Source organism: Kribbella sp. NBC_00359 (assembly GCF_036097425.1).
GTDB lineage: Bacteria > Actinomycetota > Actinomycetes > Propionibacteriales > Kribbellaceae > Kribbella.
Map to the genome: position 1 here is coordinate 3,970,916 of NZ_CP107975.1, position 452,936 is coordinate 4,423,851.

The following is a 452,936-nucleotide window of genomic DNA, read 5'->3' on the forward strand; positions in this document are numbered from 1 at the left end:
TCGGCCTGGAGGATGTCGGACGTATCGGGGGGCATGCGGGACCTCCGGCAGGAGTCAGGGGGAGCCTCGCCACGTTACTTGAGCACCCGCCGCGGGGAAACCGAATTACGCGTCCGCAGCCGGTCGTCGTGCAGGCCGGGGCGGAGCAGCAGCGGCAGGCTGACTCCCAGCAGGAGCAGTACGACGATGCCGTCCAGCCAGTAGTGGTTCGCCGTCACCACGACCACGGTGAAGGTGATGATCGGGTGCAGCAGCCACAGCCAGCGCCACTTGGACCGGGTGATCAGGATCATCGACAGGGCGATCAGCGACGCCCACCCGACGTGCAGACTGGGCATGGCCGCGAACTGGTTCACCGGCCCGCCGGAGTGCTCCGCGCCGTACACCGACTGGCCGAACCGCAGCCCGGTGTCGACGAACCCGGGCATCATCCGCGGCGGTGCCAGCGGGAACGCCATGTGCCCGACCAGTGCCAGCCCGGTCACCGACACCATCGTCCACCGGACGTGTGGGTAGGCCTTCGGCCGCCAGATGCTCAGCCAGAGCAGTACGGCGGCGGTCAGTGGAGCATGCACGCTGGCGTAGTAGAGGTTCGCCCCTTCGACCAGGTGCGGGAACTTCAGTGCCGCGTGCTGGATCGAGGCCTCGTTCGGCAGGTGCAGCCAGCTCTGGAAGGACAGCACCTCATGGGCGTTGCTGAACGCAGACCCGGTATGTCGCGCGGCGATCTGCCGGCCCGCACTGTAGACGAGGAAGAGGGTGGCCAACAGGACCGCTTCCCTGACCACCCGCCAGAAGACCTGCGCCCCGCGCTGTCCCTGCTCTTCCCCACCCGGCCCCACCCGCTCCAGCGCCTCTATCCCCATACTCCTCGACGGTACCTGCCGTACCCCGAGGATTTGTCCAGGCGCAACCCTGGCGTTGCCCTGGGCAACCCCTGGCCGCGCTCAGGGGCACCGTTCGTGACGCGCTCGTCACGCCGTTGCGATCATCCCTTGACGGCCCCGGTCAGCACGCCCTTGGCGAAGTGCCGCTGCAGGAACGGGTAGACGAGCAGGATCGGCACGATCGAGACGACCAGGATCGCCATCTGGATCGACGCCTGCGGTGGCAGCCGCTCGGTGCCGAGCTCCGCGCTGCCCAGCTGGGCGTCGTTGATCACATAGGTGCGCAGCACCAGCTGCAACGGCCACAGCTTGGAGTCGTTGAGGTACAGCAGCGCGGAGAAGAACGCGTTCCAGTAGGCCACCGCGTAGAACAGCCCGATCACCGAGAGCACGGCCTTGGACAGCGGCAGCACGATGTAGGTGAACGTCTTCAGCTCACCCGCGCCGTCGATCCGCGCGCTCTCGGTGAGCTCGTTCGGCAGGTTCATGAAGAACGCCCGCAGTACGACGACGTTGAACGCGCTCACCATCGTCGGCACGATCAGCGCCCAGATGCTGTCCAGCAGACCGACGCCCTTGACGGTCAGGTACAGCGGGATGATCCCGGGAGAGAACAGCATGCTGAACAGGATCACCAGCAGGATCGGCCGCCCGGCCACGAACCCGGGCCGGGACAACGCGTAGGCGAGCAGACAGGACACGGTCAGGCTGAGCAGTGTGCCCACAACGGTGACGAAGATGCTGACGAACAGCGCCTGCGTCACCACCCCGCCGGAGAACAGCGACTCGTAGGCGGCGAAGTTGACCGACTTCGGGAACAGCACCAGCCCGCCGGACTCGTTGATCTGCTTGTTCGGCGCCACGCTGGTCGAGATCACCCCGACGAACGGGATGATCACCACCGCGCAGAACACCAGCAGGACCAGTCCCTTGAAGACCCGCATCGGCCAGGAGGGCATCGGCACGCCCTGGACGATCTTCCGGTGAGGTGCGACTCTGCGGGCCACGATCGTCTGCGTCATCGGTTGTACACCCCTTGCTCCCCGAAAATGTGGGCGACCTTGTTCGCGGTGAGCACGAGGATGACCCCGACGATGCCCTTCACCAGGCCGACCGCGGCCGCCACGCCCCAGGCGCCACCGAGCACGCCGTTGTTGTAGACGTAGGTGTCGAGGACCTCACTGACGTCCCGGCCGACCGCTTGCTGCTGCAGGATGATCTGCTCGAAGCCGACGGTCAGCGAGTCGCCGAGCCGCAGGATGAACAGCAGGATGATGATCCCGCGCAGCCCGGGCAGGGTGACGTGCCACAGCTGTTTCATCCGGCTGGCGCCGTCCACACTGGCTGCCTCGTACAGCTGCGAGTCGATCTGGGACAGGGCAGCCAGGAACAGGATCGTCGCCCAGCCGGTGTCCTTCCAGATGATCTGCGACGTCAGCAGGACGTGGAACAGCTCCGAGTTCCCGATGATGTCGAGCGTGGCGAGGTCGTGCGAGCGCAGGTAGTTGTTCAGCAACCCGCTGCCGCCGAGCATCTGCTGGAACAGCGCGACCACGATCACCCAAGACATGAAGTGCGGCAGGTAGAGGATGCTCTGCGCGATCCGCTTGATCCGCTCGGAGAACAGCGAGTTCAGCAGCAGGGCCAGCAGGATCGGCGCCGGGAACACGAACACCGACTGCAGGCTGGTCAGGATCAGCGTGTTCTTCAACGCCCGCAGGAACGCCGGATCGCCGTTGAAGATCACGCTGAAGTTCGCCCAGCCGGACCAGTCGCTGCCGCCGATGCCCAGGAACGGCTGGTAATCCTTGAACGCGATCACGTTGCCGAGCAGCGGCACGTAGTGGAACGCGATGATCAGCGCGGTGCCGGGCAGCGCGAACAGCAGCAGCACCCGGTCCCGGAGCAGGCGCCGCCCCAGGCTCAGCCGCTGCTGCGATCGCGTCTTGGAACGTTGGAGCATCTACTTCCCTGCCGTGTCGGTGAGCGCTTGCTCGAGCTCGGTCCGCATCTTGTCGCCGCCCGCGGACTTCCAGGTCTGCACTGCCGCGGTCCAGTCGGACACCGGCTTCTTGCCCTGCGCGATCTGGCCTTCCAGGTCGGTCATCGTCTTCGCGAGCTGCGGCTGCTTCTTCGACTGCGCGTCGGAGTACAGCCCGTACGACGCGTCGTGCACGAGCCGTTTGGCGACCTTCTCCTGGATCGCGTGCTGCTTCTGCGGCACGTCCGGCTTGCCGGCCCAGTACAGCGCCAGGGTGCTGTCGCTGATGTACTGCAGGCCGATACCGGTCTCCACCACTCCGACCTTGGTCGGCACCGGGTCCGTGCCCTGCAGGGTGTAGTGCCGGCCCGCGACGCCGTACTTGCGGAACAGGTACTCCTCGGTGCCGAAGGGCGCGGCCATCCAGTTCGCGATCTTCAGCAGCGTCTCGGCCGTGTGCTTGCTGTCCTTGCTGAACGAGGTGACGTTGTTCAGCGCCGAGCCCATCCACGGGCTGCCCTCGCCACCGTCGAAGCCGGGCACGTCGAGCATGTTCACCGCGAACGCGTCGCCGGCGGTGTTGTCGGAGTAGTACTGGTTCCACGCCACGAAGCTGTCGTAGTCGAACGCGGCGGTACCGCCGTTGAACCACTGCTTGCGGGCGCTCGCCTTGTCGTTGAACGCGTCCGGGTTGATCACACCGGCGGCGACCATCTTGCGGGCCGCCTCGAGCGCCTCGAGTTGCGCCTCGTGCTCGTACATCGAGGTGAACTTGCCGCCGTCCTCCTTCCAGACGTTCGGGATGCCGAGCATCTGCCGGATGGTCGACAGCGGCACCCTGGTCCAGGCCCACTTGTTCTGCTTGGCCGCGGTCATCTCCTTGGCCAGGTCGAAGAACTCCTGGAAGTTCTTCGGGGCAGGGTCCTTGATGCCCTTCGCGGCCAGCAGGTCCTCGCGGTACAGGGCCAATGAGGTCCGTGACATCCCGCGCGGCACCGGGACGCCGTAGATCGCGCCGTTGAAGACGCAACCCTTCCAGTACTCGGTCGGGATGTTCGCGAGGAACGGGTACTTGCTGACCGCGTCACCGGACAGGTGCTCGGTCAGATCCATGCACTTGGCCTTCACCAGGCCGGGGATCTGCACGGTGTCGACCGGGATGTTCAGGATGTCGGGCAGGTCGCCGCCGGCGATCCGGGTGGCGAACTTGTCCTTGTACTCGTCGTTCGAGGCCATGCTGATCTGCAGTTCGGAGCCGAGCCGCTGGTTCACGGCCTGCCAGAACGGGTTCCTGTCCGCAGCCGGCGGTATCGCGCCCGGGATGTTGGTCAGGAACGTGATCGGCTTGCCGTCGCCGGGGACGTCGGTGATCACCTTGGCGGGGTTCGCCGGGTACTTGAGGAAGCCGTCCAGCACCACGTCGGTGCCGGGCAGGTCGGGCTTGATCTCGCCGTACCTGGTGTACGTCGGCAGTTTCACCGCCGCGTTGGCGGCCGCGGTGTTCTTCTTGTCCGACGCGCACCCCTCCAGCAGCGGCGTACCCGTGACCGCGACAGCGGCGGCGGCCAGGCCGCCGCCGAGGAAAGTTCTTCTGCTGACTGGCATGAGGCCTCACTTCCATCGGAGGGCCACACCATGACATAGTACGTCCTATGTCTTCAAGAGTCGGCGCCGTGGAAATCACTCCGGCCGTGGTCTTCGACCCGGCCGGTAGCGGCTATCACACGTTCCGGATCCCGTCCGTGCTGGCGCGAGGCGAGTTGGTGCTCGCCTTCTGCGAGGGGCGGCTGCATGGGTCCGGCGACGCGGGTGAGATCGAGGTCGTGCTCCGGCGGTCGCTCGACGGCGGGCAGACCTGGCTGCCACTGCAGGTGGTGTCGGCCGTGCCCGGCAAGACGTGTGGGAATCCGGTGCCGGTGATCGACCCCGCGAGCGGCGACATCGTGCTGGTCACGGTGCAGAACGGCGCCGACGCCGTCGAGCTGTCGCTTGCCCGCGGCACCGATCCGGAGTCCGGCCGGCGGGTGTTCGTGCAGCGGTCCACCGACGACGGCGCGTCGTGGAGCCCGACGGTGGAGATCACCGCGCAGGTGAAGCCCTCCGACTGGGGTTGGTACGCGACCGGGCCCTGTCACGGGATCGCGCTCACGAGTGGTCGGCTCGTCGTACCGGCGAACCACTCGTTCGTGCCGTCGGAGCCGGTCGACGATCTGATCCGGCTGAACGGCGGGCACTGCATCGTCAGCGACGACGGCGGGATCACCTGGGCGGTCGGCTTCGTCGATCGCAACGACGGCGCGGAGATCAACGCGAACGAGACCACCGTCGCCGAGTTGCCCGACGGACGCTTGTACTTCAACGCCCGCAACCACCAGGGGACCGGGCCGGCGCGGGTGCACGCCTGGTCCTCGGACGGCGGTGCCACGCTCGACGCGCCGTACGCCGGGATCCCCGAGATCACCGCGCCGGGGATCCAGGGGAGTGTGCTCACGCTGCCCGACGGCCGGCTGGTGCTGTCGACACCGGTCAACCCGTCGAGCCGCCGGGAGCTGACCGTGTTCGTCAGCGATGACTCCGGTCAGTCCTGGCGGGCCGCGCTGGTGGTGCATCCGGGCATGGCCGGCTACTCCGATCTCGTCCTCCGGCCCGACGGCTCGGTCGGCATCTTCTACGAGGCTGGTGAAACCTCCTCGTTCGCGACCCTCCGCTTCGCCACATTCGCCCTTTGACGTTGGGAGACCCCTTGACCGACTCCGCCCAGTTGACCGGCGTGGTGCCGCCACTCGTCACCCCGCTCACCCCCGAGTACGACGTCGACACCGCATCGCTGGCCCGGTTGATCCAGTACCAGTTGACCGGCGGTGTGGACGGGGTGTTCGTGCTCGGCACCTCCGGCGAAGGCACGTTCCTGACCGACGAGCAGCGGCAGGTCGTGCTGGAGACGGCCGTGGCGGAGGTGTCGGGGCAGGTGCCGGTGCTGGCCGGTGTCATCGACACGTCGACCGCTCGAGTCAGTGCGCACGTGTCTGCTGCGTTGAAGGCCGGTGTGGACGGTCTGGTCGCGACGGCGCCGTTCTACGCCGCCACGCATCCGGCGGAGATCGAGCGGCATTTCACGCGGCTCGAGTCATTGGCTGGGGATACGCCGCTCTACGCGTATGACATTCCGTCGCGGGTCGGGACGAAGCTGCCGGCGTCGTTGGTGATCTCGCTCGGGCAGCAGGGCGTCATCGCTGGCGTGAAGGACTCGAGTGGTCAGGAGACAAGCCTGCGGCAGTTGGTGCTCTCGCGACGGGAGGCCGGGTTGGACGGCTTCGCGGTCATGACCGGGTCGGAGGTCACCGTCGACTCCGCGCTGGCCTTCGGTGTCGATGGCGTCGTACCTGGGTTGGGGAACGTGGATCCGGCCGGCTATGTGCGGTTGTTCGACGCATCGGTCTCCGGTGACGCGGCCGCGGCGCGGGCCGAGCAGGATCGGTTGTTCCGGTTGTTCGAGATCATCGACGTGGCGGATCGCTCGCGGATGGGCGCGAGTTCAGCGGCACTCGGTGCGTTCAAGGCGGGGTTGTATCTGCTGGGCGTGATCGACTGCCCGGTGACGGCGTACCCGTGTATCCCCTTGAGCGACACCGAGATCGCCGCGATCCGGCCCTTACTGGACCGCGCCGGATTACACTGAGCGGTCCTAGTCTCAAGGAGGACCGGGTGACAACGGGTGGGCTCGGCCGGGCACGTGGTGCGGCGGGAAATCAGTCCTTCATTCGCGACCAGATGAAGTCGTACATCCTGGAGCGCGGGCTGAAGGCGGGTGATCCGCTGCCCAACGAGCAGGAACTGATGGCTCAGCTCGGCGTCGGGCGGCACCCGTTGCGCGAGGCGATGAAGGCGCTGCAGGCGGTCGGGATCATCGAGATCCGGCACGGGTACGGGACGTACGTCGGCGAGGTGTCACTGCAGTCGCTGGAGGACGGGCTCGCGTTCCGGATGTCGCAGTCGATGGCCGGCGACCTCCGCGACGTGCAGAACGTCCTCGATGTCCGCCAGGCCATCGAGGTCGGCATGGCCGAGGACGTGGTGGAGTTCTTCAGCCGGCACGGGGACGACACCCTGGAGCCGATCGTCGAACGCATGGAAGCCAAGGCAGCGGACGGGAAGTACTTCCCCGACGAGGACTGGGCCTTCCACCAGGCACTCTACGAGCCGCTCGGCAACGCCCTCGTCATCGACCTGCTCAGCGTCTTCTGGCGAACCTTCTCGCAGGTCGACGCACGCCTCCCCGGCGCGCGCTACACCCCCGCCGACGCGGCCGCCTGGCACCGCGATCTCCTGAACACCCTCCGAACAGGAGACCCCGAAGCCTTCGCCCGCTCCATGAAGAAACACTTCAACGGCATCCACACACGGCTAGGCGAATAGGTAGCGTGCAGCTCGACAGGACGTATACCCCCACTAAGGGACAACGTCCGGTCACCCGAGCGTGCGTCGGCCCCTGAGACCTGGACACGTCCTGTCGAGCTGTCCCCTGTGGACAAGCCAAGTCACGCGGCAGCCGACATCAGGCACCATCCTTGGATGGAGACGGTCGCCGAGGCCCTGGCTCGGCGAGGAGGGTGGGCAAGCTCCGCCGAATTGGTTGCCGCGACCTCCCGTCGTGCAGTCGGCGCCGCGCTCGAGCGAGGTGAGGTGCAGCGGATCGCACTTGGGATCTACGCGCTGCCCGGTCTTCCCGCCGACCAGGTGGCAATGCTCGCGTACGACGGAGTCCTCTCACACCTGAGCGCTGCGAGGGCGCAGGGTCTTCCGCTTCTGGTGACACCGGAGAAGCCGCACGTCACCGTCCCGCCCAAGCGCCGGCCACGTCCGGGACCACCCGCCGTTCTGCACTGGGCGCACACAAGTTCTGACGAGCGCCGGAACCGGATCACCTCGCTGCTTCGGACCGTGGTCGACTGTTCCCGCATCCTCCCGTTCGCCGAGGCACTGGCCGTCGCCGATGCGGCGCTCGCCACCCGACAGCTCAGCCAGCAGGAGTTGCTTGCCGCGACTGTCGCGATGCGCGGCTCCGGCTGTCCGAACGCTCGCAGGATGGCCGAAGCCGCCACCTGTCACTCCGGCAGCTTCCTGGAGTCGATGCTCCGGGCACTCCTGATCAGCGAAGCCATCGACGGCTTCGAACCACAGGTGCTGGTGTCGTCCGGGTGGTTCCGGGCCCGGGTTGATCTGGGACATCGGGCCGCCCGCTTGGCGGTCGAGGCGGATGGCTACGAGTTCCACGGATCCCGGCGGGACTTCGCCGCCGACTGCCACCGGTACGACGAGCTCGTGGCGGCCGGCTGGCTCGTCCTCCGATTCACGTACGAGCAGGTGATCGGTGATCCGGCCTGGGTGGTCGCGACCATCCGCGCTGCGTTGGCTCAGCGTCTCTCCGGTTGACGACGTGCAGCTCGACAGGAGGTGTCGGGGGCAGAGCGGCTTGGACGCCGGTCCCCAAGCGTGGCGAGCGACCGGCTGACCCGATACCTCCTGTCGAGCTGCACATCGTGCTCAGGCGAAGAGGTTCTCGGCATCGACGATCGTGTAGGCGTAGCCCTGTTCGGCTAGGAAGCGTTGGCGGTGGGCGGCGAACTCGGCGTCTACGGTGTCGCGGGCGACGATCGAGTAGAAGCGTGCGGTGCGGCCGTCGCCCTTGGGGCGGAGGACGCGGCCGAGGCGCTGGGCCTCTTCCTGGCGGGAGCCGAAGGTGCCGGAGACCTGGATGGCCACAGACGCCTCCGGCAGGTCGATGGAGAAGTTGGCGACCTTCGACACCACCAGACGCTTGATCTCGCCGGTGCGGAACGCCTGGAACAGACGCTGCCGTTCCTTCACCGTGGTCTCGCCCTTGATCACCGGGCACTCGAGTCGTTCGCCGAGCTCGTCCAGCTGGTCGATGTACTGACCGATCACGAGCAGCGGCTCGTCCGCGTGATGCTCGGCGATCTGCCGTACCAGCCGGGACTTCGCCGGGGTCGACGCGGCCAGCCGGTAGCGGTCTTCGGGCTCCGCGGTCGCGTACACGAACCGCTCGCTCTGCTCCAGGTCGACCCGCACCTCGATGCAGTCGGCCGGAGCGATCCAGCCCTGTGCCTCGATGTCCTTCCACGGCGCGTCGTACCGCTTCGGGCCGATCAGCGAGAACACGTCACCCTCGCGGCCGTCCTCCCGGACCAGCGTCGCGGTCAGGCCGATCCGGCGCCGGGTCTGCAGGTCGGCGGTCATCCGGAAGATCGGCGCCGGCAGCAGGTGCACCTCGTCGTACACGATCAGGCCCCAGTCCCGCGCGTCGAACAGCTCCAGGTGGGAGTAGACGCCCTTCCGGCGCGTGGTCATCACCTGGTACGTCGCGATCGTCACCGGCCGGATCTCCTTGCGGGCACCGGAGTACTCGCCGATCTCCTCCTCGGTCAGGCTGGTGCGCTTGAGCAGCTCGTCCTTCCACTGCCGCGCGGACACCGTGTTCGTCACCAGGATCAGCGTGGTCGCCGACGCCTGCGCCATCGCGGCCGCGCCGACGATCGTCTTGCCCGCCCCACAGGGCAGTACGACGACGCCGGAGCCGCCGTGCCAGAACGAGTCCACCGCCTGCTGCTGGTACGGGCGCATGTCCCAGCCGTCCCGGACGAGCTCGATGGCGTGCGTCTCGCCGTCCACGTACCCGGCGAGGTCCTCCGCGGGCCAGCCGAGCTTCAGCAGCGTCTGCTTGAGGTGACCACGCTCCGACGGGTGCACCAGCACGGTGTCGTCGTCGATCCGCGCCCCCAGCATCGGCTTCACCTTGGCGCTCCGCAGCACCTCCTCGAGCACCGGCCGGTCGGTCGTCACCAGCACCAGACCGTGCTGCGGGTGCTTCTCGAGCCGCAGTCGCCCGTACCGGTCCAGCGTCTCCGCGATGTCGACGAGCAGTGAGTGCGGCACCGGGTAGCGGCTGTAGCGCAGCAGAACGTCGATCACCTGCTCGGCGTCATGCCCCGCCGCCCGAGCGTTCCACAACCCCAGCGGCGTCAGCCGATAGGTGTGCACATGCTCCGGCGCCCGCTCCAACTCAGCAAACGGCGCAATAGCCTTCCGGCACTCGTTCGCCTCCGCATGCGCAGTCTCCAGCAAAAGCGTCTTGTCCGACTGCACAATCAGTGGACCGTCTGTCACTACCGCTCCCTATCGTCGCCCCGACCCTCCATTGTGCCTCAGGCGGTCAAAGGACAGGTCGGGCAGTGGAGATGCGGTGGAGGGCGTAGGTGCGGGGTTGGTCGGTGGCGTCTTCGTAGGCGGTGAGCCAGCCGTCGGCCACTCGGACCGGCTCGACGATGCGTTCGGAGGCGGTGCCGTTGTGGTCGACGTACGAGATCCAGGTGCGGGTGTGGGACTCGGCGGCGTTGGTCAGGACCGCGATGGTCTCGGCGGGGGCGGTGGGGTCGAGCAGGCCGTCGTCGGCGGGGCGCTCGGCGGCGATCCGGTCCCCGGCGCGGACCTTCTCGATCACGGCCTTCACCTGGTCGTCGGTGAGGTCGACCGGGTTGTCCACGAAGTCCCGGCTGGTACGACGCCGTGGCGCCTCACCGCGTCGCGCCGTGCCACCGGTCACATGGACCACGCCGTCGAACGTCTCCGCCAGCGGCGCTAGACCCGCCTCACGCAATCGGCTCAGCACCATGTCCGGCGGCGACGGCGACACGACCACAGTCGGCGCCAGCCGGCGGAAACGGATACCCGGAAGGTTCGAGCTCACCAGTTGAGTCAGCACAGTCTCGTCATCACAGCGCAGGTACGTCGACGCCGTACCGATCCGGAGTACGCCGTGCCGCCGTGCGACGTCATCGATCAGGTAAGTCAGCGGCTGGGGGACCGGAGTCCGAGAGTGCTCGGCCAACCACTTGTGCAACTGGTCAGCGGTCCGCCCGAGGTCGAAGGCACGCCGTACTGAGCCTTCACTGAAGCGATAGACCGCCGCGCCACCGTGCGACTCGACATCGGCCATCGCCGACAGCTCTTCCTGCACAACACGCACCAGGGGACCGGGCGCAACAGCAGTCAGGTCAGCCTGCAACAGCACCTCGGACACCGGCTCTGGCACCAGCGGGTTGATCGCCTCGGCCAGATCGTCCACCGTCGGCTCCGGCTGCAGCAGGGGTCGCGCATGCTCCGCCAACGCGCCCAGACCAGTCAGCCCGAGTAGTGCGGCCTCAGTGACGCTCCACTCGACCAGATCGTCGCGGAACTGCCCGCCACGCCGCGGCCGATGCCACGCCACCCAAGTCACCACAGACTCCGTGGACGGCGCCGTACCCAGACCAGCCTCGGCCAACGCCTGCAACGTCAGCACCCGGACCTCCGGCGCCAGCAACCGCTCCAGATCCGGGGCGAGCGCATTGATCAGCCGCTCACGTGCAGCGGCCGTAGCACCACCACTGTCGCGTCTGCCGATCAGTCCGATCGCCCTGAGCCCACCGAACCACGCAAACACCAGCTGACCCCACCGATGCGCCAGGTCAAGCTCCAGCCAGTCGTCGTAAACGCTGGTAGGCAACCACATCTCAGTACTGCCGACTTCCACGGCCGCTAGCAGCCCACCGGCGTACGCGATCTCCAGCACGGCTGCGGTCGTCTGCTCCTCCGCGCCGATCTTGCCGGCCAGACTGCGGAGGTCACGCACGCCAATTCCACCCGTACGCAGGACTGGCGGCGGCTCGGACCCAAGCTGCTCCAGAGCACGATCAACCAGCCGAACCAGGTCAAGCGCTGCCCCAGCCGCGGCCCGGTCGGCGATCGCCGCGGACACCTTCTTCCCGTCCAACGGCGGCGGCGTCGGCCGCGTCGACGCGAGCACTCGCCCGCCCCGCAGATGCAGACCGATCTGCCGCGGCAACACCACCGTGTTCGCGTCCTTGGGTACGACGAGGCCGCGCGCGAGCAACCGCTCGACCGGCGTACGCGCCGAGGCAATCGTCACCGGCCGCTCGGCCTTCTCCACAGAACCGGTCGGCGGACCCCACGTCAGCTTGTCGAGCACCGCACGCGCGTCCGGGCCGGCCTCTTCGATCAACTTGTCCAGGTCGCCGAAATGCCTGGTCGTGACAGGACCGAGCCCAGCCGGTGTCGGCCCGAGCAGTTCGTGGACCGCGCGGATCGGCCGCAGATCGTCCTCGGTGCCCCACACGAGCGCCAGCTCCAGCAGCTCGGCCACCCGAGGCCGGACCACCTCGACAGGCTGATCCACACCGGCCGCCAACGCGGCCAGCTCCACCGGCTCAGGCAGGGCCGACAAAGACTCGAGCAGATCCACCCCGAACTCGTCTAGCCGGTTGATCGCCCGCGCCGCCGACGCGTTGGTGGTCGCCCGGGCCGCCAGCTGACCGGTGTCCGCGGGGATCGGCATCGCCAGATCGGGGCGCTTCTGGAGCAGTTGGCCGAGCGCGGCGTCGTCCCACCCACGCAGCGCCTCGGCGAGGGTACGTGGGCGGTTCCGCTCGGATGTGCTCATCCCTCCAACGGTACGGCCCCATCCCCACACACCACTAACCGTTCCCCGAGATCACCCAGGATCCGGCCATCGTCTCCGCCAAGGTGCTCTCCAACCTCGCCGACGCCGTCCAGCCCGTCGTGGGCCTCACTCGGCTGCGCCGGCGCTGCCGATCCGGCGGAAGCCGACGCGTTCGTAGACGGCGGCGACCGCGTCGGACTCCGCCGACAGCAGGACGAGATCGACCCCGTTCGCGAAGGCGTGCTCGACCAGCACGGCGGTGAGGGCCGCGGCCAGGCCGCGGCGGCGCATGGACGGCAGAGTCCCGACGCCGACGATCTCGGTGGTAGGCCCGACCGGCTGGTGCGCCCCGCTGGCGACCATGCCTTCGTCGGTGAAGGCACCCGCGTTCACGGTCACGCCCCTGAGCGCCCGGTCCCGCAGGCCCGCGATCATGTCATCCGTCACCTCCGCCGCGTGGGCGTCGCGCTCCACCGGTCCGGCCGCGCCCACCGCCGTACCGGGGTCGCTGAAGGCGAGTCCCGCGACCGCCCGGGCCTGCCGCAGTACGGCGTCCTCGGCGGGCAGGATCTCGCAGCGTGCGTCCACCGTCACCGGGCGGAAGTCGTCGCGCTCGAGCACGAGGAGCGGGTGCTCGAGCACGGTCAGCCCGGCCGCGGCCGCCGCCGGACCCAGTGAAGGGCAGGTCTCGACGACCCACTCGAAGCTCAGCGGGATGCCCAGCTCCGCACAACGGGCCCGGACCAGCTCGACATCGGCCGGCTCGATAGTGGTTCCCGAGCCCGGCACCGGGCGTGCGTAGTACGGCCAGATCGTCGTACTGCGGAACAGCGTGAACGGCCCGACCTGCTCGGCCACCGAGCCGGACAGCGGGACCGCATGAAGGTAGTCGTCGACTCTGCTGATCATCGCGACGCAGTGAATCACCCCGACGGGGTCCACGCCAGCGAATATGTCGAAGTTCGTCCATCGGCTCCGACGTCCCAACGTGCAACCACGAACCTGGAGGATCGCGATGGAGAAAGTGACCTCGGCGGACGGTACGACGATCGCCTACGAGCGGCTGGGGACCGGGCCTCGGCTGATCCTGGTCGGCGGCGCACTGTGCGACCGAAGATCCCTCCTGCCTCTCGCGACGGGACTGGGCCGCCACTTCGACGTGGTGACCTACGACCGCCGCGGCCGCGGTGACTCTGCCGACAGCCCGACGTACGGCGTGCAGCGCGAGGTGGACGACCTCGGAGCGCTCCTCACAGCCATGGGCGGTACAGCGGCCGTCTATGGACACTCTTCCGGCGCCGGGCTGGTCGCGATCGCGGCTAGCACCGGTCTGCCGTTCACGAAGGTCGTGTTGCACGAGCCGCCGTACGGACCGGACGACGCCGAGCCGACGGGCGACGCGGACGCGGTGCTCGAATTGCTCGCCGCTGGACACCGCCGCGAGGCGGTCGAGCGCCACCTGACAATGACGGGCATGCCGGAACCGATGGCCCGGGAGTACGCCGCCACGCCCGGCCTGGCCGAGTGCGCGCCAACCCTGGCCTACGACTACACCGTGATGGGCCTGACCGTCGGCAGCCGCGTGCCGGTCGACGTGCTCGCCAAGGTCACCCAGCCGGCCCTCGTCGTCGCCGGGAGCGCGTCACCGCCGTTCATGGTCGACACGGCCAGGCGGATCGCGACGATCCTGCCAGCCGCCCGGTACGCCGAACTCGCCGACCAGCATCACGCCGTACCGCCGGAGATCCTCGCTCCCGTGCTGCACGACTTCCTGAGCTCACGAAAGGACTGACCATGGAGAAGGTGACCTCGGCGGACGGTACGACGATCGCCTACGAGCGGCTCGGCCGTGGACCTCAGGTGATCCTGGTCGGCGGCGCGCTCTGCGACCGCAACGCACTCAAGCCCCTGGCGACCGAACTGTCGCGCGACTTCGACGTAGTGACCTACGACAGACGCGGGCGCGGTGACTCCGGCGACAGTACGGCGTACGCCGTGGAACGCGAGGTGGACGACATCGCGGCGCTGCTCACGGCCGTCGGTAGTCGCGCGGCGATCTACGGACACTCGTCCGGCGCCGGGCTGGCGGCGATCGCGGCGAGCACCGGTCTGCCGTTCACGAAGGTGGTGCTGCACGAGCCGCCGTACGGACCGGACGACGTCGACTCGGAGGAGGACGGCGGGCAGGTGCTCGAGTTGCTGCGCGAGGACCGCCGGCAGGAGGCGGTCGAGTTGTTCCTGATGATGGCGGGCATGCCGAAGCAGGTGGCGATCGAGACCGCGGCTGCTCCCGGCGTGGCCGACCTCGCCCCGACGCTGGCCTACGACTTCGCCGTCATGGATCACGGCGCACCCGGCGGGCGGACCCCGGTCGAGCTGCTCGCCAAGATCACGCAGCCGACGCTGGTGGTCGCCGGGACCGCGTCACCGCCGTTCATGGTCGACGCGGCGCACCGGATCGTGGCGATGCTGCCCACGGCCCGGTACGCCGAACTCGCCGACCAGGATCACGTCGTACCACCGGAGCTCCTCGCCCCGGTGCTGAGCGAGTTCCTCTAGTCGGCGATGATCTCGATCGAGACCTTGTTCGGGTAGAACGCGACGTGCTCGCGGATGTCCGCGACCGCGTCGTACGGCTGCTCGTAGGTCCACACCGCGTTCACCCCGTCCGCCCCGGCGGGGAGGACGCTGTAGTACGACGCGTCGCCCTTGTACGGGCAGTAGCTCTCGTGGTCGGTGCGCGCGAGCAGCGTGAGATCGACGTCCTTGCGCGGGATGTACTGCACGGCGGCGTAGCTCGCCTCCTGCAGCGACAGTGCGTCCCGGGTGTCCGCGATCACCTGGTCGCCGACCTTCACCACCACGCGGTCCGGATTCTTCCCGACCGTGATCGGGTGGTCCGGGCCAGGAATCTTCACGGTCTTGTCCGCCATTGCCGTCAGCTCTCTGTCGAGGTGTCGTTCAACCTTTCACCAACCGGCGGCGGCCCGGCGGCATTCCCGCAGATCCGCGATCATCGTGGGATGGAACTGCGGCAGATCCAGTACTTCGTAACAGTCGCCGAGGTACTCAACTTCGGGCGGGCCGCGGAGCAGCTCGGGATGGGACAGCCGGGCGTGAGTCAGCAGGTCGCGCGCCTGGAGCGTGAGCTGGGTGTGCAGCTGTTCGACCGCTCAGCCCGCGCGATCCGGCTGACCGAGGCCGGCCAGCGCTTCCTGCCGGCCGCTCGCGCGGTACTCGTCTCGGTCGACCAGGCGCGCGCGGCCGCCACCGGCCGGTCAGGTCACGCGGTGCGCCTCGGCACCAGCACCGGACTGGGCGAGCGGCTGGAGACGGTGGTCGCCGAGCTCGCCGCGAAGGGTGTGCAGGTCGAGCTGGTCAGTACGTCGACCCGCGCCCGGCTGGACCGGGTCAGGGGCGGCCAACTCGACGCCGCGTTCGTCCGAGGACCGAACGAGACGGCCGGTCTGGAGTTCGTCCCGGTTTGGGAGGACGCCCTGCTGATCGCCCTGCCGGCCTCGGTCGCGCCGGTTGGCGATATCGCGTTGAAGGAGCTGAGTGCGTTGCCGCTCCGGATCACCTCGCGCCGGAACAACCCGCCGCTCGTCGACCTGGTGATGACCGCCTGTGCCGCCGAAGGGTTCGAGCCTGTGCTCGGGCCGCAGTCGAACAGCCTGCAGGACACCCACGCCGCGATCGGCGCGGGGACGCCCAGCTGGACGGTGATCTACGAGTCGCACGCGCAGCTCCTTCGCGAGGGACGCGTGGTCTTCCGCCGGCCGCAGCCACGGCTCGCCCTGACCACGAGCCTCGCCGTCCCGGCCGGGACCACGGTCGGCGGCGAACTCGCCGTACTGCTGGAGGCGTGCCGGAAGGCGTCCGATCGATTCGAGTGATGGCTGCGCATCGAAGCTGCGTCTCGTTCGTGGGCGCGGCGGCGACTGGAATGGGCTCAACAGCCCCACGAGAAAGGAACATCCGATGCCCGTCGTCACCGTTCTGCAAGGCCCACGGACCCCGGAGCTCAAGCGCGAGCTGGTCCAGCGGATCACCGACGCGTTCGTCGACAGCCTCGGCGTACCGGCTCAGAGCGTGCAGGTCTGGATCCAGGAGACCCCGCCGGAGAGCTGGGCCGTCGGCGGCACCCTCACCGCCGACAAGTAGTCAGTCGAGGAGGAAGACACCCCCGCCGCGACGGCGGCAGTCGCGTCAGTCCGCGGCGGGGTCTTCGAGCTCGACGACCAGGCAGGGGCCGCCGTCGAACACGCCGCCGTCGATACCCAGTGCCAGGCCGTCGGCGTACAGGTGCGGGCCGGTCAGGAACTCCGGGTCGATGCCGAGCTGGTCGGCGACGATGCTGTGGCCGTGCACGATCCGGGCGCCGCCGAGGTGGTGCAGCAGGATGCGCGCCACCTCCGGACCGCTCGCGCCGCGGAACGCGTACCGCGCCGTCATCCGGCGCCAGATCTCCCACCACACCTCGATGTCGTCGGAGTGCAGCTCGGTCCGGGCCGCCGCGTTGATCCGATCGATGGTGTCGCCCCACTCGACGTACTCCGCGGTGTCGGAGTGCATCAGCAGGTGTCCGGCGTCCAGCCCGAGCATCGGCTGGTCGAGCAGCCAGGCGACCTCGTCGTCGGTGAGCAGCTCCTGGTCGCGGTCCTGGCCGCCGTTCAGCGCCCAGGATCGCTCGAAGCTGCGCGCGCTGAGGCCGTCGTGCGGGACGAAGGTGTCGCCGAACTTCCACATCCCGAGCGCGAGGATCTCGTGGTTGCCGAGCAGCATCCGGATCGCGTCGTGCGGCGCCTGGTCGATCAGCTCGCGGACATAACGCAGTACGCCGATCCCGTCGGGGCCGCGGTCGAAGAAGTCGCCGAGGAACCACAGCCGGGCGTCCTGGCCCGACCAGTTGCCCTCGGCATCGGTCAGTCCGGCCTCGTGCAGTGAGGCCTTGAGTTTCTCCGGGTGGCCGTGGACGTCGCTCACGGCGTACACCCGGGTCATGTCATCCCCGCACGGTCAGAACGATCAGTACGACGTTGAGCGCCGTGACGGCGGTGGCTACCAGGCATGCGGCGAGAGTAGTCGCCCGGCGGTTGACAAGGCTGCCCATGACGCGCCGGGACGCGGTCAATCGGACCAGCGGCCACAGGACGCAGGGGATGCCGAAGCTCAGCACCACCTGGGAGACCACCAGCGCCCGGCTCGGGTCGATGCCGATCGCAAGAACCACCAGGGCCGGCACCAAGGTCACCAGGCGGCGAACGGCCAGCGGGATGTGCCGGTGCCAGAACCCCTCCAGGATGACGGAACCGGCGTACGTCCCGACCGAGGAGGACGCGAATCCGCTGGCCAACAGGGCGAGCGCGAACAAGAGGGCCGGAAGCTGACCGAGCCGGATGCCGATCGCGGCGTGGGCTGCGTCGAGCGAGTCGGCGCCGGTGCCGCCCAGCGCGGCCGCCGCGACCACCACCATCGCCAGGTTGACCGCGCCGGCCAACGCCATCGCGACGGCCACATCCACCCGAGTGGCGCGCAGTACGCGGGATTTGCCGCTGTCCGAGCGGATGCTCTTCCAGTGCCGGTCGGTGACGAGGGCGCCGTGCAACCAGATCGCGTGCGGCATCACGGTGGCGCCGAGCATGCCGGCCGCCAGCACGAGCGACTCGGTCCCGTCGAGTCGCGGCACCAGACCGCCGATCACACCGCTCGCGGACGGATCCGACTTCACCGTCGACACCACGAAGCCGACCAGGACGACCGCCAGTAACCCGATGATCGCGGCCTCGAACGGTCGCTGCCCGCGCTTCGACTGATAGATCAGCAGCGCGAACGACACGGCACCGGTGATCACGCCGCCGAGCAGCAGCGGGATCCCGAACAACAGGTTCAGCGCGATCGCTCCACCGACCACCTCGGCCAGGTCGGTCGCGACCGCCACCAGCTCGGCTTGCGCCCACAACCCGGTCGACGTGGACCGCTTGAAGTGGTCACGGCACAGCTGGGGAAGCGTTCGCCCGGTCGCGATACTCGCCTTGGCGGCCAGATACTGCACCAGGACGGCCATCAGGTTCGCCCCGACGACCACCCAGCAGAGCAGATACCCGTACGTCGCTCCCGCCGCGATGTTGGTCGCGAAGTTCCCCGGGTCCACATACGCCACGGCCGCGACGAACGCCGGCCCGAGCAGCAAGAGCCCGGACCGGTTGAGCTGCCGTCGAAGAGGCGCCGGTGCGTACATGGAAGCAGTCTCCATGACACCACCGACAACGCAACCCCTGTTCCGCTATTGAGACAGGCGTAACAGCTCAGGCACCGCCGGTAGTGGTGCCGAGCACCGTGTTCGCCTTCTTCGACGCCGCGAGTGCGGGGAGTTCGATGTCCGCGAAGTCGAAGTTCATGCTCAGCAGGACGTCCTGGAGACCGGCGAACGCGAACGTCACCTCGAGACCCTCCAGCGGCCCGCTGTCCGCGGCGAACCGGACCGCGACCGGAGCGGAGCCGGCCTTCGGCGCGGCGACCTCGGTGATCGAGACCGTCGAGGTCCCGGCGCCGGAGATCGTCAGCTTGGCCTTGGTGCAGGACTTCACCGCCGCCTTGATCGTGGCGAGGTGGGCGGCGGTCGCCTTGGCCGACGGCATCGCTTCGAGCGTCTCCTGCACGAACGGACCGTCCTGGCCGCCGGAGAACCCGCGGGTCACGACGACCTTCGCTCCGGGCGAGGTCTCGGCGTTGAACAGCTTGACCAGCTTGGCGCACTTCGCGTTCGTCGAGGTCAGTTTCGTGCCGTCGTCGCCCTCGGCGTCGGGATCGATCGCGAACCCGGGCTGCAGATCCTCCAGAGCCAGCAGGGCCTTGGTCAGCGACGCCTTCGTCCGCGGCGCCGGAGCGGCCGGTGTCGTGGGCGCGACACTCGGCGTGGCGCTCGTGGTGGGGACCGGAGTCGGTGTCGGAGTCGACGACTGGGTGGTGCCCGGAGCCGCGCCGGTGTCACCTTTGGAGCCGTCGCAGGCGACCAGGCTCAAAGCGAGACCGGCGGTGATGGCAGCAGAAACGAAGGTTCGCATAACGGGTCCTCCCCAGGAATCAGGCAAAGTGCAACGATCTGCCGACCAGACTTCCCGGCGCACCTAGGCAGGAGGGTACCGGCCGTTCGCGCCCGCGGCGAGTAACTTTCGGGCAACGACCGGTAGACCGGAACTCAGGCCCAGGCGAAGTGGACCTCGAGCGTTACCTGGACTTCCTGGCCGCCGGGGATGACGTTGACGGCGGAGTCGAAGGCCTTGCCGGCCGCGAGCATGGCGGTATCCCGGATGGGGGTGAAGCCGTGTGTCTCGGAGATCAGGCTGACCGATCCGAGCGAGTAGCCGGCCAGGCCGGCGAGTTCCTCTGCTTTCGTCCGCGCCTGACGGAAGGCGAGCTCGCGGGCGCGGGTCAGCAGCTCGGACTTGTCCTCGATGTCGAACTCGAGCGCCTGCAGCCCCAGGCTGTTGCCTCCGGCATCCACAGCCGCATTGAGCAGCCGGCCGAAGCTCGTCAGGTCCTTCGTCGTCACGGTCAACATGTGCGACCCGCGGTAACCCGGCGAAGTGTCCGGCTCGCGGTACTCCTGGTAGATGTTCACCGTCGTGGTCCCGATCGCCGATGGGTCGACGCCCTGTTCCCGCAGCGCGGCGATAACCGCGTCCGTGCGTTCGCCGACCCGCGCGACCGCCGCCGCGACGTCCGGTGCGACATGCTCAACGCTGAACGACACCCGCAGCACGTCCGGCGCCGCATTGACCTGTCCCGACCCGACAACCCGCACCCCAGTCTCCATAGCGGCCAGTCTGACACTTCCCCCGGACAACGAGCTCTGATCATCTGGTGTCGGCCTGGCGGTCATTCAGCCGCCGCACACTGCTTCATCGCCCGCCCAAGAAGACTCAGCACGCCCAAGGAGAATCTGATGCGCAGCCGACTCCTCGTCACCACAGCTCTCGCCGGTGTTCTGCTCACCGGGCTGACCACCGCGAACGCGACCGGGAAGGACTCCGGGGTCGCTCGTGCGTTCCAGGCGACGGACCGCAGTACGGCGTGGTCCCTGGTGTCGCGGATCCCGTTGCGGTTCCCGACGTACCATCCGCAAGGTTTCGCACTGGTGGGGGACCTGATCTACATGACCAGCGTGGAGGTGCTCGAGGCGCCGGTGAAGTACCCGGTGCCGGTGGACGGCTACGACCGTACGCCGGGCAACGGGATCGGGCATCTGTTCGTGATGGACCGGCAGGGGAATCTGAAGAAGGACATCCGGCTCGGCGAGGGTACGGCGTACCATCCGGGCGGGATCGACTACGACGGGCAGAACGTGTGGGTGCCGGCCGCGGAGTACCGGCCGAACTCGCGGGCGATCGTGTATACCGTCGACCCGAAGACCTACCGCGTGACTGAGCGCTTCCGGGTGAAGGACCACGTGGGGGGAGTGGTCCGCGACCGCACGACCGGCCAGGTCCACGGAGTCAGCTGGGGCTCCCGCACCCTCTACAACTGGACCCCACCGGCCACCAACTCGAGTCCGTCCCGAACGAGTCCCATCTCCTCGACTACCAGGACTGCGACTACGTAGCCCGCGGCAAACAACTCTGCGGCGGCGTCACCACCCTCCCCGGCCCCAACAACACGACGTACGACCTCGGCGGCCTAGCCCTCCTGGACCTCAAGTCCAACCGCATCCTCCACGAGATCCCCTTCCCCGCCTTCTCGCCCACCACCAACCACTCCGCCACCCGCAACCCAGTAGCCCTCGAAACCACCCCCACCAAGCTCCGCCTCTTCTCCGCCCCCGACGACGGCGAAGACCCCCAGGGCACCGAACTCCAGATCTACGAATCCCCACTCAGCTAGGTGTGACGGCCTGCGCGGTCTCCAGCAACCGAGCGGCCCACTCGATGCTCTTGGCTGCTTCCGCGGCCGACACCGAGCCCGCCTGGTACTGCGACTTCGACTTGAGCTTGAGCAGCCGGGACAGCGTCGCACTGCTGTCCCGGCCTGCTCGTCCCGCTCCCTTCAACTCCGCGACGGCCTCAGCGTGGTTGTCGGACTTTCGCGTGCGACTGGTCAGCGCGAGACAGATGGCGTCCTTGGAGTTGATGCCTGAGGTGACGGCGTTGGACGCAGCGGCGTTGAAGAGTTGGAGATCGTTGGTCAGTTCGGCGGCCTCGAGGAACTCGCGAGCCTTTGCCAAGTGCGCTCGGGCTTCGTCGAGTGCGGTCACTAGCCGGCCTTTCGGTTGAGGGTTTGCTGGGGTGAGGTGCCGGCGATCGGGACGGCGTCGCGGCGGAGTTCGGTGACCAGGCGCTCGCCATGGCGGATGAGCTCGCGAACTTCTCGGGCGCTGTATTCGACGACTTCACACGAGTTGCCGGACCAGAGACTCGCGTGTGCTGTCAGCGATTCGACCTGCTCGAGCCAGCGGGGATCTGATTCGTCGACGTCATCCGGTCGAACGATCAGCAGGTCGAGGTCGCTGTCGGCACCGCCCTGTCCGCGGGCGGTCGAGCCGAAGAGCCAGACTGCCTTCGCAGGCAGGTCCCATGACTCGGCCTCTGCTTTGATGCGCTCGAGCAGAAGCTCCCGGAGCCGCGCCAGCTGGTCGATCGCCTGATAGGCCACGTGATCCCGGTTGAGGGTGTAGAGCCGAGCACGGCCGGCCGGCTCCGCCATCACCACGCCGTTGCCGACCAGATCGTCCAGAACCTTCTGTACGCCGCTCGGACTGGCAGGTGCCCGCAGCAACGCGGCAACCGCGCGCCCGGTCAGCGGCCGATCGGTCCGCGCGAGCACGCCGAGAACCCGGCCGTGCAACCCCGGGACCACACTCGACACCGGCTCTGGGAACTGCACGGCAACCACCTCCGATTGCCCACTATACCAGCCATATGCCCACTTTTCAGAGCATAGTCAGCTGGCGCGGTGGATTATTCGGGCGGGGATGTTGTGGGTGTGGCACAGGGACAGGAGGGCTGTGCCGTCGATCAGCTGGAGGGGTTTGCCGGTGGCGAATTGGTAGCTGGTGGGGCCGAAGCCGGAGGTGGTGATGAGGATGCCCTTGGTGGCGCCGGCGTCGAGGACGGTGCCGAAGAGGTCGCGGACGGCGGATGGCGGGACGGTGTGGGTCCAGAGCTTGGCCTGGACGACGAACTTGCCGCCGGTGATGGGCCGTGGGTCGTAGGCGACACAGTCGATCCCGCCGTCGTTGCCGCTGCGGAACAGCCGCGTTTCCAGGCCCATCCGGGTCAGCAGGTTCTGGACGAGGTGCTCGAAGGACTCGGGACTCAGTTCCAGCAGGTTCGGCCGGCTGTCGATCTCGCTGATCACGTCGACCGCCTCGATCGTGCGTGGGTCCGCCAGGTCGAACTCCAGCACCGGCTCCACCGGCTGCAGTTCCTCCGGATGCCGCGACACCTCCGCCGCGAAGTAGTGCCGCACACACGCCACCGGATCCAGCTGATCCAGCACCAGCGCCTGGAACTGCTCCCGCGCCGCGCGCAGCGTGATCAGGCACGGCCGCACCGTCTGCCCGGTGGTCAGGTCCACGGACTCGACCATCCCGTTGAACACCACCGTGTCGACCACGCCGTACCGATCACTGCCGAACACCAGATGCAAAGCCCGCAAGGCCAACTGGGCCACCAGTTGCTGATACAATCGCCGCAACTCGTGCGCCTCCCGCGGCACCGCCAATACCGCATCAACTGACCGGTCATAGCGGTACGACGCCTCAGCCGGTACGACGCTGACGTCCGGAAGATCCCACTCGAGCGCCAGCAACGTCGACTCGGGCACGTACCCGACCCGTCGGCGGCGTGGGAAGTCGAGCGGCTCCGCCACCCGGTCCAGCGCCTTCTGGAAGTACCGCGTGACCGCGGCGCGATCGCGGTTCTGCACCGCGCGTTCGTACGCGTCGATCCGCGCGTGCTGCTCCGCGGTCGCCTCGTCGAGCCGGCGTTGTTGCTCGACCTGGTCCCGCAGCGCGCGGGCGACCCGCTCGCGACGGGTGTCCTCGGCGGCCCGGTGCCGCTCGATCGCCTCCGCGAACCGGTCCTCCGCGTCGGCGAGTCGACGCGCGAACCTCCGCTCGGCTCCCCACCAGCGGAACCGTCCCGGCGGATGGGGCACGAACGCATCCCAGACGGGTCCGGGATGCGCCTCGAGATCGGCCGGCGACACCGTCGGCGGGGCCCGCCGGGGCGTGCGTCTGAGGGTCCGCAGATCGGTGCCGTGGACATCGATCGCGAGGGCTCCGGCCAGGACATCGCCCAAGGCCCGGACGCGCTCCTCCACCGCAGCGGTACGTTGTGCCGCCTCGGCGGTTCGCCCGGGCGGACGGTCGCTGCGGGCGTGACCTTCAACGGATCGGCCCATCGCCTCACACCTCTCACAACCAATGTAACGGTCCAACCACTCTGCGCGACGGCGGTGACGGAGAGTTGGTCATGACATTGCTTGCCGTCTACCCCCTGTTTCCTGCCGCACGCCGCCCGGGTTTCCCGCCGCACGTGCACTTGCCGATGCATCTGGCGAAGGTGACGATGACAACCATGAGCCTGCCTTCGTACGCGTCCGGGGTGTCCGCGGTCCCGTTGCTGGGCGAGACGATCGGGGCCAACCTGAGACGGACGATCCGGGAGTACGGCGACCGCGACGCGCTGGTGGAGGTCCAGACCGGAAGGCGCTGGACGTACGACGAGTTCGGCGCCGAGGTGGAGCTGGTCGCACGAGGCCTGCTGGCGCGGGGGATCGCGAAGGGTGACCGGGTCGGCATCTGGGCGCCGAACCGCGCCGAGTGGACGATCACGCAGTACGCGACCGCGCTGATCGGCGCGATCCTGGTGAACATCAACCCGGCGTACCGGACGCACGAACTGGCCTACGCGCTGAACCAGTCCGGTGTCCGGCTGCTGATCTCGGCGACCGAGTTCAAGAGCAGCGACTACCGCGCGATGGTCGACGAGGTGCGGCCGAACTGCCAGGCGCTCGAGGAGACGGTCTACCTCGGCACCGGTGACTGGGACGAGGTGAGGGACGCCGCCGGCCGCATCAGCGTGGACGAGCTGCACCAGCGCGAGGCGGAGCTGTCCTTCGACGACCCGATCAACATCCAGTACACCAGCGGCACCACGGGCTTCCCGAAGGGCGCGACGCTGAGCCACCACAACATCTTGAACAACGGCTTCTTCGTCACCGAGACGATCGCGTTCACCGCCGACGACCGGCTCTGCATCCCGGTGCCCTTCTACCACTGCTTCGGCATGGTGATGGGGAACCTCGGCTGCACCACCCACGGCGCCTGCATGGTGATCCCCAGCGAGGCGTTCGACCCGGCCGCGACACTCAAGGCCGTCCAGGACGAGCGGTGCACGGCGTTGTACGGCGTACCGACGATGTTCATCGCCGAACTCGGACTGCCGGACTTCGCGGACTACGACCTGACGAGTTTGCGGACCGGCGTGATGGCCGGATCGCCGTGCCCGATCGAGGTGATGAAGCGTTGCGTCGCGGACATGCACATGGCCGAGGTGGCGATCTGCTACGGCATGACCGAGACGTCGCCGGTGTCGACGCAGACGCGGCGTGACGACGATCTGGACCGGCGTACGTCGACGGTCGGCCGGGTGATGCCGCACGTCGAGGTCAAACTGGTCGATCCGGCAACGGGTCTCGTCGTACCGACAGGTGAGCCGGGCGAGCTGTGCACCCGTGGGTACTCCGTGATGCTCGGCTACTGGGACGAGCCGGAGAAGACCGCGGAGGCCATCGACCAGGCCCGCTGGATGCACACCGGCGACCTGGCGACGATGCGCGCGGACGGGTACGTGAACATCGTCGGCCGGATCAAGGACATGGTCATCCGCGGCGGCGAGAACGTGTACCCCCGCGAGATCGAGGAGTTCCTCTACACGCATCCCTCGATCGCCGACGTCCAGGTGATCGGCGTCCCCGACGAGAAGTACGGCGAGGAGCTCTGCGCCTGGATCAAGCTCAAGCCCGGCGCCGACCCCCTCGACGCGGCAGCCGTCAAAGCCTTCGCCGCCGGCAAACTGGCCCACTTCAAGATCCCGCGGTATGTGTTGCTGGTCGACGACTTCCCGATGACCGTCACCGGCAAGATCCGCAAGATCGAGATGCGCGAGAAGTCCGTCGAGATCCTCGACCTCGGCTGACTTCCTGGTTACACACGCGAAACCCGCGGGGGCGGTTTGGAAACCTGAGTTTGTTCCGGGGGCAATTGCGCGGCAATCGGGCGGTCCTTCACTGGATGTCATCCAGAACGGACCGAATCCCCAGGAGCCGGCATGCAACTCACCGACGGTGCGCACGTCCCCGTCGTCGTGGTCGGTGGCGGCCAGGCCGGGCTCGCGACGAGTTGGCACCTGACCGCGCAGGGCCTGGATCACCTTGTTCTGGAGGCGGATCGGGTCGGCAGTGAGTGGCGCAACCGGCGGTGGGACTCGTTCTGCCTGGTGACACCGAACTGGCAGTGCAGGCTGCCGGGATTCCCGTACGACGGCCCGGACCCGGACGGCTTCATGATCCGCGACGAGATCGTCGACTACCTGGAAGCCTACAAAGCGTCGTACGACGTCCCGATCGTGGAAGGTGTCCGGGCGACGCGGCTCGACCACGGGTTCCGGATCGCCACGACCGCGGGGACGCTGACCGCCGACCAGGTGGTGGTTGCGACCGGTCCGTACCAGCGCCCGCGTGTCCCGCGGCTCGCTGAGCGGCTCGGCGTACCTCAGCTGCACTCCTCGGAGTACAAGAATCCGGACCAGTTGCCACCCGGCGAGATCCTGGTCGTCGGCACCGGTCAGTCCGGCTGCCAGATCGCCGAGGATCTGCACCTGGCAGGTCGCGCTGTGCACCTTGCCACCGGCAGTGCCCCGCGGGTGGCGCGGTTCTATCGCGGGCTCGACGTGGTCGCCTGGCTGGACCGGATGGGCTACTACAGCAAGGGAATCGACGAGTTCGACGACGTCGACGCGGTGCGCTTCCGGGTGAACCACTACGTCACCGGTCGCGACGGCGGGCGCGACCTCGACCTGCGGAAGTTCGCCCTGGAGGGGATGCGGCTCTACGGCCGCCTGATCGACGCGGACCAGGACGTACTGCGCTTCGCCGGCGACCTCCCGCAGAACCTGGACCACGCCGACGCGGTCTCCGAGAGCATCAAGGACTCCGTCGACGCGTTCATCGCCGCCGAGGGCATCGAAGCGCCCGAGGAGGCTCGCTACCAGCCTGGTTGGGAGCCGACCGAGACGCCGGAATCCGTGTCCCTGCGGGGGATCGGCGCGGTGATCTGGAGCACCGGCTTCCGGCGGGACGACGAGTGGATCCGGGTGCCAGTGTTCGACGGCCAGGGCTATCCGACCCATCGGCGTGGTGTGACGAGCGTGCCCGGCCTGTACTTCATCGGCCTGCCCTGGCAGCACACCTGGGGATCCGGACGGTTCGGTGGCGTCGCCGACGACGCGCAGTACGTCGTCGAGCGCATCACCGAGCAGCGGGCCGGCGTGCACTGGATCGCCGGCCTGCACCGGACGGTGGCGTGAGATGCGCGTATCCGATGCCCACCGCCATCTCGGCGTACTCCCCGCCTATCCCTTCTACGGAGGGCCTCCGGTCAACCCCGACATCACCGCCCGCGCGACCATTGGCGAACTGCTCGCCGACCTCGATGCCGAGGGCACCGAACGTGCGCTGGTGATCCCGAACTACGGCGTCCCGGATGTGGCACTCTCGTTCGCCTTCAACGAGTTGGTCGTCGAGGCCGCGGCCCGGGACGACCGGATCCGGGCCGGCCTCTGGGTGTCGCCGCGGCCGCAGGACGCCGAGCTCACCGCGAAGGCGCTCACGCTCGCGACCGAGCCCGGCGTACGGGCGCTCAAGCTGAGCTTCCTGCTCGGCGGTCACCCCACCGATGACGCCGTACGGCCGCAACTCGACGAGATCTTCACGGCGGCAAGGGACAACGGACTCGTCGTCCACGTCCACACCTCGCCCGGCGCCGCGTCCGACATCGACCACATCGGTCACCTGGTCACGTCGTACGCCGACGACGTCCGGCTGCACCTGGTCCACTTCGGCGGCGGGATGAGCGGGCACATCAAGCTGATCGGCTCCCGGTTCTTCGACTGGATCGAGGCCGGCAAGCAGGTCTACACCGACCTGTCCTGGGCGATCGGGTTCGCCCCGGGCTGGCTGGCCGCCGAGATCGAACGCCGCGGCACCGGTCACGACCGGGTGCTGTTCGCCAGCGACCAGCCGTGGGGCGACCACGCCGGCGAACTCGCCCGGCTGCGCGCCGCGATGGGCGACGGCGAACTCGGCGACCACGTTTTCCACCGCACCTTCTCCCATCTGTACGACTGACCCAAGGAGTAACGACATGCCCGAGACCGTCGAACTGACCGACCTCGAGACCAAGAGCCTGGAGGAGATCCCGCACCCCTCGCTGCCGCAGGGCTCCAGCATCTACGGCGGCACGAAGGTGTTCCCGGACTACCAGGCCGAGGACGGCGAGACCTACTTCACGCTGGTGCACGGCATCGCGCACGAGTCCTCGGTGAGCTTCGTCGCGATCCTGCAGGCGACCCGGGCGCAGCGGAAGGGGTTCGAGTCCGCGATCTACTTCTACGGGCCGGGTTCGCTGAACTGCCTGGCCACCCGGGGCTTCCCGACCACCGGCAACTCGGCCTTCCCCGGCGAGCACAACATCAACGAGTCGCTGAAGACGTTCATCGCCGAGGGCGGCAAGGTCTACTGCTGCCGGTTCGGCCTGTCGCTGCACGGCGCCCGCGAGGAGGACCTGATCGAGGGCGTCATCCCGACGCACCCGCTGGACGTCCAGGACGCGCTGATCCACTACGCCCGCAAGGGCGCCATCATCAACTCGACCTACATGTTCTGAGAGGTCCGGCCGATGAGCGTTGGCACCGAGGAGTCTTTGACGGTCAGGGCCGAGTTGGCCGTGTACGGCGTACAGGTGGACGCCCCCGTCCATCGCAGCAAGGGCGCCGGCCCGAGCGACGACGGGCACCTGGTCGTCGACGGTGCCAACGCGACCCTCCCAATCGTTGCTGACAGCCCCTATCAGGTGAAGGACGGCACGGTCTTCCGCAACGGCCTGAACCTGGGTCTGTCGGTCGAGCCGGTCCGCCGGCCGCGGTTCTACGACCTGACCACGGCCGACGGCATCCCGTACCGCCAGATCGCCCTGCTGCACGGCAAGGACGTCCTCGCGACGACCGTGGTCCAGACCTGCATCCGGTACGACGAGTCGACGCGCTGCCGGTTCTGTTCGATCGAGGAGTCGCTGCGGGCCGGCGCGACCATCGCTGCCAAGACACCGGTCCAGCTGGCGGAGGTCGCCGAGGCGGCGGTCCGGCTGGACGGCGTCACCCAGATGGTGATGACGACGGGTACGACGACCGGCCGTGATCGGGGCGCCCGCAACCTGGTCCGGTCGGTGAAGGCAGTGCTCGCCGCCGTCCCCGGTCTGCCGATCCAGGTCCAGATCGAGCCACCCGGTGACCTGGCCGTGCTGGCGGATCTTCGCGATGCGGGTGCGACGTCGATCGGGATCCACGTCGAGTCGCTCGACGACGCCGTACGACGGAAGTGGATGCCGGGGAAGTCCACGGTGAGCATGGCGGAGTATGAGGCGGCGTGGGACGAGGCCGTTCGGGTCTTCGGTCGCAACCGGGTGTCGACGTACCTGCTGATCGGGCTCGGGGAGGACGCGGACGAGTTGGTCGCCGGGGCGGGGCGGTTGATCGAGCGTGGGGTGTACCCGTTCGTCGTGCCGCTGCGGCCGATGCTCGGCACGCTCGCGCGGTCCGATGGGGTGACGGCGCCGGATCCCGCGGTGGTCCGTGACGTGACGGCGCGCGTCGCCGCTCTGCTCGCGGAGGCGGAGATGCGTGGTGCGGACCAGGGTGCCGGCTGCGCCGCGTGTGGTGCGTGCAGCCTGCTCTCGGCGGCCGGCTCATGAGTACGACGGTGGTGCAGACCGCCGGCGTGATGCGAGCCGCGGACGTCCGCGCGCTGCTCGGCGATCCACCACCTACCTTCCTGATCGATGAGGCGGATGACGGGGCCCGGCGGGCCTATCACCGGCTGAGGCATGCGGCCTTCGTCGAGAACCAAGGCCTGTTCGACGGGACGGACCTCGACGAGCGGGATGCGGATCCGCGCACGGTTGTGCTGGTGGCCCGCGATCCCCGCGGGGCCGTGATCGGTGGCGTGCGGCTCGGACCGGCAACGGACGGGCCTGATATCGGTTGGTGGCAAGGCGGCCGCCTGGTTACCGCCGCACGGACCAAGGGCGTAGGCGCCGCGCTCGTGCGAGCCGCCTGTGCTCGAGCCGAGGCCGCAGGTGCGCTGCGCTTCGATGCGACGGTGCAGACCTCCACTTTCCGGTTCTTCCAGCGGCTTGGGTGGGAGACGGTCCGGTCGGTGACGGTGGCGAGCACTCCGCATGTGTTGATGCGATGGCCGATCGGACGGATCGCTCGGTTGGTCAAGGCCACCAAGAGTGAGCTGGGGCCTTTGCTACAAGGGATCGGGCCGGCGGGGTTCGTGGGTGATGACGGCGCGCCGGTGCCGGGGAGTGACCTGGTGGCCGCTTGTGACGCGATCCTGCCGGCGATGGTCGAGCGGGATCCGGAGTGGGCCGGCTGGTGTTCGGTGCTGGTGAACGTCAACGATCTGTCCGCGATGGGCGCCGAACCGGTCGGCCTGCTGGACGCCCTGGGCGCTCGGGACGGGTCATTCGCGAGCCGAGTGCTGGGCGGGCTGAAACGAGCGGCGGGAGCCTACGGTGTGCCGATTCTGGGTGGACACACGCAACTCGGAGTTCCTGCGGCCTTGAGTGTGACCGCGCTCGGGCGGACCGCGCAGCCGGTGGCCGGCGGAGGTGGGCGGCTGGGGCAGCACATCAGACTGACCGCTGACCTGGCCGGCGGCTGGCGCCCCGGCTATGCGGGACGTCAGTGGGACTCGACCAGCCACCGGCGGCCGGAAGAGCTGCGCACGATGCTGGCGGCGGTGGGCAAGGCTCAGCCGTCGGCGGCGAAGGACGTGTCGATGGCCGGAGTCGTCGGCACGCTCGGGATGCTCGCGGAGGCCTCCGGATGCGCGGCCGTGCTGGACGTTGCCGACGTACCGAAGCCGGACCCGGCGACGATGGGGGACTGGCTGACCTGCTTCCCCGGCTTCGCGATGCTCACCAGCGGTCCGCAGGACCTGGAAGCCGGGCCGGCCGTGAGTGCCGTCTGCGGCCAACTGACCACTGGGCACGGTGTCGGACTGCGCTGGCCGGACGGCGACGTCACCGAAGCGCTGACCGCCGGCGTGACCGGGATGGGAGCAGCATGACCCTCAGAATGGCGGCCGTCGCCGCGAACTTCGACCGCGATCTGAACGGCGACTTCGCCCGCGTCGCGACCCTGATCGAGCAGGCCCGAGCGGCCGGCGTCAAACTGCTCGCCCTCCCGGAAGGTGCCCTCGGCGGCTACCTCCTGAGCCTCGACGGTACGGCGGAACCGCCACCGGCGTTCACCGTCGACGGACCCGAGATCGCACGCCTCGCGAAGCTCGCCGGGGACCTGGTCGTCACCGCCGGGTACGCCGAGGCCGACGGGGGACTGATCTACAACAGCGCCGTCTGCGTCACGGGTGACGGCGTACTCGGGCATCACCGCAAGGTCCATCAGCCGTTGCACGAGGACGAGCACTTCGCGGCCGGCGACCGGTTCGAAGCCTTCGATACACCGGTCGGGCGGCTCGGCCTGATGATCTGCTACGACAAGGCGTTCCCGGAGGCAGCCCGGACGCTGGCCCTGGACGGTGCCGAGATCATCGTCTGCCTGTCCGCCTGGCCGGGCGCGCGGACGAACCCGGATCCGGATCTGGCCAAGGATCGGTGGAAGCGGCGGTTCGACCTGTTCGACCGGGCCCGGGCCCTGGAGAACCAGGTGGTCTGGTTGTCGGCCAACCAGTCCGGCACCTTCGGCTCACTGCGGTTCGTGGCGAGCGCCAAGGTGGTCGACCCGGGTGGCGAGATCCTGGCGGAGACCGGGGTGATCGAGGGGATGGCGATCGCCGAGCTGGACGTCGAGCAGGCGCTCGAGCTGGCCCGGCGGTCGATGGGACACCTGCGGGACCGGCGGCCGGAGACCTACGGAACCTCCGAGCTGGCGACGGTCTGACCGCGATGCTCAGGATCGGCGCGGTGGCGGCGGGCTTCACCCGGGACCTGGAGTTCGACCTGTCCCGGGTGGAGGCGCTGATCCGGCACGGCCGCCGCGAGGAGGTGCAGCTGCTGGTGCTGCCGGACGCGGCGCTCGGCGGGTACCTCACCGATCTGAGCAGTCCGTCGCAGGACGACCTGCCACCGGCTCTCGCGCTCGACGACCCGCTGATCGCCAAGGTGATCGCGATGGCGGGCGAGATGGTGGTGTGCTTCGGCTTCTGCGAGGCGGACGGGCCGGGCCGCTACAACACCGCGCTGTGCGTCACCGGCGACGGCATCCTCGGCAAGCATCGCAAGGTGCACCAACCGCCGGCCGAGCGGGCGATCTATGCCGCAGGCAACGGTTTCGCCGCGTTCGACACCCCGGTCGGGCGGCTGGGCCTGATGATCGACTACGACAAGACGTTCCCGGAGGCGGCCCGGACGCTGGCGGTCGACGGCGCGGAGCTGATCGCCTGCCTGTGCGCCTGGCCGACCAGCATCACCAACCGGGCGCCGCGGATGAACGAGGACCGGCAGTCGCGGCTGTTCGATCTCTACGACCGGTCCCGCGCGGCCGAGAACCAGGTCGTGCTGGTCTCGTCCAACCTGACCGGTTCGATCGGCGGCCTGCGGTTCCTCGGCCAGTCCAAGGTGGTCGGTCCGGGCGGCGACATCGTCGCCCGGACCTGGTCGAAGGCCGGGATCGCGATCGCGGAGGTCGACGTCCGCGTCGAGATCGAGACCGCCCGCCGGGTGCTGCACCACCTCGACGAACGCCGCCCGGAGGTCTACTGATGCGGATCGCGCTGCTCAGCTACTCGACCAAACCCCGCGGCGGCGTCGTCCACACGCTGTACCTGGCCGAGGCTCTCGCCGCGACCGGCGCGGACGTGACCGTGTGGTCGCTCGCCCGCGGCGGCGACGAGGGCTTCTTCCGGCCGGTCGATCCCCGGGTCCGGCTGTCGCTCGTGCCGTTCCCCGATCGTCCCGGTGAGAGCGTCGGCAGGCGCATCCTCCGGTCCATCGCCGTACTGCGGGATGCCTTCGACGGATCGCAGTACGACGTCGTGCACGCGCAGGACTGCATCAGCGCGAACGCGGCGGGCCGCTGCATCCGGACCGTGCACCACCTCGACCACTTCACCACTCCGGAGCTGGCAGCCTGTCACGAGCGGGCGATCGTCGATCCGTATGCACATGTCTGCGTCTCCACGGCCGTTGCCGACGAGCTGCTGGCCGGATGGGGGCTCAAGGCAACAGTCATCCCGAACGGCGTGGACGCCGCCCGCTTCGCGGCGGCAGCCGGTCCGCAGCCTGTCGCCAAGGCCGATCGGGAGAGGTGGCGTTTCCGGCTCGGGCGCTATGTCCTCACCGTCGGCGGGATCGAGCCCCGCAAAGGCTCGCTCGACCTGCTCGAGGCGTACGCCCTTCTCGGCGACCTGGACGTGCGGTTGGTGATCGCCGGTGGCGAGACGCTCTTCGACTACCGCTCGTACCGCGCCGCGTGGGACGAGCGCGCCGCGGAGCTCGGCGTCGCGCCGGTCGTACTCGGTCCGGTCGACGACGCGCAGCTCCCAGCACTGGTCGCGGGGGCCGAGGTCTTCGCGTTCCCTTCCATCACAGAAGGCTTCGGCCTCGCTCCCCTGGAGGCGCTGGCCGCCGGCGTGCCGCTGGTGGTCTCCGACCTGCCGGTCTTCCGGGAGATTTTCCGCGACGCCGCGTCGTACGCGATCGGTCCGGCCGACCTCGCGCGCCAACTGCGTGCGGCACCTCGAACCGATCGCGCCGCTCGCGGCCGCGCGCTTGCAGCGACCTACACCTGGCCGGCCGCGGCGGCCGCTCACCTGGAGTTCTATGAGCGAGCTCTGAACACGAGCCAGCGGAGGGCGCAGCACATGTAGACGCCCTCGCAGGCGCCCGCGATCACGCGGCTGAGGTGGTACTCGACACCGAGAGCGCCCAGCCCCGCGCCGATCCCGAGGATCCAGACGAGGTAGTTGACCGCGATCACGGCGACGTACCGCGCGACCTGCGGTCCAACCTCGGCGTGCGAGCGGAAGTTGAGCGTCCGGTTGAGGACGTAGCTCAGCCCGAACGCGGCGCAGTACGCGAGGGTGATCGCCAGCTAGAGCGGCAGTCGCACCCACGAGCGCAGCACGGTCAGCAGCGCCAGGTCCACGGCGAACGTGAACCCGTTGATGACGGCGAACCCGAGCAAACTGGGTGGAACGACCCGGGACAGCCCCCACGGCAACCGCCGGACCACGGCAGCCATCGCGCCGGCGAACGAAGCACCCCGTCGCTCGGCGGGGGTCAGCACCGTCGCCACAGCGCCCAGTCTGCCAGCCCCGCCAACCAGACCCACCCCCGAGTCCGGAGTTCTACTCGACCCTCAGTTGATCGGCGAACCTGGCGATCCCAGCCCAGGTGGTGCTGCTAGCGGACCGCGGCCAGCGCGGCTGAATCCTCGTCGCCGAAGTCGTCCTCGAGCTTCTCCGGGGAGTAGTCGAGGTCGATGCCGGCGACGTCAGCGCCGACGGCCGACTCGATCGCGCCGAGGCGCCGGGTCGCGCGGTCACCGGCGTACGTCATCAAGGCTGTCGGGTTGATCTCCGGGGGAAGTTCGGCGGAGTTCTCCAGCGCCCACTGGATCTGGGTGAGCGCGTGCGGCAGCAACTCCTCCATGGTGTCGGTGACGACCTTCCAGTTCGACGCGTCGGCGGCGACGTGCCGGCGGCAGGTGAACGTGCCCCAGGCCATGTGCCGGCGCTCGTCGTCGCCGATCCGGCGGATCAGTTCCTGCATGCCGGGCAGTACGCCGCGCGCCGTACAGAGCAGGTTCCACGCGTGATAGCCGGTCAGGGCCAGCGTGCCTTCGACGACGTGGTTGTAGGTGACACTGGCCCGGACCTGGTTCGCCGGCGACGGATCGTCGGCCAGCGACTTGAGCGCGACCGGCAGCGCCTCGTAGAAGATCGCGCGGTAGCCGGGGTTGTTCTCGACGTAGTGGTGCAGGTCCTCTGTGACGCCGACCGCGTCCAGCCAGAGCCGGAAGACCGCGGTGTGCTTGGCCTCCTCGAAGCAGAACTGGGTCAGGTACATCTCGTCGCCGAACCGTCCCTCGGCCGCCATCGCCTGCAGGAGCGGCTGCAGGTCCTCGGTCACCGCCTCCTCCCCGGCGATGAACTGCGAGCACAGCAGCAACGCGTTGTCCTTGTCGTTGTCGCCGAGCTCCTGCCAGTCCTTCGCATCCTGACCGAAGTCGATGTCCCGCGGGTTCCAGAACTTCCGGTTGCCCTTGTCGAACAGCCGCAGCGGCAGGGCGTCCCAGTTGAAACCACCCGACCGCAGCGAGCTGAATCCCTGCCGGTGACGGGGATTGGTCGTGGTCATGGGGCCTCCCGGCCTGGACTGAGGAGCGGAGGGAGCGCAGCGACTGGAGCGACGAGGGAAGGCCGGGAGGTTGAGCCCCATGACCCTGCCGGCGCCGAAGGCCCGGCCAAAAGAAACGGAGAGAGGACGCGAGCCAGTTGCTCGGCCACCGCCGCCGGGGGAGGGCCTGGCGTGACGATGTGGCTCATGACGACGCGCAAGGCGACGTCAACGCAACTGGTCGCGTCCTCGGCCGGCACCTCGGGCCAGTGCTCCATGACATGCGCACCCAGCCGAAGGTGAGCCAGTTCCAGCACCTGCTGCCCCCGTGTGGTCAGCAGCTGACTGGCCTGGTCGGATCCCGGCTGGCTCAGCGCAGCCCGGATCAGCGGGTTCTCGCCGGCCAGGGTGAGCGCGCGCTCGACCGCGGCCCGCAGTCCGTCGATCGGATCGGACTGCTCGGCGAGGGCCGCGTTCACGTCCAGGAGGAACCGCTCGGTCTCACGTGCTGCCACCGCTTCCAGCACGCCCCATTTGTCGCCGAACTCGTTGTAGACGGTCTGCCGGGACACGCCGGTCCGGCGGCCCACGTCGGCCATCCGGAGTCCGTCGTACCCGCCGGCGACGACCGCGTCGTACGCGGCGTCCAGCAGTTCGTCCCGGAGACGGCGCTTGGTCCGGTCGGCGAACGAGTCCATGATGACGAGGGTTTACAAAAACCTCCTGGGTGTCAAGTGTTCGGACAGAGTGTCTTCAGCTGTCAAGTGACGAGAAGTGCGCCGCGTCGCCGGTCCGCGGCGTACTGCGGACGCCGTCGATGCTGACCGGGACGTCGCCGGCCAGGGTGACCCGGTGCAGGCGGCGCGGCTGGTCGTCGTAGTCGGCGACGCCGTAGTGCTGGGTGGCCCGGTTGTCCCAGATCGCCAGGTCGCCCGGCTGCCACTGCCAGCGGACTGTGTTGTCGAGATTCGTGATCCGGTTCTGCAGGAGCTCGAACAACGCGGTCGTCTCGGCGGAGGTGAAGCCGACGAAGCGCCGGACGAAATGGCCGAGCACGAGTGAGCGCTCGCCGGTCTCGGGGTGGACGCGGACGACCGGGTGCTCGGTCTCGAACAGCGTCGACACGAACTGCTCGCGGTGTTTCTCGACCTTCACGTCCACGCCGCCGATCCGGACCTCGTCCGCTGCGCCGGCGTAGTCGTACACGTTGCTGTGCACCGCCCACAGCCGGTCGACCAGCGCTTGCAGGGCGACCGGCAGCTTCGCGTACGCCGCGACCGTGTTGGCCCACGTGGTCGCGCCGCCGTACGTGGGCAGCGTGACGGCCCGGAGGATGCTGATCGCGGGGATCCGGTCGACGAAGGTCACGTCGGTGTGCCAGCTGTTCGCCTTGCCGTAGTCGGAGTCGATCGGCAGCACGTTCGCGGCGCCCTCGATGCTCTTCGACGTGGGGTGGGCGAGCGTCGGCGTACCGAGCAGCTGGGCGAACGCGAGCTGACCGGCATCGTCGAGGTGGTGCTGCTCGCGGAAGAAGACGACCTTGTGGTCGAGCAGGGCCTGCCGGATCGCGGCGACGGTCTGCGGGCTCAGGTCCCCGCCGAGTGTGACGTTGCCGATGACGGCGCCGATCGCGCCGCCGGCCTTGGTGACGGTGATCTCCGGTGCTTCGAGCTGAGTGGTCATGGGTGGGCTCCCTCAGGGTTTCGCTCCCCTCGCCCCGAGCGGGGCGAGGGTGATTGTTGGTTAATGTGTATTTTCCTACTGAATTAGTAGACATAGCTCTCGTTTCGGGATGCGAGATTCGGGGGGCGGGCGGACCACGTAGGGTTGGGGACGTGTCAACCGCCGAGATCCAGCCTGCTTCCGCGACCGCCGATGTGCCGGAGTTGGTGGTCGGATTCGACTTGGACATGACGCTGATCGACTCGCGGCCGGGGATCCAGGCAGTCTGGGACCTGCTCGCCGCGGAGACCGGCGTACCGATCGACTCGGAGCTGGTGGTGAGCCGGCTCGGGCCCCCGCTGACCTGGGAGATGGCGAACTGGTTCCCGCCGGAGCAGGTCGACGCGATGGTCTCCCGGTACCGGGAGCACTACCCGTCGTACGCGATCACCGGAAGCCTGCCGCTGCCGGGCGTGGCCGAGTCGCTCGCCGCGATCCGGGCGCTGCGCGGGCGGACGATGGTGGTGTCGGCGAAGTACACCCCGTCGGTGCGGCTGCACCTCGAGCACCTCGGCCTGGACGTCGACGAGCCGGTCGGTGACCTGCACGGAGCCGAGAAGGGTACGGCGCTCCGCGAGCACAAGGCGACGATCTACGTCGGCGACCACACCGCGGACATCGACGGAGCCCGTGCGGCCGGTGCGGTGGCGGTGTCCGTCGCGACCGGTCCGTTCACCGCCGACGAGCTCCGGGCGTACGGCGCGGACGTCGTACTGAACGATCTCACCGAGTTCCCGGCGTGGCTGGATGCGTACGTGCTGGAGCAGCGGCTCGAAGCGTTGATGCGGCGGCTGTCGAGCTACGACCAGATGGTGGTCGCGTTCAGCGGCGGCGCGGACTCGGCGTTCCTGCTCGCGGCCGCGGCCCGGGCAATCGGTCCGGCCAACGTGGTCGCGGCGACGGCGATCTCGCCTTCGCTGCCGACGGCGGAGCTCGAGCCCGCAGCGCGGTTCGCGGACGGGATCGGCGTACGTCATCTCACCCCGCACACGCACGAGATGGAGCGCGAGGGGTACCAGGCCAACTCGGGCGCCCGGTGCTACTTCTGCAAGGCCGAGCTGGTGGAGACGCTGCAGCCGATCGCGGACGAGTTCGGCATCACCGCGATCGCGACCGGGACGAACGCCGATGACGCGATCGCCGGGTTCCGGCCGGGCATCCGGGCCGCGTTCGAGCGGGGTGCGATCACGCCGCTGAAGGACGCGCGGCTGACCAAGGCGCAGATCCGTGAGGCGTCCCGCAGTTGGGGACTCGAGACCTCGGACAAGCCGGCCGCCGCGTGTCTGTCCAGCCGGATCGCGTACGGCATCCGGATCACGCCGAACCTGCTCGCCCGGGTCGACCGGGCCGAACAGGCGGTCCGCTCGCGGCTGTCGTCTTACGGCGTCCAGAACGTCCGGGTCCGTGACGTCGGGGAGACGGCGAGTATCGAGATCGACGCCGCGTTGCTGGATCAGGTCGATCACCAGGTGCTCGTCGACGCGGTGGTCGCCGAGGGGTTCCCGGCCGCTCAGGTCGACCCGCGGGGCTTCCGGTCCGGATCGATGAACGAACGGTTGAAGGATCCGGACAAGTACCGCTGAGGTGTGGGGTCCGGCAGATGCGGGAAGCCTGCCGGTTCAGGTAGTTTCCCGGAGGCGCCGCGGCGCCGGTTCACGTACGCTGGGTTTCCGGCCGGGCCGCGTGTCCGGTCTTGTTCCGACGATTGACGACTGAAGAGGTTCCCGTGCCCGTTGGCAAGGTGAAGTGGTATGACTCCGACAAGGGGTTCGGCTTCCTCAGCAAGGAGGAAGGCGGGGACGTGTACGTCCGCGCCGAGGCCCTGCCCGCGGGAGTGACCAGCCTGAAGCCGGGCCAGAAGGTCGAGTTCGGCGTCGTCGAGGGACGCAAGGGCGAGCAGGCCCTCCAGGTCCGGCTGATCGACCCGCCGCCGTCGGTGGCGAAGGCGATGCGGCCGAAGCCGGAGGAGATGCAGCTCGTCATCGAGGACCTGATCAAGCTCCTCGACAACGTCGGCGAGCAGTACCGCCGCGGCCGCCACCCGGACGGCAAGGCCGCCCGTCAGGTCGCGACCGTTCTGCGCGGCGTCGCCGACAAGCTCGACGTCTAGGGCGGGTCTCCTAGCTCCGGCGCTCGATCAGCGACTGGATGCCGTCGAGGACGGTGTCCAGGCCGAAGGCGAACTCGGCGGCGTCGAAGTCGCCGGCGTACCCGTCGGACGGTGGCTGCTCGAGGGTGGCCGCGATCCCGGGGAAGCGGTCCGGGGTGGCGAGCATCGCCAGTCGCCGGGTGTAGCGCAGGTCGGCCTCGCGGGCGGCGTCCGGCTCGGTGTGCATCCCCGCGGTGAGCTGCGCCGTACCCCGGACATAGATGTTCACCAGCAGCATCGACGACAACCGGTCCTGCGGCGACAGCGGCGTACCGTCGAACGCGGACAGCGCCGACTCCATCCAGGTCAGCTGGTTGGGTGACAGCGGCGGCTCGGTGACCGGGATCTGCAGGATCCACGGATGCTGCCGCAGTCCGTCGCGGAACGCCGCGGCCCACGCGGTGATCCGGTCCCGCCAGCCGGTGTGCGCGTCCAGGTCCGGGGGCGTGCCGAACGCGTGCTCCAGCATCACGACGTACAGGTCGTCCTTGGCGTCGACGTACCGGTAGAGCGACATCGTGGTGAAGCCGAGCTCGGCCGCCACCTTGCTCATCGAGACCGCGGCCAGCCCACCCGCGTCGGCCAGCTTGACCGCCGCGCGGGCGATGTCGCTGATGTGAAACGCCGGCTTCGGCCCCGGCCGCTGGCGGCCCTCGATCCCCCACAGCTGCTGCAGCACCCGCGGCAGTTCCTCGTCCATGACTCTCCTCTCTCCGCTCCACCCTATCTGTTTACAGCATAGACAGTCTTAGGTATGGTCTGTGTATGGCGCACACAGTGTGCGGCGTAGACAGATAATCCGGAGGATGTCATGGGTACGACGGATCGGGCGGGACGCAAGGAGTGGATCGCGCTCGGTGTGCTCGCGCTGCCGCTGCTGCTGGTCTCGATGGACGTCTCGGTGCTGTACTTCGCGGTCCCGTTCATCAGCGCGGACCTGGGCGTCTCGGCGACCGAGCAACTGTGGATCTTCGACATCTACGGATTCGTGCTGGCCGGCCTGCTGATCACGATGGGCTCGCTCGGCGACCGGATCGGGCGGCGCCGGCTGCTGCTGTTCGGTGCGATCGGGTTCGGGCTGGCGTCGGTCGCGGCGGCGTACGCGCAGAGCCCGGAGCAGCTGATCGCGGCTCGCGCGGTGCTCGGCATCGGCGGCGCGACCCTGATGCCGTCGACCCTGGCGCTGATCCGGAACATGTTCCACGACCCGGCGCAGCGGTCGAAGGCGATCGCGTTCTGGAGCGCGGTGATGATGGGCGGGATCACGCTCGGCCCGGTGCTCGGCGGCTTCCTGCTGGAGCACTTCTGGTGGGGCTCGGTGTTCCTGATCAACACCCCGGCGATGGTGTTGCTGCTGGTGCTCGCGCCGATGCTGCTGCCGGAGTTCAAGACACCTCGGGCTGGGCGCTTCGACCTGATCGGGTCGGTGCTGTCGCTGGCCGCCGTACTGCCGGTGATCTGGGGGATCAAGGAGCTCGCGGCCGACGGTGCGTCCGCGTTGCCGGTGGTGTCGATCGTGGCCGGGGTGGTGTTCGGGGTGCTGTTCGTGCAGCGGCAGCGGACCGCGGCGTACCCGATGCTCGACCTGTCCATGTTCCGGAACCGCGCCTTCAGCGGTTCGCTCGCCGCCAACACGATCGGCACGCTGGCTTTGGTGGGCAACGCGGTCTTCCTGACCCAGTACCTGCAGCTCGTGCACGGCCTGAGCCCGTTCAAGGCGGCGCTGTGGTCGCTCGCGCCGTCCATCCTGGTCGGTGGTGCTGCCCCGCTCGCCACGGTGCTCGCGGGCAAGATGGACCGCGCGTACGTGATCGGTGGCGCCTTCGTCCTCGCTGCGACCGGGTACGGCGTACTGACTCAGCTGGACGCGGACTCGTCGCTGGCGGTGCCGCTGACCGGCGCTGGTCTGCTCGCGGCCGGGCTCGTCATGGTGATGTCCCTGGTCACCGAGGCCGTCGTCGGCTCTGTCGCCCCCGAACGCGCCGGCTCGGCGTCCGCGGTGATGGAGACCTGCTCCGAGTTCGGCGGCGCGCTGGGCATCGCGGTCCTCGGCTCCATCGGTACGGCGGCCTACCGCGCCGACCTCCCGTCCGACGTGGCAGCCCCGGTTCGCGAGGGCCTCCCCGCCGCCACCGCCGCGGCCGCCCACCTCCCCGCCCAGGTAGCCGACACCATCCTCACCACCGCCCGCCACGCCTTCACCCACAGCATGAACGTCGTCTCCGTCGTCGGCTGCCTACTCCTCCTCACCACCGCCGCAGCCGCCACCCTCACCCTGCGCGGCACCAACCCCCAACACCCCACCCCCACCGACAACGCCACCCCCACCCCCACCGACAACGCCGCCTCGACCCCCGAACTCCACCTAACCGCCTAACCCCCAACACCAACTGGGCCCGCCGGACAAGCCACAACTTGCCCGCCGGGCCCAGAACCCGTCCCAGATACCCACAACCTGTCCCGCCCCCGAGGGATGCGGGCGCGCACCCGAAGCTGCCCGAGCGCCTGCTGTCGGCTGTCTGTGGTTAGCGCGGGGGGCGGCGGGTGTCGCCGCCTGGGCGGCGTTTGAAGAGGCCGCGGTCGCGGTTGTGTTCGACGGTTGGCTCCTCGGACCAGGGGGCCTGCTCTTCGACGGTGTCGTCGGCATCGTCTTCTGGTTGGCCGCTCCACCAGCGGCCGATCGGCTGGTCCGGGGGTTTGCCGGCGTCCGGCTGCCGATCGTTCTGGTCAGTGCGGAACTCGACCGTCGGCTCGTCGTGCCGGCCGGAGCGTTGGGCCCGGTTGGCGCGTTGCTCGGCGACGCTGGTCGTGAGGATCGTCCGACTCGTGGACGTCGGCTGATGCTCCTTCGGGTCAGGCCGGCTCGGATGCGGGCCGGCGGGCTTCGGTGGGTGCGGCGCGCGGAGTGGCGGGGCCGGCGCCGGCCGGAAGCGCAGTACCAGGAACACGACGATGAGCAGTACGGCGGCCAGGAAGCCGAAGCCCAGCCGGGGGAGCAGGGGGAGGACGATGCCGCAGCCGCCACCGATGACCCACGCCAGTTGCAACACGGTCTCCGAGCGGGCGAAGACCGACGTACGCACGGACTCCGGAACATCACGCTGGATCATCGCGTCCAGCGACAGCTTGCCGAGTGAGCTGCACAACCCGGCGATGAAGCCGAGCGCGATCAGGAACACGAACCCGTAGAACACCGCCACTCCGACCGCGACGGTCGCGTCCGCGATCAGGACGACCAGCACCACCGCCTCGGGTTTACGGGCCTTGAGCAACGATCCGAGCACGGTGCCGAGGCTGTTGCCGATCCCGGCCGCCGCGACCACCGCGCCGGCCGCGAGCGCCCCGTTGATCCCGCTGATCGGCTTGTCCCGGAGCAGGAACGCCAGATACATGGTCAGGAACCCGGACACGAACCGCAGCCCGAGGTTGCACCGGATCCCGCGCGCCACGGCCGCCGTGATCGCGCGCCGTCTCGCGTCCCGTCCCGCCGTACCGGTGATCTCCTCGCCGGCCGGTGAGTCGACCGCGCTCGGCAGCCGGATCGCGAGGATCAGGCCGATCGTGTACACCACCGCGGCCCAGCGCAGCGACCACTGCGGGCCGATCGCGGCGAACGCGGCCGCGATCCCGGCGCCGATCGTCGCGCCGGCGACACCGGCCAGCGAGATCCGGGAGTTGGCCGTGACGAGGGTGATCTCCTTGGGGAGCAGGCGGGGTACGGCGGACGCCCGGGTGACGCCGTACGCCTTGGAGGCGACCAGGCAGCCGAGAGCGGCCGGGTACAGCCAGGCGGACGTGCTCCCGTTCATCGAGGCGGCGAGGCTCCAGACCAGGAACCCGCGCAACCCGAGCGTCGCACCGATCGCCCAGCGGCGGCCGTGCCGGAAGCGGTCGAGAATCGGGCCGATCAGCGGTGCCATCAGCGCGAACGGCGCCATCGTCAGCACGAGGAACAGCGCGACCCGGTCCCGGGCCTGGTCGCTCGGCACGGTGAAGAACACGGTCCCCGCCAGGGAGACGGCGAAGGCGGTGTCGCCCGCGGCGTTCACCGCGCCCAGCTCGATCAGCCGGGAGAGTCCCGATTCGCCGGCGCCTTGCGCGCTGGTCAGCCCGCGGATCCGCCGGCCGGTGGCGCGTCCGACCTTGCCGCTGACCGAGGCGGTCTTCTTCGAGGCGGCCGCGACCCCGTCCGCGCCGACCTTCGACGCGTGGCCCACCTTCTTGCTGGCTGTGCCCAACTTCTCCCGAGCATCGCTGAACCGCTCCCCGGCAGACTTCCCAGCCGACTTCTCATCGGATGGCTTCCCACCCGGCCCGCCAGACGTTCCACCCGGATCGCTGGATCGCGGTCCGCCAGGCGTCTGCGCACCCGGCGCCCGGCCTCCGGCAGGCTGCGCGCCGGCGGGCTTGCCGCCGGGCGTCGCCTTCGGGTCGGCGGGGTCTGGGGTGTGCATGGAACTATCCTGCCTCTTGCCGGGGACAGACCGGAGTCACGGCGCGTTCGGGTGAGCTTGGCGAGCATGCGAGAATGGGCGATTGTGACTCCCGTCAGAACTCCGGAACCGGTGCGTGCCAAGCCCGACGCCATCTGTGTCGCGGCCGTCGAACCGGCCCGCGAGGCCGCGATCATCGAGGCCGGCGCCGCGGTGGTCGGGGAGCACCTCGGTCATCGGGTCGAGGGTGAGCGCCTCGTCACCCACTACTTCGCGTCCACCCACCCCGGGTACCGCGGCTGGCGCTGGGCGGTCACGCTGACCCGCGCCTCCCGGGCGAAGACGGTCACCGTCAACGAGGTCGTCATGCTGCCCGGCGACGAGGCGATCGTCGCACCGGAGTGGGTCCCGTGGTCGGACCGGGTTCAGCCCGGCGACCTGCGTCCCGGTGACCTGTTCCCGACCCTCCCCGACGACCCGCGCCTGGAGCCCGGGTTCACCGACACCGCGGGTGCTCCCGAGGACGTACTGACGGTCGTCGAGGAGCTCGGACTCGGTCGCGAGCGCGTCCTCTCGCCGTACGGTCGGGAAGACGCAGCCGACCGCTGGTACGGCGGAGACTTCGGGCCGACGTCCGCGATCGCGCAGGCCGTCCCATACAAGTGCCACTCGTGCGGCTACTGGATCCGGTTGGCGGACAGCCTTGGACAGGCGTTCGGCGTCTGCGCCAACGAGATGGCCCCGGGCGAGGGCCGCGTCGTCGCGTATGACTACGGCTGTGGCGCGCACTCCGACGCCGTCATCGACATCCCCGACCAGCCGATCGCCGAACACGCCTTCGACACCACCGGCTACGACGCCCTCGAACTCGAGGCGGCCGCCAAAGCCGATGCCCTCGAGGCCGACGCCGTAGAGCCCGAGGTAGACATCACCGAAGCCGCCGCGGAAGAACTCGCCGAGGTAGACGCCGTCCAGGCCGAAGTAGAAGCAGCCGCCGAACCAGAATCCGACGACGAACTAACCCAGTAGTAACGCGATATCACTCCGCGGCCCCGCCGAAGGCGGCGAGAGAACAGCCGCCGCCGGAGGTGGTGTCGTTTGGGCTTTCAGTCTTCGGTTTCGCTGCGGTGGCCGGCTTGGATGGCGGCCCAGCGGCGGCGGCAGTACCAGAGGCCGATCAGGCCGAGGCCGAAGCCGGCGACGGTGACCCAGAGCCACCAGCCGCGGCCGTCCTTCTCCAGATCGTCGCGGAAGATCAGCACGACGACGAACGCGACCGCCCAGGCGATGATGCCGGCGATCACGCTGGGGATGCCGGACAGGTCGAGCGGCTTGACCTCGGCGTGGACCAGTTCGCCGCGGGCGAGCTGACTCGTCGGGTCGTTACGCTTCTTCGACGCTGCCTCCTCCTCCGTCACAGGCCCAACCTTAATGCACACCTGACAACGGCTTGCCGTTAGTGCTCGCACCCTGGCGGTGAGAACTGGCACGATGCCGTCATGAGCTCGCCCCAGGCCACGACGGCCCGCTCCAGGTCAGGTTTCCTCGAGTCCTACTTCAAGATCAGTGAACGTGGGTCCTCCCTCAGCCGGGAGGTTCGCGGTGGGCTGGTCACGTTCTTCACGATGGCCTACATCGTCGTGCTGAACCCGCTGATCATCGGCACCGTCAAGGACGGCGACGGGCAACTGGTCGGTGGTGGCACCAACCCGGATGTGTCGATCGCGAAGGTCGCGGTCGCCACGGCGCTGGTGGCCGGCGTGGTCACCATTCTCATGGGCGTCCTGGCGAACTTCCCGCTCGCGCTGGCGACCGGGTTGGGGCTGAACGCGTTCGTCGCGTTCTCGATCGCGACCAAGATGACCTGGGCCGACGCGATGGGTCTGGTCGTGCTCGAAGGTCTGGTCATCCTGGTGCTGGTGCTCACCGGCTTCCGGAAGGCCGTGTTCGAGGCGGTGCCGCTGCAGCTGAAGATCGCGATCAGTGTCGGCATCGGCCTGTTCATCGCGTTCATCGGGCTGGTCGACGCGGGCATCGTGCGCCGGCCCGCCGCGCCGGACGGGCCACCGGTGGAGCTGGGGAGTGCCGGGGAGCTGCGGGGCTGGCCGGTCCTGGTCTTCGTCTTCGGCCTGCTGCTGATGGTCACGTTGTACGCCCGCAAGGTGAAGGGTGCGATCCTGATCGGCATCGTCGCCTCGACCGTACTTGCGATCATCTTCCAGGCGATGTTCAACCTCGGGCTGCGCAAGGACAACCCGGGCGGTTGGGGCCTGCAGGTGCCGGAGCTGCCGGACAAGTGGTTCTCGAAGCCGAATCTGGATCTCCTCGGCGAGTTCAACCTGTTCGGGTCGTTCGAGCGCATCGGGGTGATCGCGGCACTGCTGATCATCTTCACGCTGATGCTGGCCGACTTCTTCGACACCATGGGCACGATGACCGCGATCGGCGCCGAGGCCGGCCTGCTGGACAAGGACGGCATCCCGCCGAACTCGCAGCGGATCCTGATCGTGGACAGCGTCGCGGCCGCGGCCGGTGGTGCCGCGTCGGTCTCGAGCAACACGTCGTACATCGAGTCCGCGTCGGGTGTCGGCGAGGGCGCCCGGACAGGGCTGGCGAGTGTCGTCACCGGGATCTGCTTCCTGCTCGCGATGGTGGTCGCCCCGCTGGTCACGCTGGTGCCGTACGAGGCGGCGACGCCGGCGTTGATCCTGGTGGGTTTCTTGATGATGACGCAGGTGAAGGGGATCAAGTTCGACGACATCGAGGTCGCCTTCCCGGCGTTCCTGACGATCATCCTGATGCCGTTCACGTACTCGATCTCGGCCGGGATCGGGGCCGGTTTCGTCTCGTACGCCGTACTGAAGGCGGTCCGTGGCAAGAGCCGCGAGGTGCACCCGCTGCTGTGGGTCGTCTCCGCGCTCTTCGTCCTCTACTTCGCCATCCACCCGCTCCGCGACTGGCTCACCTGAGCCGGACGTACTCCGCGCGATCCGTCGAATCGGTGCCGCCGTAGCCGAGTCACCGGGAATACGGGCATGCCGTAATGCGTTTTCCTTAGCAAAGGTAATGAGTTAAGGTAAAGGTATGCCCGAAGTCGTAGCGCAGCAGGTGAAGAGTGACGTCGGGCTGGCGAGTGCCCTGAGGTCGTCCACCTTGCGGTTGTCCCGGCAGCTCCGGCGGCAACGTGAGCCTGGTCACGATCTGACCGCGAACCAGCTCAGCGTGCTCGGCGCGCTGTCCAAGCACGAGGCGATGACGATCGGCGAGCTGGCCGCTCACGAGCAGGTGAAGCCGCCGTCGATGACGCGGATCATCACCAACATGGAGGAGGCGGGCCTGGTCGTCCGCCGCCCGAATCAGGCCGACAAGCGCCAGATCATGGTCGAGCTGACCCCACGTGCGGACGAGCTGATCCACGCCAACCGCCGGCGTCGCGACGAGTGGCTGCAAACCAAACTCAAGCAACTCACCCACGAGGAGCGCGACATCCTGCGCAAAGCAGCCCCCGTTCTCGAACGCCTGGCGGCCAGATGAGCCCGACCTTCCGCGCGTTCAAGGTCCGTAACTTCCGTCTCTACGCCTCCGGTGCGATCGTCTCCAACGTCGGCACCTGGATGCAGCGGGTCGCCCAGGACTGGCTGGTCCTCGAGCTGACCCATTCCGGTACGGCGCTCGGCATCGTCACCGGACTGCAGTTCCTACCCGCCCTCCTGCTCGGCCCGTACGCCGGTCTCGTCGCCGACCGCTTCCCGAAGCGGCTCGTGCTGACCTGCACCCAGGTTGCGATGGCCACCGTCGCCCTCATGCTCGGTGGTCTGACGATCGCCGGTGTGGTCCAGCCCTGGCACGTTTACCTGCTGGCCCTGCTGTTCGGCGTGGGCACCGCCTTCGACGCGCCGACCCGGCAGTCCTTCGTCGTCGAGATGGTCGGCCGGGAGGAGCTGTCGAATGCCGTCGGGCTGAACTCGGCGTCCTTCAACGCGGCCCGGCTGCTCGGCCCGGCGCTGGCCGGTCTGCTGATCAACTGGATCGGCACCGGCCCGGTGATCCTGATCAACGGGTTCACCTATGCCGCCGTGATCCTGTCGCTGCGGTTGATGCGGGTCTCGGAGCTGCACACGCCGAAGCCCGCGGCCCGCGACAAGGGGATGATCCGCGACGGCATGCGCTACCTGTGGCGCCGGCCGGATCTGATGATGGTGCTCGTTGCGGTGTTCTTCGCGGGCACCTTCGGGCTGAACTTCCAGCTGACCTCGGCGCTGATGGCGACGAGTGTGTTCCACAAGGGCGCGGGGGAGTACGGCATCCTCGGCTCGGTGCTCGCGATCGGCTCGCTGGCCGGTGCGCTGCTGGCGGCCCGCCGGGTCCGGATCCGCGCTCGCCTGGTGATCGGCGCGGCCCTGGCGTTCGGTGTGTTCGAGATCGTCAGTGCCCTGATGCCGACGTACCTGACCTTTGCGCTGGTCCTGCCCTTGGTCGGGCTGGCTTCGCTGACCATGCTGACCTCGGCCAACGCGACCATGCAGCTGAGTATCGAGCCGACCATGCGCGGCCGGGTGATGGCGCTCTACATGACGGTCCTGATGGGCGGTACGCCGATCGGATCGCCGTTCATCGGCTGGGTCGGGCAGGAGTTCGGCGCCCGCTACTCGCTGATCGTCGGCGGCGGCATGACGATCATCGGCACGGTCGGTTCGGTCCTGTACTTCTCCCGCCGGCGCGGCCTGGCGATCCGGCCGCGGCTGCTGCCGCGCCCCCGGCTCGAGGTGCTGCCGCAGACCGAGCTCCTCGCCGAGAAGGCCGTGGTCGACGCGGGCCCGCAAGCGGAGGTTCTCGCCGGCGGCAAGGACGTAGGACCCCGCGTGGCCTAAGGCCGGATCCGGGTCAGCAGGCGGGCGGCGAAGAACAACGCGTCGACGTCGGTCCGGCGTTCGGTGCGCATCGCTGCCGGGTCGTGCCGCGGCTTCGGGCGCTCGAGCGGCGTCCGGGCCGTGCTGATCCGGAGGAAGCCCCCGAGACCGAAGCGGCGCTCGTTCGGCCTCCACTCGACATCGATGATGTCGGCCAGCGGCACCGACCACGGGTCCCCGTTCGCTCGCTTCCTCCGCCCCGCCAACCGCTTGTACGCGAACACAAGCTGCCCGTTCGCCACGGACAAGGTCGCGTCCCGGCCCTCGATCTCATCGGGCGCGACCGGCGGCGCGACCAGCCAGCGTACGGCGGAAGTCGTCGGCACATCGCGCCGGGCGAGCGTCACCCGGATCTCGGTCGCCAGCCGCTCCGCGAACGCGCGATCGGTGAACGGGAAGGTGTACGGATCGACCAGCGCGTCGAAGTACCCGCCGGAGACCGACTGCAGTGGATCCGCCTGCTCACGCAGGATCAGCCGGAGCACCGGAGCATCCGGGCTCACCTCGACCGCCTGCAATGCCTCGACCGGAACGACCCGCTCGCCCAGCCGGGTCCGCAACGAACCGGCCAACTTGCCCGGCTCGCCGGCCGACGCGTCGTACCGGACGCGGAGCGTGCCTGCGCCGTCCCAATCGACCGTTCCGTTCGTGCTCTTCAGTTCACCACCCGCCACCCTTCCCATCATCCTCGGTCGGCGGGTTCATGTGCGCAGCTTGCCGTAACGGTCACAATAGGGTGTGACTCATTACGACCTTGTCGTCATCGGGACTGGCTCCGGGAACACGATCGTGAACCACCGGTTCGCGGACCGGAAGGTGGCGATCGTCGAGCGCGGCACGTTCGGCGGCACCTGCCTCAATGTCGGCTGCATCCCGACCAAGATGTTCGCGTACACCGCCGACCAGGCCTACACGCCGTCGGTGAGCTCCCGGTACGGCGTCAACGAGCAACTGGTGGGCGTCGACTGGCCGGCCATCCGGGACCGGATCTTCGGCCGGATCGATCCGATCGCGGCGAGTGGCTCGGAGTACCGCCACCACCACGCCGACAACGCCAATGTCACCGTGTACGACGGCACCGGCCGGTTCACCGGCGTCAAGGAGCTGACCGTCGACAACAAGGACGGGACGACCAGTGTGTTCAGCGCGGACCAGTTCGTGCTGGCGACCGGCAGCCGCCCGATCGTCCCGTTCATCCCCGGCCTCGAGGAGACCGGCTACCACACCTCGAACACGATCATGCGGCTCGAGCAGCTGCCGCGCCGGCTGGGCATCATCGGCAGCGGCTTCGTCGCCGCCGAGTTCGCCCACATCTTCTCGTCGTACGGCGTCGAGGTCACGCTGATCGCGCGGTCCGAGCTGTTGCTGCGGCACGAGGACACCGACATCGCCGAGCGGTTCACCCAGCTCGCCCTCAGCCGGTACGACGTCCGCCTCGACCACGAGACGATCCGGGTGTCTCGCCGGGAGAACGGATCGATCCTGATCGGCATGCTGTACCCGGACGGCGCCGACGAGGTCGAGGTCGACGAACTCCTGGTCGCCGTCGGCCGCACCCCCAACTCGGACCTGCTGGACCTGGACGCGACCGGCGTCGAGGTCGACGACCAGGGGCGCGTGGTGGTCGACGAGTACCAGCAGACCAATGTCGACGGCATCTACGCGCTCGGCGACGTGACCTCACCGCACCAGCTGAAGCACGTCGCGAACCACGAGGCCCGGGTGGTGAAGCACAACCTGCTGAACCCGACCGACCGGATCAAGGCCGATCACCGCTTCGTCCCGCACGCCGTCTTCAGCTCACCACAGGTCGCCGCGGTCGGCCTCACCGAGCAGGAGGCCCTCGACCGCGGGATCCCTTATGTGGCAGGCGTCGAGAAGTACGCCGACATCGCGTACGGCTGGGCGATGGAGGACACCACCGGCTTCGCGAAGATCCTCGCCGACCCGAAGACCGGCCAGATCATCGGCTGCCACATCCTCGGCCCGCAGGCGTCCGCGGTGATCCAGCCGGTCATCCAGGCGATGAGCTTCGGCCTCGACGCGTACTCGATGGCGCGCAACCAGTACTGGATCCACCCGGCGATGTCCGAGCTGATCGAGAACGCGCTGCTCAAGCTGAAGCTAGACCCGGAAGGCTGAGATCACGTCGCCGACCGCGTCCAGGGTGTCGAGGTCGGGCAGGCTGATCATCACCTCGGCCACGCCCGCCTCGGACAGTTCGCGGAAGCGGCCGATCTGGTCGTCGACCGTGCCCGCGTTGACCGAGGCGGCGTACCGCGCCGGGTTCAGGTTGCGCGGGCGGAGCCGGTCGACGAGCTCGTCCACAGCCCGGGAATCTTTACCCACAAGGGTTGTGGACAGGTGTGTGAGCTCGACCTTCTCCGATAGGTAGGAAGCAAGCTTGCGCACCTGGGCGACGTCACCGAAGACGTTGACCGCGTCGGCATACCGGGCGGCCAAGCGCAACGTCCGCGGACCGCTGCCGCCGACCAGCACCGGCAGATGCTCCTGCAAAGGTCGCGGATAGCACGTCGTGTCCGGCACCTCGAGAACCTTGCCGTGGAACGGTTTGTTGCCTGGTCCCCATAAAACCGGCAGCAGCTGTAACGCGTCCTCGAGCAGCGCATAGCGTTCACCAACCGGTGGGAACGGCCAGCCGTAAGCCTTGTGCTCCGCCTCGAACCACGCCAGCCCGACGCCGCAGACGGCCCGCCCACCACTCAGTACGTCGAGAGTCGCGGCGATCTTCCCGAGATGCGCGACGTTCCGGTAGGTGATCCCGGAGACCAGGGTCCCCAGCCGCACCCGCGTCGTACACGCGGCCAGATACCCCAGCGTCGTCCAGCTCTCCAGGAAGTCCTCCCAGGCCCGTCCCACCTGCGGGATCTGCCGGAAGTGATCCATCACGTAGATCGCGTCGAACCCCGCCGCCTCGGCCTTCTCGCCGACCTCGCGGATCCACGCGGCCGTTCCCGTCCGTCCAGCCGGGTGCGTGTAGCTGCTCAACTGCAACCCGAACCGCAACCTCGCCGGCGCCTCCACCTGCCGCGTCGCAGCCGCAGCGGCCGCCACGAACGCCTCCGGTACGACGCGCAGCACGGTCGGCTGCAGCACGTCGTCGTACCCCTCCTCCGGCAACTCCTTCTTCACCGCGTTCCAGGACCGCAGTTGGGTGGTCAACACGTCCGCAGGGATCCGCTTCGGCCGGGAACGATTCCGCCGCCGGCACTCGTCCGCGGGGGTGTCGAAACCGACCGCTACACAGGGCATTCCGGCCTCGCGAGCCAGCCCGAGCCACCGCAACCGCCGGTCCCGATCCAGCCCGAGCGTGTCGATCACCGTGGTCAGCCGGCGACCGATCCGTTGCCGCACCACCTCTTCCAGCAACGCGAACGCGTCCGTACTGGCCGCGATGTCGTCCTCCCCGGCCCCGACCAACGCCCGCAGCCGATCACTGGACACGATCAGGTCCGCCGCAAACCGCTCCGCGGCCCACGTCGTCTTCCCCGACGCCCCCGGCCCGACCAGGATCACCACACACGGCGACGGCAGCTTGACCTCATCCATGAAAGAGAGTTTCCACTACCGATAGCATTTTGGGATGCGATTGTTCGTGGCCGTCGTGCCACCCATCGAGGTAGTGGAGGATCTGAGCGAGTTCGTGGAGCCGCGGCGGGAGCATCCGGATGACGACATCCGGTGGGCCGCGGACGAGCACTGGCACATCACGCTGGCGTTCCTCGGCGAGGTGCCGGACTGGAAGACCGAAGAACTGGGGGAGCGGCTCGAGCGGGCCGCGAAGCGGCAGAAGCCGTTCGAGCTGCAGTTGACCGGCGCCGGCGCGTTCCCGGGCGTGCCCGACGCCCGCGTGCTGTACGCCGGGGTCCGTGACGAGACCGAGTCACTCAAGCACCTGTCGATGACGACGCGGGCGGCGGCGAATCGGGCCGGAGTCACCGTCGAGGGACGGAAGTTCACGCCGCATCTCACGCTGGCGCGGTTGCGGCGTCAGGTCGATGTCACCAAGTGGGTCAGGGTCTTCGACACGTACGACGGTCCGGTCTGGACCGCGGGCAGCCTGCAACTCATCGAGTCCCGGCTGGGCGAGGGCCCGGGACACAGTGCGGCGTACGCCACAGTGGGCGAATGGGACTTCTTAGGTTAACCTCAGGAAGGTTAGCCGTACCTAATGTCATGAGAGAGTTCCGCCATGCTCGCCAACTACCTGATCGGACTCCGAGAAGGTCTCGAGGCCTCGCTGGTCGTCAGCATCCTCGCCACCTTTCTGGTCAAGTCCGGGCATCGTGATCGCCTCAAACTGGTCTGGATCGGTGTCGGCGTGGCCCTCGCGGTCGCTGCCGCCGCCTGGGGACTGCTGCAGTTCGTCACCGCGCTGACCGCGCGCTCGTTCACCGCGCAGGAGACCATCGGCGGGGTGATGTCGATCCTCGCGGTCGGCTTCGTCACCTGGATGATCTTCTGGATGCGCAAGGCCTCCCGCAGCATCGCCAAGGAGTTGCGCGAACGGATGGGCCAGGCCCTGGAGATCGGTTCCCGGGCAGTGGTGATCCTGGCGTTCCTGGCGGTGTTCCGGGAGAGCATCGAGACCGCGTTCATCGTCTACGCGTCCGCTGCGCTCGCGACCACTGCCGTACCGCTCATCGGCGTCCTGCTCGGGCTGGCCACATCGGTGCTGCTCGGTATCGCGATCTACCGGGGTGCGGTCAAGGTCAACCTGGCCGTGTTCTTCAAGTGGACCGGTGCGGTGCTGATCCTGGTCGCGGCCGGCATCTTCGCGTACGGCTTCCACGACCTGCAGGAGGCCGGCGTCCTGCCCGGCCTGCAGCATCTCGCCTTCGACATCTCGCATGTCATCCCGCCGGACAGCTGGTACGGCGTACTGCTCAAGGGCATCTTCAACTTCAACCCGGCGCCGACGGTCCTCGAGTCGATCGCATGGCTCGCCTACCTCGTCCCCGTGCTGATCCTGTACTTCCGCCCGGTCAGGACCCCGACGCCTCCCGCCGTACCGGCGAAGGCCGCCGAAGAAGCGATCTGATCCACCCCTCACCCGTCCAGGAGAATCATGTTCACGTCCACGGCCCGCCGGGTCTCCGTCCTCGGTGTCGTCCTCGGCGTCGCCTCGCTCACCGCGTGCGCCAAGGACACGCCGGCCGCGAAGGACGACGGCACCGGCCCGGTGTCCGTCAAGGCGACCGACTCCGAGTGTTCGCTCAGCCGCCGCGACGTCAAGTCCGGCACCAGCACCTTCTCCGTCTCCAACGGCGGCAGCAAGGTGACCGAGTTCTACGTGTACGCCGACGGCGACCGGGTGATGGGTGAGGTCGAGAACGTCGGCCCGGGCCTGAAGCGCGACCTGATCGTGGAGCTGCCGACCGGCAAGTACCAGGCGGTCTGCAAGCCGGGCATGGCCGGCGACGGCATCCGCGGCGACCTGACCGTCACCGGCGACGCGCCCGCGCAGGTGGACGAGGACACCCTGCTCAAGCAGGCCGCCGACAGCTACCAGCGGTACGTGAACTCGCAGGCGGTCGCGCTGGAGCAGAAGACCACCGAGTTCGTCACCGCGGTGAAGGCCGGCGACGTCGTCAAGGCCAAGGCGCTGTTCCCGGTGTCGCGCACGTACTGGGAGCGGATCGAGCCGGTCGCGGAGTCGTTCGGCGACCTCGACCCGAAGATCGACGCCCGGGTCAACGACGTCGAGCCGGGCACCGAGTGGACCGGGTACCACCGGATCGAGCAGGCGCTCTGGGTCTCCAACACCACCAAGGGCATGGAGAAGTACGCCGACCAGCTGCTGGTCGACGTGAAGACGGTGGTGGCGAAGGCCAAGGTCGTGAAGCTCAACCCGCTGCAGCTGGCCAACGGCGCCAAGGAACTGCTCGACGAGGTTGCCACCGGCAAGGTCACCGGCGAGGAGGACCGCTACTCGCACACCGACCTGTGGGATTTCCAGGCCAACGTCGAGGGTTCGCAGGCCGCGGTCCAGGCGCTCCGGCCGGCCCTGCAGACCCGGGACGCGGCGCTGGTCACCCAGCTGGACACGAACTTCAAGGCGGTCTTCGCCGCGCTGGACAAGTACCGCGAGGGTGACGGCTTCAAGACCTACACGGCCACCGAGGCGGAGAAGAAGCAGCTCGGCGCCGTGGTCGACGGACTGGCCGAACCGGTCAGCAAGGTCGCCGGAGTGATTGCGCAGAAATGACCGACACAGCTGATTCCACCCCGACGCCGGCCCGGCGGGGCCTCTCTCGCCGCGGCCTGTTCGGCGCGGCCGGAGCCGCGGTCGCGACCGGCGTCGCCGGCTACGCCGCCCATTCGGTGTTGTCCAGTGAGCCGTCACAGGCCGCGGACACCAACGGGCCGGTCGAGTTCCATGGTCCGCACCAGGCCGGGATCACCACGCCGGTCCAGGACCGGCTGCACTTCGCCGCGTTCGACGTGACGACGACGAACCGGGACGACCTGATCGCGCTGCTGAAGGAGTGGACCGCCGCGGCGGCGCTGCTCACGGCCGGCCGCGACATCGGTCAGTACGGCGCGGTGAACGGGCCGGGCGAGGCGCCGCCGGAGGACACCGGTGAAGCCGTCGGCCTGCCGCCGGCCCGGTTGACGCTGACGATCGGGTTCGGTCCGGGCCTGTTCGACAAGCGCTTCGGCCTGGCGTCGAAGCGGCCCAAGGCCCTGGTGGACCTGCCGCACTTCATCGGCGACGACCTCGACCTGGCCCGGTCCGGCGGCGACATCGCCGTACAGGCCTGCTCGGACGACCCGCAGGTCGCGGTGCACGCGATCCGCAACCTGGCCCGGATCGGCTTCGGCCGGGTCGCGGTCCGCTACTCCCAGCTCGGCTTCGGCCGGACGTCGTCGACGTCGAAGGCGCAGACCACCCCGCGGAACCTGTTCGGCTTCAAGGACGGCACGAACAACCTCAAGCTCGAGGACGCGGACAAGCTCGAGCAGCAGCTCTGGGTGCAGCCCGAGGACGGCCCGGACTGGATGGTCGGCGGCTCCTATCTGGTGTCGCGGCGGATCCGGATGAACATAGAGATCTGGGACCGTACGTCGCTCGGCGAACAGGAAGCCATCATCGGCCGGGGCAAGGGCACGGGCGCGCCGCTGGGCAAGGCGGACGAGTTCGACACGATCGACTTCACCGCGAAGAACGCCGACGGTGAGCCGAAGGTCGCGATGGACTCACACGTCCGGCTGGCGCACCCGCAGTTCAACAAGGGCGCCGAACTGCTCCGCCGCGGCTACAACTTCGTCGACGGCTCCGACGGTCTCGGCCGTTTGGACGCGGGTCTCTTCTTCCTCGCCTACCAACGAGACCCGCGCAAACAGTTCGTCCCGATCCAGAACCAGCTCGCCAAGAACGACACCATGAACGAATACATCCACCACGTAGGCTCCGGCATCTTCGCCTGTCCCGCCGGCGTCACCCCCGGCGGCTACTGGGGCGAGAAGCTCTTCGCCTGAGTCACTTCACGGCGCCGGCGGTGACGCCGGCGACGAAGTGGCGTTGGGCGAGGAGGAAGCCGATCACCACGGGGACGCTGACGACCAGGGCCGCGGCCATGATCTGGTTCCAGTAGATGTTGGTCTGGGTGGAGTACTGGCGCAGTCCGACGGACAGGGTGCGGTTGGCCTCGGTCGTCATCACCGAGGCGAAGAGAACCTCACCCCAGGCGGTCATGAACGAGTAGATCGCGACCGCGATGACACCCGGCCGGGCTGCCGGCAGGACCACTCGCCAGAGCGCGCCCATCGGGCCGCAGCCGTCGACGAGCGCTGCCTCGTCGAGCTCGCGCGGGATGCTCTCGAAGTACCCGGCCAGCATCCAGATCGAGAACGGCAGGCTGAAGGTCAGGTAGGTGATGATCAGCCCGAGCCGCGTCCCGACCAGCTGGATGCCGAACTGGTTGTTGATGTTCACGAAGATCAGGAACAACGGCAGCAGGAACAGCACACCCGGGAACATCTGCGTCGACAGCACCGTGGTGGTGAACACCGACCGCCCGCGGAACCGGAACCGCGACACCGCGAACGCGGCCAGGATCGCGATCGCCACGGAGAACACTGTCGCGGCCACCGACACGATCGTGCTGTTCACGAAGTACCGGGCCAGCGGCACCGTCTTCCACATGTCCACGAACGGCGCCAGCGTCAGGTTCGACGGCCACCAGGTGAACGCGCCCTGCACGTCCTTCAGTGGCTTGAGCGACGACGTCGCCATCACGTACAGCGGGATCAGCACGAACAGGCCGAGCACGACCAGCACGACGCCGCGGTAGAGCTTGAAGCCTCTGGTCTCACGCACGACGCGACTTCCTTCCGGTGACTAGCAGGTAGGTGCCGGTGACGATCATCAGGAAGATCAGCAGCAGCACGGACATCGCCGAACCGGTGCCGAAGTTCCAGGTCAGGAACGACGCGTTGTAGATGTGGAACGTGATCAGGTCACCGGCCGGCGGCTGCGCCGTACCGAACAGCACGTACGGCGTGTTGAAGTCGCTGAACGTCCACAGGAACAGGACCAGCACCAGCACCAGGTTGACCGGCCGCAGCGACGGCAGCGTGATGTTGCGCCACTGCCGCAGGTTGCCGGCGCCGTCCACCGAGGCGGCCTCGTAGATGTCGCGCGGGATGCTCTGCAACCCGGCCATCAGAGTGAGGAACGCGAACGTCCACAGCTTCCAGGTCGCGACCGTGATCAGGGAGACCAGCGCGTTCCCGCCGATCAGCCAGAACGGCCGGTCCGAGATGAGATGCAGGTTGTCGACGATCACGTGGTTCACCACACCGGTGTCCCGCTGCAACATGAAGTTCCAGGTCAGGATCCCGGCGTACGCCGGAAGCGCGTACGGCACCAGGAACAGCGTGCGGACGATGCTGCGGCCCCGGAAGGACGGCTGCAACGCGACGGCCGCGGCCATCCCGAACACCCACGACAGCGCGACCGTGACGAGGGAGAAGGCGACGGTGACACCGAACGACTTCAGCAGGCCCTGGCCGACCGCGTTGTTGAAGTCGAGCGCCACCTTGTAGTTATCGAGCCCCGCCCAGGGCGCGGCGGACCAGTTCGCGATGAAGAACTTGGTCAGTTTGACGAAGCTCATCCAGATGCCGACCAGCATCGGGATGATGTGGATGAACAGTTCCAGCAGCACTGCCGGAGCCAGCAGCAGATACGGCAGCCACCGGCTCAGACCGGGCCGGTGCTCGGGGCCGCGCTTGGCCTTCTTCGCCGGCTCGGTCGTGGCCGGCGGTGTCACTTCGGTTGTGGCGACGGACATCCTGGTGGTCGCCTCCTGTCCTTCGGCTCGAGAGGGTCGGCTGACGTGATCGATGGCCCGGACGCGTTCGCGCCCGGGCCATCGGGACCGCGTCAGCTCCCCGCGGCCACCTGATCCTCGGCGGTCTTGAGGGCCGCCTTCACGTCATCGGCCGTCACCGTTCCGCCGGTGGCGATCTTGGCGAACATGGTGTTCATCGCCTTGCCGACAGTGCTCTCGAACTGGTCCTCGGCCGGCACCAGCGGCAGCGGCTTGGACTTGGTGTTGTACACGTCGGCGAAGGTCGCCGCCTCGGCCGCGTCGGTGGTGAACACCGGCTTGGCGTCCTTCAGCACCGGCAGCGACGAGAACGGCTTGCCCAGCGTGGTCTGGGTGGTCGCGTCCGTCATGTACTTGACGAACTTCAGCGCCGCGTCCTTGTGCTTGGTGTTCTTGAAGATCGACAGGTTGATCCCGGCCACGTGGCTGGCGACCGGCGCCGCCGCGCCCTGCGGTGCGGGGAACGGCACGACGCCGTACTCGCCGGCCTTCATGCCGTTGGCAACGATCGAGTTGTCGGCGTTGTTCTGGTTGATCACCATCGCCACCTTCTTGGTGGCGAAGTCGTTCACCGACTTCGTGCCGTTGTCGTACTGCGCGTTGGACGGGTTCGCGACCTTGTCCTTCTGCATCAGGTCGAGGTACCGCAGCACGCCCTGGACGTTGCCGTCACCGGTGAAGGTCGGCTTGCCGTCCTTGTCGAACCAGTCCGCGCCGTTCTGCGCGGCGTTGATGAACGCGAAGTGCACGTTCTCGGTGTAACTGCCGGCCGCCAGCGCCATGCCCCACTGCTTCTTCGCGGGGTCGGTCAGCTTCTGCGCGTCGGTGACCATCTCTTCCCAGGTCTTCGGCGGCTGCAGGCCGGCCGCGGCGAACATCGCCTTGTTGTAGTACAGGCCGTAGGCCAGACCGTAGAGCGGGACCGAGGTCGGGTCGGTACCTTCCTTGCCGCCGGTCGCCAGCGCCGTCGGCACGAACTTGTCCTTCCCTCCGATCGCGGTCATCGCGTCGCCGTCGAACGGCAGGAACGCGTCGGTGGCCTGCAGCGAGGCCGCCCAGGTGTTGCCGATGTTGACCACGTCCGGGCCCTGACCCGAGGTGATCGCGGTCTGGATCCGGGTCTGCAGGTCGTTCCAGCCGATCACTTCGAGGTTGACCTTGATCCCGGTGTCGGCGGTGAACTTCTGCAGGACCGGGGTCAGCACCTCCTTGTCGTTGTCCAGGCTGGTGCCCTGGTTGCTGGCCCAGTAGGTCAGCGTCTGGTCGCCACCCGAACCGCCGCCGGAGGAATCGCCCGAGTCGCCGCTGCCCCCGCAGGCGGCCAGGCTGATTCCCAAGGCGGTCGCCGCTGCCGCGGCTACAAGCGAACGCAGTCTCACGTCGGACTCCCTCGTCCTGTCGAGCCTCCGCGGACCTGCGGAGGCGGATCGGCCCCATAGTGGCCTAACCGGTTAAGTTTCGAAACCCTAACCGGTTCAGTTAGGGCCAGTTCGTTACTGCCTCGTGATGCCACCAACCTTCACGGCGGCCCGGGCAAGCGCAATCCGACACACTCCGGATACGCCCGATTTCACAGAGTCTTGAAAGAGCGTCCTAGGACCCGACCGGGCCTGACGACTCGCGGGCGCGCAGCTCGCCGGGGGGTGCCTCTTGGTGCAGGTCGGGGTCTCCGGTGACGATCCGGAGCAGGAGGTCGGCGGCCGCACGGCCGCGTTCCATCGTCTTCTGGTCGACCGCGGTGATCCCGGGGCGGGCCAGTTCGCACAACGGCGAGTCCTCCCAGGCCAGGATCGAGACCTCACCGGGCACCGCCGTACCGAGATCCATCGCCACCCGGAGCGCGGCCACCGCCATCAGGTCGTTGCCGAGCACGATCGCGGTCGGTGGGTTCGGCCCGGTCAGGAGCTGCCGGGTCAGCTCGGCGCCGTCGTCGTACCGGTAGGTGCCTTCGATGTGGCGCACCGTGATGCCGCGCCGCGCGGCGTGGTCCTGCAGCATCCGCGTCCGCAACTGCTCGTGGATGAACGTGAACGGACCGCTGATGTGGGCGACGTCGCGATGGCCGAGCTCGACCAGGTGATCGAGCAGCAGCGTGACGGTCTCCTCCGGCGAGCTGATCAGCCGGCCGACCTCGTCGCCCGGGTCGTTCGAACTCACCACCACGCACGGCACCCCGAGCTCCTTGAGCAGCGGGATCCGCGGGTCGTCGTTGTGCTCGTCGAACAGGATGAACCCGTCGACCCGCCCCTGCCGGGACCACCGGCGCAGTACGGCGAGATCGTCGCCGTGCTCGCCCGTCAGCCGGAGCAGCAGGGACGAGTCGACCTCGTTCAGGTACTGCTCGATGCCGACCAGGGTGCGCATGTAGAACGCTTCGGTCGAGATCAGCGCCGGGTCGCGGGCGATCACGATGCCGATCGTCCGGGTCCGGCTGGCCGAGAGGGCGACGGCGGCGGAGTTCGGGTGGAATCCGAGCTCCTCGGCGAGGGCAAGGACGCGTTGCCGGGTCTCCTCGCTGACGCCGGCGCGGCCGTTCAGCGCGTACGAGACCGAGGCCTTGGAGATCTGCAGGCGGCGCGCGAGGTCGCTGATCGTGACTCGCCGGCGCCCACTGGTGCTCGCCGCACCGTCGTCGGCGTTCTCACTGCCCGCCATGGATCCGGTTGTCGTCATGTCCGCCTGCCACCCCGCACAGACGGAGATTAGCAGCGGGTTCGTGGGACTAGCGGCTGTCCCAAGTTTTGGATAGCGTTTTCCCATGACGTCTGACGAGCCGTTGCGACTGGATTTCCTGCCCTGGGAGTACAAGCGGAAGGCGTCGGAGGAGGAGCGGGAGCGGCAGGCGGACCGGCAGGCGCGGCTCGGCGGGTCGATCGAGCTCGCCGAGGATGTGTACGTCGCGGAGTCGGCCGCGGTGTACTGCGACGAACTCCGGATGGGGGAGCGGTCGTACATCGCGGCGCACGCCTACGTCACCGGGCAGATCGTGCTCGGATCCGACTCGACCATCAACCCGTTCGCGGCGGTTCGCGGCCGGATCACGATCGGCGACGGGGTCCGGATCGGTGCGCACACGTCGCTGATCGCGTTCAACCACGGCACGACCCCCGGGCAGCCGATTTTCCAGCAGCCCCACACCGCCCTCGGCATCACGATCGGCGACGACGTCTGGATCGGCTCCAACGTCACCATCCTCGACGGCGTCACCATCGGCCCCCACACGATCATCGGCGCCGGCGCAGTAGTCACGAAGGACGTCCCCGCCAACACCATCGCCGCCGGCAACCCCGCCCGAGTGCTTCGCACGCGCGAAGTGGGAGAAGAGCCGGCCGCCACATCTCAAGCCCCGACCGCCACCCGGTCGCCGGCGCCGGCCGCCGCGCCGCCCCCGGCTCCCGACGCCGTCTCGTCCCCGGTCCCGGACGGCGCCCGCTCCGCAGTTCCCGCTGGCGCTTCGTCCCCGGCTCCGGCCGCCTCTTCCCCCGCCGGCTCGGCCGGCGTGAGCCGGCCGGCTCACGCCACCGATCTGCCCGAGCGGCTGAGCGCGTTTGCCGCGAGGGCGCGGGATCAGGTCGACGACCTTCTGCTGCGCTGCTGGGACGGCGACCGCTTCGTCGACCGGCCGGGGCTCGACCACGAACCGGCGATCCGGCCGTGGTGTGACGCCGTCGAGATCGCCGACCTGCTGCTCCGCCGTACGCCGGCCGGCCACACCCGCGACGACCTCGTCCGCCGTCTCCGCGCCCGCCAGGACCCAGCGACCGGGCTGGTCTCACCCGGAGACCTCTCCGATGCCGGTCTCGCCGTCCCGTCCGACGCGAGACTCTCCGTCCTGGACGGACCCGCGAGCTACCACATCCTCTGCGTCGGGTACGCACTGCAAGTCCTGGACAGCAGCTTCGAACACCCGATCCGCACCGACTTCACCCTGGACGAGCTCGACAACTTGCCCTGGGCAAGGAGAGCCTGGTCGGCCGGTTCGGCGATCGACGCCCTCGGCACCGCGATCACCCGAAACCTCCACGACCACAAGGAATCCGGCCCACTCGAGCCCCTGATGGGCTGGCTCGTCACCAGAGCCGACCCGTCCACCGGCGCCTGGGGCCGGCCGCACCCCGACGACGGCTGGCTGCAGGTCGTCAACGGCTTCTACCGCCTGACCCGCGGCACCTATGCCCAGTTCGGCCTCCCGCTGCCGTACCCCGAGCAGGCCGTCAAGACAGTCCTCGCCCACAGCAACGACCGTCGCATGTTCAGCGGTGACAACTACAACTCCTGCAATGTCCTCGACGTGATCCACCCACTCTGGCTGGCGCGCAAGCAGACGACGTACGGCGAGCAGGACGCCTTGCGCTGGGCCGAGGACCAACTAACCCGCATCCTCAACCGCTGGGTGGACGGCGCCGGCTTCGCGTTCGCGCCGGACGGCACCGACGACCGCTCGATCCCGGGCTTGCAAGGCACCGAAATGTGGCTCGCCATCATCTGGCTGCTCTCCGACTACCTCGGCCTGTCCGACGCCCTCGGCTACCGTCCCCGAGGTGTCCACCGCCCCGAACCACTGGTCGGACCGCGCTGAACCCCCGGCCGCATCGATGTCCGGACCGATGCGGCAGGCATCGTGATACCCCCTGCCCTGACCGGCGGTGTGCGGGGGTCCACTAGCCTGATGGAGTGGACCCCCGCACGCGTCGACTCGTCACCTCTGTTGTCCTGGCGGCGCTTGTCGCGATCGTGGTGATCGCGGCGGTCATTCGCTGACGGTCGCGGACCCCAGGACGACGTACGGCTGGTTCGACAGGTCGGCAGCCAGGCCGGGGTGGAGCGCTTGTCCGCCGTCACGGTGCAGCACGCTGAAGAAGTACATCAGCGGGTACGTCGAGGCCGTGTAGCCACCGTCGATCGTGCCTGACAAGGTCTGCCCGGATAGCTCCATCGGGACCTGCAGCCAGGACTCCGACTGGTCCACGTGCCGGTAGTGCAGCGTCGCGCCGACCACGGCCGGATCCACCACCTCCAGCGAGAGCGTGACCGGTTCGCCCCGTTCGAAGCTCTCCGGCACCGCGTGGTCCACTCCCGGCGTGGCCGGCCGGGCCGGCGCCGCAGGCAACGCCGCTGCTGGTTGCGGGTCTGCCGCCTCCTGCAGTTCCTCGGCGAGGGCCGCCAGATCGGCGTCGATGGCCGGGACCCGGTCCGCCCAGTGACCGTGCTCGGAGGCCTCGATCCCGAACCGCAGATCCGGCCGATAGACGCCGTCCACGATCGCCGGGATCTCGGCGTACGCGTCCCGGGCCGGCCGGTAGTGGCGCAGCGCCGACTCCAGCGAACCGACCTCCCCGGTCGTCCGATAGGTCGAGTAGTCGACCGCGGCCCGGAACTTGCCGGCGAAGAACCGGCCCAACCTGACCAGGACCTCCAGATCGATGAGAACCCTGCGAACCTGCGCGTCCGACTGGTCCGCAGTCTGCTTGGCGCGGTCGAGGGCCTGCTCCCCGTCGGCGACCAGTTGCTCGATCCACGCGGCCACCTCCAGCGGCGTGTACTTCGCCGAGAGCTCACCGCCGGCCAGCGCCGCGACGTACTCGTCGATGGCGTAGAAGGTGGTCGGGTCGAACGGGCTGACGCCACCCCAGTTCGCCGGCGGATCGGTGTCGCCGGCGTAGTGATCGGAGTGCACCTGCGACGAGATCGGGAGGTTGAGGTACACCTCCGGCCAGTAGCCGTTGTTCGATCCGCCGACGCCGTGGACCACGGTCACCAGCGGGAGGATCCGGCTGAGCGGGCTCAGGGCGTCCTCCACGTCCGCCGCGGCCTCGCCGTACGTCGACCGGAGATGGCGACGCCACGTCTCGGGCTCGGCATCGGGGTTGTAGAGGAGCCGCCCCCACAGCAGGTAGCCGTAGCGGTACTTGGTCCACTCCCGGTTGCCGGGCAGCTTGAGGTCTTCGCGGATGTAGGGGTCGCGCATGCCGGGTTCGCCGCTGCCGTGGCGTCCCTTGAAGAACAGGGGTTCACACAGGTCGACACCGCGGGATCCACCGAACGTCGACAACCGCCCGTAGCCTGCCGCGATCGCGGGATCGCCCCAGGCCAAGAGCTTCTGGGTGCCCGGCCAGACCCTGAACATCAGGTCGACGGTCCGGTCCTCGCGCAGGAAGTCGCCGTAGCCGTAGCGGGTGAACCGGCGGGAGAACTCGGTGATGCCCTTCATCTCATGCCCGGCGGGGATCGGCTTGGCCGCCTCCTTGACCCGGATCGAGGCCTGGTGGTACGGCAGTCCGACGTGCTCGGCCCAGTACTTCGCGGACAGCACCGCGGACAGGTTCGGTAGGTCGACGGCGTCGAGCAGGGCCTGGTCGACACCCTTGGCGTGCATGTCGATCTCCAGCGGCCGGCCGGCCGAGTTCGCGCCCTCGAACACCGCCCGCCAGAAGATCTCGTGACGATCGTCGGGGATGCCGCCCTCGTAGTGCACCCGGAACGTCAGCCCGTCGATGTCGGGACACTCGGCGAGCAACTGGGCGATGCCGGCCTTGCAGTACGCCGCGTGGTTGTCCGGGCCGATGCCCGTGATCGGGTAGCGGTGGACCGAGTCCCGGCCGTAGTCGTACGCGTGGTTCCACAGGCCCAGCTGGAACTTCAGCCCCCGCCGCTTGCTCTCGGCGGCGATGAAGCGAAGCATCTCCAGGTTGCGCTTCTGCTCGTCCGCTCCGACGCCCTCGGCCCGTACGTCGTAGCCGTCCACGTCGAACAGGAACGGATAGGCGAAGCACAGGTAGTTGTCGGTGGCGCCATGCCGATCAGCGCCGTAGTTGTACTGCATGCCGAGAGCGAGGTGGAACCGGTTGAACCGGGACGCGGCCAGCCAGGTCAGGTAGTCGGTCCAGAACTGCTTGTCGTGGAACCAGGACAGGTCCTCGTCCACGCTGGAGAACGACCGCACCACACCCCGGACGGGTACGGCGGGCTGCTCGGCGAACGGCGTCGTACCGGCGAGATCCTCGCCCGCGGCGACTCGGTCCGCGAGTTCGAGCACGCCGCACCGGAGGCCGGTCTCATCGTTGCTGACGACAACGATCTCGTCGTCGACACGGAGTACGGCGTACGACTCGGGCACAGCTGCGAGGTCCGCGGCGGGGACCTCGTCGGGGGTGGCCAGCCGGACCGGTGGGTCGGCGGCGGCGATTCCCCGCTCCGCCAGGGCTTGCACGAGCTGCTCGATTGCCCAGGTGGCGGTGCGGCCGGTGGTGACAGGGTTCTGCTCGTTCATAGGGCTCCAATCACTTGCCGTCGAGGGTCTTGCCGGCGTCGGCCAGGAACTTCGGGACGCCCTGCTGGATCGAGATCTTCTTGAACGCGATGTCCTGGCTGGTCTTCAGCAACAGGTCGCCGACGGCGGTCGAGGCGGCCGGACTGGCCTCCGGCGGGGCGAAAGCGTTCTTCAGTGCGAGGTCGGTGTAGGCCAGCACCTGCTTCTCGCTCGCCGACAGGTCACTGCCCTTCAGCAGCACATCCCGGCCTTCTGCAGACGCGGGCGGTCCGCTGATCAGCCGCAGGGTCTTCGCGGCCTCCTCGCCGTTGGCGAACCAGTTGATGAACGCCGCGGCGTCGTCCGCGCGCTGGCTCTTGGCGTTCAGGGACAGATAGCTGCTCGGAGCCGGGAAGGTCCCGCACTTGCCGCCCTTCGTGTCCCGCGGCGGCAGCGTGATGTCGATGGTGTTCTTGGTCAGATCCTGGAAACCGCCCTTGAGGTTGGGCGTGTGGATGTGTGCGAGCGCCGCCTGCTGCTTGACCAGCGGCGAGGTCGGCCAGTCGCCGTACTTCGCCTGTGCCGCGATGTCGGCCGGGATCGTGCCGCCGGTGGCCCGCAGCGCGGCCCAGTACTCGAACCACTCGGTCAGCGAGTCCGCGGTGAAGGCGAGCGCGCCGTCCTTGTACAGGTCCTCACCCTTGCCGCGCAGGAAGATCTGCAACGAGGCGGTGTCCCCGCTGGGGTCCTCCGCGCCGTAGATCTTCTGGCCGGACTTCTGCCGGATCTGGTTGGCCAGGGTCGCGAAGTCGGCCCAGGTCCAGGTCTCCTTCGGGTGCTCCAGACCGAGCCGGTCGAGCACGGTCACGTCGTACCCCATGCTGTAGGCGCCCATCGCGACCGGGATGCCGAACTGCTCGCCCTTCAACTGGCCCTGGCTGAGCAGGTTCTTGTCGAACGGCTTCGTGTCGATGGTGTCCGGGATGTACTTCTGCAGCGACTGCAACGCGCCCGCCGCGCCGTACTGGCCGATCCGGGCGATGTCGATGTTGATCACGTCGGGGGCGTTGCCGCCGGCCATCTGGGTGGCGAGCTTGTCCCAGTACTCCGCGGTCGCGGTGCCCTCGAAGACCATCTTCACGTTCGGGTGGCTCGAGGTGTACTGGTCCGCGAGCTTGCTGCGCAGGCCGAGCTTGGTCGGGTCGCCGTAGCTGCTGAACCGGACCGACTCCTTTGCGTCCTTGGCCGCGGGGTCGAGGTTGCAGGCGGACAGCAGCGGTGCGAGCACGCCGGCCGCGAGTCCGGCCTGCAGGAAGCGCCGCCGGCTGAGGTGTGTGGTCATGGCTGGTTCCTTTCGGGCTAGCCCTTCAGGCCGGTCGTGGCGATGCCTTCGACGATCCGGCGCTGGGCGAGGAGGAAGACGATGAAGGTCGGCACCAGCGACAGCACCGACATGGCCAGCAGTTGCCCGTACGACGAGTCGCCGGTCGCGTCGACGAACCGCCGCAGAGCGACCGGTACGGTCTCGCTGCTGGGGTAGGACAGGTAGATCAGCTGGGCGAAGAAGTCGTTGTACGTCCAGATGAAGGTGAAGATCATGGTGGTGATCAGCACCGGACCGGTCAGCGGCAGGATGATCCGGCTGAAGATGCGGACCTTGCCGCAGCCGTCGATCATCGCGGCCTCGTCCAGCGTGCGCGGGATGGTGCGGATGAACTGGACCATCAAGAAGATGAAGAACGCGTCGGTGGCCAGGAACTTCGGCACCACCAGCGGGAGATAGGTGTTCACCCAGCCGAGGTGGAAGAACAGCACGTACTGCGGGATCAGCAGCGCGTGCGCCGGCAGCATGATCGAGCCGAGCATGATGCCGAAGAAGGCCTTCTTGCCGCGGAACTCCAGCCGGGCGAACGCGTACGCCGTGAGCGTGCAGGCGATCACGTTGCCGGCCACCGCGAGTACGGCGATCAGCAGCGAGTTGAAGTAGAACCTTGTGAAGGTGGGATCGGTCGCGGTCCAGCCGGCGATGTAGTTGCGCGGGTCCAGCGAGCTGGGGAACGGGTTGAGCTGGGAGAAGATGTCGCGCTCGTCCTTGAAGGACCCGCCGACCATCCAGAGCAGCGGATAGACCATCACCACGGTGCCGGCGATCAACGCGAGGTGAGTCAGCCACCTCCGCCCGCGACCCCGGCGTACCGAGCTTTGCAGAAGAGTTGTCATCAGCGGTCCTCGTAGTAGACCCAGCGGCGGGCGAGCCCGAAGTTGATCAGCGTGAAGGTGGCGATGATCAGCAGCAGCGCCCACGCCATCGCGGAGGCGTAGCCCATGTTCAGGTTCGTGAAACCCTGCTGGTACAGGTAAAGCGTGTAGAACAACGTCGAGTCCGACGGTCCACCGCTGCCGCCGCTCACGACGTACGCCGGGGTGAAGGCCTGGAACGCCTGGATGATCTGCAGCACGACGTTGAAGAAGATGATCGGTGTCAGCAGCGGGACGGTGACCGACCAGAACCGTCGCCAGGCACTCGCCCCGTCCACCGAAGCCGCGTCGTACAGCTCCTGCGGGATCTGTTTGAGCCCGGCCAGGAAGATCACCATCGGCGAGCCGAACTGCCAGATGTTCAGCAGCACCAGCGTGTAGAGAGCCGTGTCGGGGTTGGAGATCCAGCTGCGTCCGGCGACGCCGAAGAACGCGAGGAAGCTGTTCAGGACGCCGTCGTCGTCGAACAGCTGTCCCCAGATCACCGCGATCGCGACACTGCCGCCGAGCAGGGACGGGATGTAGTAGATCGACCGGTACCACGCCATCCCACGCAACGGGCGGTTCAGCATCACGGCGACCGCCAGGGCGAATCCCAGCTGCAGGGGGACCGTCAGCGCGACGTAGATGAAGGTGACCTTCAACGACTGCAGGTAGCGCGGATCGTCGGTGAACATCTTCACGTAGTTGCCGAAGCCGTTCCACGCGGGTGGCTGCAGCAGGTTGAACGTGGTGAACGACAGATACAGGGACCCGAGCAGGGGCCCGGCCGTGAGCACCAGCAGGCCGGAGAACCACGGGGCCAGGAAGAGATAGGCGACCCGGTCACGCCGCCTGCTGGGTTTGAGCCGTGTTGCCGGGGTGCCGCCGGCCGGGACGCCGGCCGTCGATTCGCGGCCTGCCGGAGCAGAGATCTCGGTCCTCATGCTCATGGTGGCCTCCTCTCAGGGGCCTTCTTCACCGATGTAGAAGTGCGTCGGAAAAGTGCCGGAGCCTTCGGATCGGGCGACGTGAAGGACTCCGGCCGGTGGGCGGGATTTACCGCTTGGTGGAAATGGTGTTCCACTACGCGAGAGATTAGGACGCCGTCGGACGATGCGCAAGAGCGGAGTGCATTCGTATTCATAAGCCTGGAACAGCCGCCGCCCGCTAAGGTTCTCGCGCATGAGCTCCAGTGCGCGGTCGTCGTACCTGATGAGGGCCGGCCTGGTCCGCAACGTGCGGTCGGGGGAGCATCTGACCACCTTCGTGGTGGCCGGCGTGGCGACGGTGCTGGTCACCCGCCTGATCCTCAGCCTGAGCGGCTACCCGCAGATCGGCGGGAAAGGCCTGCACATCGCCCACGTGCTCCCGGGCGGCCTGCTGATGCTGGTCGCGATCTCGCTGTTGCTCGGGTACGTCGGTCCCGTCGTACGGCCCGCGGCCGCCCTGGTCGGCGGGGTCGGGTTCGGCCTGTTCATCGACGAGGTCGGGAAGTTCATCACCTCGGACAACAACTACTTCTACCAACCGACCGCGGCGATCGTGTACGTCGTTTTCGTGCTGATCGTGCTCGCGACCCGGTTCCTCACCACGCGGCGGCCGATCGACCCGCGTGAGCAACTGGCCAACGTGATCGACCACGCGGTGGAGGGGGTGGCGGGCGGTCTGTCCCGGCGCCGGTTGGCGCAGGCATCGGAGGAGCTCCGCCGAGTGGGTCCGGACGTTGCCGGTCGCCGCGAGACCCGGGAGTTGCTGGCCGCGTGTCCGGCCGACGAGGTGGAGCTGGCCGCTCCGGTGGACGCCCTGTGGCGGACCATCATGCGTGGGTTCGACCGGCTGGCCACGCATCCGCTCGCGCCCGCGATCGCAGTCACCGTCCTGGTCGTCCAGGCGATCGGCGCGCCCGCGATCGCGGCCGGGATCCGGTTCGACAACGGGCTGGTCGCCGACATCCCGGTGCTCGGGGTGGCGGCCGGGAGCTTGCTGTCGGCAACGTTCACGGCGCGCGGTGCGTGGCAACTGCGGAAGGGGAACCGGGTCCGCGCGGTCCGGCTGTTCGAGCTCGCGGTGCTGGTGTCATTGCTGATGACCCAGGTGTTCCAGTTCGCCGGGACGCAGTTCGCGGCGGTGGGCGGGATGTTGCTCGACCTGGTGCTGCTCGGGCTGCTGAAGGCCGAGCGCGACCGGATGCGGCGTAAGGCGACCGAGGTGACGAGGGCTAAGACGCACCCACTGCCACCGGATCCTGATCAGCCTCCGTTCCCTCGGGATCCGTCGGATCCGGTGTAGCTTTCCAGTTCTCGTGGCGGCCGATCAGCACCGGTGACATGGTCGCGACGAGGTAGACCGCCCCGGCCGCGAGCAGTGCGGGCGCCAGGCCGATGCCGGCGATCGCAGCACCCGCGACGATTCCGCCGAGTGGCACACCGGTCCAGCAGACCGCTTCGGCCAGTGAGTTCACCCGGCCGAGCATCTGTCGCGGGATCCGCTCGATGAACAGTGCACCGAGCACCGGGTTGATGAAGCCGGCTCCGACACCACCGACTGCATAGACGGCCATGAGTGCCCAGACGGGAGCGTCGTACGCCATCACCACGAAGCGCGGCGCGCCACAGATCAGGAAGGCCAGCGTGAAGACCAGCTTGCGCGGGATGCGCTCGCCGACGGCCGACGCCAGCAACGCGAACAGCGTGGCGGTCACACCGAACGACGTGAGGATCAGGCTGGTGTGCCCGGGCCCGAAGCCGTGGTCCTTGATCCAGACCGGCAGCAGTACGGCGCCGACTGCCGCGTCGAGCAGGTTGGTCACGGCGATCATCAGGACCAGCGGCATCATCAACTTGTCCTTGCGGAGGAACCGCCAACCCTCCAGGAGGCGCCGGCCGTAGCCGTCCTCGGTGATGACCGTTTTCTCCTGGTGCTTGGGGATCCAGCGGTAGATCAGTACGGCGCAGACGCCGAAAGACGCTGCGTCGATCCAGAGGGCGTTGACCGTACCGACGAGCGTGATCAGGCCGCCGGCGAGTGCGTAGGCGAAGAAGCTGGCCAGGCGCTCCGTCGTACTCTCGAGCCCGGTCACCCGCTCCAACGGGACCTGTGCCGCTCGGGCGATGTCGGGGATCAGTGTCGCCTTGGCCGCATCGCCCGGGCCGCGGAGCGCTCCTGCGATGGCTACCAGGATGAGGAGTACGGGAAACGACAACGCGCCCATGGTGTGGAGCAGTGGCACCAGACCTACGACGCCCGTGCTGGCCGCGTCCGCGATCACACTGACCCGTCGTGCGCCCACCCGATCGATCAGCGGGCCGCCGACCGCCTTGACGAGGACGAGCGGTGCCATCTCCGCGAGCGCCACGATCCCGGTCTTCACCGGGGAACCGGTCGTGACCAGGACGAACCACGGGATGGCGATCGCACTGACCCGAGTGCCACAGATCGACACCACATTCGCCACCAGGAAGGCCACCAGCGGCGCCCGGTACCGCTTGTCCGCACCCACGTCCCTCACCTCGCTCAGCGGGTCTCGCGCGGATACGCCTGGATCTGCACCGTCACGTGCTCGGCCCCCTCGGGCAGCGGCGCCGTCAGATCCGGCGTCTTGTACTTCTCGAACACCGCCAGGACCTCGCGCATCATCGCGGCCAGCTCGTCGGGCCGCAGATGGAAGAGGAAGTCCGACAGCAGACTCGCTTCCTGCCACTCGGGCGGCATCGTCTGCATCGCGTCGATGAAGGCGAACATGTTCTCGGCGTACGACTGTCCGACGCCGTGCAAGAACCCCAGCGCCAGCTCAGGCTCCTGGTCCAGCAGTTCGGCCGCGTCGAACTCCGTCCCCTGGTGTGCCGCCTTCCACCAGCGGTCGCGCGCGTTGCCGCGGCTGTCGTCCTCCTCCACGAGGCCCGCCTCGGCCAGCTGACGAAGGTGATAGCTGGTCGCGCCGGTGTTCACCCCGAGCCGGCCCGCCAGCGTGGTGGCCGTTTGCGGCCCGTAGACCCGCAGGAGGCCGAGCATCCGGTTCCGCATCGGGTGCGCCAGGGCGCGGACCAGGTGCCGATCCAGCCGGACGGTCTTGGCGTTCTCGTCCTGCGCGTTCTTGTCGCGGGGGTTCTCGTCGCCGGGCGTCTCGCTCATGCTGTCGATCGTAGGACTGCAAAGACAGTTTGCAAAGAGTTTTTGCAAATGAGTTGTGCGATCGGTTGTCCACAGGTTGCGAATCGGTCGTCGGGGCGGGGTGGAATCGCGGCATCTTCTCCGGTGAGACAGGGACCGGGCGCGCCCCTCGAGGCCGCCCGGTCCGCACCATGAAACGGAGATCAACCCATGCTGCGAGTGATGCTCGAGGACGCCGACTACTGCGACGTCCCCGCCGACCTGATGACGTTCGACGACGGGGCGGTGGTGTTCTGGCGCGAGGGCGAGGAGGTCGGCCGGCACCGCCAGGCCCGGATCCGCTCCCTGGAGCTGATGGACCCCCGCTCGATGACCCGCAAGATCAAGGCCGCCCGCAAGAACCATCCGAACGCGTTCCGCCCGTGGTCCGCCGCCGACGAGGAGACCCTGACCGAGATGTATCGCAACGGCGCGACCAAGGACCAGCTGGTCGACGCCCTCGGCCGCCAGGAGGGCGGCATCGCCACGCGCCTGCGCGGCCTCGGCCTCCTCCCGGAGGACGAGAAACTGCGATGAGTCCCGACTCCACAACCGGCTGTGGGCGAGACCTCTTTGTGATCCGGCAGAGCGGTCGGCGACAATGGCGCGATGCAGGCAGAGGTGCACCCGGATCCCAGCGGCCCGGCACTGGATCCGCGGGCCACGTCCGGCGATCCGGCCCCGGCGCCACCGCCGGAGCCCGGCGCGTGGGAGGTGATCCGGGCGGCGCTACTGGACCAGACCGGTCTCGTTCGCGCGCTCGCGTCCGGCCGTCGCCGCGGCGCGGAGGCACCGCACTACCTCCGGATCGAGCTCAGGTACGTCGATCTGAAAGGGCAGCGCCACCTGCAGATCACCGAGTACGACGAGCGCCAGGCCCACACGCGCAACGTCGCGGCGTCGGACAGCGAGAAGGCCGTCGACGAACTGCTCGACCTGCCGTACGGGACGTGGCATGTCGAGACGACCACCGAGACACTGCGGCTGCGCTACACCAAGAAGGGTAAGGAACTGCTGCACCGGCAGGAGGACAGCCGCGAGCAGGAGACCGGCCACGACCGGGTGAAGCAGCGTGTGCTCGACCCGGCCGCGCCGTTCCTCATCGAGCTCGGCATCAGCGACCACCAGGGCCGGGTGAAGCCGTCGCGGCAGGCGAAATACAAGCAGATCGAGGAGTTCTGCAAGCTGCTCGCGCCTGCCCTGGACGAGGCTGTCTCGGCTGGAAGGATCACGACCGGCCGGCCGCTGCAGGTGGTCGACCTCGGTTGCGGCAACGCCTACCTCACCCTGGCCGCGTATCACCTGCTGTCCGCGGCCGGGCACGACGTCCGGATGACCGGCATCGATCACAACCCGGCCGCCCGGAAGCGGAACACCCGGGTGGTCGAGGCGCTCGGCTGGCAGGATCACCTGCGCTTCGTCGACGCGACCATCCAGGCCGCGGAGCTCGACGTACGCCCGGACGTCGTACTGGCGCTGCACGCGTGCGACACGGCGACCGACGACGCGCTGGCCCGGGCGGTCGGCTGGGAGGCTCCGCTGGTGCTCGCGGCTCCGTGCTGTCATCACGACATCCAAAAGCAGCTCAAGAGCGTCTCACCACCGGCGCCTTATGCGCTGATGACGAGATATGGCATCGTTCGTGAGCGGTTCGCCGACGTCCTGACGGATTCTCTGCGGGCGGCGGTGCTGAGGCAGGTCGGATACCGAGTGGAGGTCGTGCAGTTCGTGGACAGTCAGCACACCCCGCGCAACCTGCTCCTCCGCGCCGCCCGGACCGGTGCCAAGCCGAGTGCCGACGTGCAGTCCGAGTACCAGACCTTGATCGCCGACTGGCAGGTCACACCGCGCCTGGCTCAGCTCTTGCTCCCGCCGGCCGCCGAGGCCGGACCAGAACAGGCAGCCGGCTCCGAGGTGATGCCGTGAGACAGCTCCGGACGGTACTCGCCCTGACCGCCGCGGCCCTGTTCACGCTCGCCGGCGTCGCCGTGCCCACCTCCGCGTCGGCCACCACCACCGCGGACCCGACGCCGCCGAAGAAGCTGTTCACGATCAAGGACGACCGGATCAAGGACCCGTCGGGGCTGGCGAAGAGCCAGAAGCATGACGACCTCTACTGGACGGCGAACGCGACGACTGACGGCGTCCGGGTGTTCGGCCTGGACACCACCGGCAGGTTGAAGGTGGAGCTCGGGTTCAAGGCCCAGGTGCAGGACATCGAGGCGGTCGGGGTGGACCGCGACGGCACGATCTACATCGCGGACATCGGCGACAACAAGGTCAACCGGGACATGATCGAGATCTACACGATCCCGGAGCCGGCCACGCTGAAGGACTCCGACAGCGTCAAGTACCACCGGTTCGACTTCACCTACCCCGACGGTCCGCACGACGCCGAGACCCTGCTGGTCGAGCCCGGGACGAACCAGCTCTACATCGTCACGAAGTCGACGAAGGGCACCGGCGCGATCTACGCGGCGCCACCGGCACCGAGCCGCCAGGGCACGAACGAGCTCTCCAAGCTCGCCCCGGCCCCGTCGGGCGTGATCACCGACGGCACGTTCCTGCCGGACGGTCAGCGCGTCGTGCTGCGAACGACCGTCGATGTAGCCACCGTCGCCTGGGGCGACACCCCTACCGCGATCGCCCGCACCGCTGTCGCGTTCGGCCAAGGCGAGAGCGTCGCCGTCGGCCCGACCGACACCACGGTCCTCGTCGGGACCGAGGGCACCAACTCGGCCGTCTACCAGGTCCAGATCCCCGCGAAAGCCGCCGCGGCCACACCACCCGCGGCCTCCGCGACCCCCAAGCCCGCCAGCAGCGCCGACGCCAACAGCGAAACCGGCAAGAACCACAACCTCCGCTGGATCCTCATCGGCGCCGCCCTCTTCGCCCTCATCATCACCATCGTCACCTTCCCCCCAGGCCGCCGCGAACGCCTCGACCGCATGGCCGAAAACGCCCGCCTAACCGGCCAAACCCCCCGCACCCCCCACCGCCGCTCCCACTCCTAACCCCGACCCCTCGCACCACCTGCGCAGTCGGCCCCGCCCGCCCCACACCCTCCCGCGCGCGCACCCCCCGCCGCTCCCACGCGTAGCCCCGGCCCTCGCACCACCTGCGCAGTCGGCCGCGCACGCCCCCACACCTCCTGCGCGCCCACCCCGCACCCCGCCGGCGCTCCCACTCGTAGCCCCGGCATCCCCGCACCACCTGCGCAGTCGGCCGCGCACGCCCCCACACCCTCCCGCGCGCCCACCCGGCGCCACCCAACTCGGCCATCCCGACGCCACCGGGCTCCGCCACTCCGCGCTCCCCCGCTCGTCCACCTGCGCCACCCACTCCCGCGACTCCGCGCCACCCAGCTCAGCCCACCCGTGCCACCCCGCTCGGCCGCCCCGGTGCCACCCACCCTGGTGTGCGGCGCTTAGCCACGCCGCTCACAGGCGGTGCTTTGCTTGGCCGCCGCGGTCAGGTGGGAGGCAACCTGCAAAGCAGCGGCTGGGAGCTACCTGCACGGACGGGCGATGGCTGCGGCAGCGGCAGGTGGTGGACAAACAAACAGCCGCCGACCCCGGGTTGGGGTCGGCGGCTGTTTCGTCCGGGCCGGTCTGGGGTGTGCGTTGCGAGTGCGGCGGGGTTACTTCAGGCGGTCGACTACGAAGTCGATGGCTTGGGTGAGCTTTTCGACGTCGTCGGGGTCCACCGCGGGGAACATCGCGACGCGCAGCTGGTTGCGGCCGAGTTTGCGGTAGGGCTCGGTGTCGACGATTCCGTTGGCGCGCAGCGTCTTCGCGACCGCGGCGGCGTCGATCGCGTCGTCCAGGTCGACGGTGCCGATGACGAGCGAGCGGGCGTCCGGGTCCTCGACGTACGGCGTCGCGTAGTCGGACTTCTCGGCCCAGGTGTAGAGCCGGGTGCTCGAGTCGGTCGTCCGGGCGACGCTCCACTCCAGGCCGCCCTGGTTGTTGATCCAGTCGGTCTGCTCCGCCATCAGGAACAACGTGGCCAGCGACGGAGTGTTGTAAGTCTGGTGCTTGCTCGAGTTGTCGATCGCGGTGGCCAGGTCCAGGAACGCCGGGATCCACCGGCCGGACGCGGTGATCTCCTCGACCCGCGCCAGCGCGGCCGGGCTCATCAGCGCGATCCACAGACCGCCGTCCGAGGCGAAGCACTTCTGCGGCGCGAAGTAGTAGACGTCGACCTCGTTGATGTCGACCGGCAGGCCGCCGGCGCCCGAGGTGGCGTCGATCGCGACCAGCGCGCCCTCGTCGGCGCCCTCGACCCGCTTGACCGGCGCCATCACGCCGGTGGAGGTCTCGTTGTGCGGCCACGCGTACAGGTCGACGCCGGCCTCGGCGACCGCGACGGGGCGCGTGCCGGGGCCGGACTTCACGATGGTCGGGTCGGCGAGATGCGGCGCGAGCTGAGCGGCCTTGGCGAACTTCGACGAGAACTCACCGAAGCTCAGGTGCTGGCTCTTCTCCCGGATCAGCCCGAACGTCGCGATGTCCCAGAACGCGGTCGAGCCGCCGTTGCCGAGCACCACCTGGTACCCGTCCGGCAGCTGGAAAAGGTCGGACACACCCTGCTGCACCCGGGCCACCAGGTTCTTCACCGGCGCCTGCCGGTGCGACGTACCGAGCAGCTTGGCGCCCTCGGTCGCCAGCGCGGCCACAGCCTCCGGCCGCACCTTCGACGGCCCGGCCCCGAAGCGTCCGTCAGCGGGCTTGAGCTCTGCAGGAATCAGAATCTCGCTGGTCACCAGCGTTTCCCTTCGTCGTCTGCGTTCAGAAAGCCGACGACGCTGTCAGCGCACCCCATCCTCCCACACCCACCACAACCCCCACCCCCGGGTCTCATCCCACCCCACCCAATCAACCAAGCCGCTCGGATGCGCGACCGCCCCGCCGGGGTCCGAGCCGGCCGGAGTGCGAGTCGGCCGGAGTGCGAGTCGGCCGGGGCGAGCTGGCCGGGGTCGGGGTGGCCGGGGGGGTCGGAGGTGGGCCGGGTCAGAGTGGGCTGGGTCGGGGCGAGCCGGGCCGGGATGGGCTGGGCCGGGATCGGGGCGTCGGACCGAGGTGGGGTGGGCCGGGGAAGGGTGGGCCGAGTGCGGCGGGGGAGTTGGGTTACTCGTGTTTGCGGGTGATTGTTTGGGTGCCGGTTAGGCGGGCTACGGGGCCGTCCGGGGTGTCGGTCCATTCGCCGCAGGCGCCGCCGCCTTCGGCGACGTCGAGTGGCAGCTCGGAGCCGTCCATCCGCAGCGCCGGGTGGTAGTACTGGGCGACCTTCTCGGCTTCGCCTTGGATGTAGTGGCCGATGAGGGCTCGGCGGAAGCGGTCGGTGGTGACGTTGGGAGCGCTGCCGTGGACCAGGGCGCCGTGGAAGAACAGGACGTCGCCCGGCTCCATCTCGATGGGTACGGCGGCGCCCGCCTCAGGCAGCGGGACGGTGATGTCGGTGAAGCTGACCGTGGTGTCCGCCTTCTCGGTGCACAGGATCGGCCAGCGGTGACTGCCGGGCACGACCTCGAGGCAGCCGTTCGCGCGGTCGACCCGGTCGAGCGCCATCCACGCCGCGACGCACGTACCGGGGTCGGCCTTCAGGTAGAAGTTGTCCTGGTGCAGCGCCTGCCCCCGCGAACCCGGCGGCTTGAAGTAGATCATCGTCTGCACCGCGTACGGCGACCTGCCGAGCAGCGCTGTCATCACCCGATCGATCCGCGGGTCGATCATCCACTCCAGCGAGGCATCGTCCCAGCGGTGCATCTGCGCCATCCGCGGGTACCGCTTGAGCGGATCCCGGTCGGTCGCGGTGTGCCCGGCGAAGTCGTGTGGGTTCGTCCCACGGCGGCGCACCTCCATGTAGTGGTCCCGCAGCCGATCGACCTCGTCCTCGCTCCACAGTCCGCGCACCAGCGTGTACCCGGTCTCGTCGAACTCCGCCTTGTACGCCGCGCCGGCCTGCTCGTCGATGTTGTACGAAACGCTCATCCACAACTCCCGCACTCGATCCGCCACTCCCGCCGGGACCGCCTACTCTGGTCCTGGCACAGCAATTCTCCGACCGATCGCCGCCGGCCGACCACGGACGATTCACGCGAGGTGTTGAACTTTTGTCGCATCATCCGGCAGTGCACGCGCCCTTGCGGATCACTCTGCTGTCACCGCCGACGTTCTGGCGCTGCGAGCCGAGCTGGTCCTGGACGTCGCGTCCGCTCCAGGACCATCTGTTGTGGTGCGTGCTGGACGGACGTGGCCGGCTGGAGCTCAACGACGACCAACAGGAGTTGCGCCCCGGCGTCTGTGCAGTCTTCGCGCCGGGCGACGCCCCGCGAGCGACCCATGATCCGCGCCGGCGCTTGCTGGTGTTCGGCATGCATTTCGAGGTCGACCACCCGAGGGTGGCTCAGGACCCGCGGTGGGGCGAGGTGATGGATCGCGAGTTGCTCGGCGTACTCGCGCGGACCTGCGACGCGTCGTACCGGCGGCGGGATGCGTTGGGCAGGCGGCAGGCGGAGCTGTGTCTGGAGCAACTGCTCGGGGTGATCTGGGACGCGGTCCACAACCCCGGGCGGAGTGTGACCGACACGGCTGTGGACGAGGTGGCGCGGCAGATCCGGCAGGATCCCAGCCACGACTGGACCGTCACGGAGATGGCTCGCCGGGCCGCACTCTCCAGGGCGCAGTTCACCCGGAGGTTCGTCGCACAGCTCGGGATGTCGCCCGCGCAGTACCTGATCCAGTCCAGGATCGACCGCGCTCACCAACTACTGACCGATTCAGGGATGACGGTGACCCAGACGGCCGCCGCGCTCGGCTACACCGACGTCCCGTACTTCAGCCGCCAGTACAAGCAACGCACCGGCCGGTCGCCAAGCCAGGACCGGTAGAGCCAGGACCGGGTAGAGCCAGGACCGTTAGGCCCAGTCCGAGTTCCAGCCCTCGATGGAAGTGGCTGGGCGACTGGCGGGACCGGAGTAGATCGCCGACGGACGGATCAGGCGGCCGGTGCGCTTCTGCTCCAGCACATGCGCGCTCCACCCGGCAGTCCGGGCACAAGTGAACATCGACGTGAACATCGGCGGCGGCACCTCCGCGAAGTCCAGGACGATCGCCGCCCAGAACTCCACATTGGTCTCCAGCACTCGGTCCGGCCGCCGCTCGCGCAGCTCTGCCAGCGCGGCCTGCTCCAACGCCTGCGCCACCTCGTAACGCGGTGCCGCCAGCTCTCGCGCCGTACGGCGAAGCACTCGGGCGCGCGGGTCCTCTGCCCGGTACACGCGGTGCCCGAAGCCCATCAAACGCTCGCCGGCGTCCAGCAGACCCTTCACGTACGCACTGGCGTCGCCACTGCGCTCCACGCCCTCGATCATCGTCAGTACCCGCGCCGGCGCCCCACCGTGCAACGGCCCGGACATCGCACCGACCGCACCGGACAAAGCGGCAGCGACGTCCGCACCGGTCGATGCGATCACGCGCGCGGTGAACGTCGACGCGTTCATGCCGTGCTCGGCCGCGGACGTCCAGTACGCGTCCACTGCCTGCACGTGCTTGGGATCCGGCTCACCGCGCCAGCGGATCATGAACCGCTCGGTGATCGTCTTCGCCTTGTCCACCTCGCGTTGCGGCACCATCGGATGCCCGATGCCACGAGCCGCCTGGGCGACGTACGACAGGGCCATCACCGCGGCCCGGGACAGGTCGTCGCGAGCCTGTACGTCGTCGATGTCGTAGAGCGGCCGCAGACCCCAGGCGGGAGCGAGCATCGCCAGCGCGGACTGCACGTCGACCCGGATGTCACCGGTGTGGACCGGCAGCGGGAACGGCTCGGCCGGCGGCAGGCCCGGGGTGAACGCACCGTCGACCAGCAGGCCCCAGACCGCACCGAACGGCACCCGGCCGACGAGGTCCTCGATGTCCACGCCGCGGTAGCGCAGCGCCGAACCTTCCTTGTCCGGCTCGGCGATCTGCGTGTCGAACGCGACCACGCCTTCCAGCCCGTGCTGCACCTCGGTCCTCGGATCTGACATGCGACTCCCTCGTCCTCGTGGCGGCGCACCCGGCCCACCAGAGACCGCGCGCACCGATAGGCGCCCAGGCAGCATAGTTCTCGCCGGTAACCTCCGGACAGATCTGTGACCAGCTCGGCACGTCGGCGCCGTGGACCGGTCGCGGGTCTACTCTCGACGCCATGGCCGCCAAGCCCAATCCCGCCCTCGGGCTCATGCTCGGGATCATTGCCGGTTACGCCGCTGTCGTCGGCGCCTCGTACGCCGGCGCCCGGCTGCAGATCGCCCGTCAGGTCACGTTCGACAGCGTCGTCCGGCACGGTCTGCAATGGCTCGTGCTGTTGCTCCTCATCGCCGCTGTGCTCGGCCTGCTGATGGCGGGCCGCACGATCGGCGCCGGAGTGATGGTCGGAGCCGGCGCTGTGATGGCCCTGGCCGGGCTGTTCGTCCAGGTGGCGCCGATCAACCGGGTGTCCGACCTGCTCACGCTCTTCCAGGTCCCCGGCTCCAAGATTCCGCCGTACCTGCTGATGGACAGCTCGGTGCTGTTCATCGGAGTCGTGTTGCTCGTCGGCGGTATCGGTCGCTGGGTCGCGGACGCCAAGGTGGCCAGAGTGCTGCAGGGCGGCGGTAACCAGTCGGGCTACCCGGCGCAGCAACCACCGCAGCAGTGGGGTGGGTACCCGGGCCAGCAGCAACAACCGCCGTACCCGGGCCAGCAACAGCATCCGCAGCAGTACCCGGGTCAGCCGCCGCGATAACTTTCCCCGCAGAGCACGCATCAGGCTCTGCATGGAAACGCTGATCGCCTACACCTTCTCTCACGACAGCGTGGTGAGGGCTGCCGCGGGCCGCGCCCGCGTCGAGGCGTACTACGGCGACCTGTGGAACCACGAGGCCAAACACCAGGGGTACGACGGCAGCACGGTCGGACTGCACGTGTGGGACCGGTACGACGGCCATTGCTTCTGGCCGTCCTGGCACGACACCGGTGATCTCCGCGTCGCCAGCCTGCACACCCCACTCGGCTATCAACGTGTCGTCGGCGACGTCTCGCCGTACGACGCTCCTGGTCGGCTGGCTCAAGCGGTACGGCGTACTCCGGCCAGCTTCCTGGAATTGGCGCCACCGTTCACCATGGCCGTGCTGAACCCGGCCGAGGAACGGCTCGAGTTGTTCACCGACTCCATCGGCGTCGGCCGCCTCTTCCAGTTACGGCTGTCCGACGGCTGGGTGTGGAGCAACCGCCCCGTCGCCGCCCTGCTCTTCGCCGGTGTGCCGGCTGCGGCGGCTCCACGCGGCTGGAGCTTCGCTGCGGCGTGCGGCTGGTTCATGGACGACAGCACGCCGTACGACGGTGTGCTGGCTGTGCCCGGGGCGACACACATCGTTGCCGACGGCAGCCGTCGGCAACGGACGGTCAGCCGGATCGAGACGACCAGTGTGTGGTCGACGGACAGTCCGGACACGGTGGAGGAGACCGCCGAGGCACTGCAGGACGTGGCGCGGTCTGTGGGACGACTGTGGCCCGGCAGACCTACTGTCGACCTCAGCGGTGGTCGCGACTCCAGAGTGGTGGCTGCGGCGTTCCTGGCCGCCGGCGTGGATCTCAAACTGAACAGCCACGACGCAGTGCCGGGTGAGGTCGAGGTGGCGGAGTCACTCGTCCAGGCGTTTCCTGGCACGGTCGAGCATGTCGTCAGCCGCAAGCCGCCGGGCGGACCGGTGCGACCGCAGCCGGTCAAGCCGCAGCCGCTCGAGCTGGTGGAGCGCGCGCGGCGCTGGCACCGGTACGCGGAAGGGCTCCGGCCCGCGAGCTACCTGTTCCATGCGCCGCCGAAGAATCTCACCACGGTCGATCACCTCGCGATCGGCGGAGCCGGTGGTGAAGTTGCCCACGGCCACTTCTATCCGGCCGACGTACTGCAGCTCGACGAGCTCCCGCTGCAACGGAAACTGCATGCCTTCGGCAACCGTCTGCAGACCCGGCTGACGCCGACCGCGGGGCCGGGCGAACCGGCCCGGGCCGCGGTGGGCGAGCAGATCGAGCGTGTCCTGCTGACCGCGGTGCACGGCGGGATCCAGAACGCGACGATGCTCGACTACTTCTACGTCGTCGAACGGCTGCGCAGATGGGGTACGACGGGGGAGCGTAGTGGAGTCGTGTCGCCCCTGCTGATCCCGGCGTTCGTCCGGGCCGCCTTCGCGCTCGATCCGGCGCACCGCGTCGACAACGCGCTCCACAGCGCGCTGGTCCGCCGCCTCGTCCCCGAGTGGGCCGACATCCCCTTCTTCAAGCCGACCGCGGCCACACCGCGCCGAGCCCCGGCCAGAGTCCGCGCCCTCGCCGAGGCAGCCGACAGCGAACTCATCGAAGCGCTCCTGACCGACGTCGAGGGCTTCGACGCCCACGCTCTCAACACCTTGTGGGCCGCATCCGCAGCCGGCGCAAGCTCAGCCGCCGCCGAAGCCACCCTTCGCCAAGCTCTCTGGCGTGCCACCTTCGACGACCACCTCGCGGAGGTCAACCACCATCTTCCGGCCGGCGCGCCACCGATCGTCCGAGTCGAGATACCCGTGCCGAAACCGCCGGTACGACGCCGTACCCGCAGTCCGCTGGTCCGCGCCTTGACTCGCACCAAGTTGTGGCGGGCCTACCGCCGCAGCAGGTTCGGACGTAAGTAGGCTCAGGGTGTGGATCTTGCGGAGATGCGGCGGGCGTACGGGCTAGGGGAGCTGCTCGAGAGTCAGGTTGATTCCGATCCGGTCGTGCAGTTCCAGACGTGGCTGGCGCAGGCGACCGAGGCCGGGCTGCCAGAGCCCAACGCGATGGTGCTCGCGACCGCGGACGCCGATGGGCGCCCGTCGGCGCGGACCGTGTTGCTGAAGCGAGTCGATGAACGCGGTCTCGTGTTCTACACCAACCAGCAGTCGCGCAAGGCCGACGACCTGGCCGCGAACCCACACTGTGCGCTGGTCTTCCCGTGGCACGCGATGGAGCGGCAGGTCCGCGTCGAAGGGACCGTCACCAAACTCCCCACCGACGAGGTCGACGAGTACTTCGCCAGTCGCCCGCGCGGGTCGCAGCTCGGCGCGTGGGCCTCGCAGCAGAGCCAGCCGGTCGAGTCTCGCGAGGAGCTCGACCTGCAGTACACGTCGTACGAGCGGCAGTGGCCGGAGGGCACCGACATCGCGACGCCGTACTTCTGGGGCGGCTATCTCGTCGAGCCGCTGGCGTTCGAGTTCTGGCAGGGCCGCACCGGCCGCCTGCACGACCGCCTGGCCTACCGGCGGACCAACTCGTCCGGCTGGGAGTTGCTCAGACTCCAACCCTGAGGAGCCTCTGAGGTCTCACGGAACCCGTACCGCGACCACCACCGCACCAGCGGCTTCGGCGCCCACCAGTTCACCCGCCCGAGCAGCCGCATCGTCGCCGGCACCAGCAGCGCCCGCACGATGGTCGCGTCCAGCGCGATCGCGATCACCAGCCCGACCCCGATCATCTTCACGAACACGATGCCCGACGTGGAGAACGCGGCCACGACGATGATCAGCAGCAACGCGGCGCTGGTGATGATCCCGCCGGTCCGCTGCAGCCCGAGCGCCACCGCCTGGGTGTTGTCGCCGGTCCGGTCGTACTCCTCCCGGATCCGGCTGAGCAGGAACACCTCGTAGTCCATCGAGAGCCCGAACAGTACGGCGAACAGCAGCACGGGATTGGTCGCGTCGAGGAACCCGGCCGAGGTGAAGCCGAGCACCCCGGACAGATGCCCGTCCTGGAAGATCCACACCATCGCCCCGAACGCCGCCGAGAGTGACAGCACGTTCATCACCAGCGCCTTGGCCGGGAGCACGAAGGAGCCGAAGGCAACGAACAGCAGGACGAACGTGACCAGCACGATGAACCCGGCCATGTACGGCGCGCGCTCTTTGAGCACATCGAGCAGATCGATCACCGCCGCCGTCTCACCACCGACCTCGGTCTGCGTCCCGACCGGCGGAGCGACCGCCCGCACACTGTGTACGACAGCTCGCGCCGGCAGCTCCTGTCCGGTGTAGTGCGTGTGCACGACGACCGAGGCGACACCGTTCTGATAGCCACCGATCCGGACATCATCGACCTCACCGATCTGCCGCAGCGACTCCAAGTACGGCGACAACGAAGCAGCCGGATCGGCAGGCGGCGACGAGAACCGCACCGCCACGAAGATGTCCGACCCACCAGCTCCCGCGAAGTCGCGCTGCAGCGTCTCGGTCACCGTTCGAGAGGTCGCGCCGGACGGCAGCGCTCGATGGTCGACGCCACCCAGTTGCGCCGACAGGAAGGGAATCCCGAGCACCAGCAGCACCGGGACGAGCACGAGCACATACCGCACCGGCCGCCGCATCACACTGTGCGCAAGGCGATACCACGCACCATGCTCGGTGGTAGCCCTCCGCTGCTTGAAGATCCGCAGGTTGTTCACCCGATGCCCCAGTACGGCGAGCAGCGCGGGCAGTGCGGTCAACGCCGCGATCATCGCGACCACGACCGCGGCGGCACCGCCGTACGCCATCGAGCGCAGGAACATCACCGGGAACAGCACCAGGCTGCTGATCGCGACCCCGACCGTCACGCCGGAGAACGCGACCGTCCGTCCGGCCGTCGCCATCGTCGCCGTCAGCGCGGTCTCCACATCATTGCCCTTGGCAAGCTCCTCGCGGAACCGGGTGATGATGAACAGCGCGTAGTCGATCGCCAGCCCGAGCCCGATCATCGTGACGATGTTGATCGAGAAGATCGACACGTCGGTGACCGCCGACAGCCCGCGCAGCAGCACGAACGCGCCCAGGATCGCGAGCGCGCCGACGAACAGCGGCAACGACGCCGCGACCAGACCGCCGAAGACGACCACCAGCAGCACCAGCACGATCGGCGTCGAGATCGTCTCGGCCCGCACGATGTCGTGCTCGGTCTGCGTGTTCACCTCGTCGAACACCGCGATCTCCCCGCCGACCTTGGCGTCCAGCCCGGGTGGCGCCGTCCGGACCCTGTCGGCGATCCGGTGGAACGTCGCCAGCCGGGCCTCCTGATCCGCGCCGGCCAGCGTGAGTACGGCGTACGTGCTGTGCTGGTCCTTGGACACGAACATCGGGGACTTGGTGTTCCAGTACGTCTTGGTGCCGGTCACGTCGGCGGCCGGCAATCCGGACAGGTGACTCTCGACCGACTGCCGGAAGGCGGGATCGGACACCGTCTTCGCGCCGCCGTCGTACAGCACGATCACATCGGTGCCGGTGCGGCCGATGTTCTGCTCGATCGTGGCGACCGCGTGGGCGGCCTCGGTGTCCGGCGCGTCGAAGCCGCCGTTGGCCAGCGAGCCGAACACGCCGGTGCCCCACGCCAGCCCGAGGGCGACGAAGGCCGCGGTCAGGGCGAGCACCAGCCGGCGGCGCCGATACGTGAAGTGGCCGAGCGTCTCGAACACGAAATCTCCCCCAGGGCGTAGATTTGAGCGGTCGGGGCCTGAGTGAACAGCGTTAACTGTTAACGGTGTTAACTCTAGACACCTGCTCTACGGCCATGTCAAGGAGAGTTTTCGGGTGGAGTTCGGTGCGAGCCGGCGGGACCGGCAGCGGGCGGCGACGCTGGCGGACATCAAGGCGGCCGCCCGCCGGTTGCTGGTCAGCGGTGGCGCGGCCGCGGTCGGCCTGCGCGCGGTCGCCCGCGAACTCGGCCTCACCCCGCCGGCCCTCTACCGGTACTTCCCGAGCCACGAGGCACTCATCGGCGCGCTGATCGCCGACCTGTATGACGAGCTGACGACGGCGCTGGTGGAGTTGCAGAGCACCGACGAGGACATCGATCTGGGCGCCAGGCTGTATCTGCTGGCCAACGGGCTGCGGGACTGGGCGGTGGCGCATCCGTCCGAGTTCGCGCTGCTGTTCGGCACCGCGATCCCGAACCCGTACGACGAGGATCACGCGGACACCCCCGGGCATCAGGCGGCGATGCGGTTCGGTGCCGTGTTCAAGGAGCTGGTGGCGCAGATCTGGCACTGGAAGCCGTTCCCGTACCCGCCCGACGAGGCGCTCGGCCCGGCGCTGGTCGCCCAACTCACGCAGGAGTCGGAGCACTTCCACGGCATGCCGCCCGGAGCGATCTACCTGTCGCTGACCTACTGGACCAGGCTGTACGGCCTGATCTGCATGGAGGTGTTCGGCCAGCTGCACTGGGTGCTGCCGGATGCCGCCGCCTACTTCGAGGCGCAGCTCTTCGAGATCGGGCAGGCCCTGGGTCTCGACTGCCCGCTACCAGAGCAGTAGGAGGGCAGTAAAAAGCCCGCGGGCGCTTCCAGAACGCGACCGGGTGGCCGAAACTCTGGGTCAGGCGGACTGACCTGACTGCCCGCGGGCCCGGTGGCTGGCGTTGAATTGGCCGACCACTTGCCCACTAACTAGTGGTTGGCGGTCAACCCGCCGCCACCTCACGAGTCCGATAGCAATTCATGCGTTGGACCACCTCCCTTCGCGTGTACTGCGAACTTACTGTCCGGCGGTCCACGGTTCAACCGGTTTTCGCCCAGGGATGAACGACAATCGGAGCCATGATCAGACTTGGCCTCCCGGTGATCGTGCTGTTGGTCGGAACCGGCTGGTTCGCGTGGGCGTCGTACCGCCGGGCCGCCCTGGCAGAGCGGGCGCTGGCCGAGGTCAACGCCGAGCATCGGGCGCTGATGCACGAGGTCAGGACGCTGGAACGGGCGGTCGCGGCTGCCGAGCAGGGCCTGCGTACGCTCAGCTCGCATCCGTCGGTGCCGCGCGACGTCGCGGTCACCGCAGACCTGACCCTCGCCGACATCCGGCGACTGGTGGAACGCAAGGAGCTCGACGAGTAATGGCAAAACTGGGGACCGCTGCTGCCGCGATCAAGCCCAAGGGTGGTGGCAGCGTCAAGGCGAAGGTGATCGGCGGCATCATCGTCGTCGTCATCGTGATCATCGTGCTGGCCAACATCTTCAACTTCGCCAGCACCGACACGAACCGGATCGGCCTGCACTACGGCGGCGGCGTGGTCGAGGCCAAGAAGTTCAAGTCGATCATCCCGCCCGGCTCGACGAACAAGCTGATCGGTCCGGGCGACACGTTGTACACCTACCCGATCGACCAGCGCTCGTACATCATCGGCGGCGACGCCGCCGACACCGACGCGGCCGACGAGGTCACTGTGGTCAGCAAGGACAACGTCCGGCTCGGCGTCCGGGTCCAGGTCTACTTCACGCTGAACCGGGACAAGGACGTGATCAAGTCCTTCCACGAGCGGATCGGCCTGAAGACCGAGGCGTACGAGGAGAGCGGCTGGAACGACATGCTGCAGAGCTACTTCCGCCCGCAGATCGACCGGGCGCTGGCCGCGGTCGCGACGAACTACGGCTGGGCCGAGCTCTACAACAACGAGTCGAAGAAGGCCACCTTCCAGACCGCGGCGGCCCAGGAGTTCACCCGGTTGCTGCCGGCCGCCGTCGGCGGTGACTACTTCTGCGGACCGTCGTACAACGGCAGCAACGACTGCGGCGAGCTGTCGTTCACGATCCAGAAGCCGACGCCGCTGGACAAGGGCATCATCGACGGCCTGGAGGCCAAGCAGCGCGCCGAGCTGGCCAAGGCCACGCAGGAGCAGAAGAACCAGCAGGTCAACGTCGAGCTGCAGTCGGTCAAGCAGCAGGTCGCGATGCTCGGCGCGCAGGGCTACCTGCTGAAGACCGCGATCGAGTCGGGCAAGATCCAGTTCATGGTGATCCCGCAGAACGGCAACGTCAGCATCCCGGTGCCGACCACGCCCACCACGCAGCCAACCACCGAACAACCACGCTAGCCATGTCCGCTCTGCCGTCACATCTCGAGCTCGTGCAGGGCGTCGTGCTGCCCAAACCGGTCGGCATGGACCCGGTGCTCGACTTCGTCAACACCCGGTCCGACTGGACCACCCGTGGCCCGGCCCGGACCGAGTGGCTGACGTCGTACGAGGCCTTCCTGATCTGGACGTCGTACGTCGGCCTGTTGCGGCCGGCGACCGTGTTCCGGCTGATCGAGCAGGCCGGCGGCAAGCCGACCGAGGCGGCGCGGCGACTGAACGCGACGCTGGAGTTCCGGGTCGACCTGTACGACGTCCTGACCGGCGAGGCGACCGATGGGTCGTTCGAGGCGGTGGCGCGGGTGATCGAGCGGGCATCCGGGCGGCGGCGTCTGGTGCCGACGGACGAGGGTGCCGGGTGGGAGTTGCCGGAGGATCTCGCCCAGCCGCTCGACCACCTCGCGCTGCTCGCCGGTGAGCTGCTCACCGGTCCGTCCCGGGCACACGTGCGCGTGTGCCCGGGGGAGTCGTGCGGCTGGCTGTTCCTCGATCCGCGCGGACGCCGTCGCTGGTGCTCGATGGCCACCTGCGGCAACCGGGCCAAGGTGCGGGCGCACGCCGCGCGGACGCGTTAGTTGAAGGCCGCTGGGTCGACGGTGATCCAGGTGTGCCGGGCGCGGGCGAGCACCCGGCCGTCGGCGTCGTACAGGGTGCTGGCGGTGAAGGTCTTGCGGCCGTCCTCGCCGAGGTAGCGGCCGAGCGCGACACACTCCTCGCCGGCCTGTGGCCGCGCGTCGATGCAGGCCGTCAGCTGGCCGAGGACCGACGGGCGGCCCTCCAGGTCGATCGTCCAGCCGCCCGGACAGTCCAGGGCGGACCACAGGAAGATCTCGTCGACCAGCCCGTCGTGGCGTGCCAGGTCGGCGGCCGGTTTCCAGGTGCACGCCGTACGCCCGTCGCCGACCGGCCCCGGCTTGAGCTGCAGACCGCGAGCATTGGCCGGCCCGCACACGAAGCACGTCGGGAAGGGGTGATCCGTGAGCCCGCGGTACGCCGCCTCCGCCACCCGAGCCTCTTCCGGCAGGACCGGGTCGATCGTCGCGTCCGCCAGGAAGTCGCCGTCGACCGGCACGGCCTGGGCCACCAGGCTGTCCGCATCCAGCAGCCGCGCGCCATCGGCATCCGCGGCGAGCTCCAGCTCCTTCTCCAACGGCGGCGGCATCCGCAACGTCACCTTCGGCACCACGTCCGGCCCGATCTTCCCGGCCAACGCGGTCCCTACCAGACCGGCGACGTACCCGCCGTTGCCCGACCGCTCCGGTCCTTGGAACCGCCGTTCGACCCGCACCAGATTCATAGGCCCCGACCCTAGTACCAGTCACGCATGCCGACCGCGCGGCGACGGACTGTGATCGCGACCGGCGGAGCCGATCTTGGGCCGAAGATGCTGACGAAGAGGAAGTGTGAGTGCCCAGAACCGTGGGAAGGAAGGAGTTTCAGAGAAATCTGAGGAATTCTCGGAGATTACCGGGCTGAGCCCTCCAGTTCAAACGACCGCTTGAACTATGCTGACTGCAGGCTACGGCGAGTGAGCAGGTGGGGTGCCTGAGCAAGCAGTGGCCGGGGGGAAGGAGAACTCTGTGGAGACACCGGTCGAATCGACCCGGGAGAGGTTGCTCAACGTCGCCGAGCAACGATTCGGAGAAGGGGGTTACGAGGGAACATCGCTGCGCGCCATCACGGTCGCGGCGGCGGCGAACATCGCCGCGGTCAACTATCACTTCGGTTCGAAGGAAGCACTGCTGCGGGCGGCGGTCGCCCGCGCGATGGCGCCGATCAACACGGAACGGCGGCGCCGGCTGGACCAGTTGGAGGCGAGTGGGCTGCCGGCACCGGAGCAGCTGATCCGGGCGTTCATCGAGCCCGGCCTGGAACTGGTTCTGCGCCGCGGCGAGCGCGGTCCGGTGGTCGCGCGTTTCATCGGCCGGATCGCGTTCGATCCGAGCCAGCGGATTCGCGAGTTGTACGCGGCGGAGTCCGATCCTGTCGAGAAGCGGTACCTGGCGGCGCTCCAGGCCGCGCTGCCGCACGCGACGCCCGAGGCGGTCGCGTTCGGGTACGTGAACATGCTCGGTCTGCTCGCCCTGCACCAGTCGCAGGCGCTGTCGCGAGCACCTGGCGGCACGGAGATCGAGGATCCCGGCAAGCTCGCCGAGAACCTGATCACCTTCCTCGTGGCGGCCTTCGACCGCGGCCTACGGTCCTGATCCGGAGGCGTCCGAAACCCGTGGCACCCTGCCCACGGATTCCGGACGCAACTGAACCAGAAGGCCCAGTGGTCTGGTCGGAGTTGTCCGAAGATTGCTCATGGATGTTCGGACTGCCTGGTAACGCTGCATAATGGCGCTCCGTGGACCCCTGTGAAGTCGTGGTTGCCGTCGATCTCGGTGGAACCCGGATGAAATGCGGCCTGGTCGCCGCCGACGGTGCCGTGCTGCACCGCGAGACCCGGCCCACGCCCCGGGAGGCCGGGGGCCGCGCCGTGCTCGACGCGCTGCTGGAAACCGTCGTCGAACTCGGCCAGAAGGCGACCGCCGACGGCCATCTCGTGCGCGCGATCGGCGTCGTCGTGCCCGGCGTCATCGACGCCGCCACCGGCACCGTCGGCGCCGAGAACCTGGCCTGGGTCGGGATGCCGGTGCTGGCCGAGATCATGGCCGCCGTCGGCGACGACGTACCGATCGTGCTCGCCCACGACGTCCGCGGCGGCGGGTACGCCGAACTCCGCCAGGGCGCCCTGGTCGGCACCACGAACTCGATGTTCCTCCCGCTCGGCACCGGCATCGCCGCGGCGATGGTGATCGACGGCTCCCTGGTCAGCGGCGACGGGTACGCCGGCGAGCTCGGCCACACGAGGTTCATCCACGGCGACGCCGCGGAGCTCTGCGCGTGCGGCCAGTGGGGCTGCCTCGAGACGGTCGCCTCCGCGGCCGCCCTGGCCCGCCGGTACGGCGCCCGCACCGGACGGACCGTGGACGGCGCGCGGGAGGTGCTGGAGCTGCTCGCAGCCGGCGACCCGGACGCCGCGCAGGTCTGGGACGACGCGCTGCGGGTGCTGGTCGACGCTCTCGTCCTCTACACAACCCTGGTCGCGCCCACGCGGATCGCGATCGGTGGTGGACTGGTCGGTGCGGGCGAGACGTTGCTGCAGCCGCTGCGCGACGGGATCCACGCGCGGCTGACGTTCCAGCGCGAGCCGGAGATCGTCGCCGCCGTACTGGGCGAGGAGGCCGGCTTCATCGGCGCTGCCCGGATGGCCTGGGACCGCGTGGAGGCCGACGAGAAGGGGACAACGGCATGACAGTGCTTTTGGCCGCGCCTCCGGCGCCGGCGGGGTCCTGGGGCCTTGGCTCCCGGCCTTCCCTCGTCGCTCCAGTCGCTTCGCTCCCTCCGCTCCTCAGTCCAGGCCGGGAGGCCCCATGACCACGTATCGCGTGGGCCGGCTGGTTACGCCGGACGACGTTCTCGAGAACGCCTGGATCCAGGTGGTCGACGAGGACATCAGCGCGTTCGGCCGCCGCGCGGACGGGATGCCCGCCGACGGCAAGCGGCCCGAGGACCTCGGTGACGTGACGCTGGTGCCGGGGTTCGTCGACATCCACACCCACGGTGGCGGCGGGTCGACGTACTCGACCACCGATCCGGAGGAGGCGCGCAAGGTCGCGGCCTTCCACGCCAAGCACGGTACGACGACCACCCTCGCCAGCCTGGTGACGGCGCCGCTCGACGACCTGGTCTCGCAGACGGCCTGTCTCGCCGAGCTGATCGAGGACGGTGTGATCGCCGGCGTCCACCTGGAAGGTCCGTTCCTGTCCGAGGCACGATGCGGCGCGCACGAGCCCACGTTGTTGCGGCCGCCGCTGAAGGACGACGTGGCGAAGGTGCTGAGCGACGCGGTCAAGATGGTGACGATCGCGCCGGAGCTGGAGAACGGCCTGGAGGCGATCCGTCAGGTGGTCGACGCCGGCGCCGTGGCGGCGCTCGGGCATACCGACGCGACGTACGAGCAGATGATCGCCGGAGCCGACGCCGGTGCCAGGGTGGCGACGCACCTGTTCAACGGGATGCGGCCGTTCCACCACCGCGACCCCGGTCCGGTCGGCGCGGCGCTCAACGACGAGCGGTTGCTGCTCGAGGTGATCAACGACGGCCTGCACGTGAATCCGCAGGTGGTCCGGGTCGCCCTCGCGGCCGCCGGGGTGAACCGGATCGCGCTGATCACCGACGCGATGGAGGCGACCGGGATGCCGGACGGCCGGTACCAGATCGGCGGTCTCGAGGTCGACGTCAAGGAGGGCCTGGTGACCCTGACCCACGGCAAGCACTCGATCGCCGGCAGCACCCTGACGATGGACGTTGCCTACCGCAACGCGGTGACGGCCGGGGTATGGCTCGTGGACGCGTCCCGGATGGCCTCGACGACCCCGGCGCAGACGTTCGGCTGGTACGACGTGGGCTCGATCGAGGTCGGGAAGCGGGCGGACCTGGTGCTGCTGGACGACGCGTACGCCGTTCAGAAGGTGATGCGGGCCGGCTCGTGGCTGGACTGATCGGGACCGTCACCCTCAACCTCGCGCTGGACGTCACGTACGAGGTCGACTCGCTCGTGGTCGGCGGAAGTCATCGCGTCGCCGCGATCCGCCGGCGGGCCGGTGGCAAGGGTGTGAACGTCGCGCGGGTGGCGGCGACGCTCGGGCATCAGGTACTCGTGCTCGGCCTCGTCGGTGGGATCACCGGGGAGCTGGTCGCCGAGGAACTGTTCGACGCCGGGCTCACCGCGCTGCTGACCCCGATCGCCGGCGAGACCCGCCGTACCGTGGCCATCGTCAACGGCGCCGACGGGGACGCGACGATCTTCAACGAAGCCGGTCCGCCGGTGAGTGCGGACGAGTGGCGCGCGTTCGGCGACCGGATGCCGTGGGGACGGCTGGGTGTGCTGGCCTGCTCGGGAAGTCTCCCGCCCGGGTTGCCGGCCGACGCGTACGCCGAACTCGCGGTCCGCGCGCGGCATCACGACGTACTGACCGTGATCGATGCGGGCGGTGCGGCGCTGACCGCGGCCGCGAAGGCCGGTGCGGTGGTGCGATCGAACGCGGCCGAGCTGCGGGAAGCGCTCGGGGACACGACGGTCGAGGACGGCGCCCGGCAACTGGTCGGGCTCGGCGCGACCGCGGCCGTGATCACCGACGGCCCCCGCGGGATGGTTGCGGCGAGCAACAAGGGCGTCTGGCGGGCGTTGCCGGTGGAGCAGGTCAGCGGGAACCCGACCGGCGCGGGCGATGCCTGTACGGCGGTGGTCGCGGCAGCCGTCGCGGAATCGCCGGAGCCGGACTGGTCCGTCGTACTCACGTCGGCCGTCGCCGCATCCGCCGCCGCGGTGCTGACACCCGTTGCCGGGGACATCGATCTCGCCGCGTACCGCCGCTGGCAGCCGCAGGTCACCGTCAACTCGTCGCCCACCGCACCTCCATCACCTTCGCCTTCCGGGGCGCCTCCGGTCACGTCTTAGCTAGGGAGAAGTTCAATGCCATTGGTATCCGGGGCCGAGGTCGTGCTCGCTGCCGCCAAGGCCGGTCGCGGGGTCGGTGCGTTCAACGTGATCCAGCTCGAGCACGCGACCGCACTGATCGCCGGTGCCGAGCAGGCCGGCGCGCCGGTCATCCTGCAGATCAGTGAGAACGCGGTGAAGTACCACGGCGCGCTCAAGCCGATCGGCGTCGCGACGCTGGCCGCCGCGGCCGCCGCCTCCGTGCCGGTGGTCGTGCACCTCGACCACGCGATGGACCGCGATCTGGTCACCGAGGCGGTCTCCCTGGGCTTCACCTCGGTGATGTACGACGCCTCGAAACTCGAGTACGCCGACAACGTCGCGACAACGACCGAGGTCACGGCGTACTGCCACGAGCACGGCGTCTTCGTCGAGGCGGAGATCGGCGAGGTCGGGGGCAAGGACGGCGTCCACGCGCCCGGCGCCCGCACCCGCCCCGACGAGGCCGTCGCCTTCGCCGAGGCCACTGGCGTGGACGCACTCGCGGTCGCGGTGGGCTCGTCGCACGCGATGACCGAACGTACGGCGCAACTCGACTTCGACCTCATCGCGGACCTCAAGGCCGCCGTCGCGGTCCCGCTGGTCCTGCACGGCTCCTCGGGTGTCGCGGACGCCGACCTGACCCGGGCGGTCGAGTCCGGCATGACCAAGGTCAACATCGCCACCCACCTCAACAACGTCTTCACCGCCTCGGTCCGCCAGACCCTCTCCGACAACCCGGCCCTCGTCGACACGCGCAAGTACCTAGGCCCGGCCCGCGACGCTGTCGCGGCGGAGGTAGCCCGTCTGCTGGGCGTTCTCAAGGCGGTCTGATGCCTGCCGAGCCGAGCCTTTCGCGCCGGCTCGGAGTAGGTGACGCCGTCGTGATCGGGCTGGGCTCGATGGTTGGCGCCGGAGTGTTCGCGGTCTGGGAGCCGGCCGCTCAGGCTGCGGGATCCGGACTGCTGATCGGGCTGGCCCTCGCGGCGGTCGTTGCCTACTGCAACGCGGCGTCCTCGGCGCAGCTCGCCGCGGTCTACCCCGTCTCGGGTGGGACGTATGTGTACGGGCGCGAGCGGCTGGGGGAGTGGTGGGGATTCGCCGCCGGGTGGTGTTTCGTGGCCGGGAAGACGGCGTCGTGTGCCGCGATGGCGCTGACGTTCGCCACCTACGTCGTACCGGGCACCGAATGGCTGCAACGACTTCTCGCGCTCGCGGCGGTGATCGCCCTCGCCGCGGTCAACTACCGCGGCGTGACCAGGACCGCGCGGCTCACCAGGATCCTCGTCGCCTGCACTCTGACAGTGCTTGCCCTGGTGCTGGTCGTCCTCTTCACCGGCGAGCCGCACCGTGACCTGCCGTCGCTCGCCGGCACCTCGCCGTACGGCGTCCTGCAGGCAGCCGGACTGTTGTTCTTCGCCTTCGCCGGGTACGCGCGGATCGCGACCATGGGTGAGGAGGTCGGTGACCCGGCGCGGACCATTCCCCGCGCGATCAGTATCGCGGTACTAGTTGCTATTGGCATCTACCTGGCGGTGGGGGTCGCGCTGTTGCGCGTTCTCGACCCGGCGTCGACCGCAGCGCCCCTCGCCGCCGCGGTCGACACCGTCGGCGCGGCCTGGGCGTCCCCGATCGTCCGGGTCGGCGCGGCCGTCGCCAGCCTCGGCGCGCTGCTCGCGCTGATCGCCGGCATCGGCCGCACCGCGCTCGCGATGGCCCGTAACCACGATCTGCCCGGCTGGCTGGCCGCCGTACACCCGCGCTTCCAGGTCCCGCACCACGCCGAGATCGCGCTCGCCGTGGTCGTCGGCATCCTGGTGCTGACCACCGACCTGCGGGGCGTGATCGGCTTCTCGTCCTTCGGTGTCCTGCTGTACTACGCGATCGCCAACGCATCCGCCTTCACGCAACCGGCCGATCAACGTCGGTGGCCCCGCGCCCTCAACGTGATCGGCCTGGTCGGCTGCGTCGTCCTCGCGGTCACCCTCCCCTGGACCTCCGCGGTGACGGCCGCCGCACTCCTCGCGCTCGCCCTGATCGTCCGAGCCGTCAGGACAGGTCGCGCCGGATCCGCCAGAAGCTGAACCCGGTCAGGCCCAGCGCCAGCAGCATGAAGAACCCGAACTCCCGCCACTGCAGGTCCCAGAAGCGGTTCGCCTCGAAGTACCTGATGTGCTGGCGGTAGCCCTCGTCGGCGAACCGCTGGAAGCAGGCGGCGGTCTTCGGCGACACCTCGCGCTGTCTGGAGTTCGGAGGTCCCGGTTCGCAGTCGATCATCCAGCTCGGCAGCGTGCTCAGCGTCTTGCCGTTCTTGTCCACGGTCTTGTCGAACAGCTTCCAGGCGCCGACGGATCCGCTCGCCACTTCGATCGCCTTCACTTCGGGCGGCTGGGTGTCGCCGCTCAGCATGAAGCCCCGGATGTTCTCCGCGGACGCCACCAGGTACTGGTCCGTCGGCGCGAGCAGGTGCGGCCGGATCAGCGACGGGGTGAGCACCTGCACGAGGATCACCGCGGCCAGCGTGACCGCGAGCGCGACCAGGGTACGGCGGATCACGAGCCCCACCGCGACCCCGAGGGCGAACGCGAAGGCGGCGTACCCGATCGGGACCAGGCCGCGGGCGCTGAAGACCGGTGGGAACATCCGGGGCAGGTAGATGTTCGAGTCCTGGCCGGCGTTGATCGCGTCGTCGATCGGGTCGGACCACCAGGTCACCGCGAGGCTCAGCACGCCGGTGATCGCGATCGCGGCCAGCCCGGTGACCCCCACCTTGGTGGCGAGCCAGCGCCGGCGCGAGATGCTCTGGCTCCAGACCAGGCGGTGGGTGCCGGTCTCCAGCTCACGCGCGATCAGGGGCGCGCCCCAGAACGCTCCGATCACCGGCGGCACGGCGTACAGCAGCACCTGGCCGACGATGTAGAGCAGCGGGTTGAGGCGCTCGAAGCCGAGATTCTTGATGAAGTTGTCGGTGAGGCGGTGGTAGTCGTCGAGCAGGTTCGGGCCGGTGACGGCGAGGACGATCGCGGCCGCGACGATCACCGACGCGACCACCAGGAACTGCACGCGGAACTGCCGCCAGGTCAGCCAGATCATCGCTGCACCTCCAGGACCGGACGCTCGGGCTGGACGTCGCGGCCCATGTAGGCCAGCACCAGATCCTCGAGCGTGAGTTGGGTGACGTTCCAGGCCGGATCGAGGATCGGCTGGTCGGTCCGGATCAGGTACGTCGACTGCCGGTCGGTGTGGCTTTCGGTCACTACGTGCTGGTCCCGCGGCAGGTCCTTCGAGTCGCGCCGCGGTCCGGTCAGCCGGCGGTGCGTCGCCAGCAACGTGTCGATCTCGCCGCTCACCTGCACGCGCGAGTCGACCAGCACGATCAGGTAGTCGCACGAGCGCTCGACGTCGGAGACGAGATGCGACGAGAGAAGGACACTCAGCTCCTGCTCGGCGACCGCCTCCATCAGGTCCTGCAGGAACTCCCGCCGGGCCAGTGGATCGAGCGCCGCGACCGGTTCGTCGAGGATCAGCAGCTCGGGACGCTTGGCCAGACCGAGCGTGAGCGCGAGCTGCGCCCGCTGACCGCCGGACAGCTTGCCGGCACGCTGCTTCGGATCGAGCTTGAGGTGCTGAATCCGTTGCTGGGCAAGGGAATCGTCCCATGCCGGGTTGAGCCTGGAGCCGAGTTTCAGGTGCTCGGCGACACTCAACCGGCTGTACGTCGGCGTGTCCTGCGCGACGTACCCGACCTTGGCCTGCTGCGTCCCGGCCGGCGCACCAAGCACCTCGACCGAACCCGTGGTCGGGTTCAGCATCCCCACGGCCATGTTGAGCAACGTGCTCTTACCGGCCCCGTTCGGCCCCACCAGCCCGACAACATGCCCAGCCGGCACCTCCAGATCGCAATCAGTCAGCGCCCAGCGCCGCCCGTACTTCTTCCCCAGCCCCTGGGCGTGCAGAACGGCCGTCATGCTATGTCCTCCTCAACGGCGGTCCGAAAGGTTGTCAGGAACAGGGCCTCGATGCTCTCGTCGTCGAGGCCGGCCTTGCGGGCCTTGGTCAGCCAGCGGCGGAGGTCCTGCCGCAGCGGGCCGTGGGCGGCCAGCGTGTTGTCGGTGAGGGTCCGGGTGACGAACGTGCCCCGCCCGGGCCGGGCCTGCACCAGGCCTTCGTGCTCCAGTTCGCGGTAGGCCTTGAGCACGGTGTTCGGGTTGATCGCCAGCGCGGCGACGACGTCCTTCACGGTCGGCAGCTGGTCCCCCTCCCGCAGCAGGCCGAGCCGCAGCGCGTTCCGGACCTGCTGAACGATCTGCTGGTACGGCGACACCCCCGACCGCCCGTCCAGATGGAACTCGATCATCTCCAACCCCATTCATCTAGTTACCTAGTACTATAGGGGTGTGGCTGAAGCCCGCGTCAAGAGTGTCAGCGGATGGCGTCGTTCCGCCGGAGCGCTTCGCGGCGGGCCTCGGCGTGGTCGACGATCGGGTCCGGGTAGCCGTCGGCGCCGCCGTGCTTCCAGGGTTCGTGGGCGGTCTTGCCGTCGAGGTGCCGCAGCTCGGGCACCCAGCGCCGGACGTACTCGCCGGCGGGATCGAACTTCAGTCCCTGGCCGACCGGGTTGAAGATCCGGAAGTACGGCGCCGCGTCCGCGCCGCAGCCGGCCACCCACTGCCAGTTCAGCGAGTTCGACGCGAGGTCGCCGTCGCGCAACGACCGCAGGAACCAGCGCGCGCCGAACTTCCAGTGCACATGAAGGTCCTTGACCAGGAACGACGCGACCACCATCCGCACCCGGTTGTGCAGGAAGCCTGTCCCGGCGAGCTGCCGCATCCCGGCGTCGATCAACGGGAACCCGGTCCGGCCGGCACACCAGGCGTCGAACAGCGCCCCGGGTTCGTCGTACTCCATCCGCTCGAACTCCGGACGCAACGGCTTCCACGCGGCGTCGGGATGCCGCGCCAGCAGGTCCGCGCAGAACTCCCGCCAGGCGAGCTCGCGGCGATAGGCGTCCGCGCCGGCGCTGCGCTTGCGGGCCAGATCGGCCAGCATCGTCCGCGGGTGGATCTCGCCGTACTTGAGTGGGATCGACATCCGCGAGGTGCTGTCGAGATCGGGCCGGTCCCGCTCGTCGTCGTACTGCGCAACCCGCTGCAGGTACTCCCGCCAGTGCTCGAGCGCCGCCTGCTCACCAGCGCCGTCCACGCTGCTGTCCGGCAGCTCCTCGCCGCCCGAGTTCACCCACTCGACCGTCGCCGGGGCGTCGACCGGCTTCCGCCACCCGTGCTCGAGCCAAGCGCGGAAGTACGGCGTGAACACCTGATAGGGCCGCCCTTGCTGGTTGAGGATCCGCCCCGGCGCGATCGCGTACGGCGATCCTGTCGCCACCAGCGGACACTTCAATGAGGCTTCAACTCGCGCGTCCCGCGCCTGTCCATAAGGACCGTAATCCGCGCTGACGTGCACGCTGGACGCGCCGATCTCCTCGGCGAGGGCCGGGATCACGTCCACCGGATCACCCCGCCGTACGACGAGCCGGCCTTCGAGCGATTCGGACAAGCGGTGCAGGGACGCCACCAGGTGCTCACGCCGTGGATCGCCCGCGCGATCCCACAGCCGCGGGTCCATGACGAAGGCTCCGAGCACCCGGCCGTCACCCGCGGCGACGGCGTCGAGCAACGCCGGGTTGTCGCCGAGCCGGAGATCCCGCCGGAACCACATCACCGCTGTCACGTCTCGCATCCCTCAGCAGTACCCACACCAATTGGGTAAGGCTTGCCTACATAGGTGACAATGGGTGTCGTGAGCGAGCTGATCGATACCACCGAGATGTACCTGCGGACCGTCTACGAGCTGGAAGAAGAGGGGATCCTGCCCCTGCGGGCGCGGATCGCCGAACGGCTGCACCAGTCCGGTCCGACGGTCAGCCAGACGGTGGCTCGGATGGAGCGCGACGGCCTGATCAAGGTCGAGGGGGATCGGCACCTGGAGCTCACCGACGTCGGCCGCAAGCAGGCGGTCCGGGTGATGCGCAAGCACCGGCTGGCCGAGCGGTTGCTGGTCGACGTGATCGGCCTGGAGTGGGAGGACGTGCACACGGAGGCCTGCCGCTGGGAGCACGTGATGAGCGACGCGGTCGAGCTGCGGCTGCTGAAGATCCTCGACAACCCGACCGAGTCGCCGTACGGCAACCCGATCCCGGGCCTGGAGGAGCTGCAGACCAGCGGTGTTGCGAGCGATATCGGCGAGTTCCGGATCGGCGTCGAGCCGCTGGACAAGGTGCTCGACCAGGCCACCGGCGACAGCGTGCGGGTGCTGGTCCGGCGGATCGCCGAGCCGGTGCAGACCGACGACGACGCGATGGCGGTGCTGCGCAAGGCCGGCGCGCTGCCGGGCCGCGAGGTGGACTCGACCCTGGACGCCGAGGGCGTGCTGGTCGGCAGCCGCGAGGCCGGTGGCGTGATCAGCGACGAGACGGCCGGCCACATCTTCGTGAGCCGGGTCTGACATTCAAAGCTGTGTTAACGCTGAGCACTCGATGCGGTACGACGGGTGCCCACCAGGTAGCCTCTAGCCGCAATGTCTGAGAACGCGATCGACTGGCCCGAGTATCTGCGAGAGTTCCACTCGGCGACTCCGGGCAGTACTGAAGCCCTGTTGTCCCGAGCGGTGGCAGGGGACCATACGCCGTACCGCTGGCTGGTCCGCGCGGTGTCCGGCGAGGCCAAGCGCGTGCTGGATCTCGCCTGCGGCAACGGCCCGGTCTCCCGCGAGCTCCACGGCCGGTGGGTCGTCGGTGTCGACAACAACCCGGCCCAGCTGGCCGGTGCGCCCGGGCCGAAGGTGCAGGCCGACGCGCTGCACCTGCCGTTCGCGAACGAGGTCTTCGACGTCGTCACCTGCTCGATGGGCCTGATGGTCCTGCAGCCGCTGCCCGAGGTGCTGGCCGAAGCCGGCCGGGTCCTGCGGCGGGGCGGCGTACTGGCCGCGATCGTGCCCGCGGTGCGGCCGCTGCGGCGCGGTGACATCCGCACGCTGAGCGGTCTGACCACGCGGCTGCGGTCGACCCCGCAATTCCCGGCCGGTGGCGAGATCACCGAGCTCAAGGACCAGTTGCACCACGCCGGTTTCGACGTGATGGAGAGCCAGCGCGAGCGGTACGTGTACACGATCCACAGCCGCGACGACGCCCGCCGGCTGGTGAACGCGCTCTACCTGCCCGGTACGCCGGACGTCCGCCGCGACACCGCGGCCGGGTGGCTCGCGGACCGGGCCGAGTCCAAGGACGGCCTCGAGGTGGCGATCCCGATCCGCCGGATCACCGCGATGCGCACCAAGCTCGCACTGACCGGTTCCTGAACCAGGGCTTACGCCGCGCCCCACGGTCTGTACCGTGTGCCTGTGGGTGCGCTGAGCTGGTCCGTCCGGACGGTCGACCGGGCGCTCGACGGTGAGACGGTCTACCGCGAGCTGCTGGCCGGCGAACCCGTCGCGTTCTGGCTCGACGGCAGCCTGACCGACCGCGCCGTCCGCCGCGTCTCCGTCCTCGGTACGACGCTGGGCCCGGCCGCGGAGGTCGTCGTCCGGGATGTTGCCGACGGCGATGTGTTTGCCGAGCTGAACGCGTTGCTGGCGGAGCGGTCCGCCGACGTACCGGCTGAGCTGGCAGGGCTGTTCAGTGGTGGGTACGTCGGGTATTTCGGCTACGAGTTGAAGGCGCTGACCGGGGGAGCGGTGGCCCACGAGTCGCCGGCGCCGGACGCGCTGTGGATCTGGGCGAACCGGTTCGTCGTCATCGATCACGACAACGACGTGACCTACCTCGTCGCGATGGACGAGCCCGGAGTGGGTGACGACTGGCTGGAGCGAGCTGAGCTGGCCGCCGCCGACTGGTGGATGGGCGGCCTCGAGGTGCCCGCGATCGCGCAGCTCGATCTCGAAGCGCATCTCGAGCAGGACCGGTCGACGTACCTGGCCGGGATCGCGGCGTGCATGGCCGCGCTCGAGGCGGGGGAGACGTACGAGGTCTGCCTGACGAACCGGGTCCGGCTGCCGTCCGTGCCCGACCCGTTCGAGTTCTTCCGGTGGCAGCGGGCGACCAATCCGGCGCCGTACGCCGCCTTCCTCCGGTACGGCGATCTCGCGGTGGCGAGCTCGTCGCCGGAGCGGTTCCTGACCGTGGCCGCGGACGGGTGGGCCGAGTGCCGCCCGATCAAGGGGACCGCGCCGCGGGAGGCGGATCCGGCGCAGGACCAGCTGGCGGCGAAGGCGCTGGCCGAGGACGAGAAGACCCGGGCCGAGAACCTGATGATCGTCGACCTGATTCGCAACGACCTCGGCCGGGTCAGCGAACCCGGGACGGTGCACGTTCCGCAGCTGATGGAGGTCGAGAGCTACCGGACCGTGCATCAGTTGGTCACCACGGTGCGCGGCCGGCTGCGGTCCGGGGTGACCGCGGTCGACGCGGTGCGGGCCTGCTTCCCGCCGGGGTCGATGACGGGTGCGCCGAAGATCCGCACGATGGAGATCCTCGACGAGCTCGAGTGGAGCGCCCGTGGCGTGTACTCGGGTGCGCTCGGCTATCTCACCGTGGACGGCCGCGCGGACCTGAGTGTGGTGATCCGGACCGCGGTGCTGACTCCGGACGAGACGGTGATCGGTGCGGGGGGTGCGATCGTGCTCGACTCCGAGCCGGTCGCGGAGTACGACGAAATGGTGCTGAAGGCAACGGCAGCCGTCGGCGGGAACGCCGCGGCCGAAGGGTGGGGGAGATGAGTGGTTTGCAGGTGGCGGATTCGTTCCTGGTCGCCAACGGCACGGTCCGGGGGATCGAGCTGCACCGGGAGCGGTTCGTGCGGTCGTGTGCCGCGGCGGGAGTGGATTCCGCGGGCTTCTGGGACGAGCAGGTCCGGCGGTTGCCCGGCTTCGGCCGCTGGTTCCCGCGCTTCGAGCTGCACACGTCCGGCGAACTGGCGGTCCAGCTCCGGCCCGCACCACCGATCGGCGGCCGCGTCCGCGTGGTCGTCCACGAAGGTCCGGACCCCCGGGTCAGTCCGCGCGTGAAAGGGCCCGATCTCGAACTGCTCGGCAAGCTGAAGGAGTCCGCCGCGCACCGCGCCGACGAGATCCTCCTGCTCGACCAGGACGGCACCGTCCTCGAGGCGGCGTACTCCGCCCTCGCCTGGTGGGAGGACGACACCCTCTGCTTCCCGCCGTCGGACCGCCCCCTCCTCCCGTCCGTCACCGCCGCGTTGCTCCGCCGCATCGCCACCACACAAGGCGTCCCGGTCGCCGAGCACCCGATCACGCCGCGCGAACTCGAAGCCACGACGGAGGCCTGGCTCGTCAACGCCCTCCACGGCATCCGCCCGATCCACGCCTGGTCCGACTCCGCCATCGACCCCCTCCCCAACTCCCACTCCACCACCTGGCAGACCCACCTCGAGTCCTTGGCCCACGCCCTCTGAGGCAACCCTCCAACTCGGGGGTGGACCCCTCACCTGGTGGGTTGTCCCCTGAGAATCCGAGGGGGCAACCCACCAGCTCGGGGGTTGACCCCTGAAAGGTGTCCCGGCATCCGGGCGGGAGCGGCTTGTTAATGTGATATCACTTTGCTACCTTTGAGCTATTCGAGAGGAGCTGGTGATGGTGGATGTCGCGGTCGAGATGCCGAAGCCCAAGGTGACCGAGCGGGTGGCTTGGCAGCTCAACGGGTGGCCGATGGCCGGGCTGGCGTTCGTGCTGGTGGTGGCCGGAGTGGTGTTGTTCATCGCCGCCGCCGGGTCGGGCAACGGCGTGCTGATCACGGTTGGGATCCTGGTGTTCGTCGCGGGCGTGATCGTCGCGGCCGGACTCACTCCGGTGGCGCCGGGGCGGGCGCGGGTGCTGCAGATCCTCGGGCGGTACGCCGGGACGATCCGCATCGACGGTCTGCGCTGGGTGAACCCGATCGCCACCCGCAAAGAGGTGTCCACCCGGATCCGCAACCACGAGACGGCCGTTGCCAAGGTCAACGATGCCGACGGCAACCCGATCGAGATCGCCGCGGTGGTGGTCTGGCAGGTCGAGGACACCGCGCAGGCGATGTTCGAGGTGGACGACTTCGTCGAGTTCGTCGCGATCCAGACCGAGACCGCGGTCCGGCACATCGCGAACAGCTATCCGTACGACGTGCACACCGACGACGGCGTACTGTCGCTGCGGGACAGCACCGACGAGATCACCGAGACCCTGTCCGCCGAGATCGGCGCCCGGGTGCAGGCGGCCGGCGTCCACGTGATCGAGTCGCGGATCACCCACCTCGCGTACGCCCCGGAGATCGCCCAGGCGATGCTGCGCCGCCAGCAGGCCGGTGCGGTCGTGGCGGCCCGGCAGCGGATCGTCGAGGGCGCGGTCGGTATGGTCGAGCTCGCACTGGACCGGCTGTCCGAGCACGAGGTGGTGGAGCTCGACGAGGAGCGCAAGGCGACCATGGTCAGCAACCTGCTGGTGGTGCTGTGCGGCGATCGTGACGCCCAACCGGTGGTCAACGCCGGCTCGCTCTACCAGTAGCGGCCGCCGTGGCCGCCGAACGCAAGAAGATCCTGCTCCGGCTGGATCCCGTGGTGCACGACGCGCTGGCCCGCTGGGCGGCCGACGACCTGCGCAGCACCAACGCCCAGATCGAGTACCTGCTCCGGCGGGCGCTGGCTGACGCCGGCCGGCTGCCGACAGGCGTCGGCAAGATCCGCCGCCCGGGCCGTCCGGCCAAGGAGGAAGACGATGAGTAGGACACTGGTGACACCGCTGAGGCGGCCGCCGACGCCGGCGCGACGCGTGCCGCGCCGACGGAAGGCAGTTGCGCTGGGCAACGCAAAGGCCCCGGATGCCTTGGCTGCAAGGCTTTTCCTGCTGGCCTACGATCCGGAGCGCGGGCGGCCGGTGGGTCGGTCGAAGCTCGGGAAGTTGCTCCGGGCCGCGGCGCTGACCGACCTGCAGCTCAACGGGAACCTTGCCGACGACAACGGCCGGGCCAGGCTGACGATGGCGGCCGCGCCCGCCGATCCGGTGCTCGCCCTTGTCCTCGAGGACATCCGCGCCGTCGGCCCGCGGAAGTGGCGGCACTGGGTCGACCGGCGGCAGCGTGCCATCGTCCGCGAGGTCCGCGACGACCTCGAGCGCGCCCGCATGATCAAGGTCGAGCCGCACCGCATCCTCGGCCTGATCCCCGCCGACCGCATCACCCTCCGCCACCCGCTGGTACGACGCCAGATCCTGCAGAGCGCGCGCGACACCCTGCGACCGTCTCGCCTGGTCAGCCGCGTGGATCTCCGGGACGCCGCAATCGTCGTCCTGGCGTCCACGGCAGACCTACGGACCGTCGTCACCAAGGAGCAGCGCATCCGCCACAAGGACCGGTTGGCGCAGTTGGCGGTCCGCGTCGGTCCCGTCGTACCCGCTCTGAAGAGGTCGCTGCAGCAGTCGCAATCTTCCGCGGGCGGCTGACCTTGCGGGGTGCTATGGTTCGTTACTCAAGTAACTAACCCAGGAACCGGAGAGGGGGCCGTGGTGTTCGACGATCGGAGTCCGATCTACCTGCAGATCGCGGAGCAGATCAAGAACGACATCGTCACCGGCGCCCTCGCCGAGGACGAGCAGGTGATGTCGACGAACCAGTACGCCGCGTTCTACCGGATCAACCCGGCCACCGCGGCCAAGGGATTCGCGCAGCTGGTCGACGAGGGCGTGCTGTACAAGAAGCGCGGGATCGGGATGTTCGTCAGCCCGAACGCCCGCGACCTGCTCCGCACCGGCCGGCGCGACTCGTTCTTCGCGGACGTTGTCGACCCGATGATCCGGGAGGCCAAGGCGATCGGCGTACCCCTCAAAGACGTCGTCCAGCACATCCGCAGCTACGGAGAAGCCTGATGACCACGCTGACAGACACCGCCCTGACCGTGCGCACCGAGGACCTCTCGGTCCGGTTCGCGGGGGTGCCCGCGCTCGACCGGCTGGACCTGCGCCTGGCGCCGGGCAAGATCCACGGACTGCTCGGCCGGAACGGATCCGGCAAGAGCACGCTGACCGCGACCCTGGCCGGCTTCCGGCGGCCGGACGCGGGCCGGGTATGGATCGAGGGCGGCGACCTCGGTACGGCGCAGGAGCCGTACGAGAACGCGGTCGTGACGAGCCGGGTGTGCCTGATCCGCGAGTCTGGCGACCTGATCGACGCGGCGCTGGTGCGGCATGCGATCGGTCTCGCCGCGAGCCTGCGCCCGTATTGGGACGACGAGCTCGCCGGCGATCTCCTGGACCGCTTCGAGGTCCCGTTGAACAAGAAGGTGCAGAAGCTGTCCCGCGGTAAGAAGTCCGCGCTCGGGGTCGTCCTCGGCCTGGCGAGCCGGGCGCCGCTGACCATCTTCGACGAGAGCTACCTGGGCATGGACGTCCCGTCCCGGAACCTGTTCTACGACGCTCTGCTCGCCGACTACGCCGAGGTGCCGCGCACGGTCCTGCTGTCGACCCACCTGGTCAGCGAGGTCAGCACGATGCTCGAGGAGGTGGTCATCCTCGACAACGGACGCCTGGTCACCCAGTCGCCGGTGGACGCGCTGCGCGGTCGTGGCGCCTCGATCGTCGGCCCGGCCGCGGCGGTGGACGAGTTCACCGCCGGCTTCACGGTGCTCGCGGAGGATCGGCTCGGCGGCACCAAGTCCACCACCGTCCTCGGCGACCTCGATCCGGCTCTGCTCGCGCAGGCCGCCGCATCCGGTCTCGAGATCGGGCCTGTCGGCCTGCAGGATCTCTTCGTCCACCTGACCGCCCCGACGGGAGGCCGCTCATGAGCGCAACAGTCGACAACCGCACGCGTCCGGCCGAGCAGGCGGTCGCTGACGCGACCCTGCCGCGCGGTGTGACGACAGGCCACCGGTTGCGCCAGATCCTGCTCGCGATGTGGGTCGGGATGCGGCCGATGCTGGTCGGCTACTGGATCGTGATGCTGGTCGGCTTCCTGATCGTCGGCATCGGTATCAAGGCCGCGACCGGCGGAATCGACCACAGTACATGGGATTACGGCACCCAGTCGCCGAAGTACTTCTCGATGGCGGTCGGCATCATCATCACCCCGGCCTACCTGACTCTGCTCGTCGCCCAGGGCATCACCCGGCGGATGATGTCCGTTGCCGTGAGCATCTATCTCACCGGTGCGGCGGCCGCGACCGCCGTGCTCTGGGTGCTGGTCTACCAGGTCGAGCACTTGATCTACGACTGGGAGGGCTGGAGCCAGACGCTCGCCAACCCGCACCTGTTCACCAGGACCTCGCAACTGGGCCTGATCTTCGCCGAGTTCTTCCTGCTGATCCTGTCGCACGAGGTGGCCGGATGGTTGCTCGGGATCACCTTCGTCCGGTTCGGGTTCTGGCGGGGCGTGCTGCTCCTGCCGCTGTCGCTGATCCCGGCCGCGGCCGCCGAGTTCCTGCTCGTCGCGCAATGGCTCGCGGACGTGCTGAACGGTCTCGGCTATCACCGCCCGCCACTGGCCGTCGCCGTACCTTCCGTCCTCGTGGTCAGTGCTCTCGGTCTGTACGCCGGCTATCTCGTACTGCGACCGATGGCGATGAAACAAGCGAAAGGCTGAGCGATGTTATGCACAGGGGGTGTGTATAAGTCGGCCGATTTCTGTGGATGGTTGCGCGGTCACTGTGGACGACACGCACTGGCTCGCGAAGTAGTCAAAACTCTTGGCAGGAAAGGGTTGTGCGACCTGGCTCGCGGCGGTAGAAATGTCGACACGCTACTTCTGATCAGAGGTGGCGGGTCGAACGGAAACCGAGGACCTTCACGGTGGGGATCCCCACCGAGGTAGACCGGTGACGGGGTCTGCCGGCCCCTACGGACCCGTTCGGGAGGCTGGAGACGTCACCTTCCTTCAGCTAGTGGGGCCCCTCCGACTCATACTCGGAGGGGCCCCGCCTCGCGTCGGCCACGACACTTGTGTCCGGTAACGGCACCTGCAGGTATCGATAACCCGCGGGTCCGGGCAACAGAAAGCCGGCCGGCGCACAGAACGGTTGTGCGCCGGCCGGCGATCCGGGGGGCCGTGCCGTACCGGCCACGACCCCGCGGTCTCAGGCGAGGGTGATCTTCAGTGCCGAGGACGCGCCGCGCGCCGGCACCTGGACCTCCACTCCCCGCGTCGTCGTGACCAGCTTGTAGGCCGCGCTCCGGCCGTCGAGGGTCACGCTCCTGACCTTCGCACCGGACGGCAGCACCGCACCGATCGTGACCGATGCGCCGACACCCTTGACGGTCACGTCGGTCCGCAACTCCTTACCTGTAAGGCGTTCCGAGACGTCGACCGATCCGCGGCCGACCCGGATGTTGCTTCCGGCCACCTTGTGCTGACCCTGCGGCAACTGCGGGATCACCGAGACCCGGCCGTGCCCCAGATCGGGGTCGACGCCGAGCTGCTGGTGGATCACCGGCCAGAGGATGCCGTACGCACCCCAGGCCTGCAGCGCCATCGAACGGTCGTAGAACGGCCGGCCGATGTTCGCCGGGGAGTCCGGCGAGGGAGCGATCTCCGGCATCGCGCCGGGCGTCTCCCACACCGTCGGGTCGAGCTGGATCCGGGCGTTGCCGGTGGTGTACACCTGCTGCTGCTTCGTGCCCAGCCGACCGAAGTTGCCTTCGGCAACCGCCATGATCGAGGTGTTCAGGCTGAAGATGGCGCGCTCGCTCTGCACCTGGGAAACCACCGAGTCGCACGCATCGCCCTTGTTGCCGGCCGGGTCGGAGGTCGGCCCGGTGCCGGTGTGGAAGAGCCCGAATTCCCCTGTGTAGCAAGAAGTCTCACGTTGGTCGAGAGCGGTCTTGGCGTGATCCGCCGACGCGAGTGGCGCGTTCGACTGGCCTGGGCGGACCAGGACTGCCTCCATCGGTGTGACACCGATCCAGTGCCGCTGGAAGATCGGCGTGTTGTCGTTCGCCGGGTCGGTCGGGCTGTCGATGGAGTCGGCGTACCCCATCGCCTGCGGGACCCACCACTGCGCCTCGAAGCGGGACTCCAGGTCGTTCGCGCGGGTGGTCGCCCACTGCTGGACCGTGCTGTCGTGCTTGGACGCGGCGAGGTCCGCGAGGTCGCGCAGACCGCGGGCGAGGTAGACGGTGCTGTCGAGCTTCTCCACGCCCATCCCGGCACGCTCGACGTTCGCCAGGCCTTCCGGCCAGCCGTCGCCGTCCTTGTCGAGCTCGCGGTAGACGTACTGCAGGTTGCGGACGCTGAAGTCGTACATCTCGTCGCGGAACCTGTTGTCGCCGGTCCACCGCCACAGCAGCGCGACGGTGCTGGGGAACTTCACCGTCTCGTCGGTGTTACCCGCACTCTGGTTGGAACCGAAGTACACGTCACCGGTCGGCGTCACTTCGTGTGCGACCTTGCCGCTGCGGTTGTTCAGGATGTCGCTGACGTCGCGCAATGCGCGCAGGTGCTGCTTCACGGTGTCGAACTGACCGGCCGCGACGGCGGCGTACGCGGTGTACTCACCGTCGGTCGCGAACAGCCACGGATAGTCCGGGAAGCCCGCGCCGAACCAGCGCGCGGTCGGGACCGTGCCGACCGGAGCCGGATAGTCCTTGCCCTCGTTGACATCGCGGATCCGCAGGTTGTGCGACTCCTGCACGGAGTCGGCCAGGTTCTGCTTGCTCCACTCGACGCTCTGCTGCAGTAGCCGGTCACCAGGAAGGTCCACCGCGGACTGGGCGTCGATCTGCTTCCGCTCGGAAGCCTTTGCCTTGAGCAACTTCTCCGGGTTGCTCAGCGCCTTGCCGTACTCGCGCTGCGCCGCCGACGCACCCTGGTCGGAACCGGCCACCGCGAACCAGATCGTCTTCTGCTGACCGGGTTTGAGGTTGACGTCGTACGTCAGTTGCCCGCCGGTGCCCTTGCCGACCAGCGAGTCGTCACACCGCGCGGGCGTCGTCCCGTCGGCCGGGCAGATCACCGCCGGGTCCTGGGGGCCGCGGTGGTTCGGGCCGAGTGCGTGGGCCGTCGGACGCAGGGACGATCCGACGAACGCGGCGTAGTCGTGGGCGGTCGCGTTGGGGTACGTCGGTGTGCCCTGCTCCTGGAAGCGGAGTGCACCGTCGGCGTACGCGCCCGTGTCCGGGAGGTTCGCGTCGGCCGCACCGGGTGCGGTCCAGCCCCACGGGTAGGACTGCATCAGCTCGGAGTGCGCGTCCACGGCCAGCTTGACCGTCTTCGCCGTACTCGAGCTGAGCGTCAGGCCGACCAGCGTCGCGCGGACGCCGTCGGGGACGAAGTCGGTACGGCGGACGGCGACGGAACCGGAGTAGTCGATCCGGCTGTAGCCGTGGCCGCTGGTGTACTTCGCGGCGGCGACGTCCTTGCCGAGCCAGTTGCCGTCCAGGCCGAACCAGAGCCCGTCGAGCAGTTTGATCGGCTGGGTCCAGAACCCGCCCATCTCACCGCGGATGTGCCAGCCGCTGGCCGGGTACAGCCCGCTCTCGTCGCCCATCGCGTAGGCGCGATCGCCGACGACGAGCGACCGGCGGTCGGCCAGGCGGGTTGTCGTGGACAGCTCGGACGATCCGCCGGTCTGAGCGGAGGCGGCCGTCGCACCGGCGGCTGAGCCCGTGGTGGCAGGGCCGGCGGCTGAGCCGGTGGTGGTCGGGCCGGCGATCGCGGACGCTGTGCTTGCCAGCACGGTGGCGGTGGCCAGCAAGGCGACGCCGGCGGTCTTGCGGACCGGTTTGCGGCGCGGTGGGGCGGTGCTGTGTCCGATCAAGGATCGGACGTCGGGTCGTGGAGTCATGGCGGTTCCTCCTTCTCGCGGCGCTCGGGGTTGCGCCGCATCAGCCAGGGGCTGAGCTGCCCCTGATCACCAGTTCGGGTTGCAGCAGACGTTCGATCGGTGCCCCGGAATCGGCACCGGAATCAGCGTCGGTGTCGGCGGCGGTCAGGATCGTGATCAGCTCGGCGGCGATCCGGTTCATCGGTTGCCGCAGGCTGGTCAGGCCGGGGGACACGACATCGGCGAGCGGTGAGTCGTCGAAGCCGGTGATGCCGACGTCCCGGCCGGGGGTGAGGCCACGGCGGCTGAACTCGCGGAGCGCGCCCAGGGCGAGAATGTCGCTCAGGGCAACGATTCCGTCCGGAGGCCGGTCGGAGTCGAGCAGGTCCGCGGTGGCGCGGGCGCCCTCGTCGAGGCTGTCCTCGCGGCACCGCACCGACAGGCCCGCGGTCGGCAGGCCGAGCGCCTTGCATTCGCTGCGCCAGCCGCCGAGACGGTCCTCGGCCAGGCCGGACGACTTCGGCCAGCCGATGAAGGCGATGCGCCGGCGGCCGGTCTCGTGCAGGTGCCGGACCGCTGTGGCGGTGCCGGCCGCGCCGTCGACGTCGACCCACGGGCCGGGCTGGGTGGTCTCCTTCCAGACCCGGCCGAAGGACACGAACGGGATCTTCTGGTCCTTCAGCCAGCCGTGCCGTGGATCGTGGGTCTCGGTCTGCGAGAGCACGAACCCGTCGACCATGCGGCGCGCGTGCAGATCGTCGTACACCTCCATACCGTCGACGCCGGCCGGAGCGGTGAACAGCAGGATGTGGCGGCCGCTGCCCTCGGCCGCCGCGCACAGCGCGTGCAGGAACTGGTCCATCACCAGATGGGTCTGGTTCGGCCAGTTGGGCACGCAGTACCCGATCAGTTCGACCGCGCTGGTGCGTAGGCTGCGGGCGTTACGATTCGGCCGGTAGTTGAGCAGTTCGATCGAGCGGTTGACCCGTTCGAGCGTGTCGGGGCGGAGCCGCTGCGGCGCGTTGAGCGCGTTGGACACCGTCTGCACCGACACCTCGGCGTGGGCGGCGACCTGCTTCAACGTGGCCACGGCAACCTCCCACGGGGGTTTGAACGTTAAAAACACCCGCAGTCTCCCCCGCGACCTTCGTCGTGTCAACGGCTCAGAGCGTCGGCGGTCCGGGCCTGACGACGGCGAAGGTGTCCTCCACGCCGGTGGGCGGGATCCAGCGTCCCCACCACGTCGCACCCGCCGCCGCGAAGGCCGCCGGGTCGCCGCCGCTGACCTTCACGTCGAACCTGCCGGACGCGCCCCGCTCTGCCAGCAACCGGCGTACGTCGTCCGGCATGAGCTGCTGCGGTGCGTCGGTGCGGCCCTTGTAGGCGCAAGATCCGTCCCACCGAAGGATCCTGCGCCGCACGGCCGGCACGAGCAGATCCCCGCCCACCCAGATCGGTATCCGCGGCTCCTGCACGGGCCGCGCGGTCAGCTGTACGCCGTCGAGCTGGTAGTGCTCGCCCGCAAAGGACACCGGCCGCCCGGTCCACAACCGATCGATGACTGTGAGGGACTCGTCCAGCATCTCCGCCAGCACCTTCGGCGTCAGCCCCGGCAGGAACGGATCGCCAGGGTCCCCGATCCCCACCCCCAGGACGAACCGCCCGTTCGACAGGTGATCCAGAGCGACCGCCTCGGCCGCGAGCTTCCACGGACTGCGCCGGGGCAGCGGCGTCACCGTCGTACCGATCGTGATCCGCGAGGTCGCCGTCGCCATTGCCGCCAGACAGATCCACGGATCGTAGGTCGGTTCGGAAGCGTCGCCCTGATAGACGAGGTAGTCCTCCAGAAACATCCCGTCCCACCCCGCGGCCTCCACCGCGCGGGCGAGATCCGCGAGTCCGCGCGGATCCCGCCCGGCGCCCACCGCGCCGACCGTGACCGAGAACTTCATGCCGCCGACGCTAACCGCGGCCACCGACAGTCAGGCGGCGTGGCCGCCGTCGATGGTCAGGTCGGTGCCGGTGACGTACGCCGTCTGCGGTCCGGCCAGGTAGGTGACAGCGGCCGCGACCTCGGCCGCCGTACCGAACCGGGGCAGGGCCAGATTGGTCAGCTGAGCGGCGGCGAACGGGCCGTCGGCCGGGTTCATGTCGGTGTCGATCGGACCCGGGTGGACGACGTTGGAGGTGATGCCACGCTCTCCCAGTTCGCGGGCTAGGGCCTTGCTCAGGCCGGTCATCGCGGACTTGCTCATCGCGTACAGCGTCATGCCCGGTCCGGGGACCCGCTCGGTGACACAGCTGCCGAGGTGGATCATCCGGCCGCCGTCGGACAACCGCGGTACGGCGGCCTGCGCGGCGGCGTACGCGCCCCGGACGTTGATCGCGAGCACCCGGTCGACATCGGCCAGGGTGAGCTCGGTGATCGGGGCGATCGCGCCGACGCCGGCGTTGTTGACCAGGATGTCCAGTCCGCCGAGCCGATCCGCGGCCTGCTGTACGCCGTCTGCGACCGCCACCGCGTCCGCGGCGTCGACCTCGAGTGCGAACGCCCGCCGTCCGAGCGCCTCGATCTCCTTCACCACCTTGGCTGCTGCGTCGGCGGAACTCTTATAGGTGAAGGCGACGTCGGCCCCACCTTCCGCGAGTGCGATCGCGGTCGCGGCGCCGATCCCGCGGCTGCCACCCGTCACCAGGGCCTTCTTGCCAAGTAGTTCGTTCATGTCCTCCAGTCCACCCACCTGCGCGAGCCGAAGCTGGCGGAAATCGGACCCCGGATCCTGGCGTCGCAATCCCGCGATACCTCGATGGCGCAAAACCGCTAGAGAACTGTCGGTGGCGGCAGGGATGCTGGAGCACGTGTACGAATGCCGGGAGCGATGCATCCGCGCCGTCCAGTCCAAGGACGCGCGCTTCGACGGGTGGTTCTTCACCGCTGTGCTGACGACGAAGATCTACTGCCGGCCGAGCTGCCCGGTGGTGCCGCCGAAGGTCGAGAACATGCGGTTCTACCCGAGCGCCGCGGCCGCGCAGCAGGCCGGATTCCGCGCCTGCAAGCGCTGCCGGCCGGACGCGAGCCCCGGCTCACCGGAGTGGAACGATCGGGCCGACCTGGTCGCCCGTGCGATGCGGCTGATCGCGGACGGCGTGGTCGACCGCGACGGCGTACCGGGCCTGGCCGGACACCTCGGCTACAGCGTCCGCCAGGTGCAGCGTCAACTGCACGCCGAGCTCGGCGCCGGGCCGCTCGCGCTCGCCCGCGCCCAGCGCGCGCAGACCGCTCGGCTGCTGATCGAGACCAGCGAGCTGCAGATGGCCGATGTCGCGTTCGCCTCGGGGTTCTCCAGCGTGCGGACCTTCAACGAGACCGTGCAGGAGGTCTTCGCGCTCGCGCCGACCGAGCTGCGCCGCCGGGCCCGGCGAGGCACGACGACCTCCGCGCCCGGGACGATCTCACTGCGGCTGCCGTTCCGCGCGCCGCTCACCCCGGACAACCTCTTCGGTCACCTGATCGCGACCGGCGTGCCAGGGGTGGAGGAGTGGCGCGACGGTCACTACCGGCGCACGCTCCGGCTGCCGCACGGTCACGGCGTGGTCGCGTTGCGGCCGATGCCCGACCACATCGCCTGCCAGCTCTCGCTCACCGACCAGCGCGACCTGGCGATCGCGATCAGCCGCTGCCGCCGGATGCTCGACCTCGACGCCGACCCGATCGCCGTCGACGATCTGCTCAGCACGGATCCGCTGCTCGCGCCGCTGATCGCGAAGGCGCCGGGGCGCCGGGTCCCGCACACGGTCGACGGTGAGGAGTTCGCTGTACGCGCGGTGCTCGGTCAGCAGGTGTCGACAGCGGCGGCGCGGACGCATGCGCATCGGCTGGTGGTTCAGCATGGTGAGCCGATCGAGGACGCGGCCGGTGGACTGACGCATCTCTTCCCGACGATGCAGGCGCTGGCGGGGCTCGACCCCGAGACGCTGGCGTTTCCGAAGTCCCGTCGTACGACGCTCACCACGTTGATCGCCACGCTCGCCGCCGGTGAGATCGATCTGGGTGCGGGCGCGGACTGGGATCGCGCGCGTGAGCAGTTGGCCGCGCTGCCGGGGATCGGGCCGTGGACCGTGGAGTCGATCGCGATGCGGGCGCTCGGTGACCCGGATGCCTTCGTGGCCAGTGATTTAGGTGTTCGATACGCCGCGCGTGATCTAGGATTGCCGGAAGCCCCCAAACCGTTGACCGACCACGCGCGTGCGTGGCGGCCTTGGCGTGCGTACGCGGTGCAGTACCTCTGGGCCACCGGTGACCACGCCATCAACAAGATCCCGGAGTGAGCATGACAGTGTTGATGCCTCGCCTCCGGCGAGGCGGGTCATGGGGCTTTTGCTCCCGGCCTTCCCTCGTCGCTCCAGTCGCTTCGCTCCCTCCACTCCTCACTCCAGGCCGGGAGGCCCCATGACCGAGCTGACCACCGACCGTCTACTCCTGCGCCAGTGGCGTGACTCCGATCGCGAGCCGTTCGCGGTGATGAACGCGGACCCGACCGTGATGGAGCATTTCCTGTCCCCGCAGACGCGCGAGCAGAGTGACGCCCTCATCGACCGGAACATTCCCGAGATCGACGGGCGCGGCTGGGGCCTGTGGGCGCTGGAGGTGCGCGAGACGGGCGAGTTCATCGGCTTCACCGGGTTGTCGGTGCCGAGCTTCGAGGCCCACTTCATGCCGGCGGTCGAGATCGGCTGGCGCCTGATGAAGGGTGCCTGGGGCAACGGTTATGCGACCGAGGCGGCCCGGGCGTCACTCGCGCACGGCTTCGGCCCGGCCGGGCTGGAGGAGATCGTCTCGTTCACCACGACCACCAACCTGCCGTCGCAGCGGGTGATGCAGCGGATCGGGATGACCCACGACGAGGCGGGCGACTTCGACCACGTCCGCATTCCGGCCGGCCACCGGTTGCAGCGGCACGTGCTCTACCGGATCAACCGTGCGCAGTGGGAAGCAACGCGTTGACGTACGCCGTCATGGACAGCCCGCTCGGCCCACTCACGCTGGTCGCGACCGGCGCGGGTGAGCTGGCCGGGCTGTACATGGCCGAGCATCGGCACCGGCCGCCGATGGAGACCTTCGGGGACCGCGACGACTCGGTCCTGCCCGCGGTCGCCGCGCAGCTCACCGAGTATTTCGAGCACGGCCGGACGACGTTCGACCTACCGCTGCACCTCGCGGGGACGCCGTTCCAGCAGCAGGTCTGGACGGCGCTCCAGGACATCCCGTACGGCGAGACCACGACGTACGGCGATCTCGCGCGGGAGCTCGGCCTCGTGCCGGGCGCCTCCCGCGCGGTCGGCCTGGCCAACGGCAAGAACCCGATCAGCATCATCGTCCCCTGCCACCGCGTCGTCGGTTCCACCGGCAGCCTGACCGGGTACGGCGGAGGCCTCGAACGCAAGCAGGCACTGCTGGACCACGAGCGAGGCGACGTCCTCTTCTGAAGAAAGTGCTCACTCGATGAGCACTTATCCGGCGCATGCTCGTCGTATGAGCATCACTGACGAGGAAGCGCTGACGTGTGGATCCGCGGCCGAGTGGCGCGAGTGGCTGGCCGCGAACGGGCGGACGGAACGCTCGGTCTGGCTGATCGTGCGCCGTGACGAGGGTGGGGTGAATCTCGCGACCGCGGTCGAGCACGCGCTGTGCTTCGGCTGGATCGACAGCAAGACCGTGAAGCGCGACGGCCGCAGCACCTACCAGTGCTTCACCCCACGCAACCCGCGCAGCACCTGGAGCAAAGTCAACCGCGACCGCGTCGACCGCCTGACCGCCGCCGGCCTGATGGAACCACCCGGCCAGGCACTGATCGACCACGCCCGCCACACCGGCACCTGGGACCTCTTGGCCGACGCCCAAAACCTGATCGTCCCCGCCGACCTCGCCGCCGCACTAGCCGCGAATCCCCAGGCAAACAAGCACTTCCAGGCCTTCCCACCCTCCGCCCGCCGCACCATCCTCGAGTGGATCACCCTCTCCAAACGCCCCCAAACCCGAGCCACCCGCATCGCCCGAACCGTCACCGAAGCAACCCACAACCACCGCGCGAACACCCCCCACTGACCTACCCACGCGCCCGAGGGGCTGGGCGGGGGAGTCAGGTGGGGGTGTTCGCCGGGTTGTCGAGGTGGTTGGCGGCGGGGGCCTGGGTGGGGGTCGCGGGCTTGGTCCTGGACAGGCGGCGGGCGACTGGTTCGGTGTAGCGGGCGGCGACCGGGCCGAGGATGACGAGGATGAGGACGTAGGCGGTGGCGAGGGGGCCGAGTTTTGGTTCGACGCCGACGGCCAGGCCGGCGATGACGATGGAGAACTCGCCGCGGGCGACCAGCGTGCCGCCGGCTCGCCAGCGGCCGGCCGACTTGATGCCGGCGCGACGGGCGGCGTACCAGCCGGTGGCGATCTTCGTGAGGGCCGTGAGTACGGCGAGGCCGAGAGCGATCGCGAGAACCGGCGGGATCCTGGCAGGGTCGGTGCTCAGCCCGAAGAACACGAAGAAGACCGCGGCGAACAGATCCCGCAGCGGGCTGAGCAGGTTGCGCGCGCCGTGCGCGACCTCGCCCGACAACGCGATCCCGACCAGGAACGCGCCGACCGCCGCCGACACCTGCAGATGCTGCGCGATGCCCGCGACCAGCAGCGTCAGCCCGAGTACGACGAGCAGCAACATCTCCGGGTTGTCCGAGGAGACCGCCCGGCTGATCACCCGCCCGTAGCGCAGCGCGATGAACAGTACGACGCTGACCGTACCGAGCGAGATCAGCAGCGTCACGCTCCCGCCGGCCAGCCCCACACCGGCGAGCATCGCGGTCAGGATCGGCAGGTAGACGGCCATCGACAGATCCTCGAGGACCAGAATCCCCAGCACCACAGGGGTTTCGCGGTTGCCGAGCCGGCCGAGATCGCCGACCACCTTCGCGATCACGCCGGACGACGAGATCCAGGTGACCCCTCCGAGCGCGACCGCGGCGACCGGCCCCCAGCCGAGCAGCAACGCGACGGCCGCACCGGGCAACGCGTTCAGCAGGAAGTCGACCGCACCCGACACGTACTGCGTCTTGAGTGTGCCGACCAGATCCGACGCGGTGTACTCCAGTCCGAGCAGCAACAGCAGCAGGATCACACCGATCTCGGCGCCGGTGGCAACGAACTCCTCACTGGCTGCCAGCGGCAACAAACCGCCGTGCCCGAACGCGAGTCCGGCCAGCAGATAGAGCGGGATCGGGGAGAACCCGAGCCGCCCGGCGATCCGGCCGAGGATGCCGAGGGCAAGGATGACCGCGCCCAGCTCGATCAGCAGGGCAGTGATGTTCTCGTGCACGTCACCCTCCCGCGATCAGATCGGCGACGGCGTCCACACCTTCACGCGTGCCCACCACGACCAGCGTGTCCCCGGTCGCGAACCGGAAGTCCGGCGTCGGCGACGGGGTCGCGCCGAGACGCCGCAGTACGGCGACGATCGACGCGCCGGTCCGGCTGCGGGCCTGGGTGTCACCGAGGGTGCGACCCGAGTACGGCGACTTGGCCGTGACCGGGATGTGTTCGGTGACCAGGTCGATCTCGATCTCGCCGCGGACCGGGTCGAGCGGCGCGGGGATCAGCAACTGCGCCAGCGCCGCGGCCTCGCCGGGATCCAGCGGGACGGAGTCCCGGCAGGCGTCGTCGTCCTCGGGGTCGTGGAAGCCCAGGAACCGCCGGCCGTCGTTGTGCACCACCACTGACACGTGCTTGCCACCTTCGGTGATGAGGTCGTACCGGGTGCCGATCCCGGGCAACGTCGTTCTGGTCGGGTGGGCCTGGTGGTCCATGATGCTCCGATCCGCGATAGCTGGCGTCTGCAATCAATTGTCTCAAACTCTGAGTCTGCGGTCCGGGAAACGGCTGTGATCTGGCCCCCAGCCCGATGTGATCTGCCGTGCACTCAGATGCACTGCAACGAGTTGCATAGGTAGAGTCCCTGGTATGGCGTTGGAGCACGCGATCCTGGTGGCCCTGAGCGAGCGGGACGGGTCCGGCTACGAGTTGGCCCGGCGGTTCGACCGGTCGATCGGCTACTTCTGGCCGGCCACGCACCAGCAGATCTACCGGGTGTTGCGCCGGATGGACGAGGCCGGCTGGGTGACGCACACCGAGATCGCCCAGGACGGACGCCCGGACAAGAAGGTCTATCGGGTGTCCGCGGCGGGCCGGGAGGAGCTCTCGCGCTGGCTGGCCGAGCCGGAGGATCCCGCCGTACTGCGGGATGGGCTCGGCGTGAAGTTGCGTGGTGCGTCGCTCGGCGATCCAGGCGTCGTACTGCAGGAGATCGAGCGGCACCGGGCCGAGCATGCGACGCGGCTCGAGGTGTATCGCGGGATCCAGCAGCGGGACTTCCCGAAGCCGGCCAAGCTGCACGACCGGGACCTGCACCAGTACCTCGTGCTCCGCGGCGGGATCCGGGCCGAGGAGTCGTTCGTGGACTGGTGCGACGAAGTGATCGAAGCCCTGCGGAAGGACCACTGATGACCGCATATCCACACGTCACCGCGCCGCTGGATCTCGGTCACGTCGTGCTGCCCAACCGGGTGATCATGGGCTCGATGCACACCGGCCTCGAGGACAGGCTCAAGGATCTGCCGAAGCTGGCCGCGTACTTCGCCGAGCGGGCTCGTGGTGGCGTGGGTCTGATGGTGACCGGCGGCTATGCCCCCAACCGCACCGGCTGGCTCACGCCGTTCGGGTCGAAGCTGACCAGTCGTCGCCAGGCCCGCAAGCATCGCCTGCTGACCGACGCCGTCCATGCCGAAGGCGGCCGGATCGCGCTTCAGATCCTGCATGCCGGTCGCTATGCCTACCATCCGTTCAGCGTGTCCGCGTCGGCTCTCAAGGCGCCGATCAACCCGTTCAAGCCGCGGGCGCTCTCCGATCGCGGAGTCCGCAGGCAACTGAAGGCGTACGTCGATTGCGCCGCCCTGGCGCGTGAAGCCGGGTACGACGGCGTCGAGATCATGGGCTCCGAGGGGTACTTCATCAACCAGTTCCTGTCCGAGCGCACGAACAAGCGCACCGACCGCTGGGGCGGCAGTCCGGAGAACCGCCGCCGCCTCGCCGTGGAGATCGTCCGCCAGACGCGTGAACGCGTCGGCGACGACTTCCTGATCATCTATCGCCTCTCCATGGCCGACCTGGTCGAAGGCGGCCAGACCTGGGACGAGGTCGTTGCGCTGGGCAAAGAGATCGAAGCGGCCGGCGCGTCGATCATCAACACCGGCATCGGCTGGCACGAGGCCCGGGTGCCGACGATCGTCACCTCGGTGCCGCGGGCCGCGTTCACGAGCGTGACGGCCGCGTTCAAGCCGCACGTCGGCATCCCGGTCGTCACCTCGAACCGGATCAACCTGCCGCAGGTCGCCGAGGAGGTGCTGGCCCGCGGCGACGCCGACCTGATCAGCATGGCCCGGCCGTTCCTGGCCGATCCGGACTGGGTGCTCAAGGCAACGACCGATCGGGCCGACGAGATCAACGTCTGCATCGCATGTAATCAGGCCTGTCTGGACCATGTGTTCGCCAAGCAGAAGGCGAGCTGCATGGTCAACCCACGGGCCGCTCGCGAGACGGAGCTGCGGTTGCTGCCGACCCGTCGTACGAAGAACATCGCGGTGGTCGGAGCCGGGCCGGCCGGGCTGGCCGCCGCGGTGACGGCGGCCGAGCGTGGGCATCGGGTCGAGTTGTTCGAGGCGGATCAGGAGATCGGTGGGCAGTTCGGGATCGCCCGGCGGATCCCTGGGAAGGAAGAGTTCGCGGAGACGATCCGGTACTACCGGCGACGGCTCGAGCTCACCGGTGTGAAGTTGCACCTCGGTCGGCGCGCGACGGCCGGGGACCTCGCCGGCTTCGACGAGATCGTGCTCGCGACCGGCGTCGTACCGCGGGTGCCGGCGATCCCGGGCATCGATCACCCGAAGGTCCTGTCGTACGTCGAGGTTGTCCGCGAGGGCAAGCCCGTCGGGGCGACCGTTGCCGTGATCGGCGCGGGCGGGATCGGTGTGGATGTGAGTGAGTTCCTGACCACGGAGGCGTCGCCTGCGCTCGACCTGGCTGCGTGGAAGGCCGAGTGGGGTGTCGCGGACCCGACGGTCGCGCCTGGTGGGCTGACGAAGCCGAGGCCGGAGCCGTCGCCGCGGAAGGTCTATCTGTTGCAGCGCAAGGCCGGGAAGATCGGCGCCGGCCTCGGCAAGACCACCGGCTGGGTGCACCGCGCCGCACTGAAGAGCAAGCAGGTCGAGCAACTCCGCGGCGTCAACTACGAACGCATCGACGACGAAGGCATCCACCTCACCTTCGGCCCGCGCCATGAGAACCCCCGCGTCCTGGCTGTCGACACCATCGTCATCTGCGCCGGCCAAGAACCGGTCCGCGATCTCGCCGACGCCCTCGCCCCCACCAACCGCCCCATCCACCTCATCGGCGGCGCCGACGTAGCCGCCGAACTCGACGCCGAACGAGCCATAGACCAAGCCACCCGCCTCGCCCTCACCCTCTGATGCCGTACTAGAGCGCTCGGCGGAGTGCTCTAGTGCGCGCTGGCCTCAGATAACGAGTGCAGTGCACCGTGTACGGCGTACGCGCACTAGTTTGAGGAGATGTGATGACGAAGAGTGTGTTGATCTCCGGTGGGGGGATCGCGGGGCCGGCGGTGGCGTTCTGGTTGCGGCGGTTCGGCTTTGCGCCGACGGTCGTCGAGGTCGCGCCGGGGCCGCGGCCGGGCGGGCAGACTGTGGACCTGCGCGGGATGTCCCGGGTGGTCGTTGAGCGGATGGGGTTGATGGCCGCGGTCGGGGAGCGGCAGATGCATGAGCGTGGGCTGGAGTACGTGCGGGCCAACGGGCGGCGCGCGGCCGCGATGCCGGCCGAGTTGTTCGACGGCGCGGGCCCGGTCGCCGAGATCGAGATCCTCCGTGGGGATCTCGCCGAGATCCTGGCCGACGCGACCGGCGACATCGAGTACCTGTACGGCGACTCGATCGCCAAGCTGGACGAGGATGCGAGCGGTGTCGAGGTGACGTTCGCCGGCGGTACGCAGCGGCGGTTCGACCTGGTGGTCGGGGCCGACGGCGTGCACTCGCGGGTCCGCCGGCTCGCGTTCGGTCCGGAGGAGCGGTTCGTGCAGCACCTCGGCGGCTACATGTCGTACTTCACCATCGAGACCCCGGAACCGCTGAACGACTGGATGAAGATCTACTCCGCACCCGGCGGTCGCTGGGTCGGACTGCGGCCCGACCACGATCCGCGGTTCGCGAGGGCTCTGCTGGCTTTCCGATCGCCGGTGCTCAGCTACGACCGCCGCGACGCCGAGGCGCAGAAGGCCTTGGTGCGACAGCGGTTCGAGGGCCTCGGCTGGCATACCGAGCGCATCCTGGCCGGGCTGCGCGACGCGGACGACTTCTACTTCGATAGCGTCAGCCGCGTCGTCGTACCCGAGTGGTCGCGCGGCCGATTCGCGCTCGCCGGGGATGCCGGGTACTGCGGCTCGCCGCTGGCCGGGCACGGTACGGCGCTGTCGCTCGTCGGCGCATATGTTCTGGCGGGCGAGCTCGCGGCCGCGGAAGGCGATCACCTGCGGGCGTTCCCGGCGTACCAGGCCCGGATGCAGGCGTACGTCGACCAGCGGATGGAACTGCCGCCCGGTGGGATCAAGATGGCGATGCCGATGACCTCACTCGGTGTCCGGCTGCGCGACACCTCGACGCGGGTGATGACGTCCCGCCTGTTCGCAGGTCTCCTGGCCAAGATGGCGATGGCGAAGCCGGATGCGATCGACCTACCCGAGTACTCAGTCGAGCGGGGAGACCCAGTCCGGATTGCGGCCGAGCAGGCCGAGTAGCTGGTCGAAGTCGGAGGCGTTGCCGGAGACCTTGACACTGCGCTCGAAGGCGGCGCCCGGGCCGCGGGTGGCGTCGGTGTCAGGGATCCGGCGGGCCAGGGCGAGCGCCATCTCGACCATGTCCGGCGGCGCGTCGTAGGTGACGTCGATGGCCCGGGCCAGGTCCCAGGCGTGCACGACGCAGTCGAGCTGGTGGAAGGTCAGCGCGACCCGGCGCGGGAACGAGCCGAACTCGCGGACCTCCATCAGCCGGTCGAGTGCGCCGCCGTCGGCGAACGCGTCGGCGACGCCTACGTTGGACCGCCGGTATGCGCCGGCCGGGTTGTCGCCGAGCCGGCCGCCGTTCCAGGTCTGCACGGGGGCCGAGCCGTTCAGGGCCGCGGCTGCGAAGCCCTCGTTCTCGCTGACGATGTGACGGAGCAGGCCGCGAACGGTCCAGTCCGGGCAGGGAGTGGGAAACCAGAGCTGCTCGGGTCGCACCTGCATCACGACTTCCCCGAGTACTGCGCCGGCCCTACGATCCAGATCCCGGATGTCCATCCGTGCTCCTCCCGTCGGCTGCCCCAGCCGAGCATAGGCTGCGCGAAGCTGAATGGGCACAAACCTGCGTGAGCACAAGGGACAACCCGCGCGGACCGACGGCACTCGCCCGCAACGCAGCCATCAAGGCGAGGCAGTGGTCAGGCGGTGCCGGCGGCGGCTGCCTTGGCGGCCTTCTTGAAGGAGCGGACCTCGTTGAGGGACGCGGCGTCGGTGACGTCGGCGATCGAGCGATGCGAACCGCGGTCGCCGTAGCTGCCGGCCGCCTCCCGCCAGCCCTTCGGCTGGACTCCGCGCTGCTTGCCGAGAAGCGCGAGGAAGATCTTGGCCTTCTGCTCGCCGAACCCGGGCAGCGCCTTCAGTCGCTTCAGCACCTCGGCCCCGTCGGGCTTGGGGCGGCCGGCGGTCCAGATGCCCGCGGTGTCGCCGTCGTACTTCGCGATGATGTGTTCGGCCAGGGCGTGCACCCGCCGGGCCATCGATCCGCCGTACCGGTGGATGGCCGGTGGGGTCACGCAGAGCTCGACGAAGGTGTCGAGGTCGGTGGCGGCGATCTTGTGCAGGTCGAAGCCGTCCATCCGGTTGGCGATCTTCAGCGGTCCCGAGAAGGCGTGCTCCATCGGGTACTGCTGGTCCAGGAGCATGCCGACCAGCAGGGCGAACGGGTCGTCGTTGAGCAACTTGTCGGCGTCCGGGTTGCCGGTCAGGTGGAGTTCGCGCAGCATGGCGCCCATCTTGACACGAAGCGGTGGCTCGGTGGGCTAGTGCGCGTACGATGTATGCGTACTAGTTCGGGAGGGTTGATGGGTGCGGCGCCGTACCAGGTGATCGCTGCGGAGCTCCGGCGGCGGATCGAGGCGGGCGAGCTGAAGCCGGGGGACCGGGTGCCGTCGACGCGGGCGCTGGTGCGCGACTTCGGGGTCGCGATGGCGACCGCGACGAAGGCGTTGCAGGCGCTGCAGCAGGAGCGGCTGGTGCATGCGAGTCCAGGCGTCGGGACGGTCGTCGGTCCGCCGCCACGTTCGGCCGCGCGATCCCGGCCGGCCGGCGCTCGTCGCGCCGTACCGGCGGATGGCGGCCTGGACCTCCATCGCGACGAAGTGGTGCGGATGGGGATCGCGATCGCGGACGCCGAGGGGCTGGGCGCGTTGTCGATGCGCCGGATCGCGGCCGAGCTCGGGGTGTCGACGATGGCGCTGTACCGGTATGTCGGCGGCAAGGACGCGCTGGTGCTGCAGATGGTCGACACCGCGATGGGCGAGTTCCCCTTGACCGAGGCACCGGACGGTTGGCGGGACGGGGTCGCCGCCGTGGCCCGGTCTCAATGGGCGGCGTACCGGCGGCATCTCTGGCTGGCGAGCGCGGTCAGCCTCGGCCGCCCGCAACTGCTGCCGAACCTGTTGCCGCACACCGATGCCGTCCTGCGCGCGCTCCGTGGGGTCGACAAGAGCGACGCGCTGTACGCCGCGATCTCCGTGTTCGCGTTCGTCCGTGGGGTGGCGCTGGCGATGGAGACCGAGGCGTACGCCGAGCAGGACACCGGGCTGACCGCTGACGAATGGGTCGACCGGCAGAGTGGCCAGATGGCGGCGCTGGTCGCCACGGGGAACCTGATCGGGTTCCGTGAGCTGCTCGCGGACGGCTTCGACTTCGACTACGACCTGGACCGGCTGTTCGAGTTCGGTCTCGGACTGGTGCTGGACGGGCTCGAGGTGAGACTCGCGCCGCTACGCTGAGTACTGACGGTCTCGAGGAGGTGGCTGTGGACCCTGTGTTCGCGCCTGACGTTCCGGTCGGCGTACGGCGGTTGTACGAACGCCGGCCGGAGTTGTTCGTCCCGGCCTCGGCGCCGCGGCCGAAGCGGGAGACGTCGTGGTCGGTTGCTCCCGCGAACACGTTCGGCACGCTGCTGGTGTGGATCACGGTCTGTGTCGGCGGATGGATCCTGGCGCTGATCTTCCTGGCCGGGACACTGCCGGCCGCGGTCGCCGCCTGGTCGGCGGTGGCGCTCGCCGGGATCGCGGCGATCGCGACCGCCGGGATCCTGGTGAAGTCGGGGATGGAGGACCGCGGGCACAAGGCGGTCCGGTTGCAGCACGGGAAGTACCTGCTGCCGGAGGACTTCGACGCGCCCGCGGCGCGGCTGCTCGGCCGGGCCCAGCGCGCGGTGAAAACGGTGCTCGAGGCAACAGTCACCCGGCGTGGGCTGCTCGACGAGATGAAGAACGAGCTGGTCCTGCCCGAGCAGCTCTGGGACATCGCGCAGGTGCTGCGGGAGCAGACCGTGCTGCGGGCCCGGCAGCGCGACGTGGCTCGGGGGATGGCGACCGCCGAGCTGGAGGCTGTCCTCGGGCCGCAGCGCCGGGCCCTCGCGCTGTCGGTGGACGCGATCAAACGCAAGGTCGATCTGCTCGACCACTACGCCGACCGGGTCCGCTCCGCCGACGCCGCCCTCCGCGCCGAGGCGGCGTTGGGCGACGGCGACCGCTACATCGAACTCCTGGCCCGCACCGAGCCGGTCGGCGACACCTCGATCGTCCAAGGCTTCGCCGACGAAGCCACCGCCCTCAAGGAAACCCTCACCCGAACCATCAACGCCGCCCGCGACGCGGGCCGCACGCTCGCCCTCCCGGAATAGCCAGGCGCTGAGGGGAGGGCGGGGTCGCGTGAGACGGGCCGGTGGTGATCAGCTGCCGGCGAGAAGTCTTGCTTCTTCCTCCGGTGTCAGGCCGATTCCGAGTTCGGGTGTGCCTCGGGCTTCGTCCCAGGTGAGGACGTCGGCGACGGTTCGGCGGAGGGGAGTGACCGGCAGGCCGGCGGCTCGTGCCTTGGCGGGGTTGCGGCGGCGTTCACCCCATTCGGCCTCGGGGTCGATGAGCGGGAACCGGGGCGGGACGGATTCGAAGGGGATCGGGACGATGTCGACCGTGGTGCCGGAGAGGTCGGCGGCGGTCTCGATGAGTTCTGCGATCGTGCTGTCGGGGCCGATCGCGTTGTAGGCGCCCGATCGCTCGTCCGTGATCAACTGGACGACGAGCCGGGCGACGTCGCGGCTGTCCACGAGTTGCAGCGGTGCCTCGGGCTTCGTCGGCAGTGCGACCCGACCGCCTCGGGCACCACGTCGTACCCAGTACAGAGCCGTGCCCGACGAGTCACCGGGACCCGTGACCCGACCCGGACGGACGATCGTCGCGCGGTCGCCGTAGCGCTCCACCACGTCGTCCTCGCAGGCGACCTTGCACGGCCCGTAGGTCTCGTTCGTGAGTACGTCGGCCGCCCGCATCGGCGGCCTCCGTGGCGCCGTCTCGTCGGTCCCGGCCGGCAGGTCGCGCACGTACACCGCGTGACTCGAGACGAACACGTACCGTCCGACCCGATCGCCGAGCACCTCCATCGTCTCGTCGACCTGCTGCGTCTGGAAGCCACTCAGATCGACGACCGCGTCCCACTCGCCGGTCCGCAGCGCCTCGTAGTCGCCGGTCTCCCGATCACCGACCAACTGCGTGACCTCCAGCGGCAGCGCCGTACCGCTCTTTCCGCGACTGAAGGACGCGACGTCCGCGCCTTGTGCCAGCGCGTCCTCGACGACCGCGCGCCCGACAAACCCGTTCCCACCCAGCATCAGAATCCGCACAACCGACCAACCTAGCGCCGGCTCCAGACCTAGCGCGAGCGGATTAGGCTTCCGCCATGAGCGAGCGGAGCGAGGTCATCATCAAGCACAGTCGACTTCGTGTCTCATCGGCGCCCGGAGCGAAGCGAGGACGTCGATGAGCAACACCGTGGTTGTTGCTGGTGGCACCGGTGCGCTCGGGGTCGCGGTGACCGCAGAGTTCCTCCGGGCCGGCTGGCGCGTCGTGGTCCCCGGTCGGACCGAGGAGTCCCTCGCCCGGCTGGGCACCGACCCGGCCCTCAACCCGGTGATCGCCGACCCCTTCGACCCGGCCGGTACGGCGGACGTCGTCGCGCTGGCCACGTCCGACGAGACCGCCCCACTGACCGCACTGGTCAACCTGGTCGGCGGCTTCGCCTCCGGGGGGCGGGTGCACGAGACCCCGATCGAGGACTTCGAGGACCAACTCCGGCTCAACCTGCGCCCGACGTACCTGATCACTCAGGGCGTGCTGCCGCATCTGCTCGCCGCGGGTGCTGGAGCGATCGTTTGTACGTCGAGTGGCGCGGCGCAGCGACCCTTCTCCGGCGCGGCCGGATACATCACCGCGAAGGCCGGCGTACTCGCGTTCGCGGACGCACTGCACGCGGAGTACGCACGCGACGGCATCCGGGTGAACACGATCATCCCCGGCACCATCGACACCCCCGCCAACCGGGCCGAGAGGCCGAAGGCCGACACCACCAGATGGACCCCGCCGGCGCGCATCGCCACCGTCGTCCGGACCCTCGTCGAGGTCGACGGTTTCGCGGGTGCCCATCTGTCCGTATGACAACCGATTGACCCTGTTACACGTCTGAGCAGGTACAGGTGCGGGTACTTGACGCACACTGGATCTGGGGACGGCGACAGGGGAGCCATGGGGAGAAGTGCGCGCGCCGCAGCCAACCGGCCACGGTCGGTGCCGAAGCTGCTGAGTCTGACGCTGCTGGGCGCGCTGTTGCCCGGGCTCGGACTGATCGCCGGCGGTCGCCGCCGGATCGGCGCGTTCGTCCTTACCCTCGCACTCGGGCTGGTCGGCCTGGGCGTGTACGTCGGTCTGACCCGGCGGGAGCAGGTCCTCGCGGCGGCCGTCGTACCGAGCCGGCTGCTGATGACCTCGATCGTGATCGGGGTGCTGGCGTTCCTCTGGATCGTGGTGATCGTCGCCTCGCACCGGTCGTTGCGTCCGGCAACGGGTGGGCGCGGCGGGCGGGCGATCGGCGCGGTGTTCGTCGGCATGCTGTGCTTCGCGATCGCGGCTCCGGCGGCGCTCGGCGTACAGAGCGTGCTCGCGCAGCGCACCCTCGTGCTGGACGTGTTCCAGGCGCAGGCGGAGAGCAAGAGCGCGACCCGGCCGACGGTGGTCAACGTCAAGGATCCCTGGGAGGACCGGCCGCGGCTCAACCTGCTGCTGATCGGCGGTGACGACGCCCCGAGCCGGGTCGGCGTCCGGACCGACACGGTGATCGTGGCGAGCATCGACACCAGGACCGGCAACACGGCGCTGATCTCGTTGCCGCGCAACCTCACCTTCATGCCGTTCCCGAGCGACTCGCCGCTGCACAGGATCTACCCGGAGGGCTTCGGCAAGGAGGGGCTCAGCCTCGACGGCCGGCTGGAGTGGATGCTGACCGCGATGTACCAGAACATCCCGGACGCGCACCCCGGCATCCTCGGACCGTCCGACAACGAGGGCGCCGACGTGCTGAAGCAGTCGGTCGGCGAGGCGACCGGGCTGAAGCTCGACTACTACCTGCAGGTCAACCTGCAAGGCTTCCCGGAGTTGGTGGACGCGATCGGCGGGATCACCGTCAACGTGAACGAGCGGGTCGCGATGGGCGGGATCAGTAGCTCGCACATCCCGCCGGCCGAGTGGCTCGAGCCTGGGCCGAGGCAGCATCTGGACGGCCGGCACGCGCTGTGGTTCGCCCGCGGCCGGTACGGCGCCGACGACGACCAGCGGCAGGTCCGCCAGCGGTGCGCGATCAAAGGCATCGTCGACGCGGCGGACCCGCAGACGCTGGTGACGAAGTACCGGGCGATCGCCAAGGCCGGTCAGCACCTGCTGCGCACCGACATCCCGCAGGAACTCTTGCCCGCGCTGGTCGAGCTCGCACTCAAGGTGAAGTCGGGGACCGTCTCCAACGTCACCCTCGACCCGTCGAAGCTGCGGCTGAAGTACCTGCACCCCGACTACGGCGCCCTGCGCGACACCGTCGAGAAGGCGCTCGAAGCCGACCCGGCGCCGGCTACTACACCGACCGCGCCGCCGACGACGCCCTCGAAGTCGACCCGCAAGCCCGTCGCTCCGCCGCCGACGCCGGCCGGCCCGACGCAGAACCTCGTCGACGCCTGCGCCTATCAGCCCAACGGCGACCAGCCGAACTAGGGGCGTAGGTTCGGCGTCATGCGTTTCGACCGCTACACCGTGATCCTGCTGACGCTGCGACCGGACGCGCCCGCGATGACGGACGACGAGGCGGACGAGTTGCAGGACAGGCACCTGGCGCACGGCGCCGACATGCAGGAGCGTGGGCTGGTCCTGGCTCGCGGACCACTGGTGGACCAGGACAACGAGCGCTACCGCGGCTTCTCCATCTGGTCGGTGGACGCCGCGACAGCTCGCGAGCATGCCGAAGCCGATCCAGCGGTCCGGGCCGGCCGCTTGGCGGTCGAGGTCATGACCTGGATGATGCCCGCCGGCAACCTCCAGTTCTCCCGCGTCCGGCCGCCCCGGTCGATCGCCGACGCAACGACCGACTGATTGCTGCGGATCGGGTGTCGATCTGGTGATGGGTCGCTCGACGTGAGAGTAAGTGGTCGACCGACACGACGAGGAGCGGGTGCGATGCGATACATGATCATCAACAAGGCGGACGCTGACAGCGAGGCGGGGAGGTTCCCGCCGCCGGAGGTCGCCGAGGGGGTCGGGAAGGTCGTCGAGGACCTGTCGAAGGCCGGCGTACTGCTGTTCGCGGAGGGCGTGCACCGCAGTTCGCTCGGCGCCCGGGTGAAGGTCGAGGACGGCAAGCGCACCGTCACCGACGGCCCGTTCGCCGAGACCAAGGAACTGATCGGCGGCGTGATCGTCGTCGAGGTCCGCAGCCGCGACGAGGCCGTCGAATGGGCCGCCCGGCTGGCCGAAGCCCTCGGCAACGAGGTCGAGGTCCGCCGCGTCGTGGAAGAAGCCGACTTCGACCCGAACTCGGACCTCTACGCCTAGGTCGCCCTTTGAGGGGTCAACCCCTTAGCTTGTGGGTTGACCCCCAGGAATATGCCTCCGCAACCCACGCGCCGTGAGGTCGACCCCTCAAAGGGGGCCGGGGGGGAGCCGGTGGGTGGGTTGATGTTGGACCTGGGGTGTTGTTCTATCGGCGGGTGACAGTTATCGAGGCGGCGGGGGCGGTCGACGCGGTCTGGCGGATCGAGTCGGCCCGGATCATCGCGGGCGTGGCCCGGATCGTGCGGGACGTCGGGCTGGCCGAGGAGCTGGCGCAGGACGCGCTCGTGGCGGCGCTCGAGCAGTGGCCGGAGTCCGGCGTACCGAACAATCCCGGCGCCTGGCTGATGGCGATCGCCAAGCGGCGCGCGATCGACCTGATCCGGCGCAAGGAGACCTACCAGCGCAAGCTCGCCGAGATGGGTCACGAGCTGGAGATCGACGGCGACAGCGTCGAGGACGACGTCGAAGCGATTCTCGAGGACCACATCGAGGACGACCTGCTCCGGCTGGTGTTCACGGCCTGCCACCCGGTGCTCACGATGGATGCGCGGGTCACGCTGACGCTGCGGTTGCTCGGCGGCCTGAAGACCGACGAGATCGCCCGCGCGTTCCTGGCCCCGGAGCCGACGATCGCCCAGCGGATCGTCCGGGCCAAGCGCAACCTCGCCAAGGCCAACGTCCAGTTCGAGGTGCCGGCCGGCGACGACCTGCTTGAGCGGCTTTCCGCGGTGCTCGAGGTCGTCTACTTGATCTACAACGAGGGCTACTCCGCGACCGCCGGTGACGACTGGATGCGCCCGGCGCTGTGCAACGAGGCGATGCGCCTCGGCCGGCTGCTGGCCGAGCTGATGCCGGACGAGCCCGAGGTCCACGGTCTGCTCGCGCTGATGGAGCTGCAGGCGTCGCGTGCCAACGCGCGGATCGGTCCCGAGGGTGAGCCGGTCCTCCTGCTCGACCAGGACCGTCGCCGCTGGGATCGGCTGCTGATCCGCCGCGGCCTCGCAGGTCTCGACCAGGCCTGGGCCCTGGAGAAACCGCCCGGCCCGTACCTCCTCCAGGCCGCGATCGCCGCCTGCCACGCCCGCGCCGCCGACCCCGAGGACACGGACTGGGCCCGCATCGCCGGCCTGTACGCGATCCTCGCCCAGGTCACGCCGTCCCCGGTCGTCGAGCTCAACCAGGCGGTCGCGATCTCCATGGCGTTCGGCCCGCAACGCGGCCTGGAAGCCGTCGACGCGCTCGCCGACGACCCGTCCCTGAAGGACTACCACCTGCTCCCGAGCGTCCGCGGCGACCTGCTGTTCAAACTCGGCCGCCTCGCCGAGGCCCGCGAGGAATTCGAGAAGGCTGCCGCCCTCACCCGCAACGAACGCGAACGCACCCTCCTGCTCGAACGCGCCGCCGCCTGCTAGCTACTCCGCATCGTGCAGCAGTACGGCGACCTGCGTGCGATTGGTGACATCGCCAGTTTGTTGCTGACGACAACGATGAGGCCGTCGGCACAGCTGAACTCGATCCGCACGGGCGTACCGGGGCGCGTGCCCGCGTCGACGGCACCCACGCCCCACTGCAGCTTGTGGAACATCATGGAGTGATCTGGGTCACAGGGGTGTCGATTCCGGGTGGCGTCGTTCGACGCCGTGGGTGAGGCCAGCTGAGTGGCCCGCTGAACCTGGAGGAACATCATGGAGAAGGTCACCTCGGCGGACGGCACCGCCATCGCGTACGACCGGCTCGGCGAGGGACCCGCGGTGGTCCTCGTCTGCGGCGGCTCGGTGGACCGGATGTCGAACGCCCCGCTGGCAGCGCTGCTGGCGCAGAACCACACCGTCTACAACTACGACCGCCGTGGCCGCGGCGACTCCGGCGATGCGCCGGAGTACGCGATCGAGCGCGAGTTCGAGGACCTGGACGCGATCTTCGCGGCGGTCGGCGGACCGGCCTGCCTGTACGGGACCTCGTCCGGTGCGGCGCTCGCCTTGCTCGCCACCGCGGCCGGTCGCCCGGTGACCAAGCTCGCGCTCTGGGAGCCGCCGTACATCCTCGAGGGCACCCGGAAGCGGCCGCCGGCCGACACCGCGTCGATCTACCGCGCGTTCGTCGCCGAGGGTCGCCGCGACAAGGCGGCCGAGTACTTCATGGCCGAGGTGGTCGGGCTGCCGGCCGACTTCGTCGCGATGGCGAAGGAGTCGCCCTGGTGGCCGGCCCAGGAGGCGATCGCGCACACGCTCGCGTACGACGCGACCGTGATGGGCGACTATTCCATCCCGGCCGCGGCGGCAACGGTGACGGTACCGACCCGGGTCTTCACCGGCGGCGCGTCGGAGGAGTGGATGAAGCTCGGCAACCAGGCCGTCCAGGACGTGATCCCGGGCGCCACCGGCCGCGTGGTCCCCGATCAGCAGCACAATGTGGACCCAGCCGCGCTGGCTCCCTTCCTGAAGGAGTTCTTCGCATGACCAGCACAGTGTTCTCCAAGGACGGTACGACGATCGCCTATGACCGGCGTGGTGACGGGCCGGCCGTGGTGCTGGTCGACGGCGCGCTGTGCGGGCGGGCCCAGGGGCCGATGCCCGAGCTCGCCGAGGAGTTGGCAAGCCACTTCACGGTCTACAACTACGACCGGCGTGGCCGGGGTGAGTCCGGCGACGCGGACAGCTACGCAGTGGATCGCGAGATCGAGGATCTGGCCGCGGTGATCGAGGCCGCTGGTGGCTCGGCGTACGTATACGGCTCGTCGTCGGGGGCGGCGCTGGCGCTGCGGGCCGCGGCGGCGGGGGTGGCGATCGAGAAGCTGGTCGCCTTCGAGCCGCCGTTCGTCGTCGACGACAGCCGCAAGCCGGTGCCGGCGACCTGGGTCGAGGACCTCGAGTCCCGCGGTCCGGCGGACGCGGTGAAGTACTTCATGACGAAGGTGATCGGCCTGCCCGGGCCGTTCGTCGCGATGATGAGGCTGATGCCGGCCTGGAAGCACCTGAAGGCGATGGCCCCGACCCTTCCGTACGACGCTCGCGTCGTCGGCGGCAATGTGGCCGGCCAGCCGCTGGACGCGGCGCAGTGGGCCGGAATCGAGAACCCAGTACTGACGGTCTACGGCGGGAAGAGCCCGGCCTGGATGAAGACCTCGGTGCGTGCGGTGGCTGACGCCGTACCGGGGGCGGACTGCCACGAGGTGCCGGGTCAGACCCACCTGATCAAGACGGCCGCGATCGCCCCGGTGCTGACCGGGTTCTTCACCCGCTGACGCCAGCCGGGGTCCGGCGAACCGATGGCTCGCCGGACCCCGGAAAGGCGCTGCTCAGGCGCCGCTGACCAGCGCGCCGGCGCCGGCGCGCGCGGCGTCGAAGCGGGCCTGCGCGTCGGCCCAGTTCACCACGTTCCACCAGGCCTTCACGTAGTCCGGCTTCACGTTCTTGTACTGCAGGTAGAAGGCGTGCTCCCACATGTCCAGCATCACGATCGGGATCTGCCCGGCCGGCAGGTTGCCCTGCTGGTCGTACAGCTGGTGGATCAGCAGGTTGCCGCCCAGCGCGTCCCAGCCGAGGATCGCCCAGCCGGAGCCCTGGATCGTGGTGGCGCTGGCGGTGAAGTTGGCCTGGAAGGCGTCGAACGAGCCGAAGGACTCGTCGAGCGCCGCGCCCAGCTCGCCGTCCGGCTTGTCGCCACCGTCCGGAGACAGGTTCTTCCAGAAGATCGAGTGGTTGACGTGCCCGCCGAGGTTGAAGGCCAGCGTCTTCTCCAGCCCGACGATCGAGCCGAAGTCACCCTTCTCGCGGGCCTCGGCCAGCTTGTCCAGGGTGTCGTTCAGACCCTTCACGTAGGTGGCGTGGTGCTTGTCGTGATGCAGCTCCATGATCTCGCCGGCGATGCTCGGCGCCAGTGCGCCGTAGTCGTAGGGGAGGTCGGGAAGCGTGTACGTGGTCAACTCTGCTCCTTCGTCGGGGCCCGCGGGGGCCGATATCTGCGATGTCCTGTCTCAGCGGCACCAGCTTGAAACTTCAACCACGGTTGAGGTCAAGGCGCCACGCTGGGGGACGGGCCAGGCAGCACCTCCGACCGGTGCCCGATGCGACCGCCGTTCACACGGCGCACGCACCGAACACTCCCAGCTTCACATACTGCTCCGCGGAACCCACGGGGGCGTCTCACCTGACCGCGAGCACCAGCTTCCCGCGGGTCCGGCCGTCCTCCAGCCGCCGGTGCGCCGCGGCCGCATCCGCCAGCGGGAACACCTCTTCGACCTCGGCCCGGACCGCTCCGCACTCGATCAGCGCCGCGATCTCGGCGAGTGCGTGACCGTCGGGTTCGACCAGGTACGACTTCACCCGGACACCGGTCTCCGCAGCGCGCGCGAGCAGCTCCGGCGAGGTCCCGGACGGTACGGCGACCACCAGGCCACCCGGCCTGGTCACGGCCACGGACTGGGCCAGCGTGGTCTCGCTGCCGACCAGGTCGACCGCGACGTCGATGTCCCCGGTTGCCTCGGCCACATCGGCCGAGTGGTAGTCGATCACCTCGTCCGCACCGAGGCCCCGCAGCCACTCGTGCTTACCGGCGCTCGCCGTACCGACGACGTACGCGCCGAGCTCCTTGGCGAACTGCACGGCCAGGTGCCCGACCCCACCCGCGGCCGCGTGGATCAGCACCCGCTGACCCTTCTCTACGCCGGCGAGCGCGGTCAGGATCTGGTACGCCGTGAGTCCGGCCAGCGGGACCGCGGCCGCATCGGTGTGGCTGAGGTTGGCCGGCTTACGGGCGAAGTGCCGCGACGGCGCGGTCACGTACTCCGCGTACGCCGAAGCCGCCCGGGGGAACCATGGCATCCCGTATACCTCGTCGCCGACCGCGAGGGTGTGGACGCCGTGGCCGATCTCCTCGACGACACCCGACACGTCCCAGCCGAGGATGAACGGCGGGTCTCCGAGGAGGCCGGCGACGCCCTGACCCGCACGGGTCTTGGCATCGACCGGGTTCACGCCGGCCGCGTGGACGCGGACCAGCACCTCGGTGGGGAGCGGCGTGGGGCGGTCGGTCTCGATGAGGTGCAGGACCTCTGGGCCGCCGAAGGTGTCTTGACTGATGGCTCTCATGGCCCGCAAGCTATCTCTGGGACGGTAGTATCCCGCAAGGACCACTACTATCTAAAGGGAAGTACGAGGGTATGTCGACCACCTGTGCGACCGGGATGCACGACAAGCACGACGTGTACGCCGCGCAGTGTCCGTGCCGGGAGATCCTTGATCTGCTCGCGAACAAGTGGGCCGCCCTCGCGATCGGTGCGCTGGAGGACGGCCCACTGCGGTTCGGTGAGCTGCAGCGACGACTGCAGGGCATCAGCCCGAAGGTGCTGACCCAGACCCTGCGCCGCCTCGAGGACAACGGCTTCCTGCATCGGGAGATCTACCCCGCCGTGCCGCTGCACGTGGAGTACTCACTGACCGACCTCGGCCACAGCGTGTCCAATCCGCTCGCCGCCTTACGCACGTGGGTCGAGACCCACCTGGACCAGCTCACCGCGTAGCGCCTTCGCGAACTCCTCCGGTACGCCGACGAAGCCGATGTGGTCACCGGGGAACCGCGTCGGCGTGATGCCGAGGCGTTCGGCCAGGGCGGTCGAGGTGCGGTCACAGAGCTGACCGGTCGACTCCTCCCCGATGCCGACGACGATCCGTACGTCGTTGCCGCGCAATGTGCTCACGTCCGGCAGCCAGCTGACCGACTCGCGCAGTTCGTGCGAGAACCAGAACCGCTCGTCCGCGACCTGTTGCGGGTCCCGCTCGCCACCGAACATCGCCTCGATCATGCCGTCGGGGACCTGGATGTTCGCGAGCGCGAAGAACTGCCTCCAGGCACCGATCACATCCCCGGCCAGGTAGTCGGCCATCATCTGCTCGGACCTGGCGAGCAGTTCGTCGCCGTCCGGGACCAGCCGATCCAGCGGCGGCTCGTGTGCGATCACCGTACTCACGAGGTCGGGGTGAGCCTGGGCCAAAGCCAGCACGCTGACCGCGCCGCCACTCGAACCGAGCACCGTCGCGGGACCGGCATCGACGTGCCGGATCAACCGGGCCAGGTCGTCGGCGCGCTGCTCGGGTGTCGACGTACCGCCGACGTGAAGCCGACTGCGCTTCACGCCGCGCGGATCCGTCGTCAGGACCGTGTAGTCGCCGGCCAGCAGTTCGGCCAGGGGTGCGAACGCGTCCGCATCCATCGGCGCACCGACCAGGACCACCAAGGGTCCGCTTCCACATACTTCGTAGTACAACTCCGCCTCGGGAACCACCAGTGTCTTGTTCATGCTTACTCCACGAACGGCACTTGCCCCGATGGACAGGGTCAATCCGACAGTCCGAGCTTGCGGAGCAGGTCCTGGTGCGCGAACTGGCCGTAGTACTCGACCATTCCGGCGATCCGGCCGTCCCGGAACGTCGCCCTGATCGCGAACCTGTTCTCGTAGTGGTCACCGGTGACGAGCTCGGCCACCATTCGCTCCTCGATGATCGCCACGTCCGGGTCGTCCGTCTGGTGGAAGACCAGGTCGTGGATCGTGATGCTGCGGGCGGCTGAGATCAGTCCGGTGAAGGCCGCGTGCAGAGCTTCGGTGCCGGTGATGACCGCGGGCAGTCCGGCGACGGGCAGGGCGGCTTCGTAGCTGCCGTCCGGCTGCCAGCACTCGATGAAGCTGTCGATGTCGCCGCCGAACAGGTACCCGGCGGAACGTTGCCAGAGCTCCTCGTTTCGCACTCGGGCGTCGGTGATGTCGATGGTGGTCGCTGAACTCATGACGAAACTCCTTGGTCTGTGACGTGGTTGGCAGCAGGGATGACGAGGTCGGTGCTGCGCCTCGGCGTACTGGTGCCGTGGATACGGCGGGCATAGCGGCGGAAGGAGCGCCGGCCGATGATCGGCAGCAGCCGCCGGACTGGCGCGGGAAGGTTCGCGAGCTCGAGCCCGAGGACCTCGGGGTCGCCTTCGTAGAGCATCATTCCGAAGCCCAGGGACATCTTGCGGCGTGGAATCGACGACATCCCTTGCACGGTGAACTCCGCCCACTCGGCGGTCGTGATGTGCCTGGCCATCAGCGGAAGCAGATGCGTCTCCTCGGCCTGCAGATGTTCGAACAGTGCCGAGCACAACTCGGTGAGAACCCGCGCCAACGCCTCGCCATCGCTCGTGGCGGCGGTCGATCGCCAGGTGTCGAGCGTCGCGTTCGACTGCTCGAGCAGGCCGGCCACTGTCTCGTGCTGGCTCTCCATCACATGCACCAGCGGTGCGAGCTCCTGCGGGACCCGTTCGAGCAGGGCAGCCCAGAGCAGGTCGTCCTCGATCGTGTGGTGATGGTGCAGCAGCGCGAGGAAGAGCCCGACGTGATCCGCCACCTCACGGGTACGACGCTGGTCGCCGCCAGCCGTCCTGCGTACCGCCTCCGGGCTAAGCCCGAGCTCACGACGGAAGTTGTCGTGCACCACCTTCATCATCCGGACATCGGTGAGCCCTGGTCCGTGCAGCTGCCGTCCATCCGCGGTCTGGCTTGTCATCGTCCTCCCCCTTCGCTGTGTGATGGCCTGATCGTGAACCGGGCCACTTGGAAGTCACCCCGATCCGGCTTGGAAACGGGTTGCTGTCAATCGGCGCCGTGGCGGGTTAGCGTCGTACCGTGCGGTTTCGGGTGTTGGGGCCGGTCGAGGTTCTCGATGCCGACGGGGGGCTGGTCCAACTGGGGGGCCAGAAGCAGCGGGCCCTGCTCGGCCTGCTGCTCGCGTCCGGAGGCCGGGTCGTCTCGGTCTCCCGGATCATCGACGAGCTGTGGGCCGAGGATCCGCCGGAGAAGGTGCTGGTGTCGGTGCAGTCCTATGTCGCGAACCTGCGCCGGGCGCTCGAGCCCGACCGTGCCGCCCGGTCCGCGGCCAAGCTCCTGGTGACCCAGCCGCCCGGCTACTCGCTGGCGGCCGCGTCGGTTGACGCGGTGGAGTTCGAGCAGCTGGTGACGGCGGCCCACGACGTACTGCCGACTGATCCTGGTCGTGCTCGTGAATTGTTCGGGACCGCTGCCGAACTGTGGCGCGGCGAGCCGTACGCCGATCTCTCCGCGGCCGTACCGGGTCTGGCCGCCGAGGCTGTCCGGCTTGGCGAGCTCTGGCTGCTCGCCACCGAGAACCGGCTCCGGGCCGACTTCGCGCTGGGTGGTCACGAGCGGCTGATCGGCGAGATCGAGCGTTTGGTCGAGCTTCATCCGCTCCGCGAGACCGCGTGGGGCCTGCTGGCCTTGGCCTTCTACCGCTCCCAGCGCCAGGGCGAGGCGCTGGATGCGCTGCGGCGGGCCAGGCGGGTCCTTGCCGACGAGCTCGGTGCGGATCCGGGTCCGGAGTTGCGCCGGCTGGAGCAGGCGATCCTCGATCACGACCCGAGCCTGGAGGCGGCACCGCTCGTCCCGGCGGGGTCGATCGGCGGGTCGGTGGACGGTCTCCGCGCGCCGGCCGCTGCCGGTCTGGTCGGCCGGGACGGCCACCTGAACGGGCTCACCGAGCACCTCGTCAACGCGAGCGCCGGACGCGGGGTCGCGATCCTGGTGACCGGAGAGCCAGGGATCGGCAAGACCGCTCTCGCTCGCGCGCTGACCGCCACCGCTGCGGCCATGGGTCTGAAGACTGGCTGGGGCCGCTGCGACGGCGCCGAGGGTGCACCCGCGCTGTGGCCCTTCTCGCAAGCCTTGGCGGAGTTGCTTGACCACGACAGTGCGAGTGCCGCGGCCCTCGCCGCGTTGACTCCGGGCAACGGCGGATCTGGTCCGACGGACGCCGACACAGCCGCCTTCCACTTGGCCGAAGGTGTGGTTGCGTTGCTGCGGTCGGCCGGTCCGATCCTGCTGGTGCTCGACGACCTTCATCGCGCCGACGGCGACACGCTGCGCCTGGTGCAGCGGCTCGGCGCGACGCTGTCCGGACTGCCCGTCGTACTGCTGCTCACCAGCCGTGATGCGGATGCCGACCTGACTCCGGAGCTCGGGTCGGTGCTCGCCGATCTCGCCCGGGCGGGCTTGGTGCGGATCGGACTGCACGGCCTGGACGAAGCCGAGGTACGAGCATTCGCGAAGCTGCACCATGACGCCGACATCCCGGTCGAGGTGGCCGGTGCGCTGATGGAACGCACCAACGGGAACCCGTTCTTCGTCGGCGAGCTGATCCGGCTGCTCGCCGAACAGCGGCGCCTCACGGATCCTGCGGCGGCTGGGACGCTCGAAGTGCCTGACGGCGTTCGTGACGTTGTCCGGCAGCGGATCTCCCAGCTGCCCGCCGAGGTGGAGCCCCTGCTCTCCGCCGCCGCGGTATCCGGTGTGACGTTCGACGGCGATCTCGCCGAGGCCGTGTCCGGGTTGCCGGCCGACGACGCGGTGACGGCGACGGAGGCAGCCTTGCTGGCCGGCCTGATCGTTGCGGACGGCAACGAGTATCGCTTTACCCATGCCCTGGTGCGGGAGGCCGTCTACGCGCGCGTGCCGTTGGGCCGGCGCCGGCAGTTGCACGGCGCACTAGCCGTACTGCTCGAGCAGCGTTTCGGTGGCGCTCGGCTGGCGGAGATCGCGCACCACCACGCGCAGGCCGGCCCTGATCATGCCCGTGCCGCGTGGACCTCGGCCGTCCGCGCGGCAGCCGTGGCCGCCCGCCAGCCCGCCCCGGCCGAGGCGGCCCGGCTACAGGTTCTCGCGCACGCCTCGGTCCTGCGCGACAGCACCGCGACGGGCACCGATCGGTACGACGTACTCGCCGGCTTGGCGCGAGCCCAGAAGCGCGCCGGGCAGGAGCGGCAGGCCGGGGAAGCGGCGCGCGCCGCGGCCGAGACCGCACTCGACGACGGGGATGCCTTGGCGGCCGCGAAGGCATTGGTCGACATCGCCGCCGATGGCGTGTGGAGCTGGCGCGAGTATCAAGTGGTCGACAGCCAGGGCGTCGCGTTGATCGAGCGATTGCTGAGCGAGATTCCGCCCGGGGCCGACGTGATCCGGGCCAGACTGCTGGCGGCTCTGGCCGGCGAGATCTACTACGACCCCGACGCCGGCCGCCGCTCGGTCGAGCTGTCGGCCGAAGCCGAACGACTTGTCCGCGGCAGGACCGGTGACGGTCAGGACGAGCTGGCCAGGGTGCTGGAGCTCCGCCATCTCGCCTACGAACGCCCGCAGCTGCTCACCGAACGACTGGCCGCGGCCGGTGAGCTCGTCGACCTCGCCGAGTCCGCGGACGATCCCATCGCCCTTGCCCGTGCGTTGGTGTTCCGAGGCCGCGACCAGATGGAACAGGGCGATCTGGCCGCCGGCCTGCGGGACTACCAACGCGCGCGAGTACTGGCCCGGACCCATGCGCACGCACCGGTGCTCGTCGCCCTGGACTGGGCGGACGCGGTGATCGCGATCGCGCGTGGCCGATTCGCCGAGGCGGAAGACGTGATGGCCGCCGCCAACCGGTTCCACGCGCTGACGACCGTTGCAGGTGGGGCCGAGGTGCCGATGGCGGTCACGGCGACACTGCACCTGGTCCGCGGTTCGCTCCCCGTGATCGAGCCCATGCTCGCCGGCGCGGCCGCGGCGACGGGGCTCCCACTCCTGCACGACTGGCATGCGCTCGCACTGGTCCAAGCGGGGCGAGCAGAGCAGGCGCGGTCCGAGCTGGGGCCGTGGCAACTGCAACCGGACATCCCGGCGGATTACCTGTGCCTGACCCACCTCGCGATCCGGGCTGAGCTGTGGTCCAGGTTGGCGTCGCAGGACGCAGCCGCGGATCTGCTGCACCAATTGACGCCGTACGCCGATCGCCTGGTCATCGGCGGCACCGGGATCACGGTGACCGGTTTCGCCGGACACCAGGTCGGCCTGCTCGCCCGCACGTGTGGAGACCTCGACCAGGCGATCGAGCACCTGACAACAGCTCTCGATCGCCATCAGCAGGCCGGACTCCGCCCGTTCGCCGCCGCGAGCGCCCGGGAGCTTGCGGTCACGTTGCGCCAACGGGGTCGCCCCGACGACCACCTCCGGGCCGCATCGCTAGGAACTCCGTAGTCCGCGCCTGCTCGGCCGCTGTGCCCACCGGCGCGAGCATCAGGTCGGTGATGCCGGTGTCGCGCAACTGCTCGAGCCGCTTGCTGATCGTGTCTTCGTCCCCGGCGAGCAGTACGTCGGCCGGTCCGTCGACTCCCTCGCGATCGAGCATCGCCCGGTACTCCGGCACCTGCCCGGCCAGCGCGAAGTCGGTCGCGAACCGCGCGCGTACTGCATCCTCGTCAGATGTCACGCACACCGCGAATCCAGCCACGATCCGCGGTGGAGTATCCGCGGCCTTGGTGATCGAGGGCACGACATGATCGGCGAGCGTGCGCGGCCCGGTCATCCAGGTGATGGTCCCGTCCGCGAGCTCACCCGCCACCCGCAGCATCGCCGGCCCGAGCGCGGCTACCAGCACAGGCGGCGCCTTCGCGCCCTCGACGGCAACTGATCCAACCGCGGTGAGCGTGTCACCGTGATGGTCGACGGACTCGCCGCGCAGCAACGGTCGCAGTACCTCCAGGTACTCGCGCAGTCGGCGAGCCGGCCGGTCCGTGGGTAGTCCGTACATCCCGTCGACCATCCGCGAGATCCCCACGCCGATCCCCAAGGTCAAACGATTGCCCGTCGCCGCCTGCACGGTTAGCGCCTGGCTCGCCAGCACCAGCGGATGCCGCTGCGGAAACGGCACCACCGCGGTGCCGACCTCGGCGGGACCTTCGCCGGCCACCGCGAGTGTGGTGAGGGCGTCGAGGTTCGGCCCTTGAGAGATCCACGCGGTGCCGCTGGTCGCCTGGAGCTGCTCGGCGATCACGCCGGGGTCGCGTTGTCCCCGGACGTCGCCGTACGCCAGTCCGATCCGCATCCAAGCCTCCTGAGATAAACGGGGTGGGTCCCCGGTTAGGGCTGTTACGATATGGGGGACCACCCCGTTTAGCAAGGGACTTGATCATGCGGGCTGACGCGCAGCGGAACTACGACCGGATGGTCGCGGTCGCCGCCGAGGTCGTCGGGGAACAGGGTGCCGAGGCTTCGCTGGAGGAGATCTCACGCCGCGCCGGGGTCGGTTCAGCCACCTTGCACCGTCACTTCGGCGGCCGGGGCGCCCTGCTCGAAGCGGTCTTCCAGAACAGCATCGACGCGGTCTGCGCGCGGGCCGACGAGCTCCAGGATCATCCGGAACCCCTGCAGGCGTTGACGATCTGGCTCCACGACCTGGTCGGTCACATCACGACGAGCCGCGGTCTCGGCCCGGCGTTGAAGCTGAGTGCCGAGCGGGGTTCGCAGTGTCACGCCCGCATCCTCGACGCCGGCCGGAGTCTGCTGGTGCGGGCTCAGAAGGACGGTGCGGTGGCGGACGACGTGGCGGTCGACGACCTGCTGAAACTGGTGAACGGCATCTCGCTGGCGAGCGACCAGGACACCGCCCAGGCCGGCCGTCTGCTCGACCTGGTTATCCGGGGCGTGGCATCCGGCCGGGGCGAATAGACTTCGTTCCCGGAAACCCCTCCGGAAGATGGCTCGAGGTTCGCTGTGCTCACCATGCAGGACGCGCTGCTGGCGCTGACGAAGTACTGGACCGACCGCGGCTGCATGATCGTGCAGCCGTTCAACACCGAGGTCGGAGCCGGGACGCTGAACCCGGCGACGATCCTGCGGGTGCTCGGTCCCGAGCCGTGGCGGGTCGCGTACGTCGAGCCGAGTGTCCGGCCCGACGACAGCCGCTACGGCGAGAACCCGAACCGTCTGCAGACCCACACCCAGTTCCAGGTGGTGCTCAAGCCGGACCCGGGCAATCCGCAGGAGCTGTTCCTGGCCAGCCTGGAAGTGCTCGGGATCGACATCCACGCGCACGACATCCGGTTCGTCGAGGACAACTGGGCGAACCCGGCGACCGGCTCGTGGGGTCTCGGGTGGGAGGTCTGGCTGGACGGCCTGGAGATCACCCAGTTCACGTACTTCCAGCAGGCCGGCGGCATGACGCTGGACCCGGTGTCGGTGGAGATCACCTACGGCATCGAGCGGATCATGATGGCGCTGCAGGGCGTCTCGCACTTCAAGGACATCTCCTACGCCCCGGGCATCTCGTACGGCGAGGCGTTCGGCCAGGCCGAGTACGAGATGAGCCGGTACTACCTGGACGACGCCGACGTCGAGTCGCAGAAGCGCCTGTTCGAGGAGTACGCGCACGAGGCCCGCCGGATGATCGACGACCGGCTCCCGGTGCCCGCGCACATCATGGTGCTGCGCTGCTCGCACACGTTCAACGTGCTCGACGCCCGCGGCGCCGTGAGTACGACGGAACGCGCCAAGGCGTTCGGCCGGATGCGGACCCTGGCGCGCGAGGTCTCGCGCCTGTGGGCCGAGCGCCGCGCCGAGCTCGAGTACCCGCTGGGGATCGCGGAGCTGCCCGCGGCGGCGCCGGAGCCCACCGAGTTCCCGGCCGGCAGCGGGACCCGGCAGCTGACCTTCGAGATCGGCACCGAGGAGATGCCGCCGTCCGAGGTCACCAAGACCGCCGAGGCCGTGAAGAACGCTCTGACCGAGAAGCTGGCCGCGACACGGCTCGGCCATGGCGACATCACGACGTACGCGACGCCGCGCCGGGTGATCGCGTTCGTCGCCAGTGTGCAGTCCGGTGAGCCCGACGCCGAGCGGGTCGTGCGCGGCCCGCGGAAGTCGGCCGCGTACGACGCCGACGGCAACGTCACCAAGGCCGCCGCGGGGTTCGCCCGTGGTCAGGGTGTCGACGTCAGCGAGCTGCACGACCTGGACGTCGACGGCGTCGAGTACGTCGCGGTGACCAAGCCGGACCCAGGTCGCGGGGCCGCCGAGGTGCTGAGCGGCGTACTGAGCGAGATCGTCACCGGACTGCGGTCGGACAAGAACATGCGCTGGAACGACGCCAAACTGTCGTTCACCCGGCCGATCCGCTGGCTGGTCGCGCTGCTGGGCGACCAGGTGGTCCCGGTGTCGGTGTCGACGCTGGCCGCCGGCCGGATCACCCGCGTTCACCGCAACGCCGCGCAGCCGAAGGTGGAGATCGCCGCGGCCGAGGGGTACCTGGACCTGCTCCGGATCCACGGCATCGAGGCCGACCCGGCCCGGCGGCGCGAGCAGATCGTGACCGCGGCGCGCGAGCTGGCCGAGGGCGCCGGCGGCACGATCGACGTCGAGGGCGAGGCCGCACTGGTCGACCAGATCGTCAACCTGGTCGAGGAGCCGGCCTCGATCCTCGGTGGCTTCTCCGCCGACTACCTGGAGCTGCCGGCCGAGATCCTCACCACCGTGATGCGCAAGCACCAGCGCTACCTGCCGGTTCGGGACGCCGACGGCAAGCTGCTGCCGCACTTCGTTGCCGTGGCCAACGGTTCGGTCGACGAGGATGTGGTCCGCGGCGGCAACGAGGCCGTGCTGCGGGCGCGTTACGAGGATGCGGCGTTCTTCTGGCGGGCCGATCTGGAGACGTCGCTCGAGGACATGAAGAGCGAGCTGGAGAAGCTGGCCTTCGAGGAGCGGCTCGGTTCGATGGCGGACCGGGCCGGGCGGATCGGCCGGATCGCGCTGTCGCTGGCGTCGACGGTCGAATTGGGTGACGACGACCTGACCACGCTGAAGCGGGCGGCTGAGCTGGCGAAGTTCGACCTCGGGTCGCAGATGGTGGTCGAGCTGACCAGCCTGGCCGGCACGATGGCCCGCGAGTACGCGCGCCGGGCAGGTGAGACCGAGGGCGTCGCACAGGCGCTGTACGACATGGAGCTGCCGCGGTCGGCAGGTGACCCGGTGCCGTCGACGAGTCCGGGTGCGCTGCTGGCGCTCGCGGATCGCTTCGACCTACTGGCGGGGCTGTTCGGCATTGGCGCGAAGCCGACCGGTAGCTCGGACCCGTTCGCGCTGCGTCGTGCGGCTGCCGGCGTGGTCGCGATCCTGCGCGAGCACCCGGAGCTGCGGGCGATCACGCTGCCCGTCGGTCTGCAGGCCGCCGCGGCGGAGATCGGTGCCCAGGGCATCGACGTACCGGCGGAGTCGCTCGACGAGGTGGCCGAGTTCACCGTCCGGCGCTACGAGCAGCAGCTGCTCGACCGTGGCGACGACCACCACCAGGTCGCCGCAGTGTTGCCGTTGGCAACGGCTCCGGTAGTCGCGGACGAGACGCTGGCGTCGCTGCAGCAGCTGGTCGGCGGCACCGACTTCGCCGACCTGGTCGCCGTGCTCCAGCGGGTACGGCGGATCGTCCCGGAAGGCACCGAGGCGTCGTACGACGCGAGCAAGCTGACCGAGCCCGCCGAAGTGGTCCTGCACGAGGCCGTCCAGAAGGTCGGCCAGGCTCCGACCGCGCTGGCCGATTTCGTCAGTGCCGCCTCGGTCCTGGTCGAGCCCGTCACCACCTTCTTCGACGAGATCCTGGTGATGGCCGAGGACCCGGAGATCCGTGCCGCCCGGCTCGGTCTGCTGGCGACCATCAACGCCCTGGCCGCCCCGGTCCTCGACTGGCAGGCCCTGGGCACCAGCCTTACGCCGGGAGAGTGAGCAGGCCGCCGAGTCGTTCGCCGATCAGGCGGTAGCCGTCGGGCCCTGGATGCACATCATCGGCATACAGGGCCCGAGCCTCGTCCACGCTGAGCACGGTCCGCCCGTCGATGAGCTGGATGTCCGGATCCCGGCGCGCGCCGAGCTCGACACAGTCGCGTACGTCGTCCAGCGTGAGACCGACCGCGTTCGGTTTGCCCTCGCGGTTGGGCGCGACCAGGGGTGTGATCACCACGATCGGGGTCTTGGGGTGGCCTGCGCGGACTGTCGCGATGAAGGCCTCGATCTGGCCGGGCAACGTGCGGCCGCTGAAGGTTTCACCGCCGTAGATGTTGACGCCGAGACACAACGAGATCAGACGGGCCGGGAGGTCGCGGATGGTGTGGGCGGCGACCGGGTCGAGGTGGCACTCGCCGGCGAAGCCGAGTGAGAAACAGTTCCAGCCGTGCTGCCGGGCGACCAAGGCCGGCCACGTTTCGGACGGGCCGTAGGCGCCGCCGCACTGGGTGATCGAGCTGCCGTAGGTGACCCAGCGTGGCCCGGTCGGCGCCAGCGGCTCAGCGTCACCGTCGAATGTGAGCCCGCGGCTCGCGATCACGCCGAGTTGAGGTAGCCAGATCTCCACCTCGACCGAGCGACCTGGTAGCTCGACGGTCAGGCGTTGCTCACCCTCGCCGACAGCGCAGCGTGCGTGCAGTTCGCCGTCGACCAGGACGTCCACGGGCGCGATCGCTTTGGCGATACCGTGCGTCGCCCGGATCTCCAGTCCAACCGACGAGGCCGACGTACGCCAGGCTCCGCGCACGCCGGCGGGGGTCGCGGCGCGCTCCCAGAGCCGGTGGCCGGGGCGATCCGGTGACCCGGTCCAATCGGTCAGGCCGAAGTCGTGACCACGCGGATCGAGTCGCCAGAACGTCGTCCAGCCGTCCGCATCGACCTCCTGATGCTGGAAACCGGTCCACAAGGCCTCGCTCACGTTCGCCCTCCTCGGATGCCCCGGAGTGACCGGGCGACGGGTTGCGCGGCGGCGGAGGTGAGGCGCGAGACCGCGCGCGCACCGAGGCTGGCGTTCACATGGGCGAGCATGACCGCGGCGGCGGTGCCGGAGTCTCCGGCCGCGATCGCGTCGACCAGTGCGAGGTGCTCGGTGTGGGTGCGATCCAGATCCTCCTCGGTCCGGCCGTCCTCGAGAGCAAGCCTGCGGTACCTGTCGGCTTTGTCCCACAGCCCGTCCAGGGTCTGGACGAGCAGCTCGTTGTGCGAGGCCGAGTAGATCGCGACGTGGAACCGCCGGTGCGTGAGCAGCTCGGCCGACCCGGGGTCGGTCCGCAGCGGCCGCAGCCCGTCGGCCGTCTCCCGGATCAGCGCGAGATCCTCCCGGGTCCGCCGCTCCGCCGCCAGGCCGGCCGCCAACGGGTCGAGCGACCGGCGGATCTCGACCAGATCGCGCGCCTCCTCCGCGGTCAGCCGGGTGACGCGCGCGTCCCGATGCGCGTCCAGCTCGACCAGGCCCTCGGTCATCAGCCGGCGCAACGCCTCGCGCAGGGGTGTCGTGCTGATCCCGAGCTCGCGGGCCAGGTCGGCCTGCGGGATGACCGCACCGGGTCCGAGCCCGCCGCGCAGCACCTGGTCGCGGACGAGTTCGTAGGCGATCTCGGCCTTGGTCACGGGATCCTCCAGCTAGTTATAACGACCGGCTGGCTCAGACTACCTTGAGATCATGCCTTGAGACGAGATCTGCCGAACACTTGACGTGAGTCGTTATAACGACTCACACTCCTCACCATGGCTGACAACTTCCGGTTGGGTGTGCTGCTGGGTGACGGCATCGGGCCCGAGATCGTGCCCGCCGCCGTCCAGGTGCTCGATTCCGCTCTCGGCGCCGTCGGTGCGCCGGCCGTCGAGTGGGTGCCGCTCCCGGTCGGCGCCGCCGCGATAGACACCCACGGCAGCGCGCTCCCGGAGGTCACGGTCGAGACCCTCGACAAGCTGGACGGCTGGCTCCTCGGCCCGCACGACAGTGCGTCGTACCCGGCGGAGCATCGCGCGCAGCTCAACCCGAGCGGGTTCCTCCGCAAGCACTTCGATCTGTTCGCCAACATCCGCCCGGCGAAGGCCTTCGACGGGACGCCCGCGCTGCTGCCCGGGCTCGACCTGGTCGTGGTCCGGGAGAACACCGAGGGCTTCTACGCCGATCGCAGTACCTATCGCGGCACCGGTGAGTTCATGCCGACCGCGGACGTGGCGATCGCGATGGGCATCTTCACCCGTCCCGCGATCGAGCGGATCGCGCGGCAGGCCTTCGAGCTGGCGGTCCAGCGCCGCAAGCGTCTGACCATCGTCCACAAGGCCAACGTGCTCCGGACCACGACCGGCTTCTTCCTGGAGATCTGCCGGGAGATCGCCGCCGAGTATCCCGACGTCGCGGTCGACGACTTCCACATCGACGCGATGACCGTCCACCTGGTCCGGCACGGGGCGGACTTCGACGTACTGGTCACGGAGAACATGTTCGGCGACATCCTGTCCGACCTGACCGGCGAACTGGCCGGCTCGCTCGGGATCGCGCCGTCCATCAACGCCTCGCACGAGCGGGCGATGGCGCAGGCGGCGCACGGCTCCGCCCCGGACATCGCCGGCCGCGGCCTGGCCAACCCGACCGCGATGATCTCCTCCGGCGCGATGCTGCTCGACTGGCTCGGCAACCAGCCGGCCGCCGAGCTGATCGATCGCGGTCTCCGGGCAGCGGTGGCCGGAGGCGTCCGGACGGCGGACCTCGGCGGCACGGCCGGTACGGCGGAGTTCACCGCGGCCGTCGTCGAGTCGATCAACGGTCTCGCATGAACATCCAGTCACTGCGAGGCGTCGCGCCCGACCACCTGCCGCGGACTCTCCGGATCCTTCTGGAGAACGCACTGCGGCACGGCACGGCGAGCGACGTACTGCGCGACTGGAAACCGGGCGCGACCGGCGAGCTGGAGGTCTACCCGTCGCGGGTCTTCCTGCACGACACGAACGGCGTACCCGTGCTGGCCGACCTGGCCGCGATGCGCGACGCCATGGTTGCCCGCGGCAAAGACCCCGGACTGGTCGACCCGGTGATCCCGGCCGAGCTGGTGGTCGACCACTCGGTGATCGCGGACGTGTTCGGCCGGCCGGACGCGTTGCGGCGCAACGTCGAGCTGGAGTACGAGCGCAACGCCGAGCGGTACCGCTTCCTGCGCTGGGGACAGCGCACGTTCCGGCAGCTCGAGGTGGTGCCGCCGGGGTCCGGGATCATGCACCAGATCAACCTGGAGCACCTGGCCCGGGTGGTCGAGGAGCGCGACGGCTGGGTGTTCCCGGACCTCTGCCTGGGCACCGACTCGCACACCACGATGGTCAACGGCCTGGGTGTGCTCGGGTGGGGGATCGGCGGGATCGAGGCCGAGGCGGCGATGCTCGGGCAGTCGGTGTCGATGATGCTGCCGCCGGTGGTCGGCGTGCGCCTGACTGGTGCGCTGCCGGTCGGGACGACCGCGACCGACCTGGTCCTGACGATCACCGAGACGCTGCGGGCGCACGGTGTGGTCGGCAAGCTGGTCGAGTTCACCGGCCCCGCGCTGGCGGACCTGCCGGTGCCGGACCGGGCGACGATCGCGAACATGAGCCCGGAGTTCGGCTCGACCGCGGCGTACTTCCCGATCGACGAGCGCACGCTCGAGTACCTGCTCTTCACCGGGCGCACGCCGGAGAAGGTCGCGCTGGTCCAGTCCTACGCCCGCGAGCAGGGCCTGTGGCACGACCCATCCGTCGACCTGACGTACGACGAGTGCCTGGACATCGACCTGACCACAGTGGTCCCCTCCATCGCCGGACCTCGCCGGCCGCAGCAACGCACTCAACTGTCGACCGCCAAGCAGGCAGTCGAGCGTGAGCTGCCGGCCGGCCCACGCACCACGACCACCGTCGGGCACGGTGCGGTCGTCGTCGCGGCCATCACGTCCTGCACGAACACGTCGAACCCCGCGGTGATGGTCGCCGCCGGCCTGCTCGCCCGCAACGCCGTTGAGCGCGGTCTTGCCAGCAAGCCGTGGGTGAAGACGACGTTGTCTCCCGGGTCGCGCGTGGTGATGGACTACCTCGGCGACGCCGGGCTCACGCCGTACCTGGAGAAGCTCGGCTTCCACCTGGCGGGGTTCGGCTGTATGACCTGCATCGGGGCGTCGGGTGCGTTGATCGACGAGGTCGCCGAGGCGGTCCGGACGCAGGACCTCACCGTCGCGGCCGTGTTGTCGGGCAACCGGAATTTCGAGGGCAGGATCCAGGCCGACGTCCGGCTGAACTACCTCGCGTCGCCGCCGCTGGTGATCGCCTACGCCCTGGCCGGCCGGATGGACATCGACCTGCTCTCCGAGCCGCTCACCTCAGAGGGACCGCCGGTCTACCTGAAAGACCTGTGGCCCGAGACGGCCGAGATCGAAGCGGTGATCGGCCGCACGCTCAAGCCCGAGCTGTTCGATCGCGCGTACGGCGATCTGTTCGCCGGCGACGACCGCTGGCAGCAACTCGCTGCGCCGGCGGGTGAGACCTTCGCCTGGGAGGACTCGACGTACCTTCGCCGGCCGCCGTACTTCGACGTGCAGCCCGAACCTGGTGACTTGGTCGGCGCTCGCGCGTTGGTGCGGCTCGGTGACTCGGTCACCACGGACCACATCTCGCCCGCGGGTGCGATTCCGCCGGACAGCGTGGCCGGCCGCTACCTGTGCGACGCCGGAACGGACCAGCTGAACACGTATGCGTCGCGACGCGGCAACCATCAGGTGATGGTCCGTGGCGCCTTCGCCAACGTGCGGCTGCGCAACGCGCTTGCGGACGGCGTCGAAGGCCCGGTCACGCCCGGCCCGGACGGCGTCCTGACCTCGATCTACGACGCGGCCGAGGCCTATCGCGCGGCCGGCGTACCGATCGTCGTTGTCGCCGGCAAGGAATACGGCACCGGGTCGTCGCGCGACTGGGCGGCCAAGGGACCGGCGCTGCTCGGAGTGCGGGCGGTACTCGCGCAGTCGTTCGAGCGGATCCATCGATCGAACCTGGTCGGCCTCGGCATCCTGCCGCTGGAGTTCCTGCCCGGAGAGGGCGACGACCTCACCGGAACAGAGCCCATCGACATCCGGCTCGGCACGGACGGCTTCGCCACCGCGTGCTCTGCGGGCCGGGCATATCGGCTGAAGATCCGCCTGGACACACCTCGCGAAGTCGACTACTACCACCACGGCGGTGTGCTGCCCTACGTGCTGCATCGCCTGAGCGAAGGGCAGCCCTCGTGATCGCCTCGATCAACCCCGCCAGCGGGGAAGAACTCGTCACCTTCGACGCGTACGACGCGGACCGCGTCGACGCGCTGCTGACCTCCGCAGTGGTTGCCCAGAGCAACTGGCGGTGGACCGAGGTGTCGGAGCGGACCGATCTGCTCACCTCCCTGGCCGAAACGCTGCGGAGCCGGAAGGCCGAACTCGCCGCGCTGATCACCAGCGAGATGGGCAAACCGCTGACCGAGGCGGTCGCCGAGATCGAGAAGTGCGCGACCACGTGTGAGTACTACGCATCGCGCGCGGAAGGCTTCCTGGCCGCGGAGACGGTCACGCCCGACAGCCGGGTCGAGTTCGAGCCGCTCGGCGTCGTCCTCGCGGTGATGCCGTGGAACTACCCGTTCTGGCAGTTCTTCCGGTTCGCCGCGCCGGCCCTGGCCGCGGGCAACGGGGCGATCCTCAAGCACGCCAACTCGGTCCCGCGGTGTGCGCTGGCGATCGAATCCGTCCTGCGGGACGCCGGGATGCCGGCCGGGCTGATCGGGGTCGTCCTGGTCGAGACCGAGCAGGTGGCCGGCCTGATCGCGGACGACCGGATCGCGGCCGTCACCTTCACCGGCTCCACCGAGGTCGGCAGCATCATCGCCGCGCAGGCCGGACGGGCGCTGAAGAAACAGGTCCTCGAACTCGGTGGCTCGGACCCGTTCATCGTCCTCGCCGACGCCGACCTGGACGCGGCCGCGCGGACCGCCGTCACCGCGCGGTTCCTCAACGCCGGACAGAGTTGCGTCAACGCGAAGCGGTTCATCGTCGAGGAGTCCGTCGCCGACGAGTTCGTCGCCCGTTTCGGTACGGCGGTCGACCGGCTCGTCCTCGGTGATCCGGTCGACGGCGCGACCACGATCGGCCCGCTGGCCCGGGCAAATCTGCGTGACACGTTGCACGCGCAGGTTCGCCGTACGGTCGAAGCCGGCGCGACCCTCGTCCGGGGCGGCGACGTGGTCGACCGGCCCGGGTTCTACTACCAGCCGACCGTGCTCGACCACGTGCTGCCGGGGATGGCGGCGTTCGACGAGGAAACGTTCGGACCGGTTGCGGCGATCACACGGGTGCGCGACGCGGACGAGGCGATCCGGCTGGCGAACCAGACCGAGTTCGGACTGGCCGCGTCGTTGTGGACGCGGCCGGAGCGTGCCCGTGAGCTGACCCGGCGGCTGGACGCGGGGGCCGTGTTCGTCAACGCGATGGTCGCCTCGGATCCGCGGCTGCCGTTCGGCGGGATCAAACGGTCCGGGTACGGTCGCGAGCTGGGCGTGCACGGGCTGCGCGAGTTCATGAACACCAAGACCGTCTGGTCGGCCGAGCCGGCGCCGCGCTTGGTGATCCGGCCGGACGAGGTCGAGGTGTTCGACCGGGGCAGCGGCGTACGCACCGTTCCGTATGTCGGCGCCTGGAACTGTGGGCCGAACCGGGTCACCACCGGTACGACGGTCTTTGCCGTCGGCACCGAAATCCCGCTGCACTCGCACAACGTCGAGGAGTCGGTGCTGGTGTTCTCCGGCCAGGCGACCGCGGTGATCGACGGCGAGCGGGTCGACCTGGAGGCGGGTGACGCGACCTGGGTCCCGGCCGGCGTACCGCACCAGTTCATCAACCGCGGCGACGGCGAACTGACCATCTACTGGGTGTACGGCGGGCGCGAGGTGACGCGGACGATGACCGCGACCGGCGTGACCGTGGCGCACCTCTCGGCCGGGGACCGCGGCGCCGTTGCCGGGGCAAGAAAGTAACGAGTAGGCTGATGTAACAGGTGATGCAAAAGAACCAAGGTTACGCTCACCTCACTCCGGAAGGAAGTCCCCGAATGACCGCGGAAGTTGCGGAACAGCAAAGTCCCGAGATCCACCACTCGCATCGTGACGTCACCGGCGGCTGGCTGCGGCCCGCCACCTTCGGCGTGATGGACGGCCTGGTGTCGAACTTCGCCCTGGTCGCCGGTGTGGTCGGCGGCGGCGCGACCGGCAAGGTCGTGATCATGACCGGGCTGGCCGGCCTGGTCGCCGGCGCCTGCTCGATGGCCTCGGGCGAGTTCACCTCGGTCTCGTCCCAGACCGAGCTGATGAAGTCCGAGATCGAGGTCGAGCGGCGCGAGCTGCGGATCCACCCCGAGGAGGAGGAACGCGAGCTGGCCCGGATGTACGAGGCGAAGGGCCTGCGCCCCGAGCTCGCCGCCCAGGTCGCCCGCGAGCTGACCGCCAATCCGGAGGTCGCGCTCGACGTCCACGTGCGCGAGGAACTCGGGGTCGACCCCAACGACCTGCCGTCCCCGTGGGTCGCGGCCGGTTCGTCGTTCGCCGCGTTCGCGATCGGTGCGCTGATCCCGCTGATCCCGTTCATCTTCGGCGCCGCGAGCGTGCTGCCGGCGTTGCTGCTCAGCGCGGTCGGTCTGGTCGTCACCGGCGGCATCGTCGGCAAGATCACTGCCCGCCCGTTCTGGTACGGCGGCGGACGACAGCTGCTCCTCGGTGGGCTGTCGGCCGGTGTCACCTTCGTGATCGGCCTGGCCGTAGGGACCGGTTTGTCATGAATCTCGTCGTCACGGCCCTGGTGAAGCAGGTGCCCAAGGGTGATCACAGCGGACGTCTCGACGCGGACGGCCGGCTCGAACGGGCCGGCGCGATCGCCGAGATGAATCCGTGGTGCCGCCGGGCCGTGGCTCAGGCGGTCCGGCTGGCAGGGGAGTCCGGCGGTCGCAGTACGGCGATCACCATGGGTCCGCCCGCGGCTGCCGACGTACTGCGAGAAGCGCTGGCCTGGGGTGTCGACGATGCCTTGCACCTGACGGATCCCGCACTGGCCGGCTCGGACTGCCTCGTCACCGCTCGGGCGCTCGCGTCGACGATCGGACTGCTGGAGGATCGCCCGGACCTGATCCTGGTCGGCGCCAGCTCGGTCGACGGCAGCACGGGCGCGGTCGGTGCCATGCTCGCCGAGCTCCTCGGCGTCCCGTTCACCGGGCCGGTTCTCTCGCTGGAACCGGACGAGACCGGCCGAAGGCTGCTGACCACCGTTCAGTACGACACCGGCACCGAGCAGGTAGTCGTCGACCTGCCCGCAGTCGTGGCCGTCGCCGAGCGCTCCTGCCCGCCGGCCAAGGCTCCGGCCGATTCGTGGCCACCCGCCAGTGCGGTGCGTCGCGTCACCACTGCCGACCTCGCCCCCGGTCGCTGGGGTCTGCCTGGCAGCCCGACCAAGGTCGCCCAGGTCCACCCGGCGCCGTTGACCCGCGACCCGGTCATCTTCCGCGGTCGCCCCCAGACCCAGGCCAGCCGGGCTGTCACCGAACTGCTCGCCCGGGGTTGCTTCGAGGCGCCGACCGCGCAAGCGGCGGAAGTCGTGCCCACACCGCACCCCCTGGGGACCGAGGTGGTCGCCCTGGTCGGTCCAGGACCAGTGGCCGGCACTCGGGCGCTACTGGGAGCCGCCGCCGCGCTCGCGGTCCAGGTCGGCGGTGCGGTGACCGCAATAAGGACAGTGCAGAGCGACGAGGATCTCGCGCGGTGGGGCGCCGACAGTGTGGTGACGTTGAGTGCCGACGAGCCGCGTCCGGTGGCCGCTGTGTTGGCCGAGTGGATCGGCGAACGGTCGCCGTGGGCCGTGCTCGGAGCGGCCTTGCCATGGGATCGCGAGGTGTTGGCCCGGCTGGCCGTCGCCTCCGGTGCCGGGCTGATGTCGGACCTGGTCAGCCTGAGCGTCAAGCCTGGTACGACGCCGCGCCTCGCCGGACTGAAGCCGTCAGGCGGTGGAACGCTCGCGGAGATCGTCAGCCACGGCTCACCACAGATCGCCACGCTCCGGACCGGTCTCTTGCCGCTGCGCGAACCGCGTGCCGACCGCGAACTCACCGACCACCTGCTGCAGGTCCCTGCGGATCCGGCGATCCACCGGGCCGAGCGTCGTACCGGCAACGACGGCGACGCGCTGGACCGGGCCGAGGTGGTGATCGGCATCGGCCGGGGCGTGCAGCCCGAGACGTACGCCGAACTCGAGCCGATGCGCGTGCTCCTGGGCGCAGAACTGGCCGCCACCCGCAAGGTGACCGACGAGGGCTGGTTGCCGCACGGGCGCCAGGTCGGCATCACCGGACGGAGCATCGCGCCGCGGATGTACCTCGCGGTCGGCCTGTCCGGCAACTTGAACCATCTGGCCGGCGCGAGCCGGGCAGGGACCGTACTGGCCATCAACACCGACCCGGCGGCGGAGATCTTCGCGCAGTGCGACGTCGGTCTGGTCGCGGACTGGCGGGAGGTGATGCCCCACTTGGTCGATCGACTCCGCGTCGTCGTGGGCACCGGCAGATAACCTGTGCGGCATGGCGACGACCCGACGGACGAAGGCTGCGGTGAAGACCTCTGAGACCGAGGCCTGGCTGCTACTGATCTACAAGGTGCCGAGCGACTCGTCACGGGCGCGGGTGGCAGTCTGGCGGGAGCTGAAGCGGCTCGGCGGGTTCTACGTCCAGCAGGCCGTGTGCGTGCTGCCGGATCGCGACAACCTGCGGACCGGCATGGAGAAGGTGCGGGAGCGGGTCGCCGAACTCGGTGGCTCGAGTGTCTTCCTCACCCTCACCGACGTCGACGACGACGCCCGTGACCAGTTCGTCGAGGGCTTCCGGAGTCAGTCCGCCAAGGAGTACGCCGAGATCGTCGAGGAGTGCGAGACCAAGTTCGTCAAGGAGATCGAGTTCGAGCGTTTCCGCGAGAACTACACCTTCGAGGAAGCCGAAGAGATCCGTCAGGACCTGGAGAAGCTCCGCCGCTGGCTGGCCAAGGTGGAGCACCGGGACTGGATGGGTGCCGACGGCAAGGATTTGGCGAGATCCAAGGTAGCCGACTGTGAGCGGCTGCTGGAGGAGTTCGAGGCCGATGTGTACGAACGGACCGAGGGAACCGTCTGACCGGAGACTATGTCCGGCGTTGCGTGGTGCGCTTCGCCTTGGGCAGGGTCAGCAGTCCTTCATCCGCGAGCGTGTAGCCGTTCAGGTCCTCGCGCAGCTGGTTCATCCGTTCGGTGTGGTCGAGCGACTGCTCGCGGTCGCCGGCGGCCACGGCGATCGTCAGCGCCTCCAGCAGGATCAGTACGGTCGCCTGGCTGGTGAACGTGCCCGGACGGCTCATCGGTGCGGACAGCACGACGGCGACCTCGTCGCGCAACGCCTCGCCGAGCGTGTCCGTCAGCAGGATCACCGGTACGCCGGTCGCGGTGCAGTGATCGAGGATCACGCGGGTCTCGCGGGTGATCCGGTTGTGCCCGATCACGATCACCACGTCCTCGGCGGTGATCAGCAGCAGCCGGTCGGCCAGCCGGTAGCCGGTGTCGGACGCGGCCCGGGCCCGGTGCCCGATCCGGGTCAGATGGGTGGCGATGTACTCCGAGACCCCGTCGAGGCCGGCGAATCCGCAGATCACCGTCTCCCGGGCCTGGTCGATCAGCTCGACCGCCCGCCGGAACTCGGCGGAGTCGATGGACCGCTCGGCCTGGGTCAGGCGCTCGATGTGGTCGCGCAGGGTCGCGCTCAGCACGGCCTCCGGGCCGTCGCCGACCGTCTCCAGGCTGGCGCTCAACCGGTTCGCGGGGGTCAGCAGGCTCTGCAGATGCCCCTGGAGCGAACGCTTCAGGCCGGGCAGACCGTCGAAGCCGAGGGCCTTGGCGGTGCGGACGACGCTGGCGTCGCTGGTCCCGGTGGCGCGGCCGAGCTCCTCGGCGGAGGAGAAGGCTGCCTCCTGAGGATGGGTGGACAGGTACTCGGCCACCCTGCGCTCGGTCGCGGTGAGCGTCCCGATCCGGGCGGCGACCCGCTCCTGCAGGCTGGGTGGCTTGGGTTCCGCAACAGTCACGACGGCTCCTTCGCCTCGCAGGACTACTACCCGTATCCGCAGATCATGTCATCCGCCTGGCGAAGATCACCGGCAGGTAAACGATGCGCTGACTCGTTGACAGCCACTGTAGCAGTCACTACCGTCATCTGAAACTTCGTAGCAAACACAACGAACCCTGGATTTCCCTCCGATTTCACTGGAGATTCCCGTGACCGAGCTCCTCAGCATCGACCTCACCGCGGCCGACCCGCGCGAGCGGGGCCGCCAGTACGGCGAGGCCGCGCGTGCGCCGATCGCCCGGTCAGTGGCCTTCTACGCCGAGTCGACGGCCCGGAAGACCGGCCTGTCCTGGCCGGAGATCCTCGACCGGGCCCCCGCCTGGGTGCCGGTGATCGAGGCCTACCTGCCGGACATCGTCGACGAGCTCCGCGGCATCGCGGAGGGTTCCGGCCACAGCTTCGAGACGATCCTCGCGCTGAACAGCCGCGGCGAGCTCACCAAGGGCAATCCGTTCACCGCTGACCGCCGGTCCGAGGACGAGGGCTGCACCTCGTTCGCGATCCTCCAGCAGGCCAACGCGCTCGGCCGGGTCTGGGCCGGCCAGAACTGGGACCTCTGGGACGCGATCGCCGACACCGTCGTCGTACTGCGCATCGCCCAGCCCGGCAAGCCCACCATCATCTGCCATGTCGAGGCCGGCCAGATCGGCCGGCACGGCGCCAACTCCGCCGGGATCGCGTTGAACGCCAACGGTCTCGGCGCCGGATTCGGTACCGGACTGGGGGTTCCCGGTACCTTCGTCCGCCGCAAGGTGCTCGAGAGCTGGGACATGCACGACGCGCTGGACGCGATCTTCGGCGTCCGGCAGAGCCTGTCCAGCAACCTGTTGCTCACCCATGCCGACGGTTTCGCCATCGATGTCGAGACCACTCCCGGCCGGCACGGCTGGATGTACCCGACCGAGGGGTTGCTGGTGCACGGCAACCACTTCCAGTCCTTCGTCCCGCCGCAGATAGAACAGTCCTACAAGCCCTTCTCGGTGGACTCGCTCTACCGGACACCGCGCGTCGAGGAGGGCCTGTCCCGGGTCCGCGTCGACGGCACCACCGAGGAAGCGGTCGAGACCATCGTGCAGACCACGATGAGCGACCACTTCGGCCACCCCAACGCCGTCTGCCAGCACGTCGATCCGCGCCGGCACGAGCTCGACCGCTATTCCACGATCGTGTCCAGCCTGGTCGATCTGACCACCGGCACATATCGGCTCACTCCCGGCCTCCCGTGTAGCAACAGCTACCAGCAGGCCCCCTGGAACCTGTACGACGGTCCTGGTTCCGAGGACCGTCCGCACGTCCCCGGCCCGGCGCACTCCCTCGCCGCCGCCAGGTGATCCCCACTACCCCTGCAAGGCATCTTCGACTCGAGGAGCGAATGCCATGTCTGTCTCCGCCACGAGAATCCGGCGCTCCGTCGCCGCTCTCGCCCTGACCCTCGCCGCGGTCGCCCTGGCCGGCTGCGGCTCGTCCGCCTCCCCGGCCACCGGTGCCGCCCCGAACGCCGACCGTGCCGCGGCCGCCCAGGGCGTCAGCTCGGACGTCAACCTCGATCAGTGCGGCAAGGCCACGCGCACGATCAAGCACGACCTCGGCACCACCACCATCACCGGCAACCCGACCCGGGTGGTCGCGCTGGAGTACTCCTTCGTCGACGCGCTCGTCTCGGTCGGGTTGTCCCCGGTCGGCGTCGCCGACGACGACAAGCCCGACCGGATCATTCCCGGCATCCGCAGCAAGATGGGTGAGTACAAGTCGGTCGGCCTGCGGGCCACGCCGAACATCCAGGTGATCACCGCACTGAAGCCGGACCTGATCCTGGCCGAGAGCGGCCGGCACAAGGCGATCTACGACCAGCTGTCCAAGATCGCCCCGACGGTCGCCTTTCCCAGCCTGAACGGCAACTACCAGCAGGTGGTCGACAGCGAGATGTCGACGGCGATCGCGCTGAACAAGTGCGACCAGATGAAGACCCGGCTGGCCGATCACGAGAAGGTGATGGCCGAGCTGAAGGCCAAGGTGCCGACCGACGACAAGCGCAAGGCGATGTTCGTGGTCACGTCGGACAAGGGCTTCACCGGCTTCCCGCCGAAGTCCTACACCGCCGGCGTGCTGAAGCTGCTCGGCATCGACTCGCCGCTGTCCGACGAGGGCGGTGACGCCTCGGTCTCGCTCACCCTGGAGACGCTGGTCGCCACCAAGCCCGACTCGATGTTCATCGCCGGCTGGACCGACAAGACGCTGGCCGAGACCTGGGCCAAGAGTCCGCTGTGGAAAGAGGTGCCCGCGGTGAAGAACAACGCGACGTACAAGGTCGACCAGAACATCTGGTCGAGGTCGCGCGGGCTGCTGGCCTCCGAGTTGATCGCCCAGCAGGCGATCGAGAACCTCTACGGGAAGTGACATGTCGCTCTCCACGGGCACCCTGCCCCCACCGGCTGACACCGCGGACGCCGCCCACCGGCGTCCGCGGGTCACCACCAACCGGCAGCGCGTCACCTGGGTGACGGCGGCGATGCTGGTGCTGCTCGCCGCCGGGACCGCCTGGAGTCTGTCGATCGGCAGTCAGCACATCGATGTGAGCAATCTGCCGGCGGCGATCTTCCACGCCCGGACCACCGACGAGTTGATCGTTCACTCGATCCGGCTGCCACGGGTGGTGCTGGCGCTCTGCGTCGGCGCCGCCTTGGCGGTGGCCGGTGCGCTGATGCAGGCGGTCGCGGCGAACCCGCTGGCCGCTCCCGAGATCATGGGCGTCAACGCGGGTGCGGTGCTGGTTGTCGTCCTGGCGGTCACCGTGGTTCCGTCGCTGTCCGGTGCGCCGACGATCCTGCTGGCCTTCGGCGGCGCGGCAGCCGCCGGCGTCTCGGTGATGTTGCTGGCCGGATCGGGGCGTGGCCGGGTCAGTCCGGTTCGCCTCGCCTTGGCCGGCGTCACGGCGAGCAGCCTGCTCATCTCGCTGACCCAGGTGCTGATCATCTTCGACGAGAACTCGACCGACAGTGTCCTGTTCTGGCTGGTAGGCGGCGTCAACTACGCCGGGTGGACCGACATCCGGAATCTGTTGCCGTGGCTGGTGATCGGCCTGGCCGGCGCGTTCGCGATGGCCAGGCCGCTGAACCTGCTCGCGCTCGGCGACGACATAGCTCGCGGACTGGGCCAGAACGTCGAACGCACCCGGCTGTTCGGGTCGGCTCTGGTGGTCGTGCTGTGCGGCGCCGCCGTGTCCGTGGCCGGTCCGGTCGCGTTCATCGGGCTGATCATCCCGCACATCGTCCGGCGGCTGGTGGGATCCAGCTACGTGGTGCTGCTCCCACTGTGTGCCCTGGGCGGCGGCGCCCTGGTGCTCTACGCGGACACCGTCTCCCGGTACGTCAAACCGCCGTTCGAGGTGCCGGCCGGAGTCGTCACGGCTCTGATCGGTGCGCCGATCTTCGTCTACCTCGCCCGCCGACAGAAGGTGACCTCATGACGAGTACGACGATTGTCGCGCAGCAGGTCGGGCGTACTTCGCTGGCCAAGAAGCATCCCGCGATCCTGATGGCGTCACTCGGAGCGCTTGCCGTACTGCTGAGCTTCTACGGTCTCAGCGTCGGCGCCACGGAGGTGTCCCTGGGCGACGTGTTGCGGGCGCTGGTCGGCGACACCTCGACGCAGGCGTCGCAGATCGTGGTCCAGTTCCAGTTGCCCCGAGTGCTGCTCTGCTGGCTGGTCGGCACCGCTCTCGCGGTGTCGGGCGGGGTCATGCAGGGCGTGATCCGGAACCCGCTGGCGGCGCCGGACATCATCGGTGTCACCAAAGGTGCGGGCTTCGCAGGAATGTTGATGCTGCTCGCGATCCCCGGTCTGCCCGTGGTGGCCGTCGTACCAGCCGCCTTCCTGGGCGGTCTGGCTGCGGCTGGGATCGTCTACCTGTTGGCTTACCGCCGCGGGGCCACACCGGTGCGCATCGCGCTGGTCGGCATCGCGGTCAGTGCGGCGTTCGAAGCGGGCATCCGGTTCCTGCTGGTGCGCAATCCGCTGGACGTCAGCGCCGCACTGATCTGGCTGACCGGTAGCCTCTTTGGTCGCTCGATGACCTCGGTGCTGGAGATCCTGCCCTGGGTCCTCGTCCTGGTCCCGTTGATCGTCGTGTGGAGCCGCAAGCTCGACGTCCTGGGTCTGGGCGATGACCTGGCCGCGGGGCTCGGCGAACCGGTCGAGAAGACCCGCAGACTGCTGTTGTTCTTCTCCGTCGCGCTGGCGGCCGCGGCGGTGGCCGTGGCCGGCACGATCGGCTTCGTCGGCCTGATCGCACCGCACATGGCACGCCGGGTGTTCGGCGGCAAGCACATGGCCTCGATCCCGGCCGCCGCCCTCTTCGGCGTCCTGCTGATGCTGGTCGCCGACATGATCGGACGCGGTCTCGCCCCGCCGCTCGAGATCCCCGCCGGCCTGGTGACAGCCGTCGTCGGGGGCCCGTACTTCCTGTACCTGCTCGTGAAGACCGGAAAGTAGGAGAGCCATGCGTCTGCAGGCAGAAGCTGTCGAACTGGCCTATGACCGCACCGTCATCGCCAGGGACCTGACGCTGACCATCCCGGACGGCAAGGTCAGCGTGCTGATCGGTCCGAACGGCTCGGGCAAGAGTACCGCGCTGCGGGCGCTCGCCCGGTTGCTGCCACCGGCCAAGGGCAGCGTGATCCTGGACGGGAAGTCGATCCAGGACACGCCCACCAAGGAGGTGGCCCGGCTGCTGGCGATCCTGCCGCAGGTCCTGGTCACGCCGGAGTCGATCTCGGTGGAGGATCTGGTCTGGTTCGGCCGGCATCCGCACCGGACGTCGCTGAAGACCCCGAGTGCGGCCGACAAGGAGGCCGTCGAGTGGGCGATGAAGGTCACCAGTACGGCGGAGTTGCGGCACCAGCACGTCGACCAGTTGTCCGGTGGCCAGCGTCAACGGGTATGGATCGCGCTCTGCCTGGCCCAGGGCACCGATCTGATCCTGCTCGACGAACCCACGACGTACCTGGACGTGGCCTACCAGCTCGAGGTGCTCGACCTGTTGCACCAGCTCAACCAGGAGCAGGGCAAGACGGTCGCGATGGTGCTGCACGACTTCAATATGGCGGCCGAGTACGCCGACCACGTGTTCGTGATGAAGTCCGGCAGCCTGGTCACCCAGGGCCCACCGGAGGACGTGTTCACCTGCGACATCATCCGGGACGTGTTCGGGGTGGAGTCGAAGGTCGTCCCGCACCCGGTCAGCGGCAAGCCGATGTGCATCCCGCTGCGAGCCGGCCTGCTGGACCGTGCCAACCTGGCGGTGGCCACCGGATGAACCCGACGAAGGGGCGCGCATGACACAGATCGAACAGATCACCCCGGCGGCGAGTGCCGTCCGCTCGGAGCAGGTCGCGCCACAGCTGCGCGAGCACCTCGTCCTCACCCCGTTGGTGACGTACGACGTGTTCAGTGAGGAGCTCGGCGCGGAGGTGCTGGTGAAGTCCGAGCACCTGCAGCGCACCGGCTCGTTCAAGGCGCGCGGCTCGATGGCGAAGATCCTGACGCTGACCGACGAGCAACGGGAGCGCGGCGTCGTGACCGCCTCGACCGGCAACCACGGTCTGGGTGTCGGCAACGCCCTGGCCACGCTGGGTGGTCACGGCATCGTCTACCTGCCGGAGAACGCGTCGCCGAGCAAGGTCGCGGCACTGCGCCGGCTCGGTCTCGAACTACGGGCCGAGGGCAACGATTCCGGCGTACTGGAGCCGAAGGCCCGGGCGTACGCCGCTGAGCACGACCTCACCTATGTGCCGCCGTACAACGACCCGGACATCATCGCCGGGCAGGGCACGGTCGGCGTGGAGATCCTCGAGCAGCTTGGCGGCCGGCCGCTCGATGCGGTGATCGTCGCGGTCGGTGGCGGTGGACTGATCAGCGGGGTCGCGTCGGTGCTCAAGCAGCACCTGCCGGGGATTCGTGTGTACGGCGCCTCACCGGTACGCGACGACGCGATGGCCGCGTCGGTGCGGGCCGGGGAGATCATCCAGATCGACGCGCAGGAGACCTTGTCCGACGGTACGGCGGGCAGCGTCGAACCGGGCAGCATCACCTTCGAGCTGTGCCGCGAGCTGGTCGACGACTGGGTCCTGGTCAGCGAGGACGCGATCAGCGCCGCGCTGCGGATGGTGATCGACACCGAGCACCAGCTGATCGAAGGGTCCGCCGCGATGGCGTTCGCGGCCGCGCGGGCCCGGCGGACCGAGCTGGAAGGACAACGCGTCGTGGTCGTGTCGTGTGGCGGCAACATCTCGTCGAGCACGCTGGCGGCCGCGCTGGCCTGACCCCTCCCCGGCCGTGGCACCCGAGGCGACTCCCTGATCGTCTCGGGTGCCTCGGCATGCCCGCATCCGGCCGTCTCATCGGTTGTGCGCCCGACGTTGACACCCGGAGATCTGTGTAACTATCGTTTCGTGCAGCATATGTTTCATCTAGCGTGAGGGAAGTGAGAGATGGACGCGGCAACGTGGGGCCTCATCATCGCGACGTTCGTCGCGTGTTTCGTGGAGATGGTGGAAGCCACCACGATCGTGATGGCGATGGGCTACACCCGGAGTTGGCGATCGGCGCTGGTCGGCACCTTCGCGGCGCTCGGTGCGCTCGCGGTGGTCACCCTGGCGGCCGGCTACGCACTGGCGAACTGGCTGCCGGAGTCGGCGCTGCAGCTCGCGATCGGCGGTCTCCTGCTGATCTTCGGTCTGCAGTGGTTGCGCAAGGCGATCCTGAGATCGTCGGGACGCAAGGCGGTGCACGACGAGGACGCGATCTACCGCGAGGAGGTCGAGGCGGCCAAGGCGGCCGGTGAGACCAAGCAGGGCCTGGACATGTTCGCCTTCATGGTCTCCTTCAAGGGCGTCTTCCTGGAAGGTATGGAGGTCGTCTTCATCGTGCTGACCTTCGGCCTGAACGCGAACAACATCCCGGCCGCCAGCCTCGGCGCGATCGCCGCCGTGGTGATCGTGCTCGGTATCGCGATCGCGCTGCGCCGGCCGCTGTCGATGATCAACGAGAACCTGCTCAAGTACGGCGTCGGCCTGCTGCTGGCGTCCTTCGGAACGTACTGGGCGGTCGAGGGTATCGGCATCTTCCGCGACGGCCGGGAGAGCCTGAACTGGCCCGGTCACGACCTGATGATTCTGGTCCTGCTGGCAGCCTGGTTGCTGCTCAGCCGGATCTTCATCGCCGTGCTGCGCAAGCCGGTCGCCGCGGCGCCGGCCGCCGCCGGCGTTCCTGTGGAGGTGAAGAAGTGAAGTTCCTCAAGGCCTTCGGGCAGTTCTGGTACGACTTCATCATCGGCGACGACTGGAAGATCGCCGTCGCGGTCGTCCTCGCGCTGCTGGTGCTGTTCGCCGCGATGACGGTCGGGCTGTTCGGGGACACCGGACTGACCCTGCTCGGCGGCGCGCTGGTCGTGATCGCGTTCAGCATCAGCCTCGCGATCGACGTCCGTCCGAAGCGGCGGTGACGCCCGGATTCCCCTGTCCTGCTTGACGGAACGGCCCCGCACAGCTGTGCGGGGCCGTTCTCTTTTTCCTCGCTCTGTAGTGAATACCACGTCTTCTCAGAATCTCGTAGTATCTGCTACAGTGCTGGACGAAGCACCTTTCACCCCCACGAAATCGGAGGATCCAGATGCGAGATACCGCCGAAACCGTGCTCGCGCTCCTGCCGTCCGACGTTCAGTACGGCGATATCCGCGTGGTCCGCCGGACCCACGAGCAGGTCCTGGTCGAGCTCGACGGCCCGGGGGAGGTGAACTACGACGACTCCCTGGGACTCGGACTGCGGGTCGTCATCGGTGGCCACTGGGGTTTCGCGGCCACCCACCGGCTGGACCCGGACGGCATCGACGCGGTCATCGCCCAGGCGGTCGGTCAGGCCCGCGCCGCGGGCGGCGGCGGTCACGTCGCGCTCGGGCAGCCGGTGACGACGCGCGACAACTGGTCGTCGCCGATGGAGGTGGACCCGTTCACCGTCCCGCTGTCCACCAAGCTGGACCTGCTGTCGGCCACCGTGAAGGAGGCGACGACCGCGGGACCGCTGGTCCAGCAGATCGAAGCGTCCGTTGACTTCTACCGCGACGAGAAGGTGTTCGCGAACACCGAGGGCGCGCTGATCGAGCAGACGCTGACCGAGAGCGGCGGTGGCCTGATGGTCAACGCCGGCGACGGGAACGACGTCCAGCGCCGGTCCTTCCCGCAGGGTGTGCCGCGGCAGATCCGTGGCCAGCGCGGCGACTTCGCCACGGCCGGCTTCGAGCACGTGCTGTCGCTCGGCCTGCCGGAGAACGCGGCCCGGGTCGCGTCGGAGGCGGTCGCGTTGCTGACCGCGCCGCAGTGTCCCGACGAGATCACCACTCTTGTTGCTGGTAGCAACCAACTGGCGATGGTCCTGCACGAGTGCGCGGGCCACCCGATGGAGGCCGACCGCGCGCTCGGCACCGAGGCCAGCCTGGCCGGTGGCACCTACGCCACCCCGGAGCGGCGCGGCAACTTCCGCTGGGGTACGCCGATCGTCTCGGCCTACGCGGATGCGACCATCCCCGGCGGGCTCGGCTCCTTCGCGTACGACGACGAAGGCGTGCCGGCGCAGCGCACCCAGCTGGTGAAGGACGGCATCTTCCTCGGCTACATGTCCGGACGCGAGTCCGCGGCCGCCCTCGGTGACGAGCCGAGCGGCGCCTCCCGGGCGGACGGCTGGCAGCGGCTGCCGCTGGTCCGGATGACCAACATCTGCCTCGAGCCGGGCGAGTCGTCGCTGGCCGAGATGATCGCCGGCACCAAGCGCGGCATCCTGGTGGACACCAACCGCGGCTTCTCGATCGACGACCAGCGGATGAACTTCCGCTTCCAGACCGAGATCGGCTGGGAGATTCGCGACGGCAAGGTCGGCCGGATGCTGAAGAACTGCACCTACCAGAGCGACACCCCGACCTTCTGGGGCAGCCTCGACGCCCTCGGCGGACCGGACGAGTGGAGGCTGCACGGCGTCCCGTCCTGCAACAAGGGCGAGCCCCTGCAGGTGGCCCACGTCGGCCACGGCACCGTGCCCGGACGTTTCCAGAATGTGCAGGTGGGACGATGAGCATCGATCAGGCAGAGGTCCAGCAGGCGCTGGAGATCCTCGGCGACGGCACCCGGCTCGACATCCTCGGCGAGAACGCCGACCTGTTGCGGTACGCCGAGTCCGAGATCACCGCGCAGCACAGTGAGCGCCGGATGCGGGTGCGGGTCCGGATCAACCGCGACGGCCGTGCGGTCGCCGGTTCGCTGGAGACCCTCGACCCCGAGGCGGTTCGCGTCCTCGCCGACCGGCTGAGCGCGGCCCTCGCCGAGCTGCCCGCCGGCCCGGTAGGCAGCTCCGTCCCGACCGCTGACAACTCCGCCGAGACGCCCGTGATCACCGCGTCCGGCTCGGTGCTCGAGTCCGACCCCGCGGTCCGCCACCGCTGGTTCACCACCGTCCGCGACGGCCTCGACCCGGACATGAAACTCGGCGGCGCGATCCGGTACGACGTGCTGGACCGGGTGGTCGCGGACTCCACCGGGCTGTTCCGGTCCGAGACGTTGACCAAGGCATCGATCCAGGCGATCGCGAAGCAGGACGGCCGGTCCGCCAGTGTCAGGTTCATGCACCGCGACGCCGACCAGATCCCGATCGAGGAGATCCCGGGCCGGCTCCGCGAGGCGCTGACGCCGCTGCCGATGGGCGAGGCGCACCACGGCACCTGCCGGGTGCTGCTGAAGCCGCAGGCGGCCAACGCCCTGATCGCCACCTACGGCTACGCGGTCCTCGGCGCGAACGCCTACGCGACCGGGCGGTCCGCCGTGGCCGGCCGGCTCGGCGAGAAGGTCGCGAGCGAGCTGATCACGCTGGTCGACGACGGCTGCGACGCGGACGGGCTGCCCAGCGGATTCGATGCTGAGGGCAACGTTCGGCGGCGGACCAGGTTGATCGACCACGGTGTGCTTACCGGCGTCGTCTCCGACCAGCGCCGGGCCGGCGTCACGGGCGGGGTGCCGACCGGTCACGCCGTACCAGATGGTTGGCGGTTCGGTGGCGATCCGGTTCCGTCGCATCTGTTGCTGGAGGCCGGTGAGTCCACCGAGGACGAGTTGCTGGCCGAGTGCGGGAGCGGTCTGGTGGTGAATCGGCTCGACTACCTGCGGGTGCTGCATCCGAAGGAGACGCTCGTCACCGGGACCACCCGCGACGCGACGTACTGGGCCGAGGACGGCAAGCTCGTCGCCTGGCATCCGCAACTGCGGTTCACGTTCCGGATGGACGAGGTGATGAACGCGATTCTGGGCGTCGGCTCCGTACGGGAGCGGTGTGACCAGACCTTCATGGAGAGCGTCGTCGTACCGTCACTGCTGATCGACGCCGGCCCGCTCGTCCTCCCCTGAAACCAGCAGCGCCCCGTGCATCGCGTGCTCATCACCGCCGCGGGGCGCTGCTGCTCCACCCCAGCGAGGCAGATCATGGCCAAACCCTCGGTGCACACGCTGCTCAACGGCTACCTGATGCCGACCGACCAGGGCAACCCCGCCTTCTGTGCCGTCTACCTGATCGAGAGCGACGACGGCCGGATCGTGTTCGACTGCGGCCACGTCGGTCGCCGCAAGGCGTTGCTGGCCGCACTGTGCGAGCGCGGCCTGAGCCCGGGCGACATCGCCACCGTCGTGGTGTCGCACGGACACTGGGACCACCTGCAGAACGTCGACCTGTTCCAGCGCGCGCGAGTGATCCTGCACCCGCACGAACTGCGCTACCTCAAAGCACCGTCGCGCCGCGACCTGGGTACGCCGCCCTGGACCCGGGCGGTCCTCGACGGACTCGACGTCCGGGAAGCGAGCGAGGGTGAGCACCTCGCGTCCGGGGTGCGTGTGGTCGAGCTGCCGGGGCACACACCGGGGTCGATCGGCCTTGCGGTCGATACCGATGTGGGGACCGCTGTGCTGACCGGGGACGCTGTTCCCGCTGCAGGGGTGCTGCTCGCCCGTGAACCGCTCGGCCGGGCGTTCGACTCGGCGAGCGCGCGGGCTTCGATCGAGCGGGTCGCCGAGCTGGCCGATGTCGTTCACCCTGGTCATGACAAGTCGTTCCGGGTCACCCGTGCGGAGAGGTCGCGATGAACCTGATCACCGGACAGACGGCCAGCCTGGTCGAGGAGCCACCGGCGGTTGACCTGGCCGAGGCCAGGGACTTCCTGCGCACCCGCTACGGGATCGCCGCCGAACTCGAGTCCTTGCGCAGCGAGCGCGATCTGAACTTCCTGGCGACCGCCGACGATCGCCAGTTCGTCGTCAAGGTGTCGAACTCCGGTGACGATCCGGCGCAGATCGAGATGGAGAGCGCGGCGATGCGGCATGTCGCCGAGGTCGACCCGGACCTGCCGATTCCGCGCATCGTCGACGCGGTTGACGGCGCGCGGACGGTGACCCTGCGGGCGGTGGACGGCCGGGCGCACCAGGTGCGGGTGATGACCGTGATGCCCGGCGCGGTCGGTGATCTCACGGCGCTGCCCGACGACTTCGCGGCCGACTTCGGTGCGGTGTGCGCGCGACTGACGCGGGCGATGCAAGGGTTCATCCACCCGGCGGCTGATCGCCGGCTGGACTGGGATCCACGGCTCGTCACCGGGTTGCGGCCGTACGCGCAGCAGTTGCCCGACCCGTCCCGCCGGGAGCCGATGGAGAAGTTGCTCGATCGCTTCGAGGGGTTGGCGGCGGCGACCCGCCGGCTGCCCGCGTTCGTGGCGCATGGTGACCTGACCTTGAGCAACGTCCTGATCGAGGCCGGGCGCATCTCTGGGGTGATCGACTTCGGCGACATGCACCACACCGCCCGGGTGTGCGACCTCGCGATCAGCTTGACCTCGTTGCTGCGAGAGTCCGCCGACCCGTGGCCCGCGGCCGGCGCGTTCCTGGACGCGTACCAGCGAGTGCTGCCGTTGGAGCCCGACGAGGTCGGGCTGATCGGTGAGCTTGTGCTCGCCCGGCTCGCCGCGAGTGTGCTCATGTCGGCCTGGCGGGCGCCGCTGTATCCGGACAACGAGGAGTACCTCACCAGTCTGGTGGCGGGCAGCTGGCACGGGCTCGACCTGCTGGCCGGTCTCGACCCGGCCGAGCTGGCGGCTCGCTTCCACCGGCTGTGCGGGACGTCGCGGGTCGCGTCGTCCCAGCTCCCGGATCCGACCATCGGCGATCGGCGATCGGCCGCGATGGGTGGCCAACTCTCGCCCTTGTTCTACCGCGAGCCGTTGCAGGTCGTGCGGGCTGCCGGGGCCTGGGTCCACACCGCCGACGGCGGTCGCTATCTCGATGCCTACAACAACGTTCCCGTTGTCGGGCACGCGCATCCCGCGGTGGTCCAGGCGATCTCGCGACAGGCCGCGACGCTCAACATCAACTCGCGATATCTGCATCCGCATGCGGTCGAACTGGCCGAGAGGCTCACGGCCACCATGCCCGCAGGGCTGGACACCTGCGTGTTCGTCAACTCCGGCAGCGAGGCCAACGACCTGGCCTGGCGGATGGCGCGAGTCGTCACGGGCCGCTCCGGTGTCGTCGTCGCGGATCTCGCGTACCACGGTGTCAGCGAGGCAACCGCCGCCTGGTCGACCAACACCTACCCACCCGAGCAGCGTCCCACCCACGTCGCGACCTTCGAGGCCCCTCGGCTGGATGCGGACGGTCAGCAGCCAAGCGGAGTGGAGGCGAGCCGGCGGGTCCGGCTCGCGTACGACGACCTGCGCCGAGCCGGCCACGATCTGACGCTGCTCGCGGTCGACTCCGTGTTCAGCAGTGCCGGCATCCTCACGCCCACCGGACAGTTCATGCGCGGACTGCAGGACGAGACCCACGCGCTCGGCGGTCTCTTCCTTGCGGACGAAGTACAGGCCGGCTTCGGACGCGGCGGCCGCAATCTGTGGCGGTTCAGCGATTTCGGGCTGACGCCGGACTTCGTCACGCTGGGCAAGCCGATGGGCAACGGTCATCCGATCGCCGCGCTGATCACTCGCCGCGAGATCGCCGAGCAGTTCGCCGCGGTCGACGAGTTCTTCAGTACGTTCGCGGGCAACCCGGTGTCGTGCGTCGCCGCGCTGACCGTGCTCGACGTGATCGAGCAGACCGGCCTGGTCGAGCGATCCGGCCGGATCGGCAGTGAGCTCGCGGTCGGGCTGGCGCCGCTCGCGGCGAAGCTGCACCCAGCCGCGCGGGTCCGCGGCCAGGGGCTGATGACGGGCGTCGCGGTTCCTGCCGGCGCGCCGCTGACGGCGGCGGAGCTCGCAGAGCGACTGCGCGACCAAGGCGTCCTGGTCGGGACGACGGGTCCCGGCGGCAGCGTGCTCAAGATCCGCCCGCCGCTGATCTGGGAGCGCGAGCACGTGGAGCGGTTCCTGGCAGCGTTCGCTGCCGCGCTGCCCTGAGGTATCTGCGTATCATCCGTTACATGGCTGGACATCGCGTTACACCCGCAGGCCACGACACCGCCGCAGATTCCTCCGCCGAGGTGATCAGCGAACTGCGCAGACGCATCCGGGAGCATTGGGAGGGCTTCTCCCCGGCCGCCCGGTCGGTCTGCCGGGCGTTGTCGGAGCGGTCGGCCGAGCAGCTGGTCTTCGTCTCGGCCGCCGAGCTGGGTGCGGAGACGAAGACCAGCAACGCGACGGTCGTCCGCACGGTGCAGGCGCTCGGCTATTCGGGCCTCGCGGAGCTCAAGGCGAAACTGGCCGCGCCGATCGCCGGCAACAGCCGGCTGGAGCAGCGGACCCGCCGGCGGGTCGAGTCGACCGGAGGTGACCTCGAGGAGGTCTGGGGCACTGTACTGGCGGAGTCGGAGGAGCGATTCGATCACCTGCGGCGGACGTTCGCACCGGAGCGCTACGAGCACGCCGTACGGCTCCTCCTCGAGGCGGATCGCACGGTGACGTACGGATTCGGCGCTCTCACCATGGCGGCCGAGCACCTGTGCCAGAAGCTGGCGCGGATGGGGGTGCGCTCGCGGTACATCCGGTCGGGTGGGTTCGGGCTGGCCGACGATCTGCTCGGGATCGAGTCCGGCGACGTGGTCGTGGCGTTCGCGCCCAGCCGCCTGACCACCGACGTCGAGGTGCTGCTGGACCGGACCCGCGCCGTCGGCGTTCCGAGCATCCTGCTGACGGAGGACGTCGGGAGCCAGGTGGCCGAGGAGGCCACGGTGGCGCTGCACGCGCCGACCACGCCCACCGGACTGACCAGTGAGCCGCTGATCGGCATGGTCATCGCGGACGTGCTGGCGCAGTGCGTCGCGGTCGCGGACGTCGAGCGGACGGTCGGGTCCTCGCACCGGCTGACGACCCTGCGGGAACAGCTCGGCTACGCCTGACGGCGATTGCCGCCGGATGGTCATCGTGCTAGATTGGTGACCAATCTTGGAAGGTGGCCGCGAATGCTCGACCTGCACGGCAGAGCGGCGGCGGTGACCGGGGTCGGGGGACCGCGCGGGATCGGCTTCGCGGTGGCCGGGCTGCTGAGCGCGATGGGTGCCGCCCTGGTGGTCTCGGGTGGCAGTGAGCGAGTGCACGAACGGGCCGCCGAGCTTCCTGCAGGCACTGCCGCGGTGGCGGGTGACCTGACGGACGAGGCCACCTCGCGCCGGATCGCCGACGAGGCGATCATGCGTTTCGGCCGGCTGGACATCGCGGTGCACTGCGCGGGAATGACCTCGGTGGCGCAGCCAGAGCCCGAGGCGGGCCGGATCACGGACATGTCGTTGCGGACGTGGCGGGCAAGCCTGTCCCGCAACCTCGACGCTGCGTTCCTCTTCGCCAAGGCAGTACTGCCTGCTCTGGAGTCGTCCGGAGCCGGACGGCTGGTGATGGTGGCGAGCCTGACCGGCCCGCTGATGGCCATGAACGGCGAGATCGCGTACGGCGCGGCGAAGGCCGGCGTGGTCGGACTGGTTCGCGGACTCGCAGTGGATTCGGCTCGGGCTGGTGTCACGGTCAACGCGGTGGCCCCCGGATGGATCGCCACCGACTCACAGACGCCGTACGAACATGAGCAAGGACTCCGGACGCCGGTGGGCCGGAGCGGGACCGCAGCGGAAGTGGCCGGCCTCATCGGCTATCTCAGCACGCCGTCCGCGGCCTATCTGACCGGCCAGTGCCTCGTCGTCGACGGAGGCAACTCGATCGCTGAGGAGCGCGCATGACCGTGTTGAATGCCACGCCTCCGGAGGCGGCTCCATGACCCAGGCCTTCGACTTCTTCACGCAGGCTGCTCTGCCGAGCCCCGACATCTCCGCCGCGCAGGCCGGGCGGTTCGTCCAGGAGCGCTACGGCATCGAGGGTGCCGTCACCGAGCTCGGCAGCCAGCAGGACGCCAACTTCCTGATCGAGGCATCCGCCGGGAAGTACGTACTGAAGGTGTCCAATCCGGCCTTCACGGTTGAGGATCTCGCCGCGCAGTACGCCGCGGCTGCGCATGTGGCCCACTGCGAACCCGGGATTCACGTACCAGTCGGACTGGCCGGGCGCGACGGGTTGCCGATCCAGCAGCTGACGCTGGGGAGTGAGACGACCGCGGCGCGGCTGGTGACATTTGTCGAGGGCAACATTCTCAGCGCTCATCGCTACCTGGCGCCGTCGGTGGTCGGCTCGCTCGGCGAGTTGGCCGGGCGCACGACACGGGCGTTGGCGTCGTTCGACGGCGTCGTACCCGCGCGGGCGCTGCAATGGGATCTGCGTCATGCGCCTGAGGTCGTGGCTCGGTTGGCGGACTTCGTCGCCGTACCAGGAGGTGCCGAGGCGGCCCGGTCTGCGGCCGCTGCGGCGAGCCAGGCGTTGGCGTCAGTTCGCGACAGCCTTCCCACGCAGGTCATCCACGGCGATCTGACCGACGACAATGTCGTTGCCGTGCTCGGCGTCGACGGGCGTCCGCGTCCGATCGGTGTCATCGACTTCGGGGATCTGATGGAGAGCTGGGCGATCGCCGAGCTGGCCGTGACCTGCTCCTCGCTCCTGCAGTACGGCGATCTGACCACGATCCTCCCCGCGATCCGGGCCTTCGACCGGGTCCGGGCGATCTCCGACGACGAACTGGTCGCGCTGTGGCCGCTCGTCGTACTGCGGGCTGCCGCGCTGATGGTGAGCGGGCAGCAGCAGGCGCACATCGATCCGGACAACGAGTACGCGGTCAAGAATCTCGACCGCGAGTGGCGCATCTTCGAGCAAGCGACCTCGGTACCACTGGACGTGATGACGGCGCTCGTCCGCTCTTCCGTGCGATCTCGCACCGAACGGCCGGTCGTAGCGGGATATCCGTTGCTGCACAGCGATTCCCAGCCGGTGCGACTCGACTTGTCGACAACCAGCGCGGAGCTGCACGGCGGTGCGTTCCTGGACGAGCGAGCGGAGTCCCTGGTCGCCGCGAAGATCCTCGCCGGTGACCAAGCGACCGTCGCCTACGTGCCGTTCCTGCAGCCCCGGCTGACGCGCACCCGGCTGAACTCGTTCGATTCGCCCGCCACGGTCGGGCTCGGCGTCGAGCTGTTCAGCACGGAGCCGCTCGAGCTCCGGGCGCCGTGGGACGCCGTCATCGAGCGGCACAGCGATGCGGTCGGCTTCCACGCGGCTGATGGCCTGACGTTGTGGCTGAGCGGACCCGACCTCGAGATCGTGCCGGGTGTCGCGGTCCAAGCCGGCGCACCGATCGGCCGCCTGAGCGCCGGCGGCACGCGGGTGCAGGTGGGCCGCGACCAGACCCGGCCGCCGTTCTTCGTGCCCGCATCGCTGGCGGATGCGTGGGCCCAGGTGTGTCCCGATCCGACGTCGCTCGTGGATCCGGCGTACGCCGGCCAACCGGAGGACTCGGCCGGGGAACTGCTGACCCGGCGGGACTCGTCGTTCGCGCCGGTCCAGGAGCACTACTTCCGCGAGCCGCCCCGGATCGAGCGCGGCTGGCGGCATCACCTGTACGACGTCGACGGCCGATCCTACCTCGACATGGTCAACAACGTGTCGATCCTGGGTCACGGACATCCGCGGTTATCCGGTGCGATCGAGCAGCAGTGGCGGTTGCTCAACACGAACTCGCGCTTCCACTACCGCGCTGTCGTGGAGTTCTCCGAGCGGCTCGCGGCGCTGCTTCCGGATCCGCTCGACACCGTGTTCCTGGTCAACAGCGGCACCGAGGCGGTCGACCTCGCGCTGCGGCTGGCGTGGGCGAACACCGGCCGGCGCGACACCGTCGTACTGCGGGAGGCGTACCACGGCTGGTCCGACGCGACCGATGCCGTCTCGACCTCGGTGGCCGACAACCCGAACGCCCTCGAGAGCAGGCCGTCCTGGGTCCACCCGGTCGCGGCTCCGAACGCGTACCGCGGTCAGTATCGGGGCGCGCAGGCCCACCGCTACGCCGAGGACGCCGTCACCGCGATCGCTGCCTTGGCCCGGCCGCCGGCCGCATTCCTGGCCGAGCCGTACTACGGAAACGCGGGTGGAATGGCTCTCCCGGATGGCTACCTGGCGCGGGTCTACGAAGCCGTACGGCGGGCCGGCGGCCTGTGCATCGCCGACGAGGTCCAGGTCGGCTACGGCCGGCTCGGCGAGCACTTCTGGGGCTTCGAGCAACAAAGTGTGGTGCCCGACATCGTCACGGTCGCGAAGGCGATGGGCAACGGTCACCCGCTCGGCGCGGTCATCACCACCAAGGCGATCGCCGACGGCTACCGGAGCCAGGGGTACTTCTTCTCGTCGGCCGGCGGCAGCCCGGTCAGCTGTGTGGCCGGGCTGACGGTTCTCGACGTACTGCGTGACGAGCGGCTGCAACAGAATGCTCGCGACGTCGGGGCGCACCTGCGGCGTAGGCTGCTCGAGCTCGCAGATCGCCACGCCATCATCGGCGCGGTCCACGGAATGGGCCTCTACCTCGGTGTCGAGTTGGTGCGGGACCGCGACACCCTGGAGCCGGCTCCGGAGGAGACGGCGGCGATCTGTGAGCGGATGCGGGAGCTCGGCGTCATCATGCAGCCGACCTCCGATCGGCTGTGCGTGCTGAAGATCAAGCCACCGCTGGGGATCGGCGTCGCCGATGCCGACTTCTTCGCCGACACGCTCGACCGGGTGCTGACCGAGGGCTGGTAGCCCCCGGTCACCAGTCGCGGCTGAGGATCTCGTCGAGGACCGAGGCGAAGAGGTCCGCGTCGTCGGCGGTGAACGTCATCGGTGGCTTGATCTTCAGGACATTGCCGTCGGCACCGGTCGGGTAGACGATCACGCCTTCGTCCTTCATCAGCTCGCTGATCAGCGAAGCCTCGTCGGCGGCAGGCAGTTTGGTCTCCCGGTCACGGACCAGTTCGATACCGAGATACAGGCCGTGCCCCCGGACATCGCCGATCAGTTCGTGCTTGGCGGCAAGGTCCGTGAGGACGTCGACGAAGTGCCGCCCGGTGTCAGCAGCCCCTTCCTGCAGGCCCTGCGCGGCGATCTCGTCCAGTACGGCGGTTCCGATCGCGCACGACACCGGGTTGCCGCCGAAGGTGTTGAAGTACTTCATGCCGGTGTCGAAGGCGTCGGCGATCTCCCGGGTCGTCGCCACCGCGGCCATCGGATGGCCGTTGCCGATCGGCTTGCCCATGGTCACGATGTCGGGAACCACGCACTGGCTCTGGAATCCCCAGAACACGTCGCCGAAGCGGCCGAACCCGACCTGCACCTCGTCCGCGATACACAGGCCGCCGGCGGTCCGCACGGCCGCGAACGCCCGCTCGAGGTAGCCGTCGGGGTAGAAGATGCTCCCGGCCGTTCCCATCGCCGACTCCGCGATCAAGGCCGCCGGTGGACGGTCGTCGGCCACCAGCCGATCCACCCGCCGCTTGACGTCGGCGGCGTACTTGGGGCCGGCGGCGGCATCGCCGTACGTGAACTGGCCGCGGTACAGGTTGGGCTGCTCGACCTCGTGGGTGGTCGGATCCGGGCCGGTGCCGCCTGGTCCCTTGTAGCGGTTGGGGCTCAGGCCGGTGAGGACGGAGGTGTTCCCGTGGTACGCGCCGTCGACCACCAAGACGTCCGTCCGGCCGGTGACGTGCCGGGCCATCCTGATAGCGAGGTCGTTGGCCTCACTGCCGCTGCACACCAAGAAGACGACCTCGAGCGGATCGGGCAGGAGTGCTGCGAGGCGCTCGGCGTACTGCGCAATTCCTGGGTACACGAATCTGCTGTTGGTGTTGAGCCGGTGCAGTTGCGAAGTGGCGGCCGCCACCACGCGAGGGTTGCCGTGGCCGACGTGACTTACGTTGTTGATGGTGTCGAGGTAGCTCCGGCCGAACTCGTCGAACAGCCAGGCGCCGCGGCCGCCGACCAGAGTCATCGGGTGGTCGTAGTACGAGCGCTGCGAGCGGGCGAAGTGGGTCTCGCGAGTGGCCAGCAACCGTTCTGTGCTGCCTTCGGTGTCGGCGTCGGATCGCCAATCGTCGCCAAGACCGAGGAATTCCCACGGATCGGGTGACACGCGAGCCCAGGCGGCGGCCTCCGACGGCGGAACCAGGACCCGCTCGGCGATCAGGGCCGTCTCGAGCGAGCGGAAGATCGCCACGTGCAGAGCGGCCGGCGCCCAGTCCGAGCGCCCGGTGGCGGTATCCCCGATCAGCTCGCCGGGGCGGACCGAGGCGCCCTGTCTGAGCGACGAGCTGAGACCGGTCCACCGCGACCAGATCGTCTCCGCGCCGTCGCGCTCGTGGCGGAGAACGAGGAACGGTCCGTACGCGAGCCCGTCGACCGCCGTACCGCGGCCGCGTCGTTCGACGATCGCGGCCAGCGGGGTGAGGACCCGGAAGGATTCGGCCGATTTGATCTCCACGCCGAGCCGGAGCGTCGCCGCCTCGCCGCCCTCGGTCGACCGCCGGGCGGAGGTGCCGGCGTCGGCCTGCAGATGCCGGCCGACGCGCGCCGAGCCCGGCAGGATGCCGGTGATGATCTCGTGGGCCGGGTCGAACGGCAGGAGGTCGAGGTGCGGCAGCGCACGGCGCGCCTCGGGGACTTGGAGCGGTGCGGGCGGATCGACCGGCGCGCCCGCCGCTTCCCGGAAGACGATCTCGGCCAATTCCGGCGGAGTTGCCGCTAGCAACGAGATGGCGGGCCAGGTGTGCCGCATCCGATCGTGCCCGTACGCATGGCCGGACTGCGCGCACCGCTTGGTCCAGGTCACCGCGTTCACGCACAGCCTGGCCGCGGCCAGCGGATAGAGCACCGAGAGTTCGGCATCGGTGAGGTCGAGCTCGGCGGCGTACCCACGGATGACGGCCGCGGCCGCACTCAGTGGATTCGGCTTGCGCAGCATTGAGTAGGCGACGGCGATCGCGAGCTCGCTGATCCGCGCGGTGTGGAGGGCGTCGGCGAAGTCCAGTACGGCGTGCACGTGGTGCCGGCCGTCCGGAGCACGCCGGGCCAGGAGGTTGAAGTCGTTGAGGTCGTGGTGGACCACTGACGTCGGCAGCGATTCCTGGTGGTCGTCCAGTGCTCGGGTGAACCAGGAGAGGATCCTGCGCACCTCGGCGATCCGGTTCCGGTCCTCGACCGAGTCGATGCCTTGGGCAATGGCTTCCGGCGCGCGCAGGAGGTCCCAGTGGTGGCGTGTTTCGCCCGGCCGGTCCGGTGCCTCGGTGAGGGCGCTCACCATTCGCGCGGCGGTAGAGCCGAGTTCGGTCAGGAGGCCCGTCGAGTGGGTGCCGAGCTTCGACAGGGTCGTGCCGGGCATCCACGTCTGCACGGTCACCAAGCGGTGTGAGCCGTCGCGGTCGACGGCGACGACGGTGTCGCCGTTGCGGGCCGCGAGCATCGTCGGCACTTTCACCGGCCCGAGTACGTCGTCCCGTCCGGCCAGGCGGAGAAGCTCGTGTTGCCAACGGATCAGCTCCGGATCGGCACGCGAGACCTTGACCACGACTTGGGAGCCGTCCCGCAGTTCCACGGCCGAGTTCTGGTCGATCTCCCCGCCCAGCGCAGACACCGTCACTACCTGCAGCCCGAACTGCTCGCCGAGAACCTCGGCGATCGCGGCTGAACTCCACTCGGCGGCCGACGTCACGATCGCTCACACACCTTCGCTATATTGGTGACCAATTTGGAGGCAAGGGAGGAAGCCGTCATGCCGGTGACCGGACGCACCCCGGCCCTGAGTCGCGGGACGACGGCCGAAGAGGTCGCGTCGGTGCTGCGGGAGCTGATCATGGACGGCTCCCTGACGCCGGGGGAGCAGTTGCGCGAAGAGGCGCTCTCCGAGCAGTTCGACGTCTCCCGGCGGACCGTCCGGGACGCGCTGGGTGTGCTGGCCCGGGAGCGGATCGTCCGGCACTACCGGCACAAGGGTTCCCGGGTCGTGCTGTTCTCCGAGGACGACATCCGGGATCTGTACCGCGTGCGCCGGACGCTCGAAGGATCGGCCGCACGACGGGCGAAGAGGCTCACCGACCAGCAGTTGCAGGAGCTCCGGGACGCGTTCGGCGACCTCGAGGCCGCGACCCGCTCGGGCAGCGCCGACGACGTCGTACGGCGTGATCTCGCCTTCCACCAGGCCGTGGTCGGGTTGAACGGCAGCGCCCGCGTGGACGAGTTCTTCGCCGGCATCGCGGTCGAGATGCGCTATGCCCTCTCGATCCTCGAGTCCACCTACCGGGAGTCGGACCGTCGCCCCGAGGAGGCCCTCGACGAGCACCGGGAGATCCTGACCGCGTTCCTCGAGCGGAACGCGACCAAGGCCGGTCGTCTGGTCGAGGAGCACGCGCTCGCCAACGAGGAGTTGCTGGTCGGCGCGGTCGACAGCCTGGACGTGACCGGGCTCAGTGCGCAGTGAGACGGTCATTGGTAGAGGTTGAACGGGATCAGCTCGTACGGGCTCTCGCACGGTGATCCGGGAGCGACGAAGTACTCGCCGGTGGTGAGGTCGACGCAGCTGGACAGCGTCGTCGACCATTGCTCGACGGCCGGCATGCGCTCGTCCGGATGAGCGCACAGGGAGTCGGGATGCCCGAGGTGATCCGACATCGCTGCGTGGATCGCCGTACGAACGTCCGCTGACTTCTCGCAGAGGGCGGCCTTCGCCAGGCCCTTGCGTGCTTGGGGAACGCGGATGAGTGAGTCGGGCGACACCAGGCGGTGGTGGTCGCTGAGGACTTGGTAGTGGTTGCCGTGCACAAGGAGGCCGTTCACGGCGTACTCCCAGCCATGTCCGCCGGGCGTGGTCTCGATGTCGATAGCGAACCCGTCGCGATGCGTCACCAGCGCGTTGCTCGGGATGTGCGCCTTGGTCCAGGTCAGGATCTTGAGAGCGTCGGCGAGGTTGGGCGCGTCCAGGACCGCGCGCCGGATGATCGTCTGCGGCATGCCGACCGCGTCGTCGAACCGCCCGCCGAGTCCGTTCGCGTTGAGGGCGAGACCAGTCGAGTTCGCGCCGTGGCGGCCGATCTGGCCGGCCTCGACCTGCATGATCAGCGTGGGCTTGGGCGGTTGCACGACCCGCAGTACGACGACGGTGTCGCGGATTGCGTGGCGCCAGTCCCAGTTCTGGCCGGCGTAGACGTGGCCGTCTCCCGCGGCGTCGTCGGTGAGTGCGAACGACGTACAACCGTCGGTCGCTTCGTGGAACCAGTTGTCGTAGATGATCTCGCCCCGGCAGTTGAGGGCCAGGATGTCCGCGAGCCGCACGCCGGCTCCCGCCGCGACGCCGACCATCTCCTCCAGGATCTCCGGGAAGTCCCGCTCGATGAGCAGCTGCCAGGGCTGGATGTGATCGAGGACCTGATCCCACCCGAGGCCGGCCTGATGGGCGAAGCCCGCGCGGTAGTAGTCGATCGCCCGGGCGATCAGGTCGGCCGCAGCACTCCCGTACTGGACGCCGCGCTCGTGCGCTGACGGGCTCGACACCTCGATGACTCGCGGACTCTGCACCTGAACTCCTCGGGGACCGTCTTCGGCAACCATTGACTCAATAATGTAACGCGCATTACCGTCGTGTCCAGATCGTATCGCCGGAACCTTCCGATCCGCCCGAGGAGCCACCGCCTGATGACCACCTCCGCCGTCGACCCTGCCGACCTGATCCTGTACGGCGGGACCGTGTGGACCGCCGATCCGGCGCAACCGCTCGCGACTGCCGTGGCGATCGTGGGGGACCGCATCGCGAAGGTGGGTGACGACACCGAGATCCGGGCGCTGGCCGGCCCGGCGACGCGGCTCGTCGACCTGGCCGGGCGGATGGTGTGCCCCGGCTTCAACGACGCCCATACGCACTTCGAGAACGCGGTCGACTGGTACTTCCAGGTCCCGCTCACCGACGTGAACGACCAGGCCGTGTTCGCCGAACGCGTGGCGGCGACGGTCGAACGGCTCCCGGCCGGGATCTGGATCACCGGCGGAGATCTCGGTGACTTCGCCTCGACGCAGGCCTCGCCGCCGCCATTGCTCGAGCCGGTGCTGGCCGAGATCGACGCGCTGACACCGGACAATCCCTTGCTGATCCGGCGTGCGGATCATCAGTACTTCGCGAACTCGAAGGCCTTCGAGGTGGCTCGGATCGATCGCCGTACGCCGGATCCGCGCGGCGGCCGGTTCGGCCGGGACGCGTCCGGTGAGCTGACCGGAATGGTGTACGGGCAGGCCGGCGAGTTCCTGCAGCGGTTGGTCAGTCCGATCTCATTGGAACAGAAGCTGGTCGGCGCCAAGGGCGTGATGGCACAGCTCAACGCGGTCGGCATCACGTCGATCCACGACATCGCCCGGCTCCCGGCGGTGACCGAGGAGACGATCCCGCCGGTCTTCCTGGAGCGCAGTTTCTCGAACGCCCAGATTTTCCAGAGTCTTGCGGATCGCGGTGAGCTCTCGGTGCGGGTGTACGCGTTCTTGCCGTTGGACACCTTCGAGGCGCTCGCGGACCACGGGATCACGCCGAAGACCGGCGACGACTGGCTGCGGTTCGGTGCGCTGAAGATCTTCATCGACAGCGGTGCGATGCTTCCGCCGTTCGATCCGGCCGGCGCCGCGGGGACTGGGCTGACCGACGGCTGGTCGTACCGGTTCGTCGGCGAGGAGCGGTTCGCGCGACTCGTGGAGGCCGGGGATGCGGCCGGGTTCGACATCGGGGTCCACGTGCAGGGAGATCGAGGTGCCCGGATCGCGATCGACGCGTTCGAACGGGCGGCCCAGGTCAACGGCTCGCGGGAGCGGCGGCATCGGCTGATCCACGCCTGGCATGTCGCCGCGGACGACTTCGCACGGGCTGGTGAGCTCGGCCTGGTCGCCGACGTGACGTCCGACCACCTGGCGCTCTACTCCAGGAATCTCGACGAGGCACTCGGACTCGATCGCTCGGCGAACGCCTTCGCGTGGCGCCGGTTCATCGACAGTGGCGTCGTACTGAATGTCGTCTCGGACTTCCCGGGGGCGTTCAACAAGTCCCATGTCGCGGAGATCGATCCGCTGCGGAACATGTACGTCGCCGTGACCCGCGCGACCAGGGACGGGCACTTCCACCCCGCGCAGGCGATCACCATCGACGAGGCGCTGCGCGCGTACACCGCCAACCCCGCGTTCTCCTCGCACGAGGAGGACGTCAAGGGCACCATCACGCCCGGGAAGCTCGCCGATCTGGTGGTCCTCAGTGAGGACATCCGGGGTGACGATCCGTCGGTGCTGCTGCGCGCCAGGGTCGAGCAGACGTATCTCGGTGGGCGGCTTGTGCACTCTCGACTAGCCTGAGGTTCGTGCGTGAACTCGTTGTACTGGGCACCGGTAGTCAGGTGCCGTCTCGGGAACGCACGCAGAACGGGTACTTCCTGCGGTGGGACACCGAGGGCTTCCTGTTCGATCCGGGTGAGGGCACGCAACGGCAGATGCTGTACGCCGGGGTCGCGGCCGGGGCGATCACCCGGCTGTGCGTGACGCACTTCCACGGCGACCACTGCCTCGGAGTACCGGGGATCGTGCAGCGCCTGTCGCTGGACGACGTACCGCATCCCATCCGGGCGCACTATCCGGCGTCGGGTCAGAAATACTTCACCCGGCTGCGGTACGCCGCGTCGTTCTTCGAGCGCGCCGACCTGGTCGAGGAGCCGGTCGAGGAGGACGGTCTGCTCTCCGTCGGCCCCTTCGGTCAGTTGTGGGCACGTCGGTTGGAGCACCCGATCGAGTCCTTCGGCTACCAGGTGATCGAGCCCGACGGTCGCCGGATGCTGCCGGACAAACTCGCTGCCCTCGGCATCGTTGGTCCGGCCATCGGTCGTCTCCAGCAGGCCGGCTCGCTCGATGTCGGCGGCCGGACGGTGCGGATCGAGGACGTCAGCGAACCCCGTCCAGGTCAGCGGTTCGCCTTCATCATGGATACCCGGCTGTGTGAGAACGTGCTCCGCCTGGCAGCCGGCGCCGACCTGCTCGTCATCGAGTCCACGTACCTGTCGGCGGAGTCCGAGTTGGCCCGTCGCTTCGGCCACCTCACCGCCCGGCAGGCGGCTCGCGTCGCCCAGGAATGCGGCGTCCGCAAACTCGTCCTCACCCACTTCTCCCAGCGGTACCTCGAACCCGAACGCTTCCACGAAGAGGCCGCCGCCGAGTTCTCCGGCGAGATCGTCGTAGCCGCCGACCTGACCCGCACCCCGGTCCCGTCCCGCCGCTAAGGCGAACAGTGCGTGACGAGTGGGCCAACAGTGCCCGAGTTCCGTCACAGCCCAATTAACATCACCCACGAATATAAATTGCCGACCATCAGGAGCGACCCGTCGTGCGCACTCCCCGTCCGCTGCCGGCGGCGATCGCGCTGGTCGGTGTCGGCGCGTTGGTGGCGGTAGCGGTGTCGCGGCCCTGGGCGGGCTCCGCGAACGCGGCCAGTGGGCCGCCCGAGATCACCGTGTCCCGCAGCCAGTGCGGCCAGGGCTGGACCGACCCGAAGACCGGTCGGCAGACGCTCACTCTGCACAACGCCGGCGACGCAGCCGCCGAGGTCGACCTGGTCGAGGTCAGCAGCAACAAGGTGTACGGCGAGGTGGAGGGCCTGGGCCCGAACACGAGCGCGCCGATGGACGTGCAGCTCGGCGCCGGCCGGTACGCGATCCGCTGCCTGATCGAGGACACCGAGGCCATCACCGGTCCGAGTGTCACCGTTGCGGGCGACGCGAAGGGTGGTCCGGCCGCGGTCGCCGTCACCAAGAACGACATGTTGCCGCTGGTGAAGCTGTACGAGGCCGGGGTCGCCGCCGGCCTGGCCGACCTGGCCGCGAAGACGGACAAGCTGCGCCGCGACGTGGCCGCGGGCAACCTGGATGCCGCCCGGGCCGACTGGCTCCCCGCGCACCTGGCGTACAACTCGCTCGGCGCGGCCTACGACGCGTTCGGCGACTTCGCCGACACGATCGACGGATCCGATGCCGGCTTCCATCCGCTGGAGAAGGGCCTGTGGCACAACGCTTCCGCCGTCGGGCTGAAGCCGATCGCGGACCAGCTGGCCGCCGACGTGCACGGTTTGCAGCATGACCTGCCCAACGACCAGGTGGATCCGAACGATCTCGGGCTGCGCGCCCACGAGATCATGGAGAACGCCCTCCAGTTCGAGCTGACCGGCGAGAACGACCAGGGCAGCGGTACGTCGCTGAACACCGCGCTGGCCAACCTCGACGGCACGGCCAAGGTACTGGCCATCCTCAACCCGGTGCTCGAGCCGCGTGACCCCGATCTGGCCCGGGTGCAGATGTGGGAAGGCCGGGTGCGCGCGCTGCTGGTCGCGCACCAGAACACCCCCGTCGACCAGTTGGACCGGACCACCCGGGAACAGCTCAACGGCGCGGTCGGCGAACTGCTAGAACTGCTCGCCCCCGTCGCCGCCATCTGCGAAGTGCGGAGGAGCTCATGAGTGGCGTCGGGCGCCGGTCCTTCCTGCGCGGGGCGCTGGCCGGCGCGGGCGCGGCGGCGGTGACCGGGCTGTCGGTGTCCGCCGACGCGGCGACGTCGACGTCCGTGGCGTTCCACGGCGTGCACCAGGCCGGCATCATCACCGACCCACAGAAGCAGGCCATCTTCGCGTCGTTCGACGTGATCGCCGCGGACAAGCGCGAGCTCACCGAGCTGTTCACGACGCTGACCGACCGGGCCCGGCTGCTGACCGCGGGCGGCGCGCTGCCGCCGCTGGGCATCACCGCCCCGCCGGCCGACTCCGGCGTACTCGGCCCGGACATGCCCGGCGACGACCTGACGGTCACCGTCGGCGTCGGCGCGTCGCTCTTCGACGACCGGTACGGCATCAAGGACCGCAAGCCGGCGAAGCTGACGGCGATGAAGGAATTCCCCAACGACAGCCTGGACGACAGCCAGTGCCACGGGGATCTGAGCCTGCAGCTCTGCGCGTCGGAGACCGACACCGTGCTGCACGCGCTGCGCGACATCGCCCGGCACACCCGCGGCGCGATGCAGCTGCGCTGGCGTGTCGACGGCTTCCAGAACCCGCCGCGGCCGTCCGGCGCGCAGCGCAACCTGATGGGCTTCAAGGACGGCATCGTCAAGCCGGCGCCGGCCGACCACGACAAGCTCGTGTGGGTCGGTCAGGGAAACAACGGCGAGCCGGCGTGGACCGCGGGCGGCAGCTACCAGGTGCTGCGCCAGATCCGGATGCTGGTCGAGTTCTGGGACCGGGTGTCGGTCGGCGAGCAGGAGAACATGTTCGGCCGGCGGCGGGACTCCGGCGCGCCGCTGGACGGCAACAGCGAGACCGATCTTCCCAACTACCCGGCCGACCCGACCGGCGGCGCGATCCCGCTGACGAGTCACATCCGCGTGGCCAACCCGCGCACCGCGGAGACCGCGGCCAGCCAGTTCCTGCGCCGCGGCTACAACTACGACAAGGGCACCGACTCGGTCGGGGACCTGGACCTGGGGCTGTTGTTCTGCGCCTACCAGCAGGACATCGCCCGGCAGTTCGAGGCCGTGCAGACCCGGCTGATCGACGAGCCCCTCGTCGACTACATCCGGCCGGTCGGTGGCGGCTACTTCTTTGCGCTTCCCGGTGTACGGGACGGCAACGACCACTTCGGGCGGTCGTTGCTTGCATGAGTCACTCAGAAGGAGAAGGCATGCGTGCAAGACTCCGTGTCGCAGCCACGGCCGCTGTGGCCGCGACGGGTTTGTTGCTGGCCGGCTGTAGCGGCGGCGACACCAATCAGGTGGCCAACGCCGCCTATTCGTACAAGGTGGTCCACCCGACCACGCCGATCCAGCATGTGGTGGTGATCTTCGGCGAGAACATCTCGTTCGACCACTACTTCGGCACGTACCCGAAGGCCACCAACGAGAACGGCACGCCGTTCACGGCGGATCGGCACACGCCCAAGGTGAACGGCCTGTCGAAGCAGTTGCTGACGCACAACCCGAACGCCTACGACCCGAAGCGGCTGGCGCCGTCGCAGGCGCTGACCTGCGACCAGAACCACGGCTACGGTCCGGAGCAGAAGGCCGTCAACGGCGGCAAGATGGACAAGTTCGTCGAGAACACCGAGACGGACAAGTGCACCGGCCAGCCCGTGCTGTTCGGCGAGCCGGGCCTGGTGATGGACTACTACGACGGCAACACCGTCACCGCGATGTGGAACTACGCCCAGCACTACGCGCTGAGCGACAACTCGTTCGACACGGTGTACGGCCCGTCGACCCCGGGCGCGCTGAACCTGATCTCCGGGCAGACCCACGGCGGCCAGGCCGTCGACCCGAAGACCGGCCAGCCGACCACTGACGCGTACGCCGTGCAGTCGCCGGACAAGAACGGGATCGGCACCATCACCAACGACCCCGACCCGTACTACGACGACTGCTCCAACAACAACGGCAAGTCGGCCAACAACCTCGCCGTGATGCACGGGCAGAACATCGGCGACCTGCTCAACCAGCGCCACGTCACCTGGGGCTGGTTCCAGGGCGGCTTCAAGCTGACCGGCTCCGCCAACGGCAAGGCCGTCTGCGGCGCGCAGCACGCGAACGTCGGCGGCATCGCGGCGAACGACTACAGCCCGCACCACGAGCCGTTCGAGTACTACAAGTCGACGGCGAACCCGAAGCACCTGCTGCCGAGCTCGGTGAAGGCCATCGGGTACACCGACCAGGCCAACCACCAGTACGACACGTCGGACTTCGACGCGGCCGTCGCGGCGAACAACCTGCCGGCGGTCAGCTTCCTGAAGGCCGGTGAGTACCAGGACGGCCACGCCGGCTACTCCGACCCGCTGGACGAGCAGGCCTTTGTGGTCAAGGAGATCAACCAGCTGCAGAAGTCCAAGGAGTGGGCGTCGACCGCGGTCGTCCTGGCCTACGACGACTCCGACGGCTGGTACGACCACCAGAAGTCGCCGACCGTGAACGGCTCCAAGGACGCGGCGCTCGACCAGGCGGCAACGTGTGGCAAGGCCCCGGTGTCCGGCGGGTACGCCGACCGCTGCGGCTACGGTCCGCGCCTGCCGCTGCTGGTGGTCTCCCCGTACGCGAAGAGCAACCACGTCGACCACTCGCTGACTGACCAGAGCTCGATCCTGAAGTTCATCGAGGACAACTGGCGGACCGGCCGGATCGGCGACCACTCGTTCGACGAGCGTGCCGGCAGCCTGACCGGCATGTTCGACTTCCGGCAGCACCCGAGCAACAAGAAGCTGATCCTGGACCCGAAGACCGGGGCCGTCGTCAGCAACCACTGATCCTCAGTGACCGCCCTGGTCGGCGAGAAATCGTCGATCAGGGCGTTCACCTCCGCGGGAGACTCCAGCACCGCGAGATGAGCGGATTGCTCGAGTACGACGAAGCGCGGACCGGGGATCGAATCCGCCATCTCCTCGGTCTCGGCCACCATGCCCTGGCGGATCGACGAGCACGACCTGGAAGCGAGCGATGAAGTGCGCGACCTGCCCGGACCACAGCGTGCCGTCCATCAGCAGGCTCGGCCAGAACAGCATCGGCGGCCCGGAACCGCCGACTCTCAGCCGGATGCGGCCCAGCACCGTCTCGACGTACCGATCCTCCACCCCCGCAAGCAGCATGACAGAACGCTACCGCTCAGGCCGGCGTGACCGAGGCGGCCAAGCGCGTCGCCAGGCCTTGGACGTGCTCGATCAGCTCCGGCGGCGACTGGACCTCGAACGGGTGTCCGAGCAGGCCGAGATGAAGAGCCAACTCGTCGAGAGAGTTGGCGCCTGCCTCGACCAGAGTCGTCGTCGCGTCGACCGGAGTCACCGTCGCGACGCTCGGCGCGAACCGATCCGCCACCTGCTCGGCCGGCGCCTGGACGAGGAAGCGGGCCTGGTACCGGTAGCCACCGGAGGCGATGCCACGAGCGGTGGTCCCCAGGTCCGGGACCTCGCGCGGAGTGAATCGCGGCCCGGTCGGGATCCGCGGCTCCAGCCGGTCGAGCCGGAACGTGCGCCAGTCGGAGCGGTCCAGGTCCCACGCGACCAGGTACCAGCGCCGGCCCGTGTGCACGAGCCGATGCGGCTCCGTCGTACGGGTTGTCGCCGTACCGTCGTGGTTGCGGTAGTCGAAGCGCAGGCGCTGGTGATCGCGGGATGCGGCAGCGACCGCCAGCAACACGTCCGGCTGCACCGACGGTCCGCCGGCCGGGGTGACGGCGACCGCCTGGAGGAGCTTGATCCGGTGACGCAGCCGGGACGGCAGGACCTGCTCGAGCTTGGTCAGCGCCCGGACGGACGACTCCTCGATCCCGGCCACGGAGCCGGTCGCGGCCGCGCGCAACCCGATCGCGACTGCCACCGCCTCCTCGTCGTCCAGGAGCAGCGGCGGCAGGGCGGCTCCGGCCCCGAGCCGGTAGCCGGCCACTCCTGGCAGGGCGTCGACCGGGTAGCCGAGGTTGCGCAGTTTCTCGACGTCCCGGCGGACCGTGCGGACCCCGACGCCGAGCTCGGCGGCGAGCGCGGCGCCGCTCCAGTCTCTCGGCGACTGCAGGAGCGACAGCAGTTTGAGGAGTCTCGCGGAGGTTTCCAGCATGATTTGATTCTTCCATCTGGTTAGGACCGAAGCTGTCCTAACCAGATGAAAGAGTCGAGACATGATCAAGCCATTCACCATCGACATCCCGCAGAGCACCCTCGACGACCTGGCGGCCAGGCTGGCCGCTGCCCGCCTCCCCGCACCGCTGCCCGGTGACGACTGGGACACCGGCGTACCGGTCTCCTGGTTGGCCGAGCTGGTCGACTACTGGCGGACCAAGTACGACTGGCGGGCCGCGGAGGCGGAGCTCAACACGTATCCGCAGTTCACCACCGAGATCGACGGTCAGCGGATCCACTTCCTGCACGTGAAGTCACCGGAGGCGGACGCCTTGCCGCTGGTGCTGACGCACGGGTGGCCGGGGTCCATCGTCGAGTTCCTCGATCTGATCGGTCCGCTCACCGATCCGGTCGCGCACGGCGGTGACGCCGCGGACGCGTTCCATCTGGTGATCCCGTCGCTGCCCGGGTTCGGGTTCTCCGGGCCGGTGTCGGACAGCGGCTGGAGCCGGCAGCGGATCGGCCAGGTCTGGGCGGTGTTGATGGACCAGCTCGGCTACGAGCGGTACGGCGTCCAGGGCGGTGACATCGGTGGGGCCGTGTCGCCGGCGGTGGCGCGTGCTGCCCGGGACCGGGTCGTCGGGGTCCACACCAACGGTGGGCCGTCGCTGCCACCCTTCCCGTTGCCGGAGGAGGAGCTCGCGACACTCACCCCGCTCGAGCAGGACCGGATCGCGCGGATCGGCGGATTCCTGCAGAAGGAGTTCGGCTACATCTCGATCCAGTCCACCAGGCCGCAGACGGTGGCCTACGGCCTGGTCGACTCCCCGGTCGGCCAGCTGGCCTGGATCATGGACAAGTTCCGCGCCTGGACGTACCCCCTCGAAACCTTGCCCGAGGCAATCATCAGCAAGGACCGGCTGCTCACCAACGCGATGATCTACTGGCTCACGGGGACCGCGGGCTCAGCGGCGTACGTCGGCTATGCGCAGCAGGAGCCGTGGGGCACCCAGCTCGAGAACTCCGGAGTGCCGACCGCGGTCCTGGCCTTCGCCCACGACGTCTGCATCCGCCGCTACGCCGAGCGGGACAACACCATCACCCGCTGGACCGACGTCGACCACGGCGGCCACTTCGCTGCCCTCGAGGAGCCTGATCTGCTGGTCAGCGACGTCCGCGAGTTCTTCCGCGACCTCCGCTGAATCCGTCCATCATGGCCTGCAGGCCGGGGTGGAAGTGGTCGCCTGGTGTGGAGCCGTCGGCGGCCTCGGCGAGGAGGTTGTAGGCGGGATCGGTGGGCGCCGGCCTGCGGCTGCGGCGGTCGGCGCCCAGGGTGAGGACGGCCATGGTGAGGGCGTGGCCGACGGTGAACTCACGAAGGGACCGGCTGATCCGGAGCGCGTCGGCCGGCGTGAAGCCATCGTCGGTCAGGGTCTCGATCATGCGGTTGCCGGTGGCAATGGCGGCGGGGGAGCGGACCGGGCGGGAGGCGAACAGCGTGACGGCGTGCGGATGCCCGAGCAGCGTGTCGCGGAGTCTTTCGCAGTACGCCGCCGAGACCTCTCGCCAGCCCTTTGCCCAGGGCAATGAGTCGGTGTCCAGCCGGTCGAACAGCAGCTCGGCGATGCCGTCGTACAGATCCTCCTGGTCGGTGAAGTGCCGGTAGGCGGCCATCGGGTCCGCACCGAGCTCGGCACCGAGCTTGCGCATCGAGAACTTGGCCAGCCCGATCCGGTCGATCAGCTCGAGCGCGACCGCCGCGATGTAGCCGCGGTTGAGCACGGTCCGCGTCGGCGGGGTGCGGTCAGCCATCGATGAACTCTTCCAGTCGGCGGGCGAACTCCGCGGCGTGCCGCTGATAACCGAGATGACCGCCCGGGAACTCCAGACACGGTACGCCGAGCTCAGCGCTGAGCTGCCGTGCGGGGCGACTGTAGTACCGGCCCTCGCTGGCCACGCCCACTCCGAAGGCCCAACGTACGTCGGTTTGCCGCAACGCGGCGAGGTCCGGCCGGTACCGGACGAACTCGGGCATCTCGGACCGCATCAAGAGCTCGGCGTTGCCGAACAACCGGTTCATCTCGTTGCCGGGGGTCAGTCGCTTCGCCAGTTCGACCCCGGCCGCACCGATCGTGCGGCCGGTCTTCGTGTCGAACAACCTGGTCGGCTTGTCCATCGTGCCCGCGGCGAACTTGAGCATCGCCGGCAGTGCGCCCTCCCGCTGGGTGATCCGGCCCAGGTCGTCGAAGTACGCCACTCGCTCGGCCGCGTCCGGCAGGACCTGGATCACGGGCGGCTCGTGCACGATCGCCCCGGCGACCCGGTCGGCGTGCGAGGTGAGCAGGCTGAGCGTGACGAGCGCCCCTGCACTGTTGCCGAACACGAACGCCCGCTCCACCCCGGCATCATCCATAACCGCCACCACATCCCGAGCCTGCGCCGTGAGCCCGCCGCATTGCTCGGTGTGCTTCCAGCGGCTTCGGGAGTTGCCGCGGCGGTCGAAGGTGATCACGGTGAATCGCTGGGCCAACTCCCGCACCAGATCCCGGTACATGGCCGCATCACCACCGCCGCCGGGCACGAGGACGACAACCGGCCCCTCACCGGTCCGCTCGACATGCAACGTCACATCAGGGATGTCTACACTGTAGATCATATCTACAGTGTAGACATACATTCGGGCCTAGGGGAAGTCGGTCGAGGTGCTGACGTGAGCCCACGCAGCGGCTTCTTCGGCACGGGCCTGGGAGGACCGGTCCGCGTGGGTGAGTGCGTCCTGGCCGAGCAGCAGCCGGAGGGGCGGCTCGTCCAGAGAGACGACCTCGAGGATGGCGGCGGCCGCCTTGACGGGGTCACCCGGTTGCTTACCGTCGGATTCCAGGCGGTAGCGGTTCATCGCGCCGACGGTCGAGTCGTAGTCCGGGTGCACGGGAGCGATCGTCATCGACGAACCACCCCAGTCGGTCCGGAACGCCCCCGGCTCGACGATCGTCACCTTCACCCCGAATGGCTTCACCTCGTTGCTCAGCACCTCCGAGAACCCTTCGACGGCGAACTTCGCGGTCTGATACGCCCCCATCCCCGGCGTCCCGCCAACCCGCCCACCGATCGACGAGAACTGCAGAAAGTGCCCGGCCCGCCGCTCCCGGAACACCGGAAGCGCAGCCTTCGTGACGTTGACCACCCCGAACAGATTCGTCTCCAGCTGCGCCCGGAAGTCGGCGTCTGTCGTCTCCTCGATCGGCGCACTGTTCGCATAGCCGGCGTTGTTCGCAACCACATCAAGCCCGCCGAACGCGTCCAGCGCGGTCTGTACGGCGGCCTGCGCGGCGCCGGCGTCCGTGACGTCGAGCGCGATCGCTCGGACCTGTTCGCCGTACTGCTCGACCAGGTCGTCGAGCTGCTCAGGCTTGCGCGCGGTGGCGACCACTCGGTCGCCGGCGGCCAGGACTGCCTCGGTGAGGGCGCGGCCGAGCCCACGGGAACTGCCGGTGATCAGCCAGATCTTGCTCATGATGGGATTCCTAACTAACCAAACGGTTGGATACATCCCCAAGCTAACCAACCGGTTGGTTGGAAATCAACTAACCGGTTGGTTGCTAAGCTGGCGGCATGCAGCAGCGGAACGCCGACCGGACCAAGACGCGGATCCTCGCCGCCGCCACCGAGGAGTTCGCCGCGCGCGGGATCGCGGGCGCACGGGTGAGCCGGATCGCCGAGGTCGCCGAATGCAACAAGGCGATGCTCTATGCGTACTTCGGCAACAAGGACGGGTTGTTCGACGCGGTGTTCACCGCGTCCGTGGATGCCTATCTGGAGGAGGTGGGGTTCGATGCCGAGGACCTGCCGGCGTACGCGGGGCGGGTGTTCGACTACTTCGAGGCGCATCCCGATCACCTGCGGCTGTCGGTCTGGTACCGGCTCGAGCGGCCGGAGGGTCAGTCGCTGGAAGCGATCCTCGCCGTCAACCAGAGCCGGCTCGACGAGCTGCAGCGGGGGCAGCGGCGGAGGGCGGTGCCGCGGGAGTTCACGGCGGTCAGTCTGCTGTCGCTGATCCAGGCGATCGCCACCAGCTGGTCGTCGATGAACCCGGAGTACATCGCTGCTGTACCGAACGAATCCGTGCGGCGCCGGGCGGTTGTGATGGCGGTCCGGAAGATTCTCAGCTGATTCATTGGCTGGCTCGATGGAGTTCTCAGCCTTGCGAGGTCTACTCGAATGCAGAGGGAACTGGCTGAGAGGGCAACCGCAATGAATGACAGCACGGGACGGCAGGGCGCTGAAGAAGGGCCTGTGCAGGATCCAGGACACCAGCAGCACGCCGCACACCAATCCGGCGCGCAGCCGACAGGGCCGCAGAACGCCGGCCCACAGCAGGGTGGTGTTCCCCAGCCGACTCCGCAGCAGCCTGGCGCACAGCCCACCGGACCGCAGAATGCCGGACCGCAACAGGCAGGCGCGCAGCCGGCAGGCCCGCAGTACGCGGGTCCGCAGCAGGCAGGCGCGCAGCCGGCGGGACCGCAGTACGCGGGTCCGCAGCAGGCAGGCGCGCAGCCGGTGGGGCCGCAGTATGAGGGCGGCCACCATCAGGGCGCGCCGCAGCAGGCGACGTGGCAGGGCGGTCCGCAGCAGGGTGGCGTGCAGTACGGCGGTGCGCTGCAGGCGGGTCCGTGGCACGGGCCCTACGGTGGACCTCAGCATTTCCACGCGTTCGGTCCGCAGCAGCCTCCGCGCAAGCGTGGGCGGCGGCGGTTGTTCGGCACTGTGGGCCTGGGACTGGCCGCGGCGCTCGTCGCCGGATCGGTTGCCTGGGGCATCGATCAGCACAACGGCGGGAACACCTCGCAGCTGTCGCAGCAGCAGTTCGATGCCGCTTCGGTCGCCGCGAAGGTGTCGCCGGGCCTGGTCGACGTGAACACCGTGCTCGGGTACCAGGGTGCGCGGGCGGCCGGCACCGGCATCGTGCTCACCTCCGACGGCGAGGTGCTGACGAACCACCACGTGATCGCGGGTGCGACGTCGATCACAGTGACGGACATCGGCAACGGGAAGACGTACAACGCGAGTGTGGTCGGGTACGACGGCTCCCACGACATCGCCGTACTGAAGCTGAAGGACGCGTCCGGGTTGCAGACCGCGAAGACCGGTAACTCGGACAAGGTGAAGCTCGGGGATCAGGTGGTCGGGATCGGCAACGCGGGTGGCGTCGGCGGTACGCCGAGCTTCGCGGCCGGTCAGGTGACCGGTCTGAACCAGGCGATCACCGCGACCGACGAGAGCGGGCAGGACCCGGAGAACCTCACCGGCCTGATCCAGACCGACGCGAACATCCAGGCCGGCGACTCCGGTGGTCCGCTGGCGAACGCCTCCGGCGAGGTCATCGGCGTCGACACCGCCGGATCCAGCAGCAACAACGGCGGGCAGGGCCAGTTCGGCCAGACCGCGGCCACTACCGGCTCCGCCGCCACCGCGACGCTGACGGCGGACGGCAACGGATTCGGGAACGGCGACGGCAACCCCGGCTTCGGCCCGGGCTCCGGCTTCGGTGACGGCTCCGGCAACGGGAACGGGTTCGGCGACGGATCGGGCAATGGCAACGGGTTCGGCGACGGATCCGGCAACGGCGACGGATCGGGCAACGGCTCCGGCAACGGGAACGGCTCTGGCAACGGCAACGGCAACGGCAGTGGGACGACGACCGAGGGCTACGCGATCCCGATCAACGACGCGCTGAACATCGCCCAGCAGATCGAGAACGGCAAGGCGTCGGACACCGTGCACATCGGAGCGTCGGCGATGCTCGGCATCTCGGTCGAGACGAGCCCCGGTACGACGGGCGCCGTGGTCGGCGACGTGGTTGCGGACGGCAAGGCGGACGACGCCGGCATCACCGCCGGTGACGTGATCACCTCGTTCGACGGTCACGCCGTGGACTCACCGGATGCCCTGTCGGCCCTCCTGAACAAGCAGCACCCCGGCGACAAGGTCGAGGTCGGATGGGTCGACCAGTCCGGTCAGACCCACAAGGCAACCATCGAGTTGATCACCGGCCCCGTTCGCTGACTGACAGACAACAACTGAACCCGGTCCGGTGACATCATCAGCGCACCCCTCCGCTGAAGCGGACCGAACGATCGGGCCCGGCACTCTGTCCCCCAGAGAGTCCGGGCCCGATCGGCATGTTCAGGAGAAGAAGCCGGTCTGCCAGGTCGGGTACGCCGGCGACCACCCGAGATCGATCCGGGCGTGCGCGTTGGAAGCGCCACGAGCCCAGGGCGTCCGACCGGCCGCGGCCGCCGCAACGACCGGCGCAGCCGGGGACAGTGCGGGAGCGGACACACCGGGGGTGGTGGAAGCCAGGGCGTTGGGGGATGTGGTGGGAGAGTCCACGCCTACGGACTCTGTGAAGAGCGGGGTCCAGGTGGTGGCGGGGGCTGGGTCGTTGTCGACGAGATTGACCGGGCCGGTTGGCCAGTCGAGGGCGGCCTGGGCGGCGTCCGCGGCGTCCTGGACATGGAGGAAGCTGGTGATGTCGGGGCCGGTGGGAAGATCGCCGGCGGCGGCGAGATCTGCCATCGCGCCGCCCTTCGTGTACCAGGTGTCAGGGCCGTAGAGCGTGCCGTAGCGGAGGACGACCCATTCGGGGGCTTCGGCGGTGATGTCTTCCAGGGCCGCGACGGCTCGGACTGTTGCGCGGCGGCGGTCGTCCGCGGCATCCAGGTCCAGCGGTGTTGATTCCACCGCGGGTGCGTCACCCGGCTCGTAGGCCCAGGCGATGCTCTGGGAGATCACGCGGCGCACGCCGGCGAAGAGCGCCGCGTCGATCAGGTTGCGGGTGCCCTCACGCCGGATGCGGCTGTTGGCGGCGAAGTCCCGCGAGGTCAGGTCGGTCAGCTGGTGGAAGACCACCTCCGGCCGGGCCGCCGCGACCACCTCGCGCAACCCGGCAGCGTCGTACACATCCCCGACGACGGTCCGGACGCCCTCCGCGACCACGTGGTTCCGGCGGGTGAGCGCGGTCACTTCGTGGCCCTGGGCAACCAATTGGGGAACGAGATGGCGGCCGATCACACCGGTGGCGCCGGCGACGAAGATCCTCATGGGATCACGGTAGGCAGCTCACCTACGACGATCGTGGTCCAGTTGGTGAACGATTTCCTGGGCCACTTCCGGCCGGGTGAACGCTCGTTTACGCTGGTAGCTGAGTAAACAGATGTTCACCGTGTGAGGAACCCAGCTTGACGCTTCGCCCTGCCGCTCATCCACGCCTGATTCTGGCCGCGCTCGCGTTCTGCGGCGTCCTCGTCTCGATCAGCCAGACCATCGTCGTACCGCTGCTGCCCGAGCTGCCGCGGATCACCAACAGCTCGGCCGCCGACGTCAGCTGGCTGATCACGGTGACGTTGCTCACCGGCGCCGTGTTCACGCCCCTGCTCGGACGAGCCGGCGACATGTACGGCAAGCGCCGCGTCCTGCTGATCGCCCTGGCCTCGATGGTCATCGGATCGTTGCTCTGCGCAAGCAGCAACGATCTGCCGGTGCTGATCGCCGGCCGCGCGTTCCAGGGCGCCGCGATCGCCGTCGTACCGCTGGGGATCAGCATCCTGCGCGACGAGTTGCCGCCGCGCCGGGTGATCCCGTCGATCGCGATCATGAGCTCGACCCTCGGCGTCGGTGCGGCGTTCGGGATCCCGGCCGCGACGCTCGTGGTGCAGTACGCGAACTGGCACACGATGTTCTGGATCACCCTCGGTCTAGGCCTGCTCGACATCGTCCTGGTGCTGCTGATCGTGCCCGAGTCCGCGGTCCGGACCAGCGGACGCTTCGACGTCATCGGCGCCATCGGGCTGAGCGCGTTCCTCGTCTGCCTACTGCTCGCCGTCTCGAAGGGCAGCAGCTGGGGTACGGCGGAGATCGTCGGGCTGTACGTCGCTGCCGCGCTCATCGTCCCGTTGTGGGGCTGGTACGAGCTGCGGACCACCAGCCCGCTCGTCGATCTGCGGGTGTCGGCGCGTCCCGCCGTACTGTTCACCAACCTGGCCGCGCTGCTGATCGGGTTCTCGTTCTACGCCAACTCGCTGTCGACCGCGCAGCTGGTGCAGGAGCCGACGTGGACCGGGTACGGGCTGGGCGAGTCGATCGTCGTGAGCGGCCTGTGCCTCCTGCCCGGTGGTGTCGCGATGGTGCTGCTGTCGCCGGTGTCGGCCCGGATCTCGGCCGCCCGCGGGCCGCGGTTCACGCTGGCGATCGCGTCGGTGCTGATGGCGGCCGGGTACGTCGTCCGGCTGTTCACCAGCGGGAGTATTGCGGGGATCGTGGCCGGGGCAACCGTGGTGTCGGCGGGAACCGCGGTGGCGTACTCGGCACTTCCGGCCCTGATCATGCATGCTGTGCCGGTGACCGAAACGGCCGCGGCGAACGGCCTCAACACCCTGATGCGCACGATCGGCTCCGCGATCTGCAGCACGATCGTGGCAATCGTGCTGGCCGGTGTGACGATCAGCAGGGCCGGCCAGGTCGCGCCCGCGTTGTCGGCGTACCTGATCGTCTTCGTCATCGCGGGGCTCGCGGCCGTGGTGGCGGCCGGCCTGGTGTTGCTGATCCCGGCCCGGCGTCCCGCGCCGGTTCCCGTCGAGGTCGGTACGACGTGACGGACCCGGGGCGGATCGCGATCCTCCGGGCGGCCCGGCGGGCGTTCGCCGTACAGCCGTACGACGTGGTCACCCTGCGCGGGATCGCCGCCGACGCGAACGTCAGCGCGGCCCTGATCGTGAAGCACTTCGGCAGCAAGGAATCGCTGTTCGAGCAGGTCGCCGACTTCAGCGAGGCCGCCGAGCTCCTGCTCGCCGCGCCGGACGCGGAGCTCGGGCGGCACGCCGTACTCACGCTGGTGAACTACCGTCGCGACCACGGGCTGGACCTGCTCGTCCGGGTGATCTTCGCGGCCGGCAGCGGTGACGAACGCGCGCTGATCCGCGAGCACTTCCGCGACCAGGTGACACGCGCCTTCGCCGCCCGCCTGACCGGCGCCGACGCCGGCCTCCGCGCCGAACTGATCACCGCCCAGCTCCTCGGCCTCGGCGCCGCGATCTCCGTCGACAAGACCGGCCCCATCGCCACCACCGACCCGGAAGCGATCGCGGACCTCTACGCTCCAGCCCTCCAGGCCCTCATCCGCTGACCCTGAGCTGTGCCACGGATTGAACAGCCGTCTTAGTATGTGGGCAGGGCGCTTGGCCAGAGGTGTGACGCCGTTAACATGGGGCAACCAGGACGAGAGGCGCTGCAACGGACCCAGGTCCGCCACGCTCGACCTGGTGCACCGACTGCAAGGGCGCCTCCGGAATCTTTTTCTGGAGGGGACGGCAGATGAGTGAAACCGCGCTACGGGAACTGCTGGATCAGCGGGTCGCGGTGCTCGACGGTGCGTGGGGGACGATGCTCCAGGGCGCCAAGCTGACGCCGGAGGACTACATCGGCGACCGCTTCGGCGACCACACCCACGAGGTCACCGGTGATCCGGACGTGCTCAATCTGACCCGCCCGGACGTCATCCTCGACGTCCACCGGCAGTACCTGGCGGCCGGCGCCGACATCACCACCACGAACACCTTCACCGCGACGAGCATCGGCCAGGCCGACTACGGCCTGCAGGACTATGTGCGCGAGATGAACCTCGCCGGCGCCCGGTTGGCCCGCCAGGCCGCGGACGAGGTCGGCGGCCGGTTCGTGGCCGGTTCGATCGGCCCGCTCAACGTCACCCTGTCGCTGTCCCCGCGCGTCGAGGACCCGTCGTACCGCGCGGTGACCTTCGAGCAGGTGCGGGACGCGTACGCCGAGCAGATCGCAGCGCTGGCCGAAGGCGGCGTCGACCTCCTCCTGATCGAGACCATCTTCGACACCCTGAACGCGAAGGCCGCCGTCGCCGCGGCCCGCGAGGTCGCGCCACACCTGCCGTTGTGGATCTCGGTGACCATCGTCGACCTGAGTGGCCGGACGCTGTCGGGTCAGACGGTCGAGGCGTTCTGGAGTTCGATCGAGCACGCCAAGCCACTCGTCGTCGGCGTCAACTGTTCCCTCGGCGCCGCCGAGATGCGCCCCCACGTGGCCGACCTGGCCCGGTTCGCCGACACGTACGTCGCCTCGCACCCGAACGCCGGCCTCCCGAACGCCTTCGGTGGGTACGACGAGACACCGGAAGAGACGGCCGGGATGCTCGAGGAGTTCGCCGGGTCCGGGCTGGTGAACATCGTCGGCGGTTGCTGCGGTACGACGCCCGCCCACATCCAGCGGATCGCCCAGGCGGTCCAGGACCTGCCGCCGCGGACCGTCGTACCCACTGATCACACCACCAGGTTCTCCGGCCTGGAGCCGTTCAAGATCGCCCCGGACACCGGGTTCGTGATGATCGGTGAGCGGACCAACGTGACCGGGTCGGCCAAGTTCCGCCGGCTGATCGAGGGGGACAACCACCAGGCCGCGGTCGATGTTGCGCTGGAGCAGGTCCGCGGCGGCGCGAACCTGCTGGACGTGAACATGGACGCCGACCTGCTGGACAGCGAGCAGGCGATGACCACGTTCCTGAACCTGATCGCGACCGAGCCCGAGGTGGCCCGGATCCCGATCATGATCGACAGCTCGAAGTGGTCGGTGCTGGAGACCGGGCTGAAATGCGTGCAGGGCAAGGGCGTGGTCAACTCGATCAGCCTGAAGGAGGGCGAGGAGGAGTTCCTCGAGCGCGCCCGGCGGATCCGTGACTACGGCGCGGGCGCTGTGGTGATGGCGTTCGACGAGCAGGGTCAGGCCGACACGGTCGAGCGCAAGGTGGCGATCTGCGGCCGGGCGTACGACCTGCTCACGCAGAAGATCGGCTTCCCGCCCGAGGACATCATCTTCGACCCGAACGTGCTCGCCGTCGCGACCGGCATGTCCGAGCACAACGGCTACGCCAAGAACTTCATCGACGCCTTGCCGTTGATCAAGGCGCGCTGCCCGGGCGTCCACCTCAGCGGCGGTATCTCGAACCTGTCCTTCTCGTTCCGCGGCAACGACGTGGTTCGTGAGGCGATGCACTCGGCCTTCCTGTACCACGCGGGCAAGGCCGGCCTGGACATGGGCATCGTCAACGCCGGCCAGCTCGCGGTCTACCAGGACATCCCGGCGGACCTGCTGGAGCTGGTCGAGGACGTGATCTTCGACCGGCGCGACGACGCCACCGACCGCCTGGTCAGCTTCGCCGAGAACGTGAAGGGCAAGGGCACCCAGCGCGAGGTCGACCTGACCTGGCGCGAGGGCACCGTCGAGGAGCGGCTCTCGCACGCGCTCGTGCACGGCATCGTGGACTTCATCGAGGCCGACACCGAGGAGGCCCGGCTGACGCGGAAGCGGCCGCTCGAGGTGATCGAGGGCCCGCTGATGGACGGGATGAAGATCGTCGGCGACCTGTTCGGCGCCGGCAAGATGTTCCTTCCGCAGGTGGTGAAGAGCGCTCGCGTGATGAAGCGCTCGGTCGCCTACCTGGAGCCGTTCATGGAGGCGGAGAAGGAGCAGGCCCGGCGTGAGGGACGCGCCGAGATGGTGCGCGGTCAGGGCAAGGTCGTACTGGCCACGGTCAAGGGCGACGTCCACGACATCGGCAAGAACATCGTCGGCGTGGTGCTCGGCTGCAACAACTACGAGGTGATCGACCTCGGCGTGATGGTGCCGGCGGCAAGGATTCTGGACACCGCGGTGGCCGAGGGCGCGGACGTGGTCGGCCTGTCCGGGCTGATCACGCCGTCGCTGGACGAGATGGTTGCCGTGGCCACCGAAATGCAGCGGCGCGGACTCAAGCTCCCGCTGCTGATCGGAGGCGCGACCACGTCGAAGCAGCACACCGCGGTCCGGATCGCCCCGGCGTACGAGCGGACGACCGTGCACGTGCTGGACGCGTCCCGGGTGGTCGGGGTGGTGTCCGACCTGCTCGACGAGGACCGGGCCGAAGCGCTTGCCAAGAGCAACAGTATTGACCAGGAGCGGTTGCGCGAACAGCACGCCAACAAGCAGCGCAGCCCGTTGCTGACGATCGCCGAGGCCCGCGCCAACGCCGAACCGGTCGAGTACGGCGAACTCCCGGTGCCCGCGTTCACCGGGCTGCGCCGGGTGACGCCGAGCATCGAGACGTTGCGGGCGATGATCGACTGGCAGTTCCTGTTCCTGGCCTGGGAGCTGAAGGGCAAGTACCCGGCGATCCTGGACCAGCCGGTCGCGCGCGAACTGTTCGACGACGCGAACACCCTGCTCGACGAGATCATTGCCAACGGCTCCTTCACGGCCGAGGGCGTGTACGGGTTCTGGCCGGCGCACAGCGAGGGTGACGACATCCTGCTGGACGGGCTGGACGTGTCGTTCCCGATGCTGCGGCAGCAGACCGGGAAGCCGGCTGGACGGCACAACCGCTGCCTGGCCGACTACGTCGCGCCGTCGGGTGACCACCTCGGTGGTTTCGGCGTCGCGATCCACGGTGCCGAGGCGCTGGCCGCGTCGTACGAGGAGCGCAACGACGACTACCGGGCGATCATGGTGAAGGCGCTGGCCGACCGGCTGGCCGAAGCCTTCGCCGAGTGGATCCACCTGGAGGCGCGGCGGGCGTGGTTCGAGCCGGACGCTGAGCCCTTGCTGGCGGATCTGCACGCGGAGCGCTTCCGGGGGATCCGGCCCGCGCTCGGGTACCCGGCCAGCCCGGATCACTCCGAGAAGCAGGAGCTGTTCACTCTCCTGGAGGCGGACAAGCTCGGCCTGGGTCTGACCGAGTCGTTCGCGATGACGCCGGCCGCGGCCGTCAGCGGTCTGATCTTCGCCAGCCCGGCCGCGCGGTACTTCAGCGTCGGCCGCCTCGGGCGCGATCAGATCGAGGACTACGCCGTACGCCGGGGCATGTCCGTCGAGCAGGTCGAGCGCTGGCTGCGACCGAACCTGGCCTACGACCCGGAGTGATGTCACACTTCCGCGGCCGGAACGCTCATACCCGGTGTGAAGGCACACGATGAAGTGAGTTCGACCGAGGAGTTTGTTGCGCATCGGGAGTTGTTGTTCTCGATCGTCTACAACGTGCTCGGTTCGGTGGCGGATACCGAGGATGTGTTGCAGGAGACCTGGCTGGCGTGGTCCGGCCGGTCCGGTGTGGAGAATCCGCGGGCGTATCTGGTGCGGATCGCGGTGAACGCTGCGCTTGCTCGCCGTACGACGATCAACCGGCGCAAGGAGGACTACGTCGGGCCGTGGTTGCCGGAGCCCGTGGTCACGCCGATCGATCCGGTCGAGCGGGCCGAGGCGGTTTCGCTGGCGATGCTGGTCGTGCTGGAGACGCTGACACCGCTGGAGCGGGCGGTGTTCGTCCTGCACGAGGTCTTCGGCTACACGCATCCAGAGATTGCCGAGATCGTCGACCGTACGCCGGTCGCCATACGGCAACTCGCGCACCGGGCCAAGGAGCACGTGCAGGCGCGGCGGCCTCGCTACACCGCGGATCCACAGGTGCGGCTCGCGGTGACGCAGCGGTTCATCGATGCGGTGGTCGGTGGGGATCTGAACGCGTTGATGGAGGTGCTCGCGCCGGACGTGACGCTGTGGGCCGATGGTGGCGGCAAGGCCCGGGCGGCCGGGCTGCGGCCGGTGCTGGGGCGGGACAAGATCGCGCCGCTCATCGTGGGCGACGGGCGGCGGCGGCCGGTACCGTCGCTGGGCATCCGGTACCGGGCCGTGAACGGCGATCCGTCGGCGTTGCTGCTGTCGGGGGACACGCCGTTCGCGGTGATCGTGCTGGAGGTCGAGGGTGATCAGGTGACCGGCATCTTCGCGATCACGAATCCGGACAAGCTCGCTCGGGTGGCGGTGAACTGACGTGACTGCCTTGGCTGTTGTCGTTGTCGCCGTGACTGTCGGCCTGAACGCCTTCTCTGGGATCGCGGCCTTGCTGCACTGGCAACCGATCCTCCCCGGGATGGTGAAGGCCGGGGTGCCGGAGTCGTGGTTGACGTTTCCGATCGGGACGCTCAAGACCGCGGGGGCGGTCGGGCTCCTCGCCGGTCTGCTGGTGCAGCGTCCCGAGCTGATCACCGCGGCCGCGGTGGGGTTGGTGCTCTTCTTCGTCTGCGCCTTGTACACGCATGTGCGCGCTGGGGACTACACCGCGCAGTTCTTCCTCGCGGTCTTCTTTCTAACCATGGCGTGCGCCTCGCTCGTGGTCAGCCTGACTGCCTGACGGCGGCCCACCCGCCGAGAGCGCGGAGCTCACGAGATTGGCGCGGTTCGGCGTAGGGGCTCGGCGGGGCCGTCCTGCTTACCCTGACTGCATGACTGTGAACGTGCGGCCCGCGGTCGCCGATGACGTCGATGCCGTCGCCGCGATCTGGTACGCCGGGTGGGGTGATGGGCACCTTGGTCACGTGCCGGACGAGCTGGTCGCAATCCGGACCGAGGAGTCCTTCTGGACCCGGGCGGCGAACCGGATCACCGACACCACGGTCGCGGTCGTCGGCGACGAGGTCGCCGGGTTCGTGATGGTGGTGGGCGAGGAGGTCGAGCAGGTGTACGTCTCGCGCGATCACCGGGGATCCGGAGTAGCCGGGACGCTACTCAGCGAAGCCGAGCGGCAGGTGAAAGCCAACGGACACAGCGAAGCGTGGCTCGCGGTCGCCACCGGCAACGCCCGCGCCCGCCGGTTCTACGAGCGCAGCGGCTGGACCGACAACGGCCCCTTCGACTACCCGGCAAACGTCGACACCGGCACCCTGCCCGTCCCGTGCCACCGCTACATAAAGCCGGTCTAACGGACCGTCCTGCGCGGTCCAACGGATCGTCCTGCAGCGGGCACCTCGCGTGTCCTTCCACCTGACTGCCCGATCTTGGCGGTGTCGACGCCGCTGCTGCGGGGATCGGTGCGGGTGCGGACCTGAGACACTCACCAACCCCGCCGTCAGCTCACCGCCGGCCCGGGATCGGGGCGTGACCGGCCAGGACCGCGTCTGCTTGGTGGGTGTGCCGGCACCGCGGAATCGAGCCCGGACCTTGGCCGAACCGGTGTCGGCCGCAGCAGGGATCGACTTTGTGCACCAGATCCGTACCTGGAGGGCCGGCGCCGTACGGATCTGGTGCACAAAGTGACCGCCCAAGCCAGCCGGGCGGGGTAGCGAGGCGGGGCAGTCGGGCGGGGTACCGAGGCGGAGCCGTCGGGCGGGGTAGCGAGGCGGGGCTGTCAGGCGGGGTAGCGAGGCAGGGCTGTGGGGCAGTCGGGTGGGTCGGGTGGCGGCGACCAGCGACCGGGGCTGGCGCAGAGGGTGTCCGCTGGGGTGGGGTCGGTCCCGGGGGCGCCCGCGGAAACGACAGGACGGCCGGCTAGGCATGGCGTCACGGCGTGCGGAGGATTCCCCTGGATTGTTGGGCGGGTTGCGGTGATCGGGCGGGGGCGGGGTTAGTTTGCTTTTGCACGTTTCCCGTTCTTGGAGAGGTCACCATGGTCATCCGTTCCTGGCGCCGGCCGTCCCGTCGGCTGGTTCTGACCGGCGTCGCGGCTGTCGCGATGGCGTCGGTCGTCGGCGGAGTCGCGTACTCGGCCGGGGCCGCGTCTCCGCAGCCGGCGATTCAGACGTCGACGCCGCGGAGTGAGAAGCAGGTCACCAACATCGACGTGTTGCGCCAGCAGTTGCGCAACTACTACGGCGACCCGCTCGGCAGCGGCACGTTCGCGCCGGACAGCAACTACGCCAAGGAGGCCAGTTCGGTCGCCGCCGCGGGGAAGCGCTGGATCTCCGCGACGCACCACACCGAGAAGACCAAGGCGATCCTGCTGGACGTCGACGACACCTCGCTGGCCACGTGGAACTACGAGATCTTCAGCAACTGGGCGTTCAACCCGACCACCAACGCGGACTTCGTGCTGAACCAGCGGTTCCCCGCCGTGCCGGGCATGGTCGATCTGGTGAAGACCGCCGAGCGCGAGGGGTATGCGATCTTCTTCCTGACCGGCCGCGGTGCCGCGCAGGAGCAGGCGACGCTGGGCAACCTGACCGAGGACGGTATCGGCGTCGACGCCGGCTACCCGAAGCCGACCGCGCTGCGGAACGGAGAGGACGGCCTGTTCACCAAGCCGGCCGTCGCCGACTACCCGGACTACCTGAAGGCGGCCTGCGCGGCCGACCCGAACGGCTCCTGTACGACGATCCACTACAAGTCGGCCACCCGCGCGCACATCGAGTCGCTCGGCTACGACATCGTCGCGAACTTCGGCGACCAGTTCTCCGACCTCAAGGGCGGCTTCGCCGACCGCACCTTCAAGCTCCCGAACCCGAACTACTACCTGCCCTGATCGGCAGCGACTTCGGCCGGACCGACGGACGTCGGTCCGGCCGGTTGTCTGTTCACGCCCTGACCCGGGGGAGTACGCCGTACAGGAGGGTCTGGAGGGCTTCGCGGAGGTCGGTCTCGAAGTCGAGGCGGAGGTCGGCGATCGCGGGGTCGGACTCGTAGGCCGCCACGATTGAGGCGGTGGGGTGCGCGTGGGACCAGATCGCGCCGGCCAGGATGCTGGCGGACTTGATGAATCGGGTCGCCGCATCCACTCCGATCTCCGGCAGCACACCGGTGATCAGCGCCAGCATCCGCCGGTAGACGGTCAGGGACACCTGCTTGAAGGCGAGCGCGGCGTCGGCCGAGATGTTCCGCTCGAGCACGGATCCCTGCGCGCTGATCAGATCGCAGAACACCGGGCGCTCCGCCAGGGTCCGCACCACCGCGTCCGCGAGTAGCTCGGCTCGAGGTCCGGGCCTGGCGGTGCGTGGGATCTCGGCCGCCGCAGCGGCGAGGGCGTCGACCCAGGCCGAGAGCTCGGAGCCGAGCAGCTCGAGCAGGACCGCCTCGCGGGACTCGAAGTAGTTCAGCACGTTCGACTTCGCCAGGCCGACGCGGCGGCTCAGCTCGTTCAGGCTGAGGTCCGCTACCGGCATCTCGGTCAGCATGGCCGCCGCCGTCGCGAGGATCGCCCGCCGCCGGACCGCCCGCTGCTCCGCGCTCCGCGCGCGCTGGAATGTCGTCACGCTCACATTCTACAGACCGCCGGTCTGTTGTTATCGAACCAGCGGTCTGATACCGTCGACGACATAACAGACCACCAGTCTTTTACGAGGAGCAGACCATGTACGACGTCCCCGACCAGACCGGCAAGCTCGCCGTCGTCACCGGCGCCAACAGCGGCACCGGCAAGGAGGCCACCAAGCGTCTGGCCGCCGCCGGCGCGCGCGTGATCATGGCGGTCCGGACTCCTGCCAAGGGTGAGGCCGCCCGGGCCGAGATCCTGGCCGAGCACCCCGACGCCCAGCTCGAGGTACGCCGGATCGACCTCGCCGACCTGGCATCGGTGCAGGAGTTCGCCGACGGGCTGGCCGCGGACGAGCCGCACGTCGACCTGCTCGTGAACAACGCCGGCGTCATGCACCCGCCGACCCGGATCACCACGAAGGACGGCTTCGAGCTGCAGTTCGGTTCGAACTTCCTCGGCCCGTTCGCGCTCACCGTGCGGTTGCTGCCGCTCGTCCTCGCCGCGCCCGCGCCGCGGATCGCGACGATGGCCAGCGGTGCCGCGAACTTCGGCCGGATCCACTTCGACGACCTCCAGTGGGAGCGCAGGTATCGCCGGATGGCGGCGTACTCGCAGTCGAAGCTCGCCGACCTGATGATGAGCAACCACCTGGCCAAGCTCTCCGCCGACCGCGGTTGGGGCCTGCTCAGCGTCGCCGCCCACCCCGGTTTCACCCGCACGAACCTGCAGACCGCCGGCGCCTCGCTCGGCCGGGAGCGGCCGTCGCGGCTCACCCACTGGGGCCTGCGGTTCAACCCGCTCCCGACACAGGGCGTTGAGATCGGCACCGAGCCGCTGCTGTTCGCCGCAACCAGCCCGGACGCCCAGCCTGGCGCGTACTACGGCCCGTCCGGCCGCCTCGGCCTGGTAGGCCCAACCACATTGGTCAAGGCCCCGAAGAACGCACTCGATCCGGAGACCAACGCCCGCCTGTGGACGGTCGCCGAGGGCCTGACGGGTGTCTCACTTCCCGCATCCGGTCCTATCCTGCGCAAATGAGCGAATGGTCGAGCGGGGAGATCTACGAGTCCTACGTGGGTCGGTGGAGCCGGTTGGTGGCGGCCGAGTTCGTGGCCTGGCTGGATCAGCCCACCGGCCTGCGCTGGCTTGACGTCGGCTGCGGTACGGGCGCTCTGACCAGCGCGATCCTGCGTACGGCGGATCCCGCGTCGGTACTCGGGGTCGACCCGTCGGCCGGCTTCGTCGAGTACGCGCGGAAGACCGTCACCGACGAACGGGCGAGCTTCGAGGTCCGATCGGCAGCTGAACTCCCCGACGGCCCGTACGACGCGGTCGTCGCCGGGCTCGTGCTCAACTTCATCCCGGAGCGGGTCGAGGCGCTCCGCCGGATGCGAGAGATCGGGTCGACGGTCGCGGTCTATGTCTGGGACTACTCGGACGGCATGGAGCTGATGCGGTACTTCTTCGACGCGATGATCGAGGTCCGGCCGCAGGACCGCGAGCACGACGAGGGTCTCCGGTTCGCGTTCTGCACGGCGCAGGGTCTGGACGGGCTGTTCAGCGAGGCCGGGTTCACCACGGTCGACCTGCGCGAGATCGACGTACCGACGGAGTTTGCGTCGTTCGACGACTATTGGCAGCCGTTCATGGGTGGGCAAGGCGTCGCGCCGGCCTACCTGCGTGCTTTGGATGAGTCGGATCAGCTGGCGTTGCGGGAAGCAGTGCGTTCGCGGCTGCCGATCGAAGCGGACGGGACGATCCGCTTGAAGGCGAGGGCCTGGGCCGCGAAGGCGGTCAGCTGAGGTAGTCGCTGCGCAGCAGACCGAAGAGCAGGTCGTCGGTCCACTCGCCCTTGAACCAGCTGTTGGACAGCCGCAAACCTTCCTGCTCGAAGCCGACCCGTTCGAGCAGCCGGGCCGACGCGGTGTTGCGGGCGTCGCACTCGGCGGAGACCCGGTGCAGTTTCCGCTCGATGAAGACGTCGTCGAGCAACCCGCGGACTGCCTCGGTCGCATAGCCCCTGCCCTGGTACGCCGATGCGAGCGTGAAGCCGAGCTCGGCCTGCATGAGGTTCTCGTCCAGGTTGAGGCCGAGATCGCCGATCAGTACGCCGTCCAGGTCGACGGCGTACTGGAACCAGCCGGGCGCGGCCGGGTCGCCCTGGGCGAACTCTTCAACCTTCTGCACCGCCTCGGCCAGCGGCAGCGGGGCGTCCCACGACTGGTACCGGGCGATGTCGGGATCCGACCGGTAGGCCGCGAACGCCTCCGCGTCGGCGGTGGTGAAGCGGCGCAGAGTCAGCCGTTCGGTGCGCACGAACATCAAGCCATCATGTCAAAACCACGGCCTCGGCTCCGTCCTATCAGTGAGAGGGGTGAACCGATGAAATACCTACTGATCCTGCGGGGCGAGGGCGAGCCGTGCCCGGGCCGCGACGACTTCGAACGGATCGCCTGCGACGCCGGCGAACTGGTCGGCGGTGAGGTACTCGCGGATCCGCAGCTGGCCGTCCACGTGCCCGATCGGGTCGCTCCTACGCCCATCGACGCCTATTACCTGATCGACGTGGAGAGTCGCGAGCGGGCGGTCGAGCTCGCGCGGTTGCTGCCGGACGCCCGGACCGTCGGGCGATCCGTCGAGGTCCGCGCGGTGATGCACTCGACCGCCGCCGACTACTAATCCGCGACCTTGAACCAGAGGTGGGTGGCGAGCGGGGTCTGTGTCACGCTCAGCCGCTCGAGGCGGACGGTGTGGCCGCCCGGGTCCTCGAAGAGGCGGGTGCCGTCGCCGAGCATGACCGGGGCGAAGAGCAGCAGTACCTCGTCCAGTTCGCCGGCCTCGATGCACTGCTTGGCGACGTTGGCGCCGATCACGTTGACGTACTTGTCGCCGGCCGCCTCCTTGGCGAGTGCGAGTGCCTTCGCGAACTCGTCGACGTACGTGATGCCGGGCTCGGAGGTGTTCGGCGGGCGGTGGGTGAGCACGAACAGCGGTCCACTCCACCCACCGCCGAACGCCTGCCCTTCGCCGGCCTCGCCCTTGTGCGGGTCATCGCCGTCGTGGGAACGGCGGCCGGCCAGGACAGACCCGATTCGGGGGAGGAGTTGCTCGACCTCCGGATCGGGCCCGAGGTACGGGCGCATCCACTGCATATCGCCGTCCGGTCCGGTGATGAAACCGTCGACCGACATCGTCACCGAGTACAGAACCTTCGCCATCGAGTCCTCCTGACTCGCTCGTTGAGTGTTGGTCGTTGAGACGAGCGAGTCAGGAAAAACTCATCGGGAGGTGGGGCCTACGTCCGCCGGGGTGAGTGGGCGGAAGTGTGGAGTGGCCGGGCTGCTTGAACCCACTGACGATCAGGTACGACGAGTCTGCGAACACGAACCCGTGATTCCCGGTCAGCGTCACCCGGCCGCGCGACTCGGCCCGGATGGTGATCGGCGCGTCCGCGGTGCGCGCCTCCCGGTGACGGCGATGCTCTCGTCGCCGGGGACGTCGTACATGCCGTTGGCCAGCACGATCTCGGCGCCTGGCCTGGCCGTGGCGATCGCCTTCCGCAACTCGTCGAGGGTGCGCACCTGAAGGACGCGCTTGGCAAGCGCTTGCCGAACCATCGGCCAGGATCTCCCGTGGGGTGGCACAGGCAGGACGGGGGTTCCATGCCACAGCCCCGGTGCGACTGCGGTCCGTGCTGGCGGTAGCCTTCCCGGCAATCGGCCTTTTCGGATTCGGAATCGAGGTGGATCGGGGCGATGCCGGAGCTGGAGCACGCGGTCGTCGACCTCGAGCAGCCGTCCCAGGCCCGGTTGTACGACCTCTTCCTCGGCGGCAAGAACAACTTCGAGGTGGAACGACAGCTGTTCCAGGAGCTGGTCAAGATCGCGCCCGAGGCGCCGGAGCTGGCCCGCGAGAACCGGCGCTGGCTGGCCGAGGTGGTCGGCCGGATGATCACCGACGGCGGCATCGGCCAGTTCCTCGACCTCGGCGCCGGGCTGCCGACCCGGCGGAACACCCACGAGATCGCCGCCGAGACGGACCCGCTGGCGACCGTCGTGTACGTCGACAACGACCCGACCGCGATCTCGCACGGCCAGGCGCTGCTCGCCGACGATCGCACCAGCTTCTTCGCCGGTGCCGACCTGACCGACCCGGGCGCCGTCCTCGGGCACCCGGACGTGACCGCGGCGCTCGACCTGAACCGGCCGGTCGGGATCATCCTCGGACTCGTGCTGCACGCGATCCCGGACACCGATCGGATCGAGCGCGTGATCGCGGAGTACCTGGCCGCCGTGCCGTCGGGGTCGTACCTGGCGCTCAGCCACCCGGTGAACCCGCGCGACGGCAGCCGGCTGGCCGAGTTCTCGACGGCGGTCGAGGACAAGGTGCGGGAAGCCTTCCCGCAGGTGATGTTCCGGACCCGGCGCGAGATCGCCGGGTTCGTCGCCGGCCTCGACCTGGACATGCCAGGGCTGGTCGACCTGACCGCCTGGTGGCCAGGCGCCGATCAGCACCTCAGTCCCACCGGTGCGGCCCAGTTGCTGCTGGTGGCACTCGCCCGCAAGCCCTGACAAACCACTGGTGATCCGGCCGTCCGCGGCCGATGATGGGTCGTATGTCTGCCAAGGCTGCTGCCGCTCACTGATCGCGCCCGGCCTGATGTCTCCGGGCTCGCCTGATCATGCCCGTCGCGACGACGGGCCCCGCAGCGTGCAGTTCCTCAGCCTTGGAGTTCGTTCCTCATGACCAATCTGTCGTCGTGGGTCGAGATCGCGTGTGACGAGTCCGGATTCTCCGGGAGCAACCTCCTGGATCCCGCCTCGCCGGTGATCACCCACGCCAGTGTCGATCTCGCCGTCCCCGCAGCCGCCGACCTGGTCGCCATCCTGCGACCGCGGCTCCGCCACCGCACCGAGTACAAGTCCAACCAGTTGCTGCGACCCGCGCAGCGGGCCGAACTCGAGTGGTTCCTCACCACTCTGCGCGGGCATGCGCACGTCCACGTCATCGACAAGACCCGGTACGTCGCCGCCCGGGTCTTCGAGCTGTTCACCGGCGAACCGTCGTACGGCGATGGCACGAGCCTGGCTCGGGATCACGCCGATGGCGTGCTCGCCCTGCAGCACCGGACCGAGTTCCTGGTCGCGTTCGTCGACCTGACGCGGACGAAGCGGTTGCGGCTGATCGACCACGCCGCTGTCGACCGGTTCTTCGCGACGATGCCGTCCGATGTGCCCGCCTTGCGTGAGGTGACGCGTGCTCGGGTGGAAGGCGTGCTGCTGCGGCTGATCAACGACGATCGGACGATCCCGCCGCCGCTCGAGCCGTTGGTGCCCGCGCTCGCCGAGACCGCGCTGTTCTGGAGTGCTGGGCAACGGTCGGTCGCCGTGGTGCACGACGAGCAGAGTGCGCTGACGCGACATCGGGTGGCGCGCTTGCGCACGTACCTTGCCGACGCGGTGTTCCCGGCACCACCGCCCCTGCTCGGGCTCACGCAGGTCGACTCGAAGGCCGACCCGCGCGTGCAGGTGGCGGACCTCCTCGCTGGAATCGCCCGCCACCTGACCACCCGGCCGGCCACCCCCCAGCTGGGCGAGTTGCTCGCTCCCTACCTGAACGGTCAGCCCACCGGCTGGCGGGTGTAGGAGCGCGCCACCGCGATGCCGACGATCTCGGGCCGGCCTGTCGGTTCGGGGCCGAGGACCTTGGCGAAGGCCGGTCCGAGGCGGTCGGCGAAGAAGCGGTCGGCGTGCTCCTTGGACTCCCAGAGTGTGATGACACGGAGTCCGTCGCCGGTGCTGCCGACGTACCTGGCCTGCAGGCCGTCCGGTTCGGCGGCGCCGAGCTGCTCCATGACCTGGTCGAACTGTTCGATCGCCGCGAACGGCGGGGTGGCGACTGCGATCCACTGCATGATTCCTCCTTGATGATGCGGATGGTCATCACGGTAGGAACCCGCCGGCGATCCGGAATCCGCCAGATCACTCATCCGGGGTACTCATCGGCGGCTGGACCAGGCCGCGATCTGGCTGCGCGTCGCGAAGCCGAGCTTGGTGAGGATGTGCTGGACGTGGTTCTGCGCGGTCCGCTCCGAGATCACCAGCCGGGCGGCGATCTGACGGTTGGTCAGCCCTTCGGCGACCAGACCGGCGACCTCCAGCTCGCGCCCACTCAGCTTGTGCTCGGGGTCGCCGTTCAGCCGGCTGAGCAGCACCTTCAGTTGATCGGCGTACGCCGCCATCCCCAGTGACTCGACCAGGCGGGCAGCCTCGACGGCGACGGGTCGAGCTTGTTCGCGGTCACCGGGCCGGTCGCGGGTGAACAGGGTGCGGGCGAGGTGGAACTGCGCCTCCGCGACGAACCCGGCGGCCCCGGCAGTCTCGGCCATCGCCACCGCGATGGCCAGATCCTCGACTGCGGAGTCCAACCGTCCGAGCGCGGCGCCGGCCCGTCCGATCGCCAGCTCCGCCGGTCCCATGTATGCGACACCGTTGCCCACGGCATGCTCCCCGCGGAACGGCTGCAACCGGTCCAGCAGTACGCCGAGGTCGTCGTACCGGCCGAGGCCGCAACAGGCGAGCGTCGCGTACACGTACGCCGGTAGCACGAAGAACGCGGGCAACGACCACTCGTCGATCGGGCCGGCCAGCCGGTACGACGCCGCCGCCTGCTCGGGCTCGTCCGCGCACAGCAACAGCTGGGCCCGGGACAGCAGGGACATCGTGGCGAACCGCGGTGGTGGCTCGAACCGCTGTTCGGCGAGCTCACGCATCTCCGCGCTGACGCCGATATGCCCGGCCAACGCGATCTGGAGCGCGAAGTAGGCGCCGGTCGCGGGTGCTCTCTCGACCGGTCGCATCCGGTCGAACCCGCGCCGCGCGACCGCCGCCGCCTCGGTGTAGTGCCCACGAGCCTGGGCGATACACGCGGCGATGCGGTCGTGATGCCAGGCCGCGACCGGTCCACCGAGGCGATCGGCCGCGACCCGCAGCCGAGGGAGTTCCTCGGCCGCGGCGGCGAGCCGGCCGCTCTCGATCAGCGCGTCCAGCCGCCAGATCTCGCCCCACATCTCGGCGCGGGGATTGTTCGTCCGCTGGGCGAGTTCGAGCATCTCGGCTGCGAGATCCAGCCGTTCCGCTCGCCCGTCCGGCCCCGGACACGCTTCCTGCCTGGCGCGGAGCGCGTCGGCGAGGGCTCGATCGTCGGCCGAGGATCGAGCCAGCTCGAGGGCAGTCTCACTTAGCGCGTCGAGTCGTGCCTGTTCGCCGGCGTAGAAGGCAAGATGGCTGCGCAGGGCAAGCAAGCGGGCTCGCAGCGCAAGGTCGATGCTTTGGGCAAGCGCTGCTTCGCACAGTCGCTCAGCGGTCGCGTTGATGGTCGGATCGGGTACGGCCTCGAGGACCAGCGCGGCCTCGGCGGACTGCTCCGGAGTCTGCGCTGCCGCAGCGGCTTCGACCGCCGCCTCACAGCACGTGGTCAGATCACCGGCGAGGTATGCCGCCTTGCCCAGGGCGACCAACAGGTCGCACGACTCCGCGGGACCGAGCGGCCGCGTCGCCAGCGCCTGCCGATACAGCCGAACACCTTCCTCATAGGCCAGTCGTCGTACGGCGTCCTCCGCGGCGCGGACCAGCCAGGTGCGTGCCGTCGTACCGTCGCCGTACTGCGCCAGGACCGCGTAGTGGCCCGCGATCGCTGCGAGGTGGTCACCGGGGTCTTTTGCCAGCGCATCGGCGATCGCTCGGTGGAGGGCTGTGCGCTCGGTGGTCGAGAGGGACGCCTCGACGGCATCGCGGGTCAGGGCGTGGATGAAGCGGAAGCCATCGCCCAGGTGTTCGAAGAAGCCGAGGCGGGTCGCCTCGTCGACCAGTGGCAGGCAGTCGTCGACCGATCGTTGCAGCATCGCGGCAATCGTCCGCAGCCGGACCTCGCGGCCGGCGATTGCGCTGGCCTGAACCAGCCGGCGGCAGTCGTTCGAGGCGCGGCCGAGCCGGGCGGTGACGATCTCGAGCACCGACCGTGGCGGCCGGTCCGGCTGCCAGGAGCCGTCGGCGATGGCGCGGGCGATCTCCCGGACGAAGAGCGGGTTCCCGCCGGTGATGCGATGGACCGTCGACACCACCGCGGAGTCTGTGGTTGCTGTCAGCAACTGTTCGGCGACCTCGGGGCGATCGAAGGTGGGCAGCTGAAGGCGTTCGGCGGTGGACAGGTCGCCGAGGTTCGCCGCGTCGCGGGCGGTCGCCAGGATGAGGACCGGCATGCCTGCGAGCTCTTCGGCGAGGTGACGCAGTACCAGGACGGAGGGTTCGTCAGCACGATGGACGTCGTCGAGGATGACGACCAGGCCGCGGTCGGCGGCGGCTCGTTGTACCGCATCGGTGACTTCTTCGAAGAGTAGGAAGCGGTCGTCACCGGAGAGCACTTGATCCGCGTCCAGACCGAGGGATCGCAGGACCTGCCGCCAGGGCCAGTACGCCGGCGCGCCATCGGTCTCCGCGCAGCGGCCCCAGGCAACGGCGGCACCTTGGGCGAGGGCTAGTCCAGCGAGTTCCTGCGCCAGCCGGGTCTTGCCGATTCCCGCCTCGCCGGTACACACCACGAGGCGCCCGCTGCCCGCGCGCGCCTCGTCAACCCACCCCCGCAGCGCCCGCAGTTCCCCCAGGCGCCCCACCATCGCCATGCGCCAAGCATCGCGCCCGGCGACCCGAAGCGGAAGCCCACTCAGCGCTGGGGGACGTGCTCGGCGAGGTAGTCCTCCCAGGTGCGCGTGCCGACGGTGGCACCGCTCAGGGTCAGATTCCCGCCGGCCCGGTAGACCTTGCCGGCCTTACCGGGGATGTGGATCGGCATCGACAGCCGGTGCTTGCCCGTGGCCCGCAGGTAGTCGCGGGAGAGCTCGCCCATGGTGTAGACCTTCGGGCCTACCAGGTCGGGCACGAGCCCGGCCGGCTCGCCCAGCGCCAGCTCGACCAGCCGCTCGGCCACGTCGCGCGCATCGACCGGCTGGAGCCGCAACCCACCCGGAACGGGCATCACTGGAAGCTTGGCCATCGCCCCCACCGTCTTCACGGCGAAGTCGTGGAACTGCGCCGCTCGCAGGACGGTCGACGGCACCGAAGACGCCAGCACCGCCTGCTCGGCGCCCAGCTTCGACTTGAAGTACGTCAAGGACAGCTTGTCCACCGCTGTCACCGAGATGTGTACCAGGTGCCGCACCCCGGCCCGCTCCGCGGCCCGGACAAGATTCCGCGTCCCGATGTCGTCCCCCTTCGGCCCACCCGCCAGATGAACGACCACCTCGACCCCGCCGAGCGCCTCGTCGATCCCGTCACCCTTCAGCAGATCCGCCGCCACGTACTCGACCCCGTCGCCACCCTCCCGCGCGTGCCGGCTCAGCACCCGCACCTTCCACCCCGCCGCCTGCACCAACGGCACAACCTGCCGCCCCAACGTCCCCGTCCCACCAGTCACCAACATCGTTCCCACGATTTCCTCCACTCGTCCACGGCCCATCTCCCGGGTCCCAACCCTCTGACGGACCCCAACACCCCGATGTGACCGCTGTGGCCGGGACCACACCACCCGGCCACAGAGCGTGAGGTCGTCGGCCCTCAGGTGAGAACGAGTTGCTTGGCTTCTGTGGGGGTTTCGAGGGTGTGGCCCTCGGTGTCGAGGTGGGGATCAGGCGGTCGAGCCAGGTGGGGACCCACCAGGCGGCGCGGCCGAGGAGGGAGAGGGCGGCGGGCATGATGATCATGCGGACGACGAAGGCGTCGACGATGACGCCGACGACCAGGCCGAAGGCGATGGAGGCGGCTACTGCCATCGGGGAGGACGCGAAGCCGGCGAAGACGAACGCCATGATCGCGGCGGCCGCGACCAGGACCGGGGCCGACTTGGCGAAGCCGCTGACGACCGCTTCCTTCGGTGCCGCGCCGCGGTTGTGCATCTCCTGGATCCGCGAGACCAGGAAGACCTGGTAATCCATCGCGAGTCCGAACAGTACGCCGACCAGGATGATCGGCAGCGTGCTCAGCATCGGATCGCCTTGCGGTGCCGGGATGATCGCGTCGAACCAGCCCCATTGGAACACCGCCACGCTCGCGCCGAACGAAGCCCCGACGGACAACAGATAACCCAGCGTTGCGGCCAGCGGGATCAGCAGCGACCGGAACATCAGGATCAGCAGCACCAGTGACAGCCCGACGATCAGGGCGACGTACTCGATCAGGGCCTTGTGCAGCTTCGCGTCGCTGTCGATGCCGATGGCGGTTTCACCGGTGACCGCGAGGCTCACGCCGCTGATGGTGCCGGCCTCGTCGCGGATTGTGGTGACGAGGTGCTTGGTCGCGTCGTCGATCGGTCCGCCGCGGGGGACGACGGTGACGAGTGCCGCGTTGTTCTGTGGCGTGACGTCGGTGGTGGCGACGCCTCGTACGTCGTCCAGCCCACGCAGCCGGTTCTCCACGATCGGCAGCTTCGCGGTCACGTCGTCGCCTTGGACCAGCAGGACCAGCGGGCTCTGTACGCCGCCGAACTTCTCGACCACGAGGTCATAGGCATGCCGCTGCGTCGCCACCGGATCGTTGCCGCCGGGAATGTTCGAGGCGGTGCGCATATCCAGCATCGGTACGGCGACGACGCCGACAACCACGATTGCCCCCAGCAACGACACCACCGGTCGCCGGACCACGAACGAGGCCCACTTGTGCAGCACCGACGGCCGGTGCTCCGGTGCCGGTCCGGCCGTCCGTTCGCGGCGCGGGAGTGCCCGCCGACCGAGAGTCCGCAGCAGCACCGGCAGCAAAGTCAGCGCCATCATGACAGCCATCAGTACGCCGAACGCCCCGGCCAATCCCATGTCACGCAGCACGCTGATCCCGACCACACTCAGGCCGGCCAGCGCGATGATCACGGTCAGTCCGGCGAACACAACCGCCGTACCCGCGGTCCCGACAGCGCGGGCGACGGCGTCCTCGACGGCACGGCCGTCGCGGAGCTCGGCGCGGAAACGGGTCAGGATGAACAGGCTGTAGTCGATGCCGACCGCCAGGCCGAGCATCGTTGCGAGCGTCAACGTGGTGTCCTGCAACGGATTGATGGTGCCGTAGGCAAGCACTCCGAGCGTGCCGACGCCGACACCGGCGAAGGCGACCAGCATGTTCGCGCCGGCCGCGGCCAGTGAGCCGAACGTCAACAGCAGAACGAGAAACGCAACCGCGACACCGAGAAGCTCGCCGGCCCCGAAGGCGGGTACGTCGTTCGCGAACAGCTCACCGCCGACCTCGGCCGTGACATCGGTGCGCGCCTGCGCGGCCAGGTCGACGACATCGTCGTACACCTGCTGCTGGTTGGCCTCGGTCACGCCCTGGAAGTTCAGTGTCGACACGACAGTCGTTCTGTCCGCGGACAGGAAGGGTTTCTGTGCGTCGAACGGGTTGCTGACCGAGCTGACCTGCGGGATCGCCGCTGCCTGGGTCAGGATCCGGGTGACCTCGGCCTTGGTGGATGGATCGGTGACCTTCGCGCCGCCATGCGTCTCGAGGACCAGGGTGAGCGTCTTCCGGTCGGTCTGCGTGCCGGGGAACTTCTGCTGGACGATGTCGAGGGCTTTGGAGGCCTGTGTGCTGGGGATCGACGTGGTGGACGAGCCGCCGGATGTGCCCGCCGATGCGACGACACCGCTGAGGATCGCGAAGGCAGCGAGCCAGAGCGCGAGCACGACCAGGCGATGCCGGGCGCTGAAGCGGCCGATCCGGGCGAGTAACTGCGGCATGTTGATGCTCCTGAGGACAAGGACGGTGCTGCTGACGTCCTTCATCCTCCGGATTCGCGGCGGCCGTCGCGTCGTCCGAGCGCAGCGACCGATCTACTGCGATCGCAGTAGATCAGCGCGCGATACCCGCCCGGTACGCGAACGCCACCAACTGGGCCCGATCCTTCGCGCCCACCTTCGTCATCGCCCGATTCAGGTGCGTCTTCACCGTGTAGGGCGAGAGGAACATCGCGCCGGCGATCTGCGCGTTGTCCAGCCCGGATGCGATCGCGACCACCACCTCCCGCTCCTTGGGCGTGAGGCCGTCGAACCTCCCCGCCATCTCCTCGTCCACAGTCACCGACGGCTGCTCGCTGACATGCCCGATCAGGGCCCCCGACGCCGCGGCCGACAGGGCACCGCCACCCGCCGCGACCTCTTCGACGCCCGTGATGAGCTCGGCCGGACCGACCGCCTTGCTCAGGAAGCCGTTGGCGCCGGCCCGGAGCGCTGCGAGCACCAACTCGTCCTGCTCGAAGGTGGTCAGGATGATGATCCGGGTCCGCTCCGGCGGGTGGAGCTCCCGGATCCGTCGCGTCGCCTCGACGCCATCCACACCGGGCATCCGGATGTCCATCAGGACGACGTCCACCGGCTGCTCCTGCACGAAGCGCACCGCCTGGAGCCCGTCGCCGACGTCCCCGGCCACCTCGAAGGACGCGTGCGTCTGCAGGATGGACCGCAGCCCGACCCGGATCATCTCCTGGTCGTCGACGATGAGGATGCGTGTCACGGGAGGTCGCTTCCGTCAACGGCCAGTACGACGCTCAGCCGGAACGGACCGTCCGCGTCGGCCACCTCGAGCCGCCCACCCGCCGACTCGACCCGTTCTCTGATCCCGACCAGCCCGTATCCACTGCCGACCGAGGGGCTCGCGGCACCGGGCCGGCGCGGATTCACCACCTCGATCAGGATCCGCCCCTCCTCGGTCCGCAGGCGCAGTGTCGCCGTACCGTCTCCGTGCCGGTGCGCGTTCGTCAGCGCCTCTTGCACAATCCGGTACGCCGTCAGGCTCACAGCCGGATCGACTGTCGCGGGGACCTCGTCGACTGTGGCGTCGACTTGCAAACCGATGTGCCGGTAGGACTCGACGAGCTCGGGAAGGCGGCTGAGTTCGGGCGCGGGGTCTGCCGTGGAGGCGTCGTCCGTGCCGCGCCGCAGCACTTCGAGGATGCGCTGGGTCTCGAGCAGCACCGACCGTACGGCGGTCCGCGCCGCATCGAGCGCCGTACGGGCCGAGTCGGCGTCCGGTGGCAGGTTCACCTCGGCCACACCCAGGTGCATGCTCATGACGGCGACCTGGTGTCCGACGACGTCGTGCAGGTCACGGGCGATCCGGAGCCGTTCCTCGGCCACCCGCCGGGTCGCTTCGAGGTCGCGTGTCGCCACTGCGTCGGCCGCACGCTCCTCCAGGGAGTGCCAGTACTCCTGGTGGATGCGGATCGCGTTGCCGATCGCACCACCGGCCACCGCGGACACCACGGCCGGGAACGACTGCAGGCTCAGGAAGTCGTAGTCCTGCGCGATCGTGGTCATCAGGTAGAGCCCGGCACCGACGAAGACCGTGCCACGCACCGCGGGCATGCCCTGCAGGGTGAACGAGAACAGCACGAACACCGCGATGCTCCACATCACGATCGGATCCCACCCGGCCAGCGCGGAGATCAGACCGCCCGCCACTGTGACGACCAGCCCTGGCCACGGTCGCCGCCTCGCGAGGGCGGCTCCGGCCACCGTGATCAGCAAGGCGGCGAACGCCAGCGGACCGGCACCGTCCGCGATCATTCGGACGAGCTCCACCGAAGCCGACAGGGCGATGAGGACCGCGGTCCCGGCGTGCAGCACTCCGGGTTGCCGGAACCACACCGGACTGGCCGCCCATGGCTCGATCCTCGACTCGGCCTGCATGCTGCCGATTGTGAGGCATCCCGGAGGTTTTGCCGCGTAGGGTGTCGAGAGGTCTTGGTCGGGTCCGACGTCTCGGGTGCCGGGCGCAGTACGGCGTACCGGCTGAGTGCACTGGAGGTTGTCATGAAGTATGTGGTGCTGATCCACTCCAACCCGCAGCCGTGGAATCACCCGACGATCGACTTCACCGAGATCGGCCGGGCGATCCCGGCCGAGGAGCGGGCGGCGATGGGCAAGGAGTTCGAGGAGATGCTGACCGAGCTGTCCGCGTCCGGTGAGCTCGTGAGCGGGCTCGCGCTGGGGTCGCCGGAGTCGGCGCGGATCTACCGGTGGGAGGGGAAACGGCCGGTCAGCACCGACGGGCCGTACGCCGAGGCGAAGGAGCACCTGGCCGGGTTCTTCATCCTGGACTGCGCCACCCGGGAGCGCGCCGAGGAGCTCGCCGCCAAGTTCGCCGGCCCTGGCGACACGATCGAACTGCGCCCGGAGATGTGACGGTGGCCGGCGGGATCAGGCTGAGTTCGCCGACGATCAACTGCCCGGACGCGCTGGCGCTGGCCGGCTTCTATGCGCGGATCACCGGCGGCCGGATCGCGTACAGCGACCCGGTCTGGGCGACCGTGGACGGGCCGGGCGGGCGGATCGACTTCCAGACCGATCCCGCCCACGTGCCGCCGACCTGGCCGGATCCGGCGGTCCCGATCCAGTTCCACCTCGACTTCTACGTCGAGGACCTCGCGGCGGCCGAGGCGACGGTGCTGGCGGCCGGCGCGACCAGGTACGACCACCAGCCGAACGTCGACCACTGCCTGGTTTTCGCCGATCCGGCCGGCCATCCGTTCTGCCTGTCGACCTGGGATTTGCTCGGGAATTAGCGATTCCGGCCGGATACGGACGGTTACGCGCGGCTGTGAGGTGTCCGTGCGGTACGGAGTGACGTACGCCGTACCGCATGGGCGGAGGTTTCCCTATCCTGTTTGACTTACCGGGAGTAAGGGAGCGCGCTGTGACGACGATCGTGCTGATGGGGCCGCCAGGGGCCGGCAAGGGAACCCATGCCGACCACCTCGCCGGACACCTCGGTGTGCCCGTGATCTCCACCGGCGACATCTTCCGGGCTCAAGTCGCCGACGGCACCGAGCTCGGCCGGACCGCGCAGCGTTTCCTCGACGCCGGTGAGTACGTCCCCGACGAGGTCACCAACGCCATGGTCCGCGAGCGGCTCGCCGCGGACGACGCCCACTTCGGCTTCCTGCTCGACGGCTACCCGCGCACGCTCGACCAGGCCGTCGTACTGGACGAGATCCTGGCCGCGCAGGGCCGGTCCCTCGACGCGGCCGTCGTACTCCAGGTGGACCCCGAAGATCTGGTCCAGCGGCTGCTCCGCCGGGCCGAGATCGAGCACCGCTCCGACGACACCGAAGAGGTCATCCGCCGGCGTTTCGAGGTGTACGACGCGCAGACCTCCCCGCTGGTCAGCCTGTACGGCAACCGCGGTATCCGCCACGAGATCGACGCGTCTGCCGACATCGACACCGTCCGGATCCACGTCCGCCAGGTCGCCATCCTGCTCCGGCCGGCTGCGTAACCGTTGCCTGGAGCAACCGTCAGCTGCGCCAGACCGGGGCGACCGACTTGCGGTAGGAGCGGCCGAAGATGCCGGTGATGACGGTGAGGACCGGCTTGGGGACGGTGCCGGTGATCGCGGCGGACTCGTCGGGAGCGGCGCCGTCGAGGGCCCAGGCGAAGAACGTGCCGCCCTGGACCGGGCCGACCTTGGCGAACTCGCGGCCCATCGACTTCATCTCGGGGGTGTCCTTCTTCGCCAGGTAGACCGGCTCGATCTCCGCCTCCTCGTGCTCGAGGTGCTGAACCGTCACCCGCTGCAGCTCCTGCATCGCGGTCAGTGCGGCCGCCGCGTCCTCGGCGCTCGCGGACCTGTGCAGCGTCGTCATCGCGGTCCGCGTCGCGGCCAGTGCGGCCGCCATCGTGTCGTGCTCGGCATCCATCTCCTTGAGGAGGTCGTGGCTCACCCCGACCTTCTCCAGCGCCGGCCAGGCGATGTCGTGCTCGCCCTCGTGGTGCCGCGTCAGCTGGTCGTCGAAGTTCGCCCATGCCGTCGCCAGCTGCTCGGCGCGTTGCCGATTCCCCGCCGGAAACCGCCCCAGTGCGTCAATGAAGCGTCCCAGATCCCGCCGGAACGCCGCGTGAATCGCCTTGTTCATGCTCATTTCCGCCATACGCCGGAGTCTAGGCTGAAGCAGACGTGAAATGGGGGAGCCAGATGAGTACGACGGTCGAATTCAGTGGGACCGTGCGGCGCTGGGATCCCGGCAAACCGGGTGGTCTCGCGGTGGTCGACGTACCGGCTGATTGCGTCCAGCAACTAGGTGGGCGCAAGCAGCAACGGGTCGCCGGGACGTTGAACGGGGCCGAGTTCGCCGGCAGCACGATGCTCGTCGCCGGTGGTGGGTTCTGCGTCGGGGTCAGCAAAGCGGCGTTGAAGGCCGCGCAGGCCGCAGTGGGAGACGAGGTGCGAGTCGTGCTGCGGCGGGAACATCCGTAGCTGGGTGCCGGTTGTTGGTGGATATGCATGGTGAGTACAAGGTGCCGGGCGGGAAACTTGTCGTGGCCGATCTCGATGTGGTCGGCGATCACGTGCGGCAGGCGCAGATCAGTGGGGACTTCTTCCTCGAGCCCGACGACGCGTTGGAGCGGATCAACGGCGCGCTCGCCGGTCTGCCGATCGCGACTCCGGCTGCTCAGATCGCCGCGCGGGTGCGCGCCGTACTGGGCGATGGCGTGGAGATGCTCGGGTTCTCGCCGGAGGCTGTCGCGGTCGCCGTACGGCGTGCTCTGAGCGGCGCGACCGGTTGGCGCGATCACTAGTGGGAGTTCGTGCACGACGTACCGCGGGAGCCCGCGTTGCAGATGGCGCTCGACGAGGTGCTGGCCGAGCAGGTCGGTTCCGGCGAGCGCGCACCGACGTTGCGGGTGTGGGAGTGGGCGTCGAACGCGGTCATCATCGGCAGCTTCCAGTCGCTGCGCAACGAGGTCGACCTGGAGGGCGCCGCCAAGCACGACGTGACAGTGGTACGGCGGATCAGCGGCGGCGGAGCGATGTTCGTTGAACCAGGCAACACCATCACGTACTCGCTCTACGTCCCCGAGTCCCTGGTGTCCGGGTTGTCGTTCGTCGAGTCGTACGCGTTCCTCGACGACTGGGTGATCGGCGCGCTCAACGATCTCGGCATCGCGGCGACGTACCAACCGATCAACGACATCACCTCACCGGCCGGCAAGATCGCCGGCGCCGCGCAGAAGCGGTTCGCGGGTGGCGCCGTACTGCATCACGTCACGATGGCGTACGACATGGACGCCGCGAAGATGCTGGACGTCCTGCGGATCGGCCGCGAGAAGCTGTCCGACAAGGGGACCACGAGCGCCGGCAAACGCGTCGACCCGTTGCGCAGTCAGACCGGCCTCGACCGCGTGGACGTGATCGATCGGATGGTCGACTCGTTCCGCAACCGCTACGACCTCGGCTCCGGCAGCATCGACGAGGCCACGGTGAAGCAGGCCGAGGAACTCGTCGGTACCAAGTTCGGGACCGAGGAGTGGCTTACGCGGGTGCCGTGATCGGGACGGCGTTGCCACTCACGCGGACTCTGGTGTCGTCGGCGCGCAGCTCGACCCGGATCAGGCTGGGACGGCCCAGGTCGTCGCCCTGGTGGAGGGTGAGTGTGGCCGCCGGCTGGACCAGACCGAGTTCGCGCAGGTACGCCCCGAACGCGGCGGCCGCGGCACCTGTTGCCGGGTCCTCGACCACACCGCCGACGGGGAACGGATCCCGCACGTGGAACGTGGTGGGGGACTCGCGCCACACCAGCTGCAGTGTGGTGAGGTCGCGCTCGAGCATGTAGGCGAGCAGCCGATCGAAGTCGTAGTCCAGGTCGGCCAGTCGTTGCCGGGTGGACGCACTCACGACGAGATGCCGCGCTCCGGCGTACGCGATGGACGGTGGCAACTCCGGATCGAGCTCGTCCGGCCGCCAACCGAGAATGTCCAGGGCTTCACTGATGTCGCTCACCGCCTCGACGTACGGCTCGACGCTGGTCAACGTCGCTCGCATGTCGTCGTCCACGGTGACCGGGACGATGCCGGCCGGGGTCGAGAACATGAGCTCACCGGGACCGGTCCGCTCGGCCAGAGCCACCGCGGTCGCGATGGTCGCGTGCCCGCAGAACGGCACCTCGGCCTTGGGCGAGAAGTAGCGGACGTCTGTGCCGCCTGTGACGAAGGCGGTCTCGGAGTAGCCGACCTCGGCCGCGATCGCCTGCATGGTCTGGTCGTCCAGACCGCTCGCATCGAGGACAACACCGGCCGGGTTGCCGCCGGAGGGGTCCGTGGTGAAGGCCGCATAGCGCAGAACCGTCGTCATGCGGCCATCCAATCACCGGCGGACAATCTCGATGTGCGTGGCATTCGGGGAGGTCGTGGTCTTCGTGACTTTGTAGTTGCCGAGGGCGTCGGCGACGTTGTCGAAGAGGCGTACGCCGGCACCGGCCAGGATCGGTGCGACGACGATGTGCAGCTCGTCGATCAGTCCGGCGCGCAGGTACTGCTGGACCGTCGACGCTCCACCCCCGATCAGCACGTCCTGCCCGTTGGCGGCCTTGAACGCCCGCTCCAGGACGGTCTCGACCGGGTCGTCGGTGAAGTGGAACGTCGTACCGCCTTCCATCGGCAGCGACGGGCGCAAGTAGTGCGTGTGCACGAAGACGTCGTGGTGGTACGGCGGGTTGTCACCCCACCAGCCCGTCCACGACTCGTCCTCCCACGGTCCGCGAATCGGCCCGAACATGTTGCGCCCCATGATGGTCGCGCCGACGCCCTCCTCGAAGCGGCCGACCTGGTCCACGTCGATGCCGGTCTTACCAGCCGCCTTGTCTTCTTGTGCGGCGAACATCCAGTCGTGCAGCCCCTCGACCCCGTCCCCGAACGGCGCCTCCAACCGCTGATCCACTCCGGTCCCGAACCCATCCACCGTGATCGTGAAGTTCTCCACCCGAACCTTCGCCATGACCCTCTCCTCGGCTAGTCCCGACTCTCACCCCTTGGTCGAAGCGGGCCCGGGCCGTTTGACATGCCCAGGAGATCTATTTCGCCCAGTCCAGCAAGCTGTTGTCATGGAGCGGATCGGTTACGTGATCTTGTACGTCGGGGATCTCGAGGCGTCGGTGGGGTTTTATCGGGATGTGGTGGGGTTCGAGTACAAGTTCACGGATGCGGGGTATGCGGAGTTCGATGCCGGTGGGGTGCGGTTCGCGTTGTATGAGCGGCGGCGGGCGGAGTGGTTGACCGGGCGGGACGTAGCGCCGGGCGCGGGTGGGGAAGTGGTGGTGATGGTTGCGGACGCGGATGCGTGCGCGGAGCGGCTGGCGGGGCTGGGCGTGGCGCTGCTGAGCGGGCCGGCCGACCGTCCGTGGGGACATCGGACGGTGCATGTGGCCGACCCGGACGGTTTCGTGGTCGAGTTCGCGGCGGAGATCCCGCGGGCTCGAGGGCGGCGGCGTACCTGAGTCAGCGGCGGTAGCGGTTGTGGTGCTCCCAGCGGCGATGGCCCATGCCGCTGAACAGCATGATCCAGAAGAAGCCCCACAGCAGCCACGGTGCGGTCAGGGTGATGGCCGCGACGACGAGGCCGATCATCAGGAACGGCGCCAGCATCATGATCGGCGGCGGTGGGCCGGGACGGCGGCGGGCGCGGGCCGTCTGCGGCGACCACGGGCCCTGGGCGAGTTGCAGCTCGGCCGGGCTCGGGAGGTCGTCGAAGAGCGGCGTGAGGTCGTCGACGTACCGCGCTTGGGTCGCCTGCTCGCTGCGCTCCTCGAACTCGGTCTGGGTCAGCCGGCCCGCGACGAAATGATCGCTGAGCAGGGAGACGGCCTGATCGCGTTCGGCGTCACCGATCCGCAGCGAGCCCCGGCGTTCAGCCCGGCGTTGGTCGGGGTCGCGCCACTCGGGAAAGGGGAGACTCATGAGCGGTCCTCGTCCGTGCTCTCGTCGGCGAGGATGCCGTACAGCTTCCGGCGCAGTTCGCCGAGTGCCTCCCGCGCCTTCGCCTGCTGCTCCGGCGTGCCGGTCGCGAGGATCTGCCACATCGCCGTCGCCACCTGGCCGAGCATCGGCTTCAGCCCGTTCTCGTCGTCGGCGGCCGGGGCGCTCATCGCCTCCCACGGCGCGGACACCTCGTCCTGGTGCTCAGCGACGTACGCGCGTCCTTCGTCGGTCAGCGTGAACGTCCGGCGACCGACCTCCGCGTCCGCGGTGACCAGGCCCTCGTCCTCGAGCTGCTGCAGGGTGGGGTAGATCGAGCCGGGGCTCGGCTTCCACACGCCGCCGCTGCGCTCGGCGATCTCCTGGATCAGCTGGTAGCCGTTCATCGGCTGCTCGGCGAGGACCGCGAGGATGGCGGCCCGCACGTCACCGCGCCGGGCCTTCGGTCCACGCCAGCGCGGCGGCGGACCCCACGGCGGCCCGAACGTCTGGCCACCGCCGAACATCGCCCACGGCGGGGCGAATCCCTGGTGTCCGTGGTGCACACGCCGCCCGGTCATCGCGGCGCGCAACTCCTCTTTGATGTCGTCGAAGGCTGAACAGTGCCGCGCGAAGTGCTGCCAGGGCCACCCCGCGGCGTACGTCGATCCGGTCATCACGACCACCGTCCCTCACGAAGAGATTGCGATACGTCGACGATATATCGCCAACCATCGCAACCCAAGGGACTCAACGAGCGACCTCCAGGTCGGCCACGGTGGCCAGCAGCCGGAGCGCGTCGTACGTCGGACTCGCCGGCTCGGCGCTGTAAACGGTCAGCGTGAGCCCGGGATCGGCGGGTAGCGGCATCGCCTCGAACCGCAGCTCCAGTACGCCGACCTCCGGGTGCTGGAAGTGCTTGACGCCGGTGTGGTGCAGCCGCACGTCGTGCGCGGCCCACCGCACCCGGAACTCCTCGCTGCGTGTGGACAACTCGCCGACGAGCTCGGTCAGCTTGTGGTTGAAGGGATCGCGGCCGGCCTCGGTCCGGAGCAGCGCCACGGTGGTGTTCGCGGAGTGGTTCCAGTCGGGGTAGAACGTGCGGGCGGCCGGGGCGAGGAAGTTGAACCGGGCGAGGTTCGCCGGCCGGCAGTCCATCGCGAACGCCGGCGCGAACAGCGCGCGACCCAGCGGGTTGGCCGCGAGCACGTCGAGCCGCCCGTTGCGGACGAACGCCGGTGCGTCGGTCAGGGACTCGAGGATGCCGAGGATCCCGGGCCGGACCTCCTCCGTCGTCCGACGGCGCCGTTTGCGCGCGCTCGTACCAGCCGTACGGGCGAGGTCGTACAGGTGCTCGCGTTCCGCCTCGTCCAGCCGGAGTGCGTCCCCGATCGCGTCGATCACACTGTCGGAGACTCCACCGAGGTTGCCGCGCTCGAGGCGGGCGTAGTACTCGACGCTCACACCGGCGAGGAGCGCGACCTCTTCGCGGCGCAGGCCGGGCACCCTGCGGTGACCGGTCTGAAGTCCGGGGAGGCCGGCCTGCTCCGGAGTGATCTTCGCGCGCCGGCTGGCCAGGAACTCCCGGACCTCGCTGCGATTGTCCACGCTTTCGAGGCTAGCGCGGTGGTGCACAGGTCAGAACCAGTTGCGTGGCTGGTCGGGGTACGGCTCCTCGAGTCGCTTGAGCTCTGCCTCGGTCAGCTCGAGCTCGAGCGCTGCCGCGGCGTCCGTGAGGTGGTGTGGCTTCGTGGCACCGACTATGGGCGCTGAGACGACCGGTCTGGTCAGCAACCAGGCCAGTGCGACCTGTGCCATCGGCACACCGCGCTCGGCTGCCACGGCTTCCAGCGCATCGACGCTCTGCTGGTCGCTGTCGCGGGCGAGGGCCCTGGAGATCCGGTCGGTGTCCGCGCGCAGTGTCTGCGTACCCCATGGCTTGCCGAGCTTGCCTTTGGCCAGTGGGGAGTACGGAATGGAACCGACGCCCTGGTCCGCGCAGAGCGGCAGCAACTCCCGTTCGTCGTCACGCCGGATCAGGTTGTACTGGTTCTGCATCGCGACGAACCGCGTCCACCCGCCCTGGTCGGCGGTGTGCTGCAGCTTCGCGAACTGCCACGCCCACATCGACGACGCACCGAGATAGCGGACCTTCCCCGCCCGTACGACGTCGTGCAGCGCCTCCATCGTCTCCTCGACCGGCGTCTCCGGGTCCCACCGGTGGATCTGGTAGAGGTCGACGTACTCCGTGCCCAGCCTGGTCAGCGAAGCGTCGATCTGCTCCAGGATCGCCTTGCGCGACAGCCCCGATCCGCCCGGGCCGTCGTGCATCTTGCCCCACACCTTGGTCGCCAGTACGACGTCCTCGCGCCGGGTGTACCGCTTGATCGCGCGACCGACGAACTCCTCGGAGCTACCACCGCCGTACGTGTTCGCCGTGTCCCAGAAGGTGATCCCCAGCTCCAGCGCCTGCCGGAAGTACGGCTGCGAGCTCTCCTCGTCCAGCGTCCACTGATGGAACTCGTTGCGCTCGCCGAAACTCATGCATCCCAAAGCGAGCCGGCTGACCTTGAGGCCGGTCTGCCCCAACCGCACATACTCCACGTCGAACCCTCTTTCCGTTGGACTCGACGCTACGAGGCCTCCGCCGGTTGTGGGAGACCCTGTCAGTACAGGTATTCAGGCGGCGAACTTCAGATCGGCGGCGGTGGCGGTGAGCACGATGGAGCTGCCCTCGACGCTGACCTGCTTCAGCGTCGCGCCGTACGGCAGCTTGGGGAGGGTGATCGCCCGGGAGAGCTGATTGCGCACCGCGTTCCGGACGAACGACGGGACCGCGTCGGACAGCTCGTCGACGGTGAGGACGATGCGGCCCTTCTCGACCTGCGGGCGCAGCGTCGCCTCGGCCTCGACACCGCGGATCGACAACTTCGCGTGCAGCTTGCCGTCGGCCGCATCGAGCGTCAGTCCCTGCACACCGGTGCTGCGGACCGCGAGCTTGGCGAGTTCGGCCGGGGACAGCTGCAGCCGGACGTCGGTGGAGTCGATCGTGACCGCCGTACCGGGCGTCCGCGTCAGCAGACCGCGCGGCACCTGGACGCCGTGCAGTTCGACCTTGAGATCCTCCGCCGGGATCGAGTCGAACGTCGGCTGCTTCATGGTCAGCGTGACCTTCGAGAACCTCTCCCTGGCCAGCTGCGGCAGGAACCCGAACCCGCCGATCTTGACGGAGGTGTCGGCCGCGCGGACGTCGTACTGCGCCGCCTCCTTCTCGGCCATCGTCGCGAGCTGGTTCTCCGCAACCCAGGCGGCGGCCCGGTCGACGGCGACCGCCAGCACCCCGAGCACCACCAACGTGACAACCAGCCGTCGCAACCAGCGCCGCGGTCTCCTGGAACTCATCCCTGCCCTTCCGTCGATCCGCACAGCCTAGAGGTCGTCACGCGACGACCATCTCCCGGAGGGCGTCGTCGGTGCGGGCAGGTTTGATGCCGAAGGCAACGGTTGCGGCGGTGGAGTCGACCACGAACGGGCGCTGCCACTGGTACTGCGTCTCGAGCATCTCGCGGGCGTCCGGGCTGAACAGGCCGGCGAGCCGGAGCGCGATCGCGGGCATCTTCGCAACGCGGGCCTCGGGTGCTCCCGCGAGTTCGGCGGCGCGGGTGGCGAGGGCCCGGACCGAGACCGGGGCCGGGGTCGGCACGTGCCACGGGCGGCCCCAGGCGCTCGGGTCGGCCGCTACCGCGACCAGGGTCCTCGCGACATCACCGACGTACGTCCAGCTGTGCGGTGCGTCGAGGTCCGCCGGCGCCAGGCCGCGCTTGCCTTTGATCACCTTGGGCAGCACCATGACGCTGAACGCCGACACCGCGCCGGCGCCGAGGTAGTCCGAGCCCCGCACCTCGGCGGTCCGGATCCGTCCTGCCTCGTGCGCGGCCAACGCATCGGTCCACAGCTTGGCGCGCACCCGCCCCTTGACCGAGTTGGGTAGCAGCGGCGTGTCCTCGGTCATCACTCCGTCGACAGCGCCGTACCCATAGAGGTTGCCGGTTGTCACCAGTACGGCGCCTGTCGTTTCGGCCGCCCGGATGAGCGCGGCCCCCAGCGGAGGCCAGTCCGTCGACCAGCGGTGGTACGGCGGCCCCGCACACGAGTAGAGCGCCGTCGCGCCCTCGGTCAGCCGCGCCAGCGCCTCCCCATCACTCGCATCCGCCGCGACCCGCTCGATCCCGCCGGCCTCAGGCCCGCTCCCCGAGCGGGTGATCACGCGAACCTGTTCTCCCTGACCCGCGAGTAGCCGAGCAGTAGCAGACCCGACAGGACCGGCGCCGACGACGACGTGCACTGGTACCCCTTCCAGAGGACTCGGCGCCCAGTCTTACCTATCCGACGGTCCCGGTTGCCGGCGTGGGGGTGCCTTGTCAGGACTTGTCGTAGTGGGAGGGCGGGAACGGGTGCCGATCGGTCAGCGGGTAGAGCTCGCTCTCCTCCGTCTGGCGTTTGATCTCCGCCTCTTCCTCCCGGTACTCCTCGGTGTCGGTCGGATCGTCCGCCGCGGGCACATCGGTGGCCGGCGGGACGTCGTCGGGGTCGTAGGCGTCGACACCGGCTTCGACCCGCTCCTGCTCCGTCCGGCGGGCGAGATCGTCGTCGTCCGGGTGCAGTGGCAGGCCGCCGTGCTCGCGGCGGTCGTGGTGAACATCCTCCGACGTTTCGAAGGGTTCGTCAGTCATCGCTACCTCCACTGATCCCGAAGCCGCTGGTGTCTTTCCGAGCGTACTCGCGCCTTCATGGCTCGCCAGACCGCGGTCTTGTGCCCCGGAAGGAACCGTTACTGGTGGAGTGAGACGCCGGCGACGATCGCGATCGCGATGATCGTGGCAGCGAGCCAGTCGACGGCGAGGCAGAACGGCGGCCACCACCGGGTATTCGCGACATAGTGCGTGCGGTGCTGCCAGAGGTCCTTGAACCCGTGCGCGATCAGAGCGACGACGAGTAGCCACGCCGATCCGGTGATGCCCGCAGCGGCGAGTACGACGAACGCGCCGGCGACGGCGGTCTCGACGGCGATGACCGCCGGTCGTCCGTCGGCGACGGCGAAGCCGATGTAGACCGCTGCGATCAGCACCACCGAGAGGGCGTAGACGGTCGCTGGATCGAGCCACCAGAAGCCGAAAGGCGCTGCGGCCTGGATGACGCCCCAGACGAGTCCCCAGGCGAGCGGGACCCGCTCGTTGGCGAACAGTCTCGACATCAGCGGGGTGGGGACTGCAAGGTCTGGATCGACTGATCCGAGCCTGCGGCGGCGATCTGATCCGCGAGGTACGACGCGTCGGACCCGACCCAGCCGAGGACGGCCGAGGTCCTGGTGTGCTGCCAGGTGAGGCCGAGCATGTACAGACCGGGGGACGAGGTGACGCCGCGGTTGTGCGGGATGCGTCCCCGTTCGTCCTGTACGCCGGGCACGTCGATCCAGTCGTAGTCCGTCGTGAACCCGGTCGCCCATACGACAGCGTCGTACTCCGAGGCAGTCCCGTCGGCGAAGGTCACGGTCCGGCCGGTCGCCGCCGTCACGCGGGGACGGATCCGGATGCCGTGCCGCTTCGCAAGCTGTCGCGGTCCGCTGCCGATCACCTGGTCGCGTCCGGCCAGCCGGTTTCCCAGCCGGGAGCCGACCGTGACCCGATCCAGGCCGAGCCCGCTCGCCCACCACCACACGTCGCGACCCAAGGGCCGCTGAGGGATCGTCGGGATCCGTTGGCCGGCTGCCAGTTCCACGGTATGGGTGGCGCTGAGCTCCAGGGCAATCTGGCAGCCCGAGTTCGCGGCTCCCACGACCAGGACCCTTTCGCCCGCGAGGTCCTGCGGTCGCCGGTATTCCACGCTGTGGATCTGCGTCACCTCTGCGCCGAGGTCGTTCGCGATCGGCGGGATCAACGGGGTATGGAAGGGCCCGGTGGCAACCACCACCTGCCGTGCCTTCCAGGTGTCTCGCCCCGCCGTCACGACGTACCCGTCGTCGCTCCTGGTCAGCGATTCGACGGTTGTGTTCAGCCGCACCGGTAGCTGGAACCGCGCCGCGTACGCCTGCAGGAAGTCCGCGACGTCGTCCTTGCCGGGATAGGTGTCTTTCGCGGCGGGGAAAGGCATTCCCGGCAGGTTGTCGAACTGGGCCGGTGTGAATAACTGCAGGGAATCCCATCGCGAGCGCCACGCGTAGCCGATCGCCGGGCCCGCGTCCACGATCAGGAAGCGTTGCCCGCGCTCGGCCAGGTGGTAGCCCATCACCATGCCGGCCTGGCCACCGCCGATCACCAGCACGTCCAGGATGTCCGTCATGACGACACCGGCTCGGGACGACGGGCGACATTGAAGCTGAACATCATGCCGCTCTCGGTGTGCTCGGCGATGTGGCAGTGCGCCATCCACAGCCCGGGATTCGAAACGTCCAGCAGGATGTCCACCGTTTCGCCGGCGCGCACCAGGACGGTGTCCTTCCAGACGAGGTTGGTCTCCGGCTCGTCGTCCCTGGACAGGATCAGGAAGCGACCGGCGCCGTGGATGTGGAACGGATGGTGCATCGGGTGATCGGAGTCCATCTCGTTGACCAGCCGGATCTTCACCCGGTCGCCGACGGTGAACGCCCAGGTGATGGCTCCGTTCTCGTCGCCGGTCTCCCGGTCGACGAGTTGCCAGATCATGTTGCCGGGATCCGACGCGCGGTTGATCTCCGGCATCAGGTCTTCCCACTCCAGGCCATCACCGTGATCGTGTCCGCCGTGCGCTGCGGCCTCCTGGGGCATCGCGGTGGAGGGCACCAGTTTCATGCCGCACTGTGGGCATTTCGACGGCTCGGTGGCGGTGACGTCGGGGTGCATCGGGCAGGCGTAGCTGGACGCGAGTACGTCGTCCCCGCCGTACAGGAGCGGCATCTGGGACAGGAACGCGAGGACCTTGTCGGGTTTCCGGTCGAGGTCGGGGCCGATCGACTGGTGTACGGCGGTGAGGTCCGGGTCGGTCCGCAACGTGTCGAACGACGCGGCAGCAACGCCGCCCTCGCCGGCCGTGACCGTGAAACCGCCGAGGTCGTACACCCGGTCCGGGGTGCGATTCTCCAGCCGCACCTCGCCGGGGGCGTCGAACAGTACGTCGACGACCGCGCGTTCGGAGGGGGCGAGCAATACCGCCTCGATGAACGTCTCGCGCTCGTACCGGCCGCTGTCGCCGCCTACCAGCTTCGCCCGGGCGCCGCGGACGGCCACGTTGAAGATCCGGGTGTTGGCCGTGTTGACGAGGTACAGGCGTACGACCTCTCCCTGCACTGCCTGGCCGGAGAACTGGGTCTCACCGTTGATCAGCATGACGTTGCCGAACCGGCCCATGGCGGTGAAGGTCGGCCCGGATCGGTTGAAGGGCGCGATGTGTCCGTCTTCGACCAGTAGGTCGTCCACCGTGAGCGTGAGCTGCCGGTCGACGGCGGGCCAGTACGACGAGTCCGACGGCTTGACGACGATCGCGCCGTACAGGCCCATCTCCTGGGCGAAGTCCTCCCGCATGTGCGGGTGGTACCAGTACAGGCCGGGGTCCGGGAACTGGAGCTTGTAGGTGAACGACCCGCCGATCTGGATCGGCTTCTGGGTCTCATGCGGGACTCCGTCGTACCGGTTCTCCAACCGCAGGCCGTGCCAGTGCACGGTCGTCTCGACGTCACCGTCGTTCCGCACCTGCACCGTGATCTCCGAATCCTGGTCCACGTGCAGGGTCGGGCCCGGGATCGACCCGTTGTAGGCAAGCATGCGCAGCTCGGCGTCGTCGATGCGTTTGCGCACCGCACCGATGCCAAGCTCGAGCAGGTCGCCGTCATGCAGCCGCACCAAGCCTGTGGGCGCTACATCAGCCAATCCGGCCGTTTCTGTGCTGAACACGTCGTGAGAATCCATGCTCGATGACCTTTCGTGGCGTGGAGCCGGCTTCGATGGTTCGCCGGGGGGACGCAGAGCGGGGTCAGGGCACAGGAAATCCTCGGTACCACCAACCTACGCCGAGAACCGGACAACAAATAGGGCGCTCAGCTCTCGGGGCTCGGAGCGCGCCAGGTCGCGCCGGTCTGCCGGATGTACTCGTCGACCGCCTCGTCGAGGGTGGGGAGGAAGTGCGCCGGATCGATCGTGCGGGTGAGCTCGTACCGGTCGACCTTCTCGCGCACCGGATCCTTCATCTCCGCGAACACCAGGGAAACACCGCGCGCGTTGAGCCAGGCGTCCAGCTCGTGCAGCATGTCCGAGGCTGTGGTGTCGATGTCGGTGATCGGCTCGGCGGCCACGATGATCCAGCGCAGGCCGGGGTGATCCTCGGCGATCTCCCGGACCTTCTCACCGAACATCCGCGCGTTCGCGAAGATCAGGGGCGCGTCGAACCGGTAGACGACCAGGCCGGGCAGTAGCTCGGCCTGGGGGTAGCTGTCGGTGTCGTGCAGGCCGTCGATCCCCTCGACCCGGCCGAGCTCGGTCTGGTGCGGCCACCACGCGCGGCGGAAGACGTTGAGGATGGACAGCCCGACGGCGATGAGGATTCCGGGCAGTACGCCGAGGAGCGCCACGCCGAGCAGCGCGATGATCGACAGGGCCCACTCCGTCCGGCGCTGATGCCACAGCCGGCGCGTCCCCGCGATGTCCGCCAGCGACAGTGCGGCGGCAATGACGATCGCGCCCAGTGTCGGCTGCGGCACGTACTGCATCAGGGAGGTGGCGAAGACCAGGACCACGGTGATCGTCGCGGCGCCGACGATGCCGGTCACCTGGGACTTGGAACCGGCCTGCTCGGCGACGGCGGTGCGGGACCCGCTGGTGCTGACCGGAAAGCCCTGGAAGAACCCGGCCGCGATGTTGGCCGCACCGATGCCGACCATCTCCTGGTTTCCGCGCACCCGGTCGCCCCGGCGCGCGGCGAACGCCGAGGCCGTGGACATCGTGTCGGCGAGCGCGACAACGGCGATCGCGAGCGCCCCGACGAACAGTGGCGGTAGGTCGTCAAGGCTGACCTGTGGGATCGTGAACGGCGGGAAACCCTGTGGGAGCTTTCCGACCGTGTCGACGTCGTGGGACTCCAGGTCGAACGCGCTGACCAGGATGGACGCGAGCACCACGATGATGAGGACGCTCGGCAGCTTGGGCAGGAAGCGATTCAGCAGCAGGATGCCGACCAGCGAGCCGATCCCGAGGGCCGCGGCCGTCGCGTTGGCGTCGCCGGCCGCGAGCCCCGACACGAAGGCACCCGCCTCGGCCAGCAGCCCGTCGGCATCGACCGAGAACCCGAAGAGCTTGGCCAGCTGACCGATCACGATGGTCAGCGCGAGCCCGTTCATGTAGCCGATCTGCGTCGGCTTCGACAGCAGGTCGGCCACGAACCCGAACCGGGCCAGCCCGGCGACCGTCATCACCACGCCGACCATCACCGCCAGCACCGACGCGAGCGCGACGGCCCGGGCGGGATCACCGTTGGCGAGCATGAGTGGCGCAATCGTCGCCGCGATCATCGGGCCGAGGGACGAGTCGGGACCGAGCACCAGCACTCTGGACGGTCCGAACACCGCATAGCCGAGCAGACACAGGATCGAGGTATAGAGCCCGGTCACGGTCGGCAGCCCGGCGAGTTCGGCGTACGCCATCCCCTGGGGGACCAGCAGCGCCGAGAGCACGAGGCCGGCGACGATGTCCTTGGGCAGCCACGACCGTTGGTACGACCTGGCCACGCCCAGGCCAGGCACGTAGTCCTGCCACCCAGGCGGTCTCACATCCGGTTCTTTGGCGGTCGCGGCCATGGTGGTCAGCCGACCGTCCCGGCACACTCGCCGTCAAGAGCCAGAGTCTTCATGCGCGCGGCCTATTCTTCCGCGAACGGATCGGCGGCCGCGCCGGACGGCGCCTGTGCCTCGAGGACGCTCTTGACCTCTTGCAGCGCCTTCCGCCGGTCCCTGCCGACCTTGGGATAGCGAGGATCGATCTCGATCAGCGTGTTGGCGATCACCGCGCCGGCGGCGATGCGGGCGTACCACTTGCGGTCGGCGGGAATCACGTACCACGGCGCCCACTCGGTGCTCGTCTCGGAGAGCATCCGCGAGAACGCGCGCTGATAGTCGTCCCAGTAGTCGCGCTCGCGGATGTCGGCCGAGGAGAACTTCCAGTTGTGGTCGCGCAGGTCGATCCGCCGCAGGAAGCGGATCCGCTGCTCCTCCTTGGAGAGGTTCAGGAAGAGCTTGACGATCTTGAAGCCGTTGTCGCTGAGGGTCCGCTCCCACTGGTTGATCTCGCTATAGCGCCGCTTCCAGAGCCCCTGGCGGCTGCCCGCCGGCAGTTTCTGCCGGTCGAGGAGCTCCGGGTGCACGCGGACGACCAGGACCTCCTCGTAGTGCGAACGATTGAAGATGCCGATCTCACCGCGGGCCGGCAAGTGCAGCCCGTAGCGCCACAGGTAGTCGTGATCCAGTTCCTCGCTGGAAGGGACCTTGAAGCCGTGCACCGACACACCCTGTGGGTTGACCCCGGTCATGACGTGGCGGATGGTGCCGTCCTTGCCGCCGGCGTCGAGTGCCTGCAGCACCACCAGGACGCCGTGGGTGTGCTGCGCGTACAGCCGGGACTGATACTCGGCCAACAGGTCGATGCCGCGGTCGAGCATCTTGCGGCCGCGCTTCTTGGACCGGATCGTGCCCCTGAAGTCCGGCGCGAAGTCCCTCGCCAGCTTGACCTTCGAGCCCGGTTCGACCCGGAACGGCTCGATGAAGTCCGCGATCTTCTGTTCGCGAGATGTCATTCCCTGTCCCTACCTCTTCAGATCGCCCGACCATCAGTCGACCGCCCACCGGACCGTTCTGCATCCCCCCTTGCGGACGAGTCCGGAACCTACGTCGCAGGCGTGTGCCGGGCACGAGCCGGCGCGACGGCGTGCTCCGGGCTGACCGTCGCCGGCGTCCGCTGCCGGCGCCTCCTGACCAGCTTGTCCAACTCGACGACGATCGGGAGCAACGCGGCAAGGCCGAAGCAGGTGAGCCACTGACGCGGACTGAGCGCGACGGTGAGCAGCCCGCTCTGGATCGTCGGGAGCTGGGTCGCGAGGAACAGCAGGACAACGGAGATCAGGGCGATCCCCAGCGCCTTCAGGATCGGTGACGTCAGGCCGCTCGCCGGGTCGCGCCGGTTGACCACCGCGTTGAACATCGTCCCCAGACCCATCACCACGAATGTCATCGTCATCGACACGCTGCCTTGCGTCGTACTCGGATCGTCCGGCCCGGCGACCAGCGGTGCGAACGCCGCGATGAAGAGCACGAAGGCGTAGACGATCCACAGCACCACAGCGCCCCGGTTCGTGATCGGTACGCCGGGGTCGCGCGGTGGACGGTGCATGACGTCGGGATCACCGGGGTCGACGGCGATGATCACCACTCCGGCGGCGGTGGCGAAGAACAACAGGAAGAGCACCATCGACGGAGTCATCGCCGCCCCGTCGTTGATGTCGAACACGGTGGCGGCGAGGAAGAGCAGGACCAGCGAGAGCAGTTGCGTCATCTGGTAGCGCACGTACGAGACGACCTTGTCGTACACGCGCCGCCCGATCTCGACGGCGTGGACGAGGGTGCCGAAGTTGTCGTCGGTGAGCACCATCCGCGCGGCCTGCTTGGTCACCTCGCTGCCGCTCCCCATCGCCACCCCGATGTCGGCCTGCTTGAGGGCGGCCGCGTCGTTGACGGCGTCGCCGGTCATCGCGACGATCAGGCCCTGCTCCTGCATGGTCCGGGCGAGTCGCAACTTGTCCTCGGGGGTGACCCGCCCGAACACGTGCAGCTCGGGCAACCGCCGCTTCAGCTCCTCGTCGCTGAGTGCCACCAGTTCCCCGCCACTGATCGCGCCGGGACCAAGGCCCAGTTCCTCGCCGATCGCCTGCGCGGTGACCGCGTGGTCACCGGTGATCATGCGTACGTCGATGCCCGCGGTGAGCGCCGTACCGACTGCGCTCTTCGCCTCCGTGCGCAGCGGGTCGATGATGCCCGCGAGCCCGACGAACGAGAGCCCTGTGGTCAAGGACATCGGATCGCTGGTCATCGTGGCCAGCTCGTCGTCCGAGACCAGCCGGGCCGCGAACGCGAGGACGCGCAGGCCCTTCTGCCCCATCCGGACGTTGGCCTCGTCGATGCCGGGCCGCGACTCCGTGATCGGGACCTGAGAGCCGCTGAGCGGGCCGCCGGCCTGGGTGCAGCGCGCGACGACGACATCGGGCGCGCCCTTGACCAGCTCGATCACGTGCTCGGCGCCGTCGACGGTCACCCGGTGGAACGTCGCCATGAACTTGTACTCGGAATCGAACGGAACCTCTGACAGCCGCGGGTAGGCCTGCCGGGTCTCCTCGGAGTCGATGCCGAGCTTCGCGGCCAGCACCACCAGCGCGGCCTCGGTCGGGTCGCCGATCACCGATCCGTCGTCGCCGACCACCGCGTCGCTGTCGAGGACCAGTCCGAGGCCGAGGCGGGTGAAGTCCGGCACCGGTACGCCGGCCACCGAACGGATCGCGCCGCTCTTGGCGTATCCCTCCCCGTCGACGGTGAACCACAACCCGCTCGCGTACAACGTCGAGACCATCATCTGGTTCAGCGTGAGCGTCCCCGTCTTGTCGGTGTTGATCGCGCTCGTCGCACCGAGCGTCTCGACGTCGGTGAGGTTCTTCACCACGGCCTTCGCCGCGGCCAGCTGCTTCGCGCCGAGCGAGAGCAGACCCGAGACGAACGCCGGCATGCCGGTCGGGATCGCCGAGATGGCCATGGCGGTGCCGAGCAGCAGCAGGTCCTTGCCCGGCACCCCACGGATCAGGCCGACCACGACGATGACCGCGACCGCTCCCCACGCGACGATCCCCAGGACCTTCGTCAGCGAGTCCAGCTCGCGCTGGAGCGGTGATCGGGTGCGTGTCACCGAAGTGAGCATCGTCGCGATCCGGCCCATCTGCGTCTGCATCCCGGTCGCCGTGACCATGATCGTGCCCGTGCCCCGCGTCACCGAGGTGTTTTGGAACAGCATGTTGGTCTGGTCACCCAGACCGACGTCCGCGGAGGCCAGTGGGCTCGTGCCCTTGGCGATCGGCGCACTCTCTCCGGTGAGCGCGGCCTCCTGCGCCTCCAAGGTCGCGGATCGGACGATCCGGCCGTCGGCGGGCACGATGTCGCCCGCCTCGACGTGGACGATGTCGCCCGGGACCACCTGCGTGGCCGCGATCATGGTCACGTCGCCGTCGCGAACCACTCGCGCCTGCGGGACCTGTAGGTCGGCGAGGGCGTTGACGCTGGCCCGTGCCGTGAGCTCCTGGCGGGTGCCCAGCCCGACGTTCAGCAGGATCAGCAACGCGACGATGATCCCGGTCGAGAGTTCCCCGATCAGGACGCTCACGACCACGACGGCGATCAGCATGATGTTCATCGGGTCGCGCAGTTGCTGCGCCGCGATGGCCCAGGCCGAGGGCGGCTTCTCCGCGGCGATCTCGTTCGCGCCGTACGTCGAGAGCCGGCTGCCCGCCTCACTCCCGGTCAGCCCGGAAACGGCATCGGAGCCGGCCGCGGCGACGACCTCGTCCACCGAGAGCACGTACGGCGGACGCTCTGCGTCGGTCGCTGTCATCCCGGTCTCACTCACCTGTGTCTCCTCTCGATCGCGGCGTACCGCCAGCAGGTGCGCCCGCGTCCTTGCCCGGAGTCGGGAGCATGTATGTGACGACGAATGCCACCGCCACGGCCACCACGACCTGCGGTGTCACCTTCACACCGTCCGCACCGAGCAGCAGGGTGGCCAACAGCGTGGAGGTCATCGGCAGCCGCAACATCGCGGAACACATGGCGCCGATGCCCATGCCGATCGCCGGCGCGAGACTCATGCCGGGCAACCCGCTCGCGGCGATACCCAGCACCGCGCCGGTGAACATGGCGGGGAAGACCGGTCCGCCGCGGAATGCGCTCAGCGAGAGCCCGTACGCGAACGTCTTACAGGCGGCGAGCAGGATCAGCACGCCGACCGAATAGTCCGCGGCGTTTGCGACCAGCGACGGCAGAGCATCCTGGCCGGAGAACAACACCTCGGTGAAGCTGTGGTCGGAGATCAGTTGGTAGGCCATCGCGGTCAGGCCGATGACCAGGCCGAGGCCCGCGGTCACCAGCACCCGGTTCATGTGGACGACCGGACGTAGCGACAGCCCGATCCAGCGGATCACCCAGCCCAGTAGTGCCCCGGCCGCGCCCATGACCAGAGCCCAGGCCATGGTGGCCACTGTCGGGTCCACCGCAGGCGGCACTGAGGTCAGGGCCAGCGAGAAGCTGCCGAGTCCGGTCCAATTGTCCAGGCCGACGAAGACCAGCGCGCCGACGCCGGAGGCCAGCAGTCCCGGCAGCGCCACCAAGCTCAGCGTCGCACCCCCGACGCTGGCGGCCTCCATGATCAGGAAGGCGCCGAGGACGGGAGAGCCGAGCAGGGTGCTGATCGCCGCGAAGCTGCCGGCTGCCGCCATGATCGTCAGCGCCATCGGTGGCGCGTCCTTCTTGACGAGATGCACGGTCAGCGCCGCAAGGCCGCCACCGATGGCGATCAGGGGAGCCTCAGGGCCGAGGACGGCGCCGAGACTGAGGGTGGTCAGGGCCGCCAGGATGACGCAGGGGAGGTCCCGGTCGACCGGCGGACTTCCACCGGCCTTGAACCCGAACGCCGGTGAGTGGCCGCCGTTGCCGGGCAGGTACCGGATGGTCAACCCGGTCAACAGTCCACACAGCACCAACCAGGGCACCGGCCACCATGCGGGTGCACCCCCGGTGAAGATCTGCTTCGGGAGATCGTCGAACACGGCCTGCTGGATCTTGCTGGTCAGCGCCAGGAAACCGTACGCGGCGGCCGAGATCGGGATCCCGAGGATCGCGGCGAGGAGCAGCGCGGTCAGGTACTGCTTGGAACGGATGACCGTCGACGGGTCCAGCGTCGGCGGCGAAGAGGACGGTGCACCGATCGACACGACGGACTCCTCTCAGTCGCCTCCACGATCCGCGCGGGCGGCGGCCGACGCATCGTCCAGGCCGGGTGATCTCCGGTGTAGTGGTTCGGTCGCCCTTGGTGAACGGACCGGCACCTGCCGCGAGATCACCCCCGCGGGGTGATGCCCGGCCACGGCCGACGCTTGACGCTCGAATCTCGACCGGCGAATGAGATGGCTCCGACGGGGGTAGGCATGGGCGGCGTCATCGGTGACATCCTTCCCCTCGCGTTGGGGGTGGCGATCAGCCCGATCCCCATCATCGCGGCGATCCTCATGCTCCTGTCACCGAACGCGAGGACGACCAGCATCGGGTTCCTGGCCGGCTGGGTCGCCGGCGTGGTCATCGCGGTCACCGCGTTCACCCTGCTGTCGTCCCTGCTGCCGCAGGAGGATTCCAACGCCTCGAAGCCGGTCCAGGGCATCATCAAACTTGTCCTGGGCGCCCTCCTTCTCGTCCTGGCCGTCAAGCAGTGGCGCGGTCGGCCCAGCGGCAATGCGCCGCCGGAGCTGCCGAAATGGATGTCGGCCATCGACACGCTGACCCCGGTCAAGGGGCTCGGGCTCGGAGTACTGCTCTCAGCTCTGAACCCCAAGAACCTCATCATGGCCGCCGGCGCGGGCGTCGTCATCGGCAAGAGCGACCTGGACACCGGTCAGATCGTGGTCGTCATCGTCGTCTACACGGCGATCGCCGCCTGCACCGTCGCCGTACCGATCGTTGCCTACCTCATCGCCGCCGACCGGATGGCACAGCCGCTCGAGGCGCTGCGCACCTGGCTTGTCCGCGAGAACACGACCGTGATGGCGGTTCTGCTGCTCGTGATCGGCGTTGGACTGATCGGCAAGGGCATCGGCAGCTTCTAGGCGGAAACTCGGCCTCTCGTCACCCATCAGGGATGATGCCGCGCCGCCCCTCTCGGTATCAGGGTGGGGATGGGTGGAAGGGGGAGCCATGGCTGTGAAGACTGGGGGTAGCAGATCGGCGCGCCCTGCCGCGCGGGCAGTCCGTAGACCTTCGAAGCGGGCCGCGACACGAAGCCAGTTGAGCCGTGCGGACCGGGTCGCGCTGGGGAAGGACGCCCGGAGGCTCACTCCCCGGGAGTCGCAGGCGGAGTTCCAGCCCGGCGGGTCCCGGGATCCGGTGGGCCTGCTGCTGGAGCAGGCGAAGTCGCGGGTGCCGGAGCTGGTGCCGATCCGGCACGGGCGGATGCTGGTGTCGGAGTTCACCTTCTACCGGGGGGCCGCGCTGCCGATGGCGGCCGACCTGGCCACGACGCCCACGTCGGGGCTGCGGGTGCAGCTGTGCGGAGATGCCCACCTGTCCAATTTCGGCGCGTACGCCTCACCGGAGCGGGAACTGGTCTTCGACGTCAACGACTTCGACGAGACGCTGCCCGGGCCGTTCGAATGGGACGTGAAGCGGCTTGCGGCGAGCCTGGCAGTGGCGGGACGGGACAACGGGTACCGGGGCAAACACCGCCGCAGGATCGTCCTCACGGGGGTGAAGGCGTACCGGAAGGCGATGCGCGGGTTCGCGAAACAGACGTTCCTGCAGGTCTGGTACGCGCATCTGGACATCGAAGACGCCATCGGGCAGTTCCGGTCCCAGATGAAGCCCAAAGGGTTCAAGGAAACGGAGAAGCTGCTGGCCAAGGCCCACACCCGTGACAGCACCCAGGCGCTGCGCAAGCTGACCACGGTGGACGAAGGCCGTCGGCGGATCATCAGTGACCCCCCGATGATCGTCCCCGTCGAGGAGGTCTTCGCCGACGTACAGGCCGGCGCGGTGTACGAGCAGATCCGCGCGGTGCTCGGCAAGTACCGGCGCACCCTGCAGTCCGACCGGCGGCACATGCTCGAGCAGTTCACGCTGGTCCAGGCGGCCCGCAAGGTCGTCGGTGTGGGCAGCGTCGGCACCCGCGCCTGGATCGTGTTGATGGACAGTGAGGACGGCGTCGAACCGGTGTTCCTGCAGGCCAAGGAGGCACAGCCGTCGGTCCTGGCGGACTACTGCGGGCGCGGCCGGTACGCCAACCAGGGCGAGCGCGTGGTCGCTGGACAGCACCTGATGCAGGCCGAGAGCGACATCTTCCTCGGCTGGACCCACACGCTGGGCCCGGACGGAGTGGATCGCGACTTCTACGTCCGGCAGCTCAAGGACTGGAAGTTCTCCTTCCCGATCGAGGACGTGTCCCCCTCGGGTCTGGCGGTCTATGCCCGCGTGTGCGGATGGACCCTGGCCCGCGCTCACGCTCGCTCCGGCGACCGCGTCGCTCTGGCCGCCTACCTCGGCGGCTCGAGCGCCTTCGACGAGGCGATCGCCGACTTCGCCGAAACCTACGCCGACCAGAACGCACGCGACTACACCGCGCTCCGGAGCGCCGTCGAAGACGGTAGAGCCGAAGCGACCACCGATATCTGACACCGAACCTGTGCGGTCCAGCCCGGACGGCCGAGAACGAAAGGGACGCGCGCCATGGCAGAACCCGCCATCGATCCCGATGCTGAGAGGGCGGCACTTGGAGACCGGTACTTCATCCGGTTCGAGCAAGACACCTTGCGGCAACGGCCGTTGTGGATCCGGCTGATCATCGAGTTTCTGGGCACCCTCGTCCTGGTGACGGTGGCGGCCGGATCGGGTGTGATCAATCATTACGTGGGCAACGCACCGATCAGCAGGACCGCGGCGGTGATCGCGCCCGGGGCGGTGGTGATGGCGATGATCTACGCCTGGGGCCCACTGTCGGGACTGCACATCAACCCCGCGGTGACCTTCGCCTTCGCCGCGCGGGGAGTGTTTCCGGTCAGATGGGTGGTGCCGTACTGGGTGGTCCAGTTCGCCGGGGCCATCTGTGCCGCGCTGTTCCTGCAGGGGATGTTCGGCGATGTCAGCACGGGCGGGAACTACCCGATCACCTCCTCCGGTGGGGAGTGGAAGTCGTTCGTGATGGAAGGCGTCCTGACCGCGATCCTGGCCAGCATCATCCTCAACACCGCGACCGGCGGCCGCAGCCTCGGCCACAACGCGGCGATCGCGGTCGGCTCGACGGTCGCGCTGCTCGGCCTGTTCGCCAGCCCGATCAGCGGCGCGTCGATGAACCCGGCCCGCACCCTCGGGCCCGACATCGTCGGCAACGACTACACGGGCTGGTGGGTCTACATCGCGGGCCCGCTGATCGGGGCCGCCATCGCGGTGGCGATCATCGGAGCCGTGCGCGGACTGCCCGACAAGGACGAGCTCGAGGCCGCCGAGGGCGGCGCCCTGCCGATGACCGTCACCCCCACGCCCGAAAGCAACTGAGTAGGCGGCCCGCAGACATGTTGGCCTCCGGCCAGCGTCAGGAGCGTGTGGCGATGACGGCTGAACCGCCTGCGGGCCGGGCCGGCGAGGAAGTCAGCCTGGAGGTGCGCTGGATCTTCCCGGGCCGGCTGGAGGCTGCGGTGGCCGGATGGTTCGCGCGGTTCCCGATCGGGACGGAGTCACGCGAGGACAGCTACCTGCTGGATCCGCGGCTGCCCGGGCTCTCGGTGAAGATCCGCGGGGGCAGGGCGCTGGAGGTCAAGATGTACCACGGGAGCCCGGGAGTCCTGGAGGTGGCGGGCCGCGCCCGCGGACGCCTGGAGTCCTGGCAGAAGTGGTCCTTCCCGGTCAGCGCGGCGGACCAGGACAGCGGCAGCCCGCTCGGCTGGCGGCCGGTTGGCAAAAGCCGGCGGATGGCCCATTTCTCACTGGCCGGGGGACAGATCGTGGCGCGCCCCTCGGAGCTGGACCAGGAGCCGCAGTGCGACGTGGAACTGACCGAGGTCAGCACCAGCGGCCAAGAGTGGTGGACCCTGGGGTTCGAGGCCAGCGGTCCTTCCGATCTGCTTGAAAGCACCCTCGAAGCCACCGCCCGGCTCGTCTTCGACCGGCCCCTCCCCGGCGAGGAGCCCGGTCTCGACGAGTCCAAGTCCTATCAGCAGTGGCTGACCCAACGCCCCGACCCCGAGACCGGGGCCTCGTGAGTGTCAGCGGAGGACGAGTGCGAGCGCGATCACGAAGAAGAAGACGCTTTGTGAGCTGTGGACCGCGATGCCGATCAAGGAGCTGCGCCAGCGGCGCGAGGGCAGCGCCTCGGCGAACGTGTCGACCAGGAACGTCTGCGGGATCACCCATGGCTCGTGCAGGTGATAGCAGGCGAAGAGCACGCCGTTGACAAGCCAGTCGGCTCGGCCGAACGTCCCCATCCGGGGCAGTAGCAGACCTCGGAACAACAGCTCTTCGCCGAGAGCGGTGTTGAAGATGAACACGATGACGAGCAGGGCGAACCAGATCCAGTTGCCGGACATCCACGCCTGCCCGCTGTCGGATCCGAGCAGCAGACCGAGGTCGCGGGACACCGGAGTAGGGAGAGACGGCAACATTTCCTCGAGGGCCAGCAGAGCCGTCAGCGGCAGGACCATCCACCAGAGCCGGTTGCTGCGCTTGCCGGTGCGCGGGCTGATCGGGGCGTTGAGCCACAGTGCGGCCTTGACGACTGGCCAGCGCAAGGTGCCCTGTTCGCGTCGTACGACGATGAGAACGAGGACGAACTGCCAGATCAATCCAGCCGCGAGGCACACGATGAGTGCTTGTGGAAGGGCCATCGGCCCCGAGAAAGCGTGCGCCAGAGCGGGCGCGACGACCCAGGCGAGTACTCCCATGGGAAGGGCTGCCGCTGCCCACACCTTCAGCACAGTGCCGCGCGACCAGGTCGGGATGTGGACTGCCCGGGTAGTGGTGTCGGATGTCGTCATGTCGCCCACTCATTCGTTTCCGCGGGCTGAGGCTCGTCCTCAGCAATCCTTGGTGTTCACGACGCTATGGGCGGGTCCCCCCGGAGCGCGTCGTCGGAAGGCCTTGTTCACGGGGGCACCAAGCGATGAGTGGCCGTGCGACCTTGGTAGGACGCGACGACGATCGTGGTGACGTACGTTGACGGGGTGAGCCGAGCGCGGCTGTTCTTCTCGAAGTACGGCCTCGACGTCCTGATTGTGATCGCGGCGGTCGAGAGTGCGATCAGTACGGCGCGGCGCGACGACCCGGGTCACCCGACCGGCCCCCTGCTCTTGTTCGAAGTGCTCGCGGTCAGCGCGATCGTTCTCACCCTGCTCGCGCGACGCCGCTTCCCCTTCGGCGCACCGGCGGTCACCTGGCTGTGGAGTGCGGCGCTCTCCTTCGTGGACGGCCTGCTCATCGTCGACAAGGCCGGGCTCTTCCTCGCCGGAATGGGTGCTGCCCTCCTGCTCGGCAACCTGCCGCGCGACAGGCAGGCAAGGCTCGGCCTGGCGATCGTGCTCGGCGGTGCGGCGATCGTCATCTACAACGATCCGAATCACGCGCGAGGCGACGTGATCTTCACGCCGGTGCTGTTCGCGATCGGCTGGCTCGTCGGCTACGCGCTCAGGGAGCGAACCGAGCAGACCAAGGCCGCCGAGGAGCGGGCGAGCCGGGCCGAGAGAGAGCGGGAGGCGGCGGCTCGCGTCGCGGTGGCCGAGGAGCGCGGACGGATCGCGCGAGAGCTCCATGATGTCGTCGCGCACGCCGTCAGCGTGATGGTCCTGCAGGTGGGGGCCGTGCGCCACCGGATGCCCGAGACCGACACGGAGGACCGCGAGACCCTCACGAACGTCGAGCAAGCCGGACGCACGGCACTCGCGGAGATGCGCCGTCTGCTCAACGCCATGCGACATGACGACGACGAACTCGAGCTCCTACCGCATCCGGGACTCGGCAACCTCGACGCACTCGTGGACGACGTACGAGCCGCGGGGCTGCCCGTACGGCTCGAGATCAGCGGTGAGCCGGTCGCGCTGCCGCCAGGCCTCGACCTCTCCGCCTACCGGATCTTGCAGGAGGGGCTCACCAATGCTCTGAAGCACGCTCGTGCGAGCCAGGCAGAGGTCGAGGTGCAGTACACCGCCACAGAGCTTCGACTCGAAGTCCGTGACGACGGTCCCGGCGGTCCTTCCACCGACGCCGGTGTCGGCCACGGACTGGTTGGCATCCGCGAGCGCGTCAGGATCTTCGGCGGGGGCATGAGCGCGGGCACATCCCGGACCGGCGGCTTCGTACTTCGCGCGCAGCTCCCGCTGGATCACGGTGCCCGATGACCATCCGTGTCCTCGTGGTGGACGACCAATCGATGGTGCGGGCAGGGTTCCGGCTGCTGCTCGCCGACGAACCCGACCTGGAGGTCGTGGCGGAGGCGAGCAACGGCCTCGAGGCGGTCGCCCAGGCGGCCCGCTTCCACCCGACCGTCATCTTGATGGACATCCGCATGCCGGAGCTCGACGGGCTCGAGGCGACCCGACGGATCCTCGCCGCCGATGCGTCCGCGCGGATCCTGATCCTCACCACGTTCGATCTCGACGACTACGTGTACCAAGCACTGCGAGCCGGCGCGAGCGGGTTCGTCCTCAAGGACGACCCTCCCGAGCAGCTGATCGCCGCTGTGCGAACCGTCGCCGCCGGAGATGCTCTCCTTTCGCCCGCCATCACCAAACGGGTGATCCAGCACTTCACCCGACTCCAACGACAGGCTCCGCCGAAGGCCGTGGACACCTTGACCACCCGGGAGACAGAGGTGTTCCGCCTGATCACGCGCGGTCTGTCCAACGCCGAGATCGGGCACGAGCTGTTCATCAGCGACACGACGGTCAAGACACACGTCACCCGCCTGCTGCAAAAGCTCGCGCTGCGCGACCGTGCACAGGCGATCGTCCTCGCCTACCAGACAGGCCTGTTCGACGCGTCCGAGACCCGGCCCGACGACTCTCGCTGAGGGTCCTACCTGAGTAGGACCCACAACTCGTCGGCTGGTCGGACTGAAGCGCGACCTCGTGACGACGCGCTGACGCCGCCGCGTTCCTAGCGTTTGAGACATGATCACCATCGACTCTCTGTCCAAGAAGTACGGCGCCAGCACCGTCGTGGACGACATCAGTTTCGTTGCGCCAGCAGGCCGGGTGACCGGCTTCCTGGGTCCGAACGGGGCCGGCAAGTCCACCTCGATGCGCATGATGGTCGGCCTCACCGCACCCACTGCGGGGAGTGCCACCATCTCCGGTCGAAGGTTCGCGGACCTTCCCAACCCAGGGCGAGAGGTCGGCGTCATGCTTGACGCTTCGGCCCAGCATGCCGGCCGTACCGGCCGCGAGATCCTCACCATCGCCCAGCGGACGATGGGGCTACCCGGCCATCGGGTCGCGGAGATGCTCGAGCTGGTCAGCCTCACCGAAACCGAGGCGAACCGCCGGGTGCGCAACTACTCGCTGGGGATGCGCCAGCGGCTCGGCCTCGCCACCGCCCTGATCGGCGCCCCCGCGGTGCTGATCCTGGACGAGCCGGCCAACGGACTCGACCCGGCCGGCATCCGCTGGATGCGGGACCTGCTGCGCGACTACGCGGACCAGGGCGGAACCGTCCTGCTGTCCTCGCACCTGCTGCGCGAGATCGAGGTCGTCGCCGATGACATCGTGATGATCGGCAAGGGCAGGATCGTCTGCCAGGGCTCGAAGACGCAGCTCCTGCAGTCTGCGGGCACGGTCGTCCGCGCAGTGGACCTGTACGCGCTCAAGCGGGCGCTCGACACGTCCGGTCTTCACACCACTGTCTCGGATGACGGGGCTCTGCGCACCGACGCGGACCCGGCACGGGTCGGACGAGTGGCGCACGAGGCAGACGTGGCTCTGATCGAGCTGCGCACCGCCGACGGCGGACTGGAGGAGATGTTCCTCCAGCTCACCGCCGACACCCAACGAGAAAGGAAAGCCGCATGACCGCCATCGCCATCGACGCCGTCGACGAGCAGCGCGCCGACGTACTCCCGGTGCCCCTCTCGCGCGTCGTCCAGGTCGAGCTGCGCAAGATGTTCGACACCCGTTCCGGCTTCTGGCTGATGGCGAGCATCGTCATCACCGCCCTGCTGACCACCATCGGGACGATCGCGTTCGCCCCCGACGCGGACCTCACCTACTACACCTTCGCCAAGGCGATCGGATTCCCGATGACGGTCGTACTGCCGATCATCGCGATCTTGTCGATCACCGGCGAATGGAGCCAACGCACCGGCCTGACGACGTTCACGCTGGTCCCGCACCGAAACCGCGTGATCGCGGCCAAGGTAATCTCCTCGGTCGCCGTGGCCATCGCCTCGATGCTGTTCGCGTTCGTGATCGGAGCCATCGGCAACGTGGTGGGAACCGCGATCGCCGGGACGGACATGGTGTGGGACGTGTCGCTCGCCGAGGGCCTGAACATCGTGCTGGGCAGCCTCCTCTGTCTGCTGACCGGCACCATGCTGGGCATGCTGATCCGCAGCTCGGCGGCGGCCCTGGTGACGTACTTCGTCTACTCGCTGCTGCTGCCCACCGTCGCCGGCATCCTCGCCACCAGCCAAGACTGGTTCCGGCACCTGCAGCCATGGGTCGACCTCAACTACGCCCAGGCCGCCCTCTTCCAAGGCACCCTCACCGCCGAGCAGTGGGCCAACGTCGCGGTCACAACCTCGACCTGGCTCCTCCTACCCGCCCTCCTCGGCCTCCACCTGGTCACAAAGTCCGAAGTCAAGTAGACGCCCTGGCGACGTCACCGCCCCAGAGGCCCTGTTACTCAACCGAGCAACAGGGCCTCCGCCTCGCCGGCCGTGCAATCATCCGCCTCGGATGATGGCTGCTCTCCCTCGTCCGTCCGACACTTGCCGGACACCGGTCGAAGGAGTGAGCCGGGTGCTCTCTGATAGGTGCACAGACGGCGGGTGGACCGCCGGGTACATCAGGGTGCGGGGTCGACTGGTCTACTATCGCCGCAGTCTCGGCGATACACCTGACGTCCCCATCGTTCATGTGCACGGCTTCGGCATCTCCGGCAGCTACCTGATGCCGACCGCCCGGCTACTGGCCGGGCGTCGAGTGAATGTGGTGCCCGACCTGCCGGGATACGGTCGCAGCGAACGAGGCGCGCACGTGCTCGGTATCCCCGAGCTCGCGGAGACGCTCCTCGCCGTCCTCGACGAGATGCACATCGACACCGCGGTTCTGCTGGGCAACTCGATGGGTTGTCCCATCGGCCTCGAGATCGCCCACGCCGCGCCCGAACGGGTGCACCGCCTGGTTCTCGTCTCTCCGGCCGGTGGAATCCAGAACCAGCCACTTCCGCGAGCGCTCGGCCAGCTCGGACTCGATGTGATCCGGGAGAGCCCGCGGATGGTGCCCGTCGCCTTGCCCGACTATGTGAAGTTCGGGCCTTTGAATGCTCTGCGGCTATTTCACGAACTCACCCGGTTCCCGTCCCTCGAGCGCCTGTTGCATGCGCCTGTTCCGTCGCTCGCTGTTCTGGGCGGCCGGGATCCGCTCATGCCGGGGCCGGATCGCGTGCGAGACGTCGGTGGGCGGGCGCATGTCAGCGTGGTGGTGATCGAGCGCGCAGCACACGCCATCAACTTCAGCCACCCACGCCAACTGGCGCAGGTGACCGACAACTGGCTCGCCGGCCGAGATCCCGCCACCGGCCCCGGCGTCCGCGCCCTCGACACTCACTAAGACGCCCCCCCGGCAGTGTTGTGGGTCCGGACATGGCGGTTCAGGTGCGCGGCCTTACGTCGACCGTGGTCGCGGACTAGGTTTCGTTGATATGACGACCATGCTCGAACGGCTCAAGGATGCGACGAACTCCCATGATGCCCGGGCAGTGGCGTCCCTGTTCGCCGAGGACTACCAGAGCGTCCAACCGCTTCACCCGAACCGTGAATTTGGTGGGCGTGCGCAGGTCCTGGAGAACTGGTCGTCGGTGTTCGAGGGTGTGCCGGACTTTGTCTCGGAGTTGATTGCCTCTTCGGTGGACGGAGAGACCGAGTGGGGCGAGTGGGACTGGCGCGGTCACCACACGGACGGCTCACTCTTCGCGATGCGCGGTGTCACGATCCTGATCGTGCGAGACGGCTCGGTCGCCGCGGCGCGCCTGTACATGGAGCCCGTCGAGGTAGGCGGCGGGGACATCGACGTCGCTGTCCAGGAACTGTACAAGCCCCCGCCCGCCCCGACCTCCTGATCCGCGCCCGACCTCCTTCGGTTGGTACGACGCCCTCAGCGTCACCACCCACCCCCGCATGACCGGCCCGATCGTGACCACCTTCTGGAGCCGTTGCGCCACCCGGCGACCGCCTGTTCGAGCCGCGGTCACGCCGTCTGGCCGGGTGCGTCGTACAGCCTGGATGACTTCACCGCGACGCCCGTGTCACCGACCCGCTGGGGTGATGACCGTCCCGTCATGTTCCGGCGAGACTCGAGCTACTGACTTCTTGCCGCGGCCTTCCGCTGAGGCATTGCGTGCTGGATGCGCGATACTTCCGGTGACGGGACGGCCGTATCCCAATCCGGAAGCCTCGTCGTGGGGTCGAGATCGGAGACGCGATGGGGCAGGCGCTGCTTCAGCTGCTACCGCTGGCCCTCGCGGCGGCGCTGAGCAGCGTCCCCATCTCCGCCACCATCTTCATCCTGCTGTCGGAGAGCCGCCGCCGTTCCGGACTGGCCTTCCTGGCCGGCACAGTGTTCGGCACGCTCGCCACCGTCGCGTTGGCGACTGTGGCCGGCCAGGCGCTTCCCGGACGACCGCGCGAACATGACGCCCTCGTCGCGAAGCTGGAGGTGGTGATCGGCAGTGCCCTCGTGCTGCTGGGCGTGGTGACTCTCGCGCGTCGGTCCCGCGCCGGGAGCGGACGTGGACCGGGCTGGCTGGACAGCATCGGTACGTTCGGCATCCTGCCCGTGTTCGGCATCGGCCTGGCGCTGAACCTGCGTCCGAAAGCGATCCTCCTGGCGGCGGCCGCAGGCCTGGCGATCGCCGGGGTGAACCTTGTGTTCCACGACGACCTCGGCCTGATGGTCTTCTACACCGTGCTCGCCACCTGCACCGTAGGCATTCCCATCGTCGCGACGATCCTGTTTCCGCGCCGGATGGAACCCCGCCTCCTCTCGGCAAAGGCGTGGATCGCCGCTCACTCCACCACGTTAGGCGCCACGATGATGATCCTGATCGGCGGCTTCATCATCGCCGTCGGGGTAAGCGGCTGAGTACGCCGCCTGGTCGGTCACACATCACCCCACCACCCCGTCGTACGGCCGCCACCGCGCCATGGCGACCCGGTACGACAAACCTGCCGTTCGCCAGCAGGCCAGCTTCCGCATCGTCGCGATCACGAGTGGCTCTGAGCCAGTTCTAGCGCTTGCAGTGTGGGGCAAGGTGGGACAGGACCCGTTTCCACATGGGCACGAGCAGTTCGTGTCCGCCTTGCGGATTCATCTCCAGTCTCGCGTCGGGAAGTCGCTTCTGCCACCAAACGCCATGACGAGAGCCGGTCAGCGGGTCTTTCGCGCCAAACAGCAGCAAGGTCTTGGCGGTGACGTCAGACAGCTCGAACCCGAGGGAGCCCTCGTCTTCGGGGATCGGGGTGGCGAGTAATACGACCCGATCCACCAGCTGCGAGTGACGGGCGGCGAAAGCCAACGCATCCAGGCCCGCGACGGACGAGCCCACCACCCCAACCGGCGCCGCACTGTTCAACTCGGCGTCCGTGCCGTCCTCGCCGAGGAGCGTGACACCACGAGCCCAGGTGAGCTGTGGGTCCGGATCCGTCCCCGAACCGAACAGCACCACCACCCGATCCACAGTGCCTTCCATCAGAAGTCGCATGGGCGCAGGCTAACGACAGGAGACGACCGGGCCGCCGGTGGACACTCGAATGTCTGAGAGTGCCGAGACAACCATGCCGCCACCGGCATGTCCTTCGGTACGCTCCGGGCTCCCCTGAGGCAGGTCTCGCACACGCCCGCAGTTGGAGCTGAAGGTGCGCTCGGCGGCCATACGCAGGGTGAGGTTGCGGACGCTTGCTGGCAGGTTTCACGTCAAGGACCGCGGCCGAGTCCAGGCCGACATCAGGAAGGCCTTCGACGCGGTCAACTGACTCGACTCGGCCGAGTGCGTCACTATCTCGGCGTTGGTCATGAGCGCCCGGCTCGACTGTCCCGCAAACGTTTACGGAACAGCCGGGCCGCAGTTGGCCGCAGACGGATGACCAGCGAATCGCTGCTTGTTGTACCAGAGCGCGGAGGCGCCGGACTAGAGTGATTCCGCCGGCATCGCTGACGGTGTCCGAGGCGCATGGCAGGCTGGCGAGCAGGTGTGGTCGATACGCGTCGGTGGCCAGCCGTGCCGATCTGCTCGACGCTGGCGAGGACGCTGACCCGGTGCGGCAACTGCGGGGGAGGGGAGAGATCAGGTGCCCAGGATGAGGACGTCGACCGCTTTCGGTGTCGACATCGGCGGCAGCGGGATCAAGGGTGCCGTTGTTGACCTGAAGACAGGCGCCCTGGCCGTGGAGCGGGTGAAGTACCTGACGCCCAATCCGTCCACCCCGGAGCCCGTTGCCGCGGTCGTGGCCCGGCTGGTCAAGGAGGCCGAGTGGACCGGTGAGCTGGGTGCGACGTTCCCGGCCGTGATCAAGAACGGGGTGGCCAGGACCGCCGCGAACGTCGACAAGAGCTGGATCGGGACCGATGTCGAGAAGATCTTCACCGACATCACCCATTGCGACGTGACCGTGCTCAACGATGCTGACGCGGCAGGCATCGCCGAGGCCCGGTTCGGCGCGGCCAAGGGCGTCGACGGCGTGGTCATCCTGCTCACCTTCGGCACCGGTATCGGCAGCGCGCTGCTGCTCGACGGCCAGCTCGTGCCCAACACCGAGCTCGGTCACCTCGAGCTGGACGGGTACGACGCGGAGAAGAAGGCCTCCTCGGCGGCGAAGGACAACGAGGGCCTGTCGTTCAAACAGTGGGCCAAGCGGGTGCAGCGATACCTTCGGCACGTGGAGAACCTGTTCACTCCCGACCTGTTCGTGGTCGGCGGCGGAGTCAGCAAGCACGCCGACAAGTGGGTGCCGCTGCTCGAGATCTCCACCCCGGTGAAACCGGCTCAGCTGCTCAACAACGCCGGCATCGTCGGCGCGGCGATGGCCGCACACGAGAAATTCACCGCGTAGGCCGAGCGTCGCCGGACGTGGCGCGGGCGCGATGAGTGCGGGAGACTTTCTCGATGGCTGCTGAGTATGCCCAAAGTGACCGGTTCCGTGGTGGCCGGATCCACCTGTGCGACCTTGTCGGTCTCGAGATCCGTGATTGCGTGGTCAGCGGTCTGAAGATCGTGGACTGTTATGGGAGCAACGTTTACCTCGGTGGCGATTTCGGGCGTGTCGTCGTCAACGACGTCGATGTGACCGGGTACGTCGAGGCCGAGCTCGACCGCCAGTCGCCTACACGGGTGCTGGCGCGTGATGCCGCGTCCCCTGACGACTACCGGGCTGCTTGGGATGCGATCGAGGCGCTGTGGGCGGCGACGCTCGACCGTGCCAGGCTGTTGCCCGAGGCAACGCTGCACGAGCAGGTCGACGGCGAGTGGTCGTTGGTCGAGACTCAACGGCACCTGCTGTTCGCCGGCGATGCCTGGCTCGGCAATGCGGTGCTCGAGGAGGAAGCGCCGTACCACCCGTTGGGCTTCCCGTACGGCGGGATGCCGCCCGATGAGTCGGCGAAGCTGGGGCTCACCCTCGACGCCACCCCGACGTTGGACGAGGTGCTCGTGCCGCGGCTGGCCCGGATGGCCACGATGCGGCGTGTCGTCGACGGGCTCACCGAGGCCGAGCTCGATCGGGTCTGCGGTCGCAAGCCGGCCGACCCGTATCCCGACCAGGACTACGTCGTACGCCGCTGCCTCAAGGTGGTGCTGAAGGAAGAGGCCGAGCATCACCGTTATGCGGTGCGCGACCTGGCCGTGCTCGAGGCCGGTGCCTGAACTGGCGCCTACCCGCCCGGAAATGACTTCCCGCCGCACCGCGTGCTGCTACCCCGGCTCATGAACTCCAGTCCCTGCCAGTTGCGGCCACCCGTCAGACCTCAACCCGCCGGCTCGGCGTCGAATCTTGCTGGGCCCTCCAGCGCGCCCTGACCCGTGTTGGCAGGTCCAGCCGCCTCAGCCGGCCTGGTCCCGTTCGCGGTGCGAAATGGTGTCAACCCATGCGGGGCATGTGGCCGTGGTGCGAACACGGTGAGGGCAAAGTTGCTGGTGGAGACTATGTGGGCGTTGTCGTTCCTCCTCGTGATGAGAAGGTCGTCGGATTGATTCCGGCAGGCGGCTGCACCCAAACCCGCAGGTCAGAGGCTTTGAGGCTGGCTCTCGTCGTACGTCGGGGCGTTCGTGGTTTCCCGCCTCCATCGCCTTCGGTTCAGCCGGGCCGCGCCACGCTTGGACTCGGCGTCGGTATGCCAACGCCTGTCAGCGCTTTGACCTCGAGTTGAACAGTGGGCGGCCGCGTACGAACGAGGTAACGTCTGGCGCCGTCTGAGGTAGCGGTTTCTGTAGCCACTCCGCGAGATTCGTTGATGTCCAGGTCAGGCTGTCGTGCGGTCTGCCCGAGGCCTGTGCGCGCAGGGACTGACGCTCACGAAGCTGCTGGCGTGCGATCATCAGGAGGAGCAGCGCTCCAACCGCATGCGGCGTAAGCTCGCTCGCAGAGCGGAGCCATGCGATGAAGGCTTTGGCGTTCCGAGCGGATTGCGTCGCCTCGCGCATATTGATGATCATCGCCCGGTCGCCGATCTCCCATGCGCCCTCGACCGGATCGATCGCGGAGCGAGTCGGCTCAAACTTGTCGGCTGACTGTGGGAGTAGTGCGGTCGCGACCAGGATGTGAGTGCCGAGTTCCTGATCGGTGTCAATTTCGATGACGCCCAGCGCACCGAGTTGCGACTCGTAGCCTGAAAGATCGAGGCCGAGTTCTTCACGTGCTTCCCTGGCGATCGCGGTCAATACATCCGGAAATCCATGGGCGTCGACGTCGGCGTGTACGCCTTCTCGACTAGCCAGTTCACAGTTACCGCTGACCGTGCCGGCGTAACCGCCGGCGTGGACGACGTAGTCTGAACGGCGCACCAATAGGACGTTCTCGTCAGCGTCCATCGCGAGCAGGTTCAGTGAGAGTAGTCGGGAAAGCTTGGGAGTCGGACTCTTCGCGGCGGCCTCCGGGAACTGAGTCGCGCGGAACGCAAAGTAAGAGGTTTCGCTGAGGCACAGATGGAGCTTCTGACGACCGGTCACCCCATCGATTTCGAGTCGGAATCCGTCGCCGTGCCAGCGAGTCAGGACACCATCGAATGTGAGTGGGTCGCGGGCCGCTTCGCCGATGGGGTCCGTGACCCAGGCAAGTTGGCGAGGCAGACCATCGTTGCCTTCGGCGACGGGCCGACCCGCAACTGTGACTCGGTACGGCTGGAACGATGCGCCGACCAAGGGAAAAGTGATGGAAGACCTGGCGCTGTCCATCTGGGGCCAGGTGACCAGCCGGACGCTGCGCTTCACGGAGCCACCCGGTCCCTGCAGTGTTGGCGGCAGAGGCACGGTGAAGCCTCGGAGACCGGACGGGTCACGGGTCGGCGGGATGGGACGAAACGACGCCCAGCGCCGCAGCTGGCTTGCAGTCTCGCGAGCGCAAGCGTATTCCTCGGCGACCAACGGTCCGGCCGTGGATCGCAACAGCCAGCGGCGGCGAACGGCGACTGCGTACCGGTCGTAGGCCGTCGCGAGACGCACCAGACGTCGCTCATAATCGATGTCGTCGGCGAAGACAGTGAACGTGATCGGGACAGGTACTGGCGATTGCTCCGGCGTAGCGTTTTCGACTGCGCGAGCGCCGCCCCTGGGGGTGGCAGATACCAGCGCCGACAGCCAGGCGATCTCTTCTTGGACCACGGGATGTCCTCGAGTTACGCGGCGGTCTACGAGCGCCCGCGTGAGAAGCCCGAAGCGCCAGCGGTTCACTTTCCATCCGGCGTGGCGCAGCGCTCGAAGCAGATAGCGGCGGCGGCGGGCGAACAGGGCTCGAGCCTGGTACCTAGACGAGCTCGCCAGAGCGCCTATCGCAAGAGCCAGGACGGCTACGCTTGCGCCGACAATGTTCGACCACCCGACGGCATCGTTGAAACTGATGGCGATCACCTCGTTGAGCGTTGTTTCTCAGGTCCAACGACATAGCCGCCGTGGCACCCCATCGGTCGCAGGCTACGCGGTCGCCGACGCCAGTGACGCGCAGGTCAGCGAGGCGGCCCGTGGCTCGGCCGCATCCGAGTCCCGAACGACCGCGCCGCCTGGCTCGACCAGAACGACATCCGCCAATCGAGCCACAGAAACGGCGATGGCGCCGAGCACGTCGACAGGTCGCTCTAAATGTCCGAGCAGCTGCGCGAACCCGTGATCACCCTGGCTGGCGGGCTTGGACCGCCAAGCGTTCTACGTCTCGGACTGGGACGACCGGCGGCTTGCCGCGAAGCGCATGGGCCGGACCGCTGATGAACTGGCGGCTGAGCACTCGCGAACCGCCCCGAAACGCTGGGCGGCCTGCGCTGGGTCTGGCTGGGCGGCGAGGACTGGCCCAAAGAAGCCACTGGCCGGCCACGCGGCCTGACGTGGATCCGACCCGGCCCGACTGTCGACATGTCCGCGCATCCTCCGGGTGGCCTTCCGGCGTTCTCACCCCGAACCCAGTGGCGACGGTGACGTGACGGGTGCTGCGACGGTGGCCGCGCCCCGGAGGTCTCATGCCAGGCTGCACTGACGGACGTTCTCCCCTGCGGTTTTGCACGGGGCCGGATGCGCGCAACCCTTCGAGAAACGGTCATTAATGAACGCCGGATGCGCGACGGGAAGATCTCGGCTCGCGTGGATCTCATCGCGCAGGATGCCGTCCCGCCCGCAACACCCGGCGGCTAGGTCGACGTCCCTTGGACCAGCGGCTCCAAGTTTGGTCGCATCACGAGGAGCGTTGGCCGCGACGCCGCAGTGTCTTCAGCAAGCCACTGATGAGGAGAGCTCCACCGAGGCCGAGTAGAGCGACGCCCCACACGCTTTGCCGCTGGATGACCGCGGCGGCTGTCGTCGTGTGGGCTGACGACGCCCTCGTCCCACCTGATCCGCCGGCGTCGACCTCGGTCGGAACATCCCAAGGACTGCTGGGAGTCGCGGACGACGGCTGACCAGGGGTATCGGACGGAGTGCCGCTAGGCGCTCCCGTCGGCGCGCCGCTCGGTGTGGTTCCGGGTGTCTGGCTCGGCTCGGTCGACGGCGTGCCCGATGGCGTGTCGCTCGGAGTCGGGGTGGGCGTGGCGGTAGGCGTGAGGGTCGGTGTCGGAGTGGGCGTGGAGCTCGGGGTGGGCGTGGGCGTCGGGGTGGGGGACGGGACGTCGGCGATGACGCAGACCGATACTTGGCTGATGGCGTAGAAGTGGCCACTGCCGTCGTCGACCGGGGGGTGCAGGTCGAGCCGGCCGTGCGTACCGTCCGGCCGGTAGTCGTAGAAGTTGGCGTCCGGTCCGCCGATGACGATGACGCCCAGGGCCGGTCCACCGCCGGTCGTGAAGTACACGACGAAGTCACCGGTCTGGTCTCCTGGATGGAAGGGGTCGTCGGCGAGCAGTCGCTTGCCGGTCAGCACCACGTTCGACACCCCGGGCGCCGACCTTGTCTGCGCACCGAGCTGCGGATTCTCGAACATGACCTCGGTCGAGCCGGGAATCAGCTCCGCACAACTCGGATGACCGGTCTGGACGATGCCGTCGGCAGTGGCCGATGGCGCGACGGCCAGCGTGACCCCGCCGACCAGCAGCGCCAGCGCCCCGGCTCCACCGAGTAACTTCACCGCGCGCGAGTTCTTGCTGCGGGCACGCGCGTCGATCGGTGCGATATCCACGATCTCCCCAGGGCTGTGGCCGGTCCCAGGACCGGCGAGTGGGCGGATGCCGACCGACCCGGCCACACCGGCCCCCGCAGGATCGTCGACCCCCGGCATTCTGGTCTGGCGGGTCGGCCGGTGCAAGTCGAGGCGAGCTTTGGACGACCGACGCAGTACCCACCCCTTGGGAACGGCGATGACGACAGCGTTGCTGAGGTACGCCGTGCCATCCCGGTCGTCGCACGTCACGAGGACCAGCGACCGGGGACGGTCAGGCGGGAGGTGAGCTGCGGCGGCTGGCCACTCGATTACACCGAGGGAGAGGGACGGCGCTGCTTCGTTGTACCGGAGCAAGTATCTAGGTTGATCCGCATGTTCGGGCGGATCATCGGGGACCCCAGTCCGTGGGAGTGGCTGCCGGTGCAGTGATCGTGTGTCTCGGCCGAGTGACTTCTACCGACTTGAGTTGACGTTACGTGCGTCGAGTTCGCACCACGAGTAGCCCCACGCGGGAGCGCGCAATCGGGCTTGGTTGGAGGCGATCGGCCTCTGACCTGCGGGCGTTGGGTAGCACAGTCGGTGTCGACGGCATCAACGGTGGAAGACACCGTTGCGTTCGCTCCAGACCTCGGCGACGACGGTTTTCTGTCCGTGCCGGTCCGATGTGTAGCTGAATCCGTCGTCACTTTCAACGTGGAACCAGACCGAGGCTGGACCCCGCACAAAGGTCCCGCCGACATCCTTCTCGTCGTCGTCGACCCGAACGCGTTCGCCGCCGCCCTTCCAGTTCACCTTCAACGCCAAGGTACCGATCGCGATCGGAGGCTTGTGCTGCAGTGCGGCGATGGTGTCGTGGAAGTCGGGCAGAATCACGTCCTGGACCACGAACGTCGCGCGGCCGCGCGCGGTGTCGGCCGACACATTGTCAGGGTGCGCTCGCGTGGTCCAGAACAACCCGGCGGCGGAGATCCCGGGGTTGAAGTCGTGCGTCTGTGTTGCGAAGGTGGGATCGACCGACCCCTCGAAGACGTCGACTCAATAGAACGCGAACGTGCCGACGCTCTGCCGGCCGTCGAGGCCGATGAACGTGCCGTCCATGAACCGGACATCGACCTCGAAGGCGTGAGCCGCGTTGGCGCCGGTTCCCCGACCGTCGATGATCGCTGCCGCGACGTTGCCCTTGAAATTCGTGATCGTGCTGGGCTCACCGGTCCCGGGGAGGAACACGTGGAAGACCTCGCCTCCCGGGGTGAGCTGGAAGCCTCCCGGGATGGGTCGCGCCGCGGCGGTCGAGAGATGACGATTGTGCGCCGGTTGCGCTGATGCAGCAGGCGCGCCCGCCAGCCAGCCTCCGCCGACGGCGGTGCCGGTGAGTCCGGCGGCACCGGCAATGAGGTGACGTCTGGCCAGCCCCTGCCGCTGCGTCCGGTCCGTCTTCGTCGTTTCACCCGCAATTCTGGGCAACATCCCGGCCACCCCCTCCGGTCGCTCCTTTTTGACCATACGCCCGCCTCCGGACCCGCGCCAGCGTCGATGTCGTCGCCATTTCACGCGCCGGCGAGGGGTGGGTGCTCAGCCGCGCACCACGACGTCGTACGCCGTCCGCTCGACGAGTTCACCGATGATCGGGCAGCCCGGGAGCTCTGCGGCGACCAGCAGTCCGCCCGACGTCTGCGCGTCGGCGAGCAGTAGTTGCTCGACCTCGGGTAGAGATCCGAAGTCCGTGCCCGGTCCGACCCACGCGAGGTTGCGACGGGTGCCGCCGCTGATGTAGCCGGCGGCCGCCGACTTGCGCGCGCCGTCCAGGTACGGCATTGCGGCGGCATCGATGATCGCGGTCACCGCGCTGGCCCGGGCGAGCTTGACGAGATGGCCCAGCAGCCCGAAGCCGGTGATGTCGGTCGCGCAGCGAGCGCCCGCGGCCAAAGCCGCTTGCGAGGCGACCTGGTTGAGCGCGGCCATCGTCTCGACTGCCTCCAGGAACACCTCGCCGGTCTGCTTGTGCCGGTTGTTGAGCACGCCCAAACCGAGTGGCTTGCTCAACGACAGCGGGTCTCCCGCCACTCCCGCGTCGTTGCGCAGCAGTCGTGCGGGATCCACCACGCCGGTGACCGCCATCCCGTACTTCGGCTCCGGGTCGTCGATGCTGTGGCCACCGCCGACGTGGCAGCGGGCCTCGCGGGCGACGGCGAGCCCGCCGCGCAGAACCTCCTTGGCAAGCTCGAACGGCAGCACGTCCCGCGGCCACGCCAACAGATTCACGCCGACCAGCGGCCGCCCGCCCATGGCGTAAACGTCCGAGAGCGCGTTCGCGACTGCGATCCGCCCCCAGTCGTACGGATCGTCGACCACCGGAGTGAAGAAGTCTGCGGTGGCGACGACGGCCAGGTCGGCAGTGAGTCGTACGACGGCCGCGTCGTCGCCGCTCTCGAGGCCGACCAGCAGGTCGTCATCCACGGGGCCGCCGAGCAGGTCGGCAATGACCAGCTCCAGTTCGCCGGGAGGGATCTTGCAGGCGCAGCCGCCACCGTGAGCGTACTGAGTCAGCCGGTAGGTGCCCGCGCCGGTCGTCATGTCATACCCTCCCCGCTGGCGGAGCCAGTGCCCACAGGGTAAAGCTGTACCTCGCCAGGATGAACACGGAGACGCCGGCGGTTGCCGCAACCCATCGCCCCGCCGCTCGGGCAGTCCTATGCTGGCGAGCGGAGGCGTCAGGGTGTCTGGTGGCCCCCGCGGTCTTCAAAACCGTTCGGGACCGAGGATCTCGGTCCGGCGGGTTCGATTCCCGTCCGCCTCCGCCATCTGTCGTGAGTCGATGACGAGACGGGCGCGTCGCCGTACCGTCGAGGAGTGGTCGACGAACGACGCCGGATCCCGCGGGTCGATGGTCTGTTGGCGGACCCGCGGCTGGCCGACGCGCAGGACCGCCTGGGGCGGGCACTGGTCAAGCAGCTGGTCAACGAGGTCCAGGACCGGGCGCGCCGGGGTGAGATCACGCCTGAGCAGGTGGCGGATGTCGTCGTGGCGGAGCTACCACCGCGCGCGAGCGGGATGCGCCCGGTCGTGAACGCGACCGGGGTGCTGCTGCACACCAATCTCGGCCGGGCGCCGCTGTCCGCGGCCGCCGTCGACGCGGTGGTGGCGGCAGCGGGATGCGTCGACGTCGAGTTCGACGTGGACAGTGGTCGACGGGCTCGGCGCGGACGTCAGGTCCTGCAGGCTCTCACGACGGCTGTGCCGGCGGCAGAAGCTGTGCACGTGGTGAACAACAACGCGGCCGCCCTGGCGCTCGCGGCGACGGCTCTGGCAGCGGGCCGGGAAATCCTCCTGAGCCGGGGCGAGCTGGTGGAGATCGGCGATGGGTTCCGCATCCCCGATCTGCTGACGTCCACCGGTGCGCGCCTGCGGGAGGTAGGGACCACGAACCGTACGGCCCTCCGCGACTACGCCGAGGCCCTCGGACCGCAGACCGGTTTCGTGTTGAAGGTGCACCCGTCGAACTTCGTGGTGACAGGGTTCACCGCCGGTGTTTCGGTGCGAGAGCTCACTTCCTTGGACGTACCCCTCGTCGTCGACATCGGATCCGGCCTGCTCGCCCCGGACCCCTCGCTGCCGGACGAACCTGACGCCGCGACAACACTTGCCGATGGCGCCACCCTGGTCACCGCCAGCGGGGACAAGCTGCTCGGCGGACCGCAGTGCGGCTTCCTGCTCGGTGATCGCACCTTCGTGGAACGGCTGCGTCGCCATCCGCTCGCCCGAGCCATGCGTGTCGACAAGCTGACCCTCGCCGCGCTGGAAGCGACCCTGCGGGGACCGACCTCCCCGACCTCGCGCATGCTGCACGCGAGCGCCGACGAACTCGAGGCACGCGCCAGCTCTTTGCTGATCGGCCTCACCTCGCTAGACCTCGACGTACGAGCTGTTCCGAGCCAGGCCAGCACCGGAGGCGGTGGTGCGCCAGGACTGGTGCTGGCCAGTACGGCGTTGAGCGTGCCGGCTGAGTACGCGGAGGTACTCCGGACCCAGGACCCTGCCGTCGTCGGACGGATGCACGCTGGACGGCTCCTGCTCGACCTGCGAAGCGTCCCACCCGAGCTGGATCACGTGCTGCACGACGCGATCACCCGCGCCGCTCCACAGGCCTGATATGCACGTCATCGCGACCGCCGGCCATGTCGACCACGGCAAGTCCACCCTGGTCCGCACGCTGACCGGGATGGAGCCGGACCGCTGGGCCGAGGAGCACCGACGCGGCATGACCATCGACCTCGGTTTCGCCTGGACGACGCTGGAATCGGGGCATACGGTCGCGTTCGTCGACGTACCCGGCCATGAGCGGTTCATCGGCAACATGCTCGCCGGCATCGGACCCGCTCCGGCCGTCATGTTCGTCGTCGCCGCCGACGAGGGCTGGAAGCAACAAACCGCCGAGCACCTCGCCGCACTCGACGCTCTCGGCGTCCGGCACGGGGTCATGGTGATCAGCCGTTGCGACCTCGCCGCGCCTGCATCCGCGTTGGCCACCGCCCGGCACGAGCTCGCGACGACATCGCTGAACGGGATCGAGCAAGTCTGCGTGAGCGCAATGACCGGTGCCGGCATGGACGACCTCCGGGCCGCGCTGTCGCGGTTGGTCGCCGCCCTGCCGTCACCTGATCGGGAGCGTGCGGTGCGCCTCTGGGTGGACCGGGCGTTCACGATCCGCGGCGCCGGCACCGTGGTGACCGGCACACTGACCGCAGGAGCGATCTCCGCCGGCGACACCCTGACGATCACGCCCGGGGAGCACCGTGCGCGCGTCCGCGGCCTGGAGTCGCTGAAGGCCCACCTGTCCTCGGTGCAAGCCGTGGCCAGGGTTGCGGTCAACCTGCGGCATCTGCCTGTGAGCCAGATCCGGCGCGGCAGCGCGCTGCTCACACCCGAGGCCTGGGATACGACCAGTCTGGTCGATGTGCGGACCTCTGGTCAGCTGCCGCACCAGATACTCCTTCACATCGGATCGGCTGCCGTCGCGGCCCAGGTGCGGCCCTTCGGCGCGGACCTCGCCCGGCTGACTCTCGTATCGCCGCTGCCGCTGCAGATCGGGGACCGGCTGCTACTGCGCGACCCGGGCAGCAGGCGAATCGTCGGCGCCACCGTGCTCGACGTACGACCGCGAGAGCTGGCTCGCCGCGGCGACGGCGCTCTGCGACGTGCCGAGCTCGCCGCGATGACCGGACAACCGGACCCAGTGTCCGAGTTGCGCCGACGCCGGGTCGTCACCGTTGCCGACCTGCGCCGGATGGGCTGCCCGGCGCCTGCTGGCGTTGCCCCGGTCGCCGGCGATTGGCTAGTCGACCCGGAGTACCGCGACGAGCTGCAAGCACGGCTCACCGCCGAGGTGGACTCATACGCGGCCGGCCATCCGCTGGAACGGGGCCTGCCCGTCGAGGCCGCCCGCCAGCGGCTCGACCTGCCCGACCGCCGGCTCGTCGACGCGCTGGTGACGCCACCCCTGGCTGCCGTGGAGGGACGGGTGCTGCGGGCACCGAACCGCGACATTCTCCCGCCGGAGGTGGCGTCGGCGGTCGAGACGATCCGCGTCGACTTGTCGACGACCCCGTTCGCGGCACCCGACGCCGACCGGCTGGCGTCGCTGGGCCTGACACCGGCGAAGCTCGCCGCCGCGGTCCGCACCGGGGCGCTCCTGCAGGTTGGCGACGGCGTCTACCTCGCCCCCGAGGCCCCCGGCCTCGCCGTGCAGCGGCTCGCCGAGCTTCCGCAGCCGTTCACCGTCAGCGACGTACGGATGGCGCTCGGCACCAGCCGTCGCGTGGCCGTACCGCTACTCCAGCTGCTGGACCGCGCCAACCTGACCCGCCGCGTCGACGACGTCCACCGCCGAGTCGTAGACCAATCCCCTTCGGACACCTAGCCAGACGCCGCAAACGACGCCACCGCGGACGACCCGAGCCAGGCACCGCCTGGACGCCGCCAGGTGGAAGCGAGACATTGTATGACGGGGTGGCGTGGAAGGGGCGTCCGTAGGAGTGATCGTGGGCTGGAGGTCGACTACGGGGCGAACGCAGGCGAGAGTGACGGGTCGACTTGTGGGGGCGAGATGGGGATCGAGGAGACGCTGGCCCACGTCCGGGCCGAGCTCTGCAGGCTGGACCCGGCCGCAGCTGCGGCAGCAGCGCGTGAGCGGGCGACATACCTCGTCGACATCCGGCCGGAGTCTCTGCGGCGCCGCGGCGGCGAGGTGCCAGGCGCCATAGTCATCGAACGCAACCACCTGGAGTGGCGCCTGGATCCCGGCAGCGACGCCCGGATCCCCGAAGCGGTTGACTGGGACGTTCGGTGGATCATCGTGTGCCAGGGCGGCTTCTCGTCCAGCCTCGCGGCGCACTCACTTCGCCAGATCGGCCTTGTGCACACCGCCGACATGATCGGTGGGTTCGAAGCCTGGCTCGACGCCGGCCTGCCGGTTGACCACCCGACCGAGCCAGACCGGCCTCGTGGACCAGGTGAAGGCCCAGCAGCGCGATCCCCCCGCAAACAAGAGTCGCCTGGGGGTCCTTGATCAGCCGGGATCGCTGCGGTCGTGCGCACCACAGACCCGGTCGCGACTGCCGAGCCCGCAGCATCTAATGACAACAGCCGAACCCACCAATCTCTTGTTCGACTGTCGCCGATGTCTTGAGACATCACAAGGTGCCCCCGGCAGGATTCGAACCTGCGACGCACGGTTTAGGAAACCGACGCATCCACCGACTTGCGCCCCTCCAGGCGTAACCAGCCATCACTAGTTCGGATGTTCTCGACACTGGTTGCTGCCAGTTGACGCGTCTTTGTTCCCACGGCGTTCCCACGCTGAACCACCGAGATCGGATGAGAATCTGTGGTGCTGGTTTCTCATCCGAGTTGACGCGGATCATTGGATCGGGGTTCGCAGGGCGAGTCAGATTGCTCGTGGGTCTATCGCCCGGCGGTACGATCCGCCACCAGGACCACAGACCGGAGGACGAGGGCGTGACCGGACCGTTCACCCGCGCTGACCTCGACGAGGTCGCAGCACTGGTGGTCTCGTCCTGGCGCTTGGGTGTGGACCGCGACTGGACGGCGCCCGCGGGCACGCTGAGCTGGAGTTGTGCCAAGACCGCCGACCACACCGTCGACGCCGTATTCGCGGTTGCGATCTTCCTGGCCTCGCGCAAGCAGGACGGGTATCCGGACTGGGGCTGGGGCGAGTTCAGCATGGGCGCCGACCCGCGACCGGACGACCTCGTCGAGGCGCTAGCGACCGTGACCCGGATGCTGTCGGCGGTGATCGCCGCGGCCGAACCGGGTGCCCGCGCGGTGATCTGGCGGCGGCCCCGGGTCGTGGCGCGACCGGCCGAGGACTTCGCGGCCCGCGGCGCCCTCGAGCTGATTCTGCACGGTCACGACGTGTGCGCCGGTCTGGGCGTCGAGTTCGAACCGCCGGCGTCCCTGAGCCGGCGGCTCAGGGACCACACTCGAGACTGGCCGCACTGGACCACTCCCGGCTGGAGCGCCCCGCGGGCGACCGGCGATCCGTGGTCCGACCTCCTCATGGGCGCGGGCCGCCGCCGGATCGGCTGACCACCGGACCGTCGTGGGCGCTGTTCGTGGCGGCTGGCCTCGTTTGGCCGATGACGCAGCTACCGGCGACACCGTGGCTGCTGGTGCTGTTCGACTGGGGCGGGACCCTGACGCCCTCGCATGCCGTGAACCCGCTGGCTCGCGGTCGCGGAGCTGATCGATCCCGAGCGGACCGCTGAGCTCGCTTGGGCGCTGGAGGCGCCGAGCTGGCGGTGTGGGACCGGGCGCGGGACGACGTAGTGGCACATGAGAACAGAACCGCCCGGCCCCATCCCGAGAAGAAACAGGTGAACCCACTAATCGTGGGTTCACCTGTCCGGGATGTCTTGAGACATCACATCGTGCCCCCGGCAGGATTCGAACCTGCGACGCACGGTTTAGGAAACCGACGCTCTATCCCCTGAGCTACGGGGGCGCACGCGGGGACAGCTTAGCGGAGGGTGGGGTGTCAGCCGGTGAGGGCGTAGACGCCCAGGTGGCCGGCGATGGAGGCGTAGCGTTCGGCGTAGAGGGTGGTGCAGCGGGAGGAGGCGCAGCCGGCGCCGGCGAAGGTGATGCCGCGGATGGTGGCGGTGGAGGAGCCGGGGCGGGTGTAGACGGGGCCGCCGGAGTCGCCGCCGATGATCGCGATCTGGCCGCCGCGGGTGGCGCGGATGACGTACGTCGTGCAGCCCTCGGTGTCGCAGTACTTCGCCGACGTCGAACGGACCGTGATGCCGCACAGCGACGTACTGAAGCTGCCGGACTGGCAGACGACCGTGCCGACGCCGGGGTCGGCGCCGCCGGTGACGGTGCGGGTGTTGGGCGTGTCGCCGGGGCCGTCGGTCCAGATCTTCGGGCCGTAGCTGCTGCCGGTCACCAAGGACTGGTCGTAGTCGGGGTAGTTCGTCCGGATCGTGGTGGTGCCGTAGTAGTTGGTGCCGGACTTCCACACCGTCCCAGGGCCGCCGCAGTGGCCGGCGGTGACGGAGCCGCGCTGGCCGTTGGAACGCCGTACGACGGAGAAGCCGGCCGTGCAGTTCTTCAGGGCCGACGTGATCCGGGCGCCACCCCAGTGGCCGCCGTTCGGTGTGTCGCTCAGCCGGGACGTCCGTGCGAGTGAGCTCGCGACGAGTTGTACGCCGGACAGTCCGCGCAAGCCATCGAGTGACGCGGGGGAGGTGCTCGTCTGGTCGTACTCGACCACGATGTGTTCGCTGACCGGGTCCAGATCGGCGGCGAACGTCGTACGGGCGGCGTCGGCCGACCAGGAGCGGGCGCCGACCGAGTTCCAGGCGTCAGCGATCGACTGGGCCGAACGGCAGCTGTGCTCGATGCCGACCAGCTGCTTGCCGGCCGCGGGGACGTGGCGGGCCATCGCGGTCTGGTACTTCTTCGCGTCCAGCTTCGCGCCATCCACCACGACCTTGTAGCCGGTCGAAGCGGAGCCGACCACGCCGATGACACCCTGACTCAACCCGTAAGGCAGTCCGGACTTCGGCCGGCCGGTCGCGTCCAGGGGCTCGAGCGAGCGGACGGCGGCTGTGATCCCGTCGCCGAGCGTCTCGCCGAGCGGCCGCGGATCCTTTGCAGACGTGGGCTGCGTCAGCCGCTTGGACTCGACCGAGCTCGCACTCGGTTGGGCATGCGAGCACGCCGCCGCGCCAGCCGAAGAGCCACCCGCGTCAGTCGAAGAGCCAACCGCGCCAGCCGCACCGGCCGACGAGAGGCCGACTGCGAAGAGTGAGACTGAGCCGAGTGTGAGCAGCGGGACGGTGGCTGAGAGTCGCACGTAGCTCCCCAGATTCGGTGGACGGCCTCATACATCGTCCGGTCAGGGGCTCCGTTCAGTCAATAGCCGATCACCGTCCGCGAACAAATTCGACTACCCTGCGCGAGCGTATCTCGCAAGTTCACGCCCGTCGGCGCCGAAGAACTGGAGCGTGTCGGCATCGGCCGCGATCCGCTTGGCGTCGTGCAGTACGGCGGTGTGCGGCACGTTGTCGCAGCCGATCAGGCGTTGCGGGCCGACCGTCGCGGTGAACTCGCCACGCTGACCGATGGAGTACGTCCCCTGCAGCGCGTTGCAGCCGTCCGAGCCGCCCCACGTGCCGTCGGGGCGCAACACCAGCACCGGATCGTCCGGCCGGGTCGCCTTGAGCGACTTGAGCTCGGCCATCTGGACCGGCCGCCACGTTCCGGACACACTCTGCGCCGTGGGTGGCTCCGGCGCCGCCGTGGTGGCCGCCGGCGTCTGTCCACCCGCTACGGGCGGCTGGACGGGCTTGTTGTTCGAGCCGGCCAGGCCGAAGCTCACGACGGCAACGGCGGCGACCGCGACGGCAGCCGCTCCCGAGATGATCCAGGCACGGCGCTGGGCCCGCCGCGCGCCCGTGGTCGCCCGCTCGGTCAGGTCGGTGGCCGGCGGCACCGAGGCCGCGGCGCGGTCGAAGGTTCCCCGCAGGTCATCCTCGAGATCGGTGTTGCTCACGACAACCTCTCATCAATGCGCTGGGACTGCCTGGTCTTCCGCAGCGTCGCGAGTGCTCTGCTCGCGGTCGCACGGACGGAGGACGGTTTGATGCCGAGCACGTCGGCGATCGTGCGGTCGTCCAGGTCCTGGTAGTAGCGCAGGACCAGCACGACCCTCTCCCGGGCCGACAACGCCGCGAGCGCTCGCCAGAGGTCGTCGGAGTTCACGATGCCGGTGGCGTGGTCGGGCACTGTCCGTTGCGGATCGAGCTCGGCCGTCGGAGCCTCGCTGAACGAGCGTCGCCGCGTCATCGACAGGTAGGAGTTGATCAGGATCCGCCGGACGTAGTGGTGCGGATCGTCCGCCTTCCGCACCTTTCGCCAGGACCGGAACGCCTGCATCAACGCGATCTGGGCCAGGTCCTCCGCTCGCTGGTAGTCCCCGGAGACGGTGAAACCGAGCCGCACCAGTTCCTGTCCCCGGGCGGATACATACTCCTCGAACTCCACTCGCCACTCCCCGGCTGGGCGTACAACACCTCACATCTATTAGACGCATCGAGTCGCCCAGGGTGCTGCAACCGTTCACGCACAGTTGGATCTCACCCAGGCGGACTAGACCAGCAAGAACGCACGGACCGCCTGCTGGCCGCGCGAGTCCCGCTGCACACTGTGCCCGCTTCCCGGTACGACGACCAACTTGGCGGACCGTGCATGTGCCTGCTCCCACTGAGACCACTCGAGCGGACAGAACAGGTCGTTGCTCCCGTGCAGGATCAGTGTGCGCGGCAACAACTCCTGACTGGCCGGGTACGTCGACACTCGCGCAGCCGGCCACCGCAGACAGCCCTGGATCATCAGCTGATCGCGCGCGGTCCGCACGTCGTACGGATACAGCCGCTTCGGGTCCAGCCGTCGTACGGCGGCGTCCAGCGCGGCAGTGCGGTTGGCTGTGCCGGACCAAGGGAAGCGAAGGTCCGAGCAGAGCGTGGCCATGTGCAGTCCGGCCGACAGGGTGTCGTAACTGAGGCCCATGCTGGTTGTCTGCTGGAAGAGCTCCTTCAGACCGGTGTCATCGCCATTGCGAGCGGCATGGAGGATCGCCGGGATCCCTTTCAGTGATGGGTTGACCGAGTCGAGGCTGGCGACCGACAGGCTCTCCATCAGATCCGTGCCACTGACGCCGTGCTGCACCAACCACGCCAGGTCGGCGACGGGATCCGTCGTACACGCAGGGTCTTGGCGACACGCGGCCGTGAGCACTCCGCCGGTCGCGGCCATCAGGTCGACGCCCATCGGGTCGAAGCCCTTGTGAGGCACCACCGAGTCCAGCACCAGCGCCTTCACCCGATCCGGATACTTCAGCCCGTACTGCGCTGCCGTGAAGCTCCCGTACGACGTCCCGTCCACTGTCAGCCGATCGACCTTGAGGTCCTGACGCAGTTGCTCGATGTCCTCGACCGTGTCGGGCGTGCCGTAGTACCCGACCCCAGCGCCGATCCTTTGCGCACAGTCGTCCACGGCCTCGGCCGGTGGCGTTAGAAAGTCCGAACCACCCACAGTCTCTTGTAAAGAAGGGCAATTGATCCCCTTCGGCCCGGTGCCACGCTGATCGAACATCACCACTCTGTACTCGCGTAACACGTCCGGATGGAGGTTGTTGCGCAGCCGAGGCAGCAGCGAGACACCAGGTTGACCAGGGCCACCCGCGAGCAGCAACAGCACACCACGCGGTGCGTCCACGTTGTCGGTTGCGATCACCCCGAGGTCAAGCGACGGGCCGCTCGGCTGCTGACGGTCGAGCGGCACGCGCAACGTCGTACAGGTGAAGCCCTCGGTGCAAGCGTCATGATCGGGAGGAGAGCAAGCGGAGCAGATGAGGAGCAGCACGAACAGCAGTGGTACCCGCCGCATGCACCCTCCCGAAACGACTTGTGGTGTTCAGGGCAACAGCCGGCGTCGCCGAGTGTCAAGCGGTCGGCAGTCCTTTGGCGAACCCGCCACCGCGGTGGACGGATACCGCCAGCACGATGCTCCAAGCCGCGAACAGCCCCAGGCCGCAGGTCTTCACCACCGCGGGGGCTTCGTCCGGAATCGTCATGTCCAGCACGGAGGTGACCACCATCAGGATGGGAACGGCCCGCGTGATCGAGCGGGTCCGGAACTCGGCCCAGCTCAGGGCGATGGAGCCGACGAGTAGACCGCCCATGAACATCACCAGGAACACCGGACCTGGAGGGATCGACAGCAGGCCGTCCATCGCGTGGTCGAGGTCTGCCTGGCTGATGCCGTCGTTCGTCGCCGCGAGCTGGAATGCTTCGATCCCGTGCAGCGCGGCCAGACCGAACAATTGGACGGTGAGCGCAACGAACGCGATGCCGGCCATCCGGCGGGAGGACCGCCAGGACACCGCGGCGGCAATCGCGACGGTGGCGAACAGGAACGGCGTACTGACCAGGCCGACGAGGATGGACCACCCCCGGCCCGTGGCATCTGTCGACCCGTGCGGGATCCCTGCTTCGGCGACGGTGAGCAGAGGTCCAACGGGCAACAGGACCACAGCCCAGGTCCGAAGTCGGCGTGACGGCTGTACCGAACTGTCCGTAGTGGCGTCGATGATGGTCATGGCAGGGTCCTTTCGGGTTGGCGGAGCGTTGGTTTCCCTGACCGTGCGCGCACCGCTGTCCCGGACACATCGGGCCGGTGCCCCGACTTGTCCCGGCTGCCGCGCTCCAGTTGTCCCGGGCCGAGGACAGGACTCCGGTCCCGTGCATAGCGGCACACTTGCGCGCAGACTGTGGCTGGGACCCCGGCGCGTAGCAGGGTCGCCACCGGAGGGCGCCATGAGATCAGCGAGGCTCAGACCGGCGCCGCTGCTCGTCCTCGCGGCCATCGCCGGGCTGTCCGCGACCACAGTCGCGCTGACCGTTGCCAACGGAACCAGTCTTTCCGCGTTCGTCGACAGCAACGGGGCCAGCGGCTGGATCTCCGCGCTGGCCTTCGGCGTCGTCGCGGTGCTGGTGTTGTCGAGGCAGCCGGGGAACCGCCTCGGACCGTTGCTCGCGGCTGGGGCCCTGCTGGTCGCGATCTCGGGTGCCGCGGATCCCTATACCTACCACGCGCTGCACACCCGACCCGGTTCGCTGCCGTTGATCAGTCTGGCGGCCCTCTGCGCCAGTGTGCTCTGGATGACCGGGCTCTTGGTGATGATCGGGTCGCTGACCTTGCTGTTCCCGAACGGCCACCTCGCGTCGCCCGGTTGGCGCTGGCCGGCGCGGGCGACAGGTGCGGCCATCGTCATCGCAACGCTTGCTGCTGGTACAACGCAGGCAATCGTCGACGACTCGATGCGTGGGTCCCCTGTCGACAGTCCGGTCGATCTGCCGTTTCCGGACGGTCCGCAGATGGCCCTGGCAGCGGTCTGCATCGGGGTGGTCTTCGCAGTGGCGTTGTCGGCAACTGTCGGTATCGCGATCCGGATGCGCCGGGTCAACGGGCCCGAGCGGCAGCAGTACGCATGGTTCGTTGCCAGCGTCCTGCTGCTGGTGATTCCTACCCTGCTGCCGATCGACCTGCCGGCGACCGTCGGGCTCGGGCTCACGGTGCTCGCGATCGCCGTACTGGGCGTCGGCATCGTCCGATACGGAGCGTTCGACATCGAGATCGCGCTGTCCCGCACCCTCGCCTATCTGGTCCTGACGGCCGCCGCACTGGCGGTCTACAGCGTCACGGCGGTCGCGGTAGGCGCCCAACTCGACGCCGGTCTGTTCCCGGCAGCTGCGGCGGGCGCTGCGGTGTTGCTGCTGGCCGCCATCCGGCAGCGCGTCCAACGAGCAGTGGATCGGCTGCTGTACGGCGACCGCCGCGACCCACTGTCCGCACTGACCACCCTTGGGGACCGATTGGGTGCAGCTCTGGACTCGGACGCTGTCCTGCCCGTGGTTGCGGAGACGGTCCGCCAGACATTGCGATTGCCGTACGCCGCGGTGCGGTTGGAGAACGATGCAGAACCTGCATGTACGTCGGGCGAACGGCCGGCGCGGACCGTGGAGTTCGACCTGAAACACGCCGGCCAGCAGGTCGGCACTCTGGTTGTCGGTGTCCGCCGCGGCGAGGTGGGGTTGAGCGCGGCGGACACCCGGCTGTTGGAGACCTTCGCTGCGCAGATCGGTGTTGCGGCCCACGATGTCAGGGTCACCAGGGAACTGCGGCAGTCGCGCGAGGCCCTGGTCACGTCCCGCGAAGAAGAACGGCGGCGGATCCGGCAGGACCTGCACGACGGACTGGGGCCGACGCTGGCCGGCATCTCCCTCGGCCTGGAGTCGGCCGCGCAGCGGACTCGACGGGCCGATCCCGAGATCAGCGCGCTGCTCGAGTCGCTCGGCGCGGAGACCACTGCGGCGGTGACCGAGATCCGGCGGATCGTCGCGGATCTGCACCCGACGATGCTCGACGTGATCGGCCTGGTGCCTGCTCTGGTTCATCACGCCGGGCTGATCAGCTCCAGGACCCGGGGCGACCTCGTCGTCAGCGTCGTCGCGGAACCGTTGCCCGAGCTGCCTACCGCGGTCGAGGCTGCGGCGTACCGGATCACGCTCGAGGCGCTGACGAACGTCGTACGGCACAGCCATGCTGCGGCTTGCGACGTCCGGCTGACGATGGACAGCGGTCTGCACGTGACGATCCGCGACGACGGGACCGGTGCTGTTCCGGTCGGGCCGGTGCGCGGGGCGGGCCTGGCTTCGATGCGGGCCCGCGCCGAAGAACTCGGGGGCGCCTGCACCGTGCGGTTCCGCCAGGATCAAGGGACTGAGGTCGTTGCCATGCTGCCCGTGACAGCACGATGACCGGCGGCGCGATCCGGGTCGTTCTCGCGGATGATCATCCGGTCTACCGCCAGGGACTGGCGGCCGTCGTCACCGACGCCGAGGATGTCGACCTCGTGGGCGTCGCGGCAGATGGTGGCGAGGCCGTTGCTCTAGCGGTGGAGCACCTGCCGGACGTGGCGCTGCTCGACGTCCACATGCCAGGAGTCAGCGGAATCGATGCCACTCGGCGACTCGCCGTCGAAGCGCCACAGGTCGCCGTACTGGTGTTGACGATGCTGGAGGACGACGAGTCCGTGCTCGCCGCGATGGCGGCCGGAGCCCGCGGGTATCTCGTCAAAGGGGCCACCGGCGACCGGATCCTCGCTGCGATCCGAGCCGTCGCCGCAGGGGAGGCGGTCTTCGGGCCGACTGTCGCGGACCACATTCTCGACCTGGTGGGAACCGACCGGCGCTCCGGTCGCCGTGGTCAGACCTTCTCGGCGCTCACCGAGCGGGAAGAGGAGGTTCTCACGTTGATCGCAGCCGGGCGCTCGAACCGTGAGATCGCACAGGTGCTCGTCGTGGCCGACAAAACGGTCCGGAACCACGTCTCGAGCATCTTCACCAAGCTGCAGGTCGCCGACCGCGCGCAGGCGATCGTCAAAGCCCGCGAAGCCGGTCTGGGGAGGACCTAGCGGAAGTGCACAGCGAATGCCTGCGGCGGGCGGACAGATCGTCGAAGGTCTTCCGTGGCTCATCCCGCCGGACGCAACACGGAGACTGCGGCGGCCATCGCGCTGGTGCAGTCGGACGGCACCGTTCCACACGCTGTGCTGGCCGAAGACGCCAGTGACGCGCGAGTTGCTGGCCGTACTCTCCTGACAACCGATCCAGCCGCTGCCTGCCTTGCGGGTCGACCTCGGAAGGGACCCGCAAGGCAGGCGCGGGTTGACCCCGGTCCGGACGGCTTCGGGGGGCGCGTCCGGCAGGGTCAGCGCAGGCCGAGCGACTTGATCAGCTCGGGGGTTACCTGGCGTGGGGCCGGCAGCGTGCCCGGCTTGCCCTGGCCTTCCAGGGAGGTCGCCACCAGGCGGCGGCAGCCGAAGGCCTCCGCGGTGTACGACAGCACGCCACGATCGTTGTCGGTGAACCGCAGCACGTACGTCGGGCCGAGCTCCTTGGTGCAGATGGCCGGCTTCTTGGCAACGGGCTTCGCTGCGTTCACCAGAGCGAGCAGGTCGGTCGCCTGCTTGCCGTTGCGTTTGGTCGTCACGGTCGCGTAGTCCTGCCCGGACGCCTCCGCGTCGAACTGGCAGATGGTCACGCTGACCGGCTGGAACAGCGAGGTCGCCGCGCCCTTGCCCCAGACCACCTTGTCGGTGCTGGCGCGGACCGCCGCGATGGTGTCGGGACAGTCCATGCTCGGGGTGCCGCTGGGGGTGGGCGACGGGGTAGGTGTGCCGGGGGTGGTCGGCGTAGCAGTGGGCTGGGCGGCGGGCGGGGACGTGGTGTTCTCGTTACCGCAGGCGGCGGTAGCTCCGAGCACAGCCACGACGAGCGTCGCACCGATCAGGCCCCGTGTCCGTAATGCACTCACGACTCGGTCCTTCCGGGTTGGCAAGGTCACCCATGATGGTCGACCGGAGTCACGTCCCGCGTGCCAGAACATCACGGCGGCGCGTCTATCCGGTCACGCCGGCGGATCGTAGGCCAACCGAGGCCGACCTGTAACGTCCACGCGCTGTTCGCCCGTCCTCGTCCCCCCGCCAATCCGAACAGTCCGATCGTCCGGGTCGTCCGGGTCGTCCGGGTCGGCCGGGTGGTGGGCGTGCTGTGCGGTGTCGGGAGCGGTCGGGTGATGCGCATGCTGTTCGGTGGTCCGGGCTGGTCGGGTGATGCGGTGCCGGGAGCGGTCGGGTGATGCGCATGCTGTTCGGTGGTCCGGGCTGGTCGGGTGATGCGGTGCCGGGAGCGGTCGGGTGATGCGCATGCTGTTCGGTGGTCCGGGCTGGTCGGGTGATGCGGTGCCGGGAGCGGTCGGGTGGTGCGCGTGCTGTACGGATGTCGGGATCGGCCAGCTGGTGCGCGCGCCGTTCGGTGATCCGGACCGGCCGGGTGGTGCGGGGTCGGGATCGGTCGGGTGGTGGGCGTGCTGTGCGGTGGTCGGGATGGGTCGGGTGGTGCGGGGTCGGGAGCGGTTGGGTGGTGGGCGTGCTGTGCGGTGGTTGGGATCGGTCGGGGTGGGGTGGTTGGCGGTTGTTCGGGGCGACCCGCTGGGCTGCGGGCTCTCGACCGGGGCGCGGATTACGATGCTGTGCCGTGGGTCGCAACGACAAAGAGGCTGCCGCGGAGCGGGAGCGCGCGGAGTGGCAGCTGGGGATCGACTGGGCCCGCTGGCTGATGGCGGGCAACTCCCCGCAGGCGCTGACCATGTACGGCCTCGTCCTCGAGCAGGGCGAGGTCGCGTACGTCAACACGCCCCTGCAGTACGCGCGCCTGTACGGCGGCAGCGGCCGGTACACGCATAGCGGCGGCCTGTTCATCGGCAAGCCGGGACTGGTGCTGGGTCTGATGGCTGCGAACGCCGCCGTGAACGCGAGCCGGAAGGCGGCAGCGAAGCGGGACATGCAACTGATGTGGCGCGACCTGCAGGAAGTCCCGACGATCGCGACCAACTACCGATTGCTGTGCCACCTGCCGCGGAGTGGCTGGATGAGCTTCTACTACAGCGCCGTGCAGGAGTTCTATCCCGATCCGGCCAACTGGATGATCACGTTCGGCTTCCAGAACGCGGAGCCGCTGCGGCTGGCCGGACTGGCGACGCCGACACTGTCCGTACTGACCTCCTGGTGTGTGCTCGGACACGATCGCTGGCAAGGCGAACCGGGGATCGCGCCGCTGCTCGAGGCCGCTACCGACCGGCAGTTGCCGCCAGGCGTGGTCCAGGGCGAAATCGGTCCCGGCGAGCCCCGGCGACTCGGTAATCTGGAACCATGACGAGCCCGTACGAGGACGACGAGCCGCTGCTCCCCGAGCAGACCCGGGACGACGACCCGCGGACCTGGGGCGACGACGACTCCGGCGACGACGACGAACGCATCCTGAACGAGGTTCCGCCCCACCACGGATGAGTAAGTCCGTGGTGCTCGTCCACGGCGGCCTCTGGGACGCCATGGACGCGGAAGCCTTCTGGGGTACGACGGCAATCACCGGAGGACTCACATCCGCCGGGCTGACGGTGCTCGCCCCGCCCGCGGTGGCCGAGCGGCTGGGACACCGAACTTGCAGCGCTGGGTGAACTCCTGGCGAACCACCATGAACCGCTCACGATCGTTGGGGCATCCAACGGGTGCACCGTAGCCGTCCTGCTGGCCCTGAACGTTCCGCACCTGGTCGACCACCTCCTCCTCGCCTGGCCGGCCACCGCCGGCGATCCAGCCCTCGACGCGCGGACCCGGACCGCCCTGATCGAGCGATGCTGCCCGCCGGACGCCGCAGACGCCCTACTCACCGGCGCAACCCTCCGCGGCATCACCGAAGCGGACCTAGCCCGACTGTCCGCCGACGCGGACCTCGCTCGAGAGGCTGCCGACGCGGACGCCGCTCGACTGGCCGCCGACGCGATCGATCCGGTTGCCGCTGATGCGGCCCAGCCGGTTGGCGCTGATGCTCCCGATCCGGTTGGCGCTCATGCGGCCGAACTGATGCGGCCCAGCTGGTTGGCGCCGAGCCGGCTGGCGCTGATGCGGCCCAGCTGGTTGGCGCTGGTACGGCCGAGCCGGTTGGCGCTGATGCGGCCCAGCCGGTTGGAACCGATGCGGGCGGGCCGGTTGGACCTGATGCGGCCGGGCCGGTTGGCGTCGGTGGGGCCGGCGCCGCGGGGGCGGGTGGGCGTATTTGGGTGGCGGTGGTGGCTTCGGTGGCGGAGAATCCGGCTCACCAGCGGAAGACGGTCGATGCGCTGCTGCGATCGATCCGGGGGAGTCGTGAGCTGGCCGGGTGTCCGGAACCGACGCCCGCCTTCCCGCCGTACCTGGATCAGCTGGTGCGAACGATTGTCGAGTTCGTGAACTAGGGGGAGAGGGCCGTGGAGCTTCGGGGGTTTTCCGACGAGTACGCCGTTCTGGTCGCGGGGTGGGCCGTGGACGCGAAGGAAGTGGCGTTGCTGTCCGGGCAGGTCGAGTACCCGTTCCCGGAGGAACTGAAGGCGAGCTGGCGGAAGGTCGACCCGGACATCCACTCCTATCTGCTGTTCGACGGTGACCAGCCGGTCGGGTACGGCGAGCTGTGGCTGGACGACGAGGAGGACGAGGTCGAGCTGGCGCGGATCATCGTGGATCCCAAGGTCCGCGGTCGCGGGATCGGCCTGGAGTTGGTGCGCGCCTTGCTCCCGCCGGCGGTAGCTGCCGGGTACTCGGAGGTCTTCCTCCGGGTCCGGCCGGAGAACGCGGTCGCGATCCGCACGTACCACCGCACCGGCTTCGTCGACGTCCCGGCCGCCTTGATGGACGAATGGAACCAGGGCCAGCCCATCGCCTACCGCTGGATGCGCTTTGCCGGCGAACCCACCTGGCTGGCGGAGCAGCTACCACCAGCGGAGCAGGTAGACGCCGGCGGGCTCAGGGGCTGAGGTTGGTGCGCCTATCACTCCGAGTCAGCTCACTGGCGCGTGCGGAGGGAGTCGCGGATCTCAGTCAGGAGCTGCTGGTCGGTGGTCAGTGACTCGGGCTCGGGCTCCTCGCCGCGGGCGCGGCGTTCGGCGAGTTTGTTCAGCGGCAGCACGATGAGGAAGTAGATGGCCGCGGCGACGAACAGGAAGTTCAACGCCGCCTGCAGGATCAGCCCGATCGAGAAGACCGCATTGTTGATCTCGAACTTCCAGACACCGCTGATGTCCGTCTTGCCGAAGATCGCGGCGATCAGCGGGTTGATCAGACCCTCCACGATCGCGCTGACGATCTTGCCGAACGCGGCGCCGATGACGACGGCGACCGCGAGGTCGACGACGTTCCCGCGCATGATGAATTCTTTGAAGCCCTTGAGCATCTAGGTGCCTCCACGAAGCGGTGGTTGTACCCGAGACAACGTAGGACCGCGGACCTGCGAGGGCGAGCGACCGCGCCGGACAGCGACGCATCGTGTCGCTGGGTAATCAGCTCGTGTCCGGCGTCAGTGCAACGGTGATTCTGGAGTTCGTCGTGGCCTGGGCCAGCCGGGTCGCGATGTCGGGCGTCGTCGCGACCACGATCAGTGCGCCTGAGCTCGTCGTACGCGGGGTTGGCAGGGCGATGACGCGGACCCCTCGGGCGAGAAGGCTCGCGGCGTCGGCCGCAGTGCTGGTCGCCGCGTACAGGTTGACGTGGTCGCCGACGCGGAGGAGCGCGCTGATGTCGGCGTCGTCGATGCGGAACGGATAGGCGAGCGATCCGGCGGGCACTGCGGGAGGAGCCAGGAAGCGGGCATCGGTGAGTGGCTCGCCGGATCGGACCGGGCCGCTCAGCACGCGGGCGGTCAGATCGGCGCCGGGTCTGAGGACGCCGTCGGGCACCGAGGCCGGAGGGAGGTCGACGGTCCGGAGATCGGCGCCAGCGGGCACAGCTCCGCCCGCGAGGTCGCGCGCAGCGGCCAGCACGGCGACGGTCGGTGGAGGTGGCGGGGACAGGGCGACGAGCCCGAAGTACACGGCGGCCGCGGCGGCGACACCGGCCAGCAGTCGGCGATGCCACCGCGCGGCCCGGAGCAGATCACGAAGGAAGGAAGGGGTTCTCATGCCAGAGAAAGTACAAGTTTCGCCGGCACCCGCCCCTCAGTTATTCACAGGAGGAAGTCAGGCCGCGCTGGTGTTGGTGCCGGAAGAGGACGAGGACCCGCTGGACGACGAGCCGTTCGAAGAAGACGAGCCGTTCGAAGAAGACGAGCCGCTCGAAGACGAGGACGACGAGGAGGAGTCCGACGATGACGACGAGGACGACTCGGCCTTCGCCGGGACCGAGCTCTTGGCGGACGACCGGCTGTCGGTGCGGTAGAAGCCGGAACCCTTGAACACGACGCCCACGGCGTTGAAGACCTTGCGCAGCGTGCCCTGGCAGTTCGGGCACACGGTCAGCGCATCGTCTGTGAAGCTCTGGCGCACCTCGAGGGCCTCGCCGCAGTCGGTGCACTGGTACTGGTACGTCGGCACGATTGGTCCCTTCAGGCCGCTGGCACTCCTACTACTCGACTGCTAATAATGCGCCAGCGGCCCGAAGTATTCCAACTCAAGCCCGCGGAACGGACTGTTCAGCCCCGACGCCGCACTGTGAAGTTCCAGCAGCCGGCGACCACGTTCCGCACCTGGACCGTGTCCACGGTCGCGTCCTCGAACAGTCGTTTGAGCTCCGTCTCGCTCGTCCCAGGCTCCGCGACGACTCCGTCCAGCATCTGGCCGGAGACGTCGTACGGGCGCAGCACCGCCCGCCGCTCGCGGAAGTCCAGCGGGAAGACGTCCGCCGCCGGCACCGGACAGTCGGTCGTGTGCACGAACACCGGCCCGACCTCGGCGTACGGACCGCCGGCCGTCATCGGCCGGTGCGACACCAGCGCGATCTGGTCGCCGGCCCGCGCCAGCGTGAGGCAGCAGCGCAGCGGCTCGCCGCCGCCCGCGGTCCGGGAAACGACAGCGTTCCCGAAGTCGTCATGACCGTTGCACCGGATCCGGTCCAGCTCGGAAACCGGGACGGGGACGTACACCAACTCTGGGTTCATGTCCACAGAACGCAGAGCAACGCAAAGTTGTGAGGGACCCCATTTGGGGCGCGCCGGGGGATTCTCTACGGTTGGGTCCGTGCGTCGCCTGCTTCGAGTCGTCATCATCAGCGGAATCGCCCTCACCACCATCCTCCTGGTGATCGCGGGAACCGTCGTTTTCGTCGTCCGCCACTCGTTCCCGTCGTACGACGGAACGATCGAGCTGTCCGGGCTGGACGGTGACGTCAACGTGGTCCGGGACGCGAACGGCATTCCGCAGATCTACGCCGACACCCCGGCCGACCTGTTCGCCGCGCAGGGCTACGTGCACGCACAGGACCGGTTCTTCGAGATGGACTTCCGCCGGCACGTCACCGCCGGCCGGCTGAGCGAGCTGTTCGGCAAGGACGCACTCGAGACGGACAAGTTCGTCCGCACCCTCGGCTGGCGCCGGGTTGCCGAGAAGGAGCTGGGCCTGCTCAGCCCGACCACCCGGCAGTACCTCGACGACTACGCCCGCGGAGTGAACGCGTACCTGTCCACTCACAGCGGATCGGGCCTCAGCCTGGAGTACGCCGTTCTGTCACTTAAGGGCACCGACTACCACCCGGAGCCGTGGACCGCGGCGGACTCGCTGTCCTGGCTGAAGGCGATGGCGTGGGACCTCGGCGGCAACATGGACGAGGAGATCACCCGGACCAAGCTGGTGGCGACGTTCCCGGCCCGCAACATCGAGAGCCTCTACCCGCAGTACCCGTACGACCGGAACAACCCGATCATGTCCAGCGGCGCGGTCGGCAAGGACGGCAAGTTCACCACCTCGCCGATCACCTCCGAGGCCCGCCGCGGGATGCTCACCCAGGACCTGTTGAAGTCCCTCGACACCGTCCAGAAGGTCGCCAAGGGTCTGCCCGAGCTACTCGGCCAGGGAGACGGGATCGGATCGAACTCCTGGGTCGTCTCGGGCGACCACACCACCACTGGCAAGCCGCTGCTGGCCAACGACCCGCATCTGGGCGCGACAATGCCAGGTATCTGGACCCAGGTCGGCCTGCACTGCAACAGCCTGGGCAAGAGCTGCCCGTTCGACGTGTCCGGCTTCAGCTTCTCCGGTCTGCCCGGTGTGGTGATCGGCCACAACAACGCGATCTCCTGGGGTTTCACCAACCTCGACCCGGACGTCCAGGACCTGTACCTGGAGCGGATCGACGGCAACAACGTCCTCTACAACAACAAGTGGCGCGCGATGGCGACGCGTGAGGAGACGTTCAAGGTGGCCGGCCAGGACGAGCCGGTGACGATCACCGTCCGGGAGACCCGGCACGGTCCGCTCATCTCCGACGTCGGTGACGACGAGCGCCAGGTCGGTGGGGCGGCCGCCAAACAGGCGAAGTACCCGGCGGCGTACGGCGTCGCACTGCAGTGGACCGCGTTGAACCCGGGCCGCACCGCCGACGCGCTCTTCGCGATCGATCAGGCCCAGAACTGGACCGAGTTCCGCGCTGCGGCACGGCAGTTCCAGGTCCCCTCGCAGAACCTCGTGTACGCCGACACCGACGGGCACATCGGCTATCAGGCGCCGGGACTGATCCCGATCCGCAAGACCGGTCGGGGCGACTGGCCGGTGCCTGGCTGGGACCCGAAGTACTACTGGACCGGGTACGTCCCGTTCGACGCATTACCCAATGAGTTCGATCCACCGGACGGCATCATCGTCACCGCGAACCAGGCCGTCGTACCGCATGGCTACACCTACTACCTCACCAACGACTGGGACTACGGCTACCGGTCGCAGCAGATCCTGGACCGGATCAAGTCCGCCGGGAAGCTGGACGCGAACGCAATGGCGTCGATCCAGCTCGACACCAAGAACCGGGCCGCCGAGATGCTGGTGCCTTACCTGCTCCAGATCAGCATCGACGACGCGTTCGACAAACAAGGCCAGGACACCCTGCGGAACTGGGACTTCACCCAGCCCGCCGACTCCGCGGCGGCGGCGTACTTCAACGTCGTCTGGCGCAACCTGCTCTCGCTCACCTTCCATGACCAGCTCCCCGAGGGCACCTGGCCGGACGGCGGCTCGCGCTGGTTCGAGGTGATCCACACGCTGCTCGGCCAGCCGAACAGCACCTGGTGGGACAACATCGGTACGCCGCAGCACGAGAACCGGGACGACATCCTGCGCGAGGCCCTCGTCGACGCACGGACCGAGATCACGCAGAAGATGGCTCGTGAGCCGGCCAACTGGCAGTGGGGCAAGCTGCACAAGCTCACGCTGACCAACCAGACACTGGGCAAGTCCGGGATCGGCCTGATCGACAGACTGTTCAACCGCGGTCCGTACGAGCTCGGCGGCGGTACGTCGATCGTCGACGCGACCGCCTGGGACGCGTCCGAGGGCTACACGGTCACCGCGACGCCGTCGATGCGGATGGTGGTCGACCTGTCCGACTTCGACAAGTCCCGCTGGGTGAATCTGACCGGTGTGTCCGGGCACGCGTTCTCGTCCAACTACATCGATCAGACCAAGCTGTGGGTTCGTGGCGAGACGCTGCCATGGGCCTACACCAAGGGTGCCGTCGAGGCGGCCCGCAAGCACGGCTTGACGTTCACCAAACCGGACCGCTAGCTAGGTCACCAGGCGGGTGCGCTGGCCTCGGCGAACAGCTCCTCCGGCCAGGTCCAGAGCGCCCGCTGGGTCAGCAGGATCGAGATGGTCTGCTCCGCCGGCGTGGTCGACCACAGCGCGCCCAGACCACCGGCCCAGCCGTACCTTCCGCCGCCGACGGACAGTCCGTAGCCCCAACCGGTCTCCGGCCCGAGGAAGTCGACGGCCGCCGCGCGCTGCGCCGGGGTGAGCTGATCGGTCGTCATCTCCGCAACGGCGGCCGGCGACAGCACGCCGTCTCCACCGGCGAGCAGCATCCGCGCGAAAGCGTGGAAGTCGTCGGCGGTGGAGATCAGCCCACCACTCGCGTCCGGGAACGGAGGCTCCGACAGCCATTGGCTGCCGAATGCGGTGTCGAGTACGTCGTTCCCGACGTACGCCGTTGTCAGCCGCGCCGGATCCGAGGCGGTGAACGCGGTGTCGTGCATCCCCAGTGGTTCGAAGATCCGCTCCCGCAGGAAGTCTCCCAGCGGCTGCCCGGTCGCCCGTGCGATCAGTACGCCGAGCACATGCGAGCCGGTCGAGTACAGCCAGCGCTCACCGGGCTGGAACTGCAGCGGTAACGTGCCCAGCCGCCGCATCCACTCGTCCGGATCCAACGGCGTCCGTGGCACCGGCGGCCCGAACGTCCGCAGCTCCAGCTCATCCTCGCGCTGCCGGAGAGCCGGGTTGTCCGACTCGCCCAGCCCGAGCCTGAACGTGAGCAGGTCCCGCAGTGTGATCGGCCGCGCCGCCGGGACCGTGTCATCGATCGGGCCGTCCGGCTGCCGCAGTACGGCCGGGTGCGCCAGTTCCGGCAGCAGGTCGTCCACCGGGGTGTCCATGGAGAGCCGGAGCTCGTCGACCAGGATCATGGCGGCAGCCGCGACGATCGGCTTGGTGAACGACGCGACCCGGAACAGGCTGTCCCGCTGCAGCTCCGGACCATCGAAGGCTGTCCTGCCGATGACCTCGACCCGCGTCTCGTCCCCGCGGCTCACCAAGGAGACGAGCCCGGCCAGGACCCCGTCATCGACGTATTTGCTCAGCATCAGCCCAGTCCACCAGCGAAGGGCATCGCGCGCCACTGTCCGACAAACATCCGGATACCGTCGGCCAGAGCCGGCATCTGTTGCACGAGTCAGCCAGGGCAGTTCCTCCGTGTAGTCCGCGAGTACGGCCTACAGGACTGTCGGGTCGGTGACCGTCAGGCCGAGGGCACGTGCGGCTGTGGCTGCGGCTTGGACCGCGGGCTCAGTCATCCACCGATCCTCGCAGCGCGATCAAGTGATTTGGGGTGAGCGCTGCGTCCACCAGGTGGTCGTGGGCGTCGGCCGGAAGCGCTTCGACGACCTCGGAGTCGTACACCGCGGCCCAGATCGGCGTACCGGGTCTCACGCGGGCGAGTGCCCGGTCGTAGGAGCCGCCGCCGCGTCCCAGGCGCACACCGTCGCGGGCGACGGCCAGCGCCGGGCAGATGACCAGATCGGCGGTGGCGATCGCGTCCGAGCCCAGATCGACCGGCGGCTCGGACAGTCCCAGCCGGCCGGGCACCAGGTCGGCCGCACCCGGTGCGACACCCCAGCCGAGGTCGTTGTCGGCGTACAAGATCGGCAGCAGCACCTCGTGGCCGGCCGCAAGCAACCAGTCGATCAAAGCGCCCGTCTGCGGCTCCGGACCCCTTGATACGTACAAAGCCACCCGGTGCGCGTCAGAGACGACCTGCTGGGCACTTCTCAGCAGATCCTCCGCATGGGACCGGGCCCTGCGGGCACTGAGCAAGTACTGCCGCGCCGCGGTCTTCGACTGGAACACCATCTGATCGTAGGAGCGTGACGCGCTTAACACTGTGATTGCCGGACGTCCCCTAGGGTTGGTGCATGAGTGAGGCAGGTCTGAGACAGGCGCAGGAGAAGATGCGTGCGGCCGGCGCTGCCGACGTCGCGATCCGCGTCTTCACGCACTATTACCGACTGCTCGAGTCCGGTCAGCAGGGCACGATCCGCGAGGACGACATCGAGCCGGTCGGCGACCTGCCGCACCTGGACCACCTGGACACCGACCCCGAGGCGATGCGGGCCGCGCTGGCCGAGACCGCGGTGATCAAGCTCAACGGCGGCCTCGGTACGTCGATGGGCGTCACCGGCCCCAAGTCCGCACTGCAGGTCAAGGACGGGCTGAGCTTCCTCGACATCATCGCCCGCCAGATCCTCAGTACGCGGCGCAAGTACGACGTACCGCTGCCGCTGGTGCTGATGAACTCGTTCCGCACCAAGGCGGAGTCCCTGCAGATCCTGAGCGAGTACGCCGGTCTCGCCATCGACGGACTGCCCTTGGACTTCCTGCAGAACATGGAGCCGAAGCTGCTCGCCGAGGACCTCACCCCGGCCGAGTGGGAGCCGGACCCGGAGCTGGCCTGGTGCCCGCCGGGCCACGGCGACCTGTTCACCGCGTTGGTTGCCTCCGGCACCCTCGACGCTTTACGGGAACACGGTTTCCGGCACGCGTTCGTCTCGAATGCTGACAACCTCGGCGCGACCCCGGACCCGCGGATCGCGGCCTGGATGGCCGAGCACGACGTACCGTTCGGGATGGAGGTCTGCCGGCGGACCCGGTCAGACCGCAAGGGCGGGCACGTCGCGGTGCGCAAGTCCGACGGGCGGCTGATCCTGCGGGACAGCGCGCAGGTCGCGGACGCGGATACGAAGTACTTCCAGGACATCACGCGGCACCGGATGTTCAACACCAACAACCTGTGGATCGACCTGGACCAGCTGGCCGAACTGATGGACGGGCACGACGGGATCCTCGGGCTGCCGATCATCGTGAACCGCAAGACCGTCGACCCGGCCGACCCCACGTCGCCCAAGGTGATCCAGCTGGAGACCGGGATGGGCACCGCGATCGAGACCTTCGAGGGCTCGCAGGCGGTGGTGGTCGACCGCAGCCGGTTCAAGCCGGTGAAGACGACGAACGACCTGCTCGTACTGCGCTCGGACGTGTACGAGCTGGACGAGGCCGGCGATCTGACCACGACGCATGAGGGCGACGAGCCGTACGTCGACCTGGACCCGGAGTTCTTCAAGATCCTGGCCGACTTCGACCTGCGGTTCCCGGTCGGGCCGCCGTCGCTGGTCCGGGCCGACCGGCTCGAGGTGCGCGGTGACGTTGCCTTCGGCAAGGATGTGGTGGTCGTCGGCGACGTCGAGCTGCAGGCGCCGGCGGGTGAACGCCGGGAGATCCCGGACGGCGCCGTACTCGACGGCTGAACCGAGCCCTGGGGGAGTGAATGGACGACCTGCTGATCAGGCCGTTGGAGCCGTCCGACACGGACGAGGCCGCCGCGGTGTGGTGGCGGTCGCGGCATGCGGACGGGGCGCAGTTGCCGCCGGCGATCCACACCGCCGAGGAGGTGGCGACCTGGTTCGCCGACGTGCTGCTGCCGGACGCGCAGACCTGGATAGCGCTGGATGACGGCCGGATCGTCGCCGTGCTCACCCTGGACGGCGACGACCTCGACCAGCTGTACGTCGACCCCGACGCGGCCGGCCACGGGGTCGGCTCGACCCTGGTCGACCTCGCCAAGGACCTCCGTCCCGGCGGTCTCGCCCTCTGGACCTTCCAGACCAACACCCGAGCCCAGTCCTTCTACCGCTCCCACGGCTTCACCGAAGTACGCCGCACCAACGGCGCCACCAACGAGGAGCGCGCCCCGGACGTCCGCATGACCTGGGGCAACCACCCCGAAAGCGTGCAGCTCGACAGGAGGTAGCACCCCACCGGGCGGGACTGGCTGCGGTGGTGAGCCTGAGGTCCGGGCGAGGCACCAACTACCTCCTGTCGATCTGCACGGATTAGGGTCGGGCTCGTGAGACGGACTGTGGATGAGCATTTGGAGGTTGTGCTCGGGCGGGTGACGGCGCTGCCGGCGTTCGATCAGCCATTGATGGAGGCGCTGGGGCTGGTGCTCTGTGAGGACGTCGTCTCCGCGGTCAGCCTGCCGGGGTTCGACAACTCGGCGATGGACGGGTACGCCGTCCAGGCCGCGGACCTGGCCGGGGCGTCGCAGGACAACCCGATCACCCTGCCCGTCGTCGGGGAGTTCCGGGCCGGGCGGAGTGAGCCGATCGTGGTAACCCCCGGTACGTGCGTGCGGATCATGACCGGCGCGGAGATGCCGCGGGGCGCGGACAGCGTCGTACCGGTGGAGTGGACCGACGGCGGCACTGTGAACGTGCGGATCGCTCAGCAGCCCGCCGTCGGAGCGTCGGTGCGACGCGCCGGTGAGGACGTGCACGCGGGGGACCAGGTTCTGGACCGTGACACCGTGCTCGGGCCGCGGCAGATCGCCGTACTCGCGGCTGTGGGTCGAGCGCGCGTGAAAGCACGCCCCCGTCCCCGCGTGGTTGTGGTCTCGACCGGTGCGGAGCTGCGGGAGCCCGGAAGCCGGCTGGGCGAGGGACAGATCTACGACTCGAACAGCTACACGATGGCCGCGTGCGCACGGGACGCCGGCGCCGTGGTGTACCGCGTCGGCATCGTCGACGACGACCCGAAGCGGATCATGGACACGTTGTCCGACCAGCTGGTCCGCGCCGACCTGGTGATCACCACCGGTGGCGTCAGCATGGGTGCGTACGACGTGGTCAAGGAGGAGCTCTCCAAACTCGGCACGGTCGATTTCCCGCAGGTCGCGATGCAGCCGGGCAAGCCGCAGGGCTTCGGTGTGCTCGGTGAGGACGAGGTGCCGATCTTCACGCTGCCCGGCAACCCGGTGTCGGCGTACGTGTCCTTCGAGGTGTTCGTCCGGCCGGCATTGCGCAAGCTGATGGGCCAGATGCCGTACCGGCGGACCACTGTGCGCGGCGTGACGTTGGACGGGTTCAGCTCGCCGGCGGGGCGACGGCAGTTCGTCCGCGTCGCGGCGAGGTTCGGCGACGAGGGCTGGATGGCCAGTACAGTCGGCGGGCACGGCTCACACCTGCTCGGCGGGCTGAGTCGCGCGAACGCACTGGCCGTGGTGCCCGAGGACGTGACGGCGGTCCGGGCCGGCGATCAGGTCGAGCTCTTGCTGCTGGACGAGGAGACCAGATGACGCAGGACCCGGGGCTGACCCACGTCGACGAGTCTGGGGCGGCGCGGATGGTGGATGTGTCGGCCAAGGAGGCGAGCAGCCGCCGGGCTGTTGCCACCGGCAAGGTTCTCGTCTCGGCCGAGGTGGTGACCGCGCTGCGCGGCGACGGCGTACCGAAAGGTGACGCGCTCGGCGTCGCCCGGATCGCCGGCATCATGGGTGCCAAGCGGACGCCCGATCTGGTCCCGCTCTGCCACCCGATCGCGATCACCGGCGCCAAGGTCGACCTCGAGGTCACCGACGACGCCGTCCTGATCCAGGCCCAGGTGAAGACCACCGACCGCACCGGTGTCGAGATGGAGGCGCTCACCGCCGTCGCGGTCGCCGGGCTCGCGGTCATCGACATGGTGAAGGCGATCGATCCGGCCGCCGTGCTGTCCGACGTACGCGTGGAACTCAAAGAGGGCGGGAAAACCGGCCACTGGGAGCGGCCGTGAGAGCCCTCGTGGTCAGTGTCTCGAACCGCGCGGCTGCGGGCGTCTACACCGACACCACCGGCCCACTGATCGCCGAACGCCTGACGTCGTGGGACTTCGAGGTGTCCGGCCCGCAGGTCGTGCCGGACGGTCCGCCCGTCGGTGACGCATTGCGTGCTGCGGTCGAGGCGTCGTACGACGTTGTGCTGACGACTGGTGGCACAGGGATCTCACCGACCGATGCGACGCCGGAGCAAACCGCTGCGGTGCTCGACAAGCTTGTGCCGGGCATAGCCGAAGCCATCCGGTCCTATGGCGTGGCGAACGGCGTACCGACTGCCGCACTGTCTCGTGGACTGGCCGGAGTGGCTGGTACGACGGTCATCGTGAACCTGCCCGGTTCCCGCGGCGGCGTGAAGGACGGGCTCGCCGTACTGGAACCGTTGCTGCGGCACGCCGTCGAGCAGGTGCACGGCGGTGACCATGTCCGGACGGATACCGACTGATGGCGATCGTGCACTGGCCCGTGGAGCTTCAGCACGGGCAGGTCGCGCTCCGGCCGCTGCGTGCCGGCGACGGCGGTGAGTGGGCCGCAGCGCGCCAGCGCAACGTCAGCTGGCTGCGCCCGTGGGACGCGACCCAGCCGCCTGGTGCGGAGGACGGTGCGCGGACGTTCCGAGCCATGGCGCGCGACTGGAACCGCCAGGCGCGCTATGGCCGGATGCTGCCTTTCGTCATCACGTACGGCGCTGCCGCGGGTGCCGGTGCACGGGCGAAGTGGCCGCTGGTCGGTCAGTTGACGGTGTCCGGAATCACCTACGGCTCGGCCCGGTGGGCGAACCTCGGCTACTGGGTCGACGAGCAGTACGCCGGCCGCGGCATCGTGCCGACCGCGGTCGCGCTGGCCGCGGACCACTGCTGGTTCACCCTTGGCCTGCACAGGATCGAGGTCGCGATCCGCCCCGAGAACAAGGCGAGTCTGCGGGTGGTCGAGAAGCTCGGCTTCCGGTACGAGGGCGAGCGGCCGCGGTTCCTGCACATCGACGGCGACTGGCGCGACCACCGCATCTTCGCGCTGAACGTCGAGGAGGTCGGGCCCGGTCTCGTAGCGCGACTGCGGTGATCACTCAGCGTCGCTATTCACATCAGTCACACGAGTCTTCTTGCGACACACCGACTCACGTACCCCATCTGGCCCTCACCGCGCCTTAGCGTCGTCGCATGGGGACGACAGGGTTGATCTATGTGGCGATCGTCGCCGCGTGGGCCGCCTACCTCGTCCCGATGCTGCTGAAGCGGAACGACGAGGCGCGGCGCCGCCCGGTGTCGTCGTCGGCCGACGCGCGGGTGCTGTCGCGTGACCCGTCGCGGCCGCGGTACGTCGTACGCCCGGCCGGTGCTGTGGACGACGCGACGCCGGCGGGTGATCTGCCGCCGCCTCCGACGCGGTACGTCCCCAATCGAGCCCGCCGGGTGGCCGCGATGCGCCGCCGGCGGGTGCTGTCGATCCTGACCCTTTCGCTCCTCTCGGTCGTTGCCCTGGCGGGTCTGGAGATGCTGCTGTGGTGGACGGTCGCGATTCCTGGCGCGTTGATCGTCGGGTTCGTCGTACTGACCCGGGTGCAGCTGCGGCGGCAGGCTCGCACACGTGCTCGGTTGGCGGCCGAGCGGCGCGCCCGCTTGCAGGCTCGGCATGACCGCGGCCCGGCTGGGAAGCCCGCGCCTTCTCCGGACGAGGAGATGACGATCGAGGTCAAGCTCCCGGCGGTGCCTCCGGTGGCGAAGCCCGCGCCGCCCGCCGAGGGCCTGTGGGATCCGGTGCCGGTGACGCTCCCGACGTACGTGCTGAAGGAGAAGGCTCCGGACCGCACCGTCCGCACCATCTCGCTGTCCGACGACGAGGTCTTCTCCTCCGCGCGTACGACGGATCCGGCCGAACGCGGGCCGCTTCCCGAGCCGGCGGAGAAGCCCGAGGAGACCGAGGTCAAGCGCGCTGTCGGCGACTGAAACCCGCTCGACAACCTCGGTTTTAACCGGCGACCATAGGCGTGTTAGAGTTTCGCGGTCGCCAGGCAACTGGTGACCGACTCGGGGCTGTGGCGCAGTTGGTAGCGCGCTTCGTTCGCAACGAAGAGGCCAGGGGTTCGAATCCCCTCAGCTCCACGAAGTCGATGGGCGACTCGTGTCCGCGGAAAGCGCGGACCGGGTCGCCTTCGTCGTGTTGTGCGGCTGCGCTTCGCTCGCCGCCGGCGGGGGCTTCGCCACCCGCACCCCCTGGCGCCGTCGCTTCGCTCGGCGGCTGTGGTTGCTCGCCGCGGGTGGGTGCGCCGTCGCTTCGCTCGGCGGCTGTGGTTGCTCGCCGCGGGTGGGTGCGCCGTCGCTTCGCTCGGCGGCTGTGGTTGCTCGCCGCGTCGTGGTGCCTTCGCTTCGCTCGGCGGGTGGCTAGGTGGTTGGGTTGGGGAGTTGGAGGCGGGCTAGGAGGCCGATGTGGTCTGACAGGTAGGTGGGGCCGCTGGGGAGGGGGCGCTTGTTGGTGAGTAGGAGGGCGGTGTCGTCGACGTCGATCGACTCGGTGATGAGGATGAAGTCGATGCAGTGCGGTTCGCTGCCGGGTGGGAGGTACTCGGCGTGGAAGGTGGGTGGGCACTTGCCGTTGAACGCGTCGCGCAGGCCGGATCGTCGCCGGAGTTCGCGGTGCAGTGTGCTCGCCTGGGCGACGTTGAAGTCTCCGCACACCACCGTCGGTGAAGTGTCGGCCGCGACTGCCTGCGCGAGCGCAGTGAACTGGTCGCGCTGCAACTGACGGAATCGATTGTGTTCCGACCAGTCGCCGTCGGTGTTGGCCGTCGGGTGGATGTTGAGTACGCGGACTCGGCTGTCGGCCAGCCGAGCGGTGAGTACTCCGCTGTGGAAGGAGCTGACGCGGGCTCGAGCGGGTATGCCTGAGTGGCGCGACGACCGCGGAAGGCGTGCGTACGCCGTCCCGGCCAAGCGCAGCCGCGACAGCGTGACCAGGCCGCCGGCGGGGCCGGCCACCGACGGCCGATAGGCCACATGCGGGAAGGACGGCATCCCTTTCCGGAGGTGTGCCAGGTGGCGGTAGACGAACACCTCCTGCAGGCAGACCACGTCGATGTCGCCGGCGTCGAACTCGGCCGCGATCGCGGGGAATCGCTCGGCTATGCGGGTTCCCTTCAGAGGGAGCCCGCGGGTGTTGAGGGTGGCGACGATCAGCCGCGTAGTCATGGCCCGGCAGATCGTACCCCTGGTAGGCCGGGGTGGTCCGCGTCGGCTAGTGCCAACTGTTGGTGGGGATCAGGGCTTCGAAGTTCTGGGCGAGGATTTTTCTGTTGTTGCCTATGTCGGCGGCCAGGCATCCGTCGTTCAGGGTGAAGGCGAGGACCGGGTACCACTCTTTGTTGTTGGTTCTCAGGACGTAGTCCGGTTGGGGTGCGGGTGGTGCCGAGACGGGGCGGCCCCATTGGGAGCTGGACAGGAGGGCCGCTGTTACGGCTGCGCGGGCCTCGTATTGAGCTGCGGAGGCTGTTGCGCGGGCGTTGACGTCTGCGCGCACCATGATGGCGATGGCTAGTGCGACCGCCGAGGCCAGCAACGAGGCTGACACGGTGAAGGCGGCCCGCTGGACGATGTTCGCGGTGCCTTGTGCGCTGTCGGTGCCAACGCCGAAGCCCATCAGGCCGGTCAGGATCGCGCTGCCGCCACCGATGGCGGCCACGATCGCGGGCCAGACCTTTCCCAGACTGGTCGCGCCGGCGGTGATCACCTGCAGGCTGGCCGGAGTGCTGAGCAGCGTGGCCGACTCGCCCTTCTTCTCCAGCAATCGCAGGTCGACGAGGAATTGTTGTACCGGGACGCTCAGGTCGTCGCCGTCCGCGTTGACGGCCTTGCCGGGCCACTGCACTTTCTCGTTGGACATCTGTTCCCCCCATGGTCACTTTCGGTGATGGTGACAGTCTGTAGCCACGGCGTCCAGAGCAGGGGAGAGGTCGGATCAGATCGTTACGTTGAGCGATGAGGCCGAGAGGGTGGCGCCGACCGAAAGCGGGCATAGTCATGGACGGGGCGCAAAGGGGGGCGTGGGGTGGCAGTTCGGGTGGATGCCGGCACGGCGTTGGTTCTACGGGAGGCGTACCACAAGATCCAGGCGTTGCCGCGGGGGAACCACTACGCGCTCTACGACTACGTGCGTGGGGTCGCGGCGAAGGTGGCGCCGGTCGACACCTTCTTCGTCGGGTTTCTGCAGGGTGCTGATCGGGTTCGGTATCCGTATGGATATGAGGACGGCAAGTACGACGATCCGGCCAGCCACATCTTCGGGCCGAGCGGACCGACCGCGTGGCTGCTGCGGAAGCGCCAGACCTATCGATTCGCGTATGACAACGGCGCAACGCTGAACGCGGGCATTCCCTGCGGCGATGTGACCAGGCAGTCGCAGGACGGGGTGCTGGTGCCGATGTTCCGTCGTACCAAGGACGGGCACGACCATCTGTTCGGGATGATGGCGGCGTACAGCTATCAGCCTGAGGTGTACGACGACAACGCGGTGCGCGCGCTCGAATGGCTGGCCGGTGCGCTCGCGATGGTGCTGACCAGAGAGGCGGAGGATCGCGACGCGTTGCGGGTCTTGCCGGCCGGCGACGATACGCCGAACCTGCTGACCTCCGATCACGTGATGGAGTACCTGTCCAACCGGATCGCCGTACTGCGAGGTCTCGCGGAGCGGGCGCTGGACGAGCCGGCGGCCGGAGACGAACCGCTGAACAGATACCTCAAGGGCATCATCCGGACCGCGGAGCAGACGCAGTCGGAACTGATCGAGATGATGCTCGAGGTCGACGAGGGGCCGGAACGGCGGTTCCTGTCCCTGACCGACGCGCAGCAGCGGGTGGCGCTGCTCCTGGTGCAGGGCCTCGACAACGAGGCCCTCGCGGCGGAGCTGGGGGTGCGGCTACCGACGGTGAAGTCGCACCTCGGCGTGATCCTGCGCAAGTACGGCATGGAGAGCCGGGTCCAGGTCGCCCACGACGTACGCCGCTACCTGGCCCGATAGGTGCCTGAGGCAAGGATCTGTGCCGGGGATGTCTCAATGTGAGAATCGCCGCAGCTAATCTTGACTGATTCCAGAAAACCCGACAGACTGCGACACGTGCCGACGGTGGATGAGCTCCAGGAGCTGTTGCGTGGGGCCGCACTCCGGGTGACCCGGCCGCGGGTGGCGGTGCTGACCGCGGTGTACGCGCATCCGCATGCGGACACGGACTCGATTATCGGTGCCGTGCGCAACGAATTGCCGGAGGTCTCGCACCAGGCCGTGTACGACTCGCTGCACACGTTGTCGGCGGCGGGCCTGGTCCGGCGGATCCAGCCGTTGGGGTCGGTGGCCCGGTACGAATCGCGGGTCGGAGACAACCATCATCACGCCGTCTGCCGGTCGTGCGGTGCCATCGCCGATGTCGACTGTGCGGTCGGGCACGCGCCCTGCCTGACCGCGTCCGAGGACCACGGTTTCGTCATCGACGAGGCCGAGGTCATCTACTGGGGCCTGTGCTTCGACTGCGCACGCCGTACCTGACTTCCTTTGAAAACGTCCAGTCCTGGAAGGAATCCGATGTCCGAGATCCATGAGCCACTGCCCGGTGAAGGTAGCGAGGAGAGCCGCGGCGAAGAGACCGCGCAGGCCTCGGGCGGCTGCCCGGTCGCGCACGGTCAGGGCACCCACCCGACCAGCGGCAACGCGAACCGCGGCTGGTGGCCGAACCAGCTGAACCTGAAGATCCTGGCCAAGAACCCGGCCGTGGCGAACCCGCTGGGCGAGGAGTTCGACTACGCCGCGGCGTTCAAGACCCTCGACCTGCCCGCCGTGAAGGCGGACATCGCCGAGGTGCTGACCACGTCGCAGGACTGGTGGCCGGCCGACTTCGGGCACTACGGCCCGTTCATGATCCGGATGGCCTGGCACAGCGCCGGCACCTACCGGATCAGCGACGGCCGCGGTGGCGCCGGCGCCGGTCAGCAGCGGTTCGCGCCGCTGAACAGCTGGCCCGACAACGCGAACCTGGACAAGGCTCGCCGGCTGCTCTGGCCGGTGAAGAAGAAGTACGGCCAGAAGCTCTCGTGGGCCGACCTGCTGATCCTGACCGGCAACGTCGCGCTGGAGACCATGGGCTTCAAGACCTTCGGGTACGCCGGTGGCCGTCCGGACGTGTGGGAGCCGGAGGACGACGTCTACTGGGGCCCGGAGACCACCTGGTTGGGCGATGAGCGCTACAGCGGTGACCGCGACCTGGAGAAGCCGCTCGGCGCGGTCCAGATGGGCCTCATCTACGTGAACCCGGAAGGCCCGAACGGCAACCCGGACCCGATCGCCTCGGCCCGCGACATCCGCGAGACCTTCGGCCGGATGGCGATGAACGACGAGGAGACCGTCGCGCTGATCGCCGGCGGCCACACGTTCGGCAAGACGCACGGTGCGGCCGACCCGGAGAAGTACGTCGGTGCCGAGCCCGAAGGCGCGCCGATCGACCACCAGGGCCTGGGCTGGCGGAACACCTACAACACCGGCAAGGGCCCGGACACCATCACCAGCGGCCTCGAGGTCACCTGGACCCGGACGCCGGCGCAGTGGGGCAACGACTTCTTCGAGATCCTGTTCGGTCACGAGTGGGAGCTGAGCAAGAGCCCGGCCGGCGCCAACCAGTGGGTCGCCAAGGACGCCGCGGAGGTCATCCCCGACGCGTACGACGCGGCGAAGAAGCACAAGCCGACCATGTTGACCACGGACCTGGCGCTGCGCTTCGACCCGATCTACGAGCCGATCTCGCGCCGGTTCAAGGACAACCCGGACGAGTTCGCGGACGCGTTCGCACGGGCCTGGTTCAAGCTGACCCACCGCGACATGGGCCCGATCGTGCGCTACCTCGGCCCGGAGGTCCCGACCGAGACGCTGATCTGGCAGGACCCGGTCCCGGCGGTGGACCACGAGCTGATCGGCGCCGACGACGTCAACGCGCTGAAGGCGCAGATCGCGGCGTCGGGCCTGTCGGTGTCGCAGCTGGTCTCGACGGCGTGGGCGTCGGCGTCGAGCTTCCGCGGCAGTGACAAGCGCGGTGGCGCGAACGGCGCGCGCATCCGGCTCCAGCCGCAGAGCGGCTGGGAGGTCAACAACCCGGACCAGCTGGCGCAGGTGCTGCGGACGCTCGAGGGGATCCAGCAGTCGTTCGGGAAGCCGGTCTCACTGGCGGACCTGATCGTGCTCGCCGGTGGTGTGGGTGTCGAGGTCGCGGCGAAGAACGCCGGCCACGATGTCGTCGTACCGTTCACGCCTGGTCGTACGGACGCGTCGCTCGAGCAGACCGATGTCGACTCGTTCGCCGCGCTCGAGCCGTCCGCGGACGGGTTCCGTAACTACTACGGCAAGGGCAACCGGCTCCCGGCCGAGTACCTGCTGCTCGACAAGGCGAACCTGCTCACCCTGAGTGCGCCGGAGCTGACCGTCCTCGTCGGCGGTCTGCGCGTCCTCGGCGCGAACTACGACGGCTCGAAGCTCGGTGTCCTCACCGAGAACCCGGGCACGCTCACCAACGACTTCTTCGCGAACCTGCTCGACCTGGGCACGGAGTGGAAGTCGACGGACGACAGCCAGGAGTTCTTCGAGGCCCGCGACGCGAGTGGCGCGGTCAAGTGGACCGGCACCCGGGCCGACCTGGTCTTCGGCTCGAACTCCGAACTGCGCGCCGTCGCCGAGGTCTACGCCTCCGACGACGCCAAGGAGAAGTTCGTCCAGGACTTCGTCGCCGCCTGGACCAAGGTGATGCAGCTGGACCGCTTCGACATCGCCTGATCATCAACCGATCGAAGACCGGCCCCCACCACTGGTGGGGGCCGGTCTTTTGCCGACTGAGTTCCTTGTGAGTGCCGAGGGCGCGTGTCAGGCTGGCGTGGTTCTGATCGGGCGGAAGGGGTCGTGCCATGCGGTTTCATCATGATCGGGAGCCTGCGGGGGATCTGACCTTCAGTGACGTGTTCCTGGTGCCGAATCGGTCCGGGGTCGTCTCGCGGCTTGACGTGGATCTGTCGACGAGTGACGGGAGTGGTACGTCGATCCCCATCGTCGCGGCGAACATGACAGCGGTCTCGGGGCGGCGGATGGCGGAGACGATCGCCCGGTGTGGTGGGCTGGCGGTGATCCCGCAGGACATCCCGGTGGACGTGGTCGCCGAGGTGGTTGCCTGGATCAAAGAGCGCGACCCGGTGCACGACACTCCGCTCGTGCTGCCGCCGACCGGGACGGTCGGCGAGGCGCTGAACCTGTTGCCCAAGCGCGGTCACGGCGCGGTGATCGTGGTCGACCAGGGCCGGCCGGTCGGGGTGGTGACCGAGGCGGACTGCTCCGGCGTCGACCGGTTCACCCAGCTGGACGGGATCATGTCGCGCGAGCTGCTGACCGTGCCGGCCGGGATCGACGCCGAGACGGCCTTCGACCAGCTGCACGACGGGCGGCACCGGCTCGCGCCCGTGGTGGACGCCGACGGCACCATCGTCGGCATCCTCACCCGGCAGCGCGCACTCCGGGCCACCCTCTACGAGCCCGCCCTCGATGCGAACGGCAAGCTCCGGGTCGCCGCCGCGATCGGGATCAACGGCGACGCCGAACAGAAGGCGAAGGCGCTGCTCGACGTCGGCATCGACGTGCTGGTGATCGACACCGCGCACGGCCACCAGGAGCGGATGCTCGAGGTCCTCGGGCTCGTCCGCGGTCTTGAGCCCCAGGTCCCGATCGTCGCCGGCAACGTGGTCACCGCCGAAGGTGTCAGCGACCTCGTCGCGGCCGGCGCGGACATCGTCAAGGTCGGCGTCGGTCCGGGCGCGATGTGTACGACGCGGATGCAGACCGCGGTCGGTCGTCCGCAGTTCTCCGCCGTACTGGAGTGCGCGACGCGGGCCAGTGAGCTCGGCAAGCACGTCTGGGCGGACGGCGGCGTGCGGCATCCGCGGGATGTCGCGCTGGCGCTCGCCGCGGGCGCGTCCAGCGTGATGATCGGGTCGTGGTTCGCGGGGACGTACGAATCGCCGGGTGATCCGCATCGGGACAGTGACGGGCGGATCTACAAGGAGAGCTTCGGGATGGCATCGGCGCGGGCGGTGCGGTCGCGGACGGCAGACGACACGCCGTTCCAGCGGGCCCGGAAGGGCTTCTTCGGCGAGGGGATCTCGACCGCGCGGATGTATCTCGACCCCGAGCGCCCGAGTGTCGAGGACGTGCTGGACTCGATCGTCTCCGGGATCCGCAGTTCCTGCACATACGTCGGCGCCGCCAACCTGGCCGAGTTCCACGCACGCGCTGTAGTCGGCCTGCAGACCGCCGCCGGCTACGCCGAGGGCAAGCCGCTGGACACGAGTTGGTGACCACAGGGCCTACTTGACAACGAATTCCGTCGTTTGATGCTTGCGTAAACGACGACATCCGTTCTCATCCCCGGGGTGAGATTGAGGACAGAACAATCTCATACGGCGGGCGATAGGCATGCTCCGGAATCGGTGGCACGGTGTAGTCACGGGGTGGAGGGAAGGGACGCCAAGAGGATCTGTCGGGGGGTCGCCGATCTCGCAGGGGGAGTGGGATCGACCGACGCGGGGGCGACAGTTCAGGCGTCCAGAACTGGTCGCGGGTGGTGGTTGTGGAGTTCGACCGAGGCTTGGGAGGGCGACTCGGGAACTCGGACCCACCACCCGCGACTGCACTTGCCTGTCCGAATAGCACGCTGGTGGTGGCAATCTGCGCGGCCCGGCGGCATAGTCGAGGGATCGATGAGCTGCTTGGGGTTCGTGGGGAGCCGGCGTTGTGGAGGGAGACAAGGCTGTCCCGCTGAGGGTGGACGCGGAAACCGCGATCATCCTGCGGGAGGCGTACCACAAGATCGAGGCGCTGTTCCGCGCTGACCACTACGGTCTGTACGACTATGTACGGGTAGTGGCCGGCAAGGTCGCCCGTGTCGACGCGTTCTTCGTCGGCTTCCTGCAGGGCAGCAGCCGGGTGCGCTACCCCTACGCGTACGACGACGGCCGGTACGTCGACCCGGACACGCACATCTTCGGCCCGAACGGGCAGACGTCCTGGCTGCTCAAGCGTCGGCAGACGTATCGCTTCGCCTACGACGGCGGCCTCGCGCTGCACGCCGGAATCCCGCTCGGTGATGCGGTCCGGCGCTCGGAGGACGCGGTGACCGTGCCGATCTTCCGGCCGGTGAAGGACGGGCCGGACCAGCTGTTCGGCATGTTGTCGATGCAGAGCTATGCGCCGGAGAGCTACGACGACAACTCGGTCCGGGCGTTCGAGTGGTTGTGCAGCCTGGTCGAGCGGGTGCTGACCCGCGAAGGCGAGGATCGGGAGGCGCTACGCCGGCTGCCCGCCGGCGACATCGGGCCGAACCTGCTGACGTCGGACCACGTGATGGAGTACCTGTCCCACCGGGTCGCGTCGATCCGCGAGATCGTCGCGGAAGCGATGGACGAGCCGGACGTGAGCGCGTCCGTGGAGAGTCACCTGGCCCGGATCGTCGACGCGACCGAGCACATCCAGTCCGAGCTGATCGAGATGCTGATGGACACCGACGAGGGTCCGGAGCGCCGGTTCGCGAGCCTGACCAAGGCTCAGCAGGGCGTCGCGGTCCTGCTCGTCGACGGCCTCGACAACGACCAGCTCGCGGCCGAGCTCGGAGTCAGCCTGAACACGGTCAAGACCCACCTCAGCGCGATCCTGCGCAAGTACGGCATGCCCAACCGCGCGCAGGTCGCCGACGACGTCCGCAGGTACCTGGCCCGCTGAGTTCTCCGCAGATGTGGCTCGGCCTCCAGCCTGAAGCTGGAGGCCGAGCCGGCAACTAATAGGAGCCGGCAACTAGTAGGAGCGGGCGACTAGTAGGAGCGGGCGACGAAGGCGGTCAGGCCGCGCTCGTTGTCCTCGATCGGGAGGCTGCCGTCGGGGCGTTGGAGGCAGCGGACGGTGATGCCGGATGCGGCCAGGCGGTCCTCGCCCTCTTCGCCGACGACGTCGTACGGCAGGCTGGCCCAGCCGGACGCGGCCGCCTCCACGGCTTCGTCTACGGTGTCAACCGCCGTGGTCCGCGCCGTCTGCCGCTTCGTGGCTTCCTCGAGCAGATGCGTCTGGTCCGCGTCGATCGCAGCGACCACAGTCGACGTGAGGTCAGCCAGGCCTACGGTCTCCTTGCCGGAGTCGCGCAGCCGGCGGACCACAGTCGCAACGTTGCCGGCGAGGTCACGCGGCCCGAGCTCGATCCGGACCGGGACGCCCTTCAGTTCCCAGTTCACCGCCCGCCGGCCGAACGGCTGGTCGGTCCGGTCGTCCAGACTGACTCGCAGCCCGGCGGCCCCAAGGTCGGCAGCGATCTGCCGCGCGGCCTCGACGGTCTCGTCCCTGACCGCGAGCACCACCACCTGCGTGGGCGCGACCCTCGGCGGGACCCGGAGGCCGGCGTCGTCGCCGTGCACCATGATCAGGCCGCCGACCATGCGGGTCGTGCTGCCCCAGGAGGTGGTCCAGGCGAGCTCGCGCTGGCCGTCGGTGGACAAGTAGCCGATGTCGAACGCTCGCGCGAAGTTCTGCCCGAGCTCGTGCGACGTCCCCATCTGCAGGGCCTTGCCGTCACCGGTCATCGCTTCCAGGGTCATCGTGTTGATCGCGCCGGCGAACCGCTCCCGCCGGGTCTTCCGGCCGGTCACGACCGGGATCGCCAGCACGTCCACCATCACCGCGCGATAGACGTCGTGCAGAATCCTGGTCGCGTAGGCGCGGGCGTCTTCCGCGGTTGCGTGGGCGGTGTGGCCCTCCTGCCAGAGGAACTCCGTCGTCCGCAGGAACAGCCGCGGTCGGAGCTCCCACCGGACTACGTTGGCCCACTGGTTCAGCAGCAGCGGCAGGTCGCGGTAGCTCTGGATCCACTTCGCCATGTACTCACCGACGACCGTCTCCGACGTCGGGCGGACCACGACGGGCTCTTCGAGTTCCTTGCCACCGGCGTGCGTGACGACGGCCAGCTCGGGACTGAATCCCTCGACATGCTCGGCCTCCCGTTGCAGGTAGCTCTCCGGGATCAACAGCGGGAAGTACGCGTTCGCCGCGCCCGCCGCCTTGATCCGCCGGTCCATGTCGGCCTGCAGCAGTTCCCAGATCGCGTACCCATACGGTCGGATGACCATGGTCCCCCGCACCGGCCCGTTGTCGGCGAGCTCGGCTTTGGCAATCACGTCCTGGAACCATCGGGGAAAGTCCGCCGCCGGTGAGGCGAGTACGGATCGGGTCGTTGCCATGCCGGTCAGTGTAGGAACGCGACCGACTCCGCTGCCACGCAATTCCCGGCGGGAGCCTCAGCGGATTCTCAGGCCGGGATGTTCACGCGGGAGTGAGCCGGAGTTCACCACCGGACCGAAAGGTTGGCCTGTATCCCTCTCGGAAGTGGAGAAAGCTGTGAGAGTTCGTCGTGCGCCTGTGGTGTCGGTCTGCTTGGCCCTGGTCGGGCTGGCGGTCGGGATCCCGTCCGCTGCCGCGGATCGTGGGCCGGACAAGTATTCGTTCGCCGTGATCGGTGACATCCCCTACGGTCCGGCCCAGATCGCCGGGTTCCCGAAGGTGGTCGACGAGATCAACGCGGACAAGCAGGTGAAGCTGGTCACCCATCTCGGTGACATCAAGGACGGCTCGTCGGTGTGCAGCGACGAGTACTTCGCGCAGGTGAAGACGCAGTTCGACCGCTTCGCAGACCCGCTCGTCTACACCATCGGGGACAACGAGTGGACCGACTGCCACCGGGCCAACAACGGTGGGTACAACCCGCTGGAGCGACTGGCGAAGATCCGGTCGATGTTCTTCCCGCAGCCCGGCCGGACACTCGGCGAGCACCCGGCCAAGGTCAGCAGCCAGGCTGACCAGGCCATCCCCGAGGATGTTCGGTTCACTCGGGCCGATGTCGCGTTCGCGGCCCTGCACATCGTCGGCAGCAACAACAGCATGGCGCCGTGGACCGGAAAGACCGGGCCCACGCCGGAGCAGTCGGCCGAGGTGCTCGCGCGTACGGCCGCGGTGATCGAGAGCATCCGTGACACCTTCGCGCAGGCCCGCGAGCAGCACAACCGGGCCGTCGTACTGCTGACGCAGGCCGACATGTTCGATCCGACCGTGGCGGCGCCGGCGTTCGCCGACTACTTCGCGTTCCAGCCGATCGTTCAGGCCATCGCTCGTGAGTCCGCGTCCTTCCATGGCCCGGTCTACCTCTTCAACGGCGACAGCCACGTCTACAACAGCGACAAGCCCCTCGCGGCCGGGTCGAAGTGGGTCAGCCTGTACGGCGTGACCACCCCGGTCAGCAACCTCTCCCGCATCACGGTCGACGGCTCCACCGGCGTCAACAACTATCTCCGCGTCACCATCGACCCCCGCAACCCCGCCACGCTGACCTGGACCCGGGTCCCCTTCACCTCCTGAACACGCAAAAGCGCCCGGCGACCCGTGAGGGCCACCGGGCGCTTCGGCGGGCCTGGGTCAGATCGATGCGAGCGCGTCGTTCCAGGTTTTGGACGGGCGCATGATCGCGGCGGCCTTGGCCGGGTCGGGCTGGTAGTAGCCACCGAGGTCGACCGGGCTGCCCTGGACGGCGAGCAGCTCGTCGACGATGGTCTGCTCGTTCGCCGCGAGGGTCTCGGCGAGCGGGGCGAAGGCCTTCGCGAGTTCGGCGTCGTCGGCCTGCTTGGCCAGCTCCTGGGCCCAGTACAGCGACAGGTAGAAGTGGCTGCCCCGGTTGTCGATCCCGCCGACACGGCGGGTCGGCGACTTGTCCTCGTTGAGGAACGTCGCGGTCGCCCGGTCGAGCGTGTCGGCGAGGACCTGGGCGCGCGCGTTGCCGGTCGCCTGGGCCAGGTGCTCGAAGCTCGCGGCCAGCGCGAAGAACTCGCCCAGGCTGTCCCAGCGCAGGTAGTTCTCCTTGACCAGCTGCTGCACGTGCTTCGGCGCCGAGCCGCCCGCGCCGGTCTCGAACAGACCGCCGCCGGCCATCAGCGGGACGACCGACAGCATCTTGGCGCTGGTGCCGAGCTCGAGGATCGGGAACAGGTCGGTCAGGTAGTCACGCAGGACGTTGCCGGTCACCGAGATGGTGTTCTCACCGCGGCGGATCCGCTCCAGCGACAGCTTGATCGCGTCCACCGGCGCGAGGATCCGGAGGTCCAGACCCTCGGTGTCGTGCTCCTGCAGGTACTTCTTGACCTTCGCGATGATCTGAGCGTCGTGCGCCCGGGTCTCGTCCAGCCAGAACACCGCCGGGTCACCGGTCGCCCGGGCCCGGGTGACGGCCAGCTTCACCCAGTCGCGGATCGGGTCGTCCTTGGTCTGGCAGGCACGGAAGATGTCACCGGGCTCGACGGCCTGCTCCAGTACGACGTTGCCCGCCGTGTCGACCAGGCGCACCGTGCCGGCGACCGGGATCTCGAAGGTCTTGTCGTGTGAGCCGTACTCCTCGGCCTTCTGTGCCATCAGGCCGACGTTCGGCACCGAGCCCATGGTGGCCGGGTCGAAGGCACCGTGCGCACGGCAGTCGTCCAGGACGACCTGGTAGATCCCCGCGTAGCTGCTGTCCGGCAGCACCGCGAGGGTGTCGTGCTCGGCGCCGTCGGGTCCCCACATGTGGCCCGACGTACGGATCATGGCCGGCATCGACGCGTCGACGATGATGTCGGACGGGACGTGCAGGTTGGTGATGCCCTTGTCCGAGTCGACCATCGCCAGCGCCGGTCCGTCGGCCAGCTCGGCGTCGAACGACGCCTTGATCGCGTCGCCCTCCGGGAGCGCGGACAGGCCGTTCAGGATCGCGCCCAGTCCGTCGTTCGGGGACAGGCCCGCCTTCGCGAGGGTCTCGCCGTACTGCTCGAAGGTCTTCGGGAAGAAGGCGCGCACCATGTGGCCGAACACGATCGGGTCCGAGACCTTCATCATGGTGGCCTTCAGGTGCACCGAGAACAGCACGTCCTCGGCCTTCGCGCGGGCGATCTGAGCGGTCAGGAACTCGCGCAGCGCGGCGACGTGCATGACGGAGGCGTCGACGACCTCACCGGCCAGCACCGGGACCGACTCGCGCAGCACGGTGGTGGTGCCGTCCGCGGCGGCCAGCTCGATCCGCAGCGAACCGGCGGACTCGATCACCGCCGACGTCTCGGTCGTGCGGAAGTCGTTCTGGCCCATGGTGGCGACGTTGGTCTTCGAGTCGGCCGACCAGGCGCCCATCCGGTGTGGGTGGGTCTTCGCGTAGTTCTTCACCGAGGCGGGGGCGCGGCGGTCCGAGTTGCCCTCGCGCAGCACCGGGTTCACCGCAGAGCCCTTGACCTTGTCGTAGCGGGACTGGATCGCCCGCTCCTCGTCGGTCTTCGGCTCGTCCGGGTAGTCCGGCAGCGCGTAGCCCTGGGCCTGCAGCTCCGCGACCGCGGCCTTCAGCTGCGGGATCGAGGCCGAGACGTTCGGCAGCTTGATGATGTTCGCCTCGGGCGTCTTGGCCAGCTCGCCGAGCTCGGTCAGCGCGTCCGCGGTCCGCTGGTCCTCGGTCAGGTAGTCCGGGAAGAGCGCGATGATCCGGCCGGCCAGTGAGATGTCCCGGGTCTCCACCCCGACACCGGCCTGACCGGCGTACGCCTGGATCACGGGGAGGAACGAGTACGTGGCCAGCGCCGGAGCCTCGTCGGTGTGGGTGTAGATGATCGTCGAGTCAGTCACAGCCCCACCCTAATGGGCGTTCCGGCCGCCCCCGCCGCCACGTGGGCAGGCTCACGCTCCGTCGAGCTCGTCCGGGTGGACCAGGGTGATTCCGGCGGCCGTGGTGACCGCGCTGGCGAAGGTCAGGGTGTCGATCGGGGAGGAGGCGGCGACGGTCGCGCCGATCAGGGAGGTGAGGCCGCGGGCGGTGTCCCAGGTGCAGTCGACGAAGACGGCGCCGGCCGCCTTGACCTGGGAGAACTCCGCGCCGGTGAAGTCGCAGCCGCGGAAGACCGTGCCGGACAGGTCGGCGGAGACGAAGTCCGCGTTCTGCAGCCGGCAGTCGGCGAACTCCACCTTGAGGAACTTGGCGAACCGGAACGAGCCGAAGTCGAGCACGCTGTCCCGGATCGTGGTGTGCTGCAGGCTCATCCCCGGACCGGCGAACCCGGTCAGCCGGGACGACGTGATCGCCACCCGCGTCACGGCCGCGTCGGCCCAGCGGGCGTTCGCGATGTCGCATTGGGTCAGCTCGGTGTCGACCAGGATCAGCTTGTCGAGATCCGATCCCGCCAGCTTGCAGCGGGTCAGCCGGCAGCCGCTCAGCTCGAGGTGCTCGACCTCCAGATCGCTGAGATCAACGTCCTCCAGGGAGACGTCGAGCAACCGCGTCTCGTCGTCGATGTCGTCCCGATCCGGCGACGCGGGATCGAGGTGAGCCCTGAGCCGTGGTGCTGCGATCTTCATGCGACTGACCGTAACGAGAGCCTCCGACAGTTCACTTGGAACGAAGGTAGTGGGCGGCCGCCCCGATGAGGGCCGAGTGTTCCGTGTCCTTCGTGGCGGAGACGGGGGAGTCGAAGGCTGTCGCGACCAGGTCGTAGGCGCCGGAGATCGAGCCACCCAGGACCGTCTTCGCCACGCCGAAGCGCTCCAGCCACGGCCCGAGAGCGGAGGCGAGTACGCCGAAGGTGGTCAGCAGGACCTCGTGAGCGACGGTGTCACCGGCCCTGGCCCGATCGGCGATCTCTTTGACGCCTGGCTCGTCCGTGCCGGTTCTGGCGGCGTACTCGCGCAGGATCGCCCGGGCGGAAATCGAGTCCTCCAGCGGCTTCCCGTCGTACGACGTCTTGTAGAGCTCACCGCCTGGCGGCACGGTCTCGCCCGCCCGGACCACGCGGCCGTCGGCGAGGAACGCCGTACCGATGCCGGTGCCGATGGTGACGCCGACGCAGCGTTCGACGCCGCGGACCTCTCCGGCGGTCCACTCGCCGACCGCGAAGGCCTCCGCGTCGTTCATGAACATCAGCCGGTCGAGCGCGAGCTCGGCCCGCAGGCTCTCGCCCAGGTTGAACCCGTACAGCTGGTCGAACTTGTCCTGGCCGCGATACCAGGCCACGCCGGTCTCGAAGTCGAACGGCCCGGGCAACGCCACCGCCAGACCGCTTGCCAGTGGCAACTTCCGGGCCGCCGCGGCGAGTTGCCCGGCCACCGCCTCAGCCGGCTGCTGCGACTCGAGCTTCAGCCGGTCGACCACGGTCACGTCCCACCCGCCCGGCGACACCACCGCCGCGGTCACGTGGCTGCCCCCGACCTCCAGTACCGCTACGTCCATCAGGTCATCATCCACGACCCGGTGGTCACCACCGGCCAAGGCCGGTGCGGGTGCCGCGCGCGTCGAAGGTCTGGGCGAGGACGAGCGGCTTCGTCCCGGGCCACGGCCCGGCGTCGATGTGCCGGTAGACATAGAACTCGGATGCGACGACCGCCTCCCCGCTCTTCCCGTCACGGGTCCGGACGAGAACCTTCGCGTCCTTGCCGTAGGCGCGGCCGAAGACGGTGGTCACACTGCTCACGGCGTCGATGGGGGACTTACGGACCAGGACGCCGCCGCGGGCTCCGAGCGGCACCATCGGTGCGTTCTCCAGCTGGGTGGTGCAGAAGGCGTAGCGGGCGGTGTAGCGATAGCGCGTCGCCGTGGGCTCGCGCCGGATGCTGGCGGACCCGTACACGTCCGAGACCGAGACGACCTCCGGCCAAGCCCAGGGCTCGGTCCCGAGCACCGCGCCGTTCGACGCGGTGCACAGTCTCACGGACCCGATCGGTTGTGGTGTCGGCTTGCGTTCCGTCGCCGGTGCGACGCCGTGCGGTCCCTGCAGATCGACCGCGACCGCCGCACCTGCCGCCAGGACCACGACCGCGGCGAGAGCGGCCAGCGATCCGGTGATCCGGCGGTTGCGTACCTGCCGGCGTCCGGCGGCGACCAGTGTCGCGGGATCCGGCGTGAACGGCGCCGGTCGATCGGTCGCGCGGTCCATCAAGGTCTTCAGTTCGCGCGTCAATTCAGGACCCCCTGCATGAGTTCGGCGAGGGCGGGGTGGGTGCGGAGCTTGTCGAGGGCCCGCAGGGTCTGGCTCTTGACCGTCCCGGGCCGGCAGTTGAGCGCGGCGGCCGTCTCGTCCACGGACAGTTCGTCGAAATAGCGCAGTACGACGCAGGCTCGCTGGCGGGGCGGCAGTTCGGCCAGAGCCTGGGTGATGACGAGCCGGTTCTCCAGGACGCCGAGCGGATCGGCCGGGTCCGCCTCGGCGGTGAAGTAGTCGTCGCCGCCGACGAGTTCCTGGCTGGACTTGCGGCGGAGCGCGTCCAGGGTGGTCGACACCACCACCTTGCGGGCGTACGCGCCGACCGCGCCCTTGCGATGGATCCGGCCCCAGACCCGGTACAGCCGGATCAGGGCCTCCTGGGTCGCGTCCTCGGCCCGCCGCCAGTCCCCGCACAGCAGGTAGGCGGTCCGGCACAGAGCGTTCGCCTGGTGGGTGACGAAGTCGATGTAGTCCCTCTCGGTCTCGTCCTTCACCCGCTGCCTTCCCCAGTCATGACGATCCAACGTGATGGCGAGCCGATCGGTTGCACCGACGCGGCACATCTTTTCCGTACCTGAACTCATGGTCGACGGCGTGCGGGTCACCAGCCTCTCCGCACGCTGAGGGAACCTGTCGGCGGCGCTGACCGTAGAGTGACTGGAACGAGGGGACAGTCATGCCGGTCGAGAGCAGTACGACGTCCGTGGTCGCGGCGCTGAGCGTCGTGCTCGCGGTGGTCGGCCACGCGCTCGTCGGCGGCGGGGCGGTTCCGCTCGGGGTACTGGTGCCGCTCGCCGCGCTGGCTGGAGTGTGCTGGCTGCTCGGCGAGTATCTCGCCGGCGAACGGGTGCTGACGGTCCTCGTCCTGGCCGGCGTACAGCTCTTCGTCCATGTCACCCTGGACGCCGCGCACGGGCCGATGGATCACGAGATGGCGATGCCCCGCGGCGTTGGCGGCAGTCTGTTCATGACCGCGGCCCATCTGAGCGTCCTGCTTGCCGGCGTACTGGCGATCGGCCGGGCCAACCGATGGGTTCACCGGGTTCTGCGGGTCTTCGACCGCTTCCTGCCGCGGTTGCCGGCTGTGCACGTGGTGCCGCGGATCGCCTCCGCACCGCTCGCGCGCACGTCACCGCCACGGCTCGTCGGTGCGTGGCTCACCTCGAACGTCTGCCGGCGTGGACCTCCCGTCGTACGAGTGATTCCAGTTCGCTGACCGGCTTCGGCCGGATTACTCGTACGCCCTTGAAAGGTTCTCTCATGCCCAAGAGATTCGTCCTGCGGGCCGGCGCGATCGTCGCGGCGTCCGCACTCGTGCTCGTCGGTGCCGCCTCGTCGGCGTCGGCCCACGTCACGGTGTCGTCGCCGGACGCCAAGCCCGGCGGGTACGCGAAGCTGATCTTCCGCGTGCCGACCGAGTCGGACAACACCAGTACCACCAAGCTCGTCGTCTCGCTGCCCAAGGACCACCCGTTCGCGCACGTCGGCGCGCAGGTAAAGGACGGGTGGAAGGTCGAGAAGAAGACCGAGAAGCTGGCCGCGCCGGTCAAGGTCGGCGACGTCACGCTGACCCAGGCGATCACCACGATCACCTGGACCGCCGCGGCCGGGGGCATCCCGCCGAACGACTTCGACGAGTTCGCGCTGTCGGTCGGCAAGATCCCCGAGGATGTGGACGCGCTGAGCTTCCCGGTCGACCAGACCTACAGCGACGGGGAGGTCGTCAAGTGGGCCGATGTCGTCAAGGACGGCGCGGCCGAGCCGGAGCACCCGGCGCCGACGCTGAAACTGGCCGCGGCGATCACTCCGGTCGCTGCGACCACCTCCCCGGACGCGAAGGATTCCTCCGACCCGTTGGCTCGCTGGCTCGCCGGCGCGGGCCTGCTGGTGGGCCTGCTCGGTCTCGCGTTCGGCTTGCGGCCGCGGAAGGCTGCACCGGTTGCCGCCTCGGGTGAGGCTGGTACGCCGGAGTCCGAGAAGGCACAGTCGTAATCGTGCGCCGGTTGATCGCTGTCCTGGTGGCGTCGCTGCTCGCTCTGGTGGTTTCCACCGGAGTGGCGGCGGCGCACGCCAAACTCGAGTCGATGACACCTGCCGACGGTTCCACGATGGCCGCGCCGCCGACGAAGGTCGTGCTGACCTTCAACGAGCCGGTCGGCAGCAACGGCACCCAGGTGCAGGTGAAGTCGCCCACCGGCAAGAACGTGGCCAGCGGCGACGTCCAGGTGATCGACAACACGGTGACCCAGCCGGTCGGTGCGATGGTGGAGGCCGGCCGGTACGAGGTCGACGCCCGCATCGTGTCGGACGACGGCCACCCGATCACCGTGACCGGATCCTTCACCGTCACCCACGCCGGGCACCCCGCCACGGACTCCGCCGCCCCGCCGACCGCACAGCAGTCCGGCAACTCGAACACGGTCACCATCGTCGCGGTGTGCCTGGTCATGCTGGTCGTCGTCGCCCTGGCCGTAGTCATCGTCCGCCGCCGCCCAGCCTCCCCATGACCGAGGAACCGGCACCCACCGATGGACCGGCCGGGCCGGCTCCGGCGGCCGGTGCGCGGGAGGGCGGTGCGGGCCTGGCGCCCAGCGGTGGCTGGATGGTGGCGGCCGGGATGGTTGCTGTAGGCATCGTGGTGATGGTGGTCGCCCTGCTCGCCGCGGGCGGGGCTCCGAAACTGTTGCCGGCCGGACTGCTCGGTGCCGGAATGCCTTTGTCCTGGTCGGTTCCGGTCCTGCGCTTCGTTGCGGACGCGGCCGCGGTGGCCACGGGCGGTGCGCTGCTGGCCGTCGTACTCTTCCTCCCGGCAACCGACGGGAAGCTCGGCGCGAAGGCCTTGCGCGCCTGCCAGGACGCCGCGCTGGCCGCGGGCATCTGGGCGGTTGCGAGCATCGGCGGCCTCGTCACCACGGCCGCGGTGATCCTCGGTATCCCCCTCGCACATCTCGCCGAGCACGCGCCCATCGCCGGCCAGCTCACCCAAGTCAGAGCCCTCGCGGTCGCCGTCGTACTCACCGCGATCCTGGCCGTCGTACTCAGCGGCTGCCGGACGCTGCGCGGCGCGCGGTTCGCCGCGATGCTCACAGCGGCCGCACTGGTCGGGCCGCTGCTGACCGGCCACGGCGCGCTCGACCGCACCAACGTCTGGTCGGTGCTCGCGACCTCGTCGCTGGTGGTGCACGTCTTCGCGGCAACCGTCTGGGTCGGCGGACTGGCCGCCGTACTGCGCTATGCCCGCTCGCGTCAGGGAGTCGAGCTGTTCAGCGGGCTCGCCCTGGTGTGTGCGGTGACGATGGGGATCACCGGACTGCTGACCGCGGAGATCCACCTCGGCGGCCGCGAGGAAGGCTGGGCGCTGATCACGCAGTGGGTGACAACCGGGTACGGCGCTCTCGTGTTCGCCAAGGCGGTCGCCTTCACCCTCCTGGTCGCGGGCGGCTGGTGGCATCGGCGGACGACCCTCCCGCGGCTGGAGGCTGGGGACCCGGTGGCCTTCCGGCGACTGGCCGTGGTCGAGTTGCTGATCATGGCCGCGACGATCGGGCTGGCCGTTGCCCTTTCGCGCACCCCGTGACCCGCGTACTCGGTGACATGTCAACAGATCCCCGTACACTAGGTGAATGGTGGATGCGCAGTGGCTCGATACGCGTGAGGCGCGGCTCTGGCAGTCGTACCGCGACACGTATCGCGAGCTGATGCGTGCCCTGGAAGCGCGGTTGATCGGCAACTCCGGGCTGTCCGGCGCCGACTACGCGCTGCTGCACCCACTGTCGGAAGCCGAGGACGGCGTCCTGCGTACTCGCGACCTGGGCAAGTCGGTCGGCTGGGAGCGGAGCCGGCTGTCCCACCAGGTCAGCCGGATGGAGAAGCGCGGGCTGGTCAGCCGCGAGGAGTGCGCGTCGGACGCCCGCGGCTCGATGGTCCGCCTCACTGAGCTCGGTTGGAAGGCGATCGAAGCCGCCGCGCCGGACCATGTCGCCGCGGTCCGCAGCTACTTCTTCGACCACCTGACTGTGGCGGAGCAGACCCAGCTGGCCGGTCTCCTCGACCGCATCGCGACCAACATCCCGGCCGATGCCTGCGCGACCCCGGACTGCGACGAATAGTCCGTTCTGACCCTTCCTGACCACCTGGCGCCGCGCACTGAGGTGGTGACTCCTCGTACCCGGAAGTAGGCACTGGGTGACACGCCGTCACGCAGAGCAGTCGGAGCTCGGCGCCGAAAGAATGATCTGGTCTCGTTCGGATGCGCGCTGAATTTGACAACCGTTTTCACTAAGGTGAGGATGTGCGGGATGTCCGATGCTCTGAACAGACGTGGGCGCTCTCGACCCGGGTCGTGGTGCTGTCTGCCGGTCAGGTGATCGCGTCCGGCGGCATCGACGTACTCCCCGACACGCCGAGGCCGGCCGCGGCGGGAACGACTGCCGCCGGGCAGCCGTTGCTTCAGGCAATGAACCTGTCAGCGTCGCTGCGGTCCCGCGGCCGGGATCTCGTCCTGCGCGAGGTCGACCTCACCGTTCGCGCCGGCGCCTGCCTCGGCGTGGTCGGGCGGTCCGGCAGCGGCAAGACCACGCTCGCCCGCTGCCTGGCCGGCCTGCACGAACGCTTCACCGGCCGCCTGCTCTTCGATGACGAACCCCTCCCGGTCCTCCGCAAGCGATCCCGCGAAGAGAACCGCCGGATCCAGTACGTCTGGCAGGAGGTCCGCGGCTCGTTCGACGAACGCCGCCCGGTCGACCAGCAGATCGCCCGCACCGCGCAGCGTCTGCGCGACGTACCGCCCGAGGAAGCCCACGCCGAAGCCGTCGCCACCCTGGCCCGTCTCGGCGTCGCCGCGATCACCGCGGCCCGCCCGCCGAGCCGGCTGTCCGGAGGTGAGTTGCAACGCGCCGCCGTGGCCCGAGCGGTCCTCGCGCACCCCGACGTACTGATCTGCGACGAGATCACCACCGCCCTCGACGACCACGGTACGGCGCTCGTCGTCGAACTGCTGACCGAGCTCAAGGACCGCGGTACGGCGCTGATCTGGATCGGCCACGACCTCGGCCTGGTCGCAGCCGTCGCGGACCACCTCCTGGTGATCGACGCCGGCCGCGTCGTCGAGCAGGGACCACCCACGACCGTGATGACCGACCAGCAGGACGAACTGACCCAGCGGCTGGTGAGGGCCGCCCGCATCGATCACCCACAATCTCCGCCCGTGCTGACCCCCGACACAAGGAGCGAACCGCGCCGATGACGCGACTGCACGACCACCTGGCGGAGGCGATCAAGGATCCGGATCCGATCCGGGTCGGCGACGACCTGATCTGCTTGCGGTTCGAGACGATGAAGGTGTACTCCGCGCTCGGCGCCGTACGCCATCTCCTGGAGACCGGCGCGGTCCGGCCGGGGGACACGCTGATCGACAGTTCGAGCGGCATCTATGCGCATGCGCTCGCGCTCGCCTGTCACCGGTACGGGATGAAGTGCCACATCGTCGGCTCCACGACTGTCGACCGGTCGTTGAGGATCCAGCTCGAGATCCTCGGTGCGACCGTCGAACAGGTGCCGTCGTCGAACAACCTGCAACTCGACCAGAACCTCCGGGTCCGCCGGATCGGCGAGATCCTCCGCGACAACCCGACGTACCACTGGATGCAGCAGTATCACGACGACATCCACTACCTCGGGTACGGCGCGATCGCCGAACTCGTGGCCGAAGTGGTGCCGGCCGGGCCGCTCTGTCTGGTCGGTGGGGTCGGGACCGGCGCGTCGACCGGCGCGATCGCGGCGTACCTGCGGGAGCGCGGACGGGACGTGAACCTGGTCGGCGTGCAGCCGTTCGGGAGCATCACGTTCGGGGCCGGGCACACGCAGGATCCGGAGATGATCATCGCGGGGATCGGCAGCTCGATCGAGTTCCGCAACGTCCGGCACGAGTTGTACGACCGGCTGCACTGGGTCTCGTTCGACTACGCGATGTCGGCCGCGGTCGACCTGCTGCGGACGTCCGGTGTCTTCGCCGGGCTCTCGGCGGGAGCGGCGTACCTGTCGGCGCTCTGGGAGCACAACTGCGACAGCAGCCGGAAGCATGTGTTTCTCGCCGCCGACACCGGGACGCGGTACGTCGAGTCCGCGTTCGCCCGGCATGCCGAGGCGCGGCCGATGGCGTCGATGCGGCCGCGCGAGATCGACTCGCTGGACGAACTGGCGGTGCCGTGGTCGGCGATGTCGTGGGACCGGCGGGAGTCGGTCTGGGCCTGCCGCGAGGAGGTTCCATCTGCGACCCCGTCGCATTAGTCTGACGTCCGTGACGGGTTTGTCCGCCCTGCTGTCCGACCCCGAAAGGCTGGCCGATCTGCCATGACCGCACCCGCGCTCGCTTCCGTGGACGAGTTGGTCGCCGCCGTCCTCGCGGGCTCCGTCGGACCCGATCCGTCCACGTTCGCCGTCACCAGCGCCTTCTGGCTCCACCACACCACGCGTCTGCCGGGTGCGGACGTGACCTACCGCAACTACTACGTTTTGCTCCGCGTCGGCGAGGTCTTCGGCGCCTGCTCCTTCGAGGCCGGCGAGCTCGACCCGTCGTACTGCGCCGACACGTCCGGCCGCACGCTGGCCGACGTACTGCGATCCGACGACCCTCTACCGGTGCGGATCGCCGCGCTTGACGCCTACCTGGCCTCGGTCGAGCCACACCACGTGTCGCCCGACGCCGAGGAGGTCGTCCTTCCCGCCGGTACGCCGGATGTCCGCGCCCGCGCCCGTGACGCGGCGGTCGCCGGACTGCTGGATGTTGCTGAGGGCACCAAAGTCGCGCTGATCGGCGTGGTAAACCCGCTCGTCGACGCGATCACGGCGCGCGGCGGATTGTGTCTGCCGTGTGATTTCAACCTCCGCGAAACCGCGTCCGGACTGCCGGTTTCTCGCGATATGACGCAGGTTGTCGACAATGCCGACGCCGTCGTCGCCACCGGAATGACCTTGTCCAACGGGACATTCGACGTCCTCCTGGATCATTGCCGTCAGCAAGAGAAGCCTCTCGCCGTGTATGCTCAGACCGGAAGCGCCGTCGCTCGCGCGTTCCTTGGCTCCGGCGTCACCGCGCTGTCCGCGGAGCCCTTCCCCTTCTCCCAGTTCAGCTCCCGCCCGACGAGCCTGTACCGCTACCACTCCAGGACGGATCTATGAGCAGCCCCGGTCAGAACTCACCGGTCGTCACCGCACTCCCGGCCGAGGTGCCGGGGGACTGGCGGATGGTGCGCCGGTTGTGGCCGTTCTTGCTGGCGTCGGCGGTGAGTTTGATTCCGTTCACCGTGTTCGGGATGTATCTGGTGCCGATCGCGGCGGCGGCCGGTGGGGATGTGGCGGAGATCGGGGGGCTGCGAGGGCTCGGGGGGCTGGCGGCACTGGTGGTCGGGTTCGTGCTGGCGCCGTTGATCGACCGGCTCGCGCGCGAACTGGTGGCCGCGGGAGGCCTTGCGTTGCTGGGCGTTTCGGCGGCACTCGGTGCGGTGGGCAACGTCTTTGCGCTGGCCGCGTTCTGCTTGCTGATCGGGGCGTCGACGTCGATCCTGGCGCCGTCGATCGGAGCCGCGGCGGCGGATCGGTTCCGGTCGCCGGCGGCGGCTGGGCGGGCCGCGACGTTGGTGTCCGCGACCACCTCGATGATGGCGATGCTGGCCGCGCCGGTCCTGGCCGTTCCCGGGCTGCTCTGGGGCTGGCGCGGGAACCTGCTTGCCGCATCCGTCGTCTCGCTCTCGTTGTCTGTCGCGTTCTTCTGGCGCGGTCGCGGACGGAAGGCGCCGCTCTACGCCGACGGCGCCGAGCGGATGAGCTACCTGGCGACGTACCGGGAGTTGGCCCGCATCCCCGGCGCGCTCCCGCTGCTTGCGGTTGCGATGCTGCGGACCGCGGCGTTCATGGGGTACCTGGCCTACCTCGCGGCCTTCTACGACGAGAGGTTCGGCCTGGCGCCGGGATGGTTCGCGCTGGTCTGGTCGCTGAGCGGCGCCTCGTTCTTCCTCGGCAACCTGCTGGCCGGTCGCTACCTCGCACTCGAACGCCCGTGGATCAGCCCGGAGAAACTGCTGCTCGCCGGCCTCGGACTCGCCTTCATCAGTGTCACAGCCTTCTACTTCTCGCCGACGCTGCCACTGACCCTGCTCCTGACCGCGCTCATCGGCGCCGGCCACGCGACTGTCGCCGCCTGCGTCACAACCCTGCTGGTCCGACGCAGCGGCGAGCTCCGCGGCTCGGCCCTCAGTGTCAACGCGGCCGGCATGAGCCTCGGCACCTTCCTCGGCGCGGCCATCGGCGGCCTGGGCCTCGGTCTCGGCGGCTACCCCGGCACCGCCTGCGCCTTCGCCGCGATCACGCTGCTTGCCGTCCTCCTCGCCGTACGCGTCCGAGGTGGGCCGAGGGTCAGGGCTTGATCCGGGCTTGATCAGGGTCCTCACCGAGCCTTGGTCGATATATCGTTCAGTCTTATGGAGAACCTGCCCGACCGCCCGCATCCGCATGCGCATCTCCGCGCGTCCGACATCGATCGCGACCAGGTCGTCGACGTATTGCGGGATGCCCTGATGTCGGGGCGGTTGTCACAGGACGAGCATGCCGACCGGCTCGAGCAGACGCTGGAGGCGAAAACGCTGGGCGAGCTCGAGCCGATCACCCGCGACCTCCTCGTCCCCGGTCAGGCCGCGCCGGCGTCGGCCGCGGTTTCGATGCCGGCCGCGTCGAACAGCCCGGTGCCGATCGAGGAGCCGGCGAACCCGGCGGAGAGCTTCGACACCATGCTGGCGATCTTCGGCGGAGGTGAGCGGAAGGGCCGCTGGCGGGTCAAGCGCCGGACCAACGCGGTCGCGGTCTTCGGCGGCCACGACCTGGACATGACCGACGCGGTGTTCGAGGGCCGCGAGGTGACGATCTGGGCGTTCGCTGTGTTCGGCGGGATCGACATCACCGTCCCCGAGGGCGTGAGCGTCCGGAACGAGGGCGTCGGCATCTTCGGCGGGTTCGCGGCCCGCGGCAGCGAGGACCCGGACCCGAACGCACCCACCGTCGTGGTGAAGGGTCTCGCCCTCTTCGGCGGCGTCGGCGGCCAGTCCTCGGGAAAGCGCCACGGCAAGAAGAACAAAGGCCGGGGCCACCACGAGCTGCACTAGCTCCAGGAGCAATTCGGGTGCGGTGGGGCGCTCCGGCTCATAGCCTTCGACCATGACCGGCCAGCCGTTCGTCCCACCTGACTTTGTCGTCTCCACTGAGCTGATCACGCCGCGGTTCCGGCTGGAGCCACTCGGCCCGGAGCACAACGCCGCCGATTACGCCACATGGACCAGCAGCATCGGCCACATTCGCGCGACTCCGGGCTTCCAGGGCAGCTGGCCGCCGGTCGACGGCATGACCGCGGAGGCGAACCTGGGCGACCTGCAGCGTCACGCGAACGATTTCGTCCAGCGCCGAGGATTCACCTACACCGTGCTCGAGGCCGGCAGCGACGACGTGATCGGTTGCGTGTACATCTATCCGTCCCGCAACGACGAACACGTCACCGACGTTCGATCGTGGGTCTGCGCCGACCGGGCCGAGTTGGACGTGGCTCTGTACGAGGCCGTCAGCACCTGGCTGGCCACGCTCTGGCCGTTCGAGACGATCGACTACGCGTCCCGCTGACTCAGATCCAGGACTTGAACCACATCCGGCTGAGCCAGTCCGGGTGTGGGAGGACCTTGTCGGTCAGGATCGGCCAGATGTAGGCGAAGTCCAGCACGACGAGTACGACGAAGGCGCCCACCACCGCACTGCCGATGAGTCTTCGTGGCGTCGCCGTACCCAGCGCGGCTCTGGCCGGTCCGAGGATCTTGCCGAGCACGAGGGCCAACGCCATCACCGTGAACGGGATCATCGTCACGGCGTAGAAGAAGAAGATCGGTCTGTCGTCGAACGCGAACCACGGCACCCAGCAGGTGATGTAGCCGACGATCGGTACGCCGAATCTCCAGTCGCGCGAGCCTATCCACAGCACCAGGGCAGCGATCAGCGCGAGGGCGCCGCCCCACCAGAGGATCGGGGTCCCGAGGGCGGAGATCACCGACAGGCAGTTCGTCCCGGCCGGCGGGTTGCAGCCCGGCGTACCGGCCTTGATGTCGTTGACCGCGTCGAACCCGATCGGGCGGGCGATGATCGGCCAGCCGGCCGGGTTCGACTGGTAGGGGTGGGTGGCGTGCTTGATGTAGTCGCCGGTGTGGAAGGCGAGCACTTCCTGGTGGTAGTGCAGGAGTGAGCGGAAGTCGTCCGGGACGACCTTCATGACGCCGTGGGCCGGATTCTTGGATGCGTAGTCGTGGTCGTAGGCGTTGTCGTGCAGCAGCCAGCCGGTCCAGGTCGCGAGGTAGGTGACGAGCGCGACCAGCACGATGCTGAAGAACGCCGGGATGCCGTCGACCAGCACCGACTTCACGAAGGCGAACCGGACGCCGAGCGCGCGCCGGGCTCCGAAGTCCCAGGCGAAGGCCAGGATGCCGAAGCCGGCCAGCACCCAGATCGCGGACCACTTGGTCCCGCAGGCGAGGCCGAAGCAGATCCCGGCCAGGATCCGCCACGGGCGGAACAGCAGCCAGCGGCCGACGGTACGGCGCTCCCCGTCCGGGACCGGGGTGTCGAGGGTGTCGGCGTGCCGGCGGCGGGTCCAGTCCCGGTCGGCGATCAGGCAGGAGACCGCGGCGACGATCCAGAACGCCAGGAAGATGTCGAGCAGCGCGACCCGGGACATCACGAAGTGCAGGCCGTCGACGGCGAGCAGCAGGCCCGCGATGGCGCCGATCAGGGTCGACCGGGCCATCCGGCGTACCGTCCGGATCACCAGCAGCACGGTCAGGGTACCGAACAGGGCCGGCATGAACCGCCAGCCGAACGTGTTCATCCCGAACAGCTGCTCACCGGCGGCGATCATCCACTTGCCGACCTCGGGGTGCACGGTCAGGCTCGGGGTGGCCTTGAAGACGTCCAGGTTGCCGCTCAGGATCGCCTTGTCCGCGGCACCCTCCGGCTGGTCGATGAACTGCCGGGCGTAGCCGAACTTGAGCAGGCTGAAGGCGTCCTTGGCGTAGTACGTCTCGTCGAAGACGAACTTCACCGGGTTGCCCAGGTTCCAGAACCGCAGGATCGCCGCCATCGCGGTGATCGCCAGCGTCGCGATCCAGCCGCCGTCGAAGTCCTTCGGCATCGGCGGGTACAACCGGTCCTTCAGCGGCGGCAGCCGTCTCCCGAGCACGTCCCGCCCGAGCGTCTCCAGCCCGTCGGCAGCGTCACTCCGCCGCGCAGTCCCGTCCTCGATCACAGCAGCCACGCCCGCCATGGTACGGACGCCCCGGTACCACCGCCTCCCCGCGTGGGTTCCGGGCGGCTGGGATGATGGCCTGGTGACCGGGCGATTGGTGTTGGCGGGGACTCCTATTGGGGATGTGCTGGACGCTTCGCCGCGGTTGGGGAGGGCGCTGGCGGGGGCAGATGTGGTGGCCGCGGAGGACACCCGGCGGTTGCGGAGGCTGACTTCCGAGCTGGGGATCACGGTCGGTGGGCGGGTGGTCAGCTACTTCGAGGGGAACGAGCGGGAGCGGACTCCGGAGCTGCTCGAGGCGCTGACGTCCGGGCAGACCGTGGTCGTGGTGACGGATGCGGGGATGCCGAGTGTTTCGGATCCCGGGTACCGGCTGGTGGCCGCGGCGATCGAGGCCGGGGTCGACATCACGGCGGTTCCGGGGCCGTCCGCCGTACTGACCGCGCTGGCACTGAGCGGGCTGCCGGTGGATCGGTTCACGTTCGAGGGGTTCCTCCCGCGGAAGCCGGGGGAGCGGGCGCGGCGGCTGGGCGAGCTGGCGGACGAGCCGCGGACGATGGTGTTCTTCGAGGCGCCGCACCGGCTGACCGCGTCTCTCCAGGCGATGGCGGAGGCCTTCGGTGCGGAGCGTCGTACGGCGGTCTGCCGCGAGCTCACCAAGACGTACGAAGAGGTCAAACGCGGTCCGGTCGCCGACCTGGTGACCTGGTCGAAGGACGGCGTCCGCGGGGAGATCACCGTCGTGGTGGCCGGTGCGGACCCGCACAAGATCCTCACCCCGGAGGACCTGGCCGCCGAGGTCGCCACCGACGAGGAGGCGGGCACGCCGCGTAAACAGGCCATCGCCGACGTCGCCAAGCGCTTCAACGTCCCGAAACGGACCGTGTACGACGCCGTACTGGCGGCCCGAGACCCCGGTAAATAGCACTGGCGTCCGGCACTACCCTTTAAGGCATGTCCGAGAAGGCCTATTACGTCACCACCCCGATCTACTACGTCACGGCCCCGCCGCACATCGGCAGCGCCTACACGACAGTGGCCGGGGACGTCCTGACCCGTTGGCACGCCCAGCGCGGCGAGCGCAAGTGGTACCTGACCGGTACCGACGAGCACGGCGAGAAGGTGATGCGCAGCGCCGAGGCGCAGGGCATGTCCCCGCAGGCGTGGACGGACAAGCTGGTCGAGGAGGCCTGGAAGCCGGCCTGGGTCGACGTCGACATCGCGTACGACGACTTCATCCGGACCACCGAGCAGCGGCACACCGAGCGGGTCCGCGAGTTCTGGCAGACGCTGTACGACAAGGGCGACGTCTACAAGGGCGAGTACGAGGGCCTGTACTGCGTCGGCTGCGAGGAGTTCAAGCTCCCCGCCGACATCCGCACCGACTCCGACGGCACCCAGCGGTGCATGATCCACGGCACCGAGCTGGAGACGGTCTCGGAGACCAACTACTTCTTCCGGCTCTCGGCGTACGCCGACAAGCTGCTGGAACTGTACGAGTCGCAGCCCGACTTCGTGGCCCCGGCCAGCGCCCGCAACGAGGTGGTCGCGTTCGTCAAGCAGGGCCTGCAGGACCTGTCGATCACCCGCTCGACCTTCGACTGGGGCATCCCGGTGCCGTGGGACGAGGACCACGTCCTCTACGTCTGGATCGACGCGCTGCTGAACTACGTGACCGCCGCGGGCTACGGCACCGACCCGGAGCGGTTCGAGGAGCTGTGGCCGGTCGACGTGCACCTGGTCGGCAAGGACATCCTCCGGTTCCACGCGGTGATCTGGCCGGCGATGCTGATGGCCGCGGAGGTCGCCGTACCGAAGCAGGTCTTCGCGCACGGCTGGCTGCTGGTCGGCGGCGAGAAGATGAGCAAGTCGAAGCTGACCGCGATCGCGCCGCACGAGATCACCGATCACTTCGGCTCGGACGCGTTCCGGTACTACTTCCTGCGGACGATCCAGTTCGGGTCGGACGGCTCGTTCTCCTGGGAGCACCTGAGCGCGGTCTACACCTCCGAGCTCGCCAACGGCCTGGGCAACCTGGCCAGCCGCATCGCGGCGATGGTCGGCAAGTACTTCGACGGCGCGCTGCCGGAGCCGACCGACCACGGACCGGCCGAGCAGGCGCTCGCCGACAAGCTCGCCCAGACGGTGGCGATCGCGGACAAGGCGCTCGACACGCTCGCGTTCCAGGACGCGCTGGCCGCGATCAACGAGCTGGTCGGCGCGGTCAACGGGTACGTCACCGAGCAGGAGCCGTGGAAGGTGGCGAAGGACGAGTCCCAGCAGGCCCGCCTGGCCACGATCCTCTACAGCGCGGCGGAGACGCTGCGAGCGGTCGCCGTACTGCACAACCCGACGATGCCGAAGACGTCCGCGAAGCTCTGGACGCTGCTGGGCGCCGAGGAGAAGCTCGGTTCGCTGAAGGACCAGCGGGTCCAGGACGCCGGCACGTGGGGCCAGCTCCCAGCCGGCGCCACGCTGACCAAGGGCGACCCGCTGTTCCCGCGGCTCGAAGAGGCCTAGACCTGGACCTGGCCTAGACCTGGATTGCGGCCGTCGCGTGGTAGAGCGCGGCGGCCTGGGTTCGGCTGGTGACGGCGAGCTTCGTGAGGATGTTCGCGACGTGGAACTTCACCGTCGACTCGCTGATGTGCAGCTCGTCGGCGATCGAGCGGTTGCGCTGACCCTGCGCGAGGCGTTCGAGTACTTCGAGCTCGCGGGTGCCCAGTGCGGCCAGCGGGTCCGGCGTGATCGTCCGGGGCTGGGCGGTCTCGTGCGCGTGCAGGGTGATCCGGGCGGTCAACCCCCAGCCGGGGACGGCGTCGAGATCCAGGTCGTCCTCGTGCAGGCGGAGGCGCTCAGCCAGTTGGCCCAGGTCCAGCACGTCCTCGAGCCGGCCCGGGCCGTCGTCGCGGACAGTGGCCTGGAGATCCGCCCCGGTCCACCGCCAGCCGACGCGGATCCGCCGTACGTGTTCCTGGGTGAGCATCGCGAGGACCACGGATCGGACGGCGACGCGGGCGCGGTGGGCGACCCCGGCCGGGATCAGCCGATCGTTGCCGGGGGCATCCAGTTCGAGGTCGACCGGCCCGTGCCGGAGCAGGGCGCGGAGCGAGTCGGCGAGTCGCTCGAACGCCTTGCCGGCCGGTTCCTCGCCGCTCCACACCCGGTCCCGCCGGGTGTCGGTGCGCAGGTCGGCCAGGCCGTTCAGGGCGAGCTCCACGGCCGTCGAGCGCGCCGCATCAGCGTCGACCCGCTGGTTCCGCAGTACGCCGAGAAGCGTGGCAAGCGTGGCCGCGTGGGCCTCACCGAGTTCGGCGGCGAGGTCGGCGCGGGCCTTGGCCACGGCCCGGTTCTGCGCCAGGGCGCCGGGCTCGCGCTCGAGGGTCAGCTGGTACATGTGCGCGGTGACCAGGTCCCACAACGGCTGAAGCGTGGCGGCGGCGTCCGTCGGCGTCTCGTCGGACCGGATGAAGACGACCACTGATCCCCGTGGCGCCCGGTCGCTGGCGACGGCCAGGACAGGGTGGGGCGCTCCGGCGATCGGTACGACGCCCTGCCACGGGTGACCCGCGGTCACGGTGCCGAGGAGGCCGGCCAGGTCTGCGCCGGTAATGGCCTTGGCGAGCGCGGGCTCACCGTGAGTCGTGATCGGGGTGGATGCGCACTGGGAGGCGAGCTGGGCAACCGCACGATGCGGGATCAGCTCGGCCGCCGCGGCCGAGAGCCGGACCAACAGCTCGTCGGTAGGCCCGTCGATGATCTGCGCCGCGGCGGCCAGCACCTCGTCTGCCATGTCCTTCAGCCTACTTCGGTTGATGTGTCCACCCGAGCCCGTCGTTCGGACGGTGGACAACCGTTCGTTCGGCCAGTCGGGAATGCCCCGGCGCCGGGCAACCTTGATTGAAGTATCAATCAATCGATGGAGGCGCACCATGCAAGCGGTGGTTTTCGAGGAGTTCGGCGGTCCCGAGGTGCTGCGGACCGAGGATGTGACCGAGCCGCACGCCGGGCCCGGACAGACCCGGGTCCGCGTTCGCGCGGCCGGAGTGAACCCGATCGACTTCAAGGTCCGCCGAGGCTGGACCAAGGGGTTCATCGACGTGACGTTCCCGGCCACACCGGGGATGGAGGTCGCCGGGGTGGTGGACGAGGTCGGTGAAGGCTCGGAGTTCGCCGTCGGTGACGAGGTCGTCGGCTGGTCCACGACCGGGTCGTACGCCGAGCACGCGCTGGTCGGCAACGTCGTACGCAAGCCGGAGGGCCTGAGCTGGGAGCAGGCGGTCGGGCTGCCGATCGCGGGTGAGACGGCGCAGCGTGTCCTGGACGAGCTGCAGTTGAAGGACGGTGAGACCCTGCTCCTGCACGGCGCCGCCGGCGCGGTCGGCTCGATCGCGGCCCAGCTCGCCAGGACCGCGGGCGCCACGGTCATCGGTACGGCGTCGCCCGCCAACCACGACTTCCTGCGCTCGCTCGGCGTGATCCCGGTCGCGTACGGCGAGGGCCTCGTCGACCGGGTCCGCGAGGTCGCGCCGCAGGGCATCGACGCGGTGTTCGACACCGCCGGCCAGGGCGGCCTGAAGGAGTCGATCGAACTCCGCGGCGACACCGACCGCATCGTCACGATCGCCGACTTCAGCGCCGCGGAACTCGGCGTTGCGGCGTCCATGGGCAGCAGTGCCTCCCCGACGGAGATCGCCGCCGGCCTGACCAACCAACTGCAGGCCGCCGCGGCCGGCAACCTCAAGGTCCGCATCGCCCAGACCTTCGCCCTGACAGACGCCGCCAAGGCCCAAGATCTCAGCGAATCCGGCCACGCCCCCGGCAAGGTCGTCGTACTCCCCTAGACGAAGGCGAACCGCGAGGCCGGTGTTGGTACGTCGGCCACGCGCGGGTCCCAGCGGTCGACGAAGTTCACCCCGGGCGGGATCTCGACGGAGTCCGTCGAGGTCCAGCCGCGGGTGAGGGTCGGGAAGTCGGGGACGTCCGGGTGGTAGTGCGGCTTGCCGGTGCCGAGGAGGTCGCGGGCCATCGGCGCACTGACGGCCTGATACCGGAAGTCGGCCGACAACCGCAGCTGCTTCGTCCGGTTCGGCATCGCGCCGTGCACGGTGAGGCTCCCGAACAGCAGCACGTCACCCGGCTGGTACGACGCCGTCCGCCACTCCGGATGGTCCTCGTCCGCCTCGGCCCGCATCATCCCGGGCCCGTCCGACGCCCTGACCGGCAGTACGCCGAGCCGCGGCGAGCCGGCCAACACCCGAAGCCCACCGATCTCCGGCGGCGCCGCACTGAGCGGCAGCCAGGTGGTCAAGGTGTCGATGCAGCCCTGGATGAACCGGTAGTCCTGATGGATCGGGGTCGGGTTGGCCCCAGGCGACGGCGGCGCGATCCGGCAGATGTGCGCCGGATGCGCGAACGGCCCCTCACCCAGCAGCCGCGCCGCCAGAGCCAGCAGCTCGGGACGCACGGCCAGCTGGTGGAACGCCTGCGTGCTCTGGATGGCGGTGTAAGCACCGAAGAACCCGGGCGATCCTTCCTCCACGGCCCGCTCCGACGCGACCAGCTCCTCCGGCGCGGTGCCGGGCGCGAGCCAGTTGCTGTCGTGCAGAATCCGGGCGAGCTGATCGCGCACGTCGCCGATCACGTCGCCCGGCAGCAGCCCACGAAAGAACAGATAGCCATCCTCAGCCAGCCGCCCCCGCAGCACCGCCGCGTCACTGAGCTCGCCGTACGAGTCGGTCAGATCCTTCATTTGTCGTTCCCGATCTTGTCCATGGCTGCGGCGATGGCGGCGACGTCGGTCTTGTCCAGGTAGAGGTCGTTCACCGTCTTGTTGATGTCGGCGACCTTCCCCGTCCAGCCCTCGGCGATCGGCATGTTCACCGTGCTGGAGGCGGCCGAGTCGAGGAACGGCTGGACATCGATGCCCTTCTTCTTCCAGTACGCCGTGTAGCCCGCGCCGGCGTTGTTCAGAGCCGGGGTGATGTAGCCCGCGTCGCCCATCAGCTTCTGCGCCTTCTCCGAGCCGAGGAACGCGACCAGCTTGCCGGCCTGGTCGGGGTGCTTGGTCTTGGCGAACATCCCCTCCGCGAGCCCGTTGATCACGACCGTGCGGCCCGACGGCCCGGCGGGCATCGCCGCGACGCCGATCGGGAACTTCACCTCCGGCAGGGCGAACGGCAGCAGCGCGTTGTTGGCCGGGAACATCGCCACCTCGCCGCGGTAGAACATCTCGGTCGCCTGACCCGTCGGCGGATTGGTCCGGGTGCCGTCGGGGGAGAGGTGCCACTGGAAGATCAGGTCGCGGGCCCACTGCAGCGCCTCGACCGATTTCGGTCCGGCGAAGTCGAAGGTCCCGTACGGCTTGTCCATCGCGTGACCGCCGTTGGACGCGATCCAGTTCAGCCACTGGGTCTGGCTGTGGTTCCAGGAGCAGAACCCCCATTGCTTGCCGCCGACGGTCAGCTTGCGCGCGAGTTCCTCGAAGGTCCCGGAGCCGTCCGGAGCCCAGGTGAGCTGGTCCGGCATCGCCACCCCGGCCTTGGCGAACAGCGTCTTGTTGTACAGCAGGCCGACGATGCCGAGATCCTTCGGCATCCCCAGTTGCTTGTCCTCGAACTTGTACGACTGGACGACGTTCGGATGGTACGAGTCGAGCTTCAGCCCGGCCTTCGCGATCAGATCGTCCAGGGGTGCGAGCACACCCTTGCCGGCCAGGTCGGGGAAGCTGTCGACGGTCAGCCAGAACACGTCCGGCGCCTTGCCACCGGCCAGTTCGGTGGTCAGCTTGGTCCAGTACTGGTCGTACGGCAGCACCTCCATCCGGACGGTGATGTCGGGGTTCTCGGCGGTGAACGCGGCGAACACCGCCTTGTAGCCGACCTCCTGCTGCTCGTCCCACAGCCGGTACACGAGCTCGACCTTGCCACCGCCACCGCCACCGCTCGCGCCGTCGTTCGAACCGCAGCCGGCCAGCGCGAGCACACTGCCGGCACCGATCAGGAACGTCCGCCGGGAAAGGTTTCGAGACATCAGATCCTCCGAAGTTACTTGAGCCCGGTGACCGCGACCGAGCGGACGATGAAGCGCTGGAAGACGACGAAGAGCACCAGCAGCGGCAGCAGCGCGATCAGGCTGCCGGCCATCACGGCGTTGTAGTCGACGCCGATCTCGCCTTTGAACAAGGCGATGCCGACCGAGAGCAGCCGCTTGTCCTCGCTGCTGGTGATGATCAGCGGCCAGAGGAAGCTGTTCCAGTTGGCGACCACCGCGAGGGTGGTGACGGTGACCAGGATCGGTTTCGACAGCGGCAGCACGATCGACACCAGCGTGCGGACCCGGCCGGCGCCGTCGATCCGGGCCGCGTCCTCGAGATCCACCGGGATGGTGCGGAAGAACTGCCGGAGCAGGAAGATCGCGTACGGCGTCCCGAGCATCGTCGGCAGCATCAGGCCGGCCCAGGTGTCGACCAGACCGAGTTTCTGCATCATCAGGTAGAGCGGGATCATCGTGACCACCGGCGGCACCATCAGCGTGGACAGGTATACCCAGAACAAGGCGTCCCGGCCCGGGAACGACAACCGCGCGAACGCGTACGCCGCGAGGATCGCGAACACCACCTGGCCGGCGGTGATCCCGGCCGTGACCAGCACGGTGTTCACCAGGTAGCCGCCGAACCCGGACGCGAACAGCCGGTGGAAGGCGGCCGTGCTGGGCGGCAGTCCCGGTTCCCAGGGCATCGTGTCCGACAGTTGCCCAGGGCCCTTGAATGCGGTGAGCACGGACAGGAAGTACGGGAAGATCGCGAACACACAGCCGGCCACCAGGACGGCGTACGTGAAGAGGCGGAGTTTCATCCGGACACCTCGTAGGTCGTTCGGCGCTCGAAGTACACGAACTGCGAGATCGTGGCGATCAGCACCACCGCGAACAGCAGCACCGAGATCGTCGAGGCATAGCCGAAGTCGAACTTGCGGAACGCCTCGTCGTAGATCAGGTACGTCGCCACCTCGGTGCTGTCACCCGGTCCGCCCTCGGTCATCACGAAGATCGTGTCGAAGGCCTGGAACGAGCCGATCACGTTGGTGATCAGCACGAACAACAGCGTCGGCCGCAGCAGCGGGAGCGTGATGGCGAAGAAGTGCTTGATCGGGGAAGCGCCGTCGAGCGAGGACGCCTCCCGCAACGACTGGGGAATGTTCTGCAGGCCGGCCAGGAAGAACAGCATGTTGTAGCCGGCGAACTGCCAGATGTGGACGGCGGCGACGCTCGGCATCGCCAGCACCGGTGACGACAGCCAGGCCGGACCGTCGATCCCGAAGAGACCGAGGAACTGGTTGAGGGCACCCCGGGCAGGGTCGAAGATCCAGGTCCAGACCAAGCCGAGCGCGACCGGGGTCGCCATCCACGGGATCACCAGCAGCGCCCGGAAGTACTTCATCCAGCGCAGCTTCCGGTCGACCAGCAAGGCCAGCAGCAGCGAGAGGATCGTGGTGCCCGGCACGCAGATCAGGACGTAGTACAGGGTGACGAGGAGCGAGTGCCAGACGTCGCCGTCGGCAACCAACTTGCGGTAGTTGGCCAGGCCAACGAACTCCGGCGTCGACAGCAACTTCCAGTCGAACAGGCTGAGCGCGATCACGATCAGCACGGGCGCGAGCAGGAAGCCGATGACGCCGACCAGACTCGGTGCCAGCAGGGTGTACGCGGCCAGTGTCTGCCGGGACCGGCCGGGCCGACGGGTACGGCGGGGCGCCGGCCTAAGCATCGGGATCCTTCAGCGGATGCGGCCGCGGCGAGCTCGGGGTGAGCAGCTCGCGGGTGCGGTCGAGGCCCCAGCGGTCGAGCTCGGCGATGGGGTCGCTGGACATCCGCAGCCCGGGGCCGCTCTCGATGTGGTCGGCCCACCCTTCCCGGTCCTGGACGTCGGGACGCACGATCAGGCAGTCGGAGTCGTTCGCCCACCACCGGCCGTGCAGGAACTCGCGCGCGACCGAAGTGGACCGCGCACCGCGCTGGCCCGGCTGGCTGATGTCGCCGGACGGCGGCTCGACCAGCGGATCGGTGTCCGGGGAGATGCGCAGGCAGTCGACCAGCCCGAGACTCGGCAGGATCGGGGCGCCGCAACCGTGCAGGATCCGATTGGGCCCGACGGCTTCGCGCAGCAACCGCATCCCGTGCCGGTACGCCGAGATGCCGTCGAGCTGCTCGTGTCGCGGACCCTCGATCGCGCCGCCGTACAGGAAGTCCAGCTTGAAGTGGTCGTAGCCCTGCCGGCAGAGCTCAGTGAACACGTCCTGCAGGTGCCGCGCGGCGCCGGGGTGGGTCACGTCCAGAACCAGTTGCTCCTGGCCCCAGTTGGTGCCCGCGGTGATCCCGGGGACGAGCCACTCGGGATGCCGGCGGGCGGTCTCGCTGTTGCTGCCGACCAGGAACGGCGCCACCCAGATCCCGGCCCGGCGACCGCTCGAGCGGATGTCGGCGGCCAGCCGCACGGTCGATCCGAAGTCCTCGCGTGGTGTCAGCCAGTCGCCGATCTCCGCTTGGTACCCCTCGTCGAGCAGAACCAGGTCGACGCTCAGGTCGTGCTGGTCGAACTGCCGTACGTCGGTCATCACGTCCCGCTCGGTGACCTTGCCCCAGTACGCGTACCAGCTGCACCAGGCCGGCCCGAACACCCGGACCGCGGAGTGCGCCGTACTGGCCGCGAAGGCGTCGGCCCAGTCGGCCAGGGCCTGGTTCGGGTTGGCGTGGGTGCTCGTCGTCACCTCGACCTCACCGTCGGCCGAGATCACCAGCCGGTCGGCCTTGACCTCGCAGCGGATCGACGGGACCGCGTCAGGAGTACTCGCGGCAACGAGAGTCACCTCGCCGCCGGTCGTCACCGCGAGCAGTCCTTCGCCCTGGAACCGACCGGCTGTCACGCCCGGGCGATACGCCATCACGTGGTGGTTCGGCGCGGTCGGCCGGGGCGGGCACGCGCCGAGCCGGTACCAGCCGCTCGGGCTCCACGACTGCCAGCCGTGCTCGAAGACCAGCGTGGTGGCGTCGTGCCCGAGCTCGGCGACGGTACTGAAGCCCACGGGGATCCTCGATTCGCTGAGTGTGCAGGATCTTGCTGCCGTGCAGGTAATCTTGGAACGTCTGCGAAGGGGAGGCCATGACAGAGCCTGCTGACTCTGAGCACGATCTTGCTACCCGGATCCTTATCGAGCTCTACAGCGAGATCCCGCCGCCGAGCAAACTGGTCACCGGTCACTTCCACAGCGGCGGCGACTACCGGGTCGTCCGCCCGGACGGCGTGGGCAGCTGGTACCTGCTCTATACCGCGGCCGGCATCGGCCAGTTCCAGATCGGTGGAGACAAACTGACGCTGGGCCACGGGGACCTCGTGCTGGTCAGCCCCGGCACCGAACACGACTACGGCACGGTCGGGACGTTCTGGGAATCCTGGTGGGCGCATTTCCAGCCCCGGCGGGAGTGGCACGCGTGGTTGTCGTTGCCGCAGGCAATGCCCGGCCTCTCGTACGTGCGACTGGCCAGATCGTCGGAGACGGATCGGGTGGTATCGGCGTTCGACCGGTTGCACCGCGACGCGCAGCGGGCCGGCCTCTCACCGACGGGTGACACCGAGCTGCACCTGCTCGAGAAGAGTGTCGCGGTCGAGCTGACCATGAACGGGATCGAGGAGGTGTTGCTGACCGCGGTCGCCAGCCTGCGCCGGAACACCCAGCACCTCGACGCCCGCGTCCAGCTGGTCCTCGACGCGATCACGGCCGATCCCGCGCGACCGCACACCCTGACCTCGCTGGCCGGGCTCGCGCAGGTGTCGGTCTCCCGGCTCGCCCACTTGTTCAAGGAGCAGGTCGGCGACTCGATCATGAACGTGGTCGTGGCGCTGCGGCTGCAGCGGGCGGCCGAGCTGCTCGGCGCGACCGACATGTCCGTCGCGCAGATCGCCCGTGCGGTCGGGTTCGACTCACCGCACTACTTCAGTCGCCAGTTCGGCCGCCGCTTCGGCATGTCCCCGACCACCCACCGCACCGCGGTCAGGAACCCGGAGCTGGAGCTGTATTGACGTAGGTACCAGAGCCGGTCGAAGAGTGCTTGATCTCAACCCTTGTTGAGGTACTACGGTCTCCGTCATGACCACGTCGAAGACCGGCCGCGACGCCGACGAGAAGCTGATCCGCGAGCTTGTCGCTCGATCTCAGGAGGCGCAACTGGACACCGATGCACTGCCCGCTCTGCACACCCCCGACCTGGTGCTCGTCAACCTCGCCGGTCGGCGAGTCTTCGGGCGGGACACCTTCGCCGCTGCGATGGCAGAAGCGCTGTCGACGCCGTTGAAGGATGTTCGGACGACGCTGCGGATCGACGACATCCGGTTCCCTGCGGCGGACGTTGCGATCGCCAGCCTGACCAAGACGATCCATGATGAGCGATCCGCTGAAGCCGGCACGATGCCCACGACCGGTGCGATGACGTACGTGCTGGTGCGCAGGGGTGACGGGTGGCAGATCGCCTTGGCGCAGACGACACCGATCCGCTGACGCTGCAAGGGGTAAACCCGTCGCCCCGGCGACTGCTTCCCTTCTACAGTCGACCGCATGACCAGCATCCTGTCCGCCGTGGCCTGGCCGTACGCGAACGGTCCCAGGCATATCGGCCACGTGTCCGGCTTCGGCGTACCGTCCGATGTGTTCAGCCGGTACCTGCGGATGGCTGGTCATGACGTGCTGATGGTGTCCGGGACGGACGAGCACGGTACGCCGATCCTCGTGCAGGCGGAGCAGGACGGCGTGAGCCCGCAGGAGCTCGCCGACCGCTACAACCGGGTGATCGTCGAGGATCTGCACGGCCTCGGCCTGTCCTACGACCTGTTCACCCGGACCACGACGCGCAACCACTACGCCGTCGCCCAGGAGCTCTTCAAAACCCTTTACCGCAACGGATATCTCATCAGCAGGACGACGATGGGCGCGATCTCGCCGTCCACCGGCCGAACGCTGCCGGACCGCTTCATCGAGGGCACCTGCCCGATCTGTGGGTACGACGGCGCCCGCGGGGACCAGTGTGACAACTGCGGGAACCAACTGGACGCGATCGACCTGATCAACCCGCACAGCCGGATCAACGGCGAGGCGCCGGTGTTCACGGAGTCGGAGCAGCTCTTCCTGGACCTGCCGGCGCTGGCCGATCAACTGGGCGCCTGGTTGCAGACCCGCACCGGGTGGCGGCCGAACGTGCTCAATTTCGCCCTCAACCTCCTCGACGACGTCCGGCCGCGGGCGATGACGCGCGACATCGACTGGGGCATCCCGGTGCCGCTGCCGGGCTGGGAGGACAACCCGAACAAGCGGCTGTACGTGTGGTTCGACGCGGTCATCGGCTACCTGTCCGCCAGCATCGAATGGGCCCGGCGGTCCGGCGACCCGGACGCCTGGCGCAAGTGGTGGTGCGATCCGGAGGCCCAGTCCTACTACTTCATGGGCAAGGACAACATCACCTTCCACGCCCAGATCTGGCCGGCCGAACTCCTCGGCTACAACGCGTCTCCCGGGCAGTACGGCGTACTCAATCTGCCGACCGAAGTGGTGAGCAGCGAGTTCCTGACCCAGGAGGGCAAGAAGTTCTCGTCGTCCCGGTCGGTGGTGATCTTCGTCCGCGACGTGCTGGAGCGGTACGGGCCGGACGCGTTGCGGTACTGGGTGTCGGTCGCCGGGCCGGAGACGCATGACGCCGACTTCACCTGGTCCGACTTCGTCCGGCGGAACAACGACGAACTGGTCGGCACCTGGGGCAACCTGGTCAACCGGACCGCGTCGATGATCGCGAAGAACCTCGGCGCCATCCCGGCGGCCGGTGAGCTGACCGCGGCCGATCGGAATCTGCTTGCCAGCAGCAAGGAGGCGTTCGGCGCCGTCGGCGACCACCTGCGGCACCAGCGGCTGCGGACCGCGATCGGGGCGGCGATGCGGAACGCGGCCGACGCGAACCAGTACCTGTCCCAGCAGGCGCCGTGGAAGGAGCCGGACCCGGAGCGGAAGGCGACGATCCTGCACGTCGCCGCGCAGGTGGTGGCCGACAGCAACCGGCTGCTGGCGCCGTTCCTGCCGCACTCGGCCCAACGCGTGCACGAGGCACTCGGCGGGACCGGGACCTTCCTGCCGCAGCCCGAGGTCCACGAGGCCGACGACCTCGACGGCGGCGCACCCTACCCGATCATCACCGGCGACTACACCGCCCAACCACGCTGGGCGTCCGAGCCCGTCGTACCCGGCACGCCGGTGCGGCCGCCCACCCCGATCTTCGCCAAGCTGTCACCGGATGTGGTCGAGGAGGAGCTGGCGCGGCTCGGTTGACGCTTTCTTACAAGCGCGTAGGTGGCGGCCGTCGTACGGTCAGGGGTGAGAGGAGTTGAGGATGATGACGAACTACCTGGCGACCGCCGAGACCGATATCGCCGCAGCGCCCGAGCGGGTGTGGGACGTGCTGACCGATCCGGAGCAGCTGAAGGAGCTGTGGTTCGGGGCCGAGGTGAAGACGGACTGGCAGCAGGGGAGTCCGATCACCTGGAGTGGCGAGTGGGAGGGGAAGCCTTATCAGGACAAGGGCGAGATCCTCGAGGTCGACCCCGGGCGGCTGCTGAAGCTGACGCACTACAGTCCGCTGACCGGGCAGCCCGACGTACCGGAGAACTACCACACGCTGATCTACACGCTGGACGGCGACGGTACGGCGACCCACTTGAAGCTCACGCAGGACAACAACGCGAGCGAGGAGGAGGCCAAGCACTCCCAGGAGATGTGGGAGATGCTGGTCGCCAAGGTCAAGGAGGCCGCCGAGACAGCGGGTCAGTAACCTGAGGCGTATGGCTGCTGATGGTGTGGAGGTCGACCGCCCGACCCGGGAACGGGCCGCGATCGGGGAGGACGGCAGGTCACGGGACCGGACCCGGCCGGCGCTGCCCGACCCGCTGCCGATGAGCGTGGTCGACGCGCATTGCCATCTCGACATCGCCGACGGCGAGGACGGCGCCTGGCTGAGCCCGGCCGAGGCGATCAAGCTGGCCTCGTCCGTCGGCGTCACCCGGATCGTCCAGGTCGGCTGCGACCTGCCGGGCGCGGTCTGGGCGGTCGAGGCCGCCGAGCAGTACCCGAACCTGATCGCCGGAGTCGCCCTGCACCCGAACGAGGCGCCGAAGCTGAAGGCCGCCGGCGAGCTCGACAGCGCGCTGGCCGAGATCGAGCGGCTGGCGGCCGGCGCGGACAAGGTCCGGGTGATCGGTGAGACCGGGCTGGACTATTTCCGCACCGGCGAGGACGGCCGCGCCGCGCAGCATGAGTCGTTCGCCGCGCACATCGAGCTGGCGAAGCGGCTGGACAAGACGCTGATGATCCACGACCGGGACGCGCACGACGACATCCTGCGGATCCTGGACCGCGAGGGCGTGCCGGACCGGGTGATCATGCACTGTTTCTCCGGCGACACCGAGTTCGCCCGCGAGTGCGTCAACCGAGGTGCGTTCCTGAGCTTCGCCGGCGTGGTGACGTTCAAGAACGCCCAGTCTCTGCGGGACGCGCTGGCCGTGACTCCGCTAGACCGCGTGCTGGTCGAGACCGACGCGCCGTACCTGACGCCGTCCCCGCATCGCGGTCAGCCGAACGCGTCGTACCTGATCCCGCACACGGTCCGGAAGATGGCCGGCGTTCTGAACATCTCGGTCGCCGAGCTCTGCGATGCTCTGAACAACAACGCGAATCGGGCCTTCGGCGGTTCATGGTGATGGTCCTGACCGATGCCGATATCCGGGATCGGCTGTCGGCTGAGGACGCCGTCGAGTGGACGCGCGAGGCGATCCTCGCCGCGCACACCGGGCGGCTGCACACGCCGCCGCGGGTGCACACGGAGCTGGGTGGCGGGAATCTCGTCTTCACCACCGGCGCGCTGACCGGGGAGTGGTACGGCTACCGGTCGTACGACACCTTCCCCACCGATCCCGGCGCCCAGCTGGTCGTCGTCCACGACTGGCACACCGGCACGGTGCGTGGTGTTGCTGTGGGCAACGAGCTCGGACCGCGCCGGGTCGGCGCCATCGGCGCGGTCGCGGTCGACGCGCTGGCTCGTGCGGACGCCACGACGCTCGGGCTGGTCGGCACCGGCACCCAGGCGTGGACCCAGCTGTGGGCGATCGCCACGGTCCGCCCGCTGACCTCCGTCGCCGTCTTCAGCCGCGATCCGGTCCGCCGGAATGCCTTTGCTGCAAGGGTTTCCGTGGAGTTCGGGCTGCCGACGGCCGTCGTCGCGTCGGCCCAGGAGGCGGTCGACGGGCGGGACATCGTCGTACTCGCGACCAACAGCCCGGTGCCCGTGATCGAGGCCGACTGGGTCGCGCCGGGCGCGTTCGTGACCACGCTCGGGCCGAAGCTGATCGGGCGAGCCGAGTTCGGTCCGGGCCTGATCGCCCGGGCGGATCTCGCGGTGACGGACTCGATCGACCAGACGCGCGCGTACGATCCGCCGTTCGTGCTGGTCGGCACGCCGCAGCACGACCGGCTGATCAGCCTCGGCGCAGTGCTCGCCGGCGACACCCCCGGCCGGACCTCCCCGCAACAGATCACCGCCTTCTGCTCCGTAGGCCTCGCAGGCACCGAGGCCTACCTCTTGGCAAAACTGGTTTCGTGACCGGCCGGACGCCGGCAATCGAGTTCTGGCGGCACCTGGAGGTCGGCGACGACGTCGGGTGACGCCGCTGGTAGACACACCTCATGGAGTTCAGTGAGGTGGTCCGGCGACGCCGGATGGTGCGGAACTACGACCCGGATCGAGCGGTGCCGGACGAGCTCCGGGAACGCATCCTGGAGAACGGGTTGCGCGCGCCGTCCGGCGGGTTCACGCAGGGGTGGGCGTTCCTGACGCTGGAGGGCGACGATCGGGAGCGGTACTGGCGGATCGCGGCCGAGGACGCCGACGAGAAGTATGTGGAATGGCTCACAGGGCTGCGCCGCGCGCCGCTGCTGATCCTGGCCTTCGCGCACAAGGACGCCTACCTCGATCGGTACGCCGCCGCGGACAAGGGCTGGACCGACCGCGACGAGGCCCGCTGGACCGCGCCGTACTGGTACATCGACACCGCGATGGCGGTGCTGCTGATGCTTCAGACGGTGGTCGACGAAGGCCTGGGAGCGTGCTTTTTCGGGCCTCGTGCGGACAAGGTGGGCCGGTTGCTGAAGGAGTTCGGCGTACCCGAGGGGTTCGACCTGATCGGGCTGCTGTCGGTCGGCTACCGGGCCCCGGACAAGCGGTCGCCGTCGCTGCGGCGGGGCCGCCGGACCACCGCGGAAGTGGTGCATCGAGGGCAGTGGGGCCATCACCTGGCGTAACGGCTCCATTACACCTTTTTGCGACTCGCCGACGAGAGGATTGGCGCATCCGGGACATCTTCGTTACTGTCTCGTGATGTTGGCCGGGATCGGGGAAGATTCCGGGCAGTACATCCCCTCGGCGGGATCCTGGATTCCGGGCAGCCAGTCCGGCGTACGCGATCGGTGCCTGTGCTGTCCCACCCCGTGCCCGGGTAGCCCTACCTGGGAGCGTTAGTGCGTAAGTCCATCATCGTGGCCGTCGGTGCGACGGCTGCGTTCGCCGTTGCGGGCGGCTCCGTGGCGTATGCCGCGAAGAGCAAGACGGTCAGTCTCTCCGTCGACGGCCAGGTGCAGAAGGTGCATACCTTCGGCTCCACCGTGGCAGACGCTTTGAAGGCCGAGAAAGTTCAGGTCGGTGAGCACGACGTCGTCGCGCCCGCGCCGGACTCCAAGCTCAAGGACGGTCAGGAGATCGCGGTGCAGTACGGCCGCCAGCTGACCATCGACGCCGACGGCACCAAGAAGGCCTACTGGACCACGGCCGACAGTGTCAGCGAGGCTCTCGCCGACCTCGGTCTGCGGTACGACACCGGCGCCGTCTTCTCCACCAGCCGCAGCGCGCCGCTCGGGCGCCAGGGCCTGGAGCTCGTCGTGAAGACCCCGAAGACCGTCCAGATCGTGCGACAGGGCAAGGTCGCGACGATCAAGTCGATGGCTGCGACCGTCGGCGAGGCGCTGACCGCGGCCAAGATCGTCTGGGACCGGGACGACCGGATCAGCCCGACGGCGGCGACCGTACTCAAGCCGGGAGTCAACCGGGTCGGGTACGTGAAGGTCGACGTCAAGAAGGTCACCAAGACCGAGGCGATCGCCCACGGCACCGCCGAGACCAAGTCGGCGACGCTGGAAGTGGGCACCAAGAAGACCGCCGCCAAGGGCGTCAACGGCGCGAAGTCGGTGACCTACGTGCTCACCTACCTGGACGGCAAGCTGACGACCACCAAGCTGCTCACGTCGACGCTGGTCACCGCGCCGGTCGATGAGAAGGTTCTGGTCGGCACCAAGCCGAAGCCGGCAGCGCCGACGCCGACCCAGGACACCAGCACGCCGCCATCCACCGGCGACACGAGTGCCTGGGACCGGATCGCCGAGTGCGAGTCGGGCGGCAACTGGTCGATCAACTCCGGCAACGGGTACTACGGCGGCCTGCAGTTCGACCACGGCACGTGGGCGGCCTACGGCGGGACGGCGTACGCCACGAACGCGAACGGCGCGTCGAAGGCGCAGCAGATCGCGATCGCGGAGAAGGTCAAGGCCGACCGCGGTGGCTACGGAGCCTGGCCGGTCTGTGGGAAGCGCGCGTAGTGACAGACTGACGAGGTGACCTCGTCTGATTCATCCACTTCCGCCGGACCGAGACTTCTCGGTCCGGCGGAAGTGCGTTCACTGGCCGCCGCGCTCGGGGTCCGCCCGACCAAGCAGCGCGGCCAGAACTTCGTCATCGACCCGAACACCGTCCGCCGGATCGTCCGCGCGGCCGAGCTGGACGACGGCGAGACCGTGCTCGAGGTCGGCCCCGGTCTTGGCTCGCTGACCCTGGCGCTCCTGGCCGACGGACACCCGGTCACCGCGGTCGAGATCGACCCGCTGCTGGCGAAGGCACTGCCCTCGACGATCGCGACGTACGCGCCGGATCAGGCGGGCATGCTGACCGTGGTCGAGGCCGACGCGATGACGGTCGGACCGGAGCAGGTCGGGTCGCCGTCCGCGTGTGTCGCCAACCTGCCGTACAACGTCGCCGTACCGGTCCTGCTGCACCTGCTGGCCATCTCGCCGTCGCTGCGGCACGGGCTGGTGATGGTGCAGTCCGAGGTCGCGGACCGGCTCGCGGCCCCGCCCGGTTCGCGGACGTACGGCATACCGTCCGCGAAGGCAGCCTGGTACGCCGAGGTGCGGCGGGCCGGGCCGATCGGGCGGAACGTGTTCTGGCCGGCGCCGAACGTGGACTCCGGGCTGGTCGCGTTCGAGCGGCGGGACCCGCCGAAGACGGCGGCGAGCCGGGAGGAAGTGTTCGCGGTGATCGAGGCGGCGTTCTCGCAGCGGCGGAAGACCGTGCGGTCCGCGCTGGCCCGCTGGATGCCCGACCGCGAGCGGCTGGACGAGGTGTTCCGGGTCACGGGGATCGACCCGAAGCTGCGCGGGGAGATGCTCGGGATCACCGACTTCGCCGCGCTCGCCGGTGCTGCTCGGACTGTGTGATGCCCTAGCCTGTGCCCGTGCCACCTTCCTCTGAGGTCACGGTGCGGTCGCCGGCCAAGATCAATCTGGGTCTGTCGGTCGGTCCGCCGCGCCCCGACGGGTTCCACCCCCTCGCCACGGTCTACCAGGCCGTTGCCCTGTACGACGATGTCACCGCGGTGCTGCGCGACGACGACGCCTCGATCTCGGTGGACGTGGTCGGCGACTTCGCGAACGACGTACCGACCGACGACACGAACCTCGCGGTGCGGGCGGCGTTGCTGCTGCAGGCGGAGTACGACGTCGAGGAAGGCGTCGAACTGACCATCCGCAAGACGATCCCGGTCGCGGGCGGCCTGGCGGGCGGATCCACTGACGCGGCAGCGACTTTGGTGGCGTGCAATCGGTTGTGGGGGCTGCAACTGTCGCAGACCGAGTTGCGGAACCACGCGGCCGAGCTGGGCAGCGACGTGCCGTTCTGCCTGGTCGGTCACACCGCGCTGGGCCAGGGGCGGGGCGAGCAGGTCACCGAGGTGATGTCGCGCGGGACCTTCCACTGGGTGTTCGCGATCGCGGACGGCGGGCTGTCCACGCCGGCCGTCTACAGCGAACTGGACCGGCTGCGTCCGCTCCGCCGGGTCGAGGCGCCGCAGGTCCGCCCCGAGCTGATGTCCGCACTGCTCTCCGGTCAGCCCGGCGCCCTCGCGGTTGCCCTCAGCAACGACCTCCAGGCGGCGGCGCTGTCGCTGCGCCCCGAGCTCGGCGAGACCCTCCAGTTCGGCCTCGACCAGGGCGCCCTCGCCGCGCAAATCTCCGGCTCCGGCCCGACCTGCCTCTTCCTCGCCGCGGACAGCCGCAGCGCCGTCGACCTGGCCGTCGAACTCGCCGAATCCGGCCTCTGCCGCATGGTCCGCCAAGCCGAAGCCCCCGTCCCCGGCGCCCGAATCCTCCCCGCCACCGTCACCCGGTAGCTCGAGCATGGGTGCGCAGCGCCGGAGCGCTCGTCAGCCCGCGTCGGCTGGTCCCGACGCGGCGGGCGGTCCGCTCCCGACCGACCCCGTCGTGCCCGCCGACTCGGCGCCCAAGCCGCGGAACGCTCGCCACTGGCTGACGATGCCCGATGACTGGGATTCTCGCGAGACCAACCAAGCGATCGCCGAAGACTTCTACCGGTGATTCACCGGTAGCTCCAGCCGTGCGGTTTCAGCAGCCTGCAAGGGCCTTGGTCACCGGCCGGCGAGGATGGGTAGGAGTTGGTTGGTGGCGGGGGTGGGAGTCGGTGAGGACTGCGTGGATTGCTTGGGGCAGGTCGAAGGTCGTGGGCTGCGGTGGCGCCAGCTCGCCGCCGCCTCCCCTCTGAGGGGTCAGCCCCGCAGGCGGTGGGTTGCGGAACCGGAATTTGCCTCCGCAACCCACCACGTGCGGGGCTGACCCTGAAAGTCGCACGGCGGAGGCCTGCCGGGTTCAAGATCCGCCCGACCTCGACCCCCTTGAACACAGGAACTTCGGTCGTACCTGCAAGCGAGCGTTTGTACCGTCTGGAAATTCGGTCGCAGCCGGTGTGCGTTGCTGTTACGGTCCGGGCAGGAGTCCATCGATCGAGTGGCAGGAGAACGGGATGCGGCGCGTGGTGATCGACCTCATCGGTACTGATCGCTTCGACGCATTCGCGAGGACTCTTGAACTCTCTGACGATGGGCATTGTGGCGCATGTCGACGCCGGTAAGACCAGCCTGACCGAGCGGCTGCTGTACGCCGCCGGTGTGATCGACCGGGTCGGCCGGGTCGACGACGGGAACACCCAGACCGACTCGATGGACCTCGAGCGCAAGCGCGGCATCACGATCCGCTCGGCGGTGGTGTCGTTCGAGCTGGGCGACCTGACCGTCAACTTGATCGACACCCCGGGACACTCCGACTTCATCGCCGAGGTCGAGCGCGCGCTGTCCGTGCTGGACGGCGCCGTGCTGGTGATCTCCGCGGTCGAGGGCGTTCAGGTGCAGACCCGCCTGCTGATGCGCACACTGACCCGGCTGCGCATCCCGACCTGCCTGTTCGTGAACAAGATCGACCGGGTCGGCGCCCGGTACGACGAACTGCTCGCGGACCTCGCGCGGTTGCTGACTCCCGCGGCCGCGCCGATGGGATCGGTGGCGGACCTCGGTACGCGCGCAGCCGTCTTCGAACCGTTCGGGTTGCCGCACAAGGCGCTCGGAGAACTGCTTGCCGAGCGCAACGACGGCTTCCTGGCCCGCTACCTGGACGACGGGTTGTCGGCCGACGACTACGCCGCCGAGCTGCGCCGGCAGGTGGCGACCGCGCAGGTCCACCCGGTCTACTTCGGCTCCGCGATGACCGGCGTCGGCATCGCCGACCTGATCGGCGGCATTCGGTCCTGGTTGCCACGCGCAACCGCGTTGCCGTCGGAGCCCTTGCAGGCAAGGGTTTTCAAGGTCGAGCGCGCGTCCGCCGGCCAAAGGGTTGCCTCGGCGCGCGTGTTCGCCGGGTCCTTGTCGGCCCGTGCGTACGTCGATGTGCACCCGGCGGAAGGTCCGTCCTACCAGGCGCGTCCGACGGCGGTGGAACTCTTCGAGCGCGGGTCGCGGCGGACGGTCGAGCGAGCCGAGGCCGGGCAGATCGTGGCGTTGCGCGGCTTGAAGGACATCCGGATCGGCGATCAGCTCGGCGTACCGGCGCGTGGTGCGGGCCGGTTGTTCGCGCCGCCGACGCTCGAGACCGTCGTGAGCGCGCGGGACCGCGTGAAGCTCTTCCAGGCGCTGACCCAGCTCGCCGAACAGGACCCGCTGATCCGCGTCCGGAAGGCCGATGACATCACAGTCAGCCTGTACGGCGAGGTGCAGAAGGAGGTGATCGCGTCCTTGCTGGAGTCGGAGTACGGACTGGCGGTCTCCTTCAGCGAGACCACGCCGATCCACATCGAGCGGTTGGCCGGCGTGGGCACGGCGTACCGGGAGATCGGTGCCCCTGACAACCTCTGGGCGGCGGCGGTGGGCTTCCGCGTCTCACCCATTGCCGAGGGCATCGAATACAACCTCGAGGTCGAGCTGGGCGGCCTGCCCCGCGCGTTCCACACGGCCATCGAGGAGACAGTCCGCCAGACCCTCCACCAGGGCCTGTACGGCTGGGAGATCCCGAACTGCCGGATCGACCTCACGCACACGGCGTACATCAGCCCCGTCACCGTCGCCGCCGACTTCCGCCGGCTCGTGCCGCTCGTCCTCCTGCAAGCCGTCGCGGACGCCGGCACCACGGTCCTCGAGCCGGTCAACCACTTCGAGCTGGACGTTCCCGCCGACTCCGTCGCCCGGGTTCTGTCCCTGCTGGCCGAGTCACGCGGCCTGGTCGAGCAGACCTCCCTGCGTGAGGAACGCGCGCACCTCGAAGGCACGATCCCCGCCGCCACCACCCACCCGTTCGAAACCCACCTGCCCGGCCAGACCCACGGCGAAGGCATTCTCACCCCAGTCTCCACCAGCTACCGCCCCGTCCCAGGTACGCCTCCCAGCCGCTCCCGAACCGACGGCAATCCGCTCAACCAGAAGCAGTACGTCCTCCACCTCAACCAAGCGTGAGCCGGTCAGGCGAAGCGCGCGAGGATGGTGTGGATCTGCTCGACGGCGTTGGCGGAGTCGGTGAAGTGCGCGGTGACGCAGAGATGTTCGCGGAGATGGAGGAGGGGCATCCGGTCGCGCCAGCCCGGCGCCAGGGGATGAGCCTCTTCGTAGGCGCGGTAGAAGGCGTCGGGGATGTTGCCGCAGCCGATCAGCATGGACAGTTCGGCTTCGGGCCAGCCGTAGTAGACCGCGGGGTCGATCAACGCCGGGCGGCCGGCGGGTGTCGGGAGGAGGTTGCCGTGCCAGAGGTCGCCGTGGAGCAGCGACGGAGGCTGGGGCGGGACGAGCTCGGGGAGGCGGTCGGCGACGCGTTCGAGGCGGTGGCGGTCGTCCGGTGAAAGGGCGTTGTAGCAGTCGGGGACTTCCAGGTAGCGGACCAGGCGGTGCTGGGCGAAGAAGCTGTGGCCGTCGATCGTCCATGGGTTCCGCTGGGGAAGGATGCCCAGGTAGTTGTCCTGGTGATACCCGAACTTGTCGGCGGTGTGCTGGTGCTGGAGGGCCAGGGCGCGGCCGGCGTCCTCCCAGTAGGTGGGAGAGGGAGCGGATGCACCGAGGTCGGTGAGGACGATGAAGTCGGGGGTGACCCGGAGCACTTCGGGTACGGCGAACCCGCCCGGGACCCGGAGTGCGTCGAGGCCGTCGGCTTCGACCGCGTAGAGGTCGGGCGGCAGGTCCGTCTGCGTCTTCACGATCGCCGACCGGTCGAGCGACGTACGGACACGGAAGGTCTTGCTGGCGTAACCGCCTTCCACGGATTCGGCGGCCACGGCATCACCGAGGGCCAGGCCGTCGAGCCAGGAAGGAGTCAGCACGTGGACGATCCTGGCACGCTCGCCGGTGTCGGCTACCCTGGGGCGCGATATGGCGACACCTAACTTGGTCAACCTGGAAGCTGTTTCCAAGGGCTTCGGGACCCGGACACTCCTCGACTCGGTCAGCCTCGGCATCGGCCGGGGTGAACGCGTCGGCGTGGTCGGGCGCAACGGCGACGGCAAGTCGACGCTCCTGCGGCTGCTGGCTCGGCGGGAGGAGCCGGACAGCGGACGGATCACCCACAACCGGGACCTGCGGCTCGGGTACCTCGGCCAGAGCGACGACCTCGACCCGGACCAGACCGTGCTGCACGCGGTGCTCGGCGAGGTGGAGACCTACACGTGGGCCGCCGACCCGCGGACGCGGTCGGTGATGGAGCACTTGCTCGGTGGCGTCGATCACCAGGCGCTCGTCGGCACGTTGAGCGGTGGTGAGCGGCGGCGCGCCTCGCTGGCCAGGTTGCTGCTGATCGAGGTCGACCTGCTGATCCTCGACGAGCCCACCAACCACCTCGACATCGAGGCGGTCAACTGGCTCGCCGAGCACGTGGTCGACCGGGCCGGCGCGCTCATCGTCGTGACCCACGACCGCTGGTTCCTCGACGCGGTCTGCACCGACACGTGGGAGGTCCAGGGCGGCCGCGTCACGTCGTACGACGGTGGGTACGCCGCCTACGTGCTCGCGAAGGCCGAGCGGGCCCGGAGCGCGCAGGTCTCCGAGACGAAGCGGCAGAACCTGCTGAAGAAGGAGCTCGCCTGGCTGCGTCGCGGCGCGCCCGCCCGCAGCACCAAGCCGAAGTTCCGGATCGAGGCCGCGAACGCGCTGATCGAGGACGAGCCGGCGCCGCGCGACAAGCTCGCGCTGTCCCAGCTGGCCACCGCGCGCCTCGGCAAGGACGTGTTCGACGTCGAGGACGTGAGCCTGGCCTTCGGCGACCGGGTGATGCTCGACCACGTCACGTTCCGGCTCGGGCCGGCCGACCGGATCGGGCTGCTCGGGCCGAACGGCGCCGGTAAGACCACGTTCCTGAAGATCCTGACCGGTCAGCTCGCGCCGGATCGAGGCCGGGTCAAGCAGGGCAAGACCGTCCGGGTCGCCAACCTGTCGCAGACCCTCGACGAGATCGACGAAACGGTGACGGTCCTCGACTACATCACCGGGATCCGTCGTACGGCGGCCCTGGCCGGCCGCGGTGGCGAACTGACCTCGTCGCAACTGCTCGAGCGGTTCGGGTTCACCGGCGACAAGCTGACCACCCGGATCTCGGACCTGTCCGGTGGCGAGCGGCGGCGGCTGCAACTGCTGCGCATCCTGCTCGACGAGCCGAACGTGCTGATCCTCGACGAGCCCACCAACGACCTCGATGTCGAGACGCTCACCGTGCTCGAGGACTTCCTCGACAGCTGGCCGGGTGTCGTCGTCGCCGTCACGCACGACCGCTACTTCCTCGAGCGGATCAGCGACATGGTGTACGCGATCATGGGCGACGGCCGGGTCCGTCATCTGCCCCGTGGCGTCGATCAGTATCTCGACGAGCTCGGGACCGGAATTCCGCGGCGGACGGCGTCAAATGCGTCGACGTCGCCGGCGGCGGTGTCCAATGATTTGGCGCCGGCCGGAAATACGACGGTTGATGATCTGCCGGTGGTTGACGCGGCAGCGGCCCGGGCGGCGAAGAAAGAACTGAACCGGATCGAACGCCAGCTCGCCAAGCTCACCGAGGCGGAGGCGAGACTGCACGACCAGCTGGCGGTGAGCGCCAGCGACTACGCGCGGCTGGCCGAGCTGGACGCCGAACTGCGCAAGCTCGCCGACGAACGCGGTGAGCTGGAGACCGCCTGGTTCGACGCGGCCGAACGGGCCGAATGATCCGCAGCGACGCGGAGCTCGTGGAACAACAGAACTGAGCGGCGGCACACCCTCCGATCCCCTGTGCTTCGGAGGGTGCACCGCGGCTCCGGGTGAGCGGGCCCCGTGCCGGCCGGCGTTGTTCGGGCCCCGAGCCCCGGACACCGCGCGGCCACTTTCGGTGGACCACCTCTTGCCACCGAAGTCACCGTGTTCCCTACGTTTCGTAGCCGGTCAGCCACCGACAGTGAGGACCCTAGTGTGACCCTCACTCAGTGTCGATAGTCGTGCGCTACAGCAGCCTCTCGATCTCGTTGCAACTAGCAACGATCGAAACCAGGCAGAAGTGACGGGTTGTCTTTTCGGATTATTCCGGCACAATTCCAAACGAGCGTTTGTCCGCCGTGCCGAGCGCTTTGTCAGTACTACCGAGCCGGTTTGTCTACATCTTCGGGAAAGCCGGGTTTCAGTGTTTTTCCAGGTCGAACGGCCGGACCAGCTCGCGCAGTACGCGGGCGATCTTCGCCTGGTCGCGCTCGCTGATCGTGCCCAGCAGTTTGCGCTCGTGCGCGAGCAGATCGGCCATCGCGGCGTCGACCGCGTCGCGGCCGGCCGGGGTCAGCTGGACGAGCACCCCGCGGCGGTCGGCCGGATCCGGCAGGCGCTCGACCAGGCCGCGCGCGGTCAGCCGGTCGACCCGGTTCGTCATCGTGCCGGAGGTGACCAGGGTTTCTTTCAGCAGCTTGCCAGGGGAGAGCTGGTACGGCGCTCCGGCCCGGCGCAAGGCCGCGAGTACGTCGAACTCCCAGGACTCCAGGCCGTGGGTCTCGAACGCCTGGCTGCGGGCGCGATCCAGGTGCCGCGCCAGCCGGCTGACCCGGGACAGCACCTCCATCGGCGCCACGTCGAGGTCGGGGCGCTCGCGGCGCCAGGCCTCGAGCAGCCGGTCGACCTCGTCTTCCATGGCTCGAGACTACGTCATCAAGACTCTTGACATCAAGACAAGTCGGAGGACTAGAGTATCTCGACATCAAGATAGATGAGTCAGAGAGGCACTCGCCATGCGCACGTCACCAGTGTGGAGTCCGGAGCAGTACGGCACGTACGCCGACGAACGCGGCCGCCCGTACGCGGATCTGGTCGGCCGGGTCCGGGCCGAGGACGTCCGCACGGTCGTCGACCTCGGCTGTGGTCCCGGCGGGCTGACCGTGACCCTGCGGGAGGTCTGGCCCGAGGCAACCATCGTCGGCGTCGACAACTCGCCGCAGATGCTCGCGGCGGCGGAGCAGTACGCCGACGATCACCTGAGCTTCGAGCTGGGCGACGTCCGCGAGTGGTCGGTCGAGCCGGGCTCGGTGGATGTGATCGTGACCAACGCGACCCTGCAGTGGGTCCCTGACCAGCTCGACCTGCTGCCCGGCTTCGTCCGCGCGCTGCGGCCGGGCGGCTGGCTGGCGATCCAGATCCCCGGCAACGGCAACGCGCCGTCGCACGCGATCCTGCGCGAACTCGCCGGCACCGAGCCCTATGCGGAGTACGCGAAGGACGCGTCGCTGCGGCCCGACGTGCCGGGTCCGGCCGAGTACGTCGATGCGCTCAGTGCCGAGGGATGCGTGGTCGACGCGTGGGAGACGACGTACTTCCACCTGCTGCACGGCGACAACGCCGTACTGGAATGGGTGAAGGGGACCGGCGCGCGGCCGGTGCTGCAGTCGCTGCCGGACGACGTGCGGTCGCAGTTCGAGGCGGAGTACGGCGCTCGGCTGGCGGAGGCGTATCCGCAACGGGACTACGGGACGCTGCTGCCGTTCCGTCGGATCTTCGCGGTCGCGCAGAAGAGGGGCTGACCATGCGGCTCGATCATGTGCAGGTGTCCTGCCCGCCTGGCGGGGAGGACGTCGCGCGGGAGTTCTACCGGGACGCGCTCGGGATGACCGAGGTGGAGAAGCCGGAACTGCTGAGGGCCCGGGGTGGTTGCTGGTTCCGTGACGGAACCGCGGAAGTGCACATCGGTGTGGAGCAGGACTTCCGCCCGGCGAAGAAGGCTCATCCCGCGCTGGCCGTCGACGATCTCGATGCGCTGGCATCGCGCCTCGCAGAGCTCGGTTATCCGGTGACGTGGGACAACGAGACGATCCCGGGCCGCCGGCGGTTTCACACCGCCGACGGCCACGGGAACCGGGTGGAGATTGTATGAGCGGCTCGCCCGGCCCCCTCAAGCCGGGCGAGCCGCTGGTTCATTCGGTCGCCAGGGCTCCCGCCGGCGCGACCTTGGCGGCGCGCCGGGCCGGGACGACCGAGGCGAGGAGGCCGGCGACGGCGGCGACCGCTGCGATCACCACGAGAAGCGTCCCGGGTACGGCGTACTCGACGCCGCCGTCGACCGTCTGGCCGCCCATCAGCGCGCTCGTCCCGGTCCAGCCGTAGATCAGGCCGAGCGCGATCCCGAGCCCGGCCGCGACCAGTGCCATCAGCAACGATTCGACCGCGAGCATGCCGCGCAGCTGGCGTCTGGTCAGCCCCATCGCGCGGAGCAGTGCGTTCTCCCGCGTCCGCTCCAGGACCGACAGGCTGAGCGTGTTGCCCACACCGACGAGCGCGATCAGGACCGAGACCGCGAGCAGACCGACGCCGACGATCAGCAGCACGTCGAAGATCTTCGTGTAGCTGGTCCGCTCGGCCAGGCCGCCGCTGACCGACAGTTCCTTGACCGAGGGGATCGACTGCTGCACGGAGTCGATCACCTGCGAGCCGTCCGCCTTCGGATCCGATGCCAGCCAGAACCCGGTCACCGAGGCGCTCGACGAGAGCTTCGAGAGGTCGGTGGAGGTGACGGTGATCGGATCGAGCCCTGTCGCGCCTCGAGCCGTCACCGTCAGCTTGTGCTGACCCGACACGATGGTCAGGGGAGCGCCGTCGTCGAGGCCCAGCATGTGCAGGGTGCTGTAGTCGAGCAATGCCGTACCCGGCTTCAGCTGGTCGGCGATCGCCGGGTTGTGGACGACGGAACCGGCCGCGGCCTGGTCGATGCCGGTCACCGGCAGCTCCTGACCACCGGCCTTGATGTTCACCTGACGGACCGGGACGACCTGCGTGATGCCCTTGATGTCGCGCAGCTGCTGCTCGGCGCCGGCCGGCATCTTCTCGTTGTACGTCGTCACCATCAGGTCGACCGGATACTGCCCGTCCATCGACACGTCGAACGTCTTCCGTACCGAGGCGATCCCGACGCAGGTGAGGCTGATCAGCGTCACCCCGATCAGGAGTGCCGACGTGGTGGCCGCTGTACGCTTCGGGTTCCGGATCGCGTTCGCGACGGCGATCCTGGCCGGGACTCCACCGCTCCGCGCCGGGAGCGTGCCGATCAGCCGGATCAGCGCGGGCACCAGCAGTGACCCGATCGCCAGGATGCCGAGGAACGACACCACACCGCCGGCGACCCCGACCAGCACCTGATGGGTCGACGCTCCGGCCGCCAGCAGCAGTCCACCACCGGCGAGCAGCAGGAAGCCGAGGATCAGTCTCAGTACGCCGGCCTTGGACGCGGCCGCCGGAGCAGCCTCGGGCCGAAGCGCGGCCAGCGGCGCGACCTTGGTCGCCCGGCGAGCCGGTACCACGGCTGCCGCGATGGTGGCCACGGTCCCGAGCAGCAGCGGCAGGAACACCGACCACAGGTCGAGGTGCAGCGGCACGGACGGGATTCCCCAGTCGAACTCGCGGGACAACGCCAGCCCCAACGCGGACAACGCGACGCCGAAGACCACACCGATCGCCGACGCGATCACGCCGACCACCGACGCCTCCGCGAGTACCGAGGAGAACACCTGCCGGCGGGACGCGCCGACGCAGCGCAGCAACGCCATCTCGCGAGTGCGCTGGGCGATCACGATCGTGAAGGTGTTGCCGATCACCAGGCAGGCGACGAACAGCGCGATCACGGCGAACATGCCGAACACGCCGCCGAGGACGTCGATGCCGTTGGTGTACCCCTCCACCTCGTGCTGGATCCAGGCATCCCCGGTGTAGGCCAGCAGGCCCTTGGCGACGACGGCCTGGGCCGCGTCGGCGAGCTGCTGCTGGGTCACGCCCGGCTTGGCCGCGATCCCGATCGCCTGGACGGCGGCGTCCGGCTCGAAGATCTTCAGCGCGGCCGGGGTGGCCACGGCGGACCCCCGACCAACCGATGTCGAGTCGTCCAGCAGGCCGACGACGGTGACGTTCCACGCCTTGTTCTCGTACGAGCTGAGCCGGAGCGTCTGACCGATCGCGACCTTGTGCTTCGCGGCCAGCTTGGCCGGCAGCGCGATCTCATTCGTTGCGGTCGGCAACCGTCCCGACGACGTACCGGGACCGGCGATGTGGGTGGTGTCGTGGAGCGCGTCGACCGGCAGACCGGTCGGCCGGACCAGACCGGGGAACGACGCGTTCAGGTAGGCGGTCATCAGCGTGACGACCGAGACGGCCTGCGGGAGCTTCTGCACCTTGGCGATGTCCGCGGCGGTGATGGCCTCGTTCTCCGGCGAGACCACCGCGTCGACGCCGCGGTACTGCGCGCCGATCGTCTCGTCGATGCCGTGGGACGCGGACGCGTGCGCGGTCATCGCCAGGGTGCCGAAGCCGACACCGAGGACGATCGCCAGGCAGGCGGCGACCAGGCGGCCCAGGTGGGCGCGCAACGAGGACAGGATGGACCGTCGCACCTCAGGCCCCCAGCTGCCGCAGCGCGTCGAGCACGGTCTCCGGGGTCGGCTCGGTCAGTTCGCCGGCCAGCTTGCCGTCGGCAAGCATCACGACGCGGTCGGCGTACGACGCGGCCAGGGGATCGTGGGTCACCATGACCACCGTCTGACCGAACTCGCGGACCGACCGGCGCAGGAACCCGAGCACCTCGGCGCCGGATCGCGAGTCCAGGTTGCCGGTCGGCTCGTCGGCGAACACGACCTCCGGCCGGCCGACCAGGGCGCGCGCGACCGCGACCCGCTGCTGCTGACCGCCGGACAGCTCGCCCGGCCGATGCGTGAGCCGGTCGCCCAGCCCGAGAACGTCGATCAGCGTGCTGAGCCACTGCTGATCGGGTTTGCGGTTGCCGAGCTCGAGCGGGAGCAGGATGTTGTCGTTCGCGGACAGCATCGGGAGCAGGTTGAACGACTGGAACACGAAGCCGACCCGGTCACGGCGGATCTTGGTCAGCTCGGCGTCCGGGAGCCGGGTCAGCTCGGTCTCGCCGAGCAGCACCTGACCGTCGGTCGGCGTGTCCAGCCCGGCCAGGCAGTGCATCAGCGTCGACTTGCCCGAGCCGGACGGCCCCATGATCGCGGTGAACTGGCCGACCCCGAAGTCGACCGAGACCCCGTCGAGCGCGGCGACCGCGGTGTCGCCCTGTCCGTACACCTTGCGCAACTCGTGCGCCCGGATCGCGGTCCGCGGCGTACCGTCCTGCGGCAACCGCCCGACCGCAAGCTCCCCGGTCTGCAAGCTCATGTCACTCCTTGGATTCGTCGTTGTCCAAGAAGTTAGTGATTCCGGCCGGTGATCTCGTCGGACCGCAGACTGCAGTTCGCGTACTACCTGGGTATTACTTGTTGGGTCTCACCAGTCCCGTTTCGTAACCGAGGACCACCAGGGCGACCCGGTCGCGCAGGCCGGTCTTGGCCAGGATCCGGCCGATGTGCGTCTTGACCGTTGCCTCGGACAACGTGAAGAGCCTGGCGATCTCGGTGTTCGACAGTCCGCGGGCGACCTCGACCAGGACCTCGCGTTCACGGGCGGTCAGGTCGGCCAGATCGGGTCGCTCGGCCTCTGTGTCGGGCAGTGCGCCGGCGAAATGCTCCAGCAGGCGCTTCGTCGTACTGGGGGAGACCACCGCGTCACCGGAGTACACCTGACGGATCGCCGACAGCAGGTCGGCCGGCGGGGTGTTCTTGAGCAGGAAGCCGGCCGCGCCGGCCTTGATCGCGGCGAACGCGTACTCGTCCAGGTCGAAGGTCGTCAGCACGATCACCTTCGGTGCCTGCGGCAACAACTGGAGCCGGCGGGTGGCTTCCACGCCGTCCAGGCGGGGCATCCGGACGTCCATCAGGACGACGTCGCACCCGGTCACCTGGATCTTCTCGACCGCCTCGCCGCCGTCGCCGGCCTGGCCGACCACCCGCATGTCCGCCTGTGAGTCCACGAGCATCGTGAATCCGGCTCTGACCAGTTCCTGGTCGTCCACCAGGAAGACCCTGATCACGTCGGTTCCACTCACTGTTCGCCTCCAGTCGGCAGGTGGTACGGGAGCTTGGCGATCACCTCGTAACCGCCGCCCGCCTTCGGTCCGGCGCTCACCGTACCGCCCGAGATCGAGGCGCGCTGCCGCATCCCGACCAGGCCGTGACCCGGATCCGAACTCGGCGCGACCCCGGCGCCCCGGCCGTCGTCGGTGACCACCACGGTCAGCATCTCGCGGCCGAAGTCCAGCTGCACGCAGGTGCGCGCGCCCGGCCCGGCGTGTTTCAGGGTGTTGGTCAGACCCTCCTGCACGATCCGGTACGCCGTCAGTCCGAGCAGCGCGGGCAGATCGCGCGGCTCGCCGGTCACCTGGTAGTCGACGGTCAGCCCGGCGTCGCGGACGTTGTCGATCAGCTCGGGCAGACTGGAGACACCGGGCTGCGGGCGCGGCTGGTTCGGGTCGAGCTCCGGTTGTTCGTCCTGCTTGAGCAGGCCGAGCATCTTGCGCATCTCGGTGAGGGAGGCACGGCCGGTGTCGCCGATCGTGGCCAGCGCCTTCTTCGCCTGCTCCGGTGACTGGTCCGCGGCGTACAGACCGCCGTCGGCCTGGACGATCATGATCGACAGGCCGTGCGCGACCACGTCGTGGATCTCGCGGGCGATCCGGGTCCGCTCGTTGCTCACGGCCAGCTTGGCCTCACGGTCGCGGTCACGCTCCAACTGAGCTGCCCGCTCCTCGAGCTGGGCGACGTACAGGCCTCTGGTGCGGCGGCGTTCGCCGATCGCCCAGACGCCGAAGACGACGGCGCCGAGGGCGCCCATCATCGTGATCTGCTGCTTCCAGTCGCCGCCGTTGTAGTAGCGCGACGTCGCCATCAGGACACCGAGGCCGCCGACGATGAGGGCGATCCGGCTGAACCTGTGGTCGCCGTACACCGAGATGGCGTAGAGCGCGACCAGCAGGCCGATGTTGCCGGCCATCAGGTGGATGCCGGCCAGCCACTGCAGGACGGCGATCGCCGAGACGCCGAAGAAGACGAGTTCGGGGTGGGTCCGGCGCCAGATGAGCGGGACGAGCATGCCGAACGCGAGGACGCCGCCGAGCCCGGTCTGGGCGACGGCCAGGAAGCCGAAGGTCATGCTCAACCCGCCGGCGAGCAGCAGGTCGAACGCCTTGCTGCGGGCAGGCACGGGCCGCGCGGTCAGGATCCCCGTCATGCGGGCCAGGGTACGGGTTCGTCCCACGGCGGAGGTCAGTCTCCGGGCGGATCTCGTCGTACGACCGGGGGTCTATTTGTGCGGTCTGGTGGACAGCGTCGGCTTGGCTTCGAGGCCGGAGAGGCCGTTCCAGGCGAGGTTGACCAGGTGGGCGGCGACGTCGGGCTTCTTCGGCTTGCGGGCATCCAGCCACCACTGGCCGGTGAGCGCGACCATGCCGACCAGCATCTGGGCGTACATCGGCGCGTTCTTCGGGTCCAGGCCGCGGCGCTTGAACTCCTCGGCCAGGATGTGCTCGACCCGGGTGCCGACGTCGCTCAGGATCGAGATGAACGAGCCGCTGGACGACCCGACCGGCGAGTCGCGGACCAGGATCCGGAAGCCGTCGGAGTTGTTCTCGATGTAGTCCAGCAACGCGAGCGCCGCCTGCTCGACCAGCTCGTGTGCGCGGCCGGCGGTCAGCGCACCGGTGACACCGTCGAGCAGGGCACGGACCTCGCGATCCACCACAACGGCGTACAGGCCTTCCTTGCCGCCGAAGTGTTCGTAGACGACCGGCTTGGAGACCTCGGCGCGGGCCGCGATCTCCTCGACCGAGGTCGCCTCGTACCCCCTCTGGGCGAACAGGCCACGGGCGATGGTGATGAGCTGCTCGCGACGTTCGGCACTGGTCATCCGGACTCGGCCGGACCGCCGCGGTTTGGGTTCCGTCACGTCGAGATCACGTCAGCATCATGCCGTACTTCGGTGTTGCCAGTGCGAGATTTACCGCTGATGGTGCCTCAGGCCGCCGCTTTCAGGGGCTTCGAGTTGGTCTCGACGCGGCGGGCTTCCAGGCGCTCGCGCACCGGCCAGCGGACGTCGCTGACCCAGCCCATCTTCTCGAAGAACCAGATGCAGCGGGCGGACGTGTCGAGCTGGCCCTTGAGTACGCCGTGCCGCGCGCAGGTCGGGTCCGAGTGGTGCAGGTTGTGCCACGACTCGCCCTGGCTCAGGATCGCCAGCCACCACACGTTGCCGGACTTGTCCCGGCTCTTGAACGGCCGGTCGCCGATGGTGTGGCAGATCGAGTTGATCGACCAGGTGACGTGGTGCAGCAGGGCGATCCGGACCAGGCTGGCCCAGAAGAACGCGGTCAGCGCGCCCTCGATCGACCACGACCACAGCCCGCCGATGACGGCCGGCGCGAGCAGCGAGACCGTCACCATCAGCGGGAACATCCGCGACACCTTGACGATGTCCTTGTCCTTCAGCAGATCCGGCGCGTACTGCCGCTGCGGAGTCTGCTCGGTGTCGAACAGCCAGCCCACGTGGGCGTGCACGAAACCCTTGGTCAGCGCGCTCACCGAGTTGCCGTACTTCCACGGGCTGTGCGGGTCGCCGTCGCGGTCGGAGAACTTGTGGTGCTTGCGGTGGTCCGCCACCCAGCGGATCACCGGGCCCTCGATCGCGAGCGAGCCGGCGATGGCGAGCACGTACTTCAGCGGGCGGTTCGGCTTGAACGACTTGTGCGTGAACAGCCGGTGGAATCCGATCGAGATGCCGTGCCCGGCGATCGTGTAGAAGACCACCGCGAGCACGATGTCCCGCCAGCCGAGGAAGCCGCCCCACGCGATCGGCACGGCCGCCAGTACGGCGAGGAACGGGATGCCGATGAACAACGCCAGTGCGACTTGCTCCCATGGACGCTTCTGCTCACCCCCGAGCGTTCCGGTGTCGACATCGAAATCGTCGGCCTGCTGGGCGCTGGTGGGCGCCTCCGGTGCGGCTACGGCGGGTGGAGTCATCTTTGCTGATCCCTCGGGTGGAGGACGGCTTACCTACGCTACCGTAACCTACGGACCCGTAGGTAAGGAACCCCTCAGCGTGTCGCTCGCCCCACTCCATGGCAAACTATCCCGGCAACCACGATCCCCCGTGGGGTAATCGGCAGCCCGCGAGACTTTGAATCTCGAAGACCAGGATCGAAACCTGGCGGGGGAGCTAGTACTGGGAGTCTCTCCCGCGCCGCCGCTCCGCGCGCTCCTGCCGCCGCGTGCTCCGCCGACGTAGCTGATGAGTGGGTCGTCGGGGACCTTGGCCGGGTCCAGGGTCATGGGCAGGCGAGAGCTCTTGAAGCGTGGATGAAGTAAGGCAGGTTCGGAAGTACGCTGCGATAGTGCTTCGCACCCTCCTGAACGCGGTGCCTATCACCGTGCTGATGGTGGCGGCCGTCTGCTTGACGGTGGCTGTCATGGCGCTCGCGGTCTGGGTGGTCAGGCGGACCGTTCCGGCTACACGCGACGGGTTCCACGCAGAAATCTCCGCCCCGATGTTGGGGATCGTCGCCGCGGTGTTCGGCCTGTTGCTCGCGTTCGTCATCATCATCGCCTATCAAAACTTCCTGGAGGCCGACGACAACGCCAGCCGGGAGGCCGCTGCGCTCTCGTCGATCGTGCGGGACAGCGCCGCGTTTCCGGAGCCCGGTGGCAGCAACGTGCGGCGCGCGGTCGGCGCCTACGTGCGCTCGGTGGTCGAGGACGAGTTTCCCCAGATGCGCGAGGGTACGGACAGTGATGTCGCAAAAGGCACCTTGGACGGCGTCTTCGCCGCGTTCCGGACCGTTGAGCCGAGGACACCCGAGCAGACTGCGTTCTACGACGATGCAGTCCGGCAGCTGAACGAAACGCTTGACGCCCGCCGGAATCGCATTGAGAGCGCGGTCGGCGGGCTCCCGTGGGACATCGCCGTACTCATCCTCTTCTCGAGCTTCGTGGTGGTCGCCTACTCGCTCGTCGTCGGGTCCCCGAGTTTCTGGTTCCACCTGCTCGGTCCCGCAGCGATCGCCTCGGTGGTGGCCGTCTCACTCGTCGTACTCGTGGACCTGAGCTACCCCTTCTCCGGCGACTTCGCCATCCCGCCGGACGACTTCCGGACGGGCGTCCTCAAGGCGTTCTTCAACTAGGCGACTTCCTTAGCCATACGAACGCACCGAGTTTGGGCGGGCCACCGGCATCGCACGGAGAGCCGATTAGGGCGCACACTCGCCGCTATGGGCGGCTGTCAGTCACTGGGCGCTCAGATGGCGTGGCGATCCCACCAGGCCCGGGGATCGGGCGTCGCTCCAGCCCGATCCCCGTGGTCAGCGCTTCGCGCCCTAGCTCAGGTCGATGCGCAGACGCGCGTCGTCAACCGCGGTCACGCAAGTCTTCTCAAGCAGACGTCGGCGGGACGTCACCCCCGCTTGTCAGCCTGGCGGAGCATCTCGTCTGTTTCGGGGTCGGGCATGAGCTCCCGCACCTCTTGCGCGCAGCGGCAAGCGGCGGCGATCTTGGCAGCCCACGCCAGCGCCTCCTCGCGTGTGGCCACGTTGACGACCGAGAACCCGCCAACGACCTCCTTCGTCTCCGGGTAAGGCCCGTCGGTGACCATCCCGTCCGTGGCTACGACGCTCGCCCGCTGCCTCTCGAGCCCGCCGCCGTACACCCACACGCCGGCAGTCACGGCCTCCTGGACCACCTCGTGCGAGGCCTTGCCCACGTCGGGCCAATCCTCGGCGGGGATGTGGTCCATCGCGCCGTCATTGAACGAGATCAAGTACTCCGGCATCCCATGACTCCCTTGTCCCGGCGGCCTCTCAGACCGCCTCTCACCTGTTCTACGAACGACTCGTCCCGGATCCGACGCTATGCCAGAAGAAACTTTCACGGGATCTCCGCCGCTCGGCGCTCGTCATGTCCCCTCAGTTCACGGGGATCATCGCCGCCGCAACCGGCTACGAACAGTTCCACATACTCACCTGAATTTGACCAGCACAACCGCAGGACTCGACCGCCTCGCTGAGGTCTGGAGGTCGTGCAGCCATTCGGCCTGGATGCATGCATCCCGGCAATTCCGGTGCATCGATGAACCGCGAGTCCTAGAGTGCGTCGGGTGGATCTTTCGCATCTCGGTACGCCGATCGGGCCGATGATCCCCGTCCACGGCGGGTTCGCCAACCGGATGTACCGGCTCGACACCGACCAGGGATCGTTCGCGGTGAAGGAGTTGAACCTCGTCGACCGCCGCTGGACCTACCGCGTCGAGGACGTGTTCAGGTTTGAGCGGGCGGCCTTCGCAGCCGGCGTCCCGATGCCGGAGCCGGTCTCGGCCAGCCACGACACGCTTGTCCACCGGTGGGTCGAGGGAGAGAAGATGCCCGATGCACCAGTGTCGGCGGCGTACGCGTTCGAGATCGGTGAGATTCTCGCGCGCATCCACGCGCTGGACGTTGAGTGGACCGACGTGTCGATCGAGGACCCGGCGTCACGGGACTGGCCCGAGCTCGCCGAGCGGGCGGCGGCGACCGGACAGCCGTGGGCCGACGAACTCGCCTCCCACGTTGAGACGATGCTCGCGATTGCCCGCTTCTCCGACACCTGCGAACGGCCAGGCCCCGTCGTACTGACCCACAAGGACATCCAACCGTGGAACCTGCTCGCTCGAGACGGTCGGCCGGTGGTGCTCGACTGGGAGCTCTCGGGGATGCTCGACCTGGCCGGTGAGCTCGGCTCGACCGCGCTGAGCCTCGCGAAGGGACCTGGCTTCGACGACATCGAGCCCGCCATTTTCCGCTCGGTCCTCGATGGCTACGTCGCAGGGGGCGGAGCGCTGCCGCCGTCGGGGCCAAGCTGGTTCGTCTTCATGATCGGCGGCTGGCTGGGGCACACAAGGTGGAACGTCCTGCGTTGCCTGGCCGGTGTCGAGGCGGGCACCGGCCCAGACCTCGCGCTGTCGCACGAGTCCGTGCGCAACGGCGTGCGCGGCCTCCCCGACATGTTCGGCCGGCTTCCAGAGCTCGAGACGCTGCTCGTGCACCGGTGACCTACTCCCATGCTGGGTGTACGGCGTAACGCGCGCTCCCAGCGGACGCCGACCGCGGCAATCCATCGACGCCGGTCGCGGCTTCACCGTCCGGCACTCAACGGGGCCGATTTGGCCGGCTAGCTCGGAGAGGGCGGTGGTGTCTTGATGGCGTCGCCATCCCTTCCCGTGTTAGTCCCCGAGCGACTTCACGAACTGTCGGCAGGAGTACACACGGCTGAATTGGTTGCGCAGGGCATCCTCGTTGTCGACCCAGGCGTGGAAGCAGCCGCTGGGCGATGCCAAGCCGACGGTCGTCAGGGTGAACCGCAATCGTCTCGATGGTCGATTCGCTACCGGTGACACTCGCGTCCAGCAGCCCAACAACTTGATCACCGACGATTGCCACCAGCTCAAGACCAGCTTCGCGCCTCGGCTTGATCGTCACGACATCGTCGTAATAAGTCGTGTCGAGAAACGCGATGACGCGACACCGCAGCCTTGGCGTCTCGTCCTCTGGGGTGTATTCCCGCATAGTCCACTCCGCCAGGCCGACCATCCTCTCCCGGCCAACGGATTTGCTGACAACCGGCTCAGTCCAGCGGTGCGGGCCAGTCGTTTGCGATCTTCTCGATCTTGTACTCACGGGCAGTCACCATTGCCGCGATCGAGTGGTCAGAAGCGCATGGTTTTGCCGATGGGGTCGAGCTCGAAGGTCAGCAGGCCCTGCTGGACGACCGGGAGCCCGTTCACGATCTCGGAGGCTTCGTCTGCGGAGCTGACCTCCAGGAACAGCACGATCCCGGGTACGTCGCCGGCCTTGAAGGCGTACTCGGTCACCACGCGGTGGCGGACCAGGTCCCAAGCCTCTGTCGAGACGCTGTTCTCGTCGAAGAAGCGGGTGAGCTGCTCCGGCGTTACACCGTCCCCGATGCGTGAATTCGCCATCAGAATCATGCTTGCCCCTCCAGTCCGCCTCAGGGGATGCCTAGGACAGGCCGCGCCCGGGCGTGACTCATCGCCATCGTCGCACCGGATCCGAGCCGCACCTAACGGATCGGGTCCCCGTTCACCCAAACTTCACCGCAGGCGTGGCTGAGGCCGTGCGCGCCTCGGCGGCGACGAGGGCGGCGTACGCGCGTTCTGGCCGCCTGGTCCAGAGGGATTCAGCGCAGGAACTTCCGGATGTGCTCGGACCAGAGTTCAGGCCGCTCGAAGTGGCACATGTGAGCTGCACCGGGAATGACGGCCAGCTGGCTACCGGGCACGGCAGCGTGGAGGCGGTGGGCCAGCTGGACGGGGAAACCCATGTCCTTCTGGCCGTGCAGGATCAGGATCGGTTTGCCGGCATCACGCAGGATGCTCTCGGGATCGCGGGTGCACCACGGGTGCATGAGGCCGTTGATGGCTCGTTCCTCGCTCCAGTCCCCGAGGTCTGGGCCGAGGCTTTCCAGTAACCCCAGGTAGGCCGGCGCCAGGTCGAGGTCCCAGACGAAGATCGTCGAGTTCCGCAGTGCGCCGTCTGCGGCCTCCTCGGCCTGACGCCGCCGCTGATACTCGTCCCAGTTGGCCAGATACTCGGCATTGTCCGCGCCGCTGTAGGCAGACGTGGACGCGAGGACGAGGCGTCGTACTTGGTCTGGATGCTTGTCGATGAACTGCATCGCCGCTCGGCCGCCGGTGGAGAAGCCGAGGAGGTCCACCTGGCCGAGGTCGAGCATGTCGATCAACAGGTGCGCGTCTTGTACGACGTACTCCGGCTGGAGAGCGTCCGCGGGGAGACCTCGGGTGCTGCGGCCGCAGCCACGGAAGTCGAAGAGGACGATGTGATGGTCGCGGGCGAGTGGCTCGAATCCGGGGACCAGATAGCCGTGGCCGACATCCGGTCCGCCGTGCATGACGACCAACGACGGCTTGTCGGACCGCTTCCCGAGCTCTCGCACGAACAGCGTGACCTCGCCGACGTCGACCAGCGATCCAGCACCCATGCGGCGAGCATGTCAGCCGCCGCCGACAACCCGGCTGGGCGCTTCAGTTGATGACGCAGAAGATGGTGCCGTCGGGGGCGGCCAGTACGACGAAGTCCGCGTCTGGCGGGTAGGTCCAGTCTTCGACGCGGGTGGCGCCCAGCCCGATCAGGCGGTCCACCTCGGAGTCGAGGGTCGAGGTGGTGCGGTCGACCCACAGATCCAGGTGGGTGCGGTCGGTTTCGTCGAGGTGGAGCCGGGTGGCGGGTCCGGCCTTCGGGACGAGGAAGTCGGGGTTGTCGGGTGAGGCGTCGTACCCCAACGCCTGCTTCCAGAACTCCGCGGCGAGGCCGAGGTCCTTGGTGTTCAGCACGATCGCTCCGAGCGTGAGGCCCACGTTTCTACTCCTGTCGTTCAGGTGCGGTCAGTTGCTCTTCGGCATGTGCTCAGTCTGCGGCCGGACGGGGGTGGGGGATGACGACGATTTGTACGTCGTCTTCGTAGAGGAGGTGGCCGGGGTTGGGGGAGGTGTGGCGGGTGCAGGGGATGTTGTGGGCGGTGAGGATGGCGAGGTAGCCGGGGATGCGGGGAAAGAGGTGGGTGGCGGTGGGTTTGAACCAGGCGGCGGCCAGCAGGTTGTCGGCGTAGATCGAGGGGTCGACGTCGGACGGGTTGGTGTAGGCGGCGTCGTACCAGTCGTTGTTCCGGCGGCGGAAGGCTTCCTCGGCCTCGGTGAGGAGGCCGCGGTGGGCGAGGGTGTTGACCAGGCCGAAGATGCCGATCCGCCGGCCGCGGTGGTCGGGTTCCGGGCTCTGGTAGCGGATGTACACGGCAGATGATTACCACGCCGGCGGATCCAGCACGGAGAGTCACCACGAAGGGAACGTGAGACCGGTCACGGTGGGGCCGCCGTCGCCGGGGGGAGCCGGTCGAGGGCGTTCGGTGGAGCAAGTAGGCTTGCGCGGGCACCCCGAGCGGTACACACAGCGAGTGCCCATGCTGATACTTGTTCCAGAAAACTCGCAGGGAACTCGAGGAGAAGACCGCGTGACTTCCCATCGTCCCGCGGCGGTCGTCATCATGGCCGCCGGTCTGGGAACCCGGATGAAATCGGCGACCCCGAAGGTATTGCACGAAATCGGCGGGCGCAGTCTCGTCGGGCACGCCGTGGTCACCGCCCGGGCACTGAGCCCCGAACACCTGGTCGTCGTGGTCGGCAACGGCCGCGAACTGGTCGAGGCCCACCTCAAGGATGTCGACCCCGGAGCCAAGACGGCCGTCCAGGAGCAGCAGCGGGGCACCGGTGACGCGGTCCGGGCCGGGCTGATCGCCGTACCGGCCGATTTCGACGGCTCGGTGATCGTCACGTCGGGCGACGTACCGTTGCTCGAGGCGGAGACGCTGCACGAGCTGATCGCCGAGCACGACAAGCACGGCAACGCGATCACCGTGCTGACCGCGCGGGTGCCGGACCCGACCGGGTACGGGCGGATCATCGCGGGTGCGGACGGCACCGTCGCCGGGATCGTCGAGCACAAGGACGCGACGCCGGAGCAGCGGGAGATCGACGAGATCAACGCCGGCATCTACGTCTTCGACGCGGCCACGCTGCGGGACGGCCTGAGCCGGCTGACCACGGACAACGCGCAGGGCGAGCTGTACCTGACCGACGTCCTCGCGATCGCGCGCAACGACGGCAAGCGGGTCGGCGCGCACGTCACCGACGACGCGATGCAGACCGAGGGCGTGAACGACCGCGTCCAGCTGGCCACGCTTCGCGCCGAACTGAACCGCCGGACCCTCGACAAGCTGATGCGCGACGGCGTCACGATCGTCGACCCGAACACCACCTGGGTCGACCAGACCGTCCAGCTCGCCCGCGACGTCACCCTGCTGCCGAACACCCAGCTGCACGGCGCGACCACGGTCGAGACCGGTACGACGATCGGCCCGGACACAACGCTGACCGACGTACAGATCGGCGCCGGCGCGACCATCATCCGGACCCACGGCTCCAGCTCGGTCATCGGCGACGGTGCGTCCGTGGGCCCGTTCGCGTACCTACGTCCCGGCACGTCGGTCGGCGTGAAGGGCAAGATCGGCACCTTCGTCGAGACCAAGAACACCAGCATCGGCGACGGCGCGAAGGTCCCACACCTCACGTACGCCGGGGACGCGACGATCGGTGAGGGCGCGAACATCGGCGCCGGCACGATCTTCGCCAACTACGACGGGGTCGCGAAGCACCCGACGCACATCGGCAAGCACTCGTTCATCGGCAGCAACTCGGTGCTGGTCGCGCCGCGGACGGTCGCCGACGGCGCCTACCTGGCCGCCGGCACCGCGCTGACCGAGGACGTCGGACCGGGTGAGATCGCGGTGGCCCGGTCGCGGCAGCGCAACATCAAGGGCTGGGTCGCGCGCAAGCGGGCCGGGACCAAGACCGCCAAGGCGGCCGAAGAAGCTCAGGCGGCGGATCAGGCCGCACTGGGCGACACTGGCGAGAAGGCGTAACGGGAGGCTGGCCATGAGCGGGATGAAGCGAACCACCGAGAAGAACCTGATGGTGTTCTCCGGCCGGGCTCACCCCGTCCTGGCCGAGCAGGTCGCCGAGCAACTCGGCGCCGGCCTGGTGCCGACGCAGGCGTACGACTTCGCCAACGGTGAGATCTACGTCCGGTTCGAGGAGTCGGTCCGGGGCAGCGACGCGTTCGTGATCCAGAGCCACACCTCGCCGATCAACGAGTGGATCATGGAGCAGCTGATCATGGTCGACGCGCTGAAGCGGGCGTCGGCCAAGCGGATCACCGTCGTGCTCCCGTTCTACGGGTACGCGCGGCAGGACAAGAAGCACCGTGGCCGGGAGCCGATCTCGGCCCGGCTGATGGCCGACCTGTTCAAGACCGCCGGCGCGAACCGGCTGATCTGCGTCGACCTGCACACCTCGCAGATCCAGGGCTTCTTCGACGGACCCGTCGACCACCTGATGGCGCTGCCGATCCTGAGCGAGTACGTCCGGACCAGGTACGGCGACCAGCAACTGGCCGTGGTGTCGCCGGACGCCGGCCGGATCAAGGTGGCCGAGCAGTGGTCGGCCCGGCTGAACAACGCGCCGCTGGCCTTCATCCACAAGACCCGCGACATCGACCGCCCGAACGAGACGGTCGCGAACCGGGTCGTCGGTGAGGTGAAGGGCCGGGTCTGCATCCTGGTCGACGACATGATCGACACCGGCGGCACGATCACCAAGGCTGCCGACGCGCTGATGAACGACGGCGCCGCCGGAGTGGTGATCGCCGCGACCCATGCGATCCTGTCCGGCCCGGCGGTGGACCGGCTGAAGAACTGCCAGGCCAGCGAGGTGATCGTCACCAATACGCTGCCGATCGCGGAGGACCGCCGGTTCGACAAGCTCACCGAGCTGTCGATCGCGCCGCTGATCAGCCGGGCCATCCGCGAGGTCTTCGAGGACGGCTCGGTGACCAGCCTGTTCGAGGGCCGCGCCTGACAGCAGGGCGCACGACGTCACGCGTCGTACGCCCTGGCATCGTCGGTCAGGCGTTGATCCGGCGTCCCGTCAACTTCCCGGTGGCCGTCTCCACCACCTCGGTCGCGCTCCCCGGCGCGAACACGGTGACCCGATAGGTCGCCGAGATCATGCCGTGTGACAGCGTGCCTCTCAGCTGCACGCGGACCGTCGGTCCGACCGAATCCGGGCCTTGCTCGCCCGGGAAGCCGGTCCAGAAGGTCGCCCGGAACGACTTGCCCTTACTTGACCACGTTCCGGTGAACGGCGGTCCGGCCGGGCTGATGTCATGCTCGACGATCACGCCACCCGCGGCGAAGCTCAAGACCAGCCGGACCTTGTCGGTCGTGCCGTCGTCCTGACGTACGCACATCCAGCTGCCGAGCAGCCCGTTGTCGTTTCCCGCCATCGCCGGCGTAGCCGTCGCCAGCCCAGCGATCGCCACACCACCCGCGGCGATTCCTGCACCTCTGAGCGCCTGCCGGCGCCCTACTGCATTCTCACTCATCGGAGCCCCTCCCCAGAGATCCTTGACGTCCTTCCACGCTGCATCTCTCAACCCGTCGTGGCAACGGCTCGGATTACTCAACGACGAGGCGTAGCCCGCCGGGTGCTCGCCGTACTGGCATATCTTGGGGAGCACTGACCGCTCTGCAGAGGATGTCGTATGCGGATTGCCGTGTTCCACCCCGGGGCGATGGGCTCGAAGCTCGCCGCGCAGTTGGTTGCCGCGGGCCATGAGGTGCACTGGGTGCCGGACGGCCGCAGCGAGGCTTCGGTGGCGCGCGCGGAGGAGGCCGGGTTGATCGGTACGCCGTTCGCCGATGCGGTCGGCGTGGCTGAGGCGGTGTTGTGTTCGTGTGCTCCCCAGGGGGCCGTGGACATCGCCAAGCAGGTCGGCCAGGCCGGGTTCGCCGGGCTGTACATCGAGGCGAACCCGCTGTCCCCGACGTCGTTGCGCGAGGCGCAGTGGGCGGTGCCGGAGGCGACGTTCGTGGATGCCGGTGTGGTCGGTCCGCCGCCGACCGGTGGGCCGAGTCCCACGCATCTGATGCTGTCCGGCGCCGCTGCCGATCAGGCCGCCGAGCTGTGGGCCGGCACCGTCGTCACCCCGATGGTGGTCGGCGCCGAGCCGGGTGCGGCCAGCGCGGCGAAGTCGTCGTACGCGCTCTACAACAAGGGCAAGGCGGCGCTGGCGGTGCTGGCCTTCCAGCTGGCCGAGAAGCACGGCGTCACCGATGCGCTCATCGCCCAGCAGGTCCGTGCGGACGCGGGATCGCTGAAGGATCCCGGCTTGCCGGACCAGCTGAGGAGCGTCGCCTGGCGCTGGGGCCCGGAGTTCGACGAGCTGGCCGAGACCCTGGACGTCGCCGGTCTCGACGGCGACGCGGCCCGCGCCCTTCGCCAGGTCTGGACCAAGCTCACCTGATCCCGTCGCCGGCACCGGGTCCGGACTGGGCCGGAAAGAGGCGTGGAAAGCCTTCACCGGGGTGCGATCGGAGCGGGAGCAAAGTGCCCGCAGATCGGATTTCCCGTCTGGGCGCAGTGATGGGTAGACTGTTTTGGTTGCCTCGGCGAGGGACGCCCCCCGAGAACTGTTGGGCGCGGCTCCGTGATCGACGCGGTGGTTCGTTGCCTGACGCCTTCTCCGGGGTCACAAAGCGCCCGCTGAGGCCGCAGCCGAGTTCCACCTAGTCAACAGATCACCGCAACGCACTTGAGGAGTTCATCTCGTGGCCGAGGTCAAGATCCAAGCCGAATCGCGTACGGAGTTCGGCAAGGGTGCTGCCCGCCGAATCCGCCGGGACAACAAGGTTCCCGCCGTCCTGTACGGCCACGGTAGTGACCCCGTGCACATCACGCTGCCCGGTCACGACACCATGCTGGCCCTGAAGACCGCCAACGCCCTGCTGCTGATCGAGGTCGAGGGCGGCGAGAGCCACCTCGCGCTGCCGAAGCAGGTCCAGCGCGACCCGATCAAGGGCTTCATCGAGCACGTCGACCTGGTCATGGTCCGGCGCGGTGAGAAGGTCCAGGTCGACATCGCCGTGCACCTCGAGGGCGAGGCCGTCAGCGACACCCTGGTCGTGCTGGAGAGCCCGTCCATCCTGGTCGAGGCCGAGGCGACCCACATTCCGGACGGCGTCACCGTCTCCATCGAGGGCCTCAACGTCGGCGCGCAGATCCACGCCTCCGACATCCAGCTGCCGACCGGGACCACGCTGGCGATCGAGCCGGAGACCCTGATCGTGAACATCACCGCGGCCCAGACCGCCGAGCAGGTCGAGGCCGAGCTGGCCGACGCCGAGGCCGAGGCCGGCATCGAGCGGGACGAGCCGCAGGCTCCGGCCGAGGAGCCGGTGGCCGCCACCGCCGAGTAGTCTGTCTGCGCCGCAGTACACAGACACAGCAGGAGGGCCGGGATCCGTGGCGGACGACGTGTGGTTGGTCGTCGGACTGGGGAATCCCGGCCCTTCCTATGCCCGCACCCGGCACAACATCGGCCATCTGGTGGCCGACGAGCTCGCGGCCCGGACCGGCGACAAGTGGAAGCAGCACAAGCAGGTCAAGGCCGAGGTGATCGAGACCCGGATCTCCGGGATCCGGACCGTGCTGGCCAAGCCCCGGTCGTACATGAACGAGTCCGGCGGCCCGGTGTCCGGGCTGCTGAAGTTCTTCAAGCTGGAGCCGGCCAACCTGCTCGTCGTCCATGACGAGCTCGACATCGACTTCGGCGTGCTGCGCTGCAAGTTCGGTGGCGGCGACAACGGGCACAACGGGCTCAAGTCACTACGGAAATCGCTTGGCACCGGTGAGTACTATCGAGTTCGGTTCGGTGTGGGTCGTCCGCCGGGCCGGCAGAACCCCGCCGACTTCGTCCTGAACGAGTTCTCCTCGACCGAGCGCAAGGACCTCCCTTTCGCGGTCGACCGGACCGCGGACGCGGTCGAGTCACTGCTCACCGACGGCCTCGACGCCACCCAAGGGAAGTACAACTCGTGAAACTGAGCGGTCTGGTCGACACCCTGATCACCGATCCGGTGGTGGCCGAGGCCGTTCGTGACGCCAAGGCCGACGGTGTCACGACCCTCGACCTGAGCGCACCGTCCCCGGTGCGCCCGGTCCTGCTCGCCGCGATCGCCTCCGAACAGCAGGGCGCCGGGCGCCCGGTCCTCGCGGTGACCGCGACCTTCCGCGAGGCCGAGGAGCTGACCGAGGCCTTGCAGTGCCTGGTCGAGCCCGGCACGGTCGCCTACTACCCCGCCTGGGAGACGCTCCCGCACGAGCGGCTCTCGCCCCGCTCCGACACGGTCGGTCGGCGTCTCGCCGTACTGCGTCGCCTCGCGCACCCGGATCCGTCGGACGAGACGACCGGGCCGATCAAGATCCTGGTCGCACCGGTGCGGTCCGTGCTGCAGCCGCAGGTCGCCGGCCTGGCCGACCTGAAGCCCGTGCAGTTGCACATCGGCGACACGGTCGAGCTGGAGGAGGTCGTCGAGGCACTGGCCGGTGCGGCATACCACCGGGTCGATCTGGTCGAGCGGCGCGGTGAGTTCGCAGTCCGTGGCGGCATCATCGACGTCTTCCCGCCGACCGAGGAGCACCCGCTGCGGGTCGACTTCTTCGGCGATGACGTGGAAGAGATCCGGTACTTCGCGGTCGCCGACCAGCGCTCGCTGGAGATCGCCGAGCACGGGCTGTGGGCGCCCCCGTGCCGCGAGCTGCTGCTGACCGACGAGGTCCGCGCGCGGGCCGCCGTACTGGCCAAGGAGCACCCTGAGCTGGCCGAGCTGTTCGAGAAGCTGGCCGAGGGGCACGCGGTCGAGGGCATGGAGTCGCTGGCACCCGTGCTCGTCGACGACATGGAGCTGCTGGTCGACCTGATGCCAGCCGGTACGCACGTCGTCGTCAGCGACCCCGAGCGGGTCCGGGCCCGGGCACACGATCTGGTCGCGACCAGCCAGGAGTTCCTGGAGGCGTCGTGGGCGGCGGCCGCCGGTGGTGGCGAGGCGCCGATCGACCTGGGTGCGGCGGCGTACATGTCGCTGGCCGACGTCCGGTCGCACGCCCTGGGCAAGGGCCTGGCCTGGTGGAGCCTGTCGCCGTTCACCGCGGCGCCCACCGATGTGCCGGAGCTGCGCGACTCGATGGGCGCGCGGGTCTCGTTCGACATCGACCCGGACGCCGGCGCGGTCCGGAGCCGCGCTATCGCCGCGCACGAGGTGGACCCGTACCGCGGTGAGACGGCGGCCGCGGTCGAGGACGTCCGCGGCTGGCTGCGGGACGGCTGGCGGGTCGTCTGCGTCACCGAGGGCCACGGTCCCGCGCAGCGCCTCGCGGAGGTGTTCTCCGAGGCCGAGCTGCCGGCCCGCGCGGTCGACGGGATCGACTCCGTGCCCGAGCCGGGCGTGGTGCTGATCTCGCAGGGCCAGCTGGACCACGGATTCATTGCCGACGGCATCAAGTTCGCGGTGCTCACCGAGAACGACCTGGCCGGCCAGCGATCGGCGGCCGAACGGCGTTCCCAGCAACGGATGCCGAGCCGGCGGAAGAAGGCGGTCGACCCGCTCGAGCTGCAGCCCGGCGACTACGTCGTGCACGAGCAGCACGGCGTGGGCCGGTACGCAGAGATGATGCAGCGCACCGTCGGCACGGGCGCTCAGAAGGCCACCCGCGAGTACGTCGTGATCGAGTTCGCCCCGAGCAAGCGGGGCCAACCCGGCGACCGGCTGTACGTGCCGACCGACCAGCTCGACCAGGTCACCCGGTACGTCGGTGGCGAGCAGCCAACGCTGGACAAGATGGGCGGCGGGGACTGGGCCAAGCGCAAGGGCCGCGCCCGCAAGGCGGTCCGGCAGATCGCCGGCGAGCTGATCAAGCTGTACGCCGCCCGCCAGGCGACCAAGGGCCACGCCTTCGCCAAGGACACCCCGTGGCAGGCCGAGCTGGAGGACGCGTTCCCCTTCGTGGAGACGCCGGACCAGCTGGCGACCATCGACGACGTGAAGCACGACATGGAACGTGTCATGCCGATGGACCGGATCGTGTGTGGTGACGTCGGCTACGGCAAGACGGAGATCGCCGTCCGGGCCGCCTTCAAGGCGGTGCAGGACGGTAAGCAGGTCGCCGTACTCGTGCCGACCACGCTGCTCGTGCAGCAGCACTACGCGACCTTCGCCGAGCGGTACGCCGCCTTCCCGGTGAACGTGGCGCCGCTGTCGCGGTTCCAGACCGACAAGGAGGCCAAGGCCACCATCGACGGCCTGGCCGACGGTTCGGTCGATGTGGTGATCGGGACGCACCGGCTGTTCAGTGGTGAGGTCGCGTTCAAGGACCTCGGGCTGGTCGTTGTCGACGAGGAGCAGCGGTTCGGCGTCGAGCACAAGGAGCAGCTGAAGCGGTTGCGGACGGCGGTCGACGTACTGACAATGTCCGCGACGCCGATCCCGCGGACCCTGGAGATGTCGATCACCGGGATCCGCGAGATGTCGACGATCGCCACGCCGCCGGAGGAGCGGCATCCGGTGCTGACGTTCGTCGGCGCCTACGAGGAGGGCCAGGTGACCGCCGCGATCCGGCGCGAGCTGCTGCGTGAGGGCCAGGTCTTCGTCGTCCACAACCGGGTGAACACGATCGAGAAGGCGGCCGCGCGGATCCGCCAGCTGGTCCCCGAGGCCCGGGTCAGCGTCGCGCACGGCCAGATGAACGAGCACACCCTCGAGAACGTCATCCAGGGCTTCTGGGAGAAGCAGTCCGACGTCATCGTGTGTACGACGATCGTCGAGTCCGGGATCGACATCTCGAACGCGAACACGATGATCGTGGAGCGCGCCGACCTGCTCGGCCTGTCCCAGCTGCACCAGCTCCGCGGCCGGGTCGGTCGCGGCCGGGAGCGCGCGTACGCGTACTTCTTCTTCCCGCCGGAGAAGCCGCTGACCGAGACCGCGCACGACCGGCTCGCCACGATCGCGCAGCACGCGGACCTGGGCGGCGGCATGGCGGTCGCGATGAAGGACCTGGAGATCCGCGGCGCCGGGAACCTGCTCGGCGGCGAGCAGTCCGGGCACATCGCCGACGTCGGCTTCGACCTGTACGTCCGGCTGGTCGGCGAGGCGGTCGCGGAGTACCGCGGCGACACCCAGGCCGAGGAGCCCGAGGTCAAGATCGAGCTGCCGATCGACGCGCACCTGCCGCACGACTACATCCCGTCGCAGCGGCTGCGGCTGGAGATGTACCAGCGGCTGGCCGCCGTCCGCGACGAGGACGGGATCGCCGAGCTGGTCGAGGAGTTGCACGACCGGTACGGCGACATCCCGCAGCCGGTGCTGAACCTGGTCGAGGTGGCGAAGTTCCGCAACCACGCCCGCCGGGCCGGTCTGCACGACGTCACGCTGCAGGGCAACCTGATCCGGTTCGGGCCGGTCGAACTACCCGATTCGAAGGTGCTGCGGCTGAACAGGCTGTACCCGAAGAGTCTGGTCAAGCCGCAACTGCGTACGATCCTGGTGCCGAGACCTGCCACCCGGCCGGTCGCCGGTCAGCCGCTTCGCGACCAGGAGCTGCTGCAGTGGTGCGCCCGGTTGATCGACGACGTCATCGCCGAACCGATCGGGGTCCCGGCGTGAACCTGTACGGAAGACACGAGGAGATTCGGTGAGCACATCGCGACGGCTTGGGGCGATCGGGGCGGCAGTGGCCATGGTGCTGCTGGCCGGTGGCTGCGCGGCGGGGACGCACCCGGGCGCGGCGGCCATGGTCGGGAACACCGAGATCAGCGTCGGCGACGTCGACAAGACCTCACGCGCGGTCACCACGGCCCTCGGCCAGGACTTCGCCACCAGCGTGACGCTGAGTGAGCTCGTGAACAACGCGCTGGTCGCGCAGGTCGGCGAGCAGAAGGGCATCACGGTCTCCGACGCGGAGACCGCCGAGGCCGCGAAGCTCGTGGTCAGCGACGAGGCGTCGTACCAGAAGTTCCAGGAGAACGAACTCACCCGCGACTTCCTGAACCAGGTCGCCGCGGCCGCCGTCACCACGATCAAGCTCGGCGGTGGCACCGGCGTCAACGACCCGCAGGCGCAGCAGAAGCAGCAGGCCGGCATCGCCGCCGTCAAGGACGCGTCGAAGGACATCAAGGTCAGCATCGCGCCGCGCTTCGGCCAGTGGACCGACGGCGCCATCGACGGCAAGGTCTCCGGCTCGCTGTCGGAAGAGTCCGACCAGGCCAAGGCCAAGCGCGAGGCCGCCGAGGCTCAGCAGCAGCAACAGGGCCAGGGCTGAGACCGCTGAGCCCGGTGACGCACGACGGCCGTCCCACCTCGGGGCAGGGCATCAAGGTCGTCCTGACCAGCCCCCGGGTGGCGCCGGGCCTGCTCACCCGCGCCGCCTGGCAGGCGTTCGCGGACGCCGATGAGATCGGCGCCGCGTCCGGCCCGTCCCGCTCGGACGTCCAGGCCCTCATCGGCTCCGGCCTCCCCGTCACCCAGGTCGAGGGCTCGGTCGCCGAGCACTGGACCTGGCTCTCCACCGCGGCCGCCGCAGGCCGCCGGATCGCCTGGCTCGTCGCCGACGACGGCGAACCAGCCCTCCTCCGGGTGGTCGCCGACCAGCTGAACCGGGACCCGCGACCGCCCTTCGAGGTCGAGATCCTGCACGGCTCGTACGACGTACCAGGCGCCCGCCTGATCGATCTCGTCCGCGTCATGGACCGCCTCCGCCGCAACTGCCCGTGGGACCAGGAACAGACCCACGAGAGCCTCGCGAAGTACCTCCTCGAGGAAACCTACGAAACCCTCGAAGCCATCGACACCGGCGACCGAGCCCACCTCCGCGAAGAACTCGGCGACCTCATGTTGCAGGTCGCCTTCCACTCCCGCATCGCCGAGGAGAACCCGGACGAGGGCTTCACGATCGACGACGTCGCCGCAGACATCGTCGAAAAACTCATCCGCCGCCACCCCCACGTCTTCGGCACTGTCGACGCAGCCGACGCGGCGGCCGTCGAAGCCAACTGGGAGACCATCAAGGCGGCGGAGAAGCAGCGCTCATCTGTTCTTGAAGGCATCCCGCTGGCCCTGCCCGCCCTAGCCCTCGCCGACAAGATGCTCGGCCGCGCCGCCAAGGTCCTGCCTGCCGAGGAGTCGCCGGCGGAGCCCAGCACCGAGGCCGAGCGCATCGGTACGGAACTGCTGGCCTTGGTCCGAGAGGCCCGCTCCCACGACGTCGACGCCGAACAGGCACTCCGGGCCACGATCCAGCAGTTGGCCGCGGAGATCCGCGCGGCCGAGGCGTCCTGAGCTACGGCGGTCCGTCGAGCAGGGCCCGCAACGCGTCCCGGTGGGCGACGTACGCCTGCTCGCCCGGCTTCGTGAGCTTGTACGTCGTCGTGGCGCCGCGGCCGCGGCCGTTCTTCGTGGCCGACACGTAGCCGGCCGCCTCCAGCGCTGACATGTGCTTCGACAGATCTGAGTCGCTCACCTGGAGGTAGTCCTTCAGGAACCGGAACGACGCCGTCGGCGAGTTCGCCAGTACCGCCATCGCCGCCAGTCGCTTGGGAGCGTGGATGACCGGGTCGATCCCGTCGATCACCCGAGTCGTTCCCGGACCTCGGCCGCCGCCACGGCGTACCGGCGTTCGTAGTACCAGAGCGCGGCCGTCACTAGCACGAACGCGGTACCCGCTCCGGCCGGTACGCCGCCCAGCCACCAGGCCAGCGCGATGAGCGCCACGACGACCGGTACCGCCACGAAGAACCGGACCCAGATCGCTCCGATCTCCCGTGGGGGTGTGCCGTGGCCCGGCATCGGCATGGCGCCGTGCCGCCGCCGCATCCACGTGATGAACCAGAACTCGAGCGCCACGAGCGCAACCAGCGACCCGAGGAAGAGCGCGGCGCTGACCCGCCACCAGGTGAAGGCTCCGATCAGCGCAGCCGTCCACAGCCCGACGGCCGGCGCGTACCACCCCGGTGTCTTCGGATACTTCACGTACGGCGCGGCCTCGGCCCGCTCGAGCACGCGCGACAGCTCCTCGGCATCACTTTCCACACCGGAAAGTTAGCCGATCACTTTCCACTTTCGCAAGGAGAAAGTTCTCGGGGAAAACCATGTGTGTGCGACCGCCCGCGCTGGCAGGGTGTGCGGGGTGGATGTCGCTGCGGTGTTGCTCGAGCGGTGGGAGCTGAAGCCGGTACGGCTGGAAGTGCTGACCGGCGGGATGAACTCGGCCGCCTGGCTCGCCGCCGCGGATGGGTGGCAGGTCGTCGTCAAGTCGGTGGATGCCGGGGACGGGGCGTTCGAGCCCGGACTGAGGCTGGCGGCCCGACTCGGCGATGCCGGCCTGATCACCGGCCGCCCGCGACCGAGCATCCAGGGGCGGCTCGTCGAGCAGGTCGAGGACCGGCAGGTCGGGGTGCTGGAGTACGTCGGCGGGGTGCCACTGATTGGGATGGTTGAGGATCAACGGGCCGTCGGGGAGCTGCTCGGGCGGGTGCACAAGGTATCGGCCGCTGAGCCGGGCAACCTCGCCGACTGGCTCCACCTGATCACCCAGTTCGACCAGTACCTGGACCTGGAGGACTGGATCCGGCCAGCTGTCCAGAGCGCACTCGACGCCGCAAACGCACTCGACGACATCTCGTGGGCATGGCTGCACGGCGATCCCGCCGCGGAAGCGTTCTTCCGGCAGTCCGACGGTCAGGTGGCGCTGATCGACTGGGGCAGCGCCATGCACGGCCCAGTCCTGTACGACGTCGCGTCGGCCGTCATGTACGCCGGCGGCCGCCCGGATCACGTCCTACCGGCGTACCTCGACCAGCGCCCCGAGCTCGCGGCTGAGATCGGCGCCGGCCTCGACGCCTTCCTCCGGGTCCGTTGGGCTGTGCAGGCTGGGTACTTCGCCTGGCGCTGCGCGAGTGACGTTCGTACCGGTATCGACCACCCGGCGGAAAACCGCAAAGGGCTCGCCGACGCTTGCCACGCCTTCGCCGCCGCGGAGCACTGAGCGTGGACAACGGTTGGGCGGGTTCGGCCGCGGATGTTGCCTGGACAGCGCCGGCTGGCAGCTTCAAGCTCCGCGCCGGGGCGATCGTTCGCGACGGCGACCGGATCCTGTTGTGCACGACCGGCGGAGTGGACGGCTGGTACCTGCCGGGTGGGAAGGTCGAGTTCGGCGAGACCGCGGCGGCCGCCGTCGTCCGAGAACTGCGCGAGGAGCTGCAGCTCGAGCTGACCATCGGTGACCTGCGGCTGGTCACCGAGGACCTGGTCACCTTCAACGGCACGCTCTACCAGGAGGTCTGCTTCTATTACGCGGTGCCCTGGCCGGCCCCGGGCCAGGCGCTGCAGAACCCTGCCGACGAACACACCTTCCGCTGGGTCCAGCTCACCGACCTGCCAGGCATCCAGCTCCTACCCCCGCAGCTCGGTCCGTACCTTTTGGAGAACCCGATCGGTCTCCGCCACCTGGCCATCGACCGGCGAAGTCCGGCCTCGTAGGTCCCGCAGGATCGCGGCCTCGGTCGCTACCCAGTTCTCGAACAGGTAGCGATGCGGCACCACCGGTGTGATTGCCGCGATGACATCCGGCTTGTCGTCCACGAAATGGGTGATGCCCAGGTCGGTGCAGTGGATCGCCTTCTCCGGCCGCTGCAGGCAGAACCGGACGTTGCCCTCGGCAATCCCGGTCACTTCGAAGAAGCGATGATGCCGCAACCATTCCACCGACCGCCGCTGCACCCGCGGCCCACACTTCGACACCAACCAGGCCTCCTCGAACAACGGCACAAGTCGTGCGATCGCCGCGAAAGCGCCCGGTACAGCGGGAGTCCGCAGCATCGCCGCAGTGTCGCCGGAGAAGAACGAGGTGTCGCCGGACCCCGAGGACCCGTCGATGATCACCCGGCCGATGTCGATTCCCAGTCTGTTCATGTCTCCAGGCTGATGGCTGGAGTGCTTGAGCAGAACTATCGATGTATCGACAAGCTATAGTTTCTGTCAATGGAACTGGTGGCGGAGGATCTCGCGGCGTTCGCCGCCTTCGCGCAGCACCGGAACTTCACCCGGGCCGCGGCGGAGCTGCACGTCAGCCAGCCCGCTCTGCACACCCGCATCCGCAAGCTGGAAAGCCGCCTCGGTGCCCGGCTCTACCTGAAGCACGGCCGGCAACTCCAGCTGACCGAGGCCGGTGAACGACTGGCCGCCTTCGCCAACGAAACGAAGGACCGCGCGGCCGACTTCCTGGGCTCGCTCGATGCCGCCCCGCCGCGACCGCTGGTGCTGATGGCCGGTTCCGGCGCGTACCTGTATCTGCTCGCCGACCCGATCCGGCGCTTCCTGGCCAAGAGGCACGAGCTCCGCCTCCTCACGGGCGACGCGAGCCGGACTCTCGACGCGGTCCGGGACGGGACCGTCGACGTGGGTGTCACCGCGCTCGGCATCCCGCCGGACGATCTCGACTGCGAGCTGATCGGGCAGTTCCCGCAGACGTTGATCACCCGCGCCGACCATCGGCTCGCGGATCGGCGCAGCGTGCGGTTGAAGGACCTGCAGGACGAGTCGCTCGTCGTACCGCCGAAAGGCCGGCCGCATCGGGACCAGCTGGAGCGGAGCCTGCTCGACCAGGGGATCCGGTGGTCCGTCGCGGTCGAGGCCGAGGGGTGGGAACTGCTGGTGCAGTTCGTCCGTCTGGGGATAGGACCGGCGGTTGTGAACGGGTCCGTGCGTACGACGGCCGCCGTACGGCGGATCCCGGTCAAGGATCTGCCGCCGGTTCGGTACTACGTCGTGACGCGAGCGGATCGCGGTGACCGGGTGGGCGAGCTGAAGGGGATGCTGGTGTGAGCAGGGACAGCCGGCGGATCTCCAGGCTGCTCAGGCATACAGCAGGTGAGCGTGGGCTCACCATGAGTGCGGACGGCTGGGCGGCGATCGCCGACGTACTGGCCGAGCTTCGGATGAAGCCGGCCGACCTCGCGACCGCGGTCGAGGACAACGACAAGCAGCGGCTGCAGGTGGACGGCGATCGGATCCGCGCGTGTCAGGGCCATTCGCTCGACGGGATGCCGGTGACGCGTGAAGCCTTGGAGAACAGTTGGGAACGGGTGTACCCGGATCACCTGCTCTGGCACGGGACCAACTGGGCTGCCCTGCCGGCGATCCGGCGTGAAGGCTTACGGCCGGGACGGCGTACGCACGTCCATCTGGCGCCGTCCGAGGACAGCCCGGTCGGCCGGCGTACGGCGGTAGAAGTCTTACTGGCGGTGGATTCCGGCAACTTGGCGGTCTTTCTGGCGCCCAACGGGGTGTTGCTGACGCGGGAGGTACCCGCGGATGCGATCGTTAGGGCCGACGCGGTCCACCCTGCCCGCTGGTCTGGCCAGTAGGCTCGGGACCGATTCGTCATCGAGAACTTGGGAGTCAATGTGGCCACCATCGAGGCCGTCGGCGCCCGCGAGATCCTCGACTCGCGCGGCAACCCCACTGTCGAGGTCGAGGTTCTGCTCGACGACGACACCGTCGCCCGGGCGGCCGTGCCCTCGGGCGCGTCCACCGGCCAGTTCGAGGCCGTCGAACTGCGCGACGGCGACAAGGCCCGGTACGGCGGCAAGGGCGTCCAGAAGGCGATCACCGCGATCCTGGAGGACATCGACAAGGAGATCGTCGGGTACGACGTCCACGAGCAGCGGCTGATCGACCAGGCCCTGATCGACCTCGACGGCACCCCCAACAAGGCCAAGCTCGGCGCGAACGCCATCCTCGGCGTCAGCCTGGCGGTGGCGAAGGCGGCCGCGGACAGCGCCGGCCTGCCGCTGTTCCGCTACGTCGGCGGCCCGAACGCGCACGTCCTGCCGGTGCCGATGATGAACATCCTGAACGGCGGCGCGCACGCGGACAGCAACGTCGACGTCCAGGAGTTCATGGTCGCCCCGATCGGCGCGGCGACGTACGGCGAGGCCCTGATGCAGGGCGCCGGCGTCTACCACGCGCTGAAGGCTGTGCTGAAGGAGCGCGGCCTGTCCACCGGCCTCGGCGACGAGGGCGGCTTCGCGCCGAACCTGGCCAGCAACCGCGAGGCGCTCGACCTGATCCTGGTCGCGATCGAGAAGGCCGGCCTGCAGCCGGGCAAGGACATCGCCCTGGCGATGGACGTGGCCGCGAGCGAGTTCCACACCGACGGCGTCTACGCGTTCGAGGGCGGCAAGAAGTCGGCCGACGAGATGATCGCGTACTACGCCGACCTGGTGTCGTCGTACCCGATCGTCTCGATCGAGGACCCGCTGAACGAGGAGGACTGGTCCGGCTGGATCAACCTGTCCGGTCAGCTCGGTGACAAGATCCAGATCGTCGGCGACGACCTGTTCGTCACCAACGTCGAGCGGCTGCAGCGCGGCATCACCGAGAAGGCGGCGAACAGCCTGCTGGTGAAGGTGAACCAGATCGGCTCGCTGACCGAGACCCTGGACGCGGTCGACCTGGCCCACCGCAGCGGCTTCACCTGCATGATGAGCCACCGCTCCGGCGAGACCGAGGACACCACGATCGCCGACCTCGCGGTCGCGACGAACTGCGGCCAGATCAAGTCCGGCGCCCCGGCCCGGTCCGACCGGACCGCGAAGTACAACCAGCTGCTCCGGATCGAGGAGGAGCTGGACGACGCGGCGACGTACGCCGGTCGCTCGGCCTTCCCGCGGTTCCAGGGCTGAGATGCCGTCGTCCCGCCGGGAATCCGGTGCACGCCCCGGCTCGCGTCCGTCGAGCCGGACCCAGTCGCGTCCACCGGCCCGCCGGGGCGACCAGCCCAAACGCCGTACGACGGGGACCCCGGCCGGCCCGGTCCGGACCCGGGGCTCCCGCAACCTCACCGGCCGGGCGGCCGTCGTACTGCTCGTGCTCGGTGCGCTGATCGTGTCGTATGCGCAGAGCCTGCGGGTGTGGTTCGACCAGCACCAGCAGGTCACCGCCCTGCAGCAGGAGATCCGGGACCGGGAGAAGCGGGTCAACGAGCTGAACGACGAGATCGCCCGCTGGGACGACGACGCGTTCGTGAAGGCGCAGGCGCGGCAGCGGCTCGGCTGGGTGATGCCGGGCGAGGTCGGCTACCGCGTGATCGGCGCGGACGGCAAGCCGCTGGGTGCGCCGCCCGAGCCTTCGGCACCGACGGACGGTACGACGGACCCGCAGAAGCCGACCTGGTACACGAAGCTGTGGGGGAGCGTCGAGGGAGCGGGCAACCCGCCGGCCCCGGCGACGACGCCGACTCCGGCCAAACCGACCCCGAAGCCGATCATCACGCCGTCACCGAAGGCGACCCGGTGAGCGTCGGTCCCGCGGACGAAGAAGCGGTCAGCAAGCAGTTGGGCCGGACTGCTCGGGGCATCCGCTCCATCGCGCACCGCTGCAACTGCGGCCTGCCGGATGTGGTGGAGACCGAGCCGCGACTGCCGGACGGTACGCCGTTCCCGACCACGTACTACGTGACCTGCCCGCGACTCGCGTCCGCGATCGGTACGCTCGAGGCCGAGGGCATGATGAAGGAAATGACCGACCGTCTGGGCAGCGATCCGGACCTGGCCGCGCGCTATCAGGCGGCCCACGAGTCCTACCTGGCCCACCGGGAGTCCATCCAGCACGTCGAGGAGATCGCCGGCATCACCGCCGGCGGCATGCCCAACCGCGTGAAGTGCCTGCACGTGCTGGTCGGTCACTCGCTCGCGGCCGGCCCCGGGGTCAATCCGCTGGGCGACGAGGCATTGGAAGCCCTGGAGGACTGGGGCCGCCGAGGTCCGTGTGTCTGAACGGGTTGCGGCCGTCGACTGCGGGACCAACTCGATCCGCTTGCTGATTGCCGACCTGGTCGACGGTCACCTCGTCGAGGTCGATCGGCGGATGACGATCGTCCGCCTCGGCCAAGGCGTTGATGCCGGCGGATCCTTCGCTCCGGAAGCGCTGGAGCGCGTCTTCACAGCATCTGACGACTTCGCCGCCGTGATCCGCGCGGCCGGCGTCGCGCGGACGCGGTTCGTGGCGACCTCGGCGGCTCGGGACGTGAGCAACCGGGACGAGTTCTTCGCCGGCATCCGCGAGCGGTTCGGCGTGGAGCCGGAGATCATCTCGGGTGCGGAGGAGGCCGAGCTCAGCTTCCACGGCGCCACGGCATCGCTCGGTCTCCCCGGGCCCTACCTCGTCGCGGACATCGGTGGCGGCTCGACCGAACTCGTCCTGGGCGACGCCGGCGGCGTGATCGCGGCGGAGTCGCTCGACATCGGTTCGGTGCGGTTGACCGAGCGGCATGTCAGATCAGACCCCACGACGCCCGACGAGCTCGACGCCATCGCCAAGGACGCGGACGCACTCCTGGACACGACCACAGTCCCGCTCGGGGATGCCCGGGCGCTGATCGGGGTCGGCGGGACGGTCACCACCGTCGCGGCGGTCGCTCTCGGGCTTCCGGAGTACGACCGGGCCGCGGTCCACCACGCACGACTCGCCCGCGCTGACCTTCGCGCCGCGACCACCTGGTTGACGAACTCCAGTAGCGCTGAGCGTTCCGCCGTACCCACCATCCATCCCGGACGCGTGGATGTGATCGGCGCCGGAGCGCTCATCCTGCAGCGGCTGTTCGACCGGATGACGGTCGGCGAGGTGATCGTGTCCGAGCACGACATCCTGGATGGTGTCGCACTCTCGCTCGGCTGACCGGGCCCTGTGCTCCGATCATTGATTCTGCCGCCGGCCTACACGGGCGGCGTCGCGCCGTCGTGATCAGCGGGCGCGGACGCCGTCGAGGGCGATATCGAGCACCCGGGCGCGCTGGTCGTCGTCCACGAAGCCGGCCGCGGTCAGTCCGCTGACCATCCGCAGCAGGTCGTCGAAGCTGACGTCCTTGCGCGCGTCGCCCGCCTCCTGCGCGCGCTCGAACAGCGGGGTGCCGGCGGCGTACATCGCCTCCCGCGCGGTCTTGAACCGGTCCGAGTCGCGGTTGAGCGACTCCCAGATCGCGCGCTTGGTCGCGGCGTACTGGACGAAGCGGCGCAGCCAGGTGGTCAGGGCCTCCCACGGCGGCAGGTCGGCGACGTCCTCGGCCGCTTGGCAGAGCTCCTCGATCTCACCGAAGTACACGGCGTTGAAGAGGTCCTGCCGGGTCGGGAAGTTGCGGTACAGCGTGCCGATTCCGACGCCGGCCTGGCGGGCGATGTCCTCCAGCGACGCGTCGGCTCCCTTGCCGGCGAACGCGTCCCGCGCAGCGCCAAGCAACGCGTCGAAGTTCCGGCGCGCATCGGCCCGCGTCGGCCGCCGTACGTCCACCTGCAACGCCGGCCTGGTCTGCTCATTCACCACGCGTTCACCCTAACCAGTTGAAACCGGAGGCATGCCTCCGTTATAGTGGAGGCATACCTCGACTTTACCAGGCCGGGGAACTTCTGCGCTTTAGTCCGGCGCGCACACATCCCTCTCGAAGGACTTTCGCATGCCTGGAAACACAACCTCTCCGCGACTGACGCTGGCTGTGCTGGCCACGGTCGTGGCCTCGTTCTCGATGTTGCAGTCGCTGGTGAGCCCGGCGCTGCCCGTCATTCAGCATGACCTGCACACGACTCCGAGCACCGTCACCTGGGTGTTCACCGCGCTGCTCCTGTCGGTCTCGGTGGCGACCCCACTCCTCGGCCGGATCGGCGACATGCGTGGCAAGGAGCGCACGCTGCTGATCGCGCTGATCGCACTCGCGGTCGGCTGTCTGATCGCCGCACTGGCCCCGAACATCGCCGTACTGATCGGAGCCCGCGTGCTGCAAGGTGTCGGCGGAGCGGTGTTCCCGCTGTCGTTCGGCATCATCCGGGACGAGTTCCCGTCCGAGCGGGTGCCGTCCGTGGTCGGCGTGGTGTCGGCGATCATCGCCGCCGGTGGCGGTCTCGGCATCGTCCTGGCCGGCCCGATCGTGCAGTCGCTCGGGTGGCGCTGGCTGTTCTGGATCCCGATGGTCGTGATCTCGGTGGCCGCGGTGATGGTCCGCCGCTACGTCCCCGAGTCGCCGAACCGGGTGCCCGGCTGGATCGACTGGCTGGCCGCCACATTGCTGTCCGGCTGGCTGGTTGCGCTGCTGTTGCCGCTGAGCGCGGGCCGGTCCTGGGGCTGGGGTTCATTGTTGACAATCGGATTGTTCGCGGCTGCCGTCGTACTGCTGATTGCCTGGATCACCGTGGAACTGCGGTCGCGGAACCCGCTGATCGACATGCGGATGATGCGGCTGCCGGCGGTCTGGACGACGAACCTGGTGGCGCTGCTGTTCGGCGCGGCGATGTTCGCGGTGTACGCGTTCGTGCCGCAGTTCCTGCAGATCCCGAAGGCTGCCGGGTTCGGTTTCGGCTCGAGTGTCACGCAGGCCGGTCTGTTGATGCTGCCGATGCTGGTCACGATGGCCATCACCGGTTCGCTCAGTGGGCCGATGGCGCCGCGATTCCACGTGAAGGCCCAAGTGGTCTGGGGATCCGCGTTGATTCTGGTCGCGGCGCTGGCGTTCGCGGAGTTCCACGACCAGCCGTGGCAGGTCGCGCTGTCGACCGCGCTGTTCGGCGTCGGGCTCGGGCTTGCGTACGCCTCGATGACCAGCCTGATCGTTCAGAGCGTCCCGCGTGAGCAGACCGGCGTCGCCACCGGCATGAACGCCAACATCCGCACGATCGGCGGCTCGATCGGCACAGCCCTCGCCAGCTCGATCATCACCGGCCACCTGCAGCCCAACGGCCTCCCTGCCGAATCCGGCTTCACCGACACCTTCCTTCTCCTCTCCACCTTCGCCGCAGCCGCCGTCCTCCTCGCCCTGGCCATCCCCACCATCCGCCACCCGCGCCGCCCCGCCATCGCGGAACCGGCGCTCGAGGAACTGGTCGGCTAGCCCGATTTCCGGAAAGAGGCTGTCACGAGGTGGCAGCCTCTTTTCCGGAGATCCGCGATGACTCGACTGACTAGGCTGATGCAATGAAGTTGCCGCATCCGTTGACGGGGGAGTTGTTCGAGAGTCCGGTGCCGCCGGGGAGCGGTTGGCCGGAGGATCCCGCCGTACGACGTACTCCGGTGGCCGAGGATGCTTCCGGGGTGCTGCGGTTGGCGGCGACCGGAGAGTTGCGGCAGCTGGAGGCGCGCGTGTCCGTCTGCCGCGCCTGTCCGCGTCTTGTCGAGTGGCGGGAAGACGTTGCCGTCAGCAAGCGAAAGTCCTTCGCCGACCAGCCGTACTGGGGCCGCCCGATCGCGGGCTGGGGTGCCGCCGAGCCCCGGATCCTGATCGCCGGCCTCGCCCCAGCGGCCAACGGCGGCAACCGCACCGGCCGCGTCTTCACCGGCGACCGCTCCGGCGACTGGCTCTTCGCCGCCCTCCATCGCGTCGGCCTGGCCAACCAGCCCACCAGCGAACACGCCGGCGACGGCCTCCAGCTGATCGGCACCCGCATGATCGCCGCCGTCCGCTGCGCCCCACCCGCCAACAAACCCACCCCCGAGGAGCGCGACACCTGCGCCCCCTGGTTCCGCCGCGAACTCGAGCTGGTCCTCCCCACCACCCAAGCCATCATCTGCCTCGGCAAATTCGGCTACGACGCCCTCCTCACCGCCCTGACCACAGTAGGAGGCACCGTCCCCAAACCCCGCCCGCCGTTCGGCCACGCTGTAGAGCACCCCATCGAAACGCCGTACGGCGACGTCACCGTCCTAGGCTGCTACCACCCCAGCCAGCAAAACACCTTCACCGGCAAACTCACCGAGTCAATGCTCGACACAGTCCTCACCCGCGCGAAGTCGATCGCCGGCCTTTGACGGTTGAACCATCTGACCGGTGCCTCACCGAAGCGATCAACACCGGCAACTGACAGGCCACACCGCCGCCGGTTGTCGGGGACCGGCGGCGGTGCCATCTCCACAAAGAGGCGGTTGATCCCACCAGGAGCGAGTGGCAGGGTCCTGTTCCATGATCGATGACTTCGCGAAGGCATATCTGCACGATTACCTGCAACATATCCGCGAGGCGATGCTCGCCAAGGTCGACGGGCTCTCCGAGTACGACGCCCGCCGCCCGCTGACCACGACCGGTACCAACCTCCTGGGCTTGATCAAGCACCTGGCGACCTGGGAAGCCAGGTACTTCGGCGAGGTCTTCGATCGTCCCTTCCCCGAACCCTTGCCCCGCTGGGATGTCGAGGCCGAGCGACTCGCCGACATGTGGGCGACCGAGCACGAGTCCCGCAGCAACATCATCGACCGATACCGGCGAGTGTGGGAGCACAGCGACGCGACGATCAAAGCCCTCGCCATCGATGCCCCTGGCAACGTGGCGTGGTGGCCGCGCTCCGAGGTGAAACTGTTCGACATCCTGGTCCACATGCTCGCCGAGACCAGTCGGCACGCCGGCCATGCCGACATCCTTCGCGAAGGACTCGACGGAGCGGTGGGAACAGACGCGGAGAGCATGGCCGAGCAAAGGCACGACGCGGCCTTCTGGGCGGACCAGTGCGCAAAGATCGAGCAGGCCGCCCGAGCAGCCGACCCAGCCAACGCCTGACGGGTTACGCGTCAGCGACCGGTCAGTCCTCCCGCAGTCAGTTCACGAGGGCACGGCGGCTTGCTTCGCGGATGATGCGATCGGCAGTTTGATCGGGGGTCAGGGCCGCGGTGTCGAACCACCAGCCGACATCGCCAAACTCGCGCTTCATGTCGGCGTCGAGGGTTTCGTAGCCGTCGAAGTCGAACCGCTCACGCGGATCCCTGATGGTGTTGCGGTATTGACAAACGTCGATGCCCGGCGCGAGGACAACGAACAAGACCCGAGTCGCGAGGAGATCAAGGAAGAAGTCCAGCTTCTCGCGTGACGGCACCATCGCATCGATCAAGGGCGTGAAACCGGCATCGGAGAAGTTGTTCGCCAGCGCACACAGATTCCGGTGCAACAGCTCCACCTGCCGCGCTGCTTCATCGGCCGGCTCGCCCAGGGCCCACACGAAACCGCTGACAATCATCCGATTCAGCTCGTCCCCGTCGAGCCGAGCGGAACGCGCCAACCGCTGAGCAACCAGCCTCGTCACAGTCGACTTCCCGGCCCCAGGCATCCCCGTCACAAGCAAGCAGTCCGAGACCCCAACACCACTCATGCCCGAAATCGTGTCAGCGCGCCCGCAGCCCGGCAATCACATTTCCCAGACGCCTTCAAGGGAACGGCAAGCACGCGACACGCCAGATCGATGACCTGTCCGGGGTTGTTCGTCACGGGTCCCGCCGCGCTTGTCTTGTGCCTGCTGCCTCTCTGCGAACGAAGGCGGATCGGGGCGATCAGCAACTACCGATGCAACACCGCCGCCACCCTCACTACCGCTCCTCCGCTCGGTTCCCCTGAACTCGCGCGATCCCGCCGTGGCGACTCCATATTTGATTCCGGACATGTCGCATCGCGTTTAGTCTGGGGGCTGTGCGAATTCCCGGTGTTGGTGTCGGCGTTCTGCGGCCTGATGTCGACGACGTACGGCTTGCGGCATGGAGCGACGTGGTTCGTACGGTGGGTGCGATCGAGCGCGGAGAATACGCACCCGCACCTGCTCAGTCCTGTGAGCGTCTTCGGGAACAGCTCTCCGACCCGAGGACGACCCGGTGGGCAGGCTACCTCGACGGGACGGTGACCGGTGCCGCGGAGGTCCGCCCCGCCGGCGAGCCGAAGACGGCGTTCACGCGGATCTACGTCCTACCCGACATGCGTGGTCAGGGCGTCGGTCGTTCGCTTCTCACTGAAGTGGCCCGTGACCAGCGGGCTGCGGGTATGGAGATACTCGCCACCACAGTCCTCGCAGACACACCCGGCGCGAGATACGCCCTCCACCTGGGCGCCACGGTCGGAGACGAACTCGTCATCAACGTGCTCGACCTCGCGAATCTCGACCGGGCCGCCCTTCAGCGGACCGTCACAGCTGACCATGACGGTTATCACCTGGTGCACTGGTCTGGCCGCACGCCGGATTTCCTGGTCGACTCCTATGCCGTGGCAAAGCGCGCGATCGCCGACGCGCCCAACAGCCATCCGCCGCCGGGCGCCGTTGCCGTGTGGGACCGCGACCTCGTACGCCAGAGTGAACGTGAACGCGCCGGCCGCGGTGCCGAGCTATGGGTCACCGCCGCCGTTGTCGCCGGTACGTCCACGGTGGCGGCATTCACCGCGGTGGAGGTTGGCGCCTCCAGCGTCGACGCGGCCCAGGAGGACACCGCCGTTATAGGTGAGCACCGGCGACGCGGACTGGCGACCTGGGTAAAGGCGGCCATGGCCCTCCGCCTCGCGGAAGAGTTGCCGAACCTCCGTCGCCTCTCCAGCACCACCGCAGTCGCCAACATCGGGATGCGGGCCGTCAACGCACGGACAGGCTTCCACGAGCCAACCCGACGACTCCTCGTCACAATCGACATCGCCGCCCTGTCAGAGCGACTCAACCTCTGACCGGCGCGGTGCCAGGTAGCCGGCGTCTCCGTGTGGAGCGCTGGGGCGGTTCAGGCGCGGGTGCTCGGGGCCACCTCGCGGACCATCACGCAGTTGCCGAGGCCCTTGGGGCGGTCGTAGGTGAAGCCCTCGCGCTCGTACATCGTGCGGGTGCCGTTGTAGAGGAACGACGAGTTCTTCTTCCGGACCCCGCCGGTGTCGTGCGGGTAGCCCTCGACCAGCCCGCCGCCGGCCTGCGCGATCAGCTCGACGGCTCCGCGCAGGGCGATCGCCGCCAGGCCGTGACCGCGAACGCCGCGCTCGACCAGGATGCAGGTGACCCGGTAGTCGGGCAGTCGCTCGGCGGTGGCGACGTACTCCTTGCGGTGCTGGATGTTGGGCAGCTCCTCGGGAGATCCGTACTCCGCCCAGGCAACGGCCCGGTCGCCGTCGTAGACCAGCGCCGCGTGCGCGATCCCGTCGGCCACCAGACGTTGCTTGAGCGCCCGGTTCCCCTCGGCGCTCTGGCCCTTCTCCGCGCAGTCGGGATGGAAATGCGTGCACCAGCAGCTGGCGAACATGCCCTTGTTCCGCTCGACGAGAGCGGCGAAGTCGTCGAACGTCTCCGGCGTGAGCGCCTTGATCGTGAAGTTGGACATGCCGGCAACGTACCCCCGATTGCGGACGTTCGGCGTCCGGTAGCTCACGCCGCCAAGGCGACGTACGCCCCGTCCCGGCCGAGGAGCCCGGCCGGCATGCCGAGCTCGCCGACCCGACCCGCCTCGAGGACCGCGACCTGGTCGGGCGCCCGTCGAGCATATGCGGCGCACGCTCATCGGCCATGACCGTGCGGATCGCGGCAGTTCCGGACGTTTGCTTGTCGGATGGCCATGCTCTAATCCCTCCATGCACGAGGTCGTTGTCGCGGCGCTGGTTCGCGAAGGTCGAGTCCTACTTGTCCACCGGAGCCCGAACCGCCGCGCGTATCCGGGTGTGTGGGATCTGCCCGGTGGACACATCGAGACAGGCGAGACAGAGCTGGCTGCGCTCAGGAGGGAGATGCACGAGGAACTGGGCGTGCAGATAGCAACAGGCTCGGCGGTCCATCTGTGTCGTCTGGACGCAGGACGCGGAGGGGAATCCGTACGCCTCAGCGCCTGGCTTGTCGATGAGTGGCAGGGAACGCCGACGAACGTCGCTCCCGATGAACATGACGAGATCCGTTGGTTCGAGCCTGAGGAGTTGCCTCCGCTCGCCCACGAACTCTTAGGCACGGCGCTGGTGGACGCGATGCTCGGCGCCCGCCCCTGAACTTCAACGCGCGGCCATCGGCACGTCAGGATGTCGGTTCCGCATGCATTCGGCCTCCTCACATGGCGCTTTCCTCCTCCAGCGCGACCGGGTTACAGCCCAACAACGGAGACGCTGGAGGTGGAGCGTCTGGTCGGTCGGCGGGAGTGGCCGGGCGAGCTGGGTACGACGATGGGTGCGTGCCGCCGACCGCCCTGGCAGGCACTCCGCCGCCAGATCACGTCGCCATACGGTGAATGAAATGGCCGTGCTATGTCGAGCGGATCGCCATCTTGGCGGCGCCCTGCCGTCCTTCATAACGCCGGCATTGCAGACGGTGGCGCGCAGCGGGTTGGTTCGGGAGGATGATCCCCGTGCAGAGCTATTTCTCCGATCCGCCCAGGTGGCTGTTCGCGCTCTGGGGTGGCGTGACCGGCGGAGCGGGAGTGGGGCTCTTCGTCAAGGTCGTCACCGAGGCGAGCTGGGCGGCATCCGGAATCATGGCCGTCATCGCCGCGGGTGTCGCTACGGTATCCGTCTGGTGGTTGGAGCCCGGCTGGCAGCGTAAACGCGACGAGCTTGGGGGCGGTCTATCCGCTGACAAAGTGGCACTCGCGCGGCGTGCTGCTATGCGGGGGCCAGTACCGGACGATCCCGAGGTCCGGGCCGCGGCACTCCGGATCGCGGCCGACGGTCTGATCAGATCGCGCTGGCAACCAGGACCTAGGCTCACCGCGGCTCTTGGCGGAGTGATGCTGATCGGTTCTGTGGGAGCGGCGCTGTCCGCCTCACTCTGGGCGGTGCTCTACGCGTTTGCCGGCTGCACGATGGTGTACTCGGGCTTGTATCTTCCCAAGCAGCTTCGGCGACGCATCGAACTGCTGTCGCAGCCGTAGACATTCCCGCCTCATTGCCGGCGCCCCGCACCGCCGCAGGGGGCGACGTTGCCTGGCGGACTACCTGCGCGTGTTGGAGATGTGGATGAAGGGTCCGTGGGACAGCCAAGGCTGAAGCCCGATCATCGGCATGAGCGGCACATCAGGGGCGTTTGCGGGGACCATGTTGTCGGTGGTCGGTGAGATAGTCGGGGCGTCGAGGTGGTGGGTGCGTGGCGGTGGTCGGTCTCGGGTGGCCGGCCCGCGTACCCACGGTGGTTGACCGAGGCCTATCGCGAAGGAGTGATTGGACATGACCGGGGTCCACGACGTGACAACCGTGGTGCGTCTCAGGAGTGTCGAAGATCGGGATATCGACGTGTTCTTTGACCACCAGGCGGATCCGCAGGCGGTCGAGATGGCGGCGTTTCCGGCTCGTGACAAGGATCAGTTCGCGGCGCACTGGGCGAAAGTCCGCGCCGACGACAACCTGGTTGCGCGCACCATCGTTGCCGATGGCATGGTGGCGGGACACATCGGCTGCTGGCCGGAGAATGGGCAGCGTCTGCTCGGCTACTGGGTCGGACGCGAGTTTTGGGGCCGCGGCGTCGCGACGCAGGCGCTCGCCCGGCTCGTGGACGAGGTGTCGATCCGGCCGCTGTACGCCCATGTCGCGGTGCACAACGTCGGCTCGATCCGCGTTCTGGAGAAGTGTGGCTTTCGGCGCGATCGCGTACAGGAGGCGAAAGCGCCGGCATCCGACGACGGCATCGAGGAGTTCGTCTTCGTGCTGAGCGCGTAGGTCTGCGCAGCACGGCGCCCGGCGAGCCTCGGTCGACGCCAACGCGCTGTCATCGGCATGACCGCGCTTCCCTCTCGGCGGCCATGAGCGGATGCCTATCAGCCTGAATGTCCGCTACCTTTCGGAGGGTGGACGATCCCGAACGCCTCAGTGAGCGACTTGTCGAGCGAGGCATGCAACCGCGCCGGGGGAGCGTTGGTTGCCCTCAGCGCTGGCGACTCGGGCGTTCGTAGCGTCGGGCGAAGGTGAGGATTAGGGATGGAGCCGACGGACAATCAGGGCCCTTACCAGCCACGAACGCCGCCGATGGCCGAGGACGATCCGGTTGTGCAGTGGCTGCTGCAGGGCGATCCGGCGATCCGCTGGCAGGTGCTGCGCGACCTCGTCAACGCCTCGGAGACAGAGGTGGCGACCGAGCGAGCGCGGGTGGAGCACGAGGGCTGGGGTGCTCGGCTGCTGGCGCTGCGGGCTCCTGATGGTCTGTGGGCGAACGGGGCCTGCTTTCCGGATACCGCGGCGTTCGCAGCGGCCACTGCGCGGGCTCTGGCTGCCGGTGAGCCACCACCGCCTTGGCCGTCGTCCGACGCGGAACCGGCCGAGGCACCGACCGACGGGTCGAGTGCCGAGCCGGGCCAGCCGTGGACCGCGACGTACCCGGTCCTGCTCGACCTGTTCCACCTGGGCATACCCCCGGACACTCCGGTCATGCAAGAGACCGCACGCCTGGTAGCCCGCAACTGCCGATGGGAGTACGACGGGCTGCCGTTCTTCGCCGGCGAGGTGGACTGCTGCATCAACGCCGGCACGATCCTGATCGGTACCTACCTGGGCGTCGACGTCGACCCGGTGGTGCGGCGGCTCATGGCCGACCAGATGCCGGATGGTGGCTGGAACTGCTGGGCCGAGACGCGCCCAGCGCCAGCATCTTTCGCAAGCACCCTGGACGTGATCGACGCTCTGCTGAGGTGGGAGCGCCATACCGGCGGATCTGAGGAGGTCCGCCGGGCTCGCCGGAACGGAGAGGAGTACTTGCTCCGGCGCAACCTCTTCCGGTCGTTACGCACGGGCGAGGTGGTCAACCCGGAGTGGGCATCGTTCTCCTACCCCCCACGCTGGCACTACGACCTGCTCAAAGCCACGGAGTACTTCGCCCGGCGCGGGGGCATTCCGGATCCGCGGCTGACCGAAGCGATCGAACGCGTCCGCGCAAAGCGCCAACCCGACGGGCGTTGGCTGCTCGAGAACAACCACTCCGGCGCGGTCCACTTCCGGTTCGAGGAACCCGACGGCGCGCCCAGCCGGTGGAACACCTTGAGGGCGCTGCGAGTGCTGCGCTGGTACGGCGCGTCCGCCCACTCCGGCACCGCGAGCCAGCGTCTTGACGACAGGTGGCGACATCACGTCGACGGTGGCAGTTGAGCCGCTCCCCTTGGAGGAACCACCAGCGGAACGTGCCCACCATCACGAGCGAGCTCGCTAACCAGGGGACGGCGAGAGGTGGGGGCGGTCGGTCGCGCGGTAACCCGCAGAGGTCGGCGGTAGCCGATCACCGCTCGCGGTAGCGGGCAAAGAACGCACCGGCGCTGAGCCGGGGTGGGTGGGAGCGGGCGTAGCGGGCGCGACGAAGGAGTGGCTGCGTAGCGCGCGTGGGCTCGACCACGCTGGTGCCCGGGACGGGATTCGAACCCGTATGCCTTTCGGCTGCGAGGTTTAAGCTCGCTGCGTCTGCCGTTCCGCCACCCGGGCCAGCCGGCTCGCCTTGAGGTTACAAGTTACTTGTAGACCTTGCGGGGGTAGACGGCGTGGGCGCCGGCGACGCGGTCGAGGAAGAGTTGGCCGTTGCAGTGGTCGATCTCGTGCTGGAGGGCGCGGGCCTCGAAGGCGTCGGTGGTGATGGTGAGGGCGTCCGTCGTACCGGGGAGGACGCCGGTGACGGTCAGGCGGGTGGCGCGTTTGACGTCTCCGGTGAAGTCGGGGACGGACATGCAGCCCTCGCGGCCCTTCTCCTGCCGGGTCGCCTCGACGACGACGGCGTTGCAAAGCACGAAGACGCCGTGGCGGGTGCGCGCCTTCGGGTGATCGGTCACGTCGAGGGCGAACATCTGCGCCGCCACGCCGACCTGGGGCGCCGCCAGACCGACGCAACCCGGCGACACCCGCATGGTTGCGACCAGATCCGCCGCGAGCTGGATCATCGCCGGATCGAGCGGATCCACCGTCGCGCCCTCGGTCGCCAGGACCGGGTGCGGAGCGCGGACCACCTCGAGAACCTCACCGGCCACGCCGAGCTGCGAAGGATTCCAGCCGGAGATCAATTCGGCCACGGTCACAGGTCGTCGCTCTCGGCCGGGCGCAAGGTGACGCCGACGCCGAGCTCCTCGGCGGTGATGTCCAGTGCGCGGTAGAGCATGTCCAGGTCGGCGGACGGCGGCAGCTCGACCTCCGCGGTCAGCACGTACAGCTCCCCGCTGAGCCGGGTCGCCAGGTCCGTGATCGTCCCGCCGGCCGACGCGATCATCCGCGTCACGGCGGCCACGATCCCGGGCCGGTCGGCGCCGTGCACGCTCAGCATGTACGGCGCTCCGATCGGCGCGTGCTCGTGTTCGGGGCCGACCCGGCGCACCGTGATCACCAGCTCACCGCGCAGTGGCTCGACTGCGGCCTTCACCTCGTCGTACGGCCCGGAGCAGACGATCATCATCGCGAAATGACCGCGCAGCAGCGTCATGGTGGAGTCCTCGAGGTTGACCCCGGTCCCGGCCAGGGCCTCGGTGACGTCCGCGATGATGCCCGGGCGATCCGGGCCGATGACGGTGACGGCGAGCTGACTCATGCCCGGAAACCTACCGCCGACCTAAGTAGCTCGAGAAAGCGACTTCGGTATGCGGACAGCCACAAGTGCCCTGGAGAGCGCTTACGCACCGCTAGATTCGAGACATGACCAGGTCTACGCAGCGCCGTCGCAGCAGGCGGGACTGGATCGTGGACAGCATCGTCTTCGTGCTCGCGATCCTGTTCGGGATCTGGACGTTCAGCGAGGGCGAGAACGACCCCGTCCACCGGGGCCTGCTCGCGTTCGACTTCGTGTCGGGGATGGCGCTGTGCTTGACGCTCTGGTTCCGCCGCCGATGGCCGGTCCAGCTGGCCCTGGTGGCCGCCGTGGTCACGATCTACTCCGAGGCGGCCAGCGGGGCGGCGCTGGTCCTGATCATGACGGTCGCGATCCACAAGCCCTGGCGTACATCGCTACTGATCTTCGTGGCCAACGCGGTCAGCCTGCTCGTGTACATCCAGGTCCGGCACAAGGCCGACGGAACAGCGCTCATGGTCGCCGCCATCGCGATCTACATCGCGGTGGCCGGCTGGGGTCTCTACATCCGATCGCGCCGCCAGCTCCTGCAGACTCTGCGGGATCGCGCCGAACGCGCCGAGACCGTCGCCAGGCTGGAGGCCGAGCAGGCCCAGCTGCGGGCTCGCGAGGAGATCGCCCGCGAGATGCACGACGTCCTCGGCCATCGACTGTCCCTGCTGAGCGTGCACGCCGGCGCGCTGGCCTATCGCCCGGACGCGTCCACCGCGGAGGTCGCCGGGGCCGCCGAGATCATCCGGGCCAGCGCACACCAGGCGTTGCAGGACCTTCGCGAGGTGATCGGCGTACTGCGGGCCCCGGTGGGGGAGCTGCCGCAGCCGACGTTCGCCGATCTGCCCGTGCTGGTGGAGGGTTCGCGCAAGGCCGGGCTGCCGGTGGAGTTGGTGCTGGACGCGCCCGGCGCACTCCCCGAGCACGTCGGGCGTACGGCGTACCGGATCGTGCAGGAGGGGCTCACCAACGCGCTCAAGCACGCGCCCGGCGAGCCCGTCCAGATCACCGTATCCGGTGCCCCGGGCAACGGCTTGGAGGTGGAGCTCCGCAACCCCGCGCCGAACCGCAGACGAGGGGATGGGCAAGGTTTGAAGGGATTGACGGAGCGCGCGGCCCTGGTAGAGGGACGGATTGAGCACGGCCGCACCCCCGACGGCGAGTTCCGGCTCTTCGCTTGGCTACCGTGGCCGGCATGACGATTCGGGTCCTGATTGTCGACGACGATCCGCTGCTGCGCGCTGGGCTGAAGCTGATGCTCGGCGGCGCGCCGGACCTCCGCGTGGTCGGCGAGGCCGGGGACGGCAGCGGCGTACAGGGGCTGATCGACCAGTTGGCGCCGGACGTCATCCTGATGGACATCCGGATGCCCGGCACCGACGGCCTGACCGCGACGGAGGCCGTACGGCGGCGTCCGGGCGCGCCCGAGGTCGTCATCCTGACCACATTCGACGCCGACGAGCACGTGCTCCGCGCACTCCGTGCCGGGGCCGCCGGCTTCGTGCTGAAGGACACCCCGCCAGCCGAGATCGTCGATTCGGTACGGCGGGTGGCCGCCGGACAGCCCGTACTCTCGCCGGCCGTCACCAAGCGGCTGATCACCCGCGTCGCCGCCTCAGGTCAGGACAACCGCAAGGCCAAGGCGGCCGCCCGTCTCGCCGGCCTGAACGACCGTGAGCGGGAGATCGCCGTCGCGGTCGGCGAGGGCAAATCGAACGCCGAGATCAGCGCGACCCTCTATCTCAGCGTCCCGACCGTGAAGACACACGTCTCCCGCATCCTGACCAAACTCGATCTGAACAACCGCGTGCAGATCGCGCTCCTGGTCCACGACGCCGATCTGTTGCACTAGGCAACCAGACCGGCGTCGTCGTACGACCAGGAACCACTGGTCAGGACTGCGTCGCGCGGCGGAACTCTTCGTTCGGGGTCTGGAGGCTGCCGAGGCTGGTGACCTCGCGGCGGAAGAACAACGCCAGCGTCCAGTCGAGGATGACGCGTGCCTTGCGGTTGAAGGTGGGGACGCGGGACACGTGGTAGGTCCGGTGCAGGAACCAGGCCAGCCAGCCCTTGACCTTCACGCCGTACAGCTGGGCGACGCCCTTGTGCAGACCGAGGCTCGCGACCGAGCCGACGTACTTGTGCTCGTAGTCCTGCGGCGGCTGGCCGTCGACCACCCGGAGGATGTTCGCGGCGAGCTGGCGGGCCTGGCGTACGGCGTGCTGGGCGTTCGGAGCGCAGTACGCGCCGGTCTCGCTCGTCAGGTCGGGTACGGCGGCGTTGTCGCCGGCGGTCCAGGCGTCGGGGACACCCTCGATCCGCAGGTTGGCCAGTGCCTTGACGCGGCCCTTCTCGTCCAGCGGGAAGTCGGTCGCGGCCAAAGCCGGGTTCGCCTTCACGCCGGCGGTCCAGACGATCGTGTCGGCGTCGAACTCGTCGCCGTCGCTGAGTACGACGTGGCCCTTCTCGCAGGACTCCAGCCGGGTCTCCAGCCGGATGTCCATGTTGCGCTTGCGGAGCTGGTCCACGGTGTACTTGCCGAGATCCGGGCCGACCTCGGGCAGGATCCGGTCGGTGGCCTCGACCAGCACCCAGTGCATGTCCTCGGGCTTGATGTTGTCGTAGTACCGGGTCGCGTAGCGGGCCATGTCCTCGAGCTCCGCGAACGCCTCGACCCCGGCGTACCCGCCGCCGATGAAGACGAAGGTCAACGCGGACTTGCGCAGCACCGGGTCCGGCTGGGACGACGCGACGTCGAGGCGGTCCAGCACCTTGTTGCGCAGGGCGATCGCCTCTTCGACGTTCTTGAACCCGGTGGCCTCCTCGGCCAGGCCGGGGATCGGCAGCGTCCGGGCGATCGAGCCGAGCGCGACCACGATCTGGTCGTAGGCCAGCTCGTACTCCGGGCCCTCCTCGGGCATCACCTTGGCGACCTTGTGCGCGTGGTCGATGCCGGTCACCCGGCCGGTCACCACCCGGCAGCCCTTGAGGGTCTTACGCAGCGGCACCACGACGTGCCGCGGCTCCACCGAGCCGGCCGCGGCTTCTGGCAGGAACGGCTGGTAGGTCATCACCGACCGCGGGTCGACGACGGTCACCCGGATCCGGCCCTTGCGAGCCGCGCGGCGCAGGCCGTACGCGGTGTACATCCCGACGTAACCGCCTCCGACGACGAGGATGTGCGGCACTTGGGCAGTCATGCGGTTCACTCTCCCTGAGTGGGCTTCAGACTTCATGTTCACTTCAACGCTAAGCACTCGTGAAAGATTTCACAAACCCTCTCGCGGGTGATCTCACCCACCGAACAGTCCCCCCTCCGGGTGACCTCTCATCCCCTCATGGTGAGGCCCGTACCCCCGCCCGACCAGCGCCAACCCCCACCGACACACAACCGCAAACGCCGTCAGCCCGACCGGAGCGCGACCGGTATCTACTCGGCTTCTGGGGTGAGGCGGTAGACGGAGATGTGGGAGGGGGAGTCGGCGGTGAACTCGGTGCCGGTCCAGTCGGATTGGCGGGATTCGAGAGTTAGGCCGGCTAGTTGGGCCATCAGGTCTAGTTCGGCGGGCCAGATGTAGCGGTGGGGGCTGCGGAAGAGTTCTGCCTGGGTGCCTTCGCCGAAGTGGAAGTGGTGTGAGACGACGTGTTGCTGCAGTACGTCGTACGTGTCCAAGAGGATGTAGCCGGAGTCGGCGACCCCGACCGTGGCCGGGATGCCGGGTGGGAGGCGGCGGAGTTCGGGGACCCAGAGCTCGATCACGAAGCGGCCGCCGGGGGAGAGGTGGCGGGCGGCGTTGCGGAAGCACGCGACCTGCTCCTCCTGCGTGAGCAGGTTGGAGATCGTGTTGAAGACCAGATAGACGAGGGTGAACTCGCCCGGCACGCGGACGGCGGACATGTCGCCGACGGTCACCGGGATCGCGGCCTCGTCGGCCTTCGTCCGCAGCTGCTCGAGCATCGCCGTGGACAACTCGATCCCACTGACCGGCACGCCGCGTTCCGCCAGCGGTACGGCGACCCGCCCGGTGCCGATCGCGAACTCGAGCGCCCGGCCATCGCCGGCCAGTTCGGCCAGCCGATCCACGGTCGGCCCGAGTACGTCGGCCGCGAACATCCCACTGCCCGGGGTGTCGTACCTCCGCGCGGTGTCGGCGTTCCAGATCTCGTTCTGCCGGGCCGCGGCGGGTGAGAGCCAGCGCAGCTTGTCCCCATCCGCTTCCTCGCCGATCTTGCGGAAGCCGAGGCGGTCATAGAGCCGCCGAGCGTCCGGGTTGTCCCATTCCACGCCGAGATCCAGCGGTACGCCGGTACTCGCCGCCTCGGACTGCAGTCCGGTGATGATCGCCGTACCGATCCCGCGGTTCTGGACCTCCGGCAGGAGCTGGATCCCGTTGAGCTGGATGGATTCCATGGTTCGGCTGACTCGGAGGCGGCCGACCGGGCGGCCGTCGAGCTCGATCACGCTCAGCGTGGACGACTCGTCCGCGAGCAGCTCACGGTGCCACGCGCCGAACCCGGCGTGCCACTCCGCCTCGTCGACGTCGGCGGCCAGGCGGCCCTGGGCGCGGGTCGCTTCGAGGGTGACGTGCGTGAGGAAGGCGATGTCGGCCGCCGTGGCCGGGCGAATGCGGTAAGGCTCTGCCATGACCGACCAACCTATGCACCGGCAGCCTCACCCGCGACCGGTTTACTCGCCCACCTGACCGTCGGTCGACTCCCGGAGGATGTCGAGGTGGCCGAGGTGGCGAGCGGTCTCCTCGATCAGGTGGGCCACGGCGTACCGAAGCGTGAAGGTCATGCCGTCCGAACGGGCGCGATCGTCGAAGGCGGCCGCCGCCGCGATCTCGCGCGAGCGGGCGCATTCGGCCCGGTACGACGCCAGCACGCCATCGACCGTGTCGCCGGGAGCGATCGGGAAACCGCCGTGCGGATCCTCCTCGGTCCACGGCCATTCGATGTCGAGCCCCGCGAAGTCGATCGCGAACCAGAACCGCTCCACCGCCGTCAGATGCTTGACGATGCCCGCCGGTGTCAGCGCGGACGGATGGACCGGTCGGGCGAACGCCTGGGCGTCGGCCAGGCCGGTGAGTTTGAGCTCGACGGTTGAGCGCAAAAGTCGAGCAGGCCGGTGAGCGTACTGCGTTCGTCGGCGTCCTCGGCGGGCCGGACGCGGGTGATCTCGGACATCGGACCACGGTAAGCGCGACAGAGCTCTGTGAGAAAGGTTGATCGGCGGGGCGTTGCGAGAGTGAATAGGAGTGTGGAGAGTTACCGCAATCTGGTGCTGGCGGGTTCGCTGCTCGTGCCTCCGGCCGTTTGTGCGCTGCTGACCCCGTTTCGCGACAACTTCGACAACGCGAACGCCGCCCTGCTGCTGGTGGTGGTGATCGTCGCGGTCGCGGCGTTCGGCATCCGGCTCGCCGGGGTGCTGGCAGCGGTGTCGAGCGCGGTGTGGTTCGACTTCTTCCTGACCGTGCCGTACAACACCTTCACGATCAACAGCAGCTCCGACGTCGAGCTGACCGTGCTGCTGGTGCTGATCGGCGCCGCGGTCACCGAGATCGCGATCTGGGGCCGCAGGCAACAAGCCCGGGCGTCCCGGCATCGCGGCTTCCTGGACGGCGTGATCACCACCTCGCAGGCGGTCGCGGCCGGTGGGTCCACGGACGACCTGATCGAGCAGGTGCGCGCCGAACTGACCGCCGTCCTGGGGATCGACGGGGTCAAGTTCGTTGCCGGCGACAAGCAAACGCAGGCGCCGCGGCTGAACGCGGACGGCTCCGTGACGCGCGGCAGCCACGAACTGAAGGTCGAACGCGACGGCCTGCCGACCAACTCCGAGATCGAGCTCGCCGTCCAGCACGCCGGCGAGACCCGCGGCCGCTTCCTGCTCACCGCGGCCGCCCGGATCGCCCGCCCCGACCTCGAACAGCGTCTCGTCGCTGTTGCCCTGGCGGACCAGGTCGGCGCCGCCCTCTCCAGCCACGAGGCACTGCACCCCCACCTCTGACAGCACTGCGCCGTCCCCTCTGACCGGCCTGCGGGAGCAAGACGTCCCGGGTGGCCGCCGGTCCGGCGTCGTGCCTGCCCATACAGGCACGACGCCGTCAGACCGTGAGTAGTAGTCGATCAGCTCGTCGGCGCCGAGCCCGCGCAGGAAGTCGTGCTTCACCGCACGAGCCGTGCCGATCACGTAAGCGCCGCGGGCCTTGGCAATCTGGACGGCGAGGTGGCCGACACCGCCGGCCGCGGCGTGGATCAGGACACGAGCCCCCGGCCCGATCTTCGCGAGGCCCACCAGGGGCTGGTACGCCGTCAGCCCGGCAGTGGGAAGGGCGGCCGCGTGGACCCAGTCGGCCGTGGATGGCTTGCCGGCCAAGCGATCGAGGCTCGCGACGGTGAACTCGGCGTACGCACCCTGCGGCGGGTAGACGACGCCGTACACCTCCTCCCCGGTGTCCGCGCGGGTCGAAGCCGGCCGCCTGACCGCCGCCATTGCCGAATGGTCGGTGACCCACGCCCGCCAGATCCACGCCTCCCGCGCCGAGTACGACGAGCAGCAAACCGCGAACACCTAGGGGGACATGCCGCCGTACGCCATGATGCGCAGGTGGATGATCGAGAACTGTCCCTCCGGGCGGGAGAACTTGCAGCAGGCGAAGCCGGCTTTTGAACGGCAACCGATTGGATTGTGCAACCGTTTTCCTGCTGGGATTTCGGTTGGGGAACAACGGGTCGATTCTCAGATGTTGTTAAGGGTGGGACCGTAGTATCTCGATACGGCCCCGGATGTGGGTCCCCAGGAGGATGACATGCAGAGCAGTAACCCGGTCCTGAACCGGTCGAGTGCCTTCGCGCCTGGCCACGGCCAGGCGTATCCGGGCGCCGCTCCCTACGGCCAGCCTGGTCCGTACGGCTCCGGCGGGCCAGGTGTCCCGCCGCAGCAGTACCAAGGTGCTCCGGTCGGCAGCCGCCCCATGACGTTGGACGACGTCATCGTCAAGACCAGCCTGACTCTCGCCGTGGTCGTCGTGGCCGCCGCGCTCGCCTGGTGGCGGACGCCGGACAACCTCGTCAACCCGGTCTTCCTGGCCGGTGCCTTGCTGGCCTTCGTGCTCGCGATGGTGCTGTCGTTCTCCCGCAAGGTGAGCCCGGTCCTGGTGATGGTCTATGCCGCGGCCGAGGGCGTCTTCCTCGGGATCGGCAGCAAGTTCATCGCGAACTGGGTCGGTGACCCGAGCATCATCGTGCAGGCGGTGCTCGCGACCCTGGTGACCGCAGCTCTGACGCTGGCGACGTACAAGTACTTCGCGATCAAGGTGACGCCGCGATTCACCAAGATGGTGATCATCGCGACGATGGGCTTCGCCGGCGTGATCCTGATCAACTTCGTCGCCAGCCTGTTCGGCGTCAACACCGGCATCGCCGGATTCGGCGTGATGGGCCTGGTGTTCGCCGCGCTCGGCGCCGGCCTGGCGGTCTTCAACCTGATCCTCGACTTCGATCTGATCGAGCAGGGTGTCCGCAACGGCGCCCCGCAGAACGAGGCCTGGCGGGCAGCGTTCGCCCTGACCGTCACCCTGGTGTGGCTCTACTGGAACATCCTGCGCATCCTCGCCATCCTCCGCGGCGGCGACTGACCCCCGACGAACGAACCGAAGGGCCGGCCCACCTGGGCCGGCCCTTCGGCTGTTCCGCACAGTGCGGAACACACAAAGAAGACCCGCCCCTCCACCTGAAAGGGCAGGCCTTCTGTTTTCTCAGACTCCTGTTCGGCTCGTCAGCCCATTCGCCGGTGCGCCTTGACCAGGTCGTACTCGTGGACGATGGCGGTTGCGTGCCCGTGCGCGAGGGCGTACTCGCTGGAAAGCCATCTCACTCTGTCATCGAAGCGCAGGAACGACGGTCCGTCGTTCATCAGCTCGAACCACTCGGTCATCTCGCGTCCGGTGCACCTGGGCACCCTCTCCACCAGACGCTGGTGCGTCTCCTCGGAGTGGCTCAAGCCCATCTTCGCCTCCCGTTTATCGGGGTACCGCGTAGTTATCGACTGTGCACCACGAGGACGCCCACAGGCAAGACCTTCTTCATGTATGTCGCCGCTCAGCGGACGCACAACCTGAAGAATCCGGGGACCCGGTTCACTTCCCCACTGGTACGGCGTCCGCGGTCCCCTCGTCGACGCGCTCCACGTCGGCCTCCGGGTGCCGCCGGCGATGGCGGAGGGTCGCCCAGCGACCCCGCGGACCACGCTCGCGCCCGGCGACCTCGGTGGCCGCGACCTCGGTCCCGGCGGTCTGGGCGGCCTGGACCGCGGCTTCGGCGATCGGCAGGATCGCCTCGCCCCGGAACGTCTCCGGTGGCACGAAGGACTCCGGCCCGACCCCCATCGCTGCCGCCACCGACGGCAGCAGTGCGGCGGAGGCGGCGGCGTACCCGGTGGCGGAGGGGTGGAAGTTGTCCCGCCCCCACATCGACGGGTTGGTCCGGAACACCTCGCCGAGCAGAGAGCCCAGAGACACGGACCGGCCGCCTGCCTCGACCACTGCGATGGTCTGAGCGGCGGCCAGTCGGCGGCCCCAGGACCGGGCGACCTGCCGCAGCGGCGGCATGATCGTCCGGATCACGCCGAGGTCCGGACAGGTACCCACCACCACCTCACAGTTCGCGGCCCGCAACCTGCGGACCGCGGTCGACAGCAGCCGAACGGAGGTTGACGGTGGCATCTTCGCCTTCACGTCGTTGACGCCGATCAGGATGACGGCCACATGCGGTCCGGCCTGCAGCGCGGCGTCGACCTGGGCGGCCAGATCGGTCGACTTCGCGCCGGTCTTCGACACGTCGGCCAGCCGCACCGGACGCTGGGCCAGCTCGGCCAGGCCGGACGCCAGCAGCACGCCCGGGGTCTCGTCCGGCGAGTCCGTGCCGTAACCGGCGGCACTGGAATCGCCGATCATGGCGAACGTGATCGGACGTCCTGGATACCGGCCGAACAGGCCGTCGCCCGGAGTCGGGTAGTAGCGCATCGGTCCGATCACCCGCTTGGCATACTCGGCCTCAGCGGTCAGTACGCCGTACAACGTGGCACCGATGAGCCCGAGTCCCCCGCCCCCCACGGCTGCGGCCTGGGCCAGTCGCTTCGCGGCCCCGACTCTACTCATGAGTCAAGGATTACACGCTGTGACAGCGATGCAAGTCAAAATAGGGGAACGCCGCGCAGATCACTACAGTGAAGCTGTGCGCTACGCAGAATCTCTCCTGGACCTGGTCGGCAACACCCCGCTCGTGAAGCTGGGGAAGACGACCGACGGCGCCAAGCCGCTCGTGCTCGCCAAGGTCGAGTACTTCAACCCCGGCGGCTCGGTGAAGGACCGGATCGCGGTCCGGATGATCGAGGCCGCGGAGGCCTCCGGCGAGCTCAAGCCCGGCGGCACGATCGTCGAGCCGACCTCCGGCAACACCGGCGTCGGGCTCGCGATGGTCGCCCAGCAGAAGGGTTACAAGTGCGTCTTCGTCTGCCCGGACAAGGTCAGCGAGGACAAGCGCAACGTGCTCAAGGCGTACGGCGCGGAGGTCGTGGTCTGCCCGACCGCGGTCGCGCCGGAGCACCCGGACTCCTACTACAACGTCTCCGACCGCCTGGTCCGCGAGATCGAGGGCGCCTGGAAGCCGAACCAGTACGCCAATCAGAACAACCCGCGCTCACACTACGAGACCACCGGTCCGGAGCTGTGGGAGCAGACCGAGGGGAAGATCACCCACTTCGTCGCGGGGATCGGCACCGGCGGCACGATCACGGGCGTCGGGAAGTACCTCAAGGAGGTCTCCGGCGGGAAGGTGCAGATCATCGGCGCCGACCCGGAGGGCTCCGTGTACTCCGGCGGCACCGGCCGGCCGTACCTGGTCGAGGGCGTCGGCGAGGACTTCTGGCCGGAGACGTATGACCGGACCATCTGCGACCGGGTGATCGAGGTGTCGGACGCGGACTCGTTCGCGCTGACCCGGCGGCTGGCCCGCGAGGAGGCCATGCTGGTCGGCGGTTCGGCGGGCATGGCGGCCGCGGCGGCGATCCGGTTGGCCCACGAGGTCGACGACCCGGAAGCCGTCATCGTCGTACTGCTGCCGGACGGCGGTCGCGGTTACCTGACCAAGGTCTTCAACGACGACTGGCTCGCGCAGTACGGGTTCCTCGCGCACGCCCGGCACGGCGTCACGCTCGGCGAGATCCTGGCCGGCAAGGACGGCAGCCTGCCGCCGCTGGTGCACACCCACCCGCACGAGACGATCGCCGAGGCGGTCGAGATCCTGCGCGAGTACGGCGTCTCGCAGATGCCGGTCGTCCGGGCCGAGCCGCCGGTGATGGCGGCCGAGGTGGCCGGCGCGGTGTCGGAGCGGACGTTGATGGACGCCCTGTACTCCGGCAAGGCGCGGCTGGCCGACATGGTCGAGCTGCACATGGACCCGGCACTGCCGTCCTTGGGCGCCGGCGAACCGGTCACCAAGGCGGTCGAGCTGCTCGAGGGCCGGGACGCCCTGATGGTGCTGGACGACGGCAAGCCGGTGGGCGTCCTGACCCGGCAGGACCTGCTGGTCCACTTGTCCGCCGACTGACTCCCTGACGGGAGACTTACCGGTCGACGACCGAAGGCACGATGGCGAGCAGGACCGTGAGCACGATGCCGATCACGATGACTGCCGCTCCAGCGATCTGAAGGATTTCCATACCTCAAGAATCCTTCAGTGGAGCCGTCCGGACATCGGCCCGAGGACCGGTCTTGCCTTCATCCCAAGGTCGTACGGCGAACCCTGCCCACTCCTACTTCAGGAGTGCGGGGAAACCCCTAATGGACCAGCACGAAGTCTGCTGGGTCGAGGCGGCGGGTGCGGCGCCAGTAGGAGAAGGTGAACTCGGGCCAGGTGGTCGAGTTGCGGCCGGCGGCATCCAGGTACCAGCTGTTGCAGCCCGAATGCCAGACGGTCTCGTCCAGTTCGCTCTGGACCCCGTCGACGAACCGCTCCTGGGCGTCCTCGCGGACCTCGACGTACGACGCTCCCCGGCGCCGCAGGAGGTGCAGGGCCTGCATCACGTAGCGGACCTGGGCCTCGATCATGAAGACCATCGAGGAGTGGCCGAGCACGGTGTTCGGCCCGACCAGCAGGAAGAGATTGGGGTAGCCGGCAACGGTGATGCCGAGGTGGGCGCCGATGCCGGTGCGCTTCCAGTGGTCGGCCAGGTCGACGCCGTCCTTGCCCAGGATCGGCATCCGGGTCAGGTTGGCCGACACTTCGAAGCCGGTGCCGAGCACGATCGTGTCGCAGGCCCGCTCGGTCCCGTTGCTCGTGACCACGCCGGTCGGCGTGACCCGCGCGATCGGGGTGGTGACGACGTCGACGTTCGGCCGGGTGAGCGCGGGGTAGTAGTCGTTCGAGAGCAGGATCCGCTTGCAGCCGATCTGGTAGTCCGGGGTCAGCTTGGCGCGCAGTTCGGGATCGGCGACCTGCTTGCGCAGGTGCCGTTTCGCCTGGAGTTCAAGGCCTTTCATCAGCTTCGGGTTGCCCGCGAAGCCGGCGCCGCGGCCCTCGAGTCCCCAGTAGACGGCGTTCCGGATCGCCCGCTGCCCGGCCGGGAACCGCTCGTGCAATCGGCGCTCCCACGGGCCGATCGAGCGATCCGGCTTCGGGGTGATCCACGGTGGCGTCCGCTGGTAGACGTCGAGCTGGGCGACCTCCGGGGCGATCTGCGGCACGAACTGGATCGCCGACGCCCCGGTCCCGATCACCGCGACGTTCCGCCCGCGCAGGTCCTGGGAGTGATCCCACTGCGCCGAGTGGAACGTCGTACCGCCGAAGGAGTCGAGACCCGGGAGGTCGGGGAGCTTGGGCTGGTGCAGGCTGCCGACGCCCGCGACCAGGGCCTGGGTCTCGATCGTCTCCGAGCCGTTCACGGTCACGGTCCACCGGCCGGTCGCCTCGTCGAACACCGCCTCGGTGACCTCCGCGCCGTACCGGATCCGGTCCGCGATCCCGTACTTGTCCGCGCAGTGCCGCAGGTAGGCGAGGATCTCGTCCCATGGTGCGAACATCCGCGTCCAGCCCGGGTTCTGCTCGAACGAGAACGAGTAGAGGTACGACGGGATGTCGCAGGCGCAGCCGGGATACGTGTTGTCCCGCCAGGTGCCGCCGAGGTCGTCCGCCTTCTCCAGGATGACGAAGTCCTCACACCCGGCCTGCTGCAACTTGATGCCCATACACAACCCGGCGAACCCGGAACCCACGATGACAACCTCAGCCATACCAGCCGAGGTTACCGGCGAGTCACCCGGCTGGGAATGGTTCTGTGTGGTTCACGCACACGGTTCCTTCTGGCGGCAGCGTCGTCCCGTCGTGGAGGTAAGTGACGATCGGGCCGAGCAGGCACGGGTCACCGGTGGTGATCGAGTTGTGGCCGTCGGACTGGTAGGTCAGCAGGCGGGCGTTGCCGAGGTCCGCGGTCAGCCGCTTCGCGCCGACGTACGGCGTGGCCGGGTCGTGGGTGTTGCTGACGACGAGGACCGGCGGCGCCCCGGCGGGGTTGCTGATCGGGCCGTGGTACGCGTCGCGGTCCTCGACCGGCCAGGTGCCGTAGTACATGTCGTCCAGGCCGCCGCCGAGCCACCAGAAGTGGTCGAACATCGCGAGGTTGTCGAGCCCGTCGGCGTAGTAGCGCTCGCGGGGACCGGTGGGCCAGTTCGCGTCGACCGCCGTCACGGCGTTGAACACGTCGGCGGATCCGAAGCCGTCGTCGGCCCGGGCGAAGGCTGCCATCGGGTTGGCGTCGCCACCCTCGGCCTTGGCCAGCGCGTCGGCGAACACCGGCCAGAACCTGGTCGCGTACATCGCGGCGGTGGCAGCCGACAGCACCTCGTCGCCGGTCACCGGCGGTGCCTGGGGATCGTCCGCGGGCAATGGTGTTTTGTTGAGCTTGGCAACGAGTGCGTCGAACGCCGTCTCCGGATCACGGCCGCCGAACCCGCAGCGCGGACCGGCCGCGGCGCACGCGGCGAAGAACCGGTCGAGCTCGTTCTCGAAGGACGCGGTCTGGCTCCGCCACGTCTCGACCGGCCGGGCGTTGCTGCCGCGGACGTCCTCGGCGCTGCCGAGCACCATCGCGCGGGTCCGGCCGGGGAACATGCTCAGGTACGTCGCGCCGATGTTGGTGCCGTACGAGATCCCGAGCGCGGTCAGCTTCTGATCACCGACCGTCTGCCGGAGCAGGTCGAGATCGCGGGCCGTGTTCGCCGTACTCATGTGCGGCAGCAGCGCGGGATTTCGTTGCAGACAAGCCTGTTGATAGGCCCGCATCGTCTTCTCGTACGACGCTCTGTCGACGACGTCGGCGCGGCTGTGGCGGACCGTTCCGGCGTGGGCGGACCCGCAGTCGAGAGCAGGCCGGCTCGCGCCGATCCCGCGCGGGTCGAAGCCGACGACGTCGAACTTCGCGAAGAGCTGGAGCAGTTGCGGTGGTTGGCTGCGGATGATGTCGAGGCCGCTCTGACCGGGACCACCGGGCAGCGCGAAGATCGAGCCGATCCGATGCGCCTGGTCGGTGGCCGGCTTGCGGATCATCGCGAGCTCGATCTTCTGCCCACCGGGCTTGCGGTGGTCGAGCGGGACCTTCGCGGTCGCGCACTCGAAGCCGCCGTCACACGGCTTCCAGGTCAGCTTCGGGACGGCTTCGGCCGCCGCGGTCGTGACCCCGGCGAGCAGGGTGCAGGCCGCCAGCAGCAGTGCGCCGGATCGTCGTACGGAAGACAGCATGGTGTGGCTCTCCGGATGGTCGTGGATCGATTCCATCCGTTGTAAGGCGGCCGCCGCCGGTGCCGCCTCGGTAGGAACTGCCTATATCAACCGGTGCAGGATCTCGCCGGCATTGGGTATGACGAGCGTGCCGGGGTCCTCGTCGTACGCGGCCAGGTCGACGGTCGCTGGATCCAGGTAGCCGAGGTTGGCCCGGCGGACGACGTCCTCCGGGATGCCGGTGGCGAGGGTGACCCGGACGCGGAGATGCTCGCCGGTGGCGGGATCCCAGCTGCCGGCGCCGCGCAGGTGGGTGGAGTGCGCGAGGACGCCCCAGTGCAGGTCGCGGAACTGCTCCCACTGGCCGAGGAAGTAGTCGCGGCAGTGGTAGCCGATCTCCTCGATCTCCGGGTGCATCGCCGCCAGTTGGGTGACGTGCGGGGCGTAGAGGATGACCTCGCCGCCGTCCGCGACGATCGGCTCGACCTTGTAGAAGCCCTTGGCCGCGGTCCAGATGTCCTGGTACTTCGACGGCATCACCGACACGATTCGTTCGACCGGGTGGTCGACGTACCGGACGTGGGTCTGCGCGGAGATCTCGGCGGCGGCCTGCCACGACGAGATCGTGTCGCCGAAGGCGATCGCGTGCAGGGCGTCGGTGCCGGACTGCGCGACGACCGAGAGCGCGAGTTTCTCCGCCGGGATCATCGAGGCGGCCTCGTCGATGAGTGCGCGGACCGGTGTGGTGCCCGGCGTACCGATGATGCTTGCACTGGTGATCAGGGCGCCCAGCCAATGACTCAGGTCGATGACCTCCTGGCCCGCTACGCCCGGGAAGAAGTACTTGTTGCCGCCGGAGAAGCCGACCACCTCGTGCGGGAACACCGGCCCGACGACGAGCGCGACGTCGTGCTCGACCACGGCACGGTTGAGCCGCACCGGGACCTCGTCGCGCAGCATCTCGTCGGAGATCTCGCCGACCCGGTCCGAGCTGATCGTGCCGAGATCGGCGAAGGTGTCCGGCTTCCACCATTCGTGATTGATCACGTTCGGGTAGTCGGCGCCGAGATGTTCGCGGAGCTGCTCGGGGGTCATCTCCGCGTGGGTGCCCAGGGCAACCAAGATGGTGAGCCGGGAGACGCGGCCGTCGAGGGCGCCGTGGACGGCCCGCAGCAGCAGCGGGAGCGGGCAGCTGCGAGTGGCGTCCGGGACGATCACGCACACACTGCGCCCCTCGAGCCCCGCACCGGCCAGCGACCCACGCACGAAGCCGATCACTTCGTCCTCGGTCAGGACCCCACCCGCACCACCTAGTACGTCGACCATGACAGCCAGCGTAGGCGTTCCCCTGACTTGGTCGACCGGTGAGTGCCTGGTTTCCAGCTGTGACCGGCCGAGAGCCCTTGGTAGGCAAGGGAATCCCGTCATCGTGGGGTAAGCGTCCAGGCGTTGACCGGGTCCGGGTGGCGGTGGACCATCGGTGGATCACCTGGGGGAGTGTGAGCGAGGGGGAGTTCCACCATGTCCGAGACGATCGAGTGGTCGAGACCGCAGGGGTTCGGGGGCGTGCTGCTGCGAGCCGGGGACGCGGCGTACGACGAGGCCCGGACGGTCTTCAACGGGATGATCGACAAGCGGCCGGCGATGATCGCGCAGTGCGAGTCGGCGGCCGACGTCCAGGCGGCGGTGCGGTACGGCGTCGGCCAGGGCCTGGAGGTCGCGGTCCGCGGCGGCGGTCACGGGGTGGCCGGCACGGCGGTCACCGAGGGTGGTCTGGTCGTGGACCTGCGCCGGATGAACAGCGTCCAGGTCGACCCGTTCGCCCGGATCGCGCGGGTCGGCGGCGGTGCGACCTGGGGTGATGTCGACCGGGCCGGTCAGAAGTACCTGCTGGCGACGACCGGTGGGCGGGCGTCGACAACCGGGGTCGCCGGGCTGACCCTCGGGGGCGGATCCGGCTGGCTGGAGCGGAAGTTCGGGCTCGCGTGTGACGCGCTGATCTCGGTGGAGCTGGTCACGGCGGACGGGCGGCTGCTGATCGCGGACGAGACGAAGAACGCCGAGCTGTTCTGGGCGTTGCACGGGGGCGGCGGGAACTTCGGCGTGGCGACCTCGCTGACCTTCCACCTCAAGCAGTTGCCCACGACAACGTTGGCGTTGCTGATGTGGCCGGCGTCGATGGGTCCCGACGTGCTCCGCGCGTACCGGGATCTGATCGAGCAGGGCGCACCCGACGAGCTCGGCGGCGGCGTGATCTATCTGACCGGACCGCCCGAGGAGTTCGTGCCCGCGCATCTGCACGGGGAGCTGATCGTCGGTGCGGCGGCGATCTACGCCGGCAGCGAGGCGGAGACCCGTGAGGTGTTCGCGCCGTTGTTCGCGCTGGCCCCGGAGGCCGAGTTGGTCGCCGAGATGCCGTACGCCGACATCCAGTCGGCGCTCGACGATCCGCCGGGCTTCCGCAACTACTGGTCGGCCGAGCATCTGTCCGCGTTCCCGGATGCGGCGGTCACGGCGTTCGCCGACCGGGCGCAGGACATGGTCTCGCCGTCACCGTCGCAGCAGGCGATCGTGCCGTGGGGCGGTGCGGTACGGCGTGGCGCCGAGAAGTGGCCGCAACCGCATCGCGCGGCCGCGTGGGTGGTCCACCCGTTCGGGCTGTGGTCGGATCCGGCCGACGACACGCGGGGAATCAGGTGGGCGCGGGACGTCTGCTCGGACCTGCAGGAATGGTCGACCGGGTACGTGTACCTGAACTTCATCGGGAACGAAGGACAGAACCGGGTGATCGCGGGCTTCGGCCAGGAGAACTACGACCGGCTGTCCCGGGTCAAGTGCGAGTACGACCCCGAGAACGTCTTCCACCTCAACCAGAATATTGAGCCGGGCTGGCCTCGTTAGGCACCCGCGACCACTGCACAGCTGCGACCGCCGCGTAGGCGATCGCGCCCAGCGGGACGGACCACAGCCGGAAGAACGGCAGCTGGCCGGTGAACGCGGTCGCCGCGAAGATCACCCCGAACACGGTGACTCCGGCGACCGTGCCGCGCCGCCTGCTGTCGAGCGCCGTACTCGGAAGTGGGCCCATGTGCTGATCGAGCAGGACGCAGAGGCCGCTCAGGCCGGTGATCGTGACGACGATGAAGAGGATGCCGCCGGCGATGCCGCCGAAGACGATCGCGGTCGCGTTGAGAAACGTGAGCACCGCGACCGCGACGGCGATGTCGAGTGCGCCGAAGGTCAGCTGGTTGAACTTGCGTCGTCCGAGGTTGACGTCGTCGGCCGCCCGGATCGGGCCGGGGTCGCCGGACAACCGCCGTACCGTCAGGACCAAGCCGGTCAGCAGCACGACGAGGATCAGTACGCCGGTCACGGACAGGACCGCGGACCGCGCCGGGGACATGAACTGACGGACGTCGCCGTCGAAGACGCAGCTCGCCGCCGGCGGGAACCACCGCGTCCGCACGGTCACGTCGGCACTGTCGGCAGCCGCGGGGAACTTGTGCGTGCAGGCCTCGGTCGGGTCGAACCAGCTCGGCATCGAGAACGTCACCGCGGCCGTCCACGCCAGCCCGAGACACAGCCCCACGGCCAGCAACGACCCCGCCCGGCGCCTCACCCAGTCCACGCCCCTACCCTCTCATCGATGACGTACGAGGGTTCTTACCTGTGGGACATCCGCCGGCAGCTCGGCTCCCGTCCGCTGCTGATGCCGGGCGCACAAGTGCTGGTCGTCGACGACGCCGAACGCATCCTCCTGCAACGGAGTCGAGACTCCGGCCTGTGGGAGCTGCCCGCAGGTGCCGCCGAGCCGGGCGACAGCTTCCGGTGACCTGCGTCCTGCGGGGGACGAGGTGTTGGATGCGGCCTTCTTCGATCAACTACCGGCGGACCTGCATCCGCCGACGCGGGTGGTGCTGGAGTTGTACGCCGCGTTCCGCGCGTCGGGGGTTTTCCAGGCCCGCTAACGGCGGGCGACGGTGATGATGTTCTCGCTGGCGGAGGTGAGTGGGCCTCGGGACCAGTCGCCGTACTGCGCTTCGACGGTGAAGCCGGCCTTGGTGAGTACGGCGTTCAGCGTGTCGACGCCAGGGAAGTTGAGGCTGGCGCGGTCGGTGCGCAGCGGGGTGTCGTCACGGAGCGCGGTCGTCTCGGTGAACGTGACCACGTCGCCCTCGACCTTCTCGACGTGGTAGATCATCCGGAGTTCGCGTCCGTTGTGGTCGACGACGTCGTACGGGTTGGTGGGGTTCCAGTTCTCCCACTCGCGGACCTCCGGGTTGCGCGTGCCGAAGACGAACAGGCCGCCGTCGACGAGCGCTTCCCGGATCCGCTGCAGCGACTCCTCCAGATCCGTCACCAGGAACTGGAACGCGTTGCTCGCCATGATCGCCCTGTCGAACTCATCCACCCAGGCGATGTCCGAGGCCTTCCCCTCGACCCATTCCGCATCCGGCACCCGCTGCCGGGCCCGCTCGAGCATCGACACATCGGGATCGATCCCCGCGAACCGCCCGGTGTGACCTTCCGCCCGCGCCCGCGCCAGCAGCACGCCCGTCCCACACCCCACGTCGAGCACGCTGCCCGCATCCATCACGAAGGACAGGTAGAAGTCGTCGCTCGTCCCCCACCGGTTGAGCAGGTCGTACAGCTCGGCAGCATCCGCGTCGGAATATCCCACCGTCCTACCCTCTCCCGGACCGCAAGTGATTTGCTCCCTGCTCGGGATCGCACCTGCGGCCCGGGCCCGGCGACGGGTGACTCAGTGAATCGAGCGGGCGGCTTGTTCGATGACCTTGGTGATGGGGCGGGGGTTGGTGATCAGGCCGAGGTGGCCGTCGGGGATTCGGGTGATGGTGGAGTGGGCTCGGGTGGCCATGAACAGCTGGGCCGTCGGCGTGATGATGAGGTCGCTGGTGCCGAGCACGTACCAGGACCGGATCGTCAGCCACGCCGGCGTACCTGACACGCCGTTTCCGGCGGCGAGCGTGAGGGGTCGCTGCGCGGGATAGAGGTTCTCGGCCTGGCGGCGCGGGACTCCGGACGCGAACGACTTCACGAAGGTGTCGTGCTTGAGGTAGAGGTCGACGTCACCGGCGGGCGCGCCCGGGTAGGGGACGAAGTCGAAGACGGTGCTGGGATCAGGGACGGCCAGGGCTGAGTCCGCGCCGGCCAGCGGGAAGATCGACTCGTTTGCCGCGGGGGCGAAGGCGTCGACGTAGACCAGTGCCTTGACGTTCGGATTGCCGGTCGCCGCGTTGGTGATGACGGCCCCGCCGTACGAGTGGCCGACCAGGACGATCGGTCCGGACAGGGTGGAGAGGAAGTCCCTGATGGTCGCGGCGTCGCTGGGGAGGCTGCGCAGTGGGTTCGGTGGTACGCGCACTGTGTAGCCGTCGTCCAGGAGACGGCTGGTGATCTTGGCCCAGCTGGATCCGTCGGCCCAGGCGCCGTGCACCAGCACGATGGTGGGTTTCGGGCCGCTGGGGTGGGACGCCGCGGCGGGTGTCACGGCGGTCAGTACGACGGCCAGGACTGCTGCCAGGACGGTGAACACCCGCAAGAGCGCTGCACGCGGTCGATCGCTGTACATCCAAAGGTCCTTTCGTCAGCGACTGTCGCCGGGAGGGCGTCGAGCATGACGAAGCCGTGGGTGATTGCGGTACGGCGCACAGGTGTACGCCGTACCGCGGTCGAGCAAGGGACTACGACTGCAGGAACGCGAGCAGGTCGGCGTTGATCACGTCGGCCTGGGTGGTCGGCATGCCGTGCGGGAAGTCCTTGTAGGTCTTGAGGACTCCGTTCTTCAGCAACGCCGCCGACTTCGGGCCGGATGCGACGTACGGAACGATCTGGTCGTCCTCGCTGTGCATGACCAGCACCGGGATGGTGATCTTCTTCAGGTCTTCGGTGAAGTCGGTCTGGGAGAACGCGACGATGCCGTCGTAGTGAGCTTTCGCGCCGCCCATCATGCCCTGGCGCCACCAGTTCGCGATGATCGCCTCGGAGGACTCCACGCCCGGCCGGTTGAAGCCGTAGAACGGTTCGGTCGGCAGTGCGCGGTAGAACTCGGAGCGGTTCGCCGCGAGTTGGGCCTGCAGGTCGTCGAAGACGTCCTTGGGCAGGCCCTCGGGGTTGGCGTCGGTCTTCACCATCAGAGGCGGTACCGCGCTGATCAGCGCGGCCTTGGCGGCGCGGCCTTCGCCGTGCCGGGCGAGGAAGTGCGCGACTTCGCCGCCGCCGGTCGAATGGCCGACGTGAATGGCGTCGTGCAGGTCGAGATGTTCGACGACCGCGGCCAGGTCGTCGGCGTAATGGTCCATGTCGTGACCGTCGGCGGTCTGCGTGGACCGCCCGTGACCGCGGCGGTCATGAGCGACGACGCGGTACCCCTGCTGCAGGAAGAACAGCAACTGGTTGTCCCAGTCGTCGGCCGACAGTGGCCAGCCGTGACTGAACACAATCGGCTGACCGCTACCCCAGTCCTTGTAGAAGATTTCGATACCGTCGCTGGTCGTGATCGTTCCCACGGGTGTTGCCCCCTCGAAGTGCGTCATCCAGGCATGACTCGATGGGACCTCGGGCAGGCTTCGCTAGCGCCCGACGTCTTGGGCCTCGCGCCGATCGTCATCGGCCCGAAACCCTTTGTCAGCAACAGGTTCGGTGGCCTCACCACCCCCACGTCACCTTAGCCCGCGACCGCCGATGCCGGTAGCCATTCTCGAACTCAGCGGAGCAGGCGGGCTTGCTCGCGGAGGTAGTCGCCCGCCGACGTCGGCTTGATGCCGCGCTGCCGCAACGGCTCGTCGTCGCACTGCGACTCGTGGAGGTCCTGGAGAAGGCCCGCGCCGAAGATGGAGGCGAGAGCGTCGTTCCGCTTGTCGAGCAGACGGATAGCGAGCCGGGCGACCGATCGGGGCAGGTGCTGCACCTTCATGCGGTGCTGGGTGAGTTCCTCCGCCATCGAGGCGGCTTCGTTGCGACTGATGGCCTCCGGGCCGCCGAACTCGACGACGGCGGGTGGATCCGCCTCGATCGCCACGGCGGTGACGAGTGCGGCGACGTCGTCGGTGCCGACCCAGTGTTGCTTGGTGTCGCCCTTGCCGATCACCGCGATCTTGCCCGCGCCCATGTCGAAGCGTCCCAGCGGTGCCAGATGGACCTCCTGGAACGCCTCGGGCCGGACGATCACGGTACGCATCGCCGACCTGCTCAGCCGCTGTTCGGTCGCCAGTTTGGCGCGCTCGAGCGGCGTACCGAGGGCGGCATCCACGCCGGCGTACGAGACGTACACGAACCGCTCCACCCCGGCCGCCTCGGCCGCGTCGACCAGCGACGCCATCCCCACCTCGTCGGCCTCGTGGATCGACGGCGTACGTGCTCCGGCGAGCCGGCGTCCGATCACGGTCGCCGTCGCCACCACCGTGTCGACTCCCGCGCAGGCGGCACGGAGGCTCTCCGGCTGGGTGAGATCACCGCGTACGACGTCGACTCCGATCTCGAGGAGGCCCGAGTCGTCGGTGCCCGGGCGGACCAGGCACCGGACGGCGTTCCCTTGTTCGCGCAGGCGCCGTACGACGCGATGCCCCAGATCTCCGGTTCCCCCGACAACGAGCAACATCTCGCTCACCACCCCTTCACGACCACGCTCGTACGTCCGGACTCCAGAAGCCAGCGTCTTTCGTAATAGAGGTCAAGTGCTGTCCTCTATATCTCTTAGGCTCGGGGTATGACAGCGAACGAGCAGACCCTGATCGGTGAACGTGTCGACCTCCTCGACTTCCTCGCCAAGCACCGCTACTTCCTGCGCCACACCGCGCAAGGCCTCTCGGACGAGCAGGCGAACACCCGCAGTACGGTCAGCGCCTTGACGGTCGGCGGCCTGATCAAGCACGTCACGGCGGTCGAGCGGACGTGGGCCGACTTCGCCCAAGGAAGCGGTGGCGGCAAGGAGGTCTCCGAGGAGATCGAGTACACCCCGGAGATGATCGCCGCGTGGGAGAACCAGTTCCGGCTCGCCAAGGGTGAGACGCTGGCCGGCGTACTCGCGGAGTACGAGAAGGTCGCCGCGGCCACCGATGACCTGGTCCGTACGCTCGACCTCGACACCAGCTACGAACTCCCGGCCGCGCCTTGGCAGCCACCGGGTGTCTTCTGGACGGTGCGCCGGGTCTTCCTGCACATCGCGGCCGAAACCGCCCAGCATGCCGGCCACGCCGACATCATCCGGGAGACGATCGACGGCCAGAAGACCATGGGCTAGCTGTTGTGACCCAGCAGGTTGTTGACGGCGTGGTGGCTTGATCGTGGGAGGACCTCCGGGCGGAGTGGATGTGTCTGACGCATCGACTTCGACCACGGAGGTCCTCATGGCCCACGCTAATGCCCGGACAAACTTGTTTGGTCGCAGGCTGATCGTTGAGCGGGTCGCGGCCGGGTGGCCGCCGGCGCAGGTGGCCGAGCAGCTGGGCATTTCGCGGGCCACGGTGCACAAGTGGCTGCGCCGCTACCGACAGGCCGGAGACGCGGGCCTGGTCGACCGGTCGTCGCGGCCGCGACGCTCACCGAACCGGCTGCCGGCCCGGACCGAGCAGTCGGTACTGGCCGCGCGCCGGCACCGCCGCCGCGGCGCGGTCGTGCTGGCCGCCGAGCTTGGCCTGAACCCATCCACCGTGGGCCGGGTCCTGTCCCGCCACCAGGTTCCGCACCTGGCCACACTCGACCCGATCACCGGCCAGCCAGTCCGTTCACCACGCCACTCCCAGATCCGCTACGAATACGACCGCCCCGGCGCGATGATCCACGTCGACGTGAAGAAACTCGCCCGGGTCCCGGCCGGAGGGGGCTGGCGCCTGCGCGGCGCCGAGGCCACCGTCGCCCACAAGCACAAGAAGACCCTGATCGGCTACGACTACGTCCACACCGCCATCGACGACCACACCCGCCTGGCCTACTCCGAAGTACTGCCCGACGAACGCGACCCAACCTGCGCCGTGTTCCTGCACCGCGCCCTGACCTGGTTCACCACCCACGGCATCACCGTCGAACGCGTTCTCACCGACAACGCCATGGTCTACCGACGCGGCCACGGCTGGGCCGCCACCTGCACCACCTGGCACCTCAAACGCCGCTACACCCGACCCCGCTGCCCCTGGACCAACGGCAAAGCAGAACGCTTCAACCGCACCCTGCTCACCGAATGGGCCTACGCCCAACCCTGGACCAGCAACACCGACCGCAACCAAGCCCTCGACAACTTCCTCGACCACTACAACAATCGACGCGGCCACTCCGCCCTCGCAGGCAAACCACCCATCACCCGGCTCAACCCGCGTCAACAACCTCGCGGGTCATAACAGCTAGCCGGAGGACTTGCGCGCTGAGTGGGACGCCGGTTCACACCGGCGTCCCACTGTGCCGATCAGCGCTGGACCAGCGCCTTGACGAGCCGGTCGGGCATCGAGGCGAAGGGGGAGTGGCTGGACGGCAGGCTGCGGACCACGAACTTGTTGCGGGGCGTCGCGGCGTCGGCCTCGCAGATCATCCGGTCCTGCAACGCAGGCGGGACGGTGTGGTCCTCGGTGGTCCGGATGAACAGGCGCGGGACCTCGCCCCAGCGCTGCACGGTGCCCCGGGCGTCCTCGACCCCCACCCGGACGGGGAGCTCCGGGTTGAAGGCAACGGCGAACTTCAGGTAGTCCTCGGTGCTCAGGTCGTTGTACAACGCCTGCCGACCCCGTTCGAGGTACTCCGGATCGCCGTTGCGCGGGTTGATCCGCACCGCACCGGTGGCGACGGGATCGGCGACGACGATCGCGCCCGAGATTCCGGTCTGGTTCTCCGGGAGCTGGCTGTAGTCGTTGGCAGACGCGAGGTGCACCGGTACGTAGGCAGCGACGTACACCAGCCGCCGCAGCAGGTGGGGGACTGCCTCGGCCACCCGGGTGATCGTGAGCCCGCCCATGCTGTGACCGACCAGGGTGACCTTGCCGTGTTCGGCCATCTTCTCGACCTGGGCGGTGACGGCGTTCGCGTAGTCCGCGAGGCCGATCGTGGCGATCGGCGACGGCTCGGTCGCGAACGCTGCGAAGTCGTTGCGAAGGTAGGACTGCGGGTAGGCGGCGTTGAGCCCGCTGCCGGGAAGGTCGATCGCGAAGGCGCGATGACCCATCGCGACCAGGCGTTCGGCGACGTCGTTCCAGTGGGTCGAGGAATGCCAGGCGCCGTGCACGAAGAGGAAGTTCTGCTTGTCGTCGGTCATGGTCAGAACTCCCATCCGGCGTACTCGGTGTTGTGGACCTTCATGTCTTCGAAGAGGAGCACCATGCGGTCCAGGCACCACGCCTTCGCGCATTGCACGACCACGAGGCCCGTGATGGTCGCGGCCAGGCCGACCGGTCCGAGCGCGACCAGTCCGTAGACCAGGAGCGCCATGCCGAACAGCTGGAAGAGGTAGGTGATGCTGGGCACCCGGGACCGGAACTGGTCCGGAATCTCGACGGAGTTCCGGTCGGCCCAGATGCGCTCGCCGAACACCGCCTTGGACGCCCAGTTGCGGGTCGACGACGGCGTGGAGAACAACACCGGGTTGGCGACCATGAAGACCAGCGACAGCCCGATCGGGATCAACGACCACCAACCGATCCAGTCACGGCTCCAGACCGAGACCGCAAGCAGCGGCAGGACCGCGAACCGGGTCCAGACACTGACCGGAATCGCGTGCCGCATCCAGTTGTCGCCTTCGAGGCCGAACATCCGCGCGAGCTTCGTCTCACGGGCGGCTGTGGCCGAGTGGGTGCTCATCTTTTCCTCCTGGGATCGTCGATGGTGAGCGCTTTCGATCGCAGGTTGCACGCGAGTACTGCCGCCTGACTCGCGCCGCGGGACCGACCGCTGCCATGGCGCTGCCGCGGGCGGCATTGACGCGGCAGCGGGGTCCGTAGCAGCGTGAAACGTCGTGAGGGTGAAGCTGCTCGGTCCGATCGAGGTCGAGGACGCCGACGGGAAGGCTGTTGTGGTCGCCGGGACCAAGCAGCGTGCCGTCCTCGCGATCCTGGCACTGAACGCCCCTCGGCCGGTCCCGGTCGAGACACTGGTCGACGCCGTCTGGGGCTCCGAGTCGGTCTCGGACGCGCGCAACACGCTGCAGCACCAGGTGTCACGCCTGCGCAAGGCCCTCGGCCGGGAGGCGGTCACCAGTCAAGGGCCGACGTACGTGCTGGACATCTCGCCGGAGGACGTCGACGCCGTCCGGTTCGAGCGGCTCGCCACCGAGGGGCGGGCCGAGTTGCGACTGGGGGACATCCGCGCGGCCGCCACCGTTCTGCGCCGGGCCGAACAGCTGTGGCGTGGGCCGGCCTTGGCGGAGTTCGACGGAGACTGGGCGCGCGCCGATGCCGTCCGGCTCGAACAGCTCCGGCTGGACGTGCTCGAAGACCGGATCGACGCCGATCTTCGGCTCGGGCGCCACCGCGAGGTCGTCGGCGAACTCGAGTCGTCGGTGCGGGAGCATCCGTATCGGGAGACGCTGTGGGCCCTCCTGATGGTTGCGCTCTACCGGTGCGGACGGCAGGCTGACGCGCTGGCGGCGTACCAGGAGGCGAGGACATTGCTGGCAGCGGAACTGGGGATCGAGCTCGGACCCGAGTTGCGTGAGGTGGAGGCTGCGGTACTGCGGCACGACCCTGCGCTGAACTGGTCCCCAGTGGACGGCACACCGGCCCCAGCCGCGGCGGCCGTCCATGGGAGCCTGCCCGTTCCGCTCACGAGCTTCGTCGGACGAGAAACCCAGCTGACGCAGGTACGGCGAGCAGTCGGCGAGCATCGTCTGGTCACGCTCACCGGCGCCGCCGGCTCCGGCAAGACGCGCCTCGCGATCGAGGCCGCCTCCGGCCTCCGCGACGACTTCGCCGATGGCGTGTGGATGGTCGAGCTGGAGCCGGTCGCCGATGCGGCCGCCGTACCGCAGGCCATCGCCTCCGCACTCGCCGGCGGTGCAGCCGGGCGGCTGTCAGCCAGCGCGGACGACGGGCCCGCTTCGGCCGGGGCCGGACTGCTCGAATACCTACGACCTCGCCATTTGCTGCTTGTCCTGGACAACTGTGAGCATCTGCTGCCAGGCCTCACCGACTGGGCACAGCTCGTGTTGCCGGCGTGCCCACGGCTTCACCTGCTGGCCACGAGTCGTGAACCGCTTGGCATCGTGGGCGAGATCCACTGGCTCGTGCCGCCGCTCACCGTTCCCGACGGAGGAGGCGACGACCCCGCGACGCTGGCCGCGACGGAATCCGTCCGGCTGTTCGAGGAGCGGGCGCAGCGGGTGAGCACCTTCGAGCTCACCGCTGACAACGCGGCGACCGTGGCCGAGCTGTGCCGTCACCTCGACGGGCTCCCCCTCGCCATCGAGCTGGCCGCCGCCCGGACCAAGGCGCTGCCGGTGAGCTACATCGCCTCCGAGCTGAGCAATCGCTTCACGCTGCTTGTCTCGCCCGGCCGGACGTCCCCGGCGCGACATCATTCGCTCCGGTCGACGATCGACTGGAGCTACGAACTGCTGGACGAGCGGGAGCGAAGCCTGTTCGACCTCCTCTCGGTCTTCGAGGGTGGCTGCTCGATCGAGGCCGCGATGGCAGTGGCTCGCGTCGGTGGCATCGATCCGGCCGGCACCCTGGAGCTGCTCACCCTGCTCGTCGACAAGTCACTGCTCGTCCCTGAAACGGCAGGGCAGCTGAGCGGGCGTTACGACATGCTCGAGACCCTTCGCGACTACGGCCGCGAACGGCTCCAGCAGGCCGGTCTGCTGGCGGAGGCCGGCCGAGCGCATCGCAACTACTTCGTCGCGCTGGCCGAAGACGCCGAGGCTGGACTGATGTCGAAGGACTACCGGACCTGGCAGCTCCGGCTGGAGTCGGAGTTCGGCAACCTTCAGGCCGCGCAACGAAGTGCTCTGTCGAGCGGAGCCTTCGAGGACAGCCTGCGGATCGGCTGCGCGCTTTGGTGGTTCTGGTCGAGCAGCGACCGGCACGCGGTCGGACGCGAGGGGATCGAGGCGGCGCTCCGCGGATCGGGCGGTCAGGTGCGGCCCTTGCTGCGTACCCGCGCATTGACCGTGGTCTGTTACCTGGCCGGCCAGCAGCTCGATCTGGACAACGCGGTTGCCGCTGGAGCGGAGGCCCTCGCGCTCGCCGCGGAGTCCGGTGACAAGTGGACGACTGCTTGGTCCAAGCAGTCGCTCGGGCTGGTGCTGGCGGTGGCGGGCGATCATCAGCGGGCCGCCGTACTTCTCGCCGAAGCGAGGGCGGTGATGGATGCGACGGGCAATCACTGGTACGTCGCTGCGAACGACCTGATCACCTGTCTTCGGGCGCTCCGCTCGAGCGATCTGAACGAGCTCGACAGGGCGAGCCACGAAGTACTCAGCCGGGCTGCCTTGATCGGATATGAACCGTTCCGCTGCTGGGCGTACCTGTTGTGCAGCCGGGTCGCGGAGCTCCGGGGCGAGAACGCGACAGCCCGTGCGGACGCCGAACGAGCGGTCGTCGCGGCCCGCCGTACCCAGCTGAACCACTATGTGTCGTTCGCCTTGGTCCAGCTCGGCCGGACGGCTCTGCTCGACGGCGATCAGGCCGCGGCGGAGGGCGCCTGCCGCGAAGCGGTGATGGCCGCCGAGGCAGGTGGCGCAGGTTGGTTCGCGGCGGTGGCGCGCGTCGGCCTTGCTGGCGCGTTGCGGTCGAAGGGGGACGACGAGGAGGCAGCCAGGGTGCTCCGGGAGGTGATCGGCTGGGGCGAGCGCTCCGATGGGAGCGGGCCGCAGTTCTTCTATGTCGCACTCGGCGGAGACCCGCGCACCCTGGCAGCCGAAATCACTCGGTAGGGAGGATGCTGTCCGGCGGGGTGGCCAGGGAGGGTGGTGCGGACTCCACTGCCAACCGGAGGGGCGGATCCGATGGGAATCACACTTCCGGCCTTTACGCCGCTCGAGGACAGTCTGTGGTTGACCCTGTGCTGCCGGGCACTCGACTACCGCACGCCACACCCGGTCCTCGGCGACGCGATGGCCGACCAGATCGTTCGCACCGTCGACTACGACTACAAGCGGCTCAACATCGGCACCAACCTGCGCCTGAACGCCACGATCCGGGCGAAGAAGATGGATGAGGTGGCCTCGGCGTACCTGACCCGTCACCCGGACGCGATCGGGCTCGACCTGGGCGCCGGGCTCGACACGCGCCGGCAGCGGCTCGCCCCGCCGGACACCGTCGACTGGTACGACGTCGACTTCCCCGTTGTCGCCACCGCGCGCAGTGAGCTGATTCCGGAGCGCCCGCACGCGCATGTGATCGGCGCCGACGTGACCGACAAGGGCTGGTTGGACGGGGTCCCCAGCGACCGGCCGGCGATCATCGTGGCCGACGGCCTGATGGGGTTCCTCAGCCAGGAGGAGCTGATGGGCCTGTGGGACCAACTGCTCGACCATTTCCCCACCGGCGAGATGGTGTTCAACAGCTACACCAAGTTCGCCGTCTTCGCGGCCAAGCATTCTCGCGGCACCCAGTCGGTCGCCGACCTGATCAAGTTCCCCGGCGTCGACGATCCCCGCGACTTCGAGCGCTGGAACCCGAAGTTCCAGTTCGTCAAGGAGATCCTGATCAGCCGCGAACCCGAGGTCGCCGCCTTCCCGACCGCCCTGCGCCTCTACTACCGGGCGCAAGCCCACAGCACGGCCTGGTCCCGCAAGGGGACCATCGTCCTGCACTACCGCTTCTGACCGTGTGACGGACACGACGGTGACTGACCCAGGGCGGTTAGGGTAGCCTCAGCTTTGTGATCGTCTGCCACTGCGAGGTCGTGAGCGACCGGGACGTCCGCGAGAGCATCGCCGACGGAGCCCGGACGGTCGCGCAGGTGTGCGGGGCGACCGGGGCGGGACGGAACTGTGGGGGCTGCGTCTTCTCGTTGAAGCGGTTGTTGTGCCAGCATGGGAGGTCGGTCTCGGCACCCTCGTTCACGGAGGTCGCAAGTGCAACCGGTTGACCCACGCGTCGTCGTACTGCTCAACGAGGCGCTGACACTCGAGCTGACGGTGATCAACGGGTATTTCCTGGAAGCCAGGATGCTCGACAACTGGGGATTCGGCCGGCTGGGCAAGGTGTTCTACGACCTGTCCATCGACGAGATGAAGGATGCCGACGAGCTGATCAGCCGCATCCTGCTGTTCGACGGTCACCCGAACCTGCAGAAGCTCGGTGCCGTCACAGTCGGCGAGGACGCGCAGGAGATGCTCCGGCTGGGGCTCGAGGGCGAGCTCGCCGCGGTGGCGCAGTTCAACGCGGGCGCGAAGGAGTGCCACGACCTCGGCGACCACGGCACCGCCGCGGTGTTCGAGGAAATGGTCCGCGACGAGGAGAAACACGTCGACTGGTTCGAAAGCCAACTCGACGCGATCGAGCGAGTGGGCCCCCAGCAATACCTCGCCCAACAACTCGACCCCGGCAAGTAACCCCGCCGAACCACGAAGGGCGCCACCCGCAGGTGACGCCCTCCGTTGCTCGTCAGCTCACTGACTCAGTTTGGTGAGTCTGGTGTACCAGTTGCCGAGGCTGGTGCGGGTGCCTCCGCAGCTTCCGAAGTTCGCCAGGGTCGGCGAGGGGAAGTACTCGGCGAGTGTGCACGTCTGGCCGATGTACTCCGACGCGAGCCAGATGTTGCCGCCATCGGTCACGGCGGCGCCGTAGTCACCCCAACGGGTTCGCGGCGGATTCCCGACGAACGCCTTGTACGACGTGAATCCGTCAGCCGGCCCGAGGCCCGCGGCCGCGAGGTGGATCGGTCCGACCGATCCGCGTTCGTCGATGCGGACGTAACCCGCGCTCGGGAAGTTGGTCTCGCCGAGGACCGAGAACGCGATCGCGCCCTTGCCGGCCGGTGTGAAGGCGATGGCCGGCATGGTGAGGTTGTTGTTCGCGAGGGCGATGTACCCCTGCTTGGTCACGCGTCCCTCGATCTTGCCGGCGCCGTTGATCTTCGGGCTCACCGCGAACCAGGCGATGCCCGCCTTGAGTTCGCCGTTCACTCTGACCGCCGTACCGGAGGAACCCCACAGGGTCCCGTTGACGTACCAGGTCTGCTGCATCCGCGAATCCAGCGAGTCGGGTGTGGACTCCACCTCGTTGTGGGCGGGTTCGTCCGCGGGGTCGAAGAAGACCTGCCAGCATCCGGGGCCGAACGGTGTCGGCATCGTCGTGTCGTTGATGCAGTCACCGAGCGGGATGTTGCCCGGCTTCTGGTCCGACTTCGGCGGGACGACGTACGTCTGGCTGTTCGTCAGCCGGCTCGTGATGCCGAGGTTCGGAGCCGCGGTGTTCAGCGACGCGGTGTTGGTGATCGCCCAGATGCCCAGCCGGCGCGCGGTACCGGTCGGGTTGCCGGTCTCGCTGCCGTCACCGGCGATCGTGCTCAGCGCGTACTCCGTGCCGTTCCGTTCGCCGGAGTACTCGCCGGCCGGTGAGTTGGCCGGCCAGACGGTGAAGCCCGGCGAGCCGTCGACGGCGAGGTTCTCGACCAGGGTCAGGTTGATGGTGGCCGGGTGGCCGGCGAGCTGGGCCTTCGAGAACGCGAAGATCTGCGCGGCGTTGAAGCCCGGGCCGAACAGGTCGTACTCGTTGGTCGACACGTACACGCCGTTGGCGTCCTGGCCGATGTGCGGGTAGTCCTGGAAGCACGGGCCGTGGACGACACCGTCGAGGGTGCAGCCGTGGTCGGGTGTGCCGTCGGTCCCGTCGTTCTGCGCCGGGACGTGGTAAATGGTCCAGGTTCCGAGCGGGTTGCCGGTGTTCGATACGGCGAGGTCGATCGTGTTCTTGCCGGTGAAGTCGCCGTTCGGCAGGCTGCCCAAGGTGGTGAGCACCACCATGAAGCGCTGGTGGTCCGGGTCGTACAGGCACACCGGGTCGATGACCTGCGGCCCGACCACGCCGGTCGTGCGGTTGATCGCGGGCGGGTAGCCGAAGAACGTGTTGAGGTCCTGGACCCCGCTCAGCGCGGCGGCGTTCGCGGAGCTGTGGACACGCAGCACGCTGTTGACCGCCTCGACGACGAACCCGTTACCGACACACAGCGCCTGGTCGGGCGGCTCGAGCGAGAACTGGTTGCCGCCGTTGGCGAGGCGCTGATCGCGGTGGTTCAGCCCGTTCACACTCGCCAGGACATCCGGGTTGGAGCCGGCCACGGCGCTGGACGCGACGACTGGCGCGTCGAGCGGCTTCTTCGGGAACTTGCCGTTCTTGAAACCCGGGCGCGGACGGGTGAACTGACCGGCCTCGCCGTCGCCTTCCTTCTCTTCCCTGCCTCCGGGCCGCAGCTCCGGCTGCTGCAGACCGTCGATTCCCAACGGACGCGTCTGGATGCTCGTCGTACCGCCGCTGGGGATCGCGCGCGTACCTCCCGCGGCCGCACCCAACGAGGTTGTCGGGGTGATCAGGCCGGCGGAGATGATCAGGGACGCAGTTGCCAGACCCAGCGCTCTGCGCCGGGTCATCTGAGAGGTGAACTTCATGGGTTGCCTCCATGCTGATCGCGTGCGACAGGAGTGACGACCGAACGTCAGCACGTCGGCACCCGCGATGCAGTGGTCGGCCTACCGCACCCCGAGTTGCCCGTTCGCCAAGCTTCAAAGCCATTTGAGCCCCGAAACGCGCCGGGCGCAAGAACACGCAACCTTTCAGAAACCGTTGGCGCCATCGGCCGGCGACTCGGAGAAGGGGCGTGCTTCTCCGAGTCGCGGCGGGTGGTTACGGCGTCGGATCGGCGTACTGCCCTCCGAAGATGTCGCTGTTGCCGAACGTTGCCGGGCAGGTGCCGAGCACGTTGGGCGGGCTCACCGGGCTGGCCGTGTACAGCGAGGCCCGGTAGGCGTTGATCGAGTCGCACGGAGCCGCGTCGCGGGTGTCGTTCCAGACCGCGACCGCGAAGTCGTTCGTCGCCGCGGCGTACACGTAGTCACCGAGGAACTCCGAGATCAGCGCGTTCGCACTGCTTCCGCGCGGATCTCCGGCCTGTGCGCGATCGAGCTCCGACCAGCCGGTCGGTACGCCGTTGACCACGTTCGCGTGCAGTACGACGCCGACCAGCCCACGTGGGCTCGTGGTGTTGTTGCGGTACGGCGTGGTGAACGCGTTGTAGACGACGTACAGATCCGATCCGTCCGGAGACACCGCCGGTGCGCTGTAGACCGGCCGGTCGCCGGCCGCGATCGGCACCGCCAACGGAGCGGCCCAGGACTGTCCGCCGTTGCGCGACCAGGTCAGCATCAGCTGCTCATGGTCGAGCCCTTGACGGCCGTCGGCCCAGGTCATGAACATCTCGTTGGTCCCGCCCACGCCGGTCGGCCGGGCGTTCGCGATGTCGACGTTCGGACCGCCGGCCAGGTCGACCCGGGCGCCGGCGATGCCGTCCATCACCGGACGTCCCTCGACCGGGTCGAAGACGCCCGGCTCGACGACAGGTGCCACCAGCAACGGTCCGGTCCAGTGCGCGCCACCGTCCGTGGAGCGGTACATCATCTGGTAGTTGGTTCCGAGCCGGGTACCGACGCCGAAGACGTACACGTTGCCGGCGCTGTCCGTGCGTACGACGCAGCCGTCGGGCTGGGTGTTGACGCCGTTGTGCGCCGCGGGGCCGACCTGCGACGTGATCCAGCTCCTGCCGCCGTCGGCAGAACGCCCGACGGTCAACGGCTGCGGGAACGCCTGCCCGTGGCTGTTGCTGCGGAACGATGCCCAGCACACGTAGACATGGCCGAAGAACGGGCTGCTCTCGGCGTTGTCGGCATACACCTGCTCCTTGTCGGAGAAGGTCGTGGCCGACTGCTTGGAGATGATCACCGGCGATTGCCAGGCCGCGTCCTTGCTGGCCGCGGCGCCGCGTACGTCGTCGGTGGTGGACACCGCGATGGCCTCGAACCCGCGGAACGTCTCCAGTTTCCGGTCGGCGCTGAAGTTGGAGGTCAGGTTCGCGTAGTACAGCCGCGACCCGTTGCTCCACGAGAAGGTGCCGCCGGGACCAGGCCGGGGGCCGAACGCCACTGCCGGATCACCATCGGACACGAGTCCGGCTTCGAAGTAGTGGGGCAGGGTGCCGATCGGGCCCACGCGCGGAGCACAGACCGCCGGACCGAGGCAGTGCCGGGCGCTCCACCCGGTGTACGTCGGCTGTGTCCAGGCTCCGCCGTTGAACGAGAAGTACACCCCGGATACGCCGACCCCGTCGGTGAACGGGCAGGTCGACGGGTCGCCTGCCGCGCAGGACTCCATGTCGATCTCCTCGTTCGCCCCGGCGACCACGACGCCAGGGTCGTGTGCGTCGATGGCGACGGCCGGCTCGTTCTGCTTGTTCTGCGAGAACGGCGTCGACGGGCTACCGACGGTGACCTCAGGATCCGCCGGTGAGGCAGAGGCAGCGACGGCGGCGCCGGCGAGAGCGGCTGCGACTGCAGCGATGGAAGCGATGATGCGGCGTGATGCGCCCATGATCCCTCCCCGGGAACGACCATCGGCCCGGGACCGTTTCCCGGCCCGTCTGGACGCCTCGACACTGCACCCACAGCCCCCACCACACAACACCTCAACCCCCGTGACGGGCGACCCGGTCACCGCCAATGCGAGGGCGCCAGGACTCGGGGGAGTCCTGGCGTTGACACGCCGTCGGTGGTGCGGAGCATGGAGTGCGGGGGAGGTGCCGTGTCCGTTGCATTGCCTGGGCGCCGGTCGTACGACGGCTTGTGGTTCGTGCTGTTCGTCGTACTAGTCTTCGTCGGCTCGGCCGTCGTATCGCTGCCGGAGTCCGATGACCCGGCGGAGGCCATCTCGTCGTTCTATCAGGTGCACCGCGGCGCCATTGTGATCACACAGGCCATCGGGCTGGCGGCGGTCATCGTGTTTCTGCTGGTGCTCGCGGTGCTCCTGCGCTGGGTCGGTGGTGGGTGGCCGCTGCTGATCAGCGGCGGGCTCGTCGCACTCGCGAGCCTAGGGACCGCGGTGCCGGTGCTGGTGCTCGCTCTCGATGACCGGCTCGGTGCGTCCGGGACCATATCGGCCGCCCGTTGGGCTGACTGGTCTGACGACGCGTTGTTCGTCACGATCGCCTTGTTCGTCGGCGTTCTCGCGACGCGGATGCAGACGCGAGCCCTGCGAGTGGCGTGCACCGTCGTCGCCGTTGCTTGCGCGCTCCGCGGCGTCGAGGCTCCGCTCGGCTTCCATGCCCTCGACGTCGTCGCCCCACTGATGTTCCTGATCCTGATGATCTGGCTGGGAATCGCCCGTTTGAGAACCAGTTCCGCGATCCGATCCGAGTAGAGAAAGGGCGCCACCCGTAGGTGACGCCCTCCAATGGATTCAGCTGTCAGCCGGGAACGGCACGCCGGATACCGCCAGGGCGAAGAAGCGTTGCGCACCTCCGCGCACAGATGTGTCGAGGAGGTGGGCGGGCTAGTGGGCGTAGGTGGTGAGGAAGCGGTCGCGGAAGGTGTCCATCGGCCAGACCGGTGCGCCGGCGTCGGGCCGCAGCCCGGTCTGCCAGCCCCAGGCCGCTGTCCGATCCGTCACGGCCGGGTCGGCGGCGATGATACTCACCGGCACGTCGTGGCTCGCCCCATTGCCCGACACGATGCTCGCCGGCTGATGGTCGCCGAGGACGACGAGCACCAGGTTGCGGTCGTGGAGCTGCTGTACGAACGAGGTCAGGGCGTCGAGCGAGTAGGCGATGGACTGTGCGTATGCGGCCTTCACACGGTCCGGCTGCCGCCATACGTCTTCCGGCGAGTCGCCCTCGGCCGGCATCGGGTCGAAGACCGAGCCGTCACCCACCCGGCTCCAGTCGACCATCCGGGGGAGCGGCGCCCAGGGCGTGTGGCTGGAAACCAGGTCGACCTCGGCCATGACGGGAGCGCGGTTCGGCTTCTCGAACTCCAGCCGCTGGAGCGCGGCCAGGGTGTACTGGTCAGGCATCGAGGCATAGCTGAACGACGGCCCGGCGTACCCCACGTTCCGGCGGTCGTAGACCATGTCGTAGTGGTAGTACGTCTTCGCCACCGACCAGTCCTCGTCGTTCGACGGTACGTCGGCGACTGTCCGCCAGCCGGCCCGACCGAACGCGTCGGTGAGAGTGAGCCGGTCGAGGGTGACGAGGTGGTCGTACCGCCGCTGGTTGTTCACCCACAGCCCGGACTGCAGGGTGGAGTGCGCCAGCCAGCTGATGCCGCCGAAGGTCGGCGAGGTGAGGAAGCCGCTGCGCGAGGAGAAGCCTGCCTGCTGCAACCGCCGGTCTCCGGCCGTGAGCGCCGACCCGACTACAGGAGAGTCGAGCGCCGTGCGTCCGTAGCTCTCGACGAAGACCAGGAGCACGTCCTTGCCTCTCAGACCGGTCAGCAAGTCGTTGCCCGGGGTGTCGCGGAAGGGATCCTGCTTGAGCGCCCGTACGAACTCCTGCTGGTCGCGGAGATCGTCACGGACCTGCGTGGCGAGCCGAGCTGCGGAGGTCGAGGCGAGCGGTCGTACGGGCTCCGGTCCGACGCCGGTCAGCGCGGGCACGATCGAGATCGCGGCCAGGACGGCCACGATCCGGATCGTCGGCCGCCGGTGTCTCGCCACCAGCCGGGTCACCCGCACTGCCGACAGCGGCAGCAGGGCGAGCAGGGCCACGCAGAGGACTCCGACTCCGATGAAGACTGCGATGGCGCCGACGCGACCGATCGAGTCGCCGAGCAGACCCAGCGCGGAACCGGCGTACGCCGCGTCGTAGACGGGGTGGAAGGCGCGGTCGAAGGCGAAGTAGAAGCCCCTGTCGAGCAGCCGCAGGAGCATCAGCACCCCGACGAGGAGACCGCCGATCAGTGCGAGGATCCGCGCGAGTCTCGACGGCAGTACGCAGACGAGTACGACGAACACCAGGCCCTCGAGCGGGATCCGGAGGAAGGCGGCCGGCGACAGACCGCCGGTGTGGTCCGGCACGACGAGCGCAGCCCAGACCAGGAGCACCGCGAGCGCCGACGTCACGGTGGCACGAGTGCCGGGCGGGCTTCCGGCCTGGCGCCACAGCCCCCAGATCTGACGGCCGAACGACTCGGCCAGCAGTCCCAGCGCGATCAGCAGCATCACCGTGGTCGCGGCGCCGGGCAGGATGCCGGTCGCCGCGACGGTCAGGGCGATGCCTTGGATCGCGGCGACTACCTTGGCCCAGTAGCGAGGCGGGAGCGAGCCGCGCAGCCACGGCAACGCCCAGCCGGCGGCCACGAACACATAGCGGGCCGCACCGATCGCAAGCACCCACCAGCCCGTCGTACGGGCGACGTACACGCTCAGGACCAGGATCAGGAACGCGTCGACTTCCATGTCGAAGCGCGCGCCGAACGCCGAAGCGGTGCCGGTACGCCGAGCGATCTGACCGTCGACCCCGTCGAGGAGCAGCGCGATCGTTGAGAGCGCCACGAGGATCGCCACCGGCGCCTTGCCGCCGAACGAGTCCGCCGTAAGCGCCGCGACCCCGCACGCGAGGATCGCGCGAGCCAGTGTCACTCTGTCCGCGGGCCCCAGCCCGTCACGACGGTGACGCGCCATCGCGCGGGCGAGCAGCGCGGCAAGGCCGGCTCCGGAGGCGACGCCGGTCGCCCAGCCGGCGACGTCGAGGCCGGTGGTCGCCGCGAGTACACCGAGGAGCACGAGTAGACAAGCGAAGCCGGCGAGCGGGCCGGTCAGGATGCGGCTGCGCACTCGACCCTGAACCAGACGCACAGTGCCTCCGTATCTACGGGTACGACAGTCATACGAGAACAGCGTCGCATCGGTTCACGCGAGCCGGCGAAGGAGGCTGCGGTGCCGACAGACGCACGCGCGTTCCGGATCCGCGAATCCGGCGTGGGCTACGAGCGGTCGTTGTGAGAGAGGTGCACATCCTGGTCCCGGATGGGATCGACGACCCGCGGCGGCCGAGCGGCGGCAACGTCTACGACCGCCGGGTCTGTGGCGGGCTCGTGGCACTCGGCTGGTCAGTCCACGAGCACGCCGTGGCGGGCCAGTGGCCCCGCCCTGACGCGGCGGCCCGCTTGGCTGCGGGTGCGACGCTGGCCCGGGTCCCGGACGGTGAAACGGTGTTGGTCGATGGCCTGCTGGCGTCCGTGGTCCCGGAGGTGCTGGAGCCGGAGGCCGACCGCCTGCGGCTCGTCGTACTCCTGCACATGCCGCGGGACGAGGCGCGCGAGGTCGCCGCGCTGTCGGCGGCATCCGCGATCGTGGCCACGAGCGACTGGACCCGGCGGTGGCTGCTCGACCACTACGCGCTGCCCCAGGATCGTGTGTACGTCGTGCGGCCGGGCGTCGACGTGGCCGACCTGGCATCGGGTTCGCTGTCCGGCGGGCGGTTGCTCTGTGTCGGAGCGATCACCCCGGCCAAGGGCTCCGACCTCCTGCTCGAGGCCCTGGCCACGGTGGACGATCCGGCTTGGCGGTGCGTCTTCGTCGGTTCATTGAACCTCGATGTGGAGTTCGTCGACGGACTGCGCCGGCAGGCCAAGGACCGGGGCGTGGCCGACCGGGTGTGCTTCACCGGCCCGCTCACGGGCCCCGAACTCGAGCGCGCCTACGCAGAGGCGGACGCCTTGGTGCTGGCCTCGCAGGCCGAGACTTACGGCATGGTCGTCACCGAGGCGCTGGCCCGCGGGCTGCCGGTCGTGGCCACGAACGTCGGCGGCGTGTCGGAGGCTCTCGGCCACGCCTCCGACGGCAGCCGACCGGGCCTGCTGGTCACGCCGGGCGATCCACAGGCTCTCGCGCAGGTGCTGCGTCGGTGGCTGGGTGACCGCCGAGAGCGGACGCGGCTGCGCGCGGCGGCCAGATCCCGGCGCCTGACGCTGTCCGACTGGGTACAGACTTCGCGCGAGCTGTCGGTTGTGCTGTCGGAAGTCGCCGGATGAACCAGCGGCAGGTGACACCCGTGTTACTGGTACGAGCCCCAACTACGAGATCGGAATCGCCATCAGCCGAAGCATCTGGACCTGGGCGCGCGTGGCGGGCGGCGTCGCGATTCTCGCCGTTCTCGTGTGGCGGGTAGGCACGGGCCCGTTGGTGGACGGGCTCCGGCTGACGACCGGTTGGCCGATCGCCGCCGCGCTCGCAATCACCTTGCTGACCACGTTGTGCTGTGCATGGCGGTGGAGGCTCGTTGCCGGCGGGCTCGGCGTCGAGATGCCGCTGAGGACCGCGGTGGCTGCGTACTACCGGTCCCAGTTCCTCAATGCCACGCTGCCCGGCGGGGTGATTGGCGACGTACACCGCGGCGTGCGCCACGGGCGCGAGGTCGGCGACCTGGGCCGGAGCCTGCGGGCCGTCGCGTGGGAGCGGGCGTCGGGATTTGCGGTACAGATCGTGCTGACGGTGGCCGTGCTGTTCCTGCTGTCCTGGCCCGCCGGCTCCTTTGTTCCCTCGGTCGCCGTGACGGTCGTGGTCGTCGCCGGTGTGGCGCTGATCGCCGTACCCCTGTGCCTGAACCGACGTCGCCTCTCCTCGCGGATCGGACGCGCACTCACCAGCGATCTCCGCGACGCGGTCCTCGCGCCGCGGGCCTGGCCGGGCATCCTGCTCGCCTCCACCGTCGCCGTGCTGGGCCACGCCGCTGTATTCCTGATCGCAGTGCGAGCGACCGGGGCAGACGTGTCGCCGGCTCGGCTGTTGCCTCTGGCATTGGTCGTGCTGACGGCCTCGGCTGTGCCGACGAACATCGCAGGCTGGGGCCCGCGCGAGGGCGCGGCCGCATGGGCGTTCAGCTCGCTCGGGCTGGGCGCGGCGCTGGGCGTCACCGTCGCGGTGGTGTACGGCATGCTCGCGCTGGTCGCAACGCTGCCTGGAGCCGTCGTCCTGGTAGTTGCGCGTCGGCGCGCCCGGGACAGCGCGCGCGGCCCGACCGAGGCGCAGCCGGAGCGAGTCGGGAGTGCCGTAGATGCCTGATGCCCCTGAACTCAGAGAGTCCAGGGGCATCGCGGTGGATCTGTCAGACGTCAGCCGGGAAAGGTACTCCCGTGTTGCTGTGGCAGCGGTAGCCGTTGGGGTTCTTGTAGAGGTACTGCTGGTGGTAGCCCTCGGCGTAGTAGAACGTGGTCGCCGGGGCGATCTCGGTGGTGATGTCGCCGTAGCCGAGGGGCTTGATGACCGGGGCGTAGAGGTCCCGGGTGCGCTCGGCCTCGGCGCGCTGGGCGTCGGTGGTGTAGTAAATGGCCGAGCGGTACTGGGAACCCAGGTCGTTGCCCTGTCGCATGCCCTGTGTCGGGTCATGGGTCTCCCAGAAGACCTTCAGCAGGTCGGTGAAGGTGGTCTTGGTCGGGTCGTACACGACCCGGACCGCCTCGGTCTGGCCGGTGCGGCCGCTACAGACTTCCTCGTACGTCGGGTTGGGGGTGTAACCGCCCGCGTAGCCGACGGCCGTGGTGTACACGCCGGGCTGCTGCCAGAAGATCTCCTCGGTCCCCCAGAAGCACCCGGTGCCGAACCAGACCTCCTCGAACCCCTCGGGTGCGGCGGCGGTCTGCGGCGTACCGAGCACGATGTTCTCGGCCGGGACGGCGAAGCCAGGGGTGGGCCGGCCGGGCAGTGCGGCCTCGGGCTCGACCAGGGCTGTGTTGCGCTTGAAGAACGACATCTCACGCCTCTCGCAGTGTGACTCTCATAGTCTCCCAACGCTGTGACTGAGGCGAACCTTCCCCCGGCCGATTACGGCGGACTTACGCGATCATCGCGGCAGTCCGGCGTACTGGCGACCCCGTTGTGAGGGACGCGTACGACGCAGCCAGCCGACGGACTCCGTCACGCAGCGCGTCCGGGGGCAGCGTGTACGGCAACCGGATGAACGACTCCAGCCCACCATCCGGCGAGAAGCGCGACCCCGCCACCAGCAGTACGCCGTTCCGTTGCGCAACCCCGACCAGACTCGACCCGACCGGCTCCGGCAGCTCGCACCACAGCGACAAACCGCCACCGGGCAGCCGGAACCGCCAGGACGGCAACTCCGCCGACACCGCCTCCGCCAGCGCATCCCGCTCGCGGGCGAGCGTCACCCGACGCTCCGGCAGGAGTGCGGCCCGCTGCCGCAACAGCCGGGCGACGACCAACTGCTCCAGCACCGGCGCCCCCAGATCGAGCGAAGCCCGCGCGTCGAGGACCTGGGCGACCAGCGCCTCCGGCACCCGCATCCACCCGATCCGCAGCCCGCCCCAGAACAGCTTGCTCGCCGATCCGACCGTGATCACGCCTTCCGGGTGGTACGACGCGAACGGCGGCGGCATCTCCTGACCGTCCAGCGACAGCCCGAACAGCGTCTCGTCGATGATCGCCGTCGTCCGGGTCCGCGCGAACGCGATCGCCAGCCGCTGCCGGTCCGCCGCCGACATCAGCCAGCCGGTCGGATTCTGGAAGTCCACCACCATCCAGGCGGCCCGCGGCGCGGTCTGCCTGATCGTTGCCTCCAGCAAAGGAAGGTCCCAGCCGGTCGGCCCCATCGGCGCCGCCACCAGCCGGCAGCCGCTGTGCCGGATCGCGTCGACCGAGTTCGGGTGGGTCGGGCTCTCGGTCAGCACCCGGTCGCCGATCTGGGTCATCGCCCGGATCGCGATCGACGTCGCGGCCAGCGCGCCCGCGGTGATGATGATCTGACCCGGCGAGGTCGGCAGCCCGCGTTCGGCGTAGACGGCCGCGACCTCCTCGCGCAGCTCCGGCAGACCCTGCGGGTGGTACCCGGGGGTGGCGAGGTGAGCCGGGAGATCGGGCGTCGCGGCGGCGACCGCGGCGCTGATCCCCGGGATCGCGGCCGGCGCCGCGGCGGTGAAGTCGTAGTGCGCCTCGGTGTCGAACGTCGGGGCGTGGTGCCGTCCGAGCTCGGGCTCGAGCCGGCCTGGGAGGGCCGTCACACTGCCCGAGCCGCGGCGGCTGATCAGGTACCCGCCGTCGCGCAACTCCCGGTACGCCGAGGCGACCGTCGTACGACTGACGCCGAGCGCCTCGGTCAGCTCGCGCTCGCTCGGCAGCCGCGAGCTCGGCATGATCCGGCCGTCCGCGATCAGCAGCCGGAGCCGCTCGGCGAGGACCCGGTACGCCGGACCCGTCCCGTCGGCCCAGGCGCCGAGCAGGCCGGTGAGGGTGCTGGCGGGGAGATATTGCCCTTTCATGCAGTCCACTATTGCGCAATTGGCTATCGATCACCAGGCCACTTACCGCACAAACTGGACAGGTGACCGCCACTTCCGATGCTCCGCCGCGTCAGCTCGCGCCCCTGAACCCGCTCCAGCAGCTGAAAGCGGGCCACCTGCCGCGCCGCCTGGTGCAGTTGTACGTCGGCCTGATCCTGTACGGCGCCTCGATGGGCCTGATGATCCAGGGCAACCTCGGCCTGGACCCGTGGGACGTCTTCCACTCCGGCATCGCCAAGCACGTGCCGCTGAGCTTCGGCACCATCGTGATCGCGGTCAGCTTCGTCGTACTGCTGGCGTGGATCCCGCTGCGGCAGTGGCCCGGGCTCGGCACGATCAGCAACGCGATCGTGATCGGTCTGGTGACGGACCTGACGCTGGCCACGGTCGACCGGCCGGACGCGCTCTGGCTGCGGATCGTCTTCATGGTCGCCGGCGTCGTGGTCAACGCGCTGGCCGGTGCGCTCTACATCGGCGCCCAGTTCGGCCCGGGTCCGCGTGACGGGCTGATGACCGGCCTGGTACGACGTACCGGCCTCAGCGTCCGCCTGGTCCGCACCACGCTCGAACTCGCCGTCCTCGCGACCGGCTTCCTGCTCGGTGGCTCGGTCGGAGTGGGCACAGTCGTCTACGCCCTGTCGATCGGCCCCTTGGTCCACTTCCTCCTCCCGATCTTCACCGTCCGCCTCAAGGGGGTGAACTGACCGTCTCCCGGCGTACGGGCATCTCGGTTGTCGGTGGTCGGAGTTAGCGTTTGTGGGGTGAGTCGTCTCGGCACGTTCCGGTTCTCGGCGCCGCTGTGGCAGTACCCGGGCGAGGGGAGTTGGTACTTCGTCACCGTCCCGGAGGAGATCAGTGACGACATCGCCGACCTGACCGCGGGTACGCGCAAAGGGTTCGGCTCGGTGCGTGTCACCGCCACCGTCGGCGGTACGACGTGGCAGACCTCGGTCTTCCCCAGCAAGTCCGGCAGCTACTTCCTGCCGGTGAAGAAGCCGGTGCGCCTCGCCGAGCACCTGACCGAGGGCTCACCGGTCGACACGTTGCTGAAGCTAGCCGATCTCTAGGGCCGCGTAGTGATGTCGTTCTTGCCGGCCTTCACCAAGAGCAGGACGGCCACGAACGCCGCGGCGATCAGCCCGAACCCGATCCAGAACGCGACGTGATAGCCGTGGATCGCGGCGAGCGGATCGAACGCGGACGGGGAGAAGTGGTGGGCCACGACATAGGACGCGACCGCACTCGCATAGAAGGTGTTCAACAGCGCGGTGCCCAGGGACCCGCCGATCTGCTGCGTCGAGTTGAGCACCGCGCTGGCGACTCCCGCGTCGTCGTCGTTCACCCCGGTGAGCGCAAGGCTCGACAGCGGCACCATCACCAGCGCGAGGCCGACGCTCATCAGTAACTCTCCGGGCAGAACGCTGGTGACCCAACTGCTGGTGTCAGAGATGAACGTGAAGGTGCCCAGACCGATCGCGCCCAGAGCGAGCCCGATCAGCATCAGTGGCTTGGGTCCGGTGCGCGGCAACAGCGCCGATACCACGACCGAGGTGACGATGATGCCGATGCTGAACGGCAGGAATGCGATACCCGACTTGAGTGCGCTGTAGCCCAGGTTGTACTGGAAGTAGTAACTCAGGAACAGGAACATCGCGAACAGCCGGCGAAGACCAGGAGCGAGGCGAGATACGAGCCGCCGCGATTGCGATCGAGCACCACCCGCATCGGCAACAGCGGGCTCGCCGTACGCAACTCCACGAGCACGAACGCGATCAGCAAGATGACGGCGCCCACGAGATAACTGATGACCTCGACCGAGAGCCAGCCCACACCGGTCTTGGCTGCCTGGGTGAATCCGTACACGAGGGTGACCAACCCGGCCGTGCCGAGGACCGCGCCAGGGACGTCGTACGAGCTCCCGCCGCCGGACTTGCTCTCGGTGACCAGGATGCTGCCGGCGATGAAGGCCACGATCGCGATCGGCACGTTGATCAGCAGGCACCAGCGCCACGACGCGTACTCGGTCAGCACGCCGCCCAGGATCAAGCCGATCGCGGCGCCACCTCCCGAGATAGCGCCGTAGACCGCGAACGCCCGGGACCGCTCCTTCACCTCGGTGAAGGTCACCGTGATCAGTGACAAGGCAGCGGGCGCGAGCAGTGCCGCGAACGCGCCCTGGAGGGCCCGCGCGCCGAAGAGCGTCGCGCCGTTCTGCGCCGCGCCGCCGAGCGCCGACGCCGCAGCGAAACCGAGTAGCCCGATCAGGAAGCCCCGCTTGCGGCCGGTGTAGTCGGCGATCCGTCCGCCCAGCAGCAGCAGGCCGCCGAACGCGACGGTGTAGGCGGTGACCACCCACTGCCGATCAGCGTCGGAGATACCCAGGTCGCGTTGCGCCGAGGGCAGCGCAATGGTCACGACGGTGCCGTCGAGCACCACCATCAGCTGAGCGATCGCTATCACCGCCAGGGCCCACCATCGGCGGCTGGGTAGTACGGCGACCGTCTCGCCGAACGACTCGAGTCGGTTCTCGTCGTCCTCGCGCTTGCCTTGGGCGGCGGCCCGCTCAGCGTCTGAAGCCATGATCGACCGTTCCATTCCAGTCTCGGTGGTTCCGCGGTACACGGTCGCCTGGACCAAGGTGAGCCGTCCTCACCGAATGGAGGTGATTCCCCCGCCACGGGTTCCGGGCGTCATCGCCGGTGCGGTCTCGGCGTGAGCTGACGGACCTCGACCAGGTCGAGGCCGAGCGCCTCGATCTCCGCCAGGACGCCGTACAGCGCAGACCGGTCCAGCAGCCCGGTGAGCACGGTGTCGGCGCCGTGCCGCCGCGACGCCAGCGCCGGGAACGCAGACAGCACGGTGGCGCCGAGGTGGCCGCGGATCCGGATCGCGTACGGCGCCGGCGTGGGGTCCATGAAGCACATGGTCAGGGGCGCCCAGGTGACCGCGCATCACTGGTATGAGGTGACCCGCGCTATCTCGTGCGGCCGGCCGCCAGCAACCGCAGTTCCCGCGCGCGCCGCACGGCCGAGGAGCGGTCGCGGACCTGGAGCTTGGCGTAGATGCTGCGCAGGTGTGTGCCGACGGTGTTCGGCGAGACGGACAGTTCGCCGGCGATCTCGGGCCGGGACAGGTTCGTCGGGAGATAGCGCAGCACCTTGAGCTCGCCCGGGCTGAGTTCCTGTAGCGGCGGCAACGAGGACTCCTCCTCTGTGGCCGCCGGGGGAGGGCTGTGCAGGATATCGAGGATGTCGGCGAGCAGCGCGGCGTGCGCTGTCTCATGCCGCGGCAGTGCCTCGAGTAGTTCCCGGGAGCCTGTCATCGCGAACGGGAGGATCAACCGGTCGGACTCCGCGAGAGCCAGCGCCTGTTCAGCCGCCTGGCCGGCCGCGCGCTGGTCACCGAGCTCACGATGGGCGAGCCCGGCTAGCAGGTGAGCCTCGATGACGGTGACGTCCCCGAGGACGCGGGCCGTGCCATCCAGAACATCGGCCACGGCGGCTAGAGCCGCGGCCGGTTCGCCCTCGGCGAGGCAGATCACCGCGAAGGCGTTACGGATCTCACCGGAGCCTGCCCGCTCGTCATCGAGCGCGGCGAGCAAGGCGCGGGCCTCGCCGGTCATCCCGAGGCGGGCCTGGGTAGCCAGCAGCCACCGGGTGGTCCGGGTCGCCAGCGCCCGCGATTCCGCGAGCTGCGATCCCTGGTATTCGGCCGCGCGGAACTCCTCGAGCGCTTCCTGATGGCGGCCGCGGCCGGCGTGGAGTAACCCAGCCGTCTGGTGCAGCAGGAGGGTGATGTCCGGGCCGGTGTCTGTTTGCAGGGCCTGTCTGGTTCGTTGCAGCCATCGCTCGCCCTCGTCGAACTCGCCCGTCCAGATCAGGTTGGCGGCGAGCATGATCAACGCGGGCGCGATCACCGGTTCCGCGCCCCATCCGTGTCGCTCAGCGAGCGCGATCGCCTCACGACAGCGCCGCTGTGTTGTGGCGAACGAGTGGAGGACCAGCGATGCGAACCCAAGTTGCGCCAGGCAACCGACTTCGAGGTAGGGACGGCCGATCTCCCGGGCCAGCGCGGCGCCTTCCCGCAGGTGCCGTTCGGCGTCCGGGGCGGCTGGCAGCCCGAGCGTCCACGCCTCGGCGGTCCCCAGATTCATCAGCGCCACCGCGCGCAGATCGCTGCCGAGCGCGATGTCCCCGTGGGACTGCCCGGTGACCGGGGAGGCCAGGAATCTGGCCTGCTCGATGACGCCGGCAAGCTGCCCGCGGCGTCTGGCCAGCGACAGCGTCAGCGACGCGACCGCCACCCGGAGGCGCCGCCGGCGATCCGGCGGCGTCGCCTGGACATGCGCCTCGGCGAGGGCGAGATGGGCGGCCGCCTGGTCCAGACGTCCCTGCGCGAGGTCACCCATCGCACGCACCAGGCCCAGCTCGGGGTGATCCGCGCCCTTGGGGAAGGCTCGCACCAGTGCCTGCATGGTCTGCGCTCGCCCGTCGAGCGTCAGGCTGAACGAATGGTCGGCGAGCAGCCGGGCCGCATCGGCCCAGTCGCCCGCCGCCTGGGTGTGCCGGATGGCCTCGACCACCTGGCCCTGCACGGTGAACCAATCCGCGGCGCGTCGGTGCAGCGCCGGCACTTCTTCGGGCAGCGACCCGCGCAGCTCCAGTCGCAGGAGATCCGAGAAGAGGTGGTGGTAACGGAACCACGTGCGCTCAGGGTCCAGCGAGACGACGAACGCGCTCGCATCCTCGAGTTCCAGCAGGGTTCGTTCCGAGCCAGGGCGGCCGGTCAGGAGGTCTGCGAGCTCGCCATTGACGCGATCGAGCAGGGAGGTCCGCACGAGCAGATCTCGTACGTCGGGTGGCTGCCGCTCGAGCATCTCGGCGATCAGGTACTCGGCGACCGTGCGGTCGCTGCCGGAGAACTCCGCGACGAACCGCTCCGGATCGGGGTGACCGGCCAGGGACAGCGCGGCAAGCCGCAGGCCCGCGGCCCACCCCTCGGTCCGCTGATGCAGCAGCGCCGCCCCGGCCGCCGACAGTGCGATGCCCGAGGCATCGAGAAGCTCGCGGGTTTCACGTTCGGAGAAGCGCAGGTCGGCCGCGCGGATCTCCGCCAGCTCGCCGGCCAGGCGCAGCTGATGCAGCCGCAGCCGCACATCGTGACGCATGGTCAATATAGCGCGCACCTGTGGGGGAAGGTTCGTCAGCAGTCGGGTGAGCTGAGAGAGGGCCTCCGGCGAATTCAGCTCGTGAAGATCATCAATGACCAACGTGACGCCGCCTTGAGCGTCGGCGAGCTCCGACAGCACCCGGTCGACCATCGCCGGTGCATTGAAGTCAGGTGTCGCTGCTCGCGGTTCCACGCGGCCGGCAGTGGCCGAACCCTGACCGATGGCGTCGAGCAGGGCCAGCCAGAACTGCTGGGCGTCGCGCTGGTCGCGTTGTACCTGTACGAGGGCGAGCCGGAACTGCTGCCCCGGCCGGCCGGCCCACTCACGCAGCAGGCACGTCTTCCCGCTACCGGCCGGAGCCGAGATGATCGTCACCTTCCGCGCCGCCGCGCGATCCAGGGCAGCGACAAGATCACCACGATCGATCAGCCGGGGAGTCGCTGGAGCCACCGTCACAGGCCCGCCCTACTCTCCACGCCGGACACTGCGGCGCCAGTCGCCTGGTCCTGGCGCCTTTCCCTCTCGGTATCAGCCAAGTGAACACGCTGTCAATCGGCGCGAACCCCGGTCGGCGCCGCACTGTCATCCACGCGGCGCCGGCGATCCGTCCCGCAGTGTCCTGGCGCGGCAGAGCACCTGGTCAGGTGGCGTTGAGGTAGTCGACCAGTTCGCCGAGCTCGGAGGCCCAGCCTTCGGTGTTGCTGCTGAAGGCCTTGCGGTAGTCCTCGTCGGGGAGCTGGGCAAAGCCAGACTCGACGACGGTGAGGCGGGTGCCGGTGTCGACGGGTTCGAGGGTGAACTCGACGTACGTCCGGCGCGGGTCCTCGGCGGGGAGGCCGTAGATGTGCCAGGTGAAGCCGAAGATGGTCGGCTCGTCGACGCGCTCGATCCGCATCTCGGCCTTGTCGCCGCTGTTCCAGGTCATCTGCCCGGTCCCGCCCGGCCGCAGGTCGATCGTCGCCTGATGCCCGAACCAGGTGCCGAGCCCTTCCGCGGTGGTGAGCGCCGCCCACACCTTCTTCGGCAGGTGCGCAAGCTCAACCGTCCGCTCGATCCGATCGGGAAACCCCATGACAACCTCCAGCAAATAGCAACCGTCTAGTTGCAATCCAACCTATTGCAACCCCAAGGTTGCGTCAAGATCTTCAGTTCGAGATTGCCGGATGGGCGGGTGGAAAGGCGAACGCCGCCGGGTAGCCGGCGGCGTTCGGGTGCTTCGGGACGGGCGGGTTACTTGTTGAACTCGGGGCCCTTCTGGCCGGCGGCTGGGCCGCTGGTCGGGCCGCCGGTGCGCTGGGCTTCGCCTTGAGTGCCCTGCTGCTGGCCCTGCGCGTTCGTTTCCTGCGCGGCGGCCCGGGCGGGAATCTGACCTGCGGAGGGCTGCCCGGCGTTGACGAACTGAGCGAGGTTGCCCTGCCGGTCGGCGCCGGCGCGGTGCTGGCCCGGGGCCTGCTGGGCGTACTGGTAACCCGACGTCTGCAGGGACGAGGCGGCCTGAACCAACTGCTGGGCGGCGGCCGCACGCGCCTCGGGGGTCTGCGCACTGACCAGGGCGTGAGCGTGGGCGCTCAGGGCTTGGATGTCCTTGCCGTGCACGTTGGCCTGGTTCAACGCCGGGTTCTTGAACGCGGCGAAGGCGGCGCGCGCGGCGTTGGCGCGGTTGGACGCGTTCGACCGCCGGTCCTGGACCCAGCGGGACATCCGGTCGACCGTGTTGCGGCCGGCCTGAACGGCGTTGCGGCCGGCAGTCTGCGCACCGTCGACAGCGTTGCGGCCCAGGTTCTGTGCGCCTTCGACGGCGTTGCGACCGGCCTGGACGGCGTTGCGGCCGGCGGTTTGCGCTCCCTCGACAGCGTTGCGGCCCAGGTTCTGTGCGCCCTCGACGGCGGCGCGGCCCTGGGCTGTGATCGCCCGGCCGGCAGCGTCCAGGCGCTCGTTCACGACCTGGGTGGCGAGGTCCGCCTGGACCTGCACCCGCTGCCCGAAATCGGCCACTCGGTCGACGGTGTTGTCGCGGATCTCGCCGGCCCTGGTGACGGTGTCACGACCGAACTGGCGGGCCTGGGTCGCGAGGGTCTGGGCGCCGTCGCTCAGCCGGCGCGCGGTGTCGACGGAGACCTGCTGGACCCGGGCGGCGGCGTTGTAGATCGGGCCGAGCGCCTGGTGGGTGTTCATGGCCCGCTGCAACGCCTGCTGCTGACGGGCGTCGAGGTTCGCGAGCCATTCGAGCGCCTCGAAGGCGTTGCCCTGCTGCCACATCCCAGGGCCTTGGTGCGGGGTGGTCATCTGCGAGCTCCTAGTCGATGTAGACCGCGTAGTTGACACAAACCGAGCTGGTCAGCGGATCCCTGGTGGGCTTGTCGCTGAAGAGGTGGATCTGGGCGCCCGGGCGAACCCAGACGGCGAGGTGCCGCCGGTCCGCGCCCGCACCCCGCGCCCACTCGTCGAGGAACGTCGGGCTGCTCTCGTCACCCACGTAGTCGGGATCGCCGAAGTGCTTGCGGGCGAGCTCGAGGTGGTCCGGCCAGGCCTTGTCCAGTCCGGCCTCGGCGGCCGGGATGTCGTCCGGCTCGATCTCGTACGCGATCCAGCCGCTGTTGCGGCAGTCGGAGAAGGCGAGCCCGTCGAACACGATGATCGTGCTGCCGCGCCGCGTGGTGAATCCCCACGACGCCACCAGCGGGTCGATCTCTTCGCCGGCCGCCAGGGGCCATGGCTGCCAGTCGGTGGCGGCCGTCACCCGCTGCACGAGTGCGCGGACCACTGCCGGGCCGGACGCGTCGCTGTCCGGGCCGGCCACCCTGGTCCAGTCCGCTACGTCGGCGAGGTCGGCCATCGCCAGGTCGTCCTCGTCGAGCGGCCTGTCCTGCGTCTTCATCCGGGCTTGTTCCTTCCGTCTCTGTCAGGCCTTTCGGCCGCAACCGTAGGCCCCGGTCAGGGTCACGTCATCGCGCCAATGGTTGCGGTCAGGTCACGGGATCACACGGGTCAGCGGTTGATCGAGTCGCCCTGCCGCTCGGTGGTCTGACCTGACTTGTGCAGCCCCTTCTCGGCCGCGGCGGCGGTGTCCCGGGCGCCCGCGGGGTTCGAGGGTTCGGCCGGCGGCCTGCCGGCAAAGGCAGCGTGGACCTCTTGCATGTCTCGCACCGACAGGCTTCCTGAGTTCCTCGCCGCGCCGCCCGGTGCGGTCTGTTGCCCGTCGGGCCGTTGCCCCACGGCTTCGGCTGCCGCTGGCTGGGGTTGCCCGGGCGTCTGTCCTGCGGCCGCGTCCACCCAGTGCTGGGCGTTCTCCGGGTCGCCCTCCTGCCGGGCAGCCGGCCGCTGGGTCTCGACGACCCGGTGCATTCCGACATTGTGCTGGCCCTCAGCCGTCTCCGGCTGCTGCACGGCCCCGGCCTGCGGTTGCACCACCTCAGGCTGCCGCTGTGCACCCTCGGCCCGCTCCGGCGCACCCCCGGACTGCTCCGGGGCGCCTTCGGGCTGTTGCTGTGCCGCACCGGTTTGCGCTTCCGCTGCCTCGGGTTGCTGTTGGGCGACTTCCGGCTGGAGTTGTTGGGCGACCTGGACCTGCTGCTCCAGCTGGGCTTGCTGTGCCTGGAGCTGGGCGACCTGATTCCTTAGGGCCTCGACCTCGAGTTCCAGCCGCTGGATCCGATCCTGCAGGAGTGCCTCTTGCGGGGTCGGAACCGGCTGGGTCTGCTGCTGCCCGATCGACGCGGCCTGCTGTGTTCCGTGCTGCTGTGCTCCGAGTTGCTCGTAGGCCCGCTGCTGGAACTCAGGCGCCAACGTTGACGGGCCACCGGTGACGACTCGCCGCATGCCCTGTTCCGCCAGGTACTGGAGTCTGGCTGCGGTCATTCGCTGGGCGCCGATGGTCTGCAGGTCACTCGGTTCCATGCGGTCGACCGCGTTGCGAGCCATCGCGTACCCGGCCTTGAGCTCCTTCGTCCCCCGACGGACATCGGCCCAGCGGGACGCGGCGTTGCGCACCATCTTGGCCGGGTTCCACTGCAGGATCCGGTCGGGTCCTCCCGCGTCCGCCAGGAGCTGGCGCGCGGTGCCCTCGTAGCTCAGGCCGACGCTCCGGGCCGTGTCGTTGAAGTGACCGGCGACGTGCTGCGTCGCCATCTCGGCCAGGTGGGCCCTGGTCAGGCCGGCGCGGCCGATTGCCCCACGCTCGGCTCGGTTCATTCTCCGGACGCCCGCGCGGGCGTTGGCGAAGGCGGCCTTGGCTGACTTCGCGCCCAGCTTTTCGGCTTTCCAGCGGGACTTGCGATCCCGCTTCGCGGCCTTGGCGGCGCTGCGGCGGTCGCGAAAACCGAGACGGGCGGCAGGGGACTGGTCGCTCATCAGGTCTCCTAGTCGATGTACACGGCGTAGTTGACGCCGACGGCGTTCGTCAGGGGGTCCTTGGTGGGCTTGATGCTGTAGAGGTGGAGCTCGGCGCCCGGGCGCAGCCAGACGGCCAGGTGGCGGTGGCCGGCGGCGGCGCCGGGAGCCCAGTCGTCGGCGAAGCCGGGCTCGGAGTCGTCGCCGACGTAGTCCGGCTCGCCCCAGTGGCGGGTGGCCAGAGCGAAGTGGTCGGGCCAGTGCGCGTCCAGCCCGGCCTCTGCAGCGGCGATGTCGTCGGGGCCGATGTCGTACGCCGACCAGCCGCTGTCGGGGCAGTCGGCGAAGACCAAGCCGTCGAACACGATCAGGGTCGAGCCGCGCGGAGTGGTGAATCCCCAGGAGACCATCTCGTCGGCGATCACCTCACCCTGCCGCAGCGGCCACGGCTGCCAGGGTGTCTGTGCCATCACGCGGTGGACCAGCGCCCGCACGACCTCGGGACCGGAATCGTCGCCGTCGGGGCCGGCCAGCCTGGTCCAGTCCTGGATCTCGGCGAGATCCGCCATTGCCAGGTCGTCCTGGTCGAGCGGCCTGTCCTGCGTCTTCATCCGGTGCTGTGTCCTTCCGTCCGCGGTCCGGGGGCAACCACTGAGCGCAACGGTAGGCTGCCGTACGGGTCAGTTGCCACCGGCTCCGACGCGCCTGTGGACAACTCGGATCCATCGAATCGTCCCGGCTGTGGACGGCGTGCACGGCGGCAGCAGACCAGGCCGTACGCTGGTCCGGTGAACACGGAACACCACTACGGCTTCGAGACGCTCGCCATCCACGCCGGGAACGAGCCCGACCCCACCACCGGTTCGGTGGTGCCGCCGATCTACGCGACCAGCACCTACAAGCAGGACGGCGTCGGCGGGCTGCGCAACGGCTACGAGTACTCCCGGTCGGCGAACCCGACCCGGACGGCGCTCGAGGAATGTCTGGCCGCGATCGAGTCGGGCAACCGCGGGTTCGCGTTCGCCAGTGGTCTCGCCGCCGAGGACACCCTGATCCGGTCGCTGTGCGTGCCGGGTGACCACGTGGTCTTCCCCGACGACGCGTACGGCGGCACGTTCCGCCTGTTCTCGAAGGTGCTGGGCGCATGGGGTGTCGAGATGACGCCGGCCGCGGTCACCCACCCGGAGGCGATCCGGGCCGCGATCCGCCCGGGCAAGACGAAGGTGGTCTGGCTGGAGACGCCGACCAACCCCCTGCTGAACGTCGCCGACATCGCCATCGTCGCGCAGATCGCCCACGACGCCGGCGCCTTGCTGGTGGTCGACAACACCTTCGCCTCGCCGTACCTGCAGCAGCCGCTGGAGCTCGGCGCGGACGTGGTCGTGCATTCGACGACGAAGTACATGGGTGGTCACTCCGACGTCGTCGGCGGCGCGCTGATCGTCCGCGACGCCGAGCTGGCCGACAAGATTGCCTTCCACCAGAACGCGATCGGCGCGGTCGCCGGCCCGTTCGACTCCTGGCTGGTGCTGCGCGGCATCAAGACACTCGGCGTCCGGATGGACCGGCACAGCGACAACGCCGAGAAGGTCGTCGAGTTCCTGCAGCGGCACAACTCCGTCAGCCAGGTGCTGTACCCGGGCATCGACGGCCACCCCGGCCACGAGACCGCCGCGAAGCAGATGAAGCGGTACGGCGGGATCGTGTCGTTCCGGGTCACCGGGGGAGAGCCGCACGCGCTGGACATCTGCAACAAGGCCGAGGTCTTCACCCTGGGCGAGTCGCTCGGCGGCGTCGAGTCGCTGATCGAGCACCCGGGCAAGATGACCCACGCCTCGGTCGCCGGCACGCCGCTCGAGGTCCCGGCCGACCTGATCCGGCTCAGCGTCGGTATCGAGACCGTCGACGACCTGCTGCAGGACCTCGACCGCGCGATGTCCTGATCCGTGGCGCTCGTGGTCGCGGTCGACTTCGGGTCGACCTTCACCAAGGCGATCGCGGTGGACTCCGGCTCGGGTGACCTGGTCGCCCGGGCCGAGCACCGCACCACGATCGACACGGATGTGATGGACGGCTGGCACGCCTGCCGTGCTCTGCTCGCGGAGGTCGACCGCGGTGTCGAGAACGCCGAGGTTCTCGCCTGCTCGAGCGCGGGTGGCGGTCTGCGGATCGGTGTCGTGGGCAACGAGGAGCTCGTCACCGCCGAAGCGGGACGGCGAGTAGCTTTGTCCAGCGGTGGCCGGGTCGTTGCCGTGGTCAACGGTGGGCTCACGGCCACCAGCCAGAGGGAGCTCCGCAAGGACCGTCCCGATGTCGTACTGCTGCTGGGCGGCACGGACGGAGGCAACTCCGCGGTGTTGCTCAAGGCAACCGAGACGCTGGCGAAGTACAAGTGGCGCCGACCGGTCGTTGTCGCCGGCAACGTCGACGCGCGGGCCGAGGTCGGCGAGATCCTGACGGCCGCCGACGTACCGCATGTGCTCGCGGACAACGTCGTACCGGAGATCGGGGTGTTCGCGCCGGACAGTGCGCGGGCCGCGATCCGGGAGATGTTCCTGAAGCACGTGATCGGGGGGAAGAACCTGTCCCGCGATCCCGCGTTCGCGCGGATGGTCCGGGCCGCCACGCCCGACGTCGTACTGCGGGGTGTCGAGGTGCTGGCCGGGTTACACGGTGACGTGGCCGTCGTGGACATCGGTGGGGCGACGACCGATGTGCACTCGGTGATCGAGCTCGACCCCGAGGACGCGAACCTCGGCCGTGAGGTGGTCGCGACCCATCCGGTGACGCGGACCGTCGAAGGCGACCTCGGCATGCGGTGGAGCGCCGTACCGGTGGTCGCCGCCGGCATCGAGGCTGGCCTGGTCGCGGACGACGACACGATCCGTACGGCGGCCGAGCACCGGCACCGTGATCCGTCGTACCTGCCGGACAGCGCGCTCGAGGCGTCGTACGACGAGACCCTGGCGACGGTGGCCGCGACGGTCGCGCTCAGACGGCACGCGGGGCGGCAGCGGGTCGTGTTCGGGCCGGGTGGCCGGGTGATCGAGCGGTCCGGGAAGGATTTGCGCGAGGTGGATCTGCTGGTCGGATCCGGGGGAGTGCTGCGGCACAACGGGCCGGAGGCGGCGGCGCGGATCCTGGGCTCGGTCGGCACGAACGCGCGGGAGGAAGGGTGGCTCGTGCCGGAGCGCGCTGAGGTCTGCGTGGACACCGACTACGTGCTGGCCGGTGTCGGTCTGCTGGCCGACGAGGATCCGAAGGCCGCCGAGGGCTTGGCCGCCCAGATTCATGGAACCGCCGCGGCCGGGCACTAGTCTCAGCAGCAAGCTAGCTGCGGAGGTGTGATGAGCGAGGCGGGGAGGGACGACGCGGACGCGTCGGCGACCGGGAGGCCACCGGAGGGGAACGACGATCCGAGTCCGGTCGCGGACAACCAGGTGCTCGAGGAGTCCAGCGTGCCGGCGGAGACGTCGGAGGCCGCGGCTACCGAGCGAACCTCGGCGGGCGGCCCCGGCGACACAGAGGTGACGCGCGGGATGCACATCGCCAGTGCGTGGGCCTGGCGGTTCCTGGTGGTCGTCGCAGCCATCGTGGTGATCGGCTACACGTTGCAGTACCTGTCCGAAGTGGTCATCCCGGTGACCGTCGGCGTACTGCTCACCGCACTTCTCATCCCGATCACGAACGGACTGCAGCGACTCCGCATCCCACGCGGCCCCGCCGCCGGGATCACCGTGATCGCCACGATCGTGCTGGTGGCCGGCCTGCTCACGCTGGTCGGGACGCAGATCGCCAGTCAGTTCGACAGTCTGTCGACGCAGGTCGGCGAGGGTGTGCAGAAGCTGCGGGAGCTCGGCCGGATCAACTTCGGGCTCACCGACGCCGACGTCACCAACGCGATCAAGTCACTGCGCGAGCAGTTCACGTCCGGAGGTTTCCTCGGACAGCAGGCAGCCGCGGTCGGTACCACGGCCACCCACGTCATCGCGGGTCTGTTCATCTCGCTGTTCTGTCTGTTCTTCTTCCTCTACCAAGGCGAGCAGATCTGGCGCTGGCTGGTCCGGCTGTTCCCGCGCCGGGCCCGGGTCAAGGCGGACACGTCGGGGCGGAAGGCCTGGGTCTCGCTGACCGCTTTCGTCCGGGCCACCATCATCGTGGCCGCCGTGGACTCGATCGGGATCGCTTTGGGTGCGGCGATTCTCGGTCTGCCGCTGGTGAGTGCGATCGGCATCCTGGTGTTCGTCGGCGCGTTCGTGCCGGTGGTCGGTGCGCTGGTCAGCGGCGTGGTCGCCGTCCTGGTCGCATTGGTTGCCAAGGGCCCGATCGTCGCGATCATCATGCTGGGGGTGGTGATCGGCGTTCAGCAACTCGAGGCGCACGTCCTGCAGCCGTTCCTGCTCGGGCGCGCGGTCAGCGTCCACCCGCTCGCCGTCATCCTCTCGATCGCCACCGGCGTGATCATCGCCGGCATCGTCGGCGCCCTGGTCGCCGTACCGACCGCCGCCGTCCTCAACACCATCGTCAACTACCTGGCCGGCAACGACGTCGATCCCGAACCCCCGCGACACATACCCCCATTCCCCAGACGCCGCCACCCCACCACCCCGGCCCCGGCAGATGACTAACCTCCCCGCTCGCTGCCTCACGCGCGAACAACCGCCCCGGGAAACTCCCGGGGCGGCTGTGGTGACGGATCGCGGTCAGTGCATCGCGGCCGCGGCGGAGGCCTCGACGGAGTCCTCGCCTTCGGGCTCCTGGCCTTCCGGCTTCGGGCCGTCGGAGCGGCCGGCCAGCCGCTGCTCCGGGGTGATGATCGCCAGGATCAGCGCGATCGCCAGGAACGGCAGGGAGACCAGGAACACGTCGTCCATCGCGTCGACCAGACCGTGCAGGGCCCAGCCCTTCATCGGCTGCGCCAGCCCGTGCAGAGCCTGCACACTGTTCGCCGCCTTGGCCAGTCCGTCGACCACGGCCTGCGTGGCGTTCGGAACGATGTCGGTCAGGTGGTCCTTCAGCCGGATGGTCAGTACGGCGCCGTAGACCGCCGTACCGATCGCGCCACCCATCGAGCGGAAGAACGTCATCGTCGAGGTCGCGGTGCCCATGTGCTTGCGCGGCACGCTGTTCTGCGCGGCGGTGACGGTGATCTGCATCGAGAGGCCCAGGCCGGCGCCCATCACGAACATGTAGATCGCCATCTGCCAGTACGGCGTGGTCAGGCTCAGCGTGGACAGCATGACCATCGCGGCGCTGACCAGGATCGAGGAGATGATCGGGTACACCTTGTAGCGGCCGGTCTTGCTCATCAGCTGACCGCTCGGGATCGAGGCGGAGAAGATACCGACGATCATCGGCAGCAGGGCCAGGCCGGACTGGGTCGGCGACAGGTCCTTGACCGCCTGCAGGTACAGCGGCAGGAAGATCAGCGCACCGAACATCGCGAACCCGAGCAGGAACGCGTAGCCGGCGTACCCGGAGAAGATCCGGCCCTTGAACAGGTCCATCGGGATGATCGGCTCGGCCACCCGTAGCTCGATGAAGACGAACGCGACGGCCAGTACGACGGCCGCGACCAGCAGGCCGATCGTGGTCCCGTTGCCCCAGCCGTTGCTCGGGCCGCTCCAGGAGATGGCCAGCAGCAGCGTGGTGACGGCGGCGGCGACCGTGGCGGCGCCGAGGTAGTCGATCTTGTGCGAGCGCTTCACGTGCGGCAGCTTGAGCACGGCGGCGACGATGCCCAGGGCAACGAGGCCGATCGGCACGTTGATCCAGAAGATCCAGCGCCAGCCCGGACCGTCGGTGAGCAGACCGCCGAGTAGCGGGCCGGCCACCGAGGACAGGCCGAAGACGGCACCGAAGTACCCCATGTACTTACCGCGCTCGCGCGGCGGGATCACGTCGCCGATGGTGGCGAAGGCCAGCGACATCAGGCCACCGGCGCCAAGACCCTGGACGGCCCGGAAGCCGATCAGCATCTCGATGTTCTGCGACATGGCCGACAGCACGGAGCCGGCGAGGAAGATGACGATCGCCGCGATGAACAGCGGGCGGCGTCCGTACAGGTCGGAGATCTTGCCCCACAGCGGAGTGGAGGCGGTCGAGGTCAGCAGGTACGCCGTGACCACCCAGGACAGCTTGTCCAGGCTGTTGAACTCGCTGACGATCCGCGGCAGCGCCGTACCGACGATGCTCTGGTCCAGCGCGGCCAGGAACATCCCGGCCATCAGACCGCCGAGAATGACCAGGATCTGCTTGTGGGACAGGTAGTTCGGGGCGCCGCCAGGGGCGGCGATGGTGCTATCTGGGCCGCCGGCGGTGGCGGGCTCAGTGGTGCTCATCTGGTGCTCTCCAGGTTCTTGTCGGTGTTCTCGCGCGTGGCGGGGTCGCCGCCGGGCGCGAAGTCTTCGTCAGTACGGCGCTCAGCGTCCGGGGCGGCGCGTAGTCGCGGAGCGACCGCGGCCCAGCCCTTGTCGGCCCAGCGAGCGTCCGCCGGGGTGTCGGTGAGATTGGCGACGCCGTCGGCGAACCGGGTCATCAGCCGCTCGAACGTCAGGATGTCGTCCTCGGACCAGCCGTCCATCGCGGTGCTCAGCAGCTCCATCCGGCGGCGGGCACTGGACTCCCACTGCTCGATGCCCTGCTCGGTCAGCTCGACCCGGAAGGCGCGGCCGTCGTCGGGATCGGGGGAGCGGCGGACCAGGCCCAGCTGCTCCAGCGCGCGAACGTGGCGGCTCGCAGTCGAGGCGTCGAGCTCCATCCGCGCGGCCAGGTCGGACAACCGCAGTGCGCCACTGCACCGCAGCACGAACAGCGCGACGTGCGCGCTGTGGTCGATCGTGTCGCCGGGCTGCTTGGCCTTGAGCCGGCGTCCGATCCGGGTGAACGCGTGCATGACGCCCTCGATGGGGGTCTGCGGGGTGTACGCGTCGTTTACTTGCATGCTGCAAGCATATACATGCTTGCGTGATACACGCAAATGAGTTTCCGAGATTACCGAGCGAGCCGCCACTCATTTACTCTCCGTCTCGGGATGGTCACTGTCCGCAGTAGAGGAGAATCAACGGACGATCATTCGACGACAGAGAGGTGCGTTCTGTGACACAGGTGGCTGTGGTGACCGGTGGCGGCTCCGGGCTGGGGCGGGAGATGGCGCTGGCTCTGGCGGCGGCCGGGTTCGACGTGATCGTGACCGGACGGACGGAGGAGACCCTTCGGGAGACCGTGGCTGACGGGGGCGGGCGGGTGCGGCTCGCGGTGCTGGACGTGGCTGAGGGGGAAGCGGTCCGCGCGTTCTTCGGTGGGCTGGAGCGGATCGACGTACTGGTGAACAACGCGGGGATCGGGGCGCCGGCGGCCGCCGTACCGGATGTCGCGGAGGAGGACTGGCGGCGGGTGGTGGACACGAACCTGACCGGGTCGTTCCTGTGTGCGCAGGCCGCGTTCGGGCTGATGCTGCGGCAGGAGCCGAAGGGTGGGCGGATCATCAACAACGGGTCGATCTCGGCGCACGTGCCGCGGCCGCAGGGCATCGCCTACACCGCGAGCAAGCACGCGATCTCCGGCCTGACGAAGGGTCTCGAGCTGGAGGGCCGCGCGCACGGGATCACCGCGTGCCAGATCGACATCGGGAACGCCGCCACCCAGATGACCGAGCGGATGCGGCAGGGCGTGCTGCAGCCGGACGGGTCGTCCGCGGTCGAGCCGACGTTCGACCCGAGGATCGTCGCGGACTTCGTGGTCCGGATCGCCCAGTTGCCGACCTCGGTCGCCGTACCGACACTGACCGTCATGGCGGCCGGGATGCCGTACGTCGGTCGCGGTTGACCTCCAGCGCTGTTGAGGTTCTACCTTCTCGGCATGGAGCTGCTCAAAACGACAAGAGAATGTCGGACGGTCCGTCTAGGGTCGGTCCGTGAGTGAGCAGCGGGAGTCCCTGGTCCATGTCCGCGGGCTGCGGAAGTCGTACGGCGACTTCGAGGCAGTGCGCGGGATCGACCTGGACGTCTGGAAGGGCGAGGCGTTCGGGTTCCTCGGGCCGAACGGTGCGGGCAAGTCGTCGACGATGCGGATGATCGGCGCGGTCTCACCGACCAGTGGCGGCACGCTGCGGATCCTCGGCCTCGACCCGGCGACCGACGGCCCCTCGATCCGGGCCCGGCTCGGCGTGTGCCCGCAGGACGACACGCTCGACACCGAGCTGACCGTCCGGGAGAACCTGACGATCTACGGCCGGTACTTCGGTCTCAGCCGGGCCGAGTGCCGCCTCCGGGCGGACGAGTTGCTCGAGTTCGTCGCGCTGACCGAGAAGGCGAACGTCAAGGTCGACGAGCTCTCCGGCGGGATGAAGCGGCGGCTCACGATCGCCCGGTCGCTGGTCAGCAAGCCGGATCTGCTGCTGCTCGACGAGCCGACCACCGGCCTCGACCCGCAGGCCCGGCACCTGTTGTGGGACAAGCTGTTCCGGCTCAAACAGGCCGGCGTGACGCTCATCATCACCACCCACTACATGGACGAGGCCGAGCAACTGTGCGATCGGCTCGTGGTGATGGACGGCGGCCTGATCGCGGCCGAGGGTTCACCGGCCGAGCTGATCCGCGACTACTCGACCCGCGAGGTGACCGAGCTGCGGTTCGGTCCGGACGTGATGCTGTCCGACCACGATGCGCTGGCGGGCAAGGTGGAGGACCTGGCGCAGCGCATCGAGGTGCTGCCGGACCGCCTGCTGCTCTATACGGACGACGGTGAGCGCGCGGTCGCCGCCGTACACGAGCGTGGGCTGGAGCCGGCCGCCGTGCTGGTACGGCGCTCCACCCTGGAGGACGTGTTCCTCCGGCTGACCGGGCGGACGTTGGTCGACTGATGACGCTCGCACTGGAGAACGGGCGGCGCCAGTTCGACTACTGGCTCACCGTCTACAAGCGGACCTGGAAGGGCACGCTGATCAGCAGCTTCCTGCTGCCGCTGCTCTACCTGGCGGCGATGGGGATCGGACTCGGCTCGTTCGTGGACAGCAACGGGACCGGCGCGCTCGGTGGCGTGAGCTACCTGCAGTACATCGCGCCCGGGTTGCTCGCCGCCACGGCGTTGCAGGTAGCCGTCGGCGAGTCGACGTACCCGGTGATGAGCGGGCTGAAGTGGCAGAAGTTCTTCTACTCGATGATCGCGACTCCCCTGCGCCCGGCGGACGTCGTCTACGGGCAGCTCGGGTTCATCGCCTTCCGGGTGGGCAGCACCTGTGCGGTGTTCCTCGTGGTGATCGCGGCGTTCGGCGGACTGCAGTCGCCGCTGGGCGTGCTGGCTCTGCCAGTCGCGCTGCTGGTCGGGATGGCCGTCGCCGGGCCGGTCGCGGCGTACGCCACCACGCTGGAGAACGACTCGGGCTTCGCGATGATCTTCCGGTTTGGCGTGGTTCCCGCCTTCCTGTTCTCCGGTGCGTTCTTCCCGGTCTCCCAGCTGCCCAACTGGATCGAGTGGCTCGCCTACATCAGTCCGCTGTGGCACGGGGTCCATCTGTCCCGAGCCCTGGCGGAGGGCTCGGTCGATCCATGGCTCGCGCTCCTCAACGTCGCCTATCTACTGTCCTGGTTCATCATCGGCACCAAACTCGCGGTCCGCGGCTTCCGAAAGAAGTTGATCGGCTGATGGCTGTGCTTTTGGCCGGGCCTCCGGCGCCGGCGGGGTCATGGGGCTTTGTCTCCCGGCCTTCCCTCGTCGCTCCAGTCGCTTCGCTCCCTCCGCTCCTCAGTCCAGGCCGGGAGGCCCCATGACCACCATCGCAGCCCGGGTGGTGCCGGTTCCGGTTCGTGTTGGTGGGGGACGGCACATCGTCGAGCGGAACTTCCTGCTGTATCGGCGGTCTTGGGTCGTCTTCCTGTCCGGCTTCTTCGAGCCGGTGTTCTACCTGCTGTCGATCGGGATCGGGGTCGCCCAGCTGGTCGGCGACTTCACGCTGTCCGACGGCACCGTCATCGGGTACGCCGCCTTCGTCGCACCGGCGATGCTGGCCAGTTCGGCGATGAACGGTGCGATCTTCGACTCGACGTACAACATCTTCTTCCGGATGAAGTACGCCAAGCTGTACGACTCGATGCTGGCGACACCGTTGCGGCCGTGGGACGTCGCCACCGGCGAGGTGACCTGGGCGCTGCTGCGGGGCGCCTGCTACTCGGCCATGTTCATCGTGGTGATGTTGATCATGGGCCTGGTGTCGTCGTGGTGGGTGGTGGTCGCGCTGCCGACGTCGGTGCTGATCGGGTTCGCGTTCGCCGGCGCCGGGATGGCGCTGACCACGTTCATGCGCAGCTGGCAGGACTTCGAGTTCGTGCAGCTGGCGATCATCCCGATGTTCTTGTTCTCGGCCACCTTCTACCCGGTCGAGACCTACCCCACCGCGATCCGCTGGCTGGTCGAGATCACCCCGCTCTACCAGGGCGTCGTCCTCGAGCGCGCGTTCACCACCGGCACGGTCAGCTGGTCCCTGCTGATCAACGCCGCCTACCTGGCCGTCATGGGCACCCTCGGCATGTACGTCGCCTCCCGGCGGCTCGGCAAGCTGCTGCTGAAATAGTCACTGAGTGCGACCCGGCGGAACCGGAGGGTTTACAGCGCCGTCGGAAAGGCATGATCCGGCGGGTGAGGAATCCGATCGGGGTGTTGCGGCGCAATCAGCAGATCCGGGCCGAGCTGAAGGCACCGCGCGAACGGCTGCCGGGTGGGCGACGGCGGTGGATCCGCTCGTCGATGAACTGGCTCGTCACCGAGTTCGGGCGGGACGTCCTGCTCCGGCCGATTGTCCTCCCGGACGACCTGATCCCGGCCGGGTACGACGGCAGCCTCGCCGCGGCCGAGGAGCTGTGCGCGCGGGTCGCCGACCGGATGGATCTGCCGTCCGGCCGGTGCGCACTCAGCTTCGGGCTCGTCGATGACGGCGTACGGCGACCGGCGTACCGGGGTGTGGTGAAGGAGCAGGGCGGCCGGTGGCTCCGCGGTGCGGACGGCAACGAGATCCAGCTCGCGCCGGCGTTGGCCGCCGATCCGGTCGCGCTGACAGCGATCTACGCCCACGAGGCCGGACACGAGTTGCTGCTCGGCGGCAACCGGATCTCGTTCGCGCGCCGGCCCGACCACGAGTCGCTGACCGACCTGCTGACCGTGTTCTACGGACTCGGGATCTTCACCGCCAACGCGGCGTACGAACGTCGTCCGCGGCCGAACGGCAAGGGTAAGCAGCCGCTGGCCCGAGGATACCTGCGCGAGGCGGCGCTGTCCGACGCACTCGCGTACTACGCCCTCCTGCGCGGCGAGCGCCACCCGGACTGGGACCGCCACCTCGACCCGCCGGTACGCCGGGGCATGCGGAACCAGCTCACCATCCTCAGCAAATGACCTACTGCTCGAGCAACCGCCGCAACCACCACGCCGCGCCGCGGAGCATGGATCCGCGAGCCGGCTCGGACAGGTGATCCAGCAGGTGCAAGCAGGTCATCGTCTGATGGAGGGCGCCTAGTTCCCCGGCCAGCTCGAGCGCCCGGCGCAGATCCGTGGGGGAGGCGTACTCCTCCCACTCGGCCAGATAAGCATCCCGCACCCGCGGATCCATCGAGAGCGGTGACCTCTCCTCGACGAAGGTCACCAGGTCGAGGAACGGATGCGAGACCAGCCCGTCGGTCCAGTCGAAGGCCAGCACCTTCCCGTCCCGCACAGCAAGGTTCCGCGGGTGGAGGTCGCCGTGCAGCAGCGTCTCCGGTACGCCGATCGCCGCGAGCTCGGTGATTGCCTCGTGCAACTGTTCGGCCCGCCGCGGCAGCCGCGCACGCTCGGTGGGCTCGAGCAGTTCGGTCGCCGGATTCGGCCCGAGCAGCCGGTCGAGCTCGGTCGCCAGGACGTTGAGCCGGCGGTCGACGCAACTGAACTCCAGCAGCCGGTCGGTTTGATCCACATAGCTGCGCTGCAACCTGGCATGCCCGCGCAGCGCGTCGATCCACACCGCGATGTCAGCCTCGTCGGCCAGCGGGAAACCGAGGTCGGGCAACAGCATCCAAGCGCGCTTCTCGTCGATGGCCAACGGCGCAGGCACCGCGCCGGGCCGGTCGTCCGAGAGGTGCTTCAGGAGCAACGGCTCGTGCGCGAAGAGAAGGGGCAATGCGTCTGCGTGAGCCGGCCGGATCGTACTGGAGTGTGCGAGTGCCTTGAAGTAGACGTCTCCGTCCGGGCCGCTCACGCGCAAGACGTTCGACAACCCCCACGAGCGCACTTGTGTCCGCGAGCCCGCGGCGTGCTCAGCGATCCAGGGCACGGCTTCGTCATACCAGTCCGGCATCGTCCATGCCGGCGTGACGGGGGAGTCCGGCGGCAGGGCGAGGTGTCGCCGAGCGGCCGCGACTGCCGGATCGTCGACGTCGTGCACCCAACGAGCGTCTTCCGGTACGGCGCCGGTCGAGAGCATCAGGTAGATCATCGGCTCTTCGCTGAGGCAGGTGAGCACAACGGCTTCGATACCGGGCAGCGCTCGCAGCACCGGCTCGACGTCCGGGAACCAGAACTTCTCGGTGACCTCCACCCGCGGCAGACCCGACGGCATCATCAGGACAGCGTCGTCGGACGCACGGACCACGACAGCTGTGATTTCCATGACCAGCAGCGTATGTGGCCGGTGCAACGGTTTTTCCTGCGTAGGGTGAGAGCGTGATCGATGCCAGGGACATCGTGCGGGCCGCGGATCTGCTGCATGACGTGGTGGCGCCGACGCCGCTGGAGTACTCGCGCTGGTTGAGCGAGCTCGTCGGCGGCGACGTGTTCCTCAAGTGCGAGAACCTGCAACGCACCGGGTCGTTCAAGTTGCGTGGCGCCTATGTGCGGATGGCCCGGCTGTCCAAGGCCGAGCGCAAGCGCGGCGTGGTCGCGGCCAGTGCGGGCAACCACGCCCAAGGGGTTGCGCTCGCGGCGCAGTTGCTCGGGATCAAGGCCACCGTCTTCATGCCGCACGGCGCCCCGATCCCGAAGGAGAAGGCGACCCGCGCGTACGGCGCCGAGGTCCGGTTCGTCGGTACGTCGATCGACGACTGCCTGACCGCGGCGCGCGCGTTCGAGGCGGAGACGGGTGCGGTGCTGATCCACCCGTTCGACCATCCGGACATCGTGGCCGGTCAGGCGACCGCCGGGCTCGAGATCGTCGAGCAGTGCCCGCAGGTCCGGACGGTCGTCGTACCGGCCGGTGGTGGTGGCCTGCTCGCCGGGATCGCGTCCGCGATGCAGCGCGACGGGATGCCGATCGAGGTCGTCGGAGTGCAGGCCGCGGGTGCGGCGGCGTACCCGGCCTCGCTGGCGGCCGGTGAGCCGGTCCAGCTCGCTCACATGGCGACGATGGCCGACGGGATCGCGGTCGGGCTGCCGGGCGCGGTGCCGTTCGAGGCGGTCCAGCGGTACGTCGGGGAGGTCCGCACGGTCGGCGAGGATTCGTTGTCCAAGGCCCTCTTGCTGGTCCTCGAGCGCGCGAAGCTCGTGGTCGAACCAGCCGGCGCCGCCGCGGTGGCCGCCGTACTCGACGAGCCTCGGCGGTTCAAGCCACCGGTCGTGGTGGTGCTGTCCGGCGGCAACATCGACCCGTTGCTGCTGATGCGCGTGATCCGGCACGGCATGGCGGCAGCCGGCCGGTACCTGTCCTTGCGGGTGCGGATCCCGGACACGCCCGGCGGTCTGGCCACGCTGCTCGCGCAGCTCGCCGACCTGGATGTGAACATCATCGAGATCGTGCACGAGCGCATCTCGGAGACCCTGCGGCTGGACGAGGTCGAGGTGGCCCTGCAGCTCGAGCTCCGCGGCGAAGACCACCGCGGCCGGGTCCTCAGCACCCTGACCAGCGACGGCTACACCTACACGTTCAACTGATCAGCGGGCGGACATAGGTCAACAGGCTGACCAGTGTCTTGCCCGGCTCTTCCCAGGGTAGGAGATGTGACGAGCGCTCGAACCAGACAGCTTGCTTGAACGGCGCCTCGACCGCCTCGATCCACTCGGCGACCGGGGCACTCGGCGTCGTGTAGTCGTGCCGCCCGAGGAACATGAGCACCGGGATCGGGAACTCGGTGACCCCGGTGAAGTCGACCTCCAGCAACTCGTCGAGCACCCGGCCGAGGGTGAATTGGTTGCCTTCGCCGATGGTGTCGGTCTCGTCGAGGGTGTACTCCGGCGACAGCAGCGCCGCCTGGAAGAAGTAGGTGGAGTCGTGCCGGTACGCCGACAGTCCGCCGCGGTACTGCGCCCACTCACGGGCGATGATGATCCGTTCCCGGGTCACGGGCTCGTCACCGGGGTACGGCGCGATCGACGCGAGCTGCTCGAGTGCCTCGGTGTGGTCGTGCTCGCGGGCCTGGTCGACGGCGTACTCGAACGACAGGCGCTCACTCGTCCGGGAGTTGACGAACTGTCCGATCCCGACGTACGCGTGGAACAGGTCGGGCCGGGCGAGGGCAGCGTGCGTGGCGATCACGGTGCCCCAGCTGTGGGCCATCAGGATCACCTTGGCGACGCCGTACCGCCCCCGGAGCTGCTCGGTGAGCTCGATCGCGTCGCTGACGTACTGCTCGAGCGTCAGCGTGTCCGCGATCGTGGCCGGATCGATGGTGCGGAAGGTCCGGCCCGCGCCCCGCTGGTCGTAGGTGACGACCGTGAAGTACTCCTCGATCGGCCGCTGGTACTGCCACATCACCGGCGCGAGCGGGAACGCGGGACCGCCGTGCACGAAGAGGATGACCGGGTTCGACCGGTCCTGGCCGCGGGTGTACACCCAGTGGTCGACGCCGCCGGCCCGGAGCTGGAACGTCTCTTGGATGCCGTCCGGCGCGACGATGCGCTGCAGATCGGCGATGACTTCACGAGCGTCGTCGGCGGTAAGGCGCGGTTCGTCAGCCATCCACCGATGGTATGGGCTCGCAGGTCTTCACGAGCGGGGCGTGCAGTCGCTCGGCGAGAACCTGGCGCTGGGTCGGCCTCGCCTCGGTCTGCCGCTGCAGGCCTTCCTCGGTCAGCCGGACGTTCACCGCGCGGCGGTCCTCGGGGCACATGTGGCGCTCGACCAGGCCGGCCGTCTCGAGGCGGCCGATGACGCGGGACAGCGCACTCTGGCTCAGGTGCACCGACTTCGCGATCGTCGCGACCTTGGCGGACTGCTCGGGCAGCTCGGCCAGACGCTCGAGCACCTCGTACTCACTCATGCCGAGCTCGTGACCGGCCTGCAGCGCCCGGTCGAGGGCGCAGGTCAGATCCGCGTGGCGAGCCAGCAGCTCGCGCCACTCGCGGACATCGGCACTGGCATCGGCGCTGGTCTCACCAGGACCGGCACTGACCTTCGTAGCGGTCATGGTGGCGACCATAGCATGCACGCGCATTCAATGCAAACGCATTTAATGCCTAGACATTAGATGCATGTGCATGGAATAGTCTCCCCTCGTGACACAGACAACGCACACCACATCACCGGCTCGCATGACCTGGGACGCGCGCCTCTGGGGCGCTCTTCTGGTGGTCTGCGGCGTGATCTTCCTCGACGGCCTGGACGTGTCCATGGTCGGCATGTCCCTGCCGTCCATCGGCGCCGACCTGGGCGTCTCCCTCTCGTCCCTGCAGTGGGTCGTGACCGGCTACGTGCTCGGGTACGGCGGCCTGCTGCTGCTCGGCGGCCGGACCGCCGACCTGCTCGGCCGGCGCCGGGTCTTCCTGATCGCGCTCGCCGTGTTCGCCGCGGTCTCGATGCTGAGCTCGCTGGCCACGAACGCCGAACTGCTCATCGCCGCGCGGTTCGTCAAGGGCGTCGCCGCCGCGTTCACCGCGCCGGCCGCGCTCTCCATCATCACCACGACCTTCCACGAGGGCCCGGATCGTAACCGCGCCCTCAGCATCTTCACCACCTGCGCCGCCAGCGGCTTCTCGATGGGCCTGATCCTGGGCGGCGCGCTGACCGAGGTCGGCTGGCGCTGGACCTTCCTGATGCCCGGCCCGGTCGCCCTGATCGTCCTGCTGTTCGCACTCAAGCTGATCCCGAACAGCCCGCGCGACAACACCTCCGGCGGGTACGACGTCCCCGGTGCCATCACCGTCACCGGCGGCATGCTGTCCCTGGTCTACGCCGTCGTCGGCGCCGAGCACGCCGGCTGGGTGTCGGTGCAGACCTTCGGGATGTTCGCGCTGGCGATCGTCCTGCTGGGCGCGTTCGTCGCGATCGAGCTGCGGTCCAAGCACCCGCTGGTCCGGCTCGGCATCCTGCGCAACGCTTCGCTCCGGCGGGCGAACCTGGCCATCCTGACCGTGTTCGGTGCGTACGTCGCCTTCCAGCTGATCGGCACCATGTACATGCAGAACCTGCTCGGCTGGTCGTCGTTCGAGACCGCGCTGGCGTTCCTGCCGGCCGGGCTGCTGGTCGCCACCCTGTCGCCGAACGCGGGCAAGCTGGCCGACCGGTTCGGCACCGAGGCGATGATCGTCACCTCGATGGCGCTGTTCGTCGCCGGGTACGCCCTGTCGCTGCGGATCGGCCCGGAGGCGGCGTACTTCTCGACCGTGTTCCCGACCATCATGCTGCTCGGCCTCGGGTTCGCGATCGGGTTCCCGGCGCTGAACATCCAGGCGGTGTCGGGGGTCCCGGACCACGAGCAGGGGCTGGCGTCCGGACTGTTCAACACCTCCAACCAGGTCGGCGGCGCGGTGGTCCTCGCGATCGTGACCGCGGTGATCAGCAGCCAGTCGGTCGGTGTGACCACGTCGGCCGGGATGCTGTCGGCGTACAAGCCGGGGCTGGGTGTGGTGACCGGGATCGCGGCACTCGGTCTGGTGATCGCGCTGACCGGTCTGCGTGGGCTGAGGGCCCGGCGGGCGGCTGAGCTGGCCGAGACCGCCGAGCTGGCCGCCGTACAGAACGAACTGGCCGAGGAGGAGATGACCCCGGCCGCGTGACAACAACCAGCTCCG

At 68.9% G+C, this 452,936-nt stretch carries 440 protein-coding genes, 6 tRNA genes, 1 pseudogene and 1 riboswitch (1 of these 448 cut by a window edge); of the genes and pseudogenes, 253 read left to right on the forward strand and 194 right to left on the reverse strand.

Features of this window, described 5'->3' with window-relative positions; all coding sequences use genetic code 11:
* The 5 genes from OG876_RS19495 to OG876_RS19515 form a co-directional block, all read right to left on the reverse strand.
* On the reverse strand, positions 1-35 hold the beginning of the coding sequence (locus tag OG876_RS19495; protein ID WP_328526300.1) for a HelD family protein. Its footprint begins 1,990 nt before the window's first position; the window shows 35 of its 2,025 coding nt (coding positions 1-35); its start codon is at positions 33-35; its stop codon lies off the left edge, out of view.
* A gap of 39 nt (positions 36-74) precedes the next feature.
* Positions 75-866, reverse strand: coding sequence for a phosphatase PAP2 family protein (locus OG876_RS19500; protein WP_328526301.1), 792 nt, complete (start codon positions 864-866; stop codon positions 75-77).
* 122 nt (positions 867-988) lie between these two features.
* Positions 989-1,909, reverse strand: coding sequence for a carbohydrate ABC transporter permease (locus tag OG876_RS19505; RefSeq protein WP_328526302.1), 921 nt, complete (start codon positions 1,907-1,909; stop codon positions 989-991).
* Positions 1,906-2,850, reverse strand: a complete 945-nt coding sequence (locus tag OG876_RS19510) for an ABC transporter permease (RefSeq protein WP_328526303.1) — start codon at positions 2,848-2,850, stop codon at positions 1,906-1,908. Before OG876_RS19510 ends, OG876_RS19505 begins: the two co-directional genes overlap by 4 nt.
* On the reverse strand, positions 2,851-4,473 hold the full coding sequence (locus OG876_RS19515) for an extracellular solute-binding protein (RefSeq protein WP_328526304.1): 1,623 nt from the start codon (positions 4,471-4,473) through the stop codon (positions 2,851-2,853).
* 47 nt (positions 4,474-4,520) lie between these two features.
* On the opposite strand from OG876_RS19515, the gene OG876_RS19520 reads away from it, so the two are divergent.
* From OG876_RS19520 to OG876_RS19535, 4 genes are all read left to right on the forward strand, one after another.
* Entirely contained in the window at positions 4,521-5,597 is a 1,077-nt protein-coding gene (locus tag OG876_RS19520; protein ID WP_328526305.1) for a sialidase family protein, read from the forward strand.
* A gap of 14 nt (positions 5,598-5,611) precedes the next feature.
* Positions 5,612-6,547 carry a dihydrodipicolinate synthase family protein gene (locus OG876_RS19525; RefSeq protein ID WP_328526306.1) on the forward strand — a complete coding sequence of 312 codons (936 nt, stop codon included), beginning with the start codon at positions 5,612-5,614 and terminating at the stop codon, positions 6,545-6,547.
* Positions 6,548-6,573: 26 nt separating this feature from the next.
* Positions 6,574-7,284, forward strand: a complete 711-nt coding sequence (locus OG876_RS19530) for a FadR/GntR family transcriptional regulator (RefSeq protein WP_328526307.1) — start codon at positions 6,574-6,576, stop codon at positions 7,282-7,284.
* A gap of 156 nt (positions 7,285-7,440) precedes the next feature.
* Positions 7,441-8,301 (forward strand): DUF559 domain-containing protein, encoded by an 861-nt coding sequence (locus tag OG876_RS19535; RefSeq protein ID WP_328526308.1) that lies wholly within the window; start codon positions 7,441-7,443, stop codon positions 8,299-8,301.
* 111 nt (positions 8,302-8,412) lie between these two features.
* Here OG876_RS19535 and OG876_RS19540 read toward each other — a convergent pair whose 3' ends face one another.
* The 3 genes from OG876_RS19540 to OG876_RS19550 all read right to left on the reverse strand — a co-directional run bounded on the left by OG876_RS19540 (position 8,413) and on the right by OG876_RS19550 (position 13,294).
* Positions 8,413-10,053 (reverse strand): DNA repair helicase XPB, encoded by a 1,641-nt coding sequence (locus tag OG876_RS19540; protein WP_328526309.1) that lies wholly within the window; start codon positions 10,051-10,053, stop codon positions 8,413-8,415.
* 46 nt (positions 10,054-10,099) lie between these two features.
* Positions 10,100-12,385 carry a helicase-associated domain-containing protein gene (locus OG876_RS19545; RefSeq protein WP_328526310.1) on the reverse strand — a complete coding sequence of 762 codons (2,286 nt, stop codon included), beginning with the start codon at positions 12,383-12,385 and terminating at the stop codon, positions 10,100-10,102.
* A 126-nt stretch (positions 12,386-12,511) separates the two neighbouring features.
* A complete protein-coding gene (locus tag OG876_RS19550; RefSeq protein WP_328526311.1) occupies positions 12,512-13,294 on the reverse strand; it encodes a GNAT family N-acetyltransferase in 783 nt (260 codons plus the stop codon).
* A 106-nt stretch (positions 13,295-13,400) separates the two neighbouring features.
* On the opposite strand from OG876_RS19550, the gene OG876_RS19555 reads away from it, so the two are divergent.
* Together OG876_RS19555 and OG876_RS19560 are read left to right on the forward strand one after the other, a co-directional pair.
* Positions 13,401-14,177, forward strand: coding sequence for an alpha/beta fold hydrolase (locus OG876_RS19555; RefSeq protein ID WP_328526312.1), 777 nt, complete (start codon positions 13,401-13,403; stop codon positions 14,175-14,177).
* A 2-nt stretch (positions 14,178-14,179) separates the two neighbouring features.
* Complete coding sequence (locus tag OG876_RS19560; protein ID WP_328526313.1) at positions 14,180-14,944, forward strand: alpha/beta fold hydrolase; 765 nt, start codon at positions 14,180-14,182, stop codon at positions 14,942-14,944.
* On the opposite strand, the gene OG876_RS19565 is transcribed toward OG876_RS19560, so the two are convergent.
* Complete coding sequence (locus OG876_RS19565; protein WP_328526314.1) at positions 14,941-15,318, reverse strand: DUF427 domain-containing protein; 378 nt, start codon at positions 15,316-15,318, stop codon at positions 14,941-14,943. The genes OG876_RS19560 and OG876_RS19565 overlap by 4 nt on opposite strands.
* Positions 15,319-15,408: 90 nt before the next feature.
* On the opposite strand from OG876_RS19565, the gene OG876_RS19570 reads away from it, so the two are divergent.
* Both OG876_RS19570 and dmpI read left to right on the forward strand, forming a co-directional pair.
* Positions 15,409-16,281, forward strand: a complete 873-nt coding sequence (locus OG876_RS19570; RefSeq protein WP_328526315.1) for a LysR family transcriptional regulator — start codon at positions 15,409-15,411, stop codon at positions 16,279-16,281.
* A gap of 85 nt (positions 16,282-16,366) precedes the next feature.
* On the forward strand, positions 16,367-16,549 hold the full coding sequence (gene dmpI, locus OG876_RS19575) for a 4-oxalocrotonate tautomerase DmpI (RefSeq protein ID WP_328526316.1): 183 nt from the start codon (positions 16,367-16,369) through the stop codon (positions 16,547-16,549).
* Between the two features lie 45 nt (positions 16,550-16,594).
* Here dmpI and OG876_RS19580 read toward each other — a convergent pair whose 3' ends face one another.
* From OG876_RS19580 to OG876_RS19595, 4 genes are all read right to left on the reverse strand, one after another.
* Entirely contained in the window at positions 16,595-17,371 is a 777-nt protein-coding gene (locus OG876_RS19580) for a metallophosphoesterase (RefSeq protein ID WP_328526317.1), read from the reverse strand.
* A 19-nt stretch (positions 17,372-17,390) separates the two neighbouring features.
* Positions 17,391-18,626, reverse strand: a complete 1,236-nt coding sequence (locus OG876_RS19585; RefSeq protein ID WP_328526934.1) for an Nramp family divalent metal transporter — start codon at positions 18,624-18,626, stop codon at positions 17,391-17,393.
* Positions 18,627-18,693: 67 nt separating this feature from the next.
* Positions 18,694-19,452, reverse strand: coding sequence for a hypothetical protein (locus tag OG876_RS19590; RefSeq protein ID WP_328526318.1), 759 nt, complete (start codon positions 19,450-19,452; stop codon positions 18,694-18,696).
* Between the two features lie 134 nt (positions 19,453-19,586).
* A complete protein-coding gene (locus tag OG876_RS19595; protein ID WP_328526319.1) occupies positions 19,587-20,204 on the reverse strand; it encodes an SIMPL domain-containing protein in 618 nt (205 codons plus the stop codon).
* 129 nt (positions 20,205-20,333) lie between these two features.
* On the opposite strand from OG876_RS19595, the gene OG876_RS19600 reads away from it, so the two are divergent.
* Complete coding sequence (locus tag OG876_RS19600; RefSeq protein WP_328526320.1) at positions 20,334-20,990, forward strand: DUF6454 family protein; 657 nt, start codon at positions 20,334-20,336, stop codon at positions 20,988-20,990.
* Positions 20,912-21,268: a DUF6454 family protein gene (locus OG876_RS19605; protein WP_328526935.1), complete on the forward strand. Its 357-nt coding sequence runs from the start codon at positions 20,912-20,914 to the stop codon at positions 21,266-21,268. Before OG876_RS19600 ends, OG876_RS19605 begins: the two co-directional genes overlap by 79 nt.
* Here OG876_RS19605 and OG876_RS19610 read toward each other — a convergent pair.
* Genes OG876_RS19610 through OG876_RS19620 form a run of 3 tightly spaced genes read right to left on the reverse strand, consistent with a single transcriptional unit; the run spans position 21,261 to position 23,788 of the window.
* Complete coding sequence (locus OG876_RS19610) at positions 21,261-21,638, reverse strand: hypothetical protein (RefSeq protein ID WP_328526321.1); 378 nt, start codon at positions 21,636-21,638, stop codon at positions 21,261-21,263. The two genes, OG876_RS19605 and OG876_RS19610, sit on opposite strands and share 8 nt — an antisense overlap.
* Positions 21,638-22,267, reverse strand: coding sequence for a nucleotidyltransferase domain-containing protein (locus OG876_RS19615; protein ID WP_328526322.1), 630 nt, complete (start codon positions 22,265-22,267; stop codon positions 21,638-21,640). The genes OG876_RS19610 and OG876_RS19615 overlap by 1 nt, the downstream gene beginning before the upstream one ends.
* Positions 22,268-22,324: 57 nt before the next feature.
* Positions 22,325-23,788 (reverse strand): restriction endonuclease, encoded by a 1,464-nt coding sequence (locus OG876_RS19620; RefSeq protein ID WP_328526323.1) that lies wholly within the window; start codon positions 23,786-23,788, stop codon positions 22,325-22,327.
* Between the two features lie 176 nt (positions 23,789-23,964).
* Between OG876_RS19620 and OG876_RS19625 the strand changes: the two genes are divergently transcribed.
* The 9 genes from OG876_RS19625 to OG876_RS19665 all read left to right on the forward strand — a co-directional run bounded on the left by OG876_RS19625 (position 23,965) and on the right by OG876_RS19665 (position 33,562).
* Positions 23,965-25,587: an AMP-binding protein gene (locus OG876_RS19625; RefSeq protein ID WP_328526324.1), complete on the forward strand. Its 1,623-nt coding sequence runs from the start codon at positions 23,965-23,967 to the stop codon at positions 25,585-25,587.
* A gap of 132 nt (positions 25,588-25,719) precedes the next feature.
* The gene (locus OG876_RS19630; RefSeq protein ID WP_328526325.1) at positions 25,720-26,976 is read left to right on the forward strand and encodes an MSMEG_0569 family flavin-dependent oxidoreductase; all 1,257 of its coding nucleotides are present in this window, start codon (positions 25,720-25,722) and stop codon (positions 26,974-26,976) included.
* A gap of 1 nt (position 26,977) precedes the next feature.
* The gene (locus OG876_RS19635) at positions 26,978-27,796 is read left to right on the forward strand and encodes an amidohydrolase family protein (protein WP_328526326.1); all 819 of its coding nucleotides are present in this window, start codon (positions 26,978-26,980) and stop codon (positions 27,794-27,796) included.
* A 16-nt stretch (positions 27,797-27,812) separates the two neighbouring features.
* Positions 27,813-28,334, forward strand: coding sequence for an MSMEG_0572/Sll0783 family nitrogen starvation response protein (locus OG876_RS19640; RefSeq protein ID WP_328526327.1), 522 nt, complete (start codon positions 27,813-27,815; stop codon positions 28,332-28,334).
* 12 nt (positions 28,335-28,346) lie between these two features.
* Positions 28,347-29,417, forward strand: coding sequence for an MSMEG_0568 family radical SAM protein (locus tag OG876_RS19645; RefSeq protein ID WP_328526328.1), 1,071 nt, complete (start codon positions 28,347-28,349; stop codon positions 29,415-29,417).
* Entirely contained in the window at positions 29,414-30,802 is a 1,389-nt protein-coding gene (locus OG876_RS19650) for an MSMEG_0567/sll0787 family protein (protein ID WP_328526329.1), read from the forward strand. Before OG876_RS19645 ends, OG876_RS19650 begins: the two co-directional genes overlap by 4 nt.
* Positions 30,799-31,635 (forward strand): carbon-nitrogen hydrolase family protein, encoded by an 837-nt coding sequence (locus tag OG876_RS19655; protein WP_328526330.1) that lies wholly within the window; start codon positions 30,799-30,801, stop codon positions 31,633-31,635. The genes OG876_RS19650 and OG876_RS19655 overlap by 4 nt, the downstream gene beginning before the upstream one ends.
* 5 nt (positions 31,636-31,640) lie before the next feature.
* On the forward strand, positions 31,641-32,456 hold the full coding sequence (locus OG876_RS19660) for a carbon-nitrogen hydrolase family protein (protein ID WP_328526331.1): 816 nt from the start codon (positions 31,641-31,643) through the stop codon (positions 32,454-32,456).
* Entirely contained in the window at positions 32,456-33,562 is a 1,107-nt protein-coding gene (locus OG876_RS19665) for an MSMEG_0565 family glycosyltransferase (protein WP_328526332.1), read from the forward strand. Before OG876_RS19660 ends, OG876_RS19665 begins: the two co-directional genes overlap by 1 nt.
* Here OG876_RS19665 and OG876_RS44060 read toward each other — a convergent pair.
* From OG876_RS44060 to OG876_RS19685, 5 genes are all read right to left on the reverse strand, one after another.
* Positions 33,514-33,786 (reverse strand): GtrA family protein, encoded by a 273-nt coding sequence (locus OG876_RS44060; protein ID WP_442914185.1) that lies wholly within the window; start codon positions 33,784-33,786, stop codon positions 33,514-33,516. The two genes, OG876_RS19665 and OG876_RS44060, sit on opposite strands and share 49 nt — an antisense overlap.
* Positions 33,787-33,990, reverse strand: coding sequence for a hypothetical protein (locus OG876_RS19670; RefSeq protein ID WP_328526333.1), 204 nt, complete (start codon positions 33,988-33,990; stop codon positions 33,787-33,789).
* A 107-nt stretch (positions 33,991-34,097) separates the two neighbouring features.
* Positions 34,098-35,054, reverse strand: coding sequence for a R2-like ligand-binding oxidase (locus OG876_RS19675; protein WP_328526334.1), 957 nt, complete (start codon positions 35,052-35,054; stop codon positions 34,098-34,100).
* A complete protein-coding gene (locus OG876_RS19680; RefSeq protein WP_328526335.1) occupies positions 35,051-35,731 on the reverse strand; it encodes a TetR/AcrR family transcriptional regulator in 681 nt (226 codons plus the stop codon). The genes OG876_RS19675 and OG876_RS19680 overlap by 4 nt, the downstream gene beginning before the upstream one ends.
* Before the next feature lie 55 nt (positions 35,732-35,786).
* Entirely contained in the window at positions 35,787-36,716 is a 930-nt protein-coding gene (locus OG876_RS19685) for a TauD/TfdA dioxygenase family protein (RefSeq protein WP_328526336.1), read from the reverse strand.
* A 152-nt stretch (positions 36,717-36,868) separates the two neighbouring features.
* Here OG876_RS19685 and larE point away from each other — a divergent pair, with 152 nt between their 5' ends.
* Positions 36,869-38,338 carry an ATP-dependent sacrificial sulfur transferase LarE gene (gene larE / locus OG876_RS19690; RefSeq protein ID WP_328526337.1) on the forward strand — a complete coding sequence of 490 codons (1,470 nt, stop codon included), beginning with the start codon at positions 36,869-36,871 and terminating at the stop codon, positions 38,336-38,338.
* Between the two features lie 143 nt (positions 38,339-38,481).
* Positions 38,482-38,865 carry a cold-shock protein gene (locus OG876_RS19695; protein ID WP_328526338.1) on the forward strand — a complete coding sequence of 128 codons (384 nt, stop codon included), beginning with the start codon at positions 38,482-38,484 and terminating at the stop codon, positions 38,863-38,865.
* 10 nt (positions 38,866-38,875) lie between these two features.
* On the opposite strand, the gene OG876_RS19700 is transcribed toward OG876_RS19695, so the two are convergent.
* Entirely contained in the window at positions 38,876-39,604 is a 729-nt protein-coding gene (locus tag OG876_RS19700; protein WP_328526339.1) for a TetR/AcrR family transcriptional regulator, read from the reverse strand.
* 111 nt (positions 39,605-39,715) lie between these two features.
* Here OG876_RS19700 and OG876_RS19705 point away from each other — a divergent pair, with 111 nt between their 5' ends.
* Positions 39,716-41,281, forward strand: coding sequence for an MFS transporter (locus tag OG876_RS19705; protein ID WP_328526340.1), 1,566 nt, complete (start codon positions 39,716-39,718; stop codon positions 41,279-41,281).
* A gap of 148 nt (positions 41,282-41,429) precedes the next feature.
* On the opposite strand, the gene OG876_RS19710 is transcribed toward OG876_RS19705, so the two are convergent.
* Positions 41,430-43,358 carry an MFS transporter gene (locus OG876_RS19710; RefSeq protein ID WP_328526341.1) on the reverse strand — a complete coding sequence of 643 codons (1,929 nt, stop codon included), beginning with the start codon at positions 43,356-43,358 and terminating at the stop codon, positions 41,430-41,432.
* Positions 43,359-43,424: 66 nt separating this feature from the next.
* On the opposite strand from OG876_RS19710, the gene OG876_RS19715 reads away from it, so the two are divergent.
* Positions 43,425-44,366 (forward strand): DUF3027 domain-containing protein, encoded by a 942-nt coding sequence (locus OG876_RS19715; RefSeq protein WP_442914141.1) that lies wholly within the window; start codon positions 43,425-43,427, stop codon positions 44,364-44,366.
* A gap of 77 nt (positions 44,367-44,443) precedes the next feature.
* On the opposite strand, the gene OG876_RS19720 is transcribed toward OG876_RS19715, so the two are convergent.
* Positions 44,444-44,755: a DUF2530 domain-containing protein gene (locus OG876_RS19720; RefSeq protein ID WP_328526343.1), complete on the reverse strand. Its 312-nt coding sequence runs from the start codon at positions 44,753-44,755 to the stop codon at positions 44,444-44,446.
* 81 nt (positions 44,756-44,836) lie between these two features.
* Here OG876_RS19720 and OG876_RS19725 point away from each other — a divergent pair, with 81 nt between their 5' ends.
* The 3 genes from OG876_RS19725 to OG876_RS19735 all read left to right on the forward strand — a co-directional run bounded on the left by OG876_RS19725 (position 44,837) and on the right by OG876_RS19735 (position 48,208).
* Positions 44,837-46,306 (forward strand): NCS2 family permease, encoded by a 1,470-nt coding sequence (locus OG876_RS19725; protein ID WP_328526344.1) that lies wholly within the window; start codon positions 44,837-44,839, stop codon positions 46,304-46,306.
* 115 nt (positions 46,307-46,421) lie between these two features.
* Positions 46,422-46,871, forward strand: coding sequence for a MarR family winged helix-turn-helix transcriptional regulator (locus tag OG876_RS19730; protein ID WP_328526345.1), 450 nt, complete (start codon positions 46,422-46,424; stop codon positions 46,869-46,871).
* On the forward strand, positions 46,868-48,208 hold the full coding sequence (locus OG876_RS19735) for an MFS transporter (RefSeq protein ID WP_328526346.1): 1,341 nt from the start codon (positions 46,868-46,870) through the stop codon (positions 48,206-48,208). Before OG876_RS19730 ends, OG876_RS19735 begins: the two co-directional genes overlap by 4 nt.
* Here OG876_RS19735 and OG876_RS19740 read toward each other — a convergent pair.
* Positions 48,205-48,921: a DUF4429 domain-containing protein gene (locus OG876_RS19740; protein WP_328526347.1), complete on the reverse strand. Its 717-nt coding sequence runs from the start codon at positions 48,919-48,921 to the stop codon at positions 48,205-48,207. The genes OG876_RS19735 and OG876_RS19740 overlap by 4 nt on opposite strands.
* A 64-nt stretch (positions 48,922-48,985) precedes the next feature.
* Between OG876_RS19740 and OG876_RS19745 the strand changes: the two genes are divergently transcribed.
* Positions 48,986-50,389 carry a mycothione reductase gene (locus OG876_RS19745; protein ID WP_328526348.1) on the forward strand — a complete coding sequence of 468 codons (1,404 nt, stop codon included), beginning with the start codon at positions 48,986-48,988 and terminating at the stop codon, positions 50,387-50,389.
* Here OG876_RS19745 and OG876_RS19750 read toward each other — a convergent pair.
* Entirely contained in the window at positions 50,372-51,817 is a 1,446-nt protein-coding gene (locus OG876_RS19750; protein WP_328526349.1) for an LLM class flavin-dependent oxidoreductase, read from the reverse strand. The two genes, OG876_RS19745 and OG876_RS19750, sit on opposite strands and share 18 nt — an antisense overlap.
* 34 nt (positions 51,818-51,851) lie before the next feature.
* On the opposite strand from OG876_RS19750, the gene thpR reads away from it, so the two are divergent.
* Genes thpR through efeB (OG876_RS19770) form a run of 4 tightly spaced genes read left to right on the forward strand, consistent with a single transcriptional unit; the run spans position 51,852 to position 55,750 of the window.
* Positions 51,852-52,415 carry an RNA 2',3'-cyclic phosphodiesterase gene (gene thpR, locus OG876_RS19755; RefSeq protein ID WP_328526350.1) on the forward strand — a complete coding sequence of 188 codons (564 nt, stop codon included), beginning with the start codon at positions 51,852-51,854 and terminating at the stop codon, positions 52,413-52,415.
* A gap of 45 nt (positions 52,416-52,460) precedes the next feature.
* A complete protein-coding gene (gene efeU, locus OG876_RS19760; protein WP_328526351.1) occupies positions 52,461-53,309 on the forward strand; it encodes an iron uptake transporter permease EfeU in 849 nt (282 codons plus the stop codon).
* 27 nt (positions 53,310-53,336) lie between these two features.
* A complete protein-coding gene (gene efeO / locus OG876_RS19765; protein ID WP_328526352.1) occupies positions 53,337-54,476 on the forward strand; it encodes an iron uptake system protein EfeO in 1,140 nt (379 codons plus the stop codon).
* The gene (efeB, locus tag OG876_RS19770) at positions 54,473-55,750 is read left to right on the forward strand and encodes an iron uptake transporter deferrochelatase/peroxidase subunit (RefSeq protein ID WP_328526353.1); all 1,278 of its coding nucleotides are present in this window, start codon (positions 54,473-54,475) and stop codon (positions 55,748-55,750) included. Before efeO ends, efeB (OG876_RS19770) begins: the two co-directional genes overlap by 4 nt.
* Before the next feature lies 1 nt (position 55,751).
* On the opposite strand, the gene OG876_RS19775 is transcribed toward efeB (OG876_RS19770), so the two are convergent.
* The 4 genes from OG876_RS19775 to OG876_RS19790 form a co-directional block, all read right to left on the reverse strand.
* Positions 55,752-56,591 carry a carbohydrate ABC transporter permease gene (locus OG876_RS19775; RefSeq protein ID WP_328526354.1) on the reverse strand — a complete coding sequence of 280 codons (840 nt, stop codon included), beginning with the start codon at positions 56,589-56,591 and terminating at the stop codon, positions 55,752-55,754.
* Entirely contained in the window at positions 56,584-57,567 is a 984-nt protein-coding gene (locus tag OG876_RS19780) for a carbohydrate ABC transporter permease (RefSeq protein ID WP_328526355.1), read from the reverse strand. The genes OG876_RS19775 and OG876_RS19780 overlap by 8 nt, the downstream gene beginning before the upstream one ends.
* 92 nt (positions 57,568-57,659) lie before the next feature.
* Positions 57,660-58,985, reverse strand: a complete 1,326-nt coding sequence (locus tag OG876_RS19785) for an ABC transporter substrate-binding protein (protein WP_328526356.1) — start codon at positions 58,983-58,985, stop codon at positions 57,660-57,662.
* Positions 58,986-59,199: 214 nt separating this feature from the next.
* Positions 59,200-60,279 (reverse strand): LacI family DNA-binding transcriptional regulator, encoded by a 1,080-nt coding sequence (locus OG876_RS19790; protein WP_328526357.1) that lies wholly within the window; start codon positions 60,277-60,279, stop codon positions 59,200-59,202.
* An 85-nt stretch (positions 60,280-60,364) separates the two neighbouring features.
* Here OG876_RS19790 and OG876_RS19795 point away from each other — a divergent pair, with 85 nt between their 5' ends.
* A complete protein-coding gene (locus OG876_RS19795) occupies positions 60,365-62,185 on the forward strand; it encodes an acyltransferase (protein ID WP_328526358.1) in 1,821 nt (606 codons plus the stop codon).
* A gap of 171 nt (positions 62,186-62,356) precedes the next feature.
* On the opposite strand, the gene OG876_RS19800 is transcribed toward OG876_RS19795, so the two are convergent.
* The 4 genes from OG876_RS19800 to OG876_RS19815 are packed head-to-tail and all read right to left on the reverse strand — an operon-like array spanning position 62,357 to position 68,046.
* Positions 62,357-64,876: a hypothetical protein gene (locus OG876_RS19800; RefSeq protein WP_328526359.1), complete on the reverse strand. Its 2,520-nt coding sequence runs from the start codon at positions 64,874-64,876 to the stop codon at positions 62,357-62,359.
* Between the two features lie 10 nt (positions 64,877-64,886).
* Entirely contained in the window at positions 64,887-66,197 is a 1,311-nt protein-coding gene (locus tag OG876_RS19805) for an ABC transporter substrate-binding protein (protein WP_328526360.1), read from the reverse strand.
* 17 nt (positions 66,198-66,214) lie between these two features.
* Positions 66,215-67,075, reverse strand: a complete 861-nt coding sequence (locus OG876_RS19810) for a carbohydrate ABC transporter permease (protein WP_328526361.1) — start codon at positions 67,073-67,075, stop codon at positions 66,215-66,217.
* Positions 67,075-68,046, reverse strand: coding sequence for a carbohydrate ABC transporter permease (locus OG876_RS19815; protein ID WP_328526362.1), 972 nt, complete (start codon positions 68,044-68,046; stop codon positions 67,075-67,077). Before OG876_RS19815 ends, OG876_RS19810 begins: the two co-directional genes overlap by 1 nt.
* A gap of 232 nt (positions 68,047-68,278) precedes the next feature.
* Between OG876_RS19815 and OG876_RS19820 the strand changes: the two genes are divergently transcribed.
* Positions 68,279-69,385, forward strand: a complete 1,107-nt coding sequence (locus tag OG876_RS19820; protein WP_328526363.1) for a hypothetical protein — start codon at positions 68,279-68,281, stop codon at positions 69,383-69,385.
* Here OG876_RS19820 and OG876_RS19825 read toward each other — a convergent pair.
* Both OG876_RS19825 and OG876_RS19830 read right to left on the reverse strand, forming a co-directional pair.
* The gene (locus OG876_RS19825) at positions 69,315-70,595 is read right to left on the reverse strand and encodes an MFS transporter (protein ID WP_328526364.1); all 1,281 of its coding nucleotides are present in this window, start codon (positions 70,593-70,595) and stop codon (positions 69,315-69,317) included. The two genes, OG876_RS19820 and OG876_RS19825, sit on opposite strands and share 71 nt — an antisense overlap.
* Before the next feature lie 14 nt (positions 70,596-70,609).
* The gene (locus OG876_RS19830) at positions 70,610-71,227 is read right to left on the reverse strand and encodes a helix-turn-helix domain-containing protein (protein WP_328526365.1); all 618 of its coding nucleotides are present in this window, start codon (positions 71,225-71,227) and stop codon (positions 70,610-70,612) included.
* A 189-nt stretch (positions 71,228-71,416) separates the two neighbouring features.
* Between OG876_RS19830 and OG876_RS19835 the strand changes: the two genes are divergently transcribed.
* The 3 genes from OG876_RS19835 (at position 71,417) to OG876_RS19845 (ending at position 74,259) form a co-directional block, all read left to right on the forward strand.
* On the forward strand, positions 71,417-71,782 hold the full coding sequence (locus OG876_RS19835; protein ID WP_328526366.1) for a hypothetical protein: 366 nt from the start codon (positions 71,417-71,419) through the stop codon (positions 71,780-71,782).
* Between the two features lie 72 nt (positions 71,783-71,854).
* The gene (locus OG876_RS19840; protein WP_328526367.1) at positions 71,855-73,171 is read left to right on the forward strand and encodes a class I SAM-dependent methyltransferase; all 1,317 of its coding nucleotides are present in this window, start codon (positions 71,855-71,857) and stop codon (positions 73,169-73,171) included.
* Positions 73,168-74,259, forward strand: coding sequence for a hypothetical protein (locus OG876_RS19845; RefSeq protein ID WP_328526368.1), 1,092 nt, complete (start codon positions 73,168-73,170; stop codon positions 74,257-74,259). Before OG876_RS19840 ends, OG876_RS19845 begins: the two co-directional genes overlap by 4 nt.
* A gap of 626 nt (positions 74,260-74,885) precedes the next feature.
* On the opposite strand, the gene serC is transcribed toward OG876_RS19845, so the two are convergent.
* Together serC and OG876_RS19855 are read right to left on the reverse strand one after the other, a co-directional pair.
* A complete protein-coding gene (gene serC / locus OG876_RS19850) occupies positions 74,886-76,010 on the reverse strand; it encodes a phosphoserine transaminase (RefSeq protein WP_442914142.1) in 1,125 nt (374 codons plus the stop codon).
* Between the two features lie 364 nt (positions 76,011-76,374).
* The gene (locus OG876_RS19855; RefSeq protein ID WP_328526369.1) at positions 76,375-77,238 is read right to left on the reverse strand and encodes a phytanoyl-CoA dioxygenase family protein; all 864 of its coding nucleotides are present in this window, start codon (positions 77,236-77,238) and stop codon (positions 76,375-76,377) included.
* Between the two features lie 140 nt (positions 77,239-77,378).
* Between OG876_RS19855 and OG876_RS19860 the strand changes: the two genes are divergently transcribed.
* Complete coding sequence (locus OG876_RS19860) at positions 77,379-78,137, forward strand: AraC family transcriptional regulator (RefSeq protein WP_328526370.1); 759 nt, start codon at positions 77,379-77,381, stop codon at positions 78,135-78,137.
* A 27-nt stretch (positions 78,138-78,164) separates the two neighbouring features.
* Here OG876_RS19860 and OG876_RS19865 read toward each other — a convergent pair whose 3' ends face one another.
* Positions 78,165-79,277 carry a citrate synthase 2 gene (locus OG876_RS19865; protein ID WP_328526371.1) on the reverse strand — a complete coding sequence of 371 codons (1,113 nt, stop codon included), beginning with the start codon at positions 79,275-79,277 and terminating at the stop codon, positions 78,165-78,167.
* 161 nt (positions 79,278-79,438) lie between these two features.
* Here OG876_RS19865 and OG876_RS19870 point away from each other — a divergent pair, with 161 nt between their 5' ends.
* Genes OG876_RS19870 through pdxH form a run of 3 tightly spaced genes read left to right on the forward strand, consistent with a single transcriptional unit; the run spans position 79,439 to position 82,592 of the window.
* Positions 79,439-80,017: a hypothetical protein gene (locus OG876_RS19870; protein WP_328526372.1), complete on the forward strand. Its 579-nt coding sequence runs from the start codon at positions 79,439-79,441 to the stop codon at positions 80,015-80,017.
* Between the two features lie 31 nt (positions 80,018-80,048).
* Positions 80,049-81,941 (forward strand): hypothetical protein, encoded by a 1,893-nt coding sequence (locus OG876_RS19875; RefSeq protein ID WP_328526373.1) that lies wholly within the window; start codon positions 80,049-80,051, stop codon positions 81,939-81,941.
* A 9-nt stretch (positions 81,942-81,950) separates the two neighbouring features.
* Positions 81,951-82,592, forward strand: coding sequence for a pyridoxamine 5'-phosphate oxidase (gene pdxH / locus OG876_RS19880; RefSeq protein ID WP_328526374.1), 642 nt, complete (start codon positions 81,951-81,953; stop codon positions 82,590-82,592).
* On the opposite strand, the gene OG876_RS19885 is transcribed toward pdxH, so the two are convergent.
* On the reverse strand, positions 82,541-84,724 hold the full coding sequence (locus tag OG876_RS19885; protein WP_328526375.1) for an MMPL family transporter: 2,184 nt from the start codon (positions 84,722-84,724) through the stop codon (positions 82,541-82,543). The two genes, pdxH and OG876_RS19885, sit on opposite strands and share 52 nt — an antisense overlap.
* A 115-nt stretch (positions 84,725-84,839) precedes the next feature.
* On the opposite strand from OG876_RS19885, the gene OG876_RS19890 reads away from it, so the two are divergent.
* From OG876_RS19890 to OG876_RS19905, 4 genes are all read left to right on the forward strand, one after another.
* Entirely contained in the window at positions 84,840-85,562 is a 723-nt protein-coding gene (locus tag OG876_RS19890; RefSeq protein ID WP_328526376.1) for a TetR/AcrR family transcriptional regulator, read from the forward strand.
* Between the two features lie 281 nt (positions 85,563-85,843).
* Positions 85,844-86,134: a hypothetical protein gene (locus tag OG876_RS19895; RefSeq protein WP_328526377.1), complete on the forward strand. Its 291-nt coding sequence runs from the start codon at positions 85,844-85,846 to the stop codon at positions 86,132-86,134.
* On the forward strand, positions 86,134-87,111 hold the full coding sequence (locus tag OG876_RS19900) for an SPFH domain-containing protein (RefSeq protein ID WP_328526378.1): 978 nt from the start codon (positions 86,134-86,136) through the stop codon (positions 87,109-87,111). The genes OG876_RS19895 and OG876_RS19900 overlap by 1 nt, the downstream gene beginning before the upstream one ends.
* 2 nt (positions 87,112-87,113) lie before the next feature.
* Complete coding sequence (locus OG876_RS19905; RefSeq protein ID WP_328526379.1) at positions 87,114-87,725, forward strand: CGNR zinc finger domain-containing protein; 612 nt, start codon at positions 87,114-87,116, stop codon at positions 87,723-87,725.
* On the opposite strand, the gene OG876_RS19910 is transcribed toward OG876_RS19905, so the two are convergent.
* A complete protein-coding gene (locus OG876_RS19910; protein WP_328526380.1) occupies positions 87,722-88,447 on the reverse strand; it encodes a PaaI family thioesterase in 726 nt (241 codons plus the stop codon). The genes OG876_RS19905 and OG876_RS19910 overlap by 4 nt on opposite strands.
* Before the next feature lie 283 nt (positions 88,448-88,730).
* On the opposite strand from OG876_RS19910, the gene OG876_RS19915 reads away from it, so the two are divergent.
* The 6 genes from OG876_RS19915 to OG876_RS19940 all read left to right on the forward strand — a co-directional run bounded on the left by OG876_RS19915 (position 88,731) and on the right by OG876_RS19940 (position 94,761).
* Complete coding sequence (locus OG876_RS19915) at positions 88,731-89,357, forward strand: TetR/AcrR family transcriptional regulator (protein WP_328526381.1); 627 nt, start codon at positions 88,731-88,733, stop codon at positions 89,355-89,357.
* A 143-nt stretch (positions 89,358-89,500) separates the two neighbouring features.
* Entirely contained in the window at positions 89,501-90,451 is a 951-nt protein-coding gene (locus tag OG876_RS19920) for an ROK family protein (protein ID WP_328526382.1), read from the forward strand.
* 118 nt (positions 90,452-90,569) lie between these two features.
* Complete coding sequence (nagA, locus tag OG876_RS19925) at positions 90,570-91,700, forward strand: N-acetylglucosamine-6-phosphate deacetylase (protein ID WP_328526383.1); 1,131 nt, start codon at positions 90,570-90,572, stop codon at positions 91,698-91,700.
* Positions 91,688-92,659, forward strand: a complete 972-nt coding sequence (locus OG876_RS19930) for a 1-phosphofructokinase family hexose kinase (protein ID WP_328526384.1) — start codon at positions 91,688-91,690, stop codon at positions 92,657-92,659. The genes nagA and OG876_RS19930 overlap by 13 nt, the downstream gene beginning before the upstream one ends.
* Before the next feature lie 15 nt (positions 92,660-92,674).
* Positions 92,675-93,511 carry a class II fructose-bisphosphate aldolase gene (locus tag OG876_RS19935; protein WP_328526385.1) on the forward strand — a complete coding sequence of 279 codons (837 nt, stop codon included), beginning with the start codon at positions 92,675-92,677 and terminating at the stop codon, positions 93,509-93,511.
* Positions 93,511-94,761, forward strand: coding sequence for an APC family permease (locus tag OG876_RS19940; protein WP_328526386.1), 1,251 nt, complete (start codon positions 93,511-93,513; stop codon positions 94,759-94,761). The genes OG876_RS19935 and OG876_RS19940 overlap by 1 nt, the downstream gene beginning before the upstream one ends.
* Here OG876_RS19940 and OG876_RS19945 read toward each other — a convergent pair.
* The 4 genes from OG876_RS19945 to OG876_RS19960 form a co-directional block, all read right to left on the reverse strand.
* Positions 94,727-95,770, reverse strand: a complete 1,044-nt coding sequence (locus OG876_RS19945; RefSeq protein ID WP_328526387.1) for an ABC transporter permease — start codon at positions 95,768-95,770, stop codon at positions 94,727-94,729. The genes OG876_RS19940 and OG876_RS19945 overlap by 35 nt on opposite strands.
* The gene (locus OG876_RS19950; RefSeq protein WP_328526388.1) at positions 95,767-96,645 is read right to left on the reverse strand and encodes an ABC transporter ATP-binding protein; all 879 of its coding nucleotides are present in this window, start codon (positions 96,643-96,645) and stop codon (positions 95,767-95,769) included. Before OG876_RS19950 ends, OG876_RS19945 begins: the two co-directional genes overlap by 4 nt.
* The gene (locus OG876_RS19955; protein WP_328526389.1) at positions 96,642-97,034 is read right to left on the reverse strand and encodes a GntR family transcriptional regulator; all 393 of its coding nucleotides are present in this window, start codon (positions 97,032-97,034) and stop codon (positions 96,642-96,644) included. The genes OG876_RS19950 and OG876_RS19955 overlap by 4 nt, the downstream gene beginning before the upstream one ends.
* Before the next feature lie 65 nt (positions 97,035-97,099).
* Entirely contained in the window at positions 97,100-98,416 is a 1,317-nt protein-coding gene (locus tag OG876_RS19960; protein WP_328526390.1) for a cryptochrome/photolyase family protein, read from the reverse strand.
* A 51-nt stretch (positions 98,417-98,467) separates the two neighbouring features.
* Here OG876_RS19960 and OG876_RS19965 point away from each other — a divergent pair, with 51 nt between their 5' ends.
* The 10 genes from OG876_RS19965 to OG876_RS20010 all read left to right on the forward strand — a co-directional run bounded on the left by OG876_RS19965 (position 98,468) and on the right by OG876_RS20010 (position 106,292).
* Positions 98,468-99,181, forward strand: a complete 714-nt coding sequence (locus OG876_RS19965; RefSeq protein ID WP_442914143.1) for a metal-dependent transcriptional regulator — start codon at positions 98,468-98,470, stop codon at positions 99,179-99,181.
* A 72-nt stretch (positions 99,182-99,253) separates the two neighbouring features.
* On the forward strand, positions 99,254-100,033 hold the full coding sequence (locus tag OG876_RS19970) for a class I SAM-dependent methyltransferase (RefSeq protein WP_328526392.1): 780 nt from the start codon (positions 99,254-99,256) through the stop codon (positions 100,031-100,033).
* Positions 100,034-100,075: 42 nt separating this feature from the next.
* Positions 100,076-101,449 carry an aminodeoxychorismate synthase component I gene (pabB, locus tag OG876_RS19975; RefSeq protein WP_328526393.1) on the forward strand — a complete coding sequence of 458 codons (1,374 nt, stop codon included), beginning with the start codon at positions 100,076-100,078 and terminating at the stop codon, positions 101,447-101,449.
* A complete protein-coding gene (locus tag OG876_RS19980; RefSeq protein ID WP_328526394.1) occupies positions 101,446-102,141 on the forward strand; it encodes an aminotransferase class IV in 696 nt (231 codons plus the stop codon). Before pabB ends, OG876_RS19980 begins: the two co-directional genes overlap by 4 nt.
* 178 nt (positions 102,142-102,319) lie before the next feature.
* Positions 102,320-103,225, forward strand: a complete 906-nt coding sequence (locus OG876_RS19985; RefSeq protein ID WP_328526395.1) for an SPFH domain-containing protein — start codon at positions 102,320-102,322, stop codon at positions 103,223-103,225.
* Positions 103,226-103,233: 8 nt separating this feature from the next.
* A complete protein-coding gene (locus tag OG876_RS19990) occupies positions 103,234-103,443 on the forward strand; it encodes a hypothetical protein (RefSeq protein ID WP_328526396.1) in 210 nt (69 codons plus the stop codon).
* On the forward strand, positions 103,436-104,158 hold the full coding sequence (locus OG876_RS19995) for a GOLPH3/VPS74 family protein (RefSeq protein WP_328526397.1): 723 nt from the start codon (positions 103,436-103,438) through the stop codon (positions 104,156-104,158). Before OG876_RS19990 ends, OG876_RS19995 begins: the two co-directional genes overlap by 8 nt.
* A 63-nt stretch (positions 104,159-104,221) precedes the next feature.
* Positions 104,222-104,581, forward strand: coding sequence for a GntR family transcriptional regulator (locus OG876_RS20000; protein WP_328526398.1), 360 nt, complete (start codon positions 104,222-104,224; stop codon positions 104,579-104,581).
* Positions 104,581-105,498, forward strand: a complete 918-nt coding sequence (locus OG876_RS20005; protein ID WP_328526399.1) for an ABC transporter ATP-binding protein — start codon at positions 104,581-104,583, stop codon at positions 105,496-105,498. Before OG876_RS20000 ends, OG876_RS20005 begins: the two co-directional genes overlap by 1 nt.
* Complete coding sequence (locus OG876_RS20010; protein WP_328526400.1) at positions 105,495-106,292, forward strand: hypothetical protein; 798 nt, start codon at positions 105,495-105,497, stop codon at positions 106,290-106,292. Before OG876_RS20005 ends, OG876_RS20010 begins: the two co-directional genes overlap by 4 nt.
* 490 nt (positions 106,293-106,782) lie before the next feature.
* Here the strand turns inward: OG876_RS20010 and OG876_RS20015 are convergent, their stop codons facing one another.
* The 4 genes from OG876_RS20015 to OG876_RS20030 form a co-directional block, all read right to left on the reverse strand.
* Positions 106,783-109,488: a glycogen debranching protein gene (locus OG876_RS20015; protein WP_328526401.1), complete on the reverse strand. Its 2,706-nt coding sequence runs from the start codon at positions 109,486-109,488 to the stop codon at positions 106,783-106,785.
* 40 nt (positions 109,489-109,528) lie between these two features.
* Entirely contained in the window at positions 109,529-110,557 is a 1,029-nt protein-coding gene (locus tag OG876_RS20020) for a LacI family DNA-binding transcriptional regulator (protein WP_328526402.1), read from the reverse strand.
* Positions 110,558-110,630: 73 nt separating this feature from the next.
* Entirely contained in the window at positions 110,631-111,419 is a 789-nt protein-coding gene (locus OG876_RS20025; protein WP_328526403.1) for an LLM class flavin-dependent oxidoreductase, read from the reverse strand.
* A gap of 30 nt (positions 111,420-111,449) precedes the next feature.
* Positions 111,450-112,190: an SDR family oxidoreductase gene (locus OG876_RS20030; RefSeq protein ID WP_328526404.1), complete on the reverse strand. Its 741-nt coding sequence runs from the start codon at positions 112,188-112,190 to the stop codon at positions 111,450-111,452.
* A gap of 112 nt (positions 112,191-112,302) precedes the next feature.
* Here OG876_RS20030 and OG876_RS20035 point away from each other — a divergent pair, with 112 nt between their 5' ends.
* The 4 genes from OG876_RS20035 to OG876_RS20050 all read left to right on the forward strand — a co-directional run bounded on the left by OG876_RS20035 (position 112,303) and on the right by OG876_RS20050 (position 115,573).
* Positions 112,303-113,796: an AlkA N-terminal domain-containing protein gene (locus OG876_RS20035; RefSeq protein ID WP_328526405.1), complete on the forward strand. Its 1,494-nt coding sequence runs from the start codon at positions 112,303-112,305 to the stop codon at positions 113,794-113,796.
* Positions 113,797-113,917: 121 nt separating this feature from the next.
* Positions 113,918-114,472, forward strand: coding sequence for a GNAT family N-acetyltransferase (locus tag OG876_RS20040; RefSeq protein WP_328526406.1), 555 nt, complete (start codon positions 113,918-113,920; stop codon positions 114,470-114,472).
* Positions 114,469-114,954, forward strand: a complete 486-nt coding sequence (locus tag OG876_RS20045; protein WP_328526407.1) for a methylated-DNA--[protein]-cysteine S-methyltransferase — start codon at positions 114,469-114,471, stop codon at positions 114,952-114,954. The genes OG876_RS20040 and OG876_RS20045 overlap by 4 nt, the downstream gene beginning before the upstream one ends.
* 46 nt (positions 114,955-115,000) lie before the next feature.
* A complete protein-coding gene (locus OG876_RS20050) occupies positions 115,001-115,573 on the forward strand; it encodes a YdeI/OmpD-associated family protein (protein ID WP_328526408.1) in 573 nt (190 codons plus the stop codon).
* A gap of 34 nt (positions 115,574-115,607) precedes the next feature.
* Here OG876_RS20050 and OG876_RS20055 read toward each other — a convergent pair whose 3' ends face one another.
* The gene (locus OG876_RS20055) at positions 115,608-116,828 is read right to left on the reverse strand and encodes a cation:proton antiporter (RefSeq protein ID WP_328526409.1); all 1,221 of its coding nucleotides are present in this window, start codon (positions 116,826-116,828) and stop codon (positions 115,608-115,610) included.
* A 1-nt stretch (position 116,829) separates the two neighbouring features.
* A complete protein-coding gene (locus OG876_RS20060) occupies positions 116,830-117,315 on the reverse strand; it encodes a cation:proton antiporter regulatory subunit (RefSeq protein ID WP_328526410.1) in 486 nt (161 codons plus the stop codon).
* A gap of 154 nt (positions 117,316-117,469) precedes the next feature.
* Between OG876_RS20060 and OG876_RS20065 the strand changes: the two genes are divergently transcribed.
* The 3 genes from OG876_RS20065 to OG876_RS20075 all read left to right on the forward strand — a co-directional run bounded on the left by OG876_RS20065 (position 117,470) and on the right by OG876_RS20075 (position 121,370).
* Positions 117,470-118,009 carry a PadR family transcriptional regulator gene (locus OG876_RS20065; protein ID WP_328526411.1) on the forward strand — a complete coding sequence of 180 codons (540 nt, stop codon included), beginning with the start codon at positions 117,470-117,472 and terminating at the stop codon, positions 118,007-118,009.
* Positions 118,009-120,030 carry an NADPH-dependent 2,4-dienoyl-CoA reductase gene (locus OG876_RS20070; protein WP_328526412.1) on the forward strand — a complete coding sequence of 674 codons (2,022 nt, stop codon included), beginning with the start codon at positions 118,009-118,011 and terminating at the stop codon, positions 120,028-120,030. Before OG876_RS20065 ends, OG876_RS20070 begins: the two co-directional genes overlap by 1 nt.
* A 104-nt stretch (positions 120,031-120,134) precedes the next feature.
* Positions 120,135-121,370 carry an FAD-dependent monooxygenase gene (locus OG876_RS20075; protein WP_328526413.1) on the forward strand — a complete coding sequence of 412 codons (1,236 nt, stop codon included), beginning with the start codon at positions 120,135-120,137 and terminating at the stop codon, positions 121,368-121,370.
* Here the strand turns inward: OG876_RS20075 and OG876_RS20080 are convergent.
* Both OG876_RS20080 and OG876_RS20085 read right to left on the reverse strand, forming a co-directional pair.
* Positions 121,320-121,910, reverse strand: a complete 591-nt coding sequence (locus OG876_RS20080) for a TIGR03086 family metal-binding protein (RefSeq protein WP_328526414.1) — start codon at positions 121,908-121,910, stop codon at positions 121,320-121,322. The genes OG876_RS20075 and OG876_RS20080 overlap by 51 nt on opposite strands.
* A 140-nt stretch (positions 121,911-122,050) precedes the next feature.
* A complete protein-coding gene (locus OG876_RS20085; protein WP_328526415.1) occupies positions 122,051-122,635 on the reverse strand; it encodes an HhH-GPD-type base excision DNA repair protein in 585 nt (194 codons plus the stop codon).
* A 78-nt stretch (positions 122,636-122,713) separates the two neighbouring features.
* Between OG876_RS20085 and OG876_RS20090 the strand changes: the two genes are divergently transcribed.
* Positions 122,714-123,646 (forward strand): GntR family transcriptional regulator, encoded by a 933-nt coding sequence (locus OG876_RS20090; protein WP_328526416.1) that lies wholly within the window; start codon positions 122,714-122,716, stop codon positions 123,644-123,646.
* A gap of 26 nt (positions 123,647-123,672) precedes the next feature.
* Positions 123,673-124,548, forward strand: coding sequence for a hypothetical protein (locus OG876_RS20095; RefSeq protein ID WP_328526417.1), 876 nt, complete (start codon positions 123,673-123,675; stop codon positions 124,546-124,548).
* Positions 124,549-124,596: 48 nt separating this feature from the next.
* On the opposite strand, the gene OG876_RS20100 is transcribed toward OG876_RS20095, so the two are convergent.
* On the reverse strand, positions 124,597-125,544 hold the full coding sequence (locus OG876_RS20100) for an NAD-dependent epimerase/dehydratase family protein (RefSeq protein WP_328526418.1): 948 nt from the start codon (positions 125,542-125,544) through the stop codon (positions 124,597-124,599).
* 136 nt (positions 125,545-125,680) lie between these two features.
* On the opposite strand from OG876_RS20100, the gene OG876_RS20105 reads away from it, so the two are divergent.
* The 7 genes from OG876_RS20105 (at position 125,681) to OG876_RS20135 (ending at position 132,032) form a co-directional block, all read left to right on the forward strand.
* Positions 125,681-126,355, forward strand: a complete 675-nt coding sequence (locus OG876_RS20105) for an SDR family NAD(P)-dependent oxidoreductase (RefSeq protein ID WP_328526419.1) — start codon at positions 125,681-125,683, stop codon at positions 126,353-126,355.
* Between the two features lie 87 nt (positions 126,356-126,442).
* Positions 126,443-127,954 (forward strand): LCP family protein, encoded by a 1,512-nt coding sequence (locus OG876_RS20110; protein ID WP_328526420.1) that lies wholly within the window; start codon positions 126,443-126,445, stop codon positions 127,952-127,954.
* Positions 127,955-127,972: 18 nt separating this feature from the next.
* Positions 127,973-128,329: a YciI family protein gene (locus OG876_RS20115; RefSeq protein ID WP_328526421.1), complete on the forward strand. Its 357-nt coding sequence runs from the start codon at positions 127,973-127,975 to the stop codon at positions 128,327-128,329.
* A gap of 84 nt (positions 128,330-128,413) precedes the next feature.
* On the forward strand, positions 128,414-128,788 hold the full coding sequence (locus tag OG876_RS20120) for a YciI family protein (RefSeq protein WP_328526422.1): 375 nt from the start codon (positions 128,414-128,416) through the stop codon (positions 128,786-128,788).
* Positions 128,789-128,943: 155 nt separating this feature from the next.
* Positions 128,944-130,200 carry an RNA polymerase sigma factor gene (locus tag OG876_RS20125; RefSeq protein ID WP_328526423.1) on the forward strand — a complete coding sequence of 419 codons (1,257 nt, stop codon included), beginning with the start codon at positions 128,944-128,946 and terminating at the stop codon, positions 130,198-130,200.
* A gap of 273 nt (positions 130,201-130,473) precedes the next feature.
* A complete protein-coding gene (locus tag OG876_RS20130) occupies positions 130,474-131,247 on the forward strand; it encodes an alpha/beta fold hydrolase (protein ID WP_328526424.1) in 774 nt (257 codons plus the stop codon).
* Entirely contained in the window at positions 131,244-132,032 is a 789-nt protein-coding gene (locus OG876_RS20135) for an alpha/beta fold hydrolase (protein ID WP_328526425.1), read from the forward strand. Before OG876_RS20130 ends, OG876_RS20135 begins: the two co-directional genes overlap by 4 nt.
* A 54-nt stretch (positions 132,033-132,086) precedes the next feature.
* Here the strand turns inward: OG876_RS20135 and OG876_RS20140 are convergent, their stop codons facing one another.
* Complete coding sequence (locus tag OG876_RS20140) at positions 132,087-132,713, reverse strand: superoxide dismutase (RefSeq protein ID WP_328526426.1); 627 nt, start codon at positions 132,711-132,713, stop codon at positions 132,087-132,089.
* A gap of 220 nt (positions 132,714-132,933) precedes the next feature.
* Positions 132,934-133,878 (reverse strand): NADP-dependent oxidoreductase, encoded by a 945-nt coding sequence (locus tag OG876_RS20145; RefSeq protein WP_328526427.1) that lies wholly within the window; start codon positions 133,876-133,878, stop codon positions 132,934-132,936.
* Positions 133,879-133,949: 71 nt separating this feature from the next.
* Between OG876_RS20145 and OG876_RS20150 the strand changes: the two genes are divergently transcribed.
* Positions 133,950-134,309 carry a winged helix-turn-helix transcriptional regulator gene (locus OG876_RS20150; RefSeq protein ID WP_328526428.1) on the forward strand — a complete coding sequence of 120 codons (360 nt, stop codon included), beginning with the start codon at positions 133,950-133,952 and terminating at the stop codon, positions 134,307-134,309.
* Here OG876_RS20150 and OG876_RS20155 read toward each other — a convergent pair.
* The 3 genes from OG876_RS20155 to OG876_RS20165 are packed head-to-tail and all read right to left on the reverse strand — an operon-like array spanning position 134,265 to position 136,326.
* On the reverse strand, positions 134,265-135,086 hold the full coding sequence (locus OG876_RS20155; RefSeq protein ID WP_328526429.1) for an alpha/beta fold hydrolase: 822 nt from the start codon (positions 135,084-135,086) through the stop codon (positions 134,265-134,267). The genes OG876_RS20150 and OG876_RS20155 overlap by 45 nt on opposite strands.
* A 38-nt stretch (positions 135,087-135,124) precedes the next feature.
* On the reverse strand, positions 135,125-135,571 hold the full coding sequence (locus OG876_RS20160) for a nuclear transport factor 2 family protein (protein WP_328526430.1): 447 nt from the start codon (positions 135,569-135,571) through the stop codon (positions 135,125-135,127).
* Positions 135,568-136,326 carry a hemerythrin domain-containing protein gene (locus tag OG876_RS20165; protein ID WP_328526431.1) on the reverse strand — a complete coding sequence of 253 codons (759 nt, stop codon included), beginning with the start codon at positions 136,324-136,326 and terminating at the stop codon, positions 135,568-135,570. Before OG876_RS20165 ends, OG876_RS20160 begins: the two co-directional genes overlap by 4 nt.
* Positions 136,327-136,445: 119 nt before the next feature.
* Here OG876_RS20165 and OG876_RS20170 point away from each other — a divergent pair, with 119 nt between their 5' ends.
* On the forward strand, positions 136,446-139,838 hold the full coding sequence (locus OG876_RS20170; protein WP_328526432.1) for a BTAD domain-containing putative transcriptional regulator: 3,393 nt from the start codon (positions 136,446-136,448) through the stop codon (positions 139,836-139,838).
* Here OG876_RS20170 and OG876_RS20175 read toward each other — a convergent pair.
* Positions 139,774-140,685, reverse strand: a complete 912-nt coding sequence (locus OG876_RS20175; protein WP_328526433.1) for a TIGR03564 family F420-dependent LLM class oxidoreductase — start codon at positions 140,683-140,685, stop codon at positions 139,774-139,776. The genes OG876_RS20170 and OG876_RS20175 overlap by 65 nt on opposite strands.
* 86 nt (positions 140,686-140,771) lie before the next feature.
* Here OG876_RS20175 and OG876_RS20180 point away from each other — a divergent pair, with 86 nt between their 5' ends.
* Together OG876_RS20180 and OG876_RS20185 are read left to right on the forward strand one after the other, a co-directional pair.
* Positions 140,772-141,308, forward strand: a complete 537-nt coding sequence (locus OG876_RS20180) for a TetR/AcrR family transcriptional regulator (RefSeq protein ID WP_328526434.1) — start codon at positions 140,772-140,774, stop codon at positions 141,306-141,308.
* Between the two features lie 54 nt (positions 141,309-141,362).
* Positions 141,363-144,350 carry a glycine--tRNA ligase gene (locus OG876_RS20185; protein ID WP_328526937.1) on the forward strand — a complete coding sequence of 996 codons (2,988 nt, stop codon included), beginning with the start codon at positions 141,363-141,365 and terminating at the stop codon, positions 144,348-144,350.
* On the opposite strand, the gene OG876_RS20190 is transcribed toward OG876_RS20185, so the two are convergent.
* Complete coding sequence (locus OG876_RS20190; protein ID WP_328526435.1) at positions 144,334-145,326, reverse strand: GDSL-type esterase/lipase family protein; 993 nt, start codon at positions 145,324-145,326, stop codon at positions 144,334-144,336. The two genes, OG876_RS20185 and OG876_RS20190, sit on opposite strands and share 17 nt — an antisense overlap.
* Entirely contained in the window at positions 145,323-146,018 is a 696-nt protein-coding gene (locus OG876_RS20195; protein ID WP_328526436.1) for a GntR family transcriptional regulator, read from the reverse strand. Before OG876_RS20195 ends, OG876_RS20190 begins: the two co-directional genes overlap by 4 nt.
* A gap of 117 nt (positions 146,019-146,135) precedes the next feature.
* Between OG876_RS20195 and OG876_RS20200 the strand changes: the two genes are divergently transcribed.
* The 6 genes from OG876_RS20200 to OG876_RS20225 all read left to right on the forward strand — a co-directional run bounded on the left by OG876_RS20200 (position 146,136) and on the right by OG876_RS20225 (position 154,598).
* Complete coding sequence (locus OG876_RS20200; RefSeq protein ID WP_328526437.1) at positions 146,136-147,194, forward strand: isocitrate/isopropylmalate dehydrogenase family protein; 1,059 nt, start codon at positions 146,136-146,138, stop codon at positions 147,192-147,194.
* Positions 147,191-149,659 (forward strand): aconitate hydratase AcnA, encoded by a 2,469-nt coding sequence (gene acnA, locus OG876_RS20205; RefSeq protein WP_328526438.1) that lies wholly within the window; start codon positions 147,191-147,193, stop codon positions 149,657-149,659. The genes OG876_RS20200 and acnA overlap by 4 nt, the downstream gene beginning before the upstream one ends.
* Entirely contained in the window at positions 149,656-151,431 is a 1,776-nt protein-coding gene (locus OG876_RS20210; protein ID WP_328526439.1) for an aldehyde dehydrogenase family protein, read from the forward strand. Before acnA ends, OG876_RS20210 begins: the two co-directional genes overlap by 4 nt.
* A 74-nt stretch (positions 151,432-151,505) precedes the next feature.
* A complete protein-coding gene (locus tag OG876_RS20215; RefSeq protein WP_328526440.1) occupies positions 151,506-152,228 on the forward strand; it encodes a VIT1/CCC1 transporter family protein in 723 nt (240 codons plus the stop codon).
* Positions 152,225-154,003, forward strand: a complete 1,779-nt coding sequence (locus OG876_RS20220; RefSeq protein ID WP_328526441.1) for an FAD-binding protein — start codon at positions 152,225-152,227, stop codon at positions 154,001-154,003. Before OG876_RS20215 ends, OG876_RS20220 begins: the two co-directional genes overlap by 4 nt.
* 10 nt (positions 154,004-154,013) lie before the next feature.
* On the forward strand, positions 154,014-154,598 hold the full coding sequence (locus tag OG876_RS20225; RefSeq protein ID WP_328526442.1) for a Chromate resistance protein ChrB: 585 nt from the start codon (positions 154,014-154,016) through the stop codon (positions 154,596-154,598).
* A 7-nt stretch (positions 154,599-154,605) separates the two neighbouring features.
* Here OG876_RS20225 and OG876_RS20230 read toward each other — a convergent pair whose 3' ends face one another.
* Entirely contained in the window at positions 154,606-155,538 is a 933-nt protein-coding gene (locus OG876_RS20230; protein WP_328526443.1) for a MurR/RpiR family transcriptional regulator, read from the reverse strand.
* Positions 155,539-155,728: 190 nt separating this feature from the next.
* On the opposite strand from OG876_RS20230, the gene OG876_RS20235 reads away from it, so the two are divergent.
* The 15 genes from OG876_RS20235 to OG876_RS20305 all read left to right on the forward strand — a co-directional run bounded on the left by OG876_RS20235 (position 155,729) and on the right by OG876_RS20305 (position 173,745).
* Positions 155,729-156,910, forward strand: a complete 1,182-nt coding sequence (locus tag OG876_RS20235; RefSeq protein WP_328526444.1) for a C45 family peptidase — start codon at positions 155,729-155,731, stop codon at positions 156,908-156,910.
* A gap of 46 nt (positions 156,911-156,956) precedes the next feature.
* Positions 156,957-157,976, forward strand: a complete 1,020-nt coding sequence (locus tag OG876_RS20240; protein WP_328526445.1) for an ABC transporter substrate-binding protein — start codon at positions 156,957-156,959, stop codon at positions 157,974-157,976.
* Position 157,977: 1 nt separating this feature from the next.
* Positions 157,978-159,045: a FecCD family ABC transporter permease gene (locus OG876_RS20245; protein WP_328526446.1), complete on the forward strand. Its 1,068-nt coding sequence runs from the start codon at positions 157,978-157,980 to the stop codon at positions 159,043-159,045.
* Complete coding sequence (locus OG876_RS20250; RefSeq protein WP_328526447.1) at positions 159,042-160,070, forward strand: FecCD family ABC transporter permease; 1,029 nt, start codon at positions 159,042-159,044, stop codon at positions 160,068-160,070. The genes OG876_RS20245 and OG876_RS20250 overlap by 4 nt, the downstream gene beginning before the upstream one ends.
* A 7-nt stretch (positions 160,071-160,077) precedes the next feature.
* Positions 160,078-160,893 (forward strand): ABC transporter ATP-binding protein, encoded by an 816-nt coding sequence (locus OG876_RS20255; RefSeq protein WP_328526448.1) that lies wholly within the window; start codon positions 160,078-160,080, stop codon positions 160,891-160,893.
* A gap of 19 nt (positions 160,894-160,912) precedes the next feature.
* Positions 160,913-161,899, forward strand: a complete 987-nt coding sequence (locus tag OG876_RS20260; RefSeq protein ID WP_328526449.1) for a threonine/serine dehydratase — start codon at positions 160,913-160,915, stop codon at positions 161,897-161,899.
* Positions 161,900-162,067: 168 nt separating this feature from the next.
* Entirely contained in the window at positions 162,068-162,865 is a 798-nt protein-coding gene (locus OG876_RS20265) for a COG4280 domain-containing protein (protein ID WP_328526450.1), read from the forward strand.
* On the forward strand, positions 162,862-163,080 hold the full coding sequence (locus tag OG876_RS20270) for a hypothetical protein (RefSeq protein WP_328526451.1): 219 nt from the start codon (positions 162,862-162,864) through the stop codon (positions 163,078-163,080). The genes OG876_RS20265 and OG876_RS20270 overlap by 4 nt, the downstream gene beginning before the upstream one ends.
* 167 nt (positions 163,081-163,247) lie before the next feature.
* Positions 163,248-164,699, forward strand: coding sequence for a TldD/PmbA family protein (locus OG876_RS20275; RefSeq protein WP_328526452.1), 1,452 nt, complete (start codon positions 163,248-163,250; stop codon positions 164,697-164,699).
* Positions 164,696-166,021: a metallopeptidase TldD-related protein gene (locus OG876_RS20280; RefSeq protein ID WP_328526453.1), complete on the forward strand. Its 1,326-nt coding sequence runs from the start codon at positions 164,696-164,698 to the stop codon at positions 166,019-166,021. The genes OG876_RS20275 and OG876_RS20280 overlap by 4 nt, the downstream gene beginning before the upstream one ends.
* Positions 166,022-166,096: 75 nt before the next feature.
* Complete coding sequence (locus OG876_RS20285) at positions 166,097-166,750, forward strand: MBL fold metallo-hydrolase (RefSeq protein ID WP_328526454.1); 654 nt, start codon at positions 166,097-166,099, stop codon at positions 166,748-166,750.
* The gene (locus tag OG876_RS20290; protein WP_328526455.1) at positions 166,747-169,047 is read left to right on the forward strand and encodes an aminotransferase class III-fold pyridoxal phosphate-dependent enzyme; all 2,301 of its coding nucleotides are present in this window, start codon (positions 166,747-166,749) and stop codon (positions 169,045-169,047) included. The genes OG876_RS20285 and OG876_RS20290 overlap by 4 nt, the downstream gene beginning before the upstream one ends.
* A gap of 23 nt (positions 169,048-169,070) precedes the next feature.
* Positions 169,071-169,985, forward strand: a complete 915-nt coding sequence (locus OG876_RS20295) for a MurR/RpiR family transcriptional regulator (RefSeq protein ID WP_328526456.1) — start codon at positions 169,071-169,073, stop codon at positions 169,983-169,985.
* Between the two features lie 63 nt (positions 169,986-170,048).
* Complete coding sequence (locus OG876_RS20300) at positions 170,049-170,813, forward strand: SDR family NAD(P)-dependent oxidoreductase (RefSeq protein WP_328526457.1); 765 nt, start codon at positions 170,049-170,051, stop codon at positions 170,811-170,813.
* A gap of 34 nt (positions 170,814-170,847) precedes the next feature.
* On the forward strand, positions 170,848-173,745 hold the full coding sequence (locus tag OG876_RS20305; protein WP_328526458.1) for an aminotransferase: 2,898 nt from the start codon (positions 170,848-170,850) through the stop codon (positions 173,743-173,745).
* Between the two features lie 7 nt (positions 173,746-173,752).
* Here OG876_RS20305 and OG876_RS20310 read toward each other — a convergent pair whose 3' ends face one another.
* Positions 173,753-176,686: an aminotransferase class III-fold pyridoxal phosphate-dependent enzyme gene (locus OG876_RS20310; RefSeq protein WP_328526459.1), complete on the reverse strand. Its 2,934-nt coding sequence runs from the start codon at positions 176,684-176,686 to the stop codon at positions 173,753-173,755.
* A gap of 60 nt (positions 176,687-176,746) precedes the next feature.
* Between OG876_RS20310 and OG876_RS20315 the strand changes: the two genes are divergently transcribed.
* The gene (locus tag OG876_RS20315; protein ID WP_328526460.1) at positions 176,747-177,451 is read left to right on the forward strand and encodes a GntR family transcriptional regulator; all 705 of its coding nucleotides are present in this window, start codon (positions 176,747-176,749) and stop codon (positions 177,449-177,451) included.
* A gap of 5 nt (positions 177,452-177,456) precedes the next feature.
* Here OG876_RS20315 and OG876_RS20320 read toward each other — a convergent pair whose 3' ends face one another.
* Entirely contained in the window at positions 177,457-178,545 is a 1,089-nt protein-coding gene (locus OG876_RS20320; RefSeq protein ID WP_328526461.1) for a C45 family peptidase, read from the reverse strand.
* Between the two features lie 117 nt (positions 178,546-178,662).
* Here OG876_RS20320 and OG876_RS20325 point away from each other — a divergent pair, with 117 nt between their 5' ends.
* From OG876_RS20325 to OG876_RS20345, 5 genes are all read left to right on the forward strand, one after another.
* Positions 178,663-180,351, forward strand: a complete 1,689-nt coding sequence (locus OG876_RS20325) for an amidohydrolase (RefSeq protein WP_328526462.1) — start codon at positions 178,663-178,665, stop codon at positions 180,349-180,351.
* Positions 180,352-180,356: 5 nt separating this feature from the next.
* Complete coding sequence (locus OG876_RS20330; RefSeq protein WP_328526463.1) at positions 180,357-181,265, forward strand: ribonuclease Z; 909 nt, start codon at positions 180,357-180,359, stop codon at positions 181,263-181,265.
* A 104-nt stretch (positions 181,266-181,369) separates the two neighbouring features.
* Entirely contained in the window at positions 181,370-182,494 is a 1,125-nt protein-coding gene (locus tag OG876_RS20335; RefSeq protein ID WP_328526464.1) for an EfeM/EfeO family lipoprotein, read from the forward strand.
* Complete coding sequence (gene efeB / locus OG876_RS20340) at positions 182,491-183,687, forward strand: iron uptake transporter deferrochelatase/peroxidase subunit (RefSeq protein ID WP_328526465.1); 1,197 nt, start codon at positions 182,491-182,493, stop codon at positions 183,685-183,687. The genes OG876_RS20335 and efeB (OG876_RS20340) overlap by 4 nt, the downstream gene beginning before the upstream one ends.
* Before the next feature lie 20 nt (positions 183,688-183,707).
* Complete coding sequence (locus OG876_RS20345) at positions 183,708-185,315, forward strand: phospholipase C (RefSeq protein WP_328526466.1); 1,608 nt, start codon at positions 183,708-183,710, stop codon at positions 185,313-185,315.
* A 3-nt stretch (positions 185,316-185,318) separates the two neighbouring features.
* Here the strand turns inward: OG876_RS20345 and OG876_RS20350 are convergent, their stop codons facing one another.
* Together OG876_RS20350 and OG876_RS20355 are read right to left on the reverse strand one after the other, a co-directional pair.
* A complete protein-coding gene (locus tag OG876_RS20350) occupies positions 185,319-185,654 on the reverse strand; it encodes an alpha/beta fold hydrolase (protein WP_328526467.1) in 336 nt (111 codons plus the stop codon).
* 16 nt (positions 185,655-185,670) lie between these two features.
* The gene (locus tag OG876_RS20355; RefSeq protein ID WP_328526468.1) at positions 185,671-186,615 is read right to left on the reverse strand and encodes a helix-turn-helix transcriptional regulator; all 945 of its coding nucleotides are present in this window, start codon (positions 186,613-186,615) and stop codon (positions 185,671-185,673) included.
* Between the two features lie 61 nt (positions 186,616-186,676).
* On the opposite strand from OG876_RS20355, the gene OG876_RS20360 reads away from it, so the two are divergent.
* Positions 186,677-187,819 (forward strand): epoxide hydrolase family protein, encoded by a 1,143-nt coding sequence (locus OG876_RS20360; RefSeq protein ID WP_328526469.1) that lies wholly within the window; start codon positions 186,677-186,679, stop codon positions 187,817-187,819.
* Here OG876_RS20360 and OG876_RS20365 read toward each other — a convergent pair.
* From OG876_RS20365 to OG876_RS20375, 3 genes are read right to left on the reverse strand one after another with little or no spacing between them, the layout of a single operon-like run.
* The gene (locus OG876_RS20365) at positions 187,782-188,429 is read right to left on the reverse strand and encodes a TetR/AcrR family transcriptional regulator C-terminal domain-containing protein (RefSeq protein ID WP_328526470.1); all 648 of its coding nucleotides are present in this window, start codon (positions 188,427-188,429) and stop codon (positions 187,782-187,784) included. The genes OG876_RS20360 and OG876_RS20365 overlap by 38 nt on opposite strands.
* On the reverse strand, positions 188,422-189,273 hold the full coding sequence (locus OG876_RS20370) for an alpha/beta fold hydrolase (protein ID WP_328526471.1): 852 nt from the start codon (positions 189,271-189,273) through the stop codon (positions 188,422-188,424). Before OG876_RS20370 ends, OG876_RS20365 begins: the two co-directional genes overlap by 8 nt.
* A 27-nt stretch (positions 189,274-189,300) precedes the next feature.
* Complete coding sequence (locus OG876_RS20375) at positions 189,301-190,131, reverse strand: oxidoreductase (protein WP_328526472.1); 831 nt, start codon at positions 190,129-190,131, stop codon at positions 189,301-189,303.
* Between the two features lie 98 nt (positions 190,132-190,229).
* Between OG876_RS20375 and OG876_RS20380 the strand changes: the two genes are divergently transcribed.
* Positions 190,230-190,787: a TetR family transcriptional regulator gene (locus tag OG876_RS20380; protein ID WP_328526473.1), complete on the forward strand. Its 558-nt coding sequence runs from the start codon at positions 190,230-190,232 to the stop codon at positions 190,785-190,787.
* Positions 190,788-190,910: 123 nt separating this feature from the next.
* The gene (locus OG876_RS20385) at positions 190,911-192,680 is read left to right on the forward strand and encodes a S1C family serine protease (protein ID WP_328526474.1); all 1,770 of its coding nucleotides are present in this window, start codon (positions 190,911-190,913) and stop codon (positions 192,678-192,680) included.
* 120 nt (positions 192,681-192,800) lie between these two features.
* On the opposite strand, the gene OG876_RS20390 is transcribed toward OG876_RS20385, so the two are convergent.
* A complete protein-coding gene (locus OG876_RS20390) occupies positions 192,801-193,718 on the reverse strand; it encodes an NAD-dependent epimerase/dehydratase family protein (RefSeq protein WP_328526475.1) in 918 nt (305 codons plus the stop codon).
* Positions 193,719-193,855: 137 nt separating this feature from the next.
* Between OG876_RS20390 and OG876_RS20395 the strand changes: the two genes are divergently transcribed.
* The 7 genes from OG876_RS20395 to OG876_RS20425 all read left to right on the forward strand — a co-directional run bounded on the left by OG876_RS20395 (position 193,856) and on the right by OG876_RS20425 (position 202,962).
* A complete protein-coding gene (locus OG876_RS20395; protein WP_328526476.1) occupies positions 193,856-195,268 on the forward strand; it encodes an MFS transporter in 1,413 nt (470 codons plus the stop codon).
* Positions 195,265-195,798, forward strand: a complete 534-nt coding sequence (locus OG876_RS20400; RefSeq protein WP_328526477.1) for a TetR/AcrR family transcriptional regulator — start codon at positions 195,265-195,267, stop codon at positions 195,796-195,798. The genes OG876_RS20395 and OG876_RS20400 overlap by 4 nt, the downstream gene beginning before the upstream one ends.
* 88 nt (positions 195,799-195,886) lie before the next feature.
* Positions 195,887-195,964, forward strand: a riboswitch (S-adenosyl-L-homocysteine riboswitch).
* Between the two features lie 22 nt (positions 195,965-195,986).
* The gene (gene metH / locus OG876_RS20405) at positions 195,987-199,592 is read left to right on the forward strand and encodes a methionine synthase (RefSeq protein ID WP_328526478.1); all 3,606 of its coding nucleotides are present in this window, start codon (positions 195,987-195,989) and stop codon (positions 199,590-199,592) included.
* Between the two features lie 54 nt (positions 199,593-199,646).
* Entirely contained in the window at positions 199,647-200,498 is an 852-nt protein-coding gene (gene sigJ / locus OG876_RS20410; RefSeq protein ID WP_328526479.1) for an RNA polymerase sigma factor SigJ, read from the forward strand.
* 1 nt (position 200,499) lies between these two features.
* A complete protein-coding gene (locus OG876_RS20415) occupies positions 200,500-200,859 on the forward strand; it encodes a DoxX family protein (RefSeq protein WP_328526480.1) in 360 nt (119 codons plus the stop codon).
* Positions 200,860-200,950: 91 nt separating this feature from the next.
* Complete coding sequence (locus OG876_RS20420) at positions 200,951-201,427, forward strand: GNAT family N-acetyltransferase (RefSeq protein WP_328526481.1); 477 nt, start codon at positions 200,951-200,953, stop codon at positions 201,425-201,427.
* A 683-nt stretch (positions 201,428-202,110) separates the two neighbouring features.
* Complete coding sequence (locus OG876_RS20425; protein WP_328526482.1) at positions 202,111-202,962, forward strand: HAD family acid phosphatase; 852 nt, start codon at positions 202,111-202,113, stop codon at positions 202,960-202,962.
* Positions 202,963-203,014: 52 nt separating this feature from the next.
* Here the strand turns inward: OG876_RS20425 and OG876_RS20430 are convergent, their stop codons facing one another.
* Positions 203,015-203,689, reverse strand: a complete 675-nt coding sequence (locus OG876_RS20430; protein WP_328526483.1) for a TetR/AcrR family transcriptional regulator — start codon at positions 203,687-203,689, stop codon at positions 203,015-203,017.
* Between the two features lie 98 nt (positions 203,690-203,787).
* Between OG876_RS20430 and OG876_RS20435 the strand changes: the two genes are divergently transcribed.
* Entirely contained in the window at positions 203,788-204,729 is a 942-nt protein-coding gene (locus OG876_RS20435) for an SDR family oxidoreductase (RefSeq protein ID WP_328526484.1), read from the forward strand.
* Positions 204,726-205,493: a class I SAM-dependent methyltransferase gene (locus tag OG876_RS20440; protein WP_328526485.1), complete on the forward strand. Its 768-nt coding sequence runs from the start codon at positions 204,726-204,728 to the stop codon at positions 205,491-205,493. Before OG876_RS20435 ends, OG876_RS20440 begins: the two co-directional genes overlap by 4 nt.
* On the opposite strand, the gene OG876_RS20445 is transcribed toward OG876_RS20440, so the two are convergent.
* The gene (locus OG876_RS20445) at positions 205,486-206,013 is read right to left on the reverse strand and encodes a GNAT family N-acetyltransferase (protein WP_328526486.1); all 528 of its coding nucleotides are present in this window, start codon (positions 206,011-206,013) and stop codon (positions 205,486-205,488) included. The two genes, OG876_RS20440 and OG876_RS20445, sit on opposite strands and share 8 nt — an antisense overlap.
* 60 nt (positions 206,014-206,073) lie before the next feature.
* Here OG876_RS20445 and OG876_RS20450 point away from each other — a divergent pair, with 60 nt between their 5' ends.
* Positions 206,074-206,370, forward strand: coding sequence for a YciI family protein (locus OG876_RS20450; protein WP_328526487.1), 297 nt, complete (start codon positions 206,074-206,076; stop codon positions 206,368-206,370).
* Here the strand turns inward: OG876_RS20450 and OG876_RS20455 are convergent.
* Together OG876_RS20455 and OG876_RS20460 are read right to left on the reverse strand one after the other, a co-directional pair.
* Positions 206,367-206,909, reverse strand: a complete 543-nt coding sequence (locus OG876_RS20455) for a dihydrofolate reductase family protein (protein WP_328526488.1) — start codon at positions 206,907-206,909, stop codon at positions 206,367-206,369. The genes OG876_RS20450 and OG876_RS20455 overlap by 4 nt on opposite strands.
* Before the next feature lie 189 nt (positions 206,910-207,098).
* Entirely contained in the window at positions 207,099-207,308 is a 210-nt protein-coding gene (locus tag OG876_RS20460) for a hypothetical protein (protein ID WP_328526489.1), read from the reverse strand.
* 138 nt (positions 207,309-207,446) lie between these two features.
* Here OG876_RS20460 and OG876_RS20465 point away from each other — a divergent pair, with 138 nt between their 5' ends.
* Together OG876_RS20465 and OG876_RS20470 are read left to right on the forward strand one after the other, a co-directional pair.
* A complete protein-coding gene (locus tag OG876_RS20465) occupies positions 207,447-208,262 on the forward strand; it encodes an SAM-dependent methyltransferase (protein WP_328526490.1) in 816 nt (271 codons plus the stop codon).
* Positions 208,263-208,433: 171 nt separating this feature from the next.
* Positions 208,434-209,336, forward strand: coding sequence for a hypothetical protein (locus tag OG876_RS20470; protein WP_328526491.1), 903 nt, complete (start codon positions 208,434-208,436; stop codon positions 209,334-209,336).
* Here the strand turns inward: OG876_RS20470 and OG876_RS20475 are convergent.
* From OG876_RS20475 to OG876_RS20500, 6 genes are all read right to left on the reverse strand, one after another.
* Positions 209,312-209,605: a hypothetical protein gene (locus tag OG876_RS20475; RefSeq protein WP_328526492.1), complete on the reverse strand. Its 294-nt coding sequence runs from the start codon at positions 209,603-209,605 to the stop codon at positions 209,312-209,314. The two genes, OG876_RS20470 and OG876_RS20475, sit on opposite strands and share 25 nt — an antisense overlap.
* 84 nt (positions 209,606-209,689) lie before the next feature.
* Positions 209,690-212,371 carry an ATP-binding protein gene (locus OG876_RS20480; protein WP_328526493.1) on the reverse strand — a complete coding sequence of 894 codons (2,682 nt, stop codon included), beginning with the start codon at positions 212,369-212,371 and terminating at the stop codon, positions 209,690-209,692.
* A gap of 41 nt (positions 212,372-212,412) precedes the next feature.
* Positions 212,413-213,126, reverse strand: coding sequence for an SDR family oxidoreductase (locus OG876_RS20485; RefSeq protein WP_328526494.1), 714 nt, complete (start codon positions 213,124-213,126; stop codon positions 212,413-212,415).
* Complete coding sequence (locus OG876_RS20490; RefSeq protein WP_328526495.1) at positions 213,020-215,467, reverse strand: MMPL family transporter; 2,448 nt, start codon at positions 215,465-215,467, stop codon at positions 213,020-213,022. The genes OG876_RS20485 and OG876_RS20490 overlap by 107 nt, the downstream gene beginning before the upstream one ends.
* A 112-nt stretch (positions 215,468-215,579) precedes the next feature.
* Entirely contained in the window at positions 215,580-216,239 is a 660-nt protein-coding gene (locus tag OG876_RS20495; RefSeq protein WP_328526496.1) for a response regulator transcription factor, read from the reverse strand.
* Positions 216,236-217,414 (reverse strand): sensor histidine kinase, encoded by a 1,179-nt coding sequence (locus tag OG876_RS20500; RefSeq protein WP_328526497.1) that lies wholly within the window; start codon positions 217,412-217,414, stop codon positions 216,236-216,238. The genes OG876_RS20495 and OG876_RS20500 overlap by 4 nt, the downstream gene beginning before the upstream one ends.
* A gap of 123 nt (positions 217,415-217,537) precedes the next feature.
* Here OG876_RS20500 and OG876_RS20505 point away from each other — a divergent pair, with 123 nt between their 5' ends.
* From OG876_RS20505 to OG876_RS20515, 3 genes are all read left to right on the forward strand, one after another.
* Positions 217,538-217,909, forward strand: a complete 372-nt coding sequence (locus OG876_RS20505; protein ID WP_328526498.1) for a YciI family protein — start codon at positions 217,538-217,540, stop codon at positions 217,907-217,909.
* Positions 217,910-217,911: 2 nt separating this feature from the next.
* Positions 217,912-218,289, forward strand: a complete 378-nt coding sequence (locus OG876_RS20510; RefSeq protein WP_328526499.1) for a VOC family protein — start codon at positions 217,912-217,914, stop codon at positions 218,287-218,289.
* Positions 218,290-218,429: 140 nt separating this feature from the next.
* On the forward strand, positions 218,430-219,002 hold the full coding sequence (locus tag OG876_RS20515) for an adenylate kinase (RefSeq protein ID WP_442914186.1): 573 nt from the start codon (positions 218,430-218,432) through the stop codon (positions 219,000-219,002).
* A gap of 19 nt (positions 219,003-219,021) precedes the next feature.
* On the opposite strand, the gene OG876_RS20520 is transcribed toward OG876_RS20515, so the two are convergent.
* A complete protein-coding gene (locus tag OG876_RS20520) occupies positions 219,022-219,654 on the reverse strand; it encodes a hemerythrin domain-containing protein (RefSeq protein ID WP_328526501.1) in 633 nt (210 codons plus the stop codon).
* A gap of 44 nt (positions 219,655-219,698) precedes the next feature.
* Here OG876_RS20520 and OG876_RS20525 point away from each other — a divergent pair, with 44 nt between their 5' ends.
* From OG876_RS20525 to OG876_RS20535, 3 genes are read left to right on the forward strand one after another with little or no spacing between them, the layout of a single operon-like run.
* Positions 219,699-219,980 carry a DUF1905 domain-containing protein gene (locus OG876_RS20525; protein ID WP_328526502.1) on the forward strand — a complete coding sequence of 94 codons (282 nt, stop codon included), beginning with the start codon at positions 219,699-219,701 and terminating at the stop codon, positions 219,978-219,980.
* A gap of 17 nt (positions 219,981-219,997) precedes the next feature.
* Positions 219,998-220,303, forward strand: coding sequence for a hypothetical protein (locus tag OG876_RS20530; protein WP_328526503.1), 306 nt, complete (start codon positions 219,998-220,000; stop codon positions 220,301-220,303).
* A gap of 9 nt (positions 220,304-220,312) precedes the next feature.
* The gene (locus OG876_RS20535) at positions 220,313-221,053 is read left to right on the forward strand and encodes a lipoate--protein ligase family protein (protein WP_328526504.1); all 741 of its coding nucleotides are present in this window, start codon (positions 220,313-220,315) and stop codon (positions 221,051-221,053) included.
* Here the strand turns inward: OG876_RS20535 and OG876_RS20540 are convergent.
* Entirely contained in the window at positions 221,037-221,855 is an 819-nt protein-coding gene (locus tag OG876_RS20540) for a PhzF family phenazine biosynthesis protein (protein ID WP_328526505.1), read from the reverse strand. The two genes, OG876_RS20535 and OG876_RS20540, sit on opposite strands and share 17 nt — an antisense overlap.
* Before the next feature lie 12 nt (positions 221,856-221,867).
* Positions 221,868-222,497 carry a dihydrofolate reductase family protein gene (locus tag OG876_RS20545; protein WP_328526506.1) on the reverse strand — a complete coding sequence of 210 codons (630 nt, stop codon included), beginning with the start codon at positions 222,495-222,497 and terminating at the stop codon, positions 221,868-221,870.
* Positions 222,498-222,603: 106 nt separating this feature from the next.
* Here OG876_RS20545 and OG876_RS20550 point away from each other — a divergent pair, with 106 nt between their 5' ends.
* On the forward strand, positions 222,604-222,996 hold the full coding sequence (locus OG876_RS20550; RefSeq protein ID WP_328526507.1) for a VOC family protein: 393 nt from the start codon (positions 222,604-222,606) through the stop codon (positions 222,994-222,996).
* 1 nt (position 222,997) lies between these two features.
* Here OG876_RS20550 and OG876_RS20555 read toward each other — a convergent pair whose 3' ends face one another.
* The 14 genes from OG876_RS20555 to OG876_RS20620 form a co-directional block, all read right to left on the reverse strand.
* A complete protein-coding gene (locus OG876_RS20555) occupies positions 222,998-223,456 on the reverse strand; it encodes a DUF1707 SHOCT-like domain-containing protein (protein ID WP_328526508.1) in 459 nt (152 codons plus the stop codon).
* Positions 223,453-224,130 carry a PadR family transcriptional regulator gene (locus OG876_RS20560; RefSeq protein WP_328526509.1) on the reverse strand — a complete coding sequence of 226 codons (678 nt, stop codon included), beginning with the start codon at positions 224,128-224,130 and terminating at the stop codon, positions 223,453-223,455. Before OG876_RS20560 ends, OG876_RS20555 begins: the two co-directional genes overlap by 4 nt.
* Positions 224,131-224,203: 73 nt before the next feature.
* Complete coding sequence (locus tag OG876_RS20565; protein ID WP_328526510.1) at positions 224,204-225,061, reverse strand: helix-turn-helix transcriptional regulator; 858 nt, start codon at positions 225,059-225,061, stop codon at positions 224,204-224,206.
* Between the two features lie 30 nt (positions 225,062-225,091).
* The gene (locus OG876_RS20570; protein WP_328526511.1) at positions 225,092-226,057 is read right to left on the reverse strand and encodes an aldo/keto reductase; all 966 of its coding nucleotides are present in this window, start codon (positions 226,055-226,057) and stop codon (positions 225,092-225,094) included.
* A gap of 75 nt (positions 226,058-226,132) precedes the next feature.
* Complete coding sequence (locus OG876_RS20575; RefSeq protein WP_328526512.1) at positions 226,133-226,855, reverse strand: LmeA family phospholipid-binding protein; 723 nt, start codon at positions 226,853-226,855, stop codon at positions 226,133-226,135.
* A gap of 37 nt (positions 226,856-226,892) precedes the next feature.
* Positions 226,893-227,798 (reverse strand): NAD-dependent epimerase/dehydratase family protein, encoded by a 906-nt coding sequence (locus tag OG876_RS20580; RefSeq protein ID WP_328526513.1) that lies wholly within the window; start codon positions 227,796-227,798, stop codon positions 226,893-226,895.
* A 76-nt stretch (positions 227,799-227,874) separates the two neighbouring features.
* Positions 227,875-228,186 carry a hypothetical protein gene (locus OG876_RS20585; protein ID WP_328526514.1) on the reverse strand — a complete coding sequence of 104 codons (312 nt, stop codon included), beginning with the start codon at positions 228,184-228,186 and terminating at the stop codon, positions 227,875-227,877.
* A 98-nt stretch (positions 228,187-228,284) separates the two neighbouring features.
* Complete coding sequence (locus OG876_RS20590) at positions 228,285-228,707, reverse strand: hypothetical protein (protein ID WP_328526515.1); 423 nt, start codon at positions 228,705-228,707, stop codon at positions 228,285-228,287.
* On the reverse strand, positions 228,707-229,792 hold the full coding sequence (locus OG876_RS20595; RefSeq protein WP_328526516.1) for a flavin-containing monooxygenase: 1,086 nt from the start codon (positions 229,790-229,792) through the stop codon (positions 228,707-228,709). The genes OG876_RS20590 and OG876_RS20595 overlap by 1 nt, the downstream gene beginning before the upstream one ends.
* Positions 229,789-231,393 (reverse strand): multicopper oxidase family protein, encoded by a 1,605-nt coding sequence (locus OG876_RS20600; RefSeq protein ID WP_328526517.1) that lies wholly within the window; start codon positions 231,391-231,393, stop codon positions 229,789-229,791. Before OG876_RS20600 ends, OG876_RS20595 begins: the two co-directional genes overlap by 4 nt.
* A gap of 128 nt (positions 231,394-231,521) precedes the next feature.
* On the reverse strand, positions 231,522-233,246 hold the full coding sequence (locus tag OG876_RS20605; RefSeq protein WP_328526518.1) for a SulP family inorganic anion transporter: 1,725 nt from the start codon (positions 233,244-233,246) through the stop codon (positions 231,522-231,524).
* Positions 233,247-233,335: 89 nt separating this feature from the next.
* Positions 233,336-234,265, reverse strand: coding sequence for a polyphosphate kinase 2 family protein (locus OG876_RS20610; RefSeq protein ID WP_328526519.1), 930 nt, complete (start codon positions 234,263-234,265; stop codon positions 233,336-233,338).
* Between the two features lie 89 nt (positions 234,266-234,354).
* The gene (locus OG876_RS20615) at positions 234,355-237,132 is read right to left on the reverse strand and encodes a cation-translocating P-type ATPase (protein WP_328526520.1); all 2,778 of its coding nucleotides are present in this window, start codon (positions 237,130-237,132) and stop codon (positions 234,355-234,357) included.
* A complete protein-coding gene (locus OG876_RS20620) occupies positions 237,125-238,492 on the reverse strand; it encodes a chloride channel protein (RefSeq protein ID WP_328526521.1) in 1,368 nt (455 codons plus the stop codon). The genes OG876_RS20615 and OG876_RS20620 overlap by 8 nt, the downstream gene beginning before the upstream one ends.
* A 192-nt stretch (positions 238,493-238,684) precedes the next feature.
* Between OG876_RS20620 and OG876_RS20625 the strand changes: the two genes are divergently transcribed.
* The 4 genes from OG876_RS20625 to OG876_RS20640 all read left to right on the forward strand — a co-directional run bounded on the left by OG876_RS20625 (position 238,685) and on the right by OG876_RS20640 (position 242,518).
* Positions 238,685-239,377, forward strand: coding sequence for a GAP family protein (locus tag OG876_RS20625; protein ID WP_328526522.1), 693 nt, complete (start codon positions 238,685-238,687; stop codon positions 239,375-239,377).
* Positions 239,378-239,555: 178 nt separating this feature from the next.
* The gene (locus OG876_RS20630) at positions 239,556-240,935 is read left to right on the forward strand and encodes a DUF2252 domain-containing protein (protein WP_328526523.1); all 1,380 of its coding nucleotides are present in this window, start codon (positions 239,556-239,558) and stop codon (positions 240,933-240,935) included.
* Between the two features lie 54 nt (positions 240,936-240,989).
* The gene (locus OG876_RS20635) at positions 240,990-241,814 is read left to right on the forward strand and encodes an MIP/aquaporin family protein (RefSeq protein WP_328526524.1); all 825 of its coding nucleotides are present in this window, start codon (positions 240,990-240,992) and stop codon (positions 241,812-241,814) included.
* A gap of 53 nt (positions 241,815-241,867) precedes the next feature.
* Complete coding sequence (locus OG876_RS20640; protein ID WP_328526525.1) at positions 241,868-242,518, forward strand: hypothetical protein; 651 nt, start codon at positions 241,868-241,870, stop codon at positions 242,516-242,518.
* A 3-nt stretch (positions 242,519-242,521) separates the two neighbouring features.
* On the opposite strand, the gene OG876_RS20645 is transcribed toward OG876_RS20640, so the two are convergent.
* Positions 242,522-243,289: a CPBP family intramembrane glutamic endopeptidase gene (locus OG876_RS20645; RefSeq protein ID WP_328526526.1), complete on the reverse strand. Its 768-nt coding sequence runs from the start codon at positions 243,287-243,289 to the stop codon at positions 242,522-242,524.
* Between the two features lie 186 nt (positions 243,290-243,475).
* Between OG876_RS20645 and OG876_RS20650 the strand changes: the two genes are divergently transcribed.
* The 7 genes from OG876_RS20650 (at position 243,476) to OG876_RS20680 (ending at position 249,604) form a co-directional block, all read left to right on the forward strand.
* On the forward strand, positions 243,476-244,645 hold the full coding sequence (locus OG876_RS20650) for a sensor histidine kinase (protein WP_328526527.1): 1,170 nt from the start codon (positions 243,476-243,478) through the stop codon (positions 244,643-244,645).
* Positions 244,642-245,316 (forward strand): response regulator transcription factor, encoded by a 675-nt coding sequence (locus OG876_RS20655; RefSeq protein WP_328526528.1) that lies wholly within the window; start codon positions 244,642-244,644, stop codon positions 245,314-245,316. The genes OG876_RS20650 and OG876_RS20655 overlap by 4 nt, the downstream gene beginning before the upstream one ends.
* Positions 245,317-245,416: 100 nt before the next feature.
* The gene (locus tag OG876_RS20660) at positions 245,417-246,313 is read left to right on the forward strand and encodes an ABC transporter ATP-binding protein (protein WP_328526529.1); all 897 of its coding nucleotides are present in this window, start codon (positions 245,417-245,419) and stop codon (positions 246,311-246,313) included.
* A complete protein-coding gene (locus OG876_RS20665) occupies positions 246,310-247,107 on the forward strand; it encodes an ABC transporter permease (RefSeq protein ID WP_328526530.1) in 798 nt (265 codons plus the stop codon). The genes OG876_RS20660 and OG876_RS20665 overlap by 4 nt, the downstream gene beginning before the upstream one ends.
* A 205-nt stretch (positions 247,108-247,312) precedes the next feature.
* The gene (locus OG876_RS20670; protein ID WP_328526531.1) at positions 247,313-248,074 is read left to right on the forward strand and encodes an alpha/beta fold hydrolase; all 762 of its coding nucleotides are present in this window, start codon (positions 247,313-247,315) and stop codon (positions 248,072-248,074) included.
* 91 nt (positions 248,075-248,165) lie between these two features.
* On the forward strand, positions 248,166-248,582 hold the full coding sequence (locus OG876_RS20675) for a nuclear transport factor 2 family protein (RefSeq protein ID WP_328526532.1): 417 nt from the start codon (positions 248,166-248,168) through the stop codon (positions 248,580-248,582).
* Between the two features lie 362 nt (positions 248,583-248,944).
* The gene (locus OG876_RS20680; protein WP_328526533.1) at positions 248,945-249,604 is read left to right on the forward strand and encodes a GAP family protein; all 660 of its coding nucleotides are present in this window, start codon (positions 248,945-248,947) and stop codon (positions 249,602-249,604) included.
* Positions 249,605-249,749: 145 nt separating this feature from the next.
* Here OG876_RS20680 and OG876_RS20685 read toward each other — a convergent pair whose 3' ends face one another.
* On the reverse strand, positions 249,750-250,199 hold the full coding sequence (locus OG876_RS20685) for an alpha/beta hydrolase (RefSeq protein WP_328526534.1): 450 nt from the start codon (positions 250,197-250,199) through the stop codon (positions 249,750-249,752).
* Between the two features lie 619 nt (positions 250,200-250,818).
* On the opposite strand from OG876_RS20685, the gene ppgK reads away from it, so the two are divergent.
* The gene (gene ppgK, locus OG876_RS20690; RefSeq protein WP_328526535.1) at positions 250,819-251,571 is read left to right on the forward strand and encodes a polyphosphate--glucose phosphotransferase; all 753 of its coding nucleotides are present in this window, start codon (positions 250,819-250,821) and stop codon (positions 251,569-251,571) included.
* Positions 251,572-251,624: 53 nt separating this feature from the next.
* Positions 251,625-252,380: a DinB family protein gene (locus OG876_RS20695; protein WP_328526536.1), complete on the forward strand. Its 756-nt coding sequence runs from the start codon at positions 251,625-251,627 to the stop codon at positions 252,378-252,380.
* Between the two features lie 480 nt (positions 252,381-252,860).
* On the opposite strand, the gene OG876_RS20700 is transcribed toward OG876_RS20695, so the two are convergent.
* The 5 genes from OG876_RS20700 to selD form a co-directional block, all read right to left on the reverse strand.
* Positions 252,861-254,579 carry a hypothetical protein gene (locus OG876_RS20700; RefSeq protein ID WP_328526537.1) on the reverse strand — a complete coding sequence of 573 codons (1,719 nt, stop codon included), beginning with the start codon at positions 254,577-254,579 and terminating at the stop codon, positions 252,861-252,863.
* 811 nt (positions 254,580-255,390) lie between these two features.
* The gene (locus OG876_RS20705) at positions 255,391-256,557 is read right to left on the reverse strand and encodes a hypothetical protein (RefSeq protein WP_328526538.1); all 1,167 of its coding nucleotides are present in this window, start codon (positions 256,555-256,557) and stop codon (positions 255,391-255,393) included.
* 342 nt (positions 256,558-256,899) lie between these two features.
* A complete protein-coding gene (locus OG876_RS20710; protein ID WP_328526539.1) occupies positions 256,900-257,229 on the reverse strand; it encodes a hypothetical protein in 330 nt (109 codons plus the stop codon).
* 114 nt (positions 257,230-257,343) lie between these two features.
* Positions 257,344-257,775, reverse strand: a complete 432-nt coding sequence (locus OG876_RS20715; RefSeq protein ID WP_328526540.1) for a hypothetical protein — start codon at positions 257,773-257,775, stop codon at positions 257,344-257,346.
* A gap of 105 nt (positions 257,776-257,880) precedes the next feature.
* Positions 257,881-258,882 (reverse strand): selenide, water dikinase SelD, encoded by a 1,002-nt coding sequence (gene selD, locus OG876_RS20720; RefSeq protein ID WP_328526541.1) that lies wholly within the window; start codon positions 258,880-258,882, stop codon positions 257,881-257,883.
* Between the two features lie 130 nt (positions 258,883-259,012).
* Between selD and OG876_RS20725 the strand changes: the two genes are divergently transcribed.
* From OG876_RS20725 to OG876_RS20740, 4 genes are all read left to right on the forward strand, one after another.
* Positions 259,013-259,109 (forward strand) — tRNA-Sec (locus OG876_RS20725).
* A 49-nt stretch (positions 259,110-259,158) separates the two neighbouring features.
* Positions 259,159-260,457, forward strand: a complete 1,299-nt coding sequence (gene selA / locus OG876_RS20730; RefSeq protein ID WP_328526542.1) for an L-seryl-tRNA(Sec) selenium transferase — start codon at positions 259,159-259,161, stop codon at positions 260,455-260,457.
* 1 nt (position 260,458) lies between these two features.
* Positions 260,459-262,225, forward strand: a complete 1,767-nt coding sequence (selB, locus tag OG876_RS20735; protein ID WP_328526543.1) for a selenocysteine-specific translation elongation factor — start codon at positions 260,459-260,461, stop codon at positions 262,223-262,225.
* Between the two features lie 186 nt (positions 262,226-262,411).
* The gene (locus tag OG876_RS20740) at positions 262,412-262,873 is read left to right on the forward strand and encodes a rhodanese-like domain-containing protein (protein WP_328526544.1); all 462 of its coding nucleotides are present in this window, start codon (positions 262,412-262,414) and stop codon (positions 262,871-262,873) included.
* Between the two features lie 135 nt (positions 262,874-263,008).
* Here OG876_RS20740 and OG876_RS20745 read toward each other — a convergent pair.
* Positions 263,009-263,072 (reverse strand) — tRNA-Arg (locus OG876_RS20745).
* Between the two features lie 250 nt (positions 263,073-263,322).
* Here OG876_RS20745 and OG876_RS20750 point away from each other — a divergent pair.
* The gene (locus OG876_RS20750; protein WP_328526545.1) at positions 263,323-263,913 is read left to right on the forward strand and encodes a DinB family protein; all 591 of its coding nucleotides are present in this window, start codon (positions 263,323-263,325) and stop codon (positions 263,911-263,913) included.
* 342 nt (positions 263,914-264,255) lie between these two features.
* Here the strand turns inward: OG876_RS20750 and OG876_RS20755 are convergent.
* The 6 genes from OG876_RS20755 to OG876_RS20780 form a co-directional block, all read right to left on the reverse strand.
* Positions 264,256-264,328: transfer RNA gene (locus OG876_RS20755), tRNA-Arg, on the reverse strand.
* A 33-nt stretch (positions 264,329-264,361) separates the two neighbouring features.
* Positions 264,362-265,684, reverse strand: coding sequence for a hypothetical protein (locus OG876_RS20760; RefSeq protein WP_328526546.1), 1,323 nt, complete (start codon positions 265,682-265,684; stop codon positions 264,362-264,364).
* 93 nt (positions 265,685-265,777) lie between these two features.
* Complete coding sequence (locus tag OG876_RS20765) at positions 265,778-266,383, reverse strand: hypothetical protein (RefSeq protein ID WP_328526547.1); 606 nt, start codon at positions 266,381-266,383, stop codon at positions 265,778-265,780.
* A complete protein-coding gene (locus OG876_RS20770) occupies positions 266,380-266,874 on the reverse strand; it encodes a SigE family RNA polymerase sigma factor (protein ID WP_328526548.1) in 495 nt (164 codons plus the stop codon). Before OG876_RS20770 ends, OG876_RS20765 begins: the two co-directional genes overlap by 4 nt.
* Positions 266,875-266,979: 105 nt before the next feature.
* Entirely contained in the window at positions 266,980-268,278 is a 1,299-nt protein-coding gene (locus tag OG876_RS20775; RefSeq protein WP_328526549.1) for an alpha/beta hydrolase, read from the reverse strand.
* 55 nt (positions 268,279-268,333) lie between these two features.
* On the reverse strand, positions 268,334-268,990 hold the full coding sequence (locus tag OG876_RS20780) for a hypothetical protein (protein ID WP_328526550.1): 657 nt from the start codon (positions 268,988-268,990) through the stop codon (positions 268,334-268,336).
* 217 nt (positions 268,991-269,207) lie between these two features.
* Here OG876_RS20780 and OG876_RS20785 point away from each other — a divergent pair, with 217 nt between their 5' ends.
* Positions 269,208-271,211 (forward strand): sensor histidine kinase, encoded by a 2,004-nt coding sequence (locus OG876_RS20785; protein ID WP_328526551.1) that lies wholly within the window; start codon positions 269,208-269,210, stop codon positions 271,209-271,211.
* Complete coding sequence (locus OG876_RS20790; protein WP_328526552.1) at positions 271,208-271,867, forward strand: response regulator transcription factor; 660 nt, start codon at positions 271,208-271,210, stop codon at positions 271,865-271,867. The genes OG876_RS20785 and OG876_RS20790 overlap by 4 nt, the downstream gene beginning before the upstream one ends.
* Before the next feature lie 296 nt (positions 271,868-272,163).
* On the opposite strand, the gene OG876_RS20795 is transcribed toward OG876_RS20790, so the two are convergent.
* A complete protein-coding gene (locus OG876_RS20795) occupies positions 272,164-272,769 on the reverse strand; it encodes a hypothetical protein (protein WP_328526553.1) in 606 nt (201 codons plus the stop codon).
* A gap of 722 nt (positions 272,770-273,491) precedes the next feature.
* Here OG876_RS20795 and OG876_RS20800 point away from each other — a divergent pair.
* Genes OG876_RS20800 through OG876_RS20810 form a run of 3 tightly spaced genes read left to right on the forward strand, consistent with a single transcriptional unit; the run spans position 273,492 to position 274,470 of the window.
* The gene (locus OG876_RS20800; RefSeq protein WP_328526554.1) at positions 273,492-274,169 is read left to right on the forward strand and encodes a hypothetical protein; all 678 of its coding nucleotides are present in this window, start codon (positions 273,492-273,494) and stop codon (positions 274,167-274,169) included.
* Positions 274,166-274,303: a hypothetical protein gene (locus OG876_RS20805; RefSeq protein ID WP_328526555.1), complete on the forward strand. Its 138-nt coding sequence runs from the start codon at positions 274,166-274,168 to the stop codon at positions 274,301-274,303. Before OG876_RS20800 ends, OG876_RS20805 begins: the two co-directional genes overlap by 4 nt.
* On the forward strand, positions 274,300-274,470 hold the full coding sequence (locus OG876_RS20810; protein WP_328526556.1) for a hypothetical protein: 171 nt from the start codon (positions 274,300-274,302) through the stop codon (positions 274,468-274,470). Before OG876_RS20805 ends, OG876_RS20810 begins: the two co-directional genes overlap by 4 nt.
* A 247-nt stretch (positions 274,471-274,717) precedes the next feature.
* On the opposite strand, the gene OG876_RS20815 is transcribed toward OG876_RS20810, so the two are convergent.
* Positions 274,718-274,864 (reverse strand): hypothetical protein, encoded by a 147-nt coding sequence (locus tag OG876_RS20815; RefSeq protein WP_328526557.1) that lies wholly within the window; start codon positions 274,862-274,864, stop codon positions 274,718-274,720.
* 227 nt (positions 274,865-275,091) lie between these two features.
* Between OG876_RS20815 and OG876_RS20820 the strand changes: the two genes are divergently transcribed.
* Positions 275,092-275,247, forward strand: coding sequence for a hypothetical protein (locus OG876_RS20820; protein WP_328526558.1), 156 nt, complete (start codon positions 275,092-275,094; stop codon positions 275,245-275,247).
* A 12-nt stretch (positions 275,248-275,259) separates the two neighbouring features.
* Complete coding sequence (locus tag OG876_RS20825) at positions 275,260-275,802, forward strand: GNAT family N-acetyltransferase (RefSeq protein ID WP_328526559.1); 543 nt, start codon at positions 275,260-275,262, stop codon at positions 275,800-275,802.
* A gap of 29 nt (positions 275,803-275,831) precedes the next feature.
* Here OG876_RS20825 and mscL read toward each other — a convergent pair whose 3' ends face one another.
* The 4 genes from mscL to OG876_RS20845 all read right to left on the reverse strand — a co-directional run bounded on the left by mscL (position 275,832) and on the right by OG876_RS20845 (position 277,916).
* On the reverse strand, positions 275,832-276,218 hold the full coding sequence (gene mscL, locus OG876_RS20830) for a large conductance mechanosensitive channel protein MscL (RefSeq protein ID WP_328526560.1): 387 nt from the start codon (positions 276,216-276,218) through the stop codon (positions 275,832-275,834).
* 106 nt (positions 276,219-276,324) lie between these two features.
* On the reverse strand, positions 276,325-276,942 hold the full coding sequence (locus OG876_RS20835) for a hypothetical protein (protein ID WP_328526561.1): 618 nt from the start codon (positions 276,940-276,942) through the stop codon (positions 276,325-276,327).
* Positions 276,943-276,999: 57 nt separating this feature from the next.
* Positions 277,000-277,353, reverse strand: coding sequence for an FmdB family zinc ribbon protein (locus OG876_RS20840; protein ID WP_328526562.1), 354 nt, complete (start codon positions 277,351-277,353; stop codon positions 277,000-277,002).
* Positions 277,354-277,451: 98 nt separating this feature from the next.
* Positions 277,452-277,916 (reverse strand): DUF1203 domain-containing protein, encoded by a 465-nt coding sequence (locus OG876_RS20845; RefSeq protein ID WP_328526563.1) that lies wholly within the window; start codon positions 277,914-277,916, stop codon positions 277,452-277,454.
* A 79-nt stretch (positions 277,917-277,995) separates the two neighbouring features.
* Here OG876_RS20845 and OG876_RS20850 point away from each other — a divergent pair, with 79 nt between their 5' ends.
* A complete protein-coding gene (locus OG876_RS20850) occupies positions 277,996-280,527 on the forward strand; it encodes a penicillin acylase family protein (RefSeq protein WP_328526564.1) in 2,532 nt (843 codons plus the stop codon).
* Positions 280,528-280,532: 5 nt separating this feature from the next.
* Here OG876_RS20850 and OG876_RS20855 read toward each other — a convergent pair whose 3' ends face one another.
* Together OG876_RS20855 and OG876_RS20860 are read right to left on the reverse strand one after the other, a co-directional pair.
* A complete protein-coding gene (locus OG876_RS20855; RefSeq protein WP_328526565.1) occupies positions 280,533-281,597 on the reverse strand; it encodes a serine hydrolase domain-containing protein in 1,065 nt (354 codons plus the stop codon).
* A 202-nt stretch (positions 281,598-281,799) separates the two neighbouring features.
* Positions 281,800-282,363: a 5-formyltetrahydrofolate cyclo-ligase gene (locus tag OG876_RS20860; RefSeq protein ID WP_328526566.1), complete on the reverse strand. Its 564-nt coding sequence runs from the start codon at positions 282,361-282,363 to the stop codon at positions 281,800-281,802.
* Between the two features lie 62 nt (positions 282,364-282,425).
* Here OG876_RS20860 and OG876_RS20865 point away from each other — a divergent pair, with 62 nt between their 5' ends.
* From OG876_RS20865 to OG876_RS20900, 8 genes are all read left to right on the forward strand, one after another.
* Positions 282,426-283,814: a UTP--glucose-1-phosphate uridylyltransferase gene (locus tag OG876_RS20865; protein WP_328526567.1), complete on the forward strand. Its 1,389-nt coding sequence runs from the start codon at positions 282,426-282,428 to the stop codon at positions 283,812-283,814.
* Between the two features lie 20 nt (positions 283,815-283,834).
* The gene (locus tag OG876_RS20870; protein WP_328526568.1) at positions 283,835-284,317 is read left to right on the forward strand and encodes a GNAT family N-acetyltransferase; all 483 of its coding nucleotides are present in this window, start codon (positions 283,835-283,837) and stop codon (positions 284,315-284,317) included.
* Positions 284,318-284,413: 96 nt separating this feature from the next.
* The gene (gene glp / locus OG876_RS20875; protein WP_328526569.1) at positions 284,414-285,640 is read left to right on the forward strand and encodes a molybdotransferase-like divisome protein Glp; all 1,227 of its coding nucleotides are present in this window, start codon (positions 284,414-284,416) and stop codon (positions 285,638-285,640) included.
* Positions 285,637-286,116: a cyclic pyranopterin monophosphate synthase MoaC gene (gene moaC / locus OG876_RS20880; protein ID WP_328526570.1), complete on the forward strand. Its 480-nt coding sequence runs from the start codon at positions 285,637-285,639 to the stop codon at positions 286,114-286,116. Before glp ends, moaC begins: the two co-directional genes overlap by 4 nt.
* On the forward strand, positions 286,113-286,601 hold the full coding sequence (locus OG876_RS20885; RefSeq protein ID WP_328526571.1) for a MogA/MoaB family molybdenum cofactor biosynthesis protein: 489 nt from the start codon (positions 286,113-286,115) through the stop codon (positions 286,599-286,601). Before moaC ends, OG876_RS20885 begins: the two co-directional genes overlap by 4 nt.
* Positions 286,601-287,218 carry a GNAT family N-acetyltransferase gene (locus tag OG876_RS20890; RefSeq protein ID WP_328526572.1) on the forward strand — a complete coding sequence of 206 codons (618 nt, stop codon included), beginning with the start codon at positions 286,601-286,603 and terminating at the stop codon, positions 287,216-287,218. Before OG876_RS20885 ends, OG876_RS20890 begins: the two co-directional genes overlap by 1 nt.
* A gap of 98 nt (positions 287,219-287,316) precedes the next feature.
* Complete coding sequence (gene sepX / locus OG876_RS20895) at positions 287,317-288,102, forward strand: divisome protein SepX/GlpR (protein WP_328526573.1); 786 nt, start codon at positions 287,317-287,319, stop codon at positions 288,100-288,102.
* Between the two features lie 83 nt (positions 288,103-288,185).
* Positions 288,186-288,258: transfer RNA gene (locus tag OG876_RS20900), tRNA-Ala, on the forward strand.
* 279 nt (positions 288,259-288,537) lie between these two features.
* On the opposite strand, the gene OG876_RS20905 is transcribed toward OG876_RS20900, so the two are convergent.
* Both OG876_RS20905 and OG876_RS20910 read right to left on the reverse strand, forming a co-directional pair.
* Positions 288,538-289,341, reverse strand: a complete 804-nt coding sequence (locus OG876_RS20905; protein WP_328526574.1) for an endonuclease/exonuclease/phosphatase family protein — start codon at positions 289,339-289,341, stop codon at positions 288,538-288,540.
* Between the two features lie 46 nt (positions 289,342-289,387).
* Positions 289,388-290,032 carry a hypothetical protein gene (locus tag OG876_RS20910; RefSeq protein WP_328526575.1) on the reverse strand — a complete coding sequence of 215 codons (645 nt, stop codon included), beginning with the start codon at positions 290,030-290,032 and terminating at the stop codon, positions 289,388-289,390.
* A 165-nt stretch (positions 290,033-290,197) separates the two neighbouring features.
* On the opposite strand from OG876_RS20910, the gene OG876_RS20915 reads away from it, so the two are divergent.
* From OG876_RS20915 to OG876_RS20935, 5 genes are all read left to right on the forward strand, one after another.
* Positions 290,198-291,166 carry a LuxR C-terminal-related transcriptional regulator gene (locus OG876_RS20915; RefSeq protein ID WP_328526576.1) on the forward strand — a complete coding sequence of 323 codons (969 nt, stop codon included), beginning with the start codon at positions 290,198-290,200 and terminating at the stop codon, positions 291,164-291,166.
* 105 nt (positions 291,167-291,271) lie between these two features.
* Positions 291,272-291,688, forward strand: a complete 417-nt coding sequence (locus OG876_RS20920; RefSeq protein ID WP_442914187.1) for a Fur family transcriptional regulator — start codon at positions 291,272-291,274, stop codon at positions 291,686-291,688.
* A 36-nt stretch (positions 291,689-291,724) separates the two neighbouring features.
* The gene (katG, locus tag OG876_RS20925; protein WP_328526578.1) at positions 291,725-293,956 is read left to right on the forward strand and encodes a catalase/peroxidase HPI; all 2,232 of its coding nucleotides are present in this window, start codon (positions 291,725-291,727) and stop codon (positions 293,954-293,956) included.
* Positions 293,957-294,084: 128 nt separating this feature from the next.
* A complete protein-coding gene (locus tag OG876_RS20930; RefSeq protein ID WP_328526579.1) occupies positions 294,085-295,521 on the forward strand; it encodes a GuaB1 family IMP dehydrogenase-related protein in 1,437 nt (478 codons plus the stop codon).
* 436 nt (positions 295,522-295,957) lie between these two features.
* The gene (locus OG876_RS20935; protein WP_328526580.1) at positions 295,958-296,941 is read left to right on the forward strand and encodes a helix-turn-helix transcriptional regulator; all 984 of its coding nucleotides are present in this window, start codon (positions 295,958-295,960) and stop codon (positions 296,939-296,941) included.
* 89 nt (positions 296,942-297,030) lie between these two features.
* Here OG876_RS20935 and proS read toward each other — a convergent pair whose 3' ends face one another.
* Positions 297,031-298,443, reverse strand: a complete 1,413-nt coding sequence (gene proS / locus OG876_RS20940) for a proline--tRNA ligase (protein ID WP_328526581.1) — start codon at positions 298,441-298,443, stop codon at positions 297,031-297,033.
* Positions 298,444-298,600: 157 nt separating this feature from the next.
* Between proS and OG876_RS20945 the strand changes: the two genes are divergently transcribed.
* Positions 298,601-299,614: a metallophosphoesterase gene (locus OG876_RS20945; protein WP_328526582.1), complete on the forward strand. Its 1,014-nt coding sequence runs from the start codon at positions 298,601-298,603 to the stop codon at positions 299,612-299,614.
* 57 nt (positions 299,615-299,671) lie between these two features.
* Here OG876_RS20945 and OG876_RS20950 read toward each other — a convergent pair whose 3' ends face one another.
* The 5 genes from OG876_RS20950 to OG876_RS20970 are packed head-to-tail and all read right to left on the reverse strand — an operon-like array spanning position 299,672 to position 304,727.
* Complete coding sequence (locus tag OG876_RS20950) at positions 299,672-301,888, reverse strand: NADP-dependent isocitrate dehydrogenase (protein WP_328526583.1); 2,217 nt, start codon at positions 301,886-301,888, stop codon at positions 299,672-299,674.
* A 51-nt stretch (positions 301,889-301,939) separates the two neighbouring features.
* Positions 301,940-302,614 (reverse strand): pentapeptide repeat-containing protein, encoded by a 675-nt coding sequence (locus OG876_RS20955; RefSeq protein WP_328526584.1) that lies wholly within the window; start codon positions 302,612-302,614, stop codon positions 301,940-301,942.
* 31 nt (positions 302,615-302,645) lie between these two features.
* Complete coding sequence (locus OG876_RS20960) at positions 302,646-303,482, reverse strand: ROK family protein (RefSeq protein WP_328526585.1); 837 nt, start codon at positions 303,480-303,482, stop codon at positions 302,646-302,648.
* Between the two features lie 25 nt (positions 303,483-303,507).
* Positions 303,508-304,209: a hypothetical protein gene (locus tag OG876_RS20965; RefSeq protein ID WP_328526586.1), complete on the reverse strand. Its 702-nt coding sequence runs from the start codon at positions 304,207-304,209 to the stop codon at positions 303,508-303,510.
* On the reverse strand, positions 304,206-304,727 hold the full coding sequence (locus OG876_RS20970) for a SigE family RNA polymerase sigma factor (protein WP_328526587.1): 522 nt from the start codon (positions 304,725-304,727) through the stop codon (positions 304,206-304,208). The genes OG876_RS20965 and OG876_RS20970 overlap by 4 nt, the downstream gene beginning before the upstream one ends.
* Positions 304,728-304,909: 182 nt before the next feature.
* Here OG876_RS20970 and OG876_RS20975 point away from each other — a divergent pair, with 182 nt between their 5' ends.
* The 11 genes from OG876_RS20975 (at position 304,910) to OG876_RS21025 (ending at position 313,896) form a co-directional block, all read left to right on the forward strand.
* A complete protein-coding gene (locus tag OG876_RS20975) occupies positions 304,910-305,449 on the forward strand; it encodes a hypothetical protein (RefSeq protein ID WP_328526588.1) in 540 nt (179 codons plus the stop codon).
* A 44-nt stretch (positions 305,450-305,493) separates the two neighbouring features.
* Positions 305,494-306,225 (forward strand): YcnI family copper-binding membrane protein, encoded by a 732-nt coding sequence (locus OG876_RS20980; protein ID WP_328526589.1) that lies wholly within the window; start codon positions 305,494-305,496, stop codon positions 306,223-306,225.
* Between the two features lie 2 nt (positions 306,226-306,227).
* Positions 306,228-306,740, forward strand: a complete 513-nt coding sequence (locus tag OG876_RS20985; protein ID WP_328526590.1) for a copper resistance CopC family protein — start codon at positions 306,228-306,230, stop codon at positions 306,738-306,740.
* Positions 306,737-307,810 (forward strand): copper resistance D family protein, encoded by a 1,074-nt coding sequence (locus tag OG876_RS20990; RefSeq protein ID WP_328526591.1) that lies wholly within the window; start codon positions 306,737-306,739, stop codon positions 307,808-307,810. The genes OG876_RS20985 and OG876_RS20990 overlap by 4 nt, the downstream gene beginning before the upstream one ends.
* Positions 307,811-307,856: 46 nt before the next feature.
* On the forward strand, positions 307,857-308,342 hold the full coding sequence (locus OG876_RS20995) for a MarR family winged helix-turn-helix transcriptional regulator (RefSeq protein WP_328526592.1): 486 nt from the start codon (positions 307,857-307,859) through the stop codon (positions 308,340-308,342).
* 182 nt (positions 308,343-308,524) lie between these two features.
* Positions 308,525-309,478 (forward strand): ATP-binding cassette domain-containing protein, encoded by a 954-nt coding sequence (locus OG876_RS21000; RefSeq protein ID WP_328526593.1) that lies wholly within the window; start codon positions 308,525-308,527, stop codon positions 309,476-309,478.
* Positions 309,475-310,521, forward strand: a complete 1,047-nt coding sequence (locus OG876_RS21005; RefSeq protein WP_328526594.1) for a pyridoxal-phosphate dependent enzyme — start codon at positions 309,475-309,477, stop codon at positions 310,519-310,521. Before OG876_RS21000 ends, OG876_RS21005 begins: the two co-directional genes overlap by 4 nt.
* Positions 310,522-310,584: 63 nt before the next feature.
* A complete protein-coding gene (locus OG876_RS21010) occupies positions 310,585-311,412 on the forward strand; it encodes a Rossmann-like domain-containing protein (RefSeq protein WP_328526595.1) in 828 nt (275 codons plus the stop codon).
* Positions 311,409-312,656: an MFS transporter gene (locus OG876_RS21015; protein ID WP_328526596.1), complete on the forward strand. Its 1,248-nt coding sequence runs from the start codon at positions 311,409-311,411 to the stop codon at positions 312,654-312,656. The genes OG876_RS21010 and OG876_RS21015 overlap by 4 nt, the downstream gene beginning before the upstream one ends.
* A 54-nt stretch (positions 312,657-312,710) precedes the next feature.
* The gene (locus OG876_RS21020) at positions 312,711-313,388 is read left to right on the forward strand and encodes a DUF1707 SHOCT-like domain-containing protein (protein ID WP_328526597.1); all 678 of its coding nucleotides are present in this window, start codon (positions 312,711-312,713) and stop codon (positions 313,386-313,388) included.
* Positions 313,389-313,440: 52 nt separating this feature from the next.
* The gene (locus OG876_RS21025) at positions 313,441-313,896 is read left to right on the forward strand and encodes a GNAT family N-acetyltransferase (RefSeq protein WP_328526598.1); all 456 of its coding nucleotides are present in this window, start codon (positions 313,441-313,443) and stop codon (positions 313,894-313,896) included.
* 1 nt (position 313,897) lies between these two features.
* On the opposite strand, the gene OG876_RS21030 is transcribed toward OG876_RS21025, so the two are convergent.
* Positions 313,898-315,448: a dolichyl-phosphate-mannose--protein mannosyltransferase gene (locus tag OG876_RS21030; protein WP_328526938.1), complete on the reverse strand. Its 1,551-nt coding sequence runs from the start codon at positions 315,446-315,448 to the stop codon at positions 313,898-313,900.
* Between the two features lie 196 nt (positions 315,449-315,644).
* On the opposite strand from OG876_RS21030, the gene rsmI reads away from it, so the two are divergent.
* Complete coding sequence (gene rsmI, locus OG876_RS21035) at positions 315,645-316,487, forward strand: 16S rRNA (cytidine(1402)-2'-O)-methyltransferase (protein ID WP_328526599.1); 843 nt, start codon at positions 315,645-315,647, stop codon at positions 316,485-316,487.
* Positions 316,488-316,516: 29 nt separating this feature from the next.
* Positions 316,517-318,082, forward strand: a complete 1,566-nt coding sequence (gene metG, locus OG876_RS21040; RefSeq protein ID WP_328526600.1) for a methionine--tRNA ligase — start codon at positions 316,517-316,519, stop codon at positions 318,080-318,082.
* Between the two features lie 13 nt (positions 318,083-318,095).
* On the opposite strand, the gene OG876_RS21045 is transcribed toward metG (OG876_RS21040), so the two are convergent.
* Positions 318,096-319,355, reverse strand: coding sequence for a LuxR C-terminal-related transcriptional regulator (locus OG876_RS21045; protein ID WP_328526601.1), 1,260 nt, complete (start codon positions 319,353-319,355; stop codon positions 318,096-318,098).
* 139 nt (positions 319,356-319,494) lie between these two features.
* On the opposite strand from OG876_RS21045, the gene OG876_RS21050 reads away from it, so the two are divergent.
* Complete coding sequence (locus tag OG876_RS21050; RefSeq protein ID WP_328526602.1) at positions 319,495-320,406, forward strand: NADP-dependent oxidoreductase; 912 nt, start codon at positions 319,495-319,497, stop codon at positions 320,404-320,406.
* Here the strand turns inward: OG876_RS21050 and OG876_RS21055 are convergent.
* Genes OG876_RS21055 through OG876_RS21075 form a run of 5 tightly spaced genes read right to left on the reverse strand, consistent with a single transcriptional unit; the run spans position 320,403 to position 325,644 of the window.
* Positions 320,403-321,314, reverse strand: a complete 912-nt coding sequence (locus OG876_RS21055; protein ID WP_328526603.1) for a phytanoyl-CoA dioxygenase family protein — start codon at positions 321,312-321,314, stop codon at positions 320,403-320,405. The genes OG876_RS21050 and OG876_RS21055 overlap by 4 nt on opposite strands.
* Positions 321,311-322,594 carry an ABC transporter substrate-binding protein gene (locus OG876_RS21060; RefSeq protein WP_328526604.1) on the reverse strand — a complete coding sequence of 428 codons (1,284 nt, stop codon included), beginning with the start codon at positions 322,592-322,594 and terminating at the stop codon, positions 321,311-321,313. The genes OG876_RS21055 and OG876_RS21060 overlap by 4 nt, the downstream gene beginning before the upstream one ends.
* 14 nt (positions 322,595-322,608) lie before the next feature.
* Positions 322,609-323,418 carry a carbohydrate ABC transporter permease gene (locus OG876_RS21065; RefSeq protein ID WP_328526605.1) on the reverse strand — a complete coding sequence of 270 codons (810 nt, stop codon included), beginning with the start codon at positions 323,416-323,418 and terminating at the stop codon, positions 322,609-322,611.
* Positions 323,415-324,329 (reverse strand): carbohydrate ABC transporter permease, encoded by a 915-nt coding sequence (locus OG876_RS21070; RefSeq protein WP_328526606.1) that lies wholly within the window; start codon positions 324,327-324,329, stop codon positions 323,415-323,417. The genes OG876_RS21065 and OG876_RS21070 overlap by 4 nt, the downstream gene beginning before the upstream one ends.
* The gene (locus tag OG876_RS21075; protein WP_328526607.1) at positions 324,322-325,644 is read right to left on the reverse strand and encodes a glycoside hydrolase family 36 protein; all 1,323 of its coding nucleotides are present in this window, start codon (positions 325,642-325,644) and stop codon (positions 324,322-324,324) included. The genes OG876_RS21070 and OG876_RS21075 overlap by 8 nt, the downstream gene beginning before the upstream one ends.
* A gap of 77 nt (positions 325,645-325,721) precedes the next feature.
* Here OG876_RS21075 and OG876_RS21080 point away from each other — a divergent pair, with 77 nt between their 5' ends.
* From OG876_RS21080 to OG876_RS21130, 11 genes are all read left to right on the forward strand, one after another.
* The gene (locus OG876_RS21080; RefSeq protein ID WP_328526608.1) at positions 325,722-326,639 is read left to right on the forward strand and encodes a helix-turn-helix domain-containing protein; all 918 of its coding nucleotides are present in this window, start codon (positions 325,722-325,724) and stop codon (positions 326,637-326,639) included.
* Positions 326,640-326,706: 67 nt separating this feature from the next.
* Positions 326,707-327,114: an SgcJ/EcaC family oxidoreductase gene (locus OG876_RS21085; RefSeq protein ID WP_328526609.1), complete on the forward strand. Its 408-nt coding sequence runs from the start codon at positions 326,707-326,709 to the stop codon at positions 327,112-327,114.
* Between the two features lie 57 nt (positions 327,115-327,171).
* On the forward strand, positions 327,172-328,926 hold the full coding sequence (gene metG, locus OG876_RS21090; protein WP_328526610.1) for a methionine--tRNA ligase: 1,755 nt from the start codon (positions 327,172-327,174) through the stop codon (positions 328,924-328,926).
* A gap of 61 nt (positions 328,927-328,987) precedes the next feature.
* Positions 328,988-329,425, forward strand: a complete 438-nt coding sequence (locus tag OG876_RS21095) for an SRPBCC family protein (RefSeq protein WP_328526611.1) — start codon at positions 328,988-328,990, stop codon at positions 329,423-329,425.
* A gap of 10 nt (positions 329,426-329,435) precedes the next feature.
* The gene (locus tag OG876_RS21100) at positions 329,436-330,350 is read left to right on the forward strand and encodes a TatD family hydrolase (protein ID WP_328526612.1); all 915 of its coding nucleotides are present in this window, start codon (positions 329,436-329,438) and stop codon (positions 330,348-330,350) included.
* Positions 330,350-331,249: an ornithine cyclodeaminase family protein gene (locus OG876_RS21105; protein WP_328526613.1), complete on the forward strand. Its 900-nt coding sequence runs from the start codon at positions 330,350-330,352 to the stop codon at positions 331,247-331,249. The genes OG876_RS21100 and OG876_RS21105 overlap by 1 nt, the downstream gene beginning before the upstream one ends.
* An 83-nt stretch (positions 331,250-331,332) precedes the next feature.
* Positions 331,333-331,947 carry a nitroreductase family protein gene (locus OG876_RS21110; RefSeq protein WP_328526614.1) on the forward strand — a complete coding sequence of 205 codons (615 nt, stop codon included), beginning with the start codon at positions 331,333-331,335 and terminating at the stop codon, positions 331,945-331,947.
* Between the two features lie 216 nt (positions 331,948-332,163).
* A complete protein-coding gene (locus OG876_RS21115) occupies positions 332,164-333,294 on the forward strand; it encodes a transglycosylase family protein (RefSeq protein WP_328526615.1) in 1,131 nt (376 codons plus the stop codon).
* A gap of 72 nt (positions 333,295-333,366) precedes the next feature.
* Entirely contained in the window at positions 333,367-334,188 is an 822-nt protein-coding gene (rsmA, locus tag OG876_RS21120; protein ID WP_328526616.1) for a 16S rRNA (adenine(1518)-N(6)/adenine(1519)-N(6))-dimethyltransferase RsmA, read from the forward strand.
* Between the two features lie 11 nt (positions 334,189-334,199).
* Entirely contained in the window at positions 334,200-335,138 is a 939-nt protein-coding gene (locus OG876_RS21125) for a 4-(cytidine 5'-diphospho)-2-C-methyl-D-erythritol kinase (protein WP_442914144.1), read from the forward strand.
* 723 nt (positions 335,139-335,861) lie between these two features.
* Positions 335,862-337,760 (forward strand): translation factor GTPase family protein, encoded by a 1,899-nt coding sequence (locus tag OG876_RS21130; protein ID WP_328526618.1) that lies wholly within the window; start codon positions 335,862-335,864, stop codon positions 337,758-337,760.
* Between the two features lie 5 nt (positions 337,761-337,765).
* Here the strand turns inward: OG876_RS21130 and OG876_RS21135 are convergent, their stop codons facing one another.
* Positions 337,766-338,614 (reverse strand): fructosamine kinase family protein, encoded by an 849-nt coding sequence (locus OG876_RS21135; protein WP_328526619.1) that lies wholly within the window; start codon positions 338,612-338,614, stop codon positions 337,766-337,768.
* 49 nt (positions 338,615-338,663) lie between these two features.
* Here OG876_RS21135 and OG876_RS21140 point away from each other — a divergent pair, with 49 nt between their 5' ends.
* Entirely contained in the window at positions 338,664-340,484 is a 1,821-nt protein-coding gene (locus OG876_RS21140) for an ABC-F family ATP-binding cassette domain-containing protein (RefSeq protein WP_328526620.1), read from the forward strand.
* Positions 340,485-340,929: 445 nt separating this feature from the next.
* On the opposite strand, the gene OG876_RS21145 is transcribed toward OG876_RS21140, so the two are convergent.
* Positions 340,930-341,427 carry a MarR family winged helix-turn-helix transcriptional regulator gene (locus OG876_RS21145; RefSeq protein WP_328526621.1) on the reverse strand — a complete coding sequence of 166 codons (498 nt, stop codon included), beginning with the start codon at positions 341,425-341,427 and terminating at the stop codon, positions 340,930-340,932.
* A gap of 97 nt (positions 341,428-341,524) precedes the next feature.
* On the opposite strand from OG876_RS21145, the gene OG876_RS21150 reads away from it, so the two are divergent.
* Positions 341,525-342,310, forward strand: coding sequence for a methyltransferase domain-containing protein (locus tag OG876_RS21150; RefSeq protein ID WP_328526622.1), 786 nt, complete (start codon positions 341,525-341,527; stop codon positions 342,308-342,310).
* A 2-nt stretch (positions 342,311-342,312) separates the two neighbouring features.
* Positions 342,313-342,660 carry a VOC family protein gene (locus OG876_RS21155; protein WP_328526623.1) on the forward strand — a complete coding sequence of 116 codons (348 nt, stop codon included), beginning with the start codon at positions 342,313-342,315 and terminating at the stop codon, positions 342,658-342,660.
* Positions 342,661-342,700: 40 nt separating this feature from the next.
* On the opposite strand, the gene OG876_RS21160 is transcribed toward OG876_RS21155, so the two are convergent.
* The 6 genes from OG876_RS21160 to OG876_RS21185 form a co-directional block, all read right to left on the reverse strand.
* Positions 342,701-345,163, reverse strand: coding sequence for an ABC transporter permease (locus OG876_RS21160; protein ID WP_328526624.1), 2,463 nt, complete (start codon positions 345,161-345,163; stop codon positions 342,701-342,703).
* Position 345,164: 1 nt separating this feature from the next.
* Positions 345,165-345,944, reverse strand: coding sequence for an ABC transporter ATP-binding protein (locus tag OG876_RS21165; RefSeq protein ID WP_328526625.1), 780 nt, complete (start codon positions 345,942-345,944; stop codon positions 345,165-345,167).
* Positions 345,945-346,038: 94 nt separating this feature from the next.
* Positions 346,039-346,710 carry a response regulator transcription factor gene (locus OG876_RS21170; protein ID WP_442914145.1) on the reverse strand — a complete coding sequence of 224 codons (672 nt, stop codon included), beginning with the start codon at positions 346,708-346,710 and terminating at the stop codon, positions 346,039-346,041.
* Positions 346,707-347,891, reverse strand: a complete 1,185-nt coding sequence (locus tag OG876_RS21175; protein WP_328526626.1) for a sensor histidine kinase — start codon at positions 347,889-347,891, stop codon at positions 346,707-346,709. The genes OG876_RS21170 and OG876_RS21175 overlap by 4 nt, the downstream gene beginning before the upstream one ends.
* A gap of 72 nt (positions 347,892-347,963) precedes the next feature.
* Positions 347,964-348,566, reverse strand: coding sequence for a TetR/AcrR family transcriptional regulator (locus tag OG876_RS21180; protein WP_328526627.1), 603 nt, complete (start codon positions 348,564-348,566; stop codon positions 347,964-347,966).
* 107 nt (positions 348,567-348,673) lie between these two features.
* On the reverse strand, positions 348,674-349,678 hold the full coding sequence (locus OG876_RS21185) for an acyl-CoA desaturase (RefSeq protein WP_328526628.1): 1,005 nt from the start codon (positions 349,676-349,678) through the stop codon (positions 348,674-348,676).
* Positions 349,679-349,802: 124 nt separating this feature from the next.
* Here OG876_RS21185 and OG876_RS21190 point away from each other — a divergent pair.
* Together OG876_RS21190 and OG876_RS21195 are read left to right on the forward strand one after the other, a co-directional pair.
* Positions 349,803-349,874 (forward strand) — tRNA-Gln (locus tag OG876_RS21190).
* 175 nt (positions 349,875-350,049) lie between these two features.
* The gene (locus OG876_RS21195; RefSeq protein WP_328526629.1) at positions 350,050-350,835 is read left to right on the forward strand and encodes a bestrophin-like domain; all 786 of its coding nucleotides are present in this window, start codon (positions 350,050-350,052) and stop codon (positions 350,833-350,835) included.
* Between the two features lie 269 nt (positions 350,836-351,104).
* Here OG876_RS21195 and OG876_RS21200 read toward each other — a convergent pair whose 3' ends face one another.
* Positions 351,105-351,479 carry a YciI family protein gene (locus OG876_RS21200; RefSeq protein ID WP_328526630.1) on the reverse strand — a complete coding sequence of 125 codons (375 nt, stop codon included), beginning with the start codon at positions 351,477-351,479 and terminating at the stop codon, positions 351,105-351,107.
* Positions 351,480-351,803: 324 nt separating this feature from the next.
* On the opposite strand from OG876_RS21200, the gene OG876_RS21205 reads away from it, so the two are divergent.
* Positions 351,804-352,733, forward strand: coding sequence for a phosphotransferase family protein (locus tag OG876_RS21205; RefSeq protein ID WP_328526631.1), 930 nt, complete (start codon positions 351,804-351,806; stop codon positions 352,731-352,733).
* Positions 352,734-352,830: 97 nt separating this feature from the next.
* Here OG876_RS21205 and OG876_RS44065 read toward each other — a convergent pair whose 3' ends face one another.
* The 5 genes from OG876_RS44065 to OG876_RS21225 all read right to left on the reverse strand — a co-directional run bounded on the left by OG876_RS44065 (position 352,831) and on the right by OG876_RS21225 (position 355,509).
* On the reverse strand, positions 352,831-353,271 hold the full coding sequence (locus OG876_RS44065; RefSeq protein ID WP_442914146.1) for a GNAT family N-acetyltransferase: 441 nt from the start codon (positions 353,269-353,271) through the stop codon (positions 352,831-352,833).
* A 116-nt stretch (positions 353,272-353,387) separates the two neighbouring features.
* Positions 353,388-353,660: a hypothetical protein gene (locus OG876_RS21210; RefSeq protein WP_328526632.1), complete on the reverse strand. Its 273-nt coding sequence runs from the start codon at positions 353,658-353,660 to the stop codon at positions 353,388-353,390.
* A gap of 218 nt (positions 353,661-353,878) precedes the next feature.
* Positions 353,879-354,700 (reverse strand): alpha/beta fold hydrolase, encoded by an 822-nt coding sequence (locus OG876_RS21215; protein WP_328526633.1) that lies wholly within the window; start codon positions 354,698-354,700, stop codon positions 353,879-353,881.
* 43 nt (positions 354,701-354,743) lie between these two features.
* A complete protein-coding gene (locus tag OG876_RS21220; protein WP_328526634.1) occupies positions 354,744-355,076 on the reverse strand; it encodes a VOC family protein in 333 nt (110 codons plus the stop codon).
* A gap of 49 nt (positions 355,077-355,125) precedes the next feature.
* Positions 355,126-355,509 carry a hypothetical protein gene (locus OG876_RS21225; RefSeq protein WP_328526635.1) on the reverse strand — a complete coding sequence of 128 codons (384 nt, stop codon included), beginning with the start codon at positions 355,507-355,509 and terminating at the stop codon, positions 355,126-355,128.
* 217 nt (positions 355,510-355,726) lie between these two features.
* Between OG876_RS21225 and glmU the strand changes: the two genes are divergently transcribed.
* Both glmU and OG876_RS21235 read left to right on the forward strand, forming a co-directional pair.
* Complete coding sequence (gene glmU / locus OG876_RS21230) at positions 355,727-357,193, forward strand: bifunctional UDP-N-acetylglucosamine diphosphorylase/glucosamine-1-phosphate N-acetyltransferase GlmU (protein WP_328526636.1); 1,467 nt, start codon at positions 355,727-355,729, stop codon at positions 357,191-357,193.
* 13 nt (positions 357,194-357,206) lie between these two features.
* Positions 357,207-358,187 (forward strand): ribose-phosphate diphosphokinase, encoded by a 981-nt coding sequence (locus OG876_RS21235; protein ID WP_328526637.1) that lies wholly within the window; start codon positions 357,207-357,209, stop codon positions 358,185-358,187.
* A 46-nt stretch (positions 358,188-358,233) separates the two neighbouring features.
* On the opposite strand, the gene OG876_RS21240 is transcribed toward OG876_RS21235, so the two are convergent.
* The gene (locus tag OG876_RS21240) at positions 358,234-358,713 is read right to left on the reverse strand and encodes a hypothetical protein (protein WP_328526638.1); all 480 of its coding nucleotides are present in this window, start codon (positions 358,711-358,713) and stop codon (positions 358,234-358,236) included.
* Positions 358,714-358,872: 159 nt separating this feature from the next.
* Here OG876_RS21240 and OG876_RS21245 point away from each other — a divergent pair, with 159 nt between their 5' ends.
* The 6 genes from OG876_RS21245 to OG876_RS21270 all read left to right on the forward strand — a co-directional run bounded on the left by OG876_RS21245 (position 358,873) and on the right by OG876_RS21270 (position 366,502).
* Positions 358,873-359,634 (forward strand): DUF1932 domain-containing protein, encoded by a 762-nt coding sequence (locus OG876_RS21245; RefSeq protein WP_328526639.1) that lies wholly within the window; start codon positions 358,873-358,875, stop codon positions 359,632-359,634.
* Between the two features lie 304 nt (positions 359,635-359,938).
* A complete protein-coding gene (locus OG876_RS21250) occupies positions 359,939-360,586 on the forward strand; it encodes a 50S ribosomal protein L25/general stress protein Ctc (protein ID WP_328526640.1) in 648 nt (215 codons plus the stop codon).
* Between the two features lie 46 nt (positions 360,587-360,632).
* On the forward strand, positions 360,633-361,208 hold the full coding sequence (gene pth / locus OG876_RS21255) for an aminoacyl-tRNA hydrolase (protein ID WP_328526641.1): 576 nt from the start codon (positions 360,633-360,635) through the stop codon (positions 361,206-361,208).
* The gene (gene mfd, locus OG876_RS21260) at positions 361,205-364,831 is read left to right on the forward strand and encodes a transcription-repair coupling factor (RefSeq protein WP_328526642.1); all 3,627 of its coding nucleotides are present in this window, start codon (positions 361,205-361,207) and stop codon (positions 364,829-364,831) included. The genes pth and mfd overlap by 4 nt, the downstream gene beginning before the upstream one ends.
* A gap of 28 nt (positions 364,832-364,859) precedes the next feature.
* Entirely contained in the window at positions 364,860-365,486 is a 627-nt protein-coding gene (locus OG876_RS21265) for a hypothetical protein (RefSeq protein WP_328526643.1), read from the forward strand.
* A 14-nt stretch (positions 365,487-365,500) separates the two neighbouring features.
* Entirely contained in the window at positions 365,501-366,502 is a 1,002-nt protein-coding gene (locus tag OG876_RS21270) for a MazG family protein (protein WP_328526644.1), read from the forward strand.
* A gap of 1 nt (position 366,503) precedes the next feature.
* Here the strand turns inward: OG876_RS21270 and OG876_RS21275 are convergent, their stop codons facing one another.
* Both OG876_RS21275 and OG876_RS21280 read right to left on the reverse strand, forming a co-directional pair.
* Complete coding sequence (locus OG876_RS21275; RefSeq protein ID WP_328526645.1) at positions 366,504-366,794, reverse strand: transcriptional regulator; 291 nt, start codon at positions 366,792-366,794, stop codon at positions 366,504-366,506.
* Entirely contained in the window at positions 366,791-367,252 is a 462-nt protein-coding gene (locus OG876_RS21280; protein WP_328526646.1) for a hypothetical protein, read from the reverse strand. Before OG876_RS21280 ends, OG876_RS21275 begins: the two co-directional genes overlap by 4 nt.
* A gap of 97 nt (positions 367,253-367,349) precedes the next feature.
* Between OG876_RS21280 and OG876_RS21285 the strand changes: the two genes are divergently transcribed.
* Both OG876_RS21285 and OG876_RS21290 read left to right on the forward strand, forming a co-directional pair.
* Complete coding sequence (locus OG876_RS21285) at positions 367,350-368,207, forward strand: phosphotransferase enzyme family protein (RefSeq protein ID WP_328526647.1); 858 nt, start codon at positions 367,350-367,352, stop codon at positions 368,205-368,207.
* Positions 368,208-368,209: 2 nt separating this feature from the next.
* Positions 368,210-368,701, forward strand: a complete 492-nt coding sequence (locus tag OG876_RS21290) for an NUDIX domain-containing protein (protein WP_328526648.1) — start codon at positions 368,210-368,212, stop codon at positions 368,699-368,701.
* Here the strand turns inward: OG876_RS21290 and OG876_RS21295 are convergent.
* Positions 368,615-369,133 (reverse strand): hypothetical protein, encoded by a 519-nt coding sequence (locus OG876_RS21295; RefSeq protein WP_328526649.1) that lies wholly within the window; start codon positions 369,131-369,133, stop codon positions 368,615-368,617. The two genes, OG876_RS21290 and OG876_RS21295, sit on opposite strands and share 87 nt — an antisense overlap.
* A gap of 69 nt (positions 369,134-369,202) precedes the next feature.
* On the opposite strand from OG876_RS21295, the gene OG876_RS21300 reads away from it, so the two are divergent.
* Genes OG876_RS21300 through OG876_RS21325 form a run of 6 tightly spaced genes read left to right on the forward strand, consistent with a single transcriptional unit; the run spans position 369,203 to position 373,900 of the window.
* Complete coding sequence (locus tag OG876_RS21300; RefSeq protein ID WP_328526650.1) at positions 369,203-370,045, forward strand: LysR family transcriptional regulator; 843 nt, start codon at positions 369,203-369,205, stop codon at positions 370,043-370,045.
* Positions 370,042-370,587: an RNA 2'-phosphotransferase gene (locus tag OG876_RS21305; RefSeq protein ID WP_328526651.1), complete on the forward strand. Its 546-nt coding sequence runs from the start codon at positions 370,042-370,044 to the stop codon at positions 370,585-370,587. Before OG876_RS21300 ends, OG876_RS21305 begins: the two co-directional genes overlap by 4 nt.
* A 39-nt stretch (positions 370,588-370,626) precedes the next feature.
* On the forward strand, positions 370,627-371,907 hold the full coding sequence (gene eno / locus OG876_RS21310) for a phosphopyruvate hydratase (protein WP_328526652.1): 1,281 nt from the start codon (positions 370,627-370,629) through the stop codon (positions 371,905-371,907).
* A gap of 1 nt (position 371,908) precedes the next feature.
* A complete protein-coding gene (locus tag OG876_RS21315) occupies positions 371,909-372,520 on the forward strand; it encodes an FtsB family cell division protein (RefSeq protein ID WP_328526653.1) in 612 nt (203 codons plus the stop codon).
* Positions 372,517-372,999 (forward strand): DUF501 domain-containing protein, encoded by a 483-nt coding sequence (locus tag OG876_RS21320; protein WP_328526654.1) that lies wholly within the window; start codon positions 372,517-372,519, stop codon positions 372,997-372,999. The genes OG876_RS21315 and OG876_RS21320 overlap by 4 nt, the downstream gene beginning before the upstream one ends.
* Positions 372,992-373,900, forward strand: coding sequence for a Ppx/GppA phosphatase family protein (locus OG876_RS21325; RefSeq protein WP_328526655.1), 909 nt, complete (start codon positions 372,992-372,994; stop codon positions 373,898-373,900). The genes OG876_RS21320 and OG876_RS21325 overlap by 8 nt, the downstream gene beginning before the upstream one ends.
* Before the next feature lie 66 nt (positions 373,901-373,966).
* On the opposite strand, the gene OG876_RS21330 is transcribed toward OG876_RS21325, so the two are convergent.
* Positions 373,967-374,542: a TetR/AcrR family transcriptional regulator gene (locus OG876_RS21330; RefSeq protein ID WP_328526656.1), complete on the reverse strand. Its 576-nt coding sequence runs from the start codon at positions 374,540-374,542 to the stop codon at positions 373,967-373,969.
* Positions 374,543-374,672: 130 nt separating this feature from the next.
* On the opposite strand from OG876_RS21330, the gene OG876_RS21335 reads away from it, so the two are divergent.
* From OG876_RS21335 to OG876_RS21345, 3 genes are all read left to right on the forward strand, one after another.
* Positions 374,673-376,097 carry an MFS transporter gene (locus OG876_RS21335; protein ID WP_328526657.1) on the forward strand — a complete coding sequence of 475 codons (1,425 nt, stop codon included), beginning with the start codon at positions 374,673-374,675 and terminating at the stop codon, positions 376,095-376,097.
* Positions 376,098-376,180: 83 nt separating this feature from the next.
* Complete coding sequence (locus OG876_RS21340; RefSeq protein WP_328526658.1) at positions 376,181-377,011, forward strand: uracil-DNA glycosylase; 831 nt, start codon at positions 376,181-376,183, stop codon at positions 377,009-377,011.
* A 151-nt stretch (positions 377,012-377,162) separates the two neighbouring features.
* Positions 377,163-377,753: a DinB family protein gene (locus OG876_RS21345; protein WP_328526659.1), complete on the forward strand. Its 591-nt coding sequence runs from the start codon at positions 377,163-377,165 to the stop codon at positions 377,751-377,753.
* A 37-nt stretch (positions 377,754-377,790) separates the two neighbouring features.
* Here the strand turns inward: OG876_RS21345 and OG876_RS21350 are convergent, their stop codons facing one another.
* Positions 377,791-378,339, reverse strand: a complete 549-nt coding sequence (locus tag OG876_RS21350) for an AAA family ATPase (protein WP_442914147.1) — start codon at positions 378,337-378,339, stop codon at positions 377,791-377,793.
* 314 nt (positions 378,340-378,653) lie between these two features.
* Between OG876_RS21350 and OG876_RS21355 the strand changes: the two genes are divergently transcribed.
* Positions 378,654-379,667 carry a GNAT family N-acetyltransferase gene (locus OG876_RS21355; RefSeq protein ID WP_328526661.1) on the forward strand — a complete coding sequence of 338 codons (1,014 nt, stop codon included), beginning with the start codon at positions 378,654-378,656 and terminating at the stop codon, positions 379,665-379,667.
* A 50-nt stretch (positions 379,668-379,717) separates the two neighbouring features.
* Here OG876_RS21355 and OG876_RS21360 read toward each other — a convergent pair whose 3' ends face one another.
* Entirely contained in the window at positions 379,718-380,305 is a 588-nt protein-coding gene (locus OG876_RS21360; RefSeq protein ID WP_328526662.1) for a GNAT family N-acetyltransferase, read from the reverse strand.
* A 247-nt stretch (positions 380,306-380,552) separates the two neighbouring features.
* On the opposite strand from OG876_RS21360, the gene OG876_RS21365 reads away from it, so the two are divergent.
* The 4 genes from OG876_RS21365 to OG876_RS21380 all read left to right on the forward strand — a co-directional run bounded on the left by OG876_RS21365 (position 380,553) and on the right by OG876_RS21380 (position 384,032).
* Positions 380,553-380,957 (forward strand): NUDIX domain-containing protein, encoded by a 405-nt coding sequence (locus OG876_RS21365; RefSeq protein ID WP_328526663.1) that lies wholly within the window; start codon positions 380,553-380,555, stop codon positions 380,955-380,957.
* A gap of 344 nt (positions 380,958-381,301) precedes the next feature.
* The gene (locus OG876_RS21370) at positions 381,302-381,832 is read left to right on the forward strand and encodes a hypothetical protein (RefSeq protein WP_328526664.1); all 531 of its coding nucleotides are present in this window, start codon (positions 381,302-381,304) and stop codon (positions 381,830-381,832) included.
* A 292-nt stretch (positions 381,833-382,124) separates the two neighbouring features.
* Positions 382,125-382,613 carry a GNAT family N-acetyltransferase gene (locus OG876_RS21375; RefSeq protein WP_328526665.1) on the forward strand — a complete coding sequence of 163 codons (489 nt, stop codon included), beginning with the start codon at positions 382,125-382,127 and terminating at the stop codon, positions 382,611-382,613.
* Between the two features lie 258 nt (positions 382,614-382,871).
* Positions 382,872-384,032, forward strand: a complete 1,161-nt coding sequence (locus OG876_RS21380; protein ID WP_328526666.1) for a squalene cyclase — start codon at positions 382,872-382,874, stop codon at positions 384,030-384,032.
* Positions 384,033-384,275: 243 nt separating this feature from the next.
* On the opposite strand, the gene OG876_RS21385 is transcribed toward OG876_RS21380, so the two are convergent.
* The 3 genes from OG876_RS21385 to OG876_RS21395 all read right to left on the reverse strand — a co-directional run bounded on the left by OG876_RS21385 (position 384,276) and on the right by OG876_RS21395 (position 385,446).
* Positions 384,276-384,359 (reverse strand) — tRNA-Leu (locus tag OG876_RS21385).
* 26 nt (positions 384,360-384,385) lie between these two features.
* The gene (gene def / locus OG876_RS21390) at positions 384,386-384,937 is read right to left on the reverse strand and encodes a peptide deformylase (RefSeq protein ID WP_328526667.1); all 552 of its coding nucleotides are present in this window, start codon (positions 384,935-384,937) and stop codon (positions 384,386-384,388) included.
* Between the two features lie 2 nt (positions 384,938-384,939).
* Positions 384,940-385,446 carry a glycine cleavage system protein R gene (locus OG876_RS21395; protein WP_328526668.1) on the reverse strand — a complete coding sequence of 169 codons (507 nt, stop codon included), beginning with the start codon at positions 385,444-385,446 and terminating at the stop codon, positions 384,940-384,942.
* 104 nt (positions 385,447-385,550) lie between these two features.
* On the opposite strand from OG876_RS21395, the gene OG876_RS21400 reads away from it, so the two are divergent.
* Together OG876_RS21400 and OG876_RS21405 are read left to right on the forward strand one after the other, a co-directional pair.
* A complete protein-coding gene (locus OG876_RS21400) occupies positions 385,551-386,672 on the forward strand; it encodes a sensor histidine kinase (RefSeq protein WP_328526669.1) in 1,122 nt (373 codons plus the stop codon).
* Positions 386,669-387,325 (forward strand): response regulator transcription factor, encoded by a 657-nt coding sequence (locus tag OG876_RS21405; RefSeq protein ID WP_328526670.1) that lies wholly within the window; start codon positions 386,669-386,671, stop codon positions 387,323-387,325. The genes OG876_RS21400 and OG876_RS21405 overlap by 4 nt, the downstream gene beginning before the upstream one ends.
* Positions 387,326-387,365: 40 nt before the next feature.
* Here OG876_RS21405 and OG876_RS21410 read toward each other — a convergent pair whose 3' ends face one another.
* From OG876_RS21410 to OG876_RS21420, 3 genes are all read right to left on the reverse strand, one after another.
* Complete coding sequence (locus tag OG876_RS21410) at positions 387,366-388,673, reverse strand: NAD(P)/FAD-dependent oxidoreductase (RefSeq protein WP_328526671.1); 1,308 nt, start codon at positions 388,671-388,673, stop codon at positions 387,366-387,368.
* Between the two features lie 230 nt (positions 388,674-388,903).
* The gene (locus OG876_RS21415; protein WP_328526672.1) at positions 388,904-390,118 is read right to left on the reverse strand and encodes a GNAT family N-acetyltransferase; all 1,215 of its coding nucleotides are present in this window, start codon (positions 390,116-390,118) and stop codon (positions 388,904-388,906) included.
* Positions 390,119-390,160: 42 nt separating this feature from the next.
* A complete protein-coding gene (locus OG876_RS21420) occupies positions 390,161-390,586 on the reverse strand; it encodes a DinB family protein (protein ID WP_328526940.1) in 426 nt (141 codons plus the stop codon).
* Between the two features lie 147 nt (positions 390,587-390,733).
* Between OG876_RS21420 and OG876_RS21425 the strand changes: the two genes are divergently transcribed.
* Positions 390,734-391,483, forward strand: coding sequence for a DUF4118 domain-containing protein (locus OG876_RS21425; RefSeq protein WP_328526673.1), 750 nt, complete (start codon positions 390,734-390,736; stop codon positions 391,481-391,483).
* 99 nt (positions 391,484-391,582) lie between these two features.
* On the opposite strand, the pseudogene OG876_RS21430 reads toward OG876_RS21425, so the two are convergent.
* Positions 391,583-391,969, reverse strand: a pseudogene (locus OG876_RS21430) (zinc-binding dehydrogenase); the annotation flags it as partial.
* On the opposite strand from OG876_RS21430, the gene OG876_RS21435 reads away from it, so the two are divergent.
* Entirely contained in the window at positions 391,929-392,051 is a 123-nt protein-coding gene (locus tag OG876_RS21435; RefSeq protein WP_328526674.1) for a hypothetical protein, read from the forward strand. The pseudogene OG876_RS21430 and the gene OG876_RS21435 overlap by 41 nt on opposite strands.
* 234 nt (positions 392,052-392,285) lie before the next feature.
* Positions 392,286-393,113 carry a Bax inhibitor-1/YccA family protein gene (locus OG876_RS21440; RefSeq protein WP_328526675.1) on the forward strand — a complete coding sequence of 276 codons (828 nt, stop codon included), beginning with the start codon at positions 392,286-392,288 and terminating at the stop codon, positions 393,111-393,113.
* Between the two features lie 140 nt (positions 393,114-393,253).
* Here OG876_RS21440 and OG876_RS21445 read toward each other — a convergent pair whose 3' ends face one another.
* Entirely contained in the window at positions 393,254-393,484 is a 231-nt protein-coding gene (locus OG876_RS21445) for a DUF4287 domain-containing protein (protein WP_405068816.1), read from the reverse strand.
* Positions 393,485-393,614: 130 nt separating this feature from the next.
* On the reverse strand, positions 393,615-394,634 hold the full coding sequence (locus OG876_RS21450) for an SGNH/GDSL hydrolase family protein (RefSeq protein WP_328526677.1): 1,020 nt from the start codon (positions 394,632-394,634) through the stop codon (positions 393,615-393,617).
* A gap of 76 nt (positions 394,635-394,710) precedes the next feature.
* Between OG876_RS21450 and OG876_RS21455 the strand changes: the two genes are divergently transcribed.
* A complete protein-coding gene (locus OG876_RS21455) occupies positions 394,711-396,084 on the forward strand; it encodes a cystathionine beta-synthase (protein WP_328526678.1) in 1,374 nt (457 codons plus the stop codon).
* A gap of 230 nt (positions 396,085-396,314) precedes the next feature.
* Here OG876_RS21455 and OG876_RS21460 read toward each other — a convergent pair whose 3' ends face one another.
* Genes OG876_RS21460 through OG876_RS21470 form a run of 3 tightly spaced genes read right to left on the reverse strand, consistent with a single transcriptional unit; the run spans position 396,315 to position 400,575 of the window.
* Complete coding sequence (locus OG876_RS21460) at positions 396,315-397,766, reverse strand: flavin-containing monooxygenase (RefSeq protein ID WP_328526679.1); 1,452 nt, start codon at positions 397,764-397,766, stop codon at positions 396,315-396,317.
* Between the two features lie 22 nt (positions 397,767-397,788).
* Positions 397,789-399,306 (reverse strand): alpha/beta hydrolase, encoded by a 1,518-nt coding sequence (locus OG876_RS21465; RefSeq protein WP_328526680.1) that lies wholly within the window; start codon positions 399,304-399,306, stop codon positions 397,789-397,791.
* 45 nt (positions 399,307-399,351) lie between these two features.
* Complete coding sequence (locus tag OG876_RS21470) at positions 399,352-400,575, reverse strand: lactate racemase domain-containing protein (RefSeq protein WP_328526681.1); 1,224 nt, start codon at positions 400,573-400,575, stop codon at positions 399,352-399,354.
* Between the two features lie 195 nt (positions 400,576-400,770).
* Here OG876_RS21470 and OG876_RS21475 point away from each other — a divergent pair, with 195 nt between their 5' ends.
* Complete coding sequence (locus OG876_RS21475; protein WP_328526682.1) at positions 400,771-402,150, forward strand: FAD-binding oxidoreductase; 1,380 nt, start codon at positions 400,771-400,773, stop codon at positions 402,148-402,150.
* Here OG876_RS21475 and OG876_RS21480 read toward each other — a convergent pair.
* Positions 402,116-402,877 carry a hypothetical protein gene (locus OG876_RS21480; protein WP_328526683.1) on the reverse strand — a complete coding sequence of 254 codons (762 nt, stop codon included), beginning with the start codon at positions 402,875-402,877 and terminating at the stop codon, positions 402,116-402,118. The two genes, OG876_RS21475 and OG876_RS21480, sit on opposite strands and share 35 nt — an antisense overlap.
* A gap of 18 nt (positions 402,878-402,895) precedes the next feature.
* Here OG876_RS21480 and OG876_RS21485 point away from each other — a divergent pair, with 18 nt between their 5' ends.
* Positions 402,896-403,081, forward strand: a complete 186-nt coding sequence (locus OG876_RS21485) for an NUDIX domain-containing protein (protein ID WP_328526684.1) — start codon at positions 402,896-402,898, stop codon at positions 403,079-403,081.
* A gap of 132 nt (positions 403,082-403,213) precedes the next feature.
* Here the strand turns inward: OG876_RS21485 and OG876_RS21490 are convergent, their stop codons facing one another.
* From OG876_RS21490 to OG876_RS21505, 4 genes are all read right to left on the reverse strand, one after another.
* The gene (locus tag OG876_RS21490; RefSeq protein WP_328526685.1) at positions 403,214-403,930 is read right to left on the reverse strand and encodes a class I SAM-dependent methyltransferase; all 717 of its coding nucleotides are present in this window, start codon (positions 403,928-403,930) and stop codon (positions 403,214-403,216) included.
* 81 nt (positions 403,931-404,011) lie between these two features.
* Entirely contained in the window at positions 404,012-404,842 is an 831-nt protein-coding gene (locus OG876_RS21495; RefSeq protein ID WP_328526686.1) for an alpha/beta fold hydrolase, read from the reverse strand.
* A gap of 112 nt (positions 404,843-404,954) precedes the next feature.
* Complete coding sequence (locus OG876_RS21500; RefSeq protein ID WP_328526687.1) at positions 404,955-405,779, reverse strand: alpha/beta fold hydrolase; 825 nt, start codon at positions 405,777-405,779, stop codon at positions 404,955-404,957.
* A 197-nt stretch (positions 405,780-405,976) separates the two neighbouring features.
* Entirely contained in the window at positions 405,977-406,870 is an 894-nt protein-coding gene (locus OG876_RS21505) for an SDR family oxidoreductase (RefSeq protein ID WP_328526941.1), read from the reverse strand.
* A gap of 108 nt (positions 406,871-406,978) precedes the next feature.
* Here OG876_RS21505 and OG876_RS21510 point away from each other — a divergent pair, with 108 nt between their 5' ends.
* Together OG876_RS21510 and OG876_RS21515 are read left to right on the forward strand one after the other, a co-directional pair.
* Positions 406,979-407,512: a DinB family protein gene (locus OG876_RS21510; protein ID WP_328526688.1), complete on the forward strand. Its 534-nt coding sequence runs from the start codon at positions 406,979-406,981 to the stop codon at positions 407,510-407,512.
* Positions 407,513-407,618: 106 nt separating this feature from the next.
* The gene (locus OG876_RS21515; RefSeq protein ID WP_328521197.1) at positions 407,619-408,605 is read left to right on the forward strand and encodes an IS481 family transposase; all 987 of its coding nucleotides are present in this window, start codon (positions 407,619-407,621) and stop codon (positions 408,603-408,605) included.
* A 65-nt stretch (positions 408,606-408,670) separates the two neighbouring features.
* Here OG876_RS21515 and OG876_RS21520 read toward each other — a convergent pair whose 3' ends face one another.
* Positions 408,671-409,510, reverse strand: coding sequence for an alpha/beta fold hydrolase (locus OG876_RS21520; protein ID WP_328526689.1), 840 nt, complete (start codon positions 409,508-409,510; stop codon positions 408,671-408,673).
* Positions 409,511-409,512: 2 nt separating this feature from the next.
* Complete coding sequence (locus tag OG876_RS21525) at positions 409,513-410,052, reverse strand: DUF6653 family protein (RefSeq protein WP_328526690.1); 540 nt, start codon at positions 410,050-410,052, stop codon at positions 409,513-409,515.
* Positions 410,053-410,206: 154 nt separating this feature from the next.
* Here OG876_RS21525 and OG876_RS21530 point away from each other — a divergent pair, with 154 nt between their 5' ends.
* The 4 genes from OG876_RS21530 (at position 410,207) to bfr (ending at position 414,748) form a co-directional block, all read left to right on the forward strand.
* Positions 410,207-413,122, forward strand: coding sequence for a BTAD domain-containing putative transcriptional regulator (locus tag OG876_RS21530; protein ID WP_328526691.1), 2,916 nt, complete (start codon positions 410,207-410,209; stop codon positions 413,120-413,122).
* A 72-nt stretch (positions 413,123-413,194) separates the two neighbouring features.
* The gene (locus OG876_RS21535; protein ID WP_328526692.1) at positions 413,195-414,016 is read left to right on the forward strand and encodes a class I SAM-dependent methyltransferase; all 822 of its coding nucleotides are present in this window, start codon (positions 413,195-413,197) and stop codon (positions 414,014-414,016) included.
* Between the two features lie 56 nt (positions 414,017-414,072).
* On the forward strand, positions 414,073-414,282 hold the full coding sequence (locus OG876_RS21540; protein ID WP_329481412.1) for a (2Fe-2S)-binding protein: 210 nt from the start codon (positions 414,073-414,075) through the stop codon (positions 414,280-414,282).
* Positions 414,269-414,748 carry a bacterioferritin gene (gene bfr / locus OG876_RS21545; protein WP_328526694.1) on the forward strand — a complete coding sequence of 160 codons (480 nt, stop codon included), beginning with the start codon at positions 414,269-414,271 and terminating at the stop codon, positions 414,746-414,748. The genes OG876_RS21540 and bfr overlap by 14 nt, the downstream gene beginning before the upstream one ends.
* 57 nt (positions 414,749-414,805) lie before the next feature.
* On the opposite strand, the gene OG876_RS21550 is transcribed toward bfr, so the two are convergent.
* A complete protein-coding gene (locus OG876_RS21550; RefSeq protein ID WP_328526695.1) occupies positions 414,806-416,803 on the reverse strand; it encodes a hypothetical protein in 1,998 nt (665 codons plus the stop codon).
* 235 nt (positions 416,804-417,038) lie between these two features.
* Positions 417,039-418,775 (reverse strand): sialidase family protein, encoded by a 1,737-nt coding sequence (locus OG876_RS21555; RefSeq protein ID WP_328526696.1) that lies wholly within the window; start codon positions 418,773-418,775, stop codon positions 417,039-417,041.
* A 210-nt stretch (positions 418,776-418,985) separates the two neighbouring features.
* Between OG876_RS21555 and OG876_RS21560 the strand changes: the two genes are divergently transcribed.
* Complete coding sequence (locus tag OG876_RS21560; protein ID WP_328526697.1) at positions 418,986-419,600, forward strand: hypothetical protein; 615 nt, start codon at positions 418,986-418,988, stop codon at positions 419,598-419,600.
* Positions 419,601-419,732: 132 nt separating this feature from the next.
* Here the strand turns inward: OG876_RS21560 and OG876_RS21565 are convergent, their stop codons facing one another.
* Positions 419,733-422,033, reverse strand: a complete 2,301-nt coding sequence (locus OG876_RS21565) for a CDP-alcohol phosphatidyltransferase family protein (RefSeq protein WP_328526698.1) — start codon at positions 422,031-422,033, stop codon at positions 419,733-419,735.
* Between the two features lie 143 nt (positions 422,034-422,176).
* Here OG876_RS21565 and OG876_RS21570 point away from each other — a divergent pair, with 143 nt between their 5' ends.
* Complete coding sequence (locus tag OG876_RS21570) at positions 422,177-423,211, forward strand: glycosyltransferase family 4 protein (protein ID WP_328526699.1); 1,035 nt, start codon at positions 422,177-422,179, stop codon at positions 423,209-423,211.
* 91 nt (positions 423,212-423,302) lie between these two features.
* Complete coding sequence (locus tag OG876_RS21575) at positions 423,303-424,241, forward strand: lysylphosphatidylglycerol synthase transmembrane domain-containing protein (RefSeq protein ID WP_328526700.1); 939 nt, start codon at positions 423,303-423,305, stop codon at positions 424,239-424,241.
* A gap of 43 nt (positions 424,242-424,284) precedes the next feature.
* On the opposite strand, the gene msrA is transcribed toward OG876_RS21575, so the two are convergent.
* Entirely contained in the window at positions 424,285-424,929 is a 645-nt protein-coding gene (gene msrA, locus OG876_RS21580; RefSeq protein ID WP_328526701.1) for a peptide-methionine (S)-S-oxide reductase MsrA, read from the reverse strand.
* An 82-nt stretch (positions 424,930-425,011) separates the two neighbouring features.
* Positions 425,012-426,451 carry a MocR-like transcription factor YczR gene (gene yczR / locus OG876_RS21585; protein WP_328526702.1) on the reverse strand — a complete coding sequence of 480 codons (1,440 nt, stop codon included), beginning with the start codon at positions 426,449-426,451 and terminating at the stop codon, positions 425,012-425,014.
* A gap of 62 nt (positions 426,452-426,513) precedes the next feature.
* On the opposite strand from yczR, the gene yczE reads away from it, so the two are divergent.
* Together yczE and OG876_RS21595 are read left to right on the forward strand one after the other, a co-directional pair.
* Complete coding sequence (gene yczE, locus OG876_RS21590) at positions 426,514-427,176, forward strand: membrane protein YczE (protein ID WP_328526703.1); 663 nt, start codon at positions 426,514-426,516, stop codon at positions 427,174-427,176.
* 57 nt (positions 427,177-427,233) lie between these two features.
* Positions 427,234-427,539, forward strand: coding sequence for a DUF1905 domain-containing protein (locus OG876_RS21595; RefSeq protein WP_328526704.1), 306 nt, complete (start codon positions 427,234-427,236; stop codon positions 427,537-427,539).
* Here OG876_RS21595 and OG876_RS21600 read toward each other — a convergent pair.
* The 9 genes from OG876_RS21600 to OG876_RS21640 all read right to left on the reverse strand — a co-directional run bounded on the left by OG876_RS21600 (position 427,536) and on the right by OG876_RS21640 (position 436,582).
* Positions 427,536-428,123 carry an MFS transporter gene (locus OG876_RS21600; RefSeq protein WP_328526705.1) on the reverse strand — a complete coding sequence of 196 codons (588 nt, stop codon included), beginning with the start codon at positions 428,121-428,123 and terminating at the stop codon, positions 427,536-427,538. The genes OG876_RS21595 and OG876_RS21600 overlap by 4 nt on opposite strands.
* Positions 428,108-429,052 (reverse strand): MFS transporter, encoded by a 945-nt coding sequence (locus OG876_RS21605; protein WP_328526706.1) that lies wholly within the window; start codon positions 429,050-429,052, stop codon positions 428,108-428,110. Before OG876_RS21605 ends, OG876_RS21600 begins: the two co-directional genes overlap by 16 nt.
* A gap of 110 nt (positions 429,053-429,162) precedes the next feature.
* Positions 429,163-429,387 carry a hypothetical protein gene (locus OG876_RS21610; RefSeq protein WP_328526707.1) on the reverse strand — a complete coding sequence of 75 codons (225 nt, stop codon included), beginning with the start codon at positions 429,385-429,387 and terminating at the stop codon, positions 429,163-429,165.
* 59 nt (positions 429,388-429,446) lie between these two features.
* Positions 429,447-432,098 carry a LuxR C-terminal-related transcriptional regulator gene (locus OG876_RS21615; protein ID WP_328526708.1) on the reverse strand — a complete coding sequence of 884 codons (2,652 nt, stop codon included), beginning with the start codon at positions 432,096-432,098 and terminating at the stop codon, positions 429,447-429,449.
* Between the two features lie 184 nt (positions 432,099-432,282).
* Entirely contained in the window at positions 432,283-432,714 is a 432-nt protein-coding gene (locus OG876_RS21620) for an SRPBCC domain-containing protein (RefSeq protein WP_328526709.1), read from the reverse strand.
* Positions 432,715-432,872: 158 nt separating this feature from the next.
* On the reverse strand, positions 432,873-433,928 hold the full coding sequence (locus tag OG876_RS21625) for a hypothetical protein (protein ID WP_328526710.1): 1,056 nt from the start codon (positions 433,926-433,928) through the stop codon (positions 432,873-432,875).
* Positions 433,929-433,938: 10 nt separating this feature from the next.
* On the reverse strand, positions 433,939-434,520 hold the full coding sequence (locus OG876_RS21630; RefSeq protein WP_328526711.1) for a hypothetical protein: 582 nt from the start codon (positions 434,518-434,520) through the stop codon (positions 433,939-433,941).
* A gap of 110 nt (positions 434,521-434,630) precedes the next feature.
* Complete coding sequence (locus OG876_RS21635; protein WP_328526712.1) at positions 434,631-435,992, reverse strand: hypothetical protein; 1,362 nt, start codon at positions 435,990-435,992, stop codon at positions 434,631-434,633.
* A gap of 8 nt (positions 435,993-436,000) precedes the next feature.
* The gene (locus tag OG876_RS21640) at positions 436,001-436,582 is read right to left on the reverse strand and encodes a hypothetical protein (RefSeq protein ID WP_328526713.1); all 582 of its coding nucleotides are present in this window, start codon (positions 436,580-436,582) and stop codon (positions 436,001-436,003) included.
* Between the two features lie 177 nt (positions 436,583-436,759).
* On the opposite strand from OG876_RS21640, the gene OG876_RS21645 reads away from it, so the two are divergent.
* The 3 genes from OG876_RS21645 to OG876_RS21655 are packed head-to-tail and all read left to right on the forward strand — an operon-like array spanning position 436,760 to position 440,599.
* Positions 436,760-437,914 carry a cystathionine gamma-synthase gene (locus OG876_RS21645; RefSeq protein WP_328526714.1) on the forward strand — a complete coding sequence of 385 codons (1,155 nt, stop codon included), beginning with the start codon at positions 436,760-436,762 and terminating at the stop codon, positions 437,912-437,914.
* Between the two features lie 3 nt (positions 437,915-437,917).
* Positions 437,918-439,288, forward strand: coding sequence for a glutamate mutase L (locus OG876_RS21650; RefSeq protein WP_328526715.1), 1,371 nt, complete (start codon positions 437,918-437,920; stop codon positions 439,286-439,288).
* A gap of 30 nt (positions 439,289-439,318) precedes the next feature.
* On the forward strand, positions 439,319-440,599 hold the full coding sequence (locus OG876_RS21655; RefSeq protein ID WP_328526716.1) for an AI-2E family transporter: 1,281 nt from the start codon (positions 439,319-439,321) through the stop codon (positions 440,597-440,599).
* Between the two features lie 75 nt (positions 440,600-440,674).
* On the opposite strand, the gene OG876_RS21660 is transcribed toward OG876_RS21655, so the two are convergent.
* Both OG876_RS21660 and OG876_RS21665 read right to left on the reverse strand, forming a co-directional pair.
* Positions 440,675-442,312: an MDR family MFS transporter gene (locus tag OG876_RS21660; RefSeq protein ID WP_328526717.1), complete on the reverse strand. Its 1,638-nt coding sequence runs from the start codon at positions 442,310-442,312 to the stop codon at positions 440,675-440,677.
* Positions 442,309-442,914 (reverse strand): MarR family winged helix-turn-helix transcriptional regulator, encoded by a 606-nt coding sequence (locus OG876_RS21665; protein WP_328526718.1) that lies wholly within the window; start codon positions 442,912-442,914, stop codon positions 442,309-442,311. The genes OG876_RS21660 and OG876_RS21665 overlap by 4 nt, the downstream gene beginning before the upstream one ends.
* Before the next feature lie 155 nt (positions 442,915-443,069).
* Here OG876_RS21665 and OG876_RS21670 point away from each other — a divergent pair, with 155 nt between their 5' ends.
* From OG876_RS21670 to OG876_RS21690, 5 genes are all read left to right on the forward strand, one after another.
* Positions 443,070-443,798, forward strand: coding sequence for an SDR family oxidoreductase (locus OG876_RS21670; protein WP_328526719.1), 729 nt, complete (start codon positions 443,070-443,072; stop codon positions 443,796-443,798).
* An 88-nt stretch (positions 443,799-443,886) separates the two neighbouring features.
* On the forward strand, positions 443,887-444,834 hold the full coding sequence (locus OG876_RS21675) for an ABC transporter ATP-binding protein (RefSeq protein WP_328526720.1): 948 nt from the start codon (positions 443,887-443,889) through the stop codon (positions 444,832-444,834).
* On the forward strand, positions 444,834-445,616 hold the full coding sequence (locus tag OG876_RS21680; protein WP_328526721.1) for an ABC transporter permease: 783 nt from the start codon (positions 444,834-444,836) through the stop codon (positions 445,614-445,616). Before OG876_RS21675 ends, OG876_RS21680 begins: the two co-directional genes overlap by 1 nt.
* Before the next feature lie 121 nt (positions 445,617-445,737).
* Positions 445,738-446,541: an ABC transporter permease gene (locus OG876_RS21685; RefSeq protein WP_328526722.1), complete on the forward strand. Its 804-nt coding sequence runs from the start codon at positions 445,738-445,740 to the stop codon at positions 446,539-446,541.
* Positions 446,542-446,606: 65 nt separating this feature from the next.
* The gene (locus OG876_RS21690) at positions 446,607-447,359 is read left to right on the forward strand and encodes a hypothetical protein (RefSeq protein WP_328526723.1); all 753 of its coding nucleotides are present in this window, start codon (positions 446,607-446,609) and stop codon (positions 447,357-447,359) included.
* A gap of 1 nt (position 447,360) precedes the next feature.
* Here the strand turns inward: OG876_RS21690 and OG876_RS21695 are convergent, their stop codons facing one another.
* The gene (locus OG876_RS21695) at positions 447,361-448,605 is read right to left on the reverse strand and encodes an aminoglycoside phosphotransferase family protein (RefSeq protein WP_328526724.1); all 1,245 of its coding nucleotides are present in this window, start codon (positions 448,603-448,605) and stop codon (positions 447,361-447,363) included.
* A 53-nt stretch (positions 448,606-448,658) separates the two neighbouring features.
* Here OG876_RS21695 and ilvA point away from each other — a divergent pair, with 53 nt between their 5' ends.
* Complete coding sequence (gene ilvA / locus OG876_RS21700; RefSeq protein ID WP_328526725.1) at positions 448,659-449,861, forward strand: threonine ammonia-lyase; 1,203 nt, start codon at positions 448,659-448,661, stop codon at positions 449,859-449,861.
* Here the strand turns inward: ilvA and OG876_RS21705 are convergent.
* Together OG876_RS21705 and OG876_RS21710 are read right to left on the reverse strand one after the other, a co-directional pair.
* Positions 449,854-450,885 carry an alpha/beta hydrolase gene (locus tag OG876_RS21705; RefSeq protein ID WP_328526726.1) on the reverse strand — a complete coding sequence of 344 codons (1,032 nt, stop codon included), beginning with the start codon at positions 450,883-450,885 and terminating at the stop codon, positions 449,854-449,856. The two genes, ilvA and OG876_RS21705, sit on opposite strands and share 8 nt — an antisense overlap.
* Positions 450,878-451,333: a MarR family winged helix-turn-helix transcriptional regulator gene (locus OG876_RS21710; protein ID WP_328526727.1), complete on the reverse strand. Its 456-nt coding sequence runs from the start codon at positions 451,331-451,333 to the stop codon at positions 450,878-450,880. The genes OG876_RS21705 and OG876_RS21710 overlap by 8 nt, the downstream gene beginning before the upstream one ends.
* 88 nt (positions 451,334-451,421) lie before the next feature.
* On the opposite strand from OG876_RS21710, the gene OG876_RS21715 reads away from it, so the two are divergent.
* Positions 451,422-452,921 (forward strand): MFS transporter, encoded by a 1,500-nt coding sequence (locus OG876_RS21715; protein WP_328526728.1) that lies wholly within the window; start codon positions 451,422-451,424, stop codon positions 452,919-452,921.
* Positions 452,922-452,936: the final 15 nt, after the last annotated feature.

What these genes read in the sequence shown, in the direction of transcription:
- OG876_RS19910 (WP_328526380.1), bottom strand. Translation starts at nt 88,447, where the DNA reads ATGAATCTGGTGCGGGTCGAACGGCGGTTCCAAGGACCGGAGCGGTCG.
- OG876_RS21215 (WP_328526633.1), bottom strand. Translation starts at nt 354,700, where the DNA reads ATGGGTGCTGGATCGCTGGTCGACGTCGGCGAGGTCACGCTGTTCGTG.
- OG876_RS20680 (WP_328526533.1), top strand. Translation starts at nt 248,945, where the DNA reads ATGGGGCAGGCGCTGCTTCAGCTGCTACCGCTGGCCCTCGCGGCGGCG.
- OG876_RS20655 (WP_328526528.1), top strand. Translation starts at nt 244,642, where the DNA reads ATGACCATCCGTGTCCTCGTGGTGGACGACCAATCGATGGTGCGGGCA.
- OG876_RS19865 (WP_328526371.1), bottom strand. Translation starts at nt 79,277, where the DNA reads ATGTCAGATCCGAGGACCGAGGTGCAGCACGGGCTGGAAGGCGTGGTC.
- OG876_RS21095 (WP_328526611.1), top strand. Translation starts at nt 328,988, where the DNA reads ATGATGACGAACTACCTGGCGACCGCCGAGACCGATATCGCCGCAGCG.
- OG876_RS21180 (WP_328526627.1), bottom strand. Translation starts at nt 348,566, where the DNA reads ATGACCAGTGCCGAACGTCGCGAGCAGCTCATCACCATCGCCCGTGGC.
- OG876_RS21695 (WP_328526724.1), bottom strand. Translation starts at nt 448,605, where the DNA reads ATGGAAATCACAGCTGTCGTGGTCCGTGCGTCCGACGACGCTGTCCTG.
- OG876_RS20030 (WP_328526404.1), bottom strand. Translation starts at nt 112,190, where the DNA reads ATGAACGAACTACTTGGCAAGAAGGCCCTGGTGACGGGTGGCAGCCGC.
- OG876_RS21380 (WP_328526666.1), top strand. Translation starts at nt 382,872, where the DNA reads ATGGAGCCGACGGACAATCAGGGCCCTTACCAGCCACGAACGCCGCCG.
- OG876_RS21405 (WP_328526670.1), top strand. Translation starts at nt 386,669, where the DNA reads ATGACGATTCGGGTCCTGATTGTCGACGACGATCCGCTGCTGCGCGCT.
- OG876_RS19970 (WP_328526392.1), top strand. Translation starts at nt 99,254, where the DNA reads ATGTCTGAGAACGCGATCGACTGGCCCGAGTATCTGCGAGAGTTCCAC.
- OG876_RS21165 (WP_328526625.1), bottom strand. Translation starts at nt 345,944, where the DNA reads ATGAGCTTGCAGACCGGGGAGCTTGCGGTCGGGCGGTTGCCGCAGGAC.
- OG876_RS21025 (WP_328526598.1), top strand. Translation starts at nt 313,441, where the DNA reads ATGACCGGCCAGCCGTTCGTCCCACCTGACTTTGTCGTCTCCACTGAG.
- OG876_RS20090 (WP_328526416.1), top strand. Translation starts at nt 122,714, where the DNA reads ATGGGTGCGGCGCCGTACCAGGTGATCGCTGCGGAGCTCCGGCGGCGG.
- OG876_RS21005 (WP_328526594.1), top strand. Translation starts at nt 309,475, where the DNA reads ATGACGCGACTGCACGACCACCTGGCGGAGGCGATCAAGGATCCGGAT.
- OG876_RS21495 (WP_328526686.1), bottom strand. Translation starts at nt 404,842, where the DNA reads ATGTACAGCGATCGACCGCGTGCAGCGCTCTTGCGGGTGTTCACCGTC.
- OG876_RS20785 (WP_328526551.1), top strand. Translation starts at nt 269,208, where the DNA reads ATGAGATCAGCGAGGCTCAGACCGGCGCCGCTGCTCGTCCTCGCGGCC.
- OG876_RS19545 (WP_328526310.1), bottom strand. Translation starts at nt 12,385, where the DNA reads ATGAGCACATCCGAGCGGAACCGCCCACGTACCCTCGCCGAGGCGCTG.
- OG876_RS21335 (WP_328526657.1), top strand. Translation starts at nt 374,673, where the DNA reads ATGCCTGGAAACACAACCTCTCCGCGACTGACGCTGGCTGTGCTGGCC.
- OG876_RS20455 (WP_328526488.1), bottom strand. Translation starts at nt 206,909, where the DNA reads ATGGCGAAGGTTCTGTACTCGGTGACGATGTCGGTCGACGGTTTCATC.
- OG876_RS21200 (WP_328526630.1), bottom strand. Translation starts at nt 351,479, where the DNA reads ATGCCGGAGTACTTGATCTCGTTCAATGACGGCGCGATGGACCACATC.
- OG876_RS20855 (WP_328526565.1), bottom strand. Translation starts at nt 281,597, where the DNA reads ATGCTGAGCAAATACGTCGATGACGGGGTCCTGGCCGGGCTCGTCTCC.
- OG876_RS20450 (WP_328526487.1), top strand. Translation starts at nt 206,074, where the DNA reads ATGAAATACCTACTGATCCTGCGGGGCGAGGGCGAGCCGTGCCCGGGC.
- OG876_RS20610 (WP_328526519.1), bottom strand. Translation starts at nt 234,265, where the DNA reads ATGACATCTCGCGAACAGAAGATCGCGGACTTCATCGAGCCGTTCCGG.
- proS (WP_328526581.1), bottom strand. Translation starts at nt 298,443, where the DNA reads ATGGCAACGACCCGATCCGTACTCGCCTCACCGGCGGCGGACTTTCCC.
- mscL (WP_328526560.1), bottom strand. Translation starts at nt 276,218, where the DNA reads ATGCTCAAGGGCTTCAAAGAATTCATCATGCGCGGGAACGTCGTCGAC.
- OG876_RS21375 (WP_328526665.1), top strand. Translation starts at nt 382,125, where the DNA reads ATGACCGGGGTCCACGACGTGACAACCGTGGTGCGTCTCAGGAGTGTC.
- dmpI (WP_328526316.1), top strand. Translation starts at nt 16,367, where the DNA reads ATGCCCGTCGTCACCGTTCTGCAAGGCCCACGGACCCCGGAGCTCAAG.
- OG876_RS19835 (WP_328526366.1), top strand. Translation starts at nt 71,417, where the DNA reads ATGCTGCGAGTGATGCTCGAGGACGCCGACTACTGCGACGTCCCCGCC.
- OG876_RS21030 (WP_328526938.1), bottom strand. Translation starts at nt 315,448, where the DNA reads ATGCCGAAGGACTTCGACGGCGGCTGGATCGCGACGCTGGCGATCACC.
- OG876_RS20245 (WP_328526446.1), top strand. Translation starts at nt 157,978, where the DNA reads ATGTCGCTCTCCACGGGCACCCTGCCCCCACCGGCTGACACCGCGGAC.
- OG876_RS21710 (WP_328526727.1), bottom strand. Translation starts at nt 451,333, where the DNA reads ATGACCGCTACGAAGGTCAGTGCCGGTCCTGGTGAGACCAGCGCCGAT.
- OG876_RS21045 (WP_328526601.1), bottom strand. Translation starts at nt 319,355, where the DNA reads ATGGCAGACGAGGTGCTGGCCGCCGCGGCGCAGATCATCGACGGGCCT.
- metG (WP_328526610.1), top strand. Translation starts at nt 327,172, where the DNA reads ATGACCAGCATCCTGTCCGCCGTGGCCTGGCCGTACGCGAACGGTCCC.
- OG876_RS19895 (WP_328526377.1), top strand. Translation starts at nt 85,844, where the DNA reads ATGATCAGACTTGGCCTCCCGGTGATCGTGCTGTTGGTCGGAACCGGC.
- OG876_RS21050 (WP_328526602.1), top strand. Translation starts at nt 319,495, where the DNA reads ATGCAAGCGGTGGTTTTCGAGGAGTTCGGCGGTCCCGAGGTGCTGCGG.
- OG876_RS21655 (WP_328526716.1), top strand. Translation starts at nt 439,319, where the DNA reads ATGAGCGAGGCGGGGAGGGACGACGCGGACGCGTCGGCGACCGGGAGG.
- OG876_RS19840 (WP_328526367.1), top strand. Translation starts at nt 71,855, where the DNA reads ATGCAGGCAGAGGTGCACCCGGATCCCAGCGGCCCGGCACTGGATCCG.
- OG876_RS19715 (WP_442914141.1), top strand. Translation starts at nt 43,425, where the DNA reads ATGCGAGAATGGGCGATTGTGACTCCCGTCAGAACTCCGGAACCGGTG.
- OG876_RS20585 (WP_328526514.1), bottom strand. Translation starts at nt 228,186, where the DNA reads ATGACTGACGAACCCTTCGAAACGTCGGAGGATGTTCACCACGACCGC.
- OG876_RS20060 (WP_328526410.1), bottom strand. Translation starts at nt 117,315, where the DNA reads ATGGACCACCAGGCCCACCCGACCAGAACGACGTTGCCCGGGATCGGC.
- OG876_RS19675 (WP_328526334.1), bottom strand. Translation starts at nt 35,054, where the DNA reads ATGACCACGACCAATCCCCGTCACCGGCAGGGATTCAGCTCGCTGCGG.
- OG876_RS21070 (WP_328526606.1), bottom strand. Translation starts at nt 324,329, where the DNA reads ATGCTTAGGCCGGCGCCCCGCCGTACCCGTCGGCCCGGCCGGTCCCGG.
- OG876_RS19535 (WP_328526308.1), top strand. Translation starts at nt 7,441, where the DNA reads ATGGAGACGGTCGCCGAGGCCCTGGCTCGGCGAGGAGGGTGGGCAAGC.
- OG876_RS20890 (WP_328526572.1), top strand. Translation starts at nt 286,601, where the DNA reads ATGGCGATCGTGCACTGGCCCGTGGAGCTTCAGCACGGGCAGGTCGCG.
- OG876_RS19815 (WP_328526362.1), bottom strand. Translation starts at nt 68,046, where the DNA reads ATGAGCATGAGGACCGAGATCTCTGCTCCGGCAGGCCGCGAATCGACG.
- OG876_RS20220 (WP_328526441.1), top strand. Translation starts at nt 152,225, where the DNA reads ATGAATCTCGTCGTCACGGCCCTGGTGAAGCAGGTGCCCAAGGGTGAT.
- OG876_RS20955 (WP_328526584.1), bottom strand. Translation starts at nt 302,614, where the DNA reads ATGAAGATCGCAGCACCACGGCTCAGGGCTCACCTCGATCCCGCGTCG.
- OG876_RS20070 (WP_328526412.1), top strand. Translation starts at nt 118,009, where the DNA reads ATGACCGCATATCCACACGTCACCGCGCCGCTGGATCTCGGTCACGTC.
- OG876_RS20600 (WP_328526517.1), bottom strand. Translation starts at nt 231,393, where the DNA reads ATGGATTCTCACGACGTGTTCAGCACAGAAACGGCCGGATTGGCTGAT.
- OG876_RS21080 (WP_328526608.1), top strand. Translation starts at nt 325,722, where the DNA reads ATGACAGAGCCTGCTGACTCTGAGCACGATCTTGCTACCCGGATCCTT.
- OG876_RS20200 (WP_328526437.1), top strand. Translation starts at nt 146,136, where the DNA reads ATGGCTGACAACTTCCGGTTGGGTGTGCTGCTGGGTGACGGCATCGGG.
- OG876_RS19655 (WP_328526330.1), top strand. Translation starts at nt 30,799, where the DNA reads ATGACCCTCAGAATGGCGGCCGTCGCCGCGAACTTCGACCGCGATCTG.
- OG876_RS21460 (WP_328526679.1), bottom strand. Translation starts at nt 397,766, where the DNA reads ATGGCTGAGGTTGTCATCGTGGGTTCCGGGTTCGCCGGGTTGTGTATG.
- OG876_RS21475 (WP_328526682.1), top strand. Translation starts at nt 400,771, where the DNA reads ATGTCCGAGACGATCGAGTGGTCGAGACCGCAGGGGTTCGGGGGCGTG.
- OG876_RS19635 (WP_328526326.1), top strand. Translation starts at nt 26,978, where the DNA reads ATGCGCGTATCCGATGCCCACCGCCATCTCGGCGTACTCCCCGCCTAT.
- OG876_RS20115 (WP_328526421.1), top strand. Translation starts at nt 127,973, where the DNA reads ATGCGTTTCGACCGCTACACCGTGATCCTGCTGACGCTGCGACCGGAC.
- OG876_RS20015 (WP_328526401.1), bottom strand. Translation starts at nt 109,488, where the DNA reads ATGACTCCACGACCCGACGTCCGATCCTTGATCGGACACAGCACCGCC.
- OG876_RS20305 (WP_328526458.1), top strand. Translation starts at nt 170,848, where the DNA reads ATGACCCAGGCCTTCGACTTCTTCACGCAGGCTGCTCTGCCGAGCCCC.
- OG876_RS20135 (WP_328526425.1), top strand. Translation starts at nt 131,244, where the DNA reads ATGACCAGCACAGTGTTCTCCAAGGACGGTACGACGATCGCCTATGAC.
- OG876_RS20545 (WP_328526506.1), bottom strand. Translation starts at nt 222,497, where the DNA reads ATGGCGAAGGTTCGGGTGGAGAACTTCACGATCACGGTGGATGGGTTC.
- OG876_RS20155 (WP_328526429.1), bottom strand. Translation starts at nt 135,086, where the DNA reads ATGAACAAGACACTGGTGGTTCCCGAGGCGGAGTTGTACTACGAAGTA.
- OG876_RS20355 (WP_328526468.1), bottom strand. Translation starts at nt 186,615, where the DNA reads ATGCTGGAAACCTCCGCGAGACTCCTCAAACTGCTGTCGCTCCTGCAG.
- OG876_RS21140 (WP_328526620.1), top strand. Translation starts at nt 338,664, where the DNA reads ATGGCGACACCTAACTTGGTCAACCTGGAAGCTGTTTCCAAGGGCTTC.
- OG876_RS20640 (WP_328526525.1), top strand. Translation starts at nt 241,868, where the DNA reads ATGACGGCTGAACCGCCTGCGGGCCGGGCCGGCGAGGAAGTCAGCCTG.
- OG876_RS21625 (WP_328526710.1), bottom strand. Translation starts at nt 433,928, where the DNA reads ATGACCACCCCGCACCAAGGCCCTGGGATGTGGCAGCAGGGCAACGCC.
- OG876_RS21295 (WP_328526649.1), bottom strand. Translation starts at nt 369,133, where the DNA reads ATGAACAGACTGGGAATCGACATCGGCCGGGTGATCATCGACGGGTCC.
- OG876_RS20425 (WP_328526482.1), top strand. Translation starts at nt 202,111, where the DNA reads ATGGTCATCCGTTCCTGGCGCCGGCCGTCCCGTCGGCTGGTTCTGACC.
- OG876_RS20480 (WP_328526493.1), bottom strand. Translation starts at nt 212,371, where the DNA reads ATGGCGATGGTGGGGCGCCTGGGGGAACTGCGGGCGCTGCGGGGGTGG.
- OG876_RS20285 (WP_328526454.1), top strand. Translation starts at nt 166,097, where the DNA reads ATGGCCAAACCCTCGGTGCACACGCTGCTCAACGGCTACCTGATGCCG.
- OG876_RS19500 (WP_328526301.1), bottom strand. Translation starts at nt 866, where the DNA reads ATGGGGATAGAGGCGCTGGAGCGGGTGGGGCCGGGTGGGGAAGAGCAG.
- OG876_RS21505 (WP_328526941.1), bottom strand. Translation starts at nt 406,870, where the DNA reads ATGTTGCTCGTTGTCGGGGGAACCGGAGATCTGGGGCATCGCGTCGTA.
- OG876_RS21550 (WP_328526695.1), bottom strand. Translation starts at nt 416,803, where the DNA reads ATGAAGTTCACCTCTCAGATGACCCGGCGCAGAGCGCTGGGTCTGGCA.
- OG876_RS20460 (WP_328526489.1), bottom strand. Translation starts at nt 207,308, where the DNA reads ATGGTTCGGCAAGCGCTTGCCAAGCGCGTCCTTCAGGTGCGCACCCTC.
- OG876_RS20505 (WP_328526498.1), top strand. Translation starts at nt 217,538, where the DNA reads ATGAAGTATGTGGTGCTGATCCACTCCAACCCGCAGCCGTGGAATCAC.
- OG876_RS20560 (WP_328526509.1), bottom strand. Translation starts at nt 224,130, where the DNA reads ATGACCGGATCGACGTACGCCGCGGGGTGGCCCTGGCAGCACTTCGCG.
- OG876_RS19985 (WP_328526395.1), top strand. Translation starts at nt 102,320, where the DNA reads ATGGTGGATGTCGCGGTCGAGATGCCGAAGCCCAAGGTGACCGAGCGG.
- OG876_RS21365 (WP_328526663.1), top strand. Translation starts at nt 380,553, where the DNA reads ATGCACGAGGTCGTTGTCGCGGCGCTGGTTCGCGAAGGTCGAGTCCTA.
- OG876_RS20315 (WP_328526460.1), top strand. Translation starts at nt 176,747, where the DNA reads ATGCCGGTGACCGGACGCACCCCGGCCCTGAGTCGCGGGACGACGGCC.
- OG876_RS19725 (WP_328526344.1), top strand. Translation starts at nt 44,837, where the DNA reads ATGAGCTCGCCCCAGGCCACGACGGCCCGCTCCAGGTCAGGTTTCCTC.
- OG876_RS20475 (WP_328526492.1), bottom strand. Translation starts at nt 209,605, where the DNA reads ATGCAGTGGATCGCAGTCGCCACCCCGCCGTTCGCGGCGATCGAACAG.
- OG876_RS21055 (WP_328526603.1), bottom strand. Translation starts at nt 321,314, where the DNA reads ATGAAGGATCTGACCGACTCGTACGGCGAGCTCAGTGACGCGGCGGTG.
- OG876_RS19650 (WP_328526329.1), top strand. Translation starts at nt 29,414, where the DNA reads ATGAGTACGACGGTGGTGCAGACCGCCGGCGTGATGCGAGCCGCGGAC.
- OG876_RS19680 (WP_328526335.1), bottom strand. Translation starts at nt 35,731, where the DNA reads ATGGACTCGTTCGCCGACCGGACCAAGCGCCGTCTCCGGGACGAACTG.
- OG876_RS20275 (WP_328526452.1), top strand. Translation starts at nt 163,248, where the DNA reads ATGCGAGATACCGCCGAAACCGTGCTCGCGCTCCTGCCGTCCGACGTT.
- OG876_RS19870 (WP_328526372.1), top strand. Translation starts at nt 79,439, where the DNA reads ATGGCCGCCAAGCCCAATCCCGCCCTCGGGCTCATGCTCGGGATCATT.
- OG876_RS21515 (WP_328521197.1), top strand. Translation starts at nt 407,619, where the DNA reads ATGGCCCACGCTAATGCCCGGACAAACTTGTTTGGTCGCAGGCTGATC.
- OG876_RS19555 (WP_328526312.1), top strand. Translation starts at nt 13,401, where the DNA reads ATGGAGAAAGTGACCTCGGCGGACGGTACGACGATCGCCTACGAGCGG.
- OG876_RS21600 (WP_328526705.1), bottom strand. Translation starts at nt 428,123, where the DNA reads ATGTTCCTGTTCCTGAGTTACTACTTCCAGTACAACCTGGGCTACAGC.
- katG (WP_328526578.1), top strand. Translation starts at nt 291,725, where the DNA reads ATGTCCGAGATCCATGAGCCACTGCCCGGTGAAGGTAGCGAGGAGAGC.
- OG876_RS19565 (WP_328526314.1), bottom strand. Translation starts at nt 15,318, where the DNA reads ATGGCGGACAAGACCGTGAAGATTCCTGGCCCGGACCACCCGATCACG.
- OG876_RS20280 (WP_328526453.1), top strand. Translation starts at nt 164,696, where the DNA reads ATGAGCATCGATCAGGCAGAGGTCCAGCAGGCGCTGGAGATCCTCGGC.
- OG876_RS19750 (WP_328526349.1), bottom strand. Translation starts at nt 51,817, where the DNA reads ATGGATGAGGTCAAGCTGCCGTCGCCGTGTGTGGTGATCCTGGTCGGG.
- OG876_RS19790 (WP_328526357.1), bottom strand. Translation starts at nt 60,279, where the DNA reads ATGACGACAACCGGATCCATGGCGGGCAGTGAGAACGCCGACGACGGT.
- OG876_RS19520 (WP_328526305.1), top strand. Translation starts at nt 4,521, where the DNA reads ATGTCTTCAAGAGTCGGCGCCGTGGAAATCACTCCGGCCGTGGTCTTC.
- OG876_RS20075 (WP_328526413.1), top strand. Translation starts at nt 120,135, where the DNA reads ATGACGAAGAGTGTGTTGATCTCCGGTGGGGGGATCGCGGGGCCGGCG.
- OG876_RS20555 (WP_328526508.1), bottom strand. Translation starts at nt 223,456, where the DNA reads ATGAGTCTCCCCTTTCCCGAGTGGCGCGACCCCGACCAACGCCGGGCT.
- OG876_RS20470 (WP_328526491.1), top strand. Translation starts at nt 208,434, where the DNA reads ATGACCAATCTGTCGTCGTGGGTCGAGATCGCGTGTGACGAGTCCGGA.
- OG876_RS21620 (WP_328526709.1), bottom strand. Translation starts at nt 432,714, where the DNA reads ATGGGGTTTCCCGATCGGATCGAGCGGACGGTTGAGCTTGCGCACCTG.
- OG876_RS21015 (WP_328526596.1), top strand. Translation starts at nt 311,409, where the DNA reads ATGAGCAGCCCCGGTCAGAACTCACCGGTCGTCACCGCACTCCCGGCC.
- OG876_RS19965 (WP_442914143.1), top strand. Translation starts at nt 98,468, where the DNA reads ATGGGTGTCGTGAGCGAGCTGATCGATACCACCGAGATGTACCTGCGG.
- OG876_RS21105 (WP_328526613.1), top strand. Translation starts at nt 330,350, where the DNA reads ATGGTCCTGACCGATGCCGATATCCGGGATCGGCTGTCGGCTGAGGAC.
- OG876_RS20490 (WP_328526495.1), bottom strand. Translation starts at nt 215,467, where the DNA reads ATGCCGCAGTTACTCGCCCGGATCGGCCGCTTCAGCGCCCGGCATCGC.
- OG876_RS20445 (WP_328526486.1), bottom strand. Translation starts at nt 206,013, where the DNA reads ATGTTCGTGCGCACCGAACGGCTGACTCTGCGCCGCTTCACCACCGCC.
- OG876_RS44065 (WP_442914146.1), bottom strand. Translation starts at nt 353,271, where the DNA reads ATGGTCGGCCTGGCGGAGTGGACTATGCGGGAATACACCCCAGAGGAC.
- OG876_RS21445 (WP_405068816.1), bottom strand. Translation starts at nt 393,484, where the DNA reads ATGGGCTTGAGCCACTCCGAGGAGACGCACCAGCGTCTGGTGGAGAGG.
- OG876_RS21085 (WP_328526609.1), top strand. Translation starts at nt 326,707, where the DNA reads ATGACCACGTCGAAGACCGGCCGCGACGCCGACGAGAAGCTGATCCGC.
- OG876_RS20300 (WP_328526457.1), top strand. Translation starts at nt 170,049, where the DNA reads ATGCTCGACCTGCACGGCAGAGCGGCGGCGGTGACCGGGGTCGGGGGA.
- selD (WP_328526541.1), bottom strand. Translation starts at nt 258,882, where the DNA reads ATGACGACCGGCGCGGGCACCTACCGGCTGACTCAGTACGCTCACGGT.
- msrA (WP_328526701.1), bottom strand. Translation starts at nt 424,929, where the DNA reads ATGTCGTTCTTCAAGCGCAACACAGCCCTGGTCGAGCCCGAGGCCGCA.
- OG876_RS19995 (WP_328526397.1), top strand. Translation starts at nt 103,436, where the DNA reads ATGAGTAGGACACTGGTGACACCGCTGAGGCGGCCGCCGACGCCGGCG.
- OG876_RS20835 (WP_328526561.1), bottom strand. Translation starts at nt 276,942, where the DNA reads ATGAGAACCCCTTCCTTCCTTCGTGATCTGCTCCGGGCCGCGCGGTGG.
- OG876_RS20815 (WP_328526557.1), bottom strand. Translation starts at nt 274,864, where the DNA reads ATGAGCGCCAACCGGATCGGGAGCATCAGCGCCAACCGGCTGGGCCGC.
- OG876_RS19600 (WP_328526320.1), top strand. Translation starts at nt 20,334, where the DNA reads ATGCGCAGCCGACTCCTCGTCACCACAGCTCTCGCCGGTGTTCTGCTC.
- OG876_RS19960 (WP_328526390.1), bottom strand. Translation starts at nt 98,416, where the DNA reads ATGCGAGACGTGACAGCGGTGATGTGGTTCCGGCGGGATCTCCGGCTC.
- OG876_RS20150 (WP_328526428.1), top strand. Translation starts at nt 133,950, where the DNA reads ATGTCGACCACCTGTGCGACCGGGATGCACGACAAGCACGACGTGTAC.
- OG876_RS20790 (WP_328526552.1), top strand. Translation starts at nt 271,208, where the DNA reads ATGACCGGCGGCGCGATCCGGGTCGTTCTCGCGGATGATCATCCGGTC.
- OG876_RS20380 (WP_328526473.1), top strand. Translation starts at nt 190,230, where the DNA reads ATGCAGCAGCGGAACGCCGACCGGACCAAGACGCGGATCCTCGCCGCC.
- OG876_RS21235 (WP_328526637.1), top strand. Translation starts at nt 357,207, where the DNA reads ATGAGCGGGATGAAGCGAACCACCGAGAAGAACCTGATGGTGTTCTCC.
- OG876_RS21465 (WP_328526680.1), bottom strand. Translation starts at nt 399,306, where the DNA reads ATGGAATCGATCCACGACCATCCGGAGAGCCACACCATGCTGTCTTCC.
- OG876_RS19940 (WP_328526386.1), top strand. Translation starts at nt 93,511, where the DNA reads ATGCCTGCCGAGCCGAGCCTTTCGCGCCGGCTCGGAGTAGGTGACGCC.
- OG876_RS21010 (WP_328526595.1), top strand. Translation starts at nt 310,585, where the DNA reads ATGACCGCACCCGCGCTCGCTTCCGTGGACGAGTTGGTCGCCGCCGTC.
- OG876_RS19800 (WP_328526359.1), bottom strand. Translation starts at nt 64,876, where the DNA reads ATGAACGAGCAGAACCCTGTCACCACCGGCCGCACCGCCACCTGGGCA.
- OG876_RS21680 (WP_328526721.1), top strand. Translation starts at nt 444,834, where the DNA reads ATGACGCTCGCACTGGAGAACGGGCGGCGCCAGTTCGACTACTGGCTC.
- OG876_RS21345 (WP_328526659.1), top strand. Translation starts at nt 377,163, where the DNA reads ATGATCGATGACTTCGCGAAGGCATATCTGCACGATTACCTGCAACAT.
- OG876_RS20420 (WP_328526481.1), top strand. Translation starts at nt 200,951, where the DNA reads ATGACTGTGAACGTGCGGCCCGCGGTCGCCGATGACGTCGATGCCGTC.
- OG876_RS19735 (WP_328526346.1), top strand. Translation starts at nt 46,868, where the DNA reads ATGAGCCCGACCTTCCGCGCGTTCAAGGTCCGTAACTTCCGTCTCTAC.
- OG876_RS19660 (WP_328526331.1), top strand. Translation starts at nt 31,641, where the DNA reads ATGCTCAGGATCGGCGCGGTGGCGGCGGGCTTCACCCGGGACCTGGAG.
- OG876_RS19685 (WP_328526336.1), bottom strand. Translation starts at nt 36,716, where the DNA reads ATGACCACTCAGCTCGAAGCACCGGAGATCACCGTCACCAAGGCCGGC.
- OG876_RS20625 (WP_328526522.1), top strand. Translation starts at nt 238,685, where the DNA reads ATGGCTCCGACGGGGGTAGGCATGGGCGGCGTCATCGGTGACATCCTT.
- OG876_RS19795 (WP_328526358.1), top strand. Translation starts at nt 60,365, where the DNA reads ATGACGTCTGACGAGCCGTTGCGACTGGATTTCCTGCCCTGGGAGTAC.
- OG876_RS21660 (WP_328526717.1), bottom strand. Translation starts at nt 442,312, where the DNA reads ATGAGCACCACTGAGCCCGCCACCGCCGGCGGCCCAGATAGCACCATC.
- OG876_RS20805 (WP_328526555.1), top strand. Translation starts at nt 274,166, where the DNA reads ATGACGAGCCCGTACGAGGACGACGAGCCGCTGCTCCCCGAGCAGACC.
- OG876_RS21150 (WP_328526622.1), top strand. Translation starts at nt 341,525, where the DNA reads ATGCGCACGTCACCAGTGTGGAGTCCGGAGCAGTACGGCACGTACGCC.
- OG876_RS21185 (WP_328526628.1), bottom strand. Translation starts at nt 349,678, where the DNA reads ATGACTCCACCCGCCGTAGCCGCACCGGAGGCGCCCACCAGCGCCCAG.
- OG876_RS19875 (WP_328526373.1), top strand. Translation starts at nt 80,049, where the DNA reads ATGGAAACGCTGATCGCCTACACCTTCTCTCACGACAGCGTGGTGAGG.
- OG876_RS21060 (WP_328526604.1), bottom strand. Translation starts at nt 322,594, where the DNA reads ATGTCTCGAAACCTTTCCCGGCGGACGTTCCTGATCGGTGCCGGCAGT.
- OG876_RS20175 (WP_328526433.1), bottom strand. Translation starts at nt 140,685, where the DNA reads ATGCGGATCGGACTGGCGTACGGCGACGTCCGGGGACAACGCGACCCC.
- OG876_RS21415 (WP_328526672.1), bottom strand. Translation starts at nt 390,118, where the DNA reads ATGGCAGAGCCTTACCGCATTCGCCCGGCCACGGCGGCCGACATCGCC.
- OG876_RS20240 (WP_328526445.1), top strand. Translation starts at nt 156,957, where the DNA reads ATGTCTGTCTCCGCCACGAGAATCCGGCGCTCCGTCGCCGCTCTCGCC.
- OG876_RS20225 (WP_328526442.1), top strand. Translation starts at nt 154,014, where the DNA reads ATGGCGACGACCCGACGGACGAAGGCTGCGGTGAAGACCTCTGAGACC.
- OG876_RS21155 (WP_328526623.1), top strand. Translation starts at nt 342,313, where the DNA reads ATGCGGCTCGATCATGTGCAGGTGTCCTGCCCGCCTGGCGGGGAGGAC.
- OG876_RS20110 (WP_328526420.1), top strand. Translation starts at nt 126,443, where the DNA reads ATGGGGAGAAGTGCGCGCGCCGCAGCCAACCGGCCACGGTCGGTGCCG.
- OG876_RS20440 (WP_328526485.1), top strand. Translation starts at nt 204,726, where the DNA reads ATGAGCGAATGGTCGAGCGGGGAGATCTACGAGTCCTACGTGGGTCGG.
- OG876_RS20665 (WP_328526530.1), top strand. Translation starts at nt 246,310, where the DNA reads ATGACCGCCATCGCCATCGACGCCGTCGACGAGCAGCGCGCCGACGTA.
- OG876_RS21470 (WP_328526681.1), bottom strand. Translation starts at nt 400,575, where the DNA reads ATGGTCGACGTACTAGGTGGTGCGGGTGGGGTCCTGACCGAGGACGAA.
- OG876_RS21360 (WP_328526662.1), bottom strand. Translation starts at nt 380,305, where the DNA reads ATGTCCAACTTCACGATCAAGGCGCTCACGCCGGAGACGTTCGACGAC.
- OG876_RS20065 (WP_328526411.1), top strand. Translation starts at nt 117,470, where the DNA reads ATGGCGTTGGAGCACGCGATCCTGGTGGCCCTGAGCGAGCGGGACGGG.
- OG876_RS21410 (WP_328526671.1), bottom strand. Translation starts at nt 388,673, where the DNA reads ATGACTGCCCAAGTGCCGCACATCCTCGTCGTCGGAGGCGGTTACGTC.
- OG876_RS20370 (WP_328526471.1), bottom strand. Translation starts at nt 189,273, where the DNA reads ATGATCTACAGTGTAGACATCCCTGATGTGACGTTGCATGTCGAGCGG.
- OG876_RS19505 (WP_328526302.1), bottom strand. Translation starts at nt 1,909, where the DNA reads ATGACGCAGACGATCGTGGCCCGCAGAGTCGCACCTCACCGGAAGATC.
- OG876_RS21665 (WP_328526718.1), bottom strand. Translation starts at nt 442,914, where the DNA reads ATGCAAGTAAACGACGCGTACACCCCGCAGACCCCCATCGAGGGCGTC.
- acnA (WP_328526438.1), top strand. Translation starts at nt 147,191, where the DNA reads ATGAACATCCAGTCACTGCGAGGCGTCGCGCCCGACCACCTGCCGCGG.
- yczR (WP_328526702.1), bottom strand. Translation starts at nt 426,451, where the DNA reads ATGAAAGGGCAATATCTCCCCGCCAGCACCCTCACCGGCCTGCTCGGC.
- OG876_RS19590 (WP_328526318.1), bottom strand. Translation starts at nt 19,452, where the DNA reads ATGCGAACCTTCGTTTCTGCTGCCATCACCGCCGGTCTCGCTTTGAGC.
- OG876_RS19945 (WP_328526387.1), bottom strand. Translation starts at nt 95,770, where the DNA reads ATGATCTGGCTGACCTGGCGGCAGTTCCGCGTGCAGTTCCTGGTGGTC.
- OG876_RS20590 (WP_328526515.1), bottom strand. Translation starts at nt 228,707, where the DNA reads ATGTCGAGACTGTTCGCCAACGAGCGGGTCCCGCTCGCCTGGGGACTC.
- efeB (WP_328526353.1), top strand. Translation starts at nt 54,473, where the DNA reads ATGACCGACACAGCTGATTCCACCCCGACGCCGGCCCGGCGGGGCCTC.
- OG876_RS20025 (WP_328526403.1), bottom strand. Translation starts at nt 111,419, where the DNA reads ATGAAGTTCTCGGTCACGGTCGGCGCGGTGGGCGCCGGGCGGGATCCG.
- OG876_RS21525 (WP_328526690.1), bottom strand. Translation starts at nt 410,052, where the DNA reads ATGAGCACCCACTCGGCCACAGCCGCCCGTGAGACGAAGCTCGCGCGG.
- OG876_RS20645 (WP_328526526.1), bottom strand. Translation starts at nt 243,289, where the DNA reads ATGACGACATCCGACACCACTACCCGGGCAGTCCACATCCCGACCTGG.
- OG876_RS20145 (WP_328526427.1), bottom strand. Translation starts at nt 133,878, where the DNA reads ATGAGAGCCATCAGTCAAGACACCTTCGGCGGCCCAGAGGTCCTGCAC.
- OG876_RS20575 (WP_328526512.1), bottom strand. Translation starts at nt 226,855, where the DNA reads ATGAGTTCCAGGAGACCGCGGCGCTGGTTGCGACGGCTGGTTGTCACG.
- OG876_RS19810 (WP_328526361.1), bottom strand. Translation starts at nt 67,075, where the DNA reads ATGACAACTCTTCTGCAAAGCTCGGTACGCCGGGGTCGCGGGCGGAGG.
- OG876_RS20865 (WP_328526567.1), top strand. Translation starts at nt 282,426, where the DNA reads ATGAGTGAGGCAGGTCTGAGACAGGCGCAGGAGAAGATGCGTGCGGCC.
- OG876_RS20995 (WP_328526592.1), top strand. Translation starts at nt 307,857, where the DNA reads ATGGTGGATGCGCAGTGGCTCGATACGCGTGAGGCGCGGCTCTGGCAG.
- OG876_RS19595 (WP_328526319.1), bottom strand. Translation starts at nt 20,204, where the DNA reads ATGGAGACTGGGGTGCGGGTTGTCGGGTCGGGACAGGTCAATGCGGCG.
- OG876_RS21400 (WP_328526669.1), top strand. Translation starts at nt 385,551, where the DNA reads ATGACCAGGTCTACGCAGCGCCGTCGCAGCAGGCGGGACTGGATCGTG.
- OG876_RS20325 (WP_328526462.1), top strand. Translation starts at nt 178,663, where the DNA reads ATGACCACCTCCGCCGTCGACCCTGCCGACCTGATCCTGTACGGCGGG.
- OG876_RS20990 (WP_328526591.1), top strand. Translation starts at nt 306,737, where the DNA reads ATGACCGAGGAACCGGCACCCACCGATGGACCGGCCGGGCCGGCTCCG.
- OG876_RS19515 (WP_328526304.1), bottom strand. Translation starts at nt 4,473, where the DNA reads ATGCCAGTCAGCAGAAGAACTTTCCTCGGCGGCGGCCTGGCCGCCGCC.
- OG876_RS20250 (WP_328526447.1), top strand. Translation starts at nt 159,042, where the DNA reads ATGACGAGTACGACGATTGTCGCGCAGCAGGTCGGGCGTACTTCGCTG.
- OG876_RS19730 (WP_328526345.1), top strand. Translation starts at nt 46,422, where the DNA reads ATGCCCGAAGTCGTAGCGCAGCAGGTGAAGAGTGACGTCGGGCTGGCG.
- OG876_RS20930 (WP_328526579.1), top strand. Translation starts at nt 294,085, where the DNA reads ATGCGGTTTCATCATGATCGGGAGCCTGCGGGGGATCTGACCTTCAGT.
- OG876_RS19560 (WP_328526313.1), top strand. Translation starts at nt 14,180, where the DNA reads ATGGAGAAGGTGACCTCGGCGGACGGTACGACGATCGCCTACGAGCGG.
- OG876_RS20260 (WP_328526449.1), top strand. Translation starts at nt 160,913, where the DNA reads ATGACACAGATCGAACAGATCACCCCGGCGGCGAGTGCCGTCCGCTCG.
- OG876_RS20295 (WP_328526456.1), top strand. Translation starts at nt 169,071, where the DNA reads ATGGCTGGACATCGCGTTACACCCGCAGGCCACGACACCGCCGCAGAT.
- OG876_RS19700 (WP_328526339.1), bottom strand. Translation starts at nt 39,604, where the DNA reads ATGGACGAGGAACTGCCGCGGGTGCTGCAGCAGCTGTGGGGGATCGAG.
- OG876_RS20375 (WP_328526472.1), bottom strand. Translation starts at nt 190,131, where the DNA reads ATGAGCAAGATCTGGCTGATCACCGGCAGTTCCCGTGGGCTCGGCCGC.
- nagA (WP_328526383.1), top strand. Translation starts at nt 90,570, where the DNA reads ATGACCACGTATCGCGTGGGCCGGCTGGTTACGCCGGACGACGTTCTC.
- OG876_RS20525 (WP_328526502.1), top strand. Translation starts at nt 219,699, where the DNA reads ATGAGTACGACGGTCGAATTCAGTGGGACCGTGCGGCGCTGGGATCCC.
- OG876_RS20975 (WP_328526588.1), top strand. Translation starts at nt 304,910, where the DNA reads ATGCCGGTCGAGAGCAGTACGACGTCCGTGGTCGCGGCGCTGAGCGTC.
- OG876_RS21315 (WP_328526653.1), top strand. Translation starts at nt 371,909, where the DNA reads ATGCCGTCGTCCCGCCGGGAATCCGGTGCACGCCCCGGCTCGCGTCCG.
- metG (WP_328526600.1), top strand. Translation starts at nt 316,517, where the DNA reads ATGTCCGAGAAGGCCTATTACGTCACCACCCCGATCTACTACGTCACG.
- OG876_RS20120 (WP_328526422.1), top strand. Translation starts at nt 128,414, where the DNA reads ATGCGATACATGATCATCAACAAGGCGGACGCTGACAGCGAGGCGGGG.
- OG876_RS20005 (WP_328526399.1), top strand. Translation starts at nt 104,581, where the DNA reads ATGACCACGCTGACAGACACCGCCCTGACCGTGCGCACCGAGGACCTC.
- OG876_RS21555 (WP_328526696.1), bottom strand. Translation starts at nt 418,775, where the DNA reads ATGGGCGCATCACGCCGCATCATCGCTTCCATCGCTGCAGTCGCAGCC.
- OG876_RS21130 (WP_328526618.1), top strand. Translation starts at nt 335,862, where the DNA reads ATGGGCATTGTGGCGCATGTCGACGCCGGTAAGACCAGCCTGACCGAG.
- OG876_RS19585 (WP_328526934.1), bottom strand. Translation starts at nt 18,626, where the DNA reads ATGTACGCACCGGCGCCTCTTCGACGGCAGCTCAACCGGTCCGGGCTC.
- OG876_RS19905 (WP_328526379.1), top strand. Translation starts at nt 87,114, where the DNA reads ATGTCCGCTCTGCCGTCACATCTCGAGCTCGTGCAGGGCGTCGTGCTG.
- efeO (WP_328526352.1), top strand. Translation starts at nt 53,337, where the DNA reads ATGTTCACGTCCACGGCCCGCCGGGTCTCCGTCCTCGGTGTCGTCCTC.
- OG876_RS21240 (WP_328526638.1), bottom strand. Translation starts at nt 358,713, where the DNA reads ATGAGTGAGAATGCAGTAGGGCGCCGGCAGGCGCTCAGAGGTGCAGGA.
- OG876_RS20130 (WP_328526424.1), top strand. Translation starts at nt 130,474, where the DNA reads ATGGAGAAGGTCACCTCGGCGGACGGCACCGCCATCGCGTACGACCGG.
- OG876_RS20810 (WP_328526556.1), top strand. Translation starts at nt 274,300, where the DNA reads ATGAGTAAGTCCGTGGTGCTCGTCCACGGCGGCCTCTGGGACGCCATG.
- OG876_RS20595 (WP_328526516.1), bottom strand. Translation starts at nt 229,792, where the DNA reads ATGACGGACATCCTGGACGTGCTGGTGATCGGCGGTGGCCAGGCCGGC.
- OG876_RS20845 (WP_328526563.1), bottom strand. Translation starts at nt 277,916, where the DNA reads ATGAACCCAGAGTTGGTGTACGTCCCCGTCCCGGTTTCCGAGCTGGAC.
- OG876_RS21520 (WP_328526689.1), bottom strand. Translation starts at nt 409,510, where the DNA reads ATGACCGACGACAAGCAGAACTTCCTCTTCGTGCACGGCGCCTGGCAT.
- OG876_RS21535 (WP_328526692.1), top strand. Translation starts at nt 413,195, where the DNA reads ATGGGAATCACACTTCCGGCCTTTACGCCGCTCGAGGACAGTCTGTGG.
- OG876_RS21395 (WP_328526668.1), bottom strand. Translation starts at nt 385,446, where the DNA reads ATGAGTCAGCTCGCCGTCACCGTCATCGGCCCGGATCGCCCGGGCATC.
- OG876_RS20675 (WP_328526532.1), top strand. Translation starts at nt 248,166, where the DNA reads ATGACGACCATGCTCGAACGGCTCAAGGATGCGACGAACTCCCATGAT.
- OG876_RS20500 (WP_328526497.1), bottom strand. Translation starts at nt 217,414, where the DNA reads ATGCAGGCCGAGTCGAGGATCGAGCCATGGGCGGCCAGTCCGGTGTGG.
- metH (WP_328526478.1), top strand. Translation starts at nt 195,987, where the DNA reads ATGAGTGAAACCGCGCTACGGGAACTGCTGGATCAGCGGGTCGCGGTG.
- OG876_RS19570 (WP_328526315.1), top strand. Translation starts at nt 15,409, where the DNA reads ATGGAACTGCGGCAGATCCAGTACTTCGTAACAGTCGCCGAGGTACTC.
- OG876_RS20550 (WP_328526507.1), top strand. Translation starts at nt 222,604, where the DNA reads ATGGAGCGGATCGGTTACGTGATCTTGTACGTCGGGGATCTCGAGGCG.
- OG876_RS20160 (WP_328526430.1), bottom strand. Translation starts at nt 135,571, where the DNA reads ATGAGTTCAGCGACCACCATCGACATCACCGACGCCCGAGTGCGAAAC.
- OG876_RS20290 (WP_328526455.1), top strand. Translation starts at nt 166,747, where the DNA reads ATGAACCTGATCACCGGACAGACGGCCAGCCTGGTCGAGGAGCCACCG.
- OG876_RS19900 (WP_328526378.1), top strand. Translation starts at nt 86,134, where the DNA reads ATGGCAAAACTGGGGACCGCTGCTGCCGCGATCAAGCCCAAGGGTGGT.
- OG876_RS20350 (WP_328526467.1), bottom strand. Translation starts at nt 185,654, where the DNA reads ATGCTGCTTGCGGGGGTGGAGGATCGGTACGTCGAGACGGTGCTGGGC.
- OG876_RS20255 (WP_328526448.1), top strand. Translation starts at nt 160,078, where the DNA reads ATGCGTCTGCAGGCAGAAGCTGTCGAACTGGCCTATGACCGCACCGTC.
- OG876_RS19665 (WP_328526332.1), top strand. Translation starts at nt 32,456, where the DNA reads ATGCGGATCGCGCTGCTCAGCTACTCGACCAAACCCCGCGGCGGCGTC.
- OG876_RS19820 (WP_328526363.1), top strand. Translation starts at nt 68,279, where the DNA reads ATGAGCTCCAGTGCGCGGTCGTCGTACCTGATGAGGGCCGGCCTGGTC.
- OG876_RS21300 (WP_328526650.1), top strand. Translation starts at nt 369,203, where the DNA reads ATGGAACTGGTGGCGGAGGATCTCGCGGCGTTCGCCGCCTTCGCGCAG.
- OG876_RS20980 (WP_328526589.1), top strand. Translation starts at nt 305,494, where the DNA reads ATGCCCAAGAGATTCGTCCTGCGGGCCGGCGCGATCGTCGCGGCGTCC.
- OG876_RS20390 (WP_328526475.1), bottom strand. Translation starts at nt 193,718, where the DNA reads ATGAGGATCTTCGTCGCCGGCGCCACCGGTGTGATCGGCCGCCATCTC.
- OG876_RS21065 (WP_328526605.1), bottom strand. Translation starts at nt 323,418, where the DNA reads ATGAAACTCCGCCTCTTCACGTACGCCGTCCTGGTGGCCGGCTGTGTG.
- OG876_RS19705 (WP_328526340.1), top strand. Translation starts at nt 39,716, where the DNA reads ATGGGTACGACGGATCGGGCGGGACGCAAGGAGTGGATCGCGCTCGGT.
- OG876_RS21245 (WP_328526639.1), top strand. Translation starts at nt 358,873, where the DNA reads ATGCGGATTGCCGTGTTCCACCCCGGGGCGATGGGCTCGAAGCTCGCC.
- OG876_RS20105 (WP_328526419.1), top strand. Translation starts at nt 125,681, where the DNA reads ATGAGCAACACCGTGGTTGTTGCTGGTGGCACCGGTGCGCTCGGGGTC.
- OG876_RS21440 (WP_328526675.1), top strand. Translation starts at nt 392,286, where the DNA reads ATGCAGAGCAGTAACCCGGTCCTGAACCGGTCGAGTGCCTTCGCGCCT.
- OG876_RS19780 (WP_328526355.1), bottom strand. Translation starts at nt 57,567, where the DNA reads ATGTCCGTCGCCACAACCGAAGTGACACCGCCGGCCACGACCGAGCCG.
- OG876_RS19620 (WP_328526323.1), bottom strand. Translation starts at nt 23,788, where the DNA reads ATGGGCCGATCCGTTGAAGGTCACGCCCGCAGCGACCGTCCGCCCGGG.
- OG876_RS21340 (WP_328526658.1), top strand. Translation starts at nt 376,181, where the DNA reads ATGAAGTTGCCGCATCCGTTGACGGGGGAGTTGTTCGAGAGTCCGGTG.
- OG876_RS20960 (WP_328526585.1), bottom strand. Translation starts at nt 303,482, where the DNA reads ATGGACGTAGCGGTACTGGAGGTCGGGGGCAGCCACGTGACCGCGGCG.
- OG876_RS20165 (WP_328526431.1), bottom strand. Translation starts at nt 136,326, where the DNA reads ATGACAAGCCAGACCGCGGATGGACGGCAGCTGCACGGACCAGGGCTC.
- OG876_RS20780 (WP_328526550.1), bottom strand. Translation starts at nt 268,990, where the DNA reads ATGACCATCATCGACGCCACTACGGACAGTTCGGTACAGCCGTCACGC.
- OG876_RS20910 (WP_328526575.1), bottom strand. Translation starts at nt 290,032, where the DNA reads ATGTCCAACGAGAAAGTGCAGTGGCCCGGCAAGGCCGTCAACGCGGAC.
- OG876_RS19625 (WP_328526324.1), top strand. Translation starts at nt 23,965, where the DNA reads ATGAGCCTGCCTTCGTACGCGTCCGGGGTGTCCGCGGTCCCGTTGCTG.
- moaC (WP_328526570.1), top strand. Translation starts at nt 285,637, where the DNA reads ATGACGCAGGACCCGGGGCTGACCCACGTCGACGAGTCTGGGGCGGCG.
- OG876_RS21110 (WP_328526614.1), top strand. Translation starts at nt 331,333, where the DNA reads ATGGAGTTCAGTGAGGTGGTCCGGCGACGCCGGATGGTGCGGAACTAC.
- OG876_RS20010 (WP_328526400.1), top strand. Translation starts at nt 105,495, where the DNA reads ATGAGCGCAACAGTCGACAACCGCACGCGTCCGGCCGAGCAGGCGGTC.
- OG876_RS20050 (WP_328526408.1), top strand. Translation starts at nt 115,001, where the DNA reads ATGAGCATCACTGACGAGGAAGCGCTGACGTGTGGATCCGCGGCCGAG.
- OG876_RS19550 (WP_328526311.1), bottom strand. Translation starts at nt 13,294, where the DNA reads ATGATCAGCAGAGTCGACGACTACCTTCATGCGGTCCCGCTGTCCGGC.
- OG876_RS20085 (WP_328526415.1), bottom strand. Translation starts at nt 122,635, where the DNA reads ATGCTGCGCGAACTCCACCTGACCGGCAACCCGGACGCCGACAAGTTG.
- OG876_RS19645 (WP_328526328.1), top strand. Translation starts at nt 28,347, where the DNA reads ATGAGCGTTGGCACCGAGGAGTCTTTGACGGTCAGGGCCGAGTTGGCC.
- OG876_RS19950 (WP_328526388.1), bottom strand. Translation starts at nt 96,645, where the DNA reads ATGACGGCCGTTCTGCACGCCCAGGGGCTGGGGAAGAAGTACGGGCGG.
- selB (WP_328526543.1), top strand. Translation starts at nt 260,459, where the DNA reads ATGCACGTCATCGCGACCGCCGGCCATGTCGACCACGGCAAGTCCACC.
- OG876_RS20740 (WP_328526544.1), top strand. Translation starts at nt 262,412, where the DNA reads ATGGGGATCGAGGAGACGCTGGCCCACGTCCGGGCCGAGCTCTGCAGG.
- OG876_RS21485 (WP_328526684.1), top strand. Translation starts at nt 402,896, where the DNA reads ATGACGTACGAGGGTTCTTACCTGTGGGACATCCGCCGGCAGCTCGGC.
- efeU (WP_328526351.1), top strand. Translation starts at nt 52,461, where the DNA reads ATGCTCGCCAACTACCTGATCGGACTCCGAGAAGGTCTCGAGGCCTCG.
- OG876_RS19955 (WP_328526389.1), bottom strand. Translation starts at nt 97,034, where the DNA reads ATGATCGAGTTCCATCTGGACGGGCGGTCGGGGGTGTCGCCGTACCAG.
- OG876_RS20080 (WP_328526414.1), bottom strand. Translation starts at nt 121,910, where the DNA reads ATGGACATCCGGGATCTGGATCGTAGGGCCGGCGCAGTACTCGGGGAA.
- OG876_RS21210 (WP_328526632.1), bottom strand. Translation starts at nt 353,660, where the DNA reads ATGGCGAATTCACGCATCGGGGACGGTGTAACGCCGGAGCAGCTCACC.
- OG876_RS19855 (WP_328526369.1), bottom strand. Translation starts at nt 77,238, where the DNA reads ATGAGCGTTTCGTACAACATCGACGAGCAGGCCGGCGCGGCGTACAAG.
- OG876_RS21175 (WP_328526626.1), bottom strand. Translation starts at nt 347,891, where the DNA reads ATGACGGGGATCCTGACCGCGCGGCCCGTGCCTGCCCGCAGCAAGGCG.
- OG876_RS20520 (WP_328526501.1), bottom strand. Translation starts at nt 219,654, where the DNA reads ATGGCGGAAATGAGCATGAACAAGGCGATTCACGCGGCGTTCCGGCGG.
- OG876_RS20775 (WP_328526549.1), bottom strand. Translation starts at nt 268,278, where the DNA reads ATGCGGCGGGTACCACTGCTGTTCGTGCTGCTCCTCATCTGCTCCGCT.
- OG876_RS19830 (WP_328526365.1), bottom strand. Translation starts at nt 71,227, where the DNA reads ATGAGCGAGACGCCCGGCGACGAGAACCCCCGCGACAAGAACGCGCAG.
- OG876_RS20180 (WP_328526434.1), top strand. Translation starts at nt 140,772, where the DNA reads ATGCGGGCTGACGCGCAGCGGAACTACGACCGGATGGTCGCGGTCGCC.
- OG876_RS20185 (WP_328526937.1), top strand. Translation starts at nt 141,363, where the DNA reads ATGCAGGACGCGCTGCTGGCGCTGACGAAGTACTGGACCGACCGCGGC.
- OG876_RS19640 (WP_328526327.1), top strand. Translation starts at nt 27,813, where the DNA reads ATGCCCGAGACCGTCGAACTGACCGACCTCGAGACCAAGAGCCTGGAG.
- OG876_RS21705 (WP_328526726.1), bottom strand. Translation starts at nt 450,885, where the DNA reads ATGGCTGACGAACCGCGCCTTACCGCCGACGACGCTCGTGAAGTCATC.
- OG876_RS20870 (WP_328526568.1), top strand. Translation starts at nt 283,835, where the DNA reads ATGGACGACCTGCTGATCAGGCCGTTGGAGCCGTCCGACACGGACGAG.
- OG876_RS20360 (WP_328526469.1), top strand. Translation starts at nt 186,677, where the DNA reads ATGATCAAGCCATTCACCATCGACATCCCGCAGAGCACCCTCGACGAC.
- OG876_RS20265 (WP_328526450.1), top strand. Translation starts at nt 162,068, where the DNA reads ATGGACGCGGCAACGTGGGGCCTCATCATCGCGACGTTCGTCGCGTGT.
- ppgK (WP_328526535.1), top strand. Translation starts at nt 250,819, where the DNA reads ATGAGGACGTCGACCGCTTTCGGTGTCGACATCGGCGGCAGCGGGATC.
- OG876_RS21630 (WP_328526711.1), bottom strand. Translation starts at nt 434,520, where the DNA reads ATGAAGACGCAGGACAGGCCGCTCGACGAGGACGACCTGGCGATGGCC.
- OG876_RS21510 (WP_328526688.1), top strand. Translation starts at nt 406,979, where the DNA reads ATGACAGCGAACGAGCAGACCCTGATCGGTGAACGTGTCGACCTCCTC.
- OG876_RS19510 (WP_328526303.1), bottom strand. Translation starts at nt 2,850, where the DNA reads ATGCTCCAACGTTCCAAGACGCGATCGCAGCAGCGGCTGAGCCTGGGG.
- OG876_RS20860 (WP_328526566.1), bottom strand. Translation starts at nt 282,363, where the DNA reads ATGGTGTTCCAGTCGAAGACCGCGGCGCGGCAGTACTTGCTCAGTGCC.
- efeB (WP_328526465.1), top strand. Translation starts at nt 182,491, where the DNA reads ATGAGTGGCGTCGGGCGCCGGTCCTTCCTGCGCGGGGCGCTGGCCGGC.
- OG876_RS21635 (WP_328526712.1), bottom strand. Translation starts at nt 435,992, where the DNA reads ATGAGCGACCAGTCCCCTGCCGCCCGTCTCGGTTTTCGCGACCGCCGC.
- OG876_RS19980 (WP_328526394.1), top strand. Translation starts at nt 101,446, where the DNA reads ATGAGTGGTTTGCAGGTGGCGGATTCGTTCCTGGTCGCCAACGGCACG.
- thpR (WP_328526350.1), top strand. Translation starts at nt 51,852, where the DNA reads ATGCGATTGTTCGTGGCCGTCGTGCCACCCATCGAGGTAGTGGAGGAT.
- OG876_RS20465 (WP_328526490.1), top strand. Translation starts at nt 207,447, where the DNA reads ATGCCGGAGCTGGAGCACGCGGTCGTCGACCTCGAGCAGCCGTCCCAG.
- OG876_RS20540 (WP_328526505.1), bottom strand. Translation starts at nt 221,855, where the DNA reads ATGACGACGGTTCTGCGCTATGCGGCCTTCACCACGGACCCCTCCGGC.
- OG876_RS20040 (WP_328526406.1), top strand. Translation starts at nt 113,918, where the DNA reads ATGACCGAGCTGACCACCGACCGTCTACTCCTGCGCCAGTGGCGTGAC.
- OG876_RS19805 (WP_328526360.1), bottom strand. Translation starts at nt 66,197, where the DNA reads ATGACCACACACCTCAGCCGGCGGCGCTTCCTGCAGGCCGGACTCGCG.
- sepX (WP_328526573.1), top strand. Translation starts at nt 287,317, where the DNA reads ATGGGGACGACAGGGTTGATCTATGTGGCGATCGTCGCCGCGTGGGCC.
- OG876_RS21145 (WP_328526621.1), bottom strand. Translation starts at nt 341,427, where the DNA reads ATGGAAGACGAGGTCGACCGGCTGCTCGAGGCCTGGCGCCGCGAGCGC.
- OG876_RS21100 (WP_328526612.1), top strand. Translation starts at nt 329,436, where the DNA reads ATGGCTGCTGATGGTGTGGAGGTCGACCGCCCGACCCGGGAACGGGCC.
- OG876_RS21685 (WP_328526722.1), top strand. Translation starts at nt 445,738, where the DNA reads ATGACCACCATCGCAGCCCGGGTGGTGCCGGTTCCGGTTCGTGTTGGT.
- OG876_RS21350 (WP_442914147.1), bottom strand. Translation starts at nt 378,339, where the DNA reads ATGAGTGGTGTTGGGGTCTCGGACTGCTTGCTTGTGACGGGGATGCCT.
- OG876_RS20660 (WP_328526529.1), top strand. Translation starts at nt 245,417, where the DNA reads ATGATCACCATCGACTCTCTGTCCAAGAAGTACGGCGCCAGCACCGTC.
- OG876_RS20365 (WP_328526470.1), bottom strand. Translation starts at nt 188,429, where the DNA reads ATGGCTGACCGCACCCCGCCGACGCGGACCGTGCTCAACCGCGGCTAC.
- OG876_RS20715 (WP_328526540.1), bottom strand. Translation starts at nt 257,775, where the DNA reads ATGTTGCCCAGAATTGCGGGTGAAACGACGAAGACGGACCGGACGCAG.
- OG876_RS20695 (WP_328526536.1), top strand. Translation starts at nt 251,625, where the DNA reads ATGGCTGCTGAGTATGCCCAAAGTGACCGGTTCCGTGGTGGCCGGATC.
- OG876_RS21370 (WP_328526664.1), top strand. Translation starts at nt 381,302, where the DNA reads ATGATCCCCGTGCAGAGCTATTTCTCCGATCCGCCCAGGTGGCTGTTC.
- OG876_RS21610 (WP_328526707.1), bottom strand. Translation starts at nt 429,387, where the DNA reads ATGGACCCCACGCCGGCGCCGTACGCGATCCGGATCCGCGGCCACCTC.
- OG876_RS21020 (WP_328526597.1), top strand. Translation starts at nt 312,711, where the DNA reads ATGGAGAACCTGCCCGACCGCCCGCATCCGCATGCGCATCTCCGCGCG.
- OG876_RS20635 (WP_328526524.1), top strand. Translation starts at nt 240,990, where the DNA reads ATGGCAGAACCCGCCATCGATCCCGATGCTGAGAGGGCGGCACTTGGA.
- OG876_RS19710 (WP_328526341.1), bottom strand. Translation starts at nt 43,358, where the DNA reads ATGCACACCCCAGACCCCGCCGACCCGAAGGCGACGCCCGGCGGCAAG.
- OG876_RS21605 (WP_328526706.1), bottom strand. Translation starts at nt 429,052, where the DNA reads ATGGCTTCAGACGCTGAGCGGGCCGCCGCCCAAGGCAAGCGCGAGGAC.
- OG876_RS20905 (WP_328526574.1), bottom strand. Translation starts at nt 289,341, where the DNA reads ATGACTACGCGGCTGATCGTCGCCACCCTCAACACCCGCGGGCTCCCT.
- OG876_RS20215 (WP_328526440.1), top strand. Translation starts at nt 151,506, where the DNA reads ATGACCGCGGAAGTTGCGGAACAGCAAAGTCCCGAGATCCACCACTCG.
- OG876_RS21640 (WP_328526713.1), bottom strand. Translation starts at nt 436,582, where the DNA reads ATGAAGACGCAGGACAGGCCGCTCGACCAGGACGACCTGGCAATGGCG.
- OG876_RS21450 (WP_328526677.1), bottom strand. Translation starts at nt 394,634, where the DNA reads ATGAGTAGAGTCGGGGCCGCGAAGCGACTGGCCCAGGCCGCAGCCGTG.
- OG876_RS20435 (WP_328526484.1), top strand. Translation starts at nt 203,788, where the DNA reads ATGTACGACGTCCCCGACCAGACCGGCAAGCTCGCCGTCGTCACCGGC.
- OG876_RS20345 (WP_328526466.1), top strand. Translation starts at nt 183,708, where the DNA reads ATGCGTGCAAGACTCCGTGTCGCAGCCACGGCCGCTGTGGCCGCGACG.
- OG876_RS19935 (WP_328526385.1), top strand. Translation starts at nt 92,675, where the DNA reads ATGCCATTGGTATCCGGGGCCGAGGTCGTGCTCGCTGCCGCCAAGGCC.
- OG876_RS19630 (WP_328526325.1), top strand. Translation starts at nt 25,720, where the DNA reads ATGCAACTCACCGACGGTGCGCACGTCCCCGTCGTCGTGGTCGGTGGC.